This is a genomic window from Paraburkholderia atlantica, assembly GCF_000092885.1.
Classification (GTDB): Bacteria; Pseudomonadota; Gammaproteobacteria; order Burkholderiales; family Burkholderiaceae; genus Paraburkholderia; species Paraburkholderia atlantica.
Genome location: NC_014119.1, coordinates 225,379 through 681,809, shown reverse-complemented (window position 1 = coordinate 681,809; position 456,431 = coordinate 225,379). Strand labels below are relative to the sequence as shown.

General features: G+C 62.5%; 417 protein-coding genes and 21 pseudogenes (1 of these 438 running past the window's edge). 231 read left to right on the top strand and 207 right to left on the bottom strand.

Annotated features, from left to right (window positions below; genetic code table 11):
* Positions 1-25: 25 nt before the first annotated feature.
* Complete coding sequence (locus tag BC1002_RS30730; RefSeq protein ID WP_013093875.1) at positions 26-436, top strand: VOC family protein; 411 nt, start codon at positions 26-28, stop codon at positions 434-436.
* Positions 437-540: 104 nt separating this feature from the next.
* On the opposite strand, the gene BC1002_RS30725 is transcribed toward BC1002_RS30730, so the two are convergent.
* The 6 genes from BC1002_RS30725 to BC1002_RS30700 all read right to left on the bottom strand — a co-directional run bounded on the left by BC1002_RS30725 (position 541) and on the right by BC1002_RS30700 (position 7,585).
* Complete coding sequence (locus BC1002_RS30725; RefSeq protein ID WP_013093874.1) at positions 541-939, bottom strand: hypothetical protein; 399 nt, start codon at positions 937-939, stop codon at positions 541-543.
* A 51-nt stretch (positions 940-990) separates the two neighbouring features.
* Positions 991-2,826: a S10 family serine carboxypeptidase-like protein gene (locus BC1002_RS30720; protein WP_013093873.1), complete on the bottom strand. Its 1,836-nt coding sequence runs from the start codon at positions 2,824-2,826 to the stop codon at positions 991-993.
* A gap of 512 nt (positions 2,827-3,338) precedes the next feature.
* The gene (locus BC1002_RS30715; RefSeq protein WP_013093872.1) at positions 3,339-3,707 is read right to left on the bottom strand and encodes a DUF2784 domain-containing protein; all 369 of its coding nucleotides are present in this window, start codon (positions 3,705-3,707) and stop codon (positions 3,339-3,341) included.
* A gap of 74 nt (positions 3,708-3,781) precedes the next feature.
* Positions 3,782-5,455 (bottom strand): alpha,alpha-trehalase TreA, encoded by a 1,674-nt coding sequence (gene treA / locus BC1002_RS30710; RefSeq protein ID WP_013093871.1) that lies wholly within the window; start codon positions 5,453-5,455, stop codon positions 3,782-3,784.
* A gap of 361 nt (positions 5,456-5,816) precedes the next feature.
* Positions 5,817-6,617: a transporter substrate-binding domain-containing protein gene (locus tag BC1002_RS30705; protein ID WP_013093870.1), complete on the bottom strand. Its 801-nt coding sequence runs from the start codon at positions 6,615-6,617 to the stop codon at positions 5,817-5,819.
* Between the two features lie 212 nt (positions 6,618-6,829).
* A complete protein-coding gene (locus BC1002_RS30700) occupies positions 6,830-7,585 on the bottom strand; it encodes a DeoR/GlpR family DNA-binding transcription regulator (RefSeq protein ID WP_013093869.1) in 756 nt (251 codons plus the stop codon).
* Positions 7,586-7,664: 79 nt separating this feature from the next.
* Here BC1002_RS30700 and BC1002_RS30695 point away from each other — a divergent pair, with 79 nt between their 5' ends.
* Entirely contained in the window at positions 7,665-8,264 is a 600-nt protein-coding gene (locus BC1002_RS30695) for an NUDIX domain-containing protein (protein ID WP_013093868.1), read from the top strand.
* Here the strand turns inward: BC1002_RS30695 and BC1002_RS30690 are convergent.
* On the bottom strand, positions 8,247-8,981 hold the full coding sequence (locus BC1002_RS30690) for a haloacid dehalogenase type II (protein WP_013093867.1): 735 nt from the start codon (positions 8,979-8,981) through the stop codon (positions 8,247-8,249). The two genes, BC1002_RS30695 and BC1002_RS30690, sit on opposite strands and share 18 nt — an antisense overlap.
* Before the next feature lie 223 nt (positions 8,982-9,204).
* Here BC1002_RS30690 and BC1002_RS30685 point away from each other — a divergent pair, with 223 nt between their 5' ends.
* The gene (locus BC1002_RS30685; protein WP_013093866.1) at positions 9,205-9,651 is read left to right on the top strand and encodes an SRPBCC family protein; all 447 of its coding nucleotides are present in this window, start codon (positions 9,205-9,207) and stop codon (positions 9,649-9,651) included.
* Positions 9,652-9,766: 115 nt separating this feature from the next.
* Here BC1002_RS30685 and BC1002_RS30680 read toward each other — a convergent pair whose 3' ends face one another.
* Positions 9,767-10,459 (bottom strand): CBS domain-containing protein, encoded by a 693-nt coding sequence (locus BC1002_RS30680; protein ID WP_013093865.1) that lies wholly within the window; start codon positions 10,457-10,459, stop codon positions 9,767-9,769.
* A 521-nt stretch (positions 10,460-10,980) separates the two neighbouring features.
* On the opposite strand from BC1002_RS30680, the gene BC1002_RS38325 reads away from it, so the two are divergent.
* Positions 10,981-11,148: a hypothetical protein gene (locus tag BC1002_RS38325; RefSeq protein ID WP_162094074.1), complete on the top strand. Its 168-nt coding sequence runs from the start codon at positions 10,981-10,983 to the stop codon at positions 11,146-11,148.
* A gap of 10 nt (positions 11,149-11,158) precedes the next feature.
* Positions 11,159-11,338, top strand: a complete 180-nt coding sequence (locus BC1002_RS30675) for a hypothetical protein (RefSeq protein WP_013093863.1) — start codon at positions 11,159-11,161, stop codon at positions 11,336-11,338.
* Between the two features lie 122 nt (positions 11,339-11,460).
* Here BC1002_RS30675 and BC1002_RS30670 read toward each other — a convergent pair whose 3' ends face one another.
* Positions 11,461-13,095, bottom strand: coding sequence for an NADP-dependent glyceraldehyde-3-phosphate dehydrogenase (locus BC1002_RS30670; protein WP_013093862.1), 1,635 nt, complete (start codon positions 13,093-13,095; stop codon positions 11,461-11,463).
* A 766-nt stretch (positions 13,096-13,861) separates the two neighbouring features.
* On the opposite strand from BC1002_RS30670, the gene BC1002_RS30660 reads away from it, so the two are divergent.
* The 3 genes from BC1002_RS30660 to BC1002_RS30650 are packed head-to-tail and all read left to right on the top strand — an operon-like array spanning position 13,862 to position 15,763.
* Complete coding sequence (locus BC1002_RS30660) at positions 13,862-14,302, top strand: hypothetical protein (protein WP_157874821.1); 441 nt, start codon at positions 13,862-13,864, stop codon at positions 14,300-14,302.
* Positions 14,303-14,323: 21 nt separating this feature from the next.
* Positions 14,324-15,412 (top strand): hypothetical protein, encoded by a 1,089-nt coding sequence (locus BC1002_RS30655; protein ID WP_013093859.1) that lies wholly within the window; start codon positions 14,324-14,326, stop codon positions 15,410-15,412.
* 45 nt (positions 15,413-15,457) lie between these two features.
* Positions 15,458-15,763 carry an acylphosphatase gene (locus BC1002_RS30650; protein WP_013093858.1) on the top strand — a complete coding sequence of 102 codons (306 nt, stop codon included), beginning with the start codon at positions 15,458-15,460 and terminating at the stop codon, positions 15,761-15,763.
* A 58-nt stretch (positions 15,764-15,821) separates the two neighbouring features.
* Here the strand turns inward: BC1002_RS30650 and BC1002_RS30645 are convergent, their stop codons facing one another.
* The gene (locus tag BC1002_RS30645) at positions 15,822-16,637 is read right to left on the bottom strand and encodes a class I SAM-dependent methyltransferase (protein ID WP_013093857.1); all 816 of its coding nucleotides are present in this window, start codon (positions 16,635-16,637) and stop codon (positions 15,822-15,824) included.
* A gap of 303 nt (positions 16,638-16,940) precedes the next feature.
* On the opposite strand from BC1002_RS30645, the gene BC1002_RS30640 reads away from it, so the two are divergent.
* Positions 16,941-17,213 (top strand): hypothetical protein, encoded by a 273-nt coding sequence (locus BC1002_RS30640; RefSeq protein ID WP_013093856.1) that lies wholly within the window; start codon positions 16,941-16,943, stop codon positions 17,211-17,213.
* 82 nt (positions 17,214-17,295) lie between these two features.
* On the opposite strand, the gene BC1002_RS30635 is transcribed toward BC1002_RS30640, so the two are convergent.
* Together BC1002_RS30635 and BC1002_RS30630 are read right to left on the bottom strand one after the other, a co-directional pair.
* The gene (locus tag BC1002_RS30635; protein WP_041735671.1) at positions 17,296-18,201 is read right to left on the bottom strand and encodes a cation diffusion facilitator family transporter; all 906 of its coding nucleotides are present in this window, start codon (positions 18,199-18,201) and stop codon (positions 17,296-17,298) included.
* Between the two features lie 225 nt (positions 18,202-18,426).
* Positions 18,427-19,299: a LysR family transcriptional regulator gene (locus BC1002_RS30630; RefSeq protein WP_013093854.1), complete on the bottom strand. Its 873-nt coding sequence runs from the start codon at positions 19,297-19,299 to the stop codon at positions 18,427-18,429.
* 176 nt (positions 19,300-19,475) lie between these two features.
* Between BC1002_RS30630 and BC1002_RS30625 the strand changes: the two genes are divergently transcribed.
* The 12 genes from BC1002_RS30625 to BC1002_RS30570 all read left to right on the top strand — a co-directional run bounded on the left by BC1002_RS30625 (position 19,476) and on the right by BC1002_RS30570 (position 32,090).
* Complete coding sequence (locus tag BC1002_RS30625) at positions 19,476-20,801, top strand: MFS transporter (protein ID WP_041735668.1); 1,326 nt, start codon at positions 19,476-19,478, stop codon at positions 20,799-20,801.
* A gap of 24 nt (positions 20,802-20,825) precedes the next feature.
* Positions 20,826-22,019 (top strand): M20 aminoacylase family protein, encoded by a 1,194-nt coding sequence (locus BC1002_RS30620; RefSeq protein ID WP_013093852.1) that lies wholly within the window; start codon positions 20,826-20,828, stop codon positions 22,017-22,019.
* Between the two features lie 15 nt (positions 22,020-22,034).
* Positions 22,035-23,135, top strand: a complete 1,101-nt coding sequence (locus BC1002_RS30615; protein ID WP_013093851.1) for a M14 family metallopeptidase — start codon at positions 22,035-22,037, stop codon at positions 23,133-23,135.
* A gap of 506 nt (positions 23,136-23,641) precedes the next feature.
* Positions 23,642-24,913 (top strand): MFS transporter, encoded by a 1,272-nt coding sequence (locus BC1002_RS30610; protein WP_013093850.1) that lies wholly within the window; start codon positions 23,642-23,644, stop codon positions 24,911-24,913.
* A 132-nt stretch (positions 24,914-25,045) separates the two neighbouring features.
* Positions 25,046-25,975: a LysR family transcriptional regulator gene (locus BC1002_RS30605; protein WP_013093849.1), complete on the top strand. Its 930-nt coding sequence runs from the start codon at positions 25,046-25,048 to the stop codon at positions 25,973-25,975.
* 234 nt (positions 25,976-26,209) lie between these two features.
* Positions 26,210-26,704, top strand: a complete 495-nt coding sequence (locus BC1002_RS30600) for a cupin domain-containing protein (protein WP_013093848.1) — start codon at positions 26,210-26,212, stop codon at positions 26,702-26,704.
* Positions 26,705-26,911: 207 nt separating this feature from the next.
* Positions 26,912-27,931 carry a hypothetical protein gene (locus BC1002_RS30595; protein ID WP_013093847.1) on the top strand — a complete coding sequence of 340 codons (1,020 nt, stop codon included), beginning with the start codon at positions 26,912-26,914 and terminating at the stop codon, positions 27,929-27,931.
* A gap of 46 nt (positions 27,932-27,977) precedes the next feature.
* Entirely contained in the window at positions 27,978-29,444 is a 1,467-nt protein-coding gene (locus BC1002_RS30590) for an aldehyde dehydrogenase family protein (RefSeq protein ID WP_013093846.1), read from the top strand.
* Between the two features lie 7 nt (positions 29,445-29,451).
* Positions 29,452-30,519, top strand: a complete 1,068-nt coding sequence (locus BC1002_RS30585; protein ID WP_013093845.1) for a maleylacetate reductase — start codon at positions 29,452-29,454, stop codon at positions 30,517-30,519.
* A 45-nt stretch (positions 30,520-30,564) separates the two neighbouring features.
* Positions 30,565-31,437, top strand: a complete 873-nt coding sequence (locus BC1002_RS30580; RefSeq protein WP_013093844.1) for an intradiol ring-cleavage dioxygenase — start codon at positions 30,565-30,567, stop codon at positions 31,435-31,437.
* A gap of 5 nt (positions 31,438-31,442) precedes the next feature.
* Entirely contained in the window at positions 31,443-31,754 is a 312-nt protein-coding gene (locus BC1002_RS30575; RefSeq protein ID WP_013093843.1) for a YciI family protein, read from the top strand.
* 3 nt (positions 31,755-31,757) lie between these two features.
* Entirely contained in the window at positions 31,758-32,090 is a 333-nt protein-coding gene (locus tag BC1002_RS30570) for a Rieske (2Fe-2S) protein (RefSeq protein WP_013093839.1), read from the top strand.
* Positions 32,091-32,550: 460 nt separating this feature from the next.
* Here the strand turns inward: BC1002_RS30570 and BC1002_RS30565 are convergent, their stop codons facing one another.
* Complete coding sequence (locus BC1002_RS30565) at positions 32,551-32,814, bottom strand: hypothetical protein (protein ID WP_013093842.1); 264 nt, start codon at positions 32,812-32,814, stop codon at positions 32,551-32,553.
* A gap of 2 nt (positions 32,815-32,816) precedes the next feature.
* Positions 32,817-33,569 (bottom strand): hypothetical protein, encoded by a 753-nt coding sequence (locus tag BC1002_RS30560; RefSeq protein WP_013093841.1) that lies wholly within the window; start codon positions 33,567-33,569, stop codon positions 32,817-32,819.
* A 217-nt stretch (positions 33,570-33,786) separates the two neighbouring features.
* On the opposite strand from BC1002_RS30560, the pseudogene BC1002_RS30555 reads away from it, so the two are divergent.
* Together BC1002_RS30555 and BC1002_RS30550 are read left to right on the top strand one after the other, a co-directional pair.
* Positions 33,787-33,975, top strand: a pseudogene (locus BC1002_RS30555) (YciI family protein); the annotation flags it as partial.
* Positions 33,976-33,978: 3 nt separating this feature from the next.
* Complete coding sequence (locus BC1002_RS30550; protein ID WP_013093839.1) at positions 33,979-34,311, top strand: Rieske (2Fe-2S) protein; 333 nt, start codon at positions 33,979-33,981, stop codon at positions 34,309-34,311.
* Positions 34,312-34,343: 32 nt separating this feature from the next.
* Here the strand turns inward: BC1002_RS30550 and BC1002_RS30545 are convergent, their stop codons facing one another.
* The 7 genes from BC1002_RS30545 to BC1002_RS30515 all read right to left on the bottom strand — a co-directional run bounded on the left by BC1002_RS30545 (position 34,344) and on the right by BC1002_RS30515 (position 40,020).
* Positions 34,344-34,826 (bottom strand): hypothetical protein, encoded by a 483-nt coding sequence (locus BC1002_RS30545; RefSeq protein ID WP_013093838.1) that lies wholly within the window; start codon positions 34,824-34,826, stop codon positions 34,344-34,346.
* Positions 34,819-35,592, bottom strand: coding sequence for a hypothetical protein (locus tag BC1002_RS30540; protein WP_013093837.1), 774 nt, complete (start codon positions 35,590-35,592; stop codon positions 34,819-34,821). The genes BC1002_RS30545 and BC1002_RS30540 overlap by 8 nt, the downstream gene beginning before the upstream one ends.
* Before the next feature lie 161 nt (positions 35,593-35,753).
* Complete coding sequence (locus BC1002_RS30535; protein ID WP_013093836.1) at positions 35,754-36,521, bottom strand: ABC transporter ATP-binding protein; 768 nt, start codon at positions 36,519-36,521, stop codon at positions 35,754-35,756.
* 32 nt (positions 36,522-36,553) lie between these two features.
* A complete protein-coding gene (locus BC1002_RS30530; protein WP_013093835.1) occupies positions 36,554-37,267 on the bottom strand; it encodes an ABC transporter permease in 714 nt (237 codons plus the stop codon).
* Complete coding sequence (locus BC1002_RS30525) at positions 37,264-37,953, bottom strand: ABC transporter permease (RefSeq protein WP_013093834.1); 690 nt, start codon at positions 37,951-37,953, stop codon at positions 37,264-37,266. Before BC1002_RS30525 ends, BC1002_RS30530 begins: the two co-directional genes overlap by 4 nt.
* A gap of 88 nt (positions 37,954-38,041) precedes the next feature.
* Positions 38,042-38,815 (bottom strand): ABC transporter substrate-binding protein, encoded by a 774-nt coding sequence (locus BC1002_RS30520; RefSeq protein ID WP_013093833.1) that lies wholly within the window; start codon positions 38,813-38,815, stop codon positions 38,042-38,044.
* Positions 38,816-39,102: 287 nt separating this feature from the next.
* Complete coding sequence (locus BC1002_RS30515) at positions 39,103-40,020, bottom strand: LysR family transcriptional regulator (RefSeq protein ID WP_013093832.1); 918 nt, start codon at positions 40,018-40,020, stop codon at positions 39,103-39,105.
* 446 nt (positions 40,021-40,466) lie between these two features.
* Between BC1002_RS30515 and benA the strand changes: the two genes are divergently transcribed.
* The 5 genes from benA to BC1002_RS30490 all read left to right on the top strand — a co-directional run bounded on the left by benA (position 40,467) and on the right by BC1002_RS30490 (position 45,519).
* The gene (gene benA / locus BC1002_RS30510; RefSeq protein ID WP_013093830.1) at positions 40,467-41,834 is read left to right on the top strand and encodes a benzoate 1,2-dioxygenase large subunit; all 1,368 of its coding nucleotides are present in this window, start codon (positions 40,467-40,469) and stop codon (positions 41,832-41,834) included.
* Positions 41,831-42,322, top strand: coding sequence for a benzoate 1,2-dioxygenase small subunit (gene benB / locus BC1002_RS30505; protein WP_013093829.1), 492 nt, complete (start codon positions 41,831-41,833; stop codon positions 42,320-42,322). The genes benA and benB overlap by 4 nt, the downstream gene beginning before the upstream one ends.
* Before the next feature lie 25 nt (positions 42,323-42,347).
* Entirely contained in the window at positions 42,348-43,370 is a 1,023-nt protein-coding gene (gene benC, locus BC1002_RS30500) for a benzoate 1,2-dioxygenase electron transfer component BenC (protein ID WP_013093828.1), read from the top strand.
* Complete coding sequence (locus BC1002_RS30495; RefSeq protein ID WP_013093827.1) at positions 43,367-44,158, top strand: 1,6-dihydroxycyclohexa-2,4-diene-1-carboxylate dehydrogenase; 792 nt, start codon at positions 43,367-43,369, stop codon at positions 44,156-44,158. The genes benC (BC1002_RS30500) and BC1002_RS30495 overlap by 4 nt, the downstream gene beginning before the upstream one ends.
* 140 nt (positions 44,159-44,298) lie before the next feature.
* Positions 44,299-45,519 carry a benzoate/H(+) symporter BenE family transporter gene (locus tag BC1002_RS30490; protein ID WP_041735938.1) on the top strand — a complete coding sequence of 407 codons (1,221 nt, stop codon included), beginning with the start codon at positions 44,299-44,301 and terminating at the stop codon, positions 45,517-45,519.
* A gap of 12 nt (positions 45,520-45,531) precedes the next feature.
* Here the strand turns inward: BC1002_RS30490 and BC1002_RS30485 are convergent, their stop codons facing one another.
* Genes BC1002_RS30485 through BC1002_RS30465 form a run of 5 tightly spaced genes read right to left on the bottom strand, consistent with a single transcriptional unit; the run spans position 45,532 to position 50,850 of the window.
* A complete protein-coding gene (locus BC1002_RS30485; RefSeq protein ID WP_013093825.1) occupies positions 45,532-47,049 on the bottom strand; it encodes an efflux transporter outer membrane subunit in 1,518 nt (505 codons plus the stop codon).
* Between the two features lie 12 nt (positions 47,050-47,061).
* On the bottom strand, positions 47,062-48,177 hold the full coding sequence (locus BC1002_RS30480; protein ID WP_013093824.1) for an ABC transporter permease: 1,116 nt from the start codon (positions 48,175-48,177) through the stop codon (positions 47,062-47,064).
* 32 nt (positions 48,178-48,209) lie between these two features.
* A complete protein-coding gene (locus BC1002_RS30475; protein WP_013093823.1) occupies positions 48,210-49,196 on the bottom strand; it encodes an ABC transporter ATP-binding protein in 987 nt (328 codons plus the stop codon).
* Positions 49,193-50,158 carry an HlyD family secretion protein gene (locus tag BC1002_RS30470; protein WP_013093822.1) on the bottom strand — a complete coding sequence of 322 codons (966 nt, stop codon included), beginning with the start codon at positions 50,156-50,158 and terminating at the stop codon, positions 49,193-49,195. Before BC1002_RS30470 ends, BC1002_RS30475 begins: the two co-directional genes overlap by 4 nt.
* Positions 50,155-50,850, bottom strand: coding sequence for a TetR/AcrR family transcriptional regulator (locus BC1002_RS30465; RefSeq protein WP_041735666.1), 696 nt, complete (start codon positions 50,848-50,850; stop codon positions 50,155-50,157). Before BC1002_RS30465 ends, BC1002_RS30470 begins: the two co-directional genes overlap by 4 nt.
* A 406-nt stretch (positions 50,851-51,256) precedes the next feature.
* On the opposite strand from BC1002_RS30465, the gene BC1002_RS30460 reads away from it, so the two are divergent.
* From BC1002_RS30460 to BC1002_RS30400, 13 genes are all read left to right on the top strand, one after another.
* The gene (locus tag BC1002_RS30460; RefSeq protein ID WP_013093820.1) at positions 51,257-53,173 is read left to right on the top strand and encodes a potassium transporter Kup; all 1,917 of its coding nucleotides are present in this window, start codon (positions 51,257-51,259) and stop codon (positions 53,171-53,173) included.
* A 183-nt stretch (positions 53,174-53,356) separates the two neighbouring features.
* Complete coding sequence (locus BC1002_RS30455; RefSeq protein ID WP_013093819.1) at positions 53,357-54,850, top strand: alkaline phosphatase family protein; 1,494 nt, start codon at positions 53,357-53,359, stop codon at positions 54,848-54,850.
* A 337-nt stretch (positions 54,851-55,187) separates the two neighbouring features.
* A complete protein-coding gene (gene treA / locus BC1002_RS30450) occupies positions 55,188-56,996 on the top strand; it encodes an alpha,alpha-trehalase TreA (RefSeq protein WP_041735664.1) in 1,809 nt (602 codons plus the stop codon).
* Between the two features lie 115 nt (positions 56,997-57,111).
* On the top strand, positions 57,112-58,407 hold the full coding sequence (locus BC1002_RS30445; RefSeq protein WP_013093817.1) for an MFS transporter: 1,296 nt from the start codon (positions 57,112-57,114) through the stop codon (positions 58,405-58,407).
* A 261-nt stretch (positions 58,408-58,668) separates the two neighbouring features.
* Positions 58,669-59,532 carry an ABC transporter permease gene (locus BC1002_RS30440; RefSeq protein WP_013093816.1) on the top strand — a complete coding sequence of 288 codons (864 nt, stop codon included), beginning with the start codon at positions 58,669-58,671 and terminating at the stop codon, positions 59,530-59,532.
* 2 nt (positions 59,533-59,534) lie between these two features.
* Positions 59,535-60,587 (top strand): ABC transporter ATP-binding protein, encoded by a 1,053-nt coding sequence (locus BC1002_RS30435; RefSeq protein ID WP_013093815.1) that lies wholly within the window; start codon positions 59,535-59,537, stop codon positions 60,585-60,587.
* 11 nt (positions 60,588-60,598) lie between these two features.
* Positions 60,599-61,660 (top strand): extracellular solute-binding protein, encoded by a 1,062-nt coding sequence (locus tag BC1002_RS30430; RefSeq protein ID WP_013093814.1) that lies wholly within the window; start codon positions 60,599-60,601, stop codon positions 61,658-61,660.
* Between the two features lie 3 nt (positions 61,661-61,663).
* Entirely contained in the window at positions 61,664-62,551 is an 888-nt protein-coding gene (locus tag BC1002_RS30425) for an ABC transporter permease (protein ID WP_013093813.1), read from the top strand.
* A 73-nt stretch (positions 62,552-62,624) separates the two neighbouring features.
* A complete protein-coding gene (locus BC1002_RS30420) occupies positions 62,625-63,815 on the top strand; it encodes a M24 family metallopeptidase (RefSeq protein WP_013093812.1) in 1,191 nt (396 codons plus the stop codon).
* Positions 63,816-63,881: 66 nt separating this feature from the next.
* Positions 63,882-65,129 carry a metal-dependent hydrolase family protein gene (locus BC1002_RS30415; RefSeq protein ID WP_041735935.1) on the top strand — a complete coding sequence of 416 codons (1,248 nt, stop codon included), beginning with the start codon at positions 63,882-63,884 and terminating at the stop codon, positions 65,127-65,129.
* Positions 65,130-65,203: 74 nt separating this feature from the next.
* Positions 65,204-66,124: a LysR substrate-binding domain-containing protein gene (locus BC1002_RS30410; protein WP_013093810.1), complete on the top strand. Its 921-nt coding sequence runs from the start codon at positions 65,204-65,206 to the stop codon at positions 66,122-66,124.
* A 124-nt stretch (positions 66,125-66,248) separates the two neighbouring features.
* Complete coding sequence (locus BC1002_RS30405; RefSeq protein ID WP_013093809.1) at positions 66,249-67,247, top strand: ABC transporter substrate-binding protein; 999 nt, start codon at positions 66,249-66,251, stop codon at positions 67,245-67,247.
* A 17-nt stretch (positions 67,248-67,264) separates the two neighbouring features.
* The gene (locus BC1002_RS30400; RefSeq protein WP_013093808.1) at positions 67,265-68,242 is read left to right on the top strand and encodes a glycosylasparaginase; all 978 of its coding nucleotides are present in this window, start codon (positions 67,265-67,267) and stop codon (positions 68,240-68,242) included.
* Between the two features lie 44 nt (positions 68,243-68,286).
* Here BC1002_RS30400 and BC1002_RS30395 read toward each other — a convergent pair whose 3' ends face one another.
* Positions 68,287-68,997 carry a FadR/GntR family transcriptional regulator gene (locus BC1002_RS30395; RefSeq protein ID WP_013093807.1) on the bottom strand — a complete coding sequence of 237 codons (711 nt, stop codon included), beginning with the start codon at positions 68,995-68,997 and terminating at the stop codon, positions 68,287-68,289.
* A gap of 270 nt (positions 68,998-69,267) precedes the next feature.
* On the opposite strand from BC1002_RS30395, the gene BC1002_RS30390 reads away from it, so the two are divergent.
* The 9 genes from BC1002_RS30390 to BC1002_RS30350 all read left to right on the top strand — a co-directional run bounded on the left by BC1002_RS30390 (position 69,268) and on the right by BC1002_RS30350 (position 78,871).
* Positions 69,268-70,290 (top strand): zinc-binding alcohol dehydrogenase family protein, encoded by a 1,023-nt coding sequence (locus tag BC1002_RS30390; RefSeq protein ID WP_041735932.1) that lies wholly within the window; start codon positions 69,268-69,270, stop codon positions 70,288-70,290.
* Positions 70,291-70,310: 20 nt separating this feature from the next.
* Positions 70,311-71,444 carry a mannitol dehydrogenase family protein gene (locus tag BC1002_RS30385; protein WP_013093805.1) on the top strand — a complete coding sequence of 378 codons (1,134 nt, stop codon included), beginning with the start codon at positions 70,311-70,313 and terminating at the stop codon, positions 71,442-71,444.
* Between the two features lie 118 nt (positions 71,445-71,562).
* Positions 71,563-72,849, top strand: coding sequence for an MFS transporter (locus tag BC1002_RS30380; RefSeq protein WP_013093804.1), 1,287 nt, complete (start codon positions 71,563-71,565; stop codon positions 72,847-72,849).
* Between the two features lie 48 nt (positions 72,850-72,897).
* Positions 72,898-74,445: a UxaA family hydrolase gene (locus BC1002_RS30375; protein WP_013093803.1), complete on the top strand. Its 1,548-nt coding sequence runs from the start codon at positions 72,898-72,900 to the stop codon at positions 74,443-74,445.
* A gap of 66 nt (positions 74,446-74,511) precedes the next feature.
* Positions 74,512-75,771, top strand: a complete 1,260-nt coding sequence (locus tag BC1002_RS30370) for an alpha-hydroxy acid oxidase (RefSeq protein WP_013093802.1) — start codon at positions 74,512-74,514, stop codon at positions 75,769-75,771.
* A 17-nt stretch (positions 75,772-75,788) separates the two neighbouring features.
* Positions 75,789-77,207 carry an FAD-binding oxidoreductase gene (locus tag BC1002_RS30365; RefSeq protein ID WP_013093801.1) on the top strand — a complete coding sequence of 473 codons (1,419 nt, stop codon included), beginning with the start codon at positions 75,789-75,791 and terminating at the stop codon, positions 77,205-77,207.
* A gap of 132 nt (positions 77,208-77,339) precedes the next feature.
* The gene (locus tag BC1002_RS30360; RefSeq protein WP_013093800.1) at positions 77,340-77,876 is read left to right on the top strand and encodes a DUF4142 domain-containing protein; all 537 of its coding nucleotides are present in this window, start codon (positions 77,340-77,342) and stop codon (positions 77,874-77,876) included.
* A 1-nt stretch (position 77,877) separates the two neighbouring features.
* Entirely contained in the window at positions 77,878-78,183 is a 306-nt protein-coding gene (locus BC1002_RS30355; RefSeq protein WP_013093799.1) for a cupredoxin domain-containing protein, read from the top strand.
* A 4-nt stretch (positions 78,184-78,187) separates the two neighbouring features.
* Positions 78,188-78,871, top strand: coding sequence for an RNA polymerase sigma factor (locus BC1002_RS30350; RefSeq protein WP_013093798.1), 684 nt, complete (start codon positions 78,188-78,190; stop codon positions 78,869-78,871).
* On the opposite strand, the gene BC1002_RS30345 is transcribed toward BC1002_RS30350, so the two are convergent.
* The gene (locus BC1002_RS30345) at positions 78,866-84,373 is read right to left on the bottom strand and encodes a trifunctional serine/threonine-protein kinase/ATP-binding protein/sensor histidine kinase (protein WP_013093797.1); all 5,508 of its coding nucleotides are present in this window, start codon (positions 84,371-84,373) and stop codon (positions 78,866-78,868) included. The two genes, BC1002_RS30350 and BC1002_RS30345, sit on opposite strands and share 6 nt — an antisense overlap.
* Positions 84,374-84,762: 389 nt before the next feature.
* Between BC1002_RS30345 and BC1002_RS30340 the strand changes: the two genes are divergently transcribed.
* Complete coding sequence (locus tag BC1002_RS30340; RefSeq protein ID WP_013093796.1) at positions 84,763-85,119, top strand: response regulator transcription factor; 357 nt, start codon at positions 84,763-84,765, stop codon at positions 85,117-85,119.
* Between the two features lie 233 nt (positions 85,120-85,352).
* Here BC1002_RS30340 and BC1002_RS30335 read toward each other — a convergent pair whose 3' ends face one another.
* Positions 85,353-86,174: a response regulator gene (locus BC1002_RS30335; RefSeq protein WP_013093795.1), complete on the bottom strand. Its 822-nt coding sequence runs from the start codon at positions 86,172-86,174 to the stop codon at positions 85,353-85,355.
* Between the two features lie 424 nt (positions 86,175-86,598).
* Between BC1002_RS30335 and BC1002_RS30330 the strand changes: the two genes are divergently transcribed.
* On the top strand, positions 86,599-87,570 hold the full coding sequence (locus tag BC1002_RS30330; protein WP_049870308.1) for a sensor histidine kinase: 972 nt from the start codon (positions 86,599-86,601) through the stop codon (positions 87,568-87,570).
* A 35-nt stretch (positions 87,571-87,605) separates the two neighbouring features.
* Here BC1002_RS30330 and BC1002_RS30325 read toward each other — a convergent pair whose 3' ends face one another.
* Positions 87,606-87,980 carry a DUF3564 domain-containing protein gene (locus tag BC1002_RS30325; RefSeq protein ID WP_013093793.1) on the bottom strand — a complete coding sequence of 125 codons (375 nt, stop codon included), beginning with the start codon at positions 87,978-87,980 and terminating at the stop codon, positions 87,606-87,608.
* A gap of 87 nt (positions 87,981-88,067) precedes the next feature.
* On the bottom strand, positions 88,068-88,403 hold the full coding sequence (locus BC1002_RS30320; protein WP_013093792.1) for a c-type cytochrome: 336 nt from the start codon (positions 88,401-88,403) through the stop codon (positions 88,068-88,070).
* 163 nt (positions 88,404-88,566) lie between these two features.
* Here BC1002_RS30320 and BC1002_RS30315 point away from each other — a divergent pair, with 163 nt between their 5' ends.
* The 4 genes from BC1002_RS30315 (at position 88,567) to BC1002_RS30305 (ending at position 91,218) form a co-directional block, all read left to right on the top strand.
* Positions 88,567-89,553 carry a zinc-dependent alcohol dehydrogenase family protein gene (locus BC1002_RS30315; protein ID WP_013093791.1) on the top strand — a complete coding sequence of 329 codons (987 nt, stop codon included), beginning with the start codon at positions 88,567-88,569 and terminating at the stop codon, positions 89,551-89,553.
* A 133-nt stretch (positions 89,554-89,686) separates the two neighbouring features.
* Positions 89,687-90,319: an adenine nucleotide alpha hydrolase family protein gene (locus BC1002_RS39185; RefSeq protein WP_238538081.1), complete on the top strand. Its 633-nt coding sequence runs from the start codon at positions 89,687-89,689 to the stop codon at positions 90,317-90,319.
* Positions 90,320-90,343: 24 nt separating this feature from the next.
* Positions 90,344-90,697, top strand: a complete 354-nt coding sequence (locus BC1002_RS39180; protein ID WP_238538080.1) for a universal stress protein — start codon at positions 90,344-90,346, stop codon at positions 90,695-90,697.
* Positions 90,698-90,747: 50 nt separating this feature from the next.
* Positions 90,748-91,218: a universal stress protein gene (locus BC1002_RS30305; RefSeq protein ID WP_013093790.1), complete on the top strand. Its 471-nt coding sequence runs from the start codon at positions 90,748-90,750 to the stop codon at positions 91,216-91,218.
* A 32-nt stretch (positions 91,219-91,250) separates the two neighbouring features.
* Here BC1002_RS30305 and BC1002_RS30300 read toward each other — a convergent pair whose 3' ends face one another.
* The 3 genes from BC1002_RS30300 to BC1002_RS30290 form a co-directional block, all read right to left on the bottom strand.
* Positions 91,251-92,351 carry a PAS domain-containing sensor histidine kinase gene (locus BC1002_RS30300; protein WP_013093789.1) on the bottom strand — a complete coding sequence of 367 codons (1,101 nt, stop codon included), beginning with the start codon at positions 92,349-92,351 and terminating at the stop codon, positions 91,251-91,253.
* Between the two features lie 122 nt (positions 92,352-92,473).
* The gene (gene fnr / locus BC1002_RS30295) at positions 92,474-93,256 is read right to left on the bottom strand and encodes a fumarate/nitrate reduction transcriptional regulator Fnr (protein ID WP_013093788.1); all 783 of its coding nucleotides are present in this window, start codon (positions 93,254-93,256) and stop codon (positions 92,474-92,476) included.
* A 16-nt stretch (positions 93,257-93,272) separates the two neighbouring features.
* Complete coding sequence (locus tag BC1002_RS30290; RefSeq protein WP_013093787.1) at positions 93,273-93,680, bottom strand: response regulator; 408 nt, start codon at positions 93,678-93,680, stop codon at positions 93,273-93,275.
* Positions 93,681-93,918: 238 nt separating this feature from the next.
* Between BC1002_RS30290 and BC1002_RS30285 the strand changes: the two genes are divergently transcribed.
* Positions 93,919-94,380, top strand: coding sequence for a universal stress protein (locus BC1002_RS30285; RefSeq protein WP_013093786.1), 462 nt, complete (start codon positions 93,919-93,921; stop codon positions 94,378-94,380).
* 35 nt (positions 94,381-94,415) lie between these two features.
* On the opposite strand, the gene BC1002_RS30280 is transcribed toward BC1002_RS30285, so the two are convergent.
* Together BC1002_RS30280 and BC1002_RS30275 are read right to left on the bottom strand one after the other, a co-directional pair.
* A complete protein-coding gene (locus tag BC1002_RS30280) occupies positions 94,416-94,919 on the bottom strand; it encodes a universal stress protein (protein WP_013093785.1) in 504 nt (167 codons plus the stop codon).
* A 23-nt stretch (positions 94,920-94,942) separates the two neighbouring features.
* Positions 94,943-95,782 carry a universal stress protein gene (locus tag BC1002_RS30275; RefSeq protein WP_013093784.1) on the bottom strand — a complete coding sequence of 280 codons (840 nt, stop codon included), beginning with the start codon at positions 95,780-95,782 and terminating at the stop codon, positions 94,943-94,945.
* Positions 95,783-95,982: 200 nt separating this feature from the next.
* Between BC1002_RS30275 and BC1002_RS30270 the strand changes: the two genes are divergently transcribed.
* Positions 95,983-96,333 carry a hypothetical protein gene (locus BC1002_RS30270; protein ID WP_013093783.1) on the top strand — a complete coding sequence of 117 codons (351 nt, stop codon included), beginning with the start codon at positions 95,983-95,985 and terminating at the stop codon, positions 96,331-96,333.
* A 64-nt stretch (positions 96,334-96,397) separates the two neighbouring features.
* Positions 96,398-97,144 (top strand): acetoacetyl-CoA reductase, encoded by a 747-nt coding sequence (gene phbB / locus BC1002_RS30265; RefSeq protein ID WP_013093782.1) that lies wholly within the window; start codon positions 96,398-96,400, stop codon positions 97,142-97,144.
* A gap of 8 nt (positions 97,145-97,152) precedes the next feature.
* Here the strand turns inward: phbB (BC1002_RS30265) and BC1002_RS30260 are convergent, their stop codons facing one another.
* Positions 97,153-97,530 carry a type II toxin-antitoxin system VapC family toxin gene (locus BC1002_RS30260; RefSeq protein WP_013093781.1) on the bottom strand — a complete coding sequence of 126 codons (378 nt, stop codon included), beginning with the start codon at positions 97,528-97,530 and terminating at the stop codon, positions 97,153-97,155.
* On the bottom strand, positions 97,530-97,766 hold the full coding sequence (locus tag BC1002_RS30255) for a type II toxin-antitoxin system Phd/YefM family antitoxin (RefSeq protein ID WP_013093780.1): 237 nt from the start codon (positions 97,764-97,766) through the stop codon (positions 97,530-97,532). Before BC1002_RS30255 ends, BC1002_RS30260 begins: the two co-directional genes overlap by 1 nt.
* 208 nt (positions 97,767-97,974) lie before the next feature.
* On the opposite strand from BC1002_RS30255, the gene BC1002_RS30250 reads away from it, so the two are divergent.
* Positions 97,975-98,289, top strand: a complete 315-nt coding sequence (locus tag BC1002_RS30250; protein ID WP_013093779.1) for a hypothetical protein — start codon at positions 97,975-97,977, stop codon at positions 98,287-98,289.
* A 53-nt stretch (positions 98,290-98,342) separates the two neighbouring features.
* Here BC1002_RS30250 and phaZ read toward each other — a convergent pair whose 3' ends face one another.
* On the bottom strand, positions 98,343-99,641 hold the full coding sequence (gene phaZ, locus BC1002_RS30245; RefSeq protein WP_013093778.1) for a polyhydroxyalkanoate depolymerase: 1,299 nt from the start codon (positions 99,639-99,641) through the stop codon (positions 98,343-98,345).
* 358 nt (positions 99,642-99,999) lie between these two features.
* Between phaZ and BC1002_RS30240 the strand changes: the two genes are divergently transcribed.
* Positions 100,000-100,239 carry a hypothetical protein gene (locus BC1002_RS30240; RefSeq protein ID WP_013093777.1) on the top strand — a complete coding sequence of 80 codons (240 nt, stop codon included), beginning with the start codon at positions 100,000-100,002 and terminating at the stop codon, positions 100,237-100,239.
* A gap of 40 nt (positions 100,240-100,279) precedes the next feature.
* On the opposite strand, the gene BC1002_RS30235 is transcribed toward BC1002_RS30240, so the two are convergent.
* The 5 genes from BC1002_RS30235 to BC1002_RS30215 all read right to left on the bottom strand — a co-directional run bounded on the left by BC1002_RS30235 (position 100,280) and on the right by BC1002_RS30215 (position 105,403).
* Positions 100,280-101,278, bottom strand: a complete 999-nt coding sequence (locus BC1002_RS30235) for a transketolase family protein (protein WP_013093776.1) — start codon at positions 101,276-101,278, stop codon at positions 100,280-100,282.
* Complete coding sequence (locus BC1002_RS30230) at positions 101,275-102,120, bottom strand: transketolase (RefSeq protein ID WP_013093775.1); 846 nt, start codon at positions 102,118-102,120, stop codon at positions 101,275-101,277. Before BC1002_RS30230 ends, BC1002_RS30235 begins: the two co-directional genes overlap by 4 nt.
* A 32-nt stretch (positions 102,121-102,152) precedes the next feature.
* Entirely contained in the window at positions 102,153-103,478 is a 1,326-nt protein-coding gene (locus tag BC1002_RS30225; RefSeq protein ID WP_013093774.1) for an MFS transporter, read from the bottom strand.
* A 117-nt stretch (positions 103,479-103,595) separates the two neighbouring features.
* The gene (locus BC1002_RS30220) at positions 103,596-104,345 is read right to left on the bottom strand and encodes an SDR family NAD(P)-dependent oxidoreductase (protein WP_013093773.1); all 750 of its coding nucleotides are present in this window, start codon (positions 104,343-104,345) and stop codon (positions 103,596-103,598) included.
* A gap of 164 nt (positions 104,346-104,509) precedes the next feature.
* Positions 104,510-105,403, bottom strand: coding sequence for a LysR substrate-binding domain-containing protein (locus tag BC1002_RS30215; RefSeq protein ID WP_013093772.1), 894 nt, complete (start codon positions 105,401-105,403; stop codon positions 104,510-104,512).
* Positions 105,404-105,432: 29 nt separating this feature from the next.
* Here BC1002_RS30215 and BC1002_RS30210 point away from each other — a divergent pair, with 29 nt between their 5' ends.
* Positions 105,433-105,840 (top strand): amidohydrolase family protein, encoded by a 408-nt coding sequence (locus BC1002_RS30210; RefSeq protein ID WP_238538079.1) that lies wholly within the window; start codon positions 105,433-105,435, stop codon positions 105,838-105,840.
* A gap of 45 nt (positions 105,841-105,885) precedes the next feature.
* On the opposite strand, the gene BC1002_RS30205 is transcribed toward BC1002_RS30210, so the two are convergent.
* On the bottom strand, positions 105,886-106,182 hold the full coding sequence (locus BC1002_RS30205) for a hypothetical protein (protein WP_013093771.1): 297 nt from the start codon (positions 106,180-106,182) through the stop codon (positions 105,886-105,888).
* Positions 106,183-106,280: 98 nt separating this feature from the next.
* Positions 106,281-106,787 carry a PRC-barrel domain-containing protein gene (locus tag BC1002_RS30200; protein WP_013093770.1) on the bottom strand — a complete coding sequence of 169 codons (507 nt, stop codon included), beginning with the start codon at positions 106,785-106,787 and terminating at the stop codon, positions 106,281-106,283.
* Here BC1002_RS30200 and BC1002_RS30195 point away from each other — a divergent pair.
* A complete protein-coding gene (locus tag BC1002_RS30195) occupies positions 106,786-107,376 on the top strand; it encodes a hypothetical protein (protein ID WP_238538078.1) in 591 nt (196 codons plus the stop codon). The genes BC1002_RS30200 and BC1002_RS30195 overlap by 2 nt on opposite strands.
* Before the next feature lie 19 nt (positions 107,377-107,395).
* Here BC1002_RS30195 and BC1002_RS30190 read toward each other — a convergent pair whose 3' ends face one another.
* The gene (locus tag BC1002_RS30190; RefSeq protein ID WP_041735654.1) at positions 107,396-107,899 is read right to left on the bottom strand and encodes a flavin reductase family protein; all 504 of its coding nucleotides are present in this window, start codon (positions 107,897-107,899) and stop codon (positions 107,396-107,398) included.
* A 452-nt stretch (positions 107,900-108,351) separates the two neighbouring features.
* Between BC1002_RS30190 and BC1002_RS30185 the strand changes: the two genes are divergently transcribed.
* The 4 genes and pseudogenes from BC1002_RS30185 (at position 108,352) to BC1002_RS30175 (ending at position 111,555) form a co-directional block, all read left to right on the top strand.
* Positions 108,352-108,771 carry a TadE/TadG family type IV pilus assembly protein gene (locus tag BC1002_RS30185; protein ID WP_018436008.1) on the top strand — a complete coding sequence of 140 codons (420 nt, stop codon included), beginning with the start codon at positions 108,352-108,354 and terminating at the stop codon, positions 108,769-108,771.
* A 10-nt stretch (positions 108,772-108,781) separates the two neighbouring features.
* Positions 108,782-109,969, top strand: a complete 1,188-nt coding sequence (locus BC1002_RS30180) for a pilus assembly protein TadG-related protein (RefSeq protein ID WP_013093766.1) — start codon at positions 108,782-108,784, stop codon at positions 109,967-109,969.
* A 106-nt stretch (positions 109,970-110,075) separates the two neighbouring features.
* Entirely contained in the window at positions 110,076-110,303 is a 228-nt protein-coding gene (locus BC1002_RS38060; protein ID WP_157874820.1) for a hypothetical protein, read from the top strand.
* A 499-nt stretch (positions 110,304-110,802) separates the two neighbouring features.
* A pseudogene (locus BC1002_RS30175) lies at positions 110,803-111,555 on the top strand (lipoyl protein ligase domain-containing protein).
* A gap of 324 nt (positions 111,556-111,879) precedes the next feature.
* On the opposite strand, the gene BC1002_RS30170 reads toward BC1002_RS30175, so the two are convergent.
* Both BC1002_RS30170 and BC1002_RS30160 read right to left on the bottom strand, forming a co-directional pair.
* Positions 111,880-112,239, bottom strand: coding sequence for a hypothetical protein (locus tag BC1002_RS30170; protein WP_013093765.1), 360 nt, complete (start codon positions 112,237-112,239; stop codon positions 111,880-111,882).
* A gap of 436 nt (positions 112,240-112,675) precedes the next feature.
* On the bottom strand, positions 112,676-113,917 hold the full coding sequence (locus BC1002_RS30160; protein ID WP_238538077.1) for an FkbM family methyltransferase: 1,242 nt from the start codon (positions 113,915-113,917) through the stop codon (positions 112,676-112,678).
* 676 nt (positions 113,918-114,593) lie between these two features.
* On the opposite strand from BC1002_RS30160, the gene pstS reads away from it, so the two are divergent.
* Positions 114,594-115,628, top strand: a complete 1,035-nt coding sequence (gene pstS, locus BC1002_RS30155; protein ID WP_013093761.1) for a phosphate ABC transporter substrate-binding protein PstS — start codon at positions 114,594-114,596, stop codon at positions 115,626-115,628.
* 138 nt (positions 115,629-115,766) lie between these two features.
* Complete coding sequence (locus BC1002_RS30150) at positions 115,767-115,964, top strand: DUF3562 domain-containing protein (protein WP_013093760.1); 198 nt, start codon at positions 115,767-115,769, stop codon at positions 115,962-115,964.
* Between the two features lie 11 nt (positions 115,965-115,975).
* Here BC1002_RS30150 and BC1002_RS30145 read toward each other — a convergent pair whose 3' ends face one another.
* Positions 115,976-116,902, bottom strand: coding sequence for a LysR family transcriptional regulator (locus BC1002_RS30145; protein ID WP_041735649.1), 927 nt, complete (start codon positions 116,900-116,902; stop codon positions 115,976-115,978).
* Between the two features lie 130 nt (positions 116,903-117,032).
* Here BC1002_RS30145 and BC1002_RS30140 point away from each other — a divergent pair, with 130 nt between their 5' ends.
* On the top strand, positions 117,033-118,427 hold the full coding sequence (locus BC1002_RS30140) for an MFS transporter (protein WP_013093758.1): 1,395 nt from the start codon (positions 117,033-117,035) through the stop codon (positions 118,425-118,427).
* Here BC1002_RS30140 and BC1002_RS30135 read toward each other — a convergent pair.
* Positions 118,408-121,158: an MGH1-like glycoside hydrolase domain-containing protein gene (locus BC1002_RS30135; protein ID WP_013093757.1), complete on the bottom strand. Its 2,751-nt coding sequence runs from the start codon at positions 121,156-121,158 to the stop codon at positions 118,408-118,410. The genes BC1002_RS30140 and BC1002_RS30135 overlap by 20 nt on opposite strands.
* A 49-nt stretch (positions 121,159-121,207) precedes the next feature.
* Positions 121,208-122,548 carry an MFS transporter gene (locus tag BC1002_RS30130; RefSeq protein WP_013093756.1) on the bottom strand — a complete coding sequence of 447 codons (1,341 nt, stop codon included), beginning with the start codon at positions 122,546-122,548 and terminating at the stop codon, positions 121,208-121,210.
* A gap of 281 nt (positions 122,549-122,829) precedes the next feature.
* Here BC1002_RS30130 and BC1002_RS30125 point away from each other — a divergent pair, with 281 nt between their 5' ends.
* Complete coding sequence (locus BC1002_RS30125) at positions 122,830-125,280, top strand: two-partner secretion domain-containing protein (protein WP_041735647.1); 2,451 nt, start codon at positions 122,830-122,832, stop codon at positions 125,278-125,280.
* Positions 125,281-125,347: 67 nt separating this feature from the next.
* Here the strand turns inward: BC1002_RS30125 and BC1002_RS30120 are convergent, their stop codons facing one another.
* Entirely contained in the window at positions 125,348-128,017 is a 2,670-nt protein-coding gene (locus BC1002_RS30120; protein ID WP_013093754.1) for an ATP-binding cassette domain-containing protein, read from the bottom strand.
* A 143-nt stretch (positions 128,018-128,160) separates the two neighbouring features.
* On the opposite strand from BC1002_RS30120, the gene BC1002_RS38560 reads away from it, so the two are divergent.
* Positions 128,161-128,334 carry a hypothetical protein gene (locus tag BC1002_RS38560; protein ID WP_013093753.1) on the top strand — a complete coding sequence of 58 codons (174 nt, stop codon included), beginning with the start codon at positions 128,161-128,163 and terminating at the stop codon, positions 128,332-128,334.
* A gap of 98 nt (positions 128,335-128,432) precedes the next feature.
* Entirely contained in the window at positions 128,433-128,846 is a 414-nt protein-coding gene (locus BC1002_RS30115; RefSeq protein ID WP_013093752.1) for a hypothetical protein, read from the top strand.
* Here BC1002_RS30115 and BC1002_RS30110 read toward each other — a convergent pair.
* The gene (locus BC1002_RS30110; protein ID WP_013093751.1) at positions 128,835-130,364 is read right to left on the bottom strand and encodes a CYTH and CHAD domain-containing protein; all 1,530 of its coding nucleotides are present in this window, start codon (positions 130,362-130,364) and stop codon (positions 128,835-128,837) included. The two genes, BC1002_RS30115 and BC1002_RS30110, sit on opposite strands and share 12 nt — an antisense overlap.
* Positions 130,365-130,987: 623 nt before the next feature.
* On the opposite strand from BC1002_RS30110, the gene BC1002_RS38055 reads away from it, so the two are divergent.
* The 4 genes from BC1002_RS38055 to BC1002_RS30095 all read left to right on the top strand — a co-directional run bounded on the left by BC1002_RS38055 (position 130,988) and on the right by BC1002_RS30095 (position 133,633).
* On the top strand, positions 130,988-131,491 hold the full coding sequence (locus BC1002_RS38055; RefSeq protein ID WP_013093750.1) for an STM2901 family protein: 504 nt from the start codon (positions 130,988-130,990) through the stop codon (positions 131,489-131,491).
* The gene (locus BC1002_RS30105) at positions 131,463-131,852 is read left to right on the top strand and encodes a DUF1493 family protein (protein ID WP_013093749.1); all 390 of its coding nucleotides are present in this window, start codon (positions 131,463-131,465) and stop codon (positions 131,850-131,852) included. Before BC1002_RS38055 ends, BC1002_RS30105 begins: the two co-directional genes overlap by 29 nt.
* A gap of 137 nt (positions 131,853-131,989) precedes the next feature.
* Positions 131,990-132,547 (top strand): TetR/AcrR family transcriptional regulator, encoded by a 558-nt coding sequence (locus BC1002_RS30100; RefSeq protein ID WP_013093748.1) that lies wholly within the window; start codon positions 131,990-131,992, stop codon positions 132,545-132,547.
* A gap of 135 nt (positions 132,548-132,682) precedes the next feature.
* The gene (locus BC1002_RS30095; RefSeq protein ID WP_013093747.1) at positions 132,683-133,633 is read left to right on the top strand and encodes an alpha/beta fold hydrolase; all 951 of its coding nucleotides are present in this window, start codon (positions 132,683-132,685) and stop codon (positions 133,631-133,633) included.
* 33 nt (positions 133,634-133,666) lie between these two features.
* On the opposite strand, the gene BC1002_RS30090 is transcribed toward BC1002_RS30095, so the two are convergent.
* Positions 133,667-134,458 (bottom strand): DUF2182 domain-containing protein, encoded by a 792-nt coding sequence (locus BC1002_RS30090; RefSeq protein ID WP_013093746.1) that lies wholly within the window; start codon positions 134,456-134,458, stop codon positions 133,667-133,669.
* A 2-nt stretch (positions 134,459-134,460) separates the two neighbouring features.
* Entirely contained in the window at positions 134,461-135,063 is a 603-nt protein-coding gene (locus BC1002_RS30085) for a DUF1326 domain-containing protein (protein ID WP_013093745.1), read from the bottom strand.
* A 336-nt stretch (positions 135,064-135,399) separates the two neighbouring features.
* Here BC1002_RS30085 and acnB point away from each other — a divergent pair, with 336 nt between their 5' ends.
* The 3 genes from acnB (at position 135,400) to BC1002_RS30070 (ending at position 139,973) form a co-directional block, all read left to right on the top strand.
* Complete coding sequence (gene acnB / locus BC1002_RS30080) at positions 135,400-137,985, top strand: bifunctional aconitate hydratase 2/2-methylisocitrate dehydratase (protein WP_013093744.1); 2,586 nt, start codon at positions 135,400-135,402, stop codon at positions 137,983-137,985.
* A 354-nt stretch (positions 137,986-138,339) separates the two neighbouring features.
* The gene (locus tag BC1002_RS30075) at positions 138,340-138,708 is read left to right on the top strand and encodes a YciI family protein (protein ID WP_013093743.1); all 369 of its coding nucleotides are present in this window, start codon (positions 138,340-138,342) and stop codon (positions 138,706-138,708) included.
* Complete coding sequence (locus BC1002_RS30070) at positions 138,705-139,973, top strand: RNA polymerase sigma factor (RefSeq protein ID WP_013093742.1); 1,269 nt, start codon at positions 138,705-138,707, stop codon at positions 139,971-139,973. Before BC1002_RS30075 ends, BC1002_RS30070 begins: the two co-directional genes overlap by 4 nt.
* Before the next feature lie 47 nt (positions 139,974-140,020).
* Here BC1002_RS30070 and BC1002_RS30065 read toward each other — a convergent pair whose 3' ends face one another.
* The 4 genes from BC1002_RS30065 to BC1002_RS30050 form a co-directional block, all read right to left on the bottom strand.
* Positions 140,021-140,512 (bottom strand): lytic transglycosylase domain-containing protein, encoded by a 492-nt coding sequence (locus BC1002_RS30065; protein WP_013093741.1) that lies wholly within the window; start codon positions 140,510-140,512, stop codon positions 140,021-140,023.
* A gap of 23 nt (positions 140,513-140,535) precedes the next feature.
* Positions 140,536-140,874, bottom strand: a complete 339-nt coding sequence (locus BC1002_RS30060; protein WP_013093740.1) for a hypothetical protein — start codon at positions 140,872-140,874, stop codon at positions 140,536-140,538.
* A 4-nt stretch (positions 140,875-140,878) separates the two neighbouring features.
* Positions 140,879-141,253, bottom strand: coding sequence for a hypothetical protein (locus tag BC1002_RS30055; RefSeq protein ID WP_013093739.1), 375 nt, complete (start codon positions 141,251-141,253; stop codon positions 140,879-140,881).
* Positions 141,254-141,460: 207 nt separating this feature from the next.
* Positions 141,461-142,075, bottom strand: a complete 615-nt coding sequence (locus BC1002_RS30050) for a TetR/AcrR family transcriptional regulator (RefSeq protein WP_013093738.1) — start codon at positions 142,073-142,075, stop codon at positions 141,461-141,463.
* Positions 142,076-142,159: 84 nt separating this feature from the next.
* Here BC1002_RS30050 and BC1002_RS30045 point away from each other — a divergent pair, with 84 nt between their 5' ends.
* Positions 142,160-143,290: an MBL fold metallo-hydrolase gene (locus tag BC1002_RS30045; protein ID WP_013093737.1), complete on the top strand. Its 1,131-nt coding sequence runs from the start codon at positions 142,160-142,162 to the stop codon at positions 143,288-143,290.
* Positions 143,291-143,301: 11 nt separating this feature from the next.
* On the opposite strand, the gene BC1002_RS30040 is transcribed toward BC1002_RS30045, so the two are convergent.
* Positions 143,302-144,153 (bottom strand): LysR substrate-binding domain-containing protein, encoded by an 852-nt coding sequence (locus BC1002_RS30040; RefSeq protein ID WP_026226163.1) that lies wholly within the window; start codon positions 144,151-144,153, stop codon positions 143,302-143,304.
* A gap of 108 nt (positions 144,154-144,261) precedes the next feature.
* Here BC1002_RS30040 and BC1002_RS30035 point away from each other — a divergent pair, with 108 nt between their 5' ends.
* Entirely contained in the window at positions 144,262-145,125 is an 864-nt protein-coding gene (locus BC1002_RS30035; protein WP_013093735.1) for an alpha/beta fold hydrolase, read from the top strand.
* A 23-nt stretch (positions 145,126-145,148) separates the two neighbouring features.
* On the opposite strand, the gene BC1002_RS30030 is transcribed toward BC1002_RS30035, so the two are convergent.
* The 6 genes from BC1002_RS30030 to BC1002_RS39445 all read right to left on the bottom strand — a co-directional run bounded on the left by BC1002_RS30030 (position 145,149) and on the right by BC1002_RS39445 (position 152,315).
* A complete protein-coding gene (locus BC1002_RS30030; RefSeq protein WP_013093734.1) occupies positions 145,149-145,856 on the bottom strand; it encodes an ABC transporter ATP-binding protein in 708 nt (235 codons plus the stop codon).
* Positions 145,849-146,613 carry an ABC transporter ATP-binding protein gene (locus BC1002_RS30025; RefSeq protein ID WP_013093733.1) on the bottom strand — a complete coding sequence of 255 codons (765 nt, stop codon included), beginning with the start codon at positions 146,611-146,613 and terminating at the stop codon, positions 145,849-145,851. The genes BC1002_RS30030 and BC1002_RS30025 overlap by 8 nt, the downstream gene beginning before the upstream one ends.
* Positions 146,610-147,599, bottom strand: a complete 990-nt coding sequence (locus BC1002_RS30020; protein ID WP_013093732.1) for a branched-chain amino acid ABC transporter permease — start codon at positions 147,597-147,599, stop codon at positions 146,610-146,612. The genes BC1002_RS30025 and BC1002_RS30020 overlap by 4 nt, the downstream gene beginning before the upstream one ends.
* Positions 147,600-147,619: 20 nt before the next feature.
* Positions 147,620-148,480, bottom strand: coding sequence for a branched-chain amino acid ABC transporter permease (locus BC1002_RS30015; RefSeq protein WP_013093731.1), 861 nt, complete (start codon positions 148,478-148,480; stop codon positions 147,620-147,622).
* 97 nt (positions 148,481-148,577) lie between these two features.
* On the bottom strand, positions 148,578-149,753 hold the full coding sequence (locus BC1002_RS30010) for an ABC transporter substrate-binding protein (protein ID WP_013093730.1): 1,176 nt from the start codon (positions 149,751-149,753) through the stop codon (positions 148,578-148,580).
* Positions 149,754-150,779: 1,026 nt separating this feature from the next.
* Positions 150,780-152,315, bottom strand: a complete 1,536-nt coding sequence (locus BC1002_RS39445; protein ID WP_013093729.1) for a methyl-accepting chemotaxis protein — start codon at positions 152,313-152,315, stop codon at positions 150,780-150,782.
* Between the two features lie 370 nt (positions 152,316-152,685).
* On the opposite strand from BC1002_RS39445, the gene BC1002_RS30000 reads away from it, so the two are divergent.
* On the top strand, positions 152,686-153,063 hold the full coding sequence (locus BC1002_RS30000) for a DUF3022 domain-containing protein (protein ID WP_013093728.1): 378 nt from the start codon (positions 152,686-152,688) through the stop codon (positions 153,061-153,063).
* Positions 153,064-153,540: 477 nt separating this feature from the next.
* On the opposite strand, the gene BC1002_RS29995 is transcribed toward BC1002_RS30000, so the two are convergent.
* The 7 genes from BC1002_RS29995 to BC1002_RS29970 all read right to left on the bottom strand — a co-directional run bounded on the left by BC1002_RS29995 (position 153,541) and on the right by BC1002_RS29970 (position 160,258).
* Positions 153,541-153,735, bottom strand: coding sequence for a hypothetical protein (locus BC1002_RS29995; protein ID WP_238538076.1), 195 nt, complete (start codon positions 153,733-153,735; stop codon positions 153,541-153,543).
* A gap of 377 nt (positions 153,736-154,112) precedes the next feature.
* Positions 154,113-154,856: an acetoacetyl-CoA reductase gene (gene phbB, locus BC1002_RS29990; RefSeq protein WP_013093724.1), complete on the bottom strand. Its 744-nt coding sequence runs from the start codon at positions 154,854-154,856 to the stop codon at positions 154,113-154,115.
* A 221-nt stretch (positions 154,857-155,077) separates the two neighbouring features.
* Entirely contained in the window at positions 155,078-155,233 is a 156-nt protein-coding gene (locus BC1002_RS38050) for a hypothetical protein (RefSeq protein WP_013093723.1), read from the bottom strand.
* 1,065 nt (positions 155,234-156,298) lie between these two features.
* Positions 156,299-157,138: a phosphatidylinositol-specific phospholipase C gene (locus BC1002_RS29985; RefSeq protein ID WP_041735642.1), complete on the bottom strand. Its 840-nt coding sequence runs from the start codon at positions 157,136-157,138 to the stop codon at positions 156,299-156,301.
* A 102-nt stretch (positions 157,139-157,240) separates the two neighbouring features.
* Positions 157,241-158,092, bottom strand: a complete 852-nt coding sequence (locus tag BC1002_RS29980; protein ID WP_013093720.1) for a carbohydrate ABC transporter permease — start codon at positions 158,090-158,092, stop codon at positions 157,241-157,243.
* Positions 158,092-158,961, bottom strand: coding sequence for a carbohydrate ABC transporter permease (locus BC1002_RS29975; protein WP_013093719.1), 870 nt, complete (start codon positions 158,959-158,961; stop codon positions 158,092-158,094). Before BC1002_RS29975 ends, BC1002_RS29980 begins: the two co-directional genes overlap by 1 nt.
* Positions 158,962-159,001: 40 nt before the next feature.
* A complete protein-coding gene (locus BC1002_RS29970; RefSeq protein WP_013093718.1) occupies positions 159,002-160,258 on the bottom strand; it encodes an ABC transporter substrate-binding protein in 1,257 nt (418 codons plus the stop codon).
* Positions 160,259-160,827: 569 nt separating this feature from the next.
* Here BC1002_RS29970 and BC1002_RS29965 point away from each other — a divergent pair.
* The 4 genes from BC1002_RS29965 to BC1002_RS29950 all read left to right on the top strand — a co-directional run bounded on the left by BC1002_RS29965 (position 160,828) and on the right by BC1002_RS29950 (position 165,530).
* A complete protein-coding gene (locus BC1002_RS29965; protein ID WP_013093717.1) occupies positions 160,828-162,093 on the top strand; it encodes an ABC transporter substrate-binding protein in 1,266 nt (421 codons plus the stop codon).
* Between the two features lie 91 nt (positions 162,094-162,184).
* The gene (locus BC1002_RS29960) at positions 162,185-163,060 is read left to right on the top strand and encodes a branched-chain amino acid ABC transporter permease (protein ID WP_013093716.1); all 876 of its coding nucleotides are present in this window, start codon (positions 162,185-162,187) and stop codon (positions 163,058-163,060) included.
* Positions 163,061-163,083: 23 nt separating this feature from the next.
* Positions 163,084-164,010 (top strand): branched-chain amino acid ABC transporter permease, encoded by a 927-nt coding sequence (locus tag BC1002_RS29955; RefSeq protein ID WP_013093715.1) that lies wholly within the window; start codon positions 163,084-163,086, stop codon positions 164,008-164,010.
* Entirely contained in the window at positions 164,007-165,530 is a 1,524-nt protein-coding gene (locus BC1002_RS29950; protein ID WP_013093714.1) for an ATP-binding cassette domain-containing protein, read from the top strand. The genes BC1002_RS29955 and BC1002_RS29950 overlap by 4 nt, the downstream gene beginning before the upstream one ends.
* Before the next feature lie 34 nt (positions 165,531-165,564).
* Here BC1002_RS29950 and BC1002_RS29945 read toward each other — a convergent pair.
* Positions 165,565-166,218 (bottom strand): annotated as a pseudogene (locus BC1002_RS29945) (methyl-accepting chemotaxis protein); the annotation flags it as partial.
* Between the two features lie 206 nt (positions 166,219-166,424).
* On the opposite strand from BC1002_RS29945, the gene BC1002_RS29940 reads away from it, so the two are divergent.
* Positions 166,425-168,014 carry a methyl-accepting chemotaxis protein gene (locus tag BC1002_RS29940; protein ID WP_013093713.1) on the top strand — a complete coding sequence of 530 codons (1,590 nt, stop codon included), beginning with the start codon at positions 166,425-166,427 and terminating at the stop codon, positions 168,012-168,014.
* Positions 168,015-168,033: 19 nt separating this feature from the next.
* Here the strand turns inward: BC1002_RS29940 and BC1002_RS29935 are convergent, their stop codons facing one another.
* The 3 genes from BC1002_RS29935 to BC1002_RS29925 all read right to left on the bottom strand — a co-directional run bounded on the left by BC1002_RS29935 (position 168,034) and on the right by BC1002_RS29925 (position 170,521).
* Positions 168,034-168,879, bottom strand: coding sequence for a GNAT family N-acetyltransferase (locus tag BC1002_RS29935; protein ID WP_013093712.1), 846 nt, complete (start codon positions 168,877-168,879; stop codon positions 168,034-168,036).
* Between the two features lie 33 nt (positions 168,880-168,912).
* Entirely contained in the window at positions 168,913-169,242 is a 330-nt protein-coding gene (locus tag BC1002_RS29930; RefSeq protein ID WP_013093711.1) for a hypothetical protein, read from the bottom strand.
* 64 nt (positions 169,243-169,306) lie between these two features.
* The gene (locus BC1002_RS29925) at positions 169,307-170,521 is read right to left on the bottom strand and encodes a tryptophan leader peptide (RefSeq protein WP_238538075.1); all 1,215 of its coding nucleotides are present in this window, start codon (positions 170,519-170,521) and stop codon (positions 169,307-169,309) included.
* A gap of 234 nt (positions 170,522-170,755) precedes the next feature.
* On the opposite strand from BC1002_RS29925, the gene BC1002_RS38320 reads away from it, so the two are divergent.
* The 3 genes from BC1002_RS38320 to BC1002_RS29915 all read left to right on the top strand — a co-directional run bounded on the left by BC1002_RS38320 (position 170,756) and on the right by BC1002_RS29915 (position 172,540).
* A complete protein-coding gene (locus BC1002_RS38320; RefSeq protein WP_162094073.1) occupies positions 170,756-170,896 on the top strand; it encodes a hypothetical protein in 141 nt (46 codons plus the stop codon).
* Between the two features lie 204 nt (positions 170,897-171,100).
* Positions 171,101-171,586, top strand: coding sequence for an adenosine-specific kinase (locus BC1002_RS29920; RefSeq protein WP_013093709.1), 486 nt, complete (start codon positions 171,101-171,103; stop codon positions 171,584-171,586).
* 54 nt (positions 171,587-171,640) lie between these two features.
* Positions 171,641-172,540, top strand: coding sequence for an ATP adenylyltransferase family protein (locus BC1002_RS29915; RefSeq protein WP_013093708.1), 900 nt, complete (start codon positions 171,641-171,643; stop codon positions 172,538-172,540).
* Positions 172,541-172,556: 16 nt separating this feature from the next.
* Here the strand turns inward: BC1002_RS29915 and BC1002_RS29910 are convergent, their stop codons facing one another.
* A complete protein-coding gene (locus BC1002_RS29910; protein ID WP_013093707.1) occupies positions 172,557-174,212 on the bottom strand; it encodes an FAD-dependent oxidoreductase in 1,656 nt (551 codons plus the stop codon).
* A gap of 203 nt (positions 174,213-174,415) precedes the next feature.
* Here BC1002_RS29910 and BC1002_RS29905 point away from each other — a divergent pair, with 203 nt between their 5' ends.
* Positions 174,416-175,096 (top strand): DUF4410 domain-containing protein, encoded by a 681-nt coding sequence (locus tag BC1002_RS29905; protein ID WP_013093706.1) that lies wholly within the window; start codon positions 174,416-174,418, stop codon positions 175,094-175,096.
* 93 nt (positions 175,097-175,189) lie between these two features.
* Here the strand turns inward: BC1002_RS29905 and BC1002_RS29900 are convergent, their stop codons facing one another.
* A complete protein-coding gene (locus tag BC1002_RS29900; RefSeq protein WP_013093705.1) occupies positions 175,190-176,413 on the bottom strand; it encodes a YeeE/YedE family protein in 1,224 nt (407 codons plus the stop codon).
* Between the two features lie 437 nt (positions 176,414-176,850).
* Between BC1002_RS29900 and BC1002_RS38555 the strand changes: the two genes are divergently transcribed.
* Together BC1002_RS38555 and BC1002_RS29895 are read left to right on the top strand one after the other, a co-directional pair.
* Positions 176,851-177,006: a hypothetical protein gene (locus BC1002_RS38555; RefSeq protein ID WP_013093704.1), complete on the top strand. Its 156-nt coding sequence runs from the start codon at positions 176,851-176,853 to the stop codon at positions 177,004-177,006.
* 28 nt (positions 177,007-177,034) lie between these two features.
* On the top strand, positions 177,035-177,583 hold the full coding sequence (locus tag BC1002_RS29895; protein WP_013093703.1) for a hypothetical protein: 549 nt from the start codon (positions 177,035-177,037) through the stop codon (positions 177,581-177,583).
* Between the two features lie 44 nt (positions 177,584-177,627).
* Here the strand turns inward: BC1002_RS29895 and BC1002_RS29890 are convergent, their stop codons facing one another.
* Positions 177,628-179,643, bottom strand: a complete 2,016-nt coding sequence (locus tag BC1002_RS29890) for an acyl CoA:acetate/3-ketoacid CoA transferase (RefSeq protein WP_013093702.1) — start codon at positions 179,641-179,643, stop codon at positions 177,628-177,630.
* Between the two features lie 31 nt (positions 179,644-179,674).
* Positions 179,675-180,142 (bottom strand): CBS domain-containing protein, encoded by a 468-nt coding sequence (locus BC1002_RS29885; RefSeq protein WP_013093701.1) that lies wholly within the window; start codon positions 180,140-180,142, stop codon positions 179,675-179,677.
* Positions 180,143-180,820: 678 nt separating this feature from the next.
* Between BC1002_RS29885 and BC1002_RS29880 the strand changes: the two genes are divergently transcribed.
* Together BC1002_RS29880 and BC1002_RS29875 are read left to right on the top strand one after the other, a co-directional pair.
* Positions 180,821-181,030 (top strand): hypothetical protein, encoded by a 210-nt coding sequence (locus BC1002_RS29880; RefSeq protein ID WP_041735640.1) that lies wholly within the window; start codon positions 180,821-180,823, stop codon positions 181,028-181,030.
* Entirely contained in the window at positions 181,023-181,856 is an 834-nt protein-coding gene (locus BC1002_RS29875; protein ID WP_013093700.1) for a hypothetical protein, read from the top strand. Before BC1002_RS29880 ends, BC1002_RS29875 begins: the two co-directional genes overlap by 8 nt.
* Here BC1002_RS29875 and BC1002_RS39865 read toward each other — a convergent pair whose 3' ends face one another.
* Complete coding sequence (locus tag BC1002_RS39865) at positions 181,857-182,258, bottom strand: LysR family transcriptional regulator (RefSeq protein ID WP_420798803.1); 402 nt, start codon at positions 182,256-182,258, stop codon at positions 181,857-181,859.
* Between the two features lie 161 nt (positions 182,259-182,419).
* Between BC1002_RS39865 and BC1002_RS29870 the strand changes: the two genes are divergently transcribed.
* The 3 genes from BC1002_RS29870 (at position 182,420) to BC1002_RS29860 (ending at position 186,601) form a co-directional block, all read left to right on the top strand.
* Positions 182,420-184,258, top strand: coding sequence for an assimilatory sulfite reductase (NADPH) flavoprotein subunit (locus BC1002_RS29870; RefSeq protein ID WP_013093699.1), 1,839 nt, complete (start codon positions 182,420-182,422; stop codon positions 184,256-184,258).
* 8 nt (positions 184,259-184,266) lie between these two features.
* Positions 184,267-186,000, top strand: a complete 1,734-nt coding sequence (locus tag BC1002_RS29865) for an NADPH-dependent assimilatory sulfite reductase hemoprotein subunit (protein WP_013093698.1) — start codon at positions 184,267-184,269, stop codon at positions 185,998-186,000.
* A 382-nt stretch (positions 186,001-186,382) separates the two neighbouring features.
* Positions 186,383-186,601 carry a hypervirulence associated TUDOR domain-containing protein gene (locus BC1002_RS29860; RefSeq protein ID WP_013093697.1) on the top strand — a complete coding sequence of 73 codons (219 nt, stop codon included), beginning with the start codon at positions 186,383-186,385 and terminating at the stop codon, positions 186,599-186,601.
* Positions 186,602-186,713: 112 nt separating this feature from the next.
* Here BC1002_RS29860 and BC1002_RS29855 read toward each other — a convergent pair whose 3' ends face one another.
* Together BC1002_RS29855 and BC1002_RS29850 are read right to left on the bottom strand one after the other, a co-directional pair.
* Entirely contained in the window at positions 186,714-187,613 is a 900-nt protein-coding gene (locus BC1002_RS29855) for an NAD-dependent epimerase/dehydratase family protein (protein WP_013093696.1), read from the bottom strand.
* A 101-nt stretch (positions 187,614-187,714) separates the two neighbouring features.
* On the bottom strand, positions 187,715-188,071 hold the full coding sequence (locus BC1002_RS29850; RefSeq protein ID WP_013093695.1) for a SpoIIAA family protein: 357 nt from the start codon (positions 188,069-188,071) through the stop codon (positions 187,715-187,717).
* A 201-nt stretch (positions 188,072-188,272) separates the two neighbouring features.
* Between BC1002_RS29850 and BC1002_RS38315 the strand changes: the two genes are divergently transcribed.
* Positions 188,273-188,431 (top strand): hypothetical protein, encoded by a 159-nt coding sequence (locus BC1002_RS38315; RefSeq protein ID WP_162094072.1) that lies wholly within the window; start codon positions 188,273-188,275, stop codon positions 188,429-188,431.
* Here BC1002_RS38315 and BC1002_RS29845 read toward each other — a convergent pair.
* Both BC1002_RS29845 and BC1002_RS29840 read right to left on the bottom strand, forming a co-directional pair.
* The gene (locus BC1002_RS29845) at positions 188,398-189,924 is read right to left on the bottom strand and encodes a glycosyltransferase family 39 protein (RefSeq protein ID WP_013093694.1); all 1,527 of its coding nucleotides are present in this window, start codon (positions 189,922-189,924) and stop codon (positions 188,398-188,400) included. The genes BC1002_RS38315 and BC1002_RS29845 overlap by 34 nt on opposite strands.
* 235 nt (positions 189,925-190,159) lie before the next feature.
* Positions 190,160-190,894 (bottom strand): hypothetical protein, encoded by a 735-nt coding sequence (locus tag BC1002_RS29840; RefSeq protein WP_013093693.1) that lies wholly within the window; start codon positions 190,892-190,894, stop codon positions 190,160-190,162.
* Between the two features lie 139 nt (positions 190,895-191,033).
* Here BC1002_RS29840 and BC1002_RS29835 point away from each other — a divergent pair, with 139 nt between their 5' ends.
* Entirely contained in the window at positions 191,034-191,375 is a 342-nt protein-coding gene (locus tag BC1002_RS29835; protein WP_013093692.1) for an NHL repeat-containing protein, read from the top strand.
* Between the two features lie 12 nt (positions 191,376-191,387).
* Here the strand turns inward: BC1002_RS29835 and BC1002_RS29830 are convergent.
* Positions 191,388-192,179 (bottom strand): annotated as a pseudogene (locus BC1002_RS29830) (alpha/beta fold hydrolase); the annotation flags it as partial.
* On the opposite strand from BC1002_RS29830, the pseudogene BC1002_RS36925 reads away from it, so the two are divergent.
* Positions 192,133-192,633, top strand: a pseudogene (locus BC1002_RS36925) (LysR substrate-binding domain-containing protein); the annotation flags it as partial. The pseudogenes BC1002_RS29830 and BC1002_RS36925 sit on opposite strands and share 47 nt — an antisense overlap.
* Before the next feature lie 16 nt (positions 192,634-192,649).
* Positions 192,650-194,725 carry a hypothetical protein gene (locus tag BC1002_RS29820; RefSeq protein ID WP_013093690.1) on the top strand — a complete coding sequence of 692 codons (2,076 nt, stop codon included), beginning with the start codon at positions 192,650-192,652 and terminating at the stop codon, positions 194,723-194,725.
* A gap of 19 nt (positions 194,726-194,744) precedes the next feature.
* Here the strand turns inward: BC1002_RS29820 and BC1002_RS29815 are convergent, their stop codons facing one another.
* Positions 194,745-196,616, bottom strand: coding sequence for a beta-galactosidase (locus tag BC1002_RS29815; protein WP_013093689.1), 1,872 nt, complete (start codon positions 196,614-196,616; stop codon positions 194,745-194,747).
* Positions 196,617-196,780: 164 nt separating this feature from the next.
* Here BC1002_RS29815 and BC1002_RS29810 point away from each other — a divergent pair, with 164 nt between their 5' ends.
* The gene (locus BC1002_RS29810; protein ID WP_013093688.1) at positions 196,781-198,523 is read left to right on the top strand and encodes a tetratricopeptide repeat protein; all 1,743 of its coding nucleotides are present in this window, start codon (positions 196,781-196,783) and stop codon (positions 198,521-198,523) included.
* Between the two features lie 66 nt (positions 198,524-198,589).
* Here the strand turns inward: BC1002_RS29810 and BC1002_RS29805 are convergent, their stop codons facing one another.
* Positions 198,590-198,838, bottom strand: coding sequence for a hypothetical protein (locus BC1002_RS29805; protein WP_013093687.1), 249 nt, complete (start codon positions 198,836-198,838; stop codon positions 198,590-198,592).
* 279 nt (positions 198,839-199,117) lie between these two features.
* Between BC1002_RS29805 and BC1002_RS29800 the strand changes: the two genes are divergently transcribed.
* Positions 199,118-199,612 (top strand): aminoacyl-tRNA deacylase, encoded by a 495-nt coding sequence (locus BC1002_RS29800; RefSeq protein ID WP_013093686.1) that lies wholly within the window; start codon positions 199,118-199,120, stop codon positions 199,610-199,612.
* A gap of 24 nt (positions 199,613-199,636) precedes the next feature.
* Here the strand turns inward: BC1002_RS29800 and BC1002_RS29795 are convergent, their stop codons facing one another.
* The 6 genes from BC1002_RS29795 to BC1002_RS29770 all read right to left on the bottom strand — a co-directional run bounded on the left by BC1002_RS29795 (position 199,637) and on the right by BC1002_RS29770 (position 206,487).
* The gene (locus BC1002_RS29795) at positions 199,637-200,881 is read right to left on the bottom strand and encodes a D-amino acid dehydrogenase (protein ID WP_013093685.1); all 1,245 of its coding nucleotides are present in this window, start codon (positions 200,879-200,881) and stop codon (positions 199,637-199,639) included.
* A gap of 33 nt (positions 200,882-200,914) precedes the next feature.
* Positions 200,915-201,760, bottom strand: a complete 846-nt coding sequence (locus tag BC1002_RS29790) for an urea carboxylase-associated family protein (protein ID WP_041735917.1) — start codon at positions 201,758-201,760, stop codon at positions 200,915-200,917.
* A 68-nt stretch (positions 201,761-201,828) separates the two neighbouring features.
* The gene (locus BC1002_RS29785) at positions 201,829-202,560 is read right to left on the bottom strand and encodes an ABC transporter ATP-binding protein (RefSeq protein WP_013093683.1); all 732 of its coding nucleotides are present in this window, start codon (positions 202,558-202,560) and stop codon (positions 201,829-201,831) included.
* Positions 202,548-204,356 carry a branched-chain amino acid ABC transporter ATP-binding protein/permease gene (locus BC1002_RS29780; protein ID WP_013093682.1) on the bottom strand — a complete coding sequence of 603 codons (1,809 nt, stop codon included), beginning with the start codon at positions 204,354-204,356 and terminating at the stop codon, positions 202,548-202,550. Before BC1002_RS29780 ends, BC1002_RS29785 begins: the two co-directional genes overlap by 13 nt.
* 3 nt (positions 204,357-204,359) lie before the next feature.
* The gene (locus BC1002_RS29775) at positions 204,360-205,259 is read right to left on the bottom strand and encodes a branched-chain amino acid ABC transporter permease (protein ID WP_013093681.1); all 900 of its coding nucleotides are present in this window, start codon (positions 205,257-205,259) and stop codon (positions 204,360-204,362) included.
* Positions 205,260-205,284: 25 nt separating this feature from the next.
* The gene (locus BC1002_RS29770; RefSeq protein ID WP_013093680.1) at positions 205,285-206,487 is read right to left on the bottom strand and encodes a branched-chain amino acid ABC transporter substrate-binding protein; all 1,203 of its coding nucleotides are present in this window, start codon (positions 206,485-206,487) and stop codon (positions 205,285-205,287) included.
* Positions 206,488-206,797: 310 nt separating this feature from the next.
* Between BC1002_RS29770 and BC1002_RS29765 the strand changes: the two genes are divergently transcribed.
* Positions 206,798-207,574, top strand: coding sequence for a maleate cis-trans isomerase family protein (locus BC1002_RS29765; protein WP_041735914.1), 777 nt, complete (start codon positions 206,798-206,800; stop codon positions 207,572-207,574).
* An 85-nt stretch (positions 207,575-207,659) separates the two neighbouring features.
* Positions 207,660-208,406, top strand: a complete 747-nt coding sequence (locus tag BC1002_RS29760; protein WP_013093678.1) for an SDR family NAD(P)-dependent oxidoreductase — start codon at positions 207,660-207,662, stop codon at positions 208,404-208,406.
* A 102-nt stretch (positions 208,407-208,508) separates the two neighbouring features.
* Here BC1002_RS29760 and BC1002_RS29755 read toward each other — a convergent pair whose 3' ends face one another.
* The 5 genes from BC1002_RS29755 to BC1002_RS29735 all read right to left on the bottom strand — a co-directional run bounded on the left by BC1002_RS29755 (position 208,509) and on the right by BC1002_RS29735 (position 211,863).
* The gene (locus BC1002_RS29755) at positions 208,509-208,850 is read right to left on the bottom strand and encodes a hypothetical protein (RefSeq protein ID WP_013093677.1); all 342 of its coding nucleotides are present in this window, start codon (positions 208,848-208,850) and stop codon (positions 208,509-208,511) included.
* Positions 208,851-208,853: 3 nt separating this feature from the next.
* Entirely contained in the window at positions 208,854-209,651 is a 798-nt protein-coding gene (locus BC1002_RS29750; protein ID WP_013093676.1) for an alpha/beta hydrolase, read from the bottom strand.
* A gap of 73 nt (positions 209,652-209,724) precedes the next feature.
* Complete coding sequence (locus tag BC1002_RS29745; RefSeq protein WP_013093675.1) at positions 209,725-211,170, bottom strand: DEAD/DEAH box helicase; 1,446 nt, start codon at positions 211,168-211,170, stop codon at positions 209,725-209,727.
* A 62-nt stretch (positions 211,171-211,232) separates the two neighbouring features.
* A complete protein-coding gene (locus BC1002_RS29740; protein WP_013093674.1) occupies positions 211,233-211,541 on the bottom strand; it encodes a hypothetical protein in 309 nt (102 codons plus the stop codon).
* 103 nt (positions 211,542-211,644) lie between these two features.
* Positions 211,645-211,863 carry a hypothetical protein gene (locus tag BC1002_RS29735; RefSeq protein WP_013093673.1) on the bottom strand — a complete coding sequence of 73 codons (219 nt, stop codon included), beginning with the start codon at positions 211,861-211,863 and terminating at the stop codon, positions 211,645-211,647.
* 368 nt (positions 211,864-212,231) lie between these two features.
* Here BC1002_RS29735 and rarD point away from each other — a divergent pair, with 368 nt between their 5' ends.
* Positions 212,232-213,125 carry an EamA family transporter RarD gene (gene rarD / locus BC1002_RS29730; protein WP_013093672.1) on the top strand — a complete coding sequence of 298 codons (894 nt, stop codon included), beginning with the start codon at positions 212,232-212,234 and terminating at the stop codon, positions 213,123-213,125.
* A gap of 248 nt (positions 213,126-213,373) precedes the next feature.
* Positions 213,374-214,285 carry a sterol desaturase family protein gene (locus tag BC1002_RS29725; protein WP_013093671.1) on the top strand — a complete coding sequence of 304 codons (912 nt, stop codon included), beginning with the start codon at positions 213,374-213,376 and terminating at the stop codon, positions 214,283-214,285.
* Positions 214,286-214,342: 57 nt separating this feature from the next.
* Here the strand turns inward: BC1002_RS29725 and BC1002_RS29720 are convergent, their stop codons facing one another.
* The 8 genes from BC1002_RS29720 to BC1002_RS29685 form a co-directional block, all read right to left on the bottom strand.
* Positions 214,343-214,666, bottom strand: coding sequence for an antibiotic biosynthesis monooxygenase family protein (locus tag BC1002_RS29720; RefSeq protein ID WP_013093670.1), 324 nt, complete (start codon positions 214,664-214,666; stop codon positions 214,343-214,345).
* Positions 214,667-214,988: 322 nt separating this feature from the next.
* Positions 214,989-215,438: an SET domain-containing protein gene (locus BC1002_RS29715; protein WP_013093669.1), complete on the bottom strand. Its 450-nt coding sequence runs from the start codon at positions 215,436-215,438 to the stop codon at positions 214,989-214,991.
* Between the two features lie 232 nt (positions 215,439-215,670).
* Entirely contained in the window at positions 215,671-216,498 is an 828-nt protein-coding gene (locus BC1002_RS29710) for an ABC transporter permease (protein WP_013093668.1), read from the bottom strand.
* A gap of 66 nt (positions 216,499-216,564) precedes the next feature.
* A complete protein-coding gene (locus BC1002_RS29705; protein ID WP_013093667.1) occupies positions 216,565-217,821 on the bottom strand; it encodes an ABC transporter permease in 1,257 nt (418 codons plus the stop codon).
* Positions 217,822-217,860: 39 nt separating this feature from the next.
* Positions 217,861-218,916 (bottom strand): ABC transporter substrate-binding protein, encoded by a 1,056-nt coding sequence (locus BC1002_RS29700; RefSeq protein ID WP_013093666.1) that lies wholly within the window; start codon positions 218,914-218,916, stop codon positions 217,861-217,863.
* A 2-nt stretch (positions 218,917-218,918) separates the two neighbouring features.
* A complete protein-coding gene (locus tag BC1002_RS29695) occupies positions 218,919-220,124 on the bottom strand; it encodes an ABC transporter ATP-binding protein (protein WP_013093665.1) in 1,206 nt (401 codons plus the stop codon).
* A 43-nt stretch (positions 220,125-220,167) separates the two neighbouring features.
* A complete protein-coding gene (locus tag BC1002_RS29690) occupies positions 220,168-221,319 on the bottom strand; it encodes an SRPBCC family protein (protein ID WP_013093664.1) in 1,152 nt (383 codons plus the stop codon).
* 123 nt (positions 221,320-221,442) lie between these two features.
* Positions 221,443-222,366, bottom strand: a complete 924-nt coding sequence (locus BC1002_RS29685; RefSeq protein ID WP_013093663.1) for a LysR family transcriptional regulator — start codon at positions 222,364-222,366, stop codon at positions 221,443-221,445.
* A gap of 169 nt (positions 222,367-222,535) precedes the next feature.
* Here BC1002_RS29685 and BC1002_RS29680 point away from each other — a divergent pair, with 169 nt between their 5' ends.
* From BC1002_RS29680 to argE, 4 genes are read left to right on the top strand one after another with little or no spacing between them, the layout of a single operon-like run.
* Positions 222,536-223,894, top strand: a complete 1,359-nt coding sequence (locus tag BC1002_RS29680; RefSeq protein WP_013093662.1) for a flavin-containing monooxygenase — start codon at positions 222,536-222,538, stop codon at positions 223,892-223,894.
* Positions 223,894-224,325, top strand: coding sequence for a RidA family protein (locus BC1002_RS29675; RefSeq protein ID WP_013093661.1), 432 nt, complete (start codon positions 223,894-223,896; stop codon positions 224,323-224,325). Before BC1002_RS29680 ends, BC1002_RS29675 begins: the two co-directional genes overlap by 1 nt.
* 9 nt (positions 224,326-224,334) lie before the next feature.
* The gene (locus BC1002_RS29670) at positions 224,335-225,012 is read left to right on the top strand and encodes a DUF1028 domain-containing protein (protein ID WP_013093660.1); all 678 of its coding nucleotides are present in this window, start codon (positions 224,335-224,337) and stop codon (positions 225,010-225,012) included.
* Entirely contained in the window at positions 225,005-226,168 is a 1,164-nt protein-coding gene (gene argE, locus BC1002_RS29665; RefSeq protein WP_013093659.1) for an acetylornithine deacetylase, read from the top strand. Before BC1002_RS29670 ends, argE begins: the two co-directional genes overlap by 8 nt.
* A gap of 7 nt (positions 226,169-226,175) precedes the next feature.
* Here the strand turns inward: argE and BC1002_RS29660 are convergent, their stop codons facing one another.
* Positions 226,176-227,510 carry an NRAMP family divalent metal transporter gene (locus BC1002_RS29660; protein ID WP_041735911.1) on the bottom strand — a complete coding sequence of 445 codons (1,335 nt, stop codon included), beginning with the start codon at positions 227,508-227,510 and terminating at the stop codon, positions 226,176-226,178.
* 397 nt (positions 227,511-227,907) lie between these two features.
* Between BC1002_RS29660 and BC1002_RS29655 the strand changes: the two genes are divergently transcribed.
* Positions 227,908-228,141 (top strand): hypothetical protein, encoded by a 234-nt coding sequence (locus BC1002_RS29655; protein ID WP_162094078.1) that lies wholly within the window; start codon positions 227,908-227,910, stop codon positions 228,139-228,141.
* Between the two features lie 200 nt (positions 228,142-228,341).
* On the top strand, positions 228,342-228,566 hold the full coding sequence (locus BC1002_RS29650) for a hypothetical protein (RefSeq protein WP_013093657.1): 225 nt from the start codon (positions 228,342-228,344) through the stop codon (positions 228,564-228,566).
* A 24-nt stretch (positions 228,567-228,590) separates the two neighbouring features.
* On the opposite strand, the gene BC1002_RS29645 is transcribed toward BC1002_RS29650, so the two are convergent.
* From BC1002_RS29645 to BC1002_RS29630, 4 genes are read right to left on the bottom strand one after another with little or no spacing between them, the layout of a single operon-like run.
* Complete coding sequence (locus BC1002_RS29645) at positions 228,591-229,577, bottom strand: ABC transporter permease (protein ID WP_013093656.1); 987 nt, start codon at positions 229,575-229,577, stop codon at positions 228,591-228,593.
* Positions 229,574-230,554, bottom strand: a complete 981-nt coding sequence (locus BC1002_RS29640) for an ABC transporter permease (protein WP_013093655.1) — start codon at positions 230,552-230,554, stop codon at positions 229,574-229,576. The genes BC1002_RS29645 and BC1002_RS29640 overlap by 4 nt, the downstream gene beginning before the upstream one ends.
* Positions 230,551-232,101 (bottom strand): sugar ABC transporter ATP-binding protein, encoded by a 1,551-nt coding sequence (locus BC1002_RS29635; protein ID WP_013093654.1) that lies wholly within the window; start codon positions 232,099-232,101, stop codon positions 230,551-230,553. The genes BC1002_RS29640 and BC1002_RS29635 overlap by 4 nt, the downstream gene beginning before the upstream one ends.
* Before the next feature lie 35 nt (positions 232,102-232,136).
* A complete protein-coding gene (locus BC1002_RS29630) occupies positions 232,137-233,264 on the bottom strand; it encodes a sugar ABC transporter substrate-binding protein (protein ID WP_013093653.1) in 1,128 nt (375 codons plus the stop codon).
* A gap of 412 nt (positions 233,265-233,676) precedes the next feature.
* On the opposite strand from BC1002_RS29630, the gene BC1002_RS29625 reads away from it, so the two are divergent.
* On the top strand, positions 233,677-234,405 hold the full coding sequence (locus BC1002_RS29625; protein WP_013093652.1) for a FadR/GntR family transcriptional regulator: 729 nt from the start codon (positions 233,677-233,679) through the stop codon (positions 234,403-234,405).
* A 31-nt stretch (positions 234,406-234,436) separates the two neighbouring features.
* On the opposite strand, the gene BC1002_RS29620 is transcribed toward BC1002_RS29625, so the two are convergent.
* Positions 234,437-236,083 (bottom strand): alpha/beta-hydrolase family protein, encoded by a 1,647-nt coding sequence (locus BC1002_RS29620; protein WP_041735634.1) that lies wholly within the window; start codon positions 236,081-236,083, stop codon positions 234,437-234,439.
* A gap of 306 nt (positions 236,084-236,389) precedes the next feature.
* Here BC1002_RS29620 and BC1002_RS29615 point away from each other — a divergent pair, with 306 nt between their 5' ends.
* Positions 236,390-236,800, top strand: a complete 411-nt coding sequence (locus BC1002_RS29615) for an NUDIX hydrolase (RefSeq protein WP_041735633.1) — start codon at positions 236,390-236,392, stop codon at positions 236,798-236,800.
* A 168-nt stretch (positions 236,801-236,968) separates the two neighbouring features.
* Here BC1002_RS29615 and BC1002_RS29610 read toward each other — a convergent pair whose 3' ends face one another.
* Together BC1002_RS29610 and BC1002_RS29605 are read right to left on the bottom strand one after the other, a co-directional pair.
* A complete protein-coding gene (locus tag BC1002_RS29610) occupies positions 236,969-239,293 on the bottom strand; it encodes a hybrid sensor histidine kinase/response regulator (RefSeq protein WP_041735908.1) in 2,325 nt (774 codons plus the stop codon).
* A 214-nt stretch (positions 239,294-239,507) separates the two neighbouring features.
* Positions 239,508-240,275 (bottom strand): DUF3047 domain-containing protein, encoded by a 768-nt coding sequence (locus BC1002_RS29605; protein ID WP_041735630.1) that lies wholly within the window; start codon positions 240,273-240,275, stop codon positions 239,508-239,510.
* Between the two features lie 303 nt (positions 240,276-240,578).
* On the opposite strand from BC1002_RS29605, the gene BC1002_RS29600 reads away from it, so the two are divergent.
* The 7 genes from BC1002_RS29600 to BC1002_RS29570 all read left to right on the top strand — a co-directional run bounded on the left by BC1002_RS29600 (position 240,579) and on the right by BC1002_RS29570 (position 245,682).
* Positions 240,579-240,854, top strand: a complete 276-nt coding sequence (locus tag BC1002_RS29600) for a hypothetical protein (RefSeq protein WP_238538073.1) — start codon at positions 240,579-240,581, stop codon at positions 240,852-240,854.
* Between the two features lie 96 nt (positions 240,855-240,950).
* Complete coding sequence (locus BC1002_RS29595) at positions 240,951-241,583, top strand: response regulator (RefSeq protein WP_013093646.1); 633 nt, start codon at positions 240,951-240,953, stop codon at positions 241,581-241,583.
* A 70-nt stretch (positions 241,584-241,653) separates the two neighbouring features.
* Positions 241,654-241,848, top strand: a complete 195-nt coding sequence (locus BC1002_RS29590) for a hypothetical protein (protein ID WP_013093645.1) — start codon at positions 241,654-241,656, stop codon at positions 241,846-241,848.
* A 328-nt stretch (positions 241,849-242,176) separates the two neighbouring features.
* Positions 242,177-242,668, top strand: a complete 492-nt coding sequence (locus tag BC1002_RS29585) for a phasin family protein (protein ID WP_238538072.1) — start codon at positions 242,177-242,179, stop codon at positions 242,666-242,668.
* 159 nt (positions 242,669-242,827) lie between these two features.
* Positions 242,828-243,025, top strand: coding sequence for a hypothetical protein (locus BC1002_RS39150; protein WP_041735627.1), 198 nt, complete (start codon positions 242,828-242,830; stop codon positions 243,023-243,025).
* Positions 243,026-243,403: 378 nt separating this feature from the next.
* Entirely contained in the window at positions 243,404-244,438 is a 1,035-nt protein-coding gene (locus BC1002_RS29575; protein WP_013093642.1) for a lysylphosphatidylglycerol synthase domain-containing protein, read from the top strand.
* Between the two features lie 20 nt (positions 244,439-244,458).
* Positions 244,459-245,682, top strand: coding sequence for a polysaccharide pyruvyl transferase family protein (locus BC1002_RS29570; RefSeq protein ID WP_013093641.1), 1,224 nt, complete (start codon positions 244,459-244,461; stop codon positions 245,680-245,682).
* A gap of 61 nt (positions 245,683-245,743) precedes the next feature.
* Here BC1002_RS29570 and BC1002_RS29565 read toward each other — a convergent pair whose 3' ends face one another.
* From BC1002_RS29565 to BC1002_RS38040, 3 genes are all read right to left on the bottom strand, one after another.
* Positions 245,744-246,331, bottom strand: coding sequence for a BPSL1445 family SYLF domain-containing lipoprotein (locus BC1002_RS29565; RefSeq protein ID WP_013093640.1), 588 nt, complete (start codon positions 246,329-246,331; stop codon positions 245,744-245,746).
* A gap of 393 nt (positions 246,332-246,724) precedes the next feature.
* Complete coding sequence (locus BC1002_RS29560) at positions 246,725-247,441, bottom strand: transposase (RefSeq protein ID WP_013093639.1); 717 nt, start codon at positions 247,439-247,441, stop codon at positions 246,725-246,727.
* A gap of 213 nt (positions 247,442-247,654) precedes the next feature.
* Positions 247,655-248,053, bottom strand: coding sequence for a hypothetical protein (locus BC1002_RS38040; RefSeq protein ID WP_157874815.1), 399 nt, complete (start codon positions 248,051-248,053; stop codon positions 247,655-247,657).
* 147 nt (positions 248,054-248,200) lie between these two features.
* Between BC1002_RS38040 and BC1002_RS29555 the strand changes: the two genes are divergently transcribed.
* Together BC1002_RS29555 and BC1002_RS29550 are read left to right on the top strand one after the other, a co-directional pair.
* Positions 248,201-249,244 carry an AraC family transcriptional regulator gene (locus BC1002_RS29555; RefSeq protein ID WP_013093637.1) on the top strand — a complete coding sequence of 348 codons (1,044 nt, stop codon included), beginning with the start codon at positions 248,201-248,203 and terminating at the stop codon, positions 249,242-249,244.
* Positions 249,245-249,473: 229 nt separating this feature from the next.
* Positions 249,474-250,406 (top strand): hypothetical protein, encoded by a 933-nt coding sequence (locus BC1002_RS29550; RefSeq protein WP_013093636.1) that lies wholly within the window; start codon positions 249,474-249,476, stop codon positions 250,404-250,406.
* A 316-nt stretch (positions 250,407-250,722) separates the two neighbouring features.
* Here the strand turns inward: BC1002_RS29550 and BC1002_RS29545 are convergent, their stop codons facing one another.
* Positions 250,723-251,307 carry a glutathione binding-like protein gene (locus BC1002_RS29545; protein ID WP_013093635.1) on the bottom strand — a complete coding sequence of 195 codons (585 nt, stop codon included), beginning with the start codon at positions 251,305-251,307 and terminating at the stop codon, positions 250,723-250,725.
* Between the two features lie 297 nt (positions 251,308-251,604).
* Here BC1002_RS29545 and BC1002_RS29540 point away from each other — a divergent pair.
* The 3 genes and pseudogenes from BC1002_RS29540 to BC1002_RS29525 form a co-directional block, all read left to right on the top strand.
* Positions 251,605-252,981, top strand: a pseudogene (locus BC1002_RS29540) (UPF0182 family protein); the annotation flags it as partial.
* Between the two features lie 91 nt (positions 252,982-253,072).
* Positions 253,073-254,271 (top strand): IS3 family transposase gene (locus BC1002_RS29530; RefSeq protein WP_193373031.1). Its coding sequence is split into 2 segments (ribosomal slippage): positions 253,073-253,388 and positions 253,388-254,271, totalling 1,200 coding nucleotides; the frame shifts between segments, so codons are not numbered across the junction.
* 36 nt (positions 254,272-254,307) lie between these two features.
* Positions 254,308-255,693 (top strand): annotated as a pseudogene (locus BC1002_RS29525) (UPF0182 family protein); the annotation flags it as partial.
* Positions 255,694-255,735: 42 nt separating this feature from the next.
* On the opposite strand, the gene BC1002_RS29520 reads toward BC1002_RS29525, so the two are convergent.
* Positions 255,736-256,197 carry a hypothetical protein gene (locus BC1002_RS29520; RefSeq protein ID WP_013093634.1) on the bottom strand — a complete coding sequence of 154 codons (462 nt, stop codon included), beginning with the start codon at positions 256,195-256,197 and terminating at the stop codon, positions 255,736-255,738.
* A 77-nt stretch (positions 256,198-256,274) separates the two neighbouring features.
* Positions 256,275-256,697 (bottom strand): ACT domain-containing protein, encoded by a 423-nt coding sequence (locus BC1002_RS29515; protein WP_013093633.1) that lies wholly within the window; start codon positions 256,695-256,697, stop codon positions 256,275-256,277.
* Positions 256,698-256,860: 163 nt separating this feature from the next.
* On the opposite strand from BC1002_RS29515, the gene BC1002_RS29510 reads away from it, so the two are divergent.
* From BC1002_RS29510 to BC1002_RS29500, 3 genes are all read left to right on the top strand, one after another.
* Complete coding sequence (locus tag BC1002_RS29510; RefSeq protein ID WP_013093632.1) at positions 256,861-257,070, top strand: hypothetical protein; 210 nt, start codon at positions 256,861-256,863, stop codon at positions 257,068-257,070.
* A 168-nt stretch (positions 257,071-257,238) separates the two neighbouring features.
* Positions 257,239-258,144 carry a S1C family serine protease gene (locus BC1002_RS29505; protein WP_041735902.1) on the top strand — a complete coding sequence of 302 codons (906 nt, stop codon included), beginning with the start codon at positions 257,239-257,241 and terminating at the stop codon, positions 258,142-258,144.
* 18 nt (positions 258,145-258,162) lie between these two features.
* A complete protein-coding gene (locus BC1002_RS29500; protein ID WP_013093630.1) occupies positions 258,163-258,831 on the top strand; it encodes a response regulator transcription factor in 669 nt (222 codons plus the stop codon).
* Positions 258,832-258,869: 38 nt separating this feature from the next.
* Here BC1002_RS29500 and BC1002_RS29495 read toward each other — a convergent pair whose 3' ends face one another.
* Both BC1002_RS29495 and BC1002_RS29490 read right to left on the bottom strand, forming a co-directional pair.
* Entirely contained in the window at positions 258,870-259,166 is a 297-nt protein-coding gene (locus BC1002_RS29495) for a YdhR family protein (protein ID WP_013093629.1), read from the bottom strand.
* 113 nt (positions 259,167-259,279) lie between these two features.
* Positions 259,280-260,671 (bottom strand): FAD-dependent oxidoreductase, encoded by a 1,392-nt coding sequence (locus BC1002_RS29490; protein WP_013093628.1) that lies wholly within the window; start codon positions 260,669-260,671, stop codon positions 259,280-259,282.
* A gap of 113 nt (positions 260,672-260,784) precedes the next feature.
* On the opposite strand from BC1002_RS29490, the gene BC1002_RS29485 reads away from it, so the two are divergent.
* Entirely contained in the window at positions 260,785-262,341 is a 1,557-nt protein-coding gene (locus BC1002_RS29485; protein ID WP_013093627.1) for a bifunctional AfsR/SARP family transcriptional regulator/alpha/beta hydrolase, read from the top strand.
* A 215-nt stretch (positions 262,342-262,556) separates the two neighbouring features.
* On the opposite strand, the gene BC1002_RS29480 is transcribed toward BC1002_RS29485, so the two are convergent.
* Positions 262,557-263,459: a LysR family transcriptional regulator gene (locus BC1002_RS29480; RefSeq protein ID WP_013093626.1), complete on the bottom strand. Its 903-nt coding sequence runs from the start codon at positions 263,457-263,459 to the stop codon at positions 262,557-262,559.
* A 155-nt stretch (positions 263,460-263,614) separates the two neighbouring features.
* Here BC1002_RS29480 and BC1002_RS29475 point away from each other — a divergent pair, with 155 nt between their 5' ends.
* A complete protein-coding gene (locus tag BC1002_RS29475; protein WP_013093625.1) occupies positions 263,615-265,186 on the top strand; it encodes an MFS transporter in 1,572 nt (523 codons plus the stop codon).
* 56 nt (positions 265,187-265,242) lie between these two features.
* Here the strand turns inward: BC1002_RS29475 and BC1002_RS29470 are convergent, their stop codons facing one another.
* Positions 265,243-266,064 carry an aldo/keto reductase gene (locus tag BC1002_RS29470; RefSeq protein ID WP_013093624.1) on the bottom strand — a complete coding sequence of 274 codons (822 nt, stop codon included), beginning with the start codon at positions 266,062-266,064 and terminating at the stop codon, positions 265,243-265,245.
* A gap of 120 nt (positions 266,065-266,184) precedes the next feature.
* On the opposite strand from BC1002_RS29470, the gene BC1002_RS29465 reads away from it, so the two are divergent.
* Both BC1002_RS29465 and BC1002_RS29460 read left to right on the top strand, forming a co-directional pair.
* On the top strand, positions 266,185-267,162 hold the full coding sequence (locus tag BC1002_RS29465) for a LysR family transcriptional regulator (RefSeq protein WP_013093623.1): 978 nt from the start codon (positions 266,185-266,187) through the stop codon (positions 267,160-267,162).
* A 70-nt stretch (positions 267,163-267,232) separates the two neighbouring features.
* A complete protein-coding gene (locus BC1002_RS29460; protein ID WP_013093622.1) occupies positions 267,233-267,982 on the top strand; it encodes an SAM hydrolase/SAM-dependent halogenase family protein in 750 nt (249 codons plus the stop codon).
* Between the two features lie 104 nt (positions 267,983-268,086).
* Here BC1002_RS29460 and BC1002_RS29455 read toward each other — a convergent pair whose 3' ends face one another.
* The 8 genes from BC1002_RS29455 to BC1002_RS29420 all read right to left on the bottom strand — a co-directional run bounded on the left by BC1002_RS29455 (position 268,087) and on the right by BC1002_RS29420 (position 280,377).
* Positions 268,087-269,742 (bottom strand): sialidase family protein, encoded by a 1,656-nt coding sequence (locus tag BC1002_RS29455; RefSeq protein ID WP_013093621.1) that lies wholly within the window; start codon positions 269,740-269,742, stop codon positions 268,087-268,089.
* Between the two features lie 423 nt (positions 269,743-270,165).
* Positions 270,166-270,900 (bottom strand): ABC transporter ATP-binding protein, encoded by a 735-nt coding sequence (locus tag BC1002_RS29450; protein ID WP_013093620.1) that lies wholly within the window; start codon positions 270,898-270,900, stop codon positions 270,166-270,168.
* Positions 270,901-270,942: 42 nt separating this feature from the next.
* Complete coding sequence (locus tag BC1002_RS29445) at positions 270,943-272,883, bottom strand: branched-chain amino acid ABC transporter ATP-binding protein/permease (protein WP_013093619.1); 1,941 nt, start codon at positions 272,881-272,883, stop codon at positions 270,943-270,945.
* An 8-nt stretch (positions 272,884-272,891) separates the two neighbouring features.
* Positions 272,892-273,767, bottom strand: a complete 876-nt coding sequence (locus tag BC1002_RS29440) for a branched-chain amino acid ABC transporter permease (RefSeq protein WP_013093618.1) — start codon at positions 273,765-273,767, stop codon at positions 272,892-272,894.
* A gap of 108 nt (positions 273,768-273,875) precedes the next feature.
* Entirely contained in the window at positions 273,876-275,090 is a 1,215-nt protein-coding gene (locus tag BC1002_RS29435; protein ID WP_013093617.1) for an ABC transporter substrate-binding protein, read from the bottom strand.
* 291 nt (positions 275,091-275,381) lie between these two features.
* Entirely contained in the window at positions 275,382-276,059 is a 678-nt protein-coding gene (locus BC1002_RS29430) for a carbonic anhydrase (RefSeq protein WP_013093616.1), read from the bottom strand.
* A 9-nt stretch (positions 276,060-276,068) separates the two neighbouring features.
* A complete protein-coding gene (locus BC1002_RS29425) occupies positions 276,069-277,391 on the bottom strand; it encodes a DUF2254 domain-containing protein (protein WP_013093615.1) in 1,323 nt (440 codons plus the stop codon).
* A gap of 208 nt (positions 277,392-277,599) precedes the next feature.
* Positions 277,600-280,377, bottom strand: coding sequence for an MGH1-like glycoside hydrolase domain-containing protein (locus tag BC1002_RS29420; protein ID WP_013093614.1), 2,778 nt, complete (start codon positions 280,375-280,377; stop codon positions 277,600-277,602).
* A 362-nt stretch (positions 280,378-280,739) separates the two neighbouring features.
* Between BC1002_RS29420 and benC (BC1002_RS29415) the strand changes: the two genes are divergently transcribed.
* Positions 280,740-283,541, top strand: a complete 2,802-nt coding sequence (gene benC / locus BC1002_RS29415; RefSeq protein ID WP_013093613.1) for a benzoate 1,2-dioxygenase electron transfer component BenC — start codon at positions 280,740-280,742, stop codon at positions 283,539-283,541.
* Between the two features lie 23 nt (positions 283,542-283,564).
* Here benC (BC1002_RS29415) and BC1002_RS29410 read toward each other — a convergent pair whose 3' ends face one another.
* Positions 283,565-284,497, bottom strand: a complete 933-nt coding sequence (locus BC1002_RS29410; RefSeq protein WP_041735623.1) for a helix-turn-helix domain-containing protein — start codon at positions 284,495-284,497, stop codon at positions 283,565-283,567.
* Positions 284,498-284,619: 122 nt separating this feature from the next.
* Between BC1002_RS29410 and BC1002_RS29405 the strand changes: the two genes are divergently transcribed.
* Genes BC1002_RS29405 through BC1002_RS29395 form a run of 3 tightly spaced genes read left to right on the top strand, consistent with a single transcriptional unit; the run spans position 284,620 to position 287,563 of the window.
* Complete coding sequence (locus tag BC1002_RS29405; RefSeq protein WP_013093611.1) at positions 284,620-285,465, top strand: SDR family NAD(P)-dependent oxidoreductase; 846 nt, start codon at positions 284,620-284,622, stop codon at positions 285,463-285,465.
* Positions 285,466-285,497: 32 nt separating this feature from the next.
* A complete protein-coding gene (locus BC1002_RS29400) occupies positions 285,498-287,219 on the top strand; it encodes an FAD-dependent oxidoreductase (RefSeq protein WP_013093610.1) in 1,722 nt (573 codons plus the stop codon).
* A complete protein-coding gene (locus BC1002_RS29395) occupies positions 287,216-287,563 on the top strand; it encodes an NIPSNAP family protein (protein WP_013093609.1) in 348 nt (115 codons plus the stop codon). Before BC1002_RS29400 ends, BC1002_RS29395 begins: the two co-directional genes overlap by 4 nt.
* Positions 287,564-287,630: 67 nt before the next feature.
* Here BC1002_RS29395 and BC1002_RS29390 read toward each other — a convergent pair whose 3' ends face one another.
* Positions 287,631-288,077, bottom strand: a complete 447-nt coding sequence (locus BC1002_RS29390; RefSeq protein WP_013093608.1) for a type II 3-dehydroquinate dehydratase — start codon at positions 288,075-288,077, stop codon at positions 287,631-287,633.
* Between the two features lie 4 nt (positions 288,078-288,081).
* Positions 288,082-289,365 (bottom strand): MFS transporter, encoded by a 1,284-nt coding sequence (locus tag BC1002_RS29385; protein WP_018436312.1) that lies wholly within the window; start codon positions 289,363-289,365, stop codon positions 288,082-288,084.
* 183 nt (positions 289,366-289,548) lie between these two features.
* Between BC1002_RS29385 and BC1002_RS29380 the strand changes: the two genes are divergently transcribed.
* From BC1002_RS29380 to BC1002_RS29365, 4 genes are all read left to right on the top strand, one after another.
* A complete protein-coding gene (locus tag BC1002_RS29380) occupies positions 289,549-290,334 on the top strand; it encodes an IclR family transcriptional regulator (protein WP_013093606.1) in 786 nt (261 codons plus the stop codon).
* Between the two features lie 214 nt (positions 290,335-290,548).
* Positions 290,549-291,664, top strand: coding sequence for a pyruvate dehydrogenase (acetyl-transferring) E1 component subunit alpha (gene pdhA / locus BC1002_RS29375; RefSeq protein ID WP_013093605.1), 1,116 nt, complete (start codon positions 290,549-290,551; stop codon positions 291,662-291,664).
* On the top strand, positions 291,657-292,637 hold the full coding sequence (locus BC1002_RS29370) for an alpha-ketoacid dehydrogenase subunit beta (RefSeq protein WP_013093604.1): 981 nt from the start codon (positions 291,657-291,659) through the stop codon (positions 292,635-292,637). The genes pdhA and BC1002_RS29370 overlap by 8 nt, the downstream gene beginning before the upstream one ends.
* 4 nt (positions 292,638-292,641) lie before the next feature.
* Positions 292,642-293,760, top strand: coding sequence for a dihydrolipoamide acetyltransferase family protein (locus BC1002_RS29365; protein ID WP_013093603.1), 1,119 nt, complete (start codon positions 292,642-292,644; stop codon positions 293,758-293,760).
* A gap of 285 nt (positions 293,761-294,045) precedes the next feature.
* Here BC1002_RS29365 and BC1002_RS29355 read toward each other — a convergent pair whose 3' ends face one another.
* Positions 294,046-294,291 (bottom strand): hypothetical protein, encoded by a 246-nt coding sequence (locus tag BC1002_RS29355; protein ID WP_013093602.1) that lies wholly within the window; start codon positions 294,289-294,291, stop codon positions 294,046-294,048.
* Positions 294,292-294,566: 275 nt separating this feature from the next.
* On the opposite strand from BC1002_RS29355, the gene BC1002_RS29350 reads away from it, so the two are divergent.
* The 7 genes and pseudogenes from BC1002_RS29350 (at position 294,567) to BC1002_RS29330 (ending at position 299,745) form a co-directional block, all read left to right on the top strand.
* Positions 294,567-295,043, top strand: a complete 477-nt coding sequence (locus BC1002_RS29350) for a bacteriohemerythrin (protein ID WP_013093601.1) — start codon at positions 294,567-294,569, stop codon at positions 295,041-295,043.
* Between the two features lie 200 nt (positions 295,044-295,243).
* Entirely contained in the window at positions 295,244-295,756 is a 513-nt protein-coding gene (locus BC1002_RS38675; RefSeq protein ID WP_049870307.1) for a Gfo/Idh/MocA family protein, read from the top strand.
* Positions 295,747-295,893 carry a hypothetical protein gene (locus tag BC1002_RS38670; protein WP_202945599.1) on the top strand — a complete coding sequence of 49 codons (147 nt, stop codon included), beginning with the start codon at positions 295,747-295,749 and terminating at the stop codon, positions 295,891-295,893. Before BC1002_RS38675 ends, BC1002_RS38670 begins: the two co-directional genes overlap by 10 nt.
* An 18-nt stretch (positions 295,894-295,911) precedes the next feature.
* Positions 295,912-296,955 (top strand): thiamine pyrophosphate-dependent enzyme, encoded by a 1,044-nt coding sequence (locus BC1002_RS29340; protein WP_083788757.1) that lies wholly within the window; start codon positions 295,912-295,914, stop codon positions 296,953-296,955.
* Positions 296,888-297,694 (top strand): annotated as a pseudogene (locus BC1002_RS29335) (aldehyde dehydrogenase family protein); the annotation flags it as partial. The gene BC1002_RS29340 and the pseudogene BC1002_RS29335, both read left to right, overlap by 68 nt.
* A gap of 12 nt (positions 297,695-297,706) precedes the next feature.
* Positions 297,707-298,027: an aldehyde dehydrogenase family protein gene (locus BC1002_RS39145; protein ID WP_238538086.1), complete on the top strand. Its 321-nt coding sequence runs from the start codon at positions 297,707-297,709 to the stop codon at positions 298,025-298,027.
* Positions 298,024-299,745: an IlvD/Edd family dehydratase gene (locus BC1002_RS29330; RefSeq protein WP_013093600.1), complete on the top strand. Its 1,722-nt coding sequence runs from the start codon at positions 298,024-298,026 to the stop codon at positions 299,743-299,745. Before BC1002_RS39145 ends, BC1002_RS29330 begins: the two co-directional genes overlap by 4 nt.
* Here BC1002_RS29330 and BC1002_RS29325 read toward each other — a convergent pair.
* Positions 299,738-300,118: a hypothetical protein gene (locus BC1002_RS29325; protein ID WP_013093599.1), complete on the bottom strand. Its 381-nt coding sequence runs from the start codon at positions 300,116-300,118 to the stop codon at positions 299,738-299,740. The genes BC1002_RS29330 and BC1002_RS29325 overlap by 8 nt on opposite strands.
* Before the next feature lie 304 nt (positions 300,119-300,422).
* On the opposite strand from BC1002_RS29325, the gene trpS reads away from it, so the two are divergent.
* A complete protein-coding gene (gene trpS, locus BC1002_RS29320) occupies positions 300,423-301,439 on the top strand; it encodes a tryptophan--tRNA ligase (protein WP_013093598.1) in 1,017 nt (338 codons plus the stop codon).
* 106 nt (positions 301,440-301,545) lie between these two features.
* Positions 301,546-301,962, top strand: a complete 417-nt coding sequence (locus BC1002_RS29315) for a hypothetical protein (RefSeq protein ID WP_013093597.1) — start codon at positions 301,546-301,548, stop codon at positions 301,960-301,962.
* Between the two features lie 66 nt (positions 301,963-302,028).
* On the opposite strand, the gene BC1002_RS29310 is transcribed toward BC1002_RS29315, so the two are convergent.
* Together BC1002_RS29310 and BC1002_RS29305 are read right to left on the bottom strand one after the other, a co-directional pair.
* The gene (locus BC1002_RS29310) at positions 302,029-302,316 is read right to left on the bottom strand and encodes a high-potential iron-sulfur protein (RefSeq protein ID WP_041735614.1); all 288 of its coding nucleotides are present in this window, start codon (positions 302,314-302,316) and stop codon (positions 302,029-302,031) included.
* 250 nt (positions 302,317-302,566) lie between these two features.
* Complete coding sequence (locus BC1002_RS29305) at positions 302,567-302,917, bottom strand: BON domain-containing protein (protein WP_013093595.1); 351 nt, start codon at positions 302,915-302,917, stop codon at positions 302,567-302,569.
* A 173-nt stretch (positions 302,918-303,090) separates the two neighbouring features.
* Here BC1002_RS29305 and BC1002_RS29300 point away from each other — a divergent pair, with 173 nt between their 5' ends.
* From BC1002_RS29300 to BC1002_RS29285, 4 genes and pseudogenes are all read left to right on the top strand, one after another.
* Positions 303,091-304,011, top strand: coding sequence for a bifunctional helix-turn-helix transcriptional regulator/GNAT family N-acetyltransferase (locus BC1002_RS29300; RefSeq protein ID WP_013093594.1), 921 nt, complete (start codon positions 303,091-303,093; stop codon positions 304,009-304,011).
* The gene (locus BC1002_RS29295; RefSeq protein WP_013093593.1) at positions 304,008-304,925 is read left to right on the top strand and encodes a DMT family transporter; all 918 of its coding nucleotides are present in this window, start codon (positions 304,008-304,010) and stop codon (positions 304,923-304,925) included. Before BC1002_RS29300 ends, BC1002_RS29295 begins: the two co-directional genes overlap by 4 nt.
* A 91-nt stretch (positions 304,926-305,016) precedes the next feature.
* Positions 305,017-305,286 (top strand): MoaD/ThiS family protein, encoded by a 270-nt coding sequence (locus BC1002_RS29290; protein ID WP_013093592.1) that lies wholly within the window; start codon positions 305,017-305,019, stop codon positions 305,284-305,286.
* Between the two features lie 31 nt (positions 305,287-305,317).
* A pseudogene (locus tag BC1002_RS29285) lies at positions 305,318-306,473 on the top strand (WD40/YVTN/BNR-like repeat-containing protein).
* 75 nt (positions 306,474-306,548) lie between these two features.
* Here BC1002_RS29285 and BC1002_RS29280 read toward each other — a convergent pair.
* Positions 306,549-307,490, bottom strand: coding sequence for a hypothetical protein (locus BC1002_RS29280; protein WP_013093591.1), 942 nt, complete (start codon positions 307,488-307,490; stop codon positions 306,549-306,551).
* A gap of 344 nt (positions 307,491-307,834) precedes the next feature.
* Here BC1002_RS29280 and BC1002_RS29275 point away from each other — a divergent pair, with 344 nt between their 5' ends.
* Positions 307,835-311,716, top strand: coding sequence for an AfsR/SARP family transcriptional regulator (locus BC1002_RS29275; RefSeq protein ID WP_157874814.1), 3,882 nt, complete (start codon positions 307,835-307,837; stop codon positions 311,714-311,716).
* A gap of 65 nt (positions 311,717-311,781) precedes the next feature.
* On the opposite strand, the gene BC1002_RS29270 is transcribed toward BC1002_RS29275, so the two are convergent.
* Complete coding sequence (locus BC1002_RS29270) at positions 311,782-312,903, bottom strand: transglutaminase-like domain-containing protein (RefSeq protein ID WP_013093589.1); 1,122 nt, start codon at positions 312,901-312,903, stop codon at positions 311,782-311,784.
* Positions 312,904-313,265: 362 nt separating this feature from the next.
* On the opposite strand from BC1002_RS29270, the gene BC1002_RS29265 reads away from it, so the two are divergent.
* The 4 genes and pseudogenes from BC1002_RS29265 to BC1002_RS29250 form a co-directional block, all read left to right on the top strand.
* Entirely contained in the window at positions 313,266-314,063 is a 798-nt protein-coding gene (locus tag BC1002_RS29265; RefSeq protein ID WP_013093588.1) for a hypothetical protein, read from the top strand.
* A 464-nt stretch (positions 314,064-314,527) separates the two neighbouring features.
* Entirely contained in the window at positions 314,528-315,214 is a 687-nt protein-coding gene (locus BC1002_RS29260; protein WP_013093587.1) for a hypothetical protein, read from the top strand.
* Between the two features lie 143 nt (positions 315,215-315,357).
* Positions 315,358-315,522 carry a hypothetical protein gene (locus tag BC1002_RS38550; RefSeq protein WP_013093586.1) on the top strand — a complete coding sequence of 55 codons (165 nt, stop codon included), beginning with the start codon at positions 315,358-315,360 and terminating at the stop codon, positions 315,520-315,522.
* A gap of 266 nt (positions 315,523-315,788) precedes the next feature.
* Positions 315,789-316,205, top strand: a pseudogene (locus BC1002_RS29250) (ABC transporter substrate-binding protein); the annotation flags it as partial.
* Between the two features lie 131 nt (positions 316,206-316,336).
* On the opposite strand, the gene BC1002_RS29245 reads toward BC1002_RS29250, so the two are convergent.
* Positions 316,337-317,446 carry an S-(hydroxymethyl)glutathione dehydrogenase/class III alcohol dehydrogenase gene (locus BC1002_RS29245; protein ID WP_013093585.1) on the bottom strand — a complete coding sequence of 370 codons (1,110 nt, stop codon included), beginning with the start codon at positions 317,444-317,446 and terminating at the stop codon, positions 316,337-316,339.
* 51 nt (positions 317,447-317,497) lie between these two features.
* On the bottom strand, positions 317,498-317,773 hold the full coding sequence (gene frmR, locus BC1002_RS29240) for a formaldehyde-responsive transcriptional repressor FrmR (protein WP_013093584.1): 276 nt from the start codon (positions 317,771-317,773) through the stop codon (positions 317,498-317,500).
* 166 nt (positions 317,774-317,939) lie between these two features.
* Between frmR and BC1002_RS39860 the strand changes: the two genes are divergently transcribed.
* From BC1002_RS39860 to BC1002_RS39985, 5 genes and pseudogenes are all read left to right on the top strand, one after another.
* Entirely contained in the window at positions 317,940-318,146 is a 207-nt protein-coding gene (locus BC1002_RS39860; protein WP_083788756.1) for a zinc-ribbon domain-containing protein, read from the top strand.
* Positions 318,147-318,156: 10 nt separating this feature from the next.
* Positions 318,157-318,883 (top strand): annotated as a pseudogene (locus BC1002_RS36905) (patatin-like phospholipase family protein).
* 61 nt (positions 318,884-318,944) lie between these two features.
* Positions 318,945-319,565 (top strand): HD domain-containing protein, encoded by a 621-nt coding sequence (locus tag BC1002_RS29230; protein ID WP_013093583.1) that lies wholly within the window; start codon positions 318,945-318,947, stop codon positions 319,563-319,565.
* A 70-nt stretch (positions 319,566-319,635) separates the two neighbouring features.
* The gene (locus tag BC1002_RS29225; RefSeq protein ID WP_013093582.1) at positions 319,636-319,842 is read left to right on the top strand and encodes a D-apionate lactonase family protein; all 207 of its coding nucleotides are present in this window, start codon (positions 319,636-319,638) and stop codon (positions 319,840-319,842) included.
* The gene (locus tag BC1002_RS39985; RefSeq protein WP_476638951.1) at positions 319,769-320,017 is read left to right on the top strand and encodes a hypothetical protein; all 249 of its coding nucleotides are present in this window, start codon (positions 319,769-319,771) and stop codon (positions 320,015-320,017) included. Before BC1002_RS29225 ends, BC1002_RS39985 begins: the two co-directional genes overlap by 74 nt.
* A 323-nt stretch (positions 320,018-320,340) precedes the next feature.
* Here the strand turns inward: BC1002_RS39985 and BC1002_RS29220 are convergent, their stop codons facing one another.
* From BC1002_RS29220 to BC1002_RS29175, 10 genes are all read right to left on the bottom strand, one after another.
* Positions 320,341-321,129 (bottom strand): SDR family oxidoreductase, encoded by a 789-nt coding sequence (locus BC1002_RS29220; protein ID WP_013093581.1) that lies wholly within the window; start codon positions 321,127-321,129, stop codon positions 320,341-320,343.
* A 57-nt stretch (positions 321,130-321,186) separates the two neighbouring features.
* Positions 321,187-321,894 (bottom strand): alpha/beta fold hydrolase, encoded by a 708-nt coding sequence (locus BC1002_RS29215; RefSeq protein WP_013093580.1) that lies wholly within the window; start codon positions 321,892-321,894, stop codon positions 321,187-321,189.
* A 56-nt stretch (positions 321,895-321,950) separates the two neighbouring features.
* Positions 321,951-322,829, bottom strand: coding sequence for a DMT family transporter (locus BC1002_RS29210; protein ID WP_013093579.1), 879 nt, complete (start codon positions 322,827-322,829; stop codon positions 321,951-321,953).
* Between the two features lie 63 nt (positions 322,830-322,892).
* On the bottom strand, positions 322,893-323,546 hold the full coding sequence (locus BC1002_RS29205) for a TetR/AcrR family transcriptional regulator (protein ID WP_238538069.1): 654 nt from the start codon (positions 323,544-323,546) through the stop codon (positions 322,893-322,895).
* A gap of 47 nt (positions 323,547-323,593) precedes the next feature.
* The gene (locus BC1002_RS29200; RefSeq protein WP_013093577.1) at positions 323,594-324,994 is read right to left on the bottom strand and encodes a pyridoxal phosphate-dependent decarboxylase family protein; all 1,401 of its coding nucleotides are present in this window, start codon (positions 324,992-324,994) and stop codon (positions 323,594-323,596) included.
* A complete protein-coding gene (locus BC1002_RS29195) occupies positions 324,991-326,322 on the bottom strand; it encodes a dicarboxylate/amino acid:cation symporter (RefSeq protein ID WP_013093576.1) in 1,332 nt (443 codons plus the stop codon). Before BC1002_RS29195 ends, BC1002_RS29200 begins: the two co-directional genes overlap by 4 nt.
* A 23-nt stretch (positions 326,323-326,345) precedes the next feature.
* Positions 326,346-326,756 carry a RidA family protein gene (locus tag BC1002_RS29190; RefSeq protein ID WP_013093575.1) on the bottom strand — a complete coding sequence of 137 codons (411 nt, stop codon included), beginning with the start codon at positions 326,754-326,756 and terminating at the stop codon, positions 326,346-326,348.
* Between the two features lie 84 nt (positions 326,757-326,840).
* Positions 326,841-327,971: a DSD1 family PLP-dependent enzyme gene (locus BC1002_RS29185; protein WP_013093574.1), complete on the bottom strand. Its 1,131-nt coding sequence runs from the start codon at positions 327,969-327,971 to the stop codon at positions 326,841-326,843.
* A gap of 106 nt (positions 327,972-328,077) precedes the next feature.
* Positions 328,078-328,992 (bottom strand): LysR family transcriptional regulator, encoded by a 915-nt coding sequence (locus tag BC1002_RS29180; RefSeq protein WP_013093573.1) that lies wholly within the window; start codon positions 328,990-328,992, stop codon positions 328,078-328,080.
* A gap of 116 nt (positions 328,993-329,108) precedes the next feature.
* On the bottom strand, positions 329,109-330,035 hold the full coding sequence (locus BC1002_RS29175; RefSeq protein ID WP_221307165.1) for a LysR family transcriptional regulator: 927 nt from the start codon (positions 330,033-330,035) through the stop codon (positions 329,109-329,111).
* A 190-nt stretch (positions 330,036-330,225) separates the two neighbouring features.
* On the opposite strand from BC1002_RS29175, the gene BC1002_RS29170 reads away from it, so the two are divergent.
* The 6 genes from BC1002_RS29170 to BC1002_RS29145 all read left to right on the top strand — a co-directional run bounded on the left by BC1002_RS29170 (position 330,226) and on the right by BC1002_RS29145 (position 336,627).
* Positions 330,226-332,511: an NADP-dependent malic enzyme gene (locus BC1002_RS29170; protein WP_013093571.1), complete on the top strand. Its 2,286-nt coding sequence runs from the start codon at positions 330,226-330,228 to the stop codon at positions 332,509-332,511.
* 322 nt (positions 332,512-332,833) lie between these two features.
* Positions 332,834-333,136: a DUF4148 domain-containing protein gene (locus BC1002_RS29165; protein WP_013093570.1), complete on the top strand. Its 303-nt coding sequence runs from the start codon at positions 332,834-332,836 to the stop codon at positions 333,134-333,136.
* A gap of 507 nt (positions 333,137-333,643) precedes the next feature.
* The gene (locus BC1002_RS29160; protein WP_013093569.1) at positions 333,644-334,477 is read left to right on the top strand and encodes a class I SAM-dependent methyltransferase; all 834 of its coding nucleotides are present in this window, start codon (positions 333,644-333,646) and stop codon (positions 334,475-334,477) included.
* Between the two features lie 190 nt (positions 334,478-334,667).
* Entirely contained in the window at positions 334,668-335,495 is an 828-nt protein-coding gene (locus tag BC1002_RS29155; RefSeq protein WP_013093568.1) for an alpha/beta fold hydrolase, read from the top strand.
* 395 nt (positions 335,496-335,890) lie between these two features.
* On the top strand, positions 335,891-336,112 hold the full coding sequence (locus BC1002_RS29150; RefSeq protein ID WP_013093567.1) for a hypothetical protein: 222 nt from the start codon (positions 335,891-335,893) through the stop codon (positions 336,110-336,112).
* A gap of 326 nt (positions 336,113-336,438) precedes the next feature.
* Positions 336,439-336,627 (top strand): hypothetical protein, encoded by a 189-nt coding sequence (locus BC1002_RS29145; protein WP_013093566.1) that lies wholly within the window; start codon positions 336,439-336,441, stop codon positions 336,625-336,627.
* Between the two features lie 454 nt (positions 336,628-337,081).
* Here the strand turns inward: BC1002_RS29145 and BC1002_RS29140 are convergent, their stop codons facing one another.
* The 4 genes from BC1002_RS29140 to BC1002_RS29125 all read right to left on the bottom strand — a co-directional run bounded on the left by BC1002_RS29140 (position 337,082) and on the right by BC1002_RS29125 (position 342,088).
* The gene (locus BC1002_RS29140) at positions 337,082-338,029 is read right to left on the bottom strand and encodes a sugar-binding protein (RefSeq protein WP_013093565.1); all 948 of its coding nucleotides are present in this window, start codon (positions 338,027-338,029) and stop codon (positions 337,082-337,084) included.
* Between the two features lie 257 nt (positions 338,030-338,286).
* Positions 338,287-339,282, bottom strand: a complete 996-nt coding sequence (locus tag BC1002_RS29135; protein WP_013093564.1) for an ABC transporter permease — start codon at positions 339,280-339,282, stop codon at positions 338,287-338,289.
* Between the two features lie 55 nt (positions 339,283-339,337).
* Entirely contained in the window at positions 339,338-340,078 is a 741-nt protein-coding gene (locus tag BC1002_RS29130) for an ATP-binding cassette domain-containing protein (RefSeq protein WP_013093563.1), read from the bottom strand.
* A 303-nt stretch (positions 340,079-340,381) separates the two neighbouring features.
* A complete protein-coding gene (locus tag BC1002_RS29125; protein ID WP_013093562.1) occupies positions 340,382-342,088 on the bottom strand; it encodes a site-specific integrase in 1,707 nt (568 codons plus the stop codon).
* A 327-nt stretch (positions 342,089-342,415) separates the two neighbouring features.
* Between BC1002_RS29125 and BC1002_RS29120 the strand changes: the two genes are divergently transcribed.
* Positions 342,416-343,606, top strand: a complete 1,191-nt coding sequence (locus tag BC1002_RS29120; RefSeq protein WP_013093561.1) for a TIGR03118 family protein — start codon at positions 342,416-342,418, stop codon at positions 343,604-343,606.
* A 206-nt stretch (positions 343,607-343,812) separates the two neighbouring features.
* On the opposite strand, the gene BC1002_RS29115 is transcribed toward BC1002_RS29120, so the two are convergent.
* The gene (locus tag BC1002_RS29115) at positions 343,813-344,220 is read right to left on the bottom strand and encodes a hypothetical protein (RefSeq protein WP_041735603.1); all 408 of its coding nucleotides are present in this window, start codon (positions 344,218-344,220) and stop codon (positions 343,813-343,815) included.
* Between the two features lie 302 nt (positions 344,221-344,522).
* On the opposite strand from BC1002_RS29115, the pseudogene BC1002_RS38035 reads away from it, so the two are divergent.
* Positions 344,523-344,779, top strand: a pseudogene (locus BC1002_RS38035) (ABC transporter permease); the annotation flags it as partial.
* A 154-nt stretch (positions 344,780-344,933) separates the two neighbouring features.
* On the opposite strand, the pseudogene BC1002_RS39615 reads toward BC1002_RS38035, so the two are convergent.
* Positions 344,934-345,125: pseudogene (locus BC1002_RS39615) on the bottom strand (glutathione S-transferase family protein); the annotation flags it as partial.
* A 1-nt stretch (position 345,126) separates the two neighbouring features.
* Here BC1002_RS39615 and BC1002_RS29105 point away from each other — a divergent pair.
* The 6 genes from BC1002_RS29105 (at position 345,127) to BC1002_RS29080 (ending at position 353,009) form a co-directional block, all read left to right on the top strand.
* Positions 345,127-345,978, top strand: a complete 852-nt coding sequence (locus BC1002_RS29105) for a LysR substrate-binding domain-containing protein (RefSeq protein ID WP_013093559.1) — start codon at positions 345,127-345,129, stop codon at positions 345,976-345,978.
* A gap of 481 nt (positions 345,979-346,459) precedes the next feature.
* Positions 346,460-348,049, top strand: a complete 1,590-nt coding sequence (locus tag BC1002_RS29100; RefSeq protein WP_013093558.1) for an ABC transporter substrate-binding protein — start codon at positions 346,460-346,462, stop codon at positions 348,047-348,049.
* Between the two features lie 519 nt (positions 348,050-348,568).
* The gene (locus tag BC1002_RS29095; RefSeq protein WP_013093557.1) at positions 348,569-349,792 is read left to right on the top strand and encodes an acyl-CoA dehydrogenase family protein; all 1,224 of its coding nucleotides are present in this window, start codon (positions 348,569-348,571) and stop codon (positions 349,790-349,792) included.
* A gap of 104 nt (positions 349,793-349,896) precedes the next feature.
* Positions 349,897-350,241, top strand: a complete 345-nt coding sequence (locus tag BC1002_RS29090) for a DUF3088 domain-containing protein (RefSeq protein ID WP_013093556.1) — start codon at positions 349,897-349,899, stop codon at positions 350,239-350,241.
* Positions 350,242-350,262: 21 nt separating this feature from the next.
* Entirely contained in the window at positions 350,263-351,612 is a 1,350-nt protein-coding gene (locus BC1002_RS29085; protein ID WP_013093555.1) for an LLM class flavin-dependent oxidoreductase, read from the top strand.
* 41 nt (positions 351,613-351,653) lie between these two features.
* On the top strand, positions 351,654-353,009 hold the full coding sequence (locus BC1002_RS29080) for an LLM class flavin-dependent oxidoreductase (RefSeq protein WP_013093554.1): 1,356 nt from the start codon (positions 351,654-351,656) through the stop codon (positions 353,007-353,009).
* 134 nt (positions 353,010-353,143) lie between these two features.
* Here the strand turns inward: BC1002_RS29080 and groL are convergent, their stop codons facing one another.
* Both groL and BC1002_RS29070 read right to left on the bottom strand, forming a co-directional pair.
* Positions 353,144-354,784 (bottom strand): chaperonin GroEL, encoded by a 1,641-nt coding sequence (groL, locus tag BC1002_RS29075; protein WP_013093553.1) that lies wholly within the window; start codon positions 354,782-354,784, stop codon positions 353,144-353,146.
* 13 nt (positions 354,785-354,797) lie between these two features.
* A complete protein-coding gene (locus BC1002_RS29070; protein ID WP_013093552.1) occupies positions 354,798-355,088 on the bottom strand; it encodes a co-chaperone GroES in 291 nt (96 codons plus the stop codon).
* Between the two features lie 288 nt (positions 355,089-355,376).
* Between BC1002_RS29070 and BC1002_RS29065 the strand changes: the two genes are divergently transcribed.
* Complete coding sequence (locus tag BC1002_RS29065; RefSeq protein WP_013093551.1) at positions 355,377-356,699, top strand: LLM class flavin-dependent oxidoreductase; 1,323 nt, start codon at positions 355,377-355,379, stop codon at positions 356,697-356,699.
* 53 nt (positions 356,700-356,752) lie between these two features.
* Here BC1002_RS29065 and BC1002_RS29060 read toward each other — a convergent pair whose 3' ends face one another.
* The 5 genes from BC1002_RS29060 to BC1002_RS29040 all read right to left on the bottom strand — a co-directional run bounded on the left by BC1002_RS29060 (position 356,753) and on the right by BC1002_RS29040 (position 361,722).
* A complete protein-coding gene (locus BC1002_RS29060) occupies positions 356,753-357,928 on the bottom strand; it encodes an ABC transporter substrate-binding protein (protein WP_013093550.1) in 1,176 nt (391 codons plus the stop codon).
* A gap of 128 nt (positions 357,929-358,056) precedes the next feature.
* Positions 358,057-358,632: a peroxidase-related enzyme gene (locus BC1002_RS29055; RefSeq protein ID WP_013093549.1), complete on the bottom strand. Its 576-nt coding sequence runs from the start codon at positions 358,630-358,632 to the stop codon at positions 358,057-358,059.
* Positions 358,629-359,195 carry a CMD domain-containing protein gene (locus tag BC1002_RS29050; RefSeq protein WP_013093548.1) on the bottom strand — a complete coding sequence of 189 codons (567 nt, stop codon included), beginning with the start codon at positions 359,193-359,195 and terminating at the stop codon, positions 358,629-358,631. The genes BC1002_RS29055 and BC1002_RS29050 overlap by 4 nt, the downstream gene beginning before the upstream one ends.
* A 14-nt stretch (positions 359,196-359,209) precedes the next feature.
* Positions 359,210-360,715, bottom strand: coding sequence for an NAD(P)-binding domain-containing protein (locus tag BC1002_RS29045; RefSeq protein ID WP_013093547.1), 1,506 nt, complete (start codon positions 360,713-360,715; stop codon positions 359,210-359,212).
* Positions 360,712-361,722, bottom strand: a complete 1,011-nt coding sequence (locus BC1002_RS29040; protein ID WP_013093546.1) for a LysR family transcriptional regulator — start codon at positions 361,720-361,722, stop codon at positions 360,712-360,714. Before BC1002_RS29040 ends, BC1002_RS29045 begins: the two co-directional genes overlap by 4 nt.
* A 337-nt stretch (positions 361,723-362,059) precedes the next feature.
* Here BC1002_RS29040 and BC1002_RS29035 point away from each other — a divergent pair, with 337 nt between their 5' ends.
* The 4 genes from BC1002_RS29035 to BC1002_RS29020 are packed head-to-tail and all read left to right on the top strand — an operon-like array spanning position 362,060 to position 366,736.
* Entirely contained in the window at positions 362,060-363,238 is a 1,179-nt protein-coding gene (locus BC1002_RS29035) for an ABC transporter substrate-binding protein (RefSeq protein ID WP_013093545.1), read from the top strand.
* Positions 363,235-365,058 carry an ABC transporter permease gene (locus BC1002_RS29030; protein WP_013093544.1) on the top strand — a complete coding sequence of 608 codons (1,824 nt, stop codon included), beginning with the start codon at positions 363,235-363,237 and terminating at the stop codon, positions 365,056-365,058. Before BC1002_RS29035 ends, BC1002_RS29030 begins: the two co-directional genes overlap by 4 nt.
* 11 nt (positions 365,059-365,069) lie before the next feature.
* Complete coding sequence (locus BC1002_RS29025) at positions 365,070-365,939, top strand: ABC transporter ATP-binding protein (protein ID WP_013093543.1); 870 nt, start codon at positions 365,070-365,072, stop codon at positions 365,937-365,939.
* Positions 365,936-366,736: an ABC transporter ATP-binding protein gene (locus BC1002_RS29020; RefSeq protein ID WP_013093542.1), complete on the top strand. Its 801-nt coding sequence runs from the start codon at positions 365,936-365,938 to the stop codon at positions 366,734-366,736. Before BC1002_RS29025 ends, BC1002_RS29020 begins: the two co-directional genes overlap by 4 nt.
* Positions 366,737-366,776: 40 nt before the next feature.
* Here the strand turns inward: BC1002_RS29020 and BC1002_RS29015 are convergent, their stop codons facing one another.
* Complete coding sequence (locus BC1002_RS29015) at positions 366,777-367,607, bottom strand: VOC family protein (RefSeq protein ID WP_013093541.1); 831 nt, start codon at positions 367,605-367,607, stop codon at positions 366,777-366,779.
* A 294-nt stretch (positions 367,608-367,901) separates the two neighbouring features.
* On the opposite strand from BC1002_RS29015, the gene BC1002_RS29010 reads away from it, so the two are divergent.
* Genes BC1002_RS29010 through BC1002_RS28995 form a run of 4 tightly spaced genes read left to right on the top strand, consistent with a single transcriptional unit; the run spans position 367,902 to position 373,298 of the window.
* On the top strand, positions 367,902-369,506 hold the full coding sequence (locus BC1002_RS29010; protein ID WP_013093540.1) for an ABC transporter substrate-binding protein: 1,605 nt from the start codon (positions 367,902-367,904) through the stop codon (positions 369,504-369,506).
* Positions 369,507-369,519: 13 nt separating this feature from the next.
* Entirely contained in the window at positions 369,520-370,500 is a 981-nt protein-coding gene (locus tag BC1002_RS29005; protein WP_013093539.1) for an ABC transporter permease, read from the top strand.
* Positions 370,501-370,535: 35 nt separating this feature from the next.
* A complete protein-coding gene (locus BC1002_RS29000; RefSeq protein WP_013093538.1) occupies positions 370,536-371,516 on the top strand; it encodes an ABC transporter permease in 981 nt (326 codons plus the stop codon).
* 45 nt (positions 371,517-371,561) lie between these two features.
* Positions 371,562-373,298 carry an ABC transporter ATP-binding protein gene (locus tag BC1002_RS28995; protein ID WP_013093537.1) on the top strand — a complete coding sequence of 579 codons (1,737 nt, stop codon included), beginning with the start codon at positions 371,562-371,564 and terminating at the stop codon, positions 373,296-373,298.
* 27 nt (positions 373,299-373,325) lie between these two features.
* Here BC1002_RS28995 and BC1002_RS28990 read toward each other — a convergent pair.
* The 7 genes and pseudogenes from BC1002_RS28990 to BC1002_RS28960 form a co-directional block, all read right to left on the bottom strand.
* Positions 373,326-374,823: pseudogene (locus BC1002_RS28990) on the bottom strand (amidase).
* Between the two features lie 23 nt (positions 374,824-374,846).
* Positions 374,847-376,490 carry an ABC transporter substrate-binding protein gene (locus BC1002_RS28985; RefSeq protein ID WP_013093536.1) on the bottom strand — a complete coding sequence of 548 codons (1,644 nt, stop codon included), beginning with the start codon at positions 376,488-376,490 and terminating at the stop codon, positions 374,847-374,849.
* Between the two features lie 2 nt (positions 376,491-376,492).
* Positions 376,493-377,542 carry an aldo/keto reductase gene (locus BC1002_RS28980; protein WP_013093535.1) on the bottom strand — a complete coding sequence of 350 codons (1,050 nt, stop codon included), beginning with the start codon at positions 377,540-377,542 and terminating at the stop codon, positions 376,493-376,495.
* A 38-nt stretch (positions 377,543-377,580) separates the two neighbouring features.
* A complete protein-coding gene (locus tag BC1002_RS28975; protein ID WP_013093534.1) occupies positions 377,581-379,200 on the bottom strand; it encodes an ABC transporter substrate-binding protein in 1,620 nt (539 codons plus the stop codon).
* Between the two features lie 46 nt (positions 379,201-379,246).
* Positions 379,247-380,308, bottom strand: coding sequence for an ABC transporter substrate-binding protein (locus BC1002_RS28970; RefSeq protein WP_013093533.1), 1,062 nt, complete (start codon positions 380,306-380,308; stop codon positions 379,247-379,249).
* A gap of 32 nt (positions 380,309-380,340) precedes the next feature.
* Complete coding sequence (locus tag BC1002_RS28965) at positions 380,341-381,549, bottom strand: LLM class flavin-dependent oxidoreductase (RefSeq protein ID WP_193373068.1); 1,209 nt, start codon at positions 381,547-381,549, stop codon at positions 380,341-380,343.
* A 60-nt stretch (positions 381,550-381,609) separates the two neighbouring features.
* Entirely contained in the window at positions 381,610-382,851 is a 1,242-nt protein-coding gene (locus tag BC1002_RS28960; RefSeq protein WP_013093531.1) for an SfnB family sulfur acquisition oxidoreductase, read from the bottom strand.
* Positions 382,852-383,436: 585 nt separating this feature from the next.
* On the opposite strand from BC1002_RS28960, the gene BC1002_RS28955 reads away from it, so the two are divergent.
* A complete protein-coding gene (locus tag BC1002_RS28955) occupies positions 383,437-383,970 on the top strand; it encodes an OsmC family protein (protein WP_013093529.1) in 534 nt (177 codons plus the stop codon).
* An 81-nt stretch (positions 383,971-384,051) separates the two neighbouring features.
* A pseudogene (locus BC1002_RS38030) lies at positions 384,052-384,171 on the top strand (TauD/TfdA family dioxygenase); the annotation flags it as partial.
* Positions 384,172-384,258: 87 nt separating this feature from the next.
* Here BC1002_RS38030 and BC1002_RS28950 read toward each other — a convergent pair.
* Together BC1002_RS28950 and BC1002_RS38545 are read right to left on the bottom strand one after the other, a co-directional pair.
* Positions 384,259-384,855 (bottom strand): nitroreductase family protein, encoded by a 597-nt coding sequence (locus tag BC1002_RS28950; RefSeq protein WP_013093528.1) that lies wholly within the window; start codon positions 384,853-384,855, stop codon positions 384,259-384,261.
* Between the two features lie 555 nt (positions 384,856-385,410).
* A complete protein-coding gene (locus tag BC1002_RS38545; protein WP_238538067.1) occupies positions 385,411-385,551 on the bottom strand; it encodes a hypothetical protein in 141 nt (46 codons plus the stop codon).
* 189 nt (positions 385,552-385,740) lie between these two features.
* Between BC1002_RS38545 and BC1002_RS28945 the strand changes: the two genes are divergently transcribed.
* Genes BC1002_RS28945 through BC1002_RS28930 form a run of 4 tightly spaced genes read left to right on the top strand, consistent with a single transcriptional unit; the run spans position 385,741 to position 389,738 of the window.
* Positions 385,741-386,754, top strand: a complete 1,014-nt coding sequence (locus BC1002_RS28945) for an ABC transporter substrate-binding protein (protein WP_013093527.1) — start codon at positions 385,741-385,743, stop codon at positions 386,752-386,754.
* A 21-nt stretch (positions 386,755-386,775) separates the two neighbouring features.
* Positions 386,776-387,819, top strand: a complete 1,044-nt coding sequence (locus tag BC1002_RS28940) for an ABC transporter permease (RefSeq protein ID WP_013093526.1) — start codon at positions 386,776-386,778, stop codon at positions 387,817-387,819.
* On the top strand, positions 387,813-388,649 hold the full coding sequence (locus BC1002_RS28935) for an ABC transporter ATP-binding protein (RefSeq protein WP_013093525.1): 837 nt from the start codon (positions 387,813-387,815) through the stop codon (positions 388,647-388,649). Before BC1002_RS28940 ends, BC1002_RS28935 begins: the two co-directional genes overlap by 7 nt.
* 54 nt (positions 388,650-388,703) lie before the next feature.
* The gene (locus BC1002_RS28930; protein WP_013093524.1) at positions 388,704-389,738 is read left to right on the top strand and encodes an ABC transporter substrate-binding protein; all 1,035 of its coding nucleotides are present in this window, start codon (positions 388,704-388,706) and stop codon (positions 389,736-389,738) included.
* Between the two features lie 63 nt (positions 389,739-389,801).
* Here the strand turns inward: BC1002_RS28930 and BC1002_RS28925 are convergent, their stop codons facing one another.
* The 3 genes from BC1002_RS28925 to BC1002_RS28915 are packed head-to-tail and all read right to left on the bottom strand — an operon-like array spanning position 389,802 to position 393,081.
* Positions 389,802-390,890 (bottom strand): LLM class flavin-dependent oxidoreductase, encoded by a 1,089-nt coding sequence (locus BC1002_RS28925; protein WP_013093523.1) that lies wholly within the window; start codon positions 390,888-390,890, stop codon positions 389,802-389,804.
* Complete coding sequence (locus BC1002_RS28920; RefSeq protein WP_013093522.1) at positions 390,887-392,113, bottom strand: acyl-CoA dehydrogenase family protein; 1,227 nt, start codon at positions 392,111-392,113, stop codon at positions 390,887-390,889. Before BC1002_RS28920 ends, BC1002_RS28925 begins: the two co-directional genes overlap by 4 nt.
* Positions 392,114-392,124: 11 nt before the next feature.
* Positions 392,125-393,081 (bottom strand): ABC transporter substrate-binding protein, encoded by a 957-nt coding sequence (locus BC1002_RS28915; RefSeq protein WP_193373065.1) that lies wholly within the window; start codon positions 393,079-393,081, stop codon positions 392,125-392,127.
* Positions 393,082-393,272: 191 nt separating this feature from the next.
* On the opposite strand from BC1002_RS28915, the gene BC1002_RS28910 reads away from it, so the two are divergent.
* Positions 393,273-394,184: a LysR family transcriptional regulator gene (locus BC1002_RS28910; RefSeq protein WP_013093520.1), complete on the top strand. Its 912-nt coding sequence runs from the start codon at positions 393,273-393,275 to the stop codon at positions 394,182-394,184.
* An 8-nt stretch (positions 394,185-394,192) separates the two neighbouring features.
* On the opposite strand, the gene BC1002_RS28905 is transcribed toward BC1002_RS28910, so the two are convergent.
* The 4 genes from BC1002_RS28905 to BC1002_RS28890 are packed head-to-tail and all read right to left on the bottom strand — an operon-like array spanning position 394,193 to position 397,993.
* A complete protein-coding gene (locus BC1002_RS28905) occupies positions 394,193-395,800 on the bottom strand; it encodes a rhodanese-related sulfurtransferase (protein WP_013093519.1) in 1,608 nt (535 codons plus the stop codon).
* Complete coding sequence (locus BC1002_RS28900) at positions 395,797-396,393, bottom strand: cysteine dioxygenase family protein (protein ID WP_013093518.1); 597 nt, start codon at positions 396,391-396,393, stop codon at positions 395,797-395,799. Before BC1002_RS28900 ends, BC1002_RS28905 begins: the two co-directional genes overlap by 4 nt.
* The gene (locus BC1002_RS28895) at positions 396,393-396,905 is read right to left on the bottom strand and encodes a class II aldolase/adducin family protein (protein WP_013093517.1); all 513 of its coding nucleotides are present in this window, start codon (positions 396,903-396,905) and stop codon (positions 396,393-396,395) included. The genes BC1002_RS28900 and BC1002_RS28895 overlap by 1 nt, the downstream gene beginning before the upstream one ends.
* An 11-nt stretch (positions 396,906-396,916) precedes the next feature.
* Positions 396,917-397,993, bottom strand: a complete 1,077-nt coding sequence (locus BC1002_RS28890; protein ID WP_013093516.1) for an LLM class flavin-dependent oxidoreductase — start codon at positions 397,991-397,993, stop codon at positions 396,917-396,919.
* A gap of 402 nt (positions 397,994-398,395) precedes the next feature.
* Between BC1002_RS28890 and BC1002_RS28885 the strand changes: the two genes are divergently transcribed.
* From BC1002_RS28885 to BC1002_RS39855, 9 genes and pseudogenes are all read left to right on the top strand, one after another.
* A complete protein-coding gene (locus BC1002_RS28885) occupies positions 398,396-399,235 on the top strand; it encodes a MetQ/NlpA family ABC transporter substrate-binding protein (RefSeq protein ID WP_013093515.1) in 840 nt (279 codons plus the stop codon).
* A gap of 25 nt (positions 399,236-399,260) precedes the next feature.
* Positions 399,261-400,427: a methionine ABC transporter ATP-binding protein gene (locus BC1002_RS28880; protein WP_013093514.1), complete on the top strand. Its 1,167-nt coding sequence runs from the start codon at positions 399,261-399,263 to the stop codon at positions 400,425-400,427.
* A complete protein-coding gene (locus BC1002_RS28875; protein ID WP_013093513.1) occupies positions 400,420-401,076 on the top strand; it encodes a methionine ABC transporter permease in 657 nt (218 codons plus the stop codon). The genes BC1002_RS28880 and BC1002_RS28875 overlap by 8 nt, the downstream gene beginning before the upstream one ends.
* A gap of 316 nt (positions 401,077-401,392) precedes the next feature.
* Positions 401,393-402,640, top strand: coding sequence for an SfnB family sulfur acquisition oxidoreductase (locus BC1002_RS28870; RefSeq protein ID WP_013093512.1), 1,248 nt, complete (start codon positions 401,393-401,395; stop codon positions 402,638-402,640).
* Between the two features lie 3 nt (positions 402,641-402,643).
* Positions 402,644-403,891 carry an SfnB family sulfur acquisition oxidoreductase gene (locus BC1002_RS28865; protein WP_013093511.1) on the top strand — a complete coding sequence of 416 codons (1,248 nt, stop codon included), beginning with the start codon at positions 402,644-402,646 and terminating at the stop codon, positions 403,889-403,891.
* A complete protein-coding gene (locus BC1002_RS28860) occupies positions 403,891-405,285 on the top strand; it encodes an LLM class flavin-dependent oxidoreductase (protein ID WP_013093510.1) in 1,395 nt (464 codons plus the stop codon). The genes BC1002_RS28865 and BC1002_RS28860 overlap by 1 nt, the downstream gene beginning before the upstream one ends.
* A gap of 88 nt (positions 405,286-405,373) precedes the next feature.
* A complete protein-coding gene (locus tag BC1002_RS36885; RefSeq protein WP_202945598.1) occupies positions 405,374-405,748 on the top strand; it encodes an isopenicillin N synthase family oxygenase in 375 nt (124 codons plus the stop codon).
* A 370-nt stretch (positions 405,749-406,118) separates the two neighbouring features.
* Positions 406,119-406,403 (top strand): annotated as a pseudogene (locus BC1002_RS28850) (MetQ/NlpA family ABC transporter substrate-binding protein); the annotation flags it as partial.
* 12 nt (positions 406,404-406,415) lie between these two features.
* Positions 406,416-406,664, top strand: a complete 249-nt coding sequence (locus BC1002_RS39855) for a DUF7685 domain-containing protein (RefSeq protein WP_083788755.1) — start codon at positions 406,416-406,418, stop codon at positions 406,662-406,664.
* A gap of 373 nt (positions 406,665-407,037) precedes the next feature.
* On the opposite strand, the gene BC1002_RS28845 is transcribed toward BC1002_RS39855, so the two are convergent.
* The 3 genes and pseudogenes from BC1002_RS28845 to BC1002_RS38025 all read right to left on the bottom strand — a co-directional run bounded on the left by BC1002_RS28845 (position 407,038) and on the right by BC1002_RS38025 (position 409,910).
* Positions 407,038-408,063, bottom strand: coding sequence for an IS110 family RNA-guided transposase (locus BC1002_RS28845; protein WP_013093454.1), 1,026 nt, complete (start codon positions 408,061-408,063; stop codon positions 407,038-407,040).
* 185 nt (positions 408,064-408,248) lie between these two features.
* Positions 408,249-409,456: pseudogene (locus BC1002_RS36875) on the bottom strand (transposase); the annotation flags it as partial.
* Entirely contained in the window at positions 409,440-409,910 is a 471-nt protein-coding gene (locus BC1002_RS38025; RefSeq protein WP_420798802.1) for a DUF4158 domain-containing protein, read from the bottom strand. The pseudogene BC1002_RS36875 and the gene BC1002_RS38025, both read right to left, overlap by 17 nt.
* 208 nt (positions 409,911-410,118) lie before the next feature.
* On the opposite strand from BC1002_RS38025, the gene BC1002_RS28820 reads away from it, so the two are divergent.
* Both BC1002_RS28820 and BC1002_RS28815 read left to right on the top strand, forming a co-directional pair.
* Positions 410,119-411,144: an IS110 family RNA-guided transposase gene (locus BC1002_RS28820; RefSeq protein ID WP_013093508.1), complete on the top strand. Its 1,026-nt coding sequence runs from the start codon at positions 410,119-410,121 to the stop codon at positions 411,142-411,144.
* Between the two features lie 344 nt (positions 411,145-411,488).
* Positions 411,489-412,190 (top strand): GntR family transcriptional regulator, encoded by a 702-nt coding sequence (locus BC1002_RS28815; RefSeq protein ID WP_013093507.1) that lies wholly within the window; start codon positions 411,489-411,491, stop codon positions 412,188-412,190.
* 603 nt (positions 412,191-412,793) lie between these two features.
* Here BC1002_RS28815 and BC1002_RS28810 read toward each other — a convergent pair.
* The 4 genes and pseudogenes from BC1002_RS28810 to BC1002_RS28795 all read right to left on the bottom strand — a co-directional run bounded on the left by BC1002_RS28810 (position 412,794) and on the right by BC1002_RS28795 (position 416,609).
* Positions 412,794-413,507, bottom strand: coding sequence for an IS6 family transposase (locus tag BC1002_RS28810; protein WP_013093505.1), 714 nt, complete (start codon positions 413,505-413,507; stop codon positions 412,794-412,796).
* A gap of 127 nt (positions 413,508-413,634) precedes the next feature.
* The gene (locus BC1002_RS28805) at positions 413,635-414,375 is read right to left on the bottom strand and encodes an IclR family transcriptional regulator (protein WP_013093504.1); all 741 of its coding nucleotides are present in this window, start codon (positions 414,373-414,375) and stop codon (positions 413,635-413,637) included.
* Between the two features lie 73 nt (positions 414,376-414,448).
* Positions 414,449-415,831 (bottom strand): annotated as a pseudogene (locus BC1002_RS28800) (IS4 family transposase).
* Positions 415,832-416,045: 214 nt separating this feature from the next.
* The gene (locus tag BC1002_RS28795) at positions 416,046-416,609 is read right to left on the bottom strand and encodes a VOC family protein (RefSeq protein ID WP_013093503.1); all 564 of its coding nucleotides are present in this window, start codon (positions 416,607-416,609) and stop codon (positions 416,046-416,048) included.
* Positions 416,610-417,116: 507 nt separating this feature from the next.
* Here BC1002_RS28795 and BC1002_RS28785 point away from each other — a divergent pair.
* The 4 genes and pseudogenes from BC1002_RS28785 (at position 417,117) to BC1002_RS28770 (ending at position 422,065) form a co-directional block, all read left to right on the top strand.
* Positions 417,117-419,114, top strand: coding sequence for a flavin-containing monooxygenase (locus tag BC1002_RS28785; RefSeq protein WP_238538066.1), 1,998 nt, complete (start codon positions 417,117-417,119; stop codon positions 419,112-419,114).
* A gap of 177 nt (positions 419,115-419,291) precedes the next feature.
* Positions 419,292-420,086 (top strand): alpha/beta hydrolase, encoded by a 795-nt coding sequence (locus BC1002_RS28780; RefSeq protein WP_041735873.1) that lies wholly within the window; start codon positions 419,292-419,294, stop codon positions 420,084-420,086.
* Between the two features lie 619 nt (positions 420,087-420,705).
* A pseudogene (locus BC1002_RS39850) lies at positions 420,706-420,912 on the top strand (CoA transferase); the annotation flags it as partial.
* Positions 420,913-421,048: 136 nt separating this feature from the next.
* Positions 421,049-422,065 (top strand): hydroxymethylglutaryl-CoA lyase, encoded by a 1,017-nt coding sequence (locus BC1002_RS28770; RefSeq protein ID WP_013093499.1) that lies wholly within the window; start codon positions 421,049-421,051, stop codon positions 422,063-422,065.
* Positions 422,066-422,286: 221 nt separating this feature from the next.
* Here BC1002_RS28770 and BC1002_RS28765 read toward each other — a convergent pair whose 3' ends face one another.
* The 8 genes from BC1002_RS28765 to BC1002_RS28730 all read right to left on the bottom strand — a co-directional run bounded on the left by BC1002_RS28765 (position 422,287) and on the right by BC1002_RS28730 (position 429,587).
* Positions 422,287-423,639 (bottom strand): MFS transporter, encoded by a 1,353-nt coding sequence (locus tag BC1002_RS28765; protein ID WP_013093498.1) that lies wholly within the window; start codon positions 423,637-423,639, stop codon positions 422,287-422,289.
* Between the two features lie 209 nt (positions 423,640-423,848).
* On the bottom strand, positions 423,849-424,235 hold the full coding sequence (locus BC1002_RS28760) for a nuclear transport factor 2 family protein (protein WP_013093497.1): 387 nt from the start codon (positions 424,233-424,235) through the stop codon (positions 423,849-423,851).
* Between the two features lie 69 nt (positions 424,236-424,304).
* Positions 424,305-424,865, bottom strand: coding sequence for a carboxymuconolactone decarboxylase family protein (locus BC1002_RS28755; protein WP_013093496.1), 561 nt, complete (start codon positions 424,863-424,865; stop codon positions 424,305-424,307).
* Between the two features lie 162 nt (positions 424,866-425,027).
* On the bottom strand, positions 425,028-425,519 hold the full coding sequence (locus BC1002_RS36860) for an IS5 family transposase (RefSeq protein WP_238538065.1): 492 nt from the start codon (positions 425,517-425,519) through the stop codon (positions 425,028-425,030).
* The gene (locus BC1002_RS39140) at positions 425,417-425,662 is read right to left on the bottom strand and encodes a transposase (RefSeq protein WP_227717703.1); all 246 of its coding nucleotides are present in this window, start codon (positions 425,660-425,662) and stop codon (positions 425,417-425,419) included. The genes BC1002_RS36860 and BC1002_RS39140 overlap by 103 nt, the downstream gene beginning before the upstream one ends.
* Before the next feature lie 54 nt (positions 425,663-425,716).
* Entirely contained in the window at positions 425,717-427,060 is a 1,344-nt protein-coding gene (locus BC1002_RS28740; RefSeq protein ID WP_013093495.1) for an MFS transporter, read from the bottom strand.
* A gap of 95 nt (positions 427,061-427,155) precedes the next feature.
* Positions 427,156-428,679: a bifunctional 3-(3-hydroxy-phenyl)propionate/3-hydroxycinnamic acid hydroxylase MhpA gene (gene mhpA / locus BC1002_RS28735; RefSeq protein WP_013093494.1), complete on the bottom strand. Its 1,524-nt coding sequence runs from the start codon at positions 428,677-428,679 to the stop codon at positions 427,156-427,158.
* A 56-nt stretch (positions 428,680-428,735) separates the two neighbouring features.
* The gene (locus tag BC1002_RS28730; protein ID WP_013093493.1) at positions 428,736-429,587 is read right to left on the bottom strand and encodes a fumarylacetoacetate hydrolase family protein; all 852 of its coding nucleotides are present in this window, start codon (positions 429,585-429,587) and stop codon (positions 428,736-428,738) included.
* A gap of 146 nt (positions 429,588-429,733) precedes the next feature.
* On the opposite strand from BC1002_RS28730, the pseudogene BC1002_RS28725 reads away from it, so the two are divergent.
* The 4 genes and pseudogenes from BC1002_RS28725 to mhpA (BC1002_RS28710) all read left to right on the top strand — a co-directional run bounded on the left by BC1002_RS28725 (position 429,734) and on the right by mhpA (BC1002_RS28710) (position 434,562).
* A pseudogene (locus BC1002_RS28725) lies at positions 429,734-430,299 on the top strand (VOC family protein).
* Between the two features lie 163 nt (positions 430,300-430,462).
* On the top strand, positions 430,463-431,275 hold the full coding sequence (locus BC1002_RS28720) for an IclR family transcriptional regulator (protein WP_013093491.1): 813 nt from the start codon (positions 430,463-430,465) through the stop codon (positions 431,273-431,275).
* Between the two features lie 693 nt (positions 431,276-431,968).
* Entirely contained in the window at positions 431,969-432,820 is an 852-nt protein-coding gene (locus BC1002_RS28715) for a fumarylacetoacetate hydrolase family protein (protein WP_013093490.1), read from the top strand.
* 275 nt (positions 432,821-433,095) lie between these two features.
* The gene (gene mhpA, locus BC1002_RS28710) at positions 433,096-434,562 is read left to right on the top strand and encodes a bifunctional 3-(3-hydroxy-phenyl)propionate/3-hydroxycinnamic acid hydroxylase MhpA (protein WP_013093489.1); all 1,467 of its coding nucleotides are present in this window, start codon (positions 433,096-433,098) and stop codon (positions 434,560-434,562) included.
* Positions 434,563-434,683: 121 nt separating this feature from the next.
* On the opposite strand, the gene BC1002_RS28705 is transcribed toward mhpA (BC1002_RS28710), so the two are convergent.
* Complete coding sequence (locus tag BC1002_RS28705; RefSeq protein ID WP_013093488.1) at positions 434,684-435,424, bottom strand: SDR family oxidoreductase; 741 nt, start codon at positions 435,422-435,424, stop codon at positions 434,684-434,686.
* 127 nt (positions 435,425-435,551) lie between these two features.
* Between BC1002_RS28705 and BC1002_RS28700 the strand changes: the two genes are divergently transcribed.
* From BC1002_RS28700 to BC1002_RS28650, 12 genes are all read left to right on the top strand, one after another.
* Positions 435,552-436,937: an MFS transporter gene (locus BC1002_RS28700; RefSeq protein ID WP_013093487.1), complete on the top strand. Its 1,386-nt coding sequence runs from the start codon at positions 435,552-435,554 to the stop codon at positions 436,935-436,937.
* 41 nt (positions 436,938-436,978) lie between these two features.
* Positions 436,979-437,914 (top strand): 3-carboxyethylcatechol 2,3-dioxygenase, encoded by a 936-nt coding sequence (locus BC1002_RS28695; protein WP_013093486.1) that lies wholly within the window; start codon positions 436,979-436,981, stop codon positions 437,912-437,914.
* Entirely contained in the window at positions 437,911-438,786 is an 876-nt protein-coding gene (locus BC1002_RS28690; protein WP_013093485.1) for an alpha/beta fold hydrolase, read from the top strand. The genes BC1002_RS28695 and BC1002_RS28690 overlap by 4 nt, the downstream gene beginning before the upstream one ends.
* 7 nt (positions 438,787-438,793) lie before the next feature.
* The gene (locus BC1002_RS28685; protein ID WP_013093484.1) at positions 438,794-439,597 is read left to right on the top strand and encodes a 2-keto-4-pentenoate hydratase; all 804 of its coding nucleotides are present in this window, start codon (positions 438,794-438,796) and stop codon (positions 439,595-439,597) included.
* Positions 439,598-439,618: 21 nt separating this feature from the next.
* On the top strand, positions 439,619-440,080 hold the full coding sequence (locus tag BC1002_RS28680; RefSeq protein ID WP_013093483.1) for a nuclear transport factor 2 family protein: 462 nt from the start codon (positions 439,619-439,621) through the stop codon (positions 440,078-440,080).
* Complete coding sequence (locus tag BC1002_RS28675; RefSeq protein ID WP_013093482.1) at positions 440,077-440,847, top strand: HpcH/HpaI aldolase family protein; 771 nt, start codon at positions 440,077-440,079, stop codon at positions 440,845-440,847. Before BC1002_RS28680 ends, BC1002_RS28675 begins: the two co-directional genes overlap by 4 nt.
* Entirely contained in the window at positions 440,844-442,469 is a 1,626-nt protein-coding gene (gene mhpA, locus BC1002_RS28670) for a bifunctional 3-(3-hydroxy-phenyl)propionate/3-hydroxycinnamic acid hydroxylase MhpA (protein WP_013093481.1), read from the top strand. Before BC1002_RS28675 ends, mhpA (BC1002_RS28670) begins: the two co-directional genes overlap by 4 nt.
* A gap of 125 nt (positions 442,470-442,594) precedes the next feature.
* Positions 442,595-443,749, top strand: coding sequence for a porin (locus BC1002_RS28665; RefSeq protein ID WP_013093480.1), 1,155 nt, complete (start codon positions 442,595-442,597; stop codon positions 443,747-443,749).
* A gap of 143 nt (positions 443,750-443,892) precedes the next feature.
* Entirely contained in the window at positions 443,893-444,123 is a 231-nt protein-coding gene (locus BC1002_RS28660; protein WP_013093479.1) for a hypothetical protein, read from the top strand.
* Between the two features lie 48 nt (positions 444,124-444,171).
* A complete protein-coding gene (locus BC1002_RS36855) occupies positions 444,172-444,414 on the top strand; it encodes a hypothetical protein (RefSeq protein WP_013093478.1) in 243 nt (80 codons plus the stop codon).
* A complete protein-coding gene (locus BC1002_RS28655) occupies positions 444,411-446,369 on the top strand; it encodes a methyl-accepting chemotaxis protein (RefSeq protein ID WP_013093477.1) in 1,959 nt (652 codons plus the stop codon). The genes BC1002_RS36855 and BC1002_RS28655 overlap by 4 nt, the downstream gene beginning before the upstream one ends.
* Before the next feature lie 147 nt (positions 446,370-446,516).
* Entirely contained in the window at positions 446,517-447,230 is a 714-nt protein-coding gene (locus BC1002_RS28650) for an IS6 family transposase (RefSeq protein WP_013093476.1), read from the top strand.
* 323 nt (positions 447,231-447,553) lie between these two features.
* On the opposite strand, the pseudogene BC1002_RS38540 reads toward BC1002_RS28650, so the two are convergent.
* Together BC1002_RS38540 and BC1002_RS28635 are read right to left on the bottom strand one after the other, a co-directional pair.
* Positions 447,554-447,982, bottom strand: a pseudogene (locus BC1002_RS38540) (transposase); the annotation flags it as partial.
* A 630-nt stretch (positions 447,983-448,612) separates the two neighbouring features.
* Complete coding sequence (locus tag BC1002_RS28635; protein WP_013093474.1) at positions 448,613-448,837, bottom strand: hypothetical protein; 225 nt, start codon at positions 448,835-448,837, stop codon at positions 448,613-448,615.
* A gap of 517 nt (positions 448,838-449,354) precedes the next feature.
* On the opposite strand from BC1002_RS28635, the gene BC1002_RS28630 reads away from it, so the two are divergent.
* Positions 449,355-450,560 carry a GNAT family N-acetyltransferase gene (locus BC1002_RS28630; protein WP_013093473.1) on the top strand — a complete coding sequence of 402 codons (1,206 nt, stop codon included), beginning with the start codon at positions 449,355-449,357 and terminating at the stop codon, positions 450,558-450,560.
* Positions 450,561-450,973: 413 nt separating this feature from the next.
* On the opposite strand, the gene BC1002_RS28625 is transcribed toward BC1002_RS28630, so the two are convergent.
* Positions 450,974-452,089 (bottom strand): NAD(P)/FAD-dependent oxidoreductase, encoded by a 1,116-nt coding sequence (locus tag BC1002_RS28625; protein WP_013093472.1) that lies wholly within the window; start codon positions 452,087-452,089, stop codon positions 450,974-450,976.
* A 106-nt stretch (positions 452,090-452,195) separates the two neighbouring features.
* Positions 452,196-453,587: an MFS transporter gene (locus tag BC1002_RS28620; protein ID WP_013093471.1), complete on the bottom strand. Its 1,392-nt coding sequence runs from the start codon at positions 453,585-453,587 to the stop codon at positions 452,196-452,198.
* Between the two features lie 122 nt (positions 453,588-453,709).
* On the opposite strand from BC1002_RS28620, the gene BC1002_RS28615 reads away from it, so the two are divergent.
* Positions 453,710-454,579, top strand: a complete 870-nt coding sequence (locus BC1002_RS28615) for a LysR family transcriptional regulator (RefSeq protein WP_013093470.1) — start codon at positions 453,710-453,712, stop codon at positions 454,577-454,579.
* A gap of 35 nt (positions 454,580-454,614) precedes the next feature.
* On the opposite strand, the gene BC1002_RS28610 is transcribed toward BC1002_RS28615, so the two are convergent.
* Positions 454,615-455,568 (bottom strand): LysR substrate-binding domain-containing protein, encoded by a 954-nt coding sequence (locus BC1002_RS28610; protein ID WP_013093469.1) that lies wholly within the window; start codon positions 455,566-455,568, stop codon positions 454,615-454,617.
* A gap of 135 nt (positions 455,569-455,703) precedes the next feature.
* Here BC1002_RS28610 and BC1002_RS28605 point away from each other — a divergent pair, with 135 nt between their 5' ends.
* Positions 455,704-456,431: the 5' portion of an ABC transporter substrate-binding protein gene (locus BC1002_RS28605; RefSeq protein WP_013093468.1), read on the top strand. Its footprint extends 337 nt past the window's final position; only the first 728 of its 1,065 coding nucleotides appear in the window; the start codon lies at positions 455,704-455,706; its stop codon lies off the right edge, out of view.

The window sequence follows — 456,431 nt, the reverse complement described above, 5'->3', positions numbered from 1 at the left end:
GCCCTCAACCACCGACGGAGGAGTCATGAATCAGGGTATCAATGTGGTCGGTTTGTACGTCGACGATCAGGACGCGGCGCTTTCGTTCTACGTCGACAAGCTCGGCTTTCGCGTCCACACGGATGTGCGCAACGGCGCTTATCGCTGGCTCACGGTCCAGCACCCGGAGCAGCCGACTTTCCAGTTGGGACTGTTCGCGCCGGGGCCGCCGATCCACGATGAAGCGACCGCGCAAACGCTGCGCGCGATGGTCGCGAAGGGAGCGATGCCGCCGTTGGTGTTGTCCGTTGCCGACTGTCGCGCGAGCTACGAGCAGTTGAAGGCGCGCGGCGTGGAATTCACGCAGGAGCCAGTGGATCGTTTCGGCAGCGTCGATGCGGGCTTTCGCGATCCGGCGGGCAATGGATGGAAGATGATCCAGGCGGCGGCGAAGTGAGCGTACCCGATCCGCGTGCCGCGTAGTCACATGCGGCCGACGACGCGTCGCACGACCGCGACGCGCCGCCGGCCGCAACATCGGTCCCATGGACTACGGGACCATCACTGTTGATGCTGCTGCAGATACTGCCGCACGTCGTTCAGCGTCACACGACCCGAATGTGCGCTATCGATCTCGTCAAAATGCCTGGCGATATAGCCGAGCCCGCTGCTTTGCGCCTGAGCCTTGGTGATCGACGAGCCGTTGTTTAGCACCGAATTCGCGCCCAGCCTGCTCTCCATGCGCTGCTGAGCCTGCTGCTGCAGCGTCGAGCCGGTGGTCGGAGCGACCGCGCTGGCACGGTTATGAGGAAAGAACGGACCGTCGACGCCGTGTCCGCCGTGGGGCAGGGTCACGGGCGCCACCGGCTGAGGCGGCAGCGCGTGCGCACTACCGACGACCACACCGAGGACGATCAACGCCAGCGTGCGTCGCAAGATGTCGATTGAAGACATGATCATTCGCCATAAGAAGTAGTGAGAGGGTCTCGCGCGAAGCGAAACCACCATCGATCAGGGCGCGGCCGCGGCGACCGCTTCGCTCGTCGGCGTAGCGGCTGGCGCTTCGTCGGCCCAGGGCTGCGGCAGCGTCGCGAGCGTGAGTGCGCCGGCTATCGGCGTGCCGCCGTAGAAGGCCGCCAGATCGGCCTTCATCTGCGGGCGCGCCACGTCGTCCAGATAAATCATATGTCCGCCCTGGAAGAAGTTGACCTGCAGATTCGGCTTGAGGCCCTGTACCGTCTTTAGTCGCGCGAGCTGCTTCTCGGTATTGAAGAACGGCGTGGCGAGATCGTGATAGCCGTTTTCCGCCAGCACCTTCAGTTGCGGATTCAGCTTCAGTGCGCCGAGCAGATCGGGGATCGTGTCGGGCAGCGGCTGGCCGCCGTGCGAGAAATCCCACGCCTCGATGACCGCGTCGTTCAGCGGCATATACGCGGCGTTCGGTGCCGTGTAGCCGAGGTAATCCGGCATTTGCGTCGCCAACGCGTTGGTGAACGGCAGCGAGATCAGGATGTCAGACGGGTCGCCATCGCTCTGCAGGCGCGGGTCCGAGTTGGGCAACGACACGCGACCATCGTAGCGGCCGATCGTCGAACCCGGCACCAGCGTGATATTGAACGGATTGATGTTGAAGTAGCCCTGCATCGCCTGCAACGTGAGGCCGGATTCGGCGACCCAGAACTTCTCGAGCCACGTCGGTGGGAAGTTCGGTGGTCCCGCGTAGGTGGGCGCGCCGAGCTGGCTCAAGGTCCAGTACAGCGAGTAATTCTTGAACAGGTTGTAGTTGGCGGTCACGAACGCCTCGCTGCGAAGCGCGTAAGTCGCCTGACTCACAGGCGCGGGCGACACCTGGTTGTAGTACGCCGCGACCTGGGCATAGCCCGGCAGGTAGCCGCTCAACGTATCGGTTTCGAGCGCGAGCTGATCGGGCGAACCCGTGATCGCCACCGCCTCGATCGCATCCGCGAAGTAGTTCAGGATCGAAGACTGCAACGTGATCCCCGTCAGATGCACGCCGGCCGATTCCAGCGCGAGCGCAAGGATGTCGGTACGGGGCGTGCCGTACGATTCACCGTACAGATAGATCGGCGAGCTGCTGCGCGAATTGACCGTCAGGTAGCGGATGATGAAGTCACGCATGATGTTCGCGTCCGCATCGGTGCTCCAGTAGGTCTGGTTCGTGTTCGGCAGGATCGCTTCGGAGAGACCCGTTCCCGGCGGATCGATGAACACGAGATCGGTCGTGTCGATCAGGCTCTCGGTATTGTTCACGAGCGGGTAGTTCGGCCAGCTGGTGCCGTTCAGCAGCGGATCGGTGGTCGCGACGCGCGTCGGCGCGAACGATCCGAGACGCAGCCAGATCGACGAAGAGCCCGGCCCGCCGTTATAGACGAACGTGACGGGCCGCGGCTTGCCATTCGTGCTGGGCGCCGTGTAGGCCACGTAGGACATCGTCGCTTCCGGTGCGCCGCTCGCCAGATCCATTGCGGTCAAATGGCCGGTGGTCGTCGTGTAGTTGATGGTGGTGCTGCCGGACGTCCATTGGTAATGCATGATCGCCGCTTTCTCCCCGACCAGTGACGAGGCAATGCCTGATGTCGCGCTCGTCGAATAGGTGGTGAGATCGGTATAGGGCTGATTGGCGGACGGCGTCTGCGGCGCGGATGCGGCTTGCGCCTGATTGGCGACCTGCGCCATGCTGCCCGGCACCGCCGACGCTGACGAACTTCCTTCGCTGCCGCCGCATCCGCCGAGGATGACGATTCCGAACGTCAGCGCGCTTAGCGCCGCGAGCCGGCCATGACGACGGACGCGGCCATCGTCGGTACTCCTTCTGCCTGGTTTCATCTCGTTCCCTGGTGAGTGATACCGCTACACAAAGGCCGCTTTTCGCCGGTCACGCGCGTTGGAGATCGAATAACCCGCACCGCACTGGAAGGCACGCAGCGGTTGCATGGACAGCTTTTCGGAATTCACTAATTCAAATTGCTTGCATTGATATTTCTATTTGCTTTCCCAAATTATCGATTGAATGGACAAAAGAATTCCCTGTCGAATTATCTCGACATTTCAAGAGAAATTTAAATTGAATCTTTCCAATGATTACAGCAAGAGTGAAAATAGGATGCGAAACGAGGTCTTGTCAAGGATCGAGCGGTGATTATGCTATTCGGGATAGAGAGGGCTCGTGGTGGTGTGGAGCGGGAAAAACGCTGGCGGGTTTATCCGAATTGCATTGAATAGCGACAGTGAACTGCGGATTTTCGTGGCTGCGTTGTCGGAATTAATTGCGATTGAAAAATATATGTAAATGGTAAATTTAACCGGTGAAAACTTGTCCTAAAAAGGCGATATTTGAATCACGCCCGTGGCCGAATTCGATACCAGGTAACAATCACCGCCAGCAAGAACGCGACATAGGCGACCACGAACACCCACGCCGGAAAGTCGTAATACAGCCAGGCGCTGACCCAGCGCTGCATGAAGCCTTGCGGACCGGCCGCGCCCGTGCGCAGATAGTCCTCCAGCACGGTCAACGGACACGGCACATCGAGCACCGCAAGGGTAGCGACGATACCGATGGCGAGAACATGTATCGTCCGGAACGCGCGATTGCGCGCCCACGGCAGTCGCAAACCGTGGGCGATCCAGATCGCGAATAGTCCGCCGACGATGAACACCACGATCAGCGCGTGCAGCACGAGAACAAGATTGGCGAGCCAGATCATTCTGCTTCCACTGGGGATGTGTCTGGAATCATAAGGCCAACCTCAGTGCACTCGCCTGAAAATGCCGCGGCGCCTCACTGCCCATTGCCATACAGATCGAGCAGCATCAACGTCACGCCATTGGTCCATCCGAAGCCGTCCTGCAGCGGATACTCGCCGCCCCCGCCGCCGCCTTCTCCCGCACCTTCGACGACGTACTTCTCGACCAGCTTCTGCTGCGTGTTGTAGACGTTCTGCACGTCCGCGAGAAAGCGCGTGCCGATCGACTGAGCGAGCTCGGCGCGTCCGTAGCGTTTGAGGCCCTGAATCGCGATCCAGTGCAACGGCGCCCAGCCGTTCGGCGCGTCCCATTGCTGTGTGGTGTTATAGATCGACGTCGCGAGGCCGCCCTGCTTCAGCAGCACGCTCTGCACGGTCTGCGCTGTCTTCCACGCGCGATCGGGCCACGCCACGCCGGCCATCAGCGGATAGAGCATCGCCGGTGTCTGGTTGTCGCGCGATTTGCGCAGTTGCCAGTCGTAGTCGCCGTAGTAGCCGTTGCTATTCCACAGATAGCGGTTGATGCCTTCCGCGCGCCGTGCCGCGTGGCCGATGAACTGCGCGACGCAATGGAAGTCGCGTGTCGCCGAGCAGCCGCGCGCGATCGTCGTCTCGAGATGGAATAACAGGCTGTTCAGATCGACGGGGATGATCGACGTCGTGCGCACCGTGGCGAGCGTCTGGTTGTCGCCGAACCAGCGTGAGCTGAAATCCCAGCCGCTTTCGGCGGTCGCGCGCAGATCGCGGTAGACCTCGTTGGCCGGCCGACCGCTCGCCTGCGCGGTCTGCACGTCCTCGAGGTAGGACTCGTCGCGCGGTGTGTCCAGATCGTCCCAGTAGCGGTTCAGCACGGTGCCATCGTTGAGCACCACGACATTGCGCGTCGCGCCGCCGCGCGGCGTGCTGGTCGAGCCCTGCATCCAGTATGCGTACTCCTTGCGCAGCTCGGGCAGGTACTTCTGATAAACCTTATTGCCTTCCTTCTGCGCTGCGAGCTCGACCATATAGGAGTAGAACGGCGGCTGCGAGCGGCTCAGATAGTAGGTACGATTGCCGTTCGGAATATGGCCGAAGGTGTCGATCATGTACGCGAAGTTGTCGAGCATATCGTCGACGAGATCTTCGCGTCCGGATTCCTGCAGTCCCAACATCGTGAAATAGGTATCCCAGTAGTAGCCCTCGCGAAAGCGGCCGCCCGGCACGACGTACGGTTTGGGCAGCGGGATCAGCGAGCTGTAGTCGGGCGCGCTCGTGGTCGTGCGCGTGAGGCCGGTCCAGAGCCAGTCGATATGCTCGCGCAGACTCTGATTGGGCGGCGGCGTGATGCTCTGATCGGGCGGGGGCGTGAAGTACTGGCTGACGAATTGCTGCAGCGAAAAGCCGGGCTGGTTCCTCTGCGTTTCGTATAACTGCACGATCGCGGCGGGACTGCCATTCGGTGTCGAGTCGACGAACGTCTTCTGGTCGTTGAAGATCTGCGCGGTTTGCACTGCGACGAACAGATCGCCGTACAGAATGTCGGGCGCGGGCGGCAGCGCGGCGCCCACCTGGGTATCGGCCAGACAGCTCGCGGATGCGAAGACCAGCGTGGCGATGCAGGCGACGCCGAGCGTGATCGGCGAACGTCGCGGCACGAAGTACTTATTTGAGCTGGGGAAGAAAGGCGCGTTGGATGCGGCGCTGATGCGAGACAGTGATTGAATGCTCATGATGCCTCCAAGGTTGTGGGCATATCACTGGTCTCTTCGCGTGCCATTCGACGTCGTCTCCCGACGACTTGCGAGTCCGACACGAGGTGGCCGGATCAATGGCTCCGAAAGCATCGCACGCTTTCGAAGCATCAGGCAACTGCGGCGCAGCATGTCCTATATGCACTCAGCATAAAGAATGGAACGTGATGAACGAAGGGGAAGGTGCGCGCTATCGCGCAATTGCGCGTGCTTCGCGATTCGAAGCAATGGAAGCGTTGATCGCGAGCGATTCCGCGAGAAAAACCGCTCGTCGAGCAAGCGACGTACCCGTGTCGACTATTTTGCAGGCCGGCGCGGGTACGCGAGAACAACCAGAAAATTACTGCGCGAGAGGCTGCGTCACATCCGTGCCGAACCAGTGCATCGAGATCTTTTTCAGCGTGCCGTCCTGCTTCATTTGGGTCAGCGCATCGTCGAGTGCTTTCGCGAACTTCGGATTGTCCTTGCGGAACGGGATACCCATCTCCTGATCTGCGCCTTTCAGCACCGCGCCCGTACGCAGCGGCAATTGCGAGTTCTTGATGATGTACGGCAGCATCAGCCGGTCGTCGATCGTCGCGTCGATACGCTTGGCGGCGAGATCGCGCAGCTTCTCGGGGGCGCCCGGATAAGTCTGCACGTTGATGCCGGGTACCGCGCGCGCCATCTGGTCGTAGTTGGTGCCGAGCGTCACGCCGATCTTCTTGTCGCCCTTGAATTCGTCGAGCGATTTGAACTCACGCTTGTCGTCGGCCCGTTGAATCAGTTGCGCTGCCGAGTACGTGTACGGCTGGCTGAAATCGAGAACCTGTTTGCGTTGCGGGGTAATGGTGACCTGATTGATGATCACGTCGAATTTGCCACTCTGCAGCGCCGCGATGATGCCGCTCCACTCGGTCGGAATGAACTCCGGTTTCACCCCGAGCTTCGCTGCCACGGCCTTCGCGACATCGACGTCGAACCCTTCTAGTTGACCGTCCTTGTTGCGCGAGTCGAACGGCGGATAGGTACCTTCGAGACCAATTTTCAGGACCCCAGCCTGCTTGACCGAGTCGAGCAGATCTTCGGCATGAGCCGCGACTGCGGTAAAGCTGAAGGCGGAGATGGCCAGCGCGTTAATCAGCAGCTTCGAAAGTTTCATTGAGTGTCTCCTCTGTACTTGAGTATCAGGCTGCACAACGCAACGATTTCATCATCGTGTTTACACCCTCGGCAGTCTCGTTTCGCGGAACAAGTCCGGGTGCGGGCGTCATCCTAGCACTCCAAAAGTCGTCTGTTTTATGTTTGTTCGGAGGCGGGCGCGCGAGGTTTCGGGCCCACGATCACGCCAATCAGTCAATTCGTGAAGACACCCTACGCCCTCACCACGCTCACGCCCGCCGCTTCAATCGGCTTCGTCAATTCCGCGCTGGTTTTCTTCTCGACCACGATGGTTTGTGCGAGCGTGATATCGCCGATCACGAACCGCGACGCTGCGTTCAGTTTCGACGACGACGCGAGCACGACCGTTTCCGCCGCGCGCGCGGCGAGCGCGCGCTTGATGGCGGCTTCCTCGAAGTCGCCGGTGCTCAGGCCCGCGCTCGGATGCACGCCGGTCACGCCCATGAAGTACAGGTCGGCATGGATGCGCGCAATGCCTTCCATCGCCGCCGCGCCGACGGCCACGATCGAATGCTTGTAGAGCCGGCCGCCAATCAGGATCACGTCGACACAAGGATGCGCGGCCAGCGCCGTCGCGACGCTCGGGCTATGCGTGACGATGGTCGCGTGCAAATCGGCCGGCAGCTCCTGGACCAGTAGCGCCGACGTGGTGCCGCCGTCGACGATCACGGTTTGCCCCGGCGCGATCAACTCGACCGCTCGCCGCGCGATGCGCCGCTTGGCGAGCGTCTCGATGTCCTGACGCTGCACGAACGACGCGAGCGCGGCAGACACAGGCAACGCGCCACCGTGGACCCGCTGCAAGCGCCCCTCCGCAGCCAGCTCGCGCAGATCGCGGCGGATCGTATCTTCCGATACGCCAAACGCCACGCTCAGCTCGCCAGCCAGCACCTGCCCGTTGCGCGCGAGCTCGTCGAGGATCGCTTTCTTGCGTTGGGTCGTCAACATTGTATTGCACGAAACATCTTGAAATTGCACGAATTTGCACGATACCATGGATCATTGTCGATGGTCGACAGGAGGCGCCATGACTGCAACGAAAGACCGGGTTCGCATGGTCGGCACGACCTTGCTATCTGACGACTGGTACACGCTGAAGAAGGTGACGTTCGACTTCCTGCGCCGCGACGGCACATGGCAGCGCCAGAACCGCGAGACCTACGATCGCGGCAACGGCGCGACGATCCTGCTGCACAGTCCGCGCACCGGCAACGTGATACTCACGCGACAATTCCGCATGCCCGCGTTCGTGAACGGTCACGACGGCATGATGATCGAAGCGCCGGGCGGATTGCTCGACGACGCTTCGCCGGAAGAACGCATCCGGCTCGAAGTCGAGGAGGAAACGGGGTATCGCGTCGGCGAGGTCCACAAGGTTCTCGAGGCCTACATGAGCCCGGGCTCCGTAACCGAAAAGCTCTACTTCTATGTCGGCGAGTACGACGCGTCGATGCGGGTCAACGATGGCGGCGGCGTCAAGGACGAAGGGGAAGATGTCGAAGTGATCGAAATGCCGTTGCAAGCCGCGTTGCGAGCGGTCGACGCAGGGGAAATCGTCGACGGCAAGACGATCATGTTGTTGCAGTACGTCGCTTTACGTGGGTTTGCGTCAGCGCGGGCAACCTAGTTGCGTCGCGAGTTCGTGCAGATCGCCGACGATGAAGTCCCACGCCTCTTCCGCCTTCAGATCGCTGGTCTGCTGAGGGCCGTGCTCGGTGGGTCGCAGCACGAACGCGGTGCTCAGACCGACGCGCCGGGCGGCGGCGAGATCGTTGTTATGCGCGGCAACGAGGCATAGCTCGCGCGGCGCGACGCCGAGAATTTCCGCCGTTTCGCTATAGACACGCGGCGAGGGTTTATAAGCGCGGACGACTTCGGCGCCGAGAATGGCATCCCAAGGCAGGCCGGCACGCTTTGCCATGTCCACCATCAGGCGAATGTTCCCGTTCGATAGGGGCGCGATGATGAAGCGCCCCTTCAGGCGCTGCAATGCGTCGACGGAATCGGGCCAAGGGTCCAGCCGATGCCAGGCGAGGTTCAACGCATCGATCTCGGGCTCGGGAACGTTGGCGATGCCAAAACGCGTCAGCACTTTGACGAGGTTCTCCCGGTGCAGCACGTCGAGTCGCACATACGCTCTACGTCCGCTACGCACTTCTTCCATCGCGGGCGAGTATTCGCGTCGCCATGCGTCCGCGAAATCGGATGCGTCGAGATTCGGTGCGTACTGCTGCAGAAAAGCTTGCGCATCGCGCGCGACGCCGCTTCGCCAGTCAACGACGGTTCCGAAGACATCGAACACGAAAGCTTTGATGGCGGTTTGATGTGTCGAGTCGATACCCATGATCGTCCTGTGTGGGTATGGCAGGAACAATCCATCTTAGGTGAAAAGAAAGCACGCGTTGCTAGCATTGCGGCAGAGTGCAAGCAAGGGTCGTAACGAGCGAGGAGCCGCGCAGGTGCCGAGAACCGTCCAGGGTTTTGCCTGGTCTCGCGAGTGTCGATTCCCACGACGGCGGCGCGTCGTGACAGTATGTTCAACCCGTCCAGTGAAAGGCACCCTCATCATGGCTACCGGAACCGTCAAATTCCACCGTGTTTTGCGCACGACGCCCGAGCGTATCTATCGAGCGTTCCTCGAACCCGCCGCGATGGCGAAATGGCTGCCGCCATATGGTTTCACCTGCGAAGTGCATCAGATGGATGCACGCGTCGGCGGCACCTACAGGATGTCGTTTCATAACTTCGGCTCGGGCAAGGGTCACTCGTTCGGCGGCGAGTACCTCGAACTGGTGCCGTTCGAAAAGATCCGCTATTCGGACCATTTCGACGATCCGAATCTGCCCGGTCACATGCATACGACCGTTTCGTTGCGGCAGGTGTCATGCGGGACCGAACTGAACATCGTGCAGGAGGGCATCCCCGAGATGATTCCGGTCGAGATGTGTTACCTCGGCTGGCAGGAATCACTCGCGCAACTGGCGAAGCTGGTTGAGCCGGAAATTCCGGACTGACATTCAATAGCAGTCGCTTGCTCTGCCTTCCAGGAAATAGTCGAGCCCGGCGCGGTTTTTAACCGCGCCGCTCGCCCTCATCGTGGGAAGGTTCGGCACTTGGACGGCGCTCCGGCTACATCGTCGGAATCACGCTCGGCGATTCCAGATGGCTCTCTACGCGCTTGATGCCGGGCACGTTTTCCGCGGCGATGCGGATCGCGCGCTTCTCCTCTTCGGATTCGATGATGCCCCACAGATGCGCGACGCCGTCCTTGACGAACACGCCTTGTTTCGCGAGCCCCCAGCGCTGTCCGTGCATCTCGCGCACGATTGCGTCGCGCAGGCTCGCATCGTCGTGCGAACCGGTGTCGATCGTCGGCTCGACGGCCGCCAGCGCGCGGATCAGGTTAGAGCGGCTCACGATGCCGACGAGTTGCCCATCCTTCAGCACCGGCACGCGTTTCAGATGCCGGCGCTCCATCAGGTCGGCGATCTGGTGCAGCGGCATGTCTTCGGGGATCGAAATGACGTTCTCGCACATCACGTCGCCGACCACATGCCCATGCTCCTTGACATACCTCGCGGCCTGCTCGCGCGCCGACGACGAGAGCAACTCCAGCCACCATCGACGTTTGCCGTGCCCGGTGCCGTTTTCCACACGATGCAGCAGATCGCCCTGACTGACGATGCCTATCACCTGCCCATTGGCGCCGAGCACCGGCATGCCGCTGATATGGTGGTCGACGAACAGCTTCGCTGCGTCGTGGATGGTCATCTCCGGTGTGGCGGTAATGACCGAAGAAGTCATGATGTCGAGCGCGCGCATGTTCTTCTCCTGTGCGGGCCGCGACGGGTCCTCAACGGTCGCACGCGTCGCGCGATTTCGGCAGACGCACCGGGGACAAGGCCGCGGTGCTGAGGCGCCCTGAGTGTAGGTTAACTTTACCGGCAGGTATGCAGACAAGGCAGATCTTCCCGCTGCTAATGGGCCACAACCAGGGCGGCGTCGAACCATTTTCAATACTTGATTAACGATAAGGTCGGCTGCAACCCGGATGTCGCTTAGTGCGCTGCAGCAATATTCGAGGTCAACCGGAGCGCAGGCGACCAGCTCCCCGCAGAATCCCCCACGATTTCGGCGTTCGTCGTCGCCGCGAGCGCTTCTGAGTCGGCGTCCCGGCGAGGCGTTCCTGCTGCTGGCATTGTTTAAGCTTGAATTAAGCGACGCGACCTACGCTTCGAACCGTAGCAGGAGAGGAAAACGGCGCGACGGAGTGCACTTTTCCGCCGGGCTACGCACGTAACGACTCGGGACATTCCCGGCAGAAAGAGGTTGAGATGATGTACTTGATTACCGATCTGAAAATGGTCGAAAGCTACGGTCGCATCAAGGCTGACAGCGGCAATGATGCGCTGCATGAGTTTGCGGTCAGCAAGGGCTTCGTCGACCTGATGGAGCTTGCCTCCGCCCGGCCCGCGTTCGCCAACGACTTGCTCGCTGTTCAACTGCAATAAGGAGACTGACGTGGCCATAACATTGGGGCAGGCGCTGGTGCACGCTGAGCAGTTGGAAGTCTACGGCGTGATTTCCAAGACGTCGCAGGCGCTGATCCGGCTGATGCAGGAGTACCGAGCCGTAGTCGGCGTGGAACAATACGAGCAGGTTATCGAGGAAGCGGGCCTGGCTCATCCGGACCCGCAGTGACCCGCTTCGCGCATGCTGAATCAAGAAAAACAGCACTACATATGCGTGCGGTGCCGACGGGAATTTGTGCGCATTCTCGCCGGCACCGAAACCGCCAAACCTCCCAAAGCCGCATCGAGCCGCTAAAAGATAAAACCGGTGTTCACGAACTTCGAGTGATGGTTCGTGACCATCGTGTCGAGCAGCGTCTTGTTCAAGTCGGTCTCCTTCGCTGCGACCATGGACCGGATCGAGAACGCACGCAATGCATCGGTGACTGATAGCGTACCTTCCGCCGAATCCTTGCGGCCCGCAAACGGAAAGACGTCTGGACCTCGCTGGCACTGGCTGTTGAGATTGACGCGGCACACCTGATTGACGAGCGGGTCGACCAGCGCGCCAATCTGGGCAGCGTCGGTACCGAAAATGCTGACCTGCTGACCGTGGTCCGAAGTGATGACATATTCGAGCGGTGTATCGATGTCATCGAACGGCGCGACTGGGATAATCGGTCCGAACTGCTCTTCACGGTAGAGCATCATCCCTTCCTTGACGGGGTACACCACGGCCGGATAGAAAAGCGTTTTGCAGAACACGCCACCACCTTCATTCACGACCGCCGCGCCTTTTGCCTTCGCATCGTCAATCGCCTGAGTCATGTAGGCCGTTCGATGCATGCCGGGCAGCGGGGTAATGGACACACCCTGTTCCCACGGCATGCCGACCTTCAGATTGTTGAGCGCTGCGTTAAAGCGTTCAAGGAACCTATCGACGATCGAGCGGTGCACCATCAAGATCTTGAGCGCTGTGCACCGTTGACCATTGAACGACAACGTACCGAGCAGACATTCCTTCACGGCGAGGTCTATGTCGGCGTCAGCCAGCACGATCGCGGCGTTCTTGGCGTCCAGGCCGAGAACCGCGCGGAGCCGATGCGACTTCGGGTGCTGCTTTTTCAGATGGTCTGCAACCTTGCTTGAGCCGATCAGCGCAAGCACGTCGATCTTTCCCGAGGCGAGCATGTGTGGCACGACCACCGCGCCCGGTGCATAAATCGTGTTGATGACGCCTTTCGGAAACGCTGAGCGGAATGCCTCGAGCAGCGGGAAGAACAGCAGCGTGCCATATTGGGGCGGCTTGAATACGACCGTGTTGCCCATCAGCAATGCGGGAATGAGCGTCGCGAACGTTTCGTTCAGTGGATAGTTGTACGGCCCCATGCACAATACGACGCCAAGCGGTGTGCGGCGAATCTGGCCGATGGTGCCCTCGGCGATGACGAAGCGCGAGTTGCTATTGTCCAGCTCCTTTAGCGCCGCGATCGTGTCTTGCATATAGCTGATGGTGCGGTCGAACTCCTTCTGTGAATCGGCGAGGCTCTTGCCGATTTCCCACATGATCAGATTCACAATCTCGTCGCGCCTGGCCGCCATCAGACGAATGAAGTCTTGCATGCAGCCGATGCGCTGCGCGACGGTCATCGTTGGCCACTCACCGCGACCGTGGTCGTAGGCTCGCACGGCCGCGTCCAGCGCGGCATCGCTCTCGACTTCGCCCATGACCGGATAACTGCCGATTACGACCTGTTCAGCGTCGCCGGAAGCTTGTCGCACGCAGACCGGAGATAGCACGGTCTTGCAGGCGCCATCCCATGCCTTCAGTTCTCCATCGACGAGCGAGACCCGCTGATGAATCGGCTCCGCAAGGCGGGCGGTTTCTGGAATATCGTCGGTGACTGGAAACAACTGCCGGAGGTTCTCGAAGTCAATACTTGCCACGTTTCGCTCCTATGTTCGTGCAGTACGCGGTAGGCGCAAGACACAGACAGAAGCATAGCAATGGCAGCAGATTTGGAGCCGAACTGTGTTCAAACATTAATTAGAAGCGGTGGATGTGTCCTCGAAACCGGATTCGATGAGATTCATCATCGTGGTCTGCAGTTCGACCAGCGGTGTAGCGGTCACTGCAGTCGCTACCCCGTCGGATTTCGGGAGGAGTCCAGCGAATGCCGCAATGCCCGTCCCGCATGCCGCTACGAGTAGGGCGGCCGCCAGTACGGCCGCACTGCCGCGCACCGCTTGCTTGGGAGCGAAGTCCGCAAAACATCGCATCATGGCTATCTCCAGTTGACGCAGGCTCTGCATGCAAAGGCTGTGCCGGCGCAGCGGGCTGTCGGGCAAGCGTGCCGCTGGCAGGCTGTGTACGCGTCGAATGCTCGCGCGACAGCGGCAAACGTGGATTCGATGGTGGGACTCACCATACACTTTGACCGGGCTGAGGCGGTCCAAAACCAACATGTCTCTGCGGAGAAGGGCGCGTCGACCTTGGTGCCGACGCATGCAATACCCTGTGTCAGGGAGCGACGGCAGCAAGTAACCCTCGCGATCGTTCACTTATTGCGAAGTCCGACGCGACGCCTCTGCGGCATGCGCACACGATTTACTGTTTCCTCCTACCGAACAGCTGTACTAACATCCATTAACGGTTCGAGCGCTGACGACCGGGCGGGACCGGGAGGCAATGTGCCTCCCCTTGGGGACCAAGATGAAAGAAAACTCGTCTCGGGAAATCGTCGAACTGCTGACCAAAGTAGTCGGGCGGGCCGCCGTGCATCTGCCCAGGGGGCAGACCCGCCGGAATGCGGCGATAGCGATCGACCAGCTCGAAGAGATCAAGCGGAACGCCGCGTTTGCCCGCCAATACGAATCAGCACCGGAACCGCTACGCGAACTGGTGATGAGGCGCGCCGTAGAAGTCCATGACCTTGCGACTGCACAAGATTACGTGAGCGCCCTCGATGCTCTCAGAGCGGTTGTCGATTTTCTTTATCAACATCTTGTGGACGACACCGGCACAGCAGCGCCACCGAGCAAACTGGCTGGCATCGATTTAAACGCCGTTCACCGGGCTCTGCAATTCGGAGGTCTTCCGGGACAGTCGCAGCAAGACCCCGATGACGGCAACCCCCCGCCAGTGCGTCGCTGAACTTGCCAAGGATAACCACCGATGCTCTCGGGCCTATCGAAACTACTGGACAAAGCATTTATCCTCGGCTTCTTTTTGCCAGCCCTGCTCGGCTTTACAGGTTTTCTCGCAGCTAATGCGGATATCCCGCTGTTTGGCGATTTGCTGAACAAAGCGACGTCGGACACCGAAAAGGTCGGGGGCTTGTTTACTGTCCTCATTATCGTATGGGTTCTATCGCTGCTCTTGCTGGTACTGAATAACTGGTTTTATCAGGTTCTCGAAGGATACAAATGGCCATTCAATCGCGAGGCCTGGAAGCGCGATGAACGCGACCGCCGCAATCGTCAGCTGGGCCTTATAGAACGCCTCCGTACGGAACTCGATACAGAGAACAGTACGATCGAGCGGCTCAAAGCCTCGAAGGAATCGCCGGAATACAGAAAAGCCGAATTGAACAGAGCCACCGTAAGGGCGAAGCTGTACCGCACCCAGGAGCGGAACGCGCGTGATTTCCCTCGCTATGAAAATCTGGTTCTTTCTACGGCCTTCGGGAACGCGCTGCGTGCATTCGAGGGCTACTCCAGCGAAGTCTATAAGGTTGACAGCATATTCGTATGGCCGCGTCTTCTTGCCGTCATCCCCAAGGACTATCAAGCAATCGTTGCGGACGCGAGAGCTCCAGTTGACTTTCTGGTCGGACTCGTCGCTCTGGGTTCCTTTACGTCCATCTTTACGTTCGTGCGAGCGCTCGACATCTGGCTTGCGGACGGGCTGGCTGGTAACTACGTGCTAGCTGATCTTTTGCAGAATGCCGCGATTGCGGCCGCTATTGCGGTAGGCGCGTATCGGCTGGCGATTCTTGAGGCAAGAAGCTGGGGCGACGTTGTCAAATCAGCGTTTGACCTATATCTGCCGGCACTCGCTGAGAAGTTAGGATTTGTTCTTCCGACGTCCCAAGCCGCGCAGCGGGAGTTCTGGGCCGCATGGAGCACGCAGTTCCGCTTCCATGCGCCGGCAAATACCGCGTGGTGGACACGCGTCCAGCCGGCGACGCCACCAGCAACGACGCAGGCAGACTGGGAGGCGACAGACTCGGCAGGCGAAAGCGACGAGATGCGCGGAGGTTGAGCGGCAACTGCGCTGCCTGTTATCCAGCCCGGAGTTGCGTGCACCATGACACCACAGTTCGATACCGATTTGCGGACCCGATTAGTGAGAGTCTATGGTCGCGTGCAGGGCGTCGGTTATCGGCAGGCTTGCATCGACGAGGCCACGGCTCGAGCGATCACGGGTTGGGTGCGCAACCGGATGGACGGTTCGGTCGAAGCTGTGTTGCAAGGACGCGCTGAAGAGCTCGAACGAATCTGCGACTGGCTGGTTGACGGTGCCCACGGAGCTCTGGTTGACCGCCTGGAAATCAAGGAACTGTCGCCACCAGTAGCCAGGTTCGATGAATTCAAGCTCGCCGCGACGGTCTAGTTCGGGTCACGCTACAGAGCCCAAACCGTCGGACATGAGCGCTGGATTTTCGGGCGCCCTAAGGCTTGACCGCGGAAGCCAGAACGCAGCTCATCGGAAGCCGCAGGTCCCCGTTATCGCTGCGATACGCCTCTGCGTCCCGTGCGACGGACTGTTCGATAGACGCCAGCGCGGCCGGCGTCTGCGCGTGTAGCAATGCGGAAAACCGCACGCCACCACGCAGGAGTGCATGAAAAGGTGTATTGGGAGCATGAAGCACGAGCGTGAGGTCCAACTCACGTGCCTCCGGTTGGACGAAGCCGGCCTCGAGCAACATGTGCTTCGATTCCTGCCAATCGCTGAACCGGAACAGGGGTGGTCCCGGCGGCAAGGGCACATCGGTCGTCCCGTACTCCTCGATTGCCTTCAACACCATGTCGAAGCCCACCGCTTTGTTCGGTGCCGCCCATTCCGTGAAGGCAATTCTGCCATCAGGTTGCAGTACACGAAGCGCCTCCGCGAGTGCGCGCTCGGGGTGCGCAAAGTGCAACATTCCGAAGCTGATTCCCACGGCCGAAAAGCTTTCGTCGGGAAACGGCAAATCCTCCGCGTCGCCGACGCGGAACTCAAGTGCCGGAAAGACGCGTCTCGCCTTGTCGACCATCGCGACCGAGAAATCCACGCCAGCGACATCCGCGCCGCACAGTGCGGCGGCCGCCGCGAGGTAGCCAGGGCCGCATGCGACGTCGAGAAAGCGCGCACCCCGCCGAATGCAAAGGGTCTCGAGAATTGCCTGGTTCGACTGGGCGGTCAGATCACCGAAATACTCATGATAGGCCTGCGCGACCCGCTCCCAACCTTCGTGCTCGAAGGTGCTGAAGTCGAGTTGTCCCATGCTTACCCCCACCGGTTTTACACGTTGGCAACTTGTAGCGCATGCCTATGTTGCTCGGAATCCATATGTCTGGCTATCGGGGAAACAATTCAGTCGGGAGACAGAGAAAACAGACGGCTGCGTGGTGCGGCGCACAACTAGCGTCGTCCGAAGCCGCCAATCTCTCGCGCGTGTCGGCGCTAGCTGATGCATCCCGACGGACCGGCCAGCCTGCTTTCTTTGCGGCATCTCGCATGTCAGCGCCAGGTCGGGAAACGCCTCACTTGCGCTAGACTGGCTCGAGCAACCGGAAGGAGATAGGGGATGATACGCAAGACGCTTAATGCCTCGCAGCTTCAGCAGGAGGTCAATCGGCGAATTCATCGACTGCAGGAAATCGTCGATGATGGCGTGAAGATTCGCGTGCCGCGGCCGCAGTTGCAGGAGGCTGACAAGACAGGCTGCAACTGGAACATGACCCACTTCGGCAATGCGATTGGCTTCGAGCGCGACATCGAGGGCGTACTCAAGGCCATGCGTGCGGAATACAACCTCAGTACCGAAGTGAAGGACACCGGCAACCCGTTCGGGGACTAGCCGCGCAACACATCGTGGCAACGGACGAAAGGTGCGCTGCCGAACTGAGCGGTGTCAGTATCAGCGCGCCAGCAACGCGTCGTTACAACCAGCGCGGGTCGCGCGTAAACGCGACGGTTAACCAGCGGTCCGGGCCCGATTCACCGATCGCGCGCGAGATCCTGTCGCGGATCTGATCGAGCTGGCGCACGCCGGCGTGCTCCATCGCCTCGGGCAACACGATGTGCACCTCGACGAACAGGCCTCGGCCGACGCGTGTCGCATAGTGCGAGTGCTTGACGAAGCCATAGTCGGCGGTCAGTTGTTGCATCAGTTCGCGCAACTCGTGCTCCAGATCCGGCGGCGTGATCAGCAGCACTTCCTTGACCGCGCCGATTACGGTTCCGATCGGCATCGGGATCAGCACGAGCGTCAGCAGGGCGAGCACGCCGGGGTCGATATACGGCGTCAGGTGGCCTTGCCCGATTCGTTCGAGCAGCCATGCAATCGAAAACGCCAGCAGCAGCGCCGAGCTGATGCACGCCGACATCAGCCAGCTCTTGATGTCGAGGCCGATCAGTTCGGAGTCGATCACGCGATTCACGCGCCTTTCGCGCAAGAACATGACGAGGCAAAACGCGGCGACCACCACGGCGTAAAAGACGCCCCAGCCGAATTCGAGTTCATGGCCGCCGTCGAGCAGGCCTTTGACCGCGTTGACGAAAGCGTAAAAACACAGCACCGCCAGCAGACTGCCGTTGAACACGAGCACGAGCGGTTCGATGTGCCAGAAGCCGTGCTGGAAGCGTCGACTGCTCTCCTGTTGAAGCAGGCGGGTGACGAGCAATGACAGGCTGCACATCGCGGCGTCGAGCGCGGAGAACATGCCGTCGAAGATGATCGCCAGCGAGCCGCTCACAATGCCGACCGCGATGCCCAGTCCGGCGATCATCACGGTGCAAAGCAGCGATTGTTTGAGGATGCGCTGTTCGAGGTCCGTTGCTTTCATGGTCCGAGTGGCCGCCCGTGGCTGAAAGACGTTCAGGAGTGAGGGCAGTATATCGGGCGCGACTGACCGCAAATATCTCGGCTCGGCTGACAACTGCAAAACGCTACTAACTGTCAGACCCATTGGGAGCCTGCGCGGTTAGTCATTCCCGGTTTCGGATACGGCTGGGCTTCGCAACGCGGATCTGCCGCCAGGTAACGGCAGGCGCTCGAGTGTTCGTTCTGCTCAGATCACTTCCTTCAACTGCCGCACGATCGCCGCGGTCACACTCATCTTTCCATGCTGCGCGCGCTCCAGCATCCCCACGTTGCGTCGCCCGCCAGCGTCGGGCAGCGGGACGACGCGCAATGCGTCATCGTGGGTCCATGAGGAGCGGCGCAGCAGCGGCACCACCGCAACACCGATCCCCTGGCGCACGAGTTCGGCGATCCCTTCCAGCGAATTCAGTTCGAGAAACTCGTTGACCTTCACGCGCTGCTTGCGCAACGCACGGTCGATGATCACGCCGGTGCGCTGCGTCCGATCGAAACGCAGGAAGCGCTGCGTGCGCAATAGCTCGGCCACCGGCGCTTCAGCCACGTTCGCATTAGCGAGCAGCACGAGCGGTTCCGAATAGACCGGCGTCCATTGCACGCTGGTCGGGCGGCGGCCCGGCGTGTCGATGATCACGGCCGCGTCGATCTCGCCGGAATCGACGCGCGCGGCGAGATCGACCGATTTCGCGGCCGTGATGCGCACGTCGAGAGTCGGCCGCGTCATCTTCAGATGCGCGACGGCTTCGGCCAGTGCGCCGACCACCGATTCGACCGCGCCGATCGACACCGGCCCGACGTCTTCTTCAAGCCCGCCCGCGATCACGCGCATTGCCTCGTACACGGCAAGCAGTTGCTGCGCGTGCGGCAGCAGGCTCTTGCCCATCGCATTCAGCATGACCTTGCGGCCGCTCCGGTCGAACAGTTCGTGTTTGAACTCGGCTTCGAGCGCGCGCATCTGCATGCTGACCGCCGACTGCGTGAGCGCCATCTGCTCGGCGGCAATCGCGAACGAGCCGTGACGCGCGACGGCGGCGAAGGTGCGTAGGAAGCGGATCGTACTCAACAGGGGCCTCGACCAGGGGGAAACCGGCGGCGACTCACGCCGCGCGATACATCAAATTTCTTGAAGCGAATGACAATAAATTTTAGCTTTTCTTGATGTAAGTGGCTATGGACAATGAGGTCAATAGAACAGGCGACAAGGTGCGCGAGCCCATCGCCACAAACATGGAGACAGGAATGGACGTATCCGTTCACCAACGCGAATCCGACGCGTTACCGCTCGGTACCCCCACAACGAAGCCCTTCGATGCGCGCGTGATCGTCGTCGCCACGATCGGCAACGCGCTCGAATGGTTCGACTTCACGGTCTTCTCGTTCTTCGCCGCGATCATCGCGAAGCAGTTTTTCCCGAGCGACAACCCGACCGCGTCGCTGTTAGCGGCATGGACGACGTTCGGGGTCGGCTTTCTGACGCGGCCGCTCGGCGGCATCGTGCTCGGCAATTACGCGGATCGGCACGGCCGCAAGTCCGCGCTCGTCGTCACCATTTCGTTGATGGCGGTGGGCGTCGGCATCATCGCTTTGGCCCCGACATATGCGCAGATCGGCATTCTTGCGCCGATCCTGATGTTGATCGGCCGCTTCTTGCAGGGGTTTTCCGCCGGTGGCGAAGTGGGCAGCGCGACCGCGTTTCTCGTCGAACATGCGCCGGTGGAGCGGCGCGGCGTGTATGGCAGCTTCCAGATGATCAGCCAGGCGTGCAGCATGCTGCTCGGCGCGCTGACCGGCGTCGCACTCACGCGCGCGCTGAGCGCCGAACAACTCGAGGATTTCGGCTGGCGCATTCCGTTCATGCTGGGACTGCTGATCGTGCCGGTGGGTCTTTACGTGCGCTCGAAGCTCGACGAATCGCCGGTCTTCAAGCAGCAGACGCAACGCTTGCCGAGCACGAAGCCGCCGTTTGTCGAATCGATCGTCGTGCACTGGCGCGCGATTCTCGCCGGCTTCGGGTTGACCGTGTACGGCACGATCGGCACGTACATCTTCTATTACTACATGCCGAGCTACGCGACGAAGACGCTCGACATCCCATTCGCGAGCAGCGTGATCGCGTCGTGCTGCGCGGCGATCACGTATATCGCGGCGACCTTCGCATCCGGCTGGATCTCCGATGCGGTCGGACGCAAGAAGCCGATGATCGCCTCGACCGTGCTGAGCCTCGTGATCTCGTATCCGCTGTTCGCGTTGCTCAGCAGTCATCCGACGCTGCCGGTACTGATCTTCGTGCAGTGCTGCCTGATGGCGTCGCTTGGTCTCTTTCAAGGCTCGTATTGCGCATTCGTCTGCGAGCTGTTTCCGTCGCATGTGCGCTCGACGGGCATGGCGATCGGCTACAACTTTGCGGTGATGATCTTCGGCGGTTTCGCGGGCGCGATCGCGACGCTGCTGATCAAGATCACCGACGACAAACTAGCCGTCGTCTATTACGGCCTGTTCGGCTGCGTGATCGGTCTGGTCACGATTGCGCTGCTGAAGGACCGCTCGAAACAACCGCTCATGTAATTCCCGCCGATCAAAGGATATCCAATGAAAATCATCCCCGAAATTGCTTACGCGAACACCGGCATCCAGGCGATCCGCCGCGACATCCACGCGCACCCGGAGCTGTGCTACGAAGAACACCGCACCGCCGACGTCGTCGCGCGGCGGCTCGCAGCGTGGGGCATCGAAGTGACACGCGGGCTCGGCAAGACCGGCGTGGTCGGCGTGTTGCGCAACGGCTCGAGCCGCAAGTCGATCGGCCTGCGCGCCGACATGGACGCGCTGCCGATCCAGGAGCTGAACACGTTCGAGCATGCGTCGCAGCATCCGGGCAAGATGCACGCGTGCGGCCACGACGGCCATACCGCGATGCTGCTCGGCGCCGCACAGTATCTGTCGCAGCATCGCAATTTCGATGGCACCGTCGTGTTTATTTTCCAGCCGGCGGAAGAAGGCGGCGGCGGCGCGAAGGCGATGATCGAAGACGGTCTGTTCGAACGCTTCCCGGTCGATGCGGTGTTCGCGCTGCATAACTGGCCGGGCATGCCGGCCGGCGAGTTCGGCGCGCGGGTCGGCGCGACCCAGGCGTCGAGCAACGAATTCAGGATCACCGTGAAGGGAGTCGGCGCGCACGCGGCGATCCCGCACAACGGCATCGATCCGGTCTTCACCGCGATGCAGATCGGCACCGGGCTGCAAAGCATCATGACTCGCAACAAACGTCCGATCGACGCAGCCGTGCTGTCGATCACGCAGATCAACGCGGGCGAGGCGGTCAACGTGATCCCCGACACGGCGACGCTGGCCGGCACGGTGCGCACGTTCTCGGTCGAAGTGCTCGATCTGATCGAAAGCCGCATGAAGCAGCTTGCGGAAGCGACCGCGCTGGCGTACGGCTGCTCGGTCGAGTTTTCGTTCCGCCGCAACTATCCGCCGACCGTCAACACCGAAAAGGAAACGCATTTCGCGCTGGGCGTGATGCAGGAAATCGTCGGCAAAAATCACGTCGAAACGAACATCGATCCGACTATGGGCGCCGAAGACTTCTCGTTCATGCTGCTCGAAAAACCGGGCTGCTACGCGTACATCGGCAATGGCAATGGCGAGCATCGCGATCACGGTCACGGGCTCGGTCCGTGCATGCTGCACAACACCAGCTACGATTTCAACGACGACGTACTGTCGCTCGGGGCGACGTACTGGGTGCGGCTGACCGAATCATTCCTGACCGCTGCATAACTTTCCGGAGCTTCGATGAATCCATCGTCGTATTTCGCGTCGTCGTACGGGCAGGCGCGGCGGCTCTTTCTGCGGTCCGCCGAGGCCGCGGCGGCGCGCGTCGAAAGCCACGTGATAGCGGGTCTGCGTGGCCTCGACGATGAGGAACTCGCCACCGACGTCGTGCGAATCGGCCCAGCCAGCGTGCGCCGTCTGTTGGTGCTGACGTCGGGCACGCATGGCGTCGAGGGATTTTGCGGCTCGGCCGCGCAGATCGCGCTATTGAATGATCGGCCGCTGCACGCGCTGCTCGACAGGCTCGGTGTCGCGATCCTCGTCGTGCATGCAATCAATCCGTACGGCTTCTCGTATCTGAGCCGCACGAACGAAGACAACGTCGATCTGAACCGCAACAGCATCGATTTCTCGCGGCCGTTGCCGGTCAATCCCGCGTACGACGATTTGCACGCGTTGCTGGTACCACCTACGTGGCCGCCGTCCGCGGAGAATGCAGCGGCGATCGCGCGGTATATCGAAGAGCGCGGCGAAGCCGCGTATCAGCAGGCGCTGACGATCGGCCAGTACCGCCACGCCGACGGCATGTTCTTCGGCGGCGTGCACACGGTATGGAGCACGCGGCTGTTGCGCATGCTGTTCGAACAGTACGGCCCGGTGTGCGATAGCATCGGCTGGATCGATTTCCACACGGGACTCGGCCCGTCCGGACACGGCGAGAAGATCTGCGTCGGGCAACTCGGCGCCGACGAATTGCAGCGCGCTCGCGCGTGGTGGGGCGCCGACGTGACGAGTCCGCTCGACGGCACGTCGGTCGCGGCCAACGTCGCGGGTCCGGTGCTCGATACGCTGCGCCGCACCTGCCCGCATGCGCGCACCACGGCGATTGCGATCGAGTATGGCACGGTGCCGCTCGTCGACATGCTGCATCGGCTGCGCGCCGACGCGTGGGTACGTCGGCATCCCGACGCGGACCCCCAACAGATCGACGCGATTCGTGACCAGATCCGCGCCGGCTTCTACTGCGAAGACGACGTGTGGCGCGGGCTGATTCTCGGTCAGGCGCGCGCCGCGATTCTGCAGGCGGTGATTGGGCTGTCGCGGGAATCGTCTGCCGCATAGTAATGCCGCTCGTCGTGGCATTTGGCGACTCCGCGAGAGACCACCGGATTGCCGTCGCTGACGGCGAGGGGCGTGCCCGAGCCTGCATCGACCAGCAGCAAGCCGATGCCAAACAGCCGTTCGACCCATACGCGGGTTAGCCAAACTAATCCCAACAGCTAGCCCGCACCCCACCCGCCCGCTGCTCATCCGCGCGTCTACCCGGGCTTGCCCTGGGGGGCCTTCATGCGCATGCGATTCACCCCCGCAGCCTACCTCTGAGCCTTGCCCACACTCGCTGCCCCGCCATCCCCCCGCGATTATTTGCGATTCACGAATACCGCATTCGCCGCTTGTCCCGTACCTGAGCCGCCCCAGTTGGGCCAATCTTGGCCGCGTCGCCGCCGCATCGACGAAGCGCGGCACGACACCCGTCGCTGCATTCGACGAACCGGACGGCGCGCCGTTGCGCCAGCGAATGCCGTGCGCGCGCCAAGCGGCCGGCCTATGGAGACATGGAGACACACATGAAATCGAACGACTGGGACGTGGCCTACGAATGGAAGGCCGTCGTGCTGCTGGCCCTGGGCTTCGGCCTCGTGGGACTCGACCGGTGGCTGATCGCGCCGCTCTTTCCGGCCATCATGAAGGACCTGCATCTGACCGCGCAGGACGTCGGCAACTGCATCGGCATCCTCGGCTTGTCGTGGGGCATTTTCGCGGCGCTGATGGGCGGCATCTCCGACAAGATCGGGCGCCGCAAGGTGCTGATCCCGGCGATTCTGGCGTTCTCGCTGCTGTCCGGTTTCTCCGGGCTCGCCGGCGGCCTGATGAGCCTGCTCGCGGTGCGCGCGCTGATGGGCGTCGCCGAAGGCTCGTTCTGCCCGACCAGCTTCGCCGCGACCGCCGACGCGTCGCATCCGAAGCGCCGCGGTTTCAATCTCGGCCTGCAGCAAAGCGGCTTCGCGCTGTTCGGCCTCGCGCTGTCGCCGATCATCGCGACGCAATTGCTCAGCGTGGTCACGTGGCGCTGGGTGTTCGCGCTGGTCTCGGTGCCGGGGCTGATTCTCGGCGCGCTGATGTTCTTCGTGATTCGCGAACCGAAAGCCGCGCCGCAAGCGACGCCGAAGTGCTCCATGTGTCCGGCCGAACGCGGCAACTGGCGCACCGTGCTGAAGAGCCGCAACATCCCGATCGCGATGGCCGCGCTGTTCTGCGCGATGACCGGCGTGTTCGTGCTCGGCGCGATGCTGCCGTTGTACCTGACCGAGTATCTGTCGCTCGACACGCAGCGCATGGGCGTCGTCGTCTCGGCGATCGGCTTTGGCGGCTTTATCGGGCAGTTCGGATTGCCCGGGCTGTCTGACTTGACCGGGCGGCGCGTCGCGAGCATCGTCGGCTTTGCGGGCACCGCGGTGATGCTGTATCTGTTCCGCGGACTCGGCGCGCAGCCGGTGCAGTTGTTCGCGGTGCTGTTCGTCGCGTCGTTCTTCACGCTCGGACTCGTGTCGCTGCTGTCCGGTCCGGTTGCGACCGAAGCTGCGCCAATCGGCATGATTTCGACGTCCATCGGCATCGTCGTCGGCGCGGGCGAGATTTTTGGCGGCGGCATTGCGCCGGCATTGGCGGGCTTCGTCGCGACGCACTTTGGCATCCAGAACATCCTGTGGCTGCCGATCTGCGCGGTGCTGCTCGGCATCGGCGTGAGCCTGCTGCTCGAGGAGACCGCGCCGGCCCGCGTGCGTCGTCAGATGCTTGCGCCGTCGCTCGAACTGCCGGCCAGCGAGCAACCGGAATGATGCGCTGCAATCGGTCGGCACTACGGTCGGCGCTGCGCTCGACAACGAGTCCGTTGTCGCCGACCGGGCGGCGCGTTCACGCGCCCCAGCCCAGCTACACTGACAGGCTGGACGAGTGGACGAGGACGCAGCATGGACCGTTTTCTGAGCATCGAGGCCTTCGTACGCGTGGCCGAGACGAGCAGCTTCGCCGAAGCGGCGCGGCAGTTGGGCGTGACGAGTTCGGTGATCACGACGCGCATCCAGCAGCTGGAGAAGTTCGTCAACGCGCCGCTCTTTCATCGCAGCACCCGGGTCGTGCGCCTGTCCGAGGTGGGCGAGGCGTTCTATCGCGAATGCGCGGAAGTGGTCGGGCGGGTCAACGAACTGACCGACCAGATGCGCGAGTTGCGCGCGACACCGACCGGCCGCTTGCGAATTCAGATGCTGCCGGGTTTCGCGCTCGGCCACTTCGGCGCGCCGCTTGCAGAATTCAACCGGCGCTATCCGGGCATCCAGCTCGACGTGATCGTCAACGACCGGGTGGTCGACCCGATCGAAGAGGGCTTCGACGTCGCCTTCCAGATCTTTCCGCCGATCGCCGAATCGCTGATCGAGCGACGGCTGTTCAAAGTGCGGCGTCTGTTCTGCGCGACGCCAGCGTACGTGAAAGAGCATGGCGCGCCGCAGCATCCGCGCGATCTGCTGCAACACACCACGGCGCTGTATTCGGGCTACCCGTCGCGCAATCGCTGGACCATGACGCACGGCGACGAGGTCGTCGAAATGGAGCTGCCGGGCATGATCCGTTCGAACTCGGTGCATCTGCTGCGCGACTATGCCCTGACCGGCGGCGGCGTCGTCTGTCTGCCGACGCTGGTCGCGAGCGCCGCGCTGCTCGACGGTTCGCTGGTGCCGATTCTGACCGACTACACGCTGTCGCCGCTGAATTTCGCGGCCGTGTATCCGGCGACACAACGACAGGCGCTCAAGGTGAAAGCGCTGGTCGAGTTTCTGGCCGAGTACCTGGGTCCCGAACCCGAGTGGGACCGGCCGCTTATCGAGCGTGGCTGGGTGACGTAAGGCGGCTATTCACACGGCGATTATTTGCAAACTCCGAATGCTGTAATCGCCCGATCGCCGGTTGTTGCCATCCAGTTGCGCTTCTAAAGTTAATCCCAACAAGACCGATTCAATAACCGCAACTTCGTTGCATGGGATCGGAGTAAGAGCTTTGCATGGGACCGGAGTAGGCGCTAAAGCGCCAACTCCGGTCGACAGCTAAAGCGCCAACTCCGATCGACACAGGAGACAGCAATGACCGAGTCGTCATTCCACACCGTCTTTGGCTCGCTCGACGGCTACCGCAAAGGCGAAATCGAAATCACGAGCGGCGACGCGCGCCACTACGTGTTTTCCAACATCTTCGAAGTCGCTTCCGAATCGGCGCCGTACCAGAAAGTCGTGGTCGGCAAGAACCTCGACTACGTGATCGAGACGCTGCGCACCGAAGGCCGATCGCAATGGTTCGCCTGCGCGCATGACGAGTTCGCGATCCTGATGGACGGCGAAGTGCGCATCGATTTCATCAAGCTCGACAACCCGCCGAAGAACGGCACGGGCACCGTTGCAGCGGGCGCGCAACCCGCCGGCCGCGCGATGGGTCACGTGGTGCTGCGTCGCGGTCATCAGGCATTGCTGCCGGCCGGTTGCGCCTATCGCTTCACCGCGCAGAAATCCGGCGTCGTGCTCGTGCAAACGATGCTCGGCGAACTGTCGGTAGAGAAGTGGGCCGATATCTGCCTGCACTGATACGCACAACATCTACCCACCCGCAACTACGTTGCATGGGACCAGAGTAAGCGCTAAAGCGCCAACTCTGGTCGGCGCAACTACGTTGCATGGGACCAGAGTAAGCGCTAAAGCGCCAACTCTGGTCGACACAACTACGTTGCATGGGACCAGAGTAAGCGCTAAAGCGCCAACTCTGGTCGACACAGGAGACAAAGGAGACAAAGCATGGCATCCCTCGAAACCCTCGATCACCCGGCCGGCTTCGCCGCCGACACCGTGCGCGCAAGCGAACCCGACGCGGTCACCGGCTATCGCCGCTTCACGCTCGGCGCGTTCGAATTCCTGCGCGACGAGTACTTCGTCAAGATCAACTGGCCCGCGCGAGGCCAGACCCGCACCCACGCGGTGCCGGCCGATGCGTTCCTGCGCGCGATGATGCGCGACGTCGCATGGGGCTTCTTCTACGGCTGGGTCAACTTCGATCACGTGTTCGGCACGCGCAATCACTACGGCAAGGTCGACGTGTATGCGGGCTCGTTCAACGGCATCATGAAGGACGCGGGCGTCGATTACATGGAGACCTTCGAGACGCCGACGATCATGGCGACCTTCAAGGCGATCCTGCACGACTGGACCAACGAAGGCTTCGACCCGTTCGCGGCACCCGAGGAAACCGGCACCGCGTTCGGCCGCAAGCATGGCGACAACGATGCGGCGATCGAGCGCACGCGTATTGCAACGCGCCGCATGCCGGGCCTCGAAGGCGACTCGCCGCTGCGCGACGATCTGCCGGTGAACCGCGCGTTCGCCGACGTCACGCAAGACGATCCGGAAGTGCACGTCGAGCCCGGTTTCGAAGGCCAGCTGCACGCGTTCAACCTGTTCAAGTATCTGTCGCGCTCGGACGTCACGTGGAATCCGTCGGTCACGTCGGTGTGCGGTCAGAGCCTGTTCTGCCCGACCACCGAGGAATACATCCTGCCGGTGTTTCACGGCAACGATCGCGTCGAGTGGTTCCTGCAACTGTCCGATGAAATCGTCTGGGATATCGGCGACAAGAACACCGGCGCGCCGCGCGCGCGGATCACGATGCGCGCGGGCGACATCTGCGCGATGCCGGCCGATATCCGCCATCAGGGCTATTCGACCAAGCGCTCGATGCTGCTCGTATGGGAGAACGCGACGCCGAATCTGCCGAAGCGTTACGAAAGCGGCGAGCTGAAGCCGTACCCCGTCGATTTCTGAAGGCTCGATTGAAGAGCCCCGCGCCCGCATTCACAGAGGATCATTCATGCAAACCCAACTGTTCATCGACGGCCGCTTCACGGACGCCGTCGAAGGCGGCACGATCGACGTGCTCAATCCGCACGACGGCTCGCTGATCACGCAGATCGCCGCGGCCACCGCCGCCGATGTCGATCTGGCCGTCGACGCCGCCGCGCGCGCGTTCCCGAAGTGGGCCGCGCTGCCCGCCGCCGAACGCGGCCGGCTGCTGCTGAAGCTCGCCGACGCGATCGAGGCCAACGCGGAACAACTCGCGCAACTCGAATCGCTGGACACCGGCCACCCGATCCGCGATTCGCGATCGCTCGACGTGCCACGCACGGCGGCATGCTTTCGCTACTTCGGCGGCATGGCCGACAAGCTGCAAGGCTCGGTGATTCCGGTGGAAGCGGGCTTTCTGAACTACGTGCAGCGCGCGCCGATCGGCGTGGTCGGGCAGATCGTGCCGTGGAATTTCCCGCTGATGTTCACGAGCTGGAAGATGGGACCGGCGCTCGCGGCCGGCAACACGGTCGTGCTGAAGCCTTCGGAGATCACGCCGCTGTCCACGCTGCGCATCGTCGAGCTGATGGCCGAGGTGGGCTTTCCTGACGGCGTCGTCAACATCGTCGCGGGCTATGGTCATACGGCGGGGCAGCGGCTCGCCGAGCATCCGGGTGTCGGCAAGATCGCGTTCACCGGATCGACCGCGACCGGCCGGCGCATCGTCGAGGCCTCGCAGGGCAACCTGAAGCGTGTGCAGCTCGAACTCGGCGGCAAGGGCGCGAACATCGTGTTCGATGACGCGAACCTCGACGCCGCGATCAACGGCGCCGCCTGGGCGATTTTCCACAACCAGGGCCAGGCGTGCATCGCGGGCTCGCGGCTGATCCTGCACGAGCGCATCGCCGATCAGTTCCTCGAGCGCTTCGTGTCGCTGGCGGCGTCGATCCGGCTCGGCAATCCGCTCGATGCCGACACCGAGATGGGGCCGCTCACGTCGAAGCAGCATCAGGAACGCGTGCTCGCGTTCGTCGACATCGCGCGCCAGCAGGGCGGCCGCGTGCTGACCGGCGGCACTGCACCGAGCGATGCATCACTTGCGAACGGCTACTACGTGCGCCCGACCGTCGTCGAGGCCGCGAGTCCGAACGACCGCGTCGCGCAGGAGGAAGTGTTCGGCCCGTTCGTCACGGTGCTGCGTTTCCGTACCGACGACGAAGCGCTCGCGATCGCCAACGGCACCGACTACGGCCTCGGCAGCGGGCTGTGGACGCGCGATCTGTCGCGCGCGCATTCGATGGCCGCGCGGATTCATGCGGGCATGTGCTGGGTCAACTGCTACAAGCGCGTCAATCCGGGTAGCCCGTTCGGCGGCGTCGGACAGTCGGGCTACGGCCGTGAGATGGGCTTCGAGGCGATGCACGACTACACGGAAGCGCGCTCGGTGTGGGTTAACGTCGACGGCAACGTGCCGCCGCATTTCAAACGCTGAGGATCGCATGGAGCGCTTCGTCTATCAGGGCACGCCGTCGCGTGTGGTGTTCGAATGGGGCGGACTCGCGACGCTGCCCGCGGAGGTCGAGCGGCTAGGAGCTAAGCGCGCGCTGATCCTGGCGACACCCGAGCAGCACGCGTTGGCCGAGCGCGTCGCGGAGGTGCTCGGGAAGCGCGCGGCCGGTGTGCACGCGCAAGCGGTGATGCACGTGCCGATCGAAGTCGCTCGCGCGGCGCGCGATGCGGCCGCCGCGCTCGATGCCGACTGCTGCGTCGCGGTGGGCGGCGGCTCGACGGTCGGCCTCGGCAAGGCGATCGCGCTCGAATCGTCGCTGCCGATCATCGCCGTGCCCACCACCTATGCGGGCTCCGAGATGACGCCGATCTACGGCCTCACCGAAGGGCGTCTGAAGCGCACGGGCCGCGATATGCGCGTGCTGCCGCGCACGGTGATCTACGATCCGTCGCTGACGTTGTCGTTGCCGGCGGGCATTTCCGCCGCGTCGGGCATCAACGCGATGGCGCACGCGGTCGAAGCGCTGTATGCGGAAGACGCGAACCCGGTGATCAGCCTGATGGCCGAGGAAGCGATCCGCGCGCTCGGCGAAGCGCTGCCCGCGATCGTGCGCGCACCGGACGATGCCGCCGCGCGCAGCAGCGCGCTGTACGGCGCGTGGCTCGCGGGCACTTGTCTGGGCGCGGTCGGCATGGCCCTGCATCACAAGCTGTGTCATACGTTGGGCGGCACGTTCAACCTGCCACACGCGCAAACGCATGCGGCGATGCTGCCGCATACGGCACACTACAACCACGGCGCCGCGCCCGATGCGCTCGCGCGCGTCGCCCGCGCGCTCGGCGGTAAGCGCGCGGCCGACGCGGGTCCGCTGCTGTTCGAACTGAACCGCGCGCTCGGCATTCCGATGGCGCTCGCGCAGATCGGCATGCCCGAGCAGGGGCTCGACGAAGCGGCCGATCTCGCGTGCAAGAATCCGTATGCGAACCCGCGTCCCGTGCAGCGTGATGCGATTCGCGCGCTGCTGCAACGGGCGTGGCAGGGTGCCGAACCCGTCTGAACGCCGGAGAACATAGCGCCGCCAGAACAATCGATGGAGGAAGACATGTCGACAGACAGCAAAGAGGCCGAGCAGGCCCTGACCGAGCAGGTGGTAGCGAGCTTCACCGGCACGCCCGACGAACGGCTGCGCACGCTGATGCAAAGCCTCGTGCGGCACATGCATGCGTTCGTGCGCGAAGTCGAGCCGACCGAGGCCGAATGGATGGCGGCGATCCGCTTTCTGACCGACACCGGCAAGATGTGCGACGACCTCGTGCGCCAGGAATTCATTCTGCTGTCGGATACGCTCGGCGTATCGATGCTGGTCGACGCGATCAATCACCGGCTCGCGACGGGTGCCACCGACACCACCGTGTTCGGGCCATTCTATATCCGCGGCATGCCCGAGCGCGCCTATGGCGAGAACATCGCGCTCACGCCCGGCACGCCCGCGCTAGTGCATGGGCGCGTGCTGTCGACAGACGGCGAACCGCTTGCCAACGCGGTACTGGACGTCTGGCAGACCGCCGAGAACGGCATGTACTCGGGGCAGGACACCGAGCAGCCGCACGGCAATCTGCGCGGCCGTTTTCGCACCGACGCCGAAGGCCGCTACGCGATTTCGACGATCGTGCCGGTCAGCTATCCGATTCCGACCGACGGCCCGGTCGGCCGCATGCTCGAAGCGACCGGACGGCATCCGTGGCGGCCTGCGCATCTGCACTTCATGATCGACGCGCCGGGGCATCGTACGCTCGTCACGCATGTGTTCGATCGCGAGGACCCATATCTCGGCTCGGACGCGGTGTTCGGCGTGAAGCCGTCGCTGATGGTCGACTATCGCGAGCGCTCCGCGGATCACGAACTCGCGCGCCGCTTCGGTTTCGATGGACCGTTCCGCGAAGCGCGCTACGACTTCATCCTCGATCGGAGCTGATGGCGATGGCACGGTTTTTCGCGGTATTCGCGACCGACAAGCCCGGCATGCGCGAAGTGCGCGAACGGGTGCGTCCGGTGCATCGCACGTGGCTGCGCGGCGGTACGCATCGGGGCGTGTTCGTGCGCCTCGGCGGTCCGACGCTCGCGCCGCAATGCGATGCGATGAATGGCACGTTACTGGTCGTCGAAGCGGAGCGTATCGACGACGTGATGGAGTTCGTCAGCAACGATCCGTACATGAAGGCGGGGCTGTTCGATTGCGTCGAGATTCGTCCGTGGGACTGGAGCCTCGGCAATCCGGAACGCAGGGTCTGAGCGATGAACGAAACGCTGCTATGTCCGCTCACCGACGTGCCCGATGGCGGCGCGCGAGTCGTCGATGCAACGGCCGCCGGCGTGCCCGTCGTGGTCGTGCGGCGTGGCGAGCAGGTGTGGGCTTACGCGAACCGCTGCCCGCATTTTTCGGTGCCGCTCGATTTCGAACCCGGTGATGTGCTGTGCTATCGCTCGCAGGTGTTGATGTGCGCGCATCACAGCGCGCTGTTTCGCTTCGAAGATGGACGCTGCATCGAGGGACCGTGCGCGGGGGCGAGCCTCGATGCGGTGAAGATCACGGTCGACGGGAACGCGTGGGTGGTGTTGAATCCGTAGTCGTCGCGACTTCGCTCGATAACATCTCGCCGTCACGACAACGACCAGGGATCGACCTTGCCACCCTCGATCACGAAGTGCCTGGCATCGGAAGTTGGATCAAAAAAGCGCCAGTCTTCTTCATCGGACGCATTGTTCGGGGTGGTGACAAGCCGCAGTTACCCGACAGCAAAATCACTGCACCACCCTCTTCGCTTTCCGATACGCTCTCCACAATGGCAGGGCCGCGCGCGACGAGCAAATCGTAGATGCGCTGGGCGAGCAGTGTGCCTTTTCGTCTGGCTCAAAGAGATCAGCTTGCGTTGCGACCGCACTTCCTGCTTGTTCCAAGATCCAGTCGCATTGGACATGCAACGACCTCTGCCCAACGCACCTAATCGCTCCCTTGAAACCAGTTACCGGTCTTATCGAGCCAAATTGCATCGTAAGCGTACCTGCTGCATGGTGTACTGCCAACGGCTTAGGGAAACGGGAACTGATCCGGCCTCACGCGCAAACGTTGTTTCACTTCGGGGTGGTATATCGAGAGGATGCCGAGGGCTGTCGCTCCGAGTCGGCTTGCGATGTTCTCTGTCAACTCCTTGCCGGGAATGTCTTCGAGACGCCACGGTGCGACAACATTTTTGCTCCTTAGCGGGGCAAGGTCCTCATCCTTCACCGAGAATACTTCGAATTGATGCAATTCCGGGTTATAGGAAACAACAAACGATTTTGGGGCGATCATGCTTAGTATCCTCGGCACTGGTTATAAATTGTGAAAGCGTTTTGCTTGCATGCGATGAAAGTATAGGCAGCGTTCGTCATTCCCTTGTAGAGATTGCATTCGTCAAGATTTCGCTCGTACTCCGCGAAGCATTCGGCCTCGTGAAATTCACTCACTCCGCGCGCAGAAATCTTTTGCACGTCGTCGCTTAGCGCGTGCTTTGTATACTCGAAAGGCTTTGCGTTGCCAAGATTGCGCGGCGCGCGCGGGCTTTTGCCGGCGATCGATCTCAGCATGTCCGCGTCGTTCGGTAGCCGAGCGCGCTCAGAGTCTGACCGGGAAGCATCTTCCCGCTGCTCCCGTATCGCCTGCACGCACCTGCGCATCTCGTCCCGCTCGGGGACGAAGATCAGGCTACCGTTTTTCACTTCGTTGTACAGGGCTTTGGCAACCTCATAGTCTCTCATCCTGTACATATGAAACCGGTTGTCACTCCGGCCGAGCATATCGCGTAACTCGTACGACTGGTGCGACAACAGCTTGGATGGGCTATGTTGCAGCCACGCTGCGCGCGCTTCCTCCATGCCCTGCACAATATCGTCGTGTGCTTCGCGGGGGACGCGCGCCGGCAATGCAAAATGGAACCACCGGTCTGCGTCGAACAGCCATGGAGACCTGATGTGAAGGTTGAATGATCTGTAATGGCTGATCGAAAAGAAATGTCCGTGCCGCCTTCCATGGAGCTCGTGGTAAGAAGCAAGGGAGAGTGAAGTCATCGTGCCTCACAGTCAGTCGAGGAGGCCCGATTGCGCAACAAGACGCCATCCCAAAAAGCCCGGATCGAGCCTTGCAGGACGCGCGCTGCGCCTGGACAGGCTTTTCACCCTTGGCGTAGCGGGCGTCACTGCAAAGCTTGTAACACACCGAAGCCCGGGTGTGTTACCCAGCTTCCGCACCCAGAAGACGGACGCTGGGAACAAATTCGACACCAATCTGCCCGGTCCGACGCTCGCGCCGCAATGCGATGCGATGAATGGCACGTTACTGGTCGTCGAAGCGGAGCGTATCGACGACGTGATGGAGTTCGTCAGCATCGATCCGTACATGAAGGCGGGGCTGTTCGATTGCGTCGAGATTCGTCCGTGGGACTGGAGCCTCGGCAATCCGGAACGCAGGGTCTGAGCGATGAACGAAACGCTGCTATGTCCGCTCACCGACGTGCCCGATGGCGGCGCGCGAGTCGTCGATGCAACGGCCGCCGGCGTGCCCGTCGTAGTCGTGCGGCGTGGCGAGCAGGTGTGGGCTTACGCGAACCGCTGCCCGCATTTTTCGGTGCCGCTCGATTTCGAACCCGGTGATGTGCTGTGCTATCGCTCGCAGGTGTTGATGTGCGCGCATCACAGCGCGCTGTTTCGCTTCGAAGATGGACGCTGCATCGAGGGACCGTGCGCGGGGGCGAGCCTCGATGCGGTGAAGATCACGGTCGACGGGAACGCGTGGGTGGTGTTGAATCCGTAGTCGTCGCGACTTCGCTCGATAACATCTCGCCGTCACGACAACGACCAGGGATCGACCTTGCCACCCTCGATCACGAAGTGCCTGGCATCGGAAGTTGGATCAAAAAGGCGCCAGTCCTCGTCATCTTCGATTCCGTCCGGAATCACAATAAGGCGATACCCTCGCGAGAACAAAACGACGATGCCGCCCGTGTCGTCTGCCGACGCGTCCGCGCACTTGAAAGGCTCTTGCGTTACGAGCATTTCGTGCAAGCGCCTGGCCGTGTCGTGCGCTTTTTCATCAGAGCCGCGCAGATCTTCCCGTGTTGCTACGGTTAATTCACCTCGCTTGATCTGCCAGGCACATTGCACGTGGAGCGCCCACGCCCCATCCTCGTGCTCTTTGCCCCCGAGCGTATACCGCCTTTGGGGACCAAACTGCATGGTGAGCATGTCCCCCGCATGACTGACCCAACTCACCTCGAGCCCAACAAGCACGGCCAGCCGTATCATAATTTCTGCCCTAATATCAGTCATCACCGTCTCCAAACATTTCCTGCCCGCGCTCCAGCATCTCGTGATAGCCGAGGCCCTGCCTACTGGTTTCTCGATGAAGTCGCTGGGCCTGATCTTTATTCAGACCCAACGCTCTTACAACGGCCTTGAACTGCCTGTTTTGCGCTTGATTGTTGCGTGGCGTGCCTTCGCTACCCGCGACCTGCAACGCGTCACCATCCGGCATATCGGGCAGAAAGTCGAACGGCTGTGCATCACCGAGGTTCTGCGGCACGCGCGGGCCGTTGCCAAAGAGCGGCCTCGGCATGCCGGCGCGGTTCGATTGCTGCGCGCGCGCGGAGTCCGATTGTGAAGCCTTTTTCCGCTGCTCCCGTATCGCCTGCACGCACCTGCGCATCTCGTCCCGCTCGGGGACGAAGATCAGGCTACCGTCCTTCACTTCGTTGTACAGGGCTTTGGCAACCTCATAGTCTCTCATCCTGTACATATGAAACCGGTTGTCAGTCCGGCCGAGCATATCGCGTAACTCGTACGACTGGTGCGACAACAGCTTGGATGGGCTATGTTGCAGCCACGCTGCGCGCGCTTCCTCCATGCCCTGCACAATATCGTCGTGTGCTTCGCGGGGGACGCGCGCCGGCAATGCAAAATGGAACCACCGGTCCGCGTCGAACAGCCATGGAGACCTGATGTGAAGGTTGAATGATCTGTAATGGCTGATCGAAAAGAAATGTCCGTGCCGCCTTCCACGGAGCTCGTGGTAAGAAGCAAGGGAGAGTGAAGTCATCGTGCCTCACAGTCAGTCGAGGAGGCCCGATTGTGCAACAAGACGCCATCCCAAAAAACCCCGGATCGAGACGGACGCTTGGGGCAAATTTGACACCGATCCGTTCCAAGAATGATTCGGGTAAGGCGCGAGGCTGAACGACGCGCCAGACCCCGCCACTCCTACTTCAAACGCCCCGCCAGAAACTGCTGCAACCGCTCGCTACGCGGATTCGTCAGCACCTGATGCGGATGCCCTTGCTCCTCGATCTTGCCCAAGTGCAGGAACACGACATGATTCGACACGTTGCGCGCAAAGCCCATTTCGTGCGTGACGACGATCATCGTGCGGCCTTCTTCGGCGAGCGCCTGCATCACACGCAGCACTTCGCCGACTAGCTCGGGGTCGAGCGCCGAAGTCGGTTCGTCGAACAGCATTACTTCCGGCTCCATCGCAAGCGCGCGGGCAATCGCGACGCGCTGCTGCTGACCGCCCGACAGATGCGACGGATATTTTTTTTCCGTGCTGGCCGGCAAACCCACCTTGGTCAGATACTTGCGAGCGCGTTCTTCCGCTTCGGCGCGGCTCAATCCCAGCACGCTGATCGGCGCCTCGATGATGTTCTCGAGCACCGTCATGTGCGCCCACAGATTGAAATGCTGGAACACCATCGCGAGACGCGTGCGCATCGTTTGCAACTGCTTCGGATGGGTCACGCGTAGCGAGCCGTTGCGATCCCTGCTCGTGTTGATTTCCTCGCCGTTCAGCGTGATGCGGCCGGAGCACGGCGATTCGAGAAAGTTGATGCAGCGCAGGAAGGTGCTTTTCCCGGAGCCGCTCGACCCGATGAGGCTAATCACGTCGCCCGCCTTCGCCTTCAGCGAGACGCCCTTCAGTACCTCGTTGTCGCCGAACTTCTTGTGCAGGTCGTCGACTGTCAGCTTGTACATGCTCGTATGCTCCATCGTGGCGCGAATGCGCTTTAATGCCCTTGCGGTTTCAGATAAGCCAGCAAACGGATTTCCATCTTGCGGAAGCCCCAGATCAGCGCGAACACGATCGCCGCATACAGGATCGCCGCGATGCCGTACGCCTGGAACGTCGCGTAGGTCGCGGAGTTGACGTCGCGCGCCACTTTCAGAATGTCGGGGACGGTCGCCGTGAACGCGAGCGTGGTCGCGTGCAGCATCAGAATCACCTCGTTGCTGTACGAGGGCAGGGCCCGGCGCAGCGCCGAAGGCAGGATGATGCGCGTGTACAGCTTGAACTTCGACATGCCGTAAGCCTGGGCCGCCTCGATCTCGCCGTGCGAGGTCTCGCGGATCGCGCCCGCGAAGATCTCGGTGGCGTACGCGCATTCGTTCAGCGCGAACGCGAGCAGCGTGCAGTTCATCGCATTGCGAAAGAAGCTGTCGAGCATCGCATACGAATGGACGAAATGCAGACTGTAGAGCCCCGTGTAGATCAGCAGCAGCTGAACGTACAACGGCGTGCCGCGGAACACGTAGGTGAATAGCCAGACGGGTCCGTGGATGTAGCGATTGCGCGACGCGCGCGCGATCGCGAGCGGCACGGCCAGCACGAAACCCAGCACGATCGACGCAACCAGCAGCCAGAGCCTGATGACGAGGCCGGTGTAGTTGAAGCCGTCCGTGAAAATGTAGTTCTGCCAGTATTGACGAATCAGTTCGATCACAGCGCGGCCCTCCGCACGCCGATGGAGTAGCGTTTCTCGAGGCGGATCAATACCAGGTTCGAAATGGTGGTGATGGCGAGGTAGATCGCCCCAGTCGCCAGCGTGAAGAAGAAGAACGACTGCGTGCTCTTGCCGGCGTCCTGCGATGCCTTGACCACGTCCGCGAGACCGATGATCGACACGAGCGCGGTGGCCTTCACGAGCACCTGCCAGTTGTTGCCGATGCCGGGCAGCGCGAAGCGCATCATCTGCGGGAACAGAATGCGGGTGAACACGCGCCGCGCGCTGATGCCGTATGCGAAGCCCGCTTCGATCTGCCCGCGCGGCACCGACAGAAACGCGCCGCGGAAGGTTTCGGTGAAGTAAGCGCCGTATATGAAGCCCAGCGTAATCACACCCGCGAGAAACGGATCGATGTCGATCTGCTCCATGCTGAACATGTCGGTCAGCTCATTGAGCCAGATCTGGATGCTGTAGAACAGCAGCAGCATCAGCACGAGGTCGGGCACGGCGCGGATCAGCGTCGTGTACATCGTGCCGATGCGCGAAAGCACGCGGTTGGTCGACAGCTTCGCGGCGGCGCCGAGAAGTCCCAGCGCGAACGAGGCGGCGAGCGACAGCACCGCGAGCTTGATGGTTACCCACGTGCCCGCGAGGAGCAGCGGACCGAAGCCTTGAAACAGCATGGGAGTGTCCTTGTTGAAGGAGCGAACCGCGCGCATGCGCGCGGGCCTGGCGATCGGGTGAAGCGGGCTCGTGGTGTTGCGCGCGGGCTTAGCCGCCGTACACGTCGAAGTCGAAGTACTTCTGCTCGATCTTCTTGTAGGTGCCGTCCTTGATCATGTCGGCGATCGCCTTGTCGACCTTGATCTTCAGATCTTCGTCTTCCTTGCGCATGCCGATGCCCGCGCCGTTGCCGAGGATCTGCGGATCGTCGATGTTCTTGCCGACGAAGTCGAAGCTCGCGCCGCGCGGCGTCTTCAGGAAGCCCTGGTCAGCCTGCACCGCGTCTTGCAGCGCTGCGTCCAGACGGCCCGACTGCAGGTCGGTGTAGACCGCGTCCTGGTTCTGGTACGGCACGATCTTCACGCCCTTCGCCTCCCAATAGGTCTTCGCGTAGGTTTCCTGGATCGTGCCCTGTTCGACGCCCACCGTCTTGCCCTTCAGCGAGTCGGCGGTCGGCATGATGCCCGAGCCCTTCTTCGCGACGAGTCGTGTCGGCGTGTTGAACAGCTTCGACGAGAAAGCGATCTGTTCGGCACGTTTCGGCGTCATCGACATCGACGACAGCACGCCGTCGAACTTCTTTGCCTTCAATGCCGGAATCATGCTGTCGAAGTCCTGCTCGACCCACACGCACTTCGCATTCAGACGGCGGCAGATTTCGGTGCCGAGGTCGACGTCGAAGCCGACCAGCTTGCCATCGGTCGCTTTCGATTCGAACGGCGCATAGCTCGCATCGACGCCGAAGCGGACCGTGGACCAATCTTTGGCGAAAGCGCCGGTGGCGGCGAGCGCGAGGGTGAGGGACAGGGCAAGTTTCTTCATGAAAGTCTCCGGGAGGGATGCTGCGAGGTGCGATGTTGTATAGACAAATTATCCCGTACGGCCGATGAGCGGCAATCAGGGTTAGTGCTTACGGGTACCCGGAGAGGGGACGGAGGATAGGCGTCAAAGCCTTGGTATATAAGCTTATCAGGCTGATTGAAAGGCTGCCGGTGCAGCCAGATTTTTCGCGTATACCCGCGGTCTATACCGTCGCGGATATCTTGTCCATACAACTTCGTCGCGGCGACGCCTGCCGGGGCGTCGAGCAGTGAACCGCCCGATCCGCGCTACTGATGCGAAGGCGGCAGATAGGTCATGTGCTGTTCGTCGTACAGCGCGTAGATCAGTTCGAGCATGCGCTGGATGTCGGCCGATTCGTCGAGCATGCGGATGCTCATGATGATCGGCGACACGAGGTTCTGATCGTCGAGGTCCTTGTAGGCGATGTCGCCGCGCTGCAAGCCGTACACGCTGGCAGGCACGATCGAGATGCCTTCGCCCGCGGCGACGAGGCCGAGCGCGATCTGCAACTCGCGCGTCTCGTAGAGCCGCTGCGGCTTCAGGCCGCGATCGTGAAACGCGGCCAGCACCTGGTCCGCGTAACTGGGCCGCGGCGCCTTCGGGAAGATGATCAGCGTTTCGCTGGTCAGGTCGTGCAGCGACAGCACCGGCTTCGAGTCGCTCAGCGGATGGCCGAGCGGCAGCGCGACGATCATCCGTTCTTCGCGCAGCACGACCCGCTTGATGCTCGGGTCTTCGTGACGAATGCGGCCGAAGCCGACGTCGATGCGGCCTTCCTTGAGCGCCTTGATCTGATCCATCGTCGACATCTCGTGCAGGCTCAGCTCGACGGTGCTGTTCTCGGTGCGAAAGCGCCGGATGATTTTCGGCAGCATGCCGTACAGCGTCGAGCCGACGAAGCCCACCGACAAACTGCGCTCGATCTTGCCGACGCGCCGCGTCATCGCCTCGATTTCGGTCGTTTGCGCGAGCAGCTGAACCGCGTGCGAGTAGAAGAAGCGGCCGGCCTCGGTCAGCTTCAGCGGCCGCGAGTTGCGCTCGAACAGCTGCACGCCGAGCGTGTCTTCGAGCTGCTGGATCTGCCGGCTCAGCGGCGGTTGCGCAATATGCAGACGTTTGGCGGCCTTGGTGACGTTGCATTCCTCGGCAACGGCAACGAAGTAACGCAGATGGCGCAATTCCATAAAAATACCTTTTAAGTATCGTCGCGATACTAAATCAGTGTTGGACGATGCAAATGGCGGACAACTATCCTTCAGTTACCGTAGACGCCCCGCAAAATTATACCTCCCGAGCATTGACAACTCGGCCCGGTCTGAAGCGTCGGTCGGCCCCATGGAGACGGCGCAGGCACATCCTCGCGCATGGGATCCAAGACTTAGAAAGAGTTCAGGAGCAGCAATGAAACACGCTGAAATCGAAACCCTGTCGAAAGGGTTGCCCACCGATATCCCGCCTCTGGTGCCGAAGGTCCAGCCGTTGCGCGCCGCGACCTGACGCAACCGCGGAGGCCCACCGCCTCCACTCCCCGACGTGAAAGACCAACCGGCCAGCCGGCCTCCCGGCCGGCAGGCCGCTCCCTACACGCGTGCTTCGCACGCATATCGACAGTCCGTACCAGGAGACACGCATGATTCCGATCTACCCGGATCACACTCCACAACTGAAGAACATCGACGACTTTCTCGTCGAAGACCGCGAGCGCGGCGATTACCGCCTGCATCGCAGCGCGTTTACCGACGAGCGTCTGTTCGAACTCGAAATGCAGCATATTTTCGAGGGCAACTGGATTTATCTCGCGCACGAAAGCCAGCTTCCGAACAACAACGATTACTTCACGACCTATATGGGTCGTCAGCCGGTCGTGATCGCGCGCAACCGTCAGGGCGAGTTGAACGCGTTCATCAATTCGTGCACGCACCGCGGCGCGATGCTGTGCCGCCACAAGCGCGGCAACAAGGCCACGTATACGTGCCCATTCCACGGCTGGACCTTCAACAACAGCGGCAAGCTGCTGAAGGTCAAAGACCCCTCGGACGCGGGCTATCCCGACTGCTTCAACAAGGAAGGCTCGCACGACCTGAAGAAGCTCGCGCGCTTCGGCAACTATCGCGGCTTCCTGTTCGGCAGCCTGAGCGATGACGTGCCGCCGCTCGAGACGTTCCTCGGCGAGGCGGCACGCATCATCGACATGATCGTCGACCAGTCGGAAGACGGTCTCGAAGTGCTGCGCGGCTCGTCGACCTACACGTACGAAGGCAACTGGAAGCTGACCGCCGAAAACGGCGCGGACGGCTACCACGTGTCGGCCGTGCACTGGAACTATGCGGCGACGACCAATCATCGCAAGGAAGAGAACGCGCGCGAAGACAAGATCCGCGCGATGGATGCCGGCAGCTGGGGCCGCCAGGGCGGCGGCTTCTACGCGTTCGAGCACGGCCACATGCTGCTGTGGACGCGCTGGGCGAATCCCGAAGACCGTCCGAACTTCAGCCGCCGCGACGAATTCGCCGCGCGCTGCGGCGCCGAGCGCGCTGACTGGATGATCCAGAACTCGCGCAATCTGTGCCTCTACCCGAACGTGTATCTGATGGACCAGTTCGGCTCGCAGATTCGCGTGCTGCGGCCGCTGTCGGTCAACAAGACCGAGGTGACGATCTACTGCATCGCGCCGAAGGGCGAATCCGACGAAGCGCGCTCGCGCCGCATCCGTCAATACGAGGACTTCTTCAACGTGAGCGGCATGGCCACGCCGGACGACCTCGAGGAATTCCGCGCCTGCCAGCTGGGTTACGCGGGCCGCGCGGTCGAATGGAACGACATGTGCCGCGGTTCGAAGCACTGGATCGACGGCGCCGACGAAGCCGCGCAAAAGATCGGCCTGAACCCCGTGATGAGCGGCGTGAAGACCGAGGACGAAGGTCTCTACACGGTGCAGCACCGCTACTGGATCGACATGATGAAGAAGGCGCTGAACGCGCCGGGGAGCCGCGCATGAGCAACATCGCCATCACCGATATTCAGGCTTTCCTGTTCCGCGAAAGCCGCCTGCTCGACGACGAGCAATGGGACGAGTGGCTCGCGTGCTATCACCCGGACGCGTCGTTCTGGATGCCGTCGTGGGACGACGAGGACAAGCTCGTCACCGATCCTCAGCGCGAGATCTCGCTGATCTATTACCCGAACCGCCAGGGTCTCGAAGACCGCGTGTTCCGCATCAAGACCGAGCGGTCGAGCGCGACGATGCCCGACACGCGCACGAGCCACAACGTCGCGAACGTGGAAGTGGAGAGCGCGGATAACGGCGTGTACACGGTGCGTTTCAACTGGCACACGCTGAGCCATCGCTACAAGACCAACTACAGCTACTTCGGCATGTCGCGCTACGTGATCGACTTCAACGGCGCCGAGCCGCAAATCCTGAGCAAGTACGTCGTGTTGAAGAACGACTACATCAATCAGGTCATCGACATCTACCACATCTAGCCGGTGCGGTTGCAGGAGACAGGTCATGGAACACACTATTGCACTTCAGTTCGAAGACGGCGTCACGCGCTTCATCAGCTGCCGTGAGAACGAAACGCTGTCGGACGCCGCGTACCGGCAGAAGATCAACATTCCGCTCGACTGCCGCGAAGGCGCGTGCGGCACCTGCCGCGGACTGTGCGAATCGGGCGCGTACGACATGCCCGAGGAGAGCTACGTCGAAGATGCGTTGACCCCCGAAGAAGCGGGCAAGGGCTATATCCTCGCGTGCCAGACGCGACCGCGCTCGGATCTGGTGATTCGCGTGCAGGCGTCGTCGGCGGCGTGCAAGACCGGGGTGTCGCGTTTCGAAGGCACGCTCGCGGCGGTCGAACGGCTGTCGGATTCGACGATCCATTTCGCGATCGATATCGAAGGCGCGAGCGCGCCGAGCTTTCTCGCGGGTCAATACGTGAACGTCGAGATTCCGGGCGCGAGCGGCGAGAGCCGGTCGTACTCGTTCAGCTCGGCGCCGGGCGCGACGCGCGCGGCGTTCGTCGTGCGCAACGTGCCGGACGGCAAGATGAGCGGCTTCTTGAGCCGCGATGCGCAGCCGGGTCAGCGGATCGGCTTCACGGGTCCGTATGGCAGCTTCTATCTGCGCGATCCGCAGCGTCCGGTGCTGTTCCTCGCGGGCGGCACCGGCATCGCGCCGTTCCTGTCGATGCTCGACGTGCTGAAGGCGGGCGGCAACACGCAGCCGGTGCGCCTCGTGTACGGCGTGACCCACGACATCGATCTGGTCGCGCTCGAACAACTCGAACAAGCGCAGCGCACGCTGCCGAATTTCAGCTATCGCACCTGTGTCGTCGATGCCGCGAGCAGCCACGAGCGCAAGGGCTACGTGACCGCGCACGTCGACAGCGAATGGCTGAACGACGGCGACGTCGACGTCTACCTGTGCGGACCGGTCGCGATGGTCGAAGCGGTGCAGGGCTGGCTGCGCGACAGCAGCGTCGAGCCCGCGAACTTCTATTACGAAAAATTCTCGGCGAGCAACGTAGCATGACTTCGACCTTTACCGATCGCTTCAAGGACAAGGTGCTCGTCGTGACCGGCGCGGGCCAGGGCATCGGCCGCGGCGTCGCGTTGCGCGCGGCGCGCGAGGGCGCGGCGGTGGTGCTGGTGGACCGTTCGCCGATCGTGCACGAGGTGACCGAAGAGATTACGCGCGCCGGCGGCGAGGCGCGCGCGTTCATCGCCGACCTCGAAACCTATGCGGGCGCGACGGCAATGACGGCCTTCGCGATCGAGGTGTTCGGCCGCATCGACGCGCTCGTCAACAATGTCGGCGGCACGATCTGGGCGAAGCCGTACGAGGAATATGAAGCCGAGCAGATCGAGGCCGAGGTGCGGCGTTCGCTATTCCCGACGCTGTGGTGCTGCCACGCGGTATTGCCCGCGATGCTGAAGCGCGCGAGCGGCGCGATCGTCAACGTGTCGTCGATCGCGACGCGCAGCATTTATCGCGTGCCGTATGCGGCGTCGAAGGGTGGCGTCAATGCGCTGACCGCGAGCCTCGCGTTCGAGCATGCCGAACACGGCATCCGCATCAACGCGGTCGCCACCGGCGGCACCGAAGCGCCGCCGCGCCGCGTGCCGCGCAATACCGCGCCGCAAAGCGAGCAGGAAGCGACGTGGTATCAGGGCATCGTCGATCAGACGATCGCGTCGAGCCTGATGCATCGCTACGGCACGATCGACGAACAGGTCGGCGCGATCCTGTTCCTCGCTTCCGATGAAGCGTCGTATATCACCGGCACCGTGCTGCCGGTCGGCGGCGGCGATCAGGGCTAACGGGCGGCGGGCCGAACGACGCCGATAGGCCGCGCGGCGATTGTCCTTCATACTATCGGCCCGGAATGACTCCGCTGCTGGGCGGTGACATGCGCCGCCAGGCGCGTGTCATCAACAGCGGGCCGCCACGACCCACATCGATGATAAATCCCACCCCTAGCCAGGCGCCGACCGCGCGCGCCATTGCGGCCGACTGGTCCGTGTCCGCCATCGTGGCCGGCTTTCTGGCCGTGCTGATCTCGTACGCGGGCCCCCTCGTGATCTTCTTCCAGGCGGCGCAAGCGGCCCACATGCCCAACGAGATGGTTGCGTCGTGGGTATGGGGCATCTCGATCGGCGCGGCCGTGTCCGGCATCTTCGCGAGCTGGAAGCTGAAAGTGCCGGTCGTGACCGCGTGGTCCGCGCCCGGTACCGCGCTGCTGGTCGGACTGTTTCCCGCGTTGACGCTGCATCAGGCGGTGGGCGCGTATCTGAGCGCGGCCGTGATCATTCTGCTGATCGGCATATCGGGCTATTTCGACCGCATGGTGCGCAGCATTCCGAAGGGCATCGCCTGCGGGATGATGGCGGGCATCCTGCTGCAGTTCGGCACGCATGCGTTCAAGGCGGCCGCGTCGATGCCGGCGCTGGCGTTCGGCATGATCGGCGCGTACATCGTGTTCAGGCGTCTGCTGCCGCGCTATTGCATCGTGCTGGTGCTGCTGACCGGCACGGTGCTTGCCATCGCGCTCGGCGCCGCGCACCTGGGCGCGCTGCCGCTGCAAGTCACGCGGCCGATCTTCATCCAACCCGAATGGACGCTGAGCTCGACGCTGAGCCTTGCGTTGCCGCTCGTGGTCGTCAGTCTGACCGGGCAGTTTCTGCCGGGCATGGCGATTCTGCGCGTGTCCGGCTATCACACGCCGGCCCGGCCGATCATCACCGCGACGAGCATCGCGTCGATCGGCGTGGCGTTTTTCGGCGGCATCACGATCGTGATCGCCGCGATCACGGCGGCGCTGTGCACCGGCAAGGACGCGCATGACGACCCGGACAAGCGCTATATCGCCGGCATCGCCAACGGCGTGTTCTATCTGATCGGCGGCACCTTCGCCGGCACGATCGTCGCGCTGTTCACGATGCTGCCGAAGGAATTCGTCGCGATTCTGGCGGGCCTCGCGTTGATCGGTGCGATCACGTCGAACGTGATGGGCGCGATCCAGGACGAAGACCATCGCGAGGCCTCGGTCATCACTTTTCTGGCGACCGCATCCGGTATGACCTTCCTCGGGCTCGGCTCCGCGTTCTGGGGCATCGTGATCGGCTCGTTCGCCTACCTCGTGCTGAACAAGGTGCGGCGCGAGACGTCGGCAAACCGGTGACGAATCGGTAACTCAAGGCCGCGCCCCGAGCGCCTGAAACAGCGCGGCGGTATCGGCATAACGCTGCGCCGCGGCTTTGGTGCGATCGAGTCCGGTCTGCAATTCCTGGCGCTGCGTATCGAGCAGCGTCAATTGACTGATGCCGCCCGCCGCATAACGCTGACTCGCGATACCGGCGCTGTGCTGCGCGCTGCGCTGCGCGGCATCGAGCGCCTGCAACGCGATTGCGTCCTGATCGAGCGCGCGCAGCGCGTCGGCGACCTGTTGCAGTCCCTGCAGCACGGTTTGCTTGTAGACGGCGAGCGCGGCCTGGTAGGCCGCCTCGGACGAATGTTTGCGCGCCAGCAGTTCACCGCCATGAAACAGTGGCTGCGTCAGACCCGCGCCGATATTCCACACGTTGAAACCCGTCAGCAGATCGGACACGTTGATGCGTTCGGTCGCGGCGCTGCCCGACAGCGTGATGCGCGGATACAGGTTCGCGGTCGCGACGCCGATGTTCGCGCTCGCCTGATGCAACAGCGCTTCGGAGGCGCGAATGTCCGGCCGCTGCTGCGCGAGCGTCGACGGCAAGGTTACCGGCAGGTCGGCCGGCAGCGCGAGCGTATCGAGGTCGAGCGCGGCGAGGTCGTGTGTGGTGGTCAATTCCGCTGGCGCGCGTCCCAGATAGATCGCGAGCTGATGGTCGGTCTGTGCTAGCTGCGTGCGCAACGGCGGTAGCGTCGCGCGGGTCTGCTGCACGAGCGTGCGCTGACTCAGCAGATCGACCTCGGAGATGCCGCCCGCGCGAAAGCGGCGTCCGGCGATATCGAGTTGCTGCATCTGATTCGCGAGCAGCGCTTCTGTGAGCGCGATCTGTCGCGCCAGCGATGCACGCCGGATTGCCGCCGTCACCACATTGCCCGCGACCGTCAAACGTGCGGCTTCGAGTTCGTATTGCTGATAGTCGACCTGCGCGGCCACCGCTTCGAGCGCGCGGCGATTCGCGCCGAACAGATCGAGCGTGTACGACACGGTGACTTGCGCGCTGTACAGCGTGAATGGCGCAAACGCGCGGCCTTGCGTCAGCTGGCCGAAGCCGAGCGCCTCGGGATCGATCCTCTCGCGCGTGGTCGACAGGTTTGCATCGACCTGCGGCCACAGCGTGCCGCCCGCCTGCGCGCGGTAGTCCTGCTGCGCCTGGTCGAGTTTCGCGCGGGCTTGCGCGAGGGTCGGGCTGTCGTCGAGCGCCTGCTGCACGAGCGCGTTCAGCGCCGGCGAGCCGAACGCGCGCCACCAGCCGTCGCCGGGTTGGTCGGTCGGCACGAAGTGCTGCGCGCCGCCGCCCGGACCCTCGGCTGCGACGATGCTTGCCGCAAGCGGCGCGGCGGTATAGCTCGACACGCTGGTCACGTCGGGTCGATGGAAATCCGGGCCAACGGTACACGCGCACATCGCCGCGCTTGCGCAGAACGCGGCGAGCCGGCGCGTAGCGGATAAACAAGCCGCGCGATGAAAAGCCACGTCACGAAAGCGAGGAGCGGAACACATTGCAAGCCTTCCTCAATCGAGCGTGCGTCGATAGAACTTCACGGCGACACCCATCACGACGACCAGAAAGATCAGCAGCGGCCACACATGCGGCCACATGTCGGTCCAACCGACGCCCTTGAGCAGAATGCCGCGCACGAGCCGGTTGAAGTAGGTGAGCGGCAACAGATTGCCGATGTACTGCGCCCACTTCGGCATGCCCGCGAACGGGAACATGAAACCGGACAGCAGGATGTTGGGCAGAAAATAGAACATCGTCAGCTGCATGGCCTGCAACTGGTTCTGCGCGAGCGACGACAACGTAATGCCGATCGTCAGATTGGCCGCGACGAACAATAGCGCGGACAGATACAGCGCGATCAGACTGCCTTCGAACGGCACGTTGAACACGAAGCGCGCCGCCGCGACGATGATGCTGACCTGCACCAGACCGATCGCCACATATGGCACGATCTTGCCGGTCATCACTTCGAGCGGCAGCACGGGTGTGGCCAGCAGATTTTCCATCGTGCCGCGCTCGCGTTCGCGCGTGATTGCGAGGCCCGTCATCATCACCATAGTCATCGTCAGGATCACGCCCATCAGGCCCGGCACCACGTTGTACTGGGTGATGCTTTCGGGGTTGTAGAGCCGGTGCAATTGAACATCGAAAGCGGTGGGGCCGGCCGCGAGCGACGACAGCGGACCGGTGAGGTCCTTCTGCAATACCGACTGCGTGATCGACGGCAACGCGCCGAGCGCGGTGCCCACCGCCATCGGGTCCGTCGCGTCGGCTTCGACGAGCAGCGAGGGCCGCGCGCCCTTGGCCAGCTCGCGCGTGAAGCCGACCGGAACATTCAGCACGAACAGCACCTTGCCTTGCGCGAGCGCGCGGCGGCCGGACTCTTCGTCGGGCAGCGTCGACACGATGTCGAAGTAGTCGGAGTTGCGCATCGCCATCAGGAAGCTGCGCGTGAACTCGCTGTGGTCGGCGGCGATGACGGCAGTCGGCAGATGCTTCGGGTCGGTGTTGATCGCGAAACCGAACAGCGCCATCTGCATGATCGGCAGCACGATCATCATCGCAAACGTGATGCGGTCGCGCTTCAACTGCAAAAATTCCTTGCGCACGATGCTCCACCAACGCATCAGCGAAAAGCGCGGAAGTCGGCGCGCGGAATTCACGATGCTGTGCCCGCGGAAGGCGTTGCGTAATTGTCCGTCGAGCGGTTCATCATGAAGATGAACACGTCCTCGAGGCCGGTGTCCTGTCTTTCGATTCGCAGTGTCGGGTTCGAGTGAGCCAACTGATCGATGCTCGCGTGGAGCTCGGGCGTGTCGGGCCCGCTCACGTGCAGCGACGAACCGAACGCCACCGTCTGCTCGACGCCGGGCGAGCTGCGCAGCCGGTCGCCGAGCTCGACGAGATTCTGGCCGTACACGGCCCACGTTACGAGCCCTTGCGAGTCGATGACCTGTTTCGACGTGCCCTGCGCGAGCAGCTTGCCGTACGCGATATAGGCGAGCTTGTGGCAGCGTTCCGCTTCGTCCATATAGTGCGTGCTGACGAGCACCGAGATACCGCGCGCCGCGAGGCGGTGCAGCTCTTCCCAGAAGTCGCGGCGCGCGCTCGGGTCGACACCCGCGGTTGGTTCGTCGAGCAGCAGCAGCTGTGGCTCATGCAGCATGCACGCGGCCAGCGCGAGACGTTGCTTCCATCCGCCCGACAGCGCGCCGGCCAACTGCTTCGCACGGCTTTGCAGGCCAAGCTGTTCGAGCGCGCGATCCACCGCCTCGCGGCGGTTCTTCATCTCGTAGATGCGCGCGACGAAGTCGAGGTTTTCACGGATCGACAGATCTTCCCAATAGGAAAAGCGCTGCGTCATATAGCCGGTGCGGCGTTTGATCTGTGCGCTGTCCTGCACGATGTCGTAACCGAGACAGGTGCCGCTGCCGGAGTCCGGCGTCAGCAGGCCGCACATCATGCGGATGCAGGTGGTCTTGCCGCTGCCGTTCGGGCCGAGAAAGCCGAAAATCTCGCCGCGCTGCACCTGCATCGTCACGTCGTTGACCACGTGCTTGGTGCCGAAATGCTTGTTCAGGCCGTGCACGTCGATCGCGTATACGGGATCGCTGGCGTTGGCGGGGGGCGGCGCGGGCGCACTCATTGCAGCGTGACCGTGACGGGCTGGCCGGGCCGCAGCTTCGGCGCATCGGCGGTCCGCGGTCTCGCTTCGACCATGAACACGAGCTTCGCGCGGCTTTCGTTGCTGAAGATCACCGGCGGCGTGTACTCCGCCTGGTCCGAGATAAAGCTGAGCACGGCCGGCACATCGGCGGCGCAGCCGTCGCAATGAATCGATACGCGACGGCCCGGCGCGAGCGAACCGACCACACCCTGGGGCACGAAGAAGCGCACCTTGACGTTCTCCGGCGGCAGCATGCGCACGACGGGGCTGCCCGCCGGCACCCATTCGCCACTCCGATACATCGTGTCGAACACGAGGCCCGCGTGCGGCGCGTGCACGCTTTTCTGATCGAGCTTCCATTGGGCCTGGCCGAGTTGGGCCTGCGCCGCATCGACTTGCGCCTGCTGCGCGCGAATCTGTTCGATCCGCCCAGGCAGACGCGCGACGGCAAGCTGACTTTGCAACTCGCGCACGTGCGCGGCGCTCGACAACGCGCTCGCGCGCGAGTCGTCGAGCTGGCCTTGCGCGATGCCGCCGGCGTCGAATTGCTGTCGGTCGCGGCGGAACTGGGTCGCGGCGCGCGCCGCATCGGCTTCGGCCTGTACGAGTTGCGCGCGCGTCACGTCGACTTCCGGCGGACGCTTGCCGGTTCCAAGGTCGGCGAGCTGGGCGCGGGCCGAGCGCAGCTGCTCGTTGGCCTGCGCCACGGCGTCGGTTTCGTTCTGCGCTTCGAGCGCGAACAGCGGCGTGTTCTGCGCGACGGTCTGCCCGCGCGAGACCGCGAGCTCGGTCAGCTGTCCCGCCTGCGACGACGCAAGGTACAGGAACTCGCCTTCCACATAGCCTTGCCACGTGTTCGCCGGTTGTTGCGAACAGCTCGCGCACGCGATGCACAGCGCGAGCGACGCGACACGTGTGGATGAGCGGGCGGACGGAATCATGACGGCTTTCCTTTCGCGCGGCGTGCGCTCGACGTCGCTCGGGTCCTGGCCTTGGCGCTGGTCTTGAGCGCCGTGGTTGCGCTCATGCCCTGCGTGAGCAGCGCGACGACGTGGCGTTCGAGCGTCGCGCGATCGAACGAGCTGCGCGGATTCAGGCGCTGCCAGATTCTGGCGGTTGCCTGCGGCAGCATCACGAGCGCGAGCACCGAGTTGAACAGCAGCAACGGTTCGAGCTGCGCATTCAACTGACCCGACGCACAACCGCGTGCGATGTTCTGACCGAACGCGGCGACCTTTTGCACGGGGATATGCGCAAACGCGCGCTCGCGCAGCAGGCCGCCTTCGTTGATGATTTCGCGCAGCCATAGCGAAGGTAGCCACGGCATGGTTTCGGTGACGTCGAACATGCGTTTGACGATGCCTTGCGTCAGCGCGAGCGGATCGTCGTGTTCGGCATCGACCGGGTCCCAGATCGCGCCGAACGCGGCGACCAGCTTTTCTTCGAACAACGCGTCGAGCAGCTTTTCGCGGGTCTGGAACCAGTAGTGCACCATCGCGGACGTCACGCCGCTCGCTGCCGCGATCTGCGCCACCGTCGTGTTGGCGATGCCACGCTCGGCGAACAGCGCCACCGCGACATCGAGCAGATGTTCGCGTGCGTCGAAGTCCTGCGGATGAGGACGGCGACCCATTCTTGAGCGGGCGACTTGTGGCATGGGAACCTGACTAACTGATGAGTTAGTTAGTTTTAACTGCTTGATAGTAGGACAAGTTTTGATCTGCTGAAGGAGGGGAAACCCTGAGCGCGGGTGGCCGCCGTTGTGTCGTCGATTCGCGCATCGAGTGATGTGCACAACTCCCATACGCTCTATCGAATTCGATACTGAGCGTTATTGCGCGTCAAAAACGAAGGTTCGGTTTCCGCGCATATCACACCGCGCGAAGCGCATTTTCGCCGGAAATTTCTATACTTCTGTAGCGCACCAGGCACGATCCAGACGAATTCAAGACGAATTAAAGTCAACCAAACGAAAGAATCGAAGCGAACCCGCGGCGCGGCCATCACGGCGCACGCGCGATTCGTATGAGGAGGGAGACATGGCACATTCCGCAACCGCCGGGTCGGCGAAGGAGGGCCACGGCGAAGCCTCACCGGCTCTTCCAGCGCTCGCGCTGGCCGCGCTCGGCGTGGTCTATGGCGACATCGGCACGAGCCCGCTCTATACGCTTGCCACCGTGTTCGATCCTGCCAACGGTCTCACGCTCAATGCTTTCAATATCGTCGGCATCGTTTCGCTGATCTTCTGGTCGCTGATGATCGTCGTTTCGCTGAAGTACGTCGTGCTGATCCTGCGGGCGAATAATCACGGCGAAGGCGGGATCATGGCGCTGCTCGCGCTCGCGGCGTCGTCGATCGCGTCGCGGCCTCGTTTGCGGCGGGGGCTCCTCGTGGTGGGCGTGATGGGCGCGGCGTTGTTCTTCGGCGACAGCGTGATCACGCCGGCCATTTCCGTGCTGAGCGCCGTCGAAGGGCTCGAAGTCGTCGAGCCCGGGCTCAAGACCTATGTGGTTCCGGTGACGCTCGTCGCGCTGATCGTGCTGTTCGTCACGCAAAAGCACGGCACGGGCGGCATCGGCGCCGTGTTCGGGCCTGTGATGGTGCTCTGGTTCGTCGTGATCGGCGTGGCCGGCGTCGCGAACATCATGGCCACGCCGGTCGTGCTGTATGCGCTCAATCCGCTGGAAGGGCTCCGTATGGTCATGCATCACCGCTGGCTCGCCTTCGTCGCGCTCGGCGCGGTGGTGCTGTCGCTGACGGGCGCCGAGGCGCTCTACGCCGACATGGGCCATTTCGGCAAGCGACCCATTCGTCTTACGTGGTTCGGCGTCGTTTTTCCCGCGCTCGCGCTGAACTATCTGGGCCAGGGTGCGCTGCTGCTGGCGAACCCCGGCGCGGTGCAAAACCCGTTCTACCGTCTGTTCCCGCAGTGGGCCATCGTGCCGATGATCGTGCTGGCGACGATCGCCACCGTGATCGCGTCGCAAGCCGTTATTTCGGGTACCTATTCGATGACGATGCAGGCCATGCAGCTTTCCTTCCTGCCGCGCATGAACATCGTGCATACGTCGGAGCGCGAGATCGGGCAAATCTACGTGCCCGGCATCAACTGGATTCTGCTGATCGCGGTGGTCGCGGCGGTGTTGGGCTTCCGCTCGTCGACGGCGCTCGGGGCCGCGTATGGCATCGCCGTGACCGGCACGATGCTGATCACCACGTTCCTGACGTTCTTCGTCGTGCGTTACGCGTGGCGCTACAACTGGCTGCTGTGCGTGCTGTCCACCTCGTTCTTCTTCGTGATCGACGCGCTGTTCTTCTCGGCGAATCTGCTCAAGATCGTCGATGGCGGCTGGTTCCCGCTCGTGGTCGGCGCGATCGCGTTCACGGTCATGGCGACGTGGGGACGCGGCTGGGAAATGATGCTGGCCGAAGCGCGCGTGCGCGCGGGAAAAACGCCGCTCAAGCCGTACCTCACTGCGCTGCTCGAAAGTTCGCCGACGCGCGTGGGCGGCACGGCGATCTTCCTGACGCCGGACGCCGAAGCGGTGCCGCACGCGCTCGTCAACAACCTGCGGCACAACCGTGTGCTGCATGAGCGCACGGTTTTCCTGAGCGTGATAACGAAGAACGTGCCGTGGGTGGCCGACAGCGAGCGCGTGCAGATCAGACCGCTGTGCACGGGCTGCTGGCATGCAACGGTGAGTTATGGATTCAAGGATGAAGTGGACTTGCCGCGCACGCTGGCCGCCTACAAGTCGCCGGAACTCACCTTCAACCTGGATGACACCTCCTGGTTCCTGAGCCGCGCGGCCGTCGTGCCCAAACGCGTGCACGGCATGGCGCTATGGCGTGAGCGGCTTTTCGCGGTAATGCTGCACAACGTGGGCAATATCGCGGCTTTCTTCAAACTGCCGGCCAATCGCGTGATCGAAGTCGGCGCACGCGTGGAGATCTAGGCAGACCAAGCGTCATATACCTTTGAAGTGACGCGATAGACATATCAGTTCGCCACGACCCTCCACTCCGTCGGGTTCGAAACTTGCTGCCAACGACCAACCGCCGCTCCAATCGGCGCGCGCGTGTCGCTTCGCGGCAGGCATGGACCAATGCCCGCGCCGCATCCAATCAGGAGGCGTGTGATGGGCGACGAGACTCACAAGAATCACGGACACGACCGCCGCCGCTTTCTTGCTGGCGTCGCCGCAGTGGCCGGCAGCGTTGCGCTATCGGGTTGCGGTGGCGGCGGATCGGGCGGAGACGACGCACCGGGCGGCGGGAGCGGCGGCGACCCCGCGCCCTCGATCACCGACATTCCGTCGCCCAACGCCGCCGACCGCTATAGCTTGCCGCGCCCGGCGTTGCCCGCGCCGGCCAGCTCGGGCATCGACTTCATCGTGCTGGTCACGATGGAAAATCGTTCGTTCGACCATTTCCTCGGCTGGGTGCCGGGCGCCGAGGGCATGCCCGCGAACCAGCAATTCAAGGACGCCTTGGGCGCGACGCAAACGCCGTTTTCGCTCGCGGCGAATGCCGCGTACGGCTATCAGGCGTGCGCCTACATAGACCCCAATCACAGTTTCTCGGGGGGCCGCACGCAACTGGCATCGGGTGCGATGAACGGCTGGCTGCTCACGCCGGGCACGAGCCTGCACCCGGGTGACCTGCTGCCTATCGGCTTCTACACATCGGCCGACCTGCAATTTTTCAACGCCGTGGCCAGCAGTTACACGATCGGCGACTTCTACTTCAGCGGCATCCTGACCAGCACGTTTCCCAATCGCCTCTATCTGCATAGCGGTGCAACGGATCGGCTCGACGACAGCGCCGACACGTCGTCGCTCGCGACGATCTGGGACAAGCTGAGCGACGCCGATGTCGACGCTCGCTACTACTACCACGACGTGCCGGTCACGGCGCTTTATGGCACGCGGTATGTCGGCATTTCGCGCCCGTTTGCGGATTTCCTGGTGAATGCCGCGGCGGGGACGCTGCCGCCATTCTGCATGGTCGATCCGTCTTTCACGGGCGAGCCCGAAGGCGTTTCGGCCGACGATCATCCGCATGCCGACATCCGCGACGGCGAGGCGTTTCTCGCGCGGGTCTACGAGGCGCTGCGCACCAGCCCGACGTGGAGCCGCACGCTGATGATCGTCGTCTACGACGAATGGGGCGGGTTTCTCGAGCACGTGGTGCCGCCCACCAGGCCGATCAGCAAGAGTGAGCTCACGCTCGGCAACGATGGCAAGCTCGGCTTTCGCGTGCCGCTCGCGCTGCTGGGCCCGCGCGTGCGCGCGGGTTCGATCACGCGCTATCCGTTCGATCCGAGCTCGATTCACGCGCTGCTGCAATGGCGCTTCGGCTTGCAGCCGCTCGGCGTGCGCGGCAGCGATCCGGCGACGTTCAATCTCGCCTACGCGCTCGATTTCAACGACGCGCCGCGCACCGACGCCCCCGCGTTCACCGTCGCCCAAGGGCCGTTCGGCGGAACCTGCCTGGGGGCGCTCGCGCCTTCGCCGTCGAGTTCGGTGTCGGGGATCGATCAGTCGCAAAAGCGGGCGATCAACCCGACGGCGGATCGCTTCGCGGATCTGCGCGCGAAGGCGGCGTCCTTAGGATTCGCGACCGGAGGCTAACGCTGGTTTCCGCCTGGAATGAGCGGGCCGCAAGCTGGCGCCGGACCGGCCGTGCGGCCTGATGAAGGCTCATGTCTCGAGCGCAGTTCGGTGAGCACCTGGTCAGCACCTGGTAAGGAGCGCTTGCGCGCGACATCGTTTTGCGAAGCGGGCCCCGCATTTGCTGGCGAGACCCTCTCGAAGCCCCGCGGCAGCGTGCGCAGATGATCGGCACGCGCGGCGGGCCGCCTACGTCGACGTCACCGCGTCGTCCTCAACGGGTCCGCCGATGCCATTTCGTTCCGATCTTCCCGTTTGGTCTTCCCGCGAGCGGCCGTACCGCCGCGTTGTAGCCTCCGTGGCCACCGCGCTGGCGCTCGCCGCCAGCACCGGCGTCATCGCGCAATCGGCGCCGACGGCCGCGCCGACCCAGCCGGACGTGCCGGCCCTTACGCTGCCCGCATCGGCTGCCGCTGCGAATGCCGGGAGCAGCGCCGCGGCCGGACGCGTTGGCAACACGGATCACGCGCAGCCGTCGCCGGTCGTGCCGACGCCGCCGTCCGAGCTTTACGGCGAGCTGTATCGCGACGTCGAACTCGCGCATCTGTACCCGGACAGCAAGACGTTCGCTGACATGTCGCCAAACGAGCCGCCGACCCAGGTCATCGCCGACTACGACAGCCAGCGCGCTCAACCGCGCTTCGACCTGAAGCAATTCGTCGAACAGCGCTTCACATTGCCCCCGCGCGAGCCGAAGCGCTATGTGTCCAATCCGAACGAAAGCGTCAGCGCGCATATCGATACGCTGTGGAGCGTGCTGCGCCGCGAACCGGATTCGAGCGCCAGCCCGTACGCTTCGCTGTTGCCGCTGCCATCGTCGTACATCGTGCCGGGCGACCGCTTCGACGAGATCTACTACTGGGATTCGTACTTCATCCTGCTAGGGCTCGACGCGAGCGGCCAGCACGCGCTCGTCGCCGACGAGCTGAACAATTTCTCGACGTTGATCGACCGCTACGGCCACATTCCCAACGGCAATCGCACGTATTACCTGAGCCGTTCGCAGCCGCCGTTTTTCGCGCAGATGGTGCAGCTCGTCGCGCGCAAAGAGGGTGATCAGGTCTACGCCCGCTATCTGCCCGAGCTGCGCCGTGAATACGCGTACTGGATGGCCGGCAGCGATCGTCTGTCACCCGGCAACGCGGCGCGCCATCTGGTGCGCCTCGCCGACGGCACGCTGCTCAATCGCTACTGGGACGAGCGCGCGGCGCCGCGCGACGAGTCGTACCGCGAGGATGTGATGACCGCGCAGCAGATGCCGCAGCGCGACGCGCAGGATTTGTGGCGCAACCTGCGCGCGGGCGGCGAAACCGGCTGGGATTTCAGCTCGCGCTGGTTCGCCGACGGCAGGACGCTCGCGACCATCGACGTGACCTCGCTCGTGCCAGTGGACCTGAACTGCCTGATGGTGGAGCTCGAGCGCACGCTCGCGAAAGCCTACCGGGTGACCGGCGACGCGGGCCACGCGGAGAATCTCGAACTACGCGCTAGCGTGCGCGCCGATGCGATCCGCCGGGTGCTGTGGGATCCGCAACTGCACGCATTCGGCGACTACGACTTCGTGCACCGCACGCTTACGCACCGGTTGACTGCCGCGACCGTGTACCCGCTTTACACCGGCGTCGCGACACGCAACGACGCGCGCGAAGTGGCGCAGACGATCCGGCGCGATCTGCTGCGCCCGGGCGGTCTCGCGACGACTCAGGCCAACACCGGCCAGCAGTGGGACGAACCGAACGGCTGGGCGCCGCTGCAGTACCTCGCGGTGATCGGACTGCGCCGCTATAGCGAGCCGGAGCTCGCGCGCGACATCGCGACACGCTGGATTCGTACCAACGTCGCGTACTACCAGCGCACCGGCCGGCTGGTCGAGAAGTACGACGTCGACGCGAGCGACAAGTCGGCGGGCGGCGGCGAGTATCCGCTACAGGACGGCTTTGGCTGGACCAATGGTGTGCTGCGCGTGCTGATGCAACTCTATCCGGACGCGGTGAGTTCGACGAAGCCGGCCGATCTGCCGGGCGGTGCGGTGGGGGTGTCGGATGCGGCCGCATCGGCGGCGGCCGCGCCGCAGACGTCGCACAGCACGTCGCCCGCGGGCCGCTAGCGGGAAGAGGTAGTAGCGATACCAGGATGATGGGTTGACTGCCTGACGGCGACGCAGCCCGTTAGCATGCTTCCGATAGCTCGAACGGCCCCTAGTCACCTGGAAAGTCTCGAAGATGAATCGCAAGCTCGACATCCCATCGGCCGAACCGGTGCCGCCGCAGGCGCAGGCCACGGCGGCTGCCAAGCCCGCCCCGGCGGCCGGCGATGAAGCCGCCGCGCATTGGCAACGCAACCTGTGCGTGTGCGTGTTCGGCTCGTTCACGACCATCGTCGCGATGACGCTGCTGCTGCCGTTCCTGCCGCTCTACGTCGAGCAGCTCGGCGTGAAGGATCATGCGGCGATCGTGCAGTGGTCCGGCGCCGCGTTCGGCGCGACCTTCTTCAGCGCCGCGCTCGTCGCGCCGCTGTGGGGCAAGCTCGCGGACCTCTATGGCCGCAAGCTGATGCTGATCCGCTCGAGCCTCGGCATGGCGGTCGCGATGTCGCTGATCGGCATGGCGCACTCGGCCTGGCAGCTGGTCGCGTTGCGGCTGCTCGCCGGGCTGCTCGGCGGCTATGCGTCGGGCTCGATGATCCTCGTCGCGACGCAGACGCCGAAGGCGCGCTCGGGCTGGGCGCTCGGCGTACTGTCGTCGGGGATCATGGCGGGCAATCTGGTCGGCCCGCTGATCGGCGGTTTCCTGCCGCCGCTGATCGGCATCCGCGCGACGTTCTGGGCCTCGGGCGCGGCGATCTTCGTCGCTTTTCTCGCGACCGCGTTCCTGATTCGCGAGCAACCCGTCCGCAAGCGCGCGGACAACGCGTCGAAGAAGGGCGCGTGGGCCTCGGTCGACGACAAGCGGCCGGCCATCGCGATGCTTGCCACCGGCCTGCTGCTGATGGTCGCGAATATGTCGATCGAGCCGATCATCACCGTCTACGTCGCCCAGCTGACGAAGCCTCAAAGCGTGACGATGGTCGCGGGCTTCGTCATGTCGGGCGCGGCGCTCGGCAGCGTGATCTCGTCTTCGCGGCTCGGCAGGTTCGCCGATCGCGCCGGGCATTGGAACGTGATCGTCGGCTGCCTCGCGGTATCGGCGGTGTTGCTCGTGCCGCAGGCGTTCGTCACCGCGAGCTGGCAGCTGATCGTGCTGCGTTTCCTGATGGGGATCGCACTCGGCGGCCTGTTGCCGTGCATCGCGAGCGTGATCCGCCACAACGTGCCGGCGAGCGTGACGGGCGCGATTCTCGGCTATTCGGTGTCGTCGCAGTACGCGGGGCAGGTGGCCGGCCCGCTGCTGGGCGGTTTCGTCGGCGGCCACGTCGGGATGCGCGCGGTGTTTCTCGGCACCAGCGTGCTGATGGCGCTCGGCGCGCTCGCAAACTGGCGCGTGAAGTCGCGCGGCGCACGGGCAGAGGTAGTGCGCTGATACAAGCCGCGTCGACGGTCGAGACGTTTGCCATTCCCGCGTAAACACCCTTCCTCTGGTCGGCCAGCGGCCGTGTAAACCCCAGCGCGCGTCTGGCCAGAACCCGCTTTGCTCCTTTTTTTATTCATGCTACTGTGAATCGCAGTTCGCAAGGCTATGCAAATTTACATTGCAGTCAGCCGAGGCGGAACTGGGATGGCCTGACGTCGCCACCCCGCCGGACACACCCCAACGTGTAATCCTGAGCAAGGAGAAAGCGCGGTGACGCAGGTTCCGATCGACCGTAGCACCATCGTTGCCGCGCACGCTTTGTCCCGCCCACGTCTGGCTCCGGCGAAATGGTTCGTCAGGGCGGGCGTCGCGCTCGTCTATCTGTTCATGCTGAGCCCGCTGATCTTCGTGATCTGGCTGAGCTTCTTCAAGGACGCGATCATCACGTTTCCGCCGTCCGGCTACACGCTGTCGTGGTACGTCAATGCATGGCGTAACGACGCGTTCGCGAATGGCTTCGTGCTGTCGCTGAAGCTCGCGGCCGGCGCGGCGATCGGCGGCGTGGTGCTCGGTGTAGCCGCCTCGCTCGCGCTGGCGCGCTACCGCTTTCCCGGGCGGCGCCTCGTCGGCAACACGCTGCTGCTCCCATTAGTCGTGCCCGGCATCGTCGCCGGCATTGCGACCTATCTGTTTTATCTGCGCGCAGAGAATGCGCTCGACACCGACATCGTCGGCACGTTCGGCGGCCTGCTGCTCGCGCATATCTGCCTGACGATCCCATGGACGATCCGGCTCGTCACCGCGAGCCTGAGCCAGATCGACACCACCGTCGAGGAAGCGGCGCGCAATCTCGGCGCTGGCGCATGGCGCACGCTGTGGCGCGTCACGTTGCCGATGCTGCGGCCGGCGATCGTCGCGTCCACGCTGTTCGGCTTCATCGTGTCGTTCGAGAACCTCGAAATGACCTTGCCGCTCGTCGGCCCCGGCAAGACGACGTTGCCGATCGCGATCATGCAGTACCTCGAATTCAATCTCGACCCAACCATCGCGGCGGTATCGGCCGCGCAGATCGTGCTGCTTGGCATCGTGATGCTGATCACCGATCGATTCGTGAAGCTCGGCAAGGTGATCTGAATATGGCTCAGGTATCCCTGCGCAATCTGCGCAAGCAGTACGGTGCGACGACCGCGGTCGCCGACGTGTCGTTCGATATCGCCGAGGGCGAACTGGTCGCATTCCTCGGCCCGAGCGGTTGCGGCAAGACGACGACGCTGCGCATGGTGGCGGGCTTCGTCGAGCCGAGCGACGGCGAAATCTGGATCGGCAACACCGAGGTCACGCGGCTCGCGCCCGACAAGCGTAATACCGGCATGGTGTTTCAGCGCTATGCGTTGTTTCCGCATATGACCGTCGCGCAGAACGTCGCGTTCGGTCTGGAAATGCGGCGCGTGCCGAAGGGGGAGCGCGACACACGCATTCGCGAGGCGCTCGACATGGTGCGGCTGACGTCGCTCGCCGAACGCTATCCGCGGCAGTTGTCGGGCGGGCAGCAACAGCGTGTGGCGATTGCGCGCGCGCTCGCGATCCGGCCCGACGTGTTTCTGCTCGACGAGCCGTTGTCGAACCTCGACGCGAAGCTGCGCGTCGAGGTCCGCGAAGAAATCCGCGCGCTCCAGCAACGCCTCGGTCTGACGACGATCTTCGTCACGCACGATCAGGAAGAAGCACTCGCGATGGCCGACCGCGTGGCCGTGATGCACAACGGACGCGTGCAGCAGATCGGCAGCGCCGACGAGTTGTACGAGCGGCCCGCGAATCCGTTCGTCGCGAGCTTCCTGGGGCGCATGAATTTCCTCGCGGGCCACGTCGACAACGGCCAATTCATCACGGCGAACGGCGAGAAGATCGCGCTCAACGCCGCCTCGCGCAATGCCAACACGCTCGGCATTCGTCCCGAGCGCCTGCGTCTCGCCGCGGCGCCCGAGCACAGCGAAGTATCGATTCCGGTCCGGCTCGCCGACCGCATCTATCTCGGCGCGACCGTCGAACTACGTCTCACGAGCGAGCGCGGCCAGAGCCTCGTCGCGCTCGTGCCGAACACCGCGCACGCGGGTGCCGGCGGATGGTCGCCGGGCGACACGCTGCACGCGTGCTTCAGAACCGAAGATTGCCTGCTTTTTTCCGCCTGAAGGACCATCAAATGAGCCATCCCATCACGCGCCGCACGTTTCTGAAAGCTGCATCCGGTCTGCTCGTCGCTCCGTCGCTCGGCTTCGATCCGCGCGCGGCATTGGCGGCCGACGCTTGTCCCAGTGTCGTCGTCGGCACGTGGGGCGGCGATTATCTGAACCTGCTCGAACAGAACATCGGCAAGCCGATCATCGCGGCGGCCGGCGGTCGCGTCACCTACGACTCGGCGGATCAGATCGGCCGCATGACGAAGCTGCGCGCGGAAAAGATAGCGCGGCACGGTTCGCTCGACGTCGCCTGTCTCGCCGACATCGACATGTTCGACGTCAACCGTTCGGGCGTGCTCGAACCGCTCGACACCAAACTGGTGCCGAACTCGGCGCGCACGATCGAAGCGCTGCGCCGCCCGTATTCGATTCCGCACATCTTCAGTGCGATGGTGATCGTCTACAACCCGGAGAAGTTTCAGGCGAAGCCCGACTCGTTCGCGGTCGCGCTCGATCCGAAACTGAAGGGACGGGTGGGCTTTTCCGACATTCTGTACAACTTCAACGTGCTGCAATCCTCCCTCGCGGCCGGTCAGCACAATGGCGACACGACGGCCGGCATTCAGTTTCTGCGCGAGGTGCGCAAGCAGCAGCCGAAGGTCTATCCGTCGAACGAAGCGGTCGCGGCGGCGCTGAAAAGCGGCGAAATATGGATGACCTGCATGTGGAAGGCGCGCGCGTTGCAGTGGAAGAAAGGCGGCGTGCCGGTCGATTACGCATTCCCGAAAGAGGGCGGCGTGCCGGTCACGTTCGAAGCCGCCGTGGCGAAGAACGCCCCATCGCGCGCGTGCGGTTTCAACTATCTGAACGCGATGCTGGATGCGCGCGCGCAGGTCGGCTTCGCCGAGACGATGGGCTATGCGCCGACCGTCACCGATGCGGCCTTGCCACCGACGCTGCAACAGAGCGTCGGCTTCACCAATGCCGAACTCGATCGCCTCGTGAAAGTCGACTACGCGCGTTTCACCGCGGAAAAACCGGCGCTGCTCGATTTCTGGAACAAGGAATTCAAGCCGGGACTTTGAACCATGACGACGAGCGCACCGAATGCCGCGCCGCGGCGCCGCGATTACGCCGGGGGCCTGCTTGCAACGCCTGCCGTGTTGGTCGTGCTATTCGTGATCGTGCTGCCGGGCGTGCAACTGGTGCGCTACAGCTTCAATCATTTCGATTCGGTCCAGATGATGCAGGCGGCGTTCACGCTCGAGAACTACGTCCAGTTTCTGACCGATCCGTACTACCACGCGGTGTTGTGGACCACGATCAAGGTGGCCGCGCTGTGCACGGCGCTGTCGCTCGTGCTCGGTTTTCCGGTCGCCTATGTGCTGGCTAAAACGCAGAGCCGCTACAAGAGCCAGCTGGTGATGCTGCTGGTGTTTCCGCTGCTGGTCGGCAACGTCGTGCGCGCGGCGGGTTGGATGGTCATGCTCGGCAACGCGGGTTTCGTCAATGCGACGCTGATCGCGCTCGGCGTCGTCGATCAACCGGTGCGGCTGCTGTATACGCCGTTCGCAGTGGTGGCCGGCACCACCGCCGTGGTGTTGCCGTACATGATCCTGACGTTACAGAGCGTGCTCGAAGGCCTCGATTTTTCGATCGAGGAAGCCGCGCGCAATCTCGGCGCGAGCTTAGCTCAGACGCTCGCGCGCGTCGTGCTGCCGATCGCGGCGCCCGGCGTCGCGGCCGGCACGATGCTCGTGTTCATTCTGTGCATGAACGCGTACGCGACGCCGGTTCTGCTCGGCGGTACCGGCATCACGATGATGACGCCGGCGATCTACGACCAGATCGCCAAGGCCAACAACTGGCCGTTCGGTGCCGTGCTGTCGCTCGTATCGATGGTCGTCACGTTTGCGCTGGCGCTGTTGTCGCACTGGATCATCCAGCGGCGCTACGCGAAGACGATGATGACCTGAACTGGCAGGGCGCGCCGCGGGCTCGTGTGTGGGATGCGCCTCTCTTCAATTCTTTTTACTGAAGGAATCACAGATGCCGATCCTCACCGAAAAGACTCGCGCTTACCGGCACGACCTGATGCAAAAACTGATGCAACGTCAGCGGGTCGATGCGCTGATCTTCACGTCCGCCGACTTCTTCCAGTGGGCGACCAATTTCCATGTCGACGTGCAGACCTGGGAGCGGCCGATCGCGGTGTGCGTGCCGCTGTCCGGCGAGCCGTTTGCGATCATGAACGAGCTGTCGACGCATCACGTGATGATGGCGCGCGAGCGCGGGCATCTGTGGCTCGACGATATCTCGTTCTATTCCGAGCATCCGCGCGTGGTCGAGCGGCAGCCGCTGCTCGCGGAAGTCCCGGAGCTGATCGCCGCGCGCTTGCGCGCCGCCGGGCTTGGCGCATCGCGAATCGGCGTCGAAGCCGCGGGTGGTCCGCTCGGCCGTGCGGCATCGCTGTTACCGGACGCGAAATTCCTGCCGATGCTCGCCGAGCTGCGCTCGTTGCGCTGGGCCAAGCACCTGGAGGAGATCACCGTGATGCGGGCCGCCGCGAGCCTCGCCGATTGGGTGCAGGACCAATATCGCGAGAACATCCGCCCCGGACGGCTCGTGCAGGAACTCGACTATCAGATGGCCGCGCTGATGGTGACCGAAGGCGCGCGCCGCTTTCCCGGCGAGAACCTCGAAGTGATGCGTTGCTGGACCTTGTCGGGACCGGCATCGGCGTCGCCGCATGGCGACGGTGCGTCGTGCGGCGCGAAGATCAAGGCGGGCGACGGTCTCGTCAATATCGTGATTCCGCGTTTGAACGGTCTCGTGATCGAGAACGAGCGCACCTGGTTCTGCGGCAAGCCGAGCACCGAGCAGGCGCGTTTTCACGAGGTCGCGCGCGCGGCCAACGAGGCGGCTGTCGCCGCGGCCGTCACCGGTCAGCCGGTGTCGGGTATCGACGCGGCCGCGCAGGCGGTGATCGAGCAGGCCGGCTGCGCGAAGTACATCCGGCATCGCACCGGGCATGGCATGGGCATCATCGGTCACGAGTATCCGGACGACATGGCGTTCAATCACCGCGCGCTGCTCGACAACGAGGTCTACTCGGCGGAGCCCGGCATCTATGTGTACGGCCTCGGCGGCTTCCGGCTCGACGATTCGGTCGTAACCGGTCCTACGCCCGAGCTGCTGACGAAGACCCCGCGCACGCTCGCGCACGCGACCATCGATTGAGTCGCGCGGCTCGCGACACCCCTCAACGTTGCAGATACCCCGGACCTGGAACCGGGAGGAGAGATGATGGAGTCGATTCTGTTCTCGCACTGCGCGCTGCTCGACCCGGTTGCCGGCGAGTTGCGCGAGGACCACGCGGTGCTGGTGGAAAACGGACGCATCAAGGAAGTCTCGGATCGGCCGATCCGTACCGCGTCCGCGCGCGAAATCGACGTGCGCGGCAAGACGCTGATGCCTGGCCTGATCGATTTGCACGTGCATGTGCATGCGACGCAGCTCAATCTCGCGGCACAGGTGAACCTGCCGAACGTGCTGGTCACGCTGAAGTCGTTGCCGTTGTTGCAAGGCATGCTAAGACGTGGCTTCACGACGGTGCGCGATGCGGGCGGCGCGGGTTTCGCACTCAAACAGGCGTTGGAACAGGGGCTGGCGGAAGGTCCGCGGCTCTTCGTGTCGGGCCGCGCGATCAGCCAGACCGGCGGACACGGCGACATGCGCGGCCGCAGCGACTACATCGGCACCGATAGCCCATGCGCGTGTTGCGCGCGGGTCGGCGCGATATCGCGTGTCGCCGACGGCGTCGATGCGGTGCGTCGCGCGGTGCGTGAAGAACTGCAGATGGGCGCCGACCAGATCAAGATCATGGCCTCGGGCGGCGTCGCGTCGCCCACCGATCCCGTTGGCGCATGGGGCTATTCGGAAGACGAGATCAGGGCGATCGTCCACGAGGCGCGGGCGCGCGGCACCTACGTGCTCGCGCATGCGTACACGGCCGAGGCGATTGCGCGCGCGGTCCGCTGTGGGGTCCGCACGATCGAACACGGCAACCTGATCGACGAAACGGCCGCGCGCGTGATGGCCGAGCACGGCGCGTTCGCGGTGCCGACGCTCGTCACCTACGACGCGCTCGCGAACGAAGGCGAAGCGCTCGGTCTCCCCGCCGACAGCGTCGCGAAGATCGAGAGCGTGCGTCAGGCAGGCCTGCGTTCGCTCGAAATCTTCCGCGCGGCAGGGGTGCCGATGGGCTTCGGCAGCGATCTGCTCGGCGAATCGCAGCGTCTGCAAAGCGATGAATTCCGCCTGCGCAGCGAAGTGCTGTCGCCGCTCGAAATCCTGCGCAGCGCGACGGTGGTCGGCGCGCAGGTGCTCGGTCAGGTCGGGCAGCTCGGGCAGATCACGGCAGGCGCGCACGCCGACATGCTGGTCGTCGACGGCAATCCGCTTGCGTCGCTCGACTGTCTGCTGGGGCAGGGTGAGCGCATTCCGGTCGTGATGAAGGGCGGTAAAATCCACGCCTTTGATTTGCCGGCGTGACATGCGCAGCGCTGCGGTGCGAGCGAGGTTGACAGCGGGGGGCGCCGGCGGCCCATGCAATCCGGAGAGAACGGATGGATTTTCGGCACATCGACGCATTCAGGGCGCTGATGCTCACCCGCACGACGACCCGCGCCGCGCAGGTCATCGGCACTTCGCAGTCGGGCATCAGCCGTCTGATTACCGACCTGGAGCGCTTGACCAGTTTGACGCTGTTCGATCGCAGCCGCGGACGGCTCGAACCGACCGTCGAAGCGCTGGCGCTGTTCGAGGAAGTCGAGCGGCGTTATGCGGGGCTGAACAACATCCGCGAGTTCGCGCTGAGCTTGCGCAATCCGTCGACCGCGGTGATTCGCGTGGGTTCGGTCGTGTCGTTCGGGCTCGGCTACTTCGCGCGCGTCGTCGCGAACTTTCATCGGCGGCATCCGGCCGTGCAGATTGCGTTGACGACCGGCGCGTCGTCGCTGATTCGCGATCAGGTGGTATCGCGTCAACTCGCGCTCGGTCTCGTCACGAATACGGTCGACGTGACCGGCACCGATTCGACCGCGTTCGCGCAGCTCGACGCGATCTGCGCATTGCCGGCCGGTCATCCGCTGGGCAAGCGCAAGGTCATCAAGGTGGCCGATCTGCGGAATCAGCCGATCGTGTCATACGATCTGCCCGACCTCGTGCGCTGGGGCATGGATCAGGTGTTCGCGACCGGTCAGCTGCAATCGCAGGTGGTGGCGATCGCGCCGTATTCGGTCAACATCGCGACGATGGTCAAGGAAGGGCTGGGCATCGGTTTGCTGCATCCGGTGTCGGCGTACGACTTTCTCGACTCGAATCTGATCCTGCGTCGCTTCGAGCACGCGATGCCTTTCTACACGCTGAAGATCACGCCGCGCGGCGCCGCACCGGCTCCGCATCTCGACGAATTGTCGAAGGTGATGGAGCAGACGCTCGAAGAAGTGCTGGCGGCCGTGAATGCGCGTTTGACTGCCGCGAGTTGAACTATTGGCCCTTCACGGCAGCGGCGTTCCCAACCTATCCAATGAAATACAGATCGGGCCACCGAGGCCTGGCGTCGTCTGTTGCGGCTTCTTTTCGAAAACGCATTTCTGCTGGAGCGAGTGTATGAATCACATCAACCAGCCACGCCGCCGTTTTCTTCGATCCACAGGGACGCTCGTCGCCGCCTCCGCGCTCGGGCCGTTTGCGTTGAAAGCGAACGCGGCGGGTACGTGTTCGGGCCAAGTGGTGGTCGGCACGTGGGGAGGCGACTATCAACGCCTGCTGCAACAGAACATCGATTCGCTGGTGACCCCCAGCGGCGATGTCGTCACCTATTCCGTGGGCAGTGCGCTCGCGCGGCAGACCACGATGCGCGCCGAAGCGCACGGTCGGCGCAGCACGATGGACGTCGCGCTGCTGCCGAACCTTGCCAACGTGATTCCGCAGTTTCGCCGCAGCTACGCGGTGCCGCACATCTTCAGCGCGCTGGTGCTCGTCTACGACACGGACCGCGTGCGCACGCGCCCCGATGGTCTCGCCGCGCTGCTGGACCCGCAATTCAAGGGAAAGATCGGCCTGGTCGATGACCAGTATGACTACCTGACGCTCGCGGGCGCGCTTGCATCGGGTGGACAGGTGAGCGATCTCGCGCTCGGGCAGAAGTATTTGCGCGCGCTGCGCGAGGCGTCGCCGCGGGTGTATCCGTCGGTCGATGCATTGGCATCGGCGCTCAAGAGCGGTGAAATCGTCGTGACCGTGACGTGGAAGGCGCGCACGCTGCAATGGAAAAAGGCGGGCCTCGCGGTCGATTACGTGTTCCCGAAGGAAGGCGCATTGCCGGCTACGTTCGAGGCTGCTGTGACAGCGGGCAGCAAGTCGACCGCCTGCGCGTTTCCGTATCTGAACGCGATGATCGATCCGCGGTCGCAGCGCGCGTTCGCCGAATCGATGGGCTACGCGCCGACGATCACCAATGCTGACCTGCCGCCGTCGTTGCAACAGGCGGTGGGATTCTCGGGCAAGGAGCTGGAGCGGATCGTGCCGGTCGACTTCGCGATGTTGATGAAACACAAAACCGAAATGCTCGACTTCTGGAACAAGGATTTCCGCGCTGGGCTCTGACCGAAAGACCTGAACACATGATCATTCTGACCAACAACGAAGGTAAATCGGGCATCGGCCTGACCGCGGAACTGCTGCGAAAAGGCGGTGCCGGACTCGACGCGATCGAGGCAGGCATCCGGCTCGTCGAAGACGACGAAGAGGTGCGCACGGTCGGTCGTGGCGGCTGGCCGAATCTGCTCGGCGAGGTCGAACTCGATGCGTCGGTGATGGATGGCTCGACGCTGCGCACTGGCGCGGTCGGCGGCCTGAAGGGGTTCAGGCATCCGGTCAGTGTCGCGCGCGCGGTGATGGAGCGGCTGCCGCACGAACTGCTGATCGGCGAGGGTGCCGCGCGCTATGCGGCCGAAACGGGTGCGGAGCGTTGCGAGCTGCTCGCCGAACATTCGCGCAAAGCGTACGCGCGCTGGTTCGACATCGAAGTCAGCGCGGCCGACAAGGCTGCGTGGCCGGACGTGCCGCTCGAACGCTATTGCCATGACGCCGTCGATCCGGAGATCGGCAAGGACACCACGGTTTTTCTCGCACTGGACAGCGCGCGCAATGTCGTGAGCGGTACGAGCACGTCGGGGTGGGGCTGGAAATATCCGGGCCGTCTCGGCGACAGTCCGGTGATCGGCGCTGGCTCATACGCCGATAGCCGTTACGGCGCCTGCGCCTGCACGGGCGCGGGCGAGATGACGATCCGTGCGGGCACGGCGCGCGCGGTGGTGCTCTACATGAAGATGGGGATGAGCGTCGAGCGCGCGGTCAGCGAAGCCGTCGACGATATGCGCGCGCTCAAAGGCGGCTTGATCAGCCGCGTGACGATTCATGCGATCGATGCCGCGGGCAATCATCGCGTGGTGGCGGTCAATGGTTTACCGGGCAATCACTACTGGGTATGGACGCCCGGCATGACACAGCCGGAGCACCGTGCTTGCGAGCTGATCCGGATCTCCGGGGGGGAGCCGCAGAGCAAGAGGATTGCGATGCAGGTTTATACCGACGTGTGAGGGTGACGCGCACCAATGCACCAGCCGTATCCCAGCAGCGCCGCCTAAGGCGTCCGCTGCCCGCCCGTAATCACCCGCTCCAACGACAGCTTCAAGTGGCGCTGCATCGCCGCCTGCGCCTGCAGCGGATCATGCGCTTCCAGCGCTTCCAGAATCACCAGATGTTCTTCAGGCACGGCGCCCCACGTCGTTTCGTTTTCGAAGTGGCCGCGCAGCTTTTCCGACAGCGGACTATGCCGCGCATCGAATAGCGAGCTGACGGTGCGCACCAGCACTTCGTTGCCGGACATCTGCGCGATCGCGAGGTGGAACGCGCGATCGGCCGCGACCGGAATTCTGCCGGCTTTCACTTCGCGCTCCATCTCGTTGTAGATCGCGCGCAGCATCTTCAGGTCTTTCGGTTTGCAGAACGGTGCGACGCTCGCGATGATCGAGCCTTCGATCAGGCAGCGCGCGCCGAGGATGTCGAGCAGGCTATCGCCGAGTTCGGCCTGCGACAGCGACGCATCACTCTGCGCGGACGGCGTCGCGCACAGATAGACGCCCGAGCCCATGCGAATTTCGACGAGCCCCTCCAGTTCCAAAGCGACCAGCGCCTCGCGCACCGACGGCCGCGATACGCCGAGCGTCTCCGCCAGCGCGCGCTCGGGCGGCAGGCGGCCGTTGGGCGCGAACTGCGGCTGAGCGATCAGAACGCGCAATTTTTCCGCGATCTGAAGATAGAGACGGCGCGTGTCGGCAGGTTTGGTGTTCACGAAACAATTCCCGGCAATGGAGCTTGTGCAAGCCCGATAGGGCGAGCGCCGATTGTAGATCGAAGCGCCCGGTGCGCAAATCGCGCGCGTTCGGCCGCGCGCTGACAGCACTCGGGGTTTCCCCGAACTCCGTGCAAATTGGCTTGACCAGTATCGCATGTGCCGTTACTTTTGCAAATTGGTAAGGCCAGATTGACGCGAAGTAGACGCCTGGCGAGCAGCCCTGCGGGCCGCTCCGCTCCCCGATACCCGATCAATTCCTCCATGACGATGAAGACAGTCATTTGCGAACAACCCGGCCAGCTCGCGCTCACCGAACGCGCGATGCCGAACGCCGGCCCTGACGACGTGCTGATCCGCATCCGCCGAGTCGGCATCTGCGGCACCGACTTCCATATCTTCACCGGCAATCAGCCGTACCTGTCGTATCCGCGCGTGATGGGCCACGAGCTTGCCGGCATCGTCGAAGCGGCGCCGGCCGGCGCGCGCGTCGCGGCCGGCGACCAGGTGTACGTGATGCCGTATCTGTCGTGCGGGCGCTGCGTGGCCTGCCGCGCGGGCAAGGGCAACTGCTGCGTGAACATCCGCGTGCTCGGCGTCCATACCGACGGCGGCATGACCGAGTACCTCGCGGTACCGCAGGCGTTCGTCTTCAAGGCCGACGGCGTGACGCTCGACCAAGCCGCGATGCTCGAGTTCCTGGCGATCGGCGCACACGCGGTCGCGCGCGCCGACGTGCAAACCGGGCAGCGCGTGCTGGTAGTCGGCGCAGGACCGATCGGCATGGCCGCGACGATCTTCGCGAAGCTGCGCGGCGCCGAGGTCAGCGTGCTCGATGGCCGCGCGGACCGCCTGTCCGTGTGCGCCGGCGCATTGCAGGCGGATCACACGGTGCTGCTCGACACCACCGAGGCCGCGACCGATGCCGCCCAGCTCGCGGCACTGACCGACAACGAGTTTTTCGACGTGGTGTTCGACGCGACCGGCAACGTGAAGGCGATGGAGCGCGGGCTGCAGTTCGTCGCGCATGGCGGCAAGTACGTGCTGGTGTCGATCGTCAGCGAGCGCATTTCGTTTGCCGATCCCGAGTTTCACAAGCGCGAGACGACCTTGCTCGCGAGCCGCAACGCGACCGTCGCCGACTTCGAAACGGTGCTCGAAGCGATGCGCGCCGGCAAGATCCCGACTGCCGCGCTCAATACGCACGTGGTCGAACTCGCCAATCTGCCGGGCGAATTTCCCACGCTGCTGAAACCGGATGCCGGCGTCATCAAGGCGCTGGTGGCCTGTTGAGCGAGCGGGGATAACGGACGATGGGTAACCCGATTCTTCAATTCGGCACGAGTCGCTTTCTGCAGGCGCACGCTGATCTATTCGTGTCGGCGGCGCTCGATACGGGCCGCGCGCTGGGTCACGTGACCGTCGTGCAGACGACGGCCAACCCCGAGAGCCTCGCGCGCATCGACGCGTTACGCGCGCATCGGCAGTACGAGGTGCGCATTCGCGGTCTGCGCCGCGAAGCGGTGATCGATACGACCACGCAATGTCATGCGATCAGTGAGGCATTGAATGCGAATTCCGATTGGCCAACGGTGGTGGAGCGCTTTGCGCGCGACGCGCGCGTCGTGATCTCGAACACCGGCGACCGAGGCTACGAGTGTTTCGCCGACGACACCGCCGAGCTATTGCGCGATGACACGAGGGTGCCGCGCGGATTCGCGGCGAAGCTCGTGGTGCTGCTGCATGCGCGCTTCAAGGCCGGCGCGGCACCGCTGACGCTGCTGCCATGCGAACTCGTGTCGGGCAACGGCGACACGCTGCGCGGTCTCGTCGTCGATATCGCGCGCGGCTGGGGTGCCGGGGTCGAGTTCTTGCGCTACATCGAGCACACCTGCATCTGGGTCAATTCGCTGGTGGACCGCATCGTGTCCGAGCCGATCCGGCCGGTCGGCGCGGTTGCCGAACCCTACGCGTTGTGGGCGATCGAGCGGCGTGCCGGCATGGTGCTGCCATGCGAGCACGAAGCGATGATCGTCACCGACGATCTGTTGCACTACGAGCGCCTGAAGCTGCTGCTGCTGAATCTCGCGCATACGTGGCTTGCCGAGCGCTGGCAGGCCGACGCTCGCGATCCCGACGAGAACGTGCTGCACGCGATGCGCGATCCGCTGCTGCGTGCCGATCTCGAATCGCTGTGGCGCGACGAGGTACTGCCGGTCTTCGATGCGCTCGGTCAGGGCAGCGACGCGCGCGCCTATCTCGACGACGTGCGCGAGCGTTTCGAAAACCCGTTCCTCGATCATCGCCTCGCCGACATCGCTCGCAATCACGAGCAAAAGAAAGAGCGGCGCTTCAAACCGGTCATCGACCTTGCGCACCAGCTCGGCGTGCGTGTCGAGCAACCGCGCCTGAATGCGGCGCTTGCCGCGTGCGCGCAACGCGGATAACGGCGCGGGCCGCAAATCCGCAGTCAGTCAGTAGCAACCCCGGCAGCACACCAGCGGCCACGTGGCCGCATGATTCATCCAAATAGATTAGATGCCAGCCTTGGAGGAGACGGTTTTTATGAAGAAGATGCGTTGGGTAGTGATTTTTCTGTGCTTTCTCGCGATCGCGGTGAACTACATCGATCGTGCGAATCTCGCGGTCGCCGCGCCGCAAATCGAAAAGGCGCTCGGCATCGGCCCCGCCGAGATGGGCTTCATCCTGAGCGGGTTCTTCTGGACCTACGCTTTGATGCAGATGCCGTTCGGCTGGTTCGTCGACCGTGTCGGCGCGCGCATCGCGTTGCCGCTCGCGGTCGGCTGGTGGTCGTTGTTTACCGCGGCCACCGCGGTCACGAGCAGCGTCGCGGGCATGTTCGGCTGCCGGCTGTTGCTCGGCGTCGGCGAGGCCGGCGCCTATCCGTCCTGCACGAAGCTCGTCAGCCAATGGTTCCAGCCCAAGGAGCGCGCGCTAGCAACGAGCATCTTCGATAGCGGCTCGCGGGTCGGCTCCGCGCTGTCGATTCCGGTGGTCGCGCTGATCATCGGCACGCTCGGCTGGCAGGCGGCGTTTATCCTGACCGGCTTGCTCGGTGCGGTGTGGATCGTCGGCTGGTTCGTGATCTATCGGAATCCCGTGCAGGACGCGATGGAGACCGCGCACAAAGCCGCGCCGGCGGTTCGAGCACGTGGCGGTCAGGACAACGTGACCTGGGCGTCGCTGTTTCGCCACCGCACGCTGTGGGGCATGATGCTCGGCTTCTTCTGCCTGAACTTCGTGATCTATTTCTTCATTACGTGGTTTCCGAGCTACCTGGTGCAGACGCGCGGATTCTCGCTGAAATCGCTCGGCACGCTCGGCATGATTCCGGCGCTGATCGCGATTCCGGGCGGCTGGCTCGGCGGCTATGTGTCCGACGCGCTGTTCCGTCGCGGCTGGAGCCTGACGGCCGCGCGTAAGACCTGCATGGTCGGCGGCATGCTGCTGTCGTCGGTGATCACGCTGTCGGCGTTCACGGAAAACACGTATCTGATGCTCGCGTTCTTCGGCATCGCCTACGGCAGCCTCGCGTTCGCCGCGGCGAGCATCTGGTCGCTGCCCTGCGACGTCGCGCCGACGCCGCGCCATGTCGCGTCGATCGGCGGCATCCAGAACTTCGCGTCGAACCTGGCGGGTATCGTGATTACGACGTTCACCGGCGTGATGGTCGCGATGACGAAGGGCTCGTTCACGATTCCGCTGGTCGTCGCGGGCGGCTTCTGCTTTCTCGGCGCGTTCAGCTATCTTTTCATCGTGGGACGCATCGAGCCGCTGTCGCTGGAAACGGACAGCCGCGATTTGCCGAAGGGCGCGGGCTCCACGATCTGACCTATTCTGTTTGAACGCATACGGCTAACCCTGTCTTCGAGGCTTTTCATGTCGACTCAAGCTAGCGTTGCATCCGCGATCATCCGCCTGCATCCCGCCGACGACGTCATCATCGCAACCCGGCAGTTGTTGCCGGGCACGCGCATCGACGCGGAGCAACTGGTCGTCGCCGGATTGATTCCACCCGGGCACAAGATCGCGACGCGCGACATCGCGCAGGGCGAGCCGGTCAAGCGCTACAACCAGATCATCGGCGTAGCGCGTGAGGCGATCGCGCGCGGCCAGCATGTTCACACGCACAATCTCGGCATGTCCGAATTCGCGCGCGAGCACGCGTTCGGCGCCGATGCGCAGCCCACCGTCTACGTCGACGAGCCCGCGCACTTCATGGGCATTCGCCGCGACGACGGCCGCATCGCGACGCGCAATTACATCGGCATTCTGACCAGTGTGAACTGCTCGGCGACGGTCGCGCGCGCGATCGCCGATCATTTCCGGCGCGACGTGCGTCCCGACGCGCTCGCCGACTATCCGAACGTCGACGGTGTGGTCGCTCTGACGCACGGGCTCGGCTGCGGCATCGACAATCAGGGCGAGGGCATCGCGATCCTGCGTCGCACGCTCGCCGGTTACGCGGTGCATCCGAACTTCGCGTCGGTGCTGTTCGTCGGGCTAGGCTGCGAGACCAATCAGATCGACGGTGTGCTCGCGGCGGGCGGCCTCGACGCCAGCACGGCGAAGCTGCGCAGCTTCACGATCCAGGACAGCGGCGGCACGCGCAAGACGATCGAACGCGGAATCGCGATGGTGCGCGAGATGCTCGCCGACGCGAACCGCGTGCAGCGCGTGCCGGTGCCGGCGGCGCATCTATGCGTCGGTCTGCAATGCGGCGGCTCGGACGGCTACTCGGGCATCTCCGCGAATCCGGCGCTCGGCGCCGCGGTCGATCGGCTCGTGCGGCATGGCGGCACCGCGATCCTGTCGGAGACGCCGGAAATCTACGGCGCCGAGCATCTGCTGACGCGCCGCGCGGTGAGCGCCGCGGTCGGCGACAAACTGCTCGCGCGCATCGCATGGTGGCAGGACTATTGCGCGCGCAATGGCGGCGCGATGGACAACAACCCATCGGCGGGCAACAAGGTGGGCGGCCTGACGACGATCCTCGAAAAATCGCTCGGTGCGGTCGCCAAGGGCGGCACGACGAATCTGGTCGACGTCTACGAATACGCGCAGCCGATCGCCGCGAAGGGCTTCGTGTTCATGGATTCGCCCGGCTACGACCCGGTGTCCGCGACGGGACAGGTCGCCTCGGGCGCGAACCTGATCTGCTTCACGACCGGGCGCGGCTCCGCTTACGGCTGCGCGCCGTCGCCGTCGTTGAAGCTGGCGACCAACACCGCGTTGTGGGAGCGCCAGCAGGACGACATCGATATCAATTGTGGCGGAGTGATCGACGGCAGCGCGAGCATCGACGAACTCGGCGAAGCGATCTTCCACATGATGCTCGACTGCGCTTCCGGTACGCGTACCAAGAGCGAACTGCACGGCTATGGGCAGAGCGAGTTCGTGCCCTGGCAGGTCGGCGTGGTGACATGAGCGGGTGCATTGCAGCGACACAACCAACAACCAGATAGACAAGTAACCACGCACTGGAGGATGTAATTGGAACGCCGCCTTTATGCAGGCCGCGACGTGAAGCGCGCGCACAGCATCGATGATCTGCGCGCGATGGCCCGCAAGCGTCTGCCGAATTTCTGTTTCGAGTATGTCGAGGGCGGTGCCGAAGACGAAGCGACGCTGCGCCGAAATCGCGACGTGTTCCGCGAAATCGCTTTTCTGCCGCGCACGCTGGTGAACGTCGAAAAGCGCAAGCAGAGCGTGACGTTGTTCGGCGAGCGCAGCGCGTCGCCGTTCATGATCGGCCCGACCGGCTATAGCGGCCTGATGTTTCGCGAAGGCGACGTCAAGCTCGCCAGTGCCGCGGCGGCGGCCGGTATTCCGTTCGTGCTGAGCAACGTGTCGACGGTCTCGCTGGAGGACGTCGTGCAGCGCGCGGGCGGCCGCGTGTGGATGCAGGTCTACATGTACCGCACGCGCGAATCTCTCGCGAAACTGGCGCAGCGCGCGAAGGCCGCGGGTATCGAGGCGCTGGTCGTCACGACCGATAGCGCGGTGTTCGGCAAGCGTGAATGGGACCTGCGCAACTACATCGAGCCACTGAAGCTCGACTGGCGCAACAAGTTCGACGTGCTGCGTCATCCCGGCTGGATGGCCAATGTGCTGTGGCCCAACGGCATGCCGCGCTTCGCGAACCTCGGCGACCTGCTGCCGCCGGGGCAGGACAGCGTGAAGGGCGCGACGATCACACTGGGCCGGGAACTCGACCCGTCGTTATCTTGGGACGATATCCGCTGGCTGCGCGATCTGTGGCCGCGTCGGCTGATCGTCAAAGGCGTGCTCGGTGCGCCGGATGCGCTGAAGGCGCTGGAGGCCGGCGTCGACGGCATCGTGCTGTCGAACCACGGCGGGCGCCAACTCGACAGCGCGGTATCGGCGATGGACGTGCTGCCCGAAGTCGTCGAGCAGGTCGGGGGTAAGCTGTGCGTGATGCTCGACGGCGGATTTCGCCGCGGCTCCGAGATCCTGAAGGCGGTCGCGCTGGGCGCCGACGCGGTACTGCTCGGACGTGCGACCACCTATGGTCTGAGCGCGGGCGGTCAGCCGGGTGTCGAGCGGGCCATCGAGATTCTGCAGACCGAGATCGACCGGGCGCTCGGCTTGCTGGGCTGCTGCGATATCGCCGGGCTCGACCGCAGTTATCTGCGTTGGCCAGGGCGGCAGGCGCCGCTGTCGCGCGCGCAAGCGCAAGCGCAAACGCAATCCCAAACGGTGCAGGCGCGCGTAGCGGCTCTGTCCGTCTGACGAACCGGAGATATCTGATGCAGCAACAACCGAACGCCGCGACCCGCGGTAACGAAGCCGTCGCCGCGCTGCGCGAAGCGCTCGGCGCGGACATCGTGAGTCTGCCGGCCGAATTTGGCGGGCGGCAGTTCGCGGACTGGAGCGGCACGCCATCCACCGATCCGATCGCGCTGATTCGCCCGCGCACGACCGAAGAGGTCGCCACCGCGCTCAGGATCTGCCATCAATTCCGCCAGCCGGTCGTCACGCAAGGCGGCATGACCGGGCACGCGGGCGGCGCCTGCGTGCTCGGCGGCGAAGTCGCGCTGAGCGTCGAGCGGATGAGCGGCGTCATCGACATCGATCCGGTCAGCGCGACGCTGACCGTGTTCGCGGGCACACCGCTGCAGGTCGTGCAGGAAGCGGCCGATCACGCCGGCTTCATGTTCGCGCTCGACCTCGGCGCGCGCGGCAGTTGCACGATCGGCGGCAACATCGCGACCAATGCGGGCGGCAATCGCGTGATCCGCTACGGGATGATGCGCGACCAGGTGCTCGATGTCGAAGCGGTGCTCGCCGACGGCAGCGTGATCGGCGGCGAGCGCAAGATGATCAAGAACAATACCGGCTACGACCTGCGCAACCTGCTGACCGGCAGCGAAGGCACGCTCGGGGTCATCACGCGCGCGGTGCTGCGCCTGCGCGCCAAGCCGCGCGCGATCTCGACCGCATGGTGCGGCATGCCGGACTACGCGGCGGTGACCACGCTGCTCGGCCGCGCACAGGAACGGCTGCCGGCCGGCGTGTCCGCGTTCGAGGTCATGTGGCCCAGCTATTGCGACTTCGTGCGGGAACGCCTGCCCGAACTGCGCGTGCCGCTCGGCAGCGATCACGCTTACTACGTATTGCTCGAGACGTGCGGCGCGGACCCGGAGCGGCAGTCGGCGGCGTTCGAGGACTTTCTCGCCGACATGCTCGACGACGGCGTGATCGCCGACGCCGCGATCGCGCAATCGGACGCGGACGCCGCGGCATTCTGGGCGATTCGCGACGCGCCGGCCGAATATCCACGGCTGATCCCGGGACGCATCTCCTTCGACATTAGCTTCGCAGTCGCGCAGGCGGGCGACGCGGCGCAGCGTTGCGACGAGCGGCTGCGCGCGCGCTGGCCGCAAGCGACGATCCTCGTGTACGGGCATCTCGGCGACGGCAATCTGCACGTGGTGGCGCAGGAGCCGGGCTGGACCGACGCGGACATCGACGACGTCAAGCGCGTCGTCTATGAACTCACCGGGGAAATGGGCGGCTCGGTATCGGCCGAGCATGGGATCGGCGAGGAGAAGCTGGGCGTGCTCGGCCTGTCGCGCTCGCCGGCCGAACTCGCCGCGATGAAGGCGATCAAGCTTGCGCTCGACCCGCACAATATCCTGAACCCTGGCAAGGTGATCGCGATGTAGTGTGGGGTGGTTTTTCGCTTCACGCGTCAATGTGGCGCGCTCAATCCTCGCGCGTTCCCGGTCGATCGGGAACGCGCCTCTTCGACGTGACATCCAATCCCATATCCGCACCGGAGTATAGGGAGATGTCATATGAAACTCACCATCCACACCGTGCTGGCGGCCGCGCTCGCGTTAGCGAGCATCGCGTCTGGTGCGCAAGGCACCGGACCGAGCGATCCGCAGATTGCCGCGATCGTCGTGACCGCAAATCAGGTCGATATCGACGCGGGTAAGCTCGCGGAAACCAAAACGAAATCGAAGGACGTGAAGGCGTTCGCGCAGCAAATGGTCACCGATCACACCGGCGTCAACAAGGCCGCGACGGATCTCGTGAAGAAGCTCAACGTGACTCCCGAGGACAATCCGACGAGTCAAAACATCAAGCAGGGCGGCGACGAGAACATCGCCAGGCTGAAGACGCTTTCGGGTGCCAGCTTCGATAAAGCCTATATCGATCACGAGGTCACCTATCATGAAAGCGTGATTGACGCGCTCGACAAGACGCTCATTCCGAGCGCGAAGAACGAGGAACTGAAGGCGCTGCTCGTGAAAGTGCGCCCGGCGTTCGTCGCGCATCTCGAACATGCGCGCCATGTGCAGGCGGAACTGGCGAAGAGCGGTGCGTGATATGCGCCTGCTCGTTTGTCTGATGGGCGTGCTCGTGTTGCACGTCGATGCGATGGCGGCGACGTACGTCGTCGTGATCGAACAGATGCGGTTCAATCCGTCCGCGTTGACGGTCGCGCGCGGTGACCGCGTGGTGTGGATCAACAAGGACCTGTTTCCGCACACCGCGACCGCTGATGCGAAAGCGTTCGATTCGCATGACATCGCGCCGGATGCATCGTGGAGTTACGTGGCGACCAAGGGGGGACGCTACGCGTATTCGTGCACGCTGCATCCGACGATGCACGCAGTTCTGAACGTACGATGAAGCGATGATGAATCTTCCAGTTGAGACCACTGACGACGACCTCGGCATCGCGCGCCGCATCGCCGCGGGCGACCGTGACGCGTTCGAGCTGCTGATGCGAAGGCATAACCGCCGGCTCTACCGCACGGCGCGCGCGACCTTGCGCAACGACGCCGAGGCGGAAGATGCGCTACAGGATGCGTATCTGCACGCGTACAGATCGATCGGCCAGTTTCGCGGTGATTCGCAATTGTTCACGTGGCTGTCGCGGCTCGTGCTCAACGAATGCTTTGCGCGATTGCGGCGCTCGGCGCGGCGCCAGAATGTGATTCCGATCGTGGACGCGCCCGAATACATCGAACATGACGATGCAATGACCACACACGACGACGATGCCCCCGACCGGGCGCTTGCGCGTTCGCAGGTGCGCGAACTGCTCGAACGCAAACTCGATGAATTGCCCGAGCCGTTTCGCGTCGTATTCGTGCTGCGCGCGATCGAGGAAATGAGCGTCGAGGAGACTGCGCAGTGTCTGAACATTCCCGAAGCGACGGTGCGGAGCCGGCATTTTCGCGCGCGCAGCATGCTGCGCGAGTCGCTTGCTCAGGCGCTCGATGTCGCCGAGCGCGACGTGTTCGAATTCGGCGGGGCGCAGTGCGATCGCATCGTTGCGAGCGTCCTGGCGAAAATATCCGGTGGAGCGTCATAGCATTGGCGACGTGTGCAGGGGCACCGTGAACTGAACGGCCGTGCCGCGCGGCGTTGATTCACTTACCCACAAGCGGCCGCCATGGGCGTCGATAATCGAGCGGCAGATTGACAGTCCCATACCCAGGCCCGTCGCCTTCGTTGTGTAGAACGCGTTGAACGCGTGCTCGGCACCGTTCGGGCCGAAGCCCGGCCCCGAGTCGCGCACGGTCACGACCACGCCGGCACCGTCTGCCTCGCCCGTGCTGACCTGCACGTGTCGAGTCCCCTCGAGACTGCCCATCGCCTCCAATGCATTGATGATCAGGTTGAGCAGCACCTGCTGCAATTCCACCCGGTCGCCTTCAATGGACGGCAAATCTTCCGAGAGTTGCATCTCCACTCTGGCGCCACTCTTTCTTGCTTCTCCCTGGACGAGTTCGGTGATCTCGCGGATCGCCTCGTTGATGTCCACTGGTTCCTTTTTCCGCGGCGCCTTTCTGACCAGTTGCCGGATCCGGCCAAGCACGTCTCCGGCGCGATTGCTGTCCCTGATGATACGGTCGAGCGCACGCCTCGCTTCGCCGAGGTCGGCGGGCTCGCGGGCCAGCCATCGCAATGCGGCCTCGGCATTGGCTACCGTCGCGGTAACGGGCTGACTGAGTTCATGAGCGATCGAGGCGGCGAGTTGCCCCATCGTCGCGACGCGGTTCGCGTGCGCCAGTTCGGCCTGCACGTCGCGATAGCGCTCTTCGCTCTCACGGATTTTCTTTTCCGCCTGCTTCTGCGCGCTCAGATCGAGAATGTAAGCGACACCTTGGTTCGGCTCATCTTCGAATGCTGCGCCGCCGATGAGGACGGGTACCCGGCTGCCGTCTTTCCTGTAGAACTCCTTTTCGCAGGGTTGCATGGCACCGGTCGCCGCAAGCTCTTCGAACTCGCGCGGCACGCGTTGTTGCCACTCGGGAGGCGTCATGTCGTACCATCGAAGCCCTGTCTGCAGATCCTCACGGTCGTACTGGAGCATGTGGAGAAATGAGTCGTTGGCGTCGATAAGTCGTCCGTCCAGGCCCCAGATCACGATGCCAATGAGATTGGCGTCGACGAGGCGGCGGATCTTCGCTTCGCGTTGCGCGACGTCGCGATACAGACGGGCGTTTTCGAGCGCAATTGCAGCCTGTGAGGCCACGAGCTTCAGCACGGCGATCCGGGCCGCGCTGAACACGCGGGCAGCGAGGTTGTTCTCGAGGTAGAGCAGGCCCATCAGCTTCGCGCCATTCATCAGGGGCAGGCACAGAATGGAACGGGCGCGATGCTGACGGACGTAGGGGTCCGCGGCAGCCAAGGGGTCAGCTGCGGCATCGTCCAGAAAGATCGTCTCGCGCGTCCGCAAGACCTGGTTGAGGATCGACTCCGGCAACATCGCTGCGATGACCGGCCCGTCGGATAGCTGCACGTGGAGCCCGTCGCCGGCGGTGGTGGCTCTCGCGGCAATCCGCAGGTCGCCCGCATCCGACAGGATCAGCAGGCCCCGTTCGGCGCCCGCCTGTTCGATGGCCGTGCGCATGACCATCCCGATCAGCTTTTCCAGGTGGATCTCGCCTGACGCCGCCTGCGACACCTTGATCACGGTTGCCAGCTCGAGGTGCTCGATGGGCGCTGCCATCGTATTGGTTGGTCCGGGCACCGCCTCTTCGGTCCTCAGATACGGGTACTGTTCCTCGAGTTGGCGCGCCTTGCCGATGGCGCCCCAACGCAGATAGCCATAGCGGGCGTCCTGCATAAACATGCGCGCAATTCTCCGACGACCGCGAGCCGCATAAAAGCGGGACGCGAGTTCGCTGGCCAGCGCCTCGACGTGGACGAATCCGCTATCCTGCGCCGAATCGATGGCCTGCTCGTAGAGCGTTTCTGCCTCTGCCACGTGGCCTTCGATGCGCGCGATCTCGGCGCCGACCAGTGCGGTATGACTTGCGAAGTTCTCCGCGCAGAGATCGGCCCAGACGCGCAACTGGTTGTGGTGGGCAGTCAGTGCTTGCTGGTGCTGCGGCCACTCGTCAGCGGCGATGGAATCACGCCGTCCAGCAGTCGCCAGCGCGGCATAGAAGTGATATTCGGCCTCGTCGAGGAACGAGTGCGAAGTCCACAAAAGCCGTTGCGCCTCTGACGCAGCGGCCATCGCCGCCTCGTGGTCGCCGGCGAGATAGCGCGCCTGGAGTTTGCGGATCCAGTACCAGCACGCGGCGGCCGACAGGGACGGTTTGTCCGGATCCAGATAGTGCTGTTCGGTGTCAGCTTCGTTGAACTGCGCGTCGTCGAGGCAGCCGAACACCGGCGCCAGGCCGCGGAGCGTCCGGATGACCGCAAGCTGGTCTTCGATAAAGTGAATGGCCAGGCCGAATTGCAGTTTATTGGCGTACGCCAGGCCGGTCTCACCCTGTCGTTGCACCTCGGCGAGTGGCTCGCCGATGAAAAGCAGGTTCGAGACCAGATGGAACCACGCGAACGCGCCGAACGACAGGTCGCCGGTCCGGTTCAAAGCGTCGAAAATGCGGCGGAAGTGGTCGCCGCAAGTCTGCCGCGCAGGGTGCACCCAGCGGGCGACATAAACGGAGAACGCAAGATGCGTGCGGGCTTCGAAGCGTACGAGGCCGCGTCGTTCGACGAGCTTGCAGCCGAGCCGGCCGAATTCGAATCCGGGCTGGTAGTCGCCGAAAAGTCGTCCGGCGAACCAGGGGAACTGGGCATAGGCCACGCACGACGCATCGGCATTGCCTTGCTCGAGGCTGAGACTGATTGCCTTGCAGATCGTCAGGCAATTGAGGTTCCCATCGGTGAACAAGGCGGGTGCGAAGAGCCTGGTCAGAACCTCGACGGTTGCCAGCGCGATTGGATTGTCCATCGGCGGCAAATCGATGAGTTCGTCGATGCTCCGGTCGCCAAGCAGTGACCAGATGCGCTCGTATTCGCGGCGCACGGTCGCGTCGTCCGGATGGGGTGACCACTCGATGCCCACATGACGAAGGAAGGCGAGGCCAACGGCGATCGCGTTTTCGCTCTGGTCGAGAATCAGGTAGGCATCCATCTGCCAGCATGTGACCTGAGCGCGTTCGAGCGTGGTCGTGGCACGCTTCGACAGCGTCCCCAGTCGCGTTTCGGCAGCCAGCAGTTGTCCCGTCAGGAATTCGCATTCGGCCCGATTCTGCTCCAGTGCAAAGGTCAACTGATGCCGACGCTGCCAGCAATCATCACTCAATAGCCCCGCGCCAGTGGTGAAATAGGCTAGCGCCGAGGTGTGGGCCATCGACGCCTTGGCGCGCTGGCCAGCGAGCAGATTGAGTTCGGCCAGTTGCTCGCGTTCGTCCGGCTCGGTGATCAGCGCGGCACCGCGATTGAGCTGCCCGACGATCTCGAAGATCGCTTCTTCGCGCTTTTCCGCAGGGGTCTGCGCGACGAGCAGCCGGCCGATGCGCAGATGGGCCTCGGCGCGCGAAGATTCAGGAATCAGGGAATAGGCGGCCTGATGAACCCGGTCGTGAACGAACGCGTAAGCGCCGTCCAGCCGCAGGGCCAGTTCCTGGCGAACCGCTTCCCACAGCACGGCGTGAACCTGGGCTTCGGGTGTGCCGAGCACGGCGGATAATGTCGCGATGGTCGCTACGTTCCCGAGGCAGGCAAGCTGCTGCAGCGCGTGCTGTGTCGCGGGCGGCAGCCGCGTCAGCTTGCCGGCCATCAGGTCCACGACGTTGTCGGTGTAACTGCTGGCATGGATGCGTTCGGTATCCCAGCGCCACTGCCGTGCATCGTGATCGAAAGCGAGAAGATTGCCTTCGGCGAGTGCCAGCAGGAACTGGATCACGAAGAACGGGTTGCCACCCGTCCTGTCGTGCACGAGGCGCGCCAGGGGCGCAATGTTGTCAGGCGCACAGTGCAGCGCGTCCGCGATCAGACTCCCGATGTGCGTACCGGTCAGCGGCGCGAGCCGGATTTCCCCGACCGTCGCGCCCGCGCTGCGGATAGCCTGGAGCCGGGCGGTCAGTGGATGGGCGGCATCCACCTCGTTGTCGCGATAGGCGCCGATGACCATCAGGTAGCGCAGGTCCGGCTGGATCAGCAGATCCGCGAGCAGGTCCAGGGTCGCTGCATCGAGCCACTGCAGGTCGTCGAGAAACAGTGCCAGCGGATGCCCGGCCTGCGCGAATACGCCGATGAAGCGCCGGAACACCTGCAGGAAGCGCTGTTTCGCCTGTTGTGGTTCGAGTTCCGGGACTGGGGACGGCTCGCCGATGATCAGCTCCAGTTCGGGGATCAGGTCGCTGATGAGCGCTGCATTGGGCGAGAGCGCCTCGACCAGTCTTGTGCGCCAGCCTGCCAGTTCCGTGTCGGATTTGCCCAGCAGCATGCGCACCAGGCTTTGAAATGCCTGGATCAGCGTCGCATAGGGGATGTCGCGTTTGTACTGGTCGAACTTGCCGGATGCAAACAGTCCACGTGGCGGCACCAGGACCTTGTGCAGTTCATTGACCACCGACGATTTGCCGATGCCCGAATAACCGGACACCAGCACGAGCTCGGGCACGCCGCTATCCAGAATCCGGTCGAAAGCGGCGACCAGGGTCTCGATTTCGCGCTCACGTCCGTAAAGCTTCTCGGGGATCATCAGCCGGTCGGGGGTGCCGTGCCCGTCCAGCGGAAAGTCGTCGATATGGCGCTGACGCTGCCAGTCCGCGAGGCACCGCCGCAGATCATGCTCGACACCGGCGGCAGTCTGGTAACGCTCCTCGGCTGTCTTGGCGAGCAGCTTCATGACGATGCGGGAGATGACGGCGGGGATGGCTTCCACCCGCGCGTTGGGTGCCAATGGCGTTCTGGCGATATGGCAGTGCACCCATTCCATCGCGTCCGTGGCGGCAAACGGCAGGACACCCGTCAGCATCTGGTAGAAAGTGACGCCGAGCGCATACAGGTCGCTGCGCGAATCGATCGAGCGATTCATCCGGCCGGTCTGCTCGGGCGCCATGTAGGCGAGCGTTCCGGCGATGGTTTCGGGGGCTTCAGGCGCCTGCCGCTCGCGGGGCAGGCGCGAGGCCAGGCCGAAGCCGGTCAGTCGCGGCTGTCCATCGGCGCAATGCACGAGGACATGCGCGGGCTTCAGATCCTTATGGACCAGACCGCGCTGATGAAGCTTACCGAGCGCGGCCGCAATGCCACTGGCGATTTCGAGGAAGTACCCGATCTGCAATGGCATGCCGAGCAGACGCGCGAGCGATTCACCACCAGGGTCCTCGAATGCCAGTGAGACCTGTCCGTCCTCACGCACCAGTCTCAGCGGACGCACGGCCCACGCACTGTCAAGCTCGTCCTTCAGCGCGAACTCGTGGGCAAGACGATCGAGACTGGCGGGCATCGGCTGTTCAGCGGCAAGCCGCGCGAACAGTTCATTCTGACCGGCTAGCGCGGAGGCCGGTCCTCTCCACAAAACTCGCTCGCCATCGTCCCACAAGATATTTGTTTTTCTATCCATCGCCGCTGCAAACCAAATTTGTTGCGGCAAGCATACACTTTCTTCGTTGCGACGCTATTGGTGATGTCGACAGCTACGCATCAAACTTATCGCGCTGTCTCCGTTTCGCATAGCCTTCGTCGAATTCTCGAATGCACTTATGAGTTGATCGAGAAACGAGAGTAACCGGGCGGCACATCTGCGGTGCATGAACGTGCCTGCGATTAGCGCCATCCACGCTGCTTTTGCAAGCAATACTCCGGCGATGTCTTCGTGTGACAAGTCGTGCCGCAAGCGTTCAGGCATTTTCCTGTACGAAAGATACCAAGGTATCGTAGATCTGCCGGCCGCCTTCGTGCATCCTTTGATAGCGGTGTAGCGGTCTCAACGAATTTTGATGGCGGGTAATCATGCGGGTAACGTTGGTGGATGATGACGAAGCAGTGCGGGAGTCGCTTTCCAATCTGGTGCGGGCATTTGGATTTGCTGTGAGCGTGTTCTCATCGGCAGAATCCTTTCTTGCGTCGGGCGTCGTCGATCAAACTGATTGTCTGCTTCTCGACGTCAGCATGCCGGGTATGGGCGGGCCGGCGCTCTTTCGCGAGCTGAAACGGCTCGGAAAAGGCGTGCCCGTGGTCTTCATTACCGCTCACAAGGACGGAGCCTTTCGCAATCACCTGACAGCGCAGGGCGCGTACGATTGTCTGTTCAAGCCCTTCAGCGATACTGTGCTTCTCGCCACGCTCAAGGGTGCGGCCTCAAAGTGAAATAGCTCAGCGTGATCGCTGAGCCGCAGCAAAATCGCAAGCGCAAGTAATAGAACGGGTCGCAAAAGCGATTTGAACGATCTCCATCACGCTCGAAGGCGACACCAACGGTGCGCCTCATCCGCAGCCGTCGGCTTGCCCTATGTTCATGCGACGCAGCGCTACCGAGTTAGTTTGCCGCCCGGGTGAATCGCCGTTGCGTGGAGTCATTAGAAACCTCGCACGTATCTGCCCTACAAAAATCGCGCGACACCGAAGAAACTTCGCTTCAATCGATTCGCTTCGCTCTTGACGTGGGCATGTGCGCACAAGGCTTCGCGAGATTCATGATGAATCGTGACCGGCGCCAAAAAGATGTAGCCCTCGTTGCGCAGCGTCTTGATGTAGCGGGCGGCGCGTGCGGTGTCATTCAATTTTTGCCGGAGCCGGCTCACCAGCAGATCGATCGAGCGGTCGAAGGGATCGGCGTTGCGACGCTGCGTCAGGTTGAGCAACTGGTCGCGCGTCAGCACGCGTTGCCCATGATCGAGAAACACACGCAGCAAGCGATATTCGGCGCCGCTCAGCGTCACGACCGTGTGGTTGGATTCGAGCAGATGACGCGCGCGGGTGTCGAGGCGCCACTCCCCGAAGCCGAGAACGGGTGTTTCGTCCACTTGCTGCACGTCTGGCGGCAGCATGCGCGTGCGGCGCAATACCGCCCGTATGCGGGCGAGAAGCTCGCGGGCCTGGAACGGCTTTGACATATAGTCGTCCGCGCCCATTTCGAGCCCGATGATGCGGTCGGTGACGTCGCTATTCGCGGTCAGCATCAGAACGGGCACCGCTCGATGGCGGTTGTCACGCAACGTGCGATAGAGCGCGAGACCGTCTTCCCCAGGCAAAATCAGATCGAGCAGAATCAGATCGGGGGCATGCTTTCCTAGAAGCTCATGCATTTCCCGTCCATTGGCCGCGGCCGAAACGCGCATGCCGTTTCGCTCCAGATACCCGGCAACCAGCTCGCGTATGCCGCGGTCGTCGTCGACAATCAATATGTGATCGGGTTTTTCCATGGCCTGTGATAAGCGCGTGAAGATGCGTTTTAAATACCGCTGCGAGCAGATTAACTAGAAGGAAGCGATCGAACCATTCCATTCATGACTGAGTTGGGAGATGTTTAAGGATAGGTTCTCATATACGTCGGTATAGGTTCGTGACGAGCGACTTTCCGGAAGCGCGCGTGAACGTATGGAGGCGGAACTCATACGTTCATATACTGGTGGACACCCTTGACGGGCACTATTCTGACGATGCCGAGCGAGGCGTACCGCGACGCAGCTAGACAGCGGGTCACCGTGGCGAATTCCGTCATGCTCATCGAGGCATGGTGCTGGCTGTCTGTCGATGGCGCGTTCGGCTGTGGTACGAAGCCGCCAGTACAGGAGAACGGATTTGAGCGCGCCCGCAATCGACCCACCCAACACACTCGGCGTATGCATGAGCAGGTCCGCGAGGCTGTCCTTTGCCGCGTCGTCGCGGGCGCTTTGGCTGCTGTTCGCGGCCGCCTGTGCTTACGCTCCGTATGCTGCGCATGAAGCCAGCTGGGACATGCTCGTGCGCGTCGGTCCGCCGCTCATGCTGCCGGCCGTTCTCGCAGTGGCCATTGCGGCCCTGAAAGTCGTGGAGCTGCGCGTGTACCTTCAGCGCATGACGGCGGTCATCGCGCGCAATCCTGGCGACGCAACGGAGTCGGTCTTGCCCGAAGGGATGGGACCGTCGGCCATCGCGCGTCTCGCTCGCGCGTTCAACGTATGTACGCGCCATCGCGCCCGGCGGCAGGCCGAATTGCTTCATGTGCTCGCCGCCTATGCACACGATCTGCGCACGCCGCTCACGCGCATGTGCATGCGCTCCGAACTCGTGGAGGACCGTGCGGTCAGAGACGCGCTGGCTCGTGATCTGGCCGAGATGGCGGAATTGGTAGAGGGCAGTCTTGCCTGCGCGCGCATGCAGTGCAGCGCACTGGAGCCCATGCGTTCCGTCGATGCGGACGGCCTGCTTGGCGTGCTGATCGCCGACTATCGCGACGCGGGACGCACCCTCGAACTCGAGGGGCGCGTAGGGCGTCCTGTGATGACGTGTCCTCATGCGTTGCGCCGCGTGCTCGCGAACCTCATCGACAACGCGTTGCGCTATGGCGCGGATGTGCGTCTTAAAGTGACCGTGCGCGCGCAGAGCCTCGTGCTTGCCGTCGTCGATTCCGGACCCGGCATCGCTCCAGCCCGTCTCGAGACAGTGTTCTCTCCGTGGTACCGCGCGCCCGAAACGGCGGCTTCGACGCACGGCTCCGGCCTCGGGCTCGCCATCGCGCGACGCCTGACGCTTGCCATGCACGGCGAACTCGAACTCGAAAATCGCTGCTCTGGCGGTCTGGAGGCACGTGTGACGCTGCCATTGGCGACGGCCTGACTCAGCGGGTGTTCAGGGGGTTACGACGCCCCGATTCAGGCGCCTTCGTCGGTTGCGAATACGCTGTTTTCCGGTTCGGTCTGTTCGACGTCGATGCATTGCACGCGCCAGTGGCCGCACATCAGATTGCGTCCGGGTTCCGCGCACCACTGCACGCGACCGACCTCGCCTTCGAACGGCCCGTCGGGCTGGTTCAGATCGAGTCCCTCGAGCACGCAGACCGGCACCGTGCTATGCGGCGCGCACACGAGCGTATTGCCGCAATCCACATGCAACGCGCCCCATTCGGGCAACTCGAGCCCGAAATGACCTTCGCGCGACCATTGCCGCGTGTCCTTGTCGAGCCAGAGAATGGCGAAGGCCATCGGGTTGACACGATCGAACGTGTCGAGATGAACGGTCAAACGCATGACAAGTCTCCGCAATATAAACGACTGATTCGCATTGCCGCCGCGATGACGCGTCGGCAGCGGGCCCGATGCGTGCGCATCGAGTCCTTATTGGCTGAGCACCCATTGCACGAGCGTGTGCGCGTCCTGCGCCGACAACGGCCCGCCGCGCTCGGCCGCCGGCGGCATCGGCGTATCGCCCCAGTGCGCCTTGCCGCCGAGCCGCAGCTTGTGCTCGAGCATCGGCTGCGCGTTCGGCACGTTGCGATAGTGCTCGGCGATCTGCTGGAACGACGGCGCCAGAAACGGCGCATCGCGCGTATGGCAAAACATGCAGTGCTGCTGATCGACGAGCGCGCTCGGCTCTGGTTCGCCGTAGGCGAGGCCGGCCGTCAGCGCGAACGCCGCGCCCACGAGCAGACAATTTCGGATTCGCGCAATCACGGCACGGCTCCCCTATCAGGAATAAGATCAGTGTACGGGCGGCGAAACGGCCCTTATTGACCTCGATCAAACGGTGCAGGGCAGCGGCCGATCGCGCGACACAATGGCGCGCCTATGCTGATGAGAGCGGTGTCGCCGCCGAAGCGTCTGAAGGAGAAACCCGATGCGAGCGATGGTGTTCGACGGCAGCTCGGCGACGTTGACCGAGCGGGAAGTGCCGGATCCGCGGCCCGGTGCCGGCGAGATCCTGATCGACGTTCATGCTTGCGGCGTGTGCCGCACGGACTTGCATCTGGTCGACCGCGAGCTCGAGCATCCGAAGCGGCCGGTGATTCCAGGCCACGAAATCGTCGGCGTGGTGGCCGAAGTGGGCGGGGGCGTCAGCGGTTTCGAAGTGGGCGAGCGGGTCGGCGTGCCTTGGGTCGGGCGCACCTGCGGGCACTGCCGCTACTGTCTGTCCGCCCGCGAAAATCTCTGTGAAGACGCTGGTTTCACCGGCTACACGATCGACGGCGGCTATGGCGAGCGCACGGTCGCCGATAGCCGCTACTGCTTCCATCTGCCGCCGCACTACAGCGATATCGAGGCCGCGCCGCTGCTGTGCGCGGGTCTGATCGGATATCGCACGTTGAGCACGGCGGGCGATGCCGAACGGATCGGCATCTACGGTTTCGGCGCGGCCGCGCATCTCGTCGCGCAGGTCGCGCGTCACCAGCAGCGCACCGTCTATGCGTTCACGCGTCCCGGCGATCACGCGGCCCAGCAACTCGCGCTGCGCCTCGGCGCGGCATGGGCGGGCGGCAGCGATGAGACCCCGCCCAGCGAACTCGACGCCGCGCTGCTGTTCGCGCCGGTCGGCGCACTGGTGCCGCTGGCGCTGCAGGCGGTTGCGAAAGGCGGCGTGGTGGTGTGCGGCGGCATTCATATGAGCGACATTCCGTCGTTCCCTTACGCGTTCCTGTGGGGCGAGCGGCGCGTCGTATCGGTCGCAAATCTGACCCGCGAAGATGGGCTGGCATTCATGCGCAACGCAGCGGAGACCCGGCTCGCGATCGAGACCACCACCTACCCGTTGCGCGACGCGAACCGCGCGCTCGACGACCTGCGCAACGGCAAGCTGATCGGCGCGGCCGTGCTCGCGATCCGCTGATGATCCGCTCGCGAGCCATTGGCGCTTGATACAGATCAAGCCGCCCGCCGCGCCCGCGTTCATCATGTAAGCGCGCACCGTTGGGGCCCCCCGTCACGGGCCGAGGCGCGGCGCGACGATCCGAGGAAAGCCGATGAACACTGCTGCCGAGCGCAACACCTTTCACCGCGTGATGATCGCGTCCGCGGGCGGCGCCGGACTGGCGCTCGCCACGCGCGTCGCGCAGCAGTTCGTCGCCGCGGATGCGCGCTTTCGTCTCGTCGATATCGTTTGCAACCCGGCCGCGCTTTATCCGACGCTGATGCTCAGCTATCCGGACTGGTGCGAGGCGCATCGCGCGATGCTGCACGGCGCGCAGGCCGCGCTGCGGGACGCGGTGATCGCGCTGCACGGCATCGTCGCGGCGACCGACGCCGAGATCGTCGATCTGACCGCGCTGCATCAGGGCGCGGCCGAAGCGCTCGCTCACACGGCGGCGCAATGGGACGCGGATCTGGTCGCGGTGGCCGCGCATCCGCGCGAACATCGCTGGGGCGGCCGTATCGATCCCGAGGAGTTGGTCGCGTCGATCGGGCGTCCGGTGCTGTATATGCCGGCGAGGTCGACCGATGCGACCGACGCGAGCGTTGCCGCGGCGGTGAACCGCGTGCTGGTCGCGATCGATGGCAGCGACACCGCGCTCGACGCGCTGCGCACCGCGCTCGCGGTCGCGCCGCCCGACGCATGCATCAAGGTCGTCTACGCGGCCGACGACCGGTTCGCGTGATGCGAATGGCTGCCGTTCGAAGTCGTGTCGCAGCATCGAATCGATGTGTTGCGGCGCGGTGCCGCGATGCTCGAACAGAGCCGGCGCCCGACCGAAACCGCGCTGCTCGAGTTCGACGACGATTCCGGCGATGCGTCGACCGCGATTCTCGACGAAGCGCAACGCTGGCACGCGGACCTGATCGTAATGGGTTCGCACGGCATGCGCGGCACGCCGCATCCGTTGCCGGGGCACGTGACGTCGCGCACGCTGCGTGACGCGGCTTGTCCCGTGCTCGTGTGTCCGCGCGATCCGTCGTCGTTGCGGGCGGATGCGGTGCTGCGCGGCGAGTGGCGGGAGCCGTATCTGGGCAGTGCGGGCGGGCCTTTTTATCTGTAGCAGGGGCGCGCCACGCGCGTTGACAAATCCAACCTCAGTGGAGAATCGGCATGTACCAACATATTCTCGTCGCGCTAGACGGCAGTAGCTTCTCGAAACGCGCGCTGAAAGAAGCGGTGAATCTGGCGGCGTTGACGAAGGCCGTCGTGCATCCGGTTTATGTAGTCGACAAGACGCCGATCTTTTCCTATGCCGGCTATTACGACCCGCTCGCGCTAGTCGAAGCATTGCGCCAGGACGGCCACTCGGTGCTGGAGGAAGCCGAGCAGGCCTGCGCCGCCGCCGATGTGCGTTGCGGGCCCGCGATGATCGAGTCGGAGAGTCTGTCCGACGACGTTGCCACGATCGTGCTGCGCCACGGCGAGCAGGTCCACGCCGATCTGCTCGTGCTGGGCACGCATGGGCGGCGCGGCGTGCGGCGCCTCGTGATCGGCAGCGTGGCGGAGCGGGTGCTGCGTTTCTCGACCTGTCCGGTGCTGCTGATGCGCGAGCAAAGCACCGAGGAAGAGCCTGCGGAGTAATCCGTACAGTGGGGCGCGGCAGCGTGTGAGCACTACACCAGCGCGTCGGCCGGTATCTGGATCGAGATCCTGAAACCCTGGCCCGGCGAGCTGGTGAACGACACGTTGCCGCGCAACTGCCGCACCCGTTCGCGAATGCCAAGCAGCCCAAATGAAGATGTTCCCTGCGGCTGATCCAGCGCGGCACCCACGCCGTCATCCTCGATATCGAGCGATACGATCGGGCCCGCGCAGGACATGTCGATGCGTACGCGCCTCGCCTTCGCGTGCCGCGCGACGTTCGTCAACGCCTCCTGAACGATGCGAAACAGCGCCGTCGCCGCGAATTCGCCGCATACCGGTTCGGCCGGTTCGAGATGCACGCTCGAGCGCACGTTGTAGCGCTTCGTGAAGTCTTCGGCCAGCCAGTCGAGCGCAGCGGCGAGTCCGAGGTCGTCGAGCAGCGGGGGCCGCAGATCGGCGGCGATGCGCCGCAGCGAAGCGGCCATCCAGTCGATCTGCTTCTGCAATTCCTGCGTCTGCGCGGCGAGCGGCTCAGTATCGGCTTGCTTATTCAGCTTCGCTTCGAGTAGCGCGACGCTCATTTTCAGCGCGGTCAGCCGTTGGCCGAGATCGTCGTGCAGTTCGCGCGCAATCCGTTTCTGCTCGTTTTCACGGGCGATCTGCACGTGCGTGGATACCTGACTCGCGCGTTCGAGTTCCGCGAGACGCATGCGCTCGGTCATGTCGCGGGTGACCTTGGCGAAGCCGAGCAGCGCACCCGACGCGTCGTGCACGGCGGACACGACCACGTTGGCCCAGAAACGCGAACCGTCGCGACGCACGCGCCACCCCTCGTCCTCGGCGCGGCCTACGGCTGCGGCGGTTTCCAGTTCGCGTGCCGGCTTGCCGGCCGCGATGTCTTCCGGGGTATAGAACTTCGAGAAATGCTGGCCGATGATTTCTTCGGGCGTGTAGCCCTTGATGCGCTGTGCGCCCGGATTCCAGCTGGTTACGCGGCCGGCGGGGTCGAGCATGAAGATCGCGTAGTCCTGCACTGCTTCGACCAACATGAAATAGCGATCCTCGACGGACACGTCCGACTCGGACGCGGCACCGGTGAAGCAGGAAGACTCGCCGCTCGATAGACCCATCGCTCCTCCGGGCGGTCACGCAAGGTCGCATACCGCAACGCACTGAGTTATATCAGTTCAGGAGCGCTTGTTCTACCCGGCATGTCCCGCGAACGAAGGCGAGGCGAGCGTCGCGCCGGCGCTCAAACCCGAGCCAGTCTTTCCGGGTCTTCGATGCGGATCGTTTTGCCGTTCGCCATGACGAGGTGCTCGCGCTGAAACTTCGAGAACATCCGGCTCACCGTTTCGAGCTTCATGCCCAGAAAGCAGCCGATCTCCTCGCGTGTCATGCGCAGATGAAACTCCGCCGAGGAAAAGCCGCGCGCCTTGAAGCGCTTCGACAGGTTCAGCAGGAACGTTGCGACGCGCTGTTCGGCGGTCATCGTGCCGAGCAGCATCATCTGGCTCGATTCGCGCACGATCTCGCCGCTCATCATCTGATAGATGTGATGCTGCATCGGCTTGATCTCGCGACAGATCGCCTCGAGCTGCGCGAACGGAATGATGCACACGACGCTATCTTCGAGCGCGATCGCATCGCAATTCTGCTTGCCCTCGCCGATGCCGTCGAGGCCGAGCGAGTCGCCGGCAATCTGGAAGCCGGTCACGTGCTCGCGGCCGTCGCGATGCATGACGACGGTCTTGAATGAGCCGGCGCGTATCGCGTAGATGCTTTGAAACTCGTCGCCCGCGCGGTACAGCGCATCGCCGCGTTTGATCGAGCGCGTCGAGCAGATCAACGCGTCGAGCCGGCTCAGTTCGTCCGGTGTCAGCTCGGGCGGCATGCAGATCGCGCGCATCGCGCAGGTGGAGCAACGCGTCACGGCGTGGCGTGCCGCCGCGGTGCCCGGCGCGACGTGGATCGGTACGACGTGCGAGGTGCGAGGCGCGTCGTGGCGGGGTTCACGGACTGCGGCAACTTGCATGATCGGCTCCTGGCGGTCAGACCCGATGCGCACGACGCGCATAGGCTATCGCTTCGATGGCACGGCAGGCGAGCTCGAACTCCGAGGTCTTGTCGAAGAAGAAGTCGGCGCCCGCCGCTTCGCACGCGCGGCGAAACGCCGTCGCGACATGATTGGTCAGCACGATGCTGACGATGGACGGCCGCACCCGCGATAGCGCAGCGAGCAGCAACAGGTTGGTCTTGCCGGAGAAGCACGGGTCCAGCACCGCGACATCGGCTCGGCTCGCGACGATGTCGTCGAACGCGTGCTCGACGCCCGCGGACTCGCCGGCGATTTCGATGCCCGGGATCAGCGCGATCAGGCAAGCAAGCCGGCGCCGGACCTCGGTCGCATCGTCGACGAGAAAAACTCTCGATAAGGTGGCTGACGGGGCGGTGTCCATACCGACCAGTATTGGCGACCCGATCCTGGAAATAAATCGGCGGCGCTTTAAGCGGCGCTAGGAGTTCAGGTAGTGGTTGTAGGAGTATTCCTAGTGTGTTGCTGGCGATGTCGGTTTCGTCGAGCGGCGGCCCATTGACCTGCGTCAAGCCGCGCGGCGGCGCGCGCTTCACACTGTCGGTGCACACGCGCGACGGCACCATTTCGGGTCATGCCAGCGCTTTCAGAGGGAGTCCGACATGTATGCACGAATTCTGGTTGCACTCGACGACAGTCCCAGCGCGCAGCGCGCCTTCGCCGAGGCGCTGAAGCTCGCGAAGCTGACGGGCGCCACGCTCGAAGCCTGCTGTGTGGTGGGGCACGGCAAGTGGTCGGACAATGCCGACGTGGCTTTCGAGCCGGAACCGGCGGGCGCGGCACAAGATTTCGCCAGCCGCGCGCTCGATGGCCCCCGCGAGCTGTTGCGCGAGGCGCAGGTGCCCGGCGGCGTGCGGGTGATCGACGCTTACGCCGAAAACGTGTCGGCGGTACTCGCGCGCGTCGCCGACGAAATCGAAGCCGATCTGATCGTGATGGGCACGCACGGCCGCCACGGCGTGCAGCGCTTTCTGCTCGGCAGCGTCGCGGAGTCGCTGGTGCGGTCAACCGACATACCGGTGCTGGTCGTGCGGCATGACGAACAAGGCCACCCGAGGCCCTGAAGCACCGCGTGGCGCAGCGGCCGGTTGCTAGCGGCTCAGGTGAGTCCGCCGTTGGCGCGGGCCGGGGCCGGCTGGACGCTCGCCGCGCCGCTCGCCTGCGCGGGAATCATCAGCACCGGGCAGCTGGCGCGGCGCAGCACGCGCTCGGCGACGCTGCCCAGCATCAGCCGTTGAAACCCGCGGCGGCCGTGCGTGCCCATCACGATCGCGTCGGCGTGCCATTCGCGCGCCGTCTCGACGATGCGATGCGCGACGTCTTCGCCGGCGGTCGCGGCTTCGACGGTGCGAGCCGTGCCCTTGACCCCCCGCGCGGTCATCCGGGCCTGGGCGTCTGCCGCGATCCGCTTGCCTTCCTCGATGAACGCGTCCTCGATGGTGGAAGGATCGAAGCCGGGCGCGTCGTAGGCGATGACGGGCACGTCGATCACGTAGAGCGGCATCAGCTCGGCGTCCGCTTCGGCGGCGAGGGTCAGCGCGGCGTCGAACGCTCGCGAGGCGGTGTCGCTGCCGTCGAGCGCGACGAGTAGGCGGTGAAACATGGCGGACTCCTTAAGCGCGCACTTCAGTGCGACAACAGCACTGGCACGGTCATCGACTCGAGCATCGTGCGTGTCGCTCCGCCCAGCACGACTTCGTGCAGACGCGAATGCGCGTAGGCGCCCATCACGATCAGGTCGCAGCCGAGGTCGGCCGCCTGCGACAGCAGCGCGTCGCCGACCGGCGTGCCGTCCGCGACGCTCAGCTCGCGCACATCGATCTTGACGCCGTGACGCGCGACGGTGAGTGCGATGTCGTCGCCCGCGGCGGTGCCCTGCGGCGGGCGATCGGCCGACGAATGAACCGTCAGCAGCGTCACTTTGGCCGCGTGCGCGAGGAACGGCAGCGCGTCGTGGATCGCGCGGGTCGCTTCGCGGCTGCCGTCCCACGCGATCAGCGCGTGGCGGCCCGGCGCAGCGAAGGTGCCGCTCGACGGCACCAGCAACACCGGCCGCCCGGCCGACAGCACGATGTGCTCGACGAACTGTTCGGCGACGAACGCCTCGGGGTCGGTCGGGTCGGTCTGTCCGAGCACGATCAGATCGGCGACACGCGCATAGGGCGGCACGACGTCGTTCGCGTAGCCGTTCGCGGCGATCCATTGGCCGTCGACGTTCGCGCGCGCGAGTTCCGCGCGAAACAGCCGCTCCAGCGCGCTGGCACGCTCGTGCCGCAGGCGCTCGTGCTCGGCGTAGTAGTCGGCGGTGCCGGCCATCACGAAGAACGCGTGACGCGGTGGCACGTACGTCGAAAACAGGCCGGTCAGCGTCGCGTGAAAGCGGTGCGCGAGCTGCAATGCGACCTCGAGGCGCGGATGTGCACGAACGCTCGTATCGAGGTGAACGAGAATGCTTTTGTAGCTCATCGCCAAAGCTCCGTGACAGAACGTGGGGAAACGGGCGCAGGCGGGCTCGCGCCCGCCGTCAAATGGAGTCTATTGGCCCGGCGGGCGAGGCTGTTGATGCAGATCAAGCGCGGGCCGTCGCGCGCTCAAGACGGTGGCAGACGCGCTCGACGGTTTGCAACCGCGCCTGGCAATCCTATGCTGTGCTCTGGAGGGCAGCGATGATGGCTTCCGAATCCGATGCGCCGCTCGGGCGCTTCGCTTCACCATGGACCTCGACGGCATCCGGACAACCCGCAGGCTGGTTCGATTACGCGTCGGCGTATCAGACCACGCAGGGCGCCGCGCGCGAGTACGCGGAGCGGAGCTTCGCCGACTGGAGCAGGTCGGTCGCCTTCGCCGTACAGCGCGAGGCGGACTGGTTCGACGAGGCCAACCGCGCTTGCGCCGCGTGGTATGCGTGGTGGCAGGCGGCGTACGGCATCGCGCCGGGCGTCGCGCCGCTCGCGGGCGGCCTGAGCGCGTGGTGGTGGGGCTCGCAGAACGCGCTGCCGTTCGCGGGCGTCGTTTAGCCGCGTGAGCCGGCAAAGCCGGCGCGCGCACCGTCAATGGCAGACATGGCAAGGAGGAGTTCAGATGGGAACGGATCGCGTGGCATTGGTCACAGGCGGGATGGGCGGTTTGGGCGCGGCGGTCAGCCGGGCGCTTCATGACGCGGGTATGACGGTCGTGGTGACGCACTCGACGCACAACGATCACGTGCCGACCTGGCTGCAGCACGAGCGCGACACGGGGCGCGACTTTCACGCATATGAAGCCGACATCGCCGACTTCGATTCCTGCGCGCGCTGCGCACAACGCGTGCTGACCGAACTGGGCGCGGTCGACGTGCTGATCAACAACGCCGGCATCACGCAAGACACGAGCTTCGCGAAGATGAGCAAGGAGCACTGGGACGCCGTGCTGCGCACCGATCTCGATGGCCTGTTCAACATGACCAAGCCGCTGTTGCCCGGCATGCTCGAGCGGCGCCATGGCCGTATCGTCAACGTGGGGTCGGTCAACGGTTCGCGCGGCGCCTACGGGCAAACCAATTATTCGTCGGCCAAAGCGGGCGTGCACGGTTTCACCAAGGCGCTTGCGCTCGAAACCGCGAAGCACGGCGTTACGGTGAACACGGTGTCGCCCGGTTACCTCGCGACCGCGATGGTCGAAGCGGTGCCGCGCGAGATTCTCGACACGAAGATCCTGCCGCAGATCCCGGTAGGCCGGCTGGGACGTCCGGACGAGGTGGCGGCGCTGATCGCGTTTCTATGCTCCGAGGAGGCGGCATTTATCACCGGAGCCGATATTGCGATCAATGGGGGGATGCATATGCATTGAGGAGTGTCCTAGACGGCGATAACCAGGTCTGTGTATTTCGACAGGTGGCCGTCTGAACTCAGCAAGCGCAACGGCTCCGAAAGAGCTTGTGCGACCAGAAGCCGATCAAATGGGTCCTTGTGAATATCGGGCAAATCTCGAACCAGAGCGGCATGCACTGCCCGCACCGGCAACTCCAGAAAGCCGCTCGCTTCGATCTCGGAAACGAGGAGATTGACGTCCACCTCGAGCTTTCCAAGACCGGCTTTGATCGAGGCCTCCCAAATACTCGCGCTGCTGACGAAAACCTCGCTTGCATCGAGTATCAGCTTACGGGCAGCTTTGGTTAGCTTGCGATCGTCCGTGACTGCCCAGAGGAAAACGTGCGTATCGAGAAGGAGTCGCATCAACGGCCTTCGAATGCCGCGATAACGTCATCGGGCAAGGGTGCGTCAAAGTCGTCCGCAATGCGAACTTTCCCCTTCAGTCCACCAAACCGCCGAACGGCCCTGGCCTGTTCCATCGGTACGAGCCGCGCTGCCGGCTTGCCGGCCTTTGCGATCACGATCTCCTCGCCGCTGGCCGCAGCATCGACGAGACGCGAAAACTGGGTCTTTGCTTCATGTATATTGACTGTCTGCATAACTGCTCCTAGTGGACTAAGTCCATATTAGTCCGCTCCGGTATGGCAGTCAAGCGACTATCACTAGTTGATTGTCACACTGCCTTCACTGCGCTTGACCCACGTCAATGACCGCCACTCCGACAGGAACAAGATAAGCCCATAGCGAGCGCCTGGACTTGCATCTGCGTGGAACAGGTCCGTTCGACACTGGCAACGGGAGGCGAACATGGGCATTGACATGCAGATCGTCTACCTTGGCTTTGCGGGTGCCGCTCCGCTCGAAGCGGAAGCTGGCGCGCAACTGGTGCGTCTCGCGCGGTTTAGCGCGCTCGTGTCGCACTGCCATCTCGCCATCGAGGCGTTGCGTCCGGGGTCGTCGCGTCCGCTGTATGACGTGCGGCTCGATCTCGTCACGCCCGCGCGCGAACTCAAGCCCATCGCGCACTGCGCTGACGACGACGCCAAAGCGGCGATTCGCCGCGCGTTCGACGTGGCGGAACTCGCCCTCGAAACCGCAATCGGCATGGAGCGCGGGCACTGAGCCAGGTTGCGTCGCGACGTGACGCGCGGACTGCCGACGTTTTCGCGGCCACCTCACGCCGATCTGCGGTTTGCAGAACCACTGGCCGCGCGGCGCGGCTGGCAAACCTCCGACGCGGCGTGTTCGACATCACGCCAGAATTCGCGGAGCCCCGGATGAACCGCATCGCGCCATCGCGGCCCGATGAACAGGTCATAGTGATTGCACTGCTCGATGGTGAGCTGCCGCGCGGGTCGCATCGGCGATGTATCGCACAGCGCATGCGCGCAATGCGTTTGCCCCGCGCCGGTGATCTCGTCGCTGTCGCCCTCGATCGTGCACAGCGGGGTATCGCGCAGCGCGGCGATCCGCACCCGGCGCCCGGCGACCGACCACAGATCGCGCGGCAACAGATGCTCGTGAAACACCACACGAAGCATGTCGAGGAAGTAGCACTCCGTCATATCGAGGACCGCCGCATACTCGTTTGCCGAGCGCAGCGCCCGCTGCGCACCGGGCATGTCGCCGGCGAGCCATCGGGACCAGTAATCCGCTTCGAGTCGCAACTGCCGCTCCGGATGCGCGGCAAAAATCGCGGCTTGCTGGATGAATCCCGGATACACGAGACGTCCCGCGCCGCGATAGGGCGGTGGAACGATGTCGATCACGTGATCATGAAACCACTCAAGCGTATGCGAACTCGCGAAGCGGTCTGTAACGGTCGGGTTCAAACGGGTATCGATCGGGCCGCCCAGCAACGAGATGCTCGCGATCGCCGCGGCCTCGTCCATGGCGAGCAGCGCCGCGGCGCCGAGCGCGGGCACGCTCGCCTGACAGATCGCGACCACATGAACCGGTGAGCCGAACGCGCGGGCGGTGCCGATGAAGCTATCGAGCGCCTGCACGTAGTCGTCGAGCGATAGCGGGCCCGCTTCGAGCGGTACGTCGCGCGCATCGGCCCAATCGGTCACGAATACGTCACGTTCTTCGAGCAGCGTCTCGACGGTCTCGCGCAGCATCACCGAGTGATGTCCGGCGAGCGGCGCGCACAACAGCACTGGCGGTTTTGTTTCGGTAGGTGGCGTGGGCAGGTTGCGCTTGAACCTGAGCAGCGCGCCGAGCGGCAACGAGGCGACGACGCTTTCGTCGACGCTCACGCGGCCGCCGTCGACGGCAACCGAGTGGATCGCGAATGGCGGCGTTCGCTCGAACGCGCAGGTCGACCTCAGCAGCCAGTGGCTGAACGCGTCGGCCGCATGATTCGGGCTGAGCCAGCCCGCTTGTGCGCTCGGCATCGACGCCGATTCGGTTAGAACTCCCCCGACCATCGCGCGAGCGAGGCGTTGTTGTGCATCGATAAAGGCGTACCACATGATGAACCCCGGCGTTCGTCGATCATGACGGCAGCGTTGCCGCACCGGCACCAACTCGTGACGCGGGTACGTCGCAAAAGCTTACCGCGAAACCTCGGCGCGAGGGGCGCGAAATCGATGCGCGCGCGGTGCATGGAGGCGCTCTCAGCATGTCGCATGCACGGGTCGTTGCGCGGTTTCCCGGCAGGGTTTTCACGCGATCGCGCGAATCTGAAGCGAAGCTGAAGGCATCGGCGAGCGATTGACGTCGAGCGTGACTCACGGGTCGCGTCGACGCTTGACCTGGATCAACGAGACAGGTGTTGCACGGCCTTACGCTGATGGTGGCAGCCGCTCGCGACAACCCGAGGAGCATCCAATGGCCATATCAGCAAACGCGCAGCAAGGAACCTGGTCCGTGAGTGTCCACACGGAGGAGACGCAAGAGGGCGGATTTCGGGCGACGATCCAAGTCAAACATGTGTCGCCCGAAGGTGACTTCGAACGCACCTTTCAGCAATCGCAGGTGTTCGCCGTGGAAAGAGAGGCGGTACTCGAAGGTCTGCGCGAAGGCATGACATGGATCTCGTTGAAGACGACGCGGACCATCGGGGTGTGACGCCGACGAGGCCCGCGCGGTGTCATGACAATGTGCGTCGTCAACCGAGCCACGTTTTGATCGATGTAGCCATCGCGTTAGTCGAGATGCCATAGCGATCGTGCAGCGTCGGCAGCGCACCGGCAGCGAGGAACTCGTCGGGCAACGCGATTTGCCGGAACGGCGGCGTAACTCCAGCGCTGAGCAGCGTGCGTGCTACGGCTTCGCCGAGTCCGCCGATCACCGTATGGTTCTCCGCGACGATCACCATGCGGCCCGTGCGCTTCGCTTCACGCAGGATCGTCGCGGTGTCGAGCGGCTTGATGGTCGGCACGTGCAGCACCGCCACGCCGACGTTGTCTGCCTCCAGAGTCCTCGCGACTTCGAGCGAGCGCATCGTCATGATCCCCGACGAGATCAGCAGCACGTCGTTGCCGTCGCGCAGCAGCTTCGCCTTGCCCAGTTCGAAGCGATAGCCGTATTCGTCGAGCACGGCGGGCACGTTGCCGCGCAACAGGCGCGCATAGACCGGCCCTTTGTGTGCGGCAATGGCCGGCACCATCTGCTCGATATCGAGCGCGTCGCACGGATCGATCACCGTCATGTTCGGCATCGCGCGCATCAGCGCGAGGTCTTCGGCCGCCTGGTGACTCGGACCGTAGCCGGTCGTCAGGCCCGGCAACGCACAGACGAGCTTCACGTCGAGATTGTCTTCGGCGATCGTTTGATGAATGAAGTCGTACGCGCGGCGCGTTCCGAACACCGCGTAGGTCGTGACGAACGGCTGCGCGCCTTCGTGCGCGAAGCCGGCGGCCGCGCCCATCAGCAGTTGCTCGGCCATGCCCATCTGGTAGTAGCGGTCCGGAAATTCCTTCGCGAAGATATGCAGATCGGTGTACTTGCCGAGGTCGGCCGTCATGCCGATCACGTTCGCCTTCGTGCGCGCCAGTTCGACCAGCGCATGACCGAACGGCGCGGAACGCGTGACCTGTCCTTCGGCCGCAATCGACGCGATCATCGCCGAGGTCTTCAGGCGCGGCTTATTTGCAACGGTACTCATGCTTGTCTCCCGGCTTCGAGCGCTTCGAGCGCGAGTTGCCATTCGTGTGCATCGACGCGGATGAAATGATTCCTCTCGCGTGCTTCGAGGAACGGCACGCCGCAGCCCATCTTCGTATCGCAGACGATGATGCGCGGTTGCGGCTTGTCGTGATGCCGCGCGTTATCGAAGGCGCGCTTCACCGCGTCGATGTCGTTGCCGTCCACGCGTTGCGTGTACCAGCCGAACGCTTCGAGCTTGTCGACGAGCGGCTCGAACGCCATGATCTGCGTCGACGGGCCGTCGGCCTGCTGGTTGTTCACGTCGACGAGCGCGATCAGGTTATCGAGCTTCCAGTGCGCGGCCGACATCAGGCCTTCCCAGACCGCGCCTTCGTCGAGTTCGCCGTCGGAGAACAGCGTGTAGACGAAGGAGTCCGACGCTTTGCGCTTCAATCCGAGGCAGCGGCCTACGGCGATCGTCAGCCCCTGGCCGAGCGAGCCGCCCGACATCTCCATGCCCGGCGTGTAGCTCGCCATGCCGGACATCGGCAGGCGGCTGTCGTCGCTGCCGTAGGTTTCGAGTTCATCGGCGGGCAGGATGCCGGCTTCGAACAGCGCTGCGTATAAAGCAATCGCATAGTGGCCATTCGACAGCAGGAAGCGGTCGCGGCCTTCCCATTCGGGGTCTTCGGCGCGGTAACGCATCGCGCCGAAGTAGGCGACGGCCAGCACGTCGGCGATGTCGAGCGCCTGGCCGATATAGCCCTGGCCCTGTACTTCGCCCATCAGCAACGCGTTGCGGCGGATGCGGTATGCACGCTCGGCGAGCGTGACCGACTCGGTGATGGTCTCAGTGTCCATCGGTAACTCCTGTAGCAGGTCGAAAGAGAGGTTCATCGGTTCACGGATCGCGCGGGCACCAGAAAGACCAGCAAGGCGCCCAGCGTCACCGCGGCGGAAATGAAGATCAGCCCGGCGGTGGACTTGCCGGTCAGATCGTTGAGCCAGCCGACGATCGCCGGAGAGAAGAAGCCCGCCAGATTCGCGAAGCAGTTCACCGCGGCGATACCGGCCGCCGCGGACATGCCGCCGAGCAGCGCGGTCGGCAGCGACCAGAACTGCGACGACGAAGCGAGAATGCCTGCCGACGCAACGCTCAGGCACACGATCGACGCGCCGACGCTGCCAAGCAGCGGCAACGTCGCGAAGCCAGCGGCGGCGACCAGCATCGGAATCGCCAGGTGAAAGCGGCGCTCGCGGCGACGGTCCGCGCTCATGCCGATCAGCGGCAACGCGACGATCGCGCACAGATATGGAATCGCGGTGAACAGGCCGACCCACAACGGATCGGCGACGCCGGCCTTGCGGATGATCGTGGGCAGCCAGAACGTCAGGCCGTACTGGCCCAGCACCACGCAGAAGTAGATCGCCGCCATCAGCCACAGGCGCCGGTCGCCGATGAACTCGCGGATCGACACGTGCGTGACCGTCTGTTGCGCATCGTTCGCGACGTTGCGTGTGAGCAGCGTTTTCTCCGCATCGTTCAACCACTTCGCTTTGGCGATGCCGTCATCGAGATACAGCAGAATCGCGATGCCGAGCACGAGCGATGGCAGCGCCTCGAGCAGGAACAGCCATTTCCAGCCCGACATCGACAACGCGCCGTGAAGCGAATGCATGATCGCGCCGGACAGCGGTCCACCGATGATGCCCGCGAGCGGAATCGCCATGAAGAACAGCGACAACGCTTTGGCGCGACGCTCCGCCGGGAACCAGTAGGTCAGGTAAAGGATCACGCCGGGCGCAAAGCCCGCTTCGGCCACGCCGAGCAGAAACCTCAGCACATAGAACGCCGTAGGTGTTCTGACGAACACGAAGCTCGCGGAGATGACGGCCCACGTCAGCATGATCCGCGCGAGCCAGCGGCGCGCACCGACGCGGTGGAGGATCACGTTGCTCGGCACCTCGAAAAGGAAGTAGCCGAGAAAGAAGATGCCGGCGCCCATCCCATACACCGTTTCGCTGAACTGCAGATCGTTGAGCATCTGCAGCTTCGCGAAGCCGACGTTCACGCGATCCAGGTACGCGCCGAGGTAGCACAGCATCAGGAATGGAATCAGCCGCCGGGCGACTTTCGCATAGGTCCGCGCTTCGAACGTGAGCTTGCCGTTTCGCGGTATCACGTCGCCTGCAACGGTCGCGGTGTATTTCGCTTTCATCGATGTCTCCTGGGTGGGCCACGGCAGGCGCTGCTGCGCGTGTCCGCGGCCACGTACCATGTGCCCCGGATAGTGTTCCGGGTGCGTTGCTTGCGCCGTGTGGCGGCGCGCAGTGTGTCAGTGAATCAGCATGCCGCCGTTGACGTCGAGCGTGATGCCCGTCAGGTAGCTCGACAGGTCGCTCAGCAGAAACAGGCACGCGTTCGCGACGTCCGCGGCGTCACCGAGCCGGCCGAGCGGAATGCCTTTGATGATGTCGTCGCGCATCGCGGGGGTTAGTTTGTCGCCGGTGATATCGGTATGGATGAGGCCCGGCGTGATCGAGTTCACACGGATATGGTTCGCGCCGAACTCACGCGCCATCGCCTTGGCGAGACCGAGCACACCCGCTTTCGCGGCGCTGTAGTGCGGGCCGCCGAAGATGCCGCCGCCGCGCTGCGCCGAGACCGAGGACATGCAGACGATGCTGCCGCCGTTCTGCTCCTTCATCGCCGGAAGCACCGCTTGCGACATGTACAGCGTGCCGCGCAGATTGACGTCGACGATCGCGTCGAAGTCCTTGCCGCCGATCTCGAGCGTGCGCACCGGCTGCGTGATACCCGCGTTGTTGACGAGACCGTCGATGCGTCCGAAGCGCTGCAGCGTCTCGCGCGCGGCCGCGATGCAGGCGTCCTTGTCGGTTACGTCGCATGCCAGACCGAGATGCTTCGCGCCGAGATCGGCGGCCGCGCTTTGCGCATCTTCGCGGCGCAGATCGAGGATCACGACGCGTGCGCCTTGCGCGGCCAGCGCGCGGGCCGTGGCCTTGCCGATGCCTCGCGGCGACGCCGCGCCCGTCACGATGATGGTCCGGTTCTCGAGCAACATGATTTGTCTCCTGTGTGTTGACTGGTGCCCAGAGTGTCGGCTCGCGAGGCGCCCGCATCAACGCGGAAACGCTCAGCAATAGCTGAGAAAAATTCAGATGACGGATGCAGCGCACGCCCCGCGCTATGCCAGGCGTGCAACCGGACGCAAACGAAACCCCGGATTCAGCCCCGCAAGTAGGCAGCCGCTTCGCGCTCGATCCACGCAAGGAAGCGCTCGACGCGCGGCAGGTCCGCGTTCTGCGCCGGATAGACGAGATGATGGGCACCGACTTCGACCGCGAAGCTGGCGTCGAACACGGGCACGAGCAGGCCTTCGCGTATCTTCACCGATGCGAGCATCAGGCTTTCGAGCGCGATGCCCAACCCGAGTGCCGCGGTTTCGAGCGACATGTACGAGCGGTCGAACGAGAAGTCGAAGGTCTTGTGCGCCGCGGAGACACCGGTCCTGCCGAACCACTGTTTCCACTGCACGAGCGGCGACTCCGAATAAATCAGCCGATGCGACAGCAGGTCTTCCGGCGTCTTCACAGGGTGTCGCGCGAGGTACTTCGGCGACGCGAGCGGCGCGATGAACTCGCCACGCACCGTTTTGACTTCGACATTGGTCCAGTTGCCGTAGCCGTGGCGCACGTCGATGTCGTAGAAGCCGTTCGAGAACGACACGTTTTCGTATGAGCAGGCGACGTTCAGCTGGATGTCGTCGTTCGCTTCCTGGAACGACGACAGTCGCGGCAGCAGCCACATCAGGCCGAAGCTCGGGCTCGAATGCACGCGCAGGATCTCGACGTCGGTACGGCTCGACGCGCGTTCGGTCGCGCGGCTCAAGTCGGCGAGCGAGCCCGTCACGTCGGCCAGATAACGCTCGCCGGTCGGCGTCAGCACGAGGCCGCGGCCGGAGCGCTGGAACAGCGCCTGCCCAATGATCGATTCGAGGTTGCTCAGCTGATGGCTCACCGCCGACGCGGTCAGGCCAAGTTCGTCGGCCGCGCGATTCACGCTTTTCGTGCGGGCAACGCTTTCGAACGCGATGATCGCCTTCAGCGGTGGGATGCGCATAGTGAAATTTCTTTCAGTTGCAGTTGCAGTTGGATGAAACCGCCTTGTTCGCGAGTGATGCGCACTGCCATTCTGTTCGTAAGCCGCACCGATACCGATATGGCGCAGTGCACCACTGCCCACGACGGACCGCCATGCATTATCCGGTTTTTCCTTCGCCGCCTTTTGCCTGTTTGGTTCGTGCGCCTTCGCCCCAATTTCGCGCGGGCGTCGTTGGGTGCGAAAACGCTGTCGACAGCATTCGCCCGTACGTGCTGTGCGCGATCGAGGCGTTCGGCATGGAGCGCTGCATGTTCGCGAGCAACTTCCCGGTCGACAAGCCGTTCAGCCGTTACGACGCGGTCTTCAACGCGTTCAAGCCTATTACGAAGGACTTTTCAGCGCGAGGGCAACGTGCGCTGTTTCACGACAACGCCGAGCGGGTTTATCGGCTTTGATGTGTGTGAGTGGCCGCCCGGCGGCGAGCGTGCGAATGCGGCACTTCAACGCGTCGCAGCTGCGTCTTCCGTCTCGCTCGCCTCGTGCGTCGAATTTATTGGCGGTGGTTGCTGATTCACGTCGACGACGATCTCTGGTTGCTTGTACTCCAGCAGGCCGGCGACCGGGTTCGCACCCTGCCGCCGCCCGGGACGCCCCGCATACGCGCAACACGCGCCGACCACGAATGCGCCCAGCGCGGGCAGCGGAAGCGCAAGGCTGAGAAACACCGAACCCGTGCCGATTGCCACCCACGCCACGAAGGAAATGTTCTTTCGATTGATTAGTGCGCGTCGGATCATCGTCGTTTCTCCTTTGCCGCACGCCGCGCCTCGTGTGCTCGTCGCAACAAGGTTGGCGTGCGTGAGATAGCGGTGCCGGAGCGCCGGGATGGGGGCCTTCAGAGCCCGGTCGTCGGATCGATACGTGCCGCGGGATCGCTTTCGACGACACCGCGCGTGGCTTCCCAGTACGGTTCGCGATGATAGAACTGGTGGACCGACGTGCCCCATTCGCGATCGGCCATCGCCGGCCAATGGTCCTTGTCGAAGCCCGGCGAGCTTTTCACCTGCTCGGCCGTGGCGTCCAGCTGGAAGCACTTGCGGTCCGTGTCGAGCGTCAGCGCGCGCCAGGGAATCGCGTGCAAGGTGCCGCCGAGGCCGAGAATAGCGCCCTCCGTCAGCACCGCATACGCGATGCGACCGCTGCGCACATCGAGCATGATGTCGGAAATCTTGCCGAGGTCCTGGTCATCGGAAGAAATTACCTTGTTGCCGTCGAGGGTGGCGGCGGCCATTACCTCGGGTCCGGGACCATCGCCGACGCCGCTGCCGGCGATACGTGCGCCGGTGGCCGTCTGTGCGGGAGTCACGGAGGCGTTCGGGTCGAGGGAATCGAGCGGGTCCATGTCGAAACTCCTATTTCCACGGAATACCTGTGGTGCGCAAGACCCGTACCTGATGCAAGATTCGACGACTAGAATAAAACCATGCCGTGTCGAGACGGCCGCGCTGCACCCGGATAGGGGAGCGATCATGCGTTGTGGAATCGTTGGTCTATGCACTGGCGTGGCGGGCGTATTTGCGCTGTGCGGCTGCGTCTATTACGGTCCTTATTCGTACTATCCGGGAGCGGGTGGTTATTACGCCTGCACCAGCGGTACGGCCACCGCCACCACGGAATCAGCGACCGGCAACGCGCCTACGCCGGCAAGCGGGACGGCCGCCGCGAATGGGGCGCCAAACGACCTGCCGTTGTCGGGACAGGATTGCACCTATGTCGCGGTTCCTGCGCCTGCTTATTACGGCTATTCCGGGTATTACGGTTATCCGGGCTATTACGGTTATCCCTACGGCTACCCATACGGTTATCCATGGGCTGGCTACTACGGATGGTGGGGACCGTCAGTGGTGATCGGAGGCTACTGGGGCGGTGGCTATCATCATGGCGGCTACTACGGCCACTGGCACGGCGGACATGGCGGGCACTGGCATTGAGCGGCCAGCACGCCACCAATCACGAAAACGTGCTGGGATAAAGGTCCTCGCTCATGTCGAGATTGCCAGTCTGCGCATAGATCAGCGGTTCTCCGCCCGCGCCGGCTAGCGCGCCATCGACGACACGCCCGATTACCAGCCGATGATCTCCCGCCGCGATGTCATTGACCATCCGGCATTCGAAATGCGCGAGCGCATCGACCAATAGCGGCGCGCCGGTCACGCCGGTACGCCAGCGAGTCGTCGCGAGCTTGTCGACGGCGCGGCCCGACTGCGTGCCGAAGTGTTCGGCGAGCTTCTGTTGATCCGCGCGCAACACGCTGATCGCAAACACCGCGCCGCTGCGCAGCAGTTCGTACGACTGATGCTCGGGACTGATGCCGAGCGCGACGAGCAATGGTGCAAACGAAACCTGCATCACCGAGCTCGCGGTGAACGCATTGCGGCGCTCGCCGTCCGCTACGCCGATCACATACACACCTGACGTCAGATGCCGGAAAAGCTGCGCGATCCTGTTGCTCATAGAGAAGGTGGACAATTCCAAGGTGTTGTCGTCGATCGCCGATTTGCCGCTATTGCAGAAGAATTGTGCGGAAGCGCGCAGATTTCCCCGATTGGGCTCGTATGCTTTGGAGCTATAAACGGAAGCCAAAATGACAACCAGATGGCTTCCAGAGGCCCTTCGCATTCAGCAATCACATGCGGAGCGTGGCACTCATCGTCGGGGGACATCATGAGAAATCAAGCGAAGAGCACCGTCGCGATTCGATCATATATCAAACGTGCCGCGTCATCGGTGTTAGGTCGATATGCGCCGGCTCGATACCGTTCAGTCACCCCAACTTCGATTCCCTGGCGCTAGCCGCGCCTTTGCGAAATTCAAGATCGCGTCCACCGAATCAGCGTCCGGAGCAGAGCGCAAGCTTTAGCGGCAAGGTGCTGTCGGTGATATTGCGTGACCGCCTACGGAGTCAAATGATGAACCTGAAAAAAAAGCAAAACGGCGTGGTGGCCGTTGAAACCGCGCTCGTGCTTCCGCTTCTGTTGCTGATCGTGTTCGGCATCGTCGAGTTCGGCCTGGCCCTGTACGACCAGGCTGTCATCACCAACGCCGCCAGGGAGGGCGCGCGGGCGGGCATCGTACTGACGAGTCCCAGGCCCACGACGACGGACATCACGAGCGTCGTGACCGGCTATACGTCCTCATACCTGATTTCGTTTGCGACGAAAAACCCCACGCCGTCGGTCTCGGTGACCAACGCAGGCGGGTCGTTCGGCACCGCGTTGGCGGTCAAGGTCTCGTACACGTTCACCGGGTTGCTGCTCGGCCCCCTGATGAACCCGCTGACTGGGCCGATCACGTTAAGCTCCACGGCCACGATGAACAACGAATAAGAAGAACATCATGCGTACCGTCCATACCATGCGTACTCAGCGCCGCGCAAAATCGATGAACAAGCAGAAGGGCGCGGTGGCCATCATGGTGGCCCTGCTGCTGCTGATGCTCCTAAGCTTCGCGGCGCTCGCGATCGACATTGGCAACCTGATGGTGGCCCGCACTCAGGCACAGACTGCCGCCGACGCCGCGGCGCTTGCAGGGGCACAGTGCCTGTATGCACAAGCCAGCAACGCTAGTTGCAACAACGCGAGCGCCGCCAATCCGGATTGGAACGACTCGCAGACCGTGGCTGTTTCGTTCGGACCGAAGAACAAAGTGCAGGGAGCGGCCGTGCAACTGCATTCATCGGATGTCACGACCGGCTATGTGAATGTGACCAATGTTGCGGCCGGCGTATCCCAGACAACCGTGCCGGTAGCAAGCGGAAACATCGTGCCCGCGGTCCAGGTGACGGTCCACAAGGACGGGACCGACTCCAATGGGAGCGTCGCGGTGTATCTGGCGCAAGTGCTGAACGTCGCGTCGCTGAAGACGAGTGCGACGGCGACTGCGGTCGTGGCTAGTCCGGGAACCGCTGAAACCGGGGCACTGTTCCCGATCGTGATGTCGCAATGCCTGTACAACTCCTACTGGAATTCGGCGACCAACTCCCCCCTTCTTGCTACCAGTACAACCGACCCCCAAGCTGCCAACAACGGCACGCCTATTCCGCAGACGATCGGTCAACCGTACATCTTCGGGATCAGAGCGTCGTACCAGGCCGCCAATTGCAACGCAGGGCAATGGACGTCCCTCTCTTCTGCCAACAGCCAGCTTGGTTCCGACGCCATAGTCGGGTTGATGACGAGCGGAAACGCGAGTCCGATGTCTATCGGCCAACCGATCTATGTCGAAACGGGCCTGAATAGCAATGCGTTCCACAATGTTGGAACGTGTAGTCAGATTCCGGCGGGTTCGGCGGGTAGTTGTGCCTGGGTGACGGTAGCCGTCGTGAGCAACGTCACGGGGGGACAGGGGACTACTCCGCCGATCGTCGCATTCGGGTGCCTGCACATCCTGAACGAGACAGGCAGCGGCTCCAACGCAGTGATCACCGTGCAGATGGGCAACGATCCCAACTACTGCAAGAACAGCCAGATGGACGGCATCGGCCCCAACTATGGGACGATCATGATGCCGCGGTTGGTTCAGTGACTTTGCCTTCGAGGCGCGCTTCACAGCATGGCAACTCTGCGGCGTAGCAGAAGCCCGCCTCAACATCATCGTCGATCCGGAAGAGGAGCGGCGCTTTGCCGAGGCTGTGCGCAAGAGCCGTTCTTCGGCCGCGGCCGAACCGAGCGGGGAAACCGTTTCCGCTGCCCTGAAAGCGCTGCTTCTGGACCCGGAGGCACTATCCGATGAACTGGTTGGCGTGCGCCTCGAGATTCACCGCGACCCGCGCATGAAGGCCCAATATGTTTCTCAGCAACGCCAATGCAATCGCCAGCACCGCACCGAACGCATGGCTCGTGGAAATCAAGGGCTGTGACCACTGGGCACAGTATGGATAGCCAGAGAGATTCAATCAGGAAAGCATTGCATTTCTGCAAGAAGCCTAAGCGGCCAGACGACGAGCGGCATAAAGCGGGTCGACCAGCACTTCAAGCTGACAATGGTCGCGAGCAATCTTACGCGCATGGCGCGAATAATGGACGCGATGCATACCGGAGCGGTGCAATGAGCCGCCGACGCGCGCGGCCCGCGAGGCCTGGCATCCCCGCGCAGGCGCGTTGCCTGCGCAAACTGATCGGCGCATCCCGATTTCAGTTGGAAATTGCACGCGAAACACTCCTACCATCGCTTCGGTCCTCATGACGAGGTGCTTTTCAACAACCTGTTAGATGGATTGCACCGAAGCATCGCGCCCGTTCTACGTGAACGTTGACTGACTTTGAAACCGATGTCACATTCCTCGTTGCAAACGACGGGGCTTTGGACATTCCGTCTTGCAACCGGTCCTGTGAGTTGCTCTGTTTCGTGTTTTGATCATGACATTCGAATTCATCAAGCCTGATCCGACCGTCCTCGACCCCCTACAGGCAGAGCACACACTGCTGGACCTGGCAGCCCGTGGCCGCACCGTTGCTCAATTGTGGGAAGCGCCGAAGTCTTTGGTGGTACCGCGCAGCTATCTGCGTTAGCCCGAGTTCGAATCCGCACGCTCCGCTTTCTTTCGCGACGGATGCCCCGTCTGGCTACGCATGTCGGGCGGTGGGCTCGTACCTCAGGGCCCCGGGATTCTAAATTTGAGTCTGGCTTATTTCGTCGCGCAGCAGCCGAGCAAAATGAGCGATCCGGTCTATCTGCACTTATGCGAAGTTATCGGGAGCGCGCTGCGCGTGATCGGTGTCACGACCCATCACCAGGCAGTGTATGGTTCATTTTGCGACGGTCGCTTCAATTTGGCTTGGGGAGCTAGCACTGACGCCCGCAAGATTGCTGGCACGGCGCAGTATTGGCGACGGGCGCCAGCCGCGATGCGGACGGGCGATGGGCAGGGCCATCTGGTGCTCGCGCATGCCGTATTGCTTGTCAGCGCCGATCCGGATGAGGCGAACCGGCGGGCCAACGCCTTCGAAGAGGCCGTGGGCAGTGGCCGTCGATATGAGGCAAACAAGATCGTCACTGTGCAGCAGGCGCTGGGAGGGGCTGTGAGCGGCAGTGAGTCGGTGATGCCCGCTGTGTTGGCTGCGATCAAGGACAGTCTCAGCGGCATTCCACTGCCAACAAATACGCAGTAACCTTCGCACGCGGCCAGCGCGACCGTCGTAAATCGACGGCAGCGGCGCGTTCATCCAGGTGCCTATCGGCGGTCTATGCCCGCGGCTTGCTGCGGCGCTTGCAAATCGACCGCGTATCCTCTCGGGCCGAAGCGATCTCGCACTGTAAGCGCCTCGCACGACGTATGCGCGCACACCGGTGATTGTCAGCACGGGCCGCTGAATCGGTGCGGTCACACGGCCGAGGTTGCAACGAGCAGCAGTTTAGTCTGCGCAACTGCGCGGGTTTGTTAGAGCAAAACCATGCCGTCATGGCAGTCGACCGACTGGTCTTCCGCTAAGCGGTCACTCGGCGATTCCGTACCCCGGCCTTTGCCGCGCATACAGCAAAATCTCATCGGCCACGGCCCGGCCAAGTTCTGACCAGTTCATCGGCAACGGCACAAACACGCTGTTATTGTTGTCCGACGACACACAGAGCTTGATATGACTGACCTGATGGTTGGCGCCGTATTGGACTTGAAGGATTCGCGTAGTCGCCGATGGGTGCCACATCACCTTCCCGAGAAAGTACGAACGGGCACTGCCCCGTTCGGCGGGGTCGAGGACCAGATCGAAATATTCGGTCAAGAATGTGTGAAGCGCTTCTCTAGTCATGTCAGAACGTAACGGGTCGCGTCGTGGGAGTCCGATATGGACTGCCATGACAATCATTCCCGCAGGAGCGTATCGTCTATCACCCGCTGACCCGCGCTACAGCCCGCCATGAGTGCAGCCGCTTCCGTTTCGAACGGTTTTTGGGTGTCTTTCATCAGGCGGGTAGGAGATACCAGCGAAGTTGGCAATCCCTTCGCGCCAATAGACACGATTGCGACGAAGCCCCTCGGAGGTGAGGGCACAGCACGACCTGAGGGCTCCCACACCGGCTCAAGTTCAACGGTTATTTCGAAACCTTTGTAGGGGTAAGTCCTTTGCATATAGTGTGGTAGATGGTTCTTCGGCGCACTGGAGTTTGCATATTATTGTCCTCTCAAACCTGAGGATAGCCTTAAGAAGCAGAGCTGGATAAATATAACGCAGTTCAACTGCTGAGCAGCGTGATGGAGTAGAGCGCCATCACGTCTGTGCGCAAGGGCACCCACTAGTTGAGATGTTTATTAACGGCCAGGAAAACCAACTGGGATTCGTTGCCTTTATGGCTCACAGTAAAGCCATTTTGCTCGAGGAACCGCAAGAATGCCAAACCGTGACCCCTATCAGATCCGCCTGCCTCGCCAACGATCACGCGAACTTTCTGCGACAACAATCGGCCGTGCGGAAACAATATGGCATGCTCCGAGCCTTCGACATCAATCTTCAACAGATCCAGGACTTCCGACGAAAAGCCCCCCAGTAGCGTCGGAAAATCCGTTACGGGGACCTCGACTGTCTCCACGGAGGAATGCTCAACCATGTTCAGCTTATTTCCGCCAGTGTTGTCGGAGCTAATGAACAGCGTCCCCACGCCAGACTCCGAGGAAACCGCCATCTCCCTAAGCTCAATCGAAGATTGCAGCTGGTTTAGCTCGATGTTCTTCCGAATCAACTGAGCATTACGAGGTGCCGGTTCGACAATGATTATCTGCATGGGCTGTTTCAACAGCGCACTGATCTGGACAGAAAACGAACCGATATGGCCACCGAGATCGAGTACGGTAGTGCCTTGAAAGTCGATTCCCGACAGTTGGTCGAGATATTCGGATCTCACCTCATCGACAATACCCTCATCCATTGTGCCAGTTCGTACCGCAAACTGAAAACCGTACTTGCTGACGATGACTACGTCACCCGGCGCCTTGTTGTTCGCCACTTGCTCCGCGAGTTGCCTCGCTGACTCGGGATTGGGCACGGTGCTGAGGCGCAGACTCCTGTCGGCAATAACGATATACGCGCTATTCGCAAACGGAACTTGCATCTGCGCTATCGTCTCTGCGTACTGTGGCGGAAGTTGATTCAACATCGCGCGGTTGACTACCATCAAGCTCACCTGCGGAGAATATTCTCCGATAGGACACAGTTCCAGCCTGCCGTTCAACAACAACGGACGAACCATTCCAAATACCTTTTTCCAGTAGTTTGGAACCGCAATGATCAACCGATCATCCGAATTCAGCGAATTGAGATTTGGAACGAGCCACATCAACATTTCGATTGATTGTTCGTCCCCTGCTTGCCTGGCAAGAATCTTTACGGCTGAATCATTCTTTAGTTTTCCGAGGAACGGTGGCGCTGCACTGAAGAGCTTCAGGCGAGCGCGTGTATCAATGTAACTAAAGGCACGTCTTAGCAAGTTTCGGGCACCGCCCGACTTATAAGCCGATGTTATTTGCCGAATCAGTTCCATCTCGAAATATCTTGTGCGATGAGTGCGTTAAGAATCTGGACGTGCGGCGGGATTTCGCGATTGTAGTTGTATTGCACACCCGTCGCTCCCGTTGCAACGCCGAGATTGTCGGCGTTTCCCGTAAGGGTGTCGACTGACTGATCATCGCCGGTCAGCGTCCGCTCGTTAACCGGCCTGCCAAGCTAGACCTCTGTCTGTTGCGTCATTTCAAGCGCGGCATCTACCTGGTGCCATGGTCGAGGACGGTACTGCCCGGCGTTCCGTGCCGATGTGCCAGACTGGACGCATGTCCCGAAACTCGGCGAGATGCGCGAACGTGATCATCTGGACAATGCTTCAGGAACGATGCCGCGCTCCGGCCGCGCTGAACGCAGCGCGGCGGCTGTCAACGGAATGTAACTTGAAGTGCTTAAGTTTGAAGGTTCGAGCGATGGGTAGCCGTGCCGGGTGCGTGACGCCGATCAATGGGCGAAACCTTCTGGAAAAGCTCAATACAGACACGGACGTGCTGGAGCGGTTTGAAATGCATCATCGCAAGAACACCGCGCGCCGGCGCAAGTTGTGCGTGTCCAGCGGAGGTAGCCTGGGCCCCGGGATGCGTAGCTGAGGAATTGCGTCGCGGAGCGAAGCTTGCTGCAACCATTGATCCGGTCAGTCAATCTCGTGGAGGCAAACCATGCTGTTCAAACGAGGAATTGCAGTTCTTGCCGTTGCTCTACCCCTTGCGGCCGCGCAAGCGCAAACCGTCGACATCACCGGTGCGGGCAGCACGTTTGCAGCCCCGATCTATAACAAGTGGGCTGACGCCTACCACAAGGCGGGGGGCGGCAAGGTCAACTACCAGGGCATCGGTTCAGCGGGCGGCATCAAGCAGATCCTCGCGAAGACCGTCGATTTCGCGGGTTCCGACGCGCCGATGAAGGACGACGAACTGGCGAAGACTGGCCTGTTTCAATTCCCGACGGTGGTCGGCGGCGTCGTGCCGGTCGTCAACCTGCCGGGCGTGAAGCCGGGCCAGCTGGTTTTGTCGGGCGCGGTGCTGGGCGACATCTATCTGAACAAGATCAAGAAATGGAACGATCCGGCGATCGCCGCGCTGAATTCGGGCATGAAACTGCCGGATACGGACATCGCCGTGGTGCGTCGCGCCGACGGTTCGGGCACGAGCTTCATCTGGACGAATTTCTTGTCGAAGGTGAACCCGGAGTGGAAGTCGAAGGTCGGCGAAGGCACCACGGTGAACTGGCCGACCGGTACGGGCGGCAAGGGCAATGACGGCGTTGCCGCCTTCGTGCAACGCCTGCCGGGCGCGATCGGCTATGTAGAGTGGGCGTATGCGAAGCAAAACAACATGGTCTACACCAGCCTGAAGAACTCGGCCGGTGCCGTGGTTGCACCGAAGACCGAAACCTTCAAGGCGGCCGCCTCCGGCGCGGACTGGAAGACGTCGTTCTACCAGATCCTGACCAACGAGCCGGGCAAGGACGCATGGCCGGTCGTCGGCGCGACCTTCGTGCTGCTGCACGCGACGCAAGACAAGCCGGCGCAGGGCGCGGCAACGCTGAAGTTCTTCGACTGGGCGTTCAGGAACGGCGGGCAGGCTGCCAGCGATCTCGACTACATCTCGCTGCCGGATTCGGTCGTGTCGGAAATCCGCGGGCAGTGGAAGACCAAGGTCAAGGATGCGTCGGGAAAACCGGTGTTTCAGTGAAGGCCTCGTTGCGACCCGCCTCAAACAGCTCTTGGTCGGTCATGGGCAAAATCAATTGACTCAGATCAAGTTACGGCCGCAGTGAGGCGGGTAACGTGCGCGTGACGGTCTTTCATCACCGCACGCTGGGAGCAAGCAATGGTCACGCGCAACGTCGAGGAAGTCATCAGGCAGATTGCCGCCGCTACCGACACGCCTGAGGAAACGGTCACGCAGATGTACGCGCAGACGTGGATTGAATACAGCGAAGGTGCACGAATCACGGACTACCTGACGGTTCTGGTTGCTCGTCGTGTGCAGGACAACCTACGCGGGCGGCAACGGAATTCGCATTGAGAGTGGGATGGTCAAGCGCCGTTGGGCGATGCCGCGTCAGCGCCGAAGCGCTCGACCATAAATTCAATAAAGCTCCGAAGCTTCGGCGACGTCTGCCGCTCACGCAGATACAGCAGGCTCAGCGGGCGCTCGGGCGCGGCAAATGCCGGCAGCACTTCGACCAGCCGCTTCGCTCGCAGGTCCGCGGCCACCAGAACCTCGGGCAGCATCGCGATGCCAAGGCCGCGCAACACCGCCCGTCGCAGCGCTTCCGAATTGTCGATCCTCAGCCTGCCGTCGACCGGTACGCTCACGCGGCCGTCCGGACCCTGCAAGCTCCATTCGGCCTGCGCCGCGTGCCATTCCGAGCGCGGTGGGTACGCGTACGTCAGGCACTGGTGTGAGCGCAGCGCGTCGGGCGAAGATGGCGTGCCGTGCGTTGCCAGATACGCGCGTGACGCGCACAACACCAGACGGTACGGCTGCAGACGCCGCGCGACGAGATCCGGATTGCCCAGCGCGCCGATCCGAACCGCCGCCTCGAAGCCGTCGTCGAGCAAGTCCGACAGCGCGTCGGTGGCGACGATATCGAGCTTCACCTCGGGGTAGCGCTCGCAGTAATCCGCGATCACCGGCATCAGGCATTCGTTGCTGAATACGACGGGTGCGGTCACTCGCAGGCGTCCGCGTGGCGTTGCGAGGTGATCGAGCGCGAGTCGTTCAGAATCGTCGACCAGCCCGAGGATCTCGATGCATCGTTCATAGTAGGTCTGCCCAAACGCGCTGATCTGCTGCTTGCGCGTGGTGCGATGGATGAGTGTCGCGCCCAGCCGCGTTTCCAGCGCCTGGAGGTGGTTGCCGACCATCGTCGGCGACAGATCGCACGCCACCGCCGCCGCCGTCAGGCTGCCGCTTTCGACTACGCGCACGAACACGGTCATCGCTTTGAGGAGGTCCATTCCGCAATAATAATTGGTTCTGTTGTCATTTGCCGTGCGTTTATCAATCTTCGCAGTGGGAATACAGTCCGCGTACACGAGGCTTGCGGCCCATCCGGTTCCGCATCCCCCGACTTCATGCACGGACATCATGCGCAAACAGCTCAGCTCACCGGCTCGGTCACCACGTCTTGCCCTGCTCGCGACGAGCCTCGGCTTCGTCATCATCTGTCTCGACGTCACGGTGGTGAACGTCGCGCTCGCACGAATGCGCGATAGCCTCGGCCTCGATTCGACGGCGCTGGAATGGGTCGTCAACGCGTACACGCTGGCGTTCGCGAGTCTGCTGCTGTCCGCTGGCGCATTGGCCGACCGGTTCGGCGCGCGCCGCATTTTTCTGGCCGGGTTCGTGGTGTTTACCTGCGCATCGGTGGGGTGCGGGCTGTCGGATGGCGCGGCGCTGTTGGTCGGGGCGCGAGTGGTGCAGGGCATCGGCGCGGCGCTGTGCGTGCCGTCGTCGCTGGCGCTGCTCGGCGCGGCGTTTCCAGACCCGCATGCGCGAGCCAGGGCGGTCAGCGTCTGGGCGGGCACCGCGGCGCTCGCGCTGGGGGCGGGTCCGCTGGTCGGCGGCGTGCTCGTCGACCGCTTCGGCTGGCCGGCCATTTTTCTGATCAACGTGCCGATCGGCGTCGTCGGCATCTGGCTGACCATCGCTCATGCGCCGGAGACGAAGGGGCACGCGGCGCGTCGCGTCGACCTGGCCGGCCAGACGCTTGCCGTCGTTGCGTTGGTCGGCCTGACGTACGCGGTTGTCGAAAGCGGCAGGCTGGGCTGGACTGGCATGACCGTGTTGACCGGACTTGGCGTCGCGGCCGTTGCGGGCGGGCTGTTCGTCATCGTCGAGGCGCGGCAGGCCCAACCGCTTTTACCGCTCGCGCTGTTCCGCCATGCCGCGGTGAGTGTCAGCGCTCTAACGGGGCTGTCGCTGAATTTTGGCTACTACGGACTGATGTTCGCGATGAGTCTGTTCTTCCAGAACGCGCGTCACGACACGCCGCTCGAAACCGGCCTCGCGTTCCTGCCGATGACGGCGGTGGTCGCAGTCGCAAACGTCGCGTCGGGCTCGCTGACCGCGCGTTTCGGTTATCGCCTGCCGATGCTTGTCGGCCAGGCACTGGCGTCGCTCGGCTATGTTTCGCTCGCGTTCGTGCGGGTGGATAGCAGCGCGCTAGCAGTCGCGTTGCCGCTGCTCAGTGTGGGCGTCGGTGTCGCGCTCGCGGTGCCGTCGATCAACACCGCGGTGCTGGCGCACGTGGAACCGTCATACATGGGTATTGCATCGGGCGTGTTGAACACCGCGCGTCAGATTGGCGGCGTGCTCGGCGTGGGGTTGTTCGGTTCGCTGGTGCGGCCGGAGTTCGGCCATCTTGCCGAAGGGCTGCATCGGGCGGCGATGCTGGCCGCCTTGGTGACGCTTTTGAGCCTCCTGAGCATAGTCACGGGCCTCAAGACATCCGGATCGATGGTCACGGACGGCGCGAGTTGAGAGCGTTGTCGCTGCTGCCCGACTGTTGCGCGGCAGAGGCGGCCATCACGCGCCAGCGGTCGCTTTCGAGTACGGTTCGAGCATCGATCCGCCCGAACATGTCCAACAGAGGTGCGACGAGGCCCGTCCAGCCCGTCTGGTGACTGGCCCCCAGCCCTGCACCGTTGTCGCCGTGGAAATACTCGTAGAACAGAATCAGGTCGCGCCAGTGCGGATCGTCCTGAAACTTGCTGGTCCCGCCGTAGACGGGACGTCTGCCATCCGCATCGCGCAAGAACGTACCCGTCAGTCGCCGAACGATTTCCTGCGTCACCTCGAACAGCGTCATGTACTGTCCGGACCCGGTCGGGCATTGCACCCTGAACTCGTCGCCGAAAAAGCTGTAGAGATTCATCAGTGCCCTGACTACGAGCATGTTTACCGGCATCCATACCGGACCTCGCCAGTTGGAATTCCCGCCGAACATGCCCGTATTCGATTCGGCCGGCAGGTACTGCACTTTGTAATCGGTCCCGCCGACGTTCAGCACATACGGATGCTCGAGGTGATAGCGAGAGAGCGAACGGATGCCATGCGGTCCGAGGAACTCGTTTTCGTCGAGCAGGTATCCGAGCACGCGTTCGAGCTTGCGCCTGTTCAGGATCGACAGGAGTCTGCGCTCCCGATGGCCGATGAAGCCCGTATCTGTCGGCGCCACGTGGGCGAGCAGCTCCGGGTAGCGTTTGCGGAATTGGGCGATCAGCTCCATCAGTTTCGGATAGCGCGTCACCGAATCGGCTTCGAACACCGTGGTCGCGCACAGCGGCAGTAGCCCCACCATCGACCTGATCTTCAGCCGCATGGTCTGGCCGTCGGGAAGCCGCAGCAGATCATAGAAGAAGCCGTCATGCTCGTCCCACATGTCGTCCGGATGTTCGCCGCGCCGATCCATCGCGTAGGCGATCCACATGAAGTGCTGGACGAACCTGAAAGCGATCTCCTCGTACATCGGATCGTATTCCGTCAGGATGATCGCCATCTCCAGCATGCACTGGCAATAAAACGCCATCCACGCGGTTCCGTCCGCCTGTTCCAGCGATCCACCCGTCGGCAATTGCGCGCTGCGGTCGAACACCCCGATGTTGTCCAGCCCCAGAAAGCCGCCGGCGAACACGTTGCGTCCTGACGGGTCCTTGCGATTCACCCACCAGTTGAAATTGAGCATCAGCCCCTGAAACGAGCGCTCGAGAAAGCGCGGATCGGCCCGTCTCAGCTCTTTGCCGTACCGGTAGAGCCAAAGCGTGGCGGCGGCATGCACGGGAGGATTGACGTCGCTGAAGTTCCACTCGTAGGCCGGGATCTGGCCGCTCGGATGGACATACAGGGTGCGCAACATCAGCAGCAATTGCTCCTGCGCGAAATCGAAGTCGACGAGCGCCAGAGAGATGGTGTGGAAGGCCAGATCCCAGGCCGCGTACCACGGATACTCCCATTTGTCCGGCATCGAGATCACGTCCGCATTCAGCATGTGGAACCACCCGGTGTTCCGCACATCGAGCCGCTCGCCGTCGAGCAACGGATGACTGCCATGCTCGCGCAGCCATAGTTCGAGATCGAAGTAGTAGTACTGCTTGCCCCACAACATGCCCGCCAGCGCCTGACGATGCACCCGGCGCTGGTCTTCCGTCAGCGATTTCGGCGCGATGCGCTCGTAGAACTCGTCCGCATCGGCAATGCGTTCGTTGAAGGTGTTCTCGAAACCGTCGAACGCGTTGTCGCGGCTCGCTGCGCTGAGGCGCAGCCGGATCGTCACGCTGTCGCCGCCGGGTACGTCGCATACGTAATGCGCCGCCGCCTTGGTTCCCGTTCTGGCGGGATTCACCGCCTCGCGTTGCCCGCTGATCACATACGCGTGGAATGCGTCCTTCACATAGGGCGAAGCATTGGGTTGATTCCATAGACGCCGTGCATTGCTTTCGTTTTCCGTGAACAGCAGTTCGGTCGCGCCTTCGCAATAGAGCCAGTAGTTGCCCAGTTCATGATGGCTCGCTCGAATGACGCCCGGAGCCTCTTCGCACAGCGATGGCCTGGGATCGTCGTGGTTCTCCGACCATGTATTGCGAAACCATAGCGTTGGCAGGATTCGTAGCTGTGCCGCATCCCGCCCGCGGTTGTGCACGGAAATGCGCACGAAGATATCTTGTGGATCGCGCTTCGCGTATTCGACGAACACATCGAAATACCGGTCGTCATCGAATACGCCGGTATCGAGCAGTTCGTACTCGAGTTCTTCTCGCGACCGCTTCCGGTTCGTCTCGATCAAATCGAGGTACGGATATTCCCGCTGCGGGTACTTGTACAGATACTTCATGTACGAGTGCGTGGGCGTGCTGTCGACATAGAAGTAATATTCCTTCACGTCCTCGCCATGGTTGCCCTCGCTATTGGTGAGCCCGAAAAGGCGTTCCTTCAGAATCGGGTCGCGCCCGTTCCAGAGTGCGAGCGCGAAGCAGAGTCGCTGCTGATCGTCGCATAGTCCGCCGAGCCCGTCCTCTCCCCACCTGTAGGCGCGCGAGCGCGCCTGATCGTGAGTGAAATAGTTCCAGGCGTCGCCATCCTCGCTGTAGTCCTCGCGGACGGTTCCCCATTGCCGCTCGCTCAGATACGGCCCCCACTTCTTCCACGGCACCTGTGCCGGATGGGCGTCGTTCAAGCGTTTTTGTTCCGTGACATCGACGTCTGCGAGAGCCATTTCTGCCTCCGTTACGGCCGGATGAACCTGCAACAGGGGAGCGGTCGCCCTATGACGATCGCCCGGCGAGCCCGGTGGATACGTGTTGCTGCGAAGCAAGCCTGATGTGCGACACGAACCACGCCGCGAGCACGAACCACCCCGCTGCGACGACGAACGCGACGACGTAGGCGGCTCCCGCACCGGCGAGCGCCTTGACCCACGACAGCATCCACCCGGTCGCGGCAGGGCCGAGGATCTGCGGCAGCACCATCGACACTTGCCAGATGCCCATGTCCTTGCCGCTGGATGCATCGTCCGGCAACACTTGCAGCGCGAGCGCCCAGTCGACGGCTTGATAGGTCCCGTAAGCGGCGCAAAAAACGAGTCCGACTGCGATCACCAGCAACAGGTTCGGATGCAACGCCAGCAGGACGAAGCCGATTGCGGCTCCGGCCATGATCCAGCTTGTCAGGCGGACGACCGGGACGGCGCCGTGGTGGTCGGCGAGCCGTGCGCCCAGCAGGCTCGCCGGGATCGCCAGCACCACGCCGACACCAAGAAGCCCGTTCATCACACCGGTCGGATGACGAATGCCGATTACGTCCTGCAGGTAGTACAGCATGAAGGTGAAGATCGACCAGATGCCCATGTTGCCGAACAGACGGGTTACCAGCACCCAGTAAAAGTTTCGGTGCAGGCGCGGATCGAGATAGAACGAGCGCATGAACGCGCGGAACTCGAACCGTTCATGGGATCTGACAGGCGTCGGCTCGCGCGAGCCGCGAATCGTCAGCCAAAGGCAGAGCAGCATGATCGCAATGAACGTGGCCACCGTCGGATACAGGCGGCCCGGCGAATAGAGCACGACGAGCACCACGTTGCCGCTGATGGTGCCGAGCACGGACATCACGTTGAGCCACGCGCTCGCGCGGTTGGTTTCCCGTTTTGGCACGACATCGGGCACCAGCCCGGCATACGGACCCGCCGCCCAGTTCCACCAGAACTGCAGATTCAGAAACGCGAGTGCATACAGCCAGAGGCTCGCCCCTCTGTTGAATGAAGCAAGCCATACCAGTGCAATCGCAGTGCCGAACACGCCGGTGACGAGAAACGATCGGCGACGTCCATGTTTTGCGGAGGAGCGATCTGACAGCGCGCCGGCCAGTGGCGCCACGATCATTGCAACGAATGCGCCGGACGCAATGACGGAGCCGGCCACCCCTTCCTTCAACGCGGCATCGGGTCCGAGCATCTCGGCGACCTGTGACGGCACCAGCACCGGCACGACGGTCATCCATTGGGTAAACAGCGCAAACCACAGCGACGCGATCTGTATGTGGCTGAGCGTCGTCAGGCGAGGGGCGGGCGGTCTGGTCGACCCATTCCGGGCTGGACTGGATAGAGGCATGTCAGAGGTCCATAGGCGTCGCGCGTTTTGCTGCCCGCTCAATGCTTCCCACCTGACGGGGCTGCAGAGAAAGAATAGAACACTGATCTGGCTTATGCATGCGAGTGCAGTGCGTTCCTTGCCGTCGGGCGAGGTCAGTGCTGCCGCCCGAAGGGGCGGGTGAGATTCATTGGCATTACGCGAACAAGCTGACTAGTATTCAGCGTGCGGACTAGCCAGGGTTCACGCGACTCCGGTCGGATTGCGGGCCGATGGCGTTCGCCTCCGCGGAAGGGGGACATATGACACCTCTGTCATTGAGTCGTCCGACACTGCGTGCGCGCTATCGCCGACATCCGTCTCAACACATCTCATCCCTCATCGCTGTCTTTCTTGCTGGATTGTCATTGCCGCATGTGGCGTCTGCCGGCGGGGTGCTTCCGCAAGGCGGCCACTATGTGGCCGGCACAGGAACCATCGCCGGTCAGGGCAACGCGATCACCGTCACGCAACCCAACTCGACTCGCGGCGTGATCGACTGGAACAGCTTCTCGATCGGCAAGTGCAACACGGTCACCTTCGACAACGGTTCGGGCGCAACCCTCAATCGCGTGACGGCCGGCGCACCTTCCGCGATTCTCGGCAGCCTGAAGGCAACCGGCAGCGTTTATCTGATCAACCCGCAAGGCATCGTGGTGGGTCGCAGCGGGACTGTCGCGACTGGCGGACGATTCGTCGCTTCGACACTCGATCTGCCGAATACCGCGTTCATCAATGGCGGGACGCTTACGCTCGCGGGTACATCGAACGGCAACGTGCTGAATCTCGGCAAGATCAGTTCCAGCGGAGGCGATGTTTTCCTGATCGCACGCGATGTCGTGATCAATGCGGGCTCGGTCAGCGCGCCGAACGGCACCGCGGAATTCGTCACGGGGCAGCAGGTGGCGTTGCTCGATTCGTCCGGCAGCAGGCAGGTTTTCGTGCAGATGGGCAGCAAAGGCACCGTGATCGATCGCGGTGCCACGCAAGCCGCGCAGATCAATCTCGAAGCGGCCGACGGAAATATCTACGCGCTTGCAGGTGGTGGCTCGCGGGTCCGCGCGACGGGCACGGCGATGCGCGACGGCCACGTCTGGCTCGTAGCCGACACGGGACACGTGACGCAACGAGGGACGATTGCCGCAACGAATGTCGATGGCAGCGGCGGCACCGTCGATACGCTCGCCAACACGCTCAGCTTCGCGCACGACGCAGCGGTTCAAGCGGGGCGCTGGAACGTCTCGACGCCAGCCTTCACCATCGATCGCGCCACGGCCCACGCTTTCATGCGCAGCCTGGACGCCGGCACATCCGTCGATGCGACCGCGACCGGCACGAATGGCGCAACCGGCGATATGAACGTGGCGTCGAATCTTCGCTGGAAGGGTCCGGCGTCGCTGTCGCTCGTGGCTGCTCACAACCTGACGATTGCGTCAGGAACGACACTGTCGAATAGCGGCAGCGGCAACCTGAGCTTGCGTGCCGATGGGGCGGGCATCGACAACAGCGGCAGCGTGGCCAACCAGGGCAAGATCGACTGGTCCGGCAGTACCGGTTTGGTGAGTGCGTTCTACGACATGAACGGCAGCTACAGCCCCGGGACGATCGTCGCGAACAGCGCATGGACGGCAGCGCCCTACAGCGGTCTCGTGACGCAAGTGACTGCCTACAAGCTCGTCAATTCGCTGACCGATCTGCAGAACGTGTCGCTCGACCTTTCCGGCAATTACGCGCTCGGCAAGGATATCGACGCGAGTGCGACGAATCTCACGTCATCTTCGTCGGGCGGGGTCGACTTCATTCCGCTGGGCAATGCGGCGACACCGTTCTCCGGTCAGTTCGACGGCATGGGGCATGTAATCGACCGGTTCGGTGAGAATGACACGTACTCGCCGTCGCGGACGTTGTCGCTCGGCCTGTTCGGCGTGATCGGCACCGCTGGCGTGGTGCGCAACGTCGGTATGACCAACAGCGCACTGTTCGCGCTCAATGACGACGTCATCGACAATGGGTCCCTTACTTACACGTACGGCGTACTGGCCGGCCGCAACCTGGGATTGATCACCTATACGTACACGACCGGCGGGCGGGGCTCCCCGCACTATGGCGGCGCTCCGGTCGGCGGTTTAGTGGGCACTAACGACGGGCTCATCGAGCGTTCGTGGAGCAGCGTTTCCGTGGGCGATGCCGGCATCGCGGGTGGGCTCGTCGGCATCAACTCTGGACGGATCGTTCAGTCTTTCGCGACCGGGAATGTCGAAGGGGGCGTCCGTATCTTTCCGGGGGGCCTTGTTGGCGCTAACTCCGGTACGGTGTCGCAATCCTATGCGACGGGCGAGGCGCTTGGCGACTTGAGCGCGGGCGGCCTCGTATATGCCAACTCCGGCGTGATCGAGCAGTCGTTTGCGACGGGGCTGGTTCGAGGCTTTTGCTGCACGCCTCCGGGTACTCCGATCAGTTTCGGCGGCATCGCAGCCGATAACTCGGCCGCCACCGCGACGATCGCAACCAACGTCTACTGGGATGCACAGACAACGAATCAAACCGTCAGCGCTGGGAGCGGCGCACAACTGCCCACGTCGAATGGCCTCACGACCGCTCAAATGGGCAACCCGGCGAGCTTCGACGCATCGTGGGATTTCAGTCCAACCGGCGCGTGGATCATGCCTGCCGGCGCGACGCATCCCATCCTGCGCTGGCAACCGGGCCAGTAGGCGCCATCTTCGGGAAGGCGGCGGACGGGTTCGGCGTTTGCGGTGAATCACCGGATCGTCGACAAGCTCAAGCCACGAGGTGTTGCCGCAGATACGCGGCCGTGCGGCTCTCCTTGTCGCGCGCGACTTCGGCCGGCGGGCCGCTCGCCACGATGGTCCCGCCGGCGTCGCCGGCGCCCGGGCCGACGTCGATGACCCAGTCGCTTTGCGCGGCTACCCGCATATCGTGCTCGACCACCACCACGGTATTGCCCACGTCGACGAGCCGCTGCAGTTGCACCATCAGCCTGTCCACATCGGCGGCATGGAGGCCGGTCGTCGGTTCGTCGAGGATGTACAACGTGTCCCCGCGCTGCGCGCGTTGGAGTTCGGTGGCGAGCTTGATCCGCTGCGCCTCGCCGCCCGAAAGCTCGGTGGCGGGCTGGCCGAGCCGCAGATAGCCGAGGCCGATGTCGCGCAGGGCATTCAGCGCGCGCATCACGCCTGGCTCATCGGCGAAGAAACTGCACGCGGCATCGACGGTCAGGCCCAGCACCTCGGCAATGTTCTTATCGCGCCACGTGATCTCCAGCGTCGATGCGTTGTAGCGGGTGCCGTGACAGGTCGAACAAGGCGCATACACGCTCGGCAGAAATAGCAACTCGACGCTGACGAAGCCTTCGCCTTCGCAGGTCGGGCAGCGGCCTTGCGCGACGTTGAAAGAGAAGCGCCCGGCACTGTAGCGACGCTTGCGCGCGCTGGGCGTGTCCGCGAACAGCTTGCGCACATGGTCGAAAAGGCCCGTGTAGGTCGCGAGGTTGGAACGCGGCGTGCGCCCGATCGGTTTTTGATCGACACGCACGAGCCGCCGCAGTGCGTCCATGTCGTCGGCGATATGGCCGCTCGTGGGCGTGGTCGCGGTGGCGAGCAGCGGGTCCGGTTCGTCATCGTCCGGGCTTTCGATGATCTTTCCCAGCCGCCGCGCGACCAGTTCGGGCAGCGCCTGGCTCACGAGGCTCGATTTGCCCGAGCCCGAGACGCCGGTGACCGTCGTCAGGCAGCCGAGCGGGAACGCGACGTTCAACCCGTGCAGATTGTTGCGCGTGATATTGGCGAGCCGCAGCCAGCCGGACGCGTCGCGCGGTACGCGATCGACTTGCGCGGTCGGAGCAAACAGATGGCGGCGCGTCTGTGATGCTTCGACCGTCGCGAGTCCCTGCGGCGGCCCGCTATAAACCACGTGTCCGCCCGCTTCGCCGGCCGCCGGACCGACATCGACGAGCCAGTCGGCGCGCCGCATCATCTGCAGATCGTGCTCGACGACGAACAGCGAATTGCCCGCTGCCTTCAGTTCCTGCAGCGCGTTGAAGAGCGCTTCGCCATCGGCGGGATGCAAGCCGGCGGATGGCTCGTCGAGCACGTATACGACGCCGAAGAGCTGCGACGACAGCTGCGTGGCCAGTCGCAAGCGCTGCAGTTCACCCGACGACAGCGTCGGCGTACTACGTTCGAGCGCGAGATAGCCGAGGCCCAATTCGACCAGCGTGCTCAGGCGTTCCAGCAGTTCGGCGGCAATGCGCTGTGCCGCGAGGCGTTTTTCCTCGGACAGATTCGGCGTGCGCCGGACATCGGGTGACGCCTTGTGCGCGGAGCCGCCGGCGGCGACCCGCCTGTCGACGGCATCTCGCATGGCGCTTTTGCTGAGCACGCTGCCCTGGCCGGTCGTCGCCGTCTCCGGCTCCGGCCATTCGCCGCGCGCAATCGGCGCGAGAATCGCGGCGAGCTCCGCGAGCGGCAACTGTGAAAACTCGCCGATATCCAAGCCGGCGAATTTCACCGACAGCGCTTCTTTCTTGAGCCGTTTGCCATGGCAAGCCGGGCACACGCTGCCGACCATGTACTGCGAAACACGCTTCTTCATCAGCGCGCTTTGAGTGGTCGCAAAGGTGTGCAGCACGTACCGGCGCGCGCCCGTGAACGTGCCCTGATAGCTCGGCTCGTCCTTGCGTCTGAGCGCCGCGCGGGTCTCCTTCGGCGTGAGGCCGGCATAGACGGGAACGGTCGGCTGTTCGTCGGTGAAGAGAATCCAGTCGCGATCCTTTTTCGGCAGATCGCGCCATGGCGTGTCGACGTCGTAGCCGAGGGTCACCAGGATGTCGCGCAGATTCTGCCCGTGCCACGCTGGCGGCCACGCGGCGATCGCGCGCTCGCGGATCGTGAGCGAGTCGTCGGGCACCATCGATTTCTCGGTGACCTCGTACACGCGGCCCAATCCATGGCAGGTCGGGCAGGCGCCTTGCACCGTGTTCGGCGAAAAATCCTCGGCGAACAGCATCGGCTGTTTCGGGGGATAGTCACCGGTTCGCGAATACAGCATGCGCACGAAGCTCGACAGCGTCGTCACGCTGCCTACCGATGACCGCGCGCTCGGCGCGCCACGTTGCTGTTGCAGTGCGACCGCGGGCGGCAGCCCTTCGATCGCATCGACTTCGGGCACGCCGACCTGTTCGATCAGGCGCCTCGCATACGGCGCGACCGACTCGAAGTAGCGTCGCTGCGCCTCCGCGTACAGCGTGCCAAACGCCAGCGATGATTTGCCGGAGCCCGACACGCCCGTGAACACGACGAGCGCATCGCGCGGAATCTGCACGTCGACGTTTTTCAGATTGTGCTCGCGCGCGCCTCGCACGCATACGAAGCCGGTGCGACCGCCGGACGGCGGCGCGTTTGAGCGGGGTGGGGTGCGGGGAGCGTCCATATCGATCGGTAATAGCTGAGGGCGCTGCCTGGAGGGCTGCGCAAACGGTGGTGTCGGTCGCACAGACTATGCCAGACACAATGGAGATGGCATCAGGCGCGCAATGTGCTTGGAGATAGATCCGTGGATCATGGAGAACAACGATGACCCTACTCATCTATCTGGTCGGATGGATCATTTTCATTGGCGGCGTCGCGTGGGGATTGATGGCGCTGCACGTCGCGCAGCACATCATCGCCATCGTGGCCGTGATACTGCTAGGTATCGCGGTGATTACCGGCGCCACGCGAGCGAGAAATCGAGATCGGTCGTCATAGCGAAGTTCCCTCATGCGCCACCGCACTCAGGTACGCTACGGCGCGCTCGCGATGTACCATTTCCGCGTGATCTCGCACCGGACATCGTGGAGTACATCATGGGAAGCGCATGGAAACGTCGCTTCAAACTGCTTGTCCAGCGTTTCTGGCAGCCAACCAGCGCGTGCATGACCTGTATGCCGGGGAGCTGGGGCAACGTCATGAGCCTCACGCACTGGGCGATCGCATTCAAGACCGGGCTGCTCACCGGTGTGCTGGCGCTGCTGCTCACCTTCACGCCGGCGGCGAAGTGGTACGGCAACCGCTATAGCAACGCACTGCTCGTCGGTTGCCTGACCGCGATCGGCGATGCCTACTCTCACTTGAGCCACTACCGCTTTCATGCTCTCGAACACATCGCGACGGGGGTCATGTCAGGCCTGTTTGCACTCGCTGCGTCGTATCTGTTCGAGGATCGCGCGCGCCGCGTGCGCGCGGTATGGTCGCGCCTGTTCGGACAATCAGTGCGGTGACGAAAGCAGTTTGAAGCGCTTCCACAGCTTCTTCAATGTCTGATGATCGGCAGCGACGCGCGACGCGAGGAAGCCACGAGCGAAGGCCGCGCCCGAGGCCGCCTCGGGCGCCGTTGTCAGCAGTGACTTCAGAAGCTGATCGGCGACGACGGCATCGTTGCGCCAGCCGAGATCATCCTGAAGCGCGGTGAGCGCCTCGACATAGTGGCGCACGACCCGCCGCGGGCATAGCGACGCGAAGAACTCGGTGGCGTATCGAACCTTCTTCGCGGCGATGCGGGCGCGGTGACGGCTGTGATCGTCGAGATCGGCCAAATCCTTGCCCCGTTTGATCAGCTTCTTGTGCCGACGGCGCAAAACATCGGCGGCGAATGGCTTCACTGGGCTGCCGATCGCGTTTCGCTGTTCGTCGGACATCTCATCTCGCCAACCCTTGCGGCTCAACCACAGCGCCAACTGGAGCGCGAGCCGTGTATAGCGAACCGATTCGACGGCGGCAGCCGCGCGCTGCCGGTTGTTGACCGCAATCTGCTCGCACGCTTCTCTGACCGGGCGGATCTCGTTCGTATTGCCGTTGGCGCCGGCATGTTCGAGCGTCGATCCCGCAAGCACCTCCCAGTCGCGCGCTGCGCCGAGTTCCGAGGCGATCCAGCGCAACTCCTCGTCGAAACCGGGCGTAGCGGGGATGACCTTCGCAAACAGATCGAGTGCCGAACGCAAGCGGCGAAGCCCCACGCGCATCTGATGGACGCTCGATGGATCATGGCCCGACACGACGCCCAGTTCGTTCGCGTGGACCTGGTCCAGACAGTTGCGCACGATTGAGCAGAATGCATCCTCGATCGAATCGCGCTTGTCTAGTCGCACCGGTTGCGCTTTCACTGCCTCGCTGTGCTCGGCTACCAGCAGTGCATACCCGATATCGGCCTTGCTGCGATGATCGATACGCAGCGGCACGGTTTCGAGCATTTCCAGCGCGACGCGGTACAGTACGTCCGGATCGCCCTGTTTCAATTCCAGTTCGACAGCGGCGATCTGCACTGAGCCCGACTCCGCCTCGATGCTTCCTTCGTCGAGAGCAAGCTCGAGTTCGTCTCCGGACGGCTGGCGCAGCGCAAACGCCGAGCGGTTAATCCGAGTGACGAACACGGGCTTCAGTTGGGCGGGAATGGTTTCGTCGCGAATCAGCTTCCCGCAGTCGCTGTCGTCGGGGATCTGGTCGCACAGCAGCTTCAGATCGGGCGTGTCGCTATTCACGGGCATCTCGAACTCGTCCCTGTCGAACAGCCCCGCCTTGGCCGATCCTTCGAGCTTCAGCGTCTGGATTTTCTTCTTGCCGACGCTGCGCACGCGCAGCGAAGCCCCGCACCAGTGAAATGAAAACTCGGGCGTATCGAAATAGGTGCTCGTCAGCAGGCGAGGCGTTCCTGCTGTGGCTTCCGATTGCGCAAGTATCGACGCGTTACGCAATTTGCCGACATCTTCGTTCGCAACGCGCAGCTTCAGCTCCCGTTCCATGCCGCCTCCGAAATGAGCACGATACCTTCAGACTACACCGGATTCGCTGGGCTGCGCCGCAGCCGATCGTCCCAAGTGGCCGCTCCGAACCCAACGTTTCCTGGAGACGGGGTGGGTTAGCAGCGCAAGCAGGCATTCGTGCAAAACTTGTCCACCGTCTTAGCCACCTCTTTGCACAACTTTCGTCGTGCTTAAAACGGTGATGCACGTCGACCCGATACAAGCTCACAACGACAAATAGCGAGTGTTCCCAAAGTAAATCGGGGAAAACGGTATGCGCAACTATGGACCGACATGTTGGAACCGCCAGGCTAACGGCCCGCATTTCTGGTCGACGCCATTCGGGTCCGAATGAGGATGTGCAAATCTTGACAGCATTTTGCAAATTCCCCCGAGCATATAGGGTATGCCGAAAAAAGACTCAAGAAACTCCCAGAAGTCGGGCCCAAAAATATTTTTGGAAATGACATTAAAGCACGTTACCCCAATTCTTCGAAAGAGTAGGGGAATTATATGCCGAACAGAGTAAAAACGATCACTCTCATGGCGCGGTAACGACATTAATCGATGTGATGCAACGCGCCACCAGACGATGCACGTAACGCAAGCGGAGCACCAAACAGGTGAGCGAATACGAGCAGCTCATAAGCAATGATTCAACAAAGAAGATCAATACATATATCTATGGCGGAAGGGCCGTCGATAACGAAACACTTTTCATTTTCATCGCAACCGAAGAAGCTTGCAAACACTTTGGAATTAAGGACTACAGTGGTGTGCTGGCAATCGTATTGGTACTTGCTGGACAACCGTTAATTCCAACTCGAGCAAAGCCAATGGGGACAACACGTGGGACATCTATTGCATCGCTGGTCCTTCGCGCACTCGTGAACGTCAATTTAAAAGAAGCAATTCTGCCTACCCTCACCAATCAATCAATGAATAACATCAGGTTTTCCATGACGAGAAATCTAGGTGCATTCGTAGGGCGCTGGATTCCGCAGCTAGGTATTACATTAGCAGCTTATGACGTTATAAGGATCGCCGCCTCATCTGTCATGCACTACAATAAAATGGTAAAAAACGAGGATCGTATAAATGATGCCACCACCGGAAGTTTCGGCTGAGCTGGAGGAATTCTTGCGGGAGAAAATCGGAATTCCGCAAAAAATAGCAATAAAACCATCCAGTTCATTAGAAGACGATTTTGGCGTCACAGGCGACGATGCGAGCAAGCTCATCAACACGTTCGCAATAACATTTAACGTTCAACCCGGCGATTTCGAATTTCTTAGATATTTTAATATGGAAGGATTCAGCGTTTGGCCATTTTCGATTCTTACCCGGTATCTTCTAAAACTCAGAGGCGTGAAAGACTACAAAAATAAAGAGCCAATTACAGTCGGAATGCTGCAGCGTGCGATTGAGCTAGGCGTGTGGGACAGCCAACGCGTATCGGAAGCGCGAAGCGCGTCGCCCGGGGAGTGACCGCCAATGGGAGTCATTGCGGCCTGCTGCGGAGACATCTTGATTAGGAAATGATCATTTCCTATAATCGCGCCATGACTGTACGCCACCATCCTGCCAGACAGCCTCGAGCTCCAGGTCGTCCTCGCGAATTCGATATGGACATCGCGCTGGACGGCGCAATCCAGATTTTTCGCGAACGCGGCTATCAAGGGACGTCTCTTGGCGATCTCGGTTCCGCGATGGGCCTCACGGCCGGCAGTATCTACAAGGCGTTCACCGATAAGCGAGCGGTGTTCCTTGCCGCACTCGAGCGCTACATCCATCTACGAAATGGCCAGTTGCAAAGCCTGCTCGACGCGGAGCAAACCGGCCGCGACAAGGTGCGGGCCGTTCTGCGGTTTTATGCCGAGTCTGCAATTGGCGACGAGGGCAAGCGGGGCTGTCTCGTAGTCGGAAGCGCAATCGATCTGCTGGCCTTCGATGATGAGGTCGCCGGTCATGTCGCCGCTTCTTTGCAGCGAACGGAGCGTCTGTTGTGCCGTCTGATCCGGCTGGGCCAGACAGACGGTTCGATCGCGTCCGCCGTGGATGCGGACGCTACCGGCCGCGCCCTGTTGAGTTTGACGCAAGGGTTGAGGGTCGTCGGCAAAGTCGGGCGGCCCCGGGTACACATGATGGCGGCGGCGGAGCAGGCCATGCGTCTGCTGGACTAAGCACAGCACGACATAACAGCGCATCGCCTTCGTGTGCTGCTCGCCAAATTAGGAAATGAGCATTTCCCAACCTGACCCGCCGATGAGAAACAGCGGTTCAACGATGTAATCACCCAACCCTAAGGAGTCTCGTTCGTGAAAGCACTTAACTCGCCCATGCCATCTGTGAGTTCCGAAGTCGTAAGCACGCTGCCAGCATCAAGGCCCGTTCCGGGGCTGGAAGGATTCGAGCACAAGTTCGCGACCGTAGACGGATTAAGACTGCACTACGTCACCGGGGGAAACCCACAGGGCGACGTGATCGTGTTGCTCGCGGGCTTTCCGCAAAGCTGGTTCGCGTGGCGCAACGTGATGGCGCTGCTTGCGAAGACCTATCGAATCGTCGCACCGGACCTTCCCGGACAAGGTGATTCGGATCGTCCGATGGACGGCTACGATACACAGACCCTTGCGAGCCATGTCCACGGTTTGCTCCAGCAACTCGGAGTGAGCCGGTACTTTCTCGCCGGACACGACATTGGAGCGTGGGTGGCTTTTCCTTACGCGGTGATGTTCGCCGACGAGGTCCGTCGCGTCGCGCTGCTGGATGCGGGGATCCCCGGCGTGACGTTGCCCGATGCGTTGCCGATCGCGCCCGAGCGTGCATGGCGTACCTGGCATTTTGCGTTTCACGTCCTACCGGATCTGCCGGAAGTGCTGCTAGCCGGCAAGGAACGCGAATACCTCGACTGGTTTTTGCGGCGAAAGACGGCCAATCCCGACACGTTCACTGACGCCGATATCGATGAATACCTGCGGATTCTGAAGAAAGACGGCGGCTTGCGCGCCGGCCTCGCGTATTACCGCGCCGCGCACGTGTCCGCCCGGCAGAACGCGGAATTGAAGCAACGAGGCATGCTCGATTTGCCACTGCTGACGCTCGGTTCCGATCAAGGGTCCATCGCCGATATGGCGACCCCGCTGCGAGCCTTTTTCACCGACGTCCAAGGCCGCACCATTAGTCACTGCGGGCATTTCATTCCAGAAGAACAACCGCGCGCGGTCGCCGACGAACTCACGGCGTTCTTTGGAAGCGAAAGGGGGTAACGGGGCAGGAGCGCGCAGGCTGCCGCGCACGGCTCAGACGATGCGGGCGTGCTGTACGACGATCCACGCGGACCACGCAAGCAACGCGACGCCGAGCGGCTTGCCGATCGACCTGCCCCAGCGGAAATTCTTCTCGGCCGACATGACCGCGCCCAGCGCCAGCATCCAGCCGACGCTGCCCGTGCCGACCGCGAACATCAGCAGCATCAGCGCCCAACAGCAGCCGATGCAGAACGCGCCGTGACTGATGCCGAGCACAAAGCTCTCGCGGCGCGCGCTTTTGCCCCGCCAATGCTCGGCGATGAACATCAGCGGCGAGCGGCATTTGTCGAGACATCGATGTTTGAGGCTGCTGAACTGATAGAGGCCCGCGAGCGCGACGATCGCGGTACCGATCAGCCAGCCGTTCACAAGCAAGCTCGGAACTTTGTCGGCGACCAGATGGAGCGCCGCGTCGAAGCCGTGCGCGACCACGCCGAACAGCGCCCATGTCGTCGCATAACCGACGATCACAAGCGCCATCAGCGTGCGCCGGTTTTCGCGCGCGACGGTCATCCGCCGGAAGGTATCGAACAGCGGGAAGGCGCTCGGCAGCATCATCGCCGCGATCATCAGCAGCCATGCGGCGCTGTGCAGCAGCGCCGCGATCGTGAGGCTCGCGCCCGGCACCTCGCGGCATATCGTGCCGACGAGCGGCAGTTCGGCCCAGCTCGCGTGACGCAGATAACGCGCATAGGGTCCCGCGTCCCACACCCATAACGCCAGCCACGCGCTGCTCGTCAATGCGACGAACAGCGGCGCGAACAGCCGCGAGCGTGCGAGCATCTTCACGACGCGAAATTGAACGATCCCTGAATGGCGTTATGTCCGCTCAACGCGAGGTCGAGATCGAGCTTTTCGTGCCGCAGGCGGAAAGAGTTCGCCTTGCCGACGAAAGCAGGGGAGCCCGGTATCGTCGAAAAGATGCTTTCGACCAGTTTGGTCGGCTCGCCGGTCGGGCCGCGATAGGGCTCCAACTCGGCATCGATTGCTTCGCCGACTTTCATCCTGCCCTTGCCATCGACGACCGTATATTCGATCGGCACGCGTTCCACGGACACGACTTCGCCGATCAATTGCACGAGATCCGCCAGGGGGCCGCCGCGCTCGCCACGGTGCACGCTTACCAGAGCGTCGAACTGAGCGTCGCTCGCGCGCTCGTCGACGAACATCGCGACGCGCCAGCCGCCTTTGAGCACATTGCCGGGAATGAACGCCGCGAAGGCGATCGTCAGGCCCGATACATCGACGCCGTCGATCGTGCCTTGCTCGTAGTGGTAAGCCATCGCACTACGGCACGAGCCGTTATCGGGGTCTTCTCCGATCCAGCAAGGACACAGCACCTTGCATTCACACACTTCGAGGATGCTGCCCATCAGTTGATAGCTCATTTGCGCCTCCGCTGCCGGTTGAATCCGGCCGGGAAGAACATCGCCGGACATCCTCTGTTGTAGGCGTTAAGCGGGCAGTAAGCAAAGCATTCGAGCGACGGCGAATGATTGAAACGGCTTACACAGTCGGTGCTTTTGCGATGGCGGGGAAGCGTGCGCCCAGCGCCCGAAGCGCATCACGCATCGCCGGTTTCCGCAAACCAACTCTTATATAAGACATAAGACATTTGACCGTGGAGGGGTATTGCAATTAAAATCGCGATCAAAGCAGTGCCCGGCACAGCTTGGAGTGCCTAAAAAGCCTTTCCCTGAAACGCAAATACCAGCAGGTCCCCCATGCTTGAAAACTTTCGCGCTCACGCGGCCGCACGCGCCGCGCTCGGCATTCCTCCCCTGCCGCTGACGGCTCAGCAAACAGCCGAGCTGGTCGAACTCCTGACGAACCCGCCCGCTGGCGAAGAGCAGACGCTGCTCGACCTGATCACCAACCGCGTCCCCGCCGGCGTGGACGAAGCCGCCCGCGTGAAGGCCGGCTTCCTCGCCGCCGTCGCCAAGGGCGAGACCGTCTGCGCGCTGATCTCGCGCGCCCGCGCCACCGAACTGCTCGGCACGATGCTGGGCGGCTACAACATCCAGCCGCTGATCGAACTGCTGTCCGACGCCGAAGTGGGCACCGTGGCCGCCGACGCGCTGAAGAAGACCCTGCTGATGTTCGACCAGTTCCACGACGTCAAGGAACTGGCCGACAAGGGCAACGCCAATGCGAAGGCCGTGATGCAAAGCTGGGCCGACGCCGAATGGTTCACGAGCCGTCCGGAAGTGCCGCAAAGCATGACCATCACCGTGTTCAAGGTGACGGGCGAAACCAATACCGACGACCTGTCGCCGGCTCCGGACGCAACCACCCGTCCGGACATCCCGCTGCACGCGCTGGCGATGCTGAAGAACGCGCGCCCCGGCATCACTCCGGAAGAAGACGGCAAGCGTGGCCCGGTCAAGTTCATCGAGTCGCTGAAGGAAAAGGGCCACCTGGTCGCGTACGTGGGCGACGTGGTCGGCACCGGCTCCTCGCGCAAGTCGGCCACCAACTCGGTGCTGTGGTTCACGGGCGAAGACATCCCCTTCATCCCGAACAAGCGCTTCGGCGGCGTGTGCCTCGGCGGCAAGATCGCCCCGATCTTCTACAACACGATGGAAGACGCCGGCGCGCTGCCGATCGAACTCGACGTGTCGAAGATGGAAATGGGCGACGTGGTCGAACTGCGCCCGTACGAAGGCAAAGCACTGAAGAACGGCGAAGTGATCGCCGAGTTCCAGGTGAAGTCCGACGTGCTGTTCGACGAAGTGCGCGCCGGCGGCCGCATTCCGCTGATCGTCGGCCGCGGCCTGACCGCCAAGGCGCGTGAAGCGCTGGGTCTCGCTCCGTCGACGCTGTTCCGCCTGCCGCAACAGCCGGCCAACAGCGGCAAGGGCTTCTCGCTGGCGCAGAAGATGGTCGGCCGTGCTTGCGGTCTGCCGGAAGGCCAGGGCGTCCGTCCGGGCACGTACTGCGAACCGAAGATGACCTCGGTCGGCTCGCAGGACACCACGGGCCCGATGACCCGCGACGAACTGAAGGACCTGGCGTGCCTCGGCTTCTCGGCCGACCTGGTCATGCAGTCGTTCTGCCACACCGCCGCTTATCCGAAGCCGGTGGACGTGAAGACCCACCAGACGCTGCCGAACTTCATCAGCAACCGTGGCGGCATCGCGCTGCGCCCGGGCGACGGCGTGATCCACTCGTGGCTGAACCGCATGCTGCTGCCCGACACCGTCGGCACCGGCGGCGACTCGCACACGCGCTTCCCGATCGGTATCAGCTTCCCGGCAGGTTCGGGTCTGGTCGCCTTCGCGGCCGCCACCGGCACGATGCCGCTGGACATGCCGGAATCGGTGCTGGTCCGCTTCAAGGGCAAGATGCAGCCGGGCGTGACCCTGCGTGACCTGGTCAACGCGATTCCGCTGTACGCGATCAAGCAAGGCACGCTGACGGTTGCCAAGCAAGGCAAGAAGAACATCTTCTCCGGCCGCATTCTCGAAATCGAAGGCCTGCCCGATCTGAAGGTCGAGCAAGCGTTCGAACTGTCGGATGCGTCCGCCGAGCGTTCGGCCGCCGGTTGCACGGTGCACCTGAACAAGGAACCGATCATCGAATACCTGAACAGCAACGTCACGCTGCTGAAGTGGATGATCGCCCAGGGCTACCGGGACCCGCGCAGCCTGCAGCGCCGCATCAAGGCGATGGAGCAGTGGCTGGCCGACCCGCAACTGCTGTCGCCGGATGCCGACGCCGAGTACGCAGCCGTCATCGAGATCGACCTCGCCGACATCCACGAGCCGATCGTGGCCTGCCCGAACGATCCGGACGACGTGAAGACGCTGTCGGACGTGGCCGGCGCGAAGATCGACGAAGTGTTCATCGGCTCGTGCATGACCAACATCGGTCACTTCCGCGCGGCGTCGAAGCTGCTGGAAGGTAAGCGCGACATCCCGGTCAAGCTGTGGGTGGCTCCGCCGACCAAGATGGATCAGAAGCAGCTGACCGAGGAGGGCCACTACGGCGTGTTCGGCACGGCTGGCGCGCGCACCGAAATGCCGGGCTGCTCGCTGTGCATGGGTAACCAGGCACAGGTGCGCGAAGGCGCGACGGTCATGTCGACGTCGACCCGCAACTTCCCGAACCGCCTCGGCAAGAACACGAACGTGTACCTCGGCTCGGCGGAACTGGCGGCGATCTGCTCGCGTCTCGGCAAGATCCCGACCAAGGAAGAGTACATGGCCGACATGGGCGTGCTCAACGCCAACGGCGACAAGATCTATCAATACATGAACTTCGATCAGATCGAAGACTTCAAGGAAGTCGCCGACGGCGTGACGATGTAAGTCAGCCGTCGGGCTACGGCGTGTCGTTCGCGTCGTAGCGCCACGAAATGGCGCCTCGGGCTGAATGCCTGCGGCGCCATTTTTTTTGTCGGGTTCGTTTCGCAGTTCCCGATCCCGGCCTCGCCGCGCCGCAGCCGATCCCAGGTCGACAACGCAGCTGACCCGTCCGAAAATGCTTTGCGAAACACGCTCGAACCGGCTGCGATCCAAACGTCTTTTTCCAATGCAGCGTGGGTCCCAGCTGGCCGTGCGCGAATTTTTTTTACGCCACCTGTCCGTCCGCATACGGCCCGCGCGTCATTGATATGGCGGCCGATGCAATTCATCCGCCTCAACCCCATGACGGAGGCTCAAATGGAATACCTGTTGATGATCTACTCGGAAGAAAACAGCTGGAACAAGATGACCGACAGCGAGCGGCAGCAAGGCGTCGCCGCCTATCACGCGTACACCGAATCGTTGAAGAAATCCGGGGCTCTGGTGGGCGCCAACCGGTTGCAGCACTCGAACACGGCCACCACGGTGCGGCTCGTCGACGGCAAGCCGCAGGTTCTCGATGGCCCGTTTTCCGATTCGAAGGAGCAACTCGCCGGCTACTACCTGATCGACGTGCCTAATCTCGACGCGGCGATGGCGTGGGCGTCGCGGTGTCCCGGAGCGGCGCACGGCGTCATGGAGGTGCGCCCGGTCTGGACCGCTCCGTACGAAGCGCCGTCTGCATGAGCGGCTCCGGCGACGCTCGTGGCGATGACGGCGTCGCGCGTTCGATGGCCGAGGCGGTCGCTCGCCGCAGCTACGGTAAGCTCGTCGCGCTGCTGGCGATGCGCACGCGCGACGTCGCCGCGGCCGAGGACGCGCTCGCCGACGCATTCGCGGCGGCGCTCGCGGACTGGCCGGAGCACGGCTGTCCGGCGAGTCCCGAAGCTTGGCTGATGACGGTTGCGCGCCGCCGGGCGATCGACGGCGCGCGTCATCGCCAGGTCGGCGACGACGTGGCGAACCAACTGCTGATTCTCGCCGACGAAATCGACGAGTGCGCGGCAGACGCGCTGCCCGACCGGCGGCTGGCGCTGCTGTTCGCGTGCACGCACCCCGCGCTCGAGGCCCCGATCCGCACGCCGCTGATGCTGCAAGTGGTGTTGGGGCTGGAAGCGAAGACGATTGCGTCGGCGTTCCTGATGTCGCCCGCCGCGATGAGCAAGCGCCTCGTGCGGGCGAAGACCAAGATCCGCGAAGCGGGCATTCCGTTCAGCGTGCCCGAGCGCGAGGAACTGCCCGGCCGGCTCGACGCGGTGCTCGAAGCGGTCTATGCGGCGTATGCGGAAGGTTGGACGGACCCCATCGGCGGCGATACCGAACGGCGCGATCTTGCCGACGAGGCGCTGTATCTCGCGCAACTGCTCGTCGAGCTGCTTCCGGAAGAACCGGAGACGCTAGGCCTGCTCGCGCTGATGCTGTTCGCACAGGCGCGGCGTGATGCGCGACGCGATGCGGCTTGCGACTACGTGCCGCTGTCGGCACAAGACCCAGCAACATGGAATGCACCGATGATCGACACGGCGAACGCACTATTGCGGCGCGCGAACGCGTTCAACGCAATCGGGCGCTTTCAGCTCGAGGCCGCGCTGCAATCGGCGCATGTGGATCGCTGCCGGACGGGGCGCCCGAACTGGGACGAAATCGTGCAGCTCTACGATGGACTGCTCTCGATTGCAGCGTCGCCGGTAGTCGCCGTGAACCGCGCGCTCGCCGTGGCGGAGCGTGACGGCCCGCAGGCGGCGCTCGATGCGCTGGAGCCGTATGCGGACGATCCGCGGCTGGCCGACTACCAGCCCTACTGGGCCGCACGCGCCAATCTGCTCGCGCGTGCCGGCGCGACGGCGCAAGCGCTCGGTGCGTACGATCTGGCGATCGGCCTCGAGCGTGACCCGGCAGTGCGCCGCTTCCTGCAGCGCAAGCGAATGGAGCTTGGATCGGGGAGTAGTTAGCGGAGCGCGATCTGCTGGCAACGACCCGCGCGGCCCGCGCCTGAATCTCACCGCTCCCGCTGCAACAGCCCCCAGCTGACGAGAATCGCCTGGATGCTGCGCGCGTAGGCGTCACGTTCACGCGGCGATTCCGAGTGATACGCGCCGATGGCGCGCCATGTGTTGCCGTGGCGCACCATCTTCTGCTTGAGCAGCCAGGCGGCCACGAAGATATTCACGCACGGGTCCGTGAGCGCGCGGTGCGGAATGCCCTGGCTCGCGAGTTCCGGAAAGTGGATCGAATTGATCTGCAATTGGCCCACGTCGATCGAACCGTTGGCGTTGCGGTTGATGGCGGTCGCGTCGCCTTTCGATTCGCGCCATGCCACGGCGCGCAGTACGTGCGGATTGACACCCTGGTAGGCGCCGGCCTTGTCGAAGCAGTCATCGGCGGTCGGGGCGGCCTGCGCGCCCGAACTGCCGAGGACCACCAGCGCCGCCCAGGCGCAGATGGCCCACGACCGCAAAGGGCCGAAGGCGTTGGTCTTGTGCTGGTCCATGGGTCGGCGCTCCAGGTCCTGCTTTATTGCGCCAGCGCGGAATCGAGCTGCCGCTCGATGTCCTTCAGGTAGGCGCGTGATTCATCGGAGACGACGAGGCGCGGCGTCGGCATCGCACAGTGGCAATCGCGCTTTTGTGTCTTCTTCTTGTTGCGCGACGTCGAGCGCGCCGCGGGAAGGTCGTCATCGTCGCCGGTGGAGGGCGGCAGCATCGCGAGCGTGGGCAGCGGCGGGTAGACCTTGTCCGTGGAGGCCAGGTTGGCAGAGGTGGCCGCGGTTGCAGGCGCGCCGGCGGCGGGCTGGCCCGCCCACGCGGCCGAACACAAGCATAGCGATGCCGCGACGAAAGCAATCAGGCGCATCGTGTCAGCTCCCCGCACGTAGCGGCTGGATCGAGACGCTGTACGTCTGGTTCGCGCCGGTCGTCAGGTTCTCTAGTGCGGGTTTGAGCCCCTGCTGCGGCACACCCCGCCAGATCGCCTCGTTGATGTACTTGAAGTCCTGGCCCAGCGCCGTCACGCGGATCACCGTGGGCCGCTTCTGCGCGGCGGCGAGCGCGCCCGCCTTGGCGAGCACCGTGGCCAGTTGCGGATCGCGCGCGCCGAGGGCATCGGCGGGAATGTCGAACTTCATGATCACGTTCGACACCGCCGGTTTCTCGGCTTGAGCCGTAGTGGGCTGCTGCACTTGTGCGCAGCCTGTTATGAACATTACGGCAAGTAAGAGCACAACGCGCGTCACATCGGGTCTCCAAAGTTTCGAGGCGATGTACGCGTTTTCGGCTTGGGAAGCTGAGACTTGATACCCGGAGGCAAACGTTTGCGAAAAAGGAAGAGTTCGCTCTCGCGGCGCCCGCTTCGCGGAAAGTCACTGCGGGCATCGCCGCCTTCGAGCAAAGAACTTCTTGCGTTGACGGGTAGCGCCGCAGCAATCCCAACCCGACAAACCTCACGCATAACGCGCGAGGAACATATCCGCCGCCGCTTCCGCGATCCGCTTCTGCTCGCCGGCATCGAGCGGCACTTGACCCATCGCCACTTGCGGCCAGAAGGCGAAAGCCTTCACGAGCCCCTGCAACTGCAGTGCGGCGAAGACGGGGTCCTCGGTCTTGATGCGGCCGTCCGCGGCAGCCGCCCGGACCCATGCCGTCAGATCCTCCTCGCGCTCCCCCATGCGAGCGACCATATCGCGCGCGCGCTCCGGCGAATGGATGCCAGCCGCGATCGCCACCCGTGCCAGCGACAAAAAGGATTCGTCGTGAAGCAGCCTCAGCTTGCGCTCCAGCAGATCGAGCAACTGCCCGCGCAATGGTTGATCGGCGAGGTAGGAGGGCGCATCGCCGTCGTGGCTCGCGTCCCATAGCTGCTGGAGGATCGCCGCGAAAAGCGCTTCCTTGCTCGGGAAATGGTTATAGACCGTGCGCTTCGAGACGCTCGCGCGGGCGGCGATGCGGTCCATGCTGGTTGCGTCGTAGCCGGCCGCGAGGAACTCCTCGATCGCGGCGGTGACGATCGCGACGCGCTTTCGGTCAGTCAGACGTTGGGGGCGGGCAGGCGATTCCATCCCCTAATTTTACACTGGTCAGTTTACTTTTCTTGAAAATAAACTACACTGCCGGGTGTACGTTTTCTTCGAAAGGTCAACTTGATGACGTCGCTTCCCGCCTATGTCCGCCGAATGCTCGGCGTGAACGCCGCGCAACGCAGCCGCGCGAGGTTCGGCCTGTCGCCGCAGCATGACGGCGAGCGCTTTCGCAACGTCAAGCCGCGTCCGGCGGAAAGCCTGCGCAAAACGCTCGGCCTCGCGTGGACGGTGCTGTTCAACAAACCGCGCGGCACCGTGCCGGCCGACGCATTGCCCGTCGAAACGCTGACACGCGCGCAACTCGATGCGGCGCCCGATCGCAGCCTGTACCGGCTCGGTCACTCGACGATGCTGCTGAAGTTGCGTGACAAGTACTGGCTGACCGATCCCGTATTCGCCGAGCGGGCGTCGCCGTTCCGCAATCTCGGTCCGAAGCGCTTTCATGCGCCGCCGATCTCGCTCGACGATTTGCCGCCGCTGCACGGCGTGATCCTGTCGCACGATCACTACGACCATCTGGACCGCGAGACCGTCCTGCTCCTGGCGCAGCGGACCGAGGTGTTCCTGACGCCGCTCGGGGTCGGCGACCGGCTCGTCGAATGGGGTATCGACGCGGCGAAGGTCCGGCAGTTCGACTGGTGGCAGGGCACGGTGGTCGAAGGCATCGAGTTCACCGCGACACCCGCGCAGCATTTCTCGGGGCGCAGCCTGTTCGACGGCAACCGCACGTTGTGGGCGTCGTGGGTGATCGTCGATAACGATCTACGCGTGTTCTTCAGCGGCGACACCGGCTACTTCGATGGATTCAGCGCGATCGGCGAGCGCCTCGGACCATTCGACGTGACGTTGATCGAGACCGGTGCGTACGACGCGATGTGGCCATATGTCCATATGCAGCCTGAAGAAACCGTGCAGGCGCATATCGACCTGCGCGGCCGCTGGCTCGTGCCGATTCACAACGGCACCTTCGACCTCGCGATGCATCGCTGGCAGGAACCGTTCGAGAGGGTGACGGGGCTGGCGCTCGCGCGCGGCGTCGCGCTGTCGACACCGCGCATGGGCGAGCGCCTCGATCTGACCGCGGTGCATCGCGGCGAACGCTGGTGGCGCGAGGTGGCGCAAACGGTCGCTGCGCCGAAGGCTGCGTGGCGGATGTGTGCGTCGTGCCGAGCCGGCGCGGAGGAGTCTTCCTGAAGTCTTCCGGGTTAATTCTTCAGGTCGGCGAGAATACGTTCCGCGAGAAAGTCACACACAGGCCGCTTCGAAGCCGCGCTTCGCGCCAGCACGACTTCGAGTGTGCCGATTTCCGGCAGGCCATTCGCGGCCCCCAGCAGCGAGAAGTGAGCCGGTACCGCGCACTTGGCCAAAGGGGTTACCGCGAGGCCGGCCTCGGCCATCGTCAGCAGACCCAGCAGACTCGGGCTCTCATACGACGTTCGATACGTGATGCGCGCGCGCTCCAGGCTCCGGATGGCTTTCTCACGCGCGACGCTGCCCGGCAAAAACACGGCGATGGGCAAGGGCCTTTCGCGCCAGATCTCGGTCGCGCCCGGGGCGGCGGCCCACACCATCGGTTCGTGACGCAGGAACTCGCCGTGCAATCCTTTCACGCGCGTCGCGCAGACGAGATCGACCGTGCCGTCCTTCAACATCGGCTCGAGCGCGACGCTCGGCAGCCCCACCACCTGAATCTCCGCCTTCGGATAGGTCGCCGAAAATTTCTTGAGGATCGGCGGGAACAGTGACGTCGCATAATCGTCCGGCACGCCGATCACCACGCGTCCGGTCACGTCGGGCCGAACCACCGCTGCCCACGCTTCATCGCGCAGCGCGATCATCCGTCGTGCGTAGGTCAACAGCATTTCGCCGTCCTGCGTCGGCACCACGCTGCGAGGCTTGCGCACGAACAGCGCCTTGCCGAGCGCCGTCTCGAGCGTCTTGATCTGCATGCTCACCGCCGATTGCGAGCGATGCACGACCTGCGCCGCGCGACTGATCGTGCCGGCGTCCGCCACCGCGATGATCATCGACAGCACGTCCAGATCGAGCGCTTTCATTTCCGTTGCCATGATGGTTCGTATCAGAAAAGTAGATCGATTCCATCAATATTATGCGATTTTCTTTTGCCAGAACACCATCGATAGTGTCGCCAAAGGAGCCCTTTGATGAATGCACGTACCAGCCCATCGATTCTGGCCTCGGCCTATGGCGCGGCCGCGCCATCGTTCGTGACCACCGCATCGAGTGTTGCCATACCGTATGTCGAGTCCGGGCGCGGTGAGCCGATGGTGTTCGTGCACGGCTCGCTTTGCGACTATCGCTACTGGGACGCCCAGGTGGCCTCGCTGTCTGGCCGGTTTCGCTGCTTCGCGCCGAGCTTGAGCCATTACTGGCCCGAGATCGATGCGTTTGGACACAGCGACTTCAGCTGGGAGACGCACGTCGAGGAAATGGCCGGATTCATCACCGCGCTCGACCTGGCTCCCGTTCATCTGGTCGGTCATTCACGGGGTGGGTGCGTGGCTTTCAATCTTGCGCGCGAATATCCGCGCCTCGTCAAAACGCTGACGCTAGCCGACCCTGGCGGCCCGCTGCAAACCGAACCGAGGGGGCAGCCCGCGTTCATGCCGCCGGCGACCAACGTGTTGCGCGCCCGGGTCGCGGAACTGATCGAGCGGGGCGAGTTCGACACCGGCTTGTCGATGTTCGTCGACTCCGTGAGCATGCCGGGGTACTGGAACAAAAGCCCGGAGAGCTTTCGTCGTATGGCGCTCGACAACGCGCTCACGCTGCCGAAGCAGTTGCTCGATCCGCTTCCCGCCTATACGCCGGAAGCCGCGCGCGATATCAAGTGTCGGACGTTGTTGATCGACGGCCAGAGAAGTCCCCGCATGTTCCGCAATACGGTCGACAAGCTCGAACAGTGGATCGAGTTTGCCGAACGCGAAACGATCGACGGTGCGTCGCATGGGATGAATGTCGCAAGACCCGATGCGTTCAACCGGGCGGTCGCGACTTTCGCCGCGTAGACCACCCACGCATCGCGAGCCGCTCAGTGTTGAGACACGGCCAGCAAGGTATCGATCTTGTGATCCTGGGCCAGCAGCTCGGCCGCCGTGCTCGAATGAATGACCGAGCCGCGCTCCAGCACCACGGCGTTGTGCGTGATGCTCAGCGCCTTGCGCGCGTTCTGCTCGACCAGAATCACGGACAGGCCTTCGTCGCGAATGATCTCCGACAGGATGCGCATCAAGTCCTGCACGATGATCGGCGCGAGCCCTTCTAGCGGTTCGTCGAGCAGCAGCACCCTCGGATTGAGCATCAGCGCGCGGCCGATGGCCAGCATCTGCTGCTCGCCGCCGGAGAGCTGGTTGCCCATATTGGCACGGCGCTCCTGCAGGCGCGGGAACATCCCGTAGATGCGGGCCAGGTCCCAGGGACCGGGCACCGCGATCGCGGTCAGGTTCTCTTCGACCGTCAACGACTTGAAGATATTGCGTTCCTGCGGCACCCAGCCGATGCCGGCCAGCGCGCGCTGGTGCGGCCTGAAGGCGGTGACGTCCTTGCCATCGAGCCAGATCCGCCCGCTAAAACGACGCGTGTGACCGACGATGCTGTTGATCAGCGTGGTTTTACCCGTGCCGTTGCGGCCCAGCAGCGCGAGAGCCTGGCCTTGATCCAATGCCAGATCGATACCCGTCAGGATCCTGGCTTCGCCGTAGCCCGCTACGACTCCTTCCAGCTTCAGCAATTCAGACATATTCACCTCCAACCAGCTCCTCGCCCAGATACACGGCCTTCACGCGAGGATCGCGGGCGATGTCGGCGCATGCGCCCTCGGTGAGCAGACCACCGCTCACCAGCACCGAGATGCGGTTGGCGAAGCTGAACACCAGGTCCATGTCGTGCTCGATCAGCAGAATGGTCACGTCGTCGGGCAATGCGGCGACCGTATTGAGAATCTCGCGACGTTCGCCGTCGGGAACACCGGCCACGGGCTCATCCAGCAGCAGCACGCGCGGCTTTGCCGCCAGCGCCAACGCGATTTCGAGCAGGCGCTGCTTGCCGTAGGGCAGCACGCGCGTTTCGCGACTCATCACGTCGAGCAGCTTGCACTGTTCGAGCAGTGAAGCGACTTCGTCCATGATTTCGCCGCGCCGACCGAGCGCACGCCAGAAGCGCGCGCCCAGACCGTCGCGCTCGGAGATCGCGACGGACAGCGATTCGGCCGGCGTCATGTGCTTGAACAGCTGGTTGATCTGGAACGTGCGGACGAGCCCGGCGCGAGCCCGCTTGTGCACGGTCAGCGACGTGATGTCGTGGCCTTCGAGCTCGATGCGGCCCGAAGTCGGCGACAGCACGCCCGTCAGCTGATTGATCAGCGTGGTCTTGCCGGCGCCGTTGGGGCCGATCAGCGCCTGGCGGGCGCCTTTCTCGACGGTGATCGACACGTCATTGGTGGCGACGAGGCCGCCGAAGCGCTTGATCAGATTGAATGTTTGCAGTGCGATCGTCATGCGTTGCCTCCGCTGCGACGGAACCACGTCCACGGACGCACGAGCCGCTCGTGACCCACGATCACGATGATCACCAGCAGCAGGCCGATCCAGAACTGCCAGTATTGCGGCGTGATGTCCGCCAACCGGTCCTGCATGAACCGGAATACGACCGCGCCGATGATGCCGCCATACAGATAACCCGCGCCGCCGATCATCAGCATCAGCAGCACGTCGGCCGAGCGGTGGAAGTCGAGCACGTCGAGCGATGCGAAGCCGGTGGTCTGCGCGAGCAGAGCGCCGGCCACGCCCGCGTACGCCGCGCTCAACGTGTAGACGGCAGTGCGGCGCAGGTTGACCGGCACGCCCATCGCCGCGGCGCGAAGCGGATTCTGGCGGATCACCTGCAGCGACATGCCGAACGGCGACTTGACCACCGCGCGGCCGATCACGAACAGCACGAACAGCGTGACGACCGAATACGTGTAGGCCACCTTGCCGAACAGATCGAACTCGATGTGACCAAAGAGCGGCACCATCGGCACGCCCGTCATGCCGTCGGCCCCGCCGGTGAGCCAGCCGAGCTTGTTGGCCAGTTCATGCAGGATCGAGGCCACGCCGAGCGTCACCATCAGGCGCGTGAGGTCCGAACCGCGCATCACCAGCACGCTGGTGACGAGGCCCGCCAGCGCCGCGACCCCGCACGAGAGCAGCATGCCCAGCAGCGGATCGACATTGAAGTACTTGGCCAGCAATGCAGCCGAGTAAGCACCGAGACCGAAAAAGGCCGCATGGCCCAGCGACACGATGCCGGCGTAGCCGAGGATCAGGTCCAGCGATACCGCGAACAACGCGAGGATCGCCATCTCGTTGAGCAGCAGGTAGTTATTCAGCGGCATCACGCAGACGCCCAGCGCCGCGATCCAGAAGATGATTTCCACGGGGCGCCAGCGCGACCACTGCCTGCCCATGCTGCGGACCTCTGGCACGATCGTCGATGTCCTCATTTCGCTAGAAGTTGCCGACTTCATTTGCCCCCCGCCCTGACGAATAGACCCTGTGGTCGCCACATCAGGGTGATGATCATGACGCCGTAGATGATGAACGCCCCGAGATCGGGGATGTAGTACTTGCCCGCCACGTCCGCGATGCCGAGCAGCAGCGAAGCCAGCAGCGGACCGGTCAGCGAGGTCGTCCCGCCAACCGCGACCACGACCAGGAAATAGATCATGAACTTGAGCGGGAAGATCGGATCGAGGCCGAGCATGTTCGCGCCGAGCGCGCCGCCGAGGCCGGCGAGGCCAGAGCCGAACGCGAAGGTGGTCAGAAACACGAAGTTGATGTTGATGCCGAGACCGCTCGCCGCGCGCGGATCATCCACCGATGCCCGCAGGCGGCTGCCGAAGCGGGTCCGGGTCAGAATCAGCTGCAGCGCGATGACGAGTACCATGCAGACGAGGATCACGAACAGCCGGTAGTAGCCGATGCCGATGCCGGCGAACACCGTGCGGCCCTGCAGCCATTGCGGCAAGGTCAGGAACTGCTGGGTCGAGCCCATGAAGTAGTCGACCGTCGCGATGGCCATGAAGGTCAGGCCGATCGTAAACAGCACCTGGTTGAGTTCGGACTGCCCGTACACGCGCTTATACAGCGTGCGTTCGAGAATGCCGCCAAGCACCGCGGACGCGACGAACGCGATCGGCAATGCGCACAGGAAGGGGATGCTCAGACGCGACATCGCCAGCACGGTGGCGTAGCCGCCCACCATGGCGAAGGCGCCGTGAGCGAGATTGACGAAGTTCATCAATCCCAGCGTGATGGCCAGACCGCTCGCCAGCACGAACAGAAGCATGCCGTAGGCAATACCGTCGAAGAGAATGGTTAGCATGAGTTTTTAACGCCAAAACGCCGCGACCCTGACAGTGCCAGGGGCGCGGCGGGCAAATCGAAGCGATCCGGATACGGCTTGCCTCGCTTTCGCGAGCTTATTTGACCTTGGCCGGGTCCTTGACGGCGTCGACCTTGTCGAACGACACGTTGAACAGCTGGCCATTCACGCGTTCGGTCCGGGTGATGTACACGTTCTGGACCATTTCACGCGTCTGCGGATCGAGTTCCACCGGGCCGCGCGGGCTGTTCCATTTCTGGCCCTTCATCGCGGCCAGCAGCTTGTCGCCGTTGGTGTCGCCCTTGGTGGCTTGCAGCGCCGCGTAGATCAGGTGCATGCCGTCATACGCGCCGACGCTGTGGAAGTTCGGGCGCATGCTGGGGTTGGCTTTTTCGAAGGCGGCCACGTAGGCGCGGTTCTCGGGATTGTCGAGAGCCGCCGAGTAGTGCATCGATGTCACCGTGCCCAGCGCGACGTCACCCATGGCGTTCAGGATGTCGTCATCGACCACGTCTCCGGTACCGATCAGTTTGATGCCCTGTTTGCTCAGGCCGCGCTCGGCGAACTGCTTCATGAACACGGCGCCGGCGCCCGACGGCACGAAGATGAACAGTGCGTCAGGCTTCAGGTCGGCGACTTTCTGCAGGAACGGCGAAAAGTCCGGGTTGGCGACCGGCACGCGCAGTTGCTCGACGACGTTGCCGCCCTCCGCTTCGAACACCTTCTTGAAGGAGTTCTGCGCGTCGATGCCGGGACCGTAGTCGGCGACCAGCGTGACCACCTTCTTGATGCCGTTCCCGGGCGCCCAACGCGCGATGCCCAGGGTGTTCTGCGGCAGCGTGAAGCCCGTGCGCACGATGTAAGGCGACTGCTCCGTGATCATCGCGGTGGCCGCGTTCATCACGATCATCGGCACCTTCGCCTGGGTCGCGAGCGGCGCGGCGGCGAGCGCGAGCGGCGTGAGCCCGAAGCCGGCCAGCACCGACACGTGATCCTTGACGATGAGTTCCTGCGCGAGGCGCTTGGTGGTATCCGGGACGTTGGTGTCGTCCTTCAGGATGACCTGGATCTTCTTGCCCGCGACCGTGTCGCCATGCTGGGCCATATACAGCTTGACCGCCGCATCGACCTGACGACCCGTGGACGCGAACGGACCGCTCATCGGAACGATGAGCCCGACCTTGACCACATCGTCCGCATGAGCGACCACGCTCGAACCTGCCAGCACGAGCGCGGCGGTGGCCTTAAGCAAAGTGCGCTTCTTGTTTTGCATTCGATTTCCTTGCTAACGAACCACGTAACAGCGTTGAAAATCGGACCCCTTGTTCATTGCTGGGAGAGCGCTGTGAGCGGGGTCCGGCGTAACGGTTTGCACACCCGAAGCCGAGGGATCGATTGATCGGTTGGGAGTAGCGGCGGTCATGAAATGCGGCAGTGAGCCTGCCCGTGGCTAATGACCGTACTGTGTCGTGTCGTGGGGAGTGCGCACGGGATGGACGTGGCGGTGATGCGATCGGCGCGAGCGCCGCTGGACCGGCGCTCGGGCGGGTCGGGCGGATAATGCGTTGACGTCAATCAGCTTGCATCCGAACATCTTTTGTCCCCTCTACGGAGGCCTCTCGATCGTGGCCCGCTCGGCTGCGAACCGGTCCGGCCATGCCGGCGGTGCAGGTATCTGTTCGTTTCTGAGTGCGCTTTTCGACTCGCCGATGTGACGGTCGCCCCGGCGCCGCAGAAGACGTTATGCGCTGTCTTACGCGCGTGTGCGATGGTAGCGGCTGGCGGCTCGCGAAGCTGCGCTGACTGTGTCTGCCGTCGACATCCCGATCCAACCAATGACGGCATGCTGCTTGATCTTGTTGGCCTGCCGTTCGCACCCAGCACGATAAGCACGCGCGGCGCGGGTTGAAAGAGCGGGTTAACCACATACGCATTGTTCTATACGCATCGCGCATTGCCGGGCCCGCCCGCGGACGGTGTTGATCTTTGTTGCGCGCAGCCTCGCCCCTGGCAGGCTTCGACGAACATCGCGAGTGAAGCATCCAGGCCTTGTCTGGCGCGGTCTCGCGTCGAGCACGATAAATGGATTAGATGCCTTCTGAAGGAAATCGCAACCCTTGAAAGCGTGCCGCCGTGAGACTTCGTCCTCTTGGCCGGAACGCCGCGGCAGCGAATGTCAATCGACTGATACCTCTAAACCGGATGCCCGAATGGAGCTTTCTGGCGCTGCCCGCTGCGCGGTCGTATCGGGCCGCGATGGTGACGAAGCGACCCGTGACCCGGAACCGACGTTGCCGTATCAGTCGACAGCGAATACTGCTACCTGTTGCACCAGCGTGCCTGATTGCTGCTGGAGCGAACTTGCCGCGGCGGCCGCCTGCTCGACCAGCGCGGCGTTCTGTTGGGTGACCTTGTCCATCTGCACGATCGCCTGATTGACCTGCTCGATGCCCTGATGCTGTTCACGGGACGCAGCGGTAATCTCGCCCATCAGGTCGGTCAGGCGACGCACGGCGGACACGACTTCGTCGATCGTGCGGCCCGATTCGTCGACCTGGGCTTGACCGGTCTTGACGCGAGCGACCGACTCGTCGATCAGTTCCTTGATCTCCTTGGCGGCGGCTGCGGAGCGCTGCGCCAGGATCCGCACTTCATTGGCCACGACGGCGAAGCCCCGGCCTTGTTCCCCGGCTCGAGCTGCTTCGACCGACGCATTCAAGGCAAGAATGTTCGTCTGGAACGCAATGCCTTCGATCGTGCCGATGATGTCGGCCACCTTGCCTGAACTGTTCGAGATCTGGTGCATGGTCTGAACGACACGCTCCATCACCTCGCCGCTGCGCGCCGCAACCTCCGACGCATTGGCGGCCAGAACGTTGCCCTGTTCGGCGCTTTCGGCGTTGCGGCGGACCGTGGCGGTCAGCTCTTCCATGCTCGAAGCGGTTTCTTCCAGCGACGCAGCCTGCTGCTCGGTCCGCGCACTCAGGTCGAGGTTGCCTGCGGCGATCTCTTTGCTTGCCGTAGCGATCGCGTCGGACCCCTTGCGTACGTCGAGAACCACTCTACTCAAGCTGTCGTTCATGTCCTTCAGCGCGTTGAGCAGATGGCCGGTTTCGTCTTTGCTGGTGATCTCGATCTTCTGGGTCAGGTTGCCCTTCGCGACAGTCGACGCAATATTGACGGCTTCCGCGAGCGGGCGGGTGATGCTGCGTGTGATGACCCAGCCAAAACCGACGCTCATGGCAAGGACAGCCGCGCCCAGAGCGGCCAATATCAGGCAGCTCTTCTGCGCGATGTCCGTGATGGCGGCGGTGGCTTTGGTCGTCCCGGAGACCTGAAATTGGTTTATGTCGTCGAGTGTCGCCGTGTAACCGACGTAGACCGGCAGCAGGTCTTTGTTCAGGGATTGGATAGCCTGGGTGCGCAGCCCTTCGGCGTGCAAGCCGACGATCTTTTCGATGCCGTGATCGTAGTCCGCGCTTTGCTTTACAAGCCGCTCGCCCACTTCGGGACGCGCGAGCGATTTCGACAACGTTGCGATCGTTTCATGCAGCGTGGATCTGGTGGCGGCGATTGTATCCAGCGACCTCTTTTGAACTTCCGGATCGTCGTTGAGAAGCAGGTTCCGGACGGCGACCGCGATCGCGTCCAGCTGATGTCCGGCCGCGTTCACGTTCAACAGACGCGGCAGGTTGGTCTTGTCGACAGCGGTGGCCTGGTCGTTCAGACGTTGAAGCATCAGGATTCCGATGCCCACCGTCATTGCGGAAAGTAACAGTACTACCACGAAGCCTGCTCCGATTCTGCTACCGATCTTCATGTTGGAAAACTGCATGGTTTTTATTGCTCAGTTCTGTGTCCGGCTGGAATAGGGGAGTCGTCTGTGCGACGACCAGGCTGGGCAAGCGAGCCAGATGCTTGTTGGGCCTATTCCTTATGTCGGCTTCTGTTTGAAGAACTGAAGAGCGATTTGAGCTGGCGATACGTGCGCGACGGCGTCGTATTGTCGCTGCGTGAAGCGTTCGAATCGCCTGTTACGCCTGCGAATATCTGCTGACGGGCGGCATCGGTACAAATTGCCTCGTGAGCGGCAACGGGATTGCGAGTCCGGCTCCACTCGAAACACTGGCAGCCAGCGACGGCCGGACACGGATTTTGCTCGCGTAAAAGCGGGGCCGGGGCCTCGACCACAAGGAGGACTTTCAATGAAAGACATCGATTTGAACCAGCGCGTCGAAGAAATCGAACTGGCTCTTTCCACGCTATTCGAGTCGCCGAAAGCGCCGGCGATCAGCGGTTACGACGACGGCCGGACCTTCTTCATCCAGGCCTCCTGGGTGATCGAGTCACATGGCGACACGACGCTGGACGCGCGATGCGTGCTCACACTGCGCTTTTCGGCTTCGCAGATTCAGCGTTACGCGCAGATGGACACGGCACAACGTATCCTCGTGCGCGAACGCCTGTGCCAGATGGTTCGCGATCGCCTCCGAGCGCAAGGCAAGGAACTGCCCTTGCAGGGAGAGTGCGCCGAAGATCTGCATGTGGAGGATCGGCTGCTGGATGTCGACGATCAGCTCTGATCCGTCGCGGACGGTGTACGTCCGCGTCGACAATTGACTAGCACGACTCTGCGCTCGGGACCGGGGGATGCAGCGACTCGAGCAGCTTAACCAGCCTTGCCTGCTGGTGCGGAGTCAGTCCTTGAGTCGCACTCACCTGCTGGACACGCGCGCGCCAGTAGGTCCGGCTGAACAACGAATCCACGCCATCGTGAGACAGGATCCGTTCGAGATGGGAAATCGCATCTCCAGCAGTCAGGGGTGTATAGGGGCTCTCCCGGTCCGGGGGCCCTTTCTTGATTGTTGTGTTCATCCACTTCTCTCTCAGGTGGTGACCGGCTGGGTCCGGTCGTGTACGTCCGACTTTAATCGGCCAGTTTGTGCCAAACCACGCTTGCGAGACGCTGCGCCCGCCAGCTACCCGGCGAGCCAGATAGCGTGACGCGCGCCGGTCCTCGTAGCGACGCGACCCATCGCAAGCGGCACGGCCCTCGGTGATCAGCAAAGCTCCGCGGCGGCCACCCACGGCATCGTCTCGAACTGCCTGAGAACGGTGTGCAGCGATCCCGAGAACTTGTCGGCAAACGCGATCGTCATGTCTTCGACATCACGTTTGCGGTTGCTCGTGATCCGTACGTCCTCGATGGCATCGGCGACCGGCATCAATACCTGCCACACTGCGGCGACCCTCATGCCGCCGCGCCTCGTACGAACCGTGATCTGATGGCCTGTGGCCTTTTGTTGTCCGGTGATTTCCGGTGTCATTCTTCAGCCCTCTCGATGTATCTGATTTTTTATTGATGCGGTCGACGCACTAACATTCGCCCGCGCGGTTGATGCCACCACTCATGATGATCCAGGTGCCGTAGCAGTCTTGCCCGTCTGCGCTCACGGCGATAGTGATCAATCACCATGAGCATTGCGATGCTGAGGGCCGAGCCCCCAATGATCAGGCCCATCCAGGTCTCACTCATGACACGTTCCTCTCTCATGGAAGCACAGGGGTGTTGCGTGAATGGTTAACGCCGATTCGTCCGGTGTTCCGGCGCGTACCGGCGCGGTATGTCGCGTCACTGCATGTGCTGGCCGCCGTTGATCGCGATATTGGAGCCGGTCACGAAGCCGGCATCTTCCGAGCACAGATAGAGCACGAGCGCCGCGACTTCGTCGGGCTTGCCGAGACGTCCCATCGGGATATGCGGCAGGACCTTCGTGTCGAGGATCTCCTGCGGAATCGCGGTGACCATCCTGGTGGCCAGGTAGCCCGGCGAAATCGTGTTGACGGTGACACCTTTGCGCGCCACTTCCAGCGCCAGTGACTTCGTAAAGCCGTGCATCCCGGCCTTGGCGGCGGCGTAGTTGGTCTGGCCGACCGAGCCTTTCGAGCCATTGACGGACGAGATATTGACGATGCGCCCCCAGCCTCGTGCGACCATCTCCTCGCACAGCGGCTTGGTCATGTTGAAGACCGAGTCGAGGTTGGTGCGAATCACCGCATCCCAGTTCACCTTGTCCATCTTCCTGAGGGTCATGTCCTGGGTGATGCCCGCGTTGTTGATCAGGATGTCCACCGGGCCGACTTCCGCCCGAATCTTGTCCGCGCAACGTTGGCATGAGTCGTAGTCGGCCACGTCGACCGGGTAAGCGCGAAAGCTCCGACCCTGACTTTCCATGTCCGCCAACCATTTGTCCGCACCGGTGTTGCTCGGCGAGTGCGTGACTACCACCGCATACCCTGCGTCGTGCAGTTTCGTACTGATCGCTTCTCCAAGGCCGCCCATGCCGCCCGTTACTACTACGATTCGTTTTGTCATCCTTTCCATCCGTGATCGAAATGTCTGCGAGGTTCGTGAATACCCAATGGCCGTCTCGCACAACCCGCCATTGCTTTGCCACAACGCGTTGCCGCCTCCTGCGCCATGGGAGGAACGGCTTCGGCATTGATTGAACTGCGCGGGTTTTTATAGGCTTGTGGTATTGCGCGAATGGAGCTCGGTGCGTCGGCTAGCGGCGCTACGCCGCGCCGGCGCACTGCTCAAAGATTCCAGATGCCCCGAATGGTGCTCCCCGCCTGCCGGTCCAGGCCAGTGAGTTTCTGTGTTCCTTCAAACGCTTTGGTGGCGGAAGAAAAGAACGTCGACACTTTCGTTCGGCAGAATTTCAGTAAATCTTCGGACGAAAGGTCTTTCATTGCTTCTCCTGGATTGAATTTCGAACCCGCCTGCCCCGGAAACCATATCCGCCATCAGTATGCGGAAAGTTGTCGGTGAAAATTCCGGAGTAAAAGTCTTATTAGTAAGACTAAATAAACACTGAAAATGAGTTGTGCCGAATCGCATTTTCATGTCTGTATTCATCGGTCGAAATACGACATGCTGTTTTTCCAACGGGTCACAGCCGACCAATTGGCCCGGTCCCGCGCCGGTAGGTCGTACGGCTGCTCCGACGCTTCGATCTCTATTTCAACTGTCATCAGATGAGATAAACAATCGATTTTAGAGGGTTCATTCTAACTTCAAAATGTTAAATTTTCGGGAGGAAGGGGTAGGTGAATACCCTAATTCAGAAATCGCCGCCATCGCAGATGGTTGCCGGCCAAGCCGATGTTTTGAGCGTCGAAACAACGGACTGGAACAGCCGGCGGCGAGGAGTGGGCGCTTCGACTGATTCCCAGGGCATCCCAAAATGTCAGCAACGGCCGGAATGACACCACCCCGCACCGGGATGAATCATTGCATGACGTGCAAGAAATGACAATTCCGCCGACGCTTCCTTGCAACGCGGCTGCCGCCCGACCGAGTCGCCAAAATCGCTCGCGAATGTATGCACAAATACGCTAAGCAGTACGTTACCGGGCCTTCAGCTCGGGGGATGAGGAATGCTGCGGCGCGACACGGTGGGTGAGTGCGCGTCGGTGGTGGTGCGCGGGACCATGCGGTGCGAAGGCGAATGCAGGCGCACATAGAACATTTATCGCGCGCGAGCGTAGGATGGAAGCGATTGATCGATGCGTTTGTAGGAGGCGTCATGAAGGCGGTGTGCCCGCTGCACGGCCCAACGACCATCGTCGGCACGAACGCGTATGGATTTCCGATCTATGCGTGTTGTCGCGACGACGTTCCCTATGTCACGCCGCCGGACGCCTGCACGCGTGAACCGGTGAGGCGCGGACCAGAATCGAGGTCGCCACCGCGGCAGCCGCGAGCAAAGGAATCACGCTGAGATTCGCCGGCAACGTCACGCCCGCAGCGAGGCGCTATCGGCTTCCGTTGCAATCGATCAACGCATCAACGAGGCGCCAGTCCCGCCAGTCGCAAAAGTCGAGCAGCATTGTGCCGCATGCTTGCGGACGAGTCGCGAGCCGCTCGGCAAGCTGATCGTGAATACCGCGATGCTGTGTATCGCCACACGCCACGACGACCGGTGGTGCCGCCATCCCTGTGCCGCTGCAAAAGTTGATGACCCAACGCTCGTCGCACAGGCCAGGCGCGAGATCTAGAAGCGAATCGATGGCACGCCATTTGTAAGCGATCGATGCCGGCACTGGCACGCGAAACTCATCCTGAATGGTGAACGGAGCCGGCATGTCGTCGATATCGAACGTTTCGTTGTCAGGCCACGCAGTCAGGTCGATGCCGAGCGGCTTGTCACTCGCAAAGCGCCGCAGTAGCACGATGCTCCCGCGCACCGCCTCCAGCAGCGGCAGGTCGGAAGCAAAGTGCCAGCGCACCGCCGCGTGTCGCTCCACATACCATTCGAAGGTCGCGGCGAACGCGCGGACGCAGTCACGCGCGGGCCATTCGTCCTTGACCGACATGACGATGGATTCGCTCGGGTGACGCGCGAGAAACTGAGCGCATGTCCGTATCACATCGTCGAAACTCAGACCCAGCGAGATGCCGCCGTGATGAATCGCAAAGCGATCGCGCTGATGACGGCAGCGGATGTCGAGCACCCGCACGCCATGGTGCAACTGATCGTCGAGCGTGGCATGTTGTGTGCGCGCGAGCCGGTCATCGACCGTGTAGGCGCAGGTGTCGTGGCTGCCCGGCAAGGTCAGTGCAGACAGCAAGCGGCTGCCATCGATGGCCGACATCCAGTCAATCGGCGAAACGGTCGGTTGGCTCAGGGCAGGACGCAAGAAAACCTCTGGAAAAGCAAAGCGTCGGCTGCAACGGCGACGCGAAGTTGGAGCGCGTTACTTCAATCCGCCCGAAAAGCCCTGCAGCAGATAGCGCTGCACATAGCCCGCGAGCAGAAGCGTCGGCACCGACGAAATCAGCCCCGCGCTCATTAGTTCGCCCCAGTCGATGCCGTTCTCGGTCACATAACCCGCCATCGTGAGCGGTAGTGTGAAATGACTCGGCGACGAGACGAACAACAGCGCCAGCAGAAACTCGTTCCACGCGATGATGAACACGAAGATCGCGGTGGCAACGAGACCTGGCGCGCACAGCGGCACGACGATGAAGACGATCCGCTGCGCGAGGTTCGCGCCGTCGAGCGCCGCGGCCTCCTCGAATTCGATCGGCACGTCGCGCACGAACGGCAGCAACATCCAGATCGCCATCGGTAACGCGTACAGCTGATAGGCGAGTACCAGCCCAAATAGCGAATCGAGCAGATGAAGCCGCTTGGACAGCGAAAACAGCGGTACTGCCACGGTGATCGGCGGCATCAGCTTCAGTGCCAGCACGAGCATCAGGAACAGCAGATCGAGTCGCGCCGGAAACGCCAGTCGCGCGAGCGCATAGGCCGCCGGAAAAGCGAGCGCGAGTGCGAGCAACGTGGCGCCCACCGCGACCCACACGGAGTTCAGCACCGACTGGGCCATGCCGCTTTCCCAAACCGCCGCGAAATGCTCGAGCGTGGGCGCCGAAGGCCACAACGAAAGCGGATGGGCGAGGCGTTCCAGCGTCGGCGTAAAGGCCGCGCCAGCCATCCATATGCACGGCAGCAGCAACATCGCCAGCGCAGCGACCCGCAACAGTCCTCGCAGCGCGGCACCGGACGAGCGTCGCGCGAAACCCCGCAAGCGGGCGAGCGGCATCAACGGTCGCGCTTGATTGCCGATTTCCATATGTATCCCGAGACCATCACCGCGCACGTGAGCAGCATCAATACCGAAGCCGCGCTGGCGGGTCCGACGTTGAAGAAGCGGAAACCCGTGTCGTAGATGTACGTCGATAGCGTCTGCGTGGCATTGCCGGGACCGCCGCCCGTCAACGCGTACACTTTGTCGAACAGCTTGAAGGTATCGATCGAGCGCAACAGCATCGCGAGGGCGACGTGCGGTGCAACGAGCGGCAGCGTGATGTAGCGCAGGCACTGCCATTCGTTCGCGCCGTCGGTGTGTGCCGCCTCGGCGATTTCAGGCGGAATCGACTGTAGCCCCGCGAGAATGATCAGGAATGCCATCGGCGTCCACTGCCAGACATCGACCAGCATCAGCGACCACAGCGCGAGGTGCGGATCGGATAGCCAGGGCACCGCCGGCAGACCTACCGTCTTGAGCAGCGCATTCAGAAAGCCGCGATAATTGAGCCAGTTGCGCCAGATGGCGGAGCACACGAGCGTCGAGAGCATCATCGGCAGCACGGCGAGCGGCAACGCGATGCGCCGGCCCGCAAACGCGCGGACGAACAGCAGCGCGAGCGCGAGTCCGAACAGCACTTCGGCGAGCGATGCCACGATCATGAACTGGATCGTATTGACGAAACTCGTGCCGAATTCGCCGTCAGCGATGACCGATCGATAGTTGGCGAGCCCGATGTACGAGCGATGCCCCGACGCGTAATCCACCGAGAAAAACGAATCGATCAGCACGCGCGCGACCGGGTAGAGCGCTAGCACGCAGAGCACGAGCGCGGCTGGGCTCATCAGGACGAGCAGGGACAGATAACGTCGCAACCGGCTCATCGACTCGTTTCCACGCTTGCCTGCGCTGTCACTGCCGCTATCACTGCACTGCGGCGTTGGCCTGGGCGATTTTCTGCGCGGCCTGATGCAACGCTGTGTCGGGCGCGGCCTGCCCCGTCAGCGCGAGTTGCAACGCGTCGCCGAGAATCGCCTCGATCTGCTGCCAATCCTTTACGCGAGGCCGCGCCCGGCCCGCTTCGAGCGCCTTCAGCTGGTCCGGATACCAACGATATTGCTTGACGAGTGCCGGATTGACGAAGACGCTCTTGCGCGTCGGCGGAATGCCGAGCACGGCCAGTTGTGTTTGCGTCGCCGACGAAGTCAGGTAAGCGAGGAAATCCGCCGCCACTTTCGCATGTGCGGCATCTTTCGCGATGCCCATTTGCCAGATGCCGAGCATCGGCGCTGGCCCCTTGACCTGTCCGGGCGGCGGTTGCAGCGCGACCTGGCCGACGACGCGCGACTTCGCCGGATCGTCGAGCGCCGGCAGCCAGGCGGGCCACACTTCGATGGCTTGCGCGGCCGTGCCACCTTGCAATGCGTCGCGCACCTCACCGGCGCCATACACGTCGACGTCTTTCGGTGCCCACTTCTTCAGCGCGAGCAGCATTTTCAGCGCGGCCAGTGCTTCGGGCGAATCGATCGTGACCTTGCCGTTCGTGTCGACGACTTCTCCGCCATAGGCCCAAAGGATCGGCAGAAAACCGGTGACTACGGGGTTGCCCTTCACGCCGCGAAACACGACAGCCGACACGTCCTTGTCGGCGGTACCGATGGTCTGTGCGATCTTCAGTACCTCGTCCCAGTTGCGCGGCGGCTGCAGGCCGCGACTCGCGAGCAGATCCTTGCGATAGGCGAACATCTCGACATTGCCGACGACCGGCATCGCGTACAAGGTTCCCGTCGGCGCGCGGCCGAGGGAGATCGTCGACGTTACCATATCGGAATCCGCGAGCGTGGCGGGCAGCGGCTGAAGCCATCCGTTGGCGATGAATTCGGGGGACCAGGTGTCGTCCATCATCACCAGGTCATAGGCGTGCGTGTTTTCGCGTAACGACAGCTTCAGCTTCTGATACAGGTCGTTGTTCGGCAGCTTCAGCAACTCGATATCGACGCCCGGGTGCTGTTTCTTGTAGCCGTCCACCGCCAGCGCGAGTCCGCGGCCGTAGATGTCGTCCCGGCCTGCGATCACGAGATCGGCGGCGTGCGCGCCAAGGGCGGCGATGGACAGGCAAGCCGCGACGGAAGCCGCGCGCAGACAGGCGAACAGGGTCGTTCGCTGGATCATTGAAGCCATGGCTCTTGAATTCCTCTTGGGGAAAGGCGTATGCGTACGATGAGTCCAGATCAACCCATCCCGCTTTTTTTAACGCGCGCGTAGCGTTGCGAAAATAGATGCCAGATGCGGCAGCGGGAATTGCAGCAACCTATCATGACGTACATATGTCAGCAAGCAGGGTTGCCGCGTAATGTTCGGACCCGCACGCAGGCACGCTTGCCATCTTCAAGCTGATCGGGATGCTAGTTGATGCGCTGCGTCGCGAGCGATCGGGAGGTGGCAGGACGTTGGTCCATTGAACCGTCGCACGAAGTTCGCAATGCTTCGGATGACGAATAAGGGAGAAGAAGAAGGCCGCTAATTTCACGCTACATAGCGATAGCTCTCACACGGAAAAGCCCGCTTCCGGGCGGCGCGAGCGGCAGAATTTTTTCCGCTATGCACCATGAAGTCCGTAGGGACCCGGTCATCGTTTGTACCGATTGAGCGCCGCAAAACGGGTGAATATTGTTGTGTGCGCATTCTTAAGATGCTGCAATGTGGCGGGCAATTGTTGCTCAACGATCCATTCGAATCGGAGATGCATGATGTCCAGTAACAATGTGTGGCGAAACCTTCATTGCGTCGTCGCGACGGGGATGCTGGCGGCGGGGCTAGGTCTGGCGGCAGGCGCCCATGCGGCGGCCGAGCCGATCAAGATCGGCGTGATCAGCGAAGAATCCTCGGTAGCGGGCGCTTCGATCAGCAAGGCGGCGCAGCTCGCCGCGGACCAGATCAATGCGAGCGGCGGCGTCGACGGCCGGCCCATCCAGATCGTCGCGTACGACGACCATTCATCGGCCTCTGACGGCGTGCGCGCCTTCCAGCGCGCGGCGACCCAGGACAAGGTGGTCGCCGTGATCGGCAGCTACATCAGCGAAGTGGCGCTCGCGATGGAACCGTGGTCGGGACGCCTGAAGGTGCCGTTCATCACCCCCGGCGCGGCTAGCAACGATATTTCGAAGCACGTTCACGACGACTACGACCACTACAAGTACACGTTCCACGGCTGGATGACGTCGGCGTTCATCGCGCAGTCTATTTGCGACTTCTCGCACGACGTTCTGGTCGGCCAGTTCAAGATGAAAACGACGGTCGTCATGAGCGAGGACGCGGCGTGGACCAAGCCGCTCGACGAACGCTACCTCGAATGCCTGCCCAAAGCGGGACTTCAGGTGCTCGATCACATCCGCTTCAATCCTGATACCTCCGACTTCACGCCGATCTTCAACCAGATCGAGGCGAAGCACCCCGATACGATCACCACCGGTATCAGCCACGTCGGCGTGCAACCGACCGTGCAATGGCACGACCAGCAAGTGCCGATCCCGATGTCGGGCCAAAGCTCGCAGGCCACGACCACGAGCTTCTGGAAGGACACGAACGGCGCGACCGAAGGCGTGATCACGGCCTCGGCCGCGGCGCCGGGCGTGGCGATCACGCCGAAAACGGTGCCGTTCACGGATGCGTACCAGAAGAAGTTCGGCGTTTCTCCGGCGTATTGCGGCTTCACGAGCTACGACCTCGTCTACATCGTCGCGGACGCGATCAAGCGCAACAAGGGCTCGACCGATCCGGACCAGATGGTCGACGCGCTCGAGAAAACCGACTACGTGGGCACGATCGGACGCTGGCAGTTCTACGGCAAGAGCGATCAGTTCACGCACGCGCTGAAGTACGGCCCCGGCTATATCACGGGCATCAACCTGCAGTGGCAGAACGGCAAGCAGGTCGCGATCTGGCCCAAGTCGATTGCCAACGGCACGGTCAAGTTCCCGACCTTCATCAAGGTGCAGCAGGCAAGCGCGAACTAGCCGCGCGACGATCGCCACTGTCCGGATCTGCGCTTAGCGAAGGTCCGGACAGAGCAAGAATCGACACCCTAACCAACATGAAAGGCCGCGCATGTTGCTACTGCAGATTCTCATCGACGGCTTTGCAATCAGTTCCCTCTATGCGCTGGGCGCGATCGGCTTCACGTTGATCTTCGGCGTCTCCGGCATCCTGAATCTCGCGCACGGCGGCGTGATGCTGGTCGCGGCGCTGATGGGCTGGATGCTCGCGGGCGAGGCGGGTCTTGGCACCTATCTCGGCACGCTGCTCGGCGTGTTGGCGGGTCTCGTGACGGCCTTCATCACCTACCTGTTGGTGGTGCGGCCCATTCAACGCTCGGCCGCGATTCCCGGCGAAGAGAAGGAGATCTTCGTGCTCACCGGCACGCTGCTGTGGGGCATCATGATCCAGCAGGGCATGGCGTGGCTCTTTACCGACAACCCGGTGACGATGCGCCCGCTGATCAGCGGTGTGGCGATGGTGGGCAGCGTGCGCGTGCCGTACAACGAAATCATGATCGCGGTGGTCTGCTGGGCCGTGATCGGCATGTTGTGGCTGTTCGTGAATCGCACGCGGGCTGGCAAGGCGCTGCTCGCGGCTTCGATGAATCCGCGCGGTCTCACGCTGCTCGGCTTCGAACTCTCCCGGATCTATCTTCTCGCGTGGAGCATCTACGGCGTGCTGGCCGGCATCGCGGGCGTGCTGCTCGCTTCGTTCCTTGGCGTGAGCACGAACAATGCGGGGCAGCTCACGGCCAGCGCGTTCTCGATCGTCGTGCTGGGCGGGCTCGGCAGTGTATCGGGCTCGTTGATGGCCGCGTATGTCGTGGGTTATCTGGAAACCGTCACGGCCTATCTGATCGCGCCGACGCTGCGCCCGCTGCCCGCGTTGCTGCTGCTGGTGCTCGTCGTGTACGTACGACCCCAAGGCTTTCTGGGACGTCGCTAACAGTGTGAATGGAGCGTACCTCTATGTCCGTTATTCTCCGTTCGCGTGGTGCATGGATCGCCGTTGCGCTCGCCGTGATCGCCGCGACGTTGCCGTGGTGGCTTTCAGGCTACATCCTCGGCGTGCTCACGGTGGCGTTTTACTTCGGCGTGTTCGCGATGTCGTGGGACCTGTTGTTCGGTTTTGCCGGCGAGGTCAACTTCGGGCCGACGTTCCTGATCGGACTCGGCGCCTATTCCGCTGCGATCCTCAACGCCAGGTGGGGCCTGCCCATACCCGTTTGCGTGCTCGCGGGCGGCGGCTTCGCGCTCGTTGGAGGTCTGCTGCTCGCGGTGCCCGCGCTGCGGCTGCGCGGTCCTTACTTCGGTCTGGTTACGCTCGTGGCCGTGCTGCTGCTGCAGAACGCCATCGTGATCTTCGCGGGCATAACCGGAGGCGAGATCGGCATGACGGTGCCGGACGTGATGTCGGTCGATGCGAACCATAACTACTGGATCGCGCTCGCGTTCCTGATCATTTGCGCGATCCTGCTGTTCGGCCTGTCGCGTTCGGCAGTCGGTCTGATCCTGCAGGCCAGCGGCCAGGACGCGACCGGCGCGCAGGCGTTGGGTTTCAATGTCACGCGGCACAAGCTCGTGGCCTTCTGCATCAGCGCCGTGTTCTCGGGCGTGGCCGGCGCGATGCTGGTGTTCTACCAGGGCACGGCCTCGGTGAGCACGGTGGTGGATCTCAGCGTGGGCGTGCAGATCATTATCGCGGCCGTGCTCGGCGGACGCCGCACGATACTCGGCGCGGTGCTCGGCTCGATCTTCCTGATCGTCGCGGGCGAGTTCCTGCGTCCGCTCGGTCAGCTCAACACATTCGTCGTCGCGGCGGTTGCGCTGGCCGCGCTGCTGTTCTTTCCAGACGGTCTGCTCGGCAACCTGCTGCGCGCGAGGGAGCGCCAATGAACGACACGCCGCTGCTGTCCGTACGCGGGCTGACCAAGCGCTTCGGCGGTCTCGTCGCCGTCAAGGATATCGGCTTCGACATCCGGCCCGGCGAGATCCTCGGTCTGATTGGACCGAACGGCTCGGGCAAGTCCACGGTCATGAAGCTGATCATGGGCATCGAGCGGCCGAATGCGGGGTCGGTCAAGGTGAACGGCGTGGAAATGGCCGGCTGGGCGCCGCACCGGATCGCGCGCGCGGGCGTGGGCATCGTGTTTCAACATTCGCGGCCGCTGCATCGGCAAACGGTGCTGGAACATATCAAGCTCGCGCTTCTGCCAGACTCGCTCGTCAAGCTCGCTGCCGAACCCCACGTGCACCAGCGCGCGCAGGAAATCGCCGAGCGTGTGGGCCTTGCCGGCGTCATGCATCGGCATCCCGCGACGCTGCCGTTCGCCGACCTGCGCCGCATGGAGATGGCCAAGGCGATTGCGCGCGACCCGCAGGTCGTGCTGGTGGACGAGCCGTTCGCGGGACTGACGGTGGCCGAATCGCACGCGTTTTCCGAGCTGATTCGCGGCTTTCGCGCCGAAGGGCGCGCGGTGCTGCTGGTCGATCACAACGTCAAGAGTCTGTCCGCGCTCGCCGACCGCGTGCTCGCGATGTACCTTGGCGAGCGTGTCGCCGAAGGCACCGCCGAACAGGTGATGCAGAACGAGACGTTGCGCCGCGTCTATCTGGGCGGTAAGCTGGAGCTGCGCCAGCGTACCGGAGCCGCGAGCGATGCGAAGCCCATGATCCTCGAGGTGAGCGGTGTGCGCGTGCTCTACGACAAGGCGTGCGCACTCGACGACGTCAGTCTGCAAGTGCGCGAGGGCGAATTCGTCTCGGTTGTCGGTCTGAACGGCGCGGGCAAGACGACGCTTTTCAATGCGCTCTCGGGCCTCGTGCCGTACAAGGGGACGATTCGCTTCGACGGGCGCGATCTGCGCGGTATCAGCGGTGCCGCGATCTCGCGCGCCGGTCTCGTGCAATGCCCGGAAACGCGCGAGCTATTCGGCGACATGACGGTACGCGAGAATCTCGAACTCGGCGGATATCATCTCGCCGACACGGTGCGCGCAAAGCAGCTGTCGTGGCTGTTCGATCTGTTTCCGATCCTGAAGTCGCGCCAGGGCCAAACCGCGCGCACGCTGTCCGGCGGCGAGCAGCAAATGCTCGCGATCGCGCGCGCGCTGATGACCCAGCCGAAGCTGCTGATTCTCGACGAGCCGACACTCGGCCTCGCGCCCGTGATTCTCGAGCAATTGTCGAAGGCACTGGATTCGCTGCAGAAGTCCACGCCCATTACCGTGTTGCTGGGCGAGCAAAACGTCAGGTTTGCGCTGCCGCATGCCGACCGCGTCTACGTGCTCGAACACGCGCGAATCATCTGGGAGGGCAGCGCTGCGCGTTTCGAGGCGGAGATGGGACGCGGCTTTCTCGAGGCGGTGCCTACCAATGAGACCGACACCACGGCCTCCGGCGCCTCGAGGACCTAAAGCGCAGAGCGGCAGGCGAGTCTCTAGCGTGGCATCAAGCCACGGAGGCAAAGCGGAATCGGCCGGCCGCCTGCGTCAACAGGCCAGTCTGCTCGGTTAGCGACGCCGCAGCGGCAGCCGCCTGCTCGACCAGCGCGGCATTTTGCTGCGACATCTGATCCATCTGCGTAATCGCGCGATTGACTTCCTCGATGCCATCGCTCTGTTCGGCCGAAGCCGTCGCGATGTCGCTCATGATCGACGTGACGCGACCGACGGCCGTCTGTACTTCGCCCATCGTCTCACCGGCACGGCCGACGAGGCGCGAACCCTCGGCGACGCGCGCGGTCGACGCGTCGATCAGCTCCTTGATTTCCTTCGCCGCGGTCGCAGAGCGCTGAGCGAGATTGCGTACCTCGCCTGCGACGACGGCAAAGCCGCGTCCTTCCTCCCCGGCGCGAGCGGCCTCGACAGCCGCATTTAAAGCGAGGATGTTGGTCTGGAACGCGATGCCTTCGATTACGCCAATAATCTCGCCCATTCTCTTCGCGCCGTCGTGAATGTCGCTCATCGCGGCGATGACCTGGCGCACCACGTCCGCGCCCGCACCGGCGGTCGCCTTCGTCGCATCGGGTAGCTCGCGCGCTTCACGCGCGTGCGCCGCGTTCTCCGTTACAGCGTTTGTCGATACTACCGTCGAAGCTCCGGAAAGGAAGAAGAGGGGCTCGCGAAAGTGACGTCCATGTCGACTGGCGTCGCCGCGACAGGTGCATAGCACTTGACGGCACCAGGCTTTCGATTACCCGACTAAGCTACTCAGATAACCTCAATATCTGGGAGGTATTGCCGTTAGAACGTCCATTGACCGACATCCCGGCGCCTTCAGCAGAGCGTGGTGCCTCGCTAACGACTTTCATGCGCAATAACCAGCCCGTAACACAACGCGAACTCGATTTCCCCGCCTCTGAGATGCTCGTCTCGGCGACCGATCTGAAAGGAAGGATTCAGTACTGCAATCCCGCATTCATCGCGATTTCCGGCTTCACGCGAGAAGAGTTGCTTGGCGCGCCACATAATATCGTCCGGCATCCCGACATGCCGGCCGACGCGTACGCCGACATGTGGGACACGATCCGCGCGGGTCAACCGTGGACGGCGCTGGTGAAAAACCGCCGCAAGAATGGCGACCATTACTGGGTATGCGCAAACGTCACGCCGGTGATCGAAAGCGGTCAGACCGTCGGTTATCTGAGCGTTCGTACCAAGCCTTCTCGCAACGAAGTGCGGCTTGCCGAGTCAACCTATGCGCGGATGCGCGAAGGCACGTTGCGCTCGCACAAATTGCGCCGCGGCAAGCTGGTGCGTACCGGGATCGCCGGCAAGCTGCAGGCACTGACACGCTTGTCGGTGGTGGCGCGTATCGGTATGGGCTATGTGATCGCGCCGCTGGTCTTCCCGCTCGTCGGTGCGGTGCAGTACGGCGGGATGCCGCCGTTGCCGTTCTGGACCGCGGCTGCCGTCTCCCTGGTGCTGGCCGGCTTGGCCTGGTTGGCGGTGAAAAAGCAATTGGGTGCGCCGCTGGCGGGGCTGTCCAGTTTCGCTACCCGAATGGCTGCCGGTGACCTGACCGCCGAAATGAGCATCTCGAGGAACGGCGATTTCGGCGACGTACTGAGCGCGCTGAATCAACTGAAGGCGAACCTCGGCGCGATCGTGCTGGACGTGCGTGGCCAGATCGGCGGGGTGGTCGACTCCGCTCGTGAAATGTCGAGCGGCAATGAGGATCTGGCGCGCCGCACCGAATCGCAAGCGGCGTCGCTGGAGGAAACGGCTGCGACCATGGAGCAATTCACCACCAGCGTGAAGGCCAATGCAGACGCCGCCGCGTCCGCGCTCGGACTTGCCCGGGAAGCACAGGATGCCGCGGCGCTTGGCGGCGAGATCGTCGGTCACGTAGAGCGGACCATGTCCGGCATCACGTCGGCGTCGCAGCGTATCGCCGATATTACCGGGGTGATCGATGGGATCGCCTTTCAGACCAACATCATTGCATTGAACGCGGCGGTCGAAGCCGCCCGTGCCGGCGACGCCGGCCGTTCGTTCGCGGTCGTCGCCACCGAAGTGCGGATGCTGGCGCAACGTTGCGCGGAGTCCGCAAGGCAAATCAAGTCCGTGGTGGATCTGACCGTCGCGGAAGTCTCGCAGGGTACGGAGCTGATCGACCGTACCGCGTCGCAGATGAAAGTGATCGACGAGACGGTCAGACGCGTGCTGACCATCATCGACGATGTCTCCCATGCAAGCGACGAGCAGGCCAAAGGCATCATGCAGGTGAATCAGGCAATCACGCACCTTGACAGCGCGACCCAGCAAAACGCCGCGCTGGTGGAGCAAGCGACGGCCACCGCGCAACGGCTGATCGACTCCGCTCAAGTGCTCGATGAGACCGTGCGCCTTTTCACCATTGCCGGTCAGCGTGAGGCGTCGCTCACGGCCGCTCGATGATCGTTCTGTTGCGTTGCAGTCAACCTAGTTCGAACGTACTGACCCCGAACACGCGCTGCACGGGAATGGCCGGCGCGGCGCGCGTGTACATGCGCGCCGTTTCGAACGCGCTCACCATGCCGTAGCGTTCAGCGAGCGCTACGGCAGCCGCGTTGACTTCCGGGACGTCGAACGCGATGACTTCGCCCGCGGCGCTCGCGACCAGTCCGTCGAACAGATCGCTGGCGATGCGTGCGTCGTCGGCAAAAAGCGGACCGATCTTGTAGCCGCTCCTGCAACGGCGCAGCACACCGTACCCTCGTATCTGAGCGTTGCGCACGTCCGCCAGAGCCAGCGCCTGTGGTTGCGCGATCCAGTCCGCGAGGAAGCCGGAACGGGTGGTCGAAAAACATGCGCTGTCGTAGGCGAGCAGTTGCGCGAAGGGCACCTCCCGCGCGTTCGTCAGCGTCGGCGTCGACGCAGCTTGCACGGCGCCCTCGAAGCGGATGTTGCGATACGCGAGTTGGAAGCCGGATTTCTTATAGTTCCGCTGCTGGGCAACGACACCATCGAGGCCGATGGTGCGATCTCCCAGATAGCGCATCGCGTGCTGCCAGGTGCGCAAACCGAAACCCCTGGCGCGAAACGCTGGCTTGACGATGTACAGGCCAATGAAACCGAAACGCTCATCGTAGGGGACCGCCGAGATGCATGCCACCGGCTCGCCGCGCCAGGTACCGACGAAAAAGCCATTGGGGTCGGCATTCCAGAAGCATCGCGCGTCGTCGAGGCCCGGATTCCATCCCTCCGCCGCAGCCCATTCGATCGCCAGATCGACCTCGCTGGAGGACATGTTGCGCACTACGAAATCGCTATGATCATCCATGCTCAAATGCGGCAACGTGATTGGCTGCGACGTCTACGCAGGCGTGAAGACGACAGCGCCATGCCCGGCAACTTGCGCGAAAGTCCGGGCGAAGCGGTAGGCCTGTCCTTCGATGACCAACTGGTTGAATCCTGACCGGGTGGTCTCCAGAAGCGCGTGGACGATCGTGTTCGGAATGGCCGCGCAGCTTGTCCAGTCCGCGTCCGGCTCGCCGGGGTCCCCAAGATAGACTTCGCTGTTTTCGCCTTGAGAGAGCACGAAAATCAGGCTCTGTCCTTTGTCTAGCGACAGCTCCAGGTACTCCGAAAGCGTGGATGCCGCCTCAGTCGCTATATCGAGCGGGGCGCGAGAGGAAGAGTTCATAAGTGGCCTTTGTGGTCGGGCGTGGCATCCACAGGTAAGAAGACATCGCATACCAGCAAGATGTTCAGTCCGGCAACTGCCCGGGCGCACCATCCAGAATGCGAAGCTTGTCGTCGAGATCGGGAAGCTGATGGCCGGCGGCGCGAAGCTCGTTGACGAGCCGATGCGCAGTTGCACGACACTGCGCAAGCGTCTCATGCAGTCGCGGTTCGCCCCGCAGACCTGTCACCACCTTTTCCAGCTCGGAAGCGGGCTCGCTCAGCAGGGCGGGCACCACCTCTTCTGGCGGAATCAGCGACCCGTGGCTCAAAAGCTGAGCCGTCCAGTCGCATCCATACAGCAGCGTGCGTCGCTCGGTCCGTTTTGCTTCGTCCTGCTCCAGGGTCGCGAGACTGTGCCGGTTCTTGTGAATCGACGCGCGCCAGGTTGCAAGTATGTCGGCGCGCAACTCCGCAATTGCATTGCCGAGGGACGTGCTCTGTCCACCAACGACGAGCCGGCGTTCATCGAGCCGGTCGACGTGGTCCCGGTATCCTTCGAGGAAGGGCTGCCAGTTCAGCGGCAATTCGGTCGTCTCGGAGAACGACCGGCTGATCTCATTGAGTTCGCTCCTGACCTCCTCGATGGCCCGAGCGTCGGCAAGCCGCGCCTCATACACTTCGTGAGCCGTCACCATCTGACGATGAAGGGCGAACAGCGGATTCTTGTGGCGGCGTTGCAGGTGTCGTTCGGCAGCGCCGGGATGAGCGCTCCATTTCCAGTTCGGCAGCGATTTCGCGTCGAAGTCGACCGCGTCTACCATCGGCCGGAATACCGCCAGTCCCTCTTCGGTTGCATGGCGAAAACAGTCGGCCAGCTTGAAGTCATTGCCTTGCAGGTGTGTGCCTTCGGTCCCCGCATACGGAGAATCCGGCGCGAGCCGCAGGAAGGCGGTAGCGAGGAAAAACTCCATCGGCAGTTCGACGGACAGGCCCTCCAGACGGAAGGTGCGCTGTTGAGCGGAAAGGTCTTCGACAGAATGCGCGAGGCGATTTTCGAGGTCGAGCAGCGAGTCGATCTTGTCGCCGGACGACGGCTGCATCGCGTCGGCGAGCAGGCAAAAAGATTCGCGCACCATTTTTGCCGCGATGGTGCCGTGCTTCTCGGCGAAAAGCCACAGCCAGAGGGCAAGCTGATAGCCCCGCACGCCGTTTCGGGCGAGCGTTTCGAGTTCGGGCGTGAAGGTGATCCCAGGCGCGGCCCAGTTCGCGAACGGTGGCGAGTCGCTGACCAGGTACATGTCCAGAAGCTGCTTCAACGACTCATGCGTCCCGCTCGGCCAGCTTCGCGTCTCGTCGTTCTGCTTGTCGGTCTTCCAAAGTTTCCAGGCCATCGTGGACCTCGCAAGAGTGTGCGGGATGCGGCTTGGTGAAGATACTTGCACACTCGGTCGGGGGCGTAAACCGGCGCTTGACCTTGTTGACTCGGAGCGGCTGCTTCGGCGCGATCGGGGTTTAATGCGGGTCGAAACGCTATGACGGAGACGCGACTTCCGGTCGATCGATGCCGCCATAAGTCAGGCTTTCTCTGCCTGTTCGACGTCCTTGACGGTTTCGCCGCGGCGCGGATCGTGCGCCGCGACGACGCAGGCTTCCTGGATGGCGGGATCGCTTGAGGATAGACCCGCAACGAGCCACGTGCGGTACGCGACGGGCTCCGGAATTCGGGAATTCGTGGCGTCGTTCGCCAGACGCCCGGTTTTCGTACTAGGCTAGAAGCCGGATCGACGAAGACCGGCCGACGCGCGAACCATCCGCAGTCGGGTTGGCCTGTGTTCGACGTGTTTTCGGCGTGTTGCCGCAATGGAGCGAGGTCCCCCATGCAATTGTCCGCCGTCAAGGTCGTCAAGCCCGAAGCGACCAACTTCATCCTCGGGCAAAGCCACTTCATCAAATCCGTCGAGGATATTCACGAAGCGATGGTCGGCACGGTGCCCGGCATCAAGTTCGGCCTCGCGTTTTGCGAGGCCTCCGGCAAGCGCCTCGTGCGGCGCTCCGGCACGGATGACAGCCTCGTCGAGATGGCATGCCAGAACGCCACCAACGTCGGCGCGGGCCATAGCTTCTTCGTGTTTCTGGGCGACGGCTTTTTCCCCGTCAACGTGCTGAACACGATCAAGGCCGTGCCCGAGGTCTGCCGCATCTTCTGCGCCACGGCGAATCCCGTCGAAGTGCTGGTCGCTGAAACGGATCAGGGGCGCGGGATCGTCGGCGTGATCGATGGCTTTCCGCCCGTCGGTACCGAAAGCGCGGAAGACGTTCAATGGCGCAAGGATCTTTTGCGCACGATAGGCTACAAGCTGTAGCGGCTGCCGCGCTTTGACTCGCTTCACTCGCGCCGCCATACCTGCCGACATGCTATGGAACGACAACGACGCCTGATTCCGGGCACGCTGTGGCCCGCCATTCTGCGACAGACCGAACATGCGCTCGGTTGTGGCGCGCTGCGACCGATCGACACGCAACAGTCCGTGATCGACAGCGGTGGCATCCGCTTTCTCGTGCGTCGGGTGTCGAGCCTGATGCACAAGGAACAACAGCGCGAGCAAGCGCACAAGCTGCAGACCGCAAAGCGCCCACAGAACCCATTTCTTCCCCCCGATCCAGATCTGTTCGTCGCCGATATCTCCGATACGCATCTCGCGTTGCTGAACAAGTTCAACGTGATCGATCATCATCTGCTGATCGTCACGCGTGAATTCGCACCGCAGCAAGCGCTGCTCGATCTTGCCGATTTCGAAGCGCTGCTCGCGTGCATGGCCGAATTCGACGGCATCGGCTTTTACAACGCCGGCACGGAGGCGGGCGCGAGCCAGCCGCACAAGCATCTGCAGATCGTGCCGCTGCCGCTCGGGGACACCGATCTGCCCGTGCCTATCGAGCCCTTGTTGGGCGCGCAGGACCGCTTGCCGGAGCTGCCGTTTTGGCATGCGTTCGCGCGCTTCGACGCGGATGATCTGACGCGCGCGGATGCGCCGAAGCTGGCGCTGTCCCGCTATCGCACGCTACTCGAAGCGGCGGGTATCGGCGCGCTCGAAATCGATCGCGTGTGGTGTCATGCGGCGCCCTACAACCTGCTGGTCACGCGGCGCTGGATGTTGCTCGTGCCGAGATCGCAAGAGCGTGTCGAAGGCGTGTCCGTCAACGCGCTCGGGTTTGCGGGTTCGCTGTTCGTGCGTGACGCGGCTCAACTGGACGTGATCGAAAGGCTCGGCCCGATGACGGTATTGGAACGCGCCGCGCTGCCTGCGAATACATAAGGACCGAGCGACGACCTCACGCACCGTCCGACTGCAAATACCTGTGCGCGAAAGCAATCGCCATGCTGCCCTCGCCGACGGCCGAAGCGACGCGCTTCACAGGGCTCAGCCTCACATCTCCGCACGCGAACACACCCGGCACGCTCGATTCGAGCAGATAAGGATCGCGGTGATGATGCGGCCAGCGTGCGGCCTTGACCACGTCGTCACCGGTCAGAACATAGCCGCGTTCGTCGCGCGCGATTTCGGACGGTAGCCACTCCGTTTGCGCATCCGCGCCGATGAAGACGAACAGACCGCCGCAGTCGTGCCGGCTTACTGAGCCCGTCGTCGAATCGCGAATGTCGATGGCAGTCAGATGCGTATCGCCATGCGCGCCGACGACATCCGAGCGCAAGCGCACCGCGACATTCGATTTGCCCGCAAGCTGTTCGACCAGATAGCGCGACATGCCCTTTTCGAGCGAATCGCCGCGCACGACGAGCGTCACGCTGCGCGCATGATTGGCGAAGAACAACGCCGCCTGGCCGGCCGAATTGCCGCCGCCGATCAGATGGACATCGAGGCCGTGCGTCGCGCTCGCTTCGCTGCGCGCCGCGCCGTAGTAGATCCCCTTGCCGATAAAGCGGTCGAAGCCGTCGATCGCAAGCCGCCGCCACGTGACGCCCGTCGCGAGAATGATGGTTCGGGCGTGCACGGCGTCGCCGCCATCGAGATGAATCCGCCGCGTCTCTACGTCGATGCGCTCGACCGAGCGCGTCACGAGGATTTCCGCGCCGAGCCGCCGTGCCTGTTGCAGCGCGCGGCTCGCGAGTTCGTCGCCGGAAACGCCATTGGGAAAGCCGAGGTAATTCTCGATGCGCGAGGACGTGCCCGCCTGTCCGCCCGGCGCTTCGCGCTCCAGCACCAGCGTGCGCAGCCCCTCCGATGCGCCGTACACCGCCGCAGCCAGCCCCGCGGGGCCGCCGCCGATGATCGCCGTGTCGTATCCGGCGAGGCGCGGCTGTGTCTGAAGGCCGAGCAGTCCCGCCAGTTCGCGGGTCGCGGGCCGGCTCAGCACCGTGCCGTCGACGAGGCGCAACGCGGGGCATTCGCTTTCCGTTGGACAGGTACCGGACCAGCGCGCGGCCAGTTCGGGTGCATCCGGTGCCAGCCAGTCGGCGCTGATCTGATTGCGCGCGAGAAACTGGCGCAGCAGCGTGCACGCATCGTCCCAACGATTGCCGACGATCGTCACACGCGCTTTCGGCGGCTCGGCAGAAAGGCTTTGCAGCCCGCCGATGCGTTCGCGCGCGAGCGCCCCCATCTTGAACGCCACTTCGGGCGACGCTGCCGCGAGCGCATAGTATTGCGGCGCGTCGACGCGCATCACGCGCGAAGCCTCGGCCGCTCGATAGGCGCCCGGAAACGGCGAACTCAGCGCAAGCGGCACTTCGCCGAAGATCGTGCCGGGCAGACGCCAGCCCAAGGTCCGCTCGATGCCGTCGAACGTCTTGATGACTTCCATCTTGCCCGACAGCACCGCGTATAACGCGCGCTCGCCGCCTTCATGAACCGCGAATTCGCCCGCGCACAGATGCAGGTCGGCGGCCGTGTGCGCGAGGTTTTCCAGTTCGCTGTCGGGCAGGGTCGAGAACAGCGGCACGGCGCGAATGTCGTCGATCGTCAGCATGGCTTTGTTTTCCGTTTGTCGGACTCGCGCCAAGGCATACGCGGACACGCGCGTAGCCAACAACCGCATCGACCAAGTATAGGATTTTCGGATCGCGATGCAGACGATCGAAAGTCCTAAGATGGATAAAGAGCCTTGATGCGAGTGCCGTATTTCGTCGCTGCCATGCGACCAGTACCAGGCGATCAGTGCGGAGGTGCGCAATGGTGTTTCGATGGGTGCGAATTGTCGGTCTGGCGACGTATGTGTGTGCCGGCGCGCAAGGATGTTTGGCGGCGGATGCGTCGGCAGCGCTCGCGGCTCCTGTTGCATCGCGGGTCGTCTATGTCGCCGATTTCGATCTCGACGCCGCGAATATCGCCCCTGACAGCGGGCCAGGCCACCGCGCGCGAGGCATCGTGGGCAATCTGGTGCCGGCGGGTCCGCTGCGCCAGCAGCAGGACCCGCAGGCGCGGGCGCGCGAGATCGTGGCGCTGATGGCGCAATCTTTGACGGACGATCTGAAAAAGGCCGGAGTAGACGCGCGCCGTGTCGCGCCGGGTGAGCCGCTGCCTCACGACGGCTGGCAGGTGCGCGGCGTTTTTCTCAGCGTCGATGAGGGCAACCGGCTGCGTCGCGCGATGGTGGGAATGGGCGCGGGCCAAAGCCAGTTTCAGGTCGCGGTCTCCTGCGATAACCTGGCTTCGCCGGAGTTGCCGCCGCTTTATGAAAGTGTTGAAGAGGGGAAGAGCAGGGATATGCCGGGCGCCGTGATCAAGCTCAATCCGTACGTGATCGCCGCGAAGGTCGTTCTTTCCGGCCGCGATGAAAAGACGGCGGTCAGGAACAGCGCGCAGCAGATAGCCGACGAACTCGCGCGACGGCTTCAGACTGGCGCCAGATAGAAGACTCGGCTTCGTTGCGACGACTTCCGCCCGGAATTGCGCGCGCGGGGCAGCAGCGCAGCCCCCGCCCGATAGGCGGCCGAAGCCGCCCGATCAGCAGCCCGTCTGCTTGACGCGCTCGACCGGAAGGCCGAACAGCGGACGCAGCTTCGTGCCGACCACGTTGCCGAAAAATGCCGCGACGAGCCACAGCCAGCCGTGCAGGCTGCCCGATACGATGCCGCTGAAGTACGCGCCGATATTGCAGCCGTACGCGAGACGCGCGCCGTAGCCGAGAATCAGACCGCCGACGATCGCCGCGAGCAGCGAGCGCAGCGGCAGACGCCACACCGGCGCATAGCGGCCGGCCAGCGAAGCGGCGACCATCGCGCCGATCACGATGCCGATGTCCATCACCGACTTCATGTCGTGGCTGATCGGTGCGGCGAGGGCGGCTGCGTTCGGGCCGGTGCTCCACACCGGCCAGCTCGCGACGTCGACGCCCATTGCGGAGAACGCCTTGGCGCCCCACAGCGCGAACGCCGACGTGATGCCCCACGGACGACCCGACAGCGCGAGCGTCACGAAGTTGAGGATCGCGAGCACGACGCCGCCGGCGAGCAGCGGCCACGGGCCATGCAGCCACGGCGATGCGTTCGGTGCGCGTTCCACCTCGCTGACGAGACGGCCGTGACGGCGTTTCTCGATCAGCACGGTCAGCGCGGCGATGGCCGCGAACACGACGAGGTTCAGCGCGATGCCCGGGACGACGCCGAGCGTCTGCACGAGCGAGATCGGCGGCAGATGCGGCATCGCGGACCAGAACGGCATATGCGCGGTGCCGATCACCGAGCCGATGATGAACGCGATCAGCGTGACCACCATCCGCGTGCTGCCGCCGCCGACCGTGTACAGCGTGCCGGACGCGCAGCCGCCGCCGAGCTGCATGCCGATGCCGAACATGAACGCGCCGACCACGACCGAGGTGCCGACGGGCGACACTTCTCCGACCACCGGATGACCGAACAGCGTGCCGGCGGAAAGCGCCGGGAAGAACAGCAGCACGCCGACCGCGAGCATCAGCATCTGCGCGCGCAGACCGGCGCCCCGGCCGTCGGCGATGAACACGCGCCACGCGGACGTGAAGCCGAACGCGGCGTGATAGAGCGTGATGCCGAGCAGCGCGCCGAGGACGTACAGCGCGGCCTGCTTCACGCTGACGGTTTGCGCGAGATAGACCGCGCCGAGCACGACCAGCGCGAGCGCGACGGTGAGCGGCTTTGGATTGATGTTGACGGCACGGCGAGCCGCGCCGAATGGCGTGGAGAGATCGGACATGATGAGTGGGGCGGACGCGCTTGTCGCGCGAGGGCGGCGCGCCGGTCAAATGGCGGTCGCTGCGCGGGAGGGGCCGCAAATAATCGTTTCGGGAAAGCCCGAGAGTATACCGAAATGTCGGATCGGGGCCGCTGCCGGCCGGGGGCGCGGTGCTCGATGGCGAGTCCGGGCGCGGGCGGTGTCGCGAGCCTGCAGGGCCCACCGCACGGGGTTTTGCGGAAATCGACGGCGCCTGGTCGTTCGCCGCTTAATAACCTCTCGTAATAACGGTATTTCAAACTTGCGTTGAAACTGTTATCAACGTGGAAGCCGATGGGCGCGAACGGCACATGGCTCGCGAGCTATCCGGGGCCGGAGTTGCGCTGGCTGGCAGGGCCCTGACATCGAGCGCATCGCCTACCATATAACCATGGTCGCAACCTAGAAGGGAGGCTGCCATGACTCAGTCAATGATGGGCCTTGTAGTGGCGTTGGCAGCGCTGCTGGTCCTCGCGTACGTGTTCGCGCGGCGATACAGGCACGCGCATCCGGAAGAGACAATGAGCCAGTGGCTCGACGCGCATCACATGGGTTGGCTACATCACAGGCACTGACTTCGGATCCTGGCGGGTAGAGTCCCCAATGACATCCCGGCGATCGAATTCATCGCGATCGGCATTCGGTCGTGCCCGTCACACACGCGTCGCGCTGCTTGGCGCGGCGGTATTGGCGCTTGAGGCCTGCGCGCAGCCGTGGGAGGCGTTCCATGCAGGCGAACCGGAATCTGCCGTCGTCGCCAGATTGGGACAGCCGCGCGAGGTGTACAACCTGCCCGACGGTTCGCGGCGGCTGATGTGGCCGACGCAGCCTATGGGGGAAGTCACCGTCGCCGCGGACATCGACCCAACCGGCAAAGTGATCCGCGTCCGGCAAGTGCTGCAGCCGAACGAGTTTTACCGCGCGGAGCCTGACAAGTGGACGAAGAACGACGTTCTAACCAACTTTGGCCGCCCGGAGGACACGACATACTTTCCAATGTTGAAACGCGAGGTATGGAGCTATCGCTATCTGGAAGACAACGTGTGGTACCTGCTGTTCAATTTCTATTTCGACGACACCGGCGTGTTGCGCTCAACCCAGAAGAGTCCGGACCCGCTGCACTTGCAGGGCGGCGACAACAAGCCTATGTGACGGCTGCCGGCTCGATGACATCGCGCGTGGCGATTACAGCTTCGCTAGCGGTTCGGCGACTGCTCGCGCAGGAACGCCTGCGCTTCCGCCTCCGTCTCATAGACATAAGGTGACAGCCCGCGCCGCGTCAGTGCGCCACCCAGCTTGGCGCGCATGAAAGCGCTGGTCGTAAAGCGCGTTACGCCGAGATAGTAGCGCTGCACCATATCCTCGACCATTTCGACATACGCGTCTTCCAGCGCGGGGTCCAACACGAAGCCCTCGTAGTTCACCACCGCATAAACCTTGTGGTCCAGTGGTTCGCAGATGCGGCATACCTGAGTTCGGATCGCGGCGATGTCGTCGGGACGCTTCACCTCGAGACGCGAGAAATTGAGAAACATGATGTTCTTGTCGTCGTCGTAGATGAAGCGCGCTTCCAGCGGCAGTCGCAATACATTCGAGCGCAAACCCATCGGTTCCGGCAGGAAAATCCGCTCGTCCATCTGCTTCGGCGAACGCAGGATCGGTGCGAAGTCCATCCTGGCCAGAATATCGCGCTCCAGATCGACGCCAGGCGCGATCTCGATGAGTTCCATGCCCTCGGCGCCGAGTTCGAACACGCAACGCTCGGTGACGTAGAGGACCGGTTGTCCCGCTGCCGCCGCATACGGGCCAGAAAACGTGCGATGCTCGACTTCCTCGATGAACTTCCTGGCCGTGCCGTCACGGTGGATACGCAGCTTGCCGTCGGCGACTGAAATCTGGCTTTGGCCCGCCATGAAAGTGCCGACGAACACGACTTTCCTGGCATTCTGGCTGATGTTGATGAAGCCTCCTGCACCGGCCAGGCGCGGCCCGAATCTCGACACGTTGAGGTTTCCCATCCGATCGGCCTGCGCGAGGCCGAGAAACGCGATGTCGAGTCCGCCGCCGTCATAGAAATCGAATTGCGCGGGCTGATCGATGATGGCCTGCGGGTTGGTCGCCGCGCCGAAGTTCAAGCCTCCCGCCGGAATGCCGCCGATTACGCCGGGCTCGGTGGTCAGCGTCAGCAGGTCGAGAATTCTTTCCTCGTTGGCGACGCTGGCGATGCCCTCGGGCATGCCGATTCCGAGATTCACCACGCTGTTCGGCTGGAGTTCCATTGCCGCGCGCCGCGCGACCACCTTGCGCTCACTCATCGGCATCGGCGCCACACTGCTCGCGGGGACCCGGATTTCGCCGGCGAACGCCGCGCTGTAGGGTGTGGCAAAGGTCTGCTGATGGTTCTCTGGCGGCGCCAGCACGACGCAATCGACCAGCACGCCGGGGATCTTGACCTGGCGCGGATTGAGCGAGCCGCTTTCGGCGATGCGCTCCACCTGGACGATCACCAGACCGTGGCAGTTGTGCGCGGCCATGGCGATCGCCAGCGCCTCCAGGGTCAGCGCTTCGCGCTCCATCGTCACATTGCCGTCGGGATCGGCGGTGGTGCCGCGCACGATCGCGACGTTGATCGGGAACGACTTGTAGAACAGATATTCCTCGCCGCCGATCTGCATCAACTCGACCAGGTTCTCGGTGGTGCGTTCGTTCAGTTTGCCGCCGCCGAAGCGCGGATCGACGAAGGTGCCGAGGCCGACTCGTGACAGATGGCCGGGTTTTCCGGACGCAATGTCGCGAAACAGGTGGCTGATCACGCCCTGCGGCAGGTTATAGGCTTCGATCTGGTTATTTACCGCAAGCCGCTGCAGCTTCGGCACCAGACCCCAGTGTCCGCCGATCACGCGTTTGACGAGTCCCGGCGTCGCCAGGTGGTTCAGTCCCCGGTCCTTGCCGTCTCCCTGGCCGGCCGCATAGACCAGCGTGAGGTCGCGCGGCTTTGGGAGGGTCACTAACGCATCCTCGTCACGCGTCGTACAGAGTTCCTCGAGGGCAATAGCGATGTCTTCGGCGAAGCCGATGCCGACGAAGCCACCTGTCGCGACCGTATCGCCGGCGCGGATCAGGCGCACGGCATCGCGCGCCGATGCCACTTTTCCGGACGAGCGGGAAAGGATGGCCGGTGCAGGCGTCCCCGCGGTTGATTGCGTGCTCATGTTTCACCTCGTCTGATTCGAGCGCGACTGTCTAATAGGCGCCGCCGGTATCAATGGTCAGATGGAGCATGTCGTCCTCGAGAACCCGGATGAAACGCTCGTCCTCCTGCAGGAGTTCCTCCAGCACGTCACTGTTGGAAAGCACGCCGATGACGCGCCCGGATTCGATAACAGGCAGGTGCCGGATCCGCTTCGTATGCATCGACGCGAGGCATTGATCGCAGGTATGCTCGGGCGTCACATAAAACACCTGAGTGGTCATGATGTCGCCAACCCTGGTGCTGGCAGCGTTGCGGCCGAGCACGTCGACCTTGCGCGCGTAGTCGCGCTGAGACAGCACGCCAACCAGATTGCTGCTTTGCAGCACCAGCACCGTCGTCACATCCTTGTCGGCCATCAGTTGCAGCGCGCTGAGCACCGTGTCGTCGGGGCCGACCGAAACAACCTCCCGAGGGTTCGCGGACAGAATTTGCCGTGCTGTCTTCCTCTCCTTTTTCATGAGCGCCTCCAGACAAAAAGGGGAGCATGTACGGACTCCGCCTGATCAAAGCGAAATCGGAATGCGATCGTCCGGATCCAGCTAAGTCTGGCGATCTTTTTTGTCTTCGTTGAATTGCAGTGTAGGTCGCTTGGTGTGCGCCGAACGAACATTTTCCGGTCCGGCTCATGTGGAAGAGTGAGCCGCATTGAGGAAGCCGGGCGTGGAATTCGCTGCCCGCGTACTGATTGACGGGGAACGAGCGGTGCCGCGCGCCACACGCGGGCCCGTGGCGGGACGAATTGCGCGCGGGCGTCCGATGACGATCGGCCAATGTGTCGAATTGAGCCGACGCGCTCTTGCATGGCTCATGGCGTCTAACCGAAGTCTTATCCCGGCTGATTTATCGCCTTGTAGTAGTTTTCACCCCTGCTATAACGACGTCATGCAATGCAAATCTTATTGGTTGCATGACTCATGAAGTCACCACGAGCAGACTTCCGTGCAAAACTTCTGCACGCATCTGCGACCACTCAGCTCATTGCGTTGGCTCAGTGACGAAGTAGTCCTTCCTATATGTTGGTTCCGGTCGCGGACAGCGAATGCGTGGCTCCGCGCGCTCAACGATGCGCCCATTTTCACATTCGCCCGATCAGGTGAATTTCGGTGGGACCTTTTATTGCCTTTCGGATTTTGCGAATGTTTGGCGGCAAATTGACCCGCGGACTTTCGCTCGATATTGCTATTGAGTTCGCTCGCGACAGCGATAGCGACGTCATAGCGATTGGAGAAGATGTCTTTTGTGGCTGGTCGGTTTGCAAATCCGGGTGGCTCGTTAACGTTGCCATCGACCGAGTCGATGACTCCCAGTTAAAGAAGCACAAATACGTTGGAGAGCGTCATGAATGATCAAGATGCAGGAACAGATATCGCGGCCTTCATTCCACGACTCAAAAGAGGATTGCAGGCATCCGCGATTGTGATATCGATTGCAGCGGCATTGACCGCATGCGGTGGAGGAGGCAGTGATAGTGCTGGCGAATCGGCAGTAGCGCATAAAGCTGCGCCGCCCGCGGCGTCTGCGAGCCCTCACGTGGTGCCACTCAATGCGCGCTTTAGAGGCAAGACCTACGCGCAGTGGGAGGCGTCGTTCTGGCAGTGGGCGTTAGCGTTGCCTCTCGGTCCGCTTCCGCATCCTTTTAATGACTGCACCAACCGTCCTATCTCGGCGGGGCAAACGGGCAATGTTTGGTATTGGTCGGCGCCCGATCTCCCGGACCAAATCTGCAATCAGTCCGCAAACGTTATTCCCGCAGGGACGGCGATCTTTTTGACCACGCTTGACGTAGAGGCTTCGTCGCTCGACCCCGAGCCTTTCTATGCAGCGACGGCGGCCGGTCAACGGGCGATTGCCCATCAGTTCGCCAACTACATCCAGAACGTGTTTGTGAGTGTCGACGATGTCCCAATCGCCAACGTCAGCGCATATCGGACGATGACTGACCAGTTCCCGTTTACCGCTCCTACTCCTTGGGTTTTTAACCCTACGGGTACCGGCGGTAACGGTACGGCCGCAGGCGACGGCTACTTCCTGCTACTAGAGCCGCTATCCGCCGGCTCACACAAGATTCACTATGGCGGCAACATTCATATTCCCGCGGGTGTGCTCGGGCCGGACCCGGTGGACATTCCGAAAGACGTCACGCTTCTGATAACGGTCGGCTCCTCTCGATGATCACCTGACCAATTTGGTCAAACGTACAAGCGTCGTCACCGCTGCGACACGGACCCGCCCCGCTCCGTCCGCCCCCTGCTGCCGCGAACTGTCGGCCGTGAGACCACCTCGTGGTCCACGCGCGGTTCGTCCTAAGCAGTGGCGACGGCCCGCAGCCCCTGCCGGACGCGGTCGATAACGTTGCCTTCCTGTCGTCTGGCGTACACCACGTAGGCCGACCATGAGAATTCCGGCGCGCCCGTTGCGGACGAACAGCCGGCGTTCCAGCTGCTCCTCCAGCGTGCGGATGCGCGCGCTCACCGCCGTCTGCGTCAGGTGCAAACGCTCCGCAGCCGATATGAAGCTGCCACTTGCCGAGACTTCGAGAAAAGGTGCGGGCCAGCGTGATATCCATCGTTTCATATCAAAATTTTTGCTATCAATTGCAATGAGTATCCATTTGCGTGCGGATAACCGGTGCCGGAAAATGGTTGTCGGTTCATCACCAAGCTGACCTGTCGAGGCCCGCGCGACACGCTCACGCGGGCGTCCCGGGGCAGCGTACGTCTGGAGTCGATAGAGAGATGGCTGTTGCGGAATTTCGGGACCCGGTGCTGACCGAGGCCCAGTGGGAACACATCAAGGCCCTCACGACCTCGCTCGACTCCCGGCAACTCGTCTGGGTCAGCGGATATCTCGCGGGGTTCGATCAAGCCAGCACACTCCGAGCCGAAGCGCGCGCACCGGCTGCTGAAGCCGATCTCGGCGGCACTTCGGCACGCCGGCTCAGCGTGCTCTACGGCAGCGAAACCGGCAACAGCGCGGCGCTCGCCCGCTCGCTCGCCGAGCAGGCGGCGCAACGCGGCCTCGTCGCATCGCTGCATGACTTGGCCAGCTACAAGGTTCGTCAGTTGAAGGACGAGCAGGATGTCCTCGTCGTCGCGAGCACTTATGGCGAGGGCGATCCGCCGCAATCGGCCACCGACTTCTTCGAGTTCATCGAAGGACGCAAGGCGCCGAAGCTCACTGGCGTGCGTTTTGCCGTGCTGGCGTTGGGCGACTCGACCTATGAACACTACTGCGAGGCGGGCAAGCGGCTCGACCGCCGTTTCGAGGAACTCGGCGCCGAGCGACTCGCGCAGAGAGTCGATTGCGACGTCGATTACGAACAACCGGCAAACGCCTGGATCGAACAGACCCTTGCGCTTCTGGTCAGCGACGCATCCGCAGCCGGTCATCCGCCCAGCGCCGAACCGCGCGCGCCCGCAGGCGCTTTGCCGCAGCGGCGGGCGGCGAGCGACAGGCAACATCCTTTTCACGCCCGCGTCATTGAAAACATCGCGCTGACGGGACGTGGATCATCGAAGGAAACCCGGCATATCGAACTGTCGCTCGAAGGATCGGGCCTCAGCTTCGACCCGGGCGACGCTTTGGGCGTGGTGCCGACGAATGACCCTTCAGTGGTTCGCGCGGTACTGCAGGAACTCGTTCTCGATGACTCGCAAGCCGTCGACGTAAAGGGCAACGACACGACACTCGGCGATGCGCTCGGTGCCGGCTTCGAAGTCACTGCGCTCACGCCACGCTTTCTCGAGCACTGGGCACGGCTTTCCGGTGCGGCAGAGCTCGAACGTCTCGTCGACAACGCGCACGCTGACGAGCGAACCGCCTACATGCGCGGCCATCACATCATCGACGTGGTACGGCGGTTTCCCGTCAAGGGGATCGACGCGCAGCACTTCCTCGCCGCGCTGCGACCTTTGCAGCCGCGCCTCTATTCGATTGCATCGAGCCTCGCCGCGGCGCCCGATGAAGTGCACCTGACCGTTTCGGCGCTGCGCTACGAACTGCACGGCGAACCGCGCGCGGGCGTGGCGTCGGGCCAATTGTCCGAGCGCATCGAGCTCGATGCTCAGTTGCCTGTGTACATACACCGGAATTCGAACTTCCGGCTGCCCGCGGGCGACGTGCCGATCATCATGATCGGCGCCGGCACCGGCATTGCGCCATTCCGCGCCTTCATGCAGGAACGCGAAGCACGCGGGGCGAACGGACGGTCATGGCTCTTCTTCGGTGAACGCAACTTCCGCACCGACTTTCTCTATCAGACCGAGTGGCAACGGCTGCTGAAGGACAACGCGCTGACGCGGATGGACGTTGCATTCTCGCGCGACCGGCGCGCGAACGGCGAAGGGAAGATCTACGTGCAGCACAGGATGCAAGCGCAGGGTCACGACCTGTTCGCGTGGCTGGAAGAAGGCGCGCACCTGTACGTCTGCGGCGATGCAAGCCGCCTCGCGCCCGACGTTCATCACACGCTTCTCGAGATCATCGGCAGCGAGGGCGCGCTCGATACCGAATGCGCGCAAGCGTACCTTCAACAGCTTCAACGCGACGGGCGCTACCAGCGCGACGTCTACTGAGCGACATGATGAGCAATCCACCTACCGAACCGGATCGCAGCCGCGACCTGTCACAGCCCGTCGAATGCTTGAGCGCGGACGAACGTCTGAAGGCCGCGAGCGACCAATTGCGCGGCACGATTGGCGCAAGCCTGGCCGACCCGCTGACGGGCGCCGTAGCCGATACCGACACGAAGCTGCTGAAATTCCATGGCATCTATCAACAGGACGACCGCGATCTGCGCGACGAGCGCCGGCGGCAAAAGCTGGAACCGGCCTTTCAGTTCATGATTCGCGTGCGGATGCCAGGCGGCGTCTGCACCCCCGCGCAATGGCTGAAACTCGACGAGCTCGCGCGCGCGAACGGCGGCGAAACATTGCGGCTGACGACGCGGCAAACGGTCCAATTCCATTGGGTGCTCAAACACGACCTGCGACCCGTCATCCAGGGCCTGCGCGAAGTGCAGCTCGATACGATCTCTGCCTGCGGCGACGACGCGCGCGGCGTGATGTGTTCGATCAATCCGCATCTGTCGTCACTCCATGCCGCGGTCTATGACCTCGCACGCCGCGCCAGCGACCAGGCCATTCCACGCATGCACGCTTATCACGAGACCTGGTATGGCGAGACACGCATCGAGGGCCCGGAACCCGAGGAGCCGTTCTACGGCAAGACCTACATGCCGCGCAAGTTCAAGATCGGCTTCGCGGTTCCACCCGTCAACGACATCGATGTCTACACACAGGATCTCGGATTCATCGCCATTGCCGAGCACGGCGAACTGAAGGGATTCAACGTCGCGATCGGCGGCGGAATGGGGCGCAGCGATCAATCGGCGGCGACCTATCCGCGGCTCGCCGACGTGATCGGCTTCGTCACGCCGGATCAGGTGCTGGCCACCTGTGAAGCCGTGATGAGCGTTCAGCGCGATTACGGCGACCGCAAGGAACGCGCGCACGCGCGCTTCAAGTACACGATCGACGATCTCGGTCTCGACTGGGTCAAAGCAGAGATCGAACGGCGGCTGGGCTTCGCACTCGGAGACGCACACCGGTTTGCCTTTACGACGAACGGCGACGCACTGGGCTGGCAGACCGGCGACGACGGCGCGCATCACCTGACGCTGTTCATCGAGAACGGCCGCCTGAGCAACGGGCCGGACCATGCGCTGCTCGATGGTCTGCGTGCAATCGCGCGCGTGCACGTCGGCACGTTTCGCCTGACGCCCAATCAGAACATCGTGATTGCTCAGGTACCCGACACGAACCGCGAGCAGATCGAGCGGCTCGCCGAACAACACGGCCTGCTCGCTCACGTGCGTGATAGCGCGTTGCGCCTGAACTCGATGGCCTGTGTCGCGATGCCGACATGTGGACTGGCGATGGCCGAAAGCGAGCGCTACCTGCCGTCTCTCGTGACGAAGATCGAAGCCTTGCTCGAAAAGCATGGACTGGCGGATGTCCCGATCACGATGCGCATGAGCGGTTGCCCGAACGGCTGCTCGCGGCCCTACATCGCAGAAATCGGACTGTCGGGACGTGCGCCTGGCAAGTACAACCTTTACCTGGGTGGCGGCTTTCACGGGGAAAGACTCAATCGCCTGTATCGCGAGAACGTCGGCGAACAGACGATCCTCGAGTCGCTCGACACGACGCTCGGCCATTTCGCCAGCGAACGTGTCGAGCACGAGCACTTCGGTGATTTCGTCATTCGCACAGGTTATGTCGATGCCGTGATCTCGGGCCGCGATTTCAACCGTTGATCCGGCGTTTTGCACGGTCTGCATCGACGATGTCGCTTTACTTGCGGTCCATGAAGGAGAACTGGAGGTTCGAGCATGGGGGGCGCCAAAACCTGGCCGGATACTTCGCACACGTAGAAGGACTGCTCGCCGAAGATGGCGTGCTGATGAATCACGGCATCACATCCAGATCGTCGCGCGTAAGGCGGGCATCCGTGCTAGCAAGCTTCCGTGGTCACGCCGCTATATCTGCGCGCCGAACTGATTCATTCCGCAGGTGCAGGGGTTCCTGCCAGCTCGCCCGCAGGGAGGGACGGTATGCCGAGCCACGCAGGCGTTCGCACCGGCCTCAGGAACGAAGAATGCTGCGATCCTATGGATTCAACCACTGGAGCGCACAATCATGTCCCATCGACTGAAAACAGGTGATCGCGTCACGTGGAACACTCCGCAAGGCGTGACGACAGGCACGGTCGTCCGCAGGATCATCAGGGATACGGAACTGGACGGTCAGGTTCTCAGCGCGTCGAAGGACGACCCCCGTTACGAGGTCGAAAGCGAGAAGAGCGGCCAGCACGCGGTGCATCGCGCGGACAGTCTGGAGAAGGTGCACAGGCACTGATCTGCTTGGGATCGGCAACGACGCTATTGCACCGGTCTGCGTCGTTGCAAAGCAGTCCATCAGGACCCGCAGGGCATGATTGGGCCGGCAGGGCGCCGGCCCGCCATGCATGCTAGACGACCTTCTTCGCCTCGTCGCGCCAGTAGTGTTGCTGTTTCCATCCAAGGAGGCGCTTGAGCTTCTCATTACTGAGCAGGGTCTCGAACTCGCCGAGCTGCTTCCTGAGCGGCACGCCCGGGTAGTAGCGCCGGAGCAGTTCCGTCGTGGGTACGTCGGACGATACGTCGTCGGCCGCGACGTTCATCACCTGAAAGCCGAGACCGTCCTTTTCGATGGCGAGCCGGCACGCGCTCGCGAGATCGCGGCCGTCGATATAGCTCCACGCAATCCTCTTGCGCAGTGCCGGATCTTTGAGCCACTGCGGAAACTTCGCGTAGTCGCTGGGTTCGAGCACGTTGCCGATCCGAAAGCAGTAAATGTCGGAGCCGGTGCGTGCGTGAAACGCTTTCGCCGTCACTTCGTTGATCACCTTCGACGTCGCGTAGCTGTCCATTGGGTCCACCGGATATTCCTCGTCGAGCGGGAAGTATTCAGGACTGCGGTCGCAGTGCGCGAACACGATGCCATAGGTGGTTTCGCTCGATGCGACGATCACCTTGCGAATGCCAAGCTTCGACGCTGCATCGAGAATGTTGTACGTGCCCATCACGTTGATCCGGTACACCTCGTTGTCGGGCGTGATCATGATGCGAGGGATCGCCGCGAAATGCACGATCGCGTCGATCGGCTTTGGTTCGAGGTCGTTGGCGAATTCTCCCGGCGCCGTGCTCGATGCAAGCGCATTGAATACCTGGCCCGCATCGGTGATGTCCGTAATCAACGTGCGCGCCGTGCGCGCTGCCATCGGCACGCGATCGACATTCATCACCTCGTAGCCGTGCTCGACCAGGTCCTCGACGACCCATTTTCCGGCCAGGCCGCTGCCGCCGGTCGCAATCACTCGCTTCGTCATGTGCTCCTCTTCTCCTGTTGTGCTTCTTGCGTGGGTGGCGCTGCGTGTTCCTGATGCGGCAGTACCGGTCTCTGCTCAATGCGTTCGGCTGAAGACGACGTTCAGGCGTTGATCCAGGCCCGCGCCTGTTCCAGTTCGTTGACGCGAAACGCCTTGATTTCAGCCTTTGTAAAGAACCGCGCCAAATGCATCGACGCGTGAATCCAGCCCGCGTCGGCCACCACGGCGGCGCGCGTGACCTTGCGGGCGACGGCGACGCCGAGCGTCAGGTCGGTCCACAGCGCCTTCGGTTCGATGCCGCTGAAATGTTCGATGCGTTCGAGCACGCGGGTCTTGCCGTTCAGCTCGAGATCACCACGCATGCGTTCGATGGCTTCGCGCAGTTCGTGGTCGGTGATTTTGCCTTCGACGGATATTTCGATGACCGGTGAACCGGGTACGGTGTGATACACGATCATGGCAGGACCTTTGGCGAGGAAGACGTTACACGCTCAGGCACGGATCAGCCTGGCGTGGGATGGTGTGCTCATGGTACCCCTTTCCACTCGCTCGGTTAGCTTGCGAGCGCATTGCAGAAGGTGGGAGGGCGGCCCATCAGCACAGGCCATCCGACACATGATCGCCCCTCTAGATCGCCATCCAGAAACACGCCGCGCAAAATGCGATCGTCAGCCGCGGCCGGCCGTGCGCTCGTGCTCGCGACCGCCACTCACCAGCGCTATGCGCAGGCCATCGAGATCGACGACGAGCGGCCGGCCGCGGTCCGGCGTGATCGGCGCGTGGCTCACGACTGCGGCACGATCACGAACAGTTGGTAGGGACGCGCGGGCAACTCCCGTCCCCATGCGGTCTTGCCCACCTCGAGCGCAACCGGTGCTGCATGACTTAGCGACGATGCCGTCGTGATGCAGTCCGAGTCGTCGCCACGGCACACGATCAGCGCGCCCTGGCGCGCGAAATCGGCGGGTGTGAACCAGGGCGTTGCCGCCGGCCAGTGGAGATCCCAGAAGCGGGCGCCGCCGCCGTCATAGAACACCATCGAAGCGGCTTCATGCGTCGAGCCCGCCACGATCGACAGCGGCCGGCGGGTGTGTTCGTGCCACACCGCCTGCGCGGCTGCCGCGAGTTCCGCGCGCGGCTCGGCCGCGTCGTCGGTATTGCGCCGCGCCCCCATGTAGCCGACCACTGCCGACACCACGAGCACCAGCGCCCAGTACACCGCCATGGCGCGTATGGCACGCTGCGGCGCGAACTCGACGCGGGCTTGCGTGAGCACGGCAAGCCAGAGCGGCACGATCGCGAACCATTGCGCCATGCCCCAGACCGAGGCCATCTGCGTCTTGCCGATCACCGACAGCACGCCCACGGCGAACAGCGGCCCCAGCGCGAGCCACCACAGATCCGGGTGCGACCCGCGCCGAACCACGCTCAGCGCCATCAGCCGCGCGGCCCCGCGCGTGCGCACCATCAACAGCACGAAAATGAAACTGAGCGCGAGATAGCCGATCTGCGCGAGCGTGTAGATGCCAAAGCGCCCGACCGCGGCGACCAGCGTGCCGCCGGTGCGTTGCGCGGCGTACTCCAGCGTCGGGAAATGATTGACCATCATCCAGTGCACGTGCGGGGCCAGCACGGCGACACCCGCCGCCACCGCGAGCAGCGAATCGACGCTGAAGAGGCGCGCACGCCATGCGGGACGCGCGAGCAATGCCAGCAACAGCCCGAGCAGCAGCACGACCGTGAAGTACTTGCCCAGCACGGCAAGCGCCGCGCACGCCCCGAGACCGAGCGCCGCGCCGCCGCGTGCGAGGCGGCTGCCCGGCTGCACGTAGCGGACGAAAAAGTAGGCGGTCCACGGCCAGACCGACAACAGGATCGAGTTCGGATTGAACTTGATGGCGAGATTCGAGTAAAGCGGCGATACCGCCATCGCAAGCCCGGCGAAGATCGCGATCTGGCGCGGCACGAAGCGCCCGGCGAGCGCGACGATGCCGACGAGGCCGACCAGCACGTTCACCGCCGACAGCGCGAAATACGCGAGATCGGTATGCGGGAACACGCTGAACCAGGCCGCTGCGACCCACGACGAAAGCGGCGGGTGCTTCGCGTAACCGGCCTGCCACTCGAGGCCCCAGACATAGGTCTCGACCATGTCGCCCTGGATGTCCAGGTTGCCGCGCGCGAGCCAGGCGGCCAGGGTCCAGACGAGTGCGTGGAAGGGGAGCAGCCAACCGAGTGATGCGATGCCTGCGGCGGCAGGTTTGTCGGAGGCCGAGGCGAGCGACGTAGGATTCGAAAGCTGGGTCGACATTGAGCGTTTTGATCTGTGTGCCGCCGTACCGGGCAGCGTTTTTAGCCCGGCATTGTAATATGAGCTTATGTAGGAAGTCGGCGAACCTGACAGACCACCCGGCAACCCCTGGCGCCGATCAAACTAAAAAGGCTTGATGGAGGAACGACGTTGGCGGCGAAAATTGACGCGTGAAGTCGGCAAGACCTGCCGATTCTTGGGGCGGGGAGGGCTGTCAATCCTGAGATCAACCCGCTTACTGCGGCTTGGTCAAATCCTGCCCAATTGCTGCGACAACCGCCTGTTCGCAATCCTTGAGGCCTGCCACCGACTGATCGAACTGGTCGGTCAGCGTGCCGAAGCTGCCATAACGATATTTGGCATCTGCTTCGATATGAACCGAATTGGCCTTGATGTCCCAGCCGCAAGCGAACGTCTTAAAGTACATGTCCTGCTTCGACTTCGAATCGAGCAGGCGCGCACGGATAACGACCCACGGAATGAAGTCGCTCGTATCCGGTGGGGATGCATAGCCAAACGAAGTAATCCACACGTTCAAGATGGCATCCGCGTCGGTCTTGACGTCTGAGAAGTCGTCGGACTTGCCATCGCTTGCGAGCTTGACGCTCTGGCCGTGCAACGCAACGATCTGATAGCCGCCGCTGGAGAGTCTCGCTGTAAGGCCATCGTCAACAACGGGGGCGAAAACGATTTTTTCGCTCGCCACGCGCTGCGTGTACGTACTCGTATGATTGGCGTTGACCCCGGCTTGCACCAATCCACCAATCAATCCAAATGCTCCGGCAGCGCCGCCGAAGTTGACCACGCTCTCTCCGCGCGGTTCCTTGACGTCCAGCATGCCGATCGTATGTAGCTTTTGCCGATTGCTGGCGGCAAGGTCGGTTTTCGGAAGGGAAGCACAACCCGTGAGCAGTGCGGTAACGACAAAACCCGCGGCGAGCGCGGACTTTGAAAGTGCTTTGGTCTTCATGATTCTTTATTTGTGGATTGAGAGCGTCGACGCGCAACAGCCCAGCGCCTTTGAATAATGGCCATCCCGTGCAATCAGTGACCAGCAAGCCATTTATCGGCATCACTGGTATGAACTTTAGAATTGCAACGGCGCTGCGTTGATCAACGCGACGGACATCGCCTTCGACCGCTATGGAAACCTCGTCATCAGCGATTTTGGCAACGACCGCATTCCTTGCGTCGACCGTCGCACCGGGATCATCACGACGGTGGTGGGCAACGGCACCAACGGAGCAGGTCCGGCCAGCGGCCCCGCGGCCGCAGCCGGCTTCCTCTACTTCATCACTATCGCGTTCGACCGTCGCAATAGCATGTTCTTTGCCGACTCTGTTCTGAGCACCGTTCGCGAACTCACCACCGCTGCGATTGCCGCGACGACCGTCGTTACGGTCTTCACCGCGACGACGGTGACGCTGACGACGACCATTGACGCCTCGTGAGCGCGCCCAGTCTCATCGACAGAACTGCAAGATGGAATCGGCAACCTCCCGAGGCGCTTTGCGCTGCGGAAAGTGGCCCACACCATCGAGAACCTTCCTCTCATAGCGCTCAAGGAAGTAAGACTGCCGTCCGCTCGAACTATCGGGATGGTTGCAGGTGTCCGCACCGCCGTGCAACACCAGCGTTGCGACCGATAGCGCCGGTGCGGGATTCAGACGCGCTTCGTCGTCGGCATAGGCGGGGTCGCCGTCGACGAAGCCCCAACGGTGGCGGTAGGAATGGAGCACGATTTCGGCCCAGTCGTCGCCCGCGAATGCCTGCGCCGCTTCGTCGAAGTCGGCCGGCGCATACCAGCCGGCCGGCGCCCAGCTATCCCACATCTGCCGAGCGAAGGTCTCGCGGTCGTCCCGTACCACGCGTGCGCCGCGCGGCGTGGCCATAAACCAGTGGTACCAATAATTGCGCACCTGCTGCAGGGTCAGTATCTGGTCCGGGGCATTGGTGCCGTATCCCACCGATAGCATGACCAGATGTGAAGCCACGCCGTCTCGCAGGCCGCACGCATCACCGACCGCGCGTGCGCCCCAATCATGTCCGACCAGGATCGGCCGCTCGACTTCCAACACGTCGATGAAATCCAGAAGATCGCGGCCCAGCGCGGACAACTGGCCGCTGCGAGGCGTGCTCGCATCGAGAAACCGTGTGGGCGCGAAGCCCCGCAGTGCGGGTGCGAGCACGCGGTAACCCGAATCGGCCATTCTCGATCTGGAACGCGAGGCCCGCGCGAAACTACGCGGCGCGCCGCTGCCTGGGTTACTGCGGGTCGGTGCATCGGAAGATTTTGCCGGCGCCTGGCTACCCCAGGTGCTACAGCGTTTTCGACAGCGACATCCCTAGGCGACGATCGACCTGAAAGTCGGCATCACAGCCGATCTGTTGCGCCAGCAGGAGCGCGGTCGTCTGGATCTGGTGTTTCGGCAAGCAATGCAGCCGCGTCGGCGCCTCGTGTTCGAGAGCAGCAGCATGGCGGGCTGCCTGTCGGCGGCGCGTGCGGGTTTTGCTGTCACAGTCATCGCCGATAGTCAGCGAGTCGAAGGTTTGCGCCTCGTGGGTCGCAAAGAAGGACTGCCCGCGTTGCCGGTTGTTCGTTTCTATGCGTTTCCTCGCTCCGACTCGCCCGCGTGCGCGGATTTGATAGCTGCTGCACGCCGCGCAGGCCAGCAAGGTCGCTTTAGTCCACGCGCACTTCGCGGGTGACGGGTCCGTCGGTCGCATGGGATGGCGCCGGCGCAGACGGCGCGGCGATCCGCGCTCGCTGCGCCTTGAACACGTGGGTCCGTTGCCGTTACCCTATGTGCTGCTGTGGCCCGAGACAGGTCTCTCCATGCGCGCCGACCATGCTTTGCCTACGCAAACTGGCATGCCCGCTTTCCAGACGACGGGCCATATCGCCTCATTCGGCAACGACGCAATTGCATTGCGCTGGACGCACGAGAACGAGCGTCTCGCCGGTTTCTCGCTGATCGATTGCGAGCGCAAACGCACGCTGCTGATCGTCGCGCCGTTCACGCTCACGCTTGCTGACGGAACCACCACGGACCTGTCCGGGCTGAGGGTCGTTGCGCCCGTGAGCGACGCTGCGCTCGAACCCAACCCCGATGCGTCCCGCCTCGGCGAACGAATCGCAGGGCGGCGCGCCAGCGTCTCCCTGGTCGATACTGATGGACGCCTAAAGGTGCAATGGAGCGTCGAGCAACGCGAAGGGTCACGATATCTGCGCGTCCAACTGGCGGTTACGGCGCTTCTTCAGGACGAAGCGATCACCGCCGTGTCATTGCTGCAGACGCGCGCTGTTGGCGCCAAGGCCAGTAGTGAGCGGAAGGGCACGCCGGCCATTGCGGGCAACTTTTATCTGGGCTTCGAGCATCCGCTGGCGACGAGTCAAGTGGAGAGCGACAGCCTCGGCTTTACGCTGCATCGCGCGTTACCGCTGCGGAAAAACAGAACGCTCGTCTACTCCGCTGTGGCAGGTGTAGCCTGCGACGGCCAGATTCGGCGCGACTTCGGCATCTATCTGGAGCGGGAACGCGCTCGTCCGTATCGCCCGTTTCTGCACTACAACAGCTGGGGCGACATCGGCTACCTGACGCCATATACGCAGGAACAGGCGCTCGAACGCATCGCAACGATCGGCCGCGAGTTGCACACAGCGCGCGGGGTGCAAATCGATTCGCTTCTGTTCGACGATGGCTGGGACGACCTTGGCGGCGGCTGGCAATTCAGCAACGCATTTCCACATGGCTTCGTTCCGCTGCGCGACGCTGCCGCGCGATTCGGCGCCGCTCCCGGCATATGGCTTTCCCCGTGGGGCGGCTACGGTACGCCGAAACAGGAACGCGTAGCGCGAGGACGGGCCGCTGGTTACGAGGTCATCGACAACGGTCTCGCATTATCGGGGCCGGCGTATTACCGGCGCTTTCATCAAGTCGTGATGGACTTGCTCGACAAGGGCGGCGTCAATCAATTCAAGTTCGACGGCACAGGCAATGCCGACAGGGTGTTTCCCGGCAGCCTGTTCGATAGCGATTGGGACGCGGCGATTCAACTGATCGGGGACATCCGCGCGGCCAAACCCGAAACCTTCATCAATCTCACGACAGGCACGCATCCGTCACCGTTCTGGCTGCTCCATGTCGATTCCATCTGGCGCGGCGGCAGCGACGATGGCCTCGCGGGCAGCGGCACGAACCGCGAGCGCTGGATCACTTACCGCGACACGCAGACGTACCACAACGTCGTGGAGCGCAGTCCGCTCTTTCCGCTCAATTCGCTGATGCTGCACGGCATCCTGTACGCGCAGTGCAATCGACGGCTCAATACGTCGGCGGCCGATGCATTCGGCCACGAAGTGTGGTCGTACTTCGGGACCGGCACGCAGTTGCAGGAGTTGTACATCACGCCGGCGCTGCTGGGCGAGCACGACTGGGATGTGCTTGCGCGCGCCGCGCTATGGGCGCGCGAAAACGGCGACATTCTGCGCGACAGCCATTGGATTGGCGGGGCGCCGGACGAACGGGCGGCTTACGGTTGGGCAGCGTGGTCGCCGCACAAGGCGATCGTGACGCTGCGCAATCCTGCCGGTCGCACGCGACGCTTCACACTCGACCCGCGGCGCCAACTGGAGTTGCCGGATGGGGCGGTGGCACGATTCGAATTGCGCAGCGTTGGGCATGCAAGGGCTTCCGGTATTCCCGCTCGACTGGACGCCGATGTGCCGCAAGCAGTGCAGCTTGCGCCGTTCGAAGTACTCACGCTCGAACTGCTGCCGGTTGCCGCCGCGAAGCGGTGAAGGGCAGGAGGCTTGCGCGCTAGTACAACCTGTCGGCCAGGGGTATCGGCTTTGCCTCGATCTGATGAAGGTCGAAGACCAGCACCTCGTTGTTACCTTGCGCGAGCCACGGCGCGGGGCAGTACAAGCGCCTTTGCGGGCCGATGTTCCAGTAGCGTCCGAGGTTGTGTCCATTGACCCAGACGATACCCTTGGTCCAGTTGCTCATGTCGAGCCACGTGTCGCCGACTTCGGTCAGCAGCACATTCGCCTTGAAAAAAAGACCGGGTTTGCGCGGGTTCGTGCAGACTTCGTTGAGATTGGCGATGAACGTTTCATCCATCGGCAGCAGGTAGACGTCCCATTCACCGAGCAACGAGACCGAGCCGTCGACGTGTTTCATCGTGACCGGATCGAGCAGACCTTTGCGGTCAACGAGCGCGGGTCCGAAGTTGACGCGCCCCATGGCCTCGACGAGTATCTCCAGCGCTCCCTGGCCGTCCGTGTTCGCCCCTTGATTCCGCCGCGCCGAAGGCAGGACAAGTGGCGCGCGATGCATCATGTCGAGCGACTGCGCGTACTTCCGCGGCAGTTGCGCTCTCGATACGCCGCCCGCGTACTGTTCCCCAAGGAAAACGGTCGCATAGTCGTGAACGCCGCTGATATCCAGCACACCGTTCGCGTGCGCCGGTAATGGCGTGCGATACAGCACGAAGCCAAACGCCTGACCGTAGTGTTCAAACGACTTCGGATCGACGCCATGCTCGCGCGGCAGTGCTGCGGGCAGGTTGTCCCAGATCGACGCGTACAGCGTTGGCATCAAGGCCCCAACGCCGGTGCAGTCAAGCGTGGCGATGGCATCGGGTATGGCTGGCAACGATTCGGGCAGATAGCTGGCGATCAGGTCCCGATACTTGAGGTACTTCGGTGTCGCCATGCCTTGCTCGTTGATCGGCGCGCAATAGTCGTAGCTCGTGATGTCGGGCTGATAGTTGCCTGAATCGTCGACGTTCGCGCCGGCAAAAAAGCCAAAGCTCGTGCCGCCGTGAATCACATACAGGTTGAACGACAGTCGCGCCTGCATGAACGTGTCCAAGGTGCCGGAGAGATCGTAGTCCACGCCCGCGAAGCCCGCTTCGCCCCAATGCGTGAGCCACCCCGGGTACACCTCGCCAGCCATCGCGGGCACCGAGGGGAATTTGCGGCGCACCGTTGCGATTTGCGCTGCGTTGCCATTGCTCAGCGCGATCGCGCCGCCCGTCACCGTGGTGTGATTGCGTTCGAGTTGCGCGAGACCGTCTTCGGTGTAGAACGGCCCGCTTATGCCTCCTCTGAGCCAAAGCTGCCTGAGCTCTTCGAGGTAAGACGGATTGCTCGCATACGAACCGAATTCGTTCTCGATCTGGATCATCAGGATCGGTCCGCCGTGCTCGCTCATCAATGGCTTGATACGCGGAACCAGTTCGTCGATATAGCGGGCCACCGCCGCCATGTAGTGAGGATCGGTGGCCGAGTCGGTCCGCAACTGGACGTCCGGATCGCGCAACAGCCAGCAAGGCAGGCCGCCCAGATCCCACTCTGCGCAAACATAAGGCCCGGGGCGCAACAGCACCCACATCTGCTCGGATTGGCATAGGCGGATGAAGGCCTCGATATCGCGGTTACCGCTGCGGAAGTCGAACACGCCTCTGTGCATCTCGTGGTAATTCCACATGACGTACAACGCGATGCAGTTCATCCCCATCGCCCTCGCCATGCGGATTCGGTGTTGCCAGTACTCGCGCGGGATGCGCGCTGGATGCATCTCGCCGCTGCGAATCTGGAATGGCATGCCGTCGAGCAGGAAATGTTCGCCGTCGGGGCTAAAGGAGAAGGTGTGGCCGCGTTCGAGGTTCACGATGGGCGTCGTCAAGTTGGCGAATGTAGGCTACTTGTAAATCGGCGGCGCGCCTGCCTCGCACGGTAATGGCTCAACTGTATTCGATAGAATAAATACACGCGATGGCATTGCGGCGTTCCGGGCGAAGCGATGCGTCGCGCAACGCTGTAGCGGTAGTTCTGTAGGCCTGACTGGAAATGAGTACGGGCAAGGTTTTGTCCGGCATCGCGATGGCCGCGCTGTCCACCGCGTGCGCCGCCGCGGGGGCGGCCGGTGCGTGTGTGCCGTCGTTCTCCGAGGTCGCCGTCAAGGATGGACTCGAAGTGCGGACCCGCTGCGTTGTCTCCGCGCCCGCGCTCGCACGCGTGACGGAACGCCTGAACCGCGCGGTGAAGAGCGATGGGCTCTCCGCCGAGCAACGTGCCGCGCTGGCGGCAGCGGCCAACACGATGCTGCACGCGGTGTTCTCGCGGACAGATCAAGACGAAGCCACCAATGACGCCGCGCTCGCCAACTTTGAACCGATCCTCGAGAGCCTCGCATCGCAGATCAGGACGCGCTCCGACATCGACCTTATCGCCGAGGCTTCGGAATGGAACGCGCGTTATCAAGAGCTGCTGCGCAGGTTGTCCATCACGCGCAGCACGGACCCCGCCGAACTGCAAGCCGCTGCCGCCGTCAGGCGTCTCGATCTGGATCACGCTTCTGCGCTGCTCATGCGGCTCATGGCCGAGGCACCTGGTACCGCCCAGCTCAGCGCCGCGCGCAACTACGAAGCGGCGAGCGTCGAACTGCTTCGCTTCATGCCATGGAACGCGCTGCCCTACCTGGAGCATGCCCATACGCTGCAACCCGACGACAGGGACATCGCCACCGCATTTGCCGACACGCTGCTCTTGCAGCACCAGCCCGAGGGCGCCGAGCCGGTGTATCGGGCGCTGCTGGTCCAGTATCGGGCGCTCGCGCAACAGCGGCCCGCCGCATGGCAGCCGTCCATCGCGCGTACGCTCGGTAAGCTCGGCAGTCTGTATGTGATGCGGCAGCAGCAGAAGGAAGCCGAAGCCGCATGGCTGCACGCGCTCGAAATCTACTGGGCGCTCGCGCGCGTGGACCCTTCGGCCTATGGTCCCGCAGTGGCGAACACCTTTGATAGTCTCGCAACGCTGTACCGCGACACGCAGCGTTTGCAGGATGCGGCAGACGCATGGCGCGAAGCTCTCGCCCTCGATCGTGCGCTGGCACGACAGGACCCGGCAAAGTACCGACCGGCGGTCGCGATGACGCTCAACGACCTCGGCATTCTTTACAGTGCGACACAGCGCACGCACGACGCGGAACTCGCCTATCTCGAAGCGCTCAGCATCCAGCGCGCACTCGAACACGACAATCCCGCCGCCTGGCGTCCGGCGCTTGCGCGCACGCTGAATAACCTCGGGAACTTCTATAGCGCAAGCGAGCGCCTGCCGGACGCGGAGCACGCCTACCGGCAGGCTCTAAAAGTCCGACAACAGCTCGCCCGCGAAAACCCCGCGCTTTACGAGCCCGATCTGGCGCATACGCTGGGTAATCTGGGCGTGCTGTACCGCCTCCAAGGGCAGCCGGCCAAGGCGCTGCAGGCGTACCAGGACGCGCTGCGGATCGTTCACGCCCTGTCGCGCGATGCGCCGGTCACGTACCAGCCTGACGAGGCACGGATACTGAACAATCTGGGCGTGCTCTACAGCCGCACGGGCAGGCCGCGCGAAGCGGAAGACGCGTGGCGCCGAGCGCTGGATCTGTACCGCAAACTCGCACACGATGATCCGTTGACCTGGCGGCAGGATGAAGCACGCACGTTGCGGAATCTGGCCGCGCTGCTCAGCCACACGCAACGTTCGGCGGAAGGCGACGCATTGGAACGCGAGGCCGACGAGCTTATCGATTCGACGCGGGCGCAATAGGTTCCGAGGCACGCGGCCGGACCGCGAACGAGACGCAGCAGTGGGGAAACCGTCGCCTGTCGGCGCTCATCCGAATACGCCCCGGACCACGTCTTTCTCGAATTCGACTGTCCACGCGGTGCCGTGTCCGGTCTGGTACTCCCGTTCCCGCAGTGACGACGTGCGAACGACGGTGACACTGCCCCGAAGCGGGTAGACCTCGTCCACGATATCGGTCGCCCCGGTCTCCTGAAGGACGAAGTCGGACTCGGCGAGATGGTGCCGACGCAGGACGGCGAGAAAATCAGCCCTTTCGTCGGGTGCGATCACTGACATTGGGCGCCTCCTTTGGGCTCGGTCTCGCCGAAAAACCCGTGATCGATCGAGACATAGCCGGCCCCTTATAAGGTACAAACCGTGCTTTCATTCTAGGCCTTTGCGCTAATTGTCACCCGAAGTTGCGGCGCCGCTCACCGATGCACGCTCCGCTTGCGTCGGACTGATCCGCCGCTCATTTCCGCGCGCTCGGCTGGCGTGCGGTTTGCAAGTGCGTGAACTATTCTGAATAGATCGCAAGTGTTCATTCCTTTTCAGATATTCGACAGGAGGTGTGCCATGGCGATGTCACCAACCTTGCAGGAGTGCCTGCGCAGCAAGGGTTCCCGCTACGAAGTCGTGCGTCATCCATACAGCCACTCGAGTATCGAAACGGCTGCCGCGGCGCACATTCCGGGTGACCGCCTTGCCAAGACCGTGCTCCTCGAAGACGAACACGGCTATGTGGCCGCCGTGCTGCCGTCGACTTATGCCGTGCAGCTTTCCGAGTTCTGGAGCAAGACCGGGCGCCGGCTTGCTCTCGCCACGGAAGTCGAACTGCGCGAATTGTTCAAGGACTGCGATGCGGGAGCGGTACCGCCGATTTGTATGGCGTATGGCATGAAAACCTACCTGGAATCGAGCCTGGCAGGCCAGCCCGACGTCTACTTCGAGGCGGGCGATCACGAAGAACTGATTCATATGGAAGCCGATCAGTTTCTCGCGCTGATGGGCGATGCGGAGCGCGCGCATTTCGCACGGCGGATGCGAGGGTTGGGCAGCGGCCGGGCCTGAGGCGGGGCCCGGGTGGCGTCGCCATCAGTCGCAAAGCAGCCCTACCATCGGAATCGCCGGAGTTCGTCCCGCGATCAGGTCGGCCGTGATTCGTGCCGACCCGTGTGACATCGTCCAGCCGATATGACCGTGACCGGTGTTTAGATAAAGATTGCGGTACTTCTTGCGCCCAAAGAACGGCAAGTTCGTCGGCGTCATCGGCCTGAGCCCGGCCCACATTTCGGCGCGATCGTAGTTGGCGCCGGCCGGGTAGAGTTCCTGCGTCACGCTTTTCATAAACGCAAAATCAGAAGGCTTGTGGCTCGTGTCGTAGCCAGCAAACTCCGCCGTTGCGGTGACCCGGATACGGTCGCCGAAGCGCGAGATTGCGACCAGGTTATGCTCGTCGACCGCTGCAATGGCGGGTGGCAAGGGCCGGCCCTCGATGGGAATCGTCAGCGAGTACCCCTTGATCGGATAGATCGGAAGATCGATGCCGATCTGTCGGGCGAGAACAGGACTATAGGGGCCGAGGGCGAGCACGTACGCGTCGCCTTTTATAAGGCCTCGACTCGTTCTGGTGGCCACTATGTCCTGCCCGGCGGTTTCGAAGCCGGCGATCGTGGTGTCCGTCAGAAGCGTACCGCCGCGCGCGACGATCTTTTCCGCAAGGGCGCGGGTGAACTTCGCAGGGTCTCCGGTCTCATCGGTCGGGCAGTGAATGGCGCCCGCTATCCGGTCTTTTGCCGAAGCTAGCGACGGGTCGAGTGCGACGACCTCATCGGGGCTGAGGACCCTGATGACTTGCCCATCCGATTCGAGCAGCTTCATGTGCTCGACGCCGCGGTCCTGCGCTTCCCGGGTCCGATGGAGATACAGAATTCCGCGGTCGTTTCGATCGTATTCGATGGCCTCGTCGGCGATCACATCCTGTAGGACCCGTTGCGAGTACGCGGCAAGCCGATGCTTGAGCAGGGTATTGCGGCGTGCCTTCTCCGATGTGCATTCCATCAGGAAGCGCCACGACCAGCTGTAAAGCCTCGGGTCCGCCGAGAACTTGAAGCGCAACGCCTGATCTTTCAGCACCAGCGATTTGAGCAGAATCATCGGCGCTTTCGGCGAGGACCAGACAAAGGAATGCCCGGGCGCGATCATGCCCGCGTTACCCCAGCTGGTTTCCGCCGCGACCAAGGGCTGTCGCTCGACGATGACGACCTCATGGCCATCTTTCTGCAACTGGTACGCGGTCGTCACACCGACGACCCCGCCACCGAGCACGATGATTTTCATAATGTCCTGAGATACAAGGGCGCTGCGGCGCTGTCACTTCCATTGCGGCTGATTCAGCACCATGCCGTGCTGCCCCTTGTAGGCAGCCACGGCCGGCGGCGTCCATCCGTCCAGCATCTGTGGCGCGAGTTGCCAGACCTCGATGCCGAGCGGCCGGCACACGTCCAGCGGATCGCGCGCGTCGGGTCCCCACATCGGCACCGACAGATCGCCACCCGGACAGGTCGACAGTGCGCACAGCAAGTCGATCTCCGCGAAGAATTCGAGGTAATCGCCTTTCTTTGCCGGACACGCCTTCATGAAGTATTTGTCGTCGAGATTCAGGCCGGTGCACTGGAACACGTTGAGCACGTCGTGGACGTCGTACTCGGTCAAGCCATACGGGGCGATGGCGCGCGTCAGGTTGGAGTGGCAGTGAAAATGAAAATCCTCGCCGGTCAGCATGCGGTTCACGTAGGGGTCGCAGCGCGTGCCGAGCAGATCGTGGACACGGCCGCCGTGCTCGTCGACGCCGTAGCCGGCGAGACTGTCATCGGTGATGGTCACCATCGGACGGAGGAATGGCAGCGTCGACCACAGACGGTCGAACGTGCTCACGTGCGCCTGCTGCAACTGGCGCGTGCGCGATGCCCACATGCGCTCGCGTGGGTTGTGCCGGTTCCACATGTTCAGGTCGGCAACCTGCGGGCCTTCGATCGTGACAATGCGAAACACGTGGCCGGCGGGCACGGTCCACGCTCGCCCCGAGCGGATCGGCACGACGATCGATTCGACCAGCGTGCGAGTGTCGTGCTGTGAGGCGATGCGCTGATAGAACGTCTTGTCGACGTCGAGCGCCGAGCCTTTGGTGGACTGATAGGCAGCAGGGTAATTCAGCATCATGCATTCTCCCTCGAATTCAGGCCTGAGCCTGTATTAAGACCTCCTCGCGCTGCTCGGTTGGCGGGTTACTCTGCCGCGATAGCACTGCCTCCCAGATAGGCAGCGCGGACCCGGCTATCCTGAGCCAGCTCGCGGGCGGACGCCGCGAGCGCAATGCGCCCACTTTCCAGCACGTAAGCCCGATGCGCGATTCGCAGCGCCTGGCGGGCGTTCTGCTCGACCAGAAGTATCGAAGTGCCTTCCCGGCAGATGTCGGCGACCATGCCGAAGATCGCGCGGACCAGCTTCGGCGCGAGTCCCATCGACGGTTCGTCCAGCACGACGATACGGGGGCGCAGCATCAGGGCTCGGGCAATCGCCAGCATCTGCTGTTCGCCGCCGCTGAGCGTGCCTGCGAGCTGGCTGCGTCGCTCGCCGAGCCGCGGAAAAGTCGCATAGAGCTGATCCCTTCGCTGTTGCAATGCCGCACTGTCGCTTCGGATCAGATAGCCGCCTAGATGCAGGTTTTCCTCCACCGTCAGCGCCCCGAAGATGCGCCGCCCCTCCGGCACATGACCGAGGCCCAGCGCCACGATCTGGTGTGCGCGCAATCCCGTCAGGCGCTGACCATCCATCGTGATGTCGCCCGCGCGCGGACGGATCAATCCGGAAATCGCCCGCAGGGTGGTGGTTTTTCCCGCGCCGTTGCTGCCGAGCAGCGCGACGACCTCGCCCTGTGCGACGTCCAGCGAGATGCCGTGCAGCACTTCGACAGTCCCATAGCTGACACGGAGATCGCGGATTTCTAGGAGTCCCACAGCGATTTCTCCCCGGCGGTATCGTCGCTCGCCTCGTCCTTTTCGGCTGTGCCGAGATAGGCATCGATCACATGTGGGTCCGCCTGGATCGCGGCGGGCGGGCCCTCGGCGATGATGACGCCGTGATCCATCACGATGATCCGGTCCGACACGCCCATCACCAGCATCATGTCGTGCTCGATCAACAGCACCGTCACGCCGTGATCCCGGATTCGCCGGATCAGTTCCATCAGCGCGCGTTTCTCTGTCGGGTTCATGCCCGCCGCCGGCTCGTCGAGCAGCAGCAGGCGAGGGCTGCTGGCGAGCGCACGGGCGATCTCCAGTCTGCGTTGGTCGCCGTAGGGCAGATCGGCGGCGCGCTCGCCGGACCTGCCGGCAAGACCGACGAAGGCGAGCCAGCGCAGGCCCTCGGTGGAATGGTCGGCCGCCTCGGCGCGCGCGGACGGCAGCGCCAGAAGCTCGGCTGCGAGCGGCGTCCGAAGCCGATGATCCATGCCGGTCAGCACGTTTTCGAAGGCAGTCATATGGCCGAACAGGCGGATGCCCTGGAAGGTGCGCGCCATGCCTTGATGGACGATGCGATGAGGCGCGCCGCCGGCAAGCCGTTCCCCGCACCAGACGATCTGGCCGCCAGTCGGGCGGATCACGCCGGTCAGGCAGTTGAACACGGTCGTCTTGCCGGCGCCGTTCGGACCGATCAGGCTGACGATCTCGCCGCTCCGCACCACGAAGCTGACACCGCCGACCGCCAGCACGCCGCCGAAGCGGCGCTGCATGTCGCGCACCTCCAGCAGGGTCTCATCGGTGACGGCGTGGCTGGGCACGGGAGCCCGATCGGCGTCAGCGCCCTTGCGCGCCGGCGCGACGCGGCGCAACGGCACTGGCCACAAGCCCTGCGGCCTTAGCAGCATCAGGATCACGAGCCCGATCGCGAAAGCGAAGATGCGCCACAGGTTCAGAAAACGCAGTATCTCCGGCAGGCCGGCGACGATGATGGCGCCGAGGAGCACGCCGGGAATGCTGCCGCGGCCGCCGAGCACGACGACGATCAAAATCGTGACGGACTGCAGATATGTGAAGCCGGTCGGATCGATGGTGCCGAAGCGGGCGGCGAACAGGCTGCCGCCCAGGCCGCCGATCAACGCGCCCATCACATAGGCGAGCAGCTTGACGCGCAGCGTCGGCACGCCGACAGCCTCGGCAGCCGCCTCGTCCTCGCGGATGCTGGTCCAGGCGCGGCCCAGCCGTGACTGGCCGAGCCGGATCGCGAACACCAGCACCACCACGAGGAACGCCATGCCCAGTTCGTAGAGCGCTTGCGGCGAACTGATCTCGAAGCCGAACAGGCTCGGACTCGCGATGCCGAAGATGCCGTTCGGGCCGCCCGTGATGTCGAGATTGGTGGCGACGATACGCGTAATTTCGCCGAACCCCAGCGTGACGATCGCCAGGTAATCGCTGCGCAGGCGCAGCGTGGGATAGCCGATGACGATGCCCGATACCGCGGCGAACGCCAGACTGAACGGCAGCGTTTCCCAGAACGAGAACTGCAGCAGGGTTTCCAGCAACGCTGTCGTGTACGCGCCGATCGCGAAGAAGGCCGCGTAGCCCAGATCGAGCAGGCCCGCATAGCCGACGACGATGTTCAGCCCAAGACCCAGGATCGAATAGGTGACGATGGTCAGGCCGACATCGATGACATAGTTGCTGGCGACGGCGGGCAGCGCCACGGCGGCGGCCAGTAGCGCCGCGCCGACTGGCCTGGCCCAACGCGCGGAAGCCTGACGGGCGCTCATGGGCTACATTCTCTCGACGACGCGTTCGCCGAACAGCCCGGTCGGCTTGATCACGAGCACGGCGATCAGCACGCCGAACACGAATACGTCGGTCCATTGCGAAGAGACATAGCCCGCGCCGAAGGCTTCGAGCAGGCCAATCAGGATGCCGCCCGCCATCGCGCCCGGAATGTTGCCGATGCCGCCGAGCACGGCGGCGGTGAACGCGCGCAGGCCTAGCACGAAACCCATGAAGAAATTGATCTGCGTGTAGTAAAGCCCTTCCATCACGCCAGCCACGGCGGCCAGCACCGAGCCGAGCAGAAAGGTGAGCTGGATCAGGCGTTCGACGTCGATGCCCATCAGACGCGCGGCGTCCTGATCGATGGCCAGCGCGCGCATCGCGGTCCCGAGGAACGTGTGATGAACGAAGAAGTACAGTGCCAGCATCAGGGCCAGGCTTGCGACGATGATGCCGATTTGCGCGAAGGTGATCTGCACCCCGTGGAGTTCGAAGCCCGCCTGGCTGAGCACATGCGGATAGGTGCGAAAGCCCGCGCCGTAGATCAGCAGCACCCCATTTTGCAGCGCCAGCGAGACGCCCAGCGCGGTGATCAGAATCGACAGCCGCGGCGCGCGCAGCAACGGCTGATACGCGAGCCGCTCGATCAGCAGGCCGAGCGCGCCTGTGACCGTCATGGCGGCCACCACGGCGATCAGCAGTGCGAGGGCGAGCGGCAGATGCGCGGACGCCAGCACCATCAGGCCGGTCCAGCCGATGAACGCGCCGACCATGAACAGGTCGCCATGAGCGAAGTTGATCAGCCGGATGATTCCGTAGACCATCGTGTAGCCGAGGGCGACGAGCGCGTAGAACGAGCCGGTCGTCAGCCCTTCGATGACGAACTGGAAGAAGTCGCTCATGACGGCGCGGGCTGCGCAATCGCGCCTACTTCATCGCCGCCCAATGTCCGCTCGCATCCTGCCTCTGGTAGGGCTCGAACTTGTCGTCGTGCACGACGATGGTGATGTACACGGCTTTGCTGCGGTCTCCCTTCGGATTGAAGGCAATCGTTCCGGTCGCGCCCGGGTAGTTCTGGATCTTGTGCAGAGCAGCGGTGATCGCGGCAGGCTGTGTCGATTTTGCGTCCGCGATGGCTTTCGCCGTGACCCCGACCGCATCGTATTCATAGACCGAGTACGGTCCCGGCCCTTGCCCGTAAGCCTTCGTATAGTCATCGACGTAGGCGTGCGCGCCACTCAGGAACTGTGCGAGCGGGGCGGTCGTGATGATCATGCCGTCGGCGGCGGGACCGGCGGTCTTCATCAGCGTGGGGTCATTGGTGGCGTCGCCGCCCATGAAGGTCATTTTCAGACCCAGTTGCCGCGCCTCCTTGACGAGCAGGCCGGCTTCGGAGAAATAGCCTGTGTAGTAGATCACGTCGGGCTTCAGTGAAGAGACCCGCGTGAGCGTCGGCGAATAGTCCATTTGCCCGGGCGTAATCGAATTGGCGTACACGACATCGACACCGTCCTTCTTCAGGGCTTGCACGGTGTTCTGGGCGAGGCCTTTGGAATAGGTCGTGTTGTCGTCGATCACCGCCACGTGCTTCGCGTGCAGCACGTCTTTGATGAAGCTCGCCGCGAACGGGCCCTGCTGGTCGTCACGGCCGATCGTGCGGAACACGTTGTCGTACCCCATCTCGGTCAGTTGCGGATTCGTGGACGCATCCAGCACGTAGGGAATCCCGGCGCGATGAAAAGTCGTCGATTCCGGCAGCGCCGCGCTGGAGCAATAGCCGCCCGCTACCGCGACAACGCCCGCATCGACGAGTTTCTGCGCCGCCTGCACCGCGGTCTGCGCATCGCAGGCGTCGTCCTCGGGCACCAGCTCGATCTGCTTGCCGAGCACGCCGCCGGCCGCATTGATCCTGGCGGCGGCGAGCTTCGCGCCATTGACGATATCCGTGCCGGCATTGGCACTGCTACCCGACAGTGGAACCGGCACGCCGATCTTGATGGTGGCGCCCTGGCTCAGCGCCGAACCGGGAGCCATGCCGGCAAGCAGGGCCGCGGCGGCCGCCATGCCCGCGACAGCCGTTCGCCGCGAGCCCCGCTCTGCACCGGACCAGCCAATCGTCTGAGCAAACATGTTAGCGACTCCTTGTTGTGAGAGGGATCGGACGATCCGCCACACGGGCATACCGGTGACATCGAGAAGCGGACGGAAATGGCGCGATTGCGAGTGATTCATACCCACCAGGTCAACGGCGTGACGGCTGGCTTTCACCGGAGCGCTGACACAAAAGCGCTGCTTTCATGATAGGAGCCGGGTTCGATGGGACGGTATAGGGTATTTGCGTATAAACCGTTACACACAGGCGCCTTCGATCCTCTACCTTTAAGAGGCAGTGACGGTGAAGACTCGCGACCCGAACGCGACAAGACAGGACGACTACCAAATGAGTGCGATTGCCCAGCATGACGACGTGTACACGAGGCTCGATTTCACGCTGGACGACGGCATCTGCCGTCGTGCCGCGATTGGGCTCGTGGTGCTCGCCACCGATCATACGATTGAGCATGAGTGGCGGGGCTTGATGACGCAGGACGGCGTGGCGTTCTACGAAAGCCGTGTGTATAACTCGGCGGACATTACGCCTGAACGGCTGGCGGAAATGGAGGACCGTATCGCACCGGCGGTCGCGCTGATCCGGCCGGCCGAGCGTATCGACGTGGTGGCGTTTGGCTGCACGTCCGCGTCGATGGTGATCGGGGAAGAAAAGGTATTCGCGCGGATTCGCGAAGCGCGTGCGGACGCCGCGTGCACTACGCCGATCACCGCGGCGCTGGCCGCGCTCCGGGCGCTAGGCGTCCAACGTACGGGCTTGCTCACACCCTACGTGCGCTCGATCAACGAATACATGCGCGACTATATCGAGTCGCGTGGTCACCGCATTACGCGCATGGCGTCGTTCGAGCATGCGAACGACAACGAAGTGGCGCGCATCGATGCGGTGTCGTTGCGAACTGGCGTCGAGCGACTTGCGCGCAATCGTGACGTCGACGCGATTTTCGTATCGTGCACGAGCCTGCGGATCGCCGGGTTGATTCCGGAACTGGAGGCGGCGATCGGCAAGCCGGTGATATCGAGCAACTACGCGATGGCGTGGCACGCATTGCGGCTCGCCGGGGTGGGGGACTCCGAACCGCATCTTGGGCGGCTGTTTGCGCTGTGATCTTGTAGCTTGAAACGCGACGCAGCGGCACGCTGCTGGCGCGAGCACGACCGCTTTGATCGTTTCACAGCAGAGGAGGACTTCCATGCCAGCCCATTCGCCCGATTTGAACGATCGTGTCGCCCTCGTGACCGGCGGATCACGAGGAATCGGCCGCGCCGTTGCCCTGTCGCTTGCGTCTGCTGGCGCAGCGGTGGCGGTCAACTATCGGCAACGCGAGAGCGAGGCTGCTCAGATCGTCGAGCAAATCGAAAGTGCGGGAGGCCGTGCGATCGCGGTACAGGCCGACGTTTCGGTTGCGTCCGACGTCAAAGCAATGATCGATGAGGTGGAAAACCGCCTCGGCGTCGTCGATGTTCTCGTCAACAACGCAGGCACCGGTACGATCGTCGACATCGATATTCTGACGGAAGCCGAATTCGATCGGACGCTTGCGGTCAATCTGAAATCGGCGTTTCTGTGCACGCAGGCGGTGTTGCCCGGAATGCGCGCACAGCGCTGGGGTCGCATCGTCAACCTCTCGTCGGCCGCTGCCCGCGGTGCTGGGCTGGTAGGCGTTCACTACAACGCCTCGAAAGCAGGCCTCGAAGGGTTGACACGCGGTTACGCGGCGCGGCTGGCCCGCGAAGGAATCACCGTGAACGCCGTAGCCCCGGGACCGATCGACACGGAAATGGCCGCGCCGCTGAAGGCTGCCAACGTCGCGGAACGGCTTCCCGTTGGACGCCTCGGTGAAGCCGACGAGGTCGCCCAAGTCGTGCTAATGGTGGTCGGCAACGGCTTCGTTACCGGCCAGACGATCCCCGTCAATGGCGGCGCGAGCTTCATATGAGCCTCGGGCGGCATCAGCGCGAATGATCGCTGATGCTATTCGACACACGTTCTTGGCGACTTCCTGCGGTTACCGCTCCGCGGAATCGTCGTGCTGTGAAGGTCACCGCCCCGTCATCGTGCGGAGGATTTTCTGCACGATGCGCTCATGCTGCTCCAGCGCCTCGGCGAGCGTTCGTGCTCCGTAGCTCCTGTTGTCTTGCGCCTGCATTCCTGCGACGCGCGTCACGAACAGCAAAACTTCCCCATTTTTCGGTTTGGACACGCCACGGAAGCGGGTCGTGACGGTCACACCGTAGTCGTCCAGCAGTGTGCGGCGGAAGATCAGTTCGTTTTCCGTCATCCAGCGCGACCACGCGTCGTGGTCGAACACCTCGACAGGCCTGTTCTTCGCATCGAGAACGAAGATGCGTTCCGAACTGGACGGGGCCGGTGGCGTCTTCATATTTCAATGCAAAGGCGTGAGCAGGAAGTCGGTCGCCTCCCGCCACCAGGTTTCGTCGACGTGGCCAATCCAGTCGTTATGGTCAGCCGCCTTCACCACCATCAGTTTTCTCGGTCCGGACAGCGAGTTGTAAAGCGCCTCGCCGAAGCGCGCCGGGACGATGCTGTCGCGTTCCGCAACCATCACGAGAATCGGGCGGTCGAACGACGCCAGGTGGGTCACGCTGTCGTATCGGTCGCGCAGCAGCCACCTCACGGGCAGCCACGGAAAGTGATGAGCGGCGACGTGCTCGAGCCGATCCCATGGCGTGATGAGCATCATGCCTGCGATCTTGTCGCGTTCACGCGAGCCGGCCGCAGCCGCCACGCCGGCCCCAAGCGATTCGCCGATGAGCAGCAGCGGCGCTCCATAGAAGCGATGCGCGAGCGCGATGGTTTGTTGAGCATCGTCGACCAGACTCGCTTCGCCTAATGCACCGGTGCGCGGCCCGTAGCCCGGATATTCGGCGAGAATCACGCGCAGCCCGAGCCGGGTGAGCGCCGCGGCATAGAACGCGCGATGCCCGGCATGCCCGGCATTGCCATGAAAGACGATGACCGTGGCGCGCGCGGAACCGTCCGGCTCCGCCACGAGGCCCCGGTATGCCTCAGGTGTCGGCCAGGCGCGCAGTCCGCCGGAGGTGACCTCCTCGATGGTGGCCTTTTGAGGGAAGTAGAGAAAACGATCCTGCAAGATGGCGACTCCGGCTAACACGATCATGTACGTGACGACGAGGCCGACCATCATTCGGGTGAATTTCATCGTCTTGCGCTCGACGCACCGAACTTTTCGATAGCACGCACGCAGTTTAGCGCGCAGTCGCCCCGGCAACGGATCAGGGTTGGCGTTTGCCGCGGCCACCAGCGGGCTTGCCGGCCGGCTTACGTGAACCCGCGGCGGGCTTGCCGGCGGGCTTGCTGCGTGGCTTTTGCACGCTCATTGAGTTGCCGCCGGACAAGCGTGCGCCTTTACCCGCGGCCACGGCGCGCTGCGCCGCGGGCTTGCGTTTGTTTTCGCCGCGTTGTGAGGCCGTTTTTTTGCCGAGCGGCCGCATCGCGCCCGGTGCGGCGTGCGGCACTTTGGGCGCCTTAGGCTTTTTGGGTTTCTTGATGATCTGGCCCGTCGCGCTGGTTTGCGGCACGCGGTGTTCGGCCTCGAAGCCCGGCTCTTCTTTGCGGGGCAGCGTTTGTCGGATCAGCGCTTCGATCGCGGCCAGTTGCGGCGCTTCATCGGCACACACAAGAGACACCGCCACGCCGCTGGCGCCCGCGCGGCCGGTTCGGCCAATACGGTGCACATAGTCTTGCGCCACGATCGGCAGATCAACGTTGATCACCAGCGGCAGGTCGTCGATATCCAGCCCGCGAGCAGCCACATCGGTGGCCACCAGCATTTGCACTTCGCCCGCCTTGAAGCGCTCCAGCGCACGCAGGCGCGCGGGTTGGGGTTTGTCGCCGTGGATGGTGTCGACCGCATAGCCCGCTTCATCCAGCATGGCCGCCAGGTAATCCACGCCATTGCGGGTCTTGACGAACACCAGCGCGTGCTGCCAGCCGTTCTCAGCCACCAGGTGCATGAAGAGGTCAGGCTTGTTCTTTTTGTCCACCGGCACCACCCACTGCTTGATCCTGCTGGCGGTGGCGTTGGGCGGGCTGACGCTGATATTGACCGGGCCGCGCAGAATGTTCGCCGCCATCGCGCGGATATCATCGGTAAACGTGGCGGAGAACAGCAGGGTCTGGCGCTGCGCGGGCAAGGCAGCGAAGACGGCGTTGAGTTCGCGCGCAAAGCCCAGATCCAGCATGCGATCGGCTTCGTCCAGCACCAGCGTTTGTACCTGATCAAACTGCACTGCGTTCTGGCGATTGAGATCGAGCAAACGGCCCGGCGTGGCAACCAGCACATCCACGCCTTTGCGCAATTTCATCATCTGCGGATTGATGCTTACACCGCCGTAGGCGGCCAGAAATCGTAAGTCGAGGCCTCTGCCGTAAGCGATAAAGCTTTGCAGCACCTGTTCAGCCAGTTCACGAGTGGGCACCAGCACCAGAACGCGCGCGCGATTGCTGGACACCGCCGGGCCGCGTTGCACCAGCCGTTGCAACAGCGGCAGCGCAAAGCCGGCCGTTTTGCCAGTGCCGGTCTGTGCGGCAGCCATGACGTCCTTGCCACCGAGCACGGCAGGAATCGCCTTGGCCTGCACCGGCGTAGGTATCTGGTAATTGAGGTCCTGCACATTACGCAGCAAGGGATCGATCAGGCCAAGCGAGGCAAAAGACATCGGCGTATTCCGGGCTAAAACCGCAATTCTAGCGGTTGCCCGACGGGCTCAAAGGTATGCCGTCAAAGGTGGGGCAAATCGTCAATGCATTTTTCGACATGATCGCCAGGGACATCCGTGTCGATCCCGGCGGGTCCGTCGGTGTGAGCGACAGACACAATTTTTGGCCCGAAATACCGCGTGCCACCAAGTGTAAAAAGGGACCAAACAACATCTCCCCGGCGGATCGCGGCGACGACTTCGACCACCTCCACGATTGCAGGGGGGGACAGCCATTCACGCGTCGACGGATCGACGGGAGCCCAACGCACATGGGTAAACCTGTCGTTCGTCGGATTGATGCGAACGGCGTCGATAGCAAAGGTTGTCACATTCACCTCCATCGTCCTGACAAAGGGATGTTTGCATTATGCGCCGCTTATTTTGCCGGGGATCAGCGGGACCCAGGAACAGCCTGACGCTGGATAGCGAAGCCTAAGCGGAGTTCTCGTCGCACCACTGAATCGCCCAACGCTGCGCCGCCTCCATCGCATCCACGTCGGAGGGATAATCGCCGAGGTCGCCCGAATACTTGACCTCGACGGCATCGCCACTCGCCGACGCGCGCCGGTAGATCTTTGCGCGAGCGTAATAGCGGCCGCCTTCATCGAGAGGCGACGCGTCGATGTGGAACTGCTGGTAGTCGAAATGCATGGCTGTCTCCAAACGATTGCCCTTAATCGTCGTCGCGCAGGACGAGCCCGACCTCGTTGTCGCCGCCAAGGTCGCTCTGTCACTCTGCGAAAGTGATATGTACATCGTAGGCAGTAACAGCAAAGCTCGCTGACCAACGACAGCAGGACGGCCACGAGAATACGCATGGGAACGCTCCATCCAATAAACCAATGGGCCAATGGGCCGCTTCTGGCCGGCAGTACGCGTTCACCCACGCGAGAGAGAACTGCCGGTGAAGACTCCAACGTCAGCTCTATGAAACGTCCACGGAACTGGTACTCTCTGCCATGCGCAAGCTCCGTTCTTGACGACGATGCGCTTAGCGCACCGGCCAACTACAACGAACCATGAATCCCGGCATCGTCTACGCCTTTTCCGCCTTCGTCATCTGGGGTCTCTTTCCCGTCTACTTCAAGACGCTCCACCAGATTCCCGCGCTCGAGATGCTCGCCCACCGCATGGCGTGGTCGCTCGTGTTCATCCTCGCCGTGCTCGGCGCGCGACACCACTGGGCGTGGCTGCGGCCCGCGTTGCGCGACAGGCGCCTCATCGGACGCTTCTCTGCGAGCGCCGCGCTGCTCTCGGCCAACTGGGGCATCTACATCTGGGCCGTGAACGCGGGCCATATCGTCGAGGCGAGCCTCGGCTACTTCATCAATCCGCTGATCAACGTGTTGTTCGGCTTCGTCTTCCTGCATGAGCGGATGCGCTGGCTGCAATGGTGCGCGGTGGCGCTTGCGGCGCTCGGCGTGGCCTGGCTCACCTGGCAAAACGGCGCACCGCCGTGGATCAGCCTCGCGCTCGCGCTGACGTTCGGCGGCTATGGCCTGTTGCGCAAGACTGCAAAACTTGGCGCGCTCGAAGGCCTCGCGCTCGAAACGGTGCTGCTGTTTCCCGTGGCGATCGTCTATCTGATGATCATCGGTCTGGCCGGCGCGAGCCATTTCACGCATGCGTCGCTCGGGCTGCAACTGCTGCTGGCCGCCGCCGGACCTATCACGGCCGTGCCGCTGCTGCTCTTTGCGGCTGCGGCGCGGCGCATCCCGCTCTCGATGCTCGGCCTGATCCAATACGTGACGCCCACGCTTCAACTCCTCGCTGGCGTGCTGATCTACGGCGAGCCGTTCGGGTCCGTGCGCGCGATCGGCTATGGCGCGATCTGGGCAGCACTCGCGCTCTACTCGTTCGAAGGCTTGCGCGGCACGCTGGCCGCTGCGCGGCAGGCGCGCAGGGCAGCCTGAAGAGCTCGAAGGATGGAGCGTTGGCCGCCAGACCCCGCAAGCGCGAACGACCGCTGAACGTTGGAAACAGAGAAAAAAATCCGCCGAAGCCCCGCCAGAAGCCAGCCCCAATCCCATGACACACGGTGAAATACCTTTTGCGTAGCCACGCATGAGAACCCTGTCTAAAGTGCGCGTATCGGATGCGCTGCACTGACCGCTCACCACCGCAGACGATACCTCCCGCCACCACACCATATGGCATCGTCATGGAATCCTTCACAAAACTTCTTCTTTTCGTCACCGGTGTCGTCGTTGTCGTTTCGCTGATCGAAGCAGTCATGCTGAGTCGCAGGAAAAGTGCATCTTCACCATTTGCGTGGTACGAGGTGTGGATTTCACTGTTCGACCTGGCCGCGCGCAGGCTGATGTCACTGCTGCCGATCTCGGTTGCGACGCCGATTTTCAGCTTCGTCTACGACCATCGCATCTTTACGGTCGACATCAATAGCGCGCTCATGGTGTTTGCGCTCTTCATCGGCATGGAGTTCTGCTATTACTGGTACCACCGTGCGTCGCATCGGGTGCGCTTTTTCTGGGCCACGCATGCCGTGCACCATTCACCGAACCAGTTGACGCTTTCCACGGCCTATCGCCTCGGTCTGACCGGCAAACTGACTGGCTCGACGTTGTTCTTCGCGCCGCTCGTATGGCTGGGGGTCAAGCCCGAGGTCGTGCTGTTCACGCTGTTCCTCAATCTTATGTACCAGGGCTGGTTGCATACCACGTACATTCCCAAGCTGGGCTGGTTCGAATATGTGTTCAATACGCCATCCGCGCACCGTGTGCACCATGCATCGAATGTCGATTACCTGGACGCGAACTACGGTGGCGTGCTGATCATCTTTGACCGGCTGTTCGGCACCTACGTGGAAGAACGCGCTGACGAACCGTGTCGCTACGGTCTCGTGACGCCGACCACGTCGCGTAACCCGCTCGTCGTCGAGTTCGAACACTGGGCCACGCTGATTCGCGATGTCGTCAAGGCAAAGAGCCCATGGATCGCGATCAACCACGTGATCCAGCCGCCGGGGTGGCTGCCGGACGGCGGAGGCGAAACGACGGAAGAACTGCGCCGCAAGAGCAAACAAGCCGGCGCGACGGGAGCCGTGAACGGCTAGTCCGATCGCTGCACGGCGGAGCGTGGGCCGTGCAGTGAACAGACAAGGCGCGGGAAACTAAATCCTCGAGAAGTCGTAGTCTCGCTCAACAAGGCAAATGCGGGTTTTGTAGGATTCGTACCATTTTTCCCGTCCGGCCTGTTGCGCTACCAGATGCATGGAATTCTGTTTCCACGCGGCGATGGATTCGAGGCTATCCCAATAGGAAACCGTAATTCCGAGTTCCTCCCGCGCAGACTCGACGCCCAGGAAACCGGGCTGTTTTGCGGCCGCTTCGACCATCGCATCGGCCATGTCTCCGTAGCCGTTGTCCCCAGGGGTTCGGATGGATGTGAAGATCACCGCGTAATAGGGAGTTGCTCTCGTGTTCGCTATAGACATTGTTACCTTCCTTCGGTTTTTTGCTCGGTCAGTGCCAACACTTTGCGTAATCCAGTTCACGCAAATTTCTACCGGCATCGTCGTGGCCAACCATCTGGAAGCGCTTAGCCACTGTCCCGTTACACGAGATGAGCTGCGAGCGGCCGCGCGAGAGGCCGACATTGCATCATGTGTGCGTATTCCCGCAGACGGAGAAACACTCGAATTTTCGACAATCGGCTAGCTGTCGCGAGTTTCACCTATTCCGCAATCGTTCTCCCCGCACAAAGGCGGAAAGCCTGCCTTTCCAACGGCGCGCAAAACGATGAAAGGGGTGGCAGCACTACGCCGACTGCCCGTCATTTCCGAGCATGGTTCGACGACATGCCGGCGCGCCGCAATGACACGCGTACTGGGCGCGAATGTCGTCGGTGACCGCGCCGTCCACTGACAGACCGTAATTGATGAAAAGCTCCTCCCCGGGAGCGATCGTGGCGAGCGCATGGATGAACACCCGGTCGCCCGTCTCGATGGCCTCGCAGTTGGGCGCGCATGCATGGTTCAGGTAGCGGGCGCTGTTGCCGCCGCGGCTGCCGTCGATCACTCGTCCGTTGGACAGCCCGAACACGAACGTGTGGCCAGCGTCGGCTCGCTGACGGGCGGCGGCGCGCCGCCAGCTGGTCACTTCCCCCTTGTACTCGATGACCCGTTCGCCCGCGGCGATCGGCTGCAGCGCGAACAGTCCCATGCCATGCACGGGTGAGCGTCGTGCGGTGATGCGTCGCAATCGCATGTTGTCGTTTCCTTCGCGACCCTCGGTCGTTGCATGTGGTTTAGCGGCGATGCGAAGCATATCGCCACGCACTCAAGCGCTCAATAGTTTTCTTTATAAAGCTGCAACTAACTGTCAAGGACCGCCACGCCAGGAGTTCCGGCTTCGCCGCAAAGAGGCCGGCAACGCTCGACGCTCAGAGGGAAGCCATCAAGTCGCATGTCCACGCCATCACACTGGCGCAACAGTCGGCTCAGGCAAACGAGCGGCTAGCCGCCGCCGCGCGCTTGCGCAGCCAGTTCATGCAGGCGAACAGGGCGATCGCGAACGCCATCAGCAGTGTGGCCACGGCGAGGATCGACGGGTCGATCTGGTCACGGATGCCGCTCCACATCTGCCGAGGCACGGTGCGCTGCGCGGGGCCGCCAATGAACAGAATGACGATCACTTCGTCGAACGACGTCGCGAATGCGAACACGCTGCCCGTTGCGACGGCGGGCGTGATCAGCGGGAGCGTGACGCGACGAAACGCGACCCACGGTTGCGCGCCCAAACCCGACGCAGCGCGAAGCAGGCTTTGATCGAACGACAGCAGCGAAGCCGTCACGGTGATCACCACGAAGGGCGTACCGAGCGCGGCATGCGCAAGCACGACGCCGGTATACGAATTGACCAGCCCGAGCGGCGAGAAGACCAGATAAAACCCCGCCGCGACGACGACGATCGGCACGATCATCGGCGACACGAGGATCGGCATGATGATCGAGCGGTAAGGGAACTGCGCGCGGCTCAAGCCGAGCGCGGCCAGCGTGCCGAGCACCGTCGCGATCAGCGTCGACGCCGCGCCGATGCCGATGCTGTTGGCAAACGCGCGTTGCCAGTCCGGCGAACTCAGCGCCTGCGCGTACCAGCGCAGCGAGAAGCCTTGCATCGGGTACGAGAAGAACGAGCCGGAGTTGAACGACAGCGGCACGATCGCGAGGATCGGCGCGACGAGGAAAAAGAAAATCAGCGCGCAATGCACGCGCAGTCCCGCGCCCGCGATGCGTTCCGAGACTAGCCGGGTTCGTGCCTCTTTCATCTGAGTCTGCCTGTTGATCAACTATCCGAATGAGCGACAACTACCTGGCGGCGCTTGCGCGGCGCGTTAGCCGAAGCGCAAGCGGTCGATACCGACCAGCCGGTTGAAGATGAAATAGAACACCGCTGTGAATGCGATCAGATAGCACGACAGCGCACCCGCGAGTCCCCAGTTGAGCTGATCGTTGGTCTGCGACGCGATCAGCTGGCTGATCATTTCGTCGCCGGCGCCGCCTAGCAGGGCGGGGGTGATGTAATAACCGAGCGCGAGCACGAACACGAGAAAACATCCCGCGCCGACACCCGGCAGCGTCTGCGGAATATAGACGCGCACGAAGGCCACGGCCGGATGCGCGCCAAGGGACTTCGCCGCGCGCATGTAAACGGACGGGACGCCTTTCATGACCGAAAAGATCGCGAGGATCATGTAGGGCAGCAGGATGTGCGTCATGCCGATCAGCACACCCGTGCGATTGAAAATCAGCGGCAGCGGATGATTGATGATGCCGAAGCGGAGCAACGCGCTATTGATCACGCCACCGGGTTGCAGCAGCACATACCACGCGGTGGTGCGCACCAGCAGCGATGTCCAGAACGGCACGATCACGAACAGAATCAGCCGGTTACTCTGGTTCTCCGGCAGCGTCGCGAGCAGATACGCCACCGGGTAGCCCAGCACCAGGCACAGCAGCGTGACCGTCGCACTGATGGTGACCGTGCGCCCGAACGCCGCGCGGAAGATGGCACTGTCCGCCGCGACGGACGTCACCGAGCCGTCAGGTGCGACTTGCGCGTCGACGGCGTTCAGCAAATAGTCGGGGGTGGGCGAGATCGACGCACGCTTGAGCAGGCGCCAGGTTTCCGGCGCGTTCCAGCGTTCATCGAGATCGATCAGCGCGGGTTTCCATTGCGCGGGCATTTCCGAACGTGTGGCGCGCGCCGTCTTGAACAGCAGGCTGCGGAACTCCGGTTGATAGAAGTTCATGCGCCGCGCGATATTGCCGAGCTGGCCGGATTCGCTGGCGTCCTTCAGGTCGTGCGCGAGTGCGGCGAAGGCCGGTTCGCCGGGCAAGCCCGCGCCGTCCCATCCGGCCAGTGCTGCGCTCAACTGCGGCATACCGGTGCGCACTTCAGGATTTCGCACACTGCGCGCGAGCAGGCTTGCGATCGGTGCGACGAACGTCACCAGCAGAAAGATCAGCAACGGCAAAGCCAGCAGCAATGCGCGCATCGCGGCTTTGCGGCGCGCGGCCCTGAACGACTCGCGGTTCGCGGCCTGCGGGCCGCGGCCGAAAGGGGCGGTGGATGGCAGCGGCGTGTTCATCGTGCTCGATCTCTCGGGTGACGTTCGTTCGATCCGGCGTTACTGCGTGAGCCAGTTCTGGAATCGCTTGTTGATCGCATCCGCGTTGTCGGCCCAGAACGTCGCGTTGATTTGCAGCGGACGCTTGAAGTTCTCCGGCGCCGTCGGCAGATCGTTCAGACGCGCCTTGTCGATCAGCGGAATGGCGTCCTTGCGCGGCGGCGCATACGCGATGTACTTCGACAGGTCCGCATAGGCCTGCGGCGTCGAGGACGCGATGATGAACTTCTGCGCCGCGTCGGCATGCTTCGCGCCGTTGACCACCGCCCACCATTCGTAGTCGTACACCTGCGCATCCCAGACGATCTTGAAGGGCTTCTTGTCCTTGTGCACCGCGTCGTCGATGCGGCCGTTGTACGCCTGCGTCATCACGACCGCGCCGTCGGCGAGCAGCTGCGGCGCCTGCGCACCCGCCTCCCACCAGACGATGCTCGGCTTGATCGTGTCGAGCTTCTTGAACGCGCGATCGACGCCGGCCGGCGTGGAGAGCGTCTTGTAGACGTCCTTGGGCGCCACGCCATCGGCGATCAGCGCCCATTCCATTGCGACCTTCGGCGACTTGCGCATGCCGCGCTTGCCGGGGTACTTGTTCAGGTCGAAGAAATCGTTGATGGTGGTCGGCGCGGTTTTCAGCTTGCTGCTGTCGTACGCGTAGACGGTGGACCACACCATTGCGCTGACGGCACAATCGCTGATCGAGCCCGGCAGGAAGTCGCTGGTGTTGCCGAGGGCCTTCTTGTCGAACTTGGCGATCAGGCCTTCGTCGCAAGCGGTGATCGCGTCGTTGGTTTCGAGGTCGATCAGATCCCAGGTCGGGTTCTTCGACTGCTCCATTGCCTGCAGCTTGGCGAGGCCGCCATCGTAGGACTCGGTGGAGAACTGGTTGCCGGTCTTCGCGGTGAACGGTTCGAACCATGCTTTTTTCGCGGCCGCTTCATACGCACCGCCGAAGGTGACGACGGAAATCGTGTCGGCCGCGTGAACCGTGGCTGTGGCAAACATCCCGAGCGCGCATGCCCCGAGGGTGGTCCGGAATGACGAGAACGTGGTCTTCATTTCTAGTTGGCTCCTGCGATAAGTGGCGAAGCGGACGAGGGAACGGCAACAGTGGAATAGTCGGCGCCGCCGGACGCGGCGGACGATTTTGGCGCGGCCGCCATCGCGGGCAGCACCTTGCAGTCGTCGCGTCGCCAGGTCACGGCGGTCTGACGGCCGAGTGCGGGCAGATCATGGTGCTGTGTGTTCGGCACCTTGACGACCATGCTTTCGCCATGGCCGAGCTTCAGATGCACGCGATGATGATCGCCGCAGTAGACGAGTTCCTCGACCAGCGCATGCACGACGTTCATGTTCTGCCGGGTCGCTTCCTGCACGGCTTCCGGCGTCGCGGCGATGTGCGCGCGCTCGGGTCGCAGCGCCAGCATCGCCGCGTCGCCTGACGCGAGCCCGGCGCCAGGGCGTCCGCGCACCGTGCTGCCGTCGGCCAGCTGCATCGCGGCCCATTCCCCGCCATCGGAATTGACGCGGCCGGTCAGTCCGTTGTTCTCGCCGACAAAATTGGCAACGAATGCATTCGCCGCGTTTTCATAGAGTTCGGTCGGCGTGGCCGCCTGCTGGATGCGTCCATCGGAAAACACGGCGACGCGGTCCGACATCGTCAGTGCTTCGTTCTGGTCGTGGGTCACGTAGACGATCGTCAGCGACAGCTCGCGATGCAGCCGCATGATTTCGTATTGCATGGTTTCCCGCAGGCGCTTGTCGAGCGCGCCGAGCGGCTCGTCCATCAGCACCACGCTCGGCTCGAAGACCAGCGCGCGGGCCAGCGCGACACGCTGCTGCTGGCCGCCCGATAGCTGCGACGGACGCCGCCCCCCCAGATGCGATAACTCCACCATGTCGAGCACGCGCGTCACGCGCGCTTTCTGTTCGGTGCGGCTCACCTTGCGCACGGACAGCGGAAACGCGACGTTCTCGGCGATCGTCATGTGCGGGAACAGCGCATAGTTCTGAAACACCATGCCGATATCGCGCCGATGCGGCGGCTTGTCGTCCAGACGCTTGCCGGCGAGGCGGATTTCGCCACGCGTTGGCGATTCGAATCCCGCCAGCATCATCAGTGTCGTGGTCTTGCCGGAGCCGGACGGACCCAGCAGCGAAACGAATTCACCGTGCCCGACGTCGAGATCGAGTCCCTCGACGACGCTATGCACGCCGTCGTATGACTTGCTGACGCCGTCGAACGAGATAAATGGTTGGCTTGACATGGGCATCTCGGCAGAGTGTTGGCGGTCTACGTGGGGCGGTGGGTCACGTCGCGCCCACGCGCCCCGCCAGATAGCGGGCGAAGTCGTAATTCGGCCGTTCGAGAGGGCTCAGATGGCCGGGTTTCGCGAGTGGCGCGTGCACGCCGCGAAACACGGCCTCGACGCCGCGCCGGTCCTCGGCGTTGACCTCGTCGAGCAGCGTTTTCAGCGTCGCCATGTAATCGGCGGCGCGTGGATCGTCGACGAATTCCGGCGCGAGGCCGCCGCCGAAGCGGATATGCACGCGACCGACGCCCCGCGGCTGCAGGATCAGATACCAGAAGTAGCCCGGCGTCAGCGTGATCAGGTGAGTCGGGTAGATCGCCAGCAGCGCGGTGGTGCGGCGCCAGTGCCCCTGCAAACGCGTGTTGGCGGGATGCGCGTTGCCGATCGGCAGCGATGCTTCCTTGGTGATCCAGTGATAGTTGAACGCGGGCAACCCCGGCGGACATTCCATCTCTTCGAGCTTCGAGTGCGGTCCGACCGTTGCGCGATGCAGCATCGGCAGGTGGTAGCTCTCCATGAAATTTTCCGCGAGGATCTTCCAGTTGGTGTCCCACACGTGCTCTTCGTGGAAGGTCTCGACATAGTTACCCATGCCGTACGGCGCGATCAGCTGCGTCAGCCCGGACAGATGTGATTCCACCGAAGGCGCGTGCGCGTTCAGCGTGACGTAGATCCAGCCTTGCCACGTTTCGCAGCGCACGGCAGGCAGCCTGTATTGGTCCTTGCAAAAGCCCGGCTGCTGATCCATCAACGGCGCGCCCGCGAGCGAGCCATCGAGCGTGTAGTTCCATGCGTGATACGGACACACGATCCGGCGCACGTTGCCGCGCCCTTCGAGCAATACCGACATCCGGTGCAGGCAAACATTCGAGAATGCGCGCAACGCGCCGCTCGCATCGCGCACCACGAACACCGGCTGGTCGTCGAGCTGCGCGCTCAGGTAATCGCCGGTCTGTGCCAGCGCGCTGGCGCGGCCCACGCACAACCACTCGTTGCGAAACACGTCGCGCTGTTCGAGCGCGAGAAACGCCTCCGACGTGTAGACGGCCGGCGGCATCGCGTGTGCATCCTCGAACGGACGCTCGCAGTTCTCGCGCAGCGCGTGAACGATGTCGAGCTCAGTGTCCGTCGACTGAAGCATGGCTGACATAGGGGCCCCCCATCAGTGTTTGCATCCGATGAGCACCAATCTAACAATCCAAATTGCTAGGTAAAATATTGTTTTTACATGCAGTGCATATCAGATGCCTATGCAGTGAAGCTTTCCCGGCTGCTAACCGATGTGCAGACGCCGGATATACGTTTCACAGAATGCCGAAAAGCGTTTCACAACCTCGCGCGGCTTGACGGCGGCCGATAGCGCAATGCCAAGCGTCGTCGCATTGACACTTTCCCTGAAATGTTTAATCACGAAGTCTTCGCCGTCCACAGTCCGGGTCGACTTCAGCGGGAAGTTGAGTATGCTGTAACCCAAGCCGTTGGCGACCATGCCACGCACCACTTCAGGCTGTGACGAGCGGAAAGCCGCGGTAGGGCGGCTGCCGACCGCGTCGAACAGCGCGGAGAAGTACTCGCGGCTATGCGGAAGATCCAGCATCACATAGGGCTCGGGCAGTAGATCGGCCAGCGACACCTGGCGCGCCCGTGCAAGCCTGTGTGTTTTGGGCAGGATGACATACGGTGGCAGCGAAAGCAGCGGGGTAAACGCGATTCCATCGGTGATATCGAGGCTGTAGGTCAGCGCGATATCGAGCGAGCCGTCGTGCAGGCCGTTCAAAAGCGTGTCCTGATGCGCTTCCGTCGTACGGAACGTGATCGCTGAATAATCCTGCACGAAGCGGCTGATGATGCCGGGCATCAGCGGCGGCGCCAGCGACACCATGCAGCCGAGCGAGATGGAGCCCGACATGCCGCCGTCGATTTCGGTTGCGGTCAGCTGTAATTCTTCGGCGTTCTGAAGCAGATTGCGAGCGTGGCCTAGCAGATCGCGGCCCGATTGCGTGAGCGAAAGCCCGCTCGCGTGATGGCGGATGAACAGTTGGACGCCGAACGATTCTTCCAGATCCGCGAGCGACGTCGAGATAGACGGCTGCGAGATGTGCAGCCGCTTTGCCGCGGCGGTGAAGGAGAGCGTCTCGGCCGTGACGACAAAATACCTGAGCTGACGCAACGAGTAGCGGATCGAAGTGCCGTCCATCAGTTGCTCCGTGTTCGGTCGAACCGATTGTCGCTCGACAATTGTCGCTTGCATAGCGAAAAACGATGCAAAGCATTTTTAAAATATAGTTTTTGTTGCCCGCCGCGCGGCGTACATTCTGTCCGACCGAGAGACCCGAACCCAGAGCGCATTTCAGAAGGAGAAGGCCATGGCGGCTGAAGAATTGTCGATCGACACGCTGGTCATAGGCGCGGGTCAGGCTGGCGTGGCAATGAGCGAACATCTGAGCAAACTCGGCGTGCCCCATCTCGTGCTGGAGCGCGAGCGGATCGCCGAACGCTGGCGTACCTGCCGCTGGGATTCACTGGTCGCCAATGGTCCCGCCTGGCACGACCGCTTCCCCAATATGGAGTTCGAAGGACTCGATCCTGATGGCTTCGCCGGCAAGGATCAGGTGGCCGATTACTTCGAGGCCTATGCGCGCAAGTTCAATGCACCGATCCGCACAGGGGTCGAAGTGACGAGCGTCGAGCGTCTGAAGGGCCGGGCCGGATTCGCGGTCACAACCTCCGATGGTGCGATCGAAGCCCGTCGAGTCGTCGTTGCGACCGGGCCGTTCCAGCGCCCCGTCATTCCCCCCATCGCGCCGCAGGACGCGGAGCTCACGCAGCTTCATTCGGCCCACTATCGGAACCCCGAGCAACTGCCCGAAGGCGCGGTGCTGGTGGTCGGCGCGGGGTCGTCCGGCGTGCAGATCGCCGACGAACTGCAACGCGCCGGCCGCAAGGTATATCTGTCCGTCGGTGCGCATGACCGTCCGCCGCGCGCCTATCGCGGTCGCGATTTCTGCTGGTGGCTGGGCGTGCTCGGCGAATGGGACAAGGAAGTCGCCGTGCCGGGCCGCGAGCATGTGACCATCGCCGTCAGCGGCGCATACGGTGGCCAGACCATCGATTTTCGCCGGCTCGCGCATCGGGGCATGACGCTCGTCGGCACGACGAAATCGTTCGCGAATCGCGTTGCGAGCTTCGAACAGGACCTCGCCGCCAATCTGAAGCGGGGCGACGAATACCTGATGTCGCTACTCGCCGCCGCCGACGACTACATCGAGCGCAACGGCGTGGACCTGCCGCAGGACCCCGACGCACGGCTGATTCCACCGGACCCGGAGTGCGTCACGCATCCTCTGCCGGAACTGGATCTACGGAAGGCGGGCGTAAGCACGATCATCTGGGCCACCGGCTATGCGGTCGATTTCAGCTGGCTGCACGTGAACGCGTTCGACGATAAAGGCAAACCGCAGCATCAGCGCGGCGTATCGAAGGAGCCCGGCGTGTATTTCCTCGGCCTGCCGTGGTTGTCGCGGCGCGCGTCGTCGTTTATCTGGGGCGTCTGGCACGACGCAAAGCACATCGCCGATCACATCGTCACGCAGCGCAAATACCTCGCCTATCGCGACGCGTCGCAGCGTCAGCAGGACGCGCGCGGCGTGCATGGCGCGAATACACCCGATACCGCGTGCGACGAACCGCACGCGCCGAAGACCAAAGAAGTGGGAGTGAACTGATGCCTACGCATACCCGCATCCGCATGTTCAACACGAAGGACACGTACCCGAACCAGTCGCTCGATAATGATCTTTGCCAGGCGGTTCGCGCGGGCAATACGGTCTATGTGCGCGGCCAGGTCGGTACGGATTTCGACGGCAACCTGGTCGGTCTCGGCGATCCGCGCGCGCAGGCCGAGCAGGCGATGAAGAACGTCAAGCAGCTTCTCGAGGAAGCGGGCAGCGACCTGTCGCATATCGTCAAGACGACGACTTACATCACCGATCCTCGTTATCGCGAGCCGGTGTATCAGGAAGTCGGCAAGTGGCTGAAGGGCGTGTATCCGATTTCGACCGGGCTTTGCGTCAGTGCGCTCGGCCAGCCGCAATGGCTGATGGAAATCGACGTGATCGCCGTGATTCCGGACAACTGGACGCCCGCGCAGGCTTAAAGGATTCCCATGACATTCTCGATCGTCGGACGTTGTGGAAACACCGGTCAGCTCGGTATCGCAATCAGTTCGTCGAGCATTGCGGTGGGTGCCAGGTGTCCATGGGCGCGCGCTGGCGTCGGTGTGGTGGCGACGCAGAACGTGACGCTGCCCGCGCTCGGGCCGCAGATTCTCGATCTGCTGGAAAGCGAGCGTATCGCGCCGGACGCCGCGCTCGAACGGGCGCTAGGCGCGAGCGAATGGAGCGAATACCGGCAGGTGACGGTGGTCGACAGTGAGGGTCGAACCGCGCTGTTCACCGGCAAGGAAGCCCTCGGCGTGCATCACGCCGTCGCGGGAAATCAGTGTGTGGCAGCGGGCAATCTGCTCGCCGGCAAACCGGTGATCGACGCGATGGTGAAAGCGTTCGAGAGCGCACACGGCGCGCTCGCCGATCGGCTGCTGCACGCGATGCATGCTGCCGTCGAAGCCGGCGGAGAAGCCGGGCCCGTGCATTCGGCGGCTCTGAAGATCGTCGATACACACGTGTGGCCGATCGTCGATCTGCGTGTCGATTGGGCGGATGACGACCCGATCGGCAAACTCGACGCGCTATGGCAAGCGTATCGGCCGCAGATGCGGGACTACATCGCGCGCGCGTTGAATCCGACCGCGGCGCCGAGCTACGGAGTGCCCGGCGATGAGTGAGCTGTCGAGCCGTGCGCTGCTCGAACGGCTGATCGGTTTCGCGACCGTCAGCCGCGACTCCAATCTGGAGCTGATCGGCTTCGTGCAGCAATACCTCGCGGATCTAGGTGTGCAAAGCGAGCTGTTCCATAACGACGATCGCACCAAGGCAAATCTGTTCGCCACCATCGGGCCGCGAGACCGTGGTGGAATCGTGCTGTCCGGGCATACCGATGTAGTGCCGGTCGACGGTCAGGCATGGACCGTGGACCCGTTTCGTCTCAGCGAGAAAGAGGGTCGCCTGTACGGACGCGGCACGGCCGATATGAAAGGCTACATCGCGTCCGTGCTGGCGGCAGCGCCCGCTTTCCTGAGGATGAAGCTCGAAGTGCCGGTGCATCTCGCGTTTTCATATGACGAGGAAGTGGGCTGTCTCGGTGTGCGGCCGATGCTGGCCGAACTCGAAAAGCGCGCGCACAAGCCGCGCATGTGTCTGATTGGCGAGCCGACCGAATTGAAACCCGTGCTCGGCCACAAGAGCAAGCTTGCGATGCGCTGCCACGTGAAGGGCGCGGCATGTCATTCCGCGTACGCGCCGCAGGGCGTCAACGCGATTCAATACGCGGCGCGCTTGATCAACCGGCTGGAACAGATTGGCGACCAACTCGCGCAGCCGGAACATCACGACGCGCGTTTCGATCCGCCGTTCTCGACGGTGCAGACCGGTGTCATCAACGGCGGACGCGCGCTGAATATCGTTCCCGCCGAATGCGAGTTCGATTTCGAAGTACGCGGCGTGCCGGGCTTCGATCCCAGTAGCGTGGTGGACCAACTGCAAACCTACGCGGCAGCCGAACTACTGCCGAAGATGCGCACAGTGCAGCCCGATACCGATGTCCGCGTGCAGATGCTGAATGCCTATCCCGGGCTGGCGACTTCGCCCGATAGCGACGCGGCACGCCTGCTCGCGATGTTGAGCGGATCGAAGGAATTCGAAACGGTCGCCTTTGGCACGGAAGGCGGACTCTTCACGCAGGCGGGCATTCCAACCGCGGTTTGTGGACCCGGCAGCATGGATCAGGGCCACAAGCCGGATGAGTTCATCACGGTCGAACAACTTAACCGGTGCGACGCGATGTTCGCGCGCCTCGCTGAACATCTAGGGAGCGCGAGGTAGCCCAGGCTCATCGCGAGACACGCTCTACCACTTCGAGCACGAAGTGCGCGACCACGACCACGCCGGTGGTCAGGGTCGCGAGCCAGCAAAGCGCGCGTAGTGACCAGTGCGCGACGAGTTCGCCGACCGCTTCGCGTTTCGCACTCAATAGCACCAGAAGCACGAGCACGGGCGTTATCGTCATACCGTTGACGACGGCGCTCCAGTACAGCGCCTTGACAGGATCGACGTGCCATAGGCCGAGTGCGAGACCGAGCAACGTTCCGAATCCCGAGAGCGCAACGAGCAAAGCGGCGATGCGGCGATCACGTTGTTTGCCGCGGGGCCAGTCGAACGAACTCGCGACCGCTTGCGCGGCGGAACCGGCAAGCGAAGGTAATGCGAGCAGCGCCGAGCCGATCAGCGCAAGCCCGAGCAGTGGGCCGGCATAGCCCTTCAGGAGCGGCTCGAGCGCCCGCGAAAGTTCCGTAGGTTCACCAGGCTGCGTTTGTGCGACATGCAGAGTCGCCGCAGCCGCAATCATCATGCATAACGCGGCCACGCTCGATAACGCTGTGCGCACCAAGGTCTGCTTGCGCACTCTGCGCAGCTGCTCCGACGAACGTCGGTCGCCCCGTGCGGCGTGCTGTTCGTGCTGCCGATGTTCCTCCTGAGCTTCCTGCTCGGCCTGCGAAAAAAGCAGATAGGGACTCATCGTCGTACCGAGCACGGCCATCAGCATGGTCACGAAATCTTCCTTCCACTCGACGTGTGGCACGAGAGAGCGCAGCACGACCGTGTGCCACGGCACATCGACGATCAGCAGCACGCCGACGTACGCGAACATCGGCAGCATCAACCATTTGAGCGCCTGCGCATAGCGCGCATACGGGATAAACCACTGCAGTGCGATCGACGTGCAACCGCACGCGAGCGCGAGCAACCATAGCGGCCCATGCGTGAAGCGTTCGATGACTGCGGCCATCGCCATTACATTGACGGCGATGTTCAGCGTGTTCGCAATCACGAAGCGCGCCACTGCGAAATAGAAGAACACCGGCGAATAGTGCGCGCGCATGTTCGCCGTCAGGCCATGTCCGGTGACGGCGGCGACCCGCGCCGAGACCAGTTGCAGCGCAACCATCGACGGATACGACAGCACGCAGGTCCACAGCATGTCGTAGCCGTACCACGCGCCCGCCAGTGAATAGGTGGCAATGCCGCTGGGATCGTTATCGCAGCCGAGACTTGCCAGCCCCGGCCCGAGATCGGCGGCCCATGAGCGGGCAGGCTGCGACGACGAAGCGGGCGTACTACTCTGTGCGGCGGGGGACGTGGTGCGTCTGTCGGGGGGAGAGTGCATGCGGCTGATCGTCGGGAAACCGGAGATGCTGTAGCGCTCGCACGAAACGTTCCTTCGGCGAATCGTTTTGCGGCTCGCGTATACGAGCGTTTGGGCGAGGGTTTCCTCCCAGGCGTAGGTCGGCGATGTAGGACTTTGGTCGTATTGACCCACGCCGGTTGCCGCGGGTCTTCGGCGGTTCAGGTCGATACCACGACAAGCATCAGACCAAAGTCTCATATCAGAGGCGATTTTCCGTCGCTACTCTTCACTAGCACCGTGCGCGGTCAAAAGGGCCAGAGCTTGTTGCTGCCCCGCCCAAGCCACGAACCGATCCCGGCTGCAGACCAGGATTCAGCGCGCTGGCGTCACGACAGTCGTCCCGGCGCTGTTGCCGAGCGCGGCGCTCGCGCTGCACATGCGCATTGGCGACCCGGTTGCCGCGGCGATCGATGGCCTCGATGGAGCCCAGGCAAACGCGCACATGGCTTCGCAAGGGGCCGCGCTCGACCGGCACGATTATCGGCAGGCTGAAGCGTATTGGCGGTGTCTGAAAGCAGTTGCAAGTCCCGAGGTCGCGGCGCAGGCGCAGCACAATATCGACATGATCGAGAGCTTCACAGCGAAGTCTCAACGCGAACAGAGTCGTTAGGGAGCCGGCGTCGACACCACCGAAGCGCTGAGCGATGCTATATTTTTTGCGTCTTCAATCATTCTTCCCATCTCGCGCCACATGCAGCAGACCACGTCGACGGTAAAGCCCGCCGTGGCGGAGATTCCGCCATTAATGACACTTGAAGAGAACGTGCATCGCGTAACTACTCGCGCCGCAACCGTCAGGGTCGTGCGCTAATGGAAACGAGCGACTACGACGGGTACACGTTGTGGGGGCATGCCATCCTTCAGCAGGAAGGCGAAGGCATCCTGCAACCTGAGCGCTATGCGGCGAGCGGAACCATTACCCGGGGCGGAAAGCTGATCGAAGCATCGGGCATTCTCGGACTATTCGATAGCGAGGAAGAAGCCCACCATGCAGGCCTCGATTGGGCGCGCGCGTGGGTGGATGCGCATGGGTGAGCGTGGCTTGAGCGTGGCCGTGGCCTACGTTTCCCGCTTGCTGCGTCCATACAGCAGCAACATCGCCGCTATCACCACGCCGTAGATGATCTGACGTCCGGCCTCCGGCATCTGCGCGACTGAAAGGATCGACTGCAGCAGCGTGATCAGAATCGCGCCCGCCACCGTGCCGAGGTAAGAGCCTCGTCCCCCCAGAATCGACGTGCCGCCGAGCACGACTGCCGCGATCGCCGGCAGCAGGTAGGCATCGCCCATCGACTGTGCCGCCTTCGATGCATAACCGGCGAGCAAAACACCACCGAATGCCGCGAATCCGCTGCACACCGCAAATGCGGCCACGGTCACGAGCCGGGTATTGATGCCGGACAGATACGCCGCGCGCTCGGTATTGCCGATCGCGTACAGCGTGCGGCCGAAAGTCGTACGCGACAGCAGAAATACCGTGGCGCCGCCGATCACCACCCACAGTGCAACCGCATTCGGCACGCCCGGTACGAGCCAGCCCGCCGCGAGCCATCGCATCACCTGTGGTGCGGAGTCCTGCGGCGACGATCCGCCGGTATAGACGATCATGATGCCCTGCGCGACCGCATTGGTCGCGAGCGTGGCGATCATCGACGGAATGCGCAGCAGCGCAACCAGGATGCCGTTGACGACGCCGATCAGCACGCCGCAACCGATCCCGACCGGAATCGCGAGGATCTGTCCGAGTTCGCCGTGTCCCGCTACCGCGCACGCCATCATTGCGCCGACCGTGATCGTCCACGGCAGCGACAAGTCGATGTGGCCGAGCAGGATCACCATCATCAGGCCGGTCGCGATGATGCCGAGGAATGCGCCGACCTTCAGTTGCAGCAGGATGTACTCCGGCGACGTGAAGCTGCGCGAAAACATTCCGCCGACGAGCAGCAGCGCGACGATGCACGCGAACGCGATCACGATCGGTTTGTCGATTCTGCGGGTGAGCCTCGATACGAACGTGGTGCGGCCGGTTGCCGAGACGTGGCTCATTGAAACCACTCCAGACGGTTGCGTACCCTGAACAGCCCGCATGCACCGATCGCGACGGCGAGCAGAAGAATCACACCCTGAAATAGCGGCTGCCACAGCGCATCGACGTTGAACACGAACAGCAGGTCACCGATCGAGCGGAACGCGAATGCGCCGAAGATCGCGCCGATCGCGCTGCCCTTGCCGCCGAGCAGCGACACGCCGCCTATCACCACCGCGGCGATCGAAAACAGCGTGTACGAGTTGGCGCTGCCGAGGCTCGCTTCGCCGGTGTCGGTGAAGAACGTCAAAAACAGGCCGCCGATCGCAGCGAGCAGGCCGGCTAGCGTATAGCTCGCGAACTTCGCGCGGCGGATCGGCATGGCGGACAGAAACGCCGCGGGTTCGGACGAACCGGTCGCGTATGCCGCGCGTCCGATTGCCGAGCGTTTGAACGGAACCCAGACGAGCAGTGTGGCCGCGAGCAGAATCAGCAGGCTCGCCGGCAGCACGCCGGCGACCTTGCCGGTCAGTGCGTCGGCGAGGGCCTCGTTGATCGAGCCGCCGGGCACGGGGCGCAGCAGCAGCGCGAGTCCGTAGAAGACCGCGCTGGTCGCGATCGTCGTCACGATCGGCTGCAGCCGGCCGAAAATGATGATCACGGCGTTCAGCGCGCCGCACAGCGCGCCCGCGGCGAGCACGCCGACGATGCCGAGCGCGCTGTGCAGCGCGTCGCCGGTGACGATCCACGAGCCGATGCAATTAGTCAGCACCAGCGTCATGCCGATCGACAGGTCGATGCCGGCCGTCAGCACGACGAGCGCTTGCCCCATCGAAACGAGCGCGAGCAGCACCGCCTTGTTCGCCGCCGTCTGAAACACGTTGGCCGACAACGCCGACGGATAGTTGAACAGATAGATCGCGAACATCAGCACGAACAGGCCGAACGCGAACACCGCCCCGCGATTCTCCGCATACCAGTAACGCAGTCCGCTCATAGCGCGACTCCCGTGGAAGGCGAAATCTGTCCGACGGGCAGGTCGAGGGCGCTGGCAATCAGGTTCTGCTCGGTGATCGCCGAGCCGACGAGTTCCTTCTTGATCCTGCCTTCGTACAGCACGAGCACGCGGTCGCAGCAGCCGATCAGCTCGTCGTAGTCGGTCGAATAGAACACGATTGCCGCGCCTTCGTCGGCGAGGCGTCTGAGCAGCTGATACAGCTCCTGCTTGGTGCCGACGTCGATACCGCGCGTCGGGTCGCTGAGCAGCAGTATTCGCGGCTGGCGGATCAGCCACTTGGCGATGACCACCTTCTGCTGGTTGCCGCCCGATAGCGAGCCCACGGGCGCGTCGACGCTGAACGACTTGATCGCCAGCAGCTCCATCATCCGGTCGACCAGCGACTGCTGGCGGTCGCGATCGATGACGCCGGCGCTGGACATGCGATCGAGCGCGGCAAACGACAGGTTCTCGCGTACCGACATCGGCAGCATCAGGCCTTCGGTCTTGCGGTCCTCCGGGATCAGCGCCATGCCGATGCCGTTGGCGCGCGCGGCCATCGGGCTGCCGATCGACACGGCTTTGCCGTCGACCTCGATCGTGCCTGCGCAACCGCGCAACACGCCGAACAGCGCGAGCAGCAGCTCGCGCTGGCCTTGTCCGTCGAGTCCGCCCAGGCCGAGAATTTCACCGGGCTTCAACGAAAAGCTGATGCCTTGCAGCGTGTCGTTCCACGCGAGATCACGACACGCGAGAATCGGAGCGGCGGCGCGGCGGTTGGCGGGTTTGTCCGGAAACACATGCTGGTACTTGCGGCCGATCATCATTTCGACGACCTCGTTGTCGGTGCGCGTGCCGGCCTCGAAGCTCATCACATGACGGCCGTTCCGGTAGACCGTGCATTCGTCCGCGAGCGCCTTCACCTCGTGCATCCGGTGCGAGATGAACAGCAGCGCGAGCCCCTCGTCGCGCAGGCGTTTGAGCACTTCGATCACCCGCGCGACGTCGGCCGCGGTCAGCGCCGACGTCGCTTCGTCGAGAATCAGGATGCGAGGCTCGTGCGCTAGCCCCTTGGCAAGCTCGACCATCTGCTGGCGCGACAGCGGCAGATCGCGGACTTTCGCAAGCGGATTGATGTCGGCAGCGCCCGCCCGGGCGAGCGCCTCCTCGGCCTGGCGGCGCTGGGCCCGGCGGTCGATCATGCCGAAACGTCGTGGCGGGTTCGACGCGAAGATGTTGTCCGCCACGCTCAAGTCGGGGATCAGCGACAGCTCCTGATACACGCACACGATGCCGGCCGCGTTCGCCTCGGCCGGCGAAGCGAACGCGACCTGCCGGCCCTCGAAGTGCATCGTGCCCTCGTCCGGCTGCACGACGCCGGACATCACCTTCAGCAACGTGGACTTGCCCGCGCCGTTCTCGCCGAGGATCGCGTGAATGCGGCCCCTCTTCACCGTGAGCTCGGCGTGATCCAGCGCGACCGCGCCGCCGTAGCTTTTCGACACGCCAGACATCTGAAAGAACGGCTGCGCTGCATCCTGCGGCATGCTTCGTCTCCCGTCACATTCCGGCCATCATCCGATCACTGGTTGCCCTGGGTCTGCTTCATGATCTCCTGCGCGGAGAAATTGATGCCGCAAGTCGGAAACGAGTTGCCGACGAAAAAGTTGTCGGAGTCGTTCGGGAAATAGTTGACGCCCGACTTCAGCTTCGAATCGTCGGTGACGTCGAGCGGCAGCTTGATCGAGACCGGGACCGTCTGGCCGTCCAGCGCGGCGAGCGCCGTCTTGATCGCCACCGCCACCTGCGCGGGACCGGTGCCAGCCGACGTGCACTTCAGGCCCTGGCCCCCATACTGCGCGCAGAACTTGCGAAAGCCGTTCTCCGTCTCGCCGCCGAAGGGCACGAACGGATGCTTCGCATCGATCATCGCGCGCACGACGCCCGTGTCGCCGCCTTGCGCCGAGATTCCATCGAAATGACCCTGCACGGCAATCGCGTCGGCGGCGGCCTTTTGCGCGACCCCGTCGTCCCACTTGCCGTAGACCTGGACGACGTTCCACTTCTTGCCGGTGTCGTCCAAGGTTTTCATGAAACCATTGTGCCGGTCCGTGTCGACCGACGTGCCCGCCACTCCGCGAACCTCGAGCACCTTGCCGCCGTTCGACAGGTGGTTCGCGAGCCACTTGGCCCACAGCACGCCGAGCCCGTACTGGTCGACGTTGACGTTGATCGCGTCTTCGCTGTCGAGGATGTTGTCGAACGCGATCAGCACGACGCCGGCGTTCTTCGCGCGGCGGATCGCGGGGCCGAACGAGGTGGGATTCTGCGCATCCACGATGATCGCGTCGTAGCCGGCATCGATGAAGTTGTTGACGGCCGAGATCTGCGCCGGCACGTCCTCGCCGGTCGAGACGACCTTGAACTCCTTGAGCTTCGCGGCGACGGCCGGCTGTGCCGCATAGGCTTTGGCCGTCTTGATCATCTGGATACGCCAGGTGTTCGCGATATAGCCGTTCACGAGTGCGATCCGGTAGGGCCCATTCTTCTTCGGATATTTGATGTACTTCGTGTCGCTCTTCCAGGGGACCATGCATGTGGGATCGCTGGACGGCCCGGAAACGATCGTTGCCTGCGCGAAGGCCGCGCTTGCGCACAGCGTGAATGCCGCGGTCGCCGCCGCTCGAAGCACCTGGATTCCTGAAAGCATGTCGTCTCCTTTTTGTTGGATTGAACTTGCCGATTGCCGGCGAACATGGCGGTCATGAATCGCCGCCGAATTCTATGCGTGAAGCAGGGAATCTTGCGGAATGTGCTGCAGCGGGGCTGACTCGGACTCGCCGAAGCAGCGGAACGACTTCTTCAAAGGCGTCGCCTACGAAGCAAAACGAAGGGACGGCGCGAACTCAGTCACGTCTGACAGTACTGGCATACCAATCCGCGCGCGATAGTGGTTTACCACGGCGTCGCGGCGGTCTCGAACGGTCTGAAACCCCTGCTGAATCGGTTCGAGGGCCAACAAGGTGGCGCTCGGCCCGAGGCGGCCTGATCCGTCAATTGGTGTACCATTTTGTCGAACTCGAACCGATCATTTGGCCGCTTCGAAGCTTTCTGGAATCCTGATGGACGAGCTTTCACACACGTCAAACGGCCGCGGCGCCGACGAGGACGCGACCGACCGTTCCTATGTCGGGCTCGCGAAGCAGATCCACGATCTGATCGCCGCCGGCGACGTCGGGCCGCGTGCGCGCCTGCCTTCCGAGCGCACGCTAGCCGACCGCTTTGGCGTGAGCCGCACCCAGGTGAGGGAGGCGATCATCGCGCTGGAAGTGCAGGGCGTGGTCGAGGTTCGAGTCGGGTCGGGCATCTATGTGGCAGATGCGCCCGACGCGCGCTCCGCCATGTTCAAACTGCCGCGCGGGCTAGGCCCAATCGAGACGCTGCGCGCGCGGGTAGTAATCGAAAGCGGGATCGCCGCGTTAGCCGCAACCGAACGCAAAGATTCAGACCTCGACCGGCTGTTCGCCGCGTTGCGCGCGATGCGCGAAAACATGCACGACAAGGCGGCGAACGAGGCCGCTGACCGTGATTTCCATCTGGCGATTGCACGAGCGACGGGAAACGAAATGCTCCGGCTCGTGGTGACCGCGATGTGGGACAACTCGCGCGCCGACCCGTTGTGGAAAAAGATCGAGGAGCACTTCCATACTCCCGAATTGCGGGCGGCTTCGCAGGATGAGCATCAGCGCATCTTCTCGGCGATCATGGCGCGAGATGCGAGCGCAGCGCGCACGGCGATGCAGGCGCATCTGACGCGGGTCATCGGCGAGTTCACACAGGCGTGGCGTTAGCCCATGTTGTGGCGGCGCGCGACCTGCTCCGTCACGGCTCTGTTTCGTCGCCGGCAACGTTGTCGAGGAACCGGGCCAGCCGTTTGGTGTCGGCTTTCGTCCAGCCCTCGGGCGGCATCACGCTGGCCCAACCGTTGACGTAGTCCTCCGCGGAGTAGTTGTGGCCGAACCCCGGCGGCACCGCGAGCTGGTGAATCATATCGCCCACCGCCTGCACGCCCGAGACGATCGGAAACCAGTGCATCGCGCGAGGCATGTCGAAGCCGCGAGGCGGAGCCATCCATTCCGGCGGCCACCAGAACGCCCTGACACTCCAGAACACGGCCGGATCGGCCGGATGCTGAAGGTACACGATTCGCGGGGCCGGCCAGTCGGTACTCAATGCCACCTGATGCGGGTCGCGATTCAGGAACCGTACGACACGCCCCCCATTGAAGATCGGCTGCCAGTAGGGCGACCCGCGATCGCGCTCGCGGGTGAGTTGCGCATGGATGAGGTTGCTTTGTTTGGCGCCGGCGATCAGCACGCCATCGGTCGCGGCCACCATATTGGCCACCGACGCGGATGCGTCCGCTCCCACGAAAGGCGCTTCCACTCCCGCGGCGCCGAGGCTCTTGCCGAACAGAACGAGCTTCGGCCGCTTTTGCGGTGGCAGCGTCGACCAGCGGGCGCGAACCGCGTTGAAGAGCGTGATGCCCGCCTCGTCCGCGAGCCCAGCGTCCATGAAGATGGCGTAGCGGCTAGGCAGGAAAGAGTATTGAATCGCCACGATGGCCGTGTCGCCGCGGTGCAGTTCCTCCAGCGAGGCGGCGGCTTTGGGCACGATCCAGCCCGTGCCGGTGGGTATCCACACGACCAGCACTTTCCGATCGAACCCGCCCGCGCGCTCGAGCTCGCGGACCGCAATCCGGGCCCGCTGTTCGAGGGACTCCGCGGAACGCACCCCCACGTAGACCCTCACCGGATCGACCAGCCTCGCATCCGCCCCGTGGAACTTCGCAAGCTCTTGCCTGCTTGTCGCGGTTGCCACGAAGTCGCGCCCCATGCGTCCCAAGGTGTCCCATGCGACCAACGACAAGCTGCTGCCGGACACCGTGGGCGACGTGGGGGACAGGGTTCCCTCGGTCGTGTTCTCGTTCCTCGGCTCGTGGACGAGATCGGAGCCCGTGGCGAGAGCGGGAAAAGCCACTCCGCGACCGAGCGCTGCGCCAATCGCGATGATGAGCAGCGTTGTTGCCGGCACCGACACGATAGACGGCACGTGGCCCCCGACCACCCGGTTGACTGCGGCGACGCCACGAGCCGTCATTCGCCCGATGACCACCAGCAGCACCGCGGCCAACGACGACAACGCGCTCATCAGCACGCCGTCCAACCAGCCGATGGATGCCATCCCCATGAAACTACGTTGCTCGTTCTGCCAGTCGAGCCATAGCTTGGCGCCATCGAATAGTGCAATGAGCCACGCCGCTGCCAGAAAGATCCCGATGCGCCGGCGGATCTCGCTGCCGGGCACGCGCCCCCATCGCTGCAGCAGCCGAAGCACGCCGCGGCCGGCCGATGTGCCTATCCCGTAGCCGATGGCCAGACAAAACGCGCCGACCACGGTTTGCGTCAGCCACGACCGCGGAATCAGCGTTGGCGTCAGTGACTGCCACCAGAACACGAGCGCGAGCAACGAGCCGCTGAGCGTCGGCGTCCGAAGTGCGCCTCGGAGCCCGGCAGCTATTGGCTCGTGGGAATTCCGCATGCGTGCTCGCTCAGATTGGCGCAACTCGCACCTCGTTCCTGCGGGTCATCCGCAAAGGAGTCGAAGACACGAGTGCTGATTTAGACGGTGCTTCGGGCCATGCATCGCATTGTATTAAGCTTTCTCTGCGTCGAACAATCTCGTGGCCTGCCAGTGACTCTACCGGGCCAGCGCGCACGCTGCTTGCTCGTCGTGCTGCGATCGGCTCCCACGACTGAATGCCCGCCACTCAAAATGAAAGATCGATCCACAATCCTATGCGTGCGCGACAGCAAGCTGCTGCTGGTCGCTCGCTCGCGCTCGCGCTGGTCGCTGCCCGGCGGCACGATAAAGCGGCTCGAAACCCCGCTGGACGCTGCCCGACGCGAACTGGAGGAAGAAACGAACGTCGTCGAGGTCCACCTGACGTATCTGTTCCAGTTTGGCGGACTGAACAAGCGGCATCATGTTTTCCTGGCCGAGTTCGCGCGCGACATATCACCTGAGCCCGGCAATGAGATCGCCCAGTGCCGATGGTTTACTCCGATCAAGATCCAGACCTTGTCAGCCAGCATACCCACCCGAGCGATTGTCGGTCTGTTCATTCGATTTGATGATCGCGGCTATGGGCGCGGCAGCGGACATGGGCGCTTCGTCGGTCAGTAGCATGACTGTGCATCGATGCGGCGCCCGCTGAAAACAGGGCAGCATGGCTGAATTGACCGCCGAAGCGGAATATCTGGAGCACTGCCGACGCTACGCTGTTGACCGGCGGGGCGCACAGGTCAGATAGCGCGAAGCTCCCGACGACGCGCCGGTGAGCGGCAATGCACGTCATTTCCGCTTATGAACGCCGGCCAGCACCGTCGCGAGTTCGTCGATGGTGAACGGTTTGCTCAACGCGGTCCAGCGAAATGGCAGCGCTGGCAATTGCGGGTTGGCGTATCCCGACGAAAACACGACATGCAGTGAAGGCGCTCGCGCGGTCGCCTGCTTCGCCAGTTCTATACCGTCGATATCCGGCATCCGCAGGTCCGTGATCAGCACGTCGAAGGGTCCATTTGCCAGCCACTGGAGCGCCTCACGCGGCGACGTGGTGAATTTCCCCGAATGGCCAAGCAAGCCGATCAGTTCGTTGGTCGCTTGAGCCAGGTTCATGTCGTCGTCGACCAGCAGGATGCGCAAAGGGGCGAGAGGGCCGCCGAGCACCGTATCGCGCGAAGTTTTGCTACGCGCGGGGGCGCCACCATCGAGCACCTGACGGATCTTATGCGCAAGCTGCTCGCGGCTATACGGTTTGCTGAGCAAGTCGACGCCCGGGTCGAGCCTGCCGCCATGGACGATCGCGTTCTGTGTATACCCCGATGTGAAAAGAACCTTCAGATGCGGCAGCAGCCGTAGACCTTGCGCGACCATGTCCGTGCTGCGAAGCGGACCCGGCATCACGACATCGGAGAAAACCAGATCGATATGGACACCGCTGCGCAATACGGCGAGCGCTTCCTCCGCGGCGTCGGCTTTCAGGACCCGGTAACCGAGGTCCGACAGCGTGTCGAGGGCCGTCGACTGCACGTTCCTGTCGTCTTCAACCACGAGGATCGTTTCCGATCCTCCCTTGGGAGCCGGTGTGACGCGTGGCGGCAGCTCGACTGCAGGACGGCTGGAGCGAGGCAGATACAGTTTGACCGTCGTGCCGTGCCCGACCTCGCTGTAAATCTTGATATGGCCGCCGCTCTGCTTGACGAAGCCGTATGCCATGCTGAGCCCGAGACCCGTCCCTCTACCTTCCGGTTTCGTCGTAAAGAAAGGATCGAAAGCGCGATCCACCACGTCCGGCGACATGCCTGTGCCGGTGTCGGTGACGGCAAGCAGCACGTACTGGCCGGCCTGGATGTCCGGCACCGAAGCGACGTACTCGTCGTCCAGCATCGCATTGGAGAGTTCCATCGTCAGCTTGCCGCCCTCGGCCATCGCGTCTCGTGCGTTGATCGCGAGATTGAGGATCACGTTTTCCAGCTGGTGAATATCGACGAGCGTGTTCCACAAGCCGCCGGCGACGACCGTTTCCACGTCGATCGTTTCGTCGAGAGCCCGGCGCAGCAGATCGTCCATGCCGCGAAGAGCGGAGGCCAGGTTGATAACGACCGGCTGTAGCGGCTGCCGCCGTCCGAACGCGAGCAGTTGCGACGCGAGTTTCGAGCCGCGCTCGACGGCTGTTATCGCCTTTGCCACGCGTTCGCGAGTCCATTCGTCGCGGTAATGCCGGCTGTCGAGCAATTCCAGATTGCCGCGCAGGATTTGCAGCACATTGTTGAAATCGTGAGCAACACCGCCGGTCAGTTTGCCGACTGCTTCCATCTTTTGCGACTGGAACAGCGCCTTGCGCGTGTCCTCCAGCATCCGGCTGGCTTCCATCCGCTCGGTGATGTCGCGCGTGATTTTCGCAAAGCCGGCTAGCGTGCCATCTTCGTCGCGGATTGCATCGATCACCACGTGCGCCCAGAAGCGCTCGCCGTCCTTACGCACCCGCCAGCCTTCGGCTTCGAACCGGCCCTCCCTGGCCGCGATCGACAGCCCCCGTAGCGGCAGGCCCGCCGCGGCATCCTCGGGCGTGTAGAAACGCGACAGGTGCGAGCCGATGATTTCCTCGGCGCTGTATCCCTTGATCCGGCGAGCGCCGGCGTTCCAGTTCGTGACGATCCCGTCGGGAGAAAGCATGAAGATCGCGTAGTCCGTCACTCCGTTCACGAGCATGCGAAAGCGCCGTTCGCTCTCGACGACGGCATCGTGCACGGTCTTCTTGTCCGTCATGTCGCGCACGATCTTGCCGAAGCCGAGCACATGCCCTGTGTCATCGGTCAGAGCGGTGATCACGACATTGGCCCAGAACCGTGATCCGTCCTTACGGATGCGCCAGCCCTCGGACTCGGAGCGGCCGGTGCTTCGGGCGATATCGAGCAACGCTGCGGCGCTGCCTTTGTCGCGATCGTCCTGCGTGTGGAAAATGTCGAACCGCTTCCCGATGACTTCGTCCGCCAGAAAGCCATGAATTTTCTCGCCGCCGACATTCCAGGTACGAATGATGCCTTCCGGCGAAAGTCCGATGACCGCGTAGTCGATGACGGAGTCGATCCATCGCTGGGTCCAGTCGTCAGGCATTGATGGCTCGCCTTGCGCGCCGTCAGGTGCTCGGTAGTCGCCGGGTTTCGGAAGTTTCATGCTATGCGATCCTGGGGAATATGATCTCGTAGCACGTGTTATGCCACACCTGGGGCGGGGTCGGGAAGTCGGTTCACGAACGCCCCTGAGCCGCTCGGCACCGAGCCAGCCGCGTCACGCCGACCGGCTCGATCAGTTTGACGGCACCGGGTTATCAGGGCGCGGGAAGGAACTGCACGTCCCCGTACCAGGCGCGGGTCGTGGTAGCGGTATTGTCGGTATCGGTCAGCAGCCCGTAACCAGTGATTCGTCCTGGCGGTTCGTGAAAGACCCGCTCGTAGTCTTGCACGATATTGCGGCGCAGACTTTGCCACTGACCCGCATCGCCTGGCCGACCGGAGACCACGATCATCTGTACGCGGTTCGTGCGGGGGTTGGCAATGACGGTGCCCGGCGCGGCGTTGGTCGACCAGACGTACATCAACGTGGCATAGGGCAGCTCTTCGCCGCTCAGTTGCCTGGCCAGCCCCATCTTCGCCCGGTCGAACATCGACAGCTTGCTCTTGTCGCCGTCGAACATGAACATCAGCCGCGCTGGCGCGTCTTCCTTCGACGCGACCCGGTTATCGGCGCCCTCGATCGGCCCATCTGCTTTCCAGCGCCATGCCACCACGGGTGTGCGCGCGAGGTCGATATCGCCCTCGTGCATCAGCGCGGAAGCCGAGCGGTTCGCGTCCGCCTGCAGCACGGTGGTGTGGTCGTCGTGAACCAGCGTGTATTGCGTGATCGGCTTGCCGCGCACCACCGGCAGATTCTTCCAGCCAGCGGGCAGCGATGCGCCGGGCTCGCTCGTGGAAAAGGCGATACCGGGCTTTTGGTCCTGCGCAAGAAGGGGGGGCGGTAACAGGAGCGCGACACATGCGGCGATCCAGGCTGGCGGTGCCGTTCGTTTTTGCGCTCGGCGGCTCGAGGGAAGGTGCATGGCGGTCGCGTTCGTCTTTTGGATAGCCACCATTGTAATGGCCGGCGCTGGCGATATTTCCGCGGCCGCGTACTTGCGGGAAGGGTCGGCCCCAGCGGCGCCAGAGCGTCTGAAAATCCTCCGCGACCGTTGCCGGCTCGCGGGATTCAGGATTTCCTGACCTCCGGATCAGGCTTTGCCGTCGTCATTTGCAGCCGCCGACGACTGCGCGCTATCGGCTGTTCATCCATCATCGGTGGGGCTTGCGAAGATCGAAAGGCGACGTGCAAAATGATTGCGGACTTTCTGGACCGACGCAGGCGCTTGCAAGAGATCGACAGAATTTGCCAGCGCCTGTTCGAAACGTGGTGCGAGGCGCGCAGCCTGACACCGCTGACATACCTGCTGTTTTGCTGGCCCTTGCGCGACACGCGTCCTGTCGCGATACGACGTTTGCAGCAGACGTTGAAGGAACTGCGCCGCGATCATGCGGAAGGCTTCGATGCGGGCACGTTCGTGGCGCTCGATCAGCTCGTCGACCGGCTCGACGAACTGATCGATCGGGCAGAAGTCCCGGTGAAGTTTTCGCTGGTCACCTAGCCGGGCGCAACTTGTCCGCCGCGAATCCTGCGAATGCGAGACGAACGGACAATGGCTTCATCAATCGGACGCCTCACGCGAGTTCGGATTCGGGACATGATCAAGATCCTCATCGCCGACGATCACGCGATCGTGCGCGGCGGCCTCAAGCAGATCATCGCGACTACGGCCGACATGATCGTGGTGGAGGAGGCTGGCCACGGCTCCGAGGTGATCGACAAACTTCGCAGCTGTGACATCGATCTGCTGTTGCTTGACATGACGATGCCCGGCATCAGCGGCGTCGATCTGATCCGCCGCGTGCGCTCCGACCGACCCGGGTTACCGCTGCTCGTGCTCAGCATTCACAACGAGGCGCAGGTGGCGTCCCGCGCACTGAGGGCAGGCGCCACCGGTTACGTGACCAAGGACAGCGATCCCGATGTGTTGCTGGCGGCAATCCGTAAGCTCGCCGACGGCGGACGTTTCATCGACCCGAAACTGGTCGACGCGATGGTCTTTGAAAAGCATGCGGGAGACGTGCCGCCGCACGAAGTCCTGACCGATCGGGAATTTCAGGTGCTACAGCTGATCGCCAGCGGCCAGAGCATCAATGACATCGCGGAAGCGTGTTCGCTCAGCGCCAAGACGATCAGCACCCACAAGATGCGGTTGATGCAAAAGCTGGGTCTTTCGAATAACGCGGAGGTGATTCGTTATGCGATCCGGCACGGCTTGATCAGCGAGTAGTCGATGAAGCTGGACCAACGCATTCGAACGAACCCGTCGCGCGGGTCAAACTGATGTAGGAGAACATCGCATGGAAGTGCTGTCGGCGAGTGAAATCGAATTGCGCGCGTGGATAAGCCGATGGTATGACCATGCCGTCGCAACGGGCCTCGTACGGCCGCCTTATCTGCTCGACGACGCAAAGGCCGTGCGCCTTCAGGCCTATTTCGCCGCGGGGTTGACGCCGGAGGAGGGCGCGCAACTGTTCTTCGGAACCGTGCATTAAACCGCGCCGCTCCTGGCGGTTCATCGACCGCTAACTACCTTCGAAGCTCGGTGCCAGGCGCAAGCATCTGGCACCCGCCTGGCCGCCCGGCGGCCGCAGTTCCGGTTGACTCGCTCGCGTCTCGCCCGCTCATCATAGGCGCACATTTCCCACATATTGGGGAAACTCCCTGGCTCTCGAAAATCGGAATCCGACTTAACAAAGTTAGAATGGCTGCTCTAAGACGGCTTCAGACCGTCTGCCCGACCGACGGGCCCGGCGTGGGAACGACCTTCACGAATCGCAGTGGCAGCGATCACCGTGTCCGCGAGAACCTGAGAGATATCCCGTGAGCAGCCAAGAACAGATGCCATTCCTCCTATCCGTTTCGACCGACGCGTCGCAACTGCCGAACCAGCTCGTCGCCGGTTTTTGCGCGTTGATGCGGTTGAACGTGGATACGTGCAGATCCGCGGTCACAGGTGCCGCGCTGCACTGGGAAAGCGTATTGCGCGCCCAGACACCTGAACAGTTGATCAGCCGCCAGGCCGATGTGATGCCCTGGCTCGTCCTGCAGTTCGCCGATTACACGCGCGGCTGGATGGACATCGCGTCGGAAACCATCAGACCGTGCCACCCCGACACCGATCACGACGACGGGCTTGAACTGCACGAAGGCACAATGTCCGCTGAGCAGCCGGCCTGCGCAACGGGCGTCGACACGACGATGAGCGAGGACATCGTGCCGCCGGAGGAGCAACGGGACGGCGAGTCCGTCACCGAGGCGAACGTAGGCGAAATGGTCCGTGCCATTCTCGAGCGTTGCAAAGCCGACCCCTGACACGCCGGAACGCCGAAGTCCGCCTCGCGCACGTCGCTCGTCGACCCGAAAGGCGACAGGCTTCCACCAATCCTGCCGGGCCCGGTTCTCGCGTGCTGCCGATGCAGCCGCGGCCGGATCCGGTCACCCGTTGTTCGTTCCCGCCGTGAGGTACACGATATGTTGAGTCCCCACGAAGTGGCCACGCTGCTTCTGTTGAAGGATGCGCCTGAACGAATCGATTCGGATCGGGCAGAGCTTGGCGCGCTGCGCGAACTGCAGTTGATCGCGAATGAGCCAGCTGATTCGGGATTCCGGCTTCCTCACGTGACGCCGCGTGGCGACGCCGTGCTGCGTGCGTTTGCAAGAGTCCGTTGACCGGTGCATAGACAACGTACCGGTACGATCGATACACGTTGTTCGTGCCGCCGCGTGTGAATCTGCTGCGCGCGACGGACCCGTCATTGGGCGTCCAACGCGCTTCCTTGCCTGAAGCAACGAACGTGACTCGAACGTCTCGCTGAGCATCCAGGCGCATTCACGATCTCGGTACGTTTATCCAGGCTCCGCTCGATCAGCGCACGGAAGTCGCACGCACCGTCAATCCGAGAGGATCGTCGAAGTGTGGCCATTCGAATCGAAGCCAGGCGGTGTGGCCCGTGGCCGATGGGCGCGGGGAACGAATTATGCGGCAGCTCGAATCGAGGCTCGCGGTTCGATACCTGAAAACAACCGACACTACGCTGCCACCAGCTTATGAAATATCTTGCCCGGGTTGCCGCCCTTGCCGGCCTGGCAATCGCGGTCTGGCTCGTCTGGCACGTCGACGCGCAGAAGGTGCTCGGTTTGATGCGCGCAGCCGGCGCCGGGCTCGCGCTTGCAGGGTTGGTCCATGTTCTGCCGATGCTCGCTAACGCAAGGAATTGGCAGATGCTGATGCGCGGCCCGATCCGCCCGAATCTGTTCGCCGTATTGCGCCTCGTCTGGATACGGGAGTCCGTGAACGGCATGTTGCCCGTTGCCCGAGTGGGCGGTGAAGTCGTGACGTTTCGCATGATGCGCAAATGGGGCATGCAGCCGGCCCCTGCCATGGCGAGCCTCGTCGTCGACCTCCAGCTGACGCTGATCAGCCAAATGCTGTTCGCCATCGCGGCCATCGGCTATCTGATCGCCCATGCCGGCGCTAGCGCGTTGCACCTTGCAGCCAGGCTCGGAGGCGGTATCGCCATTCTGGCGGTTCTGCTTCTGGCGTTTTCGTTCGTGCAGCGAGCGAGTCCGTTCGCCCGTCTGACGAAGACGTTCAATCGCATCACCAGCGGCAAGTTCCGCTCGCTCGTCGGCGAGTCGGTGCGCATCGATCAGTCGATCAGTGACCTGTGGCATCAGCCCGGCGTGATCATCCGTTACCTGCTCGTCTGGCAATCACTCCAATGCATCGCGACCGCGCTCGAACTGTGGCTCGCGCTCTATTTTCTGTCGGCAAAAGCAAGTTTTCTGCAGGCACTCGTGCTCGAGTCGCTGATTCAGGCGCTCAGCAGCGTCGCGTTCTTTGTGCCGGGCGCGCTCGGCGTTCAGGAAGGTGGATTTCTGCTGATCGGTACGGTGCTTGGTTTTCCTCCGCAGCTTTGCCTCGCGCTCGCGGGTGCGCGCCGCTTTCGTGACATCATCGTCTTTCTGCCAGGGCTGCTTGCCTGGCAGGTGGAGGAATGGCGCGACAAGCGGCAGGCTCCGGCCGATGCGAAGGCCGGTGGCGCCGCAGCGGACCCCGGTGAGCACCGTAGCCGCCCTTAGCAGAGGGCCGGTCGCAGATCATGATGCGAGACACTGGAAAACATGATGCGGTAGTGGTGTTCGGCGCCTTCGATCGCAACAACCTGGGTGACCTGCTGTTCCCTCACGTCGTCGCGAGACTGCTTGCGTGCGACGACGTGATCTTCGCCGGGCTCGCGCAGCGCGACCTGCGCGTCTACGGCGGCCACGCTGTACAGGCGCTCGCGCAATTGGCAGCCGAACGCGGCAAAGACCGCTTGCATATCGTGCACGCAGGCGGCGAGATCCTGACTTGCGGCGACTGGGAGGCGGCGGTGATGCTGCTGCCGCGGGACGAGGCACAGAAGATCATCACGCGACTGGATACACATCACGATCAGCGACGCGCGTGGGCACGTGCGCTGACGGGTCTCGATGCGCTTGCCCCTTACATGGTGTCTCGTGACATGTTTCCCTTTGCGTCGAGCGTCATTTATCAAGCGGTCGGCGGCGTCGATGTCGAGCGGCTGGACCCCTGCATGCGAGCAGAAGTCCTGTCGAAGCTCACGCAAGCCGACGACATCAGCGTGCGCGACGTCCAGACGCAAAACGGTCTCGCCGCGGCAGGCGTTTTCGCGCGGCTCGTGCCGGACCCGGCGGTGATGGTGGCCGAGTTATTCGGCGCGAACATTCGCGCGCACAGGGAGCGGAGCGGCGTGGCGGATTTGCGGCGGGCGTTTCCCGATGGATATGTCGCCGTGCAGTTCAGTGCGGACTTCGGCGACGATCAAACTCTCGGTGTGCTAGCTAGCGAGCTCGATCGCGTGTCGAGCGAAAGCGGGCTTGGTATTGTCTTTTTCCGGGCGGGTGCCGCGCCCTGGCATGACGATATGGCGTGCTACGAACGCATAGCGTCACGGATGAAGGTCTCACGTACGCAACTCTTCGGTTCGCTGCAGATATGGGACATCTGCGCACTGATCGCGGATGCCACGGCCTATGCCGGAAGCAGCCTGCACGGAAGGATCGTCGCGATGGCGTTCGGTTTGCCGCGGCTGAATTTCGTCCATCCGGCGCGCGCGCATGACACGACGAAGCAGTCCGCGTTTGCCGCGACGTGGGAGCCAGCGTGCGTGCCGGGCAGCGTCGGGATCGAGGCGCTTTCGGAAGCAATGCTCGATGCGCTGACGATCGACCGGGCGTTGCTGGGGCGGACGGCCACATCCCTCGCCGCTCGCTATCGGGAGGGGTTCGCGCAGATGCGAGCGGCGATGTGTTCCACTTGAACTGCGGGGCCTTGCGCGACGAGTGCAAAGCCTTGGCGGACAAATGCTGCTAGCAATGCGGTCAGATTTTCAGTCGAGAAACCTTCGTGCCGGCCAGCGACACGTCGCCCATCAGACCTGCATTTGTCAGCACGATCGCCTGGACGGGTTCGGTGGCCGTTGTCGTATCGATCGTGCCGTTTGCTCCGACCTTCACGAGCGCGACCGAACCTTCACCACCGACCGACCATCCGTTGGATTTGCGAAAGCTGTCGAGCGCCTCTTGCGTCATGAACAGAAAGACCATGGCTTTCGACTGTGCGCCCGCCTGCAAGCCGAATGATCCCGATATCGTCTTGAAGTAGCCGACCGATTTCCCGTGCACCCGCAAAGCGCCTTCACCGTATTGCCCACCCGCGATGAAGCCAACCTTGAGCACGGACGGGAACACGAGCACGCCGTTCGCCTTGCCGACGAGTTCTCTTGAACCTTTGACCGTCTCGAACAGCCGCGACAGGGTTTCGTCGACCTTGGCATCGATGACCTGCCGCTTCGATGCGTTGGATTCGGCGGCAACGGCGTCACTCATCGTCGCCGCGGACCCGCTCAGCGCCACACCCGCGACTGCCAGAACCGCGGCACCTGTTTGTAAGAAGCTTCTTCTGCGCATGGCTGCCTCCATCGTGGTTCACGGTCGAACCCGTGATGCTGCAATGGTTGAAGGGATGTATTTCACCGACACGTGCCAATTGCGTTGACTCCTCCGGGACCGACTGCCTGTCGCCTTGAAAAAAGGCCGTGCATTCGGTCACCACCTGATCGTAGAAGATGGCCTCGCTATTGTATGTAAGGGGCAGCACTGGTATTGCGATCGGGTAGCGGAAGGTGGGTACACATTTGAAATCATCCACATCGACCGTTTCTCGGAACGTGATCAAGGAAGTGCGCCACCAACCGGGTATCGCTTACGCGCTGGAGGAAACTGCGTTGGACAATGGACTTCACGTGGCCGCGGAAATGGCGGAACAGCAGAAAGACCGAATCCGTTTTGTTTCTCCTTTGCTTAGCCCACGTGCGCGAGCGCGCGTGGCGTGCGAACCGCGGACGGCCGGTCGCGCAGCAGTAGTGGCATCAAGCGCCGATTGGCTGTCCGCGCCGCCCACTCGCAATACGCGGCGCTGCCGAGCACCCAGCCGTTGAGCGTCGACTGCATCAGGTTATCGACATCGCGTTCGTCAAGCGGCTGTGCGCCCAGATCGCGGTAAGCCTGCTGGCGCTCGAACGGTGTATGGCCGAGCGCCCGGTACAGTGGGTGATCCTTGATGAAGCTATCGACACGCAGCCCGTTGTGGTGCGCGCAACTCGACCACTGGTAGTTTGCCGGTTCGGTCACAAGGCGGTTGCGCACCGGCGCCTGATCGATGACCTGGCTCGCGAGCAGGAAATACCGGTCGGGCTCGATCACTGTCGCCCGGTATCCGCCACGCCACACCGCACCACGGCGTCCATGGCGGCGGTTGAAGGTCTCGACGTAGCGACGGCTAACCGCCTGCATCGCCATGGCAACGCTCGATTCGTATGAAGGCGTGACGAGGAGCTGGACCGCGTCAGGCATGAGTACCCACGCGTGGACTGCCAGATCAGCGACGCGCGCGGCATCTGCCAGACAGGCGAGGAAGTACAGGTAGTCTCCTTCGTCCAGAAATGCAGGGCCCGCGATTCCCTGCAAGATAACGTGTTGCGGTTGTTCGGGGACGTAGTGCCGTGCGAGCCGTGTCATGCTGAATTAACCGGAAATCCGATGTGAGAAAGCGATCCCACAGATATCGGACGCGTCATGGTGCGTAACGCGCTACAGAAAATTCTATCGATCATCTCCGCGCTCTTGCATCGCGAACAGGCCTTTTTTCTGGCCTCTTTTCGCTGATTTGCCGGTCGCAGCCAGCGGTTTTATGCCGTCGCTGAATAGCGGCACCGCTTCGCATCCCAAACGCTATCCCTTGTTGAAAAGACTTAAAACACGCGAGACCGTCTTCGTGGCCAGCACCAGCAACGCGCCGCCAACGCTGTAGTCGACGTGATGCATAACGTCGACCAGATAGAAAACGGAAAGCGCAATGAACGGGTGGTAGATCGCACGGCTTATCAGGCTTTTCATCGGTATCTCACGCTGTTGTGTTCGCGCGAAGCGGTCAGTTGGGCGGCGCGCGAGGTTTTTGAAGTCCGAGGAAGGCTTGACTGCGCAGTGCGGATGACGTCGATCCGTGATGTTCCTTCCTGTCGTGAACTGTGCCTGCGGCAAGCCGCTGCCGTCCTGCCCGTGCGTCGATGTTTCTTGACCGATCGTCCACTTCTTGCCGACGCTTTGCGCGAGTCTCCAGCGGACCCGCAAAATGCTTCATAAGCCTCGCGACAAACATCAGTAAGGGATTTGTCATCGAGCGAGGTTGCAGGTATAAGATGTAGCCCTTGGCCATCCTGACGATTGAGCGGCGGCCAGGTTTATCGCCCGGGAAATCGCAATTCACGCGAGCTATCCATGGATGCAGTCTCTGATGTTCTGCGCGCCGTTCGTCTGAGCGGCGCTGTATTTCTGAACGGGACATTCACCGCGCCCTGGTGTCTGATCGGTCGCACGGATGCATCGCTCTGCGGCGCTTATTTGCCGCCTTCCGAGCGCGTCATTTCCTATCATCTGATCATCGAGGGGAGTTGCTGGGCGAAGCTGGCCGGCGATCCCGGTTCGGCTATTCACGTCCATGCCGGCGAACTGATCGTGGTGCCTCAGGGTGAAACGCACATCATGGGCAGCGCGATCGATTTATCCCCGGTGCCGTCGGACTCGCTGTTGGCCGGGCAGATGGCGACAGCACCCGGGGAAGTGATGACGCTGTCCCATGGCGGCGGGGGCGCTGTGACGCGCATCGTGTGCGGCTTTCTGGCCTGCGACGATACTTTGAACAATCCGCTGCTGTCCGCGCTGCCACGGCTCTTCAAGATCGACATGCGCCAGGACCCGCGCGCGGCATGGCTCGAGTCGTCTCTCAAACTTGCCGCCGCCGAAGCGGCCGAGTCGCGCGCGGGCGGCACGATCGTGCTTGCCAGGCTATCGGAACTGCTGTTTGTCGAAGCGATCCGTAGCTGTATTGAAGCGCTGCCTGAGAACCAGACCGGGTGGCTTGCCGGCGTGCGTGACCGCTACGTTGGACGCGCGCTTTCGCTGCTTCATTCGCAGGCGGCGCATGCGTGGACCGTCGAGGAACTTGCGCGCAAAGTGGGCCTGTCGCGTTCCGCGTTGGCGCAACGGTTTACCGATCTTCTGGGGCAGCCGCCAATGCAATATCTCGCGAGGTGGCGCATGCAGATTGCGGCGCACGAACTTCGGATCGGGAGCAAGCCGCTCAACGCAGTGGCGGAACAGATTGGCTATGAGTCGGAAGCCGCATTCAGTCGCGCGTTCAGACGCGAATTCGGCATGCCGCCTGCCGGTTGGCGCAAGAGCAAAGGACAGGCCGACGGCGCGGCAACATCAGCGCAGCTCTCGCAACATACTAGTGGCGTTGCCGCAATGCCGGACCAGTGATGCCTGCCACGAGGCGCCGTGCCGGCTCGACAACCTCGTCTGTCGATCTGTGCAAGCAAACGACAAGAAACGGCGTTTCAGTCATATCGCGCGGCGACTCGATCATAGAACCCCAAGACTCCCAATCGTAAATTGAGCGTGCCGGAAAGCCAGATCATTCGATTGGCTTTCCCCGGTGAACCGACGCTAAACGCCAGACCGCGTGGCGGTCCATATTGGGAGAACTTCTATGAACGCAGTATTGCGACAATCCGATCGCGATCGCTACGCCCGATGCATTCGCGCTTCGAAGATGGTCAATTGGGACATCGACCGTGATGTGATTGGAGACCGTACTTTCGATATGTCCCAGAAGTATTTGCCGGACGGACTCTCGCTGGTGCCGGATTTCATCACGCTCTCGGAGGGTGAGAAGCGATTCGTCAGCCAGATTCAGGGGCGCACCTACGCTAACGTGTTCGGGCTGGTCGAGCGCTTCATCAACGCCAAGGTGCTGGAAGTGAGCCGCGACTACTGGCTCGGCGATCAGGTGGCGCTCGAAGCGCTCGTGCGCTTCAGCGACGAAGAGCTCAAGCACCAGGCGCTGTTTCGCCGCATCGAACAAATGATCGGCGAAACGCTGCCCGCGGGTTACCACTTCGACGTCGATCCCGATGCGCTGGCCGCCGTGGTGCTCGGCAAGAGCACGTGGGCGGTGCTGGCCATGACGCTGGATATCGAACTGTTCTCGCAGATTCACTACCGCCAGAGCATTCATCGCGACGAACAGCTATCCGAGCTGTTCAAGAATGTATTTCTTTACCACTGGAAGGAAGAAAGTCAGCACGCGATTCTCGACGAACTCGAATGGAAGCGGCACGACGCTACGCTGACGGATGCGGCGCGCGATCACGCGGTCAATGAGTTCATCGAACTGCTGACTGCGTTCGACGGCATTTTACGCGTGCAGGCGGCAGCGGACTCGCGCTATTTCATCGCGAACTGCGGGCGTGCCGTCGTCGAAGCCGAGGTCAGGTCGATCGAGGCGAATTTCCATCACGCTTACAGGTGGCAGTACCTCCATTCCGGTATGCATCATCCTCATTTCGTGGAAGTGCTCGATGGGCTCGTCTCCGAAGAGCAGCGGATGCGCATCCGGGCGGTACTCGACACGATGCATTGAGCGAGTGCGTGCCGCGCCGTTTCACGATAGAAATCGACGAGCCTTGCGAACTCGTGCGGTTCGAACCGGTTTGCGAATCCTCAGGAACATCGGATTGCGGCGTTGAACGCGTGCATGACGGTGGGCGACGTCTCCGAACGTCTACAACCCGGCGAATGCGGTTGCATTGAAAGCGACGCTCGTGGTCGAGTGAATGGCAACGCGTGACGCGCGCGGCGAGGACCGGATGGCTTTCGTCGCGCCGCGTTTGCCTGGCGTGGACCTTATCGGGCGGTGAAGACGATTGTCGGCGGGCGCGGCGACGATCGGTGCTTCATCATTCCAGTCCCTCGTGCTTCATCGCAAGCTGGACGGCCGGACGTGCGCGCATCAGTTCGGCAAAGATTCCCAATTTCTCAGGCACTTCGATACCCACCTTCTTGGCCCAGAGCAGCATGGTGAACAAATAGGCATCCGCTACACTCGCTTCGCTGCCGAACAGGTAATCGCCGTTGAACATGGTGGCGATCAACTGAAAGCGTTGGCCGAGCTTCTCACGCGCTGCCGTTGCTTCAGCGTCCGAAGTGGGCTTGAAAACACGGCCGAACTGCTTGTGGATTTCGGTCGAAATGAACGCGAGCATCTCGAGCAGGCGCAGGTTGCCCGGTTCGCTATTGGGCGCAAGCGCAGGTTTGCGCTGTGCGACCCACGAAAGAATCGCGATATTCTCGGTAAGCCGCTGACCATCATCCATCTCGAGGGTTGGGACGTAACTCTTTGGATTGATCTGATTGAACTGCTCCCCCGTTTCGGTCTCCTTCGACTTCAAGTCGACGCGAACCCTGTCAAAAGTGAGGTCGGCCTCATGCATAGCGATATGGTCGGCGAGGCTGCAGGCACCAGGTGAATAGTAGAGCTTCATGGTAGGGGTCCCCTTTTCGTGAAATGAACCAAACCGTTTCATCGCAGCAAAGGGTGTGCCGCCGCCATGGAAACGGTCCGGCAAACTCGATCGCATGTAGAAAGTAGGGCCACTAGTATTCTGACTGTGGCTCCGCGCGCGGGAAAAGCGAGCCCCCAGACGAGTGGCCACTTACCGGTGGTGCCAATGTCAATAGCCACACCGAACTACAATGATTCAAGCTGTCTGAACCGGCTCCATCCGAACCAGGATCACCACCGCAGCAGGGCATCGGCGACGGCCAGCGCAGGAGGAACCATGCGGTCGGGAGTGAAGTCCGGCGTGCGCCTGAGACGCTATGCAATCATGGTGACGGCCGTCGTCGTCGCCCTGATCGTCGTCGGACGCATCACCGGCATCCTCGTCGACTGGCTGTGGTTCTCTTCGGTCGGCTATGGTGGCGTTTTCTGGACCATCCTTTCCGCGCGGGTGCTGCTGTTTGCGACGGTGTTCGCAGTCTCGGGTTGCGCGATCTGGCTGTCGGGGATGTTGGCGCATCGTTACGCGAGGCGCATCGATGTATTGCGAGCGCAAGCAGCCGATCCGTCGCATGCGAGCGAGGTTGCCGTCGAACTGTCCGAGCTGATCGCGCCGCACGTTCCCTGGCGCGCCAGTATTGCCTGCGCCGCGGCCGTCTTGGGCCTGGTTATCGCCGCTGGCGAAGTCTCGAACTGGGATGTCGCGCTGCGCTTCATTTATCAGGTGCCTGTTGGCGAGCGCGATCCGATCTTCGACCGGGATATCGGCTTTTATCTGTTCTCGCTCCCAGCGTATGTCGCACTGAAGAACTGGCTGCTGCAGCTGGTCTTCTGGAGCGCGATCGTAGCAGGTGCTGTCTACGCATTGCGCGGCGACATCGCGCTGGAGCGGCCGCCACGCACACTGTCGGCCGCCGCCATCACTCATGGCTCCGCACTGCTCGGTTTGTTCTTTGCGGTGAAGGCCTGGTCGTGGTGGCTCGACCGCTTTCTGCTGCTCTATGGCGACAACGGCGTCGTGGTCGGCGCCAGCTATACCGATGTCCACGTCGAGTTGCCGGTCCTGTGGATGCTTGTCGGCCTTGGAGCGGCCTCATCCGTTGCTCTTTGGATCAACATGCGCCGGCGCAGCCATCTGCAGCCCGTCGTTCTCGCGCTGCTCGTATTCGGCAGTTCGATCGTGTTCGCCGAGATCTATCCATCGCTGTTTCAGCGCTTCTATGTCAAACCGAGCGAGCTGAAACTGGAAACACCCTATATCGAACACACTATCGCGCTAACGCGACAGGCTTACGGCCTCGCGAAGATCGAGGTTAAACCGTTCGAGGCCGAGCAGGGACTGACTCTCGACTCGCTGCAGGCCAATCGGGCGACCATCGACAACATCCGGCTATGGGATGTACAACCGCTGATGGATACCTACGCACAGTTGCAGGAGATCAGGACTTACTACAAATTTCTTTCAGTGGACATCGACCGCTATCAACTGGATAGCGGATACAGGCAGGTGGTGCTGTCGGCGCGCGAACTGGAACCGGCGATGCTTCCGTCCAACGCTCAAACCTGGGTGAACCTGCACCTTATCTTTACTCACGGCATCGGGGTCGTGATGTCGCCAGTCACAGAGAAATCCACTGAAGGTTTACCGTCTTTCTGGAGCAGCCCCACGTATCTGAGGACACAAGGACTCTCTTAAAATAAGGGATAGTCTTGTGCCTAACAGTAAGCCTAGTCATTACGTGGAACCCATCGAAATTCTGAGTGAGCCGGAGCGCCGTCGGCGGCGCACGGCGCAGGAAAAAATCGCCATCGTCCAGGAGACGCTGATATCTGGCGCATCGGTATCAGCCGTTGCCCGGCGGCATGGCGTGAACCCGAACCAAGTGTTCGGCTGGCGCAAGCAATACCAGGAAGGCAGTCTGGCGGCAGTGAAAGCGGGCGAGACCGTCGTGCCGGCATCAGAGCTCGCCGCAGCCATCAAGGAAATCAAGGAACTGCAACGACTACTCGGGAAGAAGACGATGGAAGTCGAAATCCTGAAGGAAGCCGTGGAATGGGGCCGCTCAAAAAACCTGATTGCGCGCTCGCCCTTGCTGCCGGGGGACGACCATTGAAAACGGTCTGTGAAGTTCTCGGCGTGGCGCGCTCTGGCGTAGCAGCGAAACTGGCTCGCTCGTCTGACTGGCAAGATGGTCGTAGCGCCAGACGGACCGACGACACGAAGCTGGTGGAGGAAATTCAGGCCCATGTCGCGCACCTACCGACCTACGGCTACCGACGCATCTGGGCACTGCTGCGCCGCAGTCGGGAACAGACCGGCGCGCAGTGCGTCAACCACAAGCGCGTGTATCGGGTTATGCGCGAGCACCAGTTGCTGCTGCGTCGTCCCGGCGTGCGGCGAGACAAGCGGCGGCATGACGGTCGCGTCGCCGTGGACCGCAGCGATACCCGCTGGTGCTCCGATGGCTTTGAGTTCCGGTGCGACGATGGCACGCCGCTGCGCGTAACGTTCGCGCTGGATTGCTGCGACCGGGAGGCGATTAGCTGGGCTGCGACCACTGGAGGCCATAGCGGCGACGTGGTGCGCGACGTGATGCTCGCTGCCGTCGAACAGCGCTTCGGCACTACGCAGGCCGCGCAGCCCATCGAATGGCTGACGGACAACGGCTCGGCCTACATCGACCATCGCACGCGCAGCTTTGCGCGCGAGCTGGGCCTGCAGCCGCTGACCACGCCCGTGCGCTCGCCGCAAAGCAATGGTATGGCTGAGTCGTTCGTGAAGACCATGAAGCACAATTACGTCGCCTATATGGATAAGCCTGACGCGCCAACGGCCCTCTCGCGTCTGGCCGTTGCCTTTGAACACTACAATGAGCGCCACCCGCACAAAGCATTGAAATATCGCTCGCCTCGCGAGTTCAGGCGTGCAGCGGAGTCATCAATCTAACGGTGTCCGCGTGTCCTCAGTTACAGGGGCAACTCCACTTTCTATCTGCACGATATTCCGCCCGTCTCCAGCGGCGGTCCGGCCATTCGCGAACCACGTCTCTATTTCAGTGAAGGCCGGCAGGACTATGTGATCGTGAACGGCAATGTAGCCGAGTTCGACTATCCCCGCAGGCCGACCAATGCGTACACGACCTATAGCGGGCGCGACGGCGTCACGCTCGGCGGTATGGGGCGCCGCAGTCTGTTTGCCTGGCAGCTCGACGATCCGAACATCCTGCTGAGCGGCTATATCACGGATCAGAGCCGGGTCCTGCTTCATCGCAACATTCAGGACCGGGTGCGTACGATTGCGCCGTTCCTGACTCTCGACCACGATCCCTATGTCGTCGCGAGCAATGGGCGGCTGTTCTGGATACAGGACGCCTACACCGTCAGCCAGTGGTTTCCTTACTCCCGCCCGGGTTTCGGCGACAACGCCAACTACATCAGAAACGCGGTCAAGGTGGTGGTCGACGCTTATAACGGCACGGTCGATTTCTACGTCAGCGATCCCGCCGATCCGCTGCTGCGCACCTACGCGCGCATCTTCCCCGGTATGTTCAAGCCTTTGGACGCGATGCCAGCGGGGCAACGGCAGCATATCCGCTACCCCGAAGATCTGTTCCTGATTCAGGCGCAGCTCTATCGCGTGTATCACATGGATGCGCCGGAAGTGTTCTACAACCGCGAGGATCTGTGGCAGTTTCCTCAGGAGCTAATCGGCATGGATGGCGGAAGCTCCGCCAGCACGATGCCGCCGTACTACACGATCATGCGACTCCCCGGCGACCCGCGCGCCGAGTTCATCCTGATGCTGCCGATGGTGCCGAGCCAACGGGAGAACATGATTGCCTGGCTCGCGGCGCGTTGCGATCAGCCCGGGTACGGCAAGCTCATCGTGTATACCTTTCCGAAGGACAAGCTGGTCTACGGGCCGTTTCAGATCGAAGCGCGCATTCAGCAGAATACCGAGATCTCGCAGCAGATCTCGTTGTGGAACCAGATGGGCTCACGCGTGATACGCGGTCATCTTGTGGTGGTACCGATCGAGAACTCGCTCCTCTACGTTTCTCCGCTCTACTTGCGCGCGGCGTCCGGTCAGTTGCCGGAGTTGAAGCGGGTAATTGCCGCCTATGGTGACCGTGTGGTGATGGAGGAGACCCTGGATCAAGCGCTGGCGGCGCTGTTCCAGGAGACCACACAAGCGGCATCATCGCCCCGAGGCGCAATGGACGCTCGCGCGAGAGAAGCGCTTGCCCACTATGACCGCGCGATCGAGCGCCTGAAGACGGGAGACTGGAGCGGGTTCGGCGCGGAACTGAATGCTCTGCGGCCGTTGCTCGAGGCACTCGGTGCTGGCCGTTCCGATGATCACAAATGACCCATGGGACACGGAGGAGGTGGTCGGACGCCCGGGCGTCGATCAATGCGGTTCGCCGAGGCAAGCGTCGGCAACATCGACGATCGGCTCGCTGTCGGCATGAGCTTCAGGAAAACGGTCAACGCACTTGATCTGAACGTAGGTCCACCACGTTCCCGGCGGATCGTGACCCAGCCACATCACAGTGGCTGCGACCTTGGTTCGCAAGCCCCATTGCCGCCAGTCAGCGCCGGTTGGCGAAAAGTTTCCGCGAATGTCCTTATACAGGTTGCGGTCCAAGCCGTACCGCTTCAGATAGGGCGGGTTGATGCGCTCCTCGAGCGTGGCCGGCTCGCCTCGTTCGGTGTCCGCTTGCGCTATGGCCGCGTCCCGGCGGAAATCGCTGACGGCACGACCGACCGCCAACAGCTCGAACAGCAATACCGCACCAACGGCGATGCAAGTCGCAATAATGCAAAGCGAAAGCGCCCACAGCACCCGCCTTGTGGTCGTCGGTGTCTTCATCCCTGCCGACCTCCCTACCGGCATTGGGATTTGCTGCCAGCAAGAGCCAAGCCGGTTCGCAGCCCGGCACGCGCACTTCAGGCCCTTTGTAGAAGGTCAATCGCCTTTTCGGCATCGTCCAACGAGTCGAGCGCGAGATAAGCGATGAACTGCGTGCCAAGTACAGCGGCCGAGACGCCGCGGAGATTGATCCCGCCATCCGCCAACATCTGGCTCAATTGCGCGATGATGCCCAACTGGTCCAGACCCATTACACGGATGGAGTGCAGGCTCGGGGTGACGCTGAACCCCGCCTGCGTGGCGGCACGGGTCGCAGTGTCTCCCTGTAGCGGAGCGACGAACACGACTCCCTTGCCCGATGCCTCTGGCGTGCGACGTGCCACGATGAACTGCAAGTCGGCACCAGCATCCCGCAAGACGCTTAAAACTTTCGCAAGACCTCCCGGTTTGTCGTCGATGGTAGCTGCCCAAACCTCGACACGTTCCACACTCAGTTCCATGGCCGTCCCTCCCGGCTCGAACCTCATTAGAAAAATCTACTTCACGAACGGCACGCGGGCAAGGACTGTTGGACTCCGCACCGATCGGCGATCCGCGTCCAACTTGCCGCTGCTGGGCATCTGTATCAAGATCAAGTCGCCTCTTCACAAACAGGCGACTCTGATGACAGACGATCCCGATGGCGATCCCGCTGCCGATCCCGACAAGCTGAAAGGCCCAGGCGGCATGAGCTTGAGGCAGATCCACGAACAGGTGCAGAAGTCCGTCCAGCGCGACCGCGAAGCGCAGACTGCACGCCACGCGCCCGCTCCACCGCAAAGCCGCTGGCAGCGATGGGTGCGCTATGTGTGGGGCCGTAGCGGGCGGCGTTAACCGCGTCGCGGACCAGACTCGCTGCATCGTGAAGTCCGCACTTCATCTACCCGGCTACCCATTCGGGTGGTGTGCGTCCCCCGTCGTTCTGTCATTGTGAATCCGTCGTCATTACGCAATGGGCGGGGGCTTGAAATGGAAACCACATCCTCGAGCGGCAATCCTTTGATGGATCTCTCGGACAATCTGGCGGGCATCGTCGAGCGAGTCGGGCGGAGTGTCGTGGCGGTACACGGCCGGCATCGCATGCCGTCGAGCGGCGTAATCTGGCGACGTGGCGTCGTCGTGACGGCTGCACATACGATCAGGCGGGAGGAAGGGATCGAAGTCACATTGACCGACGGCCGTACGGTCGCCGCAGTCCTCGCGGGCCAGGACCCGGGCTCCGACGTCGGCGTGCTGAAACTGGACGGCGTCGATCTCGACCCAATCGATTCCGGCGATGCCCATTCACTGAAGCCGGGCCATCTTGCGCTCGCCGTCGCACGTGCGGACGATTCCGGCGTCAGCGCTGATTTTGGTGTGATCGGCGGCGTAGGGGGGGCCTGGCGCACGTGGAGAGGCGGACAACTCGATGCGTTCGTGCGACTGGACGGCGGTCTGCGCCCCGGCTTCTCGGGGGCGGCCCTCGCGGATATGCGCGGGCAGGTGGTCGGCATCTGCACCTCGGCGCTGATGCGCGGCGCCGGCATCGTGATTCCGGGGACGAGCGTGGAGCGGGTCACCGATGAACTGTTGGCGAAAGGGCGCGTGTCGCGGGGCTATCTTGGTGTCGGCACGCAGCGGGTCGGCCTGCCGGACGCCTGGGTCAAGGAAATGAACCTGTCGCTCGGCAGTGGCTTGCTGATCAATTGTCTTGCGCCGGGCGGCCCTGCGGACCAGGCGGGCGTGCTGATAGGCGATGTACTGATCGAACTGGACGGCAAGCCTTGCCGCGACATGGGCGACGTAGCTGCCGCGCTGGGCTCCGCAAGCGTTGGGCAGCAGCTGCAAATCGCCTTGATCCGAGGTGGCGAGCGCCACGCGTGTTCGGTAACAGTGGGCGAACGGCCCCAACGGAATTCGTGCAGGTGAGCTCCGGGAAACGACGAAATGTCGGATGGACAAACGAGACAGACGGCGCCTTGGCGGGTCGCAGTGATTGCGGCATCGTGGCAAGAGCGCGCAAGTCTGCAAGCGCTTGTCGAGGCGAACCCGGCACTCGAGTTCCTGGCAAGCGCAGCCGACGCCGAAAAGCTCGTCGATTGTCTCGCGGGATCGGTGCCGGACGTGATCGTCACCGACATCGCGCCGGAGCCAAGCGACGCGCTCAAGACACTATTCGAAGTCTCGCACGCGTCACCATCGCTCGTGCTGTTGAGCGACGACCCGGACAGCGACTGGATGCTCGATGCGTTGCCCGCCGATGCGATGGCCATCCTGCCGCGCAACGCGATGCCAGCTGAAATCGTCGCGTCCATCGAAGCCGTCGCCGCCGGCCTTTGCGTGCTGACGCCCGACATCCTCGCAAGGCTGCTCGCCGAAACGAGACCGTCGCGCCAGAAGGCGCCCGCCGAACCGTTCGAAGCGTTGACGTTGCGAGAGATCGAAGTGCTGGCGATGCTCGCCGATGGACTCGGCAACAAGGAGATTGCGCGGCAACTCGACATCTCGGACAACACGGTGAAATTTCACCTGTCGTCCATCTTCGGCAAACTCGGTGCGACCAATCGCACCGAGGCGGTGATGCTCGGCATGCGGCACGGATTCATCATGGTGTAGACAAGCTCGTGTTTGTCTATCCACGACGCTGGACGACGTCACGTTCGAGCGTTTTCCACCAGCGCGGCAATCTGCACGAATTCGACGTCAGGGCGTACACCGTAAAGACCGGTTACCCGATCGCGGAGTTCATCCGTGAAGAACGCTTTGGCTGCGTCCTCCGATTCCCAAACGTAGAAGTTGGTGGCTTCACGCTTTGCGGAATTGAGCGTGAAAGCTTTGGAACGTAGCCCCGGCATTCCTTCGAACCTTGCGCGGGCGGTCTCAGCAATCGTGCGCACGGCTCGTTCATCGAAGTTGTCGCCGTAGCGAAACGTAACGAATACACCGATCATGTCGTACTCCTTTTGACGCCTTCATCAATGGAAGCTTCGACGGAAGGGTCCGTCTTGGCAGGAACTGCACCCGCTCGGACTCGCGAATGCAGGTATGGCCGGGCTTACCTGGACTAGGTTAGTTCAATACGCTTGTTAGCAGGGGACTCGCCCGATTGCGGGCGAGAAAGCGGTAACGCAGAGCGCCGGTTGCCTCGCCAGACGCGCAAGGCAATGGTCGGCTTCAGCAGCGACGGCGGCGGGACCATCAGGTTGACTACCTTCAGAAATGCGGTTGCCAGTGTGCTGTCGCGGGTCGCGGCGACGTGAAGCCAGCCGATGTACCGGTTGATGAAACGTAGCATCGGCGGCCGCCGGCCCTCGATCAGCGGATTGCGAAGGTCGTTGCCGACCGCGATGTCCCATGCGATGTCGACGATTTTTGCGGCCTCCGTGAAGAAGCGCCGAGCAAGATCGTTCGAACCTGCGCGCAGCAGGCAGTGTTGCAGCGTCAGCGCCTCCTGCGCCGCGACCGTCATGCCCTGTCCGTAGACCGGGTTGAAGCTGCAGATAGCGTCACCGAAAACCAGGTAGTTCCCGGGAAAGCGTGCAAGCGTCTCGTATCGACGGCGCAAACTGTGGACGTAGCGGTAGCGCCGGTAGCCGCTCAACGGCTCCGCTGCGGCGACGATGTCATGAATTTCCATCGTCGGCAGCGTCGCCAGATACGCGAGAAAGCCCTCGTCGTTATCGGGGGCCTCGTCGCCGAGACAGCCACCGGTACTGACGATCCAGCTGTCATTCTCCTGCGCGAGGATCACGCCGTTCCGCCAGTTCGGCGCACTGCCGGCGACGATGATGCCGAGCTTGCCATTGAGATCGTTCGGCCGACGTCGATAGGTGCGGGTCGTGTAGCCGATGCCGACCTCGACCTTCTCGCTGACGGGAGGTGGGTAGCCGAGCGCTTCGAGCCACGTCGCGCTGGACGAGTTGCGTCCAGTCGCATCGACGACGAGGTCTGCGTCGAGGGTCTCTTCCGGCCTGCCTTCGGCGCGTATGCGCACACCCGTCACGCGCTCGCGGGCGGAGTTGCTGGCGAGCCCTCGCACAGCGCAATTCTCGATGGCGCGCACGTTCGGCAGTGCCAGCAGCCGCCGTCGCAGATGGCCTTCGAGCACGGGACGGCTCGCCAGAAGCCCGGTCAAATCACTATTGCCATTGGCAAGCGTTACGTTGCGGCCGATCCACAGCAGATCGTTCGCGACATCGCCGAGCAATCCGCCGCTTTGCGTGACGACCTCGTTGTTATATCCGGGAAAGAACTCCTCGAGCACCGCGCTGCCGCGGGCAAGAAGCCCATGCGTGTGACGGCCCTGCGGGACGCCTTTGCGCCAGGCGTCCTCTGCCGGAAACGCATCGCGTTCGAGCACGGTCACGGTGGAATAGAAATCTGATAGCGCGCGTGCGGCCAGCAGCCCACCCATTCCGGCGCCTATCACGATCGCATGCTTACCCAGGTTCTTCATGGCAAATCCTCCAGTGCGATCCGCCGCAATGAGTGCAGCGATGATCGTCTGGCGTGCATGGTAGGATCGACGCGTCCCCTGAGCGTCCCCTCGACGCCGTCATGGAGGCTTGCATGACGATGGCTCTGTTCAACGTAAGGACGCTTGGTTTTCCGGAGATCCGTCGGGACGACCAGCCGTGTCCGATAGGCTTGCGCAAAGGCCTGGCGCTGCTGGTCTATCTGGCGGAAGCGAAGGGGCCGGTTGGACGCGACGCTGTCGCGACCATGTTGTGGCCGGACAGCAGCGAAGATGTCGTACGGGTGCGGCTGCGCCGCCTGATGTACCGCCTCCAGTTGACGCTCGGCGACGACATCCTCACCACCGACCGGTCGACGCTTCGATGGTCATCAGCGATCGGCCTGCAAATTGATTCGCAACTGTTCGAGCAAGCCTGTGAGGTCGGCGAGTTCGAGCAGGCATGCCGTCAATATTCCGGCGACTTTCTCGACGGGTTTTCGGCTGGCGATTGCCCGCAGTTCGACGAATGGGCTTTCTTTCGCCGTGAGGCTCTGCGGGGCAGGGCGATCCACGCGCTGGAACGGGTGGTGCAAGACAGGCATGCGGCGGGCGACTACGAGACAGCGGCTGCGCACGCCGGCCGACTCGTTCAACTGGATCCACTGAGCGAAGCGTACGCCCGGCACCTGATCCGCAATCTGCTGCTCGCCGGGGATCGGGCTTCGGCCGAGCGTCACTTCGACGCCATGACCCAGCGCCTTCGCGACGCGCTCGATGTGGCGCCCGAAGCCGAGACCCGTGCGCTGCTGAATGCCGTCCCCACGTTGCCGATCGAGGCCCCGCCGCCGACGCGCTATGTACTCGGCGGCGGCGTCCATCTCGCGTTCCAGACCTACGGTGCCGGCGATATCGATGTGTTGCTGCTGCCCGGTTTCGTGTCCCACGTCGAAAGGATCTGGGAGGAGCCGCGCTGCCGGGCGTTCCTCTCTGCTCTCGCTGAGATGGGCCGGCTCATTCTGCTCGATCGTCGAGGTATCGGGCTTTCCGATCGTGTCGGTTTCAACCCCGGCGTCGACGCAACCGCGCAGGACCTCGGCACGGTGCTCGACGCCGCCGGGAGCCGCCGGGTGGTGCTGTTCGGTGCGTCCGAAGGCGGACCGGCATGCATCAAATTTGCCGCCGATCATCCCGATCGAGTCACCGGCCTCGTTCTGTTCGGCTCGCTGGCGAAGGGAAGCGCGACATCCGACTATCCGCACGCGCTGCGGACCAGCCAGTATGACGCGTGGCTCCAGCAACTCGTCGCAGCATGGGGCGGGCCGGCGGGCATCGAAACTTTCGCGCCGAGCCTGGCTCGCGATCCTCAGGCGCGAGCGTGGTGGGCGGGCTTGCTCCGGGCCGCGTCGAGCCCAGGAGCGATCAAGGGCGTGCTCGAGGCGTTACGCGATATGGATGTGCGCGATCTATTGGGCCGGGTCTCCGCGCCGACTCTAGTGCTGCACCGTCACGACGACCACGCCGTTCGGGTCGGCGCTGGCCGGCATCTCGCCAGCCATATCGCGCACGCGCGATACGTCGAACTCGACGGCGCCGATCACTGGGTTTTCGCGGGCGACCAGCGAGCAGTCCTCGCCAGCATCAGACAATTCGTCGGTAGTCTCGCTGCATGACTGAATCGGTCGATCTCGGCCTGAACGACATGGGACAGCCGTGGCATCCATTCAGCCATGCACCGCACAAAGACCGGATACGCGTATGCGTTCAAGGTGCTGGGCGACGCGGTGCATACTCATCGACGAGCCACGCAATCAGCATTTCGGCCAACCGGTGTACTTCGGCGCGGCGAGCTGACATTCCTCGCGTATCGGCGGCGGGGAACCGCACATCAACGGAGAATCATCGGCGGGATCTCCGCAACCAGTGCATCGATGGCACAACGAGTCTTCAACGGAAGATATCGCGTGTTCGGCCACACCGCGTGGATATCCTGTGGTCGCACGCCGCAACGCTCCCTCACCGCGACGAGTTCGCCTGTCATCACATATCGTGTCAGCAACCAGCACGGCAACTGCACGAGCCCCAGACCGGCGACACCTGCTCCGGCAATCGCCTGGATGTCGTCCAGGCTCAGTTGCGGCTCGATCAGCAATTCCCGTTCAACCCCGTCCGTGTCGAGTACGCGCCATGGCGACACCACGCCGGCGCGCGAGTAAGCGATGCCCGCATGCTTTCCGAAATCGCCGATATCGACGGGCGTCCCATACCGCGCAAGATACGCCGGGGCGGCTCCGATGCTCGTTTCCTGAACCCCGAGGTGCCGTGCGGCGAGACTCGTGCTGTCGCGCAAATCGCCGATGCGCACCGCAAGATCGAAGTTTTCTTCGACGAGATCGACTGCCCGGTCCGTGAACGAGATGTCGATCTGTAGTTGAGGGTGCTTGCGTGCCAGCCCGAACAACACTGGAGCGACGCAGTGGTGGCCGAAGGCGAGCGGCGCGCTGACACGCAGGCGCCCGCGTGGCTCGCTGTATCCGGTCTCCAGTTCGGCCTCGGCGGCGTCCAGCTCGGCAAGCGCGCGGACGCATCGATCGTAATAGCTGCGCCCCGCCTCCGTCAGTGTCTGGCTACGCGTCGTGCGCTGGAGCAGGCGTACGCCGAGGCGGGCCTCGAGCTTCGCAATCACTTTGCCGATGGCCGACCGTGTGAGATGCAGGCGTTCGGCCGCAACGGTAAAGCTACCGGCTTCGATCACTTTGACAAAGACCGCTACGCCATCGAGTTGATCCATCGAATTGGGTCCTTGGGGGAATAAGTTGTGGGAAAAAACTGCGTCAATAGGGACGTTGGTTCCCGTTATAGTACATCGGACGTGATGCTGATCGAGTAGCTCCCTCTGTGTACGCCGAGGTGTACGCGCAAACGCACCTTTCCTTGCGATATCCGATGACACTCGCCACCCCTCCGAAAAATGCCGTGGCGCTCGCCGCGGTATGCCTGACGTCGCTGATGTTCGGCCTCGAAATTTCCAGTGTGCCGACGGTGCTCTCCACCCTTGAAGACGTGCTGCACGCAGATTTCAAGGAGATTCAATGGATCATGAACGCCTACACGCTCGCATGTACCACCGTGCTGATGGGCACTGGAGCGCTGGCCGACCGTTTTGGACGCAAACGCATCTACGTTGCCAGCATCGTGATGTTCGGGATCACCTCCCTCATCTGCGGACTCGCACAGAGTGCGTCGGTCCTGATCGTCAGCCGCTTTTTTCAGGGCATGGGCGGCGGAGCGATGCTGATCTGCCAGGTGGCGGTGCTGTCGCATCAGTTTCGAGTAGGGCGCGACCGCAGCAAAGCGTTTGGCGCGTGGGGAATCATCTTCGGCATCGGACTCGGCTTTGGTCCGATCATCGGCGGCATGATCGTCGCAATCGCCAACTGGCAGTGGGTGTTCCTCGTCCACGCGTGGATCGCGATCGTGGCGCTAGGTCTCGTCTTTGCGGGTGTTCAGGAGTCCCGCGACCCACATGCGCAACACCTGGACGTTGCCGGCATCCTCACGCTTTCCGCGACGTGTTTCGGCCTCGTCTATTTCATTACGCAAGGACCGGACCTCGGGTTGGATAGCCCCGCCGCGCTAAGCATCGTCGCGGCGACCGCGTTGAGTTTTATTGCGTTCATCGTTGTCGAGAAGCGTAGTCGTCGGCCGATGTTCGACTTTTCCGTATTCCGCATCCGGCGGTTTTCAGGCGCGATACTCGGATCGATGGGCATGAACTTCAGCTACTGGCCGTTCATGATCTATCTACCGATCTATTTTCAGGGCGCGCTCGGCTACCCGAATGTGAAGACCGGACTGTCCTTGCTCGCCTATACACTGCCCACTCTTATCGTGCCGCCATTTGCCGAGCGGCTTGCGCTGCGCTTCGATGCGCGCAGGGTCATTCCGCTCGGACTGTTCATCATCGGTCTCGGCTTCATCCTGATGAGGTGCGGAGCCGGCGTGGAGCACGCGAGTTGGCTCACGATGCTGCCGGGATGCCTGTTGTGCGGAACCGGGCTGGGGATGACCAACACGCCGGTCACCAATACTGCGACCGGCTCGGTCTCGTCGAACCGCGCAGGCATGGCCTCGGGTATCGATATGAGCGCGAGACTGATCAGCCTGGCGATCAATATCGCGCTGATGGGTTACATACTTTTCGAAGGCGTGCTTTCTTATCTCGCTCGCGCGCTTCCGGACTCTTCCGAAACCTCGTCGCTGCGTTTTCTCGCGCAGAAGGTGGCCGCAGGCAATTTTGCGTATCTGACGCAGGACAGCGCGAAACTCGCAACCGCCGATCCGCATGGCGTGATCGTTCATGCGGCGCTCGTGCACGGCTTCGGTCTCGTGATGCTGTACGCCGTGATCGGAGTATGGGTTTTGGCGCTGCTCAGCGTCGTCGCGTCCGGATTGGGCGCGCCCGCGCATCGTCCGAACTCTGCGCTGGATGAGTGTGCGCGTCACCCGAGCACGTAAGCCTCCTGCGCAAGCCATCCCCATGCCGCGGACACTTCGGCAGCTGTTGCGCTCAGTCACGCGTCCCATTGCGGAGCGAAGGGGGGAACGACGTAACGCTGATCCTTGCGAAGCGCAGCGATTGCTTGGCGGTCATCGTCGTCGAGTCGAACAGCTAGTGCATCGAGATTTGCTTGCTGGCTTTCGCGCCGCTGTGCCTTCGGTATTGCGATAACGCCGTCCTGATCGAGCAGCCAGGCAATGGCAATCTGTGCGGCAGTCGCACCGTGCCTGCTGCCGATCCGTGCCAATGTCGAATCGCTTGCCGCACGTCCCTGTGCGAGCGGCGCATACGCCACCAACGGAATGTTTTTCGAGCGCAGATAGGCAAGCATCGCGGTCTGATCCAGGAACGGGTGGTATTCGAGTTGATGACAGGCGATCGGCGCGCCGATATCCTCCACGGCCGCTTTGATCAGCGGCATATTGAAATTGCACACACCAATGCCGCGCGCAAGTCCCGCCTCCTTGAGATGCACGAGAGTCTCCAAAACAGCCCCTAGATTCATGTCGCGGGACGGCCAATGGATCATGTATAGGTCGACGAAATCAAGTCGCAGCTTCTCGAGGCTCGCCGCAAATGCGCGGCGCAGGGCATTGGGTTCGAGGTTCTCGTGCCATACCTTGGTCGTCACAAATAGCTCGTCGCGCGCGATGCCCGAGCTGGCGATGGCGGCACCCACCGATTCCTCATTCTGATACATCTCGGCGGTATCGATATGCCGATAGCCAACTTCCAGCGCGCTTTCTACGACCGGCTGACAGTCGTTGCCGGGCATCCGGAACGTGCCGAAGCCCAGGCGCGGTATCGCAAGCTCTCCTCGTTTGATCGTTTCCATTGCTTTTCCTCCGTGTTGGCGATGCGTCCAATGTCTCACGCGCCAATTGATGAATAAAGTATGGTTCAATCAAATCTGAAATGATTAAAATCATGAATCCATCAGTGTTCGAGGCGCATCATGACCTTCGACGGTCGATTGTTTGCGGGGATAACGGTGCTTGCCGCTGTCGCGGAGAGCGGGAGTTTCGTTCGCGCCGCGGAGGCGCTCGGCGTGTCTCCGTCCGGCGTAAGCAGGGCGATAAGCCGGCTGGAAAAGCAGATCGGAGTCCGCTTGCTCGACCGTACCACCCGATCGCAAACCTTGACGGACGAAGGCAGGCGTCTCTACGAGACGGTCAGCCCGCATCTGGTCGGCATCGAGTGCGCGGCAAGTACAGCATCGGGTTCGGCCGGCGTGGTCCAAGGCAAGTTACGCGTCAACGTTGACCCGTTCTTTTCGCGGACTGTCCTGGCGTCGAAGCTGCCCGCACTGCTGCAGCAGTTTCCAGAGCTTTCGGTGGAATTGATCATGCGCGATGACGTGGGCGATCTCGTTGCGGATGGCTTCGACCTTGCGATACGTTTCGGGCCGCCACCCGTTGGTACGCTGGTTGCCCGCAAGCTGCTGGAAGCGCGGATCATCACGGTTGCGTCTCCGGCTTACCTCGAAAGCAACGGCCGCCCCAATTGTCCTGATGACGTCGTCGATCACGAACGCATCCTTTTCTACAATCCCTTGTCGGGACGCCCTTTCGAATGGGAGTTTCATCGAGGCAAGGAAGTCGTCGGCATCCCGGTCTACGGGCGGTTGCTGGTCTCCGATGTCGGCACGATGTTGAACGCTTGCGTAGCGGGCGCAGGAATCGCCCAGGTCATGTCGATCGGGACGGAAACACTGATCGCCCAGCAAGACCTTGTCGATCTGTTTCCGGACTGGCCGGATGAACGTTTCCCTCTATATGCGCTCTATCCGTCGCGGCGGCACCTGGCCGCAAAGGTGCAGGCGTTCATTTCGTTCTGCGTTGATACCCAGATCGCGCCAAATGGGTCTGCAAGCTCGGAGCAAGCGAAGCCGAGCCGATCTGGCTTGAAGCGCTCGCAGTCTCGGTCGCGCTGATAGGTGAGATTTCAAATATTTATCGAACGCTGACCGACGAGGCGGCACAGGACTGCAAGGAGGCTTTGCGATGCTCGCACTCTTTACCGATTTCGGAGCCGACGACATCTATGTCGGGCAGGTGAGGGTCGCTTTGCTGCGGCATGCGGCAGCCGGCACCCCCATTATCGATGTGCTGCATACTGCGCCGAACTACAACGCGCAGGCAGGCGCGCATCTACTCGCAGCGCTAGCGCAGTGGTATCCGCCGGATTGTGTCTTCCTTGCCGTGGTCGATCCCGGCGTGGGTAGCGAGCGGGATGCCGTCGTGCTGCAAGCCGATGGGCAGCGGTTCGTCGGGCCGGACAACGGGCTGCTCTCGGTCGTGGCGGCGCGCGCGGCGCATACCAGGACCTGGCGCATTACATGGCGTCCCGCAGCGCTCTCCGCTTCGTTTCATGGTCGCGACCTGTTCGCCCCGATGGCAGCATGGGTCAGCCGCGGCGAGTTGCCTTCCGACAAACTCGTTGAGAGGACAGGCTTGAGCGTGCAGATGGATGCGGGCGATTTCGCCCAGGTCATCTACGTCGATCACTACGGCAATGCGCTGACGGGGCTGCGGGCTGGAACCGTGCCGAAATCTGCACGGCTGAGTATCGGAGATGCCGATGTCGAATATGCCCGGGTCTTTTCGGATGTAGCGGCCGGTCAAGCGTTCTGGTACGAGAACTCGATCGGGCTCGTCGAGATCGCCGTGAATGGCGGCAGCGCGGCGACGCAGCTTGGCGTGCGTGTCGGAGATCCGGTCCGGGTGCAAGGGGGCGGTGAATCGGCGGCATAGCGCGCCTTATCAGAGTTGTAGCGTCGCGAAAGTGCCTGAAAATCAAAGCCTGCGAGCGGTGAAGGAGGGCTGGGCGGCGACCCTCCCGTCGCCGCCATCTGCGCTCACGGCAAAGTGATCTTGCGGGTGAATTCAGCCGTCACGTTGGGACCCGTGGCTACACCGAATACCGGGTAGACGATTTTCGAACCGCTGGCAGCCAGGCCCATGTAATCGCCGAGGAAATGGCCGCCTGCCACGGGAGCGTTGAGGATGTTGAACGAGGTGTCGGTCAGCTTCCGTTCATTACTCCAATTCGCGGGATTGGTACACGCAGTAGCAGTCGAACAGAACACCGCGAAATAGTCGGTTCCCTCGAAGCCGGCGGGTGTGTTCGTGTCGTTACGAAAGTCGTAGTAGGTCACCACGATCGTATTGCCGTCGTTCGACGCCACGACCGCCGGAATGAAAGCCTGCTGACGGCAGGGGTCGGTTCCGTTCGGCGGCGTCTTGTTGATCATCACTGGCGTTGACCAGGTAGAACCGCCGTCTGTCGATTGGCTGAAGGCGATCCCGTCGATCGGGATCGATCCGGTGGGCGTGGTGCAGGTCGCGGACGAAAAGCGATCGTCCTGCCAGGTGAGATAGATTGCCCCCGACATCGGGTTCACGGCGACACTGTAAAGAATGGATGCATCGCGTATCGACTGGCCGCTGTCGGGCGAGACCACTCCGACCACCGAAATGTCGTTGATGAATGTCGGCGCCGACCAGTTCCCGCCTCTATCCCCAGACTTGATATAGCCGATGCTCAGGCCCGACGGCGTTGCGTTGATCGCCGTGAAGAAATCAAGCAGGGTTCCATCAGGCAACACGCGCACGATGTTGTCGATCGTCTGTGCGTTCGTCCCCGGCTGGTAGATCGGCGCGGCGGTGCTCCAGGTCACGCCTTTGTCAGTGGATCGCGAGAAGAAGCTCGGGCCGGTGAAATTGAATTTGAACAAGGGGGCGCCGCCCGCCGCGGATGCCGCACCGTTACGCAATTGCCGCGCGATCAGAACGCCATCGTTCTGCGCGAGCAACTGGGCGCCTTCCTTCGTTTGCGGGAACACGCTCAACTGGTCCCAAACCGCGTACACGTAGTCGCTCGCAGTCGGATCCGCAGTGAGCGAGTTCTTGTCATTGAGCACGTGCGGCGAGTTGCTGCGGATCAGCGTGACGGGAGTCTGCCACGTTGCGCCGTGGTCAGTGGAGCGGCTGACCAGCATCCCGCTATTGCGCGCGCCAAACGGCGTCGTCGGTTTCGCGGGGTCCAGCACCAGAGAGAAGAAGAAGGCCGTTCCGTCTCGCGCAAAGTCCACCCATGGATCGGATGCACGGCGGAATTTGCCGCCAGTGCAGTTAGTCACGCCGGACGGAATTGAGTTGGACCAGGTGCCGCCCGCATCGTTGGAGACGACCCCGACCAGCCCACGTGAGCCGCCGTCGCTCCAGCGATCCTGCTGGTGGCCGGCGAGGAGGCGAGACGGGTCCGTCGGGTCCACCGCAACCCAGGGCTCGATCGAGGTGGCGGGAAACAGGACGCTGCCGAATGCCGATTCCTGCGCGTTCAGCTGGTCGGCAGTGCAACCGCTAAATGGGTCGCCCGCGGCTACCTGGACGAGCGATCCCAGCGTTTGCGCGTGCGCGCCTGGGCCGATCGAACATGCGAGCGCGACGACGCCCGCGCCTGCAATGCCCCGCAAGATAGACCGGGATAGGCAACTAAAATCGATTTTCATTCTGGGCCTCGCGAAAAAGGGAAAACGCCTGTGAATTGCCGGCTTTCCATCGCCGGCGCCATCACTGCCAACCTTCGGATACATGTGAAAACGTCTTTTCCCAGCGCAGAAACGATGCTTGCTACCGTCCGCCAACGACATGCAGCAACGCATGTATCTACCGAAACACACTAGGTCGCGTTGGCCGAATCTGTGTGGATAAATCTTTGGGTATGCTATTTCAACACTTGATATCCCCGGCATTGCGGGCATGGCATGGTGATTGCAGCGGATCACACAATGGCGGTCGAAGAATGTATCCGCTGCAGAAACGTCGCGTTTGAAATCGATGAACCAAAAAAAAGCCCGCTCTCGAAAGAGAGCGGGCGTGGACCGAAAGAGGCCCCCAGGCGTTACAGACCCAGGAGATGTCCCTGCATTACGTCAATGACTCGTTCCCAGATAAGCCGCCTTCACTGACGGATCGTTGCGCAATTGCAGCGCCGGCCCATGCGCGGCGATCCGGCCGTTTTCCAATACGTAACCGTAATCGGCCACATTGAGCGCGGCCGCGGCGAACTGCTCGACAAGCAGCATCGTCACGCCCTGGCCCTTCAGATTCTCGATGATGCGAAACACCTCTTCGACGAGTATCGGTGCGAGCCCCATCGAAGGTTCGTCGAGCAGCACGAGTTCCGGGTTCAGCATGATCGCGCGCGCCATCGCCAGCATCTGCTGCTCGCCCCCGGAGAGGGTGCCGGCCAGTTGATGGCGCCGCTCTTTCAAACGCGGAAAGAGTTCGATCGCGCGTTCCAGATCGGCGTTCACATCGCCGCGCGGCCGCGCCCACGTGAGGCGTGGAAAGGCGCCGAGGATCAGGTTGTCGTGCACGCTCATCGTCGCGAACACGCGCCGTCCTTCCGGCGAATGCGCGAGTCCGAGGCGAGCGATGCGATGTGAGTCGAGTGCGTCGATCCGCTTCGCGCTCGCGCCCACACCCATCGTGATCTCGCCGTCGCTGGGGCGGATCATTCCGGAGATCGCGCGCATGGTGGTGGTTTTGCCCGCGCCGTTCGAGCCGATCAGCGTGACGACCGAGCCCTTGGGCACGTCGATCGAAATGCCGTGCAGCACTTTCACCTTGCCGTATCCTGCATGCAGATTCTTGACCGATAGCATGTGTGTTCCTGTGTGTCTCGTGGGTCGAGGTAGGGGCGCGGCTCAGGCCGCTTGCCCCGCCGTCTCGCCGCCGAGATAAGCCTCGATGACTTTTTCGTTCGACTGGATGTCGGCCGGATTGCCTTCCGCGATCTTCTGCCCGAAGTCGAGCACCGACACGCGGTCGCAGACGCTCATCACGACGTCCATGTGATGTTCGATCAGCACGACGGTGATGCCGTGATCGCGCACCTTGCGGATGATTGCGACCAGTTCCTTGATGTCAGGCGCGGTCAGGCCGGCCGCCGGTTCGTCGAGCAGCAGCACTTGCGGATCGAGCGCGAGCGCCCGCGCGATTTCCAGCAGCCGTTGTTTGCCGTAGGGCAGGTTGCGCGCTTCTTCGCCGGCGACATGTTCTAGTCCGACAAAGCGCAGCATGCCCAACGCGCGCTCGCGGGCGGCGCGCTCCTCGCGTCGGTAACGCGGGGACATCAGTCCGACGTCCGCGATATGTGCCCGAAACGTGTGATGCAAGCCGACCAGCACGTTTTCGAGTGCGGTCATCTCGCCGAACAGCTGCACGTTCTGGAAGGTGCGCGCGATGCCCGCCAACGCGATCTGCGACGAAGTCTTGCCCGCGAGCGACATGCCGCGATACTCGATCGAGCCCGCGGTCGGCACGTAGATGCCGGTCAACACGTTCATCATCGTGCTCTTGCCGGAGCCATTAGGGCCGATCAGTCCGTGGACCGTGCCACGCCGCACGGTCAGGTCGACCTGATTGAGCGCCTTGAGCCCGCTGAACTGCATCAGGATGCCGCGTAGTTGCAGGATCTCTTCCGCGTCGCCTGCGTGCACGGCTGCGACCGCGTCTGCGCTGATCGTCGCGGGTTGGTGGGTGTCGACGGTGCTCGCGCGGACCACGCCGCCCATCGTGCTCTTGCGCACGAATCCGATCACGCCGTCCTGCAGGTAGTACACGACGAGCAGGATCATCAGGCCGAAGATGGTCAGCCGCCAGTCGGCGAGCGTGTCGATGCCGTACGAGAACGCGGCGAGTCCCACCGTACCGAGCACCGGAATCGCCACCTTGCGCGCCGTCGACACCTTGCGCGCGAGCGCCACGCCTGCGCCGATCACGACCGCGGCAGCCAGCACCGATGCGACGATGCGGAACATGTCGATGTCATCGAGCAGCTTGGGCAAGAGCACGATGATCGCCGATCCGAGCACCGCGCCGGTGCGCGTCTTGCGCCCGCCCATGATGATCGCGAGCAGGAACAGGATGGTCAGCTCGAAGTTGTAGGTATTCGGTGAGATGTACTGCTCCGAATACGAGTAGAGGCAGCCGGCCAGACCCGCAAAGCCCGCGCTGATCACGAACGCGTAGACCTTGTAACGGTACACCGACACGCCCATACAGTCCGACGCGATGGGACTGTCTCGCAGCGCTTCGAAGGCCCGGCCCAGATGCGACTTGAGCACCCGGTGCACGACGATCAGCGAGGCCACCAGCAGGGCCGCGACGAGCCAGTAGTATTCGACTTCGTTCATCGGCCGCGCGCCGAGCGACGGCTTGGGAATCTTGACGCCCATCGGCCCGTTGGTCAGAAAATCCATCTCGTTTATGAGAATCTGAAGGATCGTGCCGAACGCGAGCGTCACCATCGCGAGGTAGGGGCCGGACACGCGTAATGCGGGCAGCGCGAGGATCGCGCCGAAGCCGGCCGTGACGAGAATCGCGAGCGGCGCGGTCACGAAAATCGGCAAGCCGAGCTTCATGAACAGCACGCCCGCCGTGTAGGCGCCAACCCCGAACAGGCCCGCATGCCCGAGCGAAACCTGGCCGGTGTAGCCGACCACGATGTCGAGACCGAACAGCAGGATCGCGTAGATCATGATGGTCTCGACCAGATGGATGTAATACGGATTGCCCGACAGCACCGGGAACACCGCAAGCGCAATCAGCACAAATGCCGTCGCAACGAGTTTCTTCAGATTCACGGCGGCCCTCACACTTTCTTGATTGAAGTCTTGCCGAACAGCCCGGCGGGTTTCATCGCCAGCACGATGAGCAGCAGGACCAGCCCCGGCACGTCCTTATAGCCGGTGGAGAGATAGAAGCCCGTAGTGGTTTCGGCGATGCCGAGAATGACGCCGCCGACGAGGATGCCCAAACCGCTCGTGAGTCCGCCGATGATCGCCACCGCGAACGCCTTGAGGCCGAGCACCGCGCCCATCGTCGCGCCGGTCAGCGTGAGCGGAGCGATCAGCACGCCGGCGAACGCGGCAGTCAGCGACGAGAGGGCATACGAAAACGTGATCACGAGGCCGGTGTTGATGCCCATCAGCGCGGCGGCGTCGCGGTCGTTCGCAGTGGCAACTACGGCCTTGCCGAAGATCGTCTTGCGATTGAAGAACTCGACGGCGAGCATCATTGCGAGCGCGCCGCCGACCACCAGAAGTTCCATCGGTAGAACGTTCGCGCCGAACACCTTGAGCGGCGCTTCCGGCAGCGGCGACGGGAAGCGCAGATCGTCGCGGCCCCAGACGTTTTCCGCGACGTTCTTGAAGATGATGCCCAGCGCAATCGTCGACATGATCCAGCCGAATTCGGATTTGATCTTGATCGCGGGCCGCACCCCGATCCGTTCGACGAACGCGCCCTGCAACAGACCGAACGCGCAGACGAGCGGGATCATGAGCCAGTAGTTGACGCCGAGCGAAACCAGCGTGAGGCCGACCAACGCGCCGAGCATCAGCGCGTCGCCCTGGCCGAAGTTCAGCGTGCCGGAAGTCGCGAATGTGAGTTGATAGCCGAATGCGATCACGGCGTAGATCATGCCGAGTGCGATCCCGCTATAGATGAGCTGTAAAAGAATGGTCATCGTCGAGCGCCTTAGAGTTCACCATCTATAAAACAAAGCCGCCCCCGCTGGCGGGCGGGTGCGGCTTTGGAGCATGCTGCCGCGCTGGATTTGCGCTTGTATCCGCGCTTAGTTCGTCGACGCCTGCTTGGCGCGCAACTGGTTGCCGTCCTTGCGATCAGCGTCATACGCATAGATCACTCGGCCGCCCTTGACCTCGCCAACCACCGGCACGTTCGGGCTGATCGCCTCGTGGTCGTCGTGAGTGAACGGCTTGTCGTAAACCATCACGACGCCTTCCACCTTGCCGTTGAGGTTTTCCAGCGCGGCGCGCACCTTCGGACCTTCGATCGAACCCGCCTGGGTCATCGCCGCGGCCAGCAGATAGACCGAGTCGTACCCTTGCGCGGCGGACACCGCCGATTCGATGCGGTTGTTCTTCGGCTTGAACTCCTTGAGGTACGCGTCGATGAACGCCTTGCGCTTAGGCGTGTTCGCTTCCTGAATGAACGTCTGCGGCATACGGGCGCCTTCACCGTTGGTGCTCGCGTTGTCGATGTAGTTCGCCATCGACAGGGTCCAACTGCCGACCAGCGGCACTTTCCAGCCGAGCTTGGCCATGCCGTTGGCGATCTGCGCGAGTTCCGGCCCGATGCCGTAGGTCAGCACCGCTTCAGCGCCGGCCTCCTTGGCCTTGAGCAGCTGCGCGGTCATGTCGACGTCCTTGATGTTGAATTTTTCTACGGCAACCGGCTTGACGCCTTTCGTGCCCAGCGCCTTTTCGAGGTCTTCGCGGCCGAGCTGACCGTAATTGGTCGAGTCCGCGAGAATCGCGACTTTCTTGAAGCCGCGCTTGACGATTGCTTCTTCGACGATCATCGGCGCCTGAATGCGGTCGGCGGCGGCGTTGCGGAAGACGTAGTTATCCGGTTGATCGGTGAACTGCTTCGTCAGGACACTGCCAGTCGCGACGTTGTTGAACACTGGGATCTTCGCTTCCTGGAAGAAGCGTTGAGACGCGAGTGCCACGCCGGTATTGATGTAGCCCACCACCGCAGCCACTTTTTCCTTGTTGATCAGCTCTTGCGCGATCTGTACGCCGCGTTCATTTTTCGCTTCGTCGTCGCGCTCGACCAGCACGATCTGACGGCCAAGCACGCCACCGGCCTTGTTGATTTCCGCGGTGGCGAGCCGCACGCCGTCGCGCATGCTCACGCCCATCGAAGACGAACCGCCGGTGAAAGGTCCGTCGACACCGATCTTGATTGGGTCGGCGGCGTAACTGACGTCAATGAGGGCACACAACGCGAGCGCGCTCACGACGCTCTTCAAGCGAATTCCCATACTGTCTCCGTAGCATGTCTTTTGTTGCACAGAGCCTGGAAGCGGCTTCCATGCACGTCGACTGGACGTTCTCAGGGAGCCTGAGCGCCCGTCGTGACGGAGTATGGAATTGTTAATCTATGTGTAATATTCGGAATTACCCGCGTGGTGCAATACCGGGGTTATTGGCAGATTAGAGAGAGGCGTCTAACTTTTGTTATCGAGCGGCGGGACCGACCGACTGATTGACTGATATCTGTCGTTTAATTTCATGCGCGCCAATTCGGTGCCGTCGTCAAGCTTGGCAAACCATCACCTCGCCCGCGCCGCAAGGCGCGCAATCATCCGCTCAGCCATTGCGCGATCGATCACTTCGAATGAGCGGCTCGTGCGCTCATAGGCATACATGGCGCCAGTCGCGATATCGAACCACCAGCCGCTCAATACGAGTGCCCCGGCGGTGACTTGCTGGCGGACGATCGGGTAGGTCATCAGGTGCTCGAGCTGCACGAGTACATTGAGTTGCGACAATTGATCGTGCGCTTTCAGGCTGTCATCGAGCGGACCTTCCTGTTCGAGGCGAAACGCCGCGTTGTTGGCGTGGCATAGCCATTTATCGAGGTTTGGCGATTTCAGCTTGGCGTTTCGTGAGAACACGGACTTCATCGCGCCGCACTCCGAATGCCCGCACACGACGATATTCGCGACTTTCAGCACCAGCACCGCATATTCGATCGCGCTTGCCTCGGAAAGATCTCCGGTAGAGACGCCCTCTGAAGTCGCCGGTGGAATCAGATTGCCCACGTTGCGCATCGTAAAGAGATCGCCGGGATGCGTCGATGCAAGCAGATCCGGCACAACCCGGCTGTCCGAGCACGTGATGAATAGCGCATCGGGTGTTTGAGCGAGCGCCAGTTTGCTGAACTGCTGCGCGTATTGCGGCAGCATCTTCTCCCGGAACTCGACGATGCCCATGATGAGTTTTTGCATGATCGCCTCTCAAAGGACGGGTTGCCTTGCTGCCGAGGTGTCCGAGCCTCCAAGCCCTTGCGAGTCCGGGATACGGGCCAACGCCTGGTCCTCCGGAAATGGATGCCGCGCACCGATCTCACGGTCCAGCAGGGTCAGCTCGACACGTAATGCGTCGTGACGATGCTCCGGTAAGCAATGGAGGAGATTTTCTATCGCCGCGCGCTGACGGCGCGCGATCTGGATGCTGCCCGCGCCGTACTGACGTATCTCGCGGAAACTGATATGCACGAAATCTTCCCAGTTCGGCGTTCGGAAGATGACGCACACACGCCCAGACTTATCCGTGATCTCTTCGGTGTACAAAGACCGTTTTCCGACTACGCGCAATAGCCGCTGCAACTGATCGATAGCCAGCACGGCCGTGGTGGGATCGTTGATCGCGGCCGATAACGCCTTCAGCGCAATATCGACGAGGATGCGGAATGCGAACATTGGATCCTGTTCCATCGTGCGTTCAGTCCCAAAGGCGATCAGTGTACGCAGCCGGTTTTCATCGATTGCGCCCGAGTCTCCGTACAGATAAAACAAGGGTTCGTCCACCGCGACAAAATCGCCGACTTGCGGCACGAATTCGATAACCGAGTTTGTGCGTCTCGCCTTGGCAACCAGTCTTTCGAGATTCACGGCCAGAACGATGCCGGATATGCCGCTGTGGCGAACGATGCGATCAGGCACGCCTCGCTTGCGGTCAACGCACGGCGGGGCGATCCTGCCCGTCGCCGGCGCGGGATAAACGCCTTCGATGACCGCTATCCCAAGTTCCCCAACTCGCGCCACCAGGCTCACTGGCCGCAGGAATTTCGCCGCATAGTCGATCAGGAAAAGGAATGCGACGACGGAAGCGAATCCGAATAGCGCTGCAATGAATACCTGAAGCTGGTGCACCTGACTGTCACCCATCCAGCCCAGGGTTCTGTTGGCGAACAGGAGTGTGAAAACGAACAATCCCGAGATGTTGCGGATTACGTTATCGCGCAGCAACGTGGTAGCGATGATCCGCGGCGTATATTGACCGCCAGCCACCTGGATCGCGACGAGCAGCGAACCGAAGGTAAACACCAGAAACGCCAGGTCTGCGGAAACGATGTCGCCGACAAGCGACCGCGCTCCAGTCATCGACAGCCCAAACAGGCCGGTTTTCGGATCGAGGATGTCGTGTCCGATCAACCACCTTCCCAGCATTTCAGTGAGCGGCTTTACCACCGCATAGATCGCTACTGCGACGAGCGGCACCGTCCACAGGGAAGACCTGAGGTAACTCTTTAGGCTGTACCAGCGGTTCCAGTCCATGATTGCGCTCTTCCTGCGTCGCGGTTCGCCTCGGACGATGAAAAGGAGACTCCTCGGGCACGTGGACTCTCCCGAACCAATAAGACACGCGACCTTCGGGTCGGTCAATGAGACTTTGGTCCGACAGGTCGACGCCTGAGGACGTGCGAAACCTCGCGACGAAGATGACGAGACATCGTTATGAAGAATGGCCGCAGGAGAGCGTCGTCTATCGTGCCATCGTGGGCAGTGCGTCTTCGGCGGCTGGCGCGCCCGCCCGCGCGTCTTCGGCGGCGGCAGCGGCGGCGGTATCGGACGCCAGGTGGGCCAGCTTCATCAGACGCGGCTGCAGCAGCAACGCGACGAGACCGCTCCAGCCCGTCTGATGCGAAGCGCCGACGCCACGCCCGCTGTCGCCGTGAAAGTACTCGTGGAACAGCACGAGCTCAGACGAACGCGGGTCGGCCTGCAACTGCGGATAAGCCGCCATCACCGGTCGCATGCCGCGCTCGTCCTTCAGAAAGAGGGTAGTGACACGCCGCGCGAGACCGTCGGCGATCTCGCTGAGCGAGCACCGGTTGCCCGATCCCGTCGGATATTCGATGCGGAACTCGTCGCCGTAGTAGCGATGGAATTCATACAGCGATTCGATCAGCAGATAGTTGACGGGCATCCACACAGGCCCGCGCCAATTCGAATTGCCGCCGAACACGCGCGAATCCGATTCGGCCGGCTGATACTCGATGCAGACATGCGCGCCGCCATGATCGAACTCGTACGGTGTATCGCGATGCACGCGCGACAGCGCACGCACGCCGTGATCGGACAGAAATTCGTTTTCGTCGAGCGCTCGGCGCAGCAGCGCCGTCATCCGGTATCCGCGCAGCAGCGACAGCAGCGTGGTGTTGCCCTTGCCGGGTTCGGTCCAACGCGACACCAGCTTGGCCAGGTTCGGACGATGATCGAGAAACCACGCGAGCCGTTCTCGCAGGCCAGGCAGGTGGCCGTATATCCGCTCTTCGAGCACATGGACGGCGAACAGCGGAATCAGGCCGACGATCGAGCGAACGCGCATCGGCACACGGGTTCCGTCCGGAAGATGCAGTACGTCATAGAAGAATTCGTCGCGGCCGTCCCACAGGCCTGTTCTGCATCCCTCGCTGCAACCGACCGCTTCCGCGATATACAGGAAATGCTCGAAGAATTTCACCGCGATTTCGACGTAGGCGTTGTTCGTCATCGCAAGCTCGAGTCCGATCTGCATCAGGTCGAGCGCATACGAGGCCATCCACGCGGTGCCGTCGGCCTGGTCGATGCGCCCGCCCGTCGGCAGCGGCGAAGAGCGGTCGAAGATCCCGACGTTGTCGAGCCCGAGAAAGCCCCCCTGGAAGATGTTGCGGTCCTCCGCGTCCTTGCGGTTGACCCACCACGAGAAATTCAGCAGCAGCTTGTGGAACATCACTTCGAGAAACTGGTGGTCGCCGACGCCCGTGACTTCACGGTCGAGTTCGTACACGCGCCATGTCGCCCATGCATGGACGGGCGGGTTCGCGTCGCCGAACGCCCATTCGTACGCGGGCAACTGCCCGTTCGGATGCATGTACCGTTCTTTCACGAGCAGCAGCAACTGCTTCTTCGCGAAGTCGGGATCGATCATCGCGAACGCGGCCGCATGAAACGCGAGATCCCACGACGCGTACCACGGGTATTCCCACTTGTCCGGCATCGATACGACGTCGCCATTGCACATATGCCGCCAGTCGGCATTGCGCCCGTGCCGGCGTCCTTTCGGCGGCTTCGGCTGACCGGGGTCGCCGTCGTGCCAGCGCGTCACGTCGAACTGGTAATACTGCTTCGTCCATAGCATGCCGGCGAGCGCCTGGCGTTGCACGAGCCGCGCATCGGCGTCGGCGATGTCATGCTGGAGCGCCGCGTAGAACTCGTCGGCCTCCGCGATCCGGCGCGCGAACAGTGCTTCGAAGTCGAGCGGCGCGTCGTCGCGCGTGATGCCCGGCAGTGCGGCCGGGCGCCAGCGCAGATACAGCACCGCGCGCTCGTGCGGCGCGAGCGACAGCGCCACATGCGCGGCGGCACGGGTGCCCGCGTCGCGGCGTATCGCCTGCTCGTCGCCATCGACGAGGTAATCGTTGAAGCCATCCTTGAACGGGCCCGCGCCGGCGATGCCGAAAATGCGGCGCACATTGGTTTCGTTTTCGCAGAACAGCCATTCGATCGGCTGCGGCGCCGAAGCCGTGACGATCATCGTGCCCAGCGCGGGGTTGTGCGCGATCACGCGCGCGCCTTCGACGGACGCCGGTTCGAGCGTGAGCGACGGCCTGCCGGGCTTGCCTGACCAGGCCCAGCGGTTGCGCGCCCAGAACAGCGGCAGCACATGGAGTGGCGCGTGCTGATCCGCGCGATTTTCGACGGTGACGCGCATCACGATGTCGTCGGGTGTGTGCTTCGCGTACTCGACCCAGACGTCGAAATAGCGATCGTTGTCGAACACGCCCGTATCGAGGATTTCGTATTCGGGCTGATCGGCGCCGCGCCGGCCGTTTTCGTCGATCAGGTCCTGATACGGATACGCATCGTGCGGGTACTTGTACAGCATCTTCATGTACGAATGCGTCGGCGTGCCGTCGACGTAGAAGTACAGTTCCTTCACGTCCTCGCCGTGATTGCCTTGCGCATTGGTCAAGCCAAACAGCCGCTCCTTCAGGATGGGGTCGCGCCCGTTCCAGAGCGCGAGCGACACGCACCAGTCGAGTGGATCGTTGCCGAATCCGGCAATGCCGTCCTCGCCCCAGCGGTACATGCGGCTGCGCGCCTGATCGTGGGGGAAATACTCCCATGCGGTTCCGTAGTCGCTGTAGTCCTCGCGAACGGTGCCCCACTGCCGGTCGCTCAGATAAGGCCCCCAGCGGCGCCAGCAATCGAGGTCCGGGCCATGCAGACGGCTTCCTTCCTTCGAACGGAGCAGATCGTTTGCGCGTAGCGATGACATGTGACCTCCCAATCCGGGGTCGACTTCGTTGCCGGGCGGTATCTGGATGATAGGCGTCGTTTGGGCCTTATTGCGTTCGGCTCCCAAGCGCAGCGAATTTAATGCGGTCGACGTGTGGTTTCTAGCCTCGGAAAGCGGGTGAGGTGCGGGTTACTACCACCATCGGGCATCCGTCACGATGCACGTTTTGTCCGGGCAAACGTCATCTCTGTCCATTGAGGGGAACGCGGCTCAGGCTCTAAATTGGCGCCATTAAGCCCACCTGGCGCTTGCGAGAAACAAGATTGCCTCGCGCGCCACCCGCCCCAACATACACCGCCAGTGAAGCGGACTGTTCGGGCGGCTCTAGAGGAGACACCGGCATGGCCCATCAGATAACCCTCCGTTTTGAGGACGGAGTGACCCGCTTCATCGACTGCGAGGAGGGCGAGCGCGTCACCGATGCCGCCATTCGCGCCAGGATCAATATCCCGCTCGATTGCCGTGATGGTGTGTGTGGCACCTGCAAGGCGGTCTGCGAGTCCGGCGAGTACGTTCTTGGCGACTGCGTGGAAGATGCGCTGAGCCCGGACGAGGTGAGCGCCCGCAAGGTTCTCACCTGCCAGATGAGTCCGCGTTCCGACTGCGTGATCCAGATCGCCACGATCTCCGATGTCTCGGGTACCGGCCCAGCTTCCCACAAGGGGCGGATCGTCGCCTGCCAACGAGCGTCGGACACTACGATCGCCTTCGCGGTCGAGCTCGAGGACCGCGCGGATCTCAGCTTTCTTCCCGGGCAGTACGTCAACGTCCAGGTGCCCGGCACCGATCAGACTCGGTCCTACTCGTTCAGCTCGGGGCCGTCCGAGCCGCACGTGTCCTTCCTTGTGCGCAATGTGCGTCAAGGCGTGATGTCGACCTGGCTGTGCGAAACCGCCAAAGTGGGCGACCCGATCGAGTTTCGCGGCCCGATGGGAAGCTTCTATCTACGCGCCATCGAGCGGCCGGTGCTGTTTCTGGCGGGTGGCACGGGCCTCGCGCCGTTCCTGTCGATGCTGGACAAGATCGTCGAGGACGGCGGCAGCCCGTACCCGATCCACATGATCCTCGGTGTGAACAGCGATGAGGATCTGGTTGGCATCGACCGGCTCGAAACCTATGCGCAGCGCCTGCCGAACTTCACCTATGCGTGCACCGTCTCCAACGCCGACAGTGCCTATCCCAACAAGGGCTATGTGACCCACCACATCGGCGCCTCCCAGCTCAACGGTGGCGATGCTGATGTCTACCTGTGCGGCCCGCCGCCGATGGTCGATGCGGTGCGCGATTTTCTGTCGTCCGAAGGGCTGACGCCGCGCAACTTCTATTACGAGAAGTTCGCCGGCACCGGCCTCGTGGTCCAGACCGGCGAGGAGCGCATCGCTCCTGTCGATGTCGATGAAGCCCTCGACCTGCGCATGGCGCTCGAACTGGGGGCGGCTCAGCTGACCATGGGCCGGCTGTCGAGCGAGCAACTGATCACCTTCCGCCAGCTCGCCGAGGCGACGGCGCCGTTCGTGCGCGGGCGGCACTTTACCGATGTGCCACGCTACATCGAGGCGAATCACGCGTTCCACCTGTTCACGATCGAAGCCTCCGGGAACGCCCAGTTGATCGCGCTCTACCGGCAGTTGGCCGTGCAGGACTACATCGCTCGCGCGCTGTCCGACCAGATCGAGATCGTCGGCGATATCGTCCAGCAGCACCGGGACATCGTCGCGGCCTTCGAACTGGGCGACCTGAACGCGGCGCGGGACGTGATTGCGCTGCATGCGCTCCATTCCAAGGCCACGATGAGCCGGGCGCTGGAGCGTATGGCGACGGCCAAGACGGCACCCGTGGCCGCAGCGGCCCCGGCCCCGGCCCCCGTTCTCCCGGCTGCTGTGCCGCAGAGCGCGCCGCAGGTCTGCCCATTCTCGGGCAGCACGCTTCCGGCCTATTCACACGAACTGGACTGGCCCGATGGGTTGGAGCCATTCAAGGTGGTCGATGACGGCTCGCAAGGCGACCCTTACGAGCACTACCGCTGGATGCGGGAGCATGCGCCGGTGCTGCGTTGCCAGTCGGCGACTTCGGACGTGTGGTTCCTGTCGCGCTATGACGATGTGTACCAGGCGATCCGCAACCCGAAGCTGTTTTCCTCCGAGGTCGTCAGCCCGCCGCCGCTGACGTTCCTGACGCTGTTCGACGCACCCGACCATTCGCGCCTGCGCAAGGTCGTCCAGCCGTCGTTCCTGCCGCTGGCGCTCGATCCTTTTATCGATCAGATCGCGCAAAGGGCGGAGGACCTGCTCGACGCGATGATCGCCAAGGGCGGCGGTGATGTCGTCAACGATTTTGCGATCCCGCTCAGCATCTCGACGATCTCCACGATGATCGACGTGCCGAACGAGGATGAGGAAAAGATGAAGTTCTGGTCGGACGAGACCTTTAGCTATTTCGGGCGCCTCGCCCGCAATGCGCCGGGGACCGGCACCGACGAGCAGAGCGCGAAGGCTTTCTTCGCTTATCTGAAGGAAGCGATGGAGCGGCTCGCTCATACCGACAGCCAGTCGATCGGCGGACATATCGCGCGCATGTGGAAGGACGGGCTGCTTTCGGAAAAGGAAGCGAAGGAGCTGTGCGCGTTCGTCTTCATCGCCGGGCACGACACGACCACCATCCTTGTCGCCAACGCGTTTCGCATGTTCGCCGAACAGCCGAACCTGCTGCGACGTCTCCGCGAAAACCCCGCCGACGCTGAGCGTTACGTCGAGGAGGTGGCGCGCTATCGTGGCACCGTCCAGCGCGTGAGCCGCATCACCACCGAGGCGACCACCATCGCGGGTGTCGATCTGCCCAAGGGCGCGGTGGTGCGATTGCTGCTGTCGGCTGCGAACCGCGACAGCCGCAAGTTCGCCGATGGCGAGACCTTCGACATCGACCGCGACTCCAGCGGCCATCTGGGTTTCGGCAACGGCATGCACAAATGCCTTGGCGCGCCGCTCGCCAAGCTGGAGACGCTGATCGCGACGAAGGCTCTGGCCCGCAAGATCGGCGAGATTGCGCTCGATCCGGCAAGGCCGATCCAGTATGTGCGGGGCAACAATCTGACCAACTCCGGGCCGGAGCACCTGTACGTGAAGCTGGGGGCGTTGTCGGCCTGAAGCGGAGCAGGGGCGAGAGCGAGTCAGTCCGCTCTCGCTTTTTCAGGCGGCAAGGATCGATCGTGGGCCGCAGAGCGGTATTCGGTTGGCCGCAGCCCCGTCTGCTTGCGGAAGAAGCGTCCGAAATAGGCCTCGTCCTGAAAGCCCAGTTCACTGGCGATCTGCTTCACGCTGAGCGTCGAATAGCCGAGCAGCCGCTTGGCCTCATGGATCGAACGTGCATCGATCGCCTCGATTGCCGAGACCCCGAACGTAGCGCGGCAGATCCGGGAGAGCTGACCGGTGGTCACGCCCATCTCGCCGGCATAGCTGGCGACCGGCCGGCGCTCACGGCAATGGCGGTCGAGCAGGGCGCGGAACCGCTCGATCCGCGCGGCCATGGTGCGCTGCTCGGAATTGGCCGAAAGCCGGGCGCTCTCGCTGAGGCGCCCGATCTTGACGAACAGCGTGATAGTGAGTGCGGCGCCCGCGGTGAACTGCCAGCGCTCGTGGCTCTCGGCCTCGTGCCCGATCGACTGAAACAGGGTGTCCAGCGATGTGCCGCGCTCGACGTCGGGGTCGATCGACAGCACGGTCGGCGTGCGGATGAATTCCAGCAGTTCGGGCGCGGCCGTCATTGCTAGCGATTCCAGCGCCGACTGCGCTGCGGTGATGACGTGCCCGTCGATGTCGCTGCGAAAGTGAAAGCCGTGGACCGAGCGCGCCGGCACGACGATCAGGCATGGCGCCTGGACGGCCCAGGTCTTGCCGTCGATGAAGGTCTCGCCGCCGCCGGCGGTGACGTAGAGCACCTGGATCAGCGCGTCGTGGACGTGCGGTTCGATGTCGAAGTCGAAGCGGCCGGCACGCAGCGGAATGCGTTCGTAATGGACCATGTCGACCCAAGGCTGGTCCGCCTCCGCGCCATAGAGCGCGAAATGCAGCACGGTGCGACGGCGCTGTGGATCAGAGGCCATGATGCACGTTATGTCCTGCTCAATGTCGACTCTGTCCATTGTTCCATAGGCGCTCCGGGCGTTCAATGGCGATACGGATTTCAGGAAGCGTAATCGCATACAAATTTCAGGAAGGTAATTACATGAGACAGGAACTTGAAAATCGCGCAGCGGCTTCGACCCCGTACGCGCTGAACTTGGACGGCAAGGTCTGCGTAGTCACGGGTGCGGGAAGTGGCATTGGTGCCGGCATCGCGCGCGCCTTTGCAGCTGTCGGCGCACATGTGGCGCTCGTGGATCGGAATCTTGCCGGCGCTGAAGCTGTCGCCGCCGAACTTCGCAAGGCCGGTGCGGTGACGCAGGCGATCGCCTGCGACGTGTCGGACGAAGCCTCGGTTGCCGCGGCTGCCGACAAGGTTCGCGCAGAGCTCGGGCCGGTCAGCGCGCTCGTCAACAATGCAGGGCTTCTGCGCGCCGGAGCGCTCGAGACGGTCTCGATCGAAGACTGGAACCAGGCGATCGCTGTTAACCTGACCGGCTATCTGCTGTGTGCCCGAGCTTTCGGGCGCGACATGCTGGCGGCGGGCAAGGGCAGTATCGTCCACGTTGCCTCGATTGCGTCTCTCAATCCGCAGACCAATAGCGGCTCCTATAGCCCCAGCAAAGCGGGCGTGCTGCTGCTTTCGCGGCAGTTGGCGGCGGAGTGGGGCCCACGCGGCGTGCGCAGCAACTGCGTGCTGCCCGGCATGATCCGCACCGCGCTGTCCGCGAAGTTCTACGAGGAGCCCGGCTTCGAGGCGCGCCGCGCCGCCGCCACCGCGAGCCGCCGCATCGGCGAGCCGGAAGACCTCGCCGGCCCGGCTCTGTTCCTTGCCTCTGATATGGCTGCCTACGTCAATGGCGCGGAGGTGCTCGTCGATGGCGGTCTGGATTGCATGCTGATGGACATGGTTCCGCGCCCCGGTTTCAACGCTACCGCGGCCGCGTGAGCGCCATCACACCATAACGAAGGAGATTGGATATGACCAAGGAGATCACCTGCGATCTGGTCGTGGTCGGATCGGGTGCCGCGGGCCTCGCCACTGCGATCACGGCACGCAAGCGCGGCCTCGATGTCATCGTGCTCGAGAAGGAGCCCGTGTTCGGTGGTACGACCGCGCTGTCGGGCGGGGTCCTGTGGATTCCGCTGAGCAAATTCGGCCGACAGCAGAACCCGGCTGACACCGTCGAGCGCGTGCGCGAATACATGATGAGCGAGACGGGCGACAACTTCGATGCGGCCGCGGTCCAGTGCTTCATCGAGAACGGGCCGAAAATGGTCGAGTTCTTCGAGCGCGAGACCGAGATGAAGTTCGTGCCGACGCTCTATCCGGACTATCACCCGGATGCGCCGGGCGGCGTCGACATCGGCCGCTCGATCCTCGCCGCACCCTATGACATTCGCGGGCTGGGCAAGGACATGCGCCGCCTCAAGCAGCCGCTCGAGACGATCACTTTCATGGGGATGATGTTCAATTCCTCGAACGCGGACCTCAAGCACTTCTTCCGCGCGACCAAGTCCATCGTTTCATTCATGTATGTGGCCCGCCGTCTGGCTACGCACATCAAGGAGCTGGCGCTCTACCGGCGCGGGATCAACGTGACGAGCGGCAACGCGCTCGCCGCGAGGCTCGCAAAGTCGGCGCTGGCGATCGACATTCCGATCCTCACGTCGACGCCCGTGAAGGAACTGCTGAGCGAGGACGACAAGGTGATCGGTGTGCGCGCGGCCGCGGCGGACGGTGAACTGCGGATCACCGCCCGGCACGGCGTCGTGCTGGCTTGTGGCGGCTTCCCGCACGATCTGAAGCGCATCGCGCAGGTCTATCCGCATGTGAAGCGTGGGGGTGAGCATCTGTCGCCCACGCCCGTCGGCAATACCGGCGACGGCCTGACCATGGCGCAGCAGGTGGGTGGTGCCGTGAAGCTCGGCTTCGCCGATGCGGCGGCCTGGATGCCTGTGTCGAAGGTGCCCTTCGGCAAGGGCCGCACTGGCGTGTTCCCGCATCTGCTCGACCGGTATAAGCCCGGCGTGATCGGCGTGCTGCGCAACGGTCAGCGCTTCACCAATGAATCGAACTCTTACCACGACGTTGGCGCCGCGTTGATGCGCGCCTGCGAGGGTGAACGCGAGACGGCGATGTGGCTGATCTGCGATAAGGTGGCGCTGGGCAAGTATGGACTGGGCTATGCCAAGCCCGCGCCGATGCCGGTGGGGCCGCTGCTGCGCAAAGGCTACCTGGTCAAGGGCGACACGATCGGCGAGCTGGCGCGCAATTGCGGCATTGCTCCCGATGCGCTCGAAATGACGGTCCATGCCTACAATCGCGATGCCGAGCGCGGAGAGGACCCGGCGTTCCATCGCGGTCGCACTTCGTTCAACCGTTATCTCGCCGATCCGGACCACAAGCCTAATCCTTGCGTTGCGCCTATTGCGACCGGCCCCTTCTATGCGGTGAAGGTGGTGATGGGTGATCTGGGCACGTTCGACGGCCTCAAGACCAGCGTCACTGGCGAGGTGCTGCGGGCTGACGGCAGCGAGATCGAGGGCCTTTACGCGGTCGGCAATGACCGCCGCAGTGTGATGGGCGGCAACTATCCGGGCGCCGGCATCACCCACGGGCCGAATATGACGTTCGGCTTTGTCACCGGTAACGCGATCGCCGCCAAAGCCACGACCTCCAAACAGGAGGTGTGCGCATGAACGCTCGCTCCATGTATCTGGCAAAGCCCCTGTTGGATTTCCGGGTCTACACGATCGCGCTGCGCAAGATGCCCGAGTTTCTCGACGTGTTTGACAGGCTCGCGATGCCAATCCTGCTCGAGACGCTTGGACATCCGCTCGGTTTTTGGACGAGTGTGGTCGGGCCGCAGAACCAGTTCACCCACCTGTGGGGGTATGACGATCTGGCCGACTACGAACGACGGTGCCTGGCACGCGATACGCATCCCGATTTCCCCGCCTATCTGAAGGCATCGGGCCATCTGATCACGGCTCAGGAGACACGGCTCATTCGGGCCACCGCGCTGGATAGTGTCGCAAAGTAAGCCGAAGCTGTCGGCCGAAGCGGGCTCCATCGCGGAGCCCGCGTGCTTCTCTCACAGAAGAGGCGGCTCAGGTCTGGTTGCCCCACAGATCGTCGATCGCGCGGATCGCCAGCAAGTATCCGTTCGCCCCAGCCCCGCAAATTACCGCGGTAGCCGCCACCGAAATCGTCGAGTGACGATATTCCTCCGAGCGTCGGTGGATGTTGGTGATGTGCAATTCCACGACCGGCCGGCGGATCAGCTTGACTGCGTCGAGCACCGGAATCCGACCGAATGAAAAGCCGGCCGGATTGATGATCAGCGCGGCGTCCTGCAGGAACGCTTCCTGGATCCAGTCGATCAACTCGCTTTCGCTGTTCGTTTGACGGAATACGCAGTCGAACTTCAGGGCGTCGGCCAGCGCGAGGCAGTTCCGTTCGATGTCCTTCAGCGTCGTACTGCCGTAAAGATGTGGCTCCCTCATGCCCAGCATGTTCAGGTTGGAGCCATTGAGGATGTAGAGTTTGCGAGTCATGGTGTCAATGTGTAGAAGAGCGTTCGAGAGCCGTGTCTTTGGTTTCGCGGGATATGGCGATCATCAGGAAGGAGATCAGGTTCAGCGAGCCGCAAACGGCTACGATGGCCCACGGTGAACCGTTGAAGGCATTGAGCAGCGCAACCGCGACGATGGGCATCGGACCGCCGGTGAGCAGGTTAGCTCCCGAGTACGACAGTGCGGACCCCGTGTAGCGCGCCTCGGTCGGAAATGACTCGGCGAACCACACCGGCTGGATGCCGCTCTGGAACTGGGTGAAGCCGAGGAAGGCGCCCATCACGGCCATCGTCATCGCGATCGAGTTCTGATTGAGAATCGGAAAGTAGATCAGGCAGCAGATCAGCGTGCAGAACGAGCCGATCATCAGCGCACGTTTGCGTCCGATCCGATCGCTCAGATAACCGCCGACCAGCGCGCCCGCGATGGCGCAGACATTCGCAACCATCAACAGCATGAAACCGGTCTGCTTGGGTACGCCGAGGTGTTTGGTCAGATAGCTGAGCGAGAACACCACGATCAGATAAAACAGCGCCGCCGGGCCACAGAAGAACAGCGTCAGGCGAAGCGCGGTGCGCCAGTGATATTTGAAGACGGTGCCTAGCGGATTAGCGGCGCGTGTGCGAGCGCCAGTCTTCTTGAGCGCCTCGAACGCGGGTGTCTCGCTCACCTTCCTGCGGATGTAAATGCCCAGCAGCACCAGCACGAAGCTTGCGAGGAACGGGACTCGCCATCCCCAGGCATCGAAGTCGTCCGAGGAGAGCAGCGCGGCCAGCGTAAAGAGCGAGAAGTTGGCGAGAATCTGGCTGAGTGGCGAGCAGATGCCAAGCAGGCCCGAATACAAACCACGTCGGTTCGCAGATGCATGCTCGACCGCCATCAGTTGCGCGCCTGTCGACTCGCCGCCAAGCGCGAAACCCTGGATGATGCGCAGTGTCACCAGCAACGTCGGCGCGAGGATGCCAACCTGGTGGTAAGTGGGCAGCAGCCCCATCAGGAACGATGAAACTCCCATTACCGACACGGTGATGAGCATCAGTTTGCGGCGTCCCCAACGGTCCCCGAGCATCCCGCAGATCACCGCGCCTAGCGGGCGGGCGGCGAGCCCTGCCCAGAAACTGGCCAGCGACGCGAGCAGCGAGGCGGTGGGGTCCAGCGACGGGAAAAACAGCTTTGGAAAGATCGTGGCCGCGACCACGCCATACAGCGCGAAGTCGAACCATTCGAGCGCCGTTCCGACGGTCGCGCCTGCCACCGCCCGGCGCGCCATCAAGTGGGCCTGCGCGGAGTGTTCCTCCGCGGCAAGGTCTGAATCAGCAAAAAATGACATGTCGTCTCCTGAATGCCTGATTTGAACCGTTCGTTTCTGCGACGAACAAGTGCTATTGTTTGCGCTCTGAAAGCGGGACGTTCCGCACCGGAACTGCATTGCACATAATGAAATCGCGGGAAAATGTCGCTCAAAAACGGCCTGAGAGTTCTTGATTTCCTGGCGTCGCAACCCGAAGGCGCGGGCCTTCTGGCCATTGCCGACGCTTTGTCGCTGCCACGCAGCACCTGCCACCGGCTGCTCGCCGAGCTCATCGAAGGCGGCTATGTCAGGCAACTTGTCGATCACAGCCGCTACATTCTGACCATGCGCATGACGTCGAACGGGCTGGAATTTTTGAGCCTGACGGGTATCGCGGATATCGCCCAGCCGATCATCGAACGCGTCGCTGCGCAGACAGGCGAGCTGGCGCGGCTGTCGCTGGTGGATGGCGAAGCAATCATCTGGGTGGGGAAGGCGGACGGACAGCGCATCGGCTTTCGATACGATCCTGACATGGGCCAGGCAGCACGACTTTCATGCACGTCGACCGGACACGCATGGCTGATGACAATGACCGACGAGCAGGCGGCGGCGCTGGTACTGAAGCAGGGTTTCGGACAACCGAACGAGTTTGGACCCAATGCGCCGACGACGCTCAAAGCGCTGCTGGGCTTCCTGCACGCTGCGCGCGTGCGTGGCTATGCGATGATCGACGAGGTGTTTGCCCCGCGTATGTCTGCGGTGGCGGTGCCCGTGGTGAGCGGTTCGCGCTGCGTCGGCGTCATCAGTCTGGCCGGTCCGCGGGTGCGGCTGACGACCGGGAAGATTCACGAGTACTCGATACTGCTGCGCGACGCAACGAATGAACTGGCTCAGTTGAGCAATATGGCGGGATTTCCGAGTCGGCCGCCGCTCGGCAAGGGATGAAGAATTTGCGGGCACATCCCTCCGCGCATGCTTCTCCACCTGCATTGACGCGCACTCGCAGCAGAAAATTTCGCACCTTATCCCCGCTTTCCCTGTCAAACGATAAGCCGCCCGAACCGTCGTTCAGCGCGCCGGCACCCCTGGGTCTACAGGCACGGGTTGTGCACGTGATCTCCTGCACGCATTCGACATCGGAAAAGCAAGGAGGGCGGTCATGACCACGACTGCCAGTTTTCACATCGGGTATACGCGATATCTGGGTCCCGAAAGCGAACCCGTACAGCCATTGCCGGCGTTCGCGCGGGAACCCGAGGCGCTGATTTCCCTCTATCGCGCGATGGTGCTGACCCGCGCGTTCGATACCAAAGCGGTCGCGCTGCAGCGCACCGGCAAGCTCGGCACGTTCGCATCGTCGGTGGGGCAGGAGGCGATCGGGGTGGGCGTCGCGAGCGCGATGCAGGCCGATGACGTGCTGTTCCCTTCGTATCGCGATCATGCGGCGCAATTGCTGCGCGGCGTCACGATGACGGAAAGCCTGCTGTATTGGGGCGGTGACGAACGCGGCAGCGACTTCAGCGTGCCGCGGTTCGACTTTCCAAATTGCGTTCCCATCGGCACACAGGTGTGTCATGCCGCCGGTGCGGCCTACGCGTTCAAGCTGCGCGGCGAACCGCGCGTCGCCGTGGCGATCTGCGGCGACGGCAGCACGTCGAAGGGCGATTTCTACGAAGCGATGAACATGGCGGGCGTCTGGCAGACGCCGCTCGTGCTCGTCGTCAACAACAACCAGTGGGCGATTTCGGTGCCGCGCAGCACGCAGAGCGCGGCGCAGACGCTCGCGCAGAAGGCAATTGCGGCGGGCATCGACGGCTTGCAGGTCGATGGCAACGATGTCATCGCCGTGCATCAGGTGATGCATGCGGCGCTCGCGAAAGCGCGGCGAGGCGACGGCCCGACATTGATCGAAGCGCTCAGCTATCGACTCGGCGATCACACGACGGCCGACGATGCAACGCGCTATCGCGACTCGGATGAGATTCAGAAGCAATGGGAATACGAGCCGCTGCTGCGATTGCGCAAGTATCTGATGCGGATGAACTTCTGGGACAAGGCGCAGGATGAGCAACTCGGCCGGGCGTGTCATGCGCAGGTCGAAGCAGCCGTAGAGGCATATCTGGCCGTGCCGCCCCCCGATACCTCCGCGATGTTCGATCACCTGTACGAGACGCTGCCGCATGCCATGCGCGAGCAACTGGAAAGCGCGCAGCGATTCGCGCCAATAGCGGGCAATGGTCAGCCTGGTCGGAACGGAGGCAACGGCCATGGCTGATCTGAACATGATCGATGCGCTCAATCTGGCGCTCGCATACGAACTCGAACATGATCCCGCCGTCATGCTGCTCGGCGAGGACATCGGCGTGAACGGGGGCGTGTTTCGCGCGACGGTCGGCCTGCAGGCACGCTTCGGCGCACAACGCGTGCTCGACACGCCGCTCGCCGAGGCAGCGATCGCGGGCACCGCGATCGGCATGGCGGCGATGGGACTGAAGCCCGTCGCCGAGATTCAGTTCAGCGGGTTTCTGTACCCGGCGATCGATCATGTGCTCAATCATGCGTCGCGTCTGCGGCATCGGACCCGCGGACGCCTCACCTGTCCGCTCGTGATCCGCACGCCGTGCGGCGCAGGCATCCATGCCCCCGAGCATCACTCCGAAAACCCCGAAGCCCTGTTCGCGCACATTCCCGGCTTGCGCGTCGTTACGCCTTCGTCGCCGGCGCGCGCATACGGGCTGTTGCTGGCCGCGATTCGCGATCCCGACCCGGTGATCTTCTTCGAACCGACGCGACTTTATCGGCTGTACCGGCAGACCGTCGATGACAACGGCGAAGGGCTGCCGCTCGACACCTGCTTTACGCTGCGCGAGGGCTCGGATGTGACGCTGGTGTGCTGGGGGGGTGCCGTGCAGGACGCACAAGGCGCCGCCGATCTGCTCGCGCAGGAAGGCGTGATGGCCGAAGTGATCGACGTCGCGACGCTCAAGCCGATCGACATGAACACGATCCTGGCGTCGGTCGCGAAGACGGGCCGCTGCGTGATCGTGCACGAGGGCTCGCGCACGGGCGGCATCGGCGCGGAGATCGCCGCCAATATCGCCGAGCGCGGACTTTATTCGCTGCTCGCGCCTGTGCAGCGCGTGACCGGCTACGACGTCGTGGTACCCCTGTACCGGCTCGAGAATCAATACATGCCTGGTGCGTCGCGCATCGTCGCCGCGGTGAGGCAAGCTATGGAGGCGTCATAAAGCCATGAAAATCTTCAAACTGCCCGACCTCGGCGAAGGCTTGCAGGAAGCGGAAATCGTCGAATGGCATGTGAGCGATGGCGATGAAGTGCGCGCGGATCAACCGTTGCTGTCGGTCGAGACGGCGAAGGCGATCGTCGAGATTCCGGCACCGCAATCCGGCCGCATCACGAAGCTGTTCGGACGGACGGGCGATATCGTGCATCTGGGCGCGCCGCTTGTCGCGTTCGAAGGCGAGGGCGACGATGCAGACGCGGGCACCGTCGTCGGCCATATGGAAGTTGGCCAGCATGTCGTGCAGGACGCGCCTGCGGCGCTCGGTACGGGCGGTGGCGTCGGCGCGGGCGGCGGGGTGATCAAGGCAATTCCGGCGGCGCGCGCGCTGGCGCGCAAGCTGGATGTCGATCTCTCGATGGTGACGCCGTCCGGACCGGAAGGCGTCATCACAGCGGCTGACGTGCAGCGTGTCGCGAAGATACTCGGCGAAGTCGGTCCGCCGGAGGTGCTGCGCGGCGTACGACGTGCGATGGCGCACAACATGGCGCGCGCGCAAAGCGAAGTGGCGGCCGCGACCGTGATCGACGATGCCGACATTCACGCATGGCCGCCGCACACCGACGTGACGATCCGTCTGATCCGCGCGCTGGTCGCGGGTTGCCGCGCTGAGCCGGCACTCAACGCATGGTTCGACGGACATACTGGGCGACGCCACGTATTGGAAAAGATCGATCTCGGCATCGCCGTCGATCTGCCCGATGGACTCTTCGTGCCGGTGCTTCGCGACGTCGCGCATCGCGATGCGGCGGATCTGCGCGGTGGTCTCGACCGGATGCGCGCCGACATCCGCGCGCGCAAGATTCCGCCGGAAGAAATGCGCGGCAACACGATCACGCTGTCGAACTTCGGGATGATTTCGGGGAAGTACGCAGCGCCGATCGTCGTGCCGCCGACCGTCGCGATCCTCGGCGCGGGGCGCATCCATGAACAGGTGGTCGCGGCAGGCGGCGCGCCCGCCGTGCACCGGATCTTGCCGCTCAGCCTGACGTTCGATCATCGCGTCGTGACAGGCGGCGAGGCGGCGCGCTTCCTGGCGGCGACGATCGCGGATCTGCAGAACGCGTGATCGCGGTTCGCGTGTGTTAGGCGTGATTCGCCAGCATCGCATCGATAAGAGCGCGAGCCTCGCGGTCGATGCACGTGAGGGCAACGCTCTCCGACTCGTATGTAACGGGATCGGCGAAGTCACCGGTGACGTGTTGTCTTCGCGTCCTTCTGCGTAACGACCACGTGACGCTATAGGTCAGCACGATTCCATCGGACAAACGGGCCGTGCGTGGCTCCATGTGCGCTTCGATAACGAACCCGCGATAGCGCCCCACAACGTGACGTTTCATCGATTCATGTACGGTCAGGCAGCCAGCCCGCCTATCCCCATTTCCGGACGGCGCAGGCCCGGCGGAAACACGTGCCACGTGCCGTCGGCATGACGAAAGAAGAAGAGTGAGAACGTGCCGGACGGCCGATCGATCTGAATGCACACGCGGCATGTTCCACCCGAGCGGGAGCGGTCCAGCAGACGCACGCACGCCCCGTGGCCCCGCGTCGGGCCAACGAGTTTTTCGACCTCGGAACGCAGTGACCTGTTACCCGCCATGATTTTCCCTTCGATATGCGATGAATCGATGCTATGGAGATCGGTGCGTGCGGCCAATCGGCGCCGGCGGAATGTCGTCTCAGGAAGCGCTGATTTCAGCCGTCAGGACTTCCTGAATCAGAACCAGCATGCGGAACGGCAATATTCAAAGACGGCCCGAGAAGTCAGCGGCGCGAAACAGGCGCGCAACGCTAAGGGTGGAATCCTGTCAAATTCGCGGCGTTCTATGTTTGACGGCTATGATATAGCTCTTGATAAAGCCGGATCGAACGGACATGACAGACTCTGTATTGAAAGATGTCGAAGCCCCTGTGCGGGAAAGTGACAACAGCCTTGTGTGGTCAGACGCACGGCTACTCGGCTTCACGCCGATGGATGACGTGCATAAGGAATTCTACGAAGTCGCGCTACGGCTCGTGACCTGCACCGATGCGAGCGCCCTTGCCGCGATCGAGGAATTCGAAAAACACGCCGTCAGCCATTTCGAGCAGGAAGACGAATGGATGCGCACGACAAACTTTCCCCCGCGCGACTGCCACATCGAAGAACACGAAGCCGTGCTGAAGTCGGTCCGAGACGTTAAAGCAGCGGTCGAAGCAGGACAGGCCGGTTGCGCGCTGGTGCATGACATCGGCATGCATCTGTACAACTGGTTTCCTGGACACGCCGACTACCTCGATTCGGCGCTTGCCGCATGGATGACCAAACAGACGATGGGCGGGAAGCCCGTTGTCTTAAGGCGGACGATTTGAAGTTTGCCGTTTTGACCGTCGAAATACCCTGGGGCTCGTAAGTTGTAGCCAGCCGACTGCTGGCTCAATCCATGTCGCGTCGCCCCCACCGCAGAATGTCGCTAGCGGTCGGTTTCCGTAACGTCTCGATAAAGCAAATCCTCGCGCCGCCTATTTGCGCGACTCTTTATGCGTCTATGCTTTGCGGGCGCGGAGTTTTAATGCGCTGCGGCTGCCGTCAACGCATCGTCGCGTGCGGGCGCCGCTGCGGGAATCGCCGCGGACGATATCAGCGCCGTTCAACTACCCGACTCGCGCAGCACGATGTCGCCCAACTCGGCGAGGCGGGCGGCGGGCCGCTCGTATTTGACGACGGACATCACAAGTTCGCGCTCGCCTGGCATTTCATGGGCGACCCGGAAGAGGTGCATGCGTTCACCGGCGATACCGAAGGTCCGGGCGGCATGCGTTTCGATGCACAGTCGATCATCTCATTCCGGTTTCCCGGCAATCGCGTCGGCAATCTGGAGATCGTCTATTCGCCGGACATGGAACTCGTGACGCCCCACTATGCGCAGGACGATCGCGTCGAAATCACCGGCACGGCGGGGGTGCTCTTCATCAACGGCGGCCATGGACGGCTCGGGGCGACGCCGCCCGTGACCCTGTACCGGACGGCCAGATCACGACCTACGACGTGCCGAGTGGCTGGGAGCAGAGCTTCGTGCTGTTGACGCGGCATTTTCTGAATGCGCTGCAAACGGGTGGGGCGCCGGTGCTGACGACGAGGGACGCCCGTCAGGTGCTGCGCTTCTCGTCGGCGGCCGAGCAGTCGGCCCGTGAAGGCAAGGCGATTCGCCTGGCATTTTGATCCCGAGAGGGCACCACCATGTCTGATCTCGTTAGTCCGTCGAAGCAGCTTCCGGTCACGACAGAAAGCCGCGCCGCCTGGTTGCGCGAGGCGGGCGGGCTGAGCGCGGCGTTCGCGGACGGCCTCGTTGCACACGCCCGCTGCATTGCGCGACGCGTTGCGCAATGGCAGTGCGGCCATGTTTCATCCGTGGCGGCCCGCGCCGTTCTATCTGAATCTGCCACTGAACACGCAACTGGCGCGGGTGTCGCTGAGACTCGAGATGCAGCGGCCATCTGCGAGCGACTGGTGGCGGCGCTGGCGGGGCCGTTGACGCCGGCGAAATCGGCATGGCTCGAACAGGCCGCGCGCAAGAAAGCCGAGTGGGCGGCCTTGCGCGACGCGCGCGCCGGCGGCCCGCGGTGTTTCGATGCGGTGTGGCGGCGCGAGGTGCTGACGCAACCGCAGGCCATCGCCATCGCCGAGCGTTTTTGCCGCGAGATCGGTGCGCGGAAGTTTTTCGATGCCGGCGACGTGCAGGCCAACGGCTTCCAGGTGATTCGCGACGACTCGCCCGGCGAAACGTATACCGAGTCCGGCGCGTCGTATATGGGTTTCGCCGTTTCCGCGCTGCTCTCTCAGGCGATCGCGCGGCAAGGGTGCTACGGCATCGCGTTCACCGGCGACGGCTCGTTCATGATGAATCCGCAGATCCTGATCGATGGTATCGAGCATGGCGTGCACGGCACCATCCTGCTGCTCGACAACCGCCGCATGGCGGCGATCAGCAGCTTGCAGGAAGCGCAGTTCGATACCGATTACCGCACCAACGATTCGGTCGCCGTCGATTATGTGGCGATGGCGGGAGCGGTGGCGGGTGTGATTGCATTGTCGGCCGGCGATACGGAGCGGGGTTTGCGCGATGCGCTCGCGAAGGCGCACGCGCACCCCGGCCTGAGTCTGATTCACGTGCCGGTCTATTACGGTGCCGATCCCGCAGGCGGGATGGGTGCGTATGGCCGATGGAACGTCGGCCCGTGGTCCGACGGCGTGCAGGACGCTTATACGAAGACGCGAATCTGAAGGGGAGAGCATGTACGAATCTGGTGGCCTGCTGATCGACGGCGCGTGGCGCGGTGCATCCGACGGTGAATGTATCGTGGTCAGAAGTCCGGCGACCGGCGAGCCGGTTGGTAGCGTGCCCGCCGCGACAGAAGCCGACGAAGCGGCTGCGCTCGCGGCGGCCGAGCGCGGTTTCGCGCGATGGTCCAAGACGCCGGCGTGGGAGCGAGCCGTGGTGCTGCGCCGCGCAGCGGACCTCCTGAGAGCCCGGAACGACACGTATGCGCTCCTGATGAGCGGCGAGACCGGCAAACCGTTGCTCGAGGCGCGCGGCGAGATCAACGCGAGCGCGGATTAGTTCGAGTGGTATGCGGAGGAAGCCAAGCGCATCTACGGACACACTATTGCCGGGCGCCATGCCGACGAACGGCTTGCTGTCGGGTATCAGCCAGTGGGGCCGTGCCTCGCGCTGTCGGCATGGAATTTCCCGATGTTGCTGCCGTCGCGCAAGATTGCCGCGGCGCTGGCGGCCGGCTGCAGCGTGATGGCGCGTCCGGCTTCGGAAGCGCCAGGCAGTTGTATGGCGCTCGGGCAGGTTCTGCTCGATGCGGGCTTGCCGGCCGGGGTGCTTGGCATCCTGACCGGTCACGCCAAACCGATGGTGGCCCGGCTGGTTCAATCGAAGGTGATTCGCAAGGTGTCGCTGACGGGGTCGGTGCCGGTCGGCAAGGAAATCCTGCGGCTCGCCGCGGATCATGTGAAGAAGGTTACGATGGAACTGGGCGGACATGCACCCGTGATCGTCCATGCCGACGTCGATGACGTCACGGACGCGATCACGCGCGCCAATGCAACCGGGTTTGGTCTGGCGGCCTACGTCTTCACGCACGATTCGGCACGGGCCGCGATGACCGCCGAAGCGCTCGAGGCGGGCATGGTCGGCATCAATGAAACGCTGTTGGCGACGGCCGAGGCGCCTTTCGGTGGTATCAAGGAATCGGGCTTTGGCCGCGAGGGCGGCAGCCTCGGCATACTTGATTACCTGACGCCCAAATACATTCGTCATCGCCTGATCGTAAGGAATGGGACATGAATCAAAAACCGCATGGCCTGGACAATGGCCTGACGAACTACGGTGATCACGACTTCGCGCGCTATCTGCGCCGATCGTTTGCCAAATCGATGGGCTACACCGGCGAATCGCTCGACAAGCCGATCGTCGGAATCTGCACCTCGGAGAGTGGCTTCAATAACTGCCATCGCCACTTCCCGGAAATGATCAAGTCGGTCGAACGCGGTGTGCTGGCGGCGGGCGCGTTGCCGGTGGTGTTTCCGGTGATTTCGCTGGGCGAGGTATTCCTTTCGCCGACTTCGCTGGTCTATCGCAACCTGATGGCGATGGCCGTCGAGGAAATGATTCGCGCCCAGCCGATGGATGCGGTGGTGATGCTCGGCGGATGCGACAAAACCGTGCCGGCGATGTTGATGGGCGCGACCTCCGCGGGGCGGCCCGCCGCCATGGTGGTGGCCGGTCCGATGATGACCGGGCGACACCGCGGCGAGCGGCTCGGCGCGTGCACGGACTGCCGCCGCTTCTGGTCGAATTTCCGCGCGGGGAAAGTCCCGGAGCAGGAGATCCGGCAGGTGGAGGGACGTCTGGCCGTCACCGCGGGCACGTGTGCGGTCATGGGCACCGCGTCGACCATGGCGCTGATCGCGGAAACGCTGGGCATGATGCTACCGGGGTCGGCGGCCATTCCGGCCGTGCACGCGGATCGACTGCGCAATTGCGAGGAGACCGGAGCGCTGGTTGCGCGCATGGCCCTCGATGGCGGACCGAAACCGGCCGAGATCGTCACGCCCGCGTCGGTGCGCAATGCGTTGCGCGTATTGTTGGCGGTCTCGGGTTCGACCAATGCCGTGATTCATCTGGCGGCGATCGCCGGTCGAATCGGACTGAAGATCGATTACGACGAGTTCAACCGGCTGTCCGATGAAACGCCCGTACTCGTGGATCTCAAGCCGGTAGGCAACGGCTACATGGAGGATTTTCATGCAGCCGGCGGGCTGGAGGGTGTTCTGCGCGGCTTGATGCCTCAACTCGATCTGACTTGCCGCGACATCTCCGGGCAGAGTCTCGAGGAGCGTTTGAACAAGCCGCTTGCCGATCCGATCGATCCGGCCGTGATCCGCTCGACGGAGCAACCGGTCAGCGCCGAGGGCGGGCTGATCGTTCTGAACGGTAGCCTGGCGCCCGGCGGTGCGGTTCTGAAGCGCGCCGCCGCTACCCCCGAACTGCTCGAACACGAAGGGCGCGCGGTGGTATTTACGTCGCTCGAAGATCTGGCCGCCCGCATCGACGACCCCGATCTGGACGTCCGCGCGGACGACATTCTCGTACTGCAGAACGCGGGGCCGCGTAGTGCTTCAGGCATGCCCGAGGCCGGCTATCTGCCGATTCCGCAGAAACTTGCGCGGGCGGGGGTAAAGGACATGGTGCGGATTTCCGATGCGCGCATGTCTGGCACCGCATACGGGACCATCGTGCTGCACGTGACGCCGGAGGCTGCGCTCGGCGGCCCGTTGGCGCTGGTGCGCAACGGCGACCGGATCAGGCTCTCGGCGCGGAACAAGCGGATCGATCTACTGGTTCACGAGGCCGAACTGGCGCGTCGTGCCACTGAGATTCGTCCGGCGGAAGCGATGTATGCGCGCGGTTACCAGCGGCTTTATCACGATCACGTGCTATCCGCCGCGGCAGGGTGCGACTTCGATTTTCTTACCGCATTTCCTTCCGACGAGCTCAAGTAATCGCATCTCCACCAGCGCTGTCGTCGAAGATGCGCTCGTCGAATTCGATTGGGAAGGGGGCGTTCCGGCTCAGCGTTCCGGCGTCGGCCGCGTTCCGGTAGTCGGCAAGACGGGCCGAAACAATGTTTCGAATGTGATTTCCGACTATGGCGGTTTGCTTGGGCCCGAGTGTTTCGAGGCGACCCAGCAGGTCACCGGGGAAGCGAAGCGAAATATAGGGAGTCTCGGGTCCGGCCGGGTTGCGGACTAGCAGCACGTTCAACCGACCATCCGCCGCAGCCTCTTCGCTGTAGATAGCGTCATCGTGGAAGGAGCGCGATACCGCCTGGGCGACGCGCTCCAGAACACTGCGAGTGATCTGATAGATGGGCATATTCGTCTCCTGATCGAACGCCCGACAATCGTATCACTTTCCCTTTTTCGCACCTGCACGTAGCGCGTCACCCTCGTACGCGTCGCCGACATCAGGCAAATTCGTCCGAGGCTGCGCTATACTCAAATTTATGGATACGAACCCGACCTCGCTGAGACTGCATCGTTGGTGGCACGCCTGAATCCGGCGGCCCGTTTCCACACACACACACGCATATTCGCAAACGTGATGCCGCCAGTCCTGGCGGCATTTTCGTTTCAGCGCGCTCATGACTGGTGGCATCGAAATTATGAGCCTTCTGTCCATGACACACACAAACCGACCCACGATCTTGACCGGTGACCGCACCACCGGCCCGCTTCACCTCGGCCACTATATCGGCTCGCTGCGTGCGCGCGTCCAACTTCAGCATGAGGCGCAGCAGTTCCTGCTTCTCGCTGACACACAGGCGCTGACCGACAACGTCGGCCGGCATCAGAAAGTTACCCAGAACGTCATCGAAGTAGCGCTCGACTATCTTGCGGTGGGCATCGACCCAGCGAAGTCGACCATCTTCATCCAGTCCCAGGTGCCAGAGCTGGCCGAGCTGTTTCAATATCTGCTGAACGTCGTGACGGTCGCGCGTCTCGAACGAAACCCGACCATCAAGGAAGAGATTCGCCTGCGTGGTTTCGAGCGCGACATCCCGGCAGGTTTCCTCACGTATCCGATCAGTCAGGCGGCTGACATCACCGCGTTCAAGGCAACGCACGTACCCGTGGGCGATGACCAGCTACCGATGATCGAGCAGACCAACGAATTGGTTCGGCGCTTCAACAACACCGTCGACCGACCCGTACTGGTCGAATGCGAGGCGGTGCTGTCACAGGTCACGCGATTGCCCGGCATCGATGGCAAAGCCAAGATGAGCAAGTCCCTCGGCAACGCGATCGCATTAGGCGCCACGCCGGACGAAATCACCAAGGCAGTCAACAACATGTATACCGACCAGAACCACTTGCGAGTCAGCGATCCTGGTCAGGTGGAAGGCAATGTCGTGTTCGCGTTTCTCGATGCGTTCGAGCCCGACGTGCAGAAAGTCGACGAACTGAAATCCCACTATCGGCGTGGGGGACTTGGCGATAGCGTGATCAAGCGCGTGCTGAACGAGCGGCTCCAGTCGCTGATTGAACCGATTCGCGCACGACGTCGCGAGCTGGAGGAAGACCCGGCCGAGGTGCTTGCGATCCTGCGTCGCGGTACGATGCGCGCGCGGGAAGTGGCTGGAGAAACATTGTCAGAGGTCAGAGGCGCGCTGGGCTTGACCTACTTTCAGCGCTGAGCAGCGAAGATCGGCTATCTCGCGCTCGACGGCAAGAATCAGCAATCGCGGTGGCGGATTTCGCAATTGCCGCGTCGAGACACAACCGGCAGCATGGAGTGACATCATGCATCGCTCTCCGTTGCCTGGGTCGCTTCAGTGCTGCATCGCGACAACGGTTCGCCATTTTCATTGGCGGTTTTTGGCCCTGGGTCGATTCAGATCCTCGAAGAATCGGTTGCTGCCGCAGAAGGCGATGATGAACCGCACGATCTGGCCAGGCATTCGCGACGAAATCGAATTCTCGAAGCTGGACTGTGCGGTCGTCTTATCCGACGACAAATCTACGGCTCAACAAATCATCGAATTGTTGCGCCGCAGGAGCCTTGAGGGCGTTTTCCGAACTCTGGAGATCGTGATGCAAACGCTGTCACACTGGATCGTTGTTCTTACCAATGCGTACATGGAATACACGACGTGCAACTGGAATGCCACGCACGTCTACCGGCGCACGGTTGGATATGACCAGGTGACATGGTGCTGAACGCACGCTGGCTTGTTGTTCGTTGTCGTGCATGACGGTTCTCGTTGAAAACCCGCAGGTTGCAAATTACGCCTTTTTCACGTAGGCGTTACACCATCCTTTTGCTTCGACCAGCTTGCCCCCATAGGTCGGGCACGGCCCATTCGTGGAACCGGGTTTGCCTTGATACAGTTGGCAATTGGCGCAGGTCTGCCCGGTCTGATATCGAGGGAATTTCGTCTTGTCGACCTTGGACACGTCCATCTTGTATCCGAGCGCCTGCGCGGTCGGATCGTTTTCGGCCAGCACCGGCGCGTCCGCGTTTGACTTCGTCGAGAGAACGGTCGTCGAGGCAACGGATGCGGCAAGTATCATGAAATGACGGCGAGAGAGCGACACGATCGAAACTCCTTTCGAACACAAACAGGCGGCCGCAAAGTGACGGTGAACCGCTCAATCGCGAACCGCCTCGTCATGACATGAGCAATCGACATTCCTTCCGATTGTCGAACACCGGTTCCGAAGCCGGCCCGTTGCTCGACATATCACGTTGCGACATATCGAGAGCGAGGGCGTGTGCTGTACCGCGTGACTCTCGTGTCATCCGTCTACCGGCGAACGCATGTCATTGCGGCTTGAGGTGCAGATCATTGCTCACGGATTGGACCCCGGGCACGGCGTGGGTCACCGCAAGCGCTTTTAGAATCTGAGCCTCTGAATCCACGTATCCCGACAACTGCACGACGCCTCGATACGTTGCCACGCTCATCGGCAGCGATCGTAGCGCGGGGTCCGCGGCAAGCGCCTGCTTCACCCGGTTGGCGAGCGTGGCATCGTCCGTGGCGATTGCCCCTGGCGCATTCGCGGACGGTGTCGCCGTCGCCGTCGACTTACAGCCGTTGTTGAAGACGAACGCAGGCAACGCGAACATCGCGACGATCAGTAACCGGCCTTCGATGTAGGGCGCGTTTCGCATTGAAGTCGATTTCCCCAATAAGCTCTGAATGGACATTCGTACATTCTATCGATGGTGCGTCGTGCCCACGACGGCAGGTAGCCGTCGTCTTTCGTTCACTCAGTTGCTCGGTCGTTGACATATTTGCCGCAGGCATATAATAATTTGCCTGAGGCAAATATAAAGGTGCAATCATGGCAGATCTCACCGTCGACCAGCGCGCGCACACAGTTCGCAGCTTCAACCGTTTCTATACGCGCCAGATCGGCGTGCTCCACGAGCATCTGCTCGAGAGCGAGTTCTCGCTGACCGAGGTCCGCATCCTCTATGAGCTTGCACACCGCGCTGATCTGACGACGTCGGATCTGTGCCGCGAACTGGGCCTGAATGCCGGCTATCTGAGCCGCGTGATCTCTGGCTTCGAAAAGAAAGGCCTCGTCGTCAAATCGCGCTCGGCGACGGACGCTCGCGTCGCGCATCTCGAGTTGACTGACCACGGCCGCGCGACCTTTGCGCCGCTCGATCAAGCGTCGCAGCGCGAGGTCATCGCGATGCTCGAGCGGCTGCCGCAAACCGCCCAGCAGCAACTGGTCGACGCGATGGAGCAGATTCGCACGCTGCTGAGCGATCCGGAGCCGGGCTTCATTCTGCGCGAGCCGCAACCGGGCGACATGGGCTGGATCGTGCATCGGCAAGCCGTGCTGTACGCGCGGGAGTTCGGCTGGAACGCAGAGTACGAGGCGCTGGTCGCAGAAATCGTCGCGAAGTTCGTTCGCGAATTCGATCCGAAGCGCGAACGCTGCTGGATCGCCGAGAAAGACGGCAAGCCGGTCGGCTCGGTGTTCGTGGTACGGCAGGACGACGCGACCGCGAAGCTGCGGCTGCTTGCCGTCGAAGCAAGCGCACGTGGCCTCGGCATCGGCCACCGTCTCGTCGACGAGTGCATCCGCTTCGCGCGCTACGCCGGCTACCGGAAACTCGTGCTGTGGACCAACAGCGTGCTCACCGACGCACGCCGCATCTATGAAAGGGCGGGTTTCACGCTGGTAGAGGAGCAGCCGCATCACAGCTTCGGCCAAGACCTGATCGGTCAGAACTGGGCGCTCGATTTGTGAGGGCAGATGGCAAGGCATCGTCGGCCGCCGCGATCACCGGTGTGCTGGTCGGCGTGGCAATGGTGTCGACGCGGGCGGTGTCGAGCCATGCATCGCCACCAACGCTCGCCTTTCTTCGCTACCTGATCGGCACGCTCGTACTCGTCGTCCCGGTGCTGTGCGGCCCGCGGCCGCGCTTCACGCTGAAAGACGCCCTCGCGATCGTGGTGCTTGGCGTTTTTCAGTTTGCGCTGCTGATCGTGCTGATCAATGAAGCGTTGCGAACATTGTCGGCCGCCATCTGTGCGCTCGTGTTCTCGACCATGCCGCTTTTTACGATGATTTTCGCGATCATGGTTGGCCGCGAGGTCTTTCGCTGGACCAAGCTCGCCGGCCTCACGCTTGCGGTTTGCGGCATCGCGTTGCTGTTGGCTGCGTCGGCTTCACCTGGCGGCGCGCATCCGAGCACGGCCCCTGCATTCGCTGCACTGTTCGGCGCAACGTTGATCGGCGCGGTGTGCAGCATCATGTACCGGCCTTATGTGCAACGCTATCCGGCATTGCCCACCAGCGCATTGGCAATGACCGCCGCGGTCGTCTTTCTCGCCGTATGGTGCGTTGTCGCATCGCAGCCGCTGGTGCCTGGCTTGACGGTATCGCAATGGGCGAACGTCGGCGTCATCGGCTTATCGAGCGGCATCGGATATTTTTGTCTGCTGTGGGCGCTCGCGCGGATCGATGCGAGCCGCGTCGTCGCGTTTCAGGCGCTCGGGCCGGTTACGGCGGCGGCCATCGAACTGTTCATCGCGCGGCGGCCGCCTTCGATGACGTTGCTCGTTTCGATAGCGATCGTCGTCATGGGTCTCGAGCTGGCGCTGAGCGAGGCTCCGCATTGGCCGCGACGATCCGGCACGGGGCGCGCAGCCAGGCGTTGAATTGCGTTCAATGCGCGATTCAACCGAAAGCGGGGAATCGCCTAGACTACAGAACCGACGGACACTGTCATCCCCGCGACTCTCTCCGGCCATGGCGCACATCTTTTTCGCAGCTTCGATTCAGCGACATATCGCAACGCCCGAACGCGAGATCGACGCGCGCACCCTCGGCGAAGCGCTCGAAGCCGTATTTGTCGCGCAACCTCGACTGCGCGGCTACATTCTTGACGATCAGGGCTCGCTGCGGCCGCATCTCGCGGTGTTCGTCGACGGCCGGCGGGTGCACGACCGCGAGCATCTGTCCGACGCGCTCGGCGAGCAAAGCCGGGTTTACGTCGTTCAGGCGCTGTCGGGCGGGTGAGAGAGTCATCAGTCTCGAGGAGTCACTCGATATGAGCGATCGATTGCTTGTCGCGACCCGCAAGGGCCTGTTCGATGTCCGAGCCGATGGTGAGGGCCGCTGGAACTTCGGCGATCTGCATTTCGCCGGCGAGCCAGTCAGTATGGTGCTGCCTGATCCGCGCGACAGCTCGCTGTATGCGGCGCTCAATCTCGGCCACTTCGGCGTGAAGCTGCATCGCCGGCGCGAAGGCATGGCGGATTGGGAAGAGTGCGCGGTTCCGGTCTACCCGCCGCAACCTGCCGACGAGACGCATGCCGCAGACGGCGCGCACGCGAGCGCAGGCGCCGACAGCGATGACGAAGCCGCGCCCAGCCGGCCGGCCACTCCGTGGACGCTTCAGCAGATCTGGTCGCTCGAAACAGGCGGCCCGGACGAGCCGGGTGTCTTGTGGGCCGGCACGATTCCAGGCGGGCTTTTCCGTTCCGGCGATGGCGGCGACACGTGGGTACTCAACCGCGCGCTGTGGGATCGCCCGGAGCGCCGTGAATGGTTCGGTGGCGGCTACGACGCGGCGGGAATCCATTCCGTGATGGTCGATCCGCGCGACAGCCGGCACGTGACGATCGGCGTGTCGTGCGGCGGCGTCTGGCAAACCGACGACGGCGGCGCGAGCTGGCGCGTGAGTGCCGAGGGCATGGAGGCCGACTACATGCCGCCGGAGCGGCGCGGCGACGCCAACGTGCAAGACCCGCACCGCGTCGTGCAATGCCCGGCAAACCCCCGATGCGTTGTGGACTCAGCATCACTGCGCCATCTTCCGCTCGATCGACGGTGCGGCCCACTGGCAGCGGATCGAAGCGCAGCCATCGAGCTTCGGCTTCGCGGTTGCCGTCCATCCGCGCGACCCGGACACCGCGTGGTTCGTGCCTGCCGTGAAAGACGCGTGCCGCATTCCGGTGGACGGCCAATTCGTTGTCACGCGCACACGCGACGGCGGGCGCACGTTCGAGCGTTTCTCGAACGGGCTGCCGCGGAGCCCGGCGTATGACCTTGTGTACCGGCACGGGCTCGCGGTAGATGACTCCGGCATGCGCCTCGCGATGGGGTCGACCACCGGCTCGCTCTGGACGTCCGACGACGGCGGCGAAAGCTGGCAATTGATTTCAGCGCATTTGCCGCCTGTTTATTGTGTTCGGTTTGGATGAGGGATCTGCGTCAGGAGATCGAGAGCGTGCAATTCGACGGACCGCGCGAATTTCCGCGGCGGCCCGTCGCGCGCGCTAACTCATGATTGGCGCCATCGCAGTTTCGATCCGCGACACCTGGTTCGCGGTAATCATGCTGCCGAGCGCATGACTAAAGCGCGGTTCCTGCACGCCGGAAATGATGTATTGCCACCGGTACGCGCCGAGCAGACCCGCATGCACGGCCTCTTTTTCGGCCATCGGCAGAGGCCGTCCGCAGATCCTTGCAAAGTAGTCGGCGTCCGCGCGGGCCTGGGTTTGCAGCATGTCATCGACGGCAGCGACGAGTTCGATCAGTTCGTCGACCGCCTTGTCGCGCTCCTCAGGCGAAAGTCGGGCGTCTTCGCGTTGCCATTCGAGTTCGTCGAGGATTGCGTGTTGTGATTCCTCGCGCCAATGGTAGAGAAAGACGTCCTTCCACAGCTCGGATGAATTCGGGTCGTCGCCGATGCTGCCGCGATAGTGCGCCAGCACGAAGAGCTCGATGTGACAGGTCAGCGCGAGCACGGCCCAGGTGGATTTCGAAAGCACGAACGAAGCGACGCTGTTGGCTTCCGGCAAGAACGCGTAGCCGGCGGGCATGCCTTCAGCGCACATGTGTTCGATCCGGCGAAACAGTTCCTGGTGCTTGATTTCTTCATCGCTGAACCGGACCAGCGCTTCGAGGGCGTCCTGGTCGCCGAGACGGTAGGGACCGCTCATCTCCAGTACCTTGGCCGCAATGAAGCGTTCGACGAGGCCGAACATGTTTGCATACGTGCGGCCCTGAATCTGACTGAGCATGCGCTGCTCGTCGGGGCCGAGGAAGTCGAGGGAATCGATCTTCGACAGCGCGTCCGGCAGGAATTTCTTCGAAAAATCGAAAGATCGGCCGCGAATCACGTCGCGGTCGATGTCCCAGCGGACGCGTTTCGATGCGGCGATACATTTTGCGTAGCGGCTGGTGTCGATCGGGTTCATAGCAGTGGTGATTTCCATTGAAACATCTCCTTCAATTGCGATTCATCGATACTCAAAGTGCCGATGCCCGCCGGGATGTCCGTTCGAGTGTCAGCCATCGTGGCCGAAGCGCATCGTCACGATCCAACTATCGTTGCGGGACGTCATCGATCCGTGAACAGCGCGCGGGGCCGCGTAAATTCGTCGTAAAAAAAGATCGAATGAAGAGGAATCAAGCCTGGGCAAAGTCCGGCCGCGATGCGTGAATGTCGTGCGCCGCGAAGTAAACTGTTTGTAGGGCAACGTTTCTTTTTCCGCACGTCATGACCCGGCTCACGATCGAAGTCTTTGGGGGCTTGCACATCCGCCTTGCTGGGGAGCGCATGCCGCTGGACTTTCCGACCCGCAAGAGCAAGGCGATCCTGGCTTACCTCGCCTTGTCGCCGGGCATGCTGCGTTCACGCGAGCAACTGGCAAGCGTGTTCTGGGAACGCAGCGCCGAAGAGCAGGCGAGAGCGAGCTTGCGGCAGACGCTGTCGAGCCTGCGCCGCATGTTGTCGTACGCCGCGCCGCTGTTGAAGACGGGGCCAGACGCGATTTGGCTCGACGCCCACCTTGTCGACGTCGACGCGCTGCAATTCACGCACTTCTCGGGCGAGCGGTCTGCCGCTTCACTGGCAAAGGCTGTCGCGCTCTATCGAGGCGCGCTGCTCGATGGCTTCGGTCTGCGTGAAGAACCCTTCGAACAATGGATGGCGATTGAGCGTCGCTGGTTTCATGAGCGCGCAGTGGAAGTGTTCGGCGAGCTCGTCAGCCTTTATGAGCAATCCGGCGCATCCAATGACGCGATAGCGACGGCCAGCAGAATCCTGGCATTGGATCCATTGCTGGAATGGGCGCATGCGGCCCTGATGAGGCTGTATGCGAGAGCGGGGCGCCGGGATGCTGCGATGCGTCAGTATCAGGAATGCGTGCGCGTGCTCAATACCGAACTCGGCATCGTGCCCACGGAAGCGACTCAACGTCTGGCCGCCGAAATTCAGCAGGATGGGTATGGCGTGCCCGGCGCGCCGGATCTGATTGCTGGAGTACGAGCAGAGCAGCCTGGCGTAGCGTCGCGCGACGCGCATGAAGCCGTCCATGCAGAGCTATCGCCGGCGGAGCGAAAACAGGTCAGCGTGCTCTGCACGCGCGTGCGCGAACCGATCGGCGACACGGACCCTGAGCTCGGTGTGGAGCAGGTCGACGCCGTGCTGAAGACCATGGTCGACGCCGTCCACCGGTTCGGGGGGCTCACGACGCAGCTTCGCAGCGATGGAGTGACGGCGCTGTTCGGGGCGCCCGTCTCCCAGGAGGACCACGCGGTGCGGGCGTGTTACGCCGCGCTCGCGATGCGCGAAGCGATGCCGGCGGTCGTTGGACGGCCGCTGGACGTGCGAATTGGCATTCATTCGGGTGACGCGGTCGTCCGAACGATCGGCACCGACCGGGCGCAGCACTACGACGCGCTAGGCGCCGTACCGCAACTGGCGAACCTGATCGATTCCGTGCTGCGCGTCGATGAGATCGGCGTAAGCGCCGACACGGTGCGGTGCGCGGAAGGATTCATCGAACTCGCGGATCGTCGGCCGCGAGTGCTGCCAGGCGCGGCGCCGTCGGTCGAGGTCTTCATATTGCGCGCCAGGTCTGGGCTGCGGCTTCGTTGGGACGCTCGCGCGGCACGCGGCCTTTCGCGGTTCGTCGGGCGCGACACGGAAATGGCTACGTTGCAGGGGCTGCTCGAGCGTGCCGCATACGGCACTGGCCAGGTGTGCGCGATCGTCGGGGAAGCCGGGGTGGGCAAGTCCCGTCTGGTGCACGAATTCGTCACCGCAGCACGCGCGGCTGGATGGACGACACTCGAAACGGGTACGAGCTCCCACGACAACAGCGCAATTTATCTTCCGATCGCCGATCTGCTGCGGACGTGGTTCGGCATCGGCGAGCGCGACACGCTGGCTGAAGCGGCTGACAGGCTGAGTCAGGGCATCGGCGCAGTCGACCCGCAACTCGCCGTGACGCGTCCCCCGCTGGCCGCACTGCTGGACCTGCCGACCGACGATCCGCAGTGGGAGATCGCGAGTCCGCCGCAAAAGCGCAAGCGCACCCTCGAGGCCGTGGCTTCTCTCATCATCCGTGCGAGTGAGAACCATCCGCTGGTCGTCGTCGTCGAGGATCTGCATTGGAACGACGATGGCACGCAAGCAGTGCTCGATCATCTCGTCGATTGCATGGGCGCCGCGCGCGTGTTGCTGCTCGTCACTCATCGGCCGGAATACCGGCACGCCTGGTTCGGCAAAAGCTATTTCTCGCAGATCCGTGTGGACAGTCTTGCCGCTGAAAGCGCGGACCTGCTGCTGCGCTCGCTGCTCGGCGACGACGCAGGGGTATTGGCTCTGCGCAGACGGCTGATCGAGCGCACGGGCCGCACGCCACTCTTTCTCGAAGAGTCGGTCCGTGCTCTGGTCGATGCCGGTGCGCTGGTCGGTCAGACAGGTGCGTACCGGATGGTTCGATCCGTCGACACGTTCGAGATCCCATCGACCGTGCACGCCGTCCTGGCATCGCGGATCGATCGACTGTCCGCGCAGCAAAAAGGTTTGCTGCAGACGGCAGCCGTGATCGGCCAGGAGTTTGCGGTCGATCTTCTGCAGCCGGTGGCTCAACTCGAGCACGAACGGCTGCTCGATCTGCTGGGCGAGTTGCAGGCGGCCGAATTCCTCTATCAGACGCGCTTGCTGCCGCATCAGCAGTACACGTTCAAGCATGCGCTTACGCATCGCGTCGCTTATGCAAGCGTGCTCAAAGAGCGGCGGCGAGCGGTGCACGTGCAACTCGTGGAGGTGATCGAGCGGCTTCATGAGCAACGTCTCGATGAGCACGTCGAGCGCCTCGCGCATCACGCGCTGGCGGGCGAGTTGTGGGAGAAGGCTGTCGACTACCTGTACCGCTCGGCGTGCAAGGCGCTGCAGCGATCCGCGTATCAGCAGGCGGTCGAGTATCTGAACCGGGGACTCGACATCATCCGGACCTTACCTCGCACCCCGGCGCTGCTCAGGCATGAACTCGATTACCAAAAGGTTCTGGGCGTGACGATGATGGCGGCGAAGGGCTGGGCTGCGAAAGAAGTGCTCGACGCCTATACGCGGGCCCGTTCGCTGTGCGAGGAGCTAGCCGACGACAGCGAGTTGTTCACGGTTCTGCGAGGCGAAGGACAATATCGGATGATCCGGGGCGAGTCGGAGGTCGCCCGTGAACTCGGCAACCGCTGCGCCGCACTAACGGCGGACTCGCACGACCCTGCAATGCGCATAGAAACGCATCATCTGTTCTGGACCAACAGCTTTTTCATGGGGGAATACGCCGCGGCCGGATTCCATTGTGCAAAGGGGATCGCCCTCTACGAGCGCGAACGGGACCATGCGCTGACATTCAAGTACTCCGGGCATGATCCCGGTGTCTGCTGCCGGTGCTTCACCGCGCTCGTGCAGTGCCTGCGCGGCTATCCGGACAAGTCGCTGGCGATTTCCGACGAGACCCTCGAACTCGCGCGCGAGCTCGATCATCCGCTGACGACGGCTCTCGCGTACTGGACGCGCAGCTTCGCGCATATCCTGCGTGGCGAGCCGGAATTGGCGCGGCAGTGGGCGGTACGTGAGATCGCGGTGTGCGAGGAATACGCGTTGCCGTTGCTGCTGTCGCAGGGGGCATTTCAACTAGGCTGGACATTGGCGCAATGCGGCGACCTCGATGAAGGCATCGAACGGATGCGTGAGGGCATTGCGGCAATCAGCGCGACAGGTGCCGAAATGGGCTTGCCGTACTTCAACGCGCTGCTCGGCGAAGCGCTTGGCCGAGCCGGCAGGCGTGGGGCAGGGCTCGTCGCGATCGACCGGGCGCTCGCGGCTGTGGATGAGCATGGCGGCCGTTTCCAGCTCTCCGAGATGCTGCGGCTCAAAGGCGAATTGCTCGCGGCCCAGCGAACCGCGCGATCCGAAGAAGGGCTCGCGTTGATCCGCGAAGCGGTCGCCGTGGCACAAAGGCAGGGCGCGTGCTTTCCGGGTCTTCGTGCTGCAACCAGCCTTGCCCGCGGGTTGGCGTCAACGGGCAATTTCGATCATGCCTGCGCCGTGTTGCAGCCCGCCTGCGAGGCCATTAGTGAAGGAAGCGGACTGACCGACGTGCGTGCGGCGCGAGCCCTGCTGGCGGAACTCGAGAACCGATAGCAGTCCGGTCGCGCGGCGGTGCGCTTTGGTCGATTCGCGTCGGGCGCGCGAGATGCGCACATCGGTCAGCGTGCCGCCACGCGTATCAATCTCGCGGCCGGACCCGGTTTCGCCGGCGCGTCTGCCTGGTCAACGGCGACGCGCCACTTCGGAAACGTGCCGGAGCCGTCGACTGTCCACGACTCGCCCATTTCGTCGACGTACTTCGGGTTCGCGTTCGCGCTTCGCCCGGCCGCCGACGCGCGCCGCGGCGCGCCCGGCGCGGCGCGTTCGAACGACCGGCTGCCCAGTTCGTTGAACACCGTCGCCAGCGGCCGCCGCGCCTGGCCTGACCGGCTGAGCGGCGTGGCGAGCGGGCCGGCGGGCGCGCGCAGCACCGCGTCGGCCGGCTCGCGGCCGGCGAGGATCGCGCTCAGCAGCGCGGACGGACCGCTCGAAGCCGATGCTTCGTTGGCGGAATCAGCGGCGCGCTTCGCGCCCGGCGGGCTCGGTGAATCGAGTGCGAGCGGTTCGCCCGCGCCATCGATTCGCACGACGAGGATCACGTGCCAGTCGTCCGGCGTGTTGTTGTAGCGGGGCGCGAGCGACACGAGACGCAGCCGCTCGATGTCGAAACCCGCGTCGCGCAGCAGCAGATATTTGGCGACGGCGAAGTCCTTGCACACGCCGCTTTCGGCAAAGAAGCGTGCCGGCGCGTAGTAGCTGCCGTCGGTTCCGTCGCGGTAGCGGACCTCGTTGATGAGCGCGTCAGCGAGCAGCACGGCTGACGCATCGCCGGCCTTCGCGCGCTCTGCCCGCACCTGCGCAACGAGGCGGGTCCAGCCGGCGGGTTCGCGCATCAGGTGGCCGCGCAGCGCCTCGCGCAGGCGCTGCACGCGGCCGATAGCATCCGACGAAGGCTCGAGCTGCCTGTCGGCGAGCGGCAACAGGAACATCAGGTCGCCGACTTGCGCGAGTTCCGGGCGGATCTTGCGGTTGGCTTCCCACCACGTCCCGGTGCGCAGGCGCTCGATGCCAGCTTTCAGCTCGTGAGGCGTCGCCGAATCGCTGGGAGCCGCGTCGCGCGTGTCGGATGCATAGCGTTGCGATGCCTCTGGCAGGTTCGCGGCGCCGGCGACGACGGGCAACAGCACCGCAGCTGCGAGCGAGCACTGGAGAAAGCAGAGTAGCAGTCGAGCGAGCGGCATAGGTAGACTCCAGGAAGCCACACCGGGCGCCGATGCGCGACGGTGTTTCGAAGTCCCTCCGATGGCGTCGTACTCCATTCGGAGCAAGGCAACGCTGGCTTAAAACCAACATTGCACGCGACGTGCCAATTCGTCATATTTCTCTAGTGCATTGATTAAAAAAGAAAATGAGCTTTGCGGATCGGGTGCCGCAAACGCTTCGTGACGCCCGTCGCCCAACAGACATGCGATACCTGTTGGTGTTAGCCGCACACTTTGAGTTGATGGAAGTCGCAGGCCGCGTCTCCGTTACCATCGCTGATGGGGAACCTCGACGAAACAGACGCCCACGCGGAACCATCCGAAGGCATTGGGAGGCTTGCATGGCTGCTGACCATGACACATTGCATCCACTACGCCCGCTCCTGAAGAATTGGGTTTGGGAGCATGGACGAATCGGTACTCGCTATCTGGACTGCATCGATGGCGAGATCAAGTTTGATGAAGGTAAGAAATCGCGCTTTGCGGCCGACAAGTATGTCTACGTGCCGCTCGATACGGACGCTGCAGACGATACGGTTGCGGATGGCCCTCCTATCCAGGAAGCAGGACTTGCCCGGTTCTTGCGGGCAGCGCAATTGGGCAAGCCAGACGAGGCCGGCTCGGTTGCGGAGATCCACCGCGCGGTTCAGGACTGCGTGGAGCTGGGCGTGTTCAGCGCATATCAGTCGGACGCCCGGGAGGCATTCGCGCGCTATGCAAACGAGCCCATGTTCGAGGATGAAATCCGCGCGGCAGTCATCGCTGATATCCGACGCGCTTACGCGGGCATGCGCAAGCAGCTGGCTCTGTACGATTTCAGCGTGCTTTACGGCTTGGCCATGCCGCTGCTTATCAGCGAGACGCCCTTCATCGACTGGCGCGTGCGAGGGAGTCCAGCGGTACCGTTCGTATCGCTTCCTCTTGGACCTTATTGCCTGCTGGTGGGCGCGCCGTCGGGCAGGAGCAGCCGGATTGGCCCAGTGGTCTGGAAGGCTGCGACCTCGATGGGGCCGCTGAAGGACCACAACCGTAAGATCGAGGAACACGCACGCCTGTGGCTGGTAGCGACCACGGACGACCAGCTCGTCGGGATACAACGCCGCTTCGCCGCAGGTAGGAGCTCCAGGCCAGAGTCCTGAAGCCCCGATTGAATCGCGCGATTCGTTCAGGGCAGTTGTAAATCAAAGCTGCCTTAGCCCGGGGCTCATTGCTCCGATGAAACGAGACGATATCCATCATGGACTCGCCAAGGTGCTGTTCAAACGTACAGTAGCGCGCACTTCATGTAACGGCCTAGACTTAACATATGGATATGGACAAGAACGCGGAGCGAGTTATGGTCACCAGGACTGTCCGACGGACACTTTCCAGTCTGACTTCGGCAATTACGCATGCGCCGAATAGCAAGCACCGGATCGAACATACCGTGAAATCGGCTCAACAAAGGGCGGACGAGGCCTGGAGGCGCACGACACACGGATCGCATAATGACGTGGTACGTAAAGATCCGAAAGGGTGATTTTCGCAAGCTGGACGCAAGACCGGACCCGCCGGGTTGGACGCATATGCTGCTTCTCCCAGAACCAGATGCGGAGGCACCACTATGTCGAGCAAAAGCGATAGGGACAATCGATCCACTCAATTGAATCCCGACAATCCAGCTTCGGCGAGTTCTCGAGCGGGCAGCTTCCGCGATGATGATGACGATGGGGAACCCGTCTCGTACGTCGATCGATACTTTTATACCCCGCCTCGCGCGACCCCATTTCAGGTGATAGGGCAGTACGGGGTTGGGGTGGTTTCCCAGGAAGGGGAGGCGAGGTTTGTCACCTTTTGTCTGGAAGCCACCGCGAGCGCGACCCTCCTTTATTCCCACTCGAGCTTGCAGTCGCGCATGGAGGACTATTTCGAGCGTTTCGCGATCCATGTGCATGGGCTGTTCCACGCGCACTTCAAGGCTCCGCCGGTCTTGTACGTGCAGTTCGATGGAACATCTGGCCGGCTGCCGTGGCACGTTCCGCTCAACCTGGAACAACCAGAGACAATGCGGACGTTTCTGATGTCGCATAAGCCGCAGATGAACTGCGCGCCCGCTCCGGATGCAGTTATCGAACTGTTATGTGACCGCCTCAGCGAACCGAGTGAGGATTGGGGTACTTTCCAGGTCCTGCATCGAGACGCTTCGGATCTGACATTCATCTACGCCAGGCGCTGCAACGCTGAGATTCAGAAAAATTCCCACCCCGGCGCGACAGCGATCGAGGCAATAAGAACGATAACGATTATTTGAATTGGCGCGTTGATCATTGTTTTTCCCGGGAACAGCCAAAACCGTTGAGGACCTTGGAGGCAAGCTGGTTCGAGTCGCGATTTTTGGCCTGGCAGCCGGAGTACACTGGATTTGCGGCGTCGTCACCGCACAAGGAGATCGAGATGAAATTCGCCGAAATGTTCAGGTTCGCAAAGCGGGGCGCCAAGGTCGGTCAATCGGCCGACGGAGAACACCAGCATGATCACGGCAAGTCGGCGCAAAAAGAAGCGAGAAAGCAGTGGGACGTAGTCGGTCGCAATCGTCATAAGAACGCGAAGTGGCAATAGGACCCGACGACTGCGCCAGGCGCCAAAGTACAAGGCGGGGTGGTCGTACTTCCGTCTGCATGCGGGTGCCCGCGTCCATGTGCCCTCGCATCAGGTTGCCGGTGCGGTCAGCGACGTGTTGTACGTGGTGCCCGCGATCACCACGTTACTCAGCGTAACGCCAATACTGAGTAGCGTGCGCGCCGTCGAACTGCAGTTCGCGCGGCCTTTCGCACGTCCAGGAGTGAACAGATGCTCGACGCTCCAGAAAATGCTTTACGGCTGGGCTGGCTGCCGTCGCCTTTTTGCTCGCGAGCAGCCAACCGTTCGCACAGCAGGTCGTGAAGATCGGCGTATCAGCCCTGCCGACCGGCGCCGCAGCCGCTAACGGCAAGGACATCGAGAATCACGTTCGCCTCGCCGTCGAAGAAGCCAACGCCGAGCACACGAAGTTGGGCGGGCACGAGGTGCGCTTCGAACCGGACTGCGTCGATGATCAGGGCGATCCGCGCATTGGCGTGCAAGTCGCCCAGAAGCTCGTCGATGATGGCGTAGTTGCCGTGGTGGGCTATTACAACTCCGGAGTAGCGTTGCCCTCGTCGCCGATATTCGCCAAGGCCGGCATTCCGTTGATAGACCCTGCTGCCACGAACCCGGCCATAACCCGACAAGGGCTGAACATGCCGTTCACGTGCTTCTCGACATAGTCTTTGCTGCCATTCATTCCGGAAGTCCGCCGCTGCCGACCGGATGCGGCGCCCGCGAAGTTCCCGGCGCCGTTCCCGATGCCGCGCTCAGCCTGCCGAGACCATGTTCTCTGACCGTCCCTTCAGTGTCAGTAATGCACCACGGTCCGGATCGATTTGCCCTCGTGCATCAAATCGAAGGCTTCATTGATGCCAGAGAGCGGCTTGGTGTGGGTGACGAACGGCGCGAGCTGGATCTTGCCCTCCATCGCGTCTTCGACCATGCCGGGCAGTTCCGAGCGGCCCTTCACGCCGCCGAAGGCGGTGCCCAGCCAGCGGCGGCCGGTCACGAGCTGGAACGGACGGGTAGAGATTTCCTGACCTGCTCCGGCCACGCCAATGACGACCGACTGGCCCCAGCCGCGGTGCGCGCATTCCAGCGCCGCACGCATCACGTTGACGTTGCCGATGCATTCGAAGCTGTGGTCCACGCCCCAGTCTGTCATTTCGACGATCACCTGCTGGATCGGCTTTGCGTAATCCTTGGGGTTGATGCAGTCGGTCGCCCCGAAGGCCCGCGCCAGGTCGAACTTGCCCGGATTGGTGTCGATGGCGATGATGCGGCCAGCCTTGGCGAGCTTGGCGCCTTGGATCACGGCGAGGCCGATGCCGCCCAGCCCGAAGACGGCGACGGTATCGCCTTCCTGCACCTTGGCGGTGTTCTTCACCGCGCCCAGACCCGTGGTTACGCCGCAGCCGAGTAGGCATACCTGCTCGGGATTGGCCTGCGGGTTGATTCTGGCGAGCGACACCTCGGCCACCACGGTGTACTCGCTGAACGTGGAGCACCCCATGTAGTGATAGATGGGCTGGCCGTTGTAGCTGAAGCGGGTCGTGCCGTCGGGCATCACCCCTTTGCCCTGAGTGGCGCGCACGGACACGCACAGATTGGTCTTGCCGCTCTTGCAGAACAGACACTCGCCACATTCCGCGGTGTAGAGCGGGATCACGTGATCGCCGGGTTTTACGCTCGTCACGCCTTCACCCACTTCGACGACGATGCCGGCGCCCTCGTGACCGAGCACGACGGGGAAGAGGCCTTCGGGATCGTCCCCCGAGAGTGTGAAGGCATCGGTGTGGCAAACACCAGTATGGGTAATCTTGATCAGCACCTCGCCCTTGCGAGGCGGTTCGACGTCGATCTCGACGATCTCGAGGGGCTTACCTGGCGCAAACGCAACTGCAGCACGCGATTTCATAGTGGTCCTTTAAAGGGGCGGCCAACTGCGGGGTGGAATGCCCGCATGGAACTAGCGTAAATAGGTTCGAACGAGGGTCACGACATCGTCGATGGACCCGGAAGAGGCATCCGCGGACCCCGCAAGGTGCGTGAACTCCTCGCGCAGATGGCTTTCGAGCACACCGGCCATCACACCGTTGATCGCGCCGCGGATGGCCGCCAGTTGCTGAAGCACCGGAGCGCAATCGGCACCTTCCTCCAGCGCGCGTTCGAGCGCGTCCAGCTGCCCGCGAACCCTGCGCACGCGTGTCAGGACGCGTTTCTTTTCTTCGGCGGAATGAGGCATGACAGCAACGATGTGTGGATACTACGGGGCAGTATAGGTGAATACTTGGGGGGAGTATACGTTTTCGGACGACTCGGCGGCCGAAACCCCAGGTGAATAGCCGGACTGCTCCCTAGTGCATCCGGCGCATAATGAGTTTCTATGGGTCGTGCCGCGACGATGTTGTATGCGCTGCACAAACTGCGGATTCGATAATCTCACCAGGGCCAGGTTCTGCGAAACCTGCGGGACCATGCTGACGAGAGTGTGTCCCCGGTGCGGGCGTGAGTCCGCCGCAACCGCCCGATTCTGTAGCGAGTGCGGGGCGCCGCTCAGCGAAGCGCCGGAGCCGGCGAGATCCGTCCAGAAACCAGCCCCCGCACCGGTCAGCTAAACGCCCCATCATCTTGCCGAGCGCATCCGTGCCGAGCACGTCAAATACGGAGGCGAGGACGGCGCGTCAGGCGCTGCACGACTTCTGGCATGCGGTCGCGCAGTCGGCCGAGCGCTATAGCCCGTTGCGCTGGATGCCGTGGCTCAAGGGCTCGCACAGTTTCGGTCTCGATCATTCACCGCTCTACGCGTTCGCGGACATGATGCTGCGCGTGTTGTCTCCGTATCAGTTCAATCCGCACAATCTGAATCCGCTGCGCGAAGTGCTCGAACGCCAGGTCGACTTTGCGGCACTGCGCCAACAGTGTCCGATACTGCTCTAACCCCGCCATCTATCCGCTGATCTATCACTGCAAGACGCGCGACGTGGTCATCGTCCACATCAATCCGCCGGTACGCGCCGGCGTGCCAGTCACGGCCGCCGGAATTCTGAATCGGATCAGCGAAATCAGCTTCAATTCATCGCTGATGCGCGAAATGCGTGCGATAGCATTTGTCACCGATCTGATCGAGCAGGGTAAACTCGATCGGGACGAGATGAAGGAAATGCTGATTCCTTCGATCCGCTCCGACGCCGCGATGTGCGCGCTCGGCCTGTCCAGCAATTACAACGCGGATTGGAGCTTTCTCTGCGAACTGCGCGACAACGGCCGAAACGAGGCCGATGCGTGGCTCGCGCGGCACTACGCGGATCTCGGTCGACGCTCCAGCATCGACATTCGCGCGGAGTTTCTCTGAGCAGCCTGCTGAAGAAAGCGGCGGGCAGTCGTAGTGAGCCGAAGTGCGCAAAGGAGCACAGATGAGCCACTTGCAGGAACGCTTCGTCGAGTTATGGACGCGCTGCGGGGGCGCACACGCGGAGGCTGTCTATGCCGATCTCGCGCAACGTTATAGCGAACCCATTCGTCACTATCACACATTGCGTCACGTTCGCCGCTGTCTGCGCTATTTCGATCTCGCGTGCAGCGCCATTCCGCATCCTGATCTCGTGGAACTTGCGCTGTGGTGCCACGACGTCGTCTATGTTCCAGGCGCAGGCGACAACGAGCAGCGCAGCGCGGACTGGCTTCGACGCTCGGCCGACGACCGCATCATGATGTGTGAGCACATCTGCGAAATGATCCTCGCCACCCGACATACCGGCGCGCCGGAAGAACCCGATGAGCGCTTTACGTGCGACATCGACCTCGCTGTGCTAGGCGCCGCGAGATCCCGGTTTCTCGCGGAAGGAGTGCGCGTGCGCAGGGAACGCTCGGACCTCGACGACCTCGCGTATGACGTGCAGGAACGAAACTTTCTCGGCGGCCTGCTTGCACGGCCTCGCATCTATTTCACGGACTATTTCCACGCGAGATGCGAGACGCGTGCTCGCGGGAATCTCACGTGGCGGCTCGCGTCGGAGACGCCGGAATCGCAGTAAGCCCAGGCGACCATTGCGACTCAGGTTTCGGCGTCCCAAACCGGGTTACCAGACACACGAACACATTGCGATGGCCGGCTTCTATCCGCGCCAGACCGCGCTGTTCGGGGACGCGTGGTTCGCCGGTTACGCGGCGGCGCTGGAAGGGGTGCGGATCGATACATTGACGCTAGGTGCGTGGACGGAAGAGCGGGGTCTCGCAGATGTCAGCGATCGCATGTATCGCCGCGCGAAACGCGCAAGGGCGCATTCGAGTCGTGGTGGCCAATCTGACTGACCGCACGCGTACAGTCCAACTGACGCTTCGTGGGCCTGGTGTTCCTCGCGACGCGTTCATCAGCGAGGAGGAGACGGTGCGAGCGACGGGCGACATGTGCGGGAGTACATCGGGAGAACTTGCTCGCCCGCTGTTGCTGCGCCCGTATGCTTTTGTCGTTGGGGTGTCTTGCTGACACGCGAGATAGGACAACCTGCTTGAGGAGACCCCGGCAGTGAACCGCCGGGGTCGTGTTCCAGGCCGTCAAGGCACGCTTCGACCGTGCCGTCGCCGAGGGTGAGCTTGCCACTGAGACCGACACCGAAGCTCTCGCCCGCTTTTACGGGGCGGTTGTGCAAGGCATGCCGGCGCAAGCCTGTGATGGGGCATGCAAGGCAATAGTGAAGCGGCTGGCCAATATTGCGTTGTCGGCATCGCCGTGCCCTCAACCTCGTCGCCGGAAACCGGTTGCGTGAGTGCACCGATTGTGCAAACGCGACGATACGGGTGTCCGGTGAGTCAGACGTGCTGACCTCCGTCGATGTAAATCTCGGTGCCATTGATGTAAGACGAAGCCGGCCCACAAAGGAAGTGGATCGTCTCCGCCACCTCACGAGGGTCGCCCAGACGATGAAGCGGAATCTCGTTGTTGACTATATTTTCGGTACCTGGCGACAGAATCGAGGTATCGATCTCGCCGGGAGCGATCGCATTGACACGTATCCCGTGGGGCCCAAATTCGTGAGCCATCTCCCGCGTCAGAGCGAAAAGTGCTGCTTTGGACGCTGCATAAGCGGTACCCGCAAATGGATGGACCTTGAAACCGGCAATAGACGTGACATTGACAATTGCGCCCTTGCCGCATGCAAGTTCAGGAAACAGAGCCCTGGCGAGCAAGGCGTTGGAGATGAGATTGACGTTGAGGACGGTCGACCACGTGTGGATGTCGCTGTCGAGTACGCCAAGTCGCGTTCGGTTCTTGCCCTTAGGTGAGATTCCCGCATTGTTCACGAGCGCGTGCAGTTTGCCGTGCGGAAGTCGCCGCCGCACCTCGTCGGCAATCTCCTCGACGGAATTCAGATCGGCAAGGTCTGCCTGGATATGCGACTCCCGTGCGGCCGGCCACTTGCAGTCTTCGGAGAAGGGCTGCCGCGAAACAGTGAAAACCTCCCAGTTGTGCTGCTGGAACAGTTTGACGGTCGCATGTCCGATCCCGCGACTGGCACCGGTCAGCAACATATAGCGGGTTGACTCATCCGTGTGCGGCGATTCGGAAAGTTGACTGCTCGATGCGGGTACCAGGTTCATTTTTAGCCGGCGATAGCGCCGTCCTTAAGACGTTGGGGCAGTCTGACCAGCGAAACCTCAATGCGTGGCTTCTGCCAGCAGTAGCGCAGCCAGGTCCACCGGACGGTCGAGCATGATGGAGTGTCCGCAGGGAATAGCGTGGACCTTCCACCCGAGGGCGTCCTTCAATCGGGCATACGTGTCGACAAACCAGTCTCCTCCGTTATCGCTCGCGAATACATAGGTGCGATTGGCAACGGGTGCCGAATCTACTCCTGCCCGAACGCCTTGAACGAACGTGGCTAGCGGCTGCGGCCCTGACATGCTGTCGACCCACGCGGCGTCTGCATTGTTCACATTGAATATAGCGGCTGGAATAGGCGGAATCATTCCGTCGTTTTGGCCCGCCTGCGCAAGGAAGGCCAGCGCGGTCTCGGCGCCGGTGATATCGACAAGCGACTGCCCATCGGCTGGCGCATAGGCGTCAAGATAGAAGAGCGTGCGGATGCGCTCCCCGATTTCATGCGCTACGCCAGTGATGACCAGGCCGCCGTACGAGTGACCGCACAAGATTGCGTCGGTGATGTCCTCGTACTTGAAGACGTTGACAACGTCCTGAATGTGCGTGTCCAGGTTGATCGCCCGGTCAGCCAGGTGAGAGCGTTCCCCGAGGCCGGTCAGCGTGGGAGTGTAGACATCATGTCCCGCCTCGCGAAGCTTGCGGGCGACTCTCGCGTACACCCAGCCGCCCTGAAAAGCACCATGAACAAGAACGAATTTCGCCATGACTATTTGTTCCTTGATTCTTCCGATAGAGAATTTGCGGAGCCTTTGCGAGCGATTCACGGCGCCCCGTCTTCGTTACGAAGCCGGGTGGAGATCGGCCACTGGCTGAGCGCGACTCCCGAAACGCAGATAATGGCGCCCAAAATCAGCGTAGGGGTAATGGGTTCATGCCTGAAAGCGACGCCAGCGCCAATCGCGAAGAATGATTGAAGCAAGGCGTAGGGGGCTACCCGAGCCATCGAGAATCGGGCTATAAGCCAGAACCAGATGGTAAATGCGGCGATACCGCCGAGTATCACGGTAAACGCGAAAGCCAGCCACTCAGAACTCGACGCCCGCTGAAGCGCCTCGATCTGCCCACCCTCCACGATCATCGAAAGTCCAAGCAGCTGGAACGCCGTGAAGAACGACACCCAGGCGAAGAGCTTCACCGGGTCGAAAGGGCCGAATTTCCTGGCCAATACGTTGCCCATAGCCAATCCGAAGGCAGACGCGATCAAAAACAAAGTCGGAATGGTCGAGATCTTCAAGCCCGGATCTGCGATTGAAAGGACTACACCACATAGCGCTAAGCCGACGCCGATCACCATTCGGGCAGAGGATTTTTCTCCGAGCATTGGCCACGCAAGCATCAGGGTGAACGGGGTCCACAACTGGTTGGCAATCCCGGCAATTCCGGCCGGCGATTGCGTCAACCCTATGTAGGAACACGCGAAATTTACCCCTCCCATGAAGCAGGAAATAAGGAAGATCGGCCAAATCTCGGGGCCCCGAATTCGTGCCACGAAGGGTATGAGAATCGCGGCAATCACGGCAAATCGCAGGCCAGCGAAGAATAGCGGTGGCAACACCGTGAGCCCCGCTTTTACGACCGCAAACTGAAATCCCCACAGCAAGGGAACAAGCAGGGCCGCTGCTATATGGATAGCTTCCATTGATATCTAAACCAATCAGTCTAAAAAAAGGCGCGGGAATGCATCGCGTCCCATCGTCAGCGGTTAACCTGCCAGGCCGCGGATAAGTGTCTGCACGGCATCCTTTGCCCTGTCAGATTCGATTCCTGTTTTGCGAACGACACGCAGCCCTTCGAGAAAGCAAACAAGCATGTGAGCCGCCGCCTCAGGGCTAACGTTCTTGCCCAGATCGCCTTCTTTCTGGGCGCGCTTCAACGCGTTGGCCAACCGGGCTTCCATTGTCCTGAAAAAATAGGCGATCCGGTTCGCAACCTCGTGATCATGCGCCGCCAATTCCATGGCTGTAGCCACAACGAGGCAGCCTCGCTTGCCGGCAGCACCATTGGTACGCTCGACATAGCCGTCCATACACGCCTTTAGCCCCGCCAGGGCTTTCTGGCCCGACGCAAGCTCGAAGTCGAGACGCTTGAGTGCCTGCACGATGTAGTGATCGAGGGCAAGCAGGAAAAGACCGTGTTTGTCGCCGAAGGCTGCGTACAGGCTCCCTCGGGAAAGCCCGGTCGCTTGCATGAGGTCCGGCAAAGACGTGCCTTGATAACCGAGCGTCCAGAAGACCTGCATTGCACGCTCGATAGTGTGGTCGACGTCGAACTCGCGGGGACGTCCTCGCTGCCGGTCGGTGATGGTGTTTACGTTACGCATTGTCAATTTATAAACCGGACAGTCCAGAAAAGTCAATGACTCTTTGTAAGATCATGAAAAAGTCGACTGATCCTTAGAACGCGTCACGGCGCACAGGCCTCCGCGGCACGAATCATTGCCCGGAGGCTCGTCTGCACATCGGCGTCAGTGGTGGCCCAACTGGAGACGCTGATTCGCATGGCGACGCGGCCCTGCCATACTGTGCCGCCACACCAGCAAATCCCCTCGGTTTGAAGACGGGTAATCACGGCCCGCGTCATCTCCGCCGTACCAAATGAGACGAGCACCTGGTTGAGTGCGACATGATTCAGGATTTCATAGCCACTGGCCTCGAGACCTTGGGCGAACATTCCGGCATAATGGCAAGTACGTTCGACTAGCGCCGCAACGCCATCTCTACCGAGGTTGAGAAGCGCGGCCCAGATATCCACACCACGCGCCCGCCGTGACGATTCCGGCGTGTAGTGCGACGGTTCCCGCTCAGTTGCATCACCCTCTGCCAGGTATGCGGCGTTCAACGACATTGCCGCACGCAGAGTGGCAGCTCTGCGCACCAGAACGATGCCATTGTCATACGGGACGTTGAGCCATTTATGCCCATCCGTCGCCCAGGAGTCGGCTTCGGCGAAGCCATCCGTCAGGGTGTCGAACTGACGATTTGCAAGCGCCCATAGGCCGAATGCACCATCGACATGCACCCAGGCCCCGGCTTTTCTCGCAAGTCGGCATATTTCACGCGCAGGATCGAAGTCGCCGGTATTCACGTTGCCTGCCTGAATACACACGATGGTTTGCTCATCGAGTTTCGGAAGCTCGCTGACTCGCATCCGGCCATGGTGATCCGTCGGCACTACGATGACCCGCTCGCGTCCGAGTCCTAACATCGACAATGCCTTGGACACGGTAACGTGAGTCTCCTTACTGACAACTACCCGGAGTTCCGGAGCGCCGTAGAGTCCCTTCGCCTCCACGTCCCAGCCCAGGCGGGATAGCAGAGCGTGGCGTGCTGCCGCCAGCGCCGCGAAGTTCGCCATCGAGGCACCTGTAACGAAGGCTCCTCCAATGTCGTCCGGCAAGCCGAACAGATCGCCGATCCAGCGTAGCGTAACGTCTTCGAGCGTTGCCGCAATTGGCGAAGTCCACCGAAAGCATGCGTTCTGATCCCAGGCAGTCGTAAGCCAGTTCGCAGCGATGGTTGCGGGCAGCGCGCCGCCGATGACCAAACCGAAGTACCGTCCGCCTGTTGTCGCGACGGTAGCAGGTGACCCAGCCTCGTCGAGGCGGCGCAACACTTCACGTGCATCCAGCCCGGCGTCTGGCAGTGAGTGCCGGAATGCATTCAGGCCTTGCAATGCCTGGGTAGAAACGTTGACGGGCCTGTCATGCACAGACTGAACATAAGCGAGCGCACGTTGACCGGCGTCCTGCAGCAACTCAGCTGTCGGCGCCAGGCCGGCTGCTTTTGCACTTTCGTCGAGTTTCATATGCTTCGTCCCGGAGGTTTCGTTAAATGCAGGTACTGCCCCGCGTGCTCATTGGAGCTGGTGCCGATGACGGCCTCTTCGTTTTCGGGCGTGCCAGCAGCAGCGAGTTCACCCTCCCATTTTGCAACGACGGCGGTCGCGATACTGTTGCCCAGCACGTTGGTCGCCGTGCGCCCCATATCCAGAATCTGGTCGATGCCCATGACGAGCAGCAAGCCAGCTTCCGGCAAGTGGAACATCGGGAGAATTGCGGCCACGACCACCAGCGAGCCGCGTGGTACGGCAGCCATGCCCTTGCTGCTCACCATGAGGATGAGAAGCATCGTTATCTGGATGCCGATGGGCATATCTACGCCAAACGCCTGCGCAATGAAGATGGCCGCGAACGCCTGGTAGACCATGGAGCCGTCCAGGTTGAACGAATAGCCGAGCGGCAGAACGAAGCCGACGAGGCGCTTTCGTACGCCAAATTCCTGCAGAACTTCGGTCAGCTTCGGGTAGGCGGCTTCGCTGCTGGCAGTAGAGAAGGCAATGATCATCGGTTCGCGGATGCTCCTGAACAGTTGACCCATGCGGCAACCGAGGGCCGCGCGGCCCGCGAAATACAGCGCGCCCCACAGAGTGAACAGGGCAACGTAGAACCATCCGATGAGCTTGCCGTACGTAAAGATGATTCCCAGACCTTGTGAGGTAACCGCGCCCGCGATTGCGGCGAAAACGCCGACAGGTGCGAACAGCATGACGGCATTCGTCGCGCGAAGCATGACGTCCATGAGACCGTCGATCGAGCGCTTCAGGAACTCACCGGGCAGACCGGGAACTTTGCCAAGTGCGATGCCGAAGAACAGCGAGAACACCAGGATCTGCATGATCTGATTGTTTGCCATTGCTTCGATAACGCTGCTTGGAAACATGTGGGTCAGAAAGTCCTTGAAGTTCAGCGCGCTCGTTTGCAGGTTGGGGTGAACATCCGCTGCAGGTAGCTGCAGATTCAGATGTGCGCCGGGTCGCGCGATATTGACGAACAGCAGTCCAATGGTGAGAGAAATCAGCGACGCGACGACGAACCATCCAATCGTTTTCGCGCCGATGCGACCAATCGACTTGCCGCTATCCATGCTCGAAATGCCGGAGACGAGCGTAGCGAAGACTAGTGGCGCGATAATCATTTTGACCAGTCGAAGAAAGATGCCCGTCACCACGCCAAAGTCGGCGGCGATGGCTTTTGCGGTTGCTTCATTTCCCGCATACCGGTTGCAGGCGTATCCGACAAGGACCCCCAGTACCATACCGAACATAATCCAATGGGCGAGTTTTAGTCTTTTCATGATGACGTCTCCTCTGCTGGTTTTCAGGCCGCAGTGGCCAAGGCGACGCCTTCCACTTCGACGGCGGCGCCGTAATGAAGGGAAGTCGATTGCGCAACGGCTCGCGCTGGCCTATGGGTGCCGATCCATTCCGCGTAGAGTTTGTTGAAAGCCGGCCAATGTTTAATATCCGAAACGAACACCCGGACCTGAACCAACCGATGGCGAGTAGTACCCACCGCGTTTAGGCAGGCATCGACATTGCGGAGGACCTGGCCGACTTGCGCTTCGAACGGTTCGTCGCTCAAGGGCTTTCCTGCCGAATCAATGGGCAATTGTCCGGAGACGAAGACGAACCCGTTCGCGACGCAAACGTGCGAGTAGTGACCAGCGGGGGGCGGCATAGTAGGCGCGCTCGAACAAGTAATGGTCGAAGTGTGAGATTCGGTGGACATTTCGAAATCCTGGATGAAGCGAGCCACACGAAACGCGTACTCGCTGCTGACAGATACCAGATGGATGTCTGGACTCGGGAAGGCTTACCAGCCGTAGAATCGCGGCCAGGCTTCAGTGGAACCGTCGGTATTCACTGCCTGATATTCGGGATGCTGAGCGCCGGTGGCGCAGGCGTGATTGGGCAAGATCCGCAGCCGCGTGCCAATCGGCAACGTCTCCGCGATAGTGGCGTCGGGGCTGGAGACGCGGGCAACGATGCCGTGTTCCTGGTTTGCTCCGCTGACCAGATAGTCGCCGAGTACTCGCCCGTCTTCAGTGCAAACCTGCCCGTAGCCGAAGTCGTGAGCCTGTTTTTGCGTGCCGCGGTCCCGGCTTAGTGCCATCCAGCCCGCATCGACGATTGCCCAGCCCTTGTCCTCCTGGTGGCCGATTACCGTGGTCAGCACAGAGAGTGCGATATTTTCGATATCACAAACACCGACGTTGTGCATGACGAGGTCGAACATCACGTAAACGCCGGCGCGAACCTCGGTGACGCCTTCGAGACGTTCCGCGGAGAGTGCGGTCGGCGTAGAGCCGATACTGACGACGGGGCAGGGAAGGCCGGCGGCACGAAGGCGTTCTGCCGCTCGCACGGTACGGCTGCGCTCTTGCTCCGCAATTTGCACGAGCGCGGCCCGTGTGCTGTACTCGTAGCTCGAGCCAGCGTGTGCGAGGACCCCACCGAGAGTCATACCGCCCGCGACCAGCGCCCGGCCCACCTCGACCAGCAGATCATCATCGGGCTGTATGCCTGACCGATGTCCGTCGACATCGATTTCCACCCAGACTTCGAAGCGCTCATCATGTTCGCGCCCAAAATCGGCAACAGCGCGTGCGACCTGAAGGCTATCGACGACAATCTTCAGGTCACAGCCTCGTTGGCGCAGCGCAAGCGCTTGCGGGAGTTTCGTCGGCACCATGCCGACCGCGTAGACGATGTCGCGAACGCCGCTGGCAAAAAACTGCTCCGCTTCCTTGAGCGTCGAAACGGTGATGCCGCAAGCGCCCGCTGCGACTTGTGCATCTACGACCTGCTTGCACTTTGTCGTTTTGACGTGGGGGCGAAATCTGGCTCCGAGCTTGTCGAGTCGCGCTTGCATGTTGTCGATGTTGTGGCGCATTCGAGCCACATCGATCAGGGCGGCAGGGGTGTTCAGGGTGTCAATGCTCATGTTGCTGTCTCACAGTGGGGCCTATGTGACAACTATATGCGCAGTGCTTTCTCCGTTGTTTAACGAACGGATAATCCGAAATTAAGCACAGTTAAATCCGTGAGAATTATCCGCGGCTTCTCCATGGCGCCGGGTTAAGGAAGGCCCTCGCGGTCTCCAGAAAGATGCGCTGTCTGATGGACATGCCCGTTCGTGAGGGCAGCAGCGCTGTTACCGGAGCAGGGGGTAGATCCCAATCAGGCAGCAAGCGGACGAGTTTTCCGGTGGCGAGCAAGGGGGCGACATCCCACTCGGAACGCTCGACAATTCCGAGCCCGGCCAATGCCCACTCGGTGATCACCGTTCCGTCGTTTGCGGACAACTTGCCAGACACGCGCAGGACCGTGGTCCGCTTTGGGTCGCTCTTCAGGGAAAAGCGCCAGCGGGGCAGGTCTTCATCGTTTTCCCGCAAGCATATGCAGTGATAGTTGACCAGGTCCGCTGGCTGATTCAATTCCTTGATGCTTTTCGCGTATGCGGGGCTTGCACACAGAAGCCGACCATTCGGTGCGAGTGGATAGCCAACCCAGGATGAGGACTTGAGTTCGCCTATATGTATCACCACGTCCGCACTGGCAGCGTTGACCAATGGACTTTCTGACAGGTGGAGCGACACTTCAAGCCCCGGATGCGACAGGTGGAGTTTTCGCACGATCTGCGATACGTGGATTCGCCCGAATCCGAACGGAGCGACGACGCGCAGAGAGCCCGTTACCTCGCCGTGCTCTCCGGAGATATGTGCCGGCAATGCTTCGACTCGTTCAAGAATTTCAACCGCTTCCTGGTGTAGGCGCTGTCCTTCCTCTGTGAGTGAAATGCCCTTGGCCTTCCGTACGGCGAGCCGGATACGTAGTCGTTCCTCCATCCGCTGCAGACGAATCGTGACCGCAGGGGGAGTGAGATTCAGCAACTGCGCCGCTGAGGCCAGTGAGCGAGAGACGCCCACAGCGCGTATCAGACGTAGGTCGTCAAGATCGAGCATTTGCTGCTCCTTAACGGCAGCGCGATACGCGCCGAATTTGGTGTGGTGGGCGCAAGCATACGATCATGCGGGCGCAATAGAAACCGCTGGTTTCTCAAGCAGGACCGTCGGCCGCCCTAGCCGAGCGACGCTGGATCGTTCACTACCTTGGTCTGATATTGCGCACGCAATGATGCGGCGAAAATCGTGTCGATCTCGCGTGGAATGCCTGGGCGGGTGAACAGCGTAACGGGTGGCAACGTCCAGTCGAACGCATAGGGGACAATCGCCACGCCCGCAATTCGTACGAGTTCTTCCGCGATGTCTGCAGGCATGATGGACACGGCGTTCTCGTTCAATGCGACCGTCTCGCCGATCAGCCGCGGCGAAAGACTTTCGACAACAGGAAAGGGCGGTGTAACACCGGCGTGCAGGAACAGATCGGATATCTGGTCGCGCATCGGGGTTTGCGATGCACCGAGAATCCAGTCGAGTTCGGCGAGTTTTCGCCAGTTCATTGCGTTGCGTGAGAGTCTGGCGGCGAGGCGTCGGGAAGCAATCAGACGGGGTTTTTGCTGATGAATTACCTCGAAATGCAGATTGTCGAGATCGACGCTCGACGATGCCCGTCCGATCACAATGTCGAGCGTATGGTCGCGCAATTGGGACATTAGTCCTTCGCTCGTGTCTTCGTGGATGGAAAAAGTGAGCCGCTGCGAAATCTGCGACTGCGTATGACGGATTGCCGACGCCAGAGTCTTTCCCGAAATGAAGGAAATCACGCCAATGTGAAACCGCGTCGCGTGGCCCGAGATCAGTGCGCCGACATCGGATGCGAGGTGGTCGAGATCGTGCAGCATCGACTCAGCGCGCGCGAGGACGGTGGTGCCGAGCGGCGTCGGAATCATGCCGCGCGAGGAACGCTCGAACAGCGAGCCACCGAACATATCTTCCAGTTCAGCGAGGGCATTCGTGATGGCTGGCTGACTGCTTGCCATGTGCTCGGCTACGCGAGTAAGAGAGCCATGCTGCCGTATCTGCAGCAGCAACATGAGATGGCGCATCTTCAGGCGTGCACCCAGGCGCCTTATCACTTCGTCCGTGTTGAATGACACGATAGTGGGAATCCAGACATAACCAAAAGGTGATGCCCCGATAATAAAACAAAATAAGCCCCGAATGCCTCGTTCCTAGAATGTCTCCAATGACGATCAGCCGGGATGGTCCCGGTGTACACATAGGAGCACGGCACATATGGACAGGACCGAACGCGAAGCAGCCCTGCAGTATCACGAGTTTCCTACGCGGGGGAAGATATCGGTGAGCGCAAGCAAACCGCTCGTCACGCAGCGCGATCTCGCACTCGCCTACACGCCCGGCGTGGCGGTCGCATGCGAGGAAATCGCGGCGGACCCACGTGAGGCGTTCCGTTATACAAGCCGAGGAAACCTGGTCGGCGTGATCACGAACGGCTCGGCGGTGCTGGGCCTCGGCAATATCGGTGCGCTTGCCTCCAAGCCGGTGATGGAGGGCAAGGCTGTCCTGTTCAAGAAGTTCGCGGGCATTGACGTCTTCGACATCGAAATTACCGAGAGCGATCCCAACAAGCTCGTGGATATCATCGCGAGTCTCGAAGCGACATTTGGCGGCATCAATCTGGAGGACATCAAGGCGCCCGATTGCTTCATCGTCGAGCAAAAGCTGCGCGAACGTATGAAGATTCCCGTTTTCCATGACGATCAGCACGGCACCGCGATCACCGTGTCCGCCGCGTTTCTCAACGGTCTGAAAGTGGTGGGCAAGGACATCTCGAAGGTGAAGGTCGTCACTTCAGGCGCAGGTGCCGCGGCGCTCGCGTGTCTCGAACTGATGGTCGATCTCGGTCTGCCACGCGAAAACGTCTGGGTGACCGACATCGAAGGTGTGGTCTATCAAGGACGCACGGCAGCGATGGACCCCGACAAGGCGCGCTTTGCACAGGCCACTGCGGCGCGGGTGCTGTCCGACGTCATCGAAGGCGCTGACGTATTCCTCGGGCTTTCGGTCGGTGGCGTGCTGAAGGCCGAAATGGTGAAGCAGATGGCGCCGCGTCCGCTGATTCTCGCGCTCGCCAATCCGACGCCGGAGATCTTTCCAGAGAAAGTGCGCGAGGCCCGTGATGACGCGGTGATCGCGACGGGCCGATCGGACTATCCGAATCAGGTCAACAATGTCCTGTGCTTTCCTTATGTGTTCCGCGGTGCGCTGGACGTTGGTGCCACCACCATCACGCGGAACATGGAAGTGGCCGCCGTTCACGCGATCGCCGGCCTCGCGCAAGAGGAACCGAACGACTCCGTCGCCGCCGCATATGGTGCGTACGATCTTTCCTTCGGACCGCAATATCTGATTCCCAAGCCGTTCGATTCCCGGCTTATCGTTCGCATCGCACCCGCCGTCGCAAAGGCCGCGATGGAGGACGGCGTGGCTACGCGCCCGATTACCGATTTCGATGCTTACGCGGATCAGCTTCAGCAGTTCGTCTATCACTCCGGCGCGTTCATGAAACCGTTGTTCGCCGCCGCGAAGCAATTCGTGCGCGAGGGTGGCAACTCGCGCATCGTCTTCACGGAGGGCGAAGAGGAGCGTGTTCTGAGGGCGGTTCAGGTGATCGTCGACGAGAAGCTGGCGCGGCCGATTCTTGTTGGCCGGCCGGAAGTGCTGCTGTCGAGAATAGAGAAATTCGGGCTGCGGTTGAAGCTCGGCGAGGACGTCGAGGTCACGAATCCGGAAAACGACGAACGCTTTCACCAATACTGGACGACGTATTGGGAACTGCGATGCCGTGATGGGATTACGAAGGAAATGGCGCGGGTTGAAATGCGCCGCCGCCTGACACTGATCGGTGCCATGATGGTACGACTGGGCGACGCGGACGGGATGATATGTGGCACTGTCGGCGGTTATCACAAGCATCTGCGTTTCATCGACGAAGTGATCGGCAGGAAACACGACGCACAAACTTATGCGGCGATGAATATCCTGCTGCTCGACAAACGCACGCTGGCACTCGTCGACACACACGTCAACGATAACCCCACGGCCGAACAGATTGCGGAGTTCACGATTGCGGCCGCCGCGCAAATGGCATGGTTGAATCTGTCGCCCAAAGTGGCGTTGTTATCGCGGTCGAACTTTGGCTCGGGCAGTTCTGCGTCGGGCGAGAAGATGCGGAAAGTACTCGCACTCGTCAGCGAAAAGGCACCCGACCTCGAGATCGACGGCGAAATGCACGGAGATTGCGCGCTGGATGAGGCGCTGCGTCAGCGCGTTTTACCCACGTCGCGACTGAAGGGCGCCGCCAATCTGCTGGTCTGTCCGAACGTCGATTCGGGAAATATTGCGTATAACCTGCTTAAGACGGAGGCGGGAAGTAATGTCGCTGTGGGGCCGTTCCTGCTCGGCGTCAATGCACCGGTAAACATACTGACGTCCAGCTCGACGGTTCGTCGAATCATCAATATGGCCGCGCTCACGGTGTTGCAGGCAAATCGCGATTAGGTACAAAGCAGCGAGACCTGCAGTGAATGTAAAGTTCGCATCCGGGTGATCAGCAGAAGCGATTGCTTACACATACTCGTATAGAAGGCGCTCAAAATGAAAAGGCGTGGGCGACAAAAAACGCGTCATTCAAGGCCACGTTCAACGGGGAGTTGAAGGCGGGCCAGTCCGAGGTAAATCAGGGCTTTCATGCGGTCGCACTGCGGACAGCTCGAGACCATCGCTCCTCGCGATAGGAAGACCTGTAGGAAGGAACGACTTCACGACAAGGCGCCCGTCGCGACCCCGTGCAATCAAGCGATCGAAGGGAAGTCCACGTACTATGACCAAGTCGCTCAAGACAGGATTGACACTTCCCGCCGCGGTGCTTTTGCTCGCCGGCTGTATCGTCGGCGGCATGCCATATACCGGGCCGCATCTCAGCCCCGCAGAGTGCCGCGACCTGGCAGCGCTCAAAACCAACGCGCCTCCTACGATGGCGCAGCACCAGAACGAACTCGCGGCCCTGAGGAAAGCAGGTTACGACCCGTCTCCATGGAATGACGACCCGTACTATCCGGATGATCTGCAAGCGGCCCAGCGCCTGGTCGACTATTGGTTCCAAACGGAGTGTCTGCCGCATTGATTGACGTTGGCCCGGCGTCTTCCGTGTCCCGTAGTCGGCGCGCGCGCACGCAGACGGCACCATTTGGCCAGGTCGCAGTGCGATGAGCTGACGGCGGACGCGGTTTGTCGTGCGCCGCCCGGCAGCTTCCCTCTGTGCTGAGCCTCCGACTAGACACATGGCACAGTTAAGACGGTGTTTAGATAAACCGCGCCTGCGACGCACAAGATACGAAGAACATCCGACACAGCATCCAGCAGACTGCCTATCAGTTTCGGCGTCTTGCGCAAAAATTCTGGACGCCCGGTCATTCCTCAATACGACATGCGTGCTGATACTAGCACCCACGCCGCTGCAACAACGAACGATCAAGCGCCAATCGAACGTCAACAAAGCATCGGCATTTTTCGTCCGTTTGCGTTGCCAGCTCGCCGCGCGGGCACGCTCGTCAAAAATTCGCGGCGCAGTCAGATATGCAGCGCGACCCCGCATTCGCGCCTCGCACCCAGGGCCTTTGAGGAGTTCTCTATGTCCACTGTAGATTTCGCTTCCGCATCCATTCCAGACTTCGCCGCCATCAAGGCCCGTCACCAGGTCGCCTGGTCGACAGGCAACTATGCCGTGGTCGGCACCACGTTGCAGATCGTCGGCGAGAACCTCTGCGAAGCGCTGGACCTGCGCGCCGGCAGTCGCGTACTGGACGTCGCCGCAGGAAACGGCAACGCAACGCTTGCCGCCGCGCGCCGCTGGTGCGACGTGACGTCGACTGACTACGTTGCTTCGCTGCTCGATTCGGGCCGGGCGCGAGCGCAAGCTGAGGGACTGACCGTGCAGTTCCAGGAAGCGGACGCTGAAGCACTGCCCTTCGCGGATGCCATATTCGACATCGTGATGTCGACCTTCGGCGTGATGTTCACTGCCAACCAGGAAAAAGCTGCAGCTGAACTCGTGCGTGTATGCAAGCCTGGCGGACAGATCGGCCTCGCCAACTGGACGCCGGAAAGTTTCATTGGGCAGCTATTCAAGACGATCGGCAAGTACGTTCCGCCACCGGCAGGCGTGAAGTCACCGGCGCTCTGGGGCGCGAAGGCGCGCCTGGAAGAGCTGTTCGGCGACACTGCGCGGAGGATCACGGCGATCAACCGCGATTTCGTGTTCCGCTATCGGTCGCCGGCGCATTTCATCGACGTGTTTCGGACGTTTTATGGGCCGATGAACAAGGCGTTTGCTGCCCTCGATGGCGAGCCGCAGGCGGCGTTTCATCGCGATCTGACGGCATTGATCGAGAACCGTAACCGCTCGAACGACGCGACACTCGTCCTGCCGAGCGAGTATCTGGAAGTCGTGATTGAACGACGCTGAATGCGTGAAGGCAAGGTTGTCGTCAATGCGGCCGAAACCTTGCGTGTTGGTCGAGCCCCAACAAGTATCGGCCGCGCGACGACACTCGACGCTCAAATGCATGTTCTATCGATCAACCCGAACGCCGAAGCTCGCGCACCGACGCCCCGGTCATCGCGAGCCATCCGCGCCGCACAGCGACCCAGCCTCCATGAACGACATGACGACCATGCCCCTAGCGCAACTCTTCTCATTTGCGGCGCCGGTAATTGCACTTCATTGCTCCGGCTCGGGTTCGGCGCAATGGCGAAAGCTCAGCGATGCGCTTGGCTCGCGTCACAAGTTCATCGCCCCTGAGCATTACGGCTGCGAGAGCACGGGCCCGTGGAGCGGCGAGCGCGCCTTCACGCTCGCCGACGAGGCAGCGAGAACCGTCGGGATCATCGACGCCTTGCGCGTGAAGGTGCATCTCGTCGGTCACTCTTATGGCGGTGGCGTCGCGTTGCGTGCAGCGCTCGAGCGGCCGGAGCGCGTAGCAAGCCTGACGCTTTACGAACCATCGGCGTTTCATCTGCTCAAGACGATGGGGACGTACGGGGCGGAGGCACTTGCCGAGATCATCGCGATTTCGAAACGCACCGCAGATGGAGTGAATTGTGGCGACTATCGGGGTGCCGCAGCATCATTCGTTGACTACTGGAGCGGACGGGGCGCGTGGGATGCACTGCGTCCGTCGGTTCAGGCCGCGCTCACGCGCTGGGCTCCCAAGGCGCCTCTCGACTTTCGTGCACTGATTGATGAGGGTACGCCCGCAAGCGCATACGCCGCTTTGCGTATTCCGGCGCTAATCATGCGTGGCCAGCACGCGCCTGTTCCGACTCGTGCGATTGCCGAGCGCTTGCCGATGCTGTTGCCAGCAGCGCGTCTGGCCGTGGTCGAGGGCGCGGGACACATGGGACCTGTCACGCATGCCGACAAGGTCAACGCGACCATCGTGCGCCATATTGCCGAGGTCGACTCGACGATCTGTACCAGCTAACGGATCACTCAACGACGACGTGCAGCCGATAAGCTTTGCTTGTCGAGCGTTACCCGACATCTTGCATCCGGCAAGAAGGGACGTCGGGTCGTTGGTCGTTGGCACGAGGTAGCTCTTCAGTATTTGCTTGCGTCGTCAACGCGCGGCGTGCGTATGCGCGCCAATTTCTTGGAAAACGTATGAAACCGCAAATTGCAGAGGAACAACACCTGCGGTCTTAAGGGAGTCATGCGGAGCAAGAGAAAAATAACTTCTGGGCTCCTCGTAGAGTTTGAATGGAATGAAGATTCACCGTGGATCGTTTAAGACGCGAGAGGAGGGACACGCCGCATGTTGGAAGCGGCAAAGGAACTGCATGGCGAATTCGCCCATGCGGAAATACTGGAGAAGGCAGCATGAACTCAAGCGCCATGACCAGCGCGGACAGAGAACAGGAATATCTGGACGCGAGCGAATCCTACATTACCGCCATCAAACCGACGGCGCAGCAAACGGCAACATTCTGTGCAGCGACAGCACAGATGCTCGCGGATGATCTGGGCGGCAGGGTGGAGATATCGTTGCCGGAGGGGATTCACATCGTGCGAATGCCGAATACGAAGCAGTACGGCAGTTGAAATCAAAGAGGCGGCGCAATTCCAGTGGAAGCCGACCAGGGAAGAGATACTGTTCTGGCATCAGGGTTCTGACGGTGGATCAGGATTCCGCAGTGAGTGGTCCTTTGACAGGACAGCAAGCGGACCGTCGTCCCTGCAAAAGCTGGTGAAAACGCTCACCTTAAAGACGGTCGTGCGCCGACATGCAGTGAGCAATTGTTGGTCCGCGTCCATCACTGTTTCGGGCATTGTCCCGTCCCGACGGCCTTCAACAGAGTGGCATGCTCCGTGCTTCTCCCCGACTGGGTCCGCAGACAAGCTGACCACGCCGCCGAAGGAGCACGACGATGAATACGCTGACTATCAAAGACCTGCCGATGAACGAAGACCTCGACCATGCAGCGCTTGCGCGCGTAAGCGGCGGTATCGGCAGGACGCCGCCTCAGATTCAGGCATGGGAACTGTCGGGCAAGCCCGCGACCTGGCAGGGACTCGTGCTCGGCGACGACGGCCAATTGCATCTGCCGACGCCATAAACCGCCGAAGTCTGCATGCTCGCGCCGTCGCCAACCGCGCGGACGCTGCCCGTTCAATGGACAGCACAACGGCGGGCCCCGGAAACATCGCGTTGGAGTGTCGGCTTGGCGCAGTCATGGTCCAGTGAGTGCAAACCGCCAGGACGAGTCACTCGTAAGTCAGGAGAAGCACTCGATTATCACGTTATGAACTTTGGCTACGGCCGTATCACGCAACGAGTTGCTGCGCCACCCAAGCTCAATCGGATACCCCGGCAACTCCAGTGGACACGCCAGTAGCGTCAGCCCCGTCACTGCTGCGATTGTTTCGGCAACATGTGAGGGGATCGTCGCCACCGCTCGCGTTCCTTTTAGAAGAAAAGGTGACGCAGACGACCGGCAGAGAGCCATCGTCGCGCAGGGTTCGCAATCTCGCATCTTCAGCGGCTTCGTCGTCGCCGTGAGTCACCGGCCTTCAATGCTTCAGGCAAGTGTCGGCGTTCTTCCATGTGCAGACGTCGAGTCCGGTGTGAATGACCGGAGGCACGGACTTCCCTTCCGCGAGGTCACGCATGACCATCGCGGCGCGGTAGCCCATTTCCTCGGGCCGCTGGCCGACGAGCACATTCACCTTGCGGTCCTTGAGCGCCTGCAGTTCGGGCCCGAGCGTGTCAGCCGAAACGATCACGAATTTGCCATTCTTGATCTTGTCCATGATCGGGGCGACGACCTGCGAAAAGGCCTGCGGAGCAAAGAGCGGCCAGCCGCCCGCCAGCAGAAAGGCGTCGAGACCCGTGGGGTTGGCGGTCAGCGTGTCTTGCATCATCTGGTTCGCCTTCGCGGCGTCGTCGTTCACGTAGAGCGGACAGCCACTGATCTCTTGCCACCCGTTCTCGCCGGCGAGCTTCGTGATGCCCTTCTTCCCGGAGAGCACATCGCGCGCGCCCTGGGCTCGCTGGTTGATGTTCTCCGCAGCCGGATTGCCCATCACGAGGCAGACCTTGCCGCCTTTCGGCATCAGCATCTTCAACTGCTCGCCAAGCTTCGCGCCCAGCTCGTAGTTGTCGGTGCCGACATAGCTCTTGCGCAGTGACGCATCCTTCGGCAGCAGATCGGCATCCGCGGTGATCACCGGGACCGATCCGCCGCGGCGGCGCAGCACCTCGGCTACAGCCGGCGCGTTCGCGGGCGAGATCGCCATGCTCGCGACGCCTTTGGTCAGCAAGTCGTCGATGATCTGCACTTGCGCGCTCTCGTCCGCCGCGGTCGCGGGACCGGTGTAATAGCAGTTGTAGCCTTGCTTGTTGAGTTCCTTGTTCGCCCGTTCGCATCCCTGATGCATGAGATCGAAGTACGGGTTGTCGAGACCCTTCACGACCAGGGCAAGAGTCTTATCGGCCGCAAAGCCCGGGGACGCCAGCATCGCTAGTCCTCCTGCCGCAGCAAGACACATCAACAGTTTTTTCATTGCTTCCTCCTGTTCGGCGCCGGCTCTGCGGTGCCCATGTCGGCTTACACAGTCTTCATAACGATCCGACTTCAGGCCCGAAATCGGACCCCGGTCCTGGAGCGAATTCTCGCGGTGTTGTGAACCCCTGCGTGCGGCAGTCCCGCGTCTGATCCGACCACACCCGCTTCCCGCGGCACCGGCTCGGAAGTGGCCGGTGCGTCCACAGACATTCAATCCCCTTGCCGCTCGCCACCGAGCCGGTTGAAGAGCACCGCGACGACAATGAAGCTGCCGACGACCGTGCCCTGCCAGAACGCGTCGACGCCGAGCAGGATCAGACTGTTGCGGATGACCTCGATGAGTGCCGCGCCGACGATCGTGCCGAAGGCGCTGCCAACCCCGCCGATCAGATTGGTCCCGCCGACCACGGTGGCAGCGATCACGCGCAGCTCGTCGCCCGTGCCCAGGCCAGTCGTGACTGCGCCCAGCCAGCCGACTTCGAGAATCGCCGCGACGCCCGCCATCAGGCCACAGAGTACGTAGACGCTACAAACGATGCGGCGTACCGGTACCCCGGTGAGGGTCGCCGCATGACGGTTGCCGCCGATCGCGAACACGTAGCGGCCCCAGCGCGTCCAGCCGAACGCGAACCAGAACAACAGCCCAAGCAGGATCAGGAACCACACCGGATTGGCGACGCCGAGCGTCGCGCCGCCGCCGAGCGTGAGGAGTTTGCTCCCGTCGGGGCCGAAATCGAAAATGGTCCGGCTGCGGGAAATCACGAGTGCGAGACTGCGGCCGACGCTCAGCATGGCGAGCGTCACGACGAAAGGCTGCATGCCGAGATAGGCGATGAGCAAGCCGTTGACGAGGCCGACCAGACCGGCGGTCAGTAGGCCCATGCCGATACCGGCCCAGATCGGGTAGCCCGCGTTCATGACGACCGAGAGCACGATACCGCTGATGCCGATGGTCGAGCCAACCGAAATGTCGATGCCGCCCGTGACGATCACCGCCATCATTCCCAGCGCCACGATGGCGACGAAGGCGAAGTTTCGCGTAACGTTGAAAAGATTCTCGGAGGTCGCGAAGGTCGAGGTCGCGATCGATAGAGCGATGCAGGCGACGATCGTTGCCAGCACGACCCAGAACACCTGGCTTGCGAGTAGTCCAGACCAGCGAGTATGCGTCCTCGCGGACTGTGGATCATCGATCAATGGCGGCATTGTGGGAGGCCTTCGCGACGCGTCGTTCAATCTGGGGCTCCGATGCAAGGCAGTTTCAGGCGGCGGCGATGGCGCCGGTGATGAGACCAGTCACCTCTTCCGGGGAGGACTCTTCGGTCTTCTTGTCCGCGACCTTGCGCCCGCGCCGCATGACAACCACCCGGTGGGCGACCGCGAATACGTCAGGCATGCGGTGGCTGATGAGGATGACGGCGATACCGTGTTCGGACAGGCGTTTGATGAGATCGAGCACCTCGGCGACCTGGCGGACGCTGATCGCGGCGGTCGGCTCGTCCATGAGGACGAGCCTCGCATCAGAGAGTCGCGTGCGGGCGATGGCCACCGCTTGCCGCTGCCCTCCCGACATTTGCCTGACAAGGTCGCGCGGGCGCGTCTCGGACTTCAGTTGCTTGAACAGATCACCTGCACGCCGATACATGGTCGCGTGATCGAGCACGCGGATAGGTCCGAACCCGATCCGCAGTTCGCGGCCAAGGAAGACGTTGGCGGCTGCGGTCAGATTGTCGCAAAGCGCGAGGTCCTGATAGACGACCTCGATGCCGCGCGCGCGGGCGTCGATCGGTTTGTTGAAATGCACGGGATTTCCATCGATGAGCATTTCACCGTGCGAAGGCGGAAAGTTGCCGGCGACGATCTTCACCAATGTCGATTTCCCGGCCCCGTTATCGCCCATGAGCCCGACCACCTGGCCTGGCTCCAGACTGAGCGTCACGTCGATCAGGGCCTGAATGGCGCCGAAATGTCTGGAAACGCCTCTGAGCTCGAGAAGACTCATAGACTGTCGCGTTCGCTGGGGTAGAGGCGCCCACTGCATTGGCTGGGCGGCCAGTAGACATGCGAGGTAGGTAGATGTTTTTTAGTGCACGATGGGGCTTTTAGCAAGGCACTTTAGCCACCAGCCGAACGTGCAGCCGAAGCGGAAGGCGCGCGCATTGCGGCTCTACACGACGCGGCGAGCGGTGGCCGCTGACGGGCGTCGAGCCGCTCGCGTCCTGCTTGCAGTGCACGTGGGGCCAGCCTAAGTGCGTTCAATTGGGTGCCGCGCGCGGATAGCACACAACGCGTTATCGAACCGACCTTACTTGCGAGCCCCGAACACGTCGCTCATCTGCCGTGCCCGCTTCACTTCATCGCTATGCAGATAGATCGACGTCGTCGACACTGAAGCGTGCCGCAGGTTGTCCCGCACGGTGGTCAGTTCGGCGCCGCGTCCGAGCGCATGCGTCGCGTGGGTGTGGCGCATCCAGTGCGGACTTGCGCACCGCAGCTTCTCTGCCAGCGGCGGATGATCGGCTTCGATACTCTTCGCAGCCACAAGGAAGAAGCGCCTCAGCACACCCCATAGCCGCACGCTGCTGATCGTCGACTCGCTGTCTGCCTCGAGGCTGCCGATGACCGGCGTTTCCGGGCGCCAGCGCACCGGCGCGATCGGAAGTTCGCGTTCGGCGAGGTAATGGGCAAGGGCGTCCCACGCGAGCGGCGGCAGCGCGACGCGCGCCAGCTTCCTGCCTTTGCCCGTCACGCGCAGCCAGTGATCGCCGCGCGCATCGGTCTCGATGTGTCCGAGCGTGGCGCCGACCAGTTCGCTTGCACGCAGCCCCGTCGCGTAGCCGAAGTCCAGCAGGAAGCGCAGCCTGTGTGCGGCCGGGGCTGACCAGCCATATGACCACTCGAGTCCATCGGCGATCGTGCGCACGAGCGCCCATTCGCCTTCGGTGAACGCGTGCGAGGTATCGAGCACGTTGGCACCGGAGGCTTCGCGCACCTTCACGCCGGCAAATGGATTGGCGAGCACGTAGCGCTGCTCGATCAGCCAGCGGAACAGCGCGCCCAGAATCGACAGCGCATGCGCGACCGAGCGCGCCGACAGGCTGCCGTTGAACGGGCGCCAGTCGGGTGATGTGCGAGGACGCACCGGACCGACCCAGCGTGCGTGCGGCGACGGGTGGCGCAGGAACGTGCGATACGCGATCGCATCTTCCGTTGTGAGCGAGGACAGCGCGCGGCCGCGCTCGACGATCACCCAGAGGATCAGTCGCTCGGCCTCCTTGCGGTAGGTGCGCTGTGTGGCGGGGGACTCCTGCAGGGCAAGCCAGGTCTGCACCGCTTCATAGTCGTTGCCGGCGTCGAGCGCGCAGGTGGCCTTCGGCGCCCGAAATGTCCCCTGGGAGCCGTCAACTTCATGCGGTACCTGCAGCGATTCCCACGGCACGAGTTCGGCGCGGCGGCTCGCGAGCACGAGCGCCCGCGCCTTTTCCGTGAGGGCGGGCCACGCCGCGAAGAATGTCTCGATGGCGCGGGCGCTGGCGACGCCTAGGCCGGGCACCGCTTTCCACCACTGGCGGCGACGCGGGATGCGCACGGTCAGATCGGCGAGCGTGCGGAGGCCGTGGGCGTGCAGCACACGCACGGCCCGCGGGGCGAGCCACTGCGCGACGTCGTCGGTGATCTGTGGTTCTGGCGGGCGAGCTGTGCGCAGCGCTTCGATGGCGTGCGCGACTGCCTTGGCGTGCCGGGCGCGATCTTCAGCGGGATGATCGAGGAGGGCGGCCAGATCGTCACGATGCGCGGCGCGCGCGATGGCCTGCAGCCGGCGCCGGATACGCCCGAGCACGCCACGCGCGGATTTGCCGTCGCCCAGCAAGGCGGACTGATAGCGCTCGACCGCCTCGCGCACGGGCAGTCCCGCATACCATGCACGCAGCACGGCGAGTTCGTCGGCAGCGGGGAAGCGGGGCGGGTCGTCGGGCTGGGGGGAGGGTATAGAGGCGCGGCGCGTTTTCATGCGCGGAAGTTTAACCCGGAAATCGGTGCCTTTTGATAAGAAAGATTATTTCAATGGCAGGCTTTTTCGGCCTTCCGCCTTCGATCGCCTGGCGGGCCATCGCGTCCCAACTTAGGCTCAGCTTTAGCGCGCGCCATTGCACGGATACTCCGGCAGCGCCGCCGCTCAGCCGCTCTCACGACCTTCTGTCGGGCTGGATCGGTCAGCACGCTGTGGGAGCGCAATTCGATCGGGGGGGTGCGGAATTTTTCGTGTCGAGCGGGAATATTTGAAGTCTCTCGTTCGTTTAGCTTGCGGCGATTTCTCGCCAGTGCCGAGGAGGTAGCTATGTCTCAGATCTCGCGTGGTCTCAAAGCGGCGGCTGTGATCGTGCTCGCCGCCGGTTTCACAACCGGGTATGCCGTTGCTGATGATGCCTATGTCGTCAAACCGCTCGTGTCCAACGTGGCAGGCGCTGCCCCGAAGGTCGACGGTGTCCTGCAAAACGCCTGGGGTATTGCTTTTAGTCCGGCAGGAAGTCCGTTCTGGATCAACGACAATGCCACCGGCTGCTCCACGCTGTATGACGGCGAGGGGACGAAGGTGACGACGCTGCAGGTCGCGATTCCGCTGCCAGGCAACGTCATACCGGCCGGCGCCTGCCATGCCGTCCTTCCCAAGTCTGCACCGAATCCCACGCCCGCGGCGCCAACCGGGATTGTATGGAATCCGTCGTCTGCGTTTCTCGTGCCAGGTACTCATACCCAGGCCGTATTCATCTTCGCAACTGAAGATGGCACGCTTTCCGCTTGGGCGGGTGGGCTGAATCCGGCGAACAACGCCGTGATCGCGGTCGATAACTCGTCCAATCCCTCTGCCGCTAGCGGGGCGGTATACAAGGGGCTCGTCTTCGGAGTAAATGCACAAGGCGGATTCCTGTTTGCGACGAACTTCCGTTCGGGTCGGATCGATGTATTTGGGCCGAACGGTTCAGACGGCCTGTTCACGCCTGCGACGACGGACGGCGGCTTCGCCGACCCGAACATCCCTGCCGGCTACGCCCCGTTTGGCATCGCGAACATCGATGGGGACCTTTTCGTTACCTACGCTAAGCAGGACAAGCAGAAGCACGATGACGATGCAGGCCGCGGTCGTGGATTCGTCGACGTGTTCGATACCGACGGGCACCTGCTGCGTCGCTTTGCTAGCCGAGGGCCGCTCGACTCGCCATGGGGGATCGCGCGCGCGTCGTTTGCGTTTGGCCGCTTCAGCGGCAAGATTCTCATTGGCAACTTCGGCGATGGTCGAATCAATGTCTTCGACAATGACGGCACGTTCGTCGATCAGTTGGAGAATGAGTTCGGCAATCCATTGGCTATCGACGGTCTGTGGACTCTGACACTCGGTGGCGGTCGCAATTCGAGCCCGGACACGCTGTACTTCTCGGCCGGGCCTAACAAGGAGACGAATGGACTCTTCGGGATCATCGCTCCAGCAAGCGGCTCTGGGGAGCGAGCGTCAGGACAGCACAGACAATAGCCGGCAGCGCGCGGCTCGTCAGCCGGTCGCGGTACTCGCCAGACGTGACCGGCGCTTCATTGTTTCGCGGTGCCTGAAGGCAAGAATGACGCGTGGCACGGCAATTCGCGTCCTTCCAGACTGAGCTTTGCTCACAAGTCTGCTTATCCACTGGATCGAACGATGTAAACTTCAGTCATTCCGTCGATGCGGCGGCGGATAGGCGATCAAAAGACCATGACAGCGGCACAGGACATGCAAAACGTGCCACCTGCCACGCAAAACATGCCGCGGGTGACCGCGCCACCGCGCCAACGGCTGCGAATAGTGGCGGTAAATGTTGAGAGAACGGGGTATGGCAGGTTCGAATCATGAAGGCAGAGGTTCTGTTTGCCGTGCTGCTGCTTGGCACAATCGATTGCGCTGCGGAGCCAGGTTATTACAACACGTGCGCGGCGTATCCGGCCTATCCGTGTGAGTTCTATGGCGGGTGTCCGTCTCGCGGTCAGCCATGCGTATTCCTTGGCGGCGGTGTTCGCCGCTTCCACGACTTTGACCATGACGACGGCTTTCGCCATAGGCTCCACGGTCGCAGCACTCAGTTCGAGCAGGGCGGAAGCCACAGCGGCGGTCATGGCGGACGCAACTAGGCACCGGCGCAGGAGCAAAGTAAGGCATTGTGACGTTACGTGAGCGAGGCGCTTGCCTTGCGGCGACAGAACCCCGCACGCATGACGGTGCCAGTTGAAGTGACCAGCAAGGCGATGTCTGAGCTTGCTCATATCGCTGGGCGCGTGAGGATCTGCAACGATGTCATTACACGAGCGGTAGTTAAAGCGCGGCGACACGGTAAGCAAAGTAGGACGGCTGCGTAGGCGTTATCTCTTGCTGCATGAAAACTGTTTGCGTCACGGTGGAATCGAGTACTTCCTCAGGAATCGTTTTCAAGGTAGTGCTCGTCGAGGCGCGCTCGGGCATCGTATTCGGGCTGACGATCGCGACGATCAGCTTCCTGTCGTATTCAACGCTTGCGGGCGTCGTGGGCGGCGGGGGTATAGGCGACTTTGCGATTCGCTATGGCTACTTCCGCTTCGAAACGAACACAATGGTGTTCACGATGTGCTGATCGTCTTGCTTGTGCAACTAATCCAGTGCTCAGGCAGCCGTCTTTCACGCGCGCTCGACCATCGTTGAAAAAGGACAGCGCGACTTTTCCGCGCCGCGCCACAAGAATGTCGGCAACGGCTGACAAACAACATGTCAACGTCGCGAATTGAATGACCGGTTGAATCCGCCGTGCAAAACCGGCCATTGACGTTGGGGACGAGACGGGGCGCGTGAGTGGACGTCAAAACTGGAGTGAGATGCCTTCACTATGGAGCGCGCGTTGTACAGCCGGTCGTTCAAGGACGCGCCGCGCAGATGCGGTCCAAGCCGGATACGTATCGCCCATCGGTAGGCCGATGCGCATGCCCCACCGATAGAGAACGAGTAGAAACGGATCGACGATCGTGTAGCCGCACGGCAACGCGTACGAACGCGTGCGCTCGCTCGAATCGCAGCTCGACGTCGCGCTGTTTTCACGTGGTCGCACGGGTGTTGAGCCAACCCATGCGGCATTCGCGCTCGCGTTGCAGGTTCGTCAAGGGCTCAAGGTACTCGAGCGCGCATTCGGTCTGTCTTCGGCAAGAGTGGTGCGGCGCGCAAACGCATCGAAGGGCAACACCACGCTAGCGATCAGCGCGTTACCCTCGTTTGCAGCGCGCTGGCTCACACCGCGACTGCCACGCTTTCATGCCGAGCATCCCGGGATCACGATCGACGTGCGTGCCAGCGTGCAGCTTGCACGGCTGGACGAGCGCGATGGCATCGATGTCGCGTTGCGCTACGGCCCTGGCCATTGGCCGGGGCTTGCCAGCGAGAAGCTGATGGACGAAGAGGTCTTCCCCGTCGCAAGCCCTGCTTATCGCAACGGCCGGCTGCCGCGCCGACTCGCGGACCTCGCGCAATGCACGTTGCTCGTGCAGGCGACTCAGCCTTGGGAGCCGTGGTTCCAGGCAGTGACCCTGGCGCTGGAGGTACCGGCCGACGCACCTTCGTTCGATGACGTGAGCAGCATGCTGAACGCGGCCGTGGGCGGCGCCGGCATCGCGCTGGCGCGACGCTCGCTGGTCGAGGCGGAACTCGCGGATGGCCGGTTGATACGGCTGTGGCGGCGCAGCATCGTCGACGTACACGGCAATTACATCGTGTGGCGAGCCGACAGCAAGAGACTCGCTGCAATCGATGCGTTTCGGGCGTGGCTGCGGCGCGAGGTTGTTGCGGCAGTGCCTGCGGAGGGCCGAAGGCCGCCCGCGCAACCGGGCGTGCGCGGCCCGACGCGGCGCTATTAATCGATCGTCCGGTGTGCCGTCTCGTTGAGGTCACCAGAGCCTGATCCCAAGCCGTCCGTCACCAATAGCAGCCTTGGCAGGGCCCCAAAGGCAGACCGGCCACCGAGATCAAGCCGCTATAGGCCACAGCCGGGCATCGGGACTCATCTGATGGCCGCCGCGCGCGCATTGCTGCAGAACTTTGGGGGCTCGGCTTGCACCGCCGCAGCGAGAAGGGCAGCACGCTGCGCGAGTATCGAGGCGCGCCTGCTGACGCAAACTGCTACGCGCGAGCGGAAAGCTGAAGCACGGTAGCCGGATAGCCATGCTCCATGGGGGCGCTCCTGCCGCGCGGGCCGATAGGTTGCACAAACAGGCCCATGCGTTTCGTTCAGTCGCGCTATGAAGGTCCAGACGATGCAAAGCTAATTACTTTTGCTTGTTTTTCGAGCCGTTCAAAGCGCCTTAGTATCCATGACTCTTACAATAAAACAGGTCATCTATGAGCATGCGAAACAGGTGGTGCGGATACGCTTTCGGGGTATTGATCAGCTCGACGATGATGTGCGCCGGCATGCTTGCCGCGCAGGCCGAGCCCAACCACGGTGGCACGCTGACATGGCTCGTCACCCCGGAGCCGGCGTCGATCGTCCCCTTGACGACCACTGCCGGCGGCAACGCGGAGATCGGTCCCAAGGTGGTTGAGGGGCTGCTGACCTACGATAAGAATCTGAATCCGCAACCGCTGCTGGCGACCGCATGGTCGGTCAGTAAGGACGGGCTCGAGTACCGCTTCACGCTGCGCCGGGGCGTGAAGTGGCACGACGGTAAGCCCTTCACGTCCGCCGACGTTGCGTTCTCGATTCTCACGCTCAAGCAGGTGCATCCGCGGGGCCGAAGCACGTTCGCGAACGTGACCGACGTGAAGACCCCGGACCCCTACACCGCGGTGATTGAATTGTCGAAGCCGGCGCCGTTCCTGCTGACCGCGCTAGCGGGCACCGAATCGCCGATCATCCCGAAACATCTGTACGACGGCACCGACATCGTTTCGAGCCCATACAACAGCGCTCCGGTCGGCACGGGCCCCTTCATCTACAAGTCGTTCGTGCATGGCAGCTATATTCTTCTCGAGCGCAATCCGGACTACTGGGATAAACCGAAGCCGTACATCGACAAGATCCTCGTGCGCTTCCTGCCCGATGCTGCTGCTCGTGCGGCGGCGCTCGAATCCGGCGCGGCCAACCTCGGCGACCAGGCGATTCCGCTGTCGGATGTGAAGCGCTTCACGACGCTGCCGAACTTCACCGTGGATACGACCAACTGGCCGTACGTCAGCAACCACCAGCAGCTGATCTTCAATCTGGACACGCCGGTCCTGAAGGATAGGGCGGTACGCAAGGCGATTTCGCAGGCGGTCGACGTCAATGCATTGAACCGGGTCGTCTGGTATGGCTATGGCCAGGTGTCCGCGGCCGCAATCGGCGCGGCGAATACGAAGTACCACGACGCCGATATTCACTACTTCCCCTACGATGTGGCCCAGGCCAATGCGGCGCTCGACGCCGCCGGATTGAAACGTGGACCGGACGGCAAGCGCTTCAAACTGCGACTGCTCTTCAACCCGTTCCAGGACCCGCGTGCCGCGGATTTCGTGCGGCAATCGCTCGCGCGAATCGGCATTGACGGCGAGGTCGAAAGCTACGATTTCGCGACCTACGTGAAGAAGGCCTACACCGATCGTGCGTTCGACATCACGCTCGAAGCACTGTCGAATGCATTCGACCCGACGGTTGGCGTGCAGCGGGTGTTCTGGTCGAAGAACTTCAAGGTCGGGCTGCCGTTCTCGAATGCCGCGCATTACTCCAGTCCGGAAGTCGATCGACTTCTGGAAGCAGCATCGGTGGAAACGGACGATGCAAAGCGCCGGCAGCTATTCATACAGTTCCAGCAACTCGTTCATGACGACGTCCCATCGATCGAGTTCGGTGCAAATCCCAATATCACGATCGTTGCGAAGAAAGTGAAGGACTACGCGCCGACGGGTGAGGGGATTCGTGGCAGTTTCGCCGATCTGTATATTCAGCCGTAAAGCGGTTCGCTGGCGGCTATGGGACGGAAACGCCGCTCGCTTCGCGCCTCGTGAGGCGCCATTCCAGTGTCCCGACCTTCGTCCTAACGTCACCCGACGACACTCGGGTGACATCTCTTTGGCAGCCGCCCGCGATGCGACACGCGGGCGCGACGGCTTTGCGCGTTCTCCCTGGGCACCCGCACTATCGGAATCGCTCACATCGCAAGCATTTCTGATCTTTGAAGCGCGCCGCGTTCGCAGCACGGCTCGCCTGTTGCTTTAGCGTGCCCTGGGTCGTTCGGACAAACACGGTCGTCGCTATGTCTGCGGTTGCGCGCCGTGCTCGCGCAAATTCTCGCAAGGTGCGCCGCACATTGAGGGCGCGGCATTTTCATTGCAGACACGCGAATAACGTAAGCGCAAATCGGTTGTTATCCGCACCGATGCGCGTCCCTATACTGGCACGCTGTCCTGTCGATGAAATCCGACGCCCGGCGCACGTATGCCGGTCTGCCTGTCCAGTATGAGGAACGACGAATGGCTGAATCCGATCAACATACCACCGCTGCGCACGAGCGCCTAAGAGCCGCGCTGGCGTCGCTACCTGCGCTCGCGCATGCCCTTGCGCAAGACGCCGCGTCACGGGAAGCGCGCCGCGAATTGCCGTTCGACGGTTTCGCATTGTTCCGCCGCTCCGGTCTCGCACGCCTGCGCCTGCCGCTCGAATGGGGCGGACTCGGCGGTTCGCTCGAAGACGAGTTCGAGGTCATCGCGACGCTTGCGGCCGCGGACAGCAATCTCGCGCACGCGCTACGCATCCACTTCGACCAGGTCGAAGCATTACTGCTGTCGCCACGCACGCCGTTCAACGAAATCCAGATTCAGCGCATCGCCGATGGCGCGATTTTCGGCGGCGCCTCGACTGAGCTGGGCACCGCGCGCCCCGGCGAAATCACGACCCAGTTGCGCCGCGACGGTGCGCACTACCGCCTGAGCGGCCGCAAGTACTACGCGACCGGCACGGCGTTCTCCGACTTCGCGCGCCTGAACCTGCAGGACGAGAACGGCGACCCGGTGCTCGCGATCGTGCCGGTGAAGCGCGAAGGCTTGCGTGTGCTAGACGACTGGGACGGCATGGGGCAACGCATGACGGCAAGCGGCAGCCTCGAATTCGACAACCTGCTGGTTCGCGACGACGAAGTGACGCCGCGCGTGCAGACGACGCTTGTTGGGCGTCATGGCGGCGCGCTGCGGCAACTGCATCTGGTGGCGGTGGCGGCAGGCATCGTCCGCAACGTTGTCGCCGATGCGAAGCACTATGTGTTGCGGCATGGCCGTCCCGCGTTGCACAGCCCCGCGCCTTCCGCGCGCGAGGATTCCTTCATCCAGCAGGTAATCGGCGATCTGGGCGCGCACAGCCATACGATCGATGCGCTCGTGCGCGATAACGCACGCGTGCTCGACCGCTCGGCGCGGGCAATCCGCGAGGGCGCCGCCGATGCGCCCGCGCTCGTGCTGGAGGGCGCACTCGCGACTGCACGCACTCAGCTGGTGGTCAGCAAGCTCGCGCTTTACGCGGCGGAGCGCATGTTCGAGGCGGGCGGCGCGTCCGCGACGTCGCGCGCGCACAACTACGACCGGCACTGGCGCAATCTGCGCACGATCTTCAACCACAACCCGCTGTTGCATAAGGCTCGCGTGATCGGCGATTACGAGCTGAACGGCGTGACGACGCATCTGACGGAAGGACGTGTGTTCTAGCCAATGCCGAGTGGGGCATCTCAATCCGCGATTCTCCTGGTGGCGAGATAGCGCCGCCAGCCTGCCAACCAGTCTGGTTGCACATTTTTGAGGAAACCTGCGCAATGAGCCGAGACCTTCTGATCCTGCTGGAACCGGGATTCACCGACCCGCATCATCCCGGCGAACGCTTTATCTGTCCGCATGGCGCGCCGATCGAAGGGCTGCTTGCGAGCGACCCCACACGCGTAGGACGGCTCGACGTGCTGCGCGTGCCGTTCGAGCGGCCTCGCAAGGCCGTGATCGAAGCGCTCGATGAAGCGCATCAGGGGCTGCCCGCGCTCGTGTTCGGCGACGAACAGCCCGCGCCCGCCGATGCGGACTCGCTCGGGGAGCGGCGCTTCGTCACCGACCCGCGCCGCATCCTCGACCTGCTTGCCGAGCGGCACGGTTTTCCGAAAGTCCACTGATCCAACGCGAGGTCATCGCCGATGAGTCGTCTTCCGGCACGCGCCGCGCGGCGCCGCCTGCATCTGAACGTCAACATTCTGCACTCGGGTTTCGTGCCCTCGGCATGGCGGCTTGACGAGGCCGAGCCGCGCGCGTTCGTCGATGTGGATCACTACGTTCGCGTCGCGCGGATCGCCGAGGCGGGCAAGCTCGACGCGGTATTCCTCGCCGACAATGCAGCGATCGTCGACCAGATCGACTTCCGCCCCATCACCGCGCTTGAACCGACGGTGCTGCTCGCCAGCATCGCGGCGGCGACGACGCACATCGGAGTGATCGGCACCGCATCGACCAGCTACAACGAACCGTACAACATCGCCCGACGCTTTGCGACGCTCGATCACGTCAGCAATGGCCGCGCCGGCTGGAACGTCGTGACCACCGCCGACCTGCCATCGGCGCGCAATTTCGGCCGCGACGCGGTACCGAACCATGCGCAACGATACGAGCGGGCCGCCGAATTCACCGAAGTGGTCAAGGCGCTATGGGATAGCTGGGAGGACGACGCGTTCGTCGGCGACAAAGCCGGTGGCCGTTTCGTCGACGTCGCAAAAGTGCATGCGATCGCGCATCGCGGCCGCTACTTCGACGTACAAGGGCCGCTGAACGTGCCGCGCTCCCCGCAAGGGCATCCGGTGGTGGTGCAGGCTGGGGCGTCGGCAGACGGCCGGGAGCTGGCCGCCCGTCATGCGGAAGCGGTCTTTTCCGCGTCGCAATCATTCGAGGAATCGGCGGCCTACCGGCGCGATCTGAACGAGCGGGCAGCCGCCTATGGCCGCCCGCCCGTCAAGGTGCTCGCTGGTCTGACGACGATCATCGGCGCGACTCACAGCGAAGCATTGCGCCGGCGCGATGAACTCGTCGAGCAGATTCCGTGGCGCTACAGCCTGAACCGCCTCGCGGGTACGCTGGGCATCGACGTCGAGCGCCTGACACTCGACGCGCCGTTGCCCGACGATCTCGCGCTGCCCGGCGGCGGCAACGGAAACCATACGTTCTTTCACGCGACGCTCGCCGAGGCGCGCCGTCATGGCCACACGGTACGAGAGCTGATCCGTGCGCTGGCGGGCGGCACCGGTCACCGGGTGATCGTCGGCACGCCAGAGCAGATCGCGGACGACATCGAGCGCTGGTTCGACGGCGGCGCGGCCGACGGCTTCAACCTGATGCCCGATGCGCTGCCCGGCGGATTACGTGATTTCGTCGATGGCGTCGTGCCGATCCTGCAGCAGCGCGGCATCTTTCGAAGCGAATACGAGGGCACGACGCTGCGCGAGCACCTCGGACTGGACCGTCCACCGAACCCGCAACGCTGGCGCGACAGCGCATAGGTTGCGCCGCCTTACCGCCAGATCAACGACTCGCACAGATCATGAGCCAACGCAAAGGACATCTGCGCCTCGGCGCGTTTCTCTATCCGACCGGACATCACATCGCCGCGTGGCGTCATCCTGACGCGCACGCGGATGCCGGCCGCGATCTTCGCCACTACGTGCAGCTTGCCCAGGCAGCGGAAGCCGCGAAGTTCGATCTGATTTTTCTCGCCGACGGCTCGGGCACGCGCGGCGACAATGTCGATTTCCTGAGTCGCACCGCGCATAGCTATGTGGCCCAGTTCGAGCCCATCACGCTGCTCTCGGCACTGGCCGGGTTGACCGAACGTATCGGCCTCGTCGGCACCGCTTCGACGACCTTCAACGAGCCGTATCACATCGCGCGCAAGTTTGCGTCGCTCGATCACATCAGCGCGGGGCGCGCAGGATGGAATCTGGTCACGTCGTCGAGCGCGCACGAGGCGAAGAACTTCGGCTTCGACGACCATCTCGCGCATGCGCGGCGCTACGAGCGCGCCGTCGAATTCGCGGAAGTGGTGGACGGACTGTGGGACAGCTGGGACGACGACGCGTTCGTGCGCGACAAGGCAGCGGGACGCTACTTCGATCCCGCGAAACGCCATGTGCTCGATCATCGCGGCGAGTTCTTCAACGTGCGCGGACCGCTGAACGTCGAACGCTCGCCACAGGGTCGGCCCGTCGTCGTGCAGGCCGGGTCGTCGGAAGCGGGCAAGGCGCTCGCAGCACGCACCGCGGAAGTCATATTTACCGCGCAACAGACGCTCGAAGACGCGGTCGCGTTCTACGCGGACGTCAAGGGCCGCCTCGCGCAATACGGCCGCGAGCCCGACGACCTGAAGATCATGCCGGGCGTGATGCCAATCGTCGGCGAGACCGAGCGCGAGGCGCGCGAAAAGTTCGATGCGCTGCAGGCACTGATCGACCCCGCGGTTGGTCTTGCGCTGGTGTCCACGCTGACCGGCGGCTTCGATCTGTCGGGCTATCCGCTCGACGGGCCGATCCCCGAACTACCCGAAACCAACGCGAGCAAGAGCCGCCAGTCGCTGACCCTCGAACTGGCGCGGCGCGAGAACCTGACGATCCGCGAGCTTTATCTGCGTGTGGCTGGCGCACGCGGGCACTGGCAACTGGTCGGCACGCCGCAGCAGATAGCTGATGCGCTCGAGGAGCGTTTCGTCAACTACGGCGCCGACGGCTACAACGTGATGCCGGCGTTGCTTCCCAACAGTCTCGACGACTTCATCCGGCTCGTTCTGCCGGAATTGCGGCGCAGAGGGCTGTTTCGCCACGAATACGAAGGCCGCACGTTGCGCGAGCATCTCGGCTTGCGACATCCGGTGTCGCGCTACCAGCGTGAGACCGTGACGGACTGAATCAGGATCGGGGCACGGCGCGCGTGAATCGGTTGCCGCGTGGCCCCTCAAAACAACGCGCCGCGCATCGACGGTCGCGAGGCGCGGCGCGTTGCGCCGACGCCTCGCGGCGTCAGCAGGCTCAAGCGGTTCGACTAGTAGTCGAAGCCGGGACCACCGGCTCCGGGGCCCGCCGGCGACGCAGCCGGTGCCGCATCTTTCGGCGCTTCGTGCACGGTGGCGTCGGTCGTCAACAGCAGGCTCGCCACGGAGGCGGCGTTCTGCAGGGCCGTACGCGTGACTTTAGTCGGATCGACCACGCCGGTTTCGACGAGGTCGCCGTATTCGCCCGTGGCCGCGTTGTAGCCGTAATTGCCGCTGCCTTCGGCCACCCTGGCGACGATCACGCTCGGTTCCTCGCCCGCATTGGCGACGATCTGGCGCAACGGTTCTTCGAGCGCGCGACGCACGATGTTGATGCCGGCGTTCTGATCCGCGTTCGCGCCCTGAAGTGCGGCGATCGCCTGCTTCACGCGAATCAGCGCGACACCGCCGCCCGGCACGATGCCTTCTTCGACAGCGGCGCGTGTCGCGTGCAACGCATCATCGACGCGGTCTTTCTTCTCCTTCACCTCGATTTCCGTCGCGCCGCCCACCTTGATGACGGCGACGCCGCCCGCGAGCTTCGCTACGCGTTCCTGCAGCTTTTCACGGTCGTAATCCGAGGTTGCTTCCGCGATCTGCGCGCGAATCTGCTTGACGCGAGCCTCGATGTTGGCCTTCTCTCCAGCGCCGTCGATAACCGTGGTGTTTTCTTTGCCGACCTCGATGCGCGTGGCCTCGCCTAGTTCGGCGAGCGTCGCTTTCTCGAGCGTCAAACCCGTTTCCTCAGCGATGACCTGGCCGCCGGTGAGGATCGCGATGTCTTCGAGCAGCGCCTTGCGCCGGTCGCCGAAGCCTGGCGCCTTCACCGCGACCGTCTTCAGAATGCCGCGAATATTGTTCACGACGAGCGTCGCGAGCGCTTCGCCTTCGACGTCTTCCGCGATGATCAGAAGCGGCCGGCCGGACTTTGCGACCTGTTCCAGTATCGGCAGCAGATCGCGAATGTTCGAGATCTTCTTGTCGTGCAGCAGCACGAATGGTTGTTCGAGTGCGGCGAGCTGCCGGTCCTGGTTGTTGATGAAGTAGGGCGACAGATACCCTCGGTCGAACTGCAGGCCTTCCACGACGTCGAGTTCGTCCGCGAGCGACTTGCCGTCTTCGACGGTGATCACGCCTTCCTTGCCGACCCGGTCGATCGCTTCGGCGATGCGCTGGCCGATCGATTCTTCACCGTTCGCCGAGATCGTCGCTACCTGGGCGATCTCCTTGCTGGTGGTCGTGGGCTTGCTGATCTTCTTCAGTTCGTCGACGGCCGCGGCGACGGCCTTGTCGATGCCGCGCTTCAGATCGAGAGGGTTGAGGCCCGCCGCGACGTATTTTTGGCCTTCGCGCACGATCGCCTGTGCGAGCACGGTCGCGGTGGTCGTGCCGTCGCCCGCGGCGTCGCTGGTCTTGGACGCGACTTCCTTGACGAGCTGCGCGCCGATGTTTTGCACCTTGTCGGCCAGCTCGATTTCCTTCGCGACGGACACGCCGTCCTTCGTCACGACCGGGCTGCCGAAACTGCGTTCGAGCACGACGTTGCGGCCTTTCGGCCCGAGCGTCACTTTCACCGCATTGGCGAGCAGGTTGACGCCTTCAACCAGTTTGGAGCGCGCGTTGTCGCTGAAAGCGACTTCTTTGGCTGCCATGTTTGTTTTCTCCTTAAATTTGAACGACTGCGACGATATCTTCCTCGCGCAGCACCAGCAGTTCGTCGCCGTCGACCTTTACCGCCTGGCCCGCGTACTTGCCAAACAGCACGCGATCGCCGACCTGCAGGTCCGGTTCGACACGCTTGCCATCGTCACCGCGGCGGCCGGGACCGACAGCGAGGATCTCGCCCTGGTCGGGCTTTTCCGCGGCGCTGTCGGGGATCACGATGCCAGACGCGGTGCGGCTCTCCTGACCGAGACGCTTGACGATCACTCGATCATGTAAAGGGCGTAGGCTCATCTGTTATTTCCTTCCTGGTAGGTAGCTGTTGACAATGCGCTCCACGGCGCCAGACTCAGGACGGTAAGTCGGCGCCAGCGCAAATCCAACCAATGTTTGCGCATATGAAAAGCACGGGAGGAAGGAAATCGATTCGTCCGTGCGCAGCGTCAGGCATAAAGCGCCTGCATACGGCGGGCTTTGAGTGTCGCTGCTGTCGGTCTGCAAATTGAAATCGAGTTGCCGCCAGGCAGCGTCAGCGCGGCCGGATTACACTGGCGCGACCCTGTTCTCGATTGAGGTCGGTTCATGTCACGTCAGCTTCGCCTCGGCGCCTTCATGCGCCCCACGACGATCCACACCGGTGCATGGCGCTATCCTGGCGCCTATCCTGATGCCAACTTCAACTTCGGGCATCTGAAGCGTTTTGCGCAGACGCTCGAGCGCGGCCGCTTCGATGCGTTCTTCATGGCCGACCATCTCGCGGTGCTCAACATGCCGCTCGACGCCCTCAGGCACAGCCACACGGTCACCTCGTTTGAGCCCCTCACGCTGCTGCCCGCGCTCGCGGCGGTCACCGAGCGGCTGGGTCTCGTCGCGACCGCGTCCACGACCTTCGACGCGCCGTATCACGTCGCAAGGCGGTTCGCCTCGCTCGACCATATCAGCGGTGGCCGCGCTGGATGGAATCTCGTGACGACATCGAATCCGGACGCGGCGCTCAATTTCGGCCTCGACGAACACGTCGAACACGACGAACGCTACCGGCGCGCCCGCGAGTTCTTCGACGTGGTCACAGGTCTGTGGGATAGCTGGGCCGACGACGCCTTTATCCGTGACACGGCGAGCGGAACATTCTTCGACCCGCAAAAGCTGCACGTGCTGAACTACAAAAGCGCGAACTTCTCGGTGCGCGGTCCGTTGAATATTGCCCGGCCGATTCAGGGCTGGCCCGTGATCGTGCAGGCGGGCTCATCGGAGGCGGGACGGCAGATTGCCGCGGAAACGGCCGAAGTCGTGTTCACCGCGCAAACCACGCTGGCCGACGGAAAGCGTTTCTACGCCGACGTAAAAAGCCGCATGGAGAAACTCGGCCGCTCGCGCGATCACATGAAGATTTTGCCGGCGGCTTTCGTCGTGGTGGGCGATACGCTCGAAGAGGCGCGCGAAACGCGTGAGCGGCTCGATACGTTCGTCCACTACGAGAGCGGCATCGCTTCGTTGTCGATCGCGTTGGGGCATGATGTATCCGGTCTCGATCCGGACGGCCCGTTGCCGGAAATTCCTGAGACCAACGCAAGCCGTACCGCGCGGCAACGAGTCGTGGAATGGGCGCAGCGCGACGGATTGACAATCCGTCAGCTCGCGCAGCGCATCGGCGGATACTCCGGGCTGGAGATGATCGGCACCGCCCGGATGATTGCAGATCAGATGGAGCAGTGGTTGCTGGAAGAGGGCTCGGACGGGTTCAACGTGATGTTCTCGCATCTTCCGGCCGGCCTCGACGACTTCGTCGACAAAGTCATTCCCGAGTTGCAGAAGCGGGGGCTGTTCCGGCGCGAGTACGAAGGCAAGACGCTGCGCGAGAATCTTGGGCTGCCACGACCTGAGAACCGGTTCTTTTCCGCGTAAGGCGAATCGCGCGCGGCCGCATCGGCAGGCGGCCCGCGCGAATGTGTCTGCTGCTACCTGGCCGCCAGTGCGGGCTTGCTGCCAAGCAGCGCCCACCGCCCATTCTCGACGACGAGATTCACGCTTTTCACACCGATCACGCGTCGAGTCGCCGGATCGAACGTCGCCTTGCCGAAGACGACGCTCGGCACGTCATGCAACTTCGCCAGCGCATCCCGCACGCCACGGCGATCGAGTCCGCCGGTGCGCAACGCGTAAGCGGCAATGATCGTGGCGTCGTAGGCGAACGCATTGAACGCGTCGGGCTCGTGATGATATTTCGCCTGGAAGTCGCGAACAAAGCGCTGGACTTCGGGGCTCCGGTCACCGGGGAAAAAGCTCGTGTTGGTGGTCACGCCGTTCACGGCGTCGCCGCCGAGTTCCATGAATTTCGGCGAGTACACCGAACTCGCCGCGACGATCGGCAGGGTGATGCCGCTCGTGCGCGCCTGACGCACGATCTGCGCGCCGTCCGAGTAGTACGAAATCAGCACGAGCGCGTCGGGCTTCGTGTCGCGCACACGCAGCAGCGTCGCGCGAAAATCCTTGTCGTTGGGCTGGTAGCCTTCGGCCGCGATGACCTGTGCGCCGCGCGCCGCTGCCGCCTTCACGAAAACGTCCTTGCTGGCGCGACCCCAGTCGGTGTTCTGGAACAGCACGGCGACGTGCCTAAAGCCCTGCTTGACGGCCAGATCCGCGAGCAGCGGTTGCGCGTCCGCCTGGCTGACCGACGGGCTCCATATGAAGTCGCCACCCTTAGTGAAGTCCGGATGCGAGTTGGTGAAGCCCAACTGGACGAGGCCCGCGCGTTGATAGATCGGCGAGGCCGCCATCGAAGCGGGGCTCGAAAAGTCACCGAGTTCGATCAGGATGCGCTTATCGTCGACGAACTTCTGAGCGATCGCGACCGCCTGGCGCGGATCGCTCTGACTGTCTTCGAACACGTACTGCAGTGGATGGCCGTCGATGCCGCCGTCGCGGTTGATTTCGTCGAGCGCGAGGTCGAAGCCGGCTTTCCATTGCGCGCCGTATTGCGCATTGGGGCCGGTCAGCGGTCCGCTGACGCCAAAGAATACCGGCTCGCCGCTAGCGGGCGCCGCGGACGAAACAGCGGAAAGGGACAGCGCGAATGCGGCGCCGGCGACTACGAAAAGTCGCCGATGCAGCGCGGAAAAACGCGAGGCAGACATGAGGGATTCTCTCGGAATGAGTTGGACTACCAGTCTCTAATGCATCACGCCGTGCGGCAACGAAGCGATTGTCATATCCATTCGCTGGGCACAGGGCTGCTGCGAAGTCGATGTCGCAATGTTTTCGATCAGGCGGGAAACACAGGTTCGCCCAACGTCAGCATCAAACGGTTGGCCCAGGCAAAGATCGCAATCGCGTGGCTGAGATCGAGAATCTGCGCATCGTCGAGCCCCACGCGACGAAGCGCATCGAGCGATTCCTCAGTGAGCGCCTGCGGGTGCAGCGTGAGATCGATCGCGTATCGCACGATGGCGCGCTCGCGTTCGGTCGTACCAGCGGTTTCAGGCGCGGCGAAGATCTGCTGGATGACGTCCTCGCGCTTCGCGAGTTGCTGGAAACGCTGCGCATGCACCGACGCGCAATACACGCATCCGTTCACACGCGAGACCACCGTGCTCGCGAGCTCGCGCTCCGCGCGCGACAAACCGCCCGGCGCATACATGATGCTGTTGAACGCGCCTGATCGTTGCCGCAGGATTTCCGCTTCGTGGACCAGCAACAGGTAGTAATCGGACGTCTTCGCTTGCGGGTGGCTCGCTTCGAGTACCGCGGTCTGCTCGGGGGATGCCTGTTCGAGCGCGACCGTATCGAGCCATGCGGACCAGCCGAGGGTCTGCGTCGTAAAGCCGTGATCCGAACTCATGCTCGTGCCTCCAATGCGCGCAACGCGGCGACGACCCGCACCTGGTACGTGACAAACGCGACGAGCTGCGATAGCGCGACGATGGCGCGCGTCGTGAGGCCGCCAGCCTGCAGTGTTGCGAGCGCCGGCTTTCCGGTCGCGGCGGGACGCAGCGTCAAGGCTTCCGTGTGACGCAGGATCGCGACGAGCCGCTGGTCCGTCGTTGCCATCGACGCGACGGGAACCGCGCGCTGCGCGGCGATTGCATCGAGGAGCGACCTCGTGGTTTCAGTTTGCGCGTCAGCCGCGGCCGCCAGTGTCAGCAGGCGCTCGCGATAGGCGAGTACCGTCTGCTCCGAATTCGACAACAGCGCCGCATACCACGCCGCAAAGAGACGTTCGCGAAGCGTCAGATCGGCGACATCGGTCGAGAAGAGCGCGTCATGGCTGCCTTGCGTATAACGCGTCGCGTCGCCGCGAAACGCGCGCAGAGCCGCGGTCACGCCGTCGGGCGCCAATCCCGCGAGTTGCGCGACGAAGTCGTCGGCCACGGTGGCCGATAGGGAATCAGCGGATGAAGACATCAGATGTGGGTCCATTAAAGAGCAGGGGTGTCGGCGGGCACTGTGCCGGCGGCGGCATCGGCGTCGCCCCATTCGTCTCCCGCGAGTTCCGCGGTATCGAAGGCTTGCAGTGCCGCGTAGTGCGCATCGCGGTCGGCGTCGAACAGCATTGCGGCGATCGCGCGCGCGAGCCGCTGCGCGCCGTCGCTGATCGCGGGGATGTCGCCGGCGACCTTGCCATGCGTCAGGCTGGCCGCGTGATTGAAGCAGTGGATGCGCGCGAGCGCCGGGCAGGCCCCGGGAACGCGTTCCTGGAAGGCGAAGTTGCGGTCGAGGTCCGGCGAGCTGGCGAGTTCTTCGTTCGGCAATTCCGCCGCGGGTGTAAAGCGGTCGCGCCAACGGCGCACGTGCGGCGCGATGGGCGCAAACTCGTCGCGCGTGTCGATTTCCGAGTGAAAGCCGGTCGCGAAGATCAGGTAGTCGAGGGTGTATCGCCCTCGGGGCGTGTCGACGACGATCGTGTCGCCTTCGTGGCGCAAACCCGTCAGCGGACTCGCCAGGTGCAGGTGAGCCTGCGGGTGAGCGGCGACCCGCAGCACGCTGTCGCGCGGCGGTGGGGCCTGCGTTTGCGCCGAATAGTGCAGGAAGCGCCATTTCCAGGCGTCGGGCAGATTCGCGAATCCGTGGACCAGGCCGGGACTACCGATGCCGGTCAGCTTGTTGATACGGGGCAGCGCGGCGCGGCGCACGAATAGGTCGACTCGCCCGGCCCCCGCTTCCAGAGCGCTCGCGGCGTTGTCGAACGCGGATGCGCTTGCGCCGACCACACCGACACGTTTGCCGCGCAGCGCGGCAAAGTCGATCGGGTCCGACGAGTGCGCGCGCAAGTGCCGCGGAATATCGCGGGCCACGTCGGGAACGTACGGGCCGCCAAGTCCTTCACGGCCGGTCGCGAGCACGACATGACGGGCGAGCACGGTTTCGCGCCGCGCATCTTTGCTGCCGTTAACCGCTCCGCGCGACAGCACGAGTTCGATCAGACCGTCGCTGCGCGTCTGCAGTTTCTCTACGCGCGTGTCATTGGAGACCGGCAGATCGAGCACGCGCCGATACCAGCGCAGGTAGTCCATCCATTGCGCGCGCGGAATCTTGTAGAGCGCGTGCCATTGTTCGCGGCCGAACTGCGCCTCGTACCACGCGCGAAACGTCAACGCGGGCAAGCGCAGTGCGGGCCCCGTCAGTTGCTTGGGCGAGCGTAGCGTCTGCATCCGCGCATAGGTGACCCACGGTCCTTCCTGACCGGCCGGCGCCTGATCGAAGAGGCGCTGATTGTCGATGCCGAGCAGGCGCAATTCGGCGCTCGCGGTCAGTCCGGCCATGCCGGCGCCGATGATGGCCACATCGAGCACACGTTGGCCGGCCGATGTCCGCGCGGGCACCCACGAAGGCGCGGGAAGCTCGAGCCAGGCGAGATCCTCGCGAAGCCGCGCTTCGAGCGCGGTCAGTCCGGCAGCGGGGTGGCAAGAAGTCGTTGGGTTCATGCAGTGGCCCCGATGTCGCGGTGAGTGAAAGTGGGGGAATGGGTGACGGTTTTCGCACTGTCCGTCCGATCGTGGGCGACCAGCGCACCATGCCGTGACGCTGCGTGACGCACGGCTCCGGGCAGCAGCTCGCGCGATACCTGCGCGAGCACACCGATCATTGCGTTGACGTCGTCGCTGCGCGGCTGGCCGGAAAGCGTGACGACGCCATACAAAAACGGAATAGGCACATCGAGCGGTCTCACTTCGACGTCCGCGAGCCGCATGCCGAACGCGGTCACCGGATCGACGATGGCGACGCCGATTTGCTGTTGCGCGGCCATCATTGCATTGAGCGACGCATTCGTTTCGAGTGCAATGTGAAGCGCGACGCCGGCCTCGTCGAATGCGCGATCGATGCGGCTGCGCAGACGATAACGGTTCGCCAGCGTGGCGACCGGCTGCCCCGCGAGCCGCGCGAGTCGCAGCACGGCATCGTGCGCGAGCGGATCATTTCGGTGCAGCACCGCGACGCATGGCGCCTCGATGATGTAGTGCACGTCGAGCGCCGCATGATCGAGCGGCAATGTCGCGATGCCGATGTCGGCGGAACGTGACAGCAACGCCTCGACGACCTGCTCGGCGGACGCACTGCGCAATTGCGTGTCGACCCGTGTGCTTGCCTGCGCGAGCTTCGAGATTGCGCGTGGCGCCAATGCGGCGGCGAGCGCGGGTGTCGCAACGACGCGCAATGGCATGCTCTCGTCTTGGCCGATCGCCCGCGCGCTGGCCTCGATAGCGGCCAGGCCGATCAGCGAGCGCTCGACTTCGCCATAAAGCCGGAACGCGCGGCTCGTCGGCGTGACGCGAGGTCCTTTACGGTCGAACAGCGCGTACCCGATCTCCTGTTCCAGGTCTTGGATCGTCCTCGTGACACCGGGTTGTGAGCGGCCGAGCAAGCGCGCGGCGCCAGTCATGCTGCCCGTCGACATGACTGCCGAGAACGCTTCGAGTTGATGCAACTCCATGCGATGCCCCATCCATGTGATGGGTGCATTTTAGGAGCGCTTGAATGCGCAATTCTTATAATAAATTCCGCTATGCAAGTGACGAAAGCTACGGTTCGCCGCCGCCTGTGTGGTCCGTATCGGTCGGTTCACTACGATCCTCGCTCGCGAAAATGCGCTAGAAACAAGGCGTTTTCGGAGTCACGTGCAGTCCAGCTAACCTTTGCAAAGTGCTTCAGCATTCGTCTTCAAAAGCTTTGTAAATGCAACGGAATAAGCTTCGTCGCGTATCTTCGTTGGCCCGCGTCCGCACGACATGGTTACATGCCCTCACTCAATTCGAATGCGTGAGACCTGTATGGCGATTCTGTGGAACAACAAGCGTGGCGCGATCCGCTCACTGCTTCACCTGGCCGGCGCGCTGGCGCTGGCAACCTGCGGCGTGATGCCCGTGGCGCACGCGGCCGATCCTTACTGGGTCGGCGTGACCGGACCGCTGAGCGGCCAGGATGCGCAATACGGCGAGCAATGGAAGCGCGGCTTCGATCTCGCGCTCGAACAGATCAACGGCAATGGCGGGATCAACGGCCACCCGCTCAGCTATGAATTCGAGGACAGCCGCAGCGATCCGCGTCAGGCCGTAGCCATCGCACAGAAGTTCGCCGACGACAAACGCATCCTGCTGGAACTGGGGGATCTGTCGAGCGGTGCGTCGATGGCCGCGTCGCCGGTGTATCAGCGCGCGGGTCTCGTGCAATTCGGTTTCACGAATTCGCATCCCGACTTCACGAAGGGTGGCGACTATATGTGGAGTACCGCGATCAGCCAGGCCGAGGAACAGCCGCTGCTCGCGCACTATGTGACCAAAGGACTCGGCTTCAGGAAGATCGCCGTGCTCTATCTGAACACGGACTGGGGCCGCACCAGCAAGGACATCTTCGCCAAGGCCGCGACCGCCGACGGCGCGCAGGTCGTCGCGGCCGAAGCGTATCAACCGAACGAGAAGGACTTTCGCGCGACGCTCACGCGCGTGCGAAGCGAACAGCCCGATTCGATCGTGCTGATCTCCTACTATTCCGACGGTGCCCAGATTGTTCGCCAGGCGCGAGCGGCCGGTGTGAGCACGCCGATCGCGGCGGTCGGCTCGGTGTATTCACCCAAATTCCTCGATCTTGGCGGCCCTGCGGTGAACGGCGTCTACACCGAATCGAACTTCTTCCCCGGCGATCCGCATCCTGAAGTGCAAAGCTTCGTGCAGCGCTACCGCGCCAAATACGGCACTGATCCGGACACCTTCGCCGCGCGCGCATACGACGCGATGATTCTGGCGGCCGAAGTGATTCGCCGCTACGGTGCGGATCGCGCGGCCGTGCACGACGGTTTTGCGAAGATCAACGACGTGCCGAGCGTGATTTTCGGCAAGTTCAAGTTCGATCCGCAGACGCGTCGCGTGGCAGGCGCGAAGAATCTCGAGCTCGTCGTGAAGGACGGCAAATTCGCTCTGTGGGATGGCGCGAGCGCCGTGCATACGCCATGACTGCGTGGTTCGACTACACGATCAACGGACTGATCGTCGGCAATATCTATGCGCTGCTGGCGGTCGGCCTCGCGCTGATCTTCGGCGTGTCGCATCTGATCAATTTCGCGCACGGCTCCGTGTATATGGTGGGCGGCTTCATCGGCTGGCTGTGTCTGACGCGCCTCGGCTTGCCGCTGCCCGTGGCGCTGCTCGCGACCGTCGCGGGCTGCGCGCTGCTCGGCATCCTGATCGAGCGGATTGGCCTGAGGCCGCTGCAGGGCGCGGCCCGTATCGCACCGTTGCTTGCCACCATCGGTATCAGCTTCGTGCTCGATCAGCTCGCGCAGATCGTGTTCGGGCCCGACCCGCGTCCGGTGCCGAGTTCGCTGCCGGACTGGACGCTGTCGATCGGCGGGGCCACCATTGGCTCGCTCGATCTGCTGATTGCGGCAATCGGCATCGGCGCGGCGGGCGTGCTTTACCTGTTCCTGCGCTTCACGCGGCTCGGCTGGGCGGTGCGCGCGACCGCGCAGGATCGCGATGCCGCGCAGCAGATGGGTGTCAATGTGAATGCCGTGAATCAGGCCGTGTTCGCGATCGCCTGCGGACTCGGCGGCCTGAGCGGCTTGCTCGTCGGCATGTACTACAACAGCATCGATCCGGCGATGGGCTTTCAGGCGACGTTGAAAGGCGTCGTCGCCTTGCTGATCGGCGGCCTGGGGAACGTGCCCGGCGCGATTGCCGGCAGCTTGCTGCTCGGTCTCGTCGAGAGCTACGGGGTCGCGTTGTTCGGCACCAGCTATCGCGACCTCTTCGCGTTCGTGCTGCTGCTGGCGTTTCTCGTGTGGCGGCCCAACGGTCTCTTCAGCGCGAACCGCCGGTTGCCGCCCGAGCCGCTGACCGGCACATTTCTGTCGAACCGCCGCGCGCTGCACGTACCGCGTCGCACGATCGTGGCATTGGTGGCGCTCGCATTCGTGCTGCCGCTCGTCGTGCCGTCGTCGTACGTGCTGCAGACGCTGACCAACGGCTGGATCTATGGGCTGCTGGCGCTCAGTCTGACGCTCGTCGCGGGCACGGTCGGGCAGATTTCACTAGGGCATGCGGCGCTGCTGCTGATCGGCGCTTATGCGTCGGCGCTGCTGTCCGTCAATCTGGGCTGGTCGCCAGCTTTGACGATTCCGCTCGCCGGCCTCATCACCGCGGCGATTGGCACGGTGCTGATTTACCCGTCGTTCAGGCTGCGCGGCCACTATGTGTCGATCGCGACGCTTGGCATCGGCGAAATCATCGGCCTCGTGGTGCTTAACTGGGACAGCCTGACGCGCGGGCCGGTGGGCATCACAGGCATTGTCCCGCTGTCGCTGTTCGGCTGGCAGTTGACGGGCGTGCGCGCCGTCTACTGGTTCACGCTCGCGGTGCTCGTGCTGCTCGCACTGCTGCAGGCGCGGCTCCTGCACTCGCACCTGGGCCGCACGTGGCGCGCGATCCGCGAGGACGACGTGGCAGCGCGCGCTTATGGCATCCGCCCCAATCGCTACAAGGCGATAGCGTTCGCCTGCGGCGGTCTCGCGGCCGGCATCGGCGGCGGCATCGCGGCGCATCTGTACAGCTACATCAACTATCAGACCTTCGACTCGCAAGTGTCGATTCTCGCGCTGACGATGGTGATTCTCGGCGGTCTCGGCAGCGTGATCGGCGCGGTGGCCGGTGCGGTGGCGCTGATCAGCCTGCCCGAGCTGTTCCGTTTTGCCGCCGACTACCGGATGCTGATTTACGGCATGATTTTGCTGCTACTCGTGCGCTTCCGGCCGCAAGGGCTGTTCGGTTCGGTATGACGGAGACGACCATGACATCTTCTTTGCCACGCGGCGCGGATATGCTGTTCGACGTGCGGCGCGTCACGCGCCGTTTCGGCGGTCTCGTGGCTGTCGACGAGGTGAGCCTGTCGGTTGCGCGCGGCGAATGCGTGAGCGTGATCGGTCCGAACGGCGCCGGCAAATCCACGCTGTTCAATCTTCTGACCGGCATCGACGCGCCGGACGCCGGCGAAGTGAGATTCGCCGGCGAAGACGTGACCGGCATGGCGCCCGAGCAGCTTGCCGCGCGTGGCGTCGCGCGCACGTTCCAGCATGGACGGGTATTCGGCAATCTGAGCGTGCTCGATAACGTGCTGATCGGCGCGCACGCGCGGCTTGCAATGACCCGTCGCGGCTGGCCCGTGGTCGGGGCGTTCGCGGAAGTGCTGCGCGCGCTGGCCCGTCCCGCATCGGTACGCCGCGAAGACGCCGCTCTTCGCGAGGAGGTGACAACGCTTCTTGCGCGCTTCGGTACGCGCCTCTTGCCACGTATCGACCAGCCGGCGCACAGCCTGTCCTATGCGAACCGCCGACGCGTCGAGATTGCGCGCGCGCTCGCGCTGCGTCCGCGAATTCTGCTGCTCGACGAACCGACCGCCGGCATGAACGAGTCCGAAACCGCCGAAATGCTCGAACTGATTCTCCAACTCAAGCACGACGGCCTCACGATCCTGCTGATCGAACACAAGCTCGACCTCGTGATGCAGCTTTCCGATCGCGTGCTGGTGCTCGAAGATGGCCGCAAGATTGCTTCCGGGCTGCCGGCCGAGGTGCGCGACGACCCCGCCGTGATCGAGGCCTACCTTGGACACCGTCAGGTCGGCGCGACGACCGGCCGCAAAGAAACGGCGGCCGCATGAAAACGTCAAGTCAGCATCTGGTTGAGCCGAACCCATTACCCTCCGCACAAGCCGCCATGACCGAGCCGTTGCTGAATCTCGAACAGATCGACACGTTCTACGGACAGATCCAGGTGCACTTCGGCGTGAATCTCAGCATCGCGCGCGGCGAGATCGTCAGCCTGCTGGGCGGCAATGCGAGCGGCAAATCGACGGCGATGAAGGTGATTCTTGGACTGCACAAACCGCGAGCCGGCACGATCAGCTTCGACGGTAAGCCGTTGAACGATCTGCCGACTTCGCATGTCGTGCGGCGAGGCATCGCTTCGGTGCCGGAGGCCCGGCGGCTTTTCGGCGACATGACGGTGCGCGAAAACCTGCTGATGGGCGCGTTCACGCGCAACGACCGCGCGGGCATTAGCGAAGACTATGAGCGCATGCTCGAACTTTTTCCGCGCGTCAAAGAACGATTGACGCAACGAGCCGGCACGCTTTCGGGCGGCGAACAGCAGATGCTGGCGATGGCGCGCGCGTTGATGAGCCGCCCCGCGCTGGTCTGCATGGACGAGCCGACGATGGGTCTGTCGCCGCTATACGTCGACAAGGTCCTCGACCTGATCCAGACCGTAAACCAGCAGGGCATCACGTTCTTCATGGTCGAGCAGAACGCGAGCCTCGCGCTGCAGATCGCGCATCGCGGCTACGTGTTGCAGACGGGGCGTGTGGTGTTGTCCGGCACCGCGAGCGAATTGCTCGGCGACCAGCGCATCCGCGACGCTTATCTCGGCGGATCGCTGGCGGCGCAGACGGCGTCGTGAGCGGCGCCGGATCGCCTGGTGTTTCGCTCGCCGCGCGACGCTATCGATCGCGTCGGATCGACGGGTTTGCTACCAGTTCGATGATGGCGCCATGGGCGAGCGTACGCTCGAGGCGCCGCGCGGCGCCATCGACGTACGTCTCCAGGGCGACCGCGAAAACCCCTTCGCCGCGCGAGGCGAGGTGGTGCCGAAGATCAGCGGCAAGACCTTCGGCTGGCGGACGGGTTTCGCGGGTCGGGCTTGCAAGCGTGAGCGTCGTCGCGCCAAGCGACAGGATCGCCAATGCGACGTCGTAACCGGGCAGCGGAGCGCGCTGCACGTCGAGTTCTCCGAGCAGCGCGCGATATCGTGCGAGGCTCGCATCCAGGTCGTGCACCGCGAGCGTAATGTTCGCGACGCCGTGCGCCCCGTTCGCATGATGGCGAACGTCGCCTTCGGCCACGCGCAGGTGGCGTGGCGTCACGTCGCCGCACAGGAACGGCAGATCCGCGCTCGACGGCTTGCCGATCTGCCATTCGAGGCGCTCGCCATCGGGACGCAGACGTCCGCCGGCAAGGGGGCCGTCGTAGGAGAGACCTCGTTCGCGTGCCGCGGCGATGGTACTGGCAACCGATTGCGGCAGCAGCGCGTAGTCGACGAAACCATCTCCTATGCGACGGCTAGCGTCCCACCAGCGATGCTCGGGTGCGTCGCGCAAAAAGGCGATGAGTTCGACGTAGCTGCCATCGGCGAAGCCGATCAGCGCGTTATGTGTGGCGCCGTCGGCGTGCGTGCCGCCGCGTTGCACGGTGAAGCCAAGCGTAGTGAAATCGGCGATGGTCTGCTCGAGATCCTGCACGCGGATCACGATGTGGTCGATTGAAAGAGACATGACGAGCGAGGTCCACAGTAGGGTGGTCCGAGTATGCGAAGCCTGCCGCCAAAACGCTAGTAATGGATTGTCGATTGCATAGCGCCGCAACTGGATTAGGCTCCGTCGCGCAAGATGCGATCGGACTGCTCGATGAGGAATCCGTCTTTCTTCGGCGGCGTGCTTTGCATATGCCGAACGATTGGTTCTTTTACTGCGACTGCGGCTTTATCGTAAGCGCTGCACGAGCGGCAAGCCGCTCGGTACTTTGACGCGGCCAACATGACTCGGCCGAAGCACCAGGATACGAATTACATGGCACGGCTGAATCGACGCGACTTTCTGATTTCCTCGGGCGCTGCTCTTGCCGCCGCCGGCATGCCGGCACGAGTGTTTGCACAAGGCAGCGCAGCATCGCCGAAGCGGGGCGGCACGCTGAATATGCTGATCAATCCGGAACCGCCGGTGCTGGTGTCGATCTTTCAGACCACCGGGCCCGCTCTGGTCGCGAGCTCCAAGGTGCTGGAAGGCTTGCTCGCATACGACTTCGATCTGCGTCCACGGCCGCAATTGGCAACCGCGTGGGCAGTCAGTCCTGACGGCTTGAAGTACAGCTTCACACTGCGCGAGAACGTCAAATGGCATGACGGGCAGCCATTCACGTCGACGGACGTAGCGTTCTCGATCGAATTGTTGAAGACGGTGCATCCGCGCGGACGCAGCACTTTCGCCAATGTCACGCGCGTGTCGACGCCGGACGCCCGGACCGCGGTGATCGAATTGTCGAAGCCGGCGCCCTATCTGTTGAAGGCACTGTCGGCCGGTGAATCCCCGATCGTTCCAAAGCATCTGTATGCGTCGGGCGATCCGCTGTCCAACCCGCACAATAACGCGCCAATCGGTACCGGGCCGTTTCGCTTCAAGTCGTGGACGCGCGGTGCCAATATCGTCTATGAACGCAATCCGGACTACTGGGATGCCGGCAAACCCTACATCGACAGTCTCGTACTGAAAGTCATTCCCGACGCCGCCGCGCGATCCGCCGCGTTCGAGACAGGCGCGCTCGATCTGGGCGGCGAAAATCCCGTACCGCTCACCGATTTGCCGCGCCTCACTCAATTACCGCAGCTGGTTGTCGAAACGCGCGGCTATCGGTTCCTCGAACCGCTGTCCGAGATCGACTTCAATCTGCAACATCCGATCCTCAGCGACCTGCGGGTGCGCCAGGCGATCGCGCATGCGATCAATCCGCAAGTGGTGCTGCGCACGGTCGCGTATGGCTACGCCGACTTGTCGCCGACACCGATCACGCCGGGCTCGCCCTATCACGACGGCAAACTCGCACCGTACCCGTTCGATACCGCCGCCGCCGAAAAGCTGCTCGACGCGGCCGGTTATCCGCGCAAGTCGGCCGGCGTGCGCTTCGGTCTCACGCATGATTTCCTGCCGTACGGCGACATGTACCGCCGCCAGGCGGATTACGTGAAATCGGCGCTCTCTCGCGTGGGGATCGACGTGACGGTGCGCTCTCAGGACTTGCCCGCTTTTCTGAAGCGCGTGTATGCCGACCGCCAGTTCGATTTCACCAGCATCGGCGTGAACACGCTATTCGATCCGAGCGTCGGCGTGCAGCGTCTTTACTGGTCGCAGAACATTCGGCCGGGCGTGCCGTTCTCGAACGCGCCGCATTACAGCAATGCCGAGGTCGACCGCCTGCTCGAGAGCGCTGCGATCGAAACCGACGAAAGCAAACGCGTTGCGCTTTATCAACAATTCCAGCAGATCGTCTATCGCGAGCTGCCGATTCTCAACCTCGTCGCACCTCGCATGGTCACGCTCGCGAACCGGCGCGTTCACAACCACACCGTGTCCGCGCAAGGCCTCGAAGGCAATCTGGCCGACGTCTATCTGAGCGCATGACAGGAGCGACACGATGAGCAGGGGTTTGCGTTTTGCCGCGATCGCGCGGCGTACCGCGTGTCAGGCGCTACCGACGGTGATCGGTATCGTGATCCTGAACTTTTTCCTGCTGAAGCTGATGCCGGGCGACGCCGCGGATGTGCTGGCCGGCGAAGCCGGCTCGGCGACGGTGGAAACGATGCAGGTATTGCGCGCGAAGTTCGGCCTCGATCAACCGGTGCTGCACCAGTTGTGGTCGTACCTCGCTCATCTGTCGCACTTCAGCCTCGGCTATTCGCCGCGCTACGACATGCCGGTGATGCAACTGATCCTCTCGCGCCTGCCCAATACGCTGCTGCTGATGGGCGTCGCGCTATCGGTCGCGATCGTCGTGGGCGTAGTGCTCGGCGTGGTGATGGCGCATTGGGCCGGCAGGTGGCCCGATCGCGTGCTGTCCGTCGTGGCCATGCTGTTCTACTCGACACCCGGCTTCTGGATCGGTCTGCTCGCGATCGTGCTGTTCTCGGTGCATCTGGGCTGGTTGCCGAGCGGCGGCAATATTACGCTCGGCGCGCAGCTTCACGGCGCCGCCTACGTGATCGATGCACTGAAGCACGTGCTGCTGCCTGCCGCGACCCTGGCGACGTTCTTCATCGCGATCTACGCACGGCTTACGCGCGCGGCGATGCTCGAAGTGCAGCGCCAGGACTTCGTGCGTACGGCGCAGGCTAAGGGCTTGCATCCGTGGCGTGTGACGGTGCGGCATGTCCTGCGCAACGCGCTGATGCCGCTCACAACGATGATCGGCATTCACTTTGGCACCTTGCTGGGTGGCGCCGCGGTGACCGAAACGGTGTTCAGTTGGCCAGGACTGGGCCGCCTCGCGCTCGATGCGGTGATGGCGCGTGATTTCAGCGTGCTGCTCGGCGTGCTGCTGCTGTCGTCGATGCTCGTGATCCTGGCGAATGTGCTGGTCGATCTTTTGCAGGCGTGGCTCGATCCGCGCGTCGCGTGATCGCACGCACCGGCGATTTCTCCCCAGAGGCATACATGGCTTCCGACTCTTCCAATCTGGTTTCCCCGCCGCCCGAACCCCGTGCTTCCACATGGCGGCGTCAGCTTGGCGGCGCGCTATTCGGTTTCCGGCGCGACGGCGCGGCGACTGCCACGAACCACGCTCCGCACGGTGCGGCAGGGCTCGGCGTGTGGCGCGCGCTGCTGCGCAATCGCTCGGCGCTCGGGGGTTTCGCGCTGCTCGCGGCGTTCATCGCGCTTGCGCTGGGCGCGGGACATCTGTATCCGGGTGATCCGCTCGACATGGTGGCGGCGCCGTTCGTATGGCCGGGCACCGATCCGCAATACTGGCTCGGCACGGATTCGCTCGGACGCGACGTGGCTGCGGGCATCGCGCACGGCGCCCGCGTGTCGCTGCTGATCGGCGCGAGCGCGGCCAGCATCGGGCTCGTGATCGGTACGCTGGTCGGTGCGACGGGAGGCTTCTTCGGCGGGGTGATCGACGATGTGCTGGTGCGCATCACCGAACTCTTTCAAACCATACCGTCTTTTCTGCTGGTCATCGTGATCGTTGCGATTGGGCATCCCAGCGTGACGATCATCGCGCTGGCAATCGGCATTGCATCATGGCCCACCGTCGCGCGGATCGTGCGGGCGGAATTTCGCAGCCTGCGCCGTTCGGACTTCGTGCTTGCCGCGCGCAGCCAGGGCTTCAGCAACGCACGCATCATTTTTGGCGAGATTCTGCCGAATGCGTTGCCACCGGTGATCGTGACCGCGTCCGTGATGGTGGCGAGTGCGATCCTGATCGAGTCGTCGCTGTCGTTTCTCGGCATGGGAGACCCGAACGTGGTCAGCTGGGGCGGCATGATCGGCGCGGGCCGTGACTCGCTGCGTACCGCCTGGTATCTGACGGCCGTGCCAGGTGCCGCCATAGTGCTTGCGGTACTCGCGCTGAACCTGCTCGGCGACGGTCTGAACGACGCGCTCAATCCGCGCCTGCGGGAACGAGCTTGAAGAGCCCGCGGCTCACGCGGCTCACAATGTAATCGAGGACGCTCTGTGGCAAACCTGCTTGAAGTACGCGATCTGCGCGTCAGTTTCGGCATGCACGAAGCCGTGCGCGGCCTGAGTTTCGACATCGCGCAAGGGGAGACGCTGGCGCTCGTCGGCGAATCCGGTTGCGGCAAATCGGCAACGGCGCTGTCGCTGATGCGTCTCGTGGCCGCGCCGGGACGCGTGACGGGGAGCTTGCGCTTCGATGGCCACGAGCTGCTCGACCTGTCTCCCCGCGAAATCCGCCAGGTCCGTGGCCAGCAGATTTCGATGATTTTCCAGGAGCCGATGACGTCGCTCAATCCGGTGCTGTCGATTGGCGCGCAGATCGTCGAAGCCTTGCGTCAGCATGAGGATCTGTCCAAGGCGGCGGCGTCAAAGCGCGCCGTCGAACTGCTCGAACTCGTGCAGATCCCCGAGCCGCAACGCCGGGTGTTCGATTATCCGCACGAACTGTCCGGCGGGCAGCGGCAGCGGGTGATGATCGCGATGGCAGTGGCCTGCCGCCCGCGTCTGCTGATCGCGGACGAGCCGACCACAGCGCTAGACGTCACGATTCAGGCGCACATTCTCGAGCTGCTCGACGGTTTGCGGCGCGAGCTGTCGATGTCCTTGCTGCTGATCACGCACGACCTGGGCGTCGTCGCGAAACATGCGGATCGCGTGGCCGTGATGCTGGCGGGGGAGAAGGTCGAAGAAGCGCCGGTCGCGCGACTCTTCACTCAGCCGCAGCATCCTTACACGCGGGGTCTGCTGGGCGCGTCGCTGAATCTCGCGGACGATCTGCACTATCGCGGCTGGAAGTTGCCGGAAATCCGTCATGGCATCGCCGAAGACGGCGGGCCTTCCTTTACCGTGCTGCCGCGCTCGCCGCGCCCCGGGCTCCATGTGGCGGATGTCAAAGCGGACGCGCACAGCAATGCATCATCGGAAGGCAACGCAGTGAGCGCCACGCCGTTGCTCGAATTGCAGGACCTGCGCGTCGACTATCCGCAGCGGCGCGGCCAACCCGCACTGCACGCGGTCGATGGCGTGTCGCTGACGATCGCGCGCGGCGAGACGGTCGGCTTGGTGGGCGAATCCGGCTGTGGGAAATCGACGCTGTCCAAAGCGATCCTGCGGCTCGTGCCCACTGCCGCGGGCGCAATCCGCTTGCGAGGCACTGATCTCGCGCCGCTGGGCGAACGCGAGTTGCGGCCGTTGAGACGCCATGTGCAAATGGTGTTTCAGGACCCGTATTCGTCGATCAATCCGCGCCGCACCGTGGCCGAGATTCTCGACACCGTGCTCGTGGTGAATCGGATCGGTAACGCCCAGCAGCGCCGCACACGCATCGCCGCGATGCTGGACCGCGTCGGCTTGCCCAGTTCGGCGCTCGGCCGCTATCCGCACGAATTCTCCGGCGGGCAGCGACAACGCATCGGCATTGCGCGCGCCCTGGTCCTCGAACCGGATCTGCTGATCTGCGATGAACCGGTTTCCGCACTCGACGTGTCGATTCAGGCGCAGATTCTCAATCTGCTGGTCGATCTGAAGCGCGACCTCGGGCTCGCGTATCTGTTCATTTCGCATGACCTGTCCGTGGTGCGCTACATCGCCGACCGTGTGCATGTGATGCAGGCGGGTCGGATCGTCGAAAGCGGAGACCACCGCGATATCTGGCGTGCGCCGCAGCATCCCTACACCCGTACGCTGCTCGACGCGATTCCGGGCAAGACCTTCGACGACGCGCGGGCGGCTTGACCTCACCCGTCGCACGATGGGGACGGCCTACGCCCCATATCCGGGCGGCACGACAAAACCGCCATACGCTTGTTCGAGCAAATGCGCGAACGCAATGGACGTACGGTCTTCGAGCCACGGGCCAACGGCTTGCGCACTGACGGGCAAGCCGTCGTCGTCGAGACCGAGCGGAAAGCTGGTGGCCGGCAACCCCGGCAGCACGGGCAGACCCGCCCAATGAAAGAAATCGAGGAAGCGCACGTCCCGCACGCCGTCGTCGAAGGCGACCGGATAGGTGCGCTCGTCTTTCGGCTCCTGATGGTTGTGACGGAACGCGGCGACCGGAGCGACCGGCGTGACGATCACGTCGAATGCTTTGAAAAGCCGCTCCCACTGGTGACGCAATGCATGGCGTTGCTCGTCGGCTTTGAGCCAGTCGCGGTGCGCGAGGTATGGCGCCCTCAGCCACGCGGCGTCGGCGCTCTCGTCAGCGGGGGCGAGCGCCGCAAGGCGTTGTCGAGCCGCTTCGCTCGGCACAGGCGGTTCGGCGAGCGACGAGCCGAGCAGCGTCCGGTACAGCGCATGCGCACGCACCAGATCGGGTAGGAGCCCCTGCGGCAGATCGGCAGGGCGGCTTACGTACACGCCCTGCGTGCGCAACCGCTCGACCACGCGCTCGATCACGAGGCGCTCGGATAGGCTGCGTTGCGTGCCCGGCCATGTGTCGAGCACGAGCACCCGGAACTCGGTGAGCCGTGCGTGGCGCGCAGGTGGCAACGTGGAGCGCCATGCCTTGGACGTCAGCGGATCGCGGTTGAGGAGCAGATCCAGTGCGAGTTCGAGATCAGCCGCGCTGCGCGCGAGCGGGCCCGCCACGCTGAGATCGCGTGCGGACGCACGTCCTCTCGGCACACCGCTGCCGGCGAGCGACACGAGGCCGTAGCTCGGCTTATGGCCAAAAACGCCGGTGAAGTGCGCGGGAATGCGAATCGAGCCGCCGATATCCGAGCCCAGTTCGAGGGCGACATAGCCGGCCGCGAGCGCCGCCGCCGAGCCGCCCGACGATCCCCCGGGCGTCCTCGCAAGATCCCACGGATTGCGGGTCAGCCCGTAGACTTCGTTATAGCTTTGCAGATCCGCGAGACCGAGCGGCACGTTGGTCTTGCCAATGATCAACGCGCCCGCTTCACGCAATGCGGCGACGGCGAGCGAATCGCGTTCGGCGCGATTATCCGCGTAGGACGGGTTTCCGACACTAGTAACTAGCCCGGCCACATGTAATCGGCACGCCGAGCAGCGGCCGTCGCTCGCCACGCGCAAGCGCCGCGTCGGCTTCGCGGGCGGCGTTGCGCGCTGCGTCGAAGTCACGCGCGACCACGGCGTTCAATATGTCATCGAAGCGCGCGATGCGAGCGAGGCTGTGTTCCAGCAGGTCGACCGCAGAAACGCGGCCCTCGGCCAGCGCGTCCGCCTGTTGCTTCGCGCTCGCAAAGGTCAGCGCATTCAGTAGCGCGGATTTCGGGTCGTCCAGTTCTGGTGTGCTCATTGTTCGAGGCCCTCGTCGGTTTGTCAGGTTTTCGGTTCGATCCAGGTATCGGAGAAATCGCCGGCGGTCAGGTCAATACTGTTGTTCAGGTTGTGCACGCGCGCGTGATACACCTGCAATGCCGAGGGCACAGTAACGAGCGGCAGTACCGGCAGGTCGCGGCCGACGATCTGCTGGACTTCCCTGAACGCGGCCGCGCGCCTTGTCTCGTCGGTTTCGATCGCGGCTGCGCGAAACAACTCGTCCACTTGCGGGTTCTGATAATGCGACGCGTTGATCCAGATCAGCGGATGCCGGACGCCGTCCGACCAGTAGATGCGCTGCACGCCGACGGTCGGGTCATACAACCGGCCGAGACCATTCAGGTTCAAATCGAATTCGCGTGCCGTGTACGCGCGGCGCAAATAGGTCGGCAGATCGCCGTCGAGAATCGTCGCCTTGATGCCGATGCGCGCCAACGCGGCGCGCAGATACTCCGCCGCGTGCCGAAAATCCGCGCCGCTGATGTAGTTGATCTTCAGCGCGAAGCGTTGACCGTCCGCCTGCTTTGGATAACCCGCAGCGTCGAGCTGACGGTTCGCGGCGTCGATGTCGAACGGATAGTGGAACGTGCTGTCGTCGTAGTAGGCCGCCAATACGGCTGGCACCGGCGAGTCGACCACGCTCGCGCGCCGGTAGAACACGTGGTCCTTGATGAAGTTCCGATCGATCGCATGCGCGATTGCCTTGCGAACCGGAAGCTGCGCAAGCACCGGATTTTCCAGGTTGAACTCGAGGAAAGCCGCGTTGTTCAGGTACGCGTCGTAGCTGTCGTCGATTTTCAGATACGGCACTTTCGCGAGCCGCCCGAGATCGGCCAGACCGACATTGGCCGCGGCGTCGACTTCGCCCGTTTCGAGCGCGGCTGAGATGGATGCCTGGTCGGGCACGATCCGATAGACCACACGGTCGAGATGCGGCGCCCCCGCGCGCCAGTAGTTCGCATTTCTGCGCAGGCTGATGTGACTGCCGCGCACCCACTCATCGAACACGAATGGACCGGTGCCGATCGGCGCGCTCAGATTGGGGCTCGTGAGCGGATCGCCGTCGCCATAGCGATGCTGCGGCACGATCGGCAATTCCGCCGACGACAAAGCCTTGATCAGATACGGCGTTGGTTTGCCGAGTACGATCACGGCCGTCAACGGATCGGGCGTGTCGACGCGTTCGACGTTCGCGAGCGTGATGCGCCCGCGCGGACCGAGACGTTTTTGCGTGAGGATCGAGTAACGCACGTCAGCCGATGTGAAGTTCTCGCCGTCGTGCCACCTCACGCCGGGCCGCAGCCTGAACGTGTAGTACAGACCGTCGGCACTCGTGCTCCACGCGATGGCAAGCAACGGCTGCGGCCTGAACTGCGCGTCATAGCGCAAGAGTCCCTCGGTGATTTTGGCGCTGATGTTGCGGATCACCGTGTTGGTGTCGAGCAGCGACACCAACGACGGCGGTTCCTGTTGCACTGCGTAGGTCAGCGTGCCGCCCTGTACGGGCGCGGCGTTGGTTCCGGCAAGCGCGCTCGACGAAGCAGCGGCGCTGCCCGCATGTGCGAGGCGCACCGAGGAGTCCAGCGCGCCGGCGCACAGAAGCGCCAGTGAGCTCTGGATGAAATGCCGGCGATCTAAGCGCATGGCTAACCCTGTTGAAGCGGCGTCTGTACGGGTTGGACCGCGCCATGACGCACGCGGCGACCAAAGAATGGATGCCCCGGATCGTTAAAACCCGGCGTGGACGGATGTCCGCTCGTCACGAGCGAATCGACGAACGCTTCGTCTTCAGCGTTCAGGCGGTAGGCGAGCGCGGGCAGATAGTCCTGCCACTGCGCCTCGGTGCGAGGCCCGGCGATCGTAGAACTGATGTAGCGGCTATTGAGCACCCACGCGAGCGCGAATTGACCGGCAGAAAGACCGCGGGCCTGAGCATGCTCACGCACGCGCCGCGCCAGTTCGAGCGATTCTGGACGCCACTCGGTCTGCTGCAAGCGCCGGTCGCTACGCCCCGCGCGGGTGTCGGCACCGGGCGTGGCGCCCGGTTCGTATTTGCCCGTCAGCACGCCGCGCGCGAGCGGGCTATACGAAATGACGCCGAGCCCGTAACGATGCGCCGCAGTCAATTGCTCGGCTTCGGCCTGGCGGTTCGCGACGTTGTAGAGCGGCTGGCTTGCGACAGGCGCATCGAGTCCGAGCGCCTGGGCGGTATGGCTGAACTCGGCGATCTTCCACGCGCGATGATTGGACAGTCCGTAGTAGCGCAGCTTGCCAGCACGGATCAGTTCGTTGAGCGCGCGCACGGTTTCTTCGACCGGTGTCTGATGATCTTCGCGATGGATGTACAGCAGGTCGATGTAGTCGGTGCCGAGCCGCTGTAGGCTCGCATCGACGGCGCGCACGATATGTTTGCGCGACGCACCTCGCGCATTGACGTCGCGCTCATCGAGCGGATTGGCGAATTTGGTCGCCAGCACCCAGCGCTCGCGCTGCGCGGAAATCGCGCGGCCGACCACGCGTTCCGACTCGCCTTTGACGTAGACGTCGGCGGTGTCGATCGAATTGACACCCTGCTCCAGCGCCTGTTCAATGATACGTGCAGCGGTGGCCTCGTCCGTGGGGCCGCCGAACATCATCGTGCCCAGAGTCAGTGTCGAGACCTTGATGCCGCTGCGACCGAGTTGTCTGTATTCCATGAGAGTCGAATTCCGTGAGAGTTTGAGTCGAATGCGTTTTAGCGTTGCAGCCAGACGTCGGCGAAACTCGCCGATACTCCGTCAGGGCCCGTCGTATGGTTATGGACCGCGCGCGAGTACACGGTCAGGTATTGCGGCGATACCAGGTTGATGTCCGGAAGATCGTGTTCGAGAATGCGCTGAATCTGCGAGAAGAGCTGCTTGCGTCTGCCTTCATCGGTTTCCTCGGCGACTTGCGTGAACAGCAGGTCGATCAGTGGGTTGCTATAGTGCGAACCGTTCGTGAACGGCACGCCGCGCCGGAAGTTGTTGCTCGTATAGAGCCGCGCTACGCCGACCACCGGATCGAACAGGTTGCTCATGCCGTTGATCGAAAAGTCGAAGTCGCGGTCGGTATAGATACGTTTCAGATACGCGGGCAAATCCTGGCTGCGCACGGTGACCGCAATGCCGACCCGCGCCAGCGCGGATTTCACATAAGCGGCGGTGCGCGTGGGCAGATCGCCGATCGGCAGCGGGTCGACGGTCAGCGCGAAACGCGTACCGTCCGCCTTGCGCGGATAGCCGGCTTCGTCGAGCAGTGCGTTGGCGCGCTCCACGTTGAACGGATACGGCGTAGGTGCCGGGTCGTAGTAGGGGCTCGTCGGAATGATCGGACTGGCGAGCGGCGTCGCATAGCCGTAGAAGATTACCTTGCGGATCACGTCGCGATCTAGCGCCGACGCAATCGCCTGACGCACTGCGAGGTTCTTTAGTACAGGGTTGTCGAGATTGAACTCGATGCGCGTCACACCAGCCTGGAACTCATAGCCGCGCTGGTCGAGCGCGAGCTTCGGATTGCTTTTCAACCGCTCGATATCGGAGAGCGGCACGGGCGTGTCGCCGCTCAGGTCGACTGAGCCGTCTTCGAGCGCGACAGTGCGCGCGGCCGGATCGGTGATGACCTTGACGACGATCCTGTCGAGCAGGGGCTTGCCCTTGTCCCAGTAGTCGTCGTTGCGTGCATATTCGACGTAGCTGCCGCGCACCCATTTGACGAAGCGAAAGGGGCCCGTGCCGATCGGCGCGTTATTGGCTGGGTTGGTCAGCGGGTCGGTGCCTTCGTAAATGTGTTTGGGCACGATCGGCGTTTCCGACGACGAGAATGCCTTGATCAGATACGGCGCGGACTTCGACAGCGTGACGACGACTGTATACGGGTCCGGCGTCGTCACAGCGGTGACGTTCGCGAAGGTGGTTTTGGCGCGCGGGTGGACTTGCCTGAGCGTCTGGATCGAGTACGCGACATCGGCGGACGTGAAAGGCTGACCGTCATGCCATTTCACGTCGTGACGCAAATGAAAAACGTATTTGCGCCTGTCGTCGCTGACTTCCCAGGACGTCGCGAGCGAAGCTTTCGGCTGCAACCTGAAGTCGTATTCGAGCAGACCTTCGACGACTTTTGGGCTGACCTTCAGCACATTGGTCGCCGTAGTCGCGAGATCGACGAGAGCGGTTGGCTCCGGCGTGACGACGAAATTGAGTGTGCCGCCGCGGGTCTGCGCGTGAGCGTGAGAAACAGAGAGAGCGACCAGCAGCGCGGCCGCGAATCCGAGCGCGCCATTGACAAGGCGCGCACCGCCCCGGCGCGGCGCCGCCTGCGATGTGACGTATGCCATCGTATGGTTGTGCGAGAAGAGAGAAGGGAAGAAAGCCGCAACGGGCTCAGGCCGTGGCGCGCATAGTCGCGTCACGGCGCGCGAGTGCGGCACGCAGCGGCGCGGGTTCTACCCATGCGTCGAAATCGAAGTCCGTTGGAATGAATCCCCACTTGAACAGGAACTGCTTGAAGTCGGCGAGCGCCGCCAACGCTTGCGGATCGAGTCCGATGCTCAATTGCCGATGTAGTCCGCCCGGATAGGCTCGCTCGACCCAATGTTCCGCGCTGCGCGTTTCGCGCGCCACGTAGTGCGCGATGTCGCCCGCATGGCGTTGCGCCCAGTCGCCGGTGTCGAGCGTGCGGGCCAGCACCCGCTCGACCAGATCGGGGCGCTCGCGCAGCAGTTGCGCGTCCACGGTCAACGGCCGCGGCGTACCATTGTTCGCGTGCAGCAGCCGATTCGGCTGGGCGCTGATATCGATCAGGATCTTCGCGTTCAGCAGGTTTGCGATATCGAGCCCGGTCGCGCCTTTGACGAACACGACGTCGGCCTCGCCGCGCAGCAGTGCTTCGCCTTCGCGGGCGAATTCGTGAGAGCGCTGCGCGTCCAGCCAGTCAGCGAGCGGGGCGTCGGCAGCAGGCTTGGCGTCTTCGAGGCCGCGCGGCGTATGCGGGAGGTCGACCAGATCGACGTCCTCGAGTTGCAGGCCAAGCGCGCCGAGCAATGACGTGAATCCGCGCAAGGCAGTCGCTCGATGGAAGTCGACCACGCTTGCGCGTGCATTGAGCGGAAAGCCGAAGTGGCGTCCTGCCAGCGCTTCCGCGCTGGCATCGAGTTGCCGGTCGAGCGTGATCAGCGCCTGGAATTCATCCACCCAGCTCAGCCCGATCAGTCGTGTATCGCTGCCTTGCGAACGCGCCCATAGCGCCGGAATATTGCCACCCTGCCGAAACGACCATGGCTGCGTGTGCGTGAAGTGCGAGCGCCGCACGGTGGCGTCGTCGGCGTCCTGGAGCGCCTTCACGTCGATGCCGTCGGGGGCGAATTCCTGTTCGAGCCAGCCTTTCTGTACGGTTATGCCGAACGGAGTGGGGGCAGGGCAGCGGGTGTACCAGAGTCGGCTCATTCAATCACCTTTGAGTTGGTAGATGCGGCCAGTTAGAGGCGCAGGCCCGCTTCCCGTAGTAGCGGCAGCACGCGCGCGCCGAAGAATTCGAGGTCCGGCTGGAAGTCGAAGAAGCTCAACTGCACGCCGTCGATACCCGCCTGATGCAGGCGCACGATGTATTCGGCAATCTGCTGCGGCGCGCCTACGATCGAGATGTTGCCGCCGACTGCCCGGGCGGCCGCCTGGTTTCGCTGCTCGGCGTTGCCTCGCCATGCGTGGGCGTCACTATCGAAGCGATGGAAGCTGCCTTCGTCGCCATGCGCGACGATCGCGTCGCGATAAGCGAGTGCTTCGGCTTCGGTCTCGCGGCAAATCACCATCGGGTTGATCAGAGTGCGGACTTCGCGTCCGTACTTCGCGGCGGTCGCCTTCACGCGCGCCGTGTGGGCCGGCAACGCCGCCAGCGCCGCTTCGATTTCTGAGCCAGCTGGGCTGGTGATGAACACGACGTCCGAGTAACGCGCGGCGAAGTCGATCCCTGCGTCAGATCCCGTCGCATTCACGAGCAGCGGGCGCCCGTATTGCGGCTTTGGGGTGACGAATGCCTTGTCGAGCTTCCAGCTCGACAGTTCGGGCACGAAGCTGAAGTTCTCCGGTTGTGACCATAGCTGTTGCACCGCGTCGAGAAACTCGCCCGCCAGTTCATAGCGGCGGTCATGTTCGATGCGCTGCCAACCGAACATTTCGTGTTCGACCGCGCGATGGCCGGTCACGACATTGATGCCCCAGCGCCCCTTCGAAATGTGATCGAGCGTCGCGGAGAACTTCGCGAAGTGCAACGGATGCCACGGGCCATAAAGCACGTGGCTGGTAGCAACAAGAATGATGCGTTCGGTGCGCGCGGTCATCGCTGCAAGCGACATGAACGAGTCGAGGGCCTGACCGTTGAAGACGCCACCATAGCCGCCCTTCGGCAGCCACTGGGACAGCGCGAACACCAGATCGAAGCCGAGGCTCTCGGCCTTTTGCACGAGCGCCAGGTTGTAGTCGAAGTTCCAGTCGGTGGTGCGAGGCAACGTCGAGGCGCTCCAGCCACCTGCCTGAATCGGCAGGAATAGGCCGAGCAGCAACGGCTGCTCGAGAGCGCGGGCAACCGGACTATCGTTGAATTCCACGGGCGAGCGCACCGGTACGAAGGCAGTGGCGTCGCGCGTGCTGTCCGATGATTGCGCCGACGCTTGCGGCTGAGGGGCGAGAATGGATTGGGTCACAGTTATTGTCCGTGCCGTTTGACGTAAAAGGAAGCGCGCACGTGGGTTTCAGGTCTGACCGTTGGGTGAAGGACGCACGCCGTTGAGATAGAAGTTGCCAACAGCGGCGTATTTCCAGCGCACCGGATCATGCACGGTGTGAACTCGCGCGTTGCGCCAGTGCCGGTCGAGATTGAATGACGGATGCGTCGAGCGGGTTCCGGCCAATTCGAACAGCTTGCTGCTCGCTTCGATCGCGATTTCGGTAGTCAATGCCTTGGCTTGCGCTACGGCGATCGACGCGGCCGCGATCGAATCCGGCCCAATATCGGCGAGACAGCGATCGATCTCGCGACCGGCGCGTTCCATCATCGCTTCGGCCGCGTGCAGACGCGTCGTCAATTCGCCAAGCTGATGGATCACATAGGGATCGGCGCCGAGGGGCGAGATGGCGCTCGACGACGAAGCCGCGTCGCGTTCGCGAATAAAGGCGATCGTTGCGTCGATCGCGGCGCGCGCAATGCCCGCGTCGATGCCGACATGGCTGATCTGTGTGACCGCGTTTTGCGGCCAGTGCGCATAACTTTGGTGAATCGGTAGCACGTTGAGCGCGGGCACCCACACATCGTCGAAAATCACAGTTCCGCTTGCCGTGGTTTTCTGCCCGAAGCTTTGCCAGTCGTCGATGATCTTCATGCCTGGGTGACCGGCCGGGACCACCGCCACAGTGCGACGCCCTTCCTGGTTTTGGCCGATGGTCGACACATAGTCGGCGAATAGCGCGCCGGTCGAATAGAGTTTGTTGCCGGACAAGCGGAAGCCGTCTTGCTCCGGTGTGATGGTCATCGCGCAGCCGCTGGGTTGCCGTGCCCCGACGTCGACATTCGCATTGCCAAAGCGAGCACCGCCCAGAATCTCGCCGAGAAAGAACGACCGCTGTTGCGCGTTGCCGGTTTTCCAGATCCAGAATACCGCGCTGTTATGGTTCTGCTGGATCTGCGCGATCGACGGGTCGGCTTCCGCGAGGATCGCGAATACGCGCGCGACGGTCGAGTAGGAAACTTGTGCCCCACCGTATTCGCGCGGCACCGTCATGGCCCACAGTCCCGCACCAGAGCAGGCATCGAGCTCGGCGAAAGGCAGGATGCGTTCGCTATCGCGGCGCGAGGCGTCGAGCGGGAATCGCTCGGCGAGCGCTCGCGCAGTGCGCAGCGCTTCATCGTCGGATTTGAGAATGCGCGCCGGTGAATATGCGCGTGGGGTAGCTCGGGCGCTCTCTTCGAACGCGACGACTGAAGTGCGGGCGGTCATCGACGACTCCTGGCAGTCCATTCAGGAACGGGGCTAAGCCTTAACGCGGGATGGCTTTCAAATGGGAAATGCGGTGCCGCTTCTTCCGAGGTCACGACGACGCTGTCCGCCAGCCCGTCACCGGTACCCAGCATGATAGGAATATCCAATGAGATCCGGCCGCTAGCGAGCACGTGCACGATCACGCTCCGCGAGCAGCAACGCTTCATCGACGTCATCCTTGACCACCACAACCGCAGGGCGGCGGTGTTGCCACAGCCTCGGCGCTCCTGCGGACACGATGCGTTCTCAGTGACTGTGGCGAAAGAAAATCGGTTTTTACAGTCATATCCGATGCATTGACATACAAAGTTCGCTTTAGCGCAGAAACTCTCTAGGCAGCGCTGAGCAAAAATGTACCGGTAAGCAAATTCATTGGACAACCAACAATAATTTCTATTCTTATATGCGCGTTTATCGGGAGATCAGCGAAACCGACGCATGGATTTAAGCAAAGCAGAATTGCTTCGTTCGTGGACCCACGGCAGCTGGCTATGCTGTGCGGCGAATCCCCACTCGCACTTTCAACGATCGATCCATTCATTCATGACGACGCTAAACGAGTATCTTCAGCAAAAACGCATTGCATGGCTCGCCAAACGCGAAGCGGCGCGCACCGACCCGAATGTCAAGGCTAACCAGCTGAAGGCCAATGTGCGTGCCTTGGGACGCAGCGGCGTACGCGAAATCCGTATCCGCGACTTTCAGGTCATCAGCGACAGCCCCGCTGATTTCGCCGGCTACAACCTCGGACCAGCATCGCCTGAATTGCAGCTCGGTGTGCTGGGGAGTTGCCTGACGCATATCACGCTGATTCAGGCTGCCGAGCGGCAGTTGCGGATAGATTCAATCGATGTCGAGGTGACCGGTGAACAGCATCCGCTCGCACAGCAACCGGGTTTCGAGCATGTGCCGATCTTTCCGCACAACATCCGCTATACGCTCGATATCGTGTCGCCGGAACCACCCGAAGCGATTCGCGCACTGCATGAAGCTGTGGAGGCGGTTTGCCCGATCTACAACCTGCTGAAGAACCCGCAGTCGATCGTCGGTGAATTGCGGCACGTGAGCGCGGCGTAGCTAGCGTTCGGTGCGCGTGGGTGCAACGGTGGTTTTTAGCTGCCAGCCAGTACTTCATTGCAATCTGATGTGAGCGCCCCCGACCGTCAGTTATATCGCACGACGCTCGTCGGTGACGTACCGGTCGGGCCGGACGGAAGGCCGTCGGTGTCGCTCGAAGGTTCGCCGATGGGAGCGGCCGCAGCCATTGCGCTGAACTGAGTCGCAGGTCGCTCGTCGGGCGGTCCGGTTCGTCGACGCGCGCGCCGCGAAGCCCGGTGACGGCGACGCGCCCCGCAAGCGGCTCACTCAGAGCGCGAAACGGCCTTCCGCGACGAATGTCGGTAGCGGATTGCGCGGGCTCGGCGTCTCGCGCTTTTGCAGGGCTTCAGGCAACGAAGCTTTGTCACCAGCGCGACCGATGGCGACGGCCGCCTCGATCGCATAGTCCTCGGGGATCGCCAGTTCCGCGCGAATATGCTCGCGTTCGATGCCGGCAAGGCCGTGTGCCTTCCACCCCGAGAGACTTGCCTGCAGCGCGAAATAACCCCACGCGGCGCCTGTATCGAACGAATGCGACGCGAGCGGCACTTCCGTTGCGGCCCCCGGTGGCGTGAACGTGCGCTTCGACAGCACGATCAGGATCGCGGCGGCATATTGTGCCCAGCCGCGGTTGAACTCGTTCAGGAAACCCAGAAATCGCGTCCAGTGCTCCGTGTCGCGGCGCGCATAGACGAACCGCCACGGCTGCGAGTTATACGAGGAGGGCGCCCAGCGGGCCGCTTCGAGAAAGGTTAGCAGCGTCGATTCTGGAATGGTGTCCTTCGTGAACGCGCGCGGCGACCAGCGTTCGAGAAATTGCCTGTCGATCGGATACTCGGCGGTACGGGAGTTTGAGGTGGTCATGTCTGTGCCATTGAGGAGAGAGAGGCGATGCTTATGCGTGTACGCCCGCTAGAGTCAGGACGGTAAGTCGGGTCAAACATAAATCCAACCAATGTTTGCGCATAAGAAAAGCAGATGACGGGAGAATACGTTGAGTCGATGTCGTCCTGCCGACATTGCATTTGCGGCACAAAGCATGGCACAAATGCTTGTTTGCGCAAGCGAGCGGCGCTGACTGGATTCGATCAATGCCACGAGCAGGGGAGCGCACGATGTCATTGGACGTCGCATTGTTCTATCGGCGGGCCGTGTCCGGCTTCCTCGAAGCCGTGCGGCAGCTCCTGCTGAACATCTACAATTCAGCGGGCGACGACACAGCGCGATTGAACGCCCATGCGACGTTCGTCGATCCGTCCTCGCCGCGCGACGCGCGGTCACGACGCAGTATCGAATTGCGCTCGCGCTGTTTTCCTGAGTCCCTGCGCGGCATATGGCCGGTCGTCATAACCTTAGTCGCAATCCGCTTTGATGGGCTCGCTCGCACTAACCCACGTCTCCCCCGAACGTGGCATCGCATCACGCGCTGGACGCCTCGCGCTGCCAGAGACTCGACGCATACGCCGACTCGTCGAAGTCAGCGGGAACATGTGCGGCGAGACGTTGCGCGTGCGAGTCGAGATCCGCAAGAAACAGATCGCGGCTGATGCGCCTGACCACTGGACGCAGGCTCCATTGTGATTCAACTTGGGCGCGGCTCTCGCATGGCGAGAGCCGCGCGCTTACCTATTGATGCGTTGCTGACATGCAAAACATAAATATTGAATAAATATAAACATATCGAAATCGAATAATTCTCACGTGGGTCCTTCCTCGCTACGCTGTGTTGACTATCTTCGGCGAAGACTTATGACCCCTTCCGTTCCAACGTCTTTTTCCGCGCGGCGACGCGTGTTGCGTGCGCTCACTGCAGCGCCGCTCGCCTCAGTGGCCGCCGCGGCACGTGGGCAAAGCGTGTCCGCGGCCAATCCAAACGCGAGCACGGCAAGCAACGGCGTAACGCTGGTGCTCGGCGATCAGGCCGGCGGAACGCGGGCGCTGATCGAAGCATCGAAGGTACTGGACGGCGCACCTTACGCGTACCGCTGGGCTAACTTCCAGGGCGCCGCGCCCTTGTTCGAAGCGCAACGCGCGGGCGCCGTAGATCTCGCGCCTGCGGGCGACTTGCCAGTGCTCGCCGCGGCAGTGGGCGACCCGTCGTTGAAAATCGTGGCGACCCGCGTCGGGTCCGGCGCGCAACTCGGCATTCTGGTGAGCCCGAATTCGACTATTCGCACCGTGGCCGACCTCAAGGGGCGCACGGTGTTCGTCTCGTCGGCGCGCGGCAGCATTTCGCAGTTCCAGCTTTATGGCGCGCTGGCGGAAGCGGGTTTATCGAAGGATGACGTCAACGTGCGCTTGATTCTGCCGGTCGACGCGTTCGCCGCCTTCGCGTCCGGTTCGATCGAAGTGTGGGCAACCTTCGACCCGTACTACGGAATTGCCGTGCAGCGCGGCGGCCGGGTGCTGCGCGATGGCAGCGGGATCAACAGCGGCCTCGGCTTCATCACTGCGTCGGGCAACTCGCTGACGGACCCGCGCAAACGCGCGGCGATTGCCGATGTCCTGAAGCGCTATCAACGCACCGGCGATTGGGCCCTTGCGAACCCCGATGCCTATGCGCAGATCTACGCGACGCTCACGCGCTCGCCACTCGACGCCGCGAAGCAGATCACGCAGCGCGCTTCGCTGAAGCAGCACTTCGTCACCAACGCGGACATCGAAGCGCTGCAAAAAGTAGCCGACAGCGCGAACCGCGACGCGATCCTGTCACGCCGGATCGACGTGCGCGCGATCTCGGAAACCCATCTTGCCAGCGCATGACCTCGACTGACGGAGCGCGACATGTCCACGCAAACTCAAACTTTCCCTCGGGCCAATCTTGCCGCCGATGCCGCGAGCACTGCGCGGCACGACCCCAGGCTGATCGTGTCCGGGCTCGCCGCGCTTGGATGGCTCGGCAGCGCGGCGATCACGCATTGGTGGCCCGCACTCGACGACTGGCCATACACGCGTGAACTGCTGATCCTCAAGCTGCTGCTCGCGGTGTTATCGGCGGGTATCGGCGTGGCGGGCTGGCGAGTGAATGCCTCGACACCAGCGGCAAGCGCAAAGCGTCTGCGCGTGCAGGCGTGGCTCAACGCGACGCCCTGGCTGTTGGCGCTGTCTATCGGATTGACGGCATGGGAAGTGGTCACCGCGCAGCTCGAATGGCTGCCGCGTCCGTTCTTCGCGCCCCCGCAAGCATTGCTCGCCGTCTATGCGGACGATCTGCCGAGACTCGCGTCGAGCGTCGGCCACTCGTTCGTGTTGCTCGCGTATGGCTACGTGTGCGGGGCCCTGACGGGCTTCGTGATCGGCGTCAGCATCGGCTGGTCGAAGGCGGTGGGGTATTGGCTTCATCCGGTCCTGCGCCTCGTGGGTCCGTTGCCCGCCACCGCGTGGCTGCCGCTCGCCTTCTTCTTTTTCCCGTCGAGCTTCAGTGCAAGCGTGTTCCTGATCGCACTCGCTGCCGCGTTCCCGGTCGCCGTGCTCACATGGTCCGGTGTAGCGAGCGTGAGTTCCGCGTATTACGACGTGGCCCGCACTCTCGGCGCGCGGCCATCGTTCCTGATTCTTCGCGTCGCCATTCCGGCTGCGTTGCCTTCGGTATTCGTCGGGCTGTTCATGGGTCTGGGCGCGTCGTTCGCGGTGTTGATCGTCGCGGAGATGATGGGCGTGAAAGCGGGCCTCGGCTGGTATCTGCAATGGGCGCAGGGCTGGGCCGCCTATTCGAACATGTACGCCGCGCTGCTCGTGATGGCGCTGATGTGCTCGGGGCTCGTCACGTTGCTGTTTCGCGTGCGCGACCGTCTGCTGACATGGCAAAAAGGATTGCTCAAATGGTAGCCGCTTCTCTGTCTCAATCGTTTTCCGGGTCGTTTCGGCAGGCGTCGTCCGCTCGCGCGCGGCGAGGCACGCGAGTCGATGTGCGCGAGGTCAGCCATCAATTCACGCTGCGCGGCGAGGCGCTGCCCGTGCTCGACAACATCAGCCTCACGGTCGAGCCCGGCGAGTTCGTCGCGCTGCTCGGCGCTAGCGGCTGCGGCAAATCGACGTTGCTGAGGCTCGTCGCGGGCCTCGATGCGCCCGCGCGCGGCGAGATCCATGCAGACGGCGAAGCGGTCGCTGGTCCCGATCCGTCGCGCGTCGTCGTGTTTCAGGACCCGACGCTGTTTCCGTGGCGCACGGTGCGCGACAACGTCGGGCTCGGTCCGCAGGCGCAGCGCAAAACACGCGGCGATCAGGCGAAGCGCGAAACCGCGGAACGTATCGACGCGGCGCTGCAGACGGTCGGCCTGTCGGCGTTTGCGAACGCGTTTCCGCATCAACTGTCGGGCGGGATGGCGCAGCGCGCGGCACTCGCGCGCGCGCTGGTCAATAACCCGCGCCTTCTCGTGCTCGACGAACCGTTCGGCAAGCTCGATTCGCTGACGCGTATCCGCATGCAGGCGGAACTTGTGCGCCTGTGGCAGGCGGAAGGGTTTTCCGTGCTGCTCGTCACACACGACGTCGAGGAAGCGCTGTACGTCGCGAACCGCGTGATCGTGCTGAGCGAACGGCCGGCGCGCATCGTTTCCGAGGTTCGCAACGACGCGCCGTATCCGCGCCATCGCGACGATCCCGCGCTGGTGTCGTTGCGCCGCGATGTACTGGGGCTGCTGGGCCTCGAAACGTAGCCCGCGCGCAGACGCGGCCACAGACCATCCACTCAAGCACAGGGAAGCAACACGATGAACCATACTGACGACAATCAGCCATCGAACGCCGCGCGCCGCGTGTGGCTGCGCAACACCGCGTGGGCTGCCGGCGCGGCTGCGCTCGGCGGCGCGGCATTCGGTCTGCCGGGCGTGCGCGCATCGGCCGACGAAGCGCTGAAGCCGCTCAAGCTCTCATGGAACGCGTCGGCGATCTGCACCGCGCCCGTGCCGGTCGCCGAGAAACAGGGCTTTTTCCGCAAGCATGGCTTGCAAGTTGAACTGGTCAACTTCGCAGGCTCGACCGACCAGTTGCTCGAAGCGATCGCAACCGGCAAATCGGATGCAGGCGTCGGCATGGCGCTGCGCTGGATCAAACCGCTTGAACAGGGCTTCGACGTCAAACTGACGGCGGGCATTCACGGCGGCTGCATGAGACTGCTCGCGACGAAGGCGTCGGGTATCGTCGATCTTCAGGGGCTTAAGGGACGCACGGTCGGCGTGAGCGACATGGCGAGCCCCGCGAAGAATTTCTTCGCGGTGACGCTAAAGAAGATCGGCGTCGATCCGGACAACGATGTGCACTGGCGTCAATATCCCGCTCCGCTGCTTGGCGAAGCATTGAAAAAGGGCGAAGTGCAGGCGATCGCCGATGGCGACCCGACCATCTGGACCTTGCGCGAAGGCGACCATTTGCAGGAAGTGTCGAACAACCTGTGCGGCGAGTACGCGAACCGCGTGTGCTGCGTGCTGGGCGTGCGCGGCTCGCTGATCCGCAAGGACCGCGCGACGGCGCAAGCGCTGACTCAGGCCTTGCTCGAAGCGACCGAGTGGACCGCGAACAACCCCGCGCAGGCCGCCGCGATCTTCGCGCCGAACGCGCCGGGCGCGAATGTCGAGCAACTGACGGAGATGCTCAAGAGCCATACGGACCACCATCATCCGGTGGGCGATGCGTTCAAGAAGGAAATCGCGCTCTATGCCGACGATCTGAAATCGGTCGGCGTGTTGAACAACGGTACGAATTCGGACCGTTTCGCGGCGCGTGTGTTTTCGGACGTGCTTGCCTGATGTGCAAAAAGCGCCGACGCGCGCCTGGTTAGCAGGCGCGCGTCGGTTGCATGAGAGAGATAATCAAGCGGGTGCCGTTTCGCGCGCGACGGCGGCTCGCACCACAGGCAACAGATCCCGGCCATACGCCAGCGCATCTTCGAGCGGATCGAAGCCGCGAATCAGGAAGGTCGATACGCCGAGCTTGTGATATTCGAGCAGCGCGTCAGCCACCTGTTGCGGCGTGCCGACCAGCGACGTCGAATTGCCCGCCGCACGCGTGAGCGCGGTAATGCCGGTCCACAGCCGCGTATCGACGACATTGCCCTTATCCGCTTCGGCGAGCAGCCGTTGCGAGCCGACGTTCTGCGGGTTCTTCGGCCGGCGCGTGAAATTCGGCGACGTGGCGACAATGTCTTTCGCGCGCTCGAGAATGGATTCGGCGCGCGCCCATGCGGCGTCTTCGGTGGGCGCGATGATGGGACGCAGAGACAGGCTGAAACGCACATGCTGTTCGCGGCCATAGCGCGCGGCGGCTTTGCGCACCTTCGCGATGGTCTCTTCGACGGCCGCGAGCGACTCGCCCCACAGCGCGTAGACGTCGGCGTGCTTGCCCGCGACCTCGATCGCCGCCTCGGACGATCCGCCGAAATACACCGGCAAATGAGACCGCTGCAACGGGCGAATCTGCGACTTGTGGCCCGTCACGCGGTAAAACGCGCCTTCGTGATCGAACGGTTGATCGCTGGTCCAGGAGCGCTTGACCACATCGAGATATTCGTCGGTGCGCCGATACCGGTCAGCGTGCGACAGATAATCGCCATCGCGCTGCTGCTCCGCGTCGTCGCCGCCCGAGATGATGTGCACGGCGGCGCGTCCCGCGCTGAAGTGATCGAGTGTCGCGAGTTGCCGCGCGGCGAGCGTCGGTGCGACGAAGCCCGGACGATGCGCGAGCAGGATGCCCAGGCGCTTCGTCTGCTGCGCGACGAACGACGCAATCTGAAAGCCGTCGGGCGACGCGCTCGAATGTGCAATCAGCACACGGTCGAAGCCGCCATATTCATGCGCTTGCGCCACGGCGGCAATGTACGGCGGATTGACCGCAGGTCCTTTCGGCAAATGAATCTCGCTCGATTCCTGATGGCTCACATAGCCGATGAATTCGACGCTCATCTGGGTTCACTCCTCGTGGGTGAAGTGGTGGTGAATGCGGCGCGGCCCAGATTGCCGAGCACGGTGTCGTTCTGCGGTGTGTGAATGCGCGCGCACAGCACGTCGCGGTAGTGGCGCTCCAGTGCGTTGTTGCGACTGAGGCCAGGATTGCTGCTCGCTTCGAGTGCGAGTTCGACGGCATCGATAGCGTGCTGGCTGACGAGATACTTGATGGTCGGCGCTTCGACCGTACCGATCTGGCCGGCTGCGCCTGCATCGAGCAGGACGCGGTTGTTGAACAGCAGCGCATCGATGCGCCCCACCGTCTGCTGAAAACTGTCGAGCGTCGATAGCGGGGCGTTCAGTCCCGAAGGCACGCGTTGCGCCGCCCACTGCACGAACCAGTCGCGCGCGGCGCGTGCGATGCCGTCGTAGATCGATGGCAGCAACACGTTCATCCACAGGCTCGTCAGCGGGTCCATGCCGTTGGTCGGGCCGGGCGGTTGAAGATCGACGGCCTGGTCGAACGGTACGCGTACGTTATCGAAGATCACTTCATGGCTGCCCGTCGCACGCATGCCGAGATGATTCCACGGCTCGCCAAAACGGATGCCGGGCGTGTCGCGATGAACGAGCCACGTGCCGACTCGCGGTGCCGCTTCGTCCGTGCGTCCCCACACGGCGAACCAGGTCAGACCGGGACTGCCCGTCGAATACAGCTTGCGGCCGCTCAGTATCCAGTGATTGCCTTCGCTGCGGCCAACCGTGGCGGGCAGGCCGCCACGCGACGGCGAGCCGAGTTCGGGCTCGACGCGCAACGAGTTGATCAGCGCGCCGCGTTCGACGGCATCGCGCGCAATGCGTTCTTTCAGCGCTGCCGGCCAGTTCGGATTGGCCTGCAGACGCAGATGATAGAGGCATTGCATCACAAGAATCAGCGCCGTCGAAGGTTCGCCGCGCGCTACCGCGCGAATCACCTTGAGCGCTTGTGCAAGTGTGGCCTCGCGTCCGCCGAGCGCACGCGGCACGGTCAGCGAAAGCAGACCCGCGCGACGCAGACGGGCGAGGTTCTCGTGCGGGAAGATTGGGCCGGCGTCGAGCGCGGCGGCGCCTGCGCCGAATTCGGCTGTCAGCGCGGCGAGCCACGCATCGGCTTGCGGACTGTCGAGATCGGCGAGTGCCTGAAGCGCATCGGCGTCGCGCTCCACATCGGCAAGCGCGCCTTCGGGTTGACGGCTGGTCATGGTCGGTCGGTTCACTGTGCGGCAAGCGGAAATTGCCGGTCGAAACTCTTCGTGACATCGAGCGGTGTCTTGATCACATCCGCACGGTGATAGAGATCGGCCGTCTTTTGCTGTTCGGCGATGAGGCCATCGTCGATGACGACGGGATGCAGTTGCGCGCGCTGATAGACGGTCTTCAGCACTTCAGGCGGCAAGCCCGTCACTTTCGATTGCATGGCGGCCACTTCGTCCGGATGCGAGAGCGCCCAGCGCTGGCCGGCCGCGACGCGCTTGAGGAAATCGGCGATTTCGGCATGCTTGTCCTTGATGGAGGTTTCGGTCGCAGCCTGGAAGCTAAGGCCAGAAGACAGATTGACGCCATTCGCGATGCTGCGATCGTGATCGCGCTGCTCGGCGAGCGCGACATACGGATCCCACGTGGACCACGCGTCGACGTTGCCGGACGTGAGCGCGGCCTTGGCATCGGCGGGCTGCATGAAGCGCAGCGATACATCCGAGAGCTTGATGCCCGCGCGTTCGAGTGTTGCAATCGCGAGGTAATGGCCGATTGAGCCGCGCGTGGTCGCGATGCGCTTGCCCTTGAGATCGGCGGCCGTCCTGATGGGCGATGCGTCAGGCACGATGATCGCGAGATCGGTCGGCGTCGAGCGCGTTGCGGCCACTGCACGCACTCGCGCGCCCGCTGCGTACGCGAAGATCAGCGGCGCATCGCCGAGGCCGCCGACATCGATTGCCCCCGCGTTGAGCGCCTCCCCCAGCGGTTGCGCAGCAGGGAAGTTGAACCATTCGATCTTGTACGGCACGTCCTTCAACTGGCCTGACGCTTCGAGTATGCCGCGCGTCTGCAACTGCTGATCGCCGACTTTAAGCGTCGTCTCCGCCAGCGCGGCAGGCGATGCACTTGCGATGATCGCGCAAATCAGAAGGCCGGACAATCTTTGCAGAAATCGATTGAGAAGGAAGGGCATGAGGGAGCGCAGCATCAGGTAGTTGAATAAAAACACACGATACGGTCGCAGGTTTTATAAGGCAAACGCATTGTTCTTCTTTGTTAATATGCGTTGGAGGAAAACGGAAAGCTGGAAGAGCCGCTTGAGCATACGGGCGGTTGCAGGCTAATGTCGCTCCATCAACACTTCATTTGAAGACAAGACCATCCATGAAACTCGATGAAATCGAGGCCTTCGTTGCCGTCGTGCGCAGCCAGTCGCTGAGTCAGGCCGCCGATTCTCTCGCACTGACGCAACCTGCTGTCACGCGCCGCATCCAGAACTTCGAAGAAGCGCTTGGCGTCGAACTGCTCGATCGCAACACGAAGCCGCTGAAGACCACGCCGATGGGCCGCGTTGTGTATGAGCAATGCCGTGCCATCGTGCGCGAGGTGGACGCGCTCAGACATCTCGTCGCGGACGACGCGCCACTCGCGGGCGTATTGCGCCTCGGCGTCGCACAGACGGTTGCCGATGTGGCGATGCTCAAGGCGCTTCATGCGCTGCGCTGCGCACATCCCGAGTTGCGGGCGCGGGTGACGACGGGATGGGGTAACCCGCTGCTGCAGAAGGTCGAAGAGGCCGAACTGGATGCGGTGATCGTGCTGCTGCCAACGAACCGTGCGTTACAGGAAACGCTCGCAGGCGAAACGCTGGGCGAGCTGAAGCTCGCTGTGGTCGCGCAAAAGGGCAGCCTGAAGAAGCGTGCGTATACGCTCGCGGAGTGCCAATCGTATGGCTGGGTATTGAATCCGGATGGCTGCGGCTTTCGCGCGGGCTTGCAGCAGGCCCTCGCGGCGAAAGGCTACACGCTGAAGCTCAACCTCGAAACGCTCGGCACCGAGTTGCAGCTCGGGCTTGTCGCCGACGGCGTTGGCTTGGGGCTGGTTCCGCTGCCCTTGCTGCGCAGCAGCGTGCATGCAGCGCACCTCGACGTGGTTCCGATCACCGACTTCAAACCTGAAATCGCCGTGTGGATCGTACGTTCGCGCGCGTTGGGCAAAATGCAGTCCGCGCTCGCCGTACTCGCGGAAAGCGTCGAACAGAGCTTCAAGGCGGCACGCCTGTCACGCGCCGCCTGATGGCGCGCTTAGATCACGAAAAACCCATGCGTGCCGTCGCGATCGAGTTGCGCGACGAGGCCGTACTCCCATTCCAGATACGCGTTCATCGCTTCGCGCGCATTGTCGGTGCCTTCATACGGACGACGATAACGATCGATACGCGGCGAAGCGAGCCGGGAATCTCCCGATTCGGTCGGAAATCCCGCACGTATCCACGCCGATGTGCCGCCCTCCAGCACATGCACGGGCTTACCTGTTAGCGAGGCGACTTCGGGTGCGGCGAACGGTGCGAGCGCGTTGGTCGCGCAGGTGACGACATAACGTTTCGCGTCGGGCAGCGCGCGAAGATCGTCGACATCGTTCGACAGGCGCGAACGCACGATCCAGTGCGCACCCGGAATATGCGCCTTCACGTGGTTCGCGCTCGACGTCACGTCGATCACCACGGTGCGGCTCGATGGATCGGCGAGCAGCGCGGCGAGTTCTTCCGCGGATAAAGCGGAGGTGTGCGCGGGCTCCGGCTTCGTGCTGCGCCAGGGGCCACTAGCCGTGAGTTGCTGTCCGGCAGCGTCATCGATCACGTAGACGTCGATGTTCATCTGCGCGAGCCAAGATGCTGTCATGTTGGCGCGCACGCCGTCGTCGTCGAACAGCACGACGCGCGCGCCGCGCACGGACGCGAACATGTCCGTCTCCTGCACGAGCTGGCCGCCCGGCGCGCCCTGAAACCCCGGTGCATGCGCGCGTTCGTATTCGGCTGGCGTGCGCACATCGAAGCGATACGTGGTGCGCGACGGATCGGACGCCCAGCGAGCGGCTTCATCGAGCGTCGTGCGTTGGACGCCCGCGCGGTCGGCGAGCGCGCGCGCTGCGGTGCGCGATGCAGCGAGGTTAGTCTGATCGAGACCGGCCTCGGCATCGAACCGACGGCTGCTGCCGTGCTCCAGCGCCTGCCCCGCGAGCGTCCAGCCGATGGTGCCGTTGCGCAGCGCCGCGACGGGATTCGGCAGCCCCGCATTGACTAGCGATTGCGTGCCGATGATGCTGCGTGTGCGCCCCGCGCAATTGACGATCACATGCGTCTTAGGATCCGGCGCGAGCGCTCGCGCGCGCAGCACGAGTTCCGCGCCGGGCACGCTGATGCTGCCGGGAATGTTCATCGTCTGATATTCGTCGAAGCGGCGCGCGTCGAGCACGACGACGTCGTCACCGTTTTCAAGCAAGATTCCGACCGCCTCTGCGGAAAGCGAAGGCGTATGCCGCTGCGCTTCGACGAATTCGCCGAAAGCCTTGCTCGGCACGTTGACGTCGCGGAATACTTCGCCGCCGGCGCGAATCCATCCGTCGAGTCCGCCCGCCAGCAGTGCGATCCGTGTGTATCCGAGGGACGTGAGCTTGTCGGCGGCGCGCGTCGCAAGTCCTTCGCCAGCGTCGAACAGCACGATGGGTACGTCGCGGCGGGGCAAACGGGTGTAGGCGTCCAGTTCGATCTTCGACAGCGGAAAATTCGCGGCGAAGAGCGGATGAGCCTGTGCATGCGGGTCTTCTTCGCGTACGTCGAGCAGCGCGATTTCACGTCGCGCGAGCAGCGCTTCGCGCACGTCTTCATACGTGCGGACGGAATATGACTTCATGAAAGAGGTATTTCCTTGCTGAGATCCCACAGGTTGGGGAGCGTGTCGTTCGAATAGCCTGAAATAAACGGCTTTGGCCGCTCGTTTGGCGGGTACGTGGAGCGGCGCACCGCGCCGATGTTCGCACCATAAACGTGGATGCTGACGGACGTGCGGTCGTCGTACGCATTGCGCACGCGATGAATGTCGCCGATGACAGGCGACACCGCTTCGACATCGCCCGCTTCGAGACGTACTTCGGCGCCCGCCACGCGCAGCGTGCCGTCGTCGTTGCGCGCGTAGGGCGCGGCAAGTTCCGCGCCGCGCAGCACACCGATGAGTCCCCACACGGTGTGATCGTGAATCGGCGTCTGCTGGCCCGGACCCCAGACGAAGCTGACGACGCTGAAGCGTTGGCGTGCATCGGCGTAGAGCAGAAACTGCTGATAGCGATCGACGGAAGGCTGCGCATAAGCATCGGGCAGCCAGTCGTCGACGCGGACCAACTCGCGCAGCGCAAGGACGCCTTGGTGGAGCAATCCGGCTTCATCGACCCCGGAATCAACGAGTTCCGCAATCTCGCAGACAAAGTGCCGAAGTTTGTGAATAGCCATCAGTCGAGTAACTCCCGTTCGCTTTCGATCAGCCCTTCGTACATGCTGTCGAATGCATGACGCGCACCGTTCGCGCGGCCGACCTGCTGATGCGTGAGGTCTGCCATATCGTGCGGAATCGGCTGTGGCGTGAGATCGGGGCGCGCCTCGTGAATCGCAGCGTGAATGGCAAACGCAGCCTGATTCACGGGACCATCGCCCACCACGATCTCGCCGTGGCGATTCACCAGCAGCAGATCGGACACGCGCATGCGGCCGAAATGCCGGCCCAGCGGATTGACCCAGAAGTGGTCCGTCGATTCGGGATCGCGCGCGGTGATATGACCCGCGAGCCCTTGCGCGAAGCCATACTGCGCGAACAGTCGAAATACGCCCGCAAGACGTTGCTGACGATGCAGACGTTCTTCTGCAAGCGTACGTTGTGGTTCCAGTTCTTCGTCGAACCAGAACTTGCGCACGGGCGTGTCATGCCGCACGAGCGACGGTTGATCGGCGGCGAGAAGGGTGCTCATGATCGCTCCGGTCAAGCGGCGCGGCGTGCGCGGGACGTGAGTTCGCGGGTCGCGGGAATCAGTTCGCGCCCATAGTCGATGGCATCTTCTAATGGATCGAAGCCGCGAATCAGGAAGGTCGTCACGCCGAGTTCATGATATTCGGCGAGCGTCTGCGCGACTTGCGCCGGCGTGCCGACAAGCGCAGTGGAATTCGAGCGTCCGCCGATTTCTTTTGCCACGGCGGTCCAGAGACGTTCGTCCGCGCGTACGCCGTCGCCGGATGCCGCGAGCAGGCGGCGCGCGCCTTCGCTTTGCTGCGGACCACCGCGCGAGAAGCCCTGTTCGACACGCAGGCGACGTGTCTCTTCGAGGATGTGTTCTGCGCGCTCCCATGCGGCACTTTCCGTCGCGGCAAGGATCGGCCGGAACGACACGGAGAAGCGCACGCGGCGGCCGTGTTTCGCGGCTTCGGCGCGCACGCGCGTCACCTGTTCGTGCACCTGCTGTTTCGATTCGCCCCACAGCGCATAGACATCGGCATGTTTGCCGGCCACGGCGAGCGCGGGCTCGGATGCACCGCCGAAATAGATGGGCACATGCGGCGACTGTTTCGGCTTGACCTCGGAGAACGCCTTTTCTACGCGGTAGAAGGGGCCTTCGTGATCGAACGGCTGATCTTCCGTCCACACGCGACGCAGAATCTGCAGGTATTCGTCGGTGCGCGCGTAACGGTCGTCGTGACTCAGGAAGTCGCCGTCGCGCCGTTGATCTTCGTCGCTGCCGCCGGAGATGAAGTGCACACCGAGCCGGCCGCCCGAGAAGTGATCGAGCGTGGCGATCTGCCGGGCCGCGAGTGTTGGCGCGACAAAGCCCGGGCGATGCGCGAGCATGAAATGCACTTTCGATGTCGCGCTCGCCGCGTAGGCGATCGTGATCGTCGCATCGGGGCTCGTAGAACTGTGCGGGACCAGAATGCGATCGAAGCCGGCGTTCTCGTGCGCCTGCGCAAAGGCGCGTACGTAGTCGGTATCGATAGCGGGCCCTTGCGGAAGATGCGTTTCCGACACCTTGCGCTGTTGAATCATGCCGATGAATTCGACGCTCATGTTAGTTCCCTGCGGAAATCCGTTTTGATGAGGAAATACATGTCACAACAGACGCAACGATGAACGAAGCGCCTGCGGATGATCGAAACGAGGCTAACACTACGTTATGCAAAGACTAAATAGTTAATTCAGATAAACATATAGAGATCGCATGTTGCGCAAGCGATCTGCAGCGCCTTTCATATCGCGTTTTACGATTTCCATTCGAAAATCTCTTCGTAGACCGGGTTTTTGCGTGACTCTATTATCGGCTCTCCCAGGGCTGAGCGCGGCGAGGTCTTATCTAACGGCAAAATGGGTTCCCAGTCCATTCCCGCGCGTGGAAGTCCGTGGAGGCGTGATCTGAGCCTCTTGCAGTCGCGAGCGCTTTGAATCAATACATTCCATTGACGAGAGTCGAGTATGAGTCAAGCTTTGTCCACATTACGGCGTTTCTTTTTCGCTCGAAACGCGTCGGCAGTCCACGCTATCCTCTTTGTGCTGGCCTTCAGTACGTCATCCGCATTCGCGGGCGACGCACAGACACTCAAGATCGGCACATCGACCAGCCCGCAAATCGAAGCGTTGAAGACCGCGGCTCAGGAAGCCAAACAGCAAGGGCTCGACGTCAAGATCATCGAATTCACCGACTGGAATACGCCGAACGCCGCCCTCGCGAACAAGGATATCGACGTCAACTATTTCCAGCACATTCCCTTCCTCGAAAACGCAAAGAAGCAGGGTGGTTACGACTTCGTGGCGATTGCTCCCGGCACGATCATGAAGATCGGCCTCTATTCGAAGAAGGTAAAGCGCTTTGAGGATCTGAAGGATGGCGCCACGGTTGCGATCGCGAACGATCCCGTCAACGGGGGTCGCGGACTGCTACTGCTGCAACGCGCTGGACTTATCAAGCTGAAGCCTGGCGTCGACTACCGCGCGACCACGCTGGATATCGTCGATAACCCGAAGCATCTGAAGATCGTTGCCCTTGAGGCGTCGCAGCTGGCACGCTCGCTCGATGACGTCGATCTCGCGCAGGGCTATCCGAGCTTCATCAAACTCGCGGGCACGGCCGATCCGAATAGCGCGCTGTTGTTCGATGGCCTCGAAAACAAGAACTTTGCGATTCAATGGGTGGTGCGCCCGGAAAGCGTCAACGACCCGCGCATCCTCAAGTTCATTTCGATCTACCAGCATTCGCATGCTGTGCGAGTTGCGCTCGATAAGGCGTTCGGCAATCTGTACGCTGTCGCGTGGTGAGACGAGGATCGGCAAGGAATTCCACATGACCCATCTGCTCGACGCTGCGCGCTTCATCGAGGAAGAATCGGCATTCGCCGTCGGAGCGCCGGAGCACGGCACCGCACCTGCCGTCGTATTCGACGCTGCAGGCAAGGTATTCAAGCCGGCACGCGGTCAGCCCGCCGTCGCGTTGACGAACGTACGGTTGAATGTGCGTCGTGGCGAGATATTCGGCATCATTGGGCGCAGCGGCGCGGGCAAGTCGACCTTGCTGCGCCTTGTCAATGGACTCGAAAAGCCGTCCTCGGGAGCGGTGCTCGTGAACGGCGTGAGCGTCGGCGAACTCGGCGAGAGCGGACTCGTCACATTGCGTCGGCGCATCGGCATGGTTTTCCAGCACTTCAACCTGCTGTCGGCGAAAACGGTCTATGACAATATCGCGTTGCCGCTCAGGATCGCGGGCGTGTCCCGGGCGGCTATCGAAGAGAAAGTCTCGGCCCTGCTCGATCTCGTCGGGTTGTCGGCCAAGCGAAACGCATTTCCGGCGAGTCTTTCGGGCGGGCAGAAGCAGCGCGTCGGCATTGCACGTGCGCTCGTACACGATCCCGACATTTTGCTGTGCGACGAAGCGACCTCTGCGCTCGACCCCGAGACGACACAGTCGATTCTCGCACTGTTACGCGATATCAACCGGCGTCTCGGTCTGACGATCATTCTCATCACGCACGAAATGGGCGTGATACGCGAAGCCTGCGACACCGTCGCTGTCATCGAGCAGGGCGCCGTAGTCGAAACAGGCCCCGTGTGGCGAGTGTTCGGCAAGCCACAGCATGACGCGACGCGCGCGCTGTTGCGCACATTGGTGCACGCCCTTCCCGACGATCTTGCCGCCCGCCTGAAGCCGGCGAGCAATCCTGCATTGCTTGGCGAGGCGGCCAATGTTCTGCTTGACGTGCGCTACACGGGGGCCAGCGGAAACGATCCGGACCTTGCGGCATTGAGCTCGGCGTTGACGGTGGACGGCGGCGCGGTGAGCTTCGTGCATGGCGGAATCGACCGCATCCAGGGACATGCACAGGGGCGTCTCGTGCTGGCGGCGCGGTTGTCGGCGCATGAGAGGTCAGAAGGTGCATTTGCGAGCCGCATCGACGTGCTGCTTGAGCGTGCGCGGCGACACGCGGATCACGTGGAGGTGCTTGGCTATGTCTGAACTGTGGCTCTCGGAACTGACGGGTGCGATTCGTGACACGTTGCTGATGGTCGGCATTTCGGCATGCATCGCGTTGATCGTCGGCATTCCGCTTGCGCTGGTGCTCGTCACGACCACGCGGGGCGGTATCTACGAGCGACGCACGGTGAATTCGACGCTCGGCGGTCTCGTCAACGCGCTGCGCTCGACGCCGTTCATCATTTTGCTCGTCGCGCTGTTGCCGCTCACGCGTGTTCTGGTCGGCACGACGATCGGCGTGTGGGCTGCGACCGTGCCGCTCTCCATCGCAGCGATTCCATTCTTTGCCCGCGTTGCCGAAGTCAGTCTGCGCGAAGTGGATCGCGGTCTGATCGAAGCCGCCCAGGCGATGGGTGCGCAGCGCCGCCACATCATCTGGCATGTACTGCTGCCGGAAGCGCTGCCCGGCATCCTGGGCGGATTCACGATCACGATCGTGGCGATGATCGGCTCGTCCGCGATGGCGGGCGCCGTCGGTGCGGGCGGGCTTGGCGATCTCGCGATCCGTTATGGCTACCAGCGCTTCGACACAACTGTGATGGTGACGGTCATTGTGTTGCTCATCGCGATTGTCACGGCAGTGCAGGTCGCCGGGGACCGCCTCGTTCGCCGTCTCGCGCGACGCGCGTGAAGTCCGGCTAGATCGGCGGGAAGCGAATCGTGGCGCTGCACGGCGCACCTCGTACAGACTTTCTGCAGCGACATCGCAGCGCGTGCTCTTTCCGGGGCGATTCGTCCGGATTCTTGAGGCACAGGCCTGCCCGCATGAGTGCCGGCTTGTCCGTAAATCCTGCTAAGCAATCTCGGATTCGATAGTAGGCGTGGCGCGCCGCGACTGATCCAATATGTGATTGGCCTCGTCTGCGGCGGATTGCAATGTCTGCTCCTTCGTTTGTGACGCGACGCCGCGAGCCGACGGGCTTCACTTTTGCATTCGAGCCAACATCATGTCGACATTTCAATCCGATGCCGTGGCGCAGTTGCCGCGACTTCCCGATCCTGCGCGCGTCAAGCGCATCAAGGACGATTCCGAAGCCCTCGATGCGGCGCGCACCCTCGCGGCAGACTTCGCAGCGGGTGCCGCCGAACGAGATCGCGACCGCATCCTGCCATGGGCCGAACTCGACCGGTGGTCCGAAAGCGGGCTGGGAGGGATTACCGTACCGGCGGAATACGGCGGCGCCGACGTTTCGCTCGCGACGCTTGCGGAAGTCTTCGTGATTCTTTGCGCGGCCGATCCCGCGTTGGGTCAGATCCCGCAAAATCATTTCGGCGTGCTGGGCGTCCTTCGCGAGATCGGCACACCAGCCCAAAAAGCGCGCCTGTATGGCGAAGTGCTGGCGGGCCAGCGGCTCGGCAATGCCGGCCCGGAACGCCGCTCCGCATCGAGCGCGACGATCCTGCAAGGCACGACGCGCTTGCGTGCGACGCAAGATGGGCTGCGGCTAGACGGCAAGCGTTTCTATTCTACGGGCGCGCTGTTTGCGCACCGCGTCCCGGCCCGCGCGACCGACGACGAAGGACGTGCCGTTCAGGTCTGGGTGCCGCGCGATGCCGCTGGCCTGAGCGTGATCGATGACTGGAATTCGTTCGGGCAGCGCACAACCGCGAGCGGAACCGTGATTTTCGACCAGTTGTCCGTCGATGCCGACGATGTATTGCCCATCTGGCAGCTTGGCGACCGTCCGGGTCTGTTCGGGCCGACTTCTCAACTGATACAGGCCGCCATCGACCAGGGAATCGCCGAGGCGGCCGTGGCCGATGCAATCCATTTCGTGCGCGAGCGTTCCCGGCCGTGGATCGATTCGGGGCTGGAGCGCGCCGTCGATGATCCCTACATCATCGCCGACGTCGGCCGACTGCAAATCGATCTCCACGCCGCGCACGAAGTGCTGATCGAGGCTGGCCACACGCTCGGCGCCATCGCCTCGCAGCCGGTCGATGCCGCGGCGAGCGCGCGTGCGTCCGTTGCCGTGGCTCAGGCAAAAGTGCTCACGACGCGCATCGCGCTTGAAGCCAGCGAGAAGCTATTCGAACTGGCGGGGTCCGCGTCGACGCGCGCGGCACACAGCCTCGATCGCCATTGGCGCAATGCACGCACCCACACGCTGCACGATCCCGTGCGCTGGAAGTTGCATCTGGTCGGTAACTATTTTCTGAATGACGTACTGCCCGTGCGGCATTCGTGGAACTGAAAAATGGCAACAGACATTCATGACAGTACGCTTGAGCGCACCACGCCGGCCGAATCGACGCGCGCGAGGCCGGCACGAATCGCCGATGACGCACACGCGTTGCTCGTTGCTCGACAGCTCGCCGCAGCTTTCGCCCCCGAAGCCGCGGCGCGCGATCGCGATCGCCGGTTGCCATGGGCCGAACTCGACGCGTTTGCGGCGAGTGGTCTATGGGCGATCACGGTGCCTCGCGAATATGGCGGCGCGGGCGTCAGCAGCAAGACGCTCGCGGAAGTGACGGCGATCATTGCGGCAGCTGATGGCTCTTTGGGCCAGATTCCGCAGAATCATTTCTATGCACTGGAAGTGCTGCGTGTCGGCGGGCGCCCTGAGCAACAGCGCTTCTTCTATGATCGCGTACTGGCGGGAGACCGATTCGGCAACGCACTCGCCGAGACTGGCCACAAGGACTTCAAACGGCGCACGCGGCTCACGCGCGGCGCGGCCGGGTGGCAAGTCGAAGGGCGAAAATTCTATTGCACCGGCGCGTTGTTCGCACACTGGATTCCCACACTGGCGGTCAGCGAAGAAGATGGGCGCGATGTCACTTACCTCGTGTTCATCCCGCGCGACGCGCCGGGTGTCGAAGTGATCGACGACTGGGACGGTTTCGGGCAACGCATCACGGGCAGCGGCTCCGTGCAGTTCGATCAGGTGCGCGTCGAGCCAGAATGGATCGTGCCGTTTCAGACTTCGTTCGAGCGGCCTACGACGATCGGCCCGGTCGCGCAGATCATGCATGCGGCAATCGATCTGGGACAGGCGCGCGGGGCATTTCAGGCAGCTTTGCAGTTCGTGCGCGAGCATTCGCGGCCATGGATCGACGCGAGGGTGGAACATGCGTCGCAGGATCCGCTCACCATCACGGCCTTCGGTGATCTTGCCGTTCGCCTGAGCGCGGCGGAAGCGCTGTTGCGCCGGGCGGGCCGCTTCGTCGATGCAGCGCAGGCGGAGCCAGCCGAACGCTCCGTTGCTGAGGCGTCGATCGCCGTGGCCGAGGCGCGCGCGCTCACCACGACGGTCTCACTGGAAGCCGGCTCGCGGCTGTTCGAACTCGCCGGCACGGCCGCGACGCTCGACGGCCTCGGCCTCGACCGGTTCTGGCGCAATGCACGCACCCACACGCTGCATGATCCCGTGCGCTGGAAGTATCACGCCGTCGGCAACTTCTATCTCAACGACAAACATCCGCCCAGGCACGGAGCCTTGTGATGGCAAAAAAGCAGATCCTGCTGAACGCATTCAACATGAATTGCGTCGGCCATATCAACCACGGGTTATGGACGCATCCGCGCGATCGCTCGGCAGACTATCGGACACTGCCGTACTGGATCGATCTGGCGCGCACGCTCGAACGTGGACTGTTCGACGGGCTGTTTCTGGCCGACATCGTTGGCGTGTATGACGTTTATCAACACAACGTCGATGTGACGTTGCGGGAATCGATCCAGCTTCCCGTCAACGATCCCACGCTGCTGATTTCGGCGATGGCCGCCGTTACCCGGCATCTCGGCTTCGGCGTCACGGTCAACCTCACCTACGAGCAGCCGTATCTGCTTGCACGGCGTTTCTCGACGCTCGATCATCTGACGCAAGGCAGAGTCGGCTGGAACATCGTGACGGGCTATCTCGACAGTGCGGCAAGAGCGATGGGACTTGAAGAGCAGTTGCCCCACGACGAGCGCTACGACCGCGCGGACGAATACCTCGACGTGCTGTACAAGCTCTGGGAAGGGAGCTGGGAAGCGGATGCGGTGCTTCGCGACAAGTCGGCGCGTGTGTATGCCGATCCGGCGAAGGTCCACAAGATCCGGCACGCGGGGCGCTACTACAACGTGGACGGCTATCACCTCGCGGAGCCGTCGCCGCAGCGCACGCCAGTTTTGTTTCAGGCGGGGAGTTCGGGGCGTGGTCAACGTTTTGCCGCCCGTCACGCAGAATGCGTGTTCATCTCGCCCCCGAGTCGTGCGGTTGCACGCGAGACGGTCAAGACGCTGCGCGAGCAACTGGTTGAAGCGGGACGACGCCCAGATGACGTGAAGGTGTTCGCCGGAGCGGCAGTCGTGACGGGCGCCACGGAGCGCGAAGCTCGCGAGAAATACGCGGACTATCTTCGGTATGCAAGCCGCGACGCAGGGCTTGCGCATTTTGCCGCCAGCACGGGCATCGACTACGCACAATACGATCTTGACGCCCCCGTCGATTACGCGCCCACCAATGCCATCGAGTCCGCCACGCGCACAGCAAAGCAGCACGGCTGGACGCGACGCAAGCTGCTCGAGATGTTCGAGTTGGGTGGCCGGTATCCCGCCATCGTCGGGAGTGCCGCGCAGGTCGCGGATGAACTGCAGGGCTGGATCGAAGAAACCGGTATCGATGGATTCAATCTGAGCCGTACGGTCGTGCCCGAGAGCTACGAAGACTTCATCGATCACATCGTGCCCGAACTGCAGAGCAGGGGTCTTTACAAGACTGCTTATGCGGACGGAACGCTGCGCGGCAAGCTGTTTGGGCGCGGCGATCATTTGCCCGAGCTGCACACCGCGTCAGATTTCCGTGTCGGATCGAAGGAGCGAAGAGAGATTGAGCAAAACGTCCACCGTTGATCAATCTCGTTGCTATCGCGGATGAGCTGGTCGCTCGTGCGCTTCGCGGCTGATATCCGCGAATGACGGTCTGATCGCGAAAGTTCATATGTCCAATAGAGACCGCTGCGCCGCCACTGCTTTGCCCGTACTCGACCTGATGCAATTCGACCACGGCGATGCCGAAGCGGGCGCGAATATTCTGGTGAAGCTCCGCGAAGCCGCGCGTGATATCGGCTTCTTCTATCTGCGCGGTCACGGTGTAGACGCGGCGACGATTCTCAACGTGCAAGCACGCTCGCCGCAGTTCTTCCTGCTGGACGAAGCAGAAAAACTGAGTGTCGATATGGAGCACTCCGCGCAATTTCGCGGATATACCCGGGCGGGCGGCGAACTCACGCGTGGACAACCAGACTGGCGCGAGCAGTTCGATATCAATGCCGAGCGGCCGTTGATCGCACAAGGTGACGGCGCACCGACCTGACGCGGCTGCAAGGCCCGAACCAGTGGCCGGCCCCGCTGCCCGCGCTGTTTCACTGGCAGTCGGAGATGACCCGCCTGGCAATCCGGCTGCTGCGGGCATTTGCTGCCGCGCTCGAACAGCCCGACGATGCGTTCGAATCTGTCTATAGCGACGCGCCGAATCAGCACATCAAGATCCTTCGCTATCCTGGCCGCGACGCGCGAATTGATCTGCGGCGGCTTCACGGGCGGCGGGAGCGACAACGCGGCGTGGGAATGCTAGGGCGCCGTCGCCCCCCTCACGATAATTGGCGCTGCGACGAGAATCGACGCATCATCCGGCAAACGCGCCGGCACACCTCGCGGAATGCCGATCACCTGCGTATCGGGCGCACAAGATCAAGCTGGTGCCGCTGGAAGCCGCACAGTTGCCGCGTTCTCTGGATGACGTCGACTACGCGTTCGTGAACGGCAACTTCGCGCTGGCCTCCGGCCTCAAGCTAACCGATGCGCTGCTGCTCGAGAAAATCCCGCCGTACTATCTGAACCTCGTCGCGGTGCGCAAGGCCGATCTGCACAAGCCGTATGTGAAAGATATTGCGAGCGCGTACAGATCGGCAGAGTTCAAGCGTGTAATCGACGAACGTTTTGCGGGTTTCTCGAAGCCGTCGGAATGATGTGAACGGGCGGTGCACGAGCGATGCGAACAATGCGGTAACTCGACTCCGCCTTGGGACATCATCCACTGTGGCTTCGGCGATGGCACCTGTGAATTGCTCTGCACTTCGTGCTTCAATGCCAGGATAGCCGAGGCGGAGCTGGAGCGCGGTCCTATCCGGTTCCTTGCGTTTGCGTGTAGTGATCTCTCCAAAAAGCTTCTCGACTTCGTCGACGTCGTCTCGGCGGATGGATGGGAATACGCGCTGGTCTATGTATAACGCACCGTTGTGAAGAGGCCAATACGCGGTCTAACGATCACGTCGAACAATTCTTTCGGTCGCGCAGTACTAGGGGTATTCGTCCTTTTCGTGCTTGTATGGACCCGACGCCTTTTGCAAGCTTCTTGTTCGTGATGCCGAAACGGTCTGCATGCATGTATCCGGCTTGCCAGATGGGCGGTTGCCGAAGCACGCCCGCAGCCTCGATGAGATCCGCGCACCCCGTCCTTAGCAAAATCGCGGCTTGCTACAAGTGGCAGCCGGCACGAAAAACAGGCTTCAGGATGCTGGTTCAACCTATTTCGTCATCGCTTTGAGAAGCTTCGCAAACCTGTGTTGGGGGTAGCGTCTCCTTACAAGCAGTTTTCGGAGATTATGTTGCCGCGCTTCTCGTCATATAAGTCGCTTCGCTGCTGAGCAGTGCCTGGATGATCCGCGCGTTCCTGTTGGCCAGTGCGACCGCTGCGCAGTTATGCCCGCGTCGAGCCATCAGCTCTTGAAGCCAGATGCTCTGAGGATCCGTTTTTTTCGGTGCATAGCGCAGAACAGCCCGAGCACCATGAATGAGCAAGGTCCTCAGGTATGTGTCGCCGCGTCGGCTGATGCCGTGCAGGCGAGGCTTGCCGCCAGACGAATACTGTCGAGGCACGAGGCCGAGCCAGGCGGACAGATGCCGGCCGTTGCGAAACTGCCTGGCATCGCCGACCGCGGCGACAACGGCCGTGGCGGTAATCGGGCCAATACCAGGGATCTCGGCGATCTTCCTGCAGAGCGCGGATTTCTTCATGAACGTCTGGATGGATGCCTCGATGAGATGAACACGTTCCTCTATGGCGCGCATGTGCTGCAGAAGTTCGGTGAGCAGAGTCTGGCAAAAGGAGGTCAGTTCATCTGCGCTCGTGCGCAGCAATTCCGGTATCGCGCGCCTGAAGGCTTCCGGTGAGCGCGCAATAGCCAGCCCCCGTTCGCCGAGCAGGCCACGTATCTGGTTGATCAGCGCGGTACGATGACGCAGCAGAATTGCGCGCATGCGATGTGCTGCCTGGATATCCTGCTGCTCGACAGATTTGATCGTCACGAAGCGCATCGTGGGCCGGCTGGCAGCCTCGACGATCGCCTCCGCATCATTGCGGTCGTTCTTGTTTGTCTTGACGAACGGCGCAACATATTGCGGGCTGATCAGCCGGACTTCGATACCGACCGACTGGAAACGCCTCCCCCAGTGGTGGGCAGTGCTGCATGCTTCCATGACAACCAACTTCGGGTTCAAGGCGCGTACGGCTTCGAAGAACGAACTCCGCGAGACCTTCGACCGATGCACAACACGACCGCGACGATCAGCGCCGTGGAGCTGGAAGATCTGTTTCGCTAGATCAATGCCGAGAACGTCGATTTCCATGATGAACCTCCGCACGTCTGGGTGAGTGCGTTAGTGTCCCCCGGTGGGAGGCGCCGGGTCCATCTCAGTAAAATCTGGCGGTTTCATCCGCCCGAGCGCCTGGCCGGCGAGCGCATGATTGAGGGCGGCCAACACAATCGCACCACGCGCTGCAGTCCTGCGGTCTGTGTGCATGCAGAACCGGTTCACGATCCAGCCATGCGCCGCCATGGCGCCGCCTCGAGAAGGATCTCTCGATAGCGATCGATCGGAAAGCTCAGCGTTCCACGAAAATTCACATGCATAATATGCGCTGGACCCATCCGCCGTAACCAGTCGTCGTCCACCCCTTGGCCCTTGCTTCGCCAACGATCAAGGGTTGCCTGGATGCGCTGTGTATTCCACGCAATGACCAGGTTTGTCAGCAACGTCAAGGAGCCAGAAATCGCGATCATTTCGTCGCGGCGTCGCCCGCGCTCCGGCACGATCTTGCCGGTATAGATTGCGCGCTGCATCTGATGGACCGATTCACCGCGGTTGAGCAGCGTATGCATTTCTCGCCGGAACTCAATGTTGCTAAAGTAGTCGCACAGGAAAAGCGTGCGCAGTAACCTACCGAGGTGCTCTGCTGCCCGGTGCACCGGGTCGCCCTGTGCCGCGCTTCCGAACCGCTGTAGGGCGACCATTGCGCTCACGCGTCCCGCATGAATTGATGCAACAAGGCGCAGCAGTTCCTTCCAGCCGTCACGAATCGCCTTGATGGAGATCTCGTAGGCGACGACCGCTGCCAGCCCCTCGGGCGCTGCCACGGCTCTCGGCAGATACAGTTTGCGTTCCGAGAGGTTGCGCAAACGCGGGCAGAGATCAAAACCGAGCAGCTTCGACACCGCCATCCCTACGTTCGTGTATCCGTGCGTGTCTACTGAAAGACGCAGCAGTCCACCGTCGTCACGGTTCTCGTTGTGACGGATCACGCCCTCGATCGCCACGCCAGCCTGGCGTTCGTTCAGCACGATGGGCTGGTTATAGACAATGCCGTGCTGATCCAGCACGTGCGTGTATATGCCTACCGCGTGGCTGCGACGTCGCGGATCGACCCGCGCATAAAACAAGTACTGTGACGTATCCAGACTCATGGAGTCGCTCGATACCTGCCGTCCGTTACCCAGAGTTCCGTAATCGGATGCGAGCGCTGGAATTCAACCACGCGGTCGTTTGCACGCGGCAGCCGACCGGGCATTTCAAGGAAGCGCATTGCCGTTGAAATGTGCGCCGGGTCCAGTTGCGGGATCATGGCGGCGACGCTCCTGGTGTCCAGTTCGGTGCCGTGGGCGATCAACGCGGCGTACAGTGAGACGAGCTCGTTCGTATCGCGCGCCTTGCGTGACCGGAGCACTTCACTGAAGACAGGACGCCACCGAATCGCTCACGTCGAGACGTTCTTGCGCCGTGCGCTCGCTATCGTGAACCAGTGCCTTTATCGCGACCAGTCGATGCCGGTATTCGATAGCAGAGCGTGCCTGCCGGACCGTCGTGTGGTCGTAAGCCTGCCGTACGAGGTCGGAGACCCGGCGCCCTGTCACAGTCGGGCGGCAATTCGGTCGCGCCGCTGTCGTGCAGTGTGCCGACAAGATCGAGCTGTCGCAGGCTGGGTTCCGCGTCGCGTCCCACGAAGCCGAGCTCACGTAACGGCTGGCACGCAGAAAGACCAACTGGATCGCAACGCCGGCACGGTGACCGCGCCGAAAACGCTCGTTGACTGCGGCAACGTCGTTGTCAGTCAACGCGAAGTGGCGTTCCACGTCGAATTCCGACAGTCGGGCGGGCAAGCGATCTTGTCCCACATAGCGAAATCCTAGACCTGGCATCTCCGCCTCCCGACAAGGTCGCGCGATCTGTAATCGCGGGCAGGTATGTTATCGCAGATGCTGTTGGGACCTCCTGACAAGAGCCAGGGCCGACGGCAGCCTCATAAATAAAGGCTCTGCGGAGAAAACGCCAGATTTTACTGAGATGGACCCGGCGCCTCCCACCGGGGGACACTAACGCACTCACCCAGACGTGCGGAGGTTCATCATGGAAATCGACGTTCTCGGCATTGATCTAGCGAAACAGATCTTCCAGCTCCACGGCGCTGATCGTCGCGGTCGTGTTGTGCATCGGTCGAAGGTCTCGCGGAGTTCGTTCTTCGAAGCCGTACGCGCCTTGAAGCCGAAGTTGGTTGTCATGGAAGCATGCAGCACTGCCCACCACTGGGGGAGGCGTTTCCAGTCGGTCGGTATCGAAGTCCGGCTGATCAGCCCGCAATATGTTGCGCCGTTCGTCAAGACAAACAAGAACGACCGCAATGATGCGGAGGCGATCGTCGAGGCTGCCAGCCGGCCCACGATGCGCTTCGTGACGATCAAATCTGTCGAGCAGCAGGATATCCAGGCAGCACATCGCATGCGCGCAATTCTGCTGCGTCATCGTACCGCGCTGATCAACCAGATACGTGGCCTGCTCGGCGAACGGGGGCTGGCTATTGCGCGCTCACCGGAAGCCTTCAGGCGCGCGATACCGGAATTGCTGCGCACGAGCGCAGATGAACTGACCTCCTTTTGCCAGACTCTGCTCACCGAACTTCTGCAGCACATGCGCGCCATAGAGGAACGTGTTCATCTCATCGAGGCATCCATCCAGACGTTCATGAAGAAATCCGCGCTCTGCAGGAAGATCGCCGAGATCCCTGGTATTGGCCCGATTACCGCCACGGCCGTTGTCGCCGCGGTCGGCGATGCCAGGCAGTTTCGCAACGGCCGGCATCTGTCCGCCTGGCTCGGCCTCGTGCCTCGACAGTATTCGTCTGGCGGCAAGCCTCGCCTGCACGGCATCAGCCGACGCGGCGACACATACCTGCGGACCTTGCTCATTCATGGTGCTCGGGCTGTTCTGTGCTATGCACCGAAAAAAACGGATCCTCAGAGCATCTGGCTTCAAGAGCTGATGGCTCGACGCGGGCATAACTGCGCAGCGGTCGCACTGGCCAACAGGAACGCGCGGATCATCCAGGCACTGCTCAGCAGCGAAGCGACTTATATGACGAGAAGCGCGGCAACATAATCTCCGAAAACTGCTTGTAAGGAGACGCTACCCCCAACACAGGTTTGCGAAGCTTCTCAAAGCGATGACGAAATAGGTTGAACCAGCATCCTGAAGCCTGTTTTTCGTGCCGGCTGCCACTTGTAGCAAGCCGCGATTTTGCTAAGGACGGGGTGCGCGGATCTCATCGAGGCTGCGGGCGTGCTTCGGCAACCGCCCATCTGGCAAGCCGGATACATGCATGCAGACCGTTTCGGCATCACGAACAAGAAGCTTGCAAAAGGCGTCGGGTCCATACAAGCACGAAAAGGACGGATACCCCTTGACGCTGACGCCTGCCGCAAATTCTGGGATACAATACGATAATGAATACAATGACAGTCCCTGGCCGAGTAACTTCCGGCAAACTTCTGGAACTGGTCGGCGGCGACTTCCCGGCTCAGGTGGCGGCAGAGACCCGCAAACTGATCAACCGTGGAGTGCTTGCGCCCGGCTTCCAACTGCGACAATCTGATCTTGCCGAGCGCTTCGGCATTAGCCGGGTGCCCGTGCGCGAGGCGCTGAAACTGCTGGCCGCTGAAGGCATTATTGAACACGATCCGAATCGAGGGTTCTTTGTTGCCCAACTGTCGACCGACGAGGCACGGCAGCTATATCGGATGCGGCAATTGCTTGAAGCTGAATTGCTGATGACCATCGAGTGGCCGACGTCCGCGCAGATCAAGCAACTGAAGGCGATGCTCACCGAGCTTGAGCATTCGCTCAAGATGGGTAATCGCGAGGGCTGGATCGAGCAACACCGCGCATTCCACGACACGATTTTCGATCTGTCACCGAACAAGGTGCTTAAGCGCGAAGTGCTGCGATTGATGCGATTGACCGATCGCTATCGTGCATTAGCCGCAGATATCTCAGCGAACCCTGAACACCGCAGTGCGAATATCGAGGCGCGGTTGGTGAAGGCCTTGCAGAGTAAGGATAAAGACTTGCTGCTCGCGACTTACGAAAAGGGGCGACCAATAGTGTTGAACGGCTTGATGGCGGTGCTTGCGGCCAGAGAGGCCTGATCAACGGAAGGGGCACCCACAGTGCCCCAGACTGCTGACAAAGTGCCCCGAAAGCCTGGCCACGCTCCGGCTTGGTCGTTTAACGTAGACCGAAGCGCCCCTCGTCGACGCACTAGAAGCTTTCCGCAGAGAACGTGACTGTTAACTGTTTGCGAAGCTCGCGGCCCAGGTTACATCGTTTGCGAACTTCGTAGGCGTCTACTGGGCCAAAGCCGCGGATGCGAGGCGGTGCTGGTACATCGATCTGCTGGCGCACTATCCCGTCCCGGACGCCAATGCGTCCGAAGTCCTCGTAAAAAACTTCTGGACGCACCCAACCCTACGTATGCCGATATGCACGCACCGGTCCACATCGTATCCGGCGCCTAGGAATGTCTGGTTGACGCGCGCGCCGAGTCGCAAGCGTGGGAGGAGCAGATCGATTGTGCGAGCAACCAGATTATGAAGCCGGCCATTTTATTCATCTGGAGCAGTCACCGTCGATCTGGTGGCCACGCAACTGGGCGCGCGCCAAGTTCATCGTCGAAGAAGGTTCGCTCACGCGACGACAGGTTGTGGTGCAAATTTCGCGCACGAGCGAAGAACCGTGGATTCAACATTGCATCATCGTGCTAAAAGGACTGCATTCCAAACAGCAGGCGCAGTGGTATCTTTGAGGCGCAACCGTGCGAGGTTGAACTGACCTTTGCGAATGCGATGCATCAACTCGACGCCCGATATCGTAACGGCCGCATTCCCGAAAAGTTTGAAGCCAAGCATTGCATTGACCCTGGACTTGATGTTGCGATGATCCTGCTCGATCAAATTGTTCAAATACTTCGACGATCGCAACGTCGTGTCCGCAGGGAGAAACTGGTCCGCCTTCATTTCGCGCACCGCGCGGTGAGACGCAGCGTAACCGTCCAGCGTGATCGTCTTCGGAGCGAACCCCTGAGCCCTGATCGCTTTCGCGAAGAAAGCCTTTGCCGCCACGACATCGCGTTTGGCGCTGAGCCGGAAGTCGACCGTCTTTCCTGCGCGGTCAACTGCACGGCAAAGATAGCCCCATTTGCCACGGACTTTCACGTACGTCTCGTCAACTCTCCATGAGCGTCCCGCAGATTTCGCGAACCGATCCCAGCGCTTGACGAACTCCGGCGTGAAGCGTTTGACCCAGCGCATGATCGTCGTGTGCGCCAGCGACAGCCCACGCTCGGCCATTATTTCAACGAGGTCGCGGAAACTGAGCTTATAACGCAGATACCAACGCACACACAGGATGATAACTTCGCGGTCAAAGTGGCGGCCGTTGAATAGCCTGTCGATGTCTATCCACATAGCCTGCTCGCGCGGGTCAAAACTCGAGCTTAACCTACCGGGCTCCTCTGATTTGCACCGGAGCCAATTTTTAATGGCAGATGGGTCAGATTTAGCTGCGCGCCAACAGGCTGGAAAAAATCGAGAGCTACCCCAAGGAAAGACGTATGACGGCGGATGCCTCCTGCAAGCTGCTCAACAGGCGAGCGTTCAAACCGGTATCAAAACGCTGAACACTGCCTACGAGTGCCAGCGCAGCTACGCAATCACCTTCGGCATTGAAAATTGGAACAGCCACTGCGCCGAGCCCGGATTCCAACTCGCCTTGCGAACGATAAAAGCCATCCTTGCGGATTTTCGTCAGCACGCTCAAAAACTCCTGCCAAGTATCTCCCATGCCATTGAGGCCGATCTCCTTGGCGTGGGTTGCGTAAATCTTCTTGAGCGAGTTGCGCGGCAGGTGCGCAAGCAGAACTTTTGGGGAAGCAGCAAGGAATAAGGGGCGGGGCCGCCCGCGCCCATAAGAAAGGTGAAGATTTTCTTCCGCGCTGACGCGATGGACGTCGATGACTTGCGGCCCGGCAAACATGACACTGAGTGCCGCGTCAAACTTGGTGCTGGCCGCCAGCTTGCGCATGACCGGATCGGCCGCGAACAACACCGGGTCGGTTTGTCGCAACAGATAGTCCAGCGCGATGATGCGCCCGCCGAGGGAGTAGCGCCCCGCCGCGACTTTTTGCAATAACCCCGCCTCGACCAATTCCTTCACATAGCGGTAACCCGTGGGGCGGGAATAGCCCAAAACATCGTTGATTTTGTCCGGTTGCCAGATCGGATTTTCCTCGGTGAATAGATCGAGAATGGCAAGAACCCGGCCGGGGCTGCTCATATAAGATTTAGGTATTGAAGTTCAAAGTGAACATGATAGCGGCCTGTGGCCACCTCGTTATACACATCTCGGTTCATGCGGCCTCACTCCGAAGCGCACGTAGCGTTTCGGCGGATATGATAACGCGCTGCAAGCCCTCCCAGATCGTTTTGTCACCAGGCTCGCCGTCGCCCTTGCGCGCAAGGAAGCCGCCGAGTTGTGCCACGAGACGTCGAACTTCGTTCAGTTTTGGCTTGCCCTTGTGCATTCGCTTTTTCATCAACAGGTAGGTGCCGTGAATCTCGCCCGGACCGAAGAACAGTGCAGCATCCAGGTCTCGGCACGTCCTGCCCATGCGCATCAGGTAAGCGATGCGCCATGCCACGATCATGGATAGCGCCAGCGCCTTCTCGATGGGTTCAACAGCGCCCGACTGCAAGTCTTCCACGCAGCAGCCGTTCTTCAGGACCTGGAAGTAGATTTCGATCTCCCACCTGGCCCGGTACCACTCGATAAGCTCCACCAGCTCGTCGCTGCCAGCAGGAAGGCGATTGGTCAGCAGGCGCCACTCGACCGGCTTGACGCCTTGGGCGCATTACCCCGCGTTTACAAGCCCTTTGGGACTTGTGTGTAATGGAATGCCTTGGGCGGGGCGACCTCCGTCGCGATTACGCACGTCACCGCAAGTCCGCATTTCAAAGTCATGCGTTTCATGCGCAACGACTGCTTCACCGTGCGAGCCTTCTGCCCCGCACGGGCCGCTATGACGAACTGAATCTCGCCCACGGCCCGGGTCCCTCCGACCTTCTGCCAAGGCCTGTCGCCGCCCTCCAGGCTGCGGTTGTCTGTCGAGCGAATCAGCCAGTCCGCTGGCGTCCCAAGCTCATCGGCGCGCTGCATCAGCGCCGCGATATCTGCTTCCCGGTCGGCCACGTACACCAATCGCGTGCCCGGCAGCTCGTCCGCTCGTTCGGCGATCCGTTGGTATCCTTCGATCCAGCGCGTGCTTTCCTTGATACCACCGCGCTTGCCGTCGGCATCCTTGGGCTCGCGCGCCCACATCCAGGCATCCAGCACGCCCAAATCCCACCCTATCCGGGCTGACCGCATAAGTCGGATGAAGGTACATGCCCCGCCGGGCCTCGTAATTCAACGGACCCAAGCCACTGATGTCCTGACCGTTGAAATCCAGTTCCATTGTGTCCTGGATGCACAGCACGACAGCATGCTCGCGCATACGCTCCCACGTGCTTTGCCAATGCGGCTGCATGATGTCGTGCCACTCGAACGCCGTGTTCTCCATGAAACGGTAGGCGCCCATCGTCTCGGCCCAGCCTCGGCACGCGAGCGGAATGCTCGCCGTCGGCTTCTCTGCAAACCGCGTCAGCAGTGTCTTTGCCCGTTCGTTGCGCCTCGCGTCGCCAAGATCCACGCCTTCCAACTCCCTATATGCCCAGCTATCCGTTTCTCTCGCCATCTGGTGCCGCCACAAAAGGCAAGAGTAAACGCCGATTTGCTTCCGTTTACAACCCCCAGACCCGGCCTCACATCGCCCGCCATCCCTTGTCCATCAAGGCCTGGCGGACTTCTGTATAACTAGGTGGCCTGTGGCTGGTGCATCGCCCTGCCGTGATTGCGAGACCAGCGAACACTATTCGCGATGAATGGTGCTTGATAGGCCGACTGAGTTCTCATTTCACACCCATGCGCTGCGCCATCTCCGCACGCCAAACCGACCGCGGTCTGAAACCCGGCAGCGTGCGGGCATGCAATTCCAGGCGCTGCATCAGCGTGCTTCTATCCTTTAGGTCGATCGCCACGCGCATGGGTTGTGAAACGTACCAAGGCAAATCGAAATAGAGCTCCAGCCGATTGCCTTCTGGGTCGGGCACATAGATGGAAAGCGCATTGCCGTGTGTCACCGGCGTGATATTGGGCAGCTTCTCGGCCAGCAGAGTCTCGTGCATCTCGCACAGCGTATCCAAGCTGTCTGTTTTGAGCGAAATCTGGTTGATGGGATTGAAGGGCATATCGTTGGGGCGCCCCGTCAGAAGCACGATCTGGTGGTGCTCGTCCGGGTCTCGACTCAGAAACACGAGGTCCGTCATTCCGTTCGGCCCGGGCAACTGGCCTCGGTCCGTCACGGTGAAATCAAGCAGGCGGGTGTAGAAGTCTGTGACCTTCGCAATGTCGGTCACGAACATGCCGAAGTGACTGAACTTGAAGCCGGACTGCTTCGAGGTTTCCAGTGACATAGGGTTTCTCCTTGGATTGACAGTGACTCATGGTATCAGTTTTAATCTCATTGTATGAGATTTTGCAACTTATCCGAGGGGATGATTCGATGAATCAGGCGAGCTTCGAGTGGCGCAACATGTGCCCAGTGCCATTTGCAGCCAGCATCGCGATCGACGGCTACGGCTGCGGGCCGTACCCGATAGCCTTCGCAGGTGTGTTCCCTGGGCTGTTCTTTCCTAAGGGGCGAGCGTCTGGTCTGGCGACCGGGCTGGCACAGTTCTTTGGATCGCCGTGATGGCGATTCTCGCTCCAGCGCCCTGCGCCTTTTCTCCGTGTGCATCAGCGAGACGCTCCCGTCGAGCATGCGCTGTGAAAGTCGGCCGTAATCAATCAGATCTCACGGTCGCAAGTCGCCTTGCTGACCCATTCGGCGACGAGGCCTTCCGCTGCCACTCGCCAGTGTTTGCGAAGTCAATCGGTACAGCAACGAGAAAGAGGCGTGCGCCTGTGTCTCCTGTCCAGCAATGAAAAACCTTTCTGCCATGCCCCTAACCACTACTACCATTGAAACTCCGGGTGTTGACGACGTCTATTGGCGCGAGGAATACGCGCAGATCGGCGAGGACGATGCCTTTCTCGCCGAAATCGTGGCGCAAGCCGACCTGCCCTCGCTTCTCACTGCGCTTGCCGCCGTCACCGGAGACTTGTCGATGCTCCGTCCGCACCTGCGCGCGCCATTTCCTCTTGTTGATACGGTTGCGCCTGCCCATGGAGGCATGAGCGAAGCCGCGCAAATCGAAGCGCGCGCACTGGCCCTGGTTGCACTCAAGCGCGTGCGCGACGAGAGCTTGACTCGGCCACGTCCTCTTGACGATGCCGAGACGCGCATCCTGATCGATTTCCTCACGAACGGTGCCGGAGATGCCGACGCTGAGATCCTCACCCACGAGATGGATCTCGCCCCGAAAAAGCTCGGCGCGCCTGGTTGGAAATTCGACAATGTGGCGGGTGATCGCCAGTTCGCTGTCGCGGTCATCGGCACCGGCATGTCGGGCATTGCCGCCATGTATCGGCTCAAGCAGGCAGGCGTGCCATTCACGGCCTTCGAGAAGAACCCCGACGTTGGCGGCGTGTGGTGGGCGAACACCTACCCGGGCGTGCGGCTCGACACACCGACGTTCGGGTACAGCTTTTCATTTGCTCAGCGCACGGACTGGCCGCATGCGTTCGCGACCGGTGGTGAAATTGAAGACTACGCTCGCGAGGTCGTTGCGCGTGCCGGGCTTCGCGAGCACATCCGCTTCGGCACCGAGGTTCTCTCAGCCACCTGGGACGAGGCATCCGGCACTTGGGACGTGGTGAGTCGCACAGGCAATGACGAGCCGGAGCATCGCCGTTTCAATGCCGTGATTTCGGCGGTGGGTCAGCTCGAGCGGCCCAATATTCCTCAGATCGACGGGCAGAACGAATTCAGGGGCGTGCGCATGCACTCGGCCCGATGGAACCACAATGTTGACCTCCACGGCAAGCGCGTCGCGGTCATCGGCACTGGGGCAAGCGCATACCAGATCGTTCCGAACATCGTTGATCGGGTCAAGCACCTTACCGTTTTCCAGCGATCCGGCCCTTGGATGGTTCCTGCCCCGAACTACTATGCCGACACTCCCAAGGCGCTGCGGTGGCTGAGTGACCATGTTCCATGCTATGGGCAATGGTTCCGGCTCTCGGGTTTCTTCCAGGCAGCGACCGGACGTCTGCATACCGCCGTCACCGACCCCGATTGGACTCGAGAGGATTCGGTATCGGCAAAGAACCTGGAGGTGCGCGAAACGCTGACCGAGATCATTCGCGAACAGTGGAAGAGCCGACCCGAACTCATTGACAAAATTGTGCCGACGTACCCGCCCGGCGGCAAGCGAATGCTGCGTGACAACGGCGTCTGGGCTGCCGCGTTGCAGCGGCCAAATTCCGCGCTTGTCACCAGTCCCATCGTCCGCTTCACGGAAACTGGCGTCGTGACCGAAGACGGGATGGAGCATCCGGTTGACGTCGTCGTTTATGCGACCGGATTCACCGCTGCCGAGTTCCTCGATCCCATGGAGATTCGCGGTGTCTCGGGGCGGACGATCAAGGAGCAGTGGCAGGGCGACGCGAAGGCGTGGGCTGGCATCGCCGTGCCGGACTTCCCCAACTTCTATATGGTGATGGGGCCGAACACGAACTACGTCGTGCACGGCAGCCAGCACTTCATGATGGAATGTGCCGCGGAGTTCGCCGTCGAGGCGATCCATCAAACTCTTGCACGAGGCATCAACGGCTTCGAGGTAAAGCCTGAGGTTCTTGATTCTTTCGTCGAGCGCGTCGATGCCGAGAATAAGCGCCGGGCCTGGGGCCGTCCGCAGATACGCACCTGGTACAAGAACCGCTTCGGCCGGGTCTCTCAGGTATGGCCCTTCAGCCACCGCGAGTACTGGCAACTCACCCATGACGTGGACTTTGACCACGACTTCATCTCGCATTGAGGCAATGGGCCTTCGGACCGTAAGAAGAATATGGCGTTAGATAGTGCTTCGCAGGCATTGCTGCGATCGTGGGCCGCTGCCGCAGGGGCGAATGCAACCCCGTTATGGAAACTCGATGCCGCGCAAGCACGGGCAGCCGCTAGGCGCAGGGCGGTTCCGCACGACCCGGGACCAGAGATGGCGCGCGCCGAGGATGTCGCGATTCCGGTGCGCGATGGTTCCTCAATTGCCGCCCGGCTGCTGGTGCCTATCCCGCGACCACGGGGCTTACTGGTGTACGTGCATGGCGGTGGCTGGGTATTGGGCGAATTGCCGGGATTTGAGGCCATCGGACGCAAGCTTGCTGCGCGCACGGGCGCGGCAGTTCTGCTGGTGGGCTACCGCCTTGCGCCTGAGCATCCGTTTCCAATTCCGCTGCAAGACACATGGGACGCGCTGAAATGGGCGAGCAAGCATAAGGTGGAGATTGCCGGGGACGATGTCCCGCTGGTCATCGCCGGGGACAGCGCTGGCGGCAATCTGGCGGCTGTCGTCGCTCGCTGGGCGCGGGAGCGGAACAGCCCGAAGCTGGCGGCCCAAGTGCTGGTGTATCCCGTCACCGACGCGGACTTCACGCGCGCCTCGTACCAGGAGCCGGAGAACCAGACCTTCCTTCCGACGCCATCCATGACCTGGTTCTGGGATCAATACGTGGCCGATTCGTCTGTACGCATGCATCCCGATGCATCTCCGCTGCGTGCCAAGGACTTGTCGGGCTTGCCTGCGGCATTCGTGGTGACAGGGCAGCACGACATCCTGCGTGATGAAGGACAGGCCTACGCCGCCGCAATGGCTGATGCTGGCGTGGAAGTAGAGCAGCATGAAATGGCAGGCCAGATGCACGGATTTTTCACCATGACAGGCATCCTGCCGGCCAGCGATCAGGTGCTGGAAAGAATAGGCGCCTTTCTTGATCGCAAATTGCTCGCATGAAGTCGCGCCATCCAACAGGCTGCCGAGCTACTCTTTCAAGACGGGTCGTCTACAGGCACTTGATCGAGCGGCGGCCCTACTTGTTCGGCGCTGCCTGCGCAATCACGCCCGTGCATTGGCGCGCGATGAAAAACGGTGTCGCCGGTGATATTTGGGCTGTACAAGCGTCTGTCCTTCGGCGCGAATTTGAGCCTATCTTGACCAAGCCGATGAGGGCAGTCGTGCTCGTCACACTTCGGTTTCTCGACGACAGCCCCAACGTCTATGCCGACGGTCGCCGGCCACTGCAACGAAGCGGATGGATTACCCAAACGTTGCGAACCGGAGTGAACATCAATATCTGACGTCGCGGGAGGCTTTAGTCAATCGAAGCCACGACGGTGCGAATAGCTACATGAGGTCGGGCGGCCAGACCATTGAAAGCGGACATTGCCGCCCGAGAGGATAAGTAACGGTAATGGGGCGAGAGCCGTCATTTCAGCCGGACGAGGCATAGGGTCCGCTTCCGGATCTCTGTATTCGGTTGATGGCGAGGCGAAGGGGTTCAGCTCATTCGGCTTTGCCTAAGCCTTGAGCACCTCGGATCGAGATAGATCAAGACGCACCCAAAAATGCCTACATGGTGCCTACACGAACTGATGCGGCAATTGGCGCATGGACCCGGCAGCGCTCGCTCGACGATGCGCTCGCTGCGCTGGCCCTGGCGCGCGTGCCGGCGGGCAAGGTATTCACCATCGAAGATATTTCCCATAACGAACAGTATCGCGAGCGCGGCATGATTCAGACGCTGCACCTCCGGGACGGCAGCGACCTGAAGGTCCCGAGTGTCGTGCCGCGCCTGAGCGCCACGCCGGGCGGCTTTCGCGGCAGTGGCCCACAGCTTGGCATACCCGCGAGGCGCTTGAACGGGTGGGCGGGACGGCGGCGCAGCTCGACGCGTTGCGCGAGCAGGGAGTCCTCGCATGAGCGGACAGCAGCAGGGCGGCGGGGAGAGCGTCTGGATCAACGATGTCGTGATGCGCGACGGCTTGCAGATGGAACCGGTCTTCGTGCCGACATCGGAGAAAGTCGCGCTGATCGACGAGATCGGACACTGCGGGCTGAATCGCATCGAGGCGACCTCGTTCACGTCGGCGAAGGCGATTCCCGCGCTCAGCGACGCCGAGGCTGTTATGCACGAAATCGAACGTGTGCCAGGCGTGCGGTACGCGGCGCTCGTGCTGAACCGTCGCGGCGCTGAGCGCGCGCTCGAATGTGGCGTCGATGAACTGAATCTCGGGGTCTCGGCGAGCGAGACGCACAATCTCGCCAATACGCGCATGACGCGCGCGCAGGCGGTCCGCGCGTTGCTCGACATCACGGCGTTCTGTCGCGACCGGCTCGCGATCGGCGTGTCGATCGCGACGGCATTCGGCTGTCCGATGGAAGGCGCAATCGATATCGACTCGGTGCTCGACATCGGCAATCAGTTCGTCGCGGCGGGCGTGCGAGGCATCACGCTTTGCGATACGACGGGCATGGCGAATCCGCGTCAGGTGAAGGCGGTGTGCGGCGCTCTCGCGGCCCGCTGGCGCGGCATCGAGCTTACGCTGCATCTGCATAACACGCGCGGCATGGGCCTCGCAAACGTCGTTGCGGGGCTCGATGCAGGCATCCGCCATTTCGATGCGTCACTCGGCGGCCTTGGCGGCTGTCCCTTCGCGCCAGGCGCGAGCGGCAATATCTGCACCGAAGATCTCGTCCATATGCTCGACGCGATGGGATACGCAACCGGCGTCGATCTGGAGCGTCTCATCGCCTGCGCTCGGCGCATGCCCGGCCTCGTTGGTCACGGCGTACCGGGGCAGGTGCAGCACGCGGGTGCGTGGGACCACCGCTTTCCGCCGCCCGCGGATCTGGAGGCGACGCGTGAACGCGCGCTCGCGCGCGAGTTGTCGGGTGACGCTTATCGTGCGATGCGCCCCGTAGTGGAGCGTTGATCAACGCAGCAACCGGGGCCGAAGACGCGAGCGCCCGACCTTTACGAAAATAATGCCGTGCGACCCGGCCGCTAGTCGGAGGGTAGGTCGCACGGCATTTGCACTTTTAATGTCTGAGACTATCCATCGGCGCCATGCCGCGCTGAATAAGCTTTTCAACGCGGAACCGCTGGCGCACCGGGAATTTCAGCAAACTCTGCTGCGATACAGGCCTTTCCCGCTCAAGTTTCCGGATTTTCCGCACTGGCGAGCGATTGCGCCGGAAACGTCGCGCTTGCCTGCCGATGCGACCTGGCGGTTATCCATACCAGGACGCCGCCTGCAGCAAACAAGGCCCCAAGTGCGATGAGGCCCGTGTCGAGCCGTCCGGTTGCTGCCTTGATGAGGCCAAGAGCGTAAGGCGCAGCAAAACCCCCGAGTTGTCCCAGGCTACTGACCAAGGCGATCTTTCCGGCAAGAGCTTTAGTGTTCAATTCCTTGAACGGAACGGCCCAGAAAAGCGGCATGCCGCCATACATGAAGGCGATGGCAACGGTCAGTTGCAGGATGACGAGCCAAAATGCCTGCACGTGCAGCGTGAGCGATGCCAGCGCGAGGCCGCCGAAGACAGTGCACGCTAGCAGGTGCCAGCGACGTTCCTGGCGGCGATCGGAGCTGCCCGAGATGATCGCGATGCCGATGCTACCGATCGCGTAGGGGACGGCGCTCCACATGCCGATCATGAAGGGATCGCGTATGCCGAAATCCTTCAAGATTGTCGGCAGCCAGAATCCAAGGCCGAAATTGCCGCTATTCAACGAGAAGTAAGCAATCGCCAGGATATAGACATAGGGGTCGCCGAACAGATCCCGGAACCGGATCTTCTCGGGCTTGCGGCTTACCTCGGGGCGCAGCAGTTCCTTGAGTTCCACCTTTTGCCCGGCATCGAGCCACCTGGCCTCGTCGATCGAGTCGTCGAGATAAAATATGGCGACGATGCCAAGAATGATGGAGGGAATTCCTTCCATCATGAACATCCATTGCCACCCGCGCAATCCGTTTGCACCGTCGAGATAATGCAGAATGGTCCCGGACATCATTCCGCCAACGATTCCGGAAAAAGCCGAGGTAACGAAAAACCATGAAATCACGCGGGCCCGATAACTTTCCGGGAACCAGCAGGAGAGGTAAAACACCAGTCCGGGGAAGAAGCCCGCTTCACAGGCGCCGAGCAGGAATCGCATGATGTAAAAATGCTCGGGTGTCCGAATCAGCATGGTCAGCGACGATGTCGCTCCCCAGCAGATCATGATCCTTGAGAACGTTTTGCGCGCGCCAATTTTCTCAAGGTAGATATTGCTCGGGACTTCGAACAGCACGTAGCCAATAAAAAAGATCCCCGCGCCAAGTCCGTAAATGGCGTCCCCGAATCCAAGGTCTTGCTTGATCTGCAGTTGCGCGAAACCGATGTTGACGCGGTCGATGAACGCCATCAGCCAGCAAAGCAACAGAAAGGGAATGATCCGCAGCGTGACCAGCCTTAGTAGCGGCGTGGGGCGCTCTAGTTGGGTGCTGGGTGTTGTTGGTGTATTCAACGTTGGCTCCTTGTGGGGCGAGGGGATGGTGATGCAAATATCCGATAAAGAGACTATTCGCCGCATTGGGACGAACCCGCCATCAAGAGACGATCGCAAGCGTCTGCCGAGTGGCTTCGCTCTGGTCTCGAACGGACCTTCGCAGACGGCGAGCCTATGAGGATGGCGCACGCCGAGATTCCGAGAGCCAAGGCGTGAGCCCAATGCGCTCAGTCCGATAGGCGCCCTGAATGAAGGTATAGGAGCTTCCAGCCGGTCTCGCGTTTGATCCAAACCTGCGTGACGAGAGCACGGATGTTTATCTCCGAGCCGTCACTGCGGCGCTGCAACCATTGTTCAAGCTGGCCCGTCGTGATGACTAGCTCGGGGAGGAACTGGTACGCGAGAGACTGGGCACGCACGATTTTATGTGTCTTGATCTTGTCGCTGAGGAACGTGAGATATTCCGGCTTGTCGTGAACGTAGCCGGACGAATGGACGAAGGTCAGATCGTCATCCAGTAATGAGGCGAGCGTGAGCAGGTCTTCTGACACGGTAGCGTCGCAGCGCTGTTGCTCGAGCGCATCGACGGCGGATTTCACGGACGCGTGGTTCATATAGATTCTCCTGGAAACGCGGCATGCGAGCTGATTGTCGGCAGGGCAGCTATCGGCGTTGAGGCTTGATCACTCTGGGAACGGCAGATCAATCTGCGAAGCTGTGCGAGTCTCAAACACGTTCAATGTCATTGCGACCAACGTGTAGTACCCAAGCAATCCCGTCAGATTGATGATGACGACATGGCCGAATCGATTCAGCGCTTGCGCGTACGTCTCGTTCGAGACGCGACGGGTCTCATTCAACTGCGTGGCGAAGTCGTAGATCAGGCGATCATCCTGGTCGTCAAACGTTGGCGTTTCGTTGCATCGAATTGACTCGGCAACCTCGGCAGGAAGTCCGGCTTTCAAGGCGATGGGATGGTGAATGTGCCACTCTGCCTGCGAGCGCCAATGCGCCGCCGTAACGAGAATCGCCAGCTCCGACAGACGCAGCGGTAACCCTGTGTCATAGCGGCAAAACGCGCCCAGCCGTTGCGCGCGTTGAGCGAATTCCGGACTATGGATCCAGCTTAAGAACGGGCCGTCCAAATTGCCGCGCGGGCCGCTCAGGATCTCGTCCAGCACGGCCACCTGTTCACTTGTCGCAATCGATCGGTCAAAAGCGGGAAGACGATTTGTTTCTTTCATAGCTATTCTGTCAAGAATGCACTATCCGTCGCTCTTGATGGACCGTCGGGTGCGAACACATCCGAAGTCCGTAGGGCGAATCGTTCAGTGTGCTGGATGTGCGAGCCGCTTGAACATCTCGCGGTCGCACACTGTTTATGATGAAAAGGTGCTAGGTTCTGTTCACATTCTCACGAGCGGTCCAAAGGCGCAGGCAAGCGAAGGAAGGGCGAGGTAGTTCCCCGCAAGCTTGTCGTGACGAGTGGCAACGCGACGAAAATGTTTGATGCGATTGAAGAAGCGTTCGACGATGTGCCGAGTTCGATACAGCACGCGGCCGTACCGACGCTTGGTCTTTCGGTTCGAGCGCGGCGGGATAACGGCCTTCGCACGCGTAGCGCGGATGGTGTTCACGAAGGCATCCGAGTCGTAGCCTTTGTCAGCAATCACAGCACCCGTGCGCAGATGCTCGACCAATTCGTGTGCACACGAAATGTCCGAGACCTGCCCTTCGGTGACGATCATTCGCAGAGGCCGCCCGGTTTCATCGATGGCCAGATGCAACTTGGTCGTCAGTCCTTCGCTCGAGCGGCCGAGAGCTTGCGGGCCGCTTTTATTCGAGCTCCGGCCGAATGCTGGTGCGCACGCACGATGGTCGAGTCGATCAGCACACATTTGATCTCCGTCTCGTCGGACACGGCGAGCGCCACGCGTTCCCAAACGCCTTTGCGACGCCACCGGGAGAAGCGCATGTACACCGTATGCCATCGGCCGAACTCTTTGGGCAAATCGCGCCAGGGGCAGCCGGTCCGGCCAATCCAGAGGACAGCTTCGACAAACCAGCGATTGTCGCTCGCCGTGCGCCCCGGATCTCATTCCTTGCCCGGTAAGACGGATTCGATTCGTGCCCATAAGCCCGGTAGCAGACTTGCCTTTGGCAAGGCAAAGCTTGCGAGTAAGGCGACCGCGCACGCTCCGACGACGTAATAGGCGGGTGCTGCCAAGGAACCGGTCTCGCGAACCAGCATAGTGGCGAGAAACGGTGCGAAGCCGCTGAATACGACTACCGAGATGTTGTATGCCAGCGCGATGCCACTGAAGCGGACCTGGACGGGAAACTGATCGGCGAGGACGGATGGCCACGTACCGCTTGCGAGTGAGAACACCACAGCGGCGAGCACGAATAAAACGACCGGATCGACGGTGTGATTTGCAAGCGCCCAATAAAACGGGTAGCTCAGCACGATCAGCAGTGCCGCTGACGTTCGCAACAGGTATCGGCGCGCAATCTTGTCTCCTAGCCAGCCTGCAGCAAGCAGACCGAACGAGCTGACGACCAGATAGGCATTCTGGGCAATCGCCGCCGTCTGGGGCGCATAGTGCAGTTGTTGGACCAGATAGGCCGGCATGTGACCGTAAAGGATGCCATTGACGCCGGCCATCACCGCGATCGTGAGCGCTCCGGCGACGACAGCTTTGCCATGATGTCGCAGCGTCTCGCGAAATGGTTGCCTGGCGACGGCGCCATGCATCTCCTTGAACTCAGGGGACTCGTCCAGATTGCGGCGCATCCAGTAGGACAGGAGCCCACAAAATCCGCCGAACAGGAACGCGATCCGCCAGCCATAGGCCGCCGCGTCCGCGCTCGAGAGGTAGCTCTGGATGCCGAGGTTGACGAAAGTGGCGAGCAGGACGCCCACGTTGACCGCACAGATGATGATGCCAGCGGCGAGGCCCGCACGATGCGGTGCCGCTTCTACGGCGTAAGTGATGGCGCCCGGCATTTCACCGCCGACGCAGAAGCCTTGCAGCATGCGCAGCAGGATGAGCAGGATCGAAGCCGTGATACCCCAGCTCTGGAAATTGGGCAGCAGCCCCAGACAGATGGTTGCTGTGGTGACCACGATGATCGAGCCAAGAAAGATCGGACGTCGGCCGTAACGATCCCCCCAGCTGCTGAGGACGATGCCGCCGAGCGGCCGGATGACATAGCCGATCGCCAGCACTGAAAATGCGGCCAGCATGCTGATCAACGACGAAGCGTTCGGGAAAAACTGGGCCGCGATGTGATGGGCGAAGAAACCGTAGACGATGAAATCGTAAAATTCCAGCGACCCGCCCAGGCTAGCAATAAGAATCATCTTCCATTGCGCCCGCGATAAGCCGGCAGCGTGCGAATGGTCTGCGGCGCCGACCGGGTGGTGAGATAGCTCCATGACTCATCCAAAGATTGTTGGCTTCTTCGGCCAATAGGTGTGCGTGGCCGCGCTGTCTCGGCGGTTCAACGCTGTCTGCGCGGCGGCCGGGTCGGTTAAGCGGTGGCGGTTTGCAGTGCGGGGAATGCGTGCTCGAGCAAGCTGTACAAAGAAGCGGTGTCGTGTGCAATGCCATAGACGTAGCGGTCTGGGCGGATCAGCACCGCTGCGGCGCCCGTTGACGCTAACCACGTATTCACCGCGTCTGCATCGCAGACGATCTGGACGCCCGCCCGTTCGGCGCGCTCCGCAATGTCATCACATCCGGCGAGCAGCTCAGGCAACGCGACGAGCGCAAACCGATAGCCGACGACGTCATCCATCAGACGTCCGTCTGCCAGGCGCGGTTGGGGCGCGACATGGCCCACCACGGCCGACGAGGATGCGTCGAGGTAGGCTCCGGGGCCGAGCTTCGGTTGCGGAGTGACGAAATGGCGAATCGCAGCGCTCATTTCGATGTCCCGGCTGGTCGCAGCCTCCGGATGGGTCGTCTGAATGACCGAACCAAGTCGCACCGCGGTTTCGATAAACTCGCGCACATGAGGCGAACGTTCTGATTCGTACGTATCGAGCACCGTATCGGGCGAAGTGCCGCGAATGACGGCCGCGAGCTTCCAGGCAAGATTCGACGCATCGCGAATGCCGGCGGCCATCCCCTGGCCCATGAAGGGCGGTGTCTGATGCGCGGCATCGCCAGCCAGCAGCAATCGTCCGCGGCGCCAGCCGTTCGCCACGACCGAGTGAAAGGTATAAATCGCGGACCGCTCAAGTCGGGCGTCGGCCGGGGAAATCCAGCGCGCGAGCTTATCCCACAGCCATTCGGGGGACCCTAGTTGCGTCGCATCATCGCCCGGCATGACCATAATTTCCCAGCGGCGGCGATTTCCCGGACCACGGGTATAGGTCGTCGGGCGCGCCGGGTCGCAATACTGAATGGAGAAATCACCGAGGTCGGGGCGCGGGGTGTCGAGCAAGACATCGACGACGACCCAGCGTTCATGCGATTTCAGATCGGTGAGTTCGGTGTCCATGAATCGTCGCGCAATCGAGCGCGCGCCATCGCATCCGACGACATAGCGAGCCGTCGCACGGCCAAGCTTGCCGCAGCTGGTGTCCTCGAAGCGGAGCTGGACGCCATCGCTGGTTTCGTCAAGCGCAAACACTTCGTGACGCAGCCGTACGTCGATGTTTGCCTGACCCGCCAGGCGATCGCGCAACGCGTTTTCGAGGTCGGGTTGATGAAATTTGTAACTGGCGCACCAGCCGTGCGGGCCAATGCACGTGGGGCGTGACCAGTCGATAAGGAGTTGGCCGGCGGCGTTCACGAATTTCATGCCGGGGCCGACAAACAATTTGGGAAGCAGCGTGTCGGCAAGCCCTATGCTCTGAAACACCCGCATGCATTCGCCGTCAAAATGCACCGCGCGGGGCAGCGCAAAAATGTCTTTGTCTCGCTCCAGCACGAGTACCCGCAAGCCTTCGATCGCCAGTAAGTTGGCCAGCGTCGCACCGGTCGGGCCGAGGCCGATGATCGCGACATCGTAGTCGCATGCGTGCATCGAAATGGTTTTATCTGACATGTCTACATCCACTTCATGAGGCGCCGGAGGCGCGGGTGCGCTTCCGGCAACGGTCTTTATGCTTCGTCGGCGATCGGATTGGAGAGCACGCCAATCCGATCAACTTCCACTTCGACCCGGTCGCCGGGCTTCATGAAGAGGGGCGGATTGCGCTTTGCCCCGACGCCGCCGGGCGTGCCAGTGACGATGACGTCGCCCGGCGCGAGCGGCGTGAATGTCGACAGATAGGCGATCTGCTTCGCGATGCCGTGAATCAGCATCTGCGTGGTCGCGCGTTGCACTTCCTGCCCGTTCAGACGCGTGACGAGCATCATGAGGGCGTTCGGCTCGATTTCGTCGCTCGTCACCATCCACGGCCCGAACGCGCCCGTGCGATAGAAGTTCTTGCCCGGTCCCCACTGGGTGGTGTGACGCTGCCAGTCGCGCACCGAGCCATCGTTGTAGCAGGCATACCCGGCGATGTGATTCCATGCGTCGGCTTCAGCGATGCGCCGCCCACCCCGCCCGATGATCACGGCGATCTCACCCTCGTAGTCGAATTGCCGGGACTCGGGCGGACGCAGCATCGGCTGTCCATGGCCCACTTGCGAAGCTGGAAGCCGCATGAAGATGACCGGCTGCTCGGTGGTTTCCCGATTGGTTTCCTTGACATGCTCAGCATAGTTGAGCCCGACGCAGAAGATCTGCTCGGGGTTGGGAATCACCGGCAGCAGCGTCACTTCTGATAGCGGGTAGTCGCCCTTACCAGCCTGGGCCGCCTGCGCGGCCTCCCCCAGCGCGTTGGCGGCAATCAGTGCCTTCAGGTCGGCATAACGATTGTCCAGGCGCTTGACGAGATCAACGACGCTGTCGTCGCGAACGACGCCGAAGGAGGAGCCTTGATGGGTTGTAAAGCTGACGAGTTTCATTGACGCTTCAGGTAAATAAAAATTCGGGTAGATCAACGCTAACGATCGCACGAAAGTCGTACGTTTATCGTATTGTGAGAATAAGCTATATTTAACAATGAACACAACGTGTTTTTCGTCGGGGTTTATCACTACTGGAGGCGAACATGGAAGGTGCGAAGAGAGCGCGACGCGGGTTGTCACTGAGCCATATGGGCTTCTCCGTCAGCGCGATATGGCGCGGGGGGAAGACTTCTATTCGCGGGTGCTGGAGTTCACCGTGACCGATCGCGGGACGCTGCAGACGCCGCACGGCGAAGTGCGGCTGGCGTTCCTAAGTCGCGATCCTGCGGTGCACCAGATCGTGCTCGCAAGCGGTCGACCGGAGCACCTGGCATTCAATCCGATAAATCAGATTTCACTTGAAGCGGACAGCCTCGACACGCTCAGGCAGTTTCACGCGAGCTTCGTCTCGGAAGGTCTGGAAGAGATCAATCCCGTCACGCATGGCAACGCGATTTCGATTTATGCGCGCGACCCCGAGGGCAACCGGCTGGAGCTCTTCATCGATACGCCTTGGTACGTCGACCAGCCGATGCGGGTGCCAGCGGACTTCGACTTGCCTGACGCACAACTGATCGCGGCTGTTGAGCGCCACGCGAGCGGGCTGCCGGGATTCAGGCCGCGAAGCGATTGGCAAGCCGAGATGGCTGTGCGCATGGGCCTTGCATAATCAAGTTGCTTGCTCGGTTGGCGGTCTACCGGGTAAGCACAAATCGCCGGCCGTGAAAGACAGGCTGTCGGGCGCGCCCGAGCGTTTGCCGTGAGCCGGGAAGCCCGGCGGGAAAGCGCGCGAGTGGCATAATCCGCTCACATAGAAGGAGCTCAGCGCGCAGATGTCGAGCATCACTCGGCTTTTATCCATACTCGAACTGTTTTCGGAGGCCAAGCCATTCTTGTCCGCCGAAGACGTCGCTGCTGAACTGGAGTGTTCGGCGCCAACGGCTTATCGCTACGTGCGTGAACTCGTGGATGCGGGTTTGCTCGTCCGGTTCACGGGCGGAGAGTACGGGCTCGGTCCTCGCATAATCAGGCTGGATTACCGCCTGCGTGCTTCGGATCCGCTGCTGGCAATCGGCCAGCCGATCATGCACGAGTTAAGCGAGCATTCCGGCTTCGATGTGGTGATGTCGCGCTGGTACGGAAACGAGCTTGTTGACACGCATCGGGAGACGTACGACGCGGCGCTTGATCTTCGATACGGCCGCGGCCGACCAAGACCTCTGTTTCTCGGCGCCGCTCCGAAGGCGATACTTTCGACCTTCCCGAAGGCCAAGCTCGCGATCCTGTTCGAACAATATCCCGAGGACATTGCACAGAGCGGCCTCGGGACGACGCTTGAAGAGTTTCGGGCTTCGCTGCTCAAAATCCGACGGGCAGGTTTTTATCTCTCAAGAGACGAACTGGAACACGGGGTTTCGGCACTCGCGTCGCCGCTATTCACCGACGACTCCAGTGAAGCGGTCGGATCGCTTGCGTTGATCATCCCGACTCAACGACTCGAGTTCGCTAATCTCGAGCGTCTCGTTGAATCGCTGCGGGAGGCCGCGGCGCGAACTTCACAACGCACGCGGGCGGCCATTGAAAGCCGTGGAACTGCAACAGCTTCGCTGTCGCACACCGTGTCGCCAACCAGACGTTCGACATAATCCACGGCCATATGCGCCCATGATCGTCCGTCGAACTTTCGAAGGGCCGCTTCAAGACCGACTTGAGACGGCCACCGGACATTCGTGAAAGGCAGGAACGGGTCGCAGTAAGACCCTGGGCGCAACCGATTGATGGCTTTGTTCGTGGTCGCTCGATCTCGTTCGCTGCTTTGTCGGGCGCGATTGTGCCGTTTCCTTAATTGCCGTGTGCGTGATTGTCGTGCGCTGCCGAGCCCGATGGAGGCGGCTGGCTGGCTGCGATGATGGCTCGATGCCGAGTGTGGGATCGCGTTCTGGCGGTGTTGTCTCTGAGCCTGGTGCGCTTGCGTTAGAGGAGAGGTACCGAGTAGCGGCCAAAAGACCGTTTCGCCGCGTTACATCGACATAGGCTATGTCACGTAACCGCCAGGGTGGGCGCGATCCGAACAATGATACCGAGAGTTCTTGGCAAACGGTGCCATCAGTGAGCGAGTGTTGTTAAACCGAATGTGGGCCAACTCCAACCGGACCGGTACGTCGTCCGGGGTGGGATCAACTTCCAGCGCCTGTCAGGCACCACGCGCCGACCGAAACGAAGTGCTTCGCCAGCTTGCCTGGGGATGGTTGAGCCTTCATTCGAATCCTGCATGGCTTGACGATCGAACATAATTCTCGAATAATGAGATATATCAATTTTGATTGAAGGACATTTAAATGAAACTGGTGAGCTTCGAACGGCAAGGCCGTGTAGGTTTTGGTGCGGTGATCGATGCAGGCATCGTGGACTTGGGTCAGGCGTTCAACGGGCGGTATGTCAGCCTGAAGGATTTGCTGGCTGCAGATGCCGTGGGTGAGGCTGCCGAACTGGTATCGGGGCGCCAGGCAGATTTCCAGATGTCGGATGTGACGCTGCTGCCGGTGATTCCCGACCCCGGCAAGATCTGGTGCTGCGGTCTGAACTACCACGAGCACGTTCAGGAAACCAACCGCGAAGTCACTGAACAGCCGACCTTCTTCTTGCGCGTGGCAAGTTCACAAGTCGGTCATGAGCAGGCCATCGTGCGGCCCAGGGAATCGACGCAGCTGGACTTTGAGGCGGAAATCGCCGTTGTCATCGGCAAGGGCGGGCGTCGCATCGCCCCAGCAGATGCGGCCCAGCACATCGCGGGTTATGCCTGCTACAACGATGGCAGCGTGCGCGACTGGCAGCGCCATACCTCGCAGTGGATTCCGGGCAAGAACTTTTGGCGCACCGGCGGATTTGGCCCCTGGATGGTGACCGCAGACGAAATTCCGTTTGACACGCGCCTGAAGATGGTGACGCGCCTTAATGGACAAGAGATGCAGAACACCACCACCGACATGATGATTCACAGCATCGCCAAGCAGATTGCTTACGTGTCCACCATTGCACCGCTTGAAGCGGGCGACGTCATCGTCACAGGTACGCCGGGTGGCGTCGGTGCACGACGCCACCCGCCAGTCTGGATGAAGGCGGGCGACGTGGTGGAGATTGAGGTGGAGCGCATCGGCGTGCTGCGCAATCCGATTGCTGACGAGCAGTGATCCGGCTCCGTACGAATTGAGCATCAGCCTTGGCTTCTTTCATGTTCAGGGTCATTCACAGACCGGCATGAAGACCCTATACCGATGCATGGTGGGCTGCGTGCCCATCGCATGGCTTCCTGTCCTGAACAGAGCTCAGAACTAGCGGTCCCAAGGTCGCGCAGACCTGATCTACAGGAGCCCGAATCAGCTCAATGGCTTCCAAAAAAGGATGAGGCGATCCGGGGCATCGCCATCAGGTAAACCAGAGCACAGCTCTATCGAAAGAAGAATTTATGCACGACGTTGCGATCATCGGTCTCGGCCCCACGGGGGTAACGCTGGCAACCCTGCTCGCACAGCAAGGCCTTCGGGTGCTGGCGATCGACCGCGAAGCGGGCATCTATCCGCTGCCGCGTGCAGTGCATTTCGATGGTGAGTGCATGCGTGTGTTCCAGAGCATCGGCGTTGCCGATGCGTTGAAATCCCAGGTGCGTCCATCGCCGGGCATGAAGTTCATTGACTCCGACGGGCGGCTGCTGATTGATTGGTCGCGCGACTTGGAAATCGGGCCCATGGGCTGGTATGCCAGCTACCGTTGTCACCAGCCCTGGCTGGAACAAACGCTGCGGCAAAAACTGGCCGAGCACGCCGGTGCGGACATTCGCGTGAAGCACGAGATGCTCGATTGCACGGTTGCGTCAGACGGCGTTGATCTACGCATCAAGGACCTTTCCACCGGCAAAGCGTTGCAAGAGAAAGCACGCTACGTCGTCGGTTGCGATGGGGCGCGATCCATTACACGTGGACTCATCGAAGCGCGCATGGACGATTTGCAGCAACACGAACAATGGATCGTGGTGGACGTGGTTCTGAATCATGAGCGCCCCGATTTGGGCGACTACAGCATCCAGTATTGCGATCCATCGCGCCCGGGAACTTACGTGCGCGGCGTCGGCATGCGCCGGCGCTGGGAGCTGATGCTGGTGCCGGGCGACGATCCAGCGATCATTACGCAGCCGGAATCCATCTGGAAACTGCTGTCACGCTGGGTCACGCCACAAGAGGCTACGCTGGAGCGCCCCGCGCTCTATACCTTTCGCGCCGTTGTCGCGCGCGGGTGGCGGAAAGGCCGCCTGCTGCTGGCGGGTGATGCTGCGCATCTGACGCCGCCGTTCATGGGGCAAGGCATGTGTGCGGGTATCCGCGATGCTTCCAACCTCGCATGGAAGTTGGCGGCAGTGATTCGCGGCGAGGCAGGTGAAGACTTGTTGAACACTTATGAATCCGAGCGCGAGCCGCATGTGCGTGAGTTCATCTCAACAGCGGTGCGCCTGGGGCACATCATCCAAACTACCGACCCGGATGTCGTGCGGCGGCGCGACAAGGAGTTTGCACAGCCTGAATTGTTTTCGACTCCGCAACCGTCGCTCGGCCCTGGCGCTCATGTGGGAGGCTCCCTTGGCGGACGCATGATCCCGCAGGCGGTTCGCGCCGACGGATCGCGCACGGACGATGACACGGGCTACGCCTATTCGTTGTTTGTATCTCCCGTCGCGCTAGGTGCAGCGAAGGCCCTGATCAAGGACCGTGTGCCCATCGTCGCGGTCACCGAGCCTTCGCTGACGAATTGGATGGAGGCGTCGGGCATCGTTGCCGCGTTGGTGCGCCCCGACCGCTATGTCGCGGGGGTCGCTGCGACAGACCGCGAGCTGGAGCAATTGCTGCAGGCACGCGGCGCAGATTCCCCGATCTGTGCATGAGCGCCGGCGGCAAGGGCCCCACAAACACTTGAGCAACACTGCGCAGCGCAACCTGCGCAAGTGTTGAAGCGGGAGTGAAACGTAGCGTAGCAGTTGGGACGACCAAATGATCGGTGTTGCGTCAGACCGAGCGGGTTTCCCCGCCGTCGGCGCGCAGGTTCTGGCCGGTGATGTACGCGGACTCGTCACTCGCGAGAAAGCGTACGACCCGGGCCAATTCGGCGGTACTTTGAGCGCGGCGCAAGGGGATCTTGCTGGTCCATTCGGGCGGCACTGCAGCGGGATCGTCCTTTGTAAATCCGGGGAGCACGTTGTTCATTCGGATGCCTTGCGGCCCGTACTCATCGGCATAGAGCTTGGTGAACGAACCCAGCGCGGCGCGCAGCGTTGTCGAGATAGGGAACATCCGGTTGGGTTCGAAAGCCCCGGCTGTGGAGATGTTGACGATCGCGCCACCGCCCGAAGCAAGAAGGTGCGGGGTAGCGATGCGAGCCATGCGAACGACGCTCAACAAGTACAAATCCACACCGTGCAGCCAGTCGTCATCGCTGATGTCGAGCAGCGTCCCGCGTGCGGCGTGGCCACTGTTGTTGATCACCGCGTCAATGCGACCGAACTTTTCGATTGCGAGATCAACTGTCGCGCGCAGGTCCGCGATGTTGGTGTTCGAGCCATCAACGCCAGCACCGCCCAGTGACTCGGCGAGCATGCGACCGCGGCCGGACGGAGACAGGGCCACGACACGCCAGCCGCAGGCCGCAAGCTCACGCACGCAGGCTGCACCAATGCCGGAACCTCCTGCGACAACAATGCCGACCTTTTGCTTTTCCGTGCCTCGTGGGCTATCTCCAATCTCGGCCATGCGCTGACTCCTTCAAGTGTGTGGTGCTAACTGCGGCTCCGGGAATACGCCTATACCGGAGGATGACTTTTTTCTCACCTATTGAGATATACTTGCAGAATCGATTATACAAAAGAGACAGCGTTTTATGAAAATTTCCGATCACATCGCAGATTCGCCCATGACCAGCTTACAGCTGCGCGTCGTCTTCGTGTCGATCGTCCTCGTCGTGCTCGATGGTTACGACTTGACACTGGCGGCATTCGCTGCGCCGTTCATTGAGCGGGGCTTTGGCGTCTCAAAGACGCAGTTGGGGATGGTGCTGTCGGGCGCCCTCATCGGGATGTTAGTCGGCTCGATCGTCGTCGCACCCATTGCCGACCGAATGGGGCGCCGCCTGACGGGTGTGCTCGCGACGTGCGTGATCGGGATCGGGATGTTGATTGGCCCGTTCGCTTCAGCCGAGCGCGGAACCATGCTGTTGGTCATCAGCCGCATCATCACCGGCGTCGGCATTGGTGCCCTTGTCGCCGTGGTCGGCGTGATCCTGTCTGAATACACCGCCAAGCGCGTCTATCCGGTGGTGATGGCGATCTACGCGGCCGCGATCAATATCGGCGGATTGCTCGGCGCCATGCTTGTCGGGCCGATGCTGGCCACCCATGGGTGGCAATTCGGCTGGTGGGTCGGGTTCGTCCTCAGCGTGGTTGCCGCGATCGGGACCTACTTTTTGCTGCCGGAGTCGCTCGCCTGGTTGGCCGAGGGGCGTCGTCGCGACTCACTGCTGCAACTGAACAGGATCCTCGCGAAGATGCGGCAGCCCACGTTGACCGCGTTGCCGGAGTCTTCGAATCCCGATGTCAAGGTGGCCGGGGCATTGCGCACCATTGCCAGCACCCCGTTGCTCTGGCAGACGGTGCTGATGATCTTGTCCTACGTTGCCTACATGGTGAGCTTCTACTTCCTGACCACCTGGGCGCCCACCACGGTGGCCAGTATGAACCACAAGCCGTTGCTGGCTCCCCAGCTCGTTGTTGCATTCAGCGTGGGTGGTATCGCCGGGAACCTCGTCTTCGGCTTCATCGGCAACCGCATCAACTTGCGCATCCTGACGCCCATTTTCCTGGTGATGGCCGCGGCGGCCATGTCGTACTTCGGCATCGCCGGCCCGGCGATGCCCGGTGCGATGTGGACGGTGTTCATCGCGTCGTTCTTCGTCTGTGCCGGAACGGCGGGTTTTTACGGGATCGTTCCGCTCCTGTATCCAACGTTGGCCCGCTCAACGGGCTACGGGGTGGTCATCGGCATGGGTCGCTTTGGCGGCATCGCGGCGCCCATCCTTGGTGGAATGAGCTTCGATGGTGGCATGGACATGGGTACGGCCTTCACACTGTTTTCACTCCCGATGTTGATCGCAGCCATCGGCCTTTTGGTACTGCACGTTGGGCTTAAGCGCTCGGCATCACGTGAGCGCGCAACCTTGGCTGCGAGCTCTGGTGGCAAGCAGGCCGACCGCAGTCAGCAAGCCTGCTAACAAGAGGGCTGCCCTTCAGGCCGCCTCGAAAAGGAATACACATGTCACTCGCTGTCGCAGCTCTATCCCATGCGCCGTCTTTCGGTAACGTCGATCCAGGCGGTACCACGCTTGCTGAAATTATGGCCGGCATCCAGGAGGTTCGCGCCTTCGTTGAGCGTTTCGCCCCCGAGGTCGTCGTCGTTTTCGGGCCCGATCACTTCAATGGCCAGCTGTATTCGTCCATCGCCCCGTGGGTGATCGGTGCGCAGGCTGAGGGGATCGGCGACTACGGCACGACCGAGGGCTTCATCAATGTTGATGGCGAGACCGCGCGCCAGCTGCATGCCGCAGTGCTGGATCAGGGCATCGACATCGCGCGATCGGAGCGAATGACGGTTGATCATGGCGTCATGCAGCCCGTGGACTTCTTGCTCGGCAAGAGTCATGCGCGGCCCATCGTCCCGGTGTTTGTCAACGCAATTGCCTTTCCGTTAACACCGATGAAGCGTGTGCGCGAGATGGGTGAGGCGTTTGGCAAAGCTGCCCTACAGCTTGGAAAGCGAGTGCTTTTCATCGCCTCGGGGGGCATTTCGCATTCCCCGCCAATTCCGCGTTGGGAGGGGGCTCCTCCCGAACTGAAAGCACGTTTGGTTTCCTATGCCCCCACGCGCGAAGAGCGCCGCACACGTGAACAGGCCATCGTGGATGCGATCCAGAGGATTGCGGATGGCAAGGGTTCGAGTGCCCCGCTGAACGAGGCTTGGGATACCTTGCTGCTGGACACCTTCCGATCGGGTGATTTGTCACCGGTTGATACGTGGGACAACGACCAGTTCGTCATTGATGGTGGCTCAGCTGCACATGAGATGCGCAGCTGGATAGCGGCTTATGCCGCGCTCTCAACTGCTGGTAAATACAAGCTGCCTGTCGACCGTTATTGGGCCGTCAAGAGCTGGGGCGCCGGTTTTGCCGTTCAGGCGGGATGTGCAGCATGAACCGTCTTGTGACCTTCTGGGAAGCAGTGTCGGATCTTCCGCATCGTCTGCATTACGTTGACGTCGGGCCGTGGCGCACGCGTGTGCTCGACCTCGGCGAAGGTGACAGGGTCGTAGTACTTGCCAATGGCACCAGTGGCCACATTGAGGCCTGGACGCAGAACGTGCGTGCGCTGGTTCAGGCTGGCTACCGTGTCATCGGTTACGACTATCCAGGTCATGGGTACACAACCCTGACCGATCACGACTTGGAAATCCCCGAGTACGAGTCGCACTTGCTAGGGCTGCTGGATGTGCTCAATCTCAAGCGTGTCCATCTTGCCGGGGAGTCACTCGGGGGATGGGTCGCGGTCAAGTTTGCTGCCCACCACTCTAATCGTTTGCTGAGCGTGATTCTGAGTGCGCCCGGCGGCCGCGTGGTTGGCGAGCAGAAGGTAGACAAGGCGCAATCAGTGAGCAAGCAAGCGGTCACCGAGCCGACGTTCGAGAACGTCAAAAAGCGCCTTCAGGTCGTGATCCACGACCCACAGAAGATAACGGAAGAGTTAGTGCGCGTTCGCCAAGCTATATACAGCCGGGATCCGAGCGGGACAAACATGGCTCATATCTCTGTGTTGCGTCAGCCGGAACAGCGTTGGCGCAACCGCGTCACAGATCAGGATTTCGCGGCCATCCCCGTGCCAGCGCTCTTTGTCTGGACAGACCATGAACCCACTGGCGACGCTTCAGAAGGCCGGCGCTTGGCTGCGCTTATTCCTCAAGGCGAGTTTCTGCTTGTTGAGGGCTCTGCGCACTGGCCCCAGTGGGAAGGTGCGGAGGTGTTCAATGCGGCGGCCATCTCCTTCCTCGACAAACAGCACCGCCAGAGCTAGCCAGAACATGACCACTATGACCATCCCCTCTGAAACTATCCAGAGCATCGCTCGTGAGCTTTACGACGCCCGCGTTGGTGTCTATACCGTTCCTTACGTTAGCCCGCGACTGCCTGAGCGCGACCTTGACACGGCCTATGCAATCTCGGCTGAGTTCGCCGCACTGCGCGAACGAAATCTGGGCGTGCGCAGGGTAGGTCGAAAAGTGGGACTGACCAATCCGAACGTGCAAAAGCGCGTCGGCATTAGTGAGCCTGACTACGGAGTTATCCACGACGACATGGTCTTCCAGTCGGGTGCGGTGTTGCCCAAGTCGCGCTACAACCGATTGCTAATCGAAGCCGAAGTCGCATTTGTGCTCAAGAGCGATATTTTCGATGCCACGCTCGAGCGAGTGGCGGCGGCCATTGACTACGTGACACCAGCCTTCGAGGTCGTTGATTTCCGCTACGGCGGCAGCGTGGGGCAGATTGTGGACACCATCGCCGACAACGCCGGATGCAGTGGCATCGTGGTAGGCGAGGAAAAGCATCCCTATGGCTCGGTAGATCTCAAAGCGGTCGAAATGGTGATTACCGGGGGCGGCAAGGAGATTACGCGCGGCGTCGGAAGCAATGTACTTGGCGACCCGATCAACGCCGTGCTCTGGTTGGCCGACACAGCCATCCGCACGGGGCAGCCGTTGCGAGCTGGCGAGGTGCTGCTCTCGGGTTCGATCGGCTACATCGAGCCTTGGCCGGCGGATGTCGAGTGTGTTGCCACCATTACCGGTCTCGGCCGCGTGGTCGCGAGTGTCGATTCGAATGCATGAGTTTCGAGAGAGAGCTACACCATGAGTAACTATTGCCCCGTTGATGCAGTCACCCGCGTCGAGATTGAGCAGCTCATTTCCGAGATGCTTTACCGCCTGGATCACAACCAGGCCGATACCACGTGGGAGCTCTATACCGAAGACGGTGTCTCAGTCGGCCCCTTGGGCACGATGAATCGCGAGCAGAGCAAGATTTGGGGTGCCAAGCGGGTGAAGCAAGCCGACATCGTCAGCCGCCATTTCATTGGTGGAGTCCGGCTGGTCTGGGACGGCGATGAAGTGGCCGGCACCGTGCAGTATCTGACGTTCCGCGACACCAACGAGCCGCAGACACAGCCCGCTTCTGTGGGTGAGTTCCGTGAGCGGTATCGCAAGGTTGATGGTCAGTGGCGATTCGCCCGCCGCGAGATCGTGCCAGTCTTCGGAGGCAACGCTGCTGCTGCGCATGCGGCGCGGCTCACAGAAAGTGGGAGCAAGCCATGAAAACAGCGGCTCTCGCGAGCGGGCCCAAGATATTGGTGCATCAGACGCTGCCTTCGTTCTCCATTCCGGAATGGGCGAAGGTTGCCGGCTACGACGGCGTCATCCTCGATCTTCAACATGGCGAACTCGGTCTCGACGCCGCGTGCGGCATCCTGCGCTCGATTCCTCGCGACAACGCTTACGCTTGGGCGCGTGTCGGCTCGACTGACCCCGGCCAGATCCTGCGCCTGCTTGACAGCGGCGCGCGCGGCATCGTTGCCCCCACTATCGAGTCGCGCGAGCAGGCACAGGCCTTGGTGGCTGCGACCAAATATCTACCCATTGGTAATCGCAGCATGGGACCGTCGAGGCCAGGGCTCTACATCGGTGATTCGTATGCCGAAGCAGGCAACCTCGCCGTCTCGACCATTGCCCAGATCGAGACCCGGATCGGCGTCGAACGCGCGGAGGAAATCATCTCCACTCCGGGGCTGGACTCGATCTACATCGGTCCTGCCGATCTTGCCGTTTCCTATGGTCTGCCGGGGCGTGGTGACTGGGACGACGGGCCTGTTCGCGACGCGATCGTCCACTTGCGCGAACTCACCCAGGCCCATGGCGTGACCCTCGGCATCTATTCAGGCAAATCTGCATACACCTCGGCGTTGTTGGCCGATGGACTGGTTGACTATGTCGCATTCGGTATCGACCTCGTTTTGTTGAATCGCGCGTTCGGCGAAAACATCAACGAACTCAAGACCGCTCTATCTACAAGGAATCGCCCATGAGCAAAACCGCGGACGTTCTCATCATCGGTGCGGGGCCTGTTGGCCTCATGCTAGCCAACCTGCTTGGACAGCAGGGAGTTAATGTTCTTCTCGTCGAGAAGAGCGAGACCCTGATCGACTACCCACGCGCAGTGGGCATCGACGACGAAGCCCTGCGGGCGATGCAGACTGCTGGCCTTGTGGATGAGGTGTTGCCTCACACCATCCCCGATCAGAAGATCTATATGGTCAACGGCGATCGACAGATCCTTTCTGAAGTCAACCCGACAACTCGCGAGTTTGGGTGGCCCCGCCGCAACGGATTTGTACAGCCGCTGGTGGATAGGGTGCTGCTTGACGGGCTCAAGCGTTTTCCGAACACAGCGGTGCGGTTCAGTACCGAGGTCGTCGATTTGCTCGAAGATGGCGAGGGAGTGGTGGCCACGACTGAGCGTGGCGAGAAGCTGCGCGCACGCTACGTAGTCGCAGCAGAAGGCGGTTCCTCGCGCACTCGCACGCAACTGGGTATTTCGTTCGACGGCGAAACTCGACCATCCGCTGGCATCGTCATTGACGTTGCCAACGACCCCATTGGAACGCCGCACGCCGTGTTCGGCGGCGACCCGAAACGCAGCTATGCCAGCATCGCACTGCCGCATGGGATCCGTCGTTGGGAATTCACGCTGTTCGAAAGCGAAGATCCTTCGCTGGTGGAAAACGATGACTACATCCACGCGCTGCTGGCACCGCATGTGCCTGACCCAACCAAGCTGGAGATCATTCGTCGTCGGGTCTATCGGCACCACGCGCGTGTGGCCGGACAGTTCAGGGTTGGCTCCATCTTCCTCGCGGGCGATGCCGCGCACGTGATGCCGGTGGTCGGTGGACAGGGATGGAACTCCGGCATCCGCGACGCTTTCAATCTGGCCTGGAAGCTTGGTGCGGTGATCAATGGCGCATGCGGCGATGCTCTGCTCGAAACGTACGAGATGGAGCGAATGGGGCACGTCAAGCAGATGGTCGCCGTCTCACTTGGCATGGCCAAGGAAATGACGGATCACGACCCCGCGAAAGCTGCGGAACGAGACCGCATCGCTGCCAACCGCACACCCGAGGAACGTGAAGCACAGAAGCGGCAGGCCTTCAAGCCTCAACCCAAGTTCGACAAAGGTGTGGTGGTACACACGCCGCTGCCGAGCTTCAAGACGCTGCCGGCGCGCGATGTGCCCCGCATGGCTGGTGCCATCTTCCCGCAGCCACGAGTGACCAACGCTGAAGGCGTCGAAATGCTGCTCGACGACGCCACCGGTCAGGGTTGGCGCGTCCTGATGTGGAACAACAATCCGATGGCTTTTATTTCGGCCGAACGTTGCGCTGCTCTAGCGCATCTGCGCGTACGACTTGTTCAGGTGGTGCCTAAAGCACAACTGCCGTGGGCGCGTCGTCACGCCCCTGTGGGAGTTACGGTGATCGGTGACTTGGGTGGAGAGCCCAGCTTGCAAGCCTGGTTTGACGCTAGGCCGGTCGGTGCGGTTGTCGTTCGTCCTGACCATGTGGTTGCCGCCGAATGCTTGGCACAGGAGCTAGACGATGTGCTGGCACGTGTATTAGACGTTACGCATTTCTGTCTGCCGCAGCAGTAATGTCGCTATAGGCCGTGCCAGACGCGGCAAATTGATCGGTTTATCAGGCACGTAGCGCGACTGCTTTCGGGCAATCCGCTTTTCGTATTGCAGTCCACTTTTATAACTACGCATTGGAGACGCATGTGAATTTGAAGTCACCCAACGCCGTGCTGCGCCGGAGCGCAGCATTGGCGTCCCTCGCCGCCTTGCTCTTTGGCGCCCAGGCTGCGCACGCACAGAGTTCGATCACGCTGTACGGCATTATCTCCACGGGCGTGGGCTGGGTCAGTAACGTGGGCGGAAGCTCGTCCGTCCAGATGATTGCAGGCACGATGCAGAATAACCGCTGGGGCCTGCGCGGCGTCGAAGATCTGGGCGGCGGTCTCAACGCGATCTTCGTGCTCGAAAACGGCTTCGACATCACCAACGGCAAGTTCCAGCAAGGTGGACGCATGTTCGGACGCCAGGCCTACGTCGGCCTGAGCGACAAGTCGTGGGGTACGGTGACGCTCGGTCGCCAGTACGATATTCCGTTCGACTATCTCGACCGTTTCGAAGCGCCGGTTGCCGCGCTGGGCCTCGCCGCCCATATCGGCGACAACGACAATCTGTTCGGATCGTATCGCTACAACAACTCGATCAAGTACCAGTCGCCGACGGTGAACGGCCTGCGTGGGTCGGTCATGTACGCGATGAGCAACGCGGCCGGCCAGTGGGCCGTGAATCGCTCGGTGAGCGCGGGCGTGGCCTACGACAACGGGCCGCTCAAGCTGGCGCTGGTCGGCCTGAATACGAATTACCCGGGCCCGACGCTGAATCCGAACGGCGCGGTCACCGACGATTACATCGGGCCGCCGTTCCTGCTGTTCCATACCAGCCCGATCAACCGGAACGCGGGCGTGAGCCGTCAGCGCGAATTCGGCGGCGGCGCGCAATACACGTTCAGCAAGCTGCGCCTGACCGGCCTCGTCACGGACGTGCGGTACGACTATCTCGACCACACGTCGCTGCATCTCGACAACTTCGACGTCAACGCCACCTACGACATCACGCCGTTCCTCGTGCTCGGCGCGGCCTATGTCTACACGAAGGGGCAATACGGCGGCGGTATCGACGCGGCTCCGCACTGGAACATGGGACAGATCAGCATCAACTATCTGTTGTCGAAGCGTACCAACGTCTACGTCTTTACCAACTATCAGCGTGCGACCGACGCGAAAGCCGTTACGTACCTGCTGGCGCCGTCGAGCAACGGGAGCCAGACGGTGGTCGTGGCTGGCATTCGTCACCTGTTCTAAACCGCGCCCTCAGTCGCATCGCGCCTGACTTCACCCGCTTGAAAGACGACGCCTCCGCAACGTGCCGGAACCGGCGAAACGGAGGCGTCGAAGCGGTGAAATTCGTACAACGCGAATACAGTCGAAATCTAGTCGGGATAGTCATGAGCAGCCAACTACTGACGGGCGTGCGCGTGTCCCAGGCGCTCGCACAGCCGCAGGTGGCGCACCGCGAACTGACGATGACCCTGCTGATCGACGATCCGGAGCGCGACAGCATCACGGTCACGCGCAGCGGATTTCAGGTCGACGGCGCGCACAGTCGGTCGCGCACGGGCGGCCGACGCTCGGGCAGCACAACGACGAAATCCTGCCTGAAGCCGGGTTCACGATGAATGAGATCGCTGCGTAGCGCGCGAACGGAACGATCCAGGCACAACGACATGCACGTGCCGCATGAGAAAGCCTTCGACTTGCTCGCGCAGGTCAAGGCAGGACGGACCACGCGCGTCACCGACATCCGGCCAGGGCAAGGCGGCCGGATCAAGGGGCCACTGCCGCCCGCGTCCGGCGACGCGCATGCCGGCAAGGATAAAGCACTGCCTGCCCCTGGCATCCGCACTACCCGTTTCGGCGCGCCGTTGCGCGCTGACCGCTTTCGAAACGCCTGCTCTCGGAAATCATGAAATCGTTGATATCGTTTATTGATCGCCTGCCTATCGCCCGAAAGCTTCTCCTGCTGGGGATCCTGATTCTGCCCACCATAGGCGTGCCAACGTACCTCCAGCTCAAGTCATCGTTGAACGCCGTGAGCGCTGCCAGCACCGAACAGGCAGGCCTCGAGTCCGCACGCGCGCTCCTGTCGTTGATTCAGCTGACGCTGCAGCACCGGGCGCAAGCCGCCACGCTGCTAGGCGGCAACAACACCGTCGCCGCGAGTCGCGAAGCGACGCGGGCAGCGGTGGACCAGGCCATCGCCCGCATCGACCAGGATCAGAAAGCACGAATGCGCCGTACCGACATGATGCGCGCCTGGGAAAGCGCGGTCGAGAACTGGCGTGAGATTGCAGCGGCAGTCGACGCGCGCAAGCTCAGCGACAAGGAATCCACCATGCGCCACACGGAGATCATCGAACAATACTTCTCCATTCTCGATCTACTGCTCGACGACACCGGCCTCGCTCTCGATTCCGAGGTGGGGACGCACTATCTCGTGCGGGCGGCGCTCGTGAGCTTGCCGAAGGCCACCGCAACGCTGAGCCTCACGCGGTCCCGGGGCGCCGGAATACTGGCCAGAGGAGAAGCGAGCCCAACGGAACGCGCCATGCTCGCCTCGCTGGCCAACGCTGGATCGAATCAGGCCGACGATCTGGGAAAGGCTTTCGACAAGGCCTTTCACGCGGAGCCCGAACTCAGTGCCGCGCTCGCGGACGAGCTCGATCGCGCCAATACGTCGATTCGCGCGGCCCTTGATCTGGCGACCCGAGAGATCGTCAGTGCCGACGCGATCCACTACGCGGCAATCGACTACATCAAAACCTTCACGGGCGCGTTGGACCCGCTCTTTGCGCTCGAAGCCCGCGCGCTCGACAGCCTTAAGGCACAACTCGACCTGCGCTCGAACCGCGTGCATCGCGCGATGCTGGTCCAGGTCGGACTGCTCGGCATGATGCTCCTCATCGCGATCGTCTTGTCCAGTATTGTGGTACGCCGCATCACGGGGCCGCTCCGTAATGCGCTGGCCCTGGCGAATCGCGTGGCCGACGGGGATCTCACGAGTCATATCGAAGTGGCCACCACGGACGAAACCGGCCAGCTAATGCAGGCGCTGAAAGCGATGAACAGCAGCCTGGCCAGCATGGTTGCCCGGATTCGCACGGGAGCGGAAACCATTTCCACGGGTTCGGCGCAGATTGCTGCCGGCAACACGGACCTCAGTTCGCGAACGGAAGAACAAGCTGCGTCACTCGAAGAAAGCGCGGCGAACATGATACAGCTGACGTCAACGGTTCGTCACAACACCGAAAGCGCGAGACAGGGCAACACGCTCGCGGCCCACGCATCCGAAATCGCTGCGCGCGGCGGCGAGGTGGTGGGGCGCGTGGTTCACACGATGCGCGACATTTCGAACAGCTCGACTAAAGTCGCCAACATTACCGCCACGATCGAATCCATCGCATTCCAGACCAATATTCTCGCACTCAACGCGGCCGTGGAGGCTGCACGGGCCGGCGAACAGGGGCGCGGCTTCGCGGTGGTCGCGAGCGAAGTGCGCAACCTGGCGCAGCGCGCGGCCACCGCCGCGAAGGAGATCAAGGACCTCATCAACGAGTCGGTGGATCACGTGACCGCCGGCACCGAACACGTGGACGAGGCCGGCCGGACGATCAACGAAGTGGTGTCCGCCGTGCGCCGCGTGGCGGATCTGATGGGCGAGATCGCCGCCGCCTCGGACGAACAGCACAAGGGCATCGAGCAAGTAAATTCGGCGGTGGTCCAGATGGACCAGGTCACGCAGCAAAACGCGGCGCTCGTCGAGCAGGCCACGGCGGCCGCCCAGTCGATGAGCGAACAGGCCGTGCTTCTCAAGCGGGCAGTGGATGTGTTCAAGGTGTCGGACGAATATCTGGTCGCTTCTTAGGTGTTGATGGACGCGCCGCGCAAGCCACTGGAAATATGCTGGCATTGCCGGCATCCGGGAACCCCCGATACCGGCACGGCGCGGCTCCGGTGCAAATCAGAGGAGCCCGGTAGGTTAAGCTCGAGTTTTGACCCGCGCGAGCAGGCTATGTGGATAGACATCGACAGGCTATTCAACGGCCGCCACTTTGACCGCGAAGTTATCATCCTGTGTGTGCGTTGGTATCTGCGTTATAAGCTCAGTTTCCGCGACCTCGTTGAAATAATGGCCGAGCGTGGGCTGTCGCTGGCGCACACGACGATCATGCGCTGGGTCAAACGCTTCACGCCGGAGTTCGTCAAGCGCTGGGATCGGTTCGCGAAATCTGCGGGACGCTCATGGAGAGTTGACGAGACGTACGTGAAAGTCCGTGGCAAGTGGGGCTATCTTTGCCGTGCAGTTGACCGCGCAGGAAAGACGGTCGACTTCCGGCTCAGCGCCAAACGCGATGTCGCGGCGGCAAAGGCTTTCTTCGCGAAAGCGATCAGGGCTCAGGGGTTCGCTCCGAAGACGATCACGCTGGACGGTTACGCTGCGTCTCACCGCGCGGTGCGCGAAATGAAGGCGGACCAGTTTCTCCCTGCGGACACGACGTTGCGATCGTCGAAGTATTTGAACAATTTGATCGAGCAGGATCATCGCAACATCAAGTCCAGGGTCAATGCAATGCTTGGCTTCAAACTTTTCGGGAATGCGGCCGTTACGATATCGGGCGTCGAGTTGATGCATCGCATTCGCAAAGGTCAGTTCAACCTCGCACGGTTGCGCCTCAAAGATACCACTGCGCCTGCTGTTTGGAATGCAGTCCTTTTTGCACGATGATGCAATGTTGAATCCAAGGTTCTTCGCTCGTGCGCGAAATTTGCACCACAACCCACGCGCATGTACGCATCGATGTGCGGCATCGCGGGACTGTTCGATCGCGTTGGCTGCGAAGCGATGGATGCGGCTTTGGAGGTAAAGGCGCGATGATTGGTGTTTTGGGTGTCAGGCGGTTTCTCCGGGAGATTCCTTTAGTTGACATAAGATAAATTATCAATATTTGTGATATCAGGACTTTTTAGTAATGTCTGATCCTGGCTCATTAGAAATGTCCGATTTCTGCCCCTGAGGCGCACGCTGACGATGCGTCGACGAGGGGTGAATCAGTTCGCGGGCTCCAGACGCGCGGCATCGTAAGCCGCGTGTTTGGTCAGCACCGCCCAGGCGATCCGCGCGAGCTTGTTGGCTACCGCACAGGCCACCACATTGGCGTGCCGTCGGGTCAGCATTGACCGGATCCACGCACCGAGCCTGTCCGTGCGCTGCTCTGCACGCTGGATAACCGCACGGGCACCTTGCACGAGCAAGTGGCGTAGATGCTTGTCGCCTCGCTTGCTGATTCCGCACAGAACACTTCGTCCGCCGGTGCTGTGTTGTCGGGCCACCAGTCCGATCGAAGCTGCGAAGTTGCGCGCGCCCTCGAATTGCGCAACGTGTCCGACCTCTGACGCGAGAAGACTGGCTGTAATGGCGCCGATTCCGGGAATCGACAGCACGAACGCATAGGTCTCGCCGACTTTGTCCTGATAGATCAGATCCGACGGCACCAGATCGGTCGGCGCAATACTGCGCGCATCGCTCAACGCCAGCGGCGACGATTCGACCGTCGATCCGATGGGACGCCACAGGTTGACGATCGCCACCCTCCCCTTGAGCAGTTTTCCGCTTCATGCGGCGGCAGGGGATCGCGCACGCGGCGCGGACCCGACACGAAGGTCTGGTCGTTGTGAATGAACTTGACCGGCTCGCGCACGGTGCCGGGACGCGCCGCATGGCCGTCGCGAATCGTGTGATCGGGATGACGGCGCGCTTCGCGCCCGTCCAGCCCCTTAGCAGCGCCTCCGACTCCGGATAGTAAATGCGTTCTATCGCAGCAGGGTCCTTGAAATCGCTGAGCACGCTCGCGTGCTGCCGCAACTCGAAACCGTTGCGGTCCAACGATAAACCACCCGGCGGTGGCGAAACCCGCGCATTGACGATGTTCAGACGCTGCGTCCGATACACGCCACTGCGCTGCGGCACGCCAGCAGGCGGGTCATAAGCGTAGGTAGCGGGCTTTTCCCCCGTCGCGACGAGATGGTTCAAGGCGGCTTCGACGACGGCCGGCTGTTCAATGACGACATCGCTCATTAGTTGCGCTCCTTGCCTGCGAGTGAACGAATTCAGTCCGGCGCTATTTCGCCGATGATCTGACACGAATCGGATGTGACTGTGATGTTGAAGTAGCCGGCGCGCGCATAGCGGGCAATGCGTTCGAGGCGCTCAGGATCGTCCTTCCACGTATGCTCTGGTATAGACGGCACAGGCCGCGCCTGCGCGCGCTGACGCACGAATTCGAACGGATGAAGCACGGCCAGACGGCAAAACGATGCGAGGCTCATCGACATGATGCGCCCTCCTGCTCATGGCAACCTCAGTTGAATCTAGTCGGTGAAGTGGCAATGCACAAACAAAGCATTTGTGCTTTGCTTTGCAACGTTTGGACCTTGTATTGGCGGGCCGTTCGAAGCGCGTGGCGCGTCTGCGCAGCGGCACACCCGCCGACGAAAGCCGACGCGCAGTCTGCTTCCCAAGGCGCGTCGGTGCGTCGGATGCACCGACGCTCTACACGATTTGCACATTCCTTCCGCCACGCCATCAATGTGCAAAACGCATATTTGGGCGTCGCAAGGGTGGCTTTTTGGGCCGCTCACGAATGCCTCTTGAACGAATCAAGCGCACATCGTAGTTCGATCAAAAGCCGTTGAAAACGAATTAATCCGCACAACGATGTCAGCAGATGCAACAGCGTGGGCGGCTCAGAAGCGTGACTTACGACGACATCGGGACACCTCGCCAGCGGGACCAAAGCGGTTGTAAGATTGCTCGGGTGCCAGTTTGCCGGTCGTCCAGGGCCCCTTCGCGATGAAACTGCTTCCAAAGCAACTGAACACCCGCCTGCAACTGCGCAAGCAACTGCGTCGCGCCAGCGGCTTTCAAATCGCTATTGCGCATCGCCTGCGACAGCTTAACGTGGAGGATTGGCGCACAGTCACTGCTGCGCAAAGCTTTTATTTTTCGCCTGAATACCTGCAAATGATCGAAGTGGCCGGTCCGGCCAATCTGGAGCCGCGCTACGCCTTGATCTCGGATGACGACGGACCGCGAGCCGCAGTGTGCATGCAAATCGTCCAGGTAAGCCTCGAGCACTTCGGTGAACCAGGCAAGCGCAAACTCAAAGTGCCGCTCACCGAGCGTATTCTTGTCTGCGGCAACCTGCTCAGTTACGGGCAGCACGGCGTTTGTTTCGCGCCCGGCAGTACTCCTGCGGAACTGTGGCCCGCCGTGGCGGACGCACTGTATCGTACCCGCCGATGCGAAAAGCTGGACGGACAGACCAACCTTATTGTGGTTAAGGACATTCTCGAGGCCGACAAGGAACCCAGCGCCTGCCTCGGCAAACTCAGCTATTCCGCCGTCGAAACCGAACCCAACATGGTGCTGACGCTACCCGAAGGCGTCCATACCCACGCTGACTATCTTGCCAATCTTGCTTCCAAGTACCGCAATGCGGTCAAGTCCCAGATCTACAAACCGTTCGATGCGGCTGGGTTCCGGATGGAACGTCTTGACGACGTGGCGTCGGTTACTGGACATCTGCAAGATCTTTACCTGCAGACCCACACCAATGCCAGGTTGCGGCCATTTATGCTGGATCAGGAATACTGGCCCGCGTTAGCGGCAGCCGCCGGCGCAAGAATCGTTTTCCACGTCGCGGTCAAGGGTAGCCATATTTATGGCTTCGTTGTCACGCTCAAGGACGCGGATACGGCGGTCGTCTGGCACATCGGTTTCGATCGCGAAGCTGCTACCAATGGCGTGCCGCTTTATCTACGCCTTCTGCATGCGTCGCTGACGCAGTCAATCGATTTCGGTTGCCGACGCGTCTCTTTCGGCAGAACGGCGCTCGCACCCAAAGCCCGCATCGGCTGCCGGCCGGAGCCGATGCAGGTTTGGGTGCGCCACCGCCAGCCTCTGCTGAACCGGGCGATCAGCCCTTTGCTGCGACTGATCCAGCATGAAGACGCGCCGGAATACTCTCCGTTCAAAAAAGACAACCAACCGCTCTGAAGCGCTTTGATATCTCCTCGAAGCAATCCATCAGGCCGCGGACCGCGGCCTACGTGACCGTCTGCTGCTGCGCGATCCTGGCATCGCCTCCGGTTCGCGGTCCGCACGCCGAAATTCAATGGTTTGCTGTCGGAGTTTTCACGCGTCAAGATCCATGTCGGTGCTGTTGCAGTTTGTGTGATGTGTTCTTTTGTCTGCCGCGGCACCGCCTATGTGTCTGCCTGAGCCGTCGAAAACACGAACTCGCCTAATGAGCCGTGTCGATAGCCAACGCGTCGAGAGGCTTGCGCTGATAGCCATTCGTCGAGGAACCAGGCGATGACGATTCTGAAAGGTTTGCGCGATCGAGCGATGCTGTCGATGCTGCTGCGGCGCCGCCCGAGAGCACGCCACATTAACTTACCCGCGGAGTTCTATGCAAAACGCTGGGAGCGGTACGGATCCATCAGGTTCACCATCACGCCGTCAAGCAATTCGGTCGTGATGAACTGAGACAGTCCGGCCGCAAGACTGATGCCTGCGTTCGTTGTAATGGAAAGCACGCCAGGCAGGTCTTCAGAACGGCTCACGACGGGCAGTCCATCAGCGGGAATGACGCGACGCGTTTCGGTGACTTTCTCCACAACGGCGTCCTTCAAGCCGGGCAGCACGCGCGCGGCGACACGTACAAGCTCCTCGGGGTCGGGCGTGCCTGGATCGCCAACGGGCGAACCGGAGAAGTGCCTGGCGATGACCACACGACCGTCGATGCGCTGGATCGCGTGAACATGCGCGCCAAGAATGACCGAATCGAAAATCCGTGGCAACGGCGCGAGATGGACGACGCTCCCCGTGCTGTGGATGAGCGGGGCCTTAAGCCCGGTGCCTTCGACGAGTTCCGGGTTCGCGATGCCGCCCGCGAAGATGAGAATGTCGGCCTCGCGCTTGCCACTTCCGCTCTGGATCTCGTAACCGCCCGCCGTCTTCGCGAAGCCTAGATACGCATCGTGTGGCGAGTATTGCGCCCCGTGTCCGACGGCGGCATCGAGCATCCTTGACGTTAGCTGCACCGGGGACATCATCCCTTCGTCGGGCGTGTAGAAAATGTCCGTCTCGGCTCCCGGCTCAAACCCCGGCTCAATCTCGCGTGCCTCGGCCGCGGTGACGCGGTACGTCGGGCTGCCCCAGCGCAGGCGCCGGTCCAGTTCCGCCGCCAGTTCCCGTGCCTCCTCGGTGCCGGGCTCGGCGCTTTGAAAGCAGCCTGACCAGCGAATCGGCAGACCGTCGATTTCGCTTTGCAGGTAACGCCAGCGCAGGTGCGACAGGCGATGCAGATTGAAGTAATGCTGCGCGCCAACTTCGCCAAGCGAGTCCGCATTGCGGAACTTCGTCTGATTCGTTATCCACGCGAATGATCCAGAAGTGGCGCCTCTCGCGACTTCGCTCTTGTCGAGCACGGTGACGCGCGCGCCGCGTTTCGCGAAATCATAAGCGAGTGTGGTGCCGATGATGCCAGCGCCGATGATGATGACTTTAGGTGCCGAATTCATAGAGTGCCTCTTTGCATTGGTGCAAGAAGTGTTGCCAGGGTGAGATTCTTAAGTCCGAGTTGCTGTGGCTGACCGGCGTCAGCGATGGCTACGCCGTCCTTTCCGCTCAGCTGCGAGCCTCTCTTCGCTGCAGAGAGTGTTCGCTGGCGCTCGCTGCCATGCTCGGAGCATTCGCCGCGCCGAGCGACACGTCACGGGTCTCGGGAGCCATGCGAACCGATACGAGCAGGCCAATCAGGCTGATCCCACCCGCGATAAGCAGACCAGTCGCGCTTCCAAAATGGACTAGCACGGTAGGAAGGAGGAACGTTCCTGACGCGGCTCCGATGCGGCTTGCAGACATCGCGAGTCCCATACCGGTTGCACGAAGATCAGTCGGAAAAATCTCGTTCGGGTAGATGAATTGCAGCCCGGAGCCGGCAGCTTCGGCCACCGTGAAGAGAACGAACAAACCGATCGCAACCGTGGCAATGTTCGACATCGGCGTTGCCAGAAGAAAAAGCGCGAGCGTTGCAAGAACGAAAGAGACCAGACAAAGCGTGCGCCGACCGACGCGGTTGACGACGAACATGCCGATCGCAGTTCCGACTATGGCAAATGAAATGATCACGAGCGAGCCAGCGAGTGGCTGAGTGACGCCGAGCGATTTCAATAGCATCGGTTGAAACGTCTTGATTGCGAACGAAGGCGCAATCTGACACATCCAGAAGATCGAGCAAAACACCAGCATGCGCCCATAGCCTCGCGAAAGCACTTCGCGGATTTTGGACAGCCCGAGGCCACGCCCGGAGGTGCTGACTCGGGTTTCAGCAACGAGCGCCTCAAAGTCAACTTGCGGGCCAAGATGCTGTGCCACGATGCCACGAGCGGCGTCTACGCGTCCTGCGGCAATCAACCAGCGCGGCGACTCGGGGATGTTAAGGCGCAGCAGCAGGAAGATTGCCGAAGGAATCGCAGCGCTTGCAAGAATGTAGCACCATACACCGCTTTCGCTGCCGCTAACGATCAAACCCGTTGCGAGGCTTATGGTGTATCCGACCCAGAGCAAAAGCACGAGGCTCGCGAGCACCGGCCCGCGAAGCTTCCGAGGCAGAAATTCAGCTGCCAGCGCGGTCGCTATGGGATAGTCCGCGCCCAGCGCAACCCCCATGACGAAACGAAGGATGAACAACGTCGTCACGTCATGCACGAACAGGTGCGCGAGTGAGCAGATAACGAATACGGCGAGATTAAGCACATACATCTTCTGGCGGCCGAAGCGGTCCGTCATGGGTCCGAAAACCAGGCCGCCGGCGAACATACCGATCAGGCTCGACGCGCCGATCAGACCGATCTGCAGCGCGTTCAGCGCGAGGTCCTTCGCAATGAACGGCAGCGCTACAACGATGATCCCTAGCAGATACCCGTCACAGAATGGTCCCCCTGCCGCCACGAGGGCTATCCTCTTATGAAAGCGGCTCGGAGGTAAATCTTCGATGCCGACGAGTGCCTTGCCCATATGTGCCTCCAAAGGTTACCGAATCAAATGACGGGATTTGTATTTCTATTCAGCTAGGCTAAGGTGGGGGCACAATATCGGTCAATGTCAGATTTTATTCACCAAATATCGAAGGATTCGATATGCTGTTCAGCGAGGAGATCAACACGTTCCTGGCGGTGGTCCGCTCGGGAAGTTTGCTTCAGGCGGCCGAGATCGTATCTACGACGCAATCGACAGTCTCGTATCGGATCCAGTCCCTCGAGCGCCGGTTAGGACATCCGCTGTTGCGGCGTTCGAGGGGCGCGCGGGGCATATCGCTGACGGCGGAAGGTGAGCGTTTTCTCGACATTGCCGAGCGCTGGAAAATGCTCGAAATAGAGGCTGAGCAACTTCAGGCGAACCAGGTGCGGCACCTCGCTGTCGGTTCCGTGGACGCCGTTGCAATCAACGTGCTACCGCCGTTTGTCGCTGCGCTCTCTGATGAGACACCGCCTGTCCGATTACATATGGAAAGCTCGCGCTATTTCCAGCTCGCTAACCGGGTTGTTTCTGGTCACCTTGACGTAGCCTTCACACTGACTCCATCGGAACACGTCGATCTTGTTTCAAGAAAGATCCGAGACTATGCGATGTTTGTGGTCTACGCTGCGTCGGGTTCAGCGCCGTTGCCCGAAGTTCTCGACATGACGGATCTCGATCCATCAAGAGAAATTCATCTGCCGTGGTCGCCTCAGTTCGATCTATGGCGCGCTCGGCGCGGGTTTTCGCGGCACGTAAATTGGGTGGAGAAAGCACACATGCTGGCGCCGATGCTGAGAAACGGAGCGTGGGCCATTGTTCCTGCTTTTTTAACGACGCCATTGGCCAAGGAAACCGGATGCACGATCCATCGGATCGCTTTAAATCCACCCGATCCGCTTTCTCTTTTCATGATTTTGCGCAAACAGAGTGGCGATCCCAATGCACGACTGCAGCAACTCATCGAGATGGCTCTCACAGCCCTCAAATGACGTGACGCGGCAATAGAAGGATAGGCCGGCGAAGATCACCTTTTCACGCTTCGCTTGCGGGTCTTCTTCGGCGTTGAGTCCGGCACTATCCGCGCCATTTTCTCCATCAGCTCGTCGTGCTCATCGCGCAGCACTTCGATGAACGCGGACGCCAGCCGTTCGCGCGGCCGGTGCGGCGGGAACAGCAGATACATCGGGAACATCACCGCCGGCGAGAACGGCCGGATCGCGATGTCCGGCCCGACGAAGTCCAGCGCCACGCCTGGATGTGCGAGCGTCACACCCATGCCGCAGCGCACCAGCTCGCAGCAGATCGCCGTATATTGCGCCTCGATCGCCAGCTTGCGTTCGACGCCCGCCCGCACGAACACCTCGTCCATCTGCGCGCGCGTGCCGTCGCCGTGACACAGCGAGATGAACGACTCGCCCTCGAGATCAGCGGGCCTGATGACAGCCTTTGAAGCAAGCCGGTGCACCGCCGGCATCACGCACACGGCGGCCACTTTGGACAGCATCTCAACTTCGCAATTCGACGCCTCGCTGATGTACACCGCCACGCCCAGATCGCAGAACTGCGACGCCGTCCAGTGATTCACCGTGCCCGACGTATTGACGTGCAGCGACACGGTCACACCGGGATGCAGCGCCTGAAAACGCTTGATCGCATGCGGCACGAGTGTGAGACCCGCTGAAGGCATCGCCGCGATGCGTAGACGCCCACTGCCCAGATTGCGGATCTGCGCAGCGGCGTTCGTGAGCCCCTGCAAGCCGACATACGCGCGCTCCACTTCGCGGAAAAACGCCGTGCCCTCGCTGGTTGGAATCAGCCGCACGCCGCTGCGCTGGAACAGCAGCAAGCCGGTCTCACGCTCCAACTGCGAGATCAGACGGCTCACATTCGGTTGCGACGTGAAAAGCGCTTTGGCCGCCGCCGTCATCGACCCGGCTACCATCACCGCCCGAAATGCCTCGACATGTTTCAGGTTCATCGGCTTCAACCCATATCAACGATGTATAGATTGCTATTTTATTCGTATTGGACTACATGCCCATCCCGGCACAGACTGTGATGCATGGACACGCCACCAGAGCGTCCATTCCCACACTGACTGGAGATCGCCGTCATGCAAGAATCGCCGCGCCGCCGTTGCCGTTCTACGCTCCGCGCCCTCGTCTCCGCACTGTCCGTCGTCTGTCTGACCGCTCCCTTCCACGTCCACGCCGAAACCACGCTGTATGTCGCGAACGTCGGCGGCTCGAACGAGCAGTTGTACCGGCAGAAAGTCATTCCGCCGTTCGAAAAAGCGCATGACGTGAAGATCGTCTATGTGGCGGGCAATTCAAGCGACACGCTCGCGAAGCTTCAGGCGCAGAAAGGCCATCAACAGATCAACGTTGCGGTGATGGACGACGGCCCCATGTATCAGGCGATGCAGCTCGGCCTGTGCGCGAAGGTCGAGGATGCGCCCGTGATGAAAGACCTCTACCCGCTCGCGCGGCTGGGCCCGACGGCCGTCGGCGTCGGCATGGTCGCGACGGGCATCGGCTACAACGAAGAGGCGTTCAGAAAGCTCGGCCTGCCCGCGCCCGATTCATGGCAGGCGCTCACCGACAAGCGCCTGAAGGGCAAGCTCGGCGTGCCGCCCATGACGAACACGTATGGACTGCACACGCTCGTCATGCTCGCGCGTCTGAACGGCGGCGGCGAAAAGAACATCGATCCGGGCTTCAACGCGATGACGAAACAGGTCGCACCCAACGTGCTGTCGTGGGCGCCGACGCCGGGCGAAATGGACGGCTTGATGCAATCCGGCGACGTCATCATGGCGCCGTACGGCAGCGGCCGCGCCGT

Excerpts from the sequence above, each read along its gene's own strand:
- BC1002_RS30730 (WP_013093875.1), top strand. The coding sequence starts at position 26 with ATGAATCAGGGTATCAATGTGGTCGGTTTGTACGTCGACGATCAGGAC.
- BC1002_RS30725 (WP_013093874.1), bottom strand. The coding sequence starts at position 939 with ATGATCATGTCTTCAATCGACATCTTGCGACGCACGCTGGCGTTGATC.
- BC1002_RS30720 (WP_013093873.1), bottom strand. The coding sequence starts at position 2,826 with ATGAAACCAGGCAGAAGGAGTACCGACGATGGCCGCGTCCGTCGTCAT.
- BC1002_RS30715 (WP_013093872.1), bottom strand. The coding sequence starts at position 3,707 with ATGATCTGGCTCGCCAATCTTGTTCTCGTGCTGCACGCGCTGATCGTG.
- treA (WP_013093871.1), bottom strand. The coding sequence starts at position 5,455 with ATGAGCATTCAATCACTGTCTCGCATCAGCGCCGCATCCAACGCGCCT.
- BC1002_RS30705 (WP_013093870.1), bottom strand. The coding sequence starts at position 6,617 with ATGAAACTTTCGAAGCTGCTGATTAACGCGCTGGCCATCTCCGCCTTC.
- BC1002_RS30700 (WP_013093869.1), bottom strand. The coding sequence starts at position 7,585 with ATGTTGACGACCCAACGCAAGAAAGCGATCCTCGACGAGCTCGCGCGC.
- BC1002_RS30695 (WP_013093868.1), top strand. The coding sequence starts at position 7,665 with ATGACTGCAACGAAAGACCGGGTTCGCATGGTCGGCACGACCTTGCTA.
- BC1002_RS30690 (WP_013093867.1), bottom strand. The coding sequence starts at position 8,981 with ATGGGTATCGACTCGACACATCAAACCGCCATCAAAGCTTTCGTGTTC.
- BC1002_RS30685 (WP_013093866.1), top strand. The coding sequence starts at position 9,205 with ATGGCTACCGGAACCGTCAAATTCCACCGTGTTTTGCGCACGACGCCC.
- BC1002_RS30680 (WP_013093865.1), bottom strand. The coding sequence starts at position 10,459 with ATGCGCGCGCTCGACATCATGACTTCTTCGGTCATTACCGCCACACCG.
- BC1002_RS30660 (WP_157874821.1), top strand. The coding sequence starts at position 13,862 with ATGAAAGAAAACTCGTCTCGGGAAATCGTCGAACTGCTGACCAAAGTA.
- BC1002_RS30655 (WP_013093859.1), top strand. The coding sequence starts at position 14,324 with ATGCTCTCGGGCCTATCGAAACTACTGGACAAAGCATTTATCCTCGGC.
- BC1002_RS30650 (WP_013093858.1), top strand. The coding sequence starts at position 15,458 with ATGACACCACAGTTCGATACCGATTTGCGGACCCGATTAGTGAGAGTC.
- BC1002_RS30645 (WP_013093857.1), bottom strand. The coding sequence starts at position 16,637 with ATGGGACAACTCGACTTCAGCACCTTCGAGCACGAAGGTTGGGAGCGG.
- BC1002_RS30640 (WP_013093856.1), top strand. The coding sequence starts at position 16,941 with ATGATACGCAAGACGCTTAATGCCTCGCAGCTTCAGCAGGAGGTCAAT.
- BC1002_RS30635 (WP_041735671.1), bottom strand. The coding sequence starts at position 18,201 with ATGAAAGCAACGGACCTCGAACAGCGCATCCTCAAACAATCGCTGCTT.
- BC1002_RS30625 (WP_041735668.1), top strand. The coding sequence starts at position 19,476 with ATGGACGTATCCGTTCACCAACGCGAATCCGACGCGTTACCGCTCGGT.
- BC1002_RS30620 (WP_013093852.1), top strand. The coding sequence starts at position 20,826 with ATGAAAATCATCCCCGAAATTGCTTACGCGAACACCGGCATCCAGGCG.
- BC1002_RS30615 (WP_013093851.1), top strand. The coding sequence starts at position 22,035 with ATGAATCCATCGTCGTATTTCGCGTCGTCGTACGGGCAGGCGCGGCGG.
- BC1002_RS30610 (WP_013093850.1), top strand. The coding sequence starts at position 23,642 with ATGAAATCGAACGACTGGGACGTGGCCTACGAATGGAAGGCCGTCGTG.
- BC1002_RS30605 (WP_013093849.1), top strand. The coding sequence starts at position 25,046 with ATGGACCGTTTTCTGAGCATCGAGGCCTTCGTACGCGTGGCCGAGACG.
- BC1002_RS30600 (WP_013093848.1), top strand. The coding sequence starts at position 26,210 with ATGACCGAGTCGTCATTCCACACCGTCTTTGGCTCGCTCGACGGCTAC.
- BC1002_RS30595 (WP_013093847.1), top strand. The coding sequence starts at position 26,912 with ATGGCATCCCTCGAAACCCTCGATCACCCGGCCGGCTTCGCCGCCGAC.
- BC1002_RS30590 (WP_013093846.1), top strand. The coding sequence starts at position 27,978 with ATGCAAACCCAACTGTTCATCGACGGCCGCTTCACGGACGCCGTCGAA.
- BC1002_RS30585 (WP_013093845.1), top strand. The coding sequence starts at position 29,452 with ATGGAGCGCTTCGTCTATCAGGGCACGCCGTCGCGTGTGGTGTTCGAA.
- BC1002_RS30580 (WP_013093844.1), top strand. The coding sequence starts at position 30,565 with ATGTCGACAGACAGCAAAGAGGCCGAGCAGGCCCTGACCGAGCAGGTG.
- BC1002_RS30575 (WP_013093843.1), top strand. The coding sequence starts at position 31,443 with ATGGCACGGTTTTTCGCGGTATTCGCGACCGACAAGCCCGGCATGCGC.
- BC1002_RS30570 (WP_013093839.1), top strand. The coding sequence starts at position 31,758 with ATGAACGAAACGCTGCTATGTCCGCTCACCGACGTGCCCGATGGCGGC.
- BC1002_RS30565 (WP_013093842.1), bottom strand. The coding sequence starts at position 32,814 with ATGATCGCCCCAAAATCGTTTGTTGTTTCCTATAACCCGGAATTGCAT.
- BC1002_RS30560 (WP_013093841.1), bottom strand. The coding sequence starts at position 33,569 with ATGACTTCACTCTCCCTTGCTTCTTACCACGAGCTCCATGGAAGGCGG.
- BC1002_RS30550 (WP_013093839.1), top strand. The coding sequence starts at position 33,979 with ATGAACGAAACGCTGCTATGTCCGCTCACCGACGTGCCCGATGGCGGC.
- BC1002_RS30545 (WP_013093838.1), bottom strand. The coding sequence starts at position 34,826 with ATGACTGATATTAGGGCAGAAATTATGATACGGCTGGCCGTGCTTGTT.
- BC1002_RS30540 (WP_013093837.1), bottom strand. The coding sequence starts at position 35,592 with ATGACTTCACTCTCCCTTGCTTCTTACCACGAGCTCCGTGGAAGGCGG.
- BC1002_RS30535 (WP_013093836.1), bottom strand. The coding sequence starts at position 36,521 with ATGTACAAGCTGACAGTCGACGACCTGCACAAGAAGTTCGGCGACAAC.
- BC1002_RS30525 (WP_013093834.1), bottom strand. The coding sequence starts at position 37,953 with ATGCTGTTTCAAGGCTTCGGTCCGCTGCTCCTCGCGGGCACGTGGGTA.
- BC1002_RS30520 (WP_013093833.1), bottom strand. The coding sequence starts at position 38,815 with ATGAAGAAACTTGCCCTGTCCCTCACCCTCGCGCTCGCCGCCACCGGC.
- BC1002_RS30515 (WP_013093832.1), bottom strand. The coding sequence starts at position 40,020 with ATGGAATTGCGCCATCTGCGTTACTTCGTTGCCGTTGCCGAGGAATGC.
- benA (WP_013093830.1), top strand. The coding sequence starts at position 40,467 with ATGATTCCGATCTACCCGGATCACACTCCACAACTGAAGAACATCGAC.
- benB (WP_013093829.1), top strand. The coding sequence starts at position 41,831 with ATGAGCAACATCGCCATCACCGATATTCAGGCTTTCCTGTTCCGCGAA.
- benC (WP_013093828.1), top strand. The coding sequence starts at position 42,348 with ATGGAACACACTATTGCACTTCAGTTCGAAGACGGCGTCACGCGCTTC.
- BC1002_RS30495 (WP_013093827.1), top strand. The coding sequence starts at position 43,367 with ATGACTTCGACCTTTACCGATCGCTTCAAGGACAAGGTGCTCGTCGTG.
- BC1002_RS30490 (WP_041735938.1), top strand. The coding sequence starts at position 44,299 with ATGATAAATCCCACCCCTAGCCAGGCGCCGACCGCGCGCGCCATTGCG.
- BC1002_RS30485 (WP_013093825.1), bottom strand. The coding sequence starts at position 47,049 with ATGTGTTCCGCTCCTCGCTTTCGTGACGTGGCTTTTCATCGCGCGGCT.
- BC1002_RS30480 (WP_013093824.1), bottom strand. The coding sequence starts at position 48,177 with ATGCGTTGGTGGAGCATCGTGCGCAAGGAATTTTTGCAGTTGAAGCGC.
- BC1002_RS30475 (WP_013093823.1), bottom strand. The coding sequence starts at position 49,196 with ATGAGTGCGCCCGCGCCGCCCCCCGCCAACGCCAGCGATCCCGTATAC.
- BC1002_RS30470 (WP_013093822.1), bottom strand. The coding sequence starts at position 50,158 with ATGATTCCGTCCGCCCGCTCATCCACACGTGTCGCGTCGCTCGCGCTG.
- BC1002_RS30465 (WP_041735666.1), bottom strand. The coding sequence starts at position 50,850 with ATGGGTCGCCGTCCTCATCCGCAGGACTTCGACGCACGCGAACATCTG.
- BC1002_RS30460 (WP_013093820.1), top strand. The coding sequence starts at position 51,257 with ATGGCACATTCCGCAACCGCCGGGTCGGCGAAGGAGGGCCACGGCGAA.
- BC1002_RS30455 (WP_013093819.1), top strand. The coding sequence starts at position 53,357 with ATGGGCGACGAGACTCACAAGAATCACGGACACGACCGCCGCCGCTTT.
- BC1002_RS30445 (WP_013093817.1), top strand. The coding sequence starts at position 57,112 with ATGAATCGCAAGCTCGACATCCCATCGGCCGAACCGGTGCCGCCGCAG.
- BC1002_RS30435 (WP_013093815.1), top strand. The coding sequence starts at position 59,535 with ATGGCTCAGGTATCCCTGCGCAATCTGCGCAAGCAGTACGGTGCGACG.
- BC1002_RS30430 (WP_013093814.1), top strand. The coding sequence starts at position 60,599 with ATGAGCCATCCCATCACGCGCCGCACGTTTCTGAAAGCTGCATCCGGT.
- BC1002_RS30425 (WP_013093813.1), top strand. The coding sequence starts at position 61,664 with ATGACGACGAGCGCACCGAATGCCGCGCCGCGGCGCCGCGATTACGCC.
- BC1002_RS30420 (WP_013093812.1), top strand. The coding sequence starts at position 62,625 with ATGCCGATCCTCACCGAAAAGACTCGCGCTTACCGGCACGACCTGATG.
- BC1002_RS30415 (WP_041735935.1), top strand. The coding sequence starts at position 63,882 with ATGGAGTCGATTCTGTTCTCGCACTGCGCGCTGCTCGACCCGGTTGCC.
- BC1002_RS30410 (WP_013093810.1), top strand. The coding sequence starts at position 65,204 with ATGGATTTTCGGCACATCGACGCATTCAGGGCGCTGATGCTCACCCGC.
- BC1002_RS30405 (WP_013093809.1), top strand. The coding sequence starts at position 66,249 with ATGAATCACATCAACCAGCCACGCCGCCGTTTTCTTCGATCCACAGGG.
- BC1002_RS30400 (WP_013093808.1), top strand. The coding sequence starts at position 67,265 with ATGATCATTCTGACCAACAACGAAGGTAAATCGGGCATCGGCCTGACC.
- BC1002_RS30390 (WP_041735932.1), top strand. The coding sequence starts at position 69,268 with ATGAAGACAGTCATTTGCGAACAACCCGGCCAGCTCGCGCTCACCGAA.
- BC1002_RS30385 (WP_013093805.1), top strand. The coding sequence starts at position 70,311 with ATGGGTAACCCGATTCTTCAATTCGGCACGAGTCGCTTTCTGCAGGCG.
- BC1002_RS30380 (WP_013093804.1), top strand. The coding sequence starts at position 71,563 with ATGAAGAAGATGCGTTGGGTAGTGATTTTTCTGTGCTTTCTCGCGATC.
- BC1002_RS30375 (WP_013093803.1), top strand. The coding sequence starts at position 72,898 with ATGTCGACTCAAGCTAGCGTTGCATCCGCGATCATCCGCCTGCATCCC.
- BC1002_RS30365 (WP_013093801.1), top strand. The coding sequence starts at position 75,789 with ATGCAGCAACAACCGAACGCCGCGACCCGCGGTAACGAAGCCGTCGCC.
- BC1002_RS30360 (WP_013093800.1), top strand. The coding sequence starts at position 77,340 with ATGAAACTCACCATCCACACCGTGCTGGCGGCCGCGCTCGCGTTAGCG.
- BC1002_RS30355 (WP_013093799.1), top strand. The coding sequence starts at position 77,878 with ATGCGCCTGCTCGTTTGTCTGATGGGCGTGCTCGTGTTGCACGTCGAT.
- BC1002_RS30350 (WP_013093798.1), top strand. The coding sequence starts at position 78,188 with ATGATGAATCTTCCAGTTGAGACCACTGACGACGACCTCGGCATCGCG.
- BC1002_RS30345 (WP_013093797.1), bottom strand. The coding sequence starts at position 84,373 with ATGGATAGAAAAACAAATATCTTGTGGGACGATGGCGAGCGAGTTTTG.
- BC1002_RS30340 (WP_013093796.1), top strand. The coding sequence starts at position 84,763 with ATGCGGGTAACGTTGGTGGATGATGACGAAGCAGTGCGGGAGTCGCTT.
- BC1002_RS30335 (WP_013093795.1), bottom strand. The coding sequence starts at position 86,174 with ATGGAAAAACCCGATCACATATTGATTGTCGACGACGACCGCGGCATA.
- BC1002_RS30330 (WP_049870308.1), top strand. The coding sequence starts at position 86,599 with ATGAGCAGGTCCGCGAGGCTGTCCTTTGCCGCGTCGTCGCGGGCGCTT.
- BC1002_RS30325 (WP_013093793.1), bottom strand. The coding sequence starts at position 87,980 with ATGCGTTTGACCGTTCATCTCGACACGTTCGATCGTGTCAACCCGATG.
- BC1002_RS30315 (WP_013093791.1), top strand. The coding sequence starts at position 88,567 with ATGCGAGCGATGGTGTTCGACGGCAGCTCGGCGACGTTGACCGAGCGG.
- BC1002_RS39185 (WP_238538081.1), top strand. The coding sequence starts at position 89,687 with ATGAACACTGCTGCCGAGCGCAACACCTTTCACCGCGTGATGATCGCG.
- BC1002_RS30305 (WP_013093790.1), top strand. The coding sequence starts at position 90,748 with ATGTACCAACATATTCTCGTCGCGCTAGACGGCAGTAGCTTCTCGAAA.
- BC1002_RS30300 (WP_013093789.1), bottom strand. The coding sequence starts at position 92,351 with ATGGGTCTATCGAGCGGCGAGTCTTCCTGCTTCACCGGTGCCGCGTCC.
- fnr (WP_013093788.1), bottom strand. The coding sequence starts at position 93,256 with ATGCAAGTTGCCGCAGTCCGTGAACCCCGCCACGACGCGCCTCGCACC.
- BC1002_RS30290 (WP_013093787.1), bottom strand. The coding sequence starts at position 93,680 with ATGGACACCGCCCCGTCAGCCACCTTATCGAGAGTTTTTCTCGTCGAC.
- BC1002_RS30285 (WP_013093786.1), top strand. The coding sequence starts at position 93,919 with ATGTATGCACGAATTCTGGTTGCACTCGACGACAGTCCCAGCGCGCAG.
- BC1002_RS30280 (WP_013093785.1), bottom strand. The coding sequence starts at position 94,919 with ATGTTTCACCGCCTACTCGTCGCGCTCGACGGCAGCGACACCGCCTCG.
- BC1002_RS30275 (WP_013093784.1), bottom strand. The coding sequence starts at position 95,782 with ATGAGCTACAAAAGCATTCTCGTTCACCTCGATACGAGCGTTCGTGCA.
- BC1002_RS30270 (WP_013093783.1), top strand. The coding sequence starts at position 95,983 with ATGATGGCTTCCGAATCCGATGCGCCGCTCGGGCGCTTCGCTTCACCA.
- phbB (WP_013093782.1), top strand. The coding sequence starts at position 96,398 with ATGGGAACGGATCGCGTGGCATTGGTCACAGGCGGGATGGGCGGTTTG.
- BC1002_RS30260 (WP_013093781.1), bottom strand. The coding sequence starts at position 97,530 with ATGCGACTCCTTCTCGATACGCACGTTTTCCTCTGGGCAGTCACGGAC.
- BC1002_RS30255 (WP_013093780.1), bottom strand. The coding sequence starts at position 97,766 with ATGCAGACAGTCAATATACATGAAGCAAAGACCCAGTTTTCGCGTCTC.
- BC1002_RS30250 (WP_013093779.1), top strand. The coding sequence starts at position 97,975 with ATGGGCATTGACATGCAGATCGTCTACCTTGGCTTTGCGGGTGCCGCT.
- phaZ (WP_013093778.1), bottom strand. The coding sequence starts at position 99,641 with ATGTGGTACGCCTTTATCGATGCACAACAACGCCTCGCTCGCGCGATG.
- BC1002_RS30240 (WP_013093777.1), top strand. The coding sequence starts at position 100,000 with ATGGCCATATCAGCAAACGCGCAGCAAGGAACCTGGTCCGTGAGTGTC.
- BC1002_RS30235 (WP_013093776.1), bottom strand. The coding sequence starts at position 101,278 with ATGAGTACCGTTGCAAATAAGCCGCGCCTGAAGACCTCGGCGATGATC.
- BC1002_RS30230 (WP_013093775.1), bottom strand. The coding sequence starts at position 102,120 with ATGGACACTGAGACCATCACCGAGTCGGTCACGCTCGCCGAGCGTGCA.
- BC1002_RS30225 (WP_013093774.1), bottom strand. The coding sequence starts at position 103,478 with ATGAAAGCGAAATACACCGCGACCGTTGCAGGCGACGTGATACCGCGA.
- BC1002_RS30220 (WP_013093773.1), bottom strand. The coding sequence starts at position 104,345 with ATGTTGCTCGAGAACCGGACCATCATCGTGACGGGCGCGGCGTCGCCG.
- BC1002_RS30215 (WP_013093772.1), bottom strand. The coding sequence starts at position 105,403 with ATGCGCATCCCACCGCTGAAGGCGATCATCGCGTTCGAAAGCGTTGCC.
- BC1002_RS30205 (WP_013093771.1), bottom strand. The coding sequence starts at position 106,182 with ATGATCCGACGCGCACTAATCAATCGAAAGAACATTTCCTTCGTGGCG.
- BC1002_RS30195 (WP_238538078.1), top strand. The coding sequence starts at position 106,786 with ATGTCGAAACTCCTATTTCCACGGAATACCTGTGGTGCGCAAGACCCG.
- BC1002_RS30200 (WP_013093770.1), bottom strand. The coding sequence starts at position 106,787 with ATGGACCCGCTCGATTCCCTCGACCCGAACGCCTCCGTGACTCCCGCA.
- BC1002_RS30190 (WP_041735654.1), bottom strand. The coding sequence starts at position 107,899 with ATGAGCAACAGGATCGCGCAGCTTTTCCGGCATCTGACGTCAGGTGTG.
- BC1002_RS30185 (WP_018436008.1), top strand. The coding sequence starts at position 108,352 with ATGATGAACCTGAAAAAAAAGCAAAACGGCGTGGTGGCCGTTGAAACC.
- BC1002_RS30180 (WP_013093766.1), top strand. The coding sequence starts at position 108,782 with ATGCGTACCGTCCATACCATGCGTACTCAGCGCCGCGCAAAATCGATG.
- BC1002_RS30170 (WP_013093765.1), bottom strand. The coding sequence starts at position 112,239 with ATGGCAGTCCATATCGGACTCCCACGACGCGACCCGTTACGTTCTGAC.
- BC1002_RS30160 (WP_238538077.1), bottom strand. The coding sequence starts at position 113,917 with ATGGAACTGATTCGGCAAATAACATCGGCTTATAAGTCGGGCGGTGCC.
- pstS (WP_013093761.1), top strand. The coding sequence starts at position 114,594 with ATGCTGTTCAAACGAGGAATTGCAGTTCTTGCCGTTGCTCTACCCCTT.
- BC1002_RS30150 (WP_013093760.1), top strand. The coding sequence starts at position 115,767 with ATGGTCACGCGCAACGTCGAGGAAGTCATCAGGCAGATTGCCGCCGCT.
- BC1002_RS30145 (WP_041735649.1), bottom strand. The coding sequence starts at position 116,902 with ATGGACCTCCTCAAAGCGATGACCGTGTTCGTGCGCGTAGTCGAAAGC.
- BC1002_RS30140 (WP_013093758.1), top strand. The coding sequence starts at position 117,033 with ATGCGCAAACAGCTCAGCTCACCGGCTCGGTCACCACGTCTTGCCCTG.
- BC1002_RS30135 (WP_013093757.1), bottom strand. The coding sequence starts at position 121,158 with ATGGCTCTCGCAGACGTCGATGTCACGGAACAAAAACGCTTGAACGAC.
- BC1002_RS30130 (WP_013093756.1), bottom strand. The coding sequence starts at position 122,548 with ATGCCTCTATCCAGTCCAGCCCGGAATGGGTCGACCAGACCGCCCGCC.
- BC1002_RS30125 (WP_041735647.1), top strand. The coding sequence starts at position 122,830 with ATGACACCTCTGTCATTGAGTCGTCCGACACTGCGTGCGCGCTATCGC.
- BC1002_RS30120 (WP_013093754.1), bottom strand. The coding sequence starts at position 128,017 with ATGGACGCTCCCCGCACCCCACCCCGCTCAAACGCGCCGCCGTCCGGC.
- BC1002_RS38560 (WP_013093753.1), top strand. The coding sequence starts at position 128,161 with ATGACCCTACTCATCTATCTGGTCGGATGGATCATTTTCATTGGCGGC.
- BC1002_RS30115 (WP_013093752.1), top strand. The coding sequence starts at position 128,433 with ATGGGAAGCGCATGGAAACGTCGCTTCAAACTGCTTGTCCAGCGTTTC.
- BC1002_RS30110 (WP_013093751.1), bottom strand. The coding sequence starts at position 130,364 with ATGGAACGGGAGCTGAAGCTGCGCGTTGCGAACGAAGATGTCGGCAAA.
- BC1002_RS30105 (WP_013093749.1), top strand. The coding sequence starts at position 131,463 with ATGATGCCACCACCGGAAGTTTCGGCTGAGCTGGAGGAATTCTTGCGG.
- BC1002_RS30100 (WP_013093748.1), top strand. The coding sequence starts at position 131,990 with ATGGACATCGCGCTGGACGGCGCAATCCAGATTTTTCGCGAACGCGGC.
- BC1002_RS30090 (WP_013093746.1), bottom strand. The coding sequence starts at position 134,458 with ATGCTCGCACGCTCGCGGCTGTTCGCGCCGCTGTTCGTCGCATTGACG.
- BC1002_RS30085 (WP_013093745.1), bottom strand. The coding sequence starts at position 135,063 with ATGAGCTATCAACTGATGGGCAGCATCCTCGAAGTGTGTGAATGCAAG.
- acnB (WP_013093744.1), top strand. The coding sequence starts at position 135,400 with ATGCTTGAAAACTTTCGCGCTCACGCGGCCGCACGCGCCGCGCTCGGC.
- BC1002_RS30075 (WP_013093743.1), top strand. The coding sequence starts at position 138,340 with ATGGAATACCTGTTGATGATCTACTCGGAAGAAAACAGCTGGAACAAG.
- BC1002_RS30070 (WP_013093742.1), top strand. The coding sequence starts at position 138,705 with ATGAGCGGCTCCGGCGACGCTCGTGGCGATGACGGCGTCGCGCGTTCG.
- BC1002_RS30065 (WP_013093741.1), bottom strand. The coding sequence starts at position 140,512 with ATGGACCAGCACAAGACCAACGCCTTCGGCCCTTTGCGGTCGTGGGCC.
- BC1002_RS30060 (WP_013093740.1), bottom strand. The coding sequence starts at position 140,874 with ATGCGCCTGATTGCTTTCGTCGCGGCATCGCTATGCTTGTGTTCGGCC.
- BC1002_RS30050 (WP_013093738.1), bottom strand. The coding sequence starts at position 142,075 with ATGGAATCGCCTGCCCGCCCCCAACGTCTGACTGACCGAAAGCGCGTC.
- BC1002_RS30045 (WP_013093737.1), top strand. The coding sequence starts at position 142,160 with ATGACGTCGCTTCCCGCCTATGTCCGCCGAATGCTCGGCGTGAACGCC.
- BC1002_RS30040 (WP_026226163.1), bottom strand. The coding sequence starts at position 144,153 with ATGAAAGCGCTCGATCTGGACGTGCTGTCGATGATCATCGCGGTGGCG.
- BC1002_RS30035 (WP_013093735.1), top strand. The coding sequence starts at position 144,262 with ATGAATGCACGTACCAGCCCATCGATTCTGGCCTCGGCCTATGGCGCG.
- BC1002_RS30030 (WP_013093734.1), bottom strand. The coding sequence starts at position 145,856 with ATGTCTGAATTGCTGAAGCTGGAAGGAGTCGTAGCGGGCTACGGCGAA.
- BC1002_RS30025 (WP_013093733.1), bottom strand. The coding sequence starts at position 146,613 with ATGACGATCGCACTGCAAACATTCAATCTGATCAAGCGCTTCGGCGGC.
- BC1002_RS30020 (WP_013093732.1), bottom strand. The coding sequence starts at position 147,599 with ATGAGGACATCGACGATCGTGCCAGAGGTCCGCAGCATGGGCAGGCAG.
- BC1002_RS30015 (WP_013093731.1), bottom strand. The coding sequence starts at position 148,480 with ATGCTAACCATTCTCTTCGACGGTATTGCCTACGGCATGCTTCTGTTC.
- BC1002_RS30010 (WP_013093730.1), bottom strand. The coding sequence starts at position 149,753 with ATGCAAAACAAGAAGCGCACTTTGCTTAAGGCCACCGCCGCGCTCGTG.
- BC1002_RS39445 (WP_013093729.1), bottom strand. The coding sequence starts at position 152,315 with ATGCAGTTTTCCAACATGAAGATCGGTAGCAGAATCGGAGCAGGCTTC.
- BC1002_RS30000 (WP_013093728.1), top strand. The coding sequence starts at position 152,686 with ATGAAAGACATCGATTTGAACCAGCGCGTCGAAGAAATCGAACTGGCT.
- BC1002_RS29995 (WP_238538076.1), bottom strand. The coding sequence starts at position 153,735 with ATGAGGGTCGCCGCAGTGTGGCAGGTATTGATGCCGGTCGCCGATGCC.
- phbB (WP_013093724.1), bottom strand. The coding sequence starts at position 154,856 with ATGACAAAACGAATCGTAGTAGTAACGGGCGGCATGGGCGGCCTTGGA.
- BC1002_RS38050 (WP_013093723.1), bottom strand. The coding sequence starts at position 155,233 with ATGAAAGACCTTTCGTCCGAAGATTTACTGAAATTCTGCCGAACGAAA.
- BC1002_RS29985 (WP_041735642.1), bottom strand. The coding sequence starts at position 157,138 with ATGTCGGCCATCGATGGCAGCCGCTTGCTGTCTGCACTGACCTTGCCG.
- BC1002_RS29980 (WP_013093720.1), bottom strand. The coding sequence starts at position 158,092 with ATGCCGCTCGCCCGCTTGCGGGGTTTCGCGCGACGCTCGTCCGGTGCC.
- BC1002_RS29975 (WP_013093719.1), bottom strand. The coding sequence starts at position 158,961 with ATGAGCCGGTTGCGACGTTATCTGTCCCTGCTCGTCCTGATGAGCCCA.
- BC1002_RS29970 (WP_013093718.1), bottom strand. The coding sequence starts at position 160,258 with ATGGCTTCAATGATCCAGCGAACGACCCTGTTCGCCTGTCTGCGCGCG.
- BC1002_RS29965 (WP_013093717.1), top strand. The coding sequence starts at position 160,828 with ATGTCCAGTAACAATGTGTGGCGAAACCTTCATTGCGTCGTCGCGACG.
- BC1002_RS29960 (WP_013093716.1), top strand. The coding sequence starts at position 162,185 with ATGTTGCTACTGCAGATTCTCATCGACGGCTTTGCAATCAGTTCCCTC.
- BC1002_RS29955 (WP_013093715.1), top strand. The coding sequence starts at position 163,084 with ATGTCCGTTATTCTCCGTTCGCGTGGTGCATGGATCGCCGTTGCGCTC.
- BC1002_RS29950 (WP_013093714.1), top strand. The coding sequence starts at position 164,007 with ATGAACGACACGCCGCTGCTGTCCGTACGCGGGCTGACCAAGCGCTTC.
- BC1002_RS29940 (WP_013093713.1), top strand. The coding sequence starts at position 166,425 with ATGCGCAATAACCAGCCCGTAACACAACGCGAACTCGATTTCCCCGCC.
- BC1002_RS29935 (WP_013093712.1), bottom strand. The coding sequence starts at position 168,879 with ATGGATGATCATAGCGATTTCGTAGTGCGCAACATGTCCTCCAGCGAG.
- BC1002_RS29930 (WP_013093711.1), bottom strand. The coding sequence starts at position 169,242 with ATGAACTCTTCCTCTCGCGCCCCGCTCGATATAGCGACTGAGGCGGCA.
- BC1002_RS29925 (WP_238538075.1), bottom strand. The coding sequence starts at position 170,521 with ATGTACCTGGTCAGCGACTCGCCACCGTTCGCGAACTGGGCCGCGCCT.
- BC1002_RS38320 (WP_162094073.1), top strand. The coding sequence starts at position 170,756 with ATGACGGAGACGCGACTTCCGGTCGATCGATGCCGCCATAAGTCAGGC.
- BC1002_RS29920 (WP_013093709.1), top strand. The coding sequence starts at position 171,101 with ATGCAATTGTCCGCCGTCAAGGTCGTCAAGCCCGAAGCGACCAACTTC.
- BC1002_RS29915 (WP_013093708.1), top strand. The coding sequence starts at position 171,641 with ATGGAACGACAACGACGCCTGATTCCGGGCACGCTGTGGCCCGCCATT.
- BC1002_RS29910 (WP_013093707.1), bottom strand. The coding sequence starts at position 174,212 with ATGCTGACGATCGACGACATTCGCGCCGTGCCGCTGTTCTCGACCCTG.
- BC1002_RS29905 (WP_013093706.1), top strand. The coding sequence starts at position 174,416 with ATGGTGTTTCGATGGGTGCGAATTGTCGGTCTGGCGACGTATGTGTGT.
- BC1002_RS29900 (WP_013093705.1), bottom strand. The coding sequence starts at position 176,413 with ATGTCCGATCTCTCCACGCCATTCGGCGCGGCTCGCCGTGCCGTCAAC.
- BC1002_RS38555 (WP_013093704.1), top strand. The coding sequence starts at position 176,851 with ATGACTCAGTCAATGATGGGCCTTGTAGTGGCGTTGGCAGCGCTGCTG.
- BC1002_RS29895 (WP_013093703.1), top strand. The coding sequence starts at position 177,035 with ATGACATCCCGGCGATCGAATTCATCGCGATCGGCATTCGGTCGTGCC.
- BC1002_RS29890 (WP_013093702.1), bottom strand. The coding sequence starts at position 179,643 with ATGAGCACGCAATCAACCGCGGGGACGCCTGCACCGGCCATCCTTTCC.
- BC1002_RS29885 (WP_013093701.1), bottom strand. The coding sequence starts at position 180,142 with ATGAAAAAGGAGAGGAAGACAGCACGGCAAATTCTGTCCGCGAACCCT.
- BC1002_RS29880 (WP_041735640.1), top strand. The coding sequence starts at position 180,821 with ATGTTTGGCGGCAAATTGACCCGCGGACTTTCGCTCGATATTGCTATT.
- BC1002_RS29875 (WP_013093700.1), top strand. The coding sequence starts at position 181,023 with ATGAATGATCAAGATGCAGGAACAGATATCGCGGCCTTCATTCCACGA.
- BC1002_RS39865 (WP_420798803.1), bottom strand. The coding sequence starts at position 182,258 with ATGAAACGATGGATATCACGCTGGCCCGCACCTTTTCTCGAAGTCTCG.
- BC1002_RS29870 (WP_013093699.1), top strand. The coding sequence starts at position 182,420 with ATGGCTGTTGCGGAATTTCGGGACCCGGTGCTGACCGAGGCCCAGTGG.
- BC1002_RS29865 (WP_013093698.1), top strand. The coding sequence starts at position 184,267 with ATGAGCAATCCACCTACCGAACCGGATCGCAGCCGCGACCTGTCACAG.
- BC1002_RS29860 (WP_013093697.1), top strand. The coding sequence starts at position 186,383 with ATGTCCCATCGACTGAAAACAGGTGATCGCGTCACGTGGAACACTCCG.
- BC1002_RS29855 (WP_013093696.1), bottom strand. The coding sequence starts at position 187,613 with ATGACGAAGCGAGTGATTGCGACCGGCGGCAGCGGCCTGGCCGGAAAA.
- BC1002_RS29850 (WP_013093695.1), bottom strand. The coding sequence starts at position 188,071 with ATGATCGTGTATCACACCGTACCCGGTTCACCGGTCATCGAAATATCC.
- BC1002_RS38315 (WP_162094072.1), top strand. The coding sequence starts at position 188,273 with ATGCGATCGTCAGCCGCGGCCGGCCGTGCGCTCGTGCTCGCGACCGCC.
- BC1002_RS29845 (WP_013093694.1), bottom strand. The coding sequence starts at position 189,924 with ATGTCGACCCAGCTTTCGAATCCTACGTCGCTCGCCTCGGCCTCCGAC.
- BC1002_RS29840 (WP_013093693.1), bottom strand. The coding sequence starts at position 190,894 with ATGAAGACCAAAGCACTTTCAAAGTCCGCGCTCGCCGCGGGTTTTGTC.
- BC1002_RS29820 (WP_013093690.1), top strand. The coding sequence starts at position 192,650 with ATGGGATGGCGCCGGCGCAGACGGCGCGGCGATCCGCGCTCGCTGCGC.
- BC1002_RS29810 (WP_013093688.1), top strand. The coding sequence starts at position 196,781 with ATGAGTACGGGCAAGGTTTTGTCCGGCATCGCGATGGCCGCGCTGTCC.
- BC1002_RS29805 (WP_013093687.1), bottom strand. The coding sequence starts at position 198,838 with ATGTCAGTGATCGCACCCGACGAAAGGGCTGATTTTCTCGCCGTCCTG.
- BC1002_RS29800 (WP_013093686.1), top strand. The coding sequence starts at position 199,118 with ATGGCGATGTCACCAACCTTGCAGGAGTGCCTGCGCAGCAAGGGTTCC.
- BC1002_RS29795 (WP_013093685.1), bottom strand. The coding sequence starts at position 200,881 with ATGAAAATCATCGTGCTCGGTGGCGGGGTCGTCGGTGTGACGACCGCG.
- BC1002_RS29790 (WP_041735917.1), bottom strand. The coding sequence starts at position 201,760 with ATGCTGAATTACCCTGCTGCCTATCAGTCCACCAAAGGCTCGGCGCTC.
- BC1002_RS29780 (WP_013093682.1), bottom strand. The coding sequence starts at position 204,356 with ATGAGCGCCCGTCAGGCTTCCGCGCGTTGGGCCAGGCCAGTCGGCGCG.
- BC1002_RS29775 (WP_013093681.1), bottom strand. The coding sequence starts at position 205,259 with ATGAGCGACTTCTTCCAGTTCGTCATCGAAGGGCTGACGACCGGCTCG.
- BC1002_RS29770 (WP_013093680.1), bottom strand. The coding sequence starts at position 206,487 with ATGTTTGCTCAGACGATTGGCTGGTCCGGTGCAGAGCGGGGCTCGCGG.
- BC1002_RS29765 (WP_041735914.1), top strand. The coding sequence starts at position 206,798 with ATGAGTGCGATTGCCCAGCATGACGACGTGTACACGAGGCTCGATTTC.
- BC1002_RS29760 (WP_013093678.1), top strand. The coding sequence starts at position 207,660 with ATGCCAGCCCATTCGCCCGATTTGAACGATCGTGTCGCCCTCGTGACC.
- BC1002_RS29755 (WP_013093677.1), bottom strand. The coding sequence starts at position 208,850 with ATGAAGACGCCACCGGCCCCGTCCAGTTCGGAACGCATCTTCGTTCTC.
- BC1002_RS29750 (WP_013093676.1), bottom strand. The coding sequence starts at position 209,651 with ATGAAATTCACCCGAATGATGGTCGGCCTCGTCGTCACGTACATGATC.
- BC1002_RS29745 (WP_013093675.1), bottom strand. The coding sequence starts at position 211,170 with ATGTCTTTTGCCTCGCTTGGCCTGATCGATCCCTTGCTGCGTAATGTG.
- BC1002_RS29735 (WP_013093673.1), bottom strand. The coding sequence starts at position 211,863 with ATGCATTTCGACTACCAGCAGTTCCACATCGACGCGTCGCCTCTCGAT.
- rarD (WP_013093672.1), top strand. The coding sequence starts at position 212,232 with ATGAATCCCGGCATCGTCTACGCCTTTTCCGCCTTCGTCATCTGGGGT.
- BC1002_RS29725 (WP_013093671.1), top strand. The coding sequence starts at position 213,374 with ATGGAATCCTTCACAAAACTTCTTCTTTTCGTCACCGGTGTCGTCGTT.
- BC1002_RS29720 (WP_013093670.1), bottom strand. The coding sequence starts at position 214,666 with ATGTCTATAGCGAACACGAGAGCAACTCCCTATTACGCGGTGATCTTC.
- BC1002_RS29715 (WP_013093669.1), bottom strand. The coding sequence starts at position 215,438 with ATGCGATTGCGACGCATCACCGCACGACGCTCACCCGTGCATGGCATG.
- BC1002_RS29710 (WP_013093668.1), bottom strand. The coding sequence starts at position 216,498 with ATGAAAGAGGCACGAACCCGGCTAGTCTCGGAACGCATCGCGGGCGCG.
- BC1002_RS29705 (WP_013093667.1), bottom strand. The coding sequence starts at position 217,821 with ATGAACACGCCGCTGCCATCCACCGCCCCTTTCGGCCGCGGCCCGCAG.
- BC1002_RS29700 (WP_013093666.1), bottom strand. The coding sequence starts at position 218,916 with ATGAAGACCACGTTCTCGTCATTCCGGACCACCCTCGGGGCATGCGCG.
- BC1002_RS29695 (WP_013093665.1), bottom strand. The coding sequence starts at position 220,124 with ATGTCAAGCCAACCATTTATCTCGTTCGACGGCGTCAGCAAGTCATAC.
- BC1002_RS29690 (WP_013093664.1), bottom strand. The coding sequence starts at position 221,319 with ATGTCAGCCATGCTTCAGTCGACGGACACTGAGCTCGACATCGTTCAC.
- BC1002_RS29685 (WP_013093663.1), bottom strand. The coding sequence starts at position 222,366 with ATGGACGGCACTTCGATCCGCTACTCGTTGCGTCAGCTCAGGTATTTT.
- BC1002_RS29680 (WP_013093662.1), top strand. The coding sequence starts at position 222,536 with ATGGCGGCTGAAGAATTGTCGATCGACACGCTGGTCATAGGCGCGGGT.
- BC1002_RS29675 (WP_013093661.1), top strand. The coding sequence starts at position 223,894 with ATGCCTACGCATACCCGCATCCGCATGTTCAACACGAAGGACACGTAC.
- BC1002_RS29670 (WP_013093660.1), top strand. The coding sequence starts at position 224,335 with ATGACATTCTCGATCGTCGGACGTTGTGGAAACACCGGTCAGCTCGGT.
- argE (WP_013093659.1), top strand. The coding sequence starts at position 225,005 with ATGAGTGAGCTGTCGAGCCGTGCGCTGCTCGAACGGCTGATCGGTTTC.
- BC1002_RS29660 (WP_041735911.1), bottom strand. The coding sequence starts at position 227,510 with ATGCACTCTCCCCCCGACAGACGCACCACGTCCCCCGCCGCACAGAGT.
- BC1002_RS29655 (WP_162094078.1), top strand. The coding sequence starts at position 227,908 with ATGCGCATTGGCGACCCGGTTGCCGCGGCGATCGATGGCCTCGATGGA.
- BC1002_RS29650 (WP_013093657.1), top strand. The coding sequence starts at position 228,342 with ATGGAAACGAGCGACTACGACGGGTACACGTTGTGGGGGCATGCCATC.
- BC1002_RS29645 (WP_013093656.1), bottom strand. The coding sequence starts at position 229,577 with ATGAGCCACGTCTCGGCAACCGGCCGCACCACGTTCGTATCGAGGCTC.
- BC1002_RS29640 (WP_013093655.1), bottom strand. The coding sequence starts at position 230,554 with ATGAGCGGACTGCGTTACTGGTATGCGGAGAATCGCGGGGCGGTGTTC.
- BC1002_RS29635 (WP_013093654.1), bottom strand. The coding sequence starts at position 232,101 with ATGCCGCAGGATGCAGCGCAGCCGTTCTTTCAGATGTCTGGCGTGTCG.
- BC1002_RS29630 (WP_013093653.1), bottom strand. The coding sequence starts at position 233,264 with ATGCTTTCAGGAATCCAGGTGCTTCGAGCGGCGGCGACCGCGGCATTC.
- BC1002_RS29625 (WP_013093652.1), top strand. The coding sequence starts at position 233,677 with ATGGACGAGCTTTCACACACGTCAAACGGCCGCGGCGCCGACGAGGAC.
- BC1002_RS29615 (WP_041735633.1), top strand. The coding sequence starts at position 236,390 with ATGAAAGATCGATCCACAATCCTATGCGTGCGCGACAGCAAGCTGCTG.
- BC1002_RS29610 (WP_041735908.1), bottom strand. The coding sequence starts at position 239,293 with ATGCCTGACGACTGGACCCAGCGATGGATCGACTCCGTCATCGACTAC.
- BC1002_RS29605 (WP_041735630.1), bottom strand. The coding sequence starts at position 240,275 with ATGCACCTTCCCTCGAGCCGCCGAGCGCAAAAACGAACGGCACCGCCA.
- BC1002_RS29595 (WP_013093646.1), top strand. The coding sequence starts at position 240,951 with ATGATCAAGATCCTCATCGCCGACGATCACGCGATCGTGCGCGGCGGC.
- BC1002_RS29590 (WP_013093645.1), top strand. The coding sequence starts at position 241,654 with ATGGAAGTGCTGTCGGCGAGTGAAATCGAATTGCGCGCGTGGATAAGC.
- BC1002_RS39150 (WP_041735627.1), top strand. The coding sequence starts at position 242,828 with ATGTTGAGTCCCCACGAAGTGGCCACGCTGCTTCTGTTGAAGGATGCG.
- BC1002_RS29575 (WP_013093642.1), top strand. The coding sequence starts at position 243,404 with ATGAAATATCTTGCCCGGGTTGCCGCCCTTGCCGGCCTGGCAATCGCG.
- BC1002_RS29570 (WP_013093641.1), top strand. The coding sequence starts at position 244,459 with ATGATGCGAGACACTGGAAAACATGATGCGGTAGTGGTGTTCGGCGCC.
- BC1002_RS29565 (WP_013093640.1), bottom strand. The coding sequence starts at position 246,331 with ATGCGCAGAAGAAGCTTCTTACAAACAGGTGCCGCGGTTCTGGCAGTC.
- BC1002_RS29560 (WP_013093639.1), bottom strand. The coding sequence starts at position 247,441 with ATGACACGGCTCGCACGGCACTACGTCCCCGAACAACCGCAACACGTT.
- BC1002_RS29555 (WP_013093637.1), top strand. The coding sequence starts at position 248,201 with ATGGATGCAGTCTCTGATGTTCTGCGCGCCGTTCGTCTGAGCGGCGCT.
- BC1002_RS29550 (WP_013093636.1), top strand. The coding sequence starts at position 249,474 with ATGAACGCAGTATTGCGACAATCCGATCGCGATCGCTACGCCCGATGC.
- BC1002_RS29545 (WP_013093635.1), bottom strand. The coding sequence starts at position 251,307 with ATGAAGCTCTACTATTCACCTGGTGCCTGCAGCCTCGCCGACCATATC.
- BC1002_RS29520 (WP_013093634.1), bottom strand. The coding sequence starts at position 256,197 with ATGAAGACACCGACGACCACAAGGCGGGTGCTGTGGGCGCTTTCGCTT.
- BC1002_RS29515 (WP_013093633.1), bottom strand. The coding sequence starts at position 256,697 with ATGGAACTGAGTGTGGAACGTGTCGAGGTTTGGGCAGCTACCATCGAC.
- BC1002_RS29510 (WP_013093632.1), top strand. The coding sequence starts at position 256,861 with ATGACAGACGATCCCGATGGCGATCCCGCTGCCGATCCCGACAAGCTG.
- BC1002_RS29505 (WP_041735902.1), top strand. The coding sequence starts at position 257,239 with ATGGATCTCTCGGACAATCTGGCGGGCATCGTCGAGCGAGTCGGGCGG.
- BC1002_RS29500 (WP_013093630.1), top strand. The coding sequence starts at position 258,163 with ATGTCGGATGGACAAACGAGACAGACGGCGCCTTGGCGGGTCGCAGTG.
- BC1002_RS29495 (WP_013093629.1), bottom strand. The coding sequence starts at position 259,166 with ATGATCGGTGTATTCGTTACGTTTCGCTACGGCGACAACTTCGATGAA.
- BC1002_RS29490 (WP_013093628.1), bottom strand. The coding sequence starts at position 260,671 with ATGAAGAACCTGGGTAAGCATGCGATCGTGATAGGCGCCGGAATGGGT.
- BC1002_RS29485 (WP_013093627.1), top strand. The coding sequence starts at position 260,785 with ATGACGATGGCTCTGTTCAACGTAAGGACGCTTGGTTTTCCGGAGATC.
- BC1002_RS29480 (WP_013093626.1), bottom strand. The coding sequence starts at position 263,459 with ATGGATCAACTCGATGGCGTAGCGGTCTTTGTCAAAGTGATCGAAGCC.
- BC1002_RS29475 (WP_013093625.1), top strand. The coding sequence starts at position 263,615 with ATGACACTCGCCACCCCTCCGAAAAATGCCGTGGCGCTCGCCGCGGTA.
- BC1002_RS29470 (WP_013093624.1), bottom strand. The coding sequence starts at position 266,064 with ATGGAAACGATCAAACGAGGAGAGCTTGCGATACCGCGCCTGGGCTTC.
- BC1002_RS29465 (WP_013093623.1), top strand. The coding sequence starts at position 266,185 with ATGACCTTCGACGGTCGATTGTTTGCGGGGATAACGGTGCTTGCCGCT.
- BC1002_RS29460 (WP_013093622.1), top strand. The coding sequence starts at position 267,233 with ATGCTCGCACTCTTTACCGATTTCGGAGCCGACGACATCTATGTCGGG.
- BC1002_RS29455 (WP_013093621.1), bottom strand. The coding sequence starts at position 269,742 with ATGAAAATCGATTTTAGTTGCCTATCCCGGTCTATCTTGCGGGGCATT.
- BC1002_RS29450 (WP_013093620.1), bottom strand. The coding sequence starts at position 270,900 with ATGCTATCGGTCAAGAATCTGCATGCAGGATACGGCAAGGTGAAAGTG.
- BC1002_RS29440 (WP_013093618.1), bottom strand. The coding sequence starts at position 273,767 with ATGACCATTCTTTTACAGCTCATCTATAGCGGGATCGCACTCGGCATG.
- BC1002_RS29435 (WP_013093617.1), bottom strand. The coding sequence starts at position 275,090 with ATGGGAATTCGCTTGAAGAGCGTCGTGAGCGCGCTCGCGTTGTGTGCC.
- BC1002_RS29430 (WP_013093616.1), bottom strand. The coding sequence starts at position 276,059 with ATGCAAAAACTCATCATGGGCATCGTCGAGTTCCGGGAGAAGATGCTG.
- BC1002_RS29425 (WP_013093615.1), bottom strand. The coding sequence starts at position 277,391 with ATGGACTGGAACCGCTGGTACAGCCTAAAGAGTTACCTCAGGTCTTCC.
- BC1002_RS29420 (WP_013093614.1), bottom strand. The coding sequence starts at position 280,377 with ATGTCATCGCTACGCGCAAACGATCTGCTCCGTTCGAAGGAAGGAAGC.
- benC (WP_013093613.1), top strand. The coding sequence starts at position 280,740 with ATGGCCCATCAGATAACCCTCCGTTTTGAGGACGGAGTGACCCGCTTC.
- BC1002_RS29410 (WP_041735623.1), bottom strand. The coding sequence starts at position 284,497 with ATGGCCTCTGATCCACAGCGCCGTCGCACCGTGCTGCATTTCGCGCTC.
- BC1002_RS29405 (WP_013093611.1), top strand. The coding sequence starts at position 284,620 with ATGAGACAGGAACTTGAAAATCGCGCAGCGGCTTCGACCCCGTACGCG.
- BC1002_RS29400 (WP_013093610.1), top strand. The coding sequence starts at position 285,498 with ATGACCAAGGAGATCACCTGCGATCTGGTCGTGGTCGGATCGGGTGCC.
- BC1002_RS29395 (WP_013093609.1), top strand. The coding sequence starts at position 287,216 with ATGAACGCTCGCTCCATGTATCTGGCAAAGCCCCTGTTGGATTTCCGG.
- BC1002_RS29390 (WP_013093608.1), bottom strand. The coding sequence starts at position 288,077 with ATGACTCGCAAACTCTACATCCTCAATGGCTCCAACCTGAACATGCTG.
- BC1002_RS29385 (WP_018436312.1), bottom strand. The coding sequence starts at position 289,365 with ATGGCGCGCCGGGCGGTGGCAGGCGCGACCGTCGGAACGGCGCTCGAA.
- BC1002_RS29380 (WP_013093606.1), top strand. The coding sequence starts at position 289,549 with ATGTCGCTCAAAAACGGCCTGAGAGTTCTTGATTTCCTGGCGTCGCAA.
- pdhA (WP_013093605.1), top strand. The coding sequence starts at position 290,549 with ATGACCACGACTGCCAGTTTTCACATCGGGTATACGCGATATCTGGGT.
- BC1002_RS29370 (WP_013093604.1), top strand. The coding sequence starts at position 291,657 with ATGGCTGATCTGAACATGATCGATGCGCTCAATCTGGCGCTCGCATAC.
- BC1002_RS29365 (WP_013093603.1), top strand. The coding sequence starts at position 292,642 with ATGAAAATCTTCAAACTGCCCGACCTCGGCGAAGGCTTGCAGGAAGCG.
- BC1002_RS29355 (WP_013093602.1), bottom strand. The coding sequence starts at position 294,291 with ATGGCGGGTAACAGGTCACTGCGTTCCGAGGTCGAAAAACTCGTTGGC.
- BC1002_RS29350 (WP_013093601.1), top strand. The coding sequence starts at position 294,567 with ATGACAGACTCTGTATTGAAAGATGTCGAAGCCCCTGTGCGGGAAAGT.
- BC1002_RS38675 (WP_049870307.1), top strand. The coding sequence starts at position 295,244 with ATGCGCTGCGGCTGCCGTCAACGCATCGTCGCGTGCGGGCGCCGCTGC.
- BC1002_RS29340 (WP_083788757.1), top strand. The coding sequence starts at position 295,912 with ATGTCTGATCTCGTTAGTCCGTCGAAGCAGCTTCCGGTCACGACAGAA.
- BC1002_RS39145 (WP_238538086.1), top strand. The coding sequence starts at position 297,707 with ATGGAACTGGGCGGACATGCACCCGTGATCGTCCATGCCGACGTCGAT.
- BC1002_RS29330 (WP_013093600.1), top strand. The coding sequence starts at position 298,024 with ATGAATCAAAAACCGCATGGCCTGGACAATGGCCTGACGAACTACGGT.
- BC1002_RS29325 (WP_013093599.1), bottom strand. The coding sequence starts at position 300,118 with ATGCCCATCTATCAGATCACTCGCAGTGTTCTGGAGCGCGTCGCCCAG.
- trpS (WP_013093598.1), top strand. The coding sequence starts at position 300,423 with ATGACACACACAAACCGACCCACGATCTTGACCGGTGACCGCACCACC.
- BC1002_RS29315 (WP_013093597.1), top strand. The coding sequence starts at position 301,546 with ATGCATCGCTCTCCGTTGCCTGGGTCGCTTCAGTGCTGCATCGCGACA.
- BC1002_RS29310 (WP_041735614.1), bottom strand. The coding sequence starts at position 302,316 with ATGATACTTGCCGCATCCGTTGCCTCGACGACCGTTCTCTCGACGAAG.
- BC1002_RS29305 (WP_013093595.1), bottom strand. The coding sequence starts at position 302,917 with ATGCGAAACGCGCCCTACATCGAAGGCCGGTTACTGATCGTCGCGATG.
- BC1002_RS29300 (WP_013093594.1), top strand. The coding sequence starts at position 303,091 with ATGGCAGATCTCACCGTCGACCAGCGCGCGCACACAGTTCGCAGCTTC.
- BC1002_RS29290 (WP_013093592.1), top strand. The coding sequence starts at position 305,017 with ATGGCGCACATCTTTTTCGCAGCTTCGATTCAGCGACATATCGCAACG.
- BC1002_RS29280 (WP_013093591.1), bottom strand. The coding sequence starts at position 307,490 with ATGGAAATCACCACTGCTATGAACCCGATCGACACCAGCCGCTACGCA.
- BC1002_RS29275 (WP_157874814.1), top strand. The coding sequence starts at position 307,835 with ATGCCGCTGGACTTTCCGACCCGCAAGAGCAAGGCGATCCTGGCTTAC.
- BC1002_RS29270 (WP_013093589.1), bottom strand. The coding sequence starts at position 312,903 with ATGCCGCTCGCTCGACTGCTACTCTGCTTTCTCCAGTGCTCGCTCGCA.
- BC1002_RS29265 (WP_013093588.1), top strand. The coding sequence starts at position 313,266 with ATGGCTGCTGACCATGACACATTGCATCCACTACGCCCGCTCCTGAAG.
- BC1002_RS29260 (WP_013093587.1), top strand. The coding sequence starts at position 314,528 with ATGTCGAGCAAAAGCGATAGGGACAATCGATCCACTCAATTGAATCCC.
- BC1002_RS38550 (WP_013093586.1), top strand. The coding sequence starts at position 315,358 with ATGAAATTCGCCGAAATGTTCAGGTTCGCAAAGCGGGGCGCCAAGGTC.
- BC1002_RS29245 (WP_013093585.1), bottom strand. The coding sequence starts at position 317,446 with ATGAAATCGCGTGCTGCAGTTGCGTTTGCGCCAGGTAAGCCCCTCGAG.
- frmR (WP_013093584.1), bottom strand. The coding sequence starts at position 317,773 with ATGCCTCATTCCGCCGAAGAAAAGAAACGCGTCCTGACACGCGTGCGC.
- BC1002_RS39860 (WP_083788756.1), top strand. The coding sequence starts at position 317,940 with ATGCGCTGCACAAACTGCGGATTCGATAATCTCACCAGGGCCAGGTTC.
- BC1002_RS29230 (WP_013093583.1), top strand. The coding sequence starts at position 318,945 with ATGAGCCACTTGCAGGAACGCTTCGTCGAGTTATGGACGCGCTGCGGG.
- BC1002_RS29225 (WP_013093582.1), top strand. The coding sequence starts at position 319,636 with ATGGCCGGCTTCTATCCGCGCCAGACCGCGCTGTTCGGGGACGCGTGG.
- BC1002_RS39985 (WP_476638951.1), top strand. The coding sequence starts at position 319,769 with ATGTCAGCGATCGCATGTATCGCCGCGCGAAACGCGCAAGGGCGCATT.
- BC1002_RS29220 (WP_013093581.1), bottom strand. The coding sequence starts at position 321,129 with ATGAACCTGGTACCCGCATCGAGCAGTCAACTTTCCGAATCGCCGCAC.
- BC1002_RS29215 (WP_013093580.1), bottom strand. The coding sequence starts at position 321,894 with ATGGCGAAATTCGTTCTTGTTCATGGTGCTTTTCAGGGCGGCTGGGTG.
- BC1002_RS29210 (WP_013093579.1), bottom strand. The coding sequence starts at position 322,829 with ATGGAAGCTATCCATATAGCAGCGGCCCTGCTTGTTCCCTTGCTGTGG.
- BC1002_RS29200 (WP_013093577.1), bottom strand. The coding sequence starts at position 324,994 with ATGAAACTCGACGAAAGTGCAAAAGCAGCCGGCCTGGCGCCGACAGCT.
- BC1002_RS29195 (WP_013093576.1), bottom strand. The coding sequence starts at position 326,322 with ATGAAAAGACTAAAACTCGCCCATTGGATTATGTTCGGTATGGTACTG.
- BC1002_RS29190 (WP_013093575.1), bottom strand. The coding sequence starts at position 326,756 with ATGTCCACCGAATCTCACACTTCGACCATTACTTGTTCGAGCGCGCCT.
- BC1002_RS29185 (WP_013093574.1), bottom strand. The coding sequence starts at position 327,971 with ATGAGCATTGACACCCTGAACACCCCTGCCGCCCTGATCGATGTGGCT.
- BC1002_RS29180 (WP_013093573.1), bottom strand. The coding sequence starts at position 328,992 with ATGCTCGATCTTGACGACCTACGTCTGATACGCGCTGTGGGCGTCTCT.
- BC1002_RS29175 (WP_221307165.1), bottom strand. The coding sequence starts at position 330,035 with ATGCGCCATCTCATGTTGCTGCTGCAGATACGGCAGCATGGCTCTCTT.
- BC1002_RS29170 (WP_013093571.1), top strand. The coding sequence starts at position 330,226 with ATGGACAGGACCGAACGCGAAGCAGCCCTGCAGTATCACGAGTTTCCT.
- BC1002_RS29165 (WP_013093570.1), top strand. The coding sequence starts at position 332,834 with ATGACCAAGTCGCTCAAGACAGGATTGACACTTCCCGCCGCGGTGCTT.
- BC1002_RS29160 (WP_013093569.1), top strand. The coding sequence starts at position 333,644 with ATGTCCACTGTAGATTTCGCTTCCGCATCCATTCCAGACTTCGCCGCC.
- BC1002_RS29155 (WP_013093568.1), top strand. The coding sequence starts at position 334,668 with ATGAACGACATGACGACCATGCCCCTAGCGCAACTCTTCTCATTTGCG.
- BC1002_RS29150 (WP_013093567.1), top strand. The coding sequence starts at position 335,891 with ATGAACTCAAGCGCCATGACCAGCGCGGACAGAGAACAGGAATATCTG.
- BC1002_RS29145 (WP_013093566.1), top strand. The coding sequence starts at position 336,439 with ATGAATACGCTGACTATCAAAGACCTGCCGATGAACGAAGACCTCGAC.
- BC1002_RS29140 (WP_013093565.1), bottom strand. The coding sequence starts at position 338,029 with ATGCTGGCGTCCCCGGGCTTTGCGGCCGATAAGACTCTTGCCCTGGTC.
- BC1002_RS29135 (WP_013093564.1), bottom strand. The coding sequence starts at position 339,282 with ATGCCGCCATTGATCGATGATCCACAGTCCGCGAGGACGCATACTCGC.
- BC1002_RS29130 (WP_013093563.1), bottom strand. The coding sequence starts at position 340,078 with ATGAGTCTTCTCGAGCTCAGAGGCGTTTCCAGACATTTCGGCGCCATT.
- BC1002_RS29125 (WP_013093562.1), bottom strand. The coding sequence starts at position 342,088 with ATGAAAACGCGCCGCGCCTCTATACCCTCCCCCCAGCCCGACGACCCG.
- BC1002_RS29120 (WP_013093561.1), top strand. The coding sequence starts at position 342,416 with ATGTCTCAGATCTCGCGTGGTCTCAAAGCGGCGGCTGTGATCGTGCTC.
- BC1002_RS29115 (WP_041735603.1), bottom strand. The coding sequence starts at position 344,220 with ATGACCGCCGCTGTGGCTTCCGCCCTGCTCGAACTGAGTGCTGCGACC.
- BC1002_RS29100 (WP_013093558.1), top strand. The coding sequence starts at position 346,460 with ATGAGCATGCGAAACAGGTGGTGCGGATACGCTTTCGGGGTATTGATC.
- BC1002_RS29095 (WP_013093557.1), top strand. The coding sequence starts at position 348,569 with ATGGCTGAATCCGATCAACATACCACCGCTGCGCACGAGCGCCTAAGA.
- BC1002_RS29090 (WP_013093556.1), top strand. The coding sequence starts at position 349,897 with ATGAGCCGAGACCTTCTGATCCTGCTGGAACCGGGATTCACCGACCCG.
- BC1002_RS29085 (WP_013093555.1), top strand. The coding sequence starts at position 350,263 with ATGAGTCGTCTTCCGGCACGCGCCGCGCGGCGCCGCCTGCATCTGAAC.
- BC1002_RS29080 (WP_013093554.1), top strand. The coding sequence starts at position 351,654 with ATGAGCCAACGCAAAGGACATCTGCGCCTCGGCGCGTTTCTCTATCCG.
- groL (WP_013093553.1), bottom strand. The coding sequence starts at position 354,784 with ATGGCAGCCAAAGAAGTCGCTTTCAGCGACAACGCGCGCTCCAAACTG.
- BC1002_RS29070 (WP_013093552.1), bottom strand. The coding sequence starts at position 355,088 with ATGAGCCTACGCCCTTTACATGATCGAGTGATCGTCAAGCGTCTCGGT.
- BC1002_RS29065 (WP_013093551.1), top strand. The coding sequence starts at position 355,377 with ATGTCACGTCAGCTTCGCCTCGGCGCCTTCATGCGCCCCACGACGATC.
- BC1002_RS29060 (WP_013093550.1), bottom strand. The coding sequence starts at position 357,928 with ATGTCTGCCTCGCGTTTTTCCGCGCTGCATCGGCGACTTTTCGTAGTC.
- BC1002_RS29055 (WP_013093549.1), bottom strand. The coding sequence starts at position 358,632 with ATGAGTTCGGATCACGGCTTTACGACGCAGACCCTCGGCTGGTCCGCA.
- BC1002_RS29050 (WP_013093548.1), bottom strand. The coding sequence starts at position 359,195 with ATGTCTTCATCCGCTGATTCCCTATCGGCCACCGTGGCCGACGACTTC.
- BC1002_RS29045 (WP_013093547.1), bottom strand. The coding sequence starts at position 360,715 with ATGAACCCAACGACTTCTTGCCACCCCGCTGCCGGACTGACCGCGCTC.
- BC1002_RS29040 (WP_013093546.1), bottom strand. The coding sequence starts at position 361,722 with ATGGAGTTGCATCAACTCGAAGCGTTCTCGGCAGTCATGTCGACGGGC.
- BC1002_RS29035 (WP_013093545.1), top strand. The coding sequence starts at position 362,060 with ATGGCGATTCTGTGGAACAACAAGCGTGGCGCGATCCGCTCACTGCTT.
- BC1002_RS29030 (WP_013093544.1), top strand. The coding sequence starts at position 363,235 with ATGACTGCGTGGTTCGACTACACGATCAACGGACTGATCGTCGGCAAT.
- BC1002_RS29025 (WP_013093543.1), top strand. The coding sequence starts at position 365,070 with ATGACATCTTCTTTGCCACGCGGCGCGGATATGCTGTTCGACGTGCGG.
- BC1002_RS29020 (WP_013093542.1), top strand. The coding sequence starts at position 365,936 with ATGAAAACGTCAAGTCAGCATCTGGTTGAGCCGAACCCATTACCCTCC.
- BC1002_RS29015 (WP_013093541.1), bottom strand. The coding sequence starts at position 367,607 with ATGTCTCTTTCAATCGACCACATCGTGATCCGCGTGCAGGATCTCGAG.
- BC1002_RS29010 (WP_013093540.1), top strand. The coding sequence starts at position 367,902 with ATGGCACGGCTGAATCGACGCGACTTTCTGATTTCCTCGGGCGCTGCT.
- BC1002_RS29005 (WP_013093539.1), top strand. The coding sequence starts at position 369,520 with ATGAGCAGGGGTTTGCGTTTTGCCGCGATCGCGCGGCGTACCGCGTGT.
- BC1002_RS29000 (WP_013093538.1), top strand. The coding sequence starts at position 370,536 with ATGGCTTCCGACTCTTCCAATCTGGTTTCCCCGCCGCCCGAACCCCGT.
- BC1002_RS28985 (WP_013093536.1), bottom strand. The coding sequence starts at position 376,490 with ATGCGCTTAGATCGCCGGCATTTCATCCAGAGCTCACTGGCGCTTCTG.
- BC1002_RS28980 (WP_013093535.1), bottom strand. The coding sequence starts at position 377,542 with ATGGAATACAGACAACTCGGTCGCAGCGGCATCAAGGTCTCGACACTG.
- BC1002_RS28975 (WP_013093534.1), bottom strand. The coding sequence starts at position 379,200 with ATGGCATACGTCACATCGCAGGCGGCGCCGCGCCGGGGCGGTGCGCGC.
- BC1002_RS28970 (WP_013093533.1), bottom strand. The coding sequence starts at position 380,308 with ATGAGCCGACTCTGGTACACCCGCTGCCCTGCCCCCACTCCGTTCGGC.
- BC1002_RS28960 (WP_013093531.1), bottom strand. The coding sequence starts at position 382,851 with ATGACCGCCCGCACTTCAGTCGTCGCGTTCGAAGAGAGCGCCCGAGCT.
- BC1002_RS28955 (WP_013093529.1), top strand. The coding sequence starts at position 383,437 with ATGACGACGCTAAACGAGTATCTTCAGCAAAAACGCATTGCATGGCTC.
- BC1002_RS28950 (WP_013093528.1), bottom strand. The coding sequence starts at position 384,855 with ATGACCACCTCAAACTCCCGTACCGCCGAGTATCCGATCGACAGGCAA.
- BC1002_RS28945 (WP_013093527.1), top strand. The coding sequence starts at position 385,741 with ATGACCCCTTCCGTTCCAACGTCTTTTTCCGCGCGGCGACGCGTGTTG.
- BC1002_RS28940 (WP_013093526.1), top strand. The coding sequence starts at position 386,776 with ATGTCCACGCAAACTCAAACTTTCCCTCGGGCCAATCTTGCCGCCGAT.
- BC1002_RS28935 (WP_013093525.1), top strand. The coding sequence starts at position 387,813 with ATGGTAGCCGCTTCTCTGTCTCAATCGTTTTCCGGGTCGTTTCGGCAG.
- BC1002_RS28930 (WP_013093524.1), top strand. The coding sequence starts at position 388,704 with ATGAACCATACTGACGACAATCAGCCATCGAACGCCGCGCGCCGCGTG.
- BC1002_RS28925 (WP_013093523.1), bottom strand. The coding sequence starts at position 390,890 with ATGAGCGTCGAATTCATCGGCTATGTGAGCCATCAGGAATCGAGCGAG.
- BC1002_RS28920 (WP_013093522.1), bottom strand. The coding sequence starts at position 392,113 with ATGACCAGCCGTCAACCCGAAGGCGCGCTTGCCGATGTGGAGCGCGAC.
- BC1002_RS28915 (WP_193373065.1), bottom strand. The coding sequence starts at position 393,081 with ATGCCCTTCCTTCTCAATCGATTTCTGCAAAGATTGTCCGGCCTTCTG.
- BC1002_RS28910 (WP_013093520.1), top strand. The coding sequence starts at position 393,273 with ATGAAACTCGATGAAATCGAGGCCTTCGTTGCCGTCGTGCGCAGCCAG.
- BC1002_RS28905 (WP_013093519.1), bottom strand. The coding sequence starts at position 395,800 with ATGAAGTCATATTCCGTCCGCACGTATGAAGACGTGCGCGAAGCGCTG.
- BC1002_RS28900 (WP_013093518.1), bottom strand. The coding sequence starts at position 396,393 with ATGGCTATTCACAAACTTCGGCACTTTGTCTGCGAGATTGCGGAACTC.
- BC1002_RS28895 (WP_013093517.1), bottom strand. The coding sequence starts at position 396,905 with ATGAGCACCCTTCTCGCCGCCGATCAACCGTCGCTCGTGCGGCATGAC.
- BC1002_RS28890 (WP_013093516.1), bottom strand. The coding sequence starts at position 397,993 with ATGAGCGTCGAATTCATCGGCATGATTCAACAGCGCAAGGTGTCGGAA.
- BC1002_RS28885 (WP_013093515.1), top strand. The coding sequence starts at position 398,396 with ATGAGTCAAGCTTTGTCCACATTACGGCGTTTCTTTTTCGCTCGAAAC.
- BC1002_RS28880 (WP_013093514.1), top strand. The coding sequence starts at position 399,261 with ATGACCCATCTGCTCGACGCTGCGCGCTTCATCGAGGAAGAATCGGCA.
- BC1002_RS28875 (WP_013093513.1), top strand. The coding sequence starts at position 400,420 with ATGTCTGAACTGTGGCTCTCGGAACTGACGGGTGCGATTCGTGACACG.
- BC1002_RS28870 (WP_013093512.1), top strand. The coding sequence starts at position 401,393 with ATGTCGACATTTCAATCCGATGCCGTGGCGCAGTTGCCGCGACTTCCC.
- BC1002_RS28865 (WP_013093511.1), top strand. The coding sequence starts at position 402,644 with ATGGCAACAGACATTCATGACAGTACGCTTGAGCGCACCACGCCGGCC.
- BC1002_RS28860 (WP_013093510.1), top strand. The coding sequence starts at position 403,891 with ATGGCAAAAAAGCAGATCCTGCTGAACGCATTCAACATGAATTGCGTC.
- BC1002_RS36885 (WP_202945598.1), top strand. The coding sequence starts at position 405,374 with ATGTCCAATAGAGACCGCTGCGCCGCCACTGCTTTGCCCGTACTCGAC.
- BC1002_RS28845 (WP_013093454.1), bottom strand. The coding sequence starts at position 408,063 with ATGGAAATCGACGTTCTCGGCATTGATCTAGCGAAACAGATCTTCCAG.
- BC1002_RS38025 (WP_420798802.1), bottom strand. The coding sequence starts at position 409,910 with ATGCCAGGTCTAGGATTTCGCTATGTGGGACAAGATCGCTTGCCCGCC.
- BC1002_RS28820 (WP_013093508.1), top strand. The coding sequence starts at position 410,119 with ATGGAAATCGACGTTCTCGGCATTGATCTAGCGAAACAGATCTTCCAG.
- BC1002_RS28815 (WP_013093507.1), top strand. The coding sequence starts at position 411,489 with ATGAATACAATGACAGTCCCTGGCCGAGTAACTTCCGGCAAACTTCTG.
- BC1002_RS28810 (WP_013093505.1), bottom strand. The coding sequence starts at position 413,507 with ATGTGGATAGACATCGACAGGCTATTCAACGGCCGCCACTTTGACCGC.
- BC1002_RS28805 (WP_013093504.1), bottom strand. The coding sequence starts at position 414,375 with ATGAGCAGCCCCGGCCGGGTTCTTGCCATTCTCGATCTATTCACCGAG.
- BC1002_RS28795 (WP_013093503.1), bottom strand. The coding sequence starts at position 416,609 with ATGTCACTGGAAACCTCGAAGCAGTCCGGCTTCAAGTTCAGTCACTTC.
- BC1002_RS28785 (WP_238538066.1), top strand. The coding sequence starts at position 417,117 with ATGAAAAACCTTTCTGCCATGCCCCTAACCACTACTACCATTGAAACT.
- BC1002_RS28780 (WP_041735873.1), top strand. The coding sequence starts at position 419,292 with ATGGCGCGCGCCGAGGATGTCGCGATTCCGGTGCGCGATGGTTCCTCA.
- BC1002_RS28770 (WP_013093499.1), top strand. The coding sequence starts at position 421,049 with ATGAGCGGACAGCAGCAGGGCGGCGGGGAGAGCGTCTGGATCAACGAT.
- BC1002_RS28760 (WP_013093497.1), bottom strand. The coding sequence starts at position 424,235 with ATGAACCACGCGTCCGTGAAATCCGCCGTCGATGCGCTCGAGCAACAG.
- BC1002_RS28755 (WP_013093496.1), bottom strand. The coding sequence starts at position 424,865 with ATGAAAGAAACAAATCGTCTTCCCGCTTTTGACCGATCGATTGCGACA.
- BC1002_RS36860 (WP_238538065.1), bottom strand. The coding sequence starts at position 425,519 with ATGTGTGCTGATCGACTCGACCATCGTGCGTGCGCACCAGCATTCGGC.
- BC1002_RS28740 (WP_013093495.1), bottom strand. The coding sequence starts at position 427,060 with ATGGAGCTATCTCACCACCCGGTCGGCGCCGCAGACCATTCGCACGCT.
- mhpA (WP_013093494.1), bottom strand. The coding sequence starts at position 428,679 with ATGTCAGATAAAACCATTTCGATGCACGCATGCGACTACGATGTCGCG.
- BC1002_RS28730 (WP_013093493.1), bottom strand. The coding sequence starts at position 429,587 with ATGAAACTCGTCAGCTTTACAACCCATCAAGGCTCCTCCTTCGGCGTC.
- BC1002_RS28720 (WP_013093491.1), top strand. The coding sequence starts at position 430,463 with ATGTCGAGCATCACTCGGCTTTTATCCATACTCGAACTGTTTTCGGAG.
- BC1002_RS28715 (WP_013093490.1), top strand. The coding sequence starts at position 431,969 with ATGAAACTGGTGAGCTTCGAACGGCAAGGCCGTGTAGGTTTTGGTGCG.
- mhpA (WP_013093489.1), top strand. The coding sequence starts at position 433,096 with ATGCACGACGTTGCGATCATCGGTCTCGGCCCCACGGGGGTAACGCTG.
- BC1002_RS28705 (WP_013093488.1), bottom strand. The coding sequence starts at position 435,424 with ATGGCCGAGATTGGAGATAGCCCACGAGGCACGGAAAAGCAAAAGGTC.
- BC1002_RS28700 (WP_013093487.1), top strand. The coding sequence starts at position 435,552 with ATGAAAATTTCCGATCACATCGCAGATTCGCCCATGACCAGCTTACAG.
- BC1002_RS28695 (WP_013093486.1), top strand. The coding sequence starts at position 436,979 with ATGTCACTCGCTGTCGCAGCTCTATCCCATGCGCCGTCTTTCGGTAAC.
- BC1002_RS28690 (WP_013093485.1), top strand. The coding sequence starts at position 437,911 with ATGAACCGTCTTGTGACCTTCTGGGAAGCAGTGTCGGATCTTCCGCAT.
- BC1002_RS28685 (WP_013093484.1), top strand. The coding sequence starts at position 438,794 with ATGACCACTATGACCATCCCCTCTGAAACTATCCAGAGCATCGCTCGT.
- BC1002_RS28680 (WP_013093483.1), top strand. The coding sequence starts at position 439,619 with ATGAGTAACTATTGCCCCGTTGATGCAGTCACCCGCGTCGAGATTGAG.
- BC1002_RS28675 (WP_013093482.1), top strand. The coding sequence starts at position 440,077 with ATGAAAACAGCGGCTCTCGCGAGCGGGCCCAAGATATTGGTGCATCAG.
- mhpA (WP_013093481.1), top strand. The coding sequence starts at position 440,844 with ATGAGCAAAACCGCGGACGTTCTCATCATCGGTGCGGGGCCTGTTGGC.
- BC1002_RS28660 (WP_013093479.1), top strand. The coding sequence starts at position 443,893 with ATGAGCAGCCAACTACTGACGGGCGTGCGCGTGTCCCAGGCGCTCGCA.
- BC1002_RS36855 (WP_013093478.1), top strand. The coding sequence starts at position 444,172 with ATGCACGTGCCGCATGAGAAAGCCTTCGACTTGCTCGCGCAGGTCAAG.
- BC1002_RS28655 (WP_013093477.1), top strand. The coding sequence starts at position 444,411 with ATGAAATCGTTGATATCGTTTATTGATCGCCTGCCTATCGCCCGAAAG.
- BC1002_RS28650 (WP_013093476.1), top strand. The coding sequence starts at position 446,517 with ATGTGGATAGACATCGACAGGCTATTCAACGGCCGCCACTTTGACCGC.
- BC1002_RS28635 (WP_013093474.1), bottom strand. The coding sequence starts at position 448,837 with ATGTCGATGAGCCTCGCATCGTTTTGCCGTCTGGCCGTGCTTCATCCG.
- BC1002_RS28630 (WP_013093473.1), top strand. The coding sequence starts at position 449,355 with ATGAAACTGCTTCCAAAGCAACTGAACACCCGCCTGCAACTGCGCAAG.
- BC1002_RS28625 (WP_013093472.1), bottom strand. The coding sequence starts at position 452,089 with ATGAATTCGGCACCTAAAGTCATCATCATCGGCGCTGGCATCATCGGC.
- BC1002_RS28620 (WP_013093471.1), bottom strand. The coding sequence starts at position 453,587 with ATGGGCAAGGCACTCGTCGGCATCGAAGATTTACCTCCGAGCCGCTTT.
- BC1002_RS28615 (WP_013093470.1), top strand. The coding sequence starts at position 453,710 with ATGCTGTTCAGCGAGGAGATCAACACGTTCCTGGCGGTGGTCCGCTCG.
- BC1002_RS28610 (WP_013093469.1), bottom strand. The coding sequence starts at position 455,568 with ATGAACCTGAAACATGTCGAGGCATTTCGGGCGGTGATGGTAGCCGGG.